This window comes from Mesobaculum littorinae (assembly GCF_004011175.1).
GTDB lineage: Bacteria > Pseudomonadota > Alphaproteobacteria > Rhodobacterales > Rhodobacteraceae > Tranquillimonas > Tranquillimonas littorinae.
The window spans coordinates 112,597-564,451 of record NZ_RQXX01000003.1; the positions used below are offsets into that span (position 1 = coordinate 112,597).

General features: G+C 68.1%; 421 protein-coding genes, 3 tRNA genes, 6 pseudogenes and 1 riboswitch (2 of these 431 running past the window's edge). Of the genes and pseudogenes, 207 read left to right on the forward strand and 223 right to left on the reverse strand.

The window, feature by feature from the left end; translation table 11 throughout:
- From EKE94_RS09775 to dacB, 3 genes are all read left to right on the forward strand, one after another.
- Positions 1–983: the 3' portion of an AI-2E family transporter gene (locus EKE94_RS09775; protein WP_235855971.1), read on the forward strand. Its footprint begins 235 nt before the window's first position; the window shows 983 of its 1,218 coding nt (coding positions 236–1,218); the start codon falls outside the window, past its left edge; the stop codon is at positions 981–983.
- A gap of 297 nt (positions 984–1,280) precedes the next feature.
- Positions 1,281–1,928 carry a nicotinate-nucleotide adenylyltransferase gene (locus EKE94_RS09780; protein ID WP_127906432.1) on the forward strand — a complete coding sequence of 216 codons (648 nt, stop codon included), beginning with the start codon at positions 1,281–1,283 and terminating at the stop codon, positions 1,926–1,928.
- A gap of 31 nt (positions 1,929–1,959) precedes the next feature.
- Entirely contained in the window at positions 1,960–3,423 is a 1,464-nt protein-coding gene (dacB, locus tag EKE94_RS09785; RefSeq protein ID WP_127906433.1) for a D-alanyl-D-alanine carboxypeptidase/D-alanyl-D-alanine endopeptidase, read from the forward strand.
- Between the two features lie 60 nt (positions 3,424–3,483).
- Here dacB and EKE94_RS09790 read toward each other — a convergent pair whose 3' ends face one another.
- Positions 3,484–3,669, reverse strand: a complete 186-nt coding sequence (locus EKE94_RS09790) for a PLDc N-terminal domain-containing protein (RefSeq protein ID WP_127906434.1) — start codon at positions 3,667–3,669, stop codon at positions 3,484–3,486.
- A gap of 13 nt (positions 3,670–3,682) precedes the next feature.
- Positions 3,683–4,084 carry a tellurite resistance TerB family protein gene (locus EKE94_RS09795; RefSeq protein ID WP_235856005.1) on the reverse strand — a complete coding sequence of 134 codons (402 nt, stop codon included), beginning with the start codon at positions 4,082–4,084 and terminating at the stop codon, positions 3,683–3,685.
- Positions 4,085–4,231: 147 nt separating this feature from the next.
- On the opposite strand from EKE94_RS09795, the gene EKE94_RS09800 reads away from it, so the two are divergent.
- A complete protein-coding gene (locus EKE94_RS09800) occupies positions 4,232–5,812 on the forward strand; it encodes a lysine--tRNA ligase (protein WP_127906436.1) in 1,581 nt (526 codons plus the stop codon).
- Positions 5,813–6,019: 207 nt separating this feature from the next.
- On the opposite strand, the gene EKE94_RS09805 is transcribed toward EKE94_RS09800, so the two are convergent.
- Positions 6,020–7,393: an aspartate aminotransferase family protein gene (locus EKE94_RS09805; RefSeq protein WP_127906437.1), complete on the reverse strand. Its 1,374-nt coding sequence runs from the start codon at positions 7,391–7,393 to the stop codon at positions 6,020–6,022.
- A gap of 319 nt (positions 7,394–7,712) precedes the next feature.
- Between EKE94_RS09805 and EKE94_RS09810 the strand changes: the two genes are divergently transcribed.
- Both EKE94_RS09810 and argE read left to right on the forward strand, forming a co-directional pair.
- Positions 7,713–8,903, forward strand: coding sequence for a M24 family metallopeptidase (locus tag EKE94_RS09810; protein ID WP_127906438.1), 1,191 nt, complete (start codon positions 7,713–7,715; stop codon positions 8,901–8,903).
- Positions 8,890–10,083 carry an acetylornithine deacetylase gene (gene argE / locus EKE94_RS09815; RefSeq protein ID WP_235855972.1) on the forward strand — a complete coding sequence of 398 codons (1,194 nt, stop codon included), beginning with the start codon at positions 8,890–8,892 and terminating at the stop codon, positions 10,081–10,083. Before EKE94_RS09810 ends, argE begins: the two co-directional genes overlap by 14 nt.
- Positions 10,084–10,319: 236 nt before the next feature.
- On the opposite strand, the gene dnaE is transcribed toward argE, so the two are convergent.
- Positions 10,320–13,859, reverse strand: a complete 3,540-nt coding sequence (gene dnaE / locus EKE94_RS09820; RefSeq protein WP_127906439.1) for a DNA polymerase III subunit alpha — start codon at positions 13,857–13,859, stop codon at positions 10,320–10,322.
- 119 nt (positions 13,860–13,978) lie between these two features.
- Positions 13,979–15,109: an S-(hydroxymethyl)glutathione dehydrogenase/class III alcohol dehydrogenase gene (locus EKE94_RS09825; RefSeq protein WP_127906440.1), complete on the reverse strand. Its 1,131-nt coding sequence runs from the start codon at positions 15,107–15,109 to the stop codon at positions 13,979–13,981.
- Between the two features lie 109 nt (positions 15,110–15,218).
- Between EKE94_RS09825 and EKE94_RS18655 the strand changes: the two genes are divergently transcribed.
- Positions 15,219–15,500 carry an I78 family peptidase inhibitor gene (locus tag EKE94_RS18655; RefSeq protein WP_164870881.1) on the forward strand — a complete coding sequence of 94 codons (282 nt, stop codon included), beginning with the start codon at positions 15,219–15,221 and terminating at the stop codon, positions 15,498–15,500.
- Positions 15,501–15,555: 55 nt separating this feature from the next.
- Here the strand turns inward: EKE94_RS18655 and EKE94_RS09835 are convergent, their stop codons facing one another.
- The 4 genes from EKE94_RS09835 to EKE94_RS09850 are packed head-to-tail and all read right to left on the reverse strand — an operon-like array spanning position 15,556 to position 19,001.
- Entirely contained in the window at positions 15,556–16,350 is a 795-nt protein-coding gene (locus tag EKE94_RS09835) for an SDR family NAD(P)-dependent oxidoreductase (protein ID WP_127906442.1), read from the reverse strand.
- The gene (locus EKE94_RS09840) at positions 16,347–17,141 is read right to left on the reverse strand and encodes an SDR family NAD(P)-dependent oxidoreductase (protein ID WP_127906443.1); all 795 of its coding nucleotides are present in this window, start codon (positions 17,139–17,141) and stop codon (positions 16,347–16,349) included. The genes EKE94_RS09835 and EKE94_RS09840 overlap by 4 nt, the downstream gene beginning before the upstream one ends.
- A complete protein-coding gene (locus EKE94_RS09845; RefSeq protein WP_127906444.1) occupies positions 17,141–18,325 on the reverse strand; it encodes a zinc-dependent alcohol dehydrogenase in 1,185 nt (394 codons plus the stop codon). The genes EKE94_RS09840 and EKE94_RS09845 overlap by 1 nt, the downstream gene beginning before the upstream one ends.
- Before the next feature lie 13 nt (positions 18,326–18,338).
- Positions 18,339–19,001 carry an SRPBCC family protein gene (locus EKE94_RS09850; protein ID WP_127906445.1) on the reverse strand — a complete coding sequence of 221 codons (663 nt, stop codon included), beginning with the start codon at positions 18,999–19,001 and terminating at the stop codon, positions 18,339–18,341.
- Positions 19,002–19,235: 234 nt separating this feature from the next.
- Here EKE94_RS09850 and EKE94_RS09855 point away from each other — a divergent pair, with 234 nt between their 5' ends.
- A complete protein-coding gene (locus EKE94_RS09855; protein WP_127906446.1) occupies positions 19,236–20,909 on the forward strand; it encodes a Y-family DNA polymerase in 1,674 nt (557 codons plus the stop codon).
- A 298-nt stretch (positions 20,910–21,207) separates the two neighbouring features.
- A complete protein-coding gene (locus EKE94_RS09860; RefSeq protein WP_127906883.1) occupies positions 21,208–21,555 on the forward strand; it encodes a DUF2794 domain-containing protein in 348 nt (115 codons plus the stop codon).
- A gap of 112 nt (positions 21,556–21,667) precedes the next feature.
- Here the strand turns inward: EKE94_RS09860 and EKE94_RS09865 are convergent, their stop codons facing one another.
- The 3 genes from EKE94_RS09865 to EKE94_RS09875 form a co-directional block, all read right to left on the reverse strand.
- Positions 21,668–22,543, reverse strand: a complete 876-nt coding sequence (locus tag EKE94_RS09865; protein ID WP_127906447.1) for a C40 family peptidase — start codon at positions 22,541–22,543, stop codon at positions 21,668–21,670.
- Complete coding sequence (locus EKE94_RS09870; protein WP_127906448.1) at positions 22,540–23,916, reverse strand: leucyl aminopeptidase family protein; 1,377 nt, start codon at positions 23,914–23,916, stop codon at positions 22,540–22,542. Before EKE94_RS09870 ends, EKE94_RS09865 begins: the two co-directional genes overlap by 4 nt.
- A 392-nt stretch (positions 23,917–24,308) precedes the next feature.
- Positions 24,309–24,707, reverse strand: a complete 399-nt coding sequence (locus EKE94_RS09875) for a hypothetical protein (RefSeq protein ID WP_127906449.1) — start codon at positions 24,705–24,707, stop codon at positions 24,309–24,311.
- A 138-nt stretch (positions 24,708–24,845) separates the two neighbouring features.
- Here EKE94_RS09875 and EKE94_RS09880 point away from each other — a divergent pair, with 138 nt between their 5' ends.
- Positions 24,846–25,493, forward strand: coding sequence for a carbonic anhydrase (locus tag EKE94_RS09880; protein WP_127906450.1), 648 nt, complete (start codon positions 24,846–24,848; stop codon positions 25,491–25,493).
- Between the two features lie 240 nt (positions 25,494–25,733).
- Here the strand turns inward: EKE94_RS09880 and EKE94_RS09885 are convergent, their stop codons facing one another.
- From EKE94_RS09885 to EKE94_RS09905, 5 genes are all read right to left on the reverse strand, one after another.
- A complete protein-coding gene (locus EKE94_RS09885) occupies positions 25,734–26,264 on the reverse strand; it encodes a DUF3035 domain-containing protein (RefSeq protein WP_127906451.1) in 531 nt (176 codons plus the stop codon).
- A gap of 74 nt (positions 26,265–26,338) precedes the next feature.
- On the reverse strand, positions 26,339–26,821 hold the full coding sequence (gene lspA / locus EKE94_RS09890) for a signal peptidase II (RefSeq protein ID WP_127906452.1): 483 nt from the start codon (positions 26,819–26,821) through the stop codon (positions 26,339–26,341).
- A 7-nt stretch (positions 26,822–26,828) separates the two neighbouring features.
- A complete protein-coding gene (purH, locus tag EKE94_RS09895; RefSeq protein WP_127906453.1) occupies positions 26,829–28,412 on the reverse strand; it encodes a bifunctional phosphoribosylaminoimidazolecarboxamide formyltransferase/IMP cyclohydrolase in 1,584 nt (527 codons plus the stop codon).
- Positions 28,413–28,426: 14 nt separating this feature from the next.
- Positions 28,427–30,196, reverse strand: coding sequence for a heparinase II/III family protein (locus EKE94_RS09900; RefSeq protein WP_127906454.1), 1,770 nt, complete (start codon positions 30,194–30,196; stop codon positions 28,427–28,429).
- 379 nt (positions 30,197–30,575) lie between these two features.
- Entirely contained in the window at positions 30,576–31,850 is a 1,275-nt protein-coding gene (locus tag EKE94_RS09905; protein WP_127906455.1) for an RsmB/NOP family class I SAM-dependent RNA methyltransferase, read from the reverse strand.
- Between the two features lie 212 nt (positions 31,851–32,062).
- Between EKE94_RS09905 and EKE94_RS18900 the strand changes: the two genes are divergently transcribed.
- Entirely contained in the window at positions 32,063–32,218 is a 156-nt protein-coding gene (locus EKE94_RS18900; protein WP_235856006.1) for a DUF1674 domain-containing protein, read from the forward strand.
- A gap of 486 nt (positions 32,219–32,704) precedes the next feature.
- On the opposite strand, the gene argH is transcribed toward EKE94_RS18900, so the two are convergent.
- Entirely contained in the window at positions 32,705–34,102 is a 1,398-nt protein-coding gene (gene argH / locus EKE94_RS09915) for an argininosuccinate lyase (protein ID WP_127906457.1), read from the reverse strand.
- Positions 34,103–34,118: 16 nt separating this feature from the next.
- Between argH and EKE94_RS09920 the strand changes: the two genes are divergently transcribed.
- The gene (locus tag EKE94_RS09920; protein ID WP_206615056.1) at positions 34,119–34,904 is read left to right on the forward strand and encodes a TlpA family protein disulfide reductase; all 786 of its coding nucleotides are present in this window, start codon (positions 34,119–34,121) and stop codon (positions 34,902–34,904) included.
- An 88-nt stretch (positions 34,905–34,992) separates the two neighbouring features.
- Here the strand turns inward: EKE94_RS09920 and EKE94_RS09925 are convergent, their stop codons facing one another.
- The gene (locus EKE94_RS09925) at positions 34,993–35,577 is read right to left on the reverse strand and encodes a DNA-3-methyladenine glycosylase I (protein WP_127906458.1); all 585 of its coding nucleotides are present in this window, start codon (positions 35,575–35,577) and stop codon (positions 34,993–34,995) included.
- A gap of 184 nt (positions 35,578–35,761) precedes the next feature.
- Here EKE94_RS09925 and EKE94_RS09930 point away from each other — a divergent pair, with 184 nt between their 5' ends.
- The 3 genes from EKE94_RS09930 (at position 35,762) to EKE94_RS09940 (ending at position 38,986) form a co-directional block, all read left to right on the forward strand.
- Positions 35,762–36,802 (forward strand): EAL domain-containing protein, encoded by a 1,041-nt coding sequence (locus EKE94_RS09930; RefSeq protein WP_235855973.1) that lies wholly within the window; start codon positions 35,762–35,764, stop codon positions 36,800–36,802.
- 103 nt (positions 36,803–36,905) lie between these two features.
- Positions 36,906–38,078 carry an acetyl-CoA C-acetyltransferase gene (locus tag EKE94_RS09935; RefSeq protein WP_127906459.1) on the forward strand — a complete coding sequence of 391 codons (1,173 nt, stop codon included), beginning with the start codon at positions 36,906–36,908 and terminating at the stop codon, positions 38,076–38,078.
- A gap of 35 nt (positions 38,079–38,113) precedes the next feature.
- Entirely contained in the window at positions 38,114–38,986 is an 873-nt protein-coding gene (locus tag EKE94_RS09940) for a patatin-like phospholipase family protein (protein WP_127906460.1), read from the forward strand.
- Between the two features lie 581 nt (positions 38,987–39,567).
- Here the strand turns inward: EKE94_RS09940 and EKE94_RS09945 are convergent.
- The 3 genes from EKE94_RS09945 to EKE94_RS09955 form a co-directional block, all read right to left on the reverse strand.
- Positions 39,568–39,735, reverse strand: coding sequence for a YdcH family protein (locus tag EKE94_RS09945; protein WP_127906461.1), 168 nt, complete (start codon positions 39,733–39,735; stop codon positions 39,568–39,570).
- A 100-nt stretch (positions 39,736–39,835) separates the two neighbouring features.
- Entirely contained in the window at positions 39,836–40,756 is a 921-nt protein-coding gene (locus EKE94_RS09950; RefSeq protein WP_127906462.1) for a tRNA1(Val) (adenine(37)-N6)-methyltransferase, read from the reverse strand.
- On the reverse strand, positions 40,753–40,974 hold the full coding sequence (locus EKE94_RS09955; protein ID WP_127906463.1) for a putative signal transducing protein: 222 nt from the start codon (positions 40,972–40,974) through the stop codon (positions 40,753–40,755). Before EKE94_RS09955 ends, EKE94_RS09950 begins: the two co-directional genes overlap by 4 nt.
- Before the next feature lie 75 nt (positions 40,975–41,049).
- Here EKE94_RS09955 and EKE94_RS09960 point away from each other — a divergent pair, with 75 nt between their 5' ends.
- Complete coding sequence (locus EKE94_RS09960; protein WP_127906464.1) at positions 41,050–42,042, forward strand: polyprenyl synthetase family protein; 993 nt, start codon at positions 41,050–41,052, stop codon at positions 42,040–42,042.
- Positions 42,043–42,336: 294 nt separating this feature from the next.
- On the opposite strand, the gene EKE94_RS09965 is transcribed toward EKE94_RS09960, so the two are convergent.
- From EKE94_RS09965 to EKE94_RS09980, 4 genes are all read right to left on the reverse strand, one after another.
- Complete coding sequence (locus tag EKE94_RS09965) at positions 42,337–43,191, reverse strand: 4-(cytidine 5'-diphospho)-2-C-methyl-D-erythritol kinase (RefSeq protein WP_127906465.1); 855 nt, start codon at positions 43,189–43,191, stop codon at positions 42,337–42,339.
- 39 nt (positions 43,192–43,230) lie between these two features.
- Positions 43,231–45,078 (reverse strand): tetratricopeptide repeat protein, encoded by a 1,848-nt coding sequence (locus EKE94_RS09970; protein ID WP_127906466.1) that lies wholly within the window; start codon positions 45,076–45,078, stop codon positions 43,231–43,233.
- Between the two features lie 256 nt (positions 45,079–45,334).
- Positions 45,335–46,987 carry an electron transfer flavoprotein-ubiquinone oxidoreductase gene (locus EKE94_RS09975; RefSeq protein WP_127906467.1) on the reverse strand — a complete coding sequence of 551 codons (1,653 nt, stop codon included), beginning with the start codon at positions 46,985–46,987 and terminating at the stop codon, positions 45,335–45,337.
- A gap of 79 nt (positions 46,988–47,066) precedes the next feature.
- Complete coding sequence (locus EKE94_RS09980) at positions 47,067–48,158, reverse strand: phosphatase PAP2 family protein (RefSeq protein ID WP_127906468.1); 1,092 nt, start codon at positions 48,156–48,158, stop codon at positions 47,067–47,069.
- Between the two features lie 87 nt (positions 48,159–48,245).
- On the opposite strand from EKE94_RS09980, the gene greA reads away from it, so the two are divergent.
- From greA to EKE94_RS10015, 7 genes are all read left to right on the forward strand, one after another.
- Complete coding sequence (gene greA, locus EKE94_RS09985; RefSeq protein WP_127906469.1) at positions 48,246–48,716, forward strand: transcription elongation factor GreA; 471 nt, start codon at positions 48,246–48,248, stop codon at positions 48,714–48,716.
- Positions 48,717–48,813: 97 nt separating this feature from the next.
- Positions 48,814–50,163 carry a hypothetical protein gene (locus EKE94_RS09990; protein WP_235855974.1) on the forward strand — a complete coding sequence of 450 codons (1,350 nt, stop codon included), beginning with the start codon at positions 48,814–48,816 and terminating at the stop codon, positions 50,161–50,163.
- 95 nt (positions 50,164–50,258) lie between these two features.
- Positions 50,259–50,479: riboswitch (cobalamin riboswitch) on the forward strand.
- Positions 50,480–50,536: 57 nt separating this feature from the next.
- A complete protein-coding gene (locus EKE94_RS09995; RefSeq protein WP_127906470.1) occupies positions 50,537–51,208 on the forward strand; it encodes an energy-coupling factor ABC transporter permease in 672 nt (223 codons plus the stop codon).
- Positions 51,209–51,294: 86 nt separating this feature from the next.
- A complete protein-coding gene (gene cobW / locus EKE94_RS10000) occupies positions 51,295–52,350 on the forward strand; it encodes a cobalamin biosynthesis protein CobW (protein ID WP_127906471.1) in 1,056 nt (351 codons plus the stop codon).
- Positions 52,347–52,835, forward strand: coding sequence for a GNAT family N-acetyltransferase (locus tag EKE94_RS10005; protein WP_127906472.1), 489 nt, complete (start codon positions 52,347–52,349; stop codon positions 52,833–52,835). The genes cobW and EKE94_RS10005 overlap by 4 nt, the downstream gene beginning before the upstream one ends.
- On the forward strand, positions 52,836–56,591 hold the full coding sequence (gene cobN, locus EKE94_RS10010; RefSeq protein ID WP_127906473.1) for a cobaltochelatase subunit CobN: 3,756 nt from the start codon (positions 52,836–52,838) through the stop codon (positions 56,589–56,591).
- A gap of 94 nt (positions 56,592–56,685) precedes the next feature.
- A complete protein-coding gene (locus EKE94_RS10015; RefSeq protein ID WP_127906474.1) occupies positions 56,686–57,219 on the forward strand; it encodes a hypothetical protein in 534 nt (177 codons plus the stop codon).
- Between the two features lie 263 nt (positions 57,220–57,482).
- Here the strand turns inward: EKE94_RS10015 and EKE94_RS10020 are convergent, their stop codons facing one another.
- Entirely contained in the window at positions 57,483–57,779 is a 297-nt protein-coding gene (locus tag EKE94_RS10020; protein WP_127906475.1) for a hypothetical protein, read from the reverse strand.
- A 206-nt stretch (positions 57,780–57,985) separates the two neighbouring features.
- On the opposite strand from EKE94_RS10020, the gene cobO reads away from it, so the two are divergent.
- Positions 57,986–58,591: a cob(I)yrinic acid a,c-diamide adenosyltransferase gene (cobO, locus tag EKE94_RS10025; protein WP_127906476.1), complete on the forward strand. Its 606-nt coding sequence runs from the start codon at positions 57,986–57,988 to the stop codon at positions 58,589–58,591.
- Positions 58,592–58,609: 18 nt separating this feature from the next.
- On the opposite strand, the gene EKE94_RS10030 is transcribed toward cobO, so the two are convergent.
- The 3 genes from EKE94_RS10030 to mobA form a co-directional block, all read right to left on the reverse strand.
- Positions 58,610–62,182: a chromosome segregation SMC family protein gene (locus EKE94_RS10030; RefSeq protein ID WP_127906477.1), complete on the reverse strand. Its 3,573-nt coding sequence runs from the start codon at positions 62,180–62,182 to the stop codon at positions 58,610–58,612.
- Positions 62,183–62,366: 184 nt separating this feature from the next.
- Positions 62,367–63,962 carry a molybdopterin-guanine dinucleotide biosynthesis protein B gene (mobB, locus tag EKE94_RS10035; protein ID WP_127906478.1) on the reverse strand — a complete coding sequence of 532 codons (1,596 nt, stop codon included), beginning with the start codon at positions 63,960–63,962 and terminating at the stop codon, positions 62,367–62,369.
- Entirely contained in the window at positions 63,959–64,573 is a 615-nt protein-coding gene (gene mobA, locus EKE94_RS10040; RefSeq protein WP_127906479.1) for a molybdenum cofactor guanylyltransferase MobA, read from the reverse strand. Before mobA ends, mobB begins: the two co-directional genes overlap by 4 nt.
- Positions 64,574–64,977: 404 nt before the next feature.
- Here mobA and EKE94_RS10045 point away from each other — a divergent pair, with 404 nt between their 5' ends.
- Positions 64,978–65,712, forward strand: a complete 735-nt coding sequence (locus EKE94_RS10045) for an AzlC family ABC transporter permease (RefSeq protein WP_127906480.1) — start codon at positions 64,978–64,980, stop codon at positions 65,710–65,712.
- Positions 65,709–66,056, forward strand: a complete 348-nt coding sequence (locus tag EKE94_RS10050; protein WP_127906481.1) for an AzlD domain-containing protein — start codon at positions 65,709–65,711, stop codon at positions 66,054–66,056. The genes EKE94_RS10045 and EKE94_RS10050 overlap by 4 nt, the downstream gene beginning before the upstream one ends.
- Before the next feature lie 83 nt (positions 66,057–66,139).
- Here the strand turns inward: EKE94_RS10050 and EKE94_RS10055 are convergent, their stop codons facing one another.
- The gene (locus EKE94_RS10055) at positions 66,140–66,772 is read right to left on the reverse strand and encodes a TetR/AcrR family transcriptional regulator (protein WP_127906482.1); all 633 of its coding nucleotides are present in this window, start codon (positions 66,770–66,772) and stop codon (positions 66,140–66,142) included.
- Between the two features lie 265 nt (positions 66,773–67,037).
- Between EKE94_RS10055 and fghA the strand changes: the two genes are divergently transcribed.
- The 7 genes from fghA to EKE94_RS10090 all read left to right on the forward strand — a co-directional run bounded on the left by fghA (position 67,038) and on the right by EKE94_RS10090 (position 73,269).
- Positions 67,038–67,868, forward strand: a complete 831-nt coding sequence (gene fghA / locus EKE94_RS10060; RefSeq protein WP_127906483.1) for an S-formylglutathione hydrolase — start codon at positions 67,038–67,040, stop codon at positions 67,866–67,868.
- 33 nt (positions 67,869–67,901) lie between these two features.
- The gene (locus EKE94_RS10065) at positions 67,902–68,348 is read left to right on the forward strand and encodes a YaiI/YqxD family protein (RefSeq protein ID WP_407940894.1); all 447 of its coding nucleotides are present in this window, start codon (positions 67,902–67,904) and stop codon (positions 68,346–68,348) included.
- A gap of 134 nt (positions 68,349–68,482) precedes the next feature.
- Positions 68,483–68,914 carry a BLUF domain-containing protein gene (locus tag EKE94_RS10070; protein WP_127906485.1) on the forward strand — a complete coding sequence of 144 codons (432 nt, stop codon included), beginning with the start codon at positions 68,483–68,485 and terminating at the stop codon, positions 68,912–68,914.
- A gap of 79 nt (positions 68,915–68,993) precedes the next feature.
- Positions 68,994–69,617 carry an HAD family hydrolase gene (locus EKE94_RS10075; RefSeq protein WP_127906486.1) on the forward strand — a complete coding sequence of 208 codons (624 nt, stop codon included), beginning with the start codon at positions 68,994–68,996 and terminating at the stop codon, positions 69,615–69,617.
- Positions 69,614–70,525, forward strand: coding sequence for an ornithine cyclodeaminase family protein (locus EKE94_RS10080; protein WP_127906487.1), 912 nt, complete (start codon positions 69,614–69,616; stop codon positions 70,523–70,525). Before EKE94_RS10075 ends, EKE94_RS10080 begins: the two co-directional genes overlap by 4 nt.
- Before the next feature lie 164 nt (positions 70,526–70,689).
- The gene (locus EKE94_RS10085) at positions 70,690–71,733 is read left to right on the forward strand and encodes an alpha/beta fold hydrolase (RefSeq protein ID WP_164870883.1); all 1,044 of its coding nucleotides are present in this window, start codon (positions 70,690–70,692) and stop codon (positions 71,731–71,733) included.
- Positions 71,734–72,039: 306 nt separating this feature from the next.
- Positions 72,040–73,269, forward strand: coding sequence for an acyltransferase family protein (locus EKE94_RS10090; protein ID WP_127906489.1), 1,230 nt, complete (start codon positions 72,040–72,042; stop codon positions 73,267–73,269).
- Positions 73,270–73,369: 100 nt separating this feature from the next.
- Here EKE94_RS10090 and EKE94_RS10095 read toward each other — a convergent pair whose 3' ends face one another.
- The 7 genes from EKE94_RS10095 to xdhA all read right to left on the reverse strand — a co-directional run bounded on the left by EKE94_RS10095 (position 73,370) and on the right by xdhA (position 83,599).
- Positions 73,370–74,443, reverse strand: a complete 1,074-nt coding sequence (locus EKE94_RS10095; protein WP_127906490.1) for a BMP family ABC transporter substrate-binding protein — start codon at positions 74,441–74,443, stop codon at positions 73,370–73,372.
- 35 nt (positions 74,444–74,478) lie between these two features.
- Positions 74,479–75,411, reverse strand: coding sequence for an ABC transporter permease (locus tag EKE94_RS10100; RefSeq protein ID WP_127906491.1), 933 nt, complete (start codon positions 75,409–75,411; stop codon positions 74,479–74,481).
- On the reverse strand, positions 75,411–76,493 hold the full coding sequence (locus EKE94_RS10105) for an ABC transporter permease (RefSeq protein WP_127906492.1): 1,083 nt from the start codon (positions 76,491–76,493) through the stop codon (positions 75,411–75,413). The genes EKE94_RS10100 and EKE94_RS10105 overlap by 1 nt, the downstream gene beginning before the upstream one ends.
- 204 nt (positions 76,494–76,697) lie before the next feature.
- Complete coding sequence (locus tag EKE94_RS10110) at positions 76,698–78,227, reverse strand: ABC transporter ATP-binding protein (RefSeq protein WP_127906493.1); 1,530 nt, start codon at positions 78,225–78,227, stop codon at positions 76,698–76,700.
- Between the two features lie 47 nt (positions 78,228–78,274).
- Positions 78,275–79,258 (reverse strand): xanthine dehydrogenase accessory protein XdhC, encoded by a 984-nt coding sequence (gene xdhC, locus EKE94_RS10115; protein WP_127906494.1) that lies wholly within the window; start codon positions 79,256–79,258, stop codon positions 78,275–78,277.
- A gap of 352 nt (positions 79,259–79,610) precedes the next feature.
- A complete protein-coding gene (locus EKE94_RS10120; protein WP_127906495.1) occupies positions 79,611–82,082 on the reverse strand; it encodes a xanthine dehydrogenase molybdopterin binding subunit in 2,472 nt (823 codons plus the stop codon).
- Positions 82,079–83,599 (reverse strand): xanthine dehydrogenase small subunit, encoded by a 1,521-nt coding sequence (xdhA, locus tag EKE94_RS10125; RefSeq protein ID WP_127906496.1) that lies wholly within the window; start codon positions 83,597–83,599, stop codon positions 82,079–82,081. Before xdhA ends, EKE94_RS10120 begins: the two co-directional genes overlap by 4 nt.
- 177 nt (positions 83,600–83,776) lie before the next feature.
- Here xdhA and EKE94_RS10130 point away from each other — a divergent pair, with 177 nt between their 5' ends.
- Positions 83,777–84,295, forward strand: a complete 519-nt coding sequence (locus EKE94_RS10130) for a GNAT family N-acetyltransferase (protein WP_127906497.1) — start codon at positions 83,777–83,779, stop codon at positions 84,293–84,295.
- A 285-nt stretch (positions 84,296–84,580) separates the two neighbouring features.
- Complete coding sequence (locus EKE94_RS10135; RefSeq protein WP_127906498.1) at positions 84,581–85,309, forward strand: NYN domain-containing protein; 729 nt, start codon at positions 84,581–84,583, stop codon at positions 85,307–85,309.
- Positions 85,310–85,562: 253 nt separating this feature from the next.
- On the opposite strand, the gene EKE94_RS10140 is transcribed toward EKE94_RS10135, so the two are convergent.
- From EKE94_RS10140 to EKE94_RS10165, 6 genes are all read right to left on the reverse strand, one after another.
- Entirely contained in the window at positions 85,563–86,741 is a 1,179-nt protein-coding gene (locus tag EKE94_RS10140) for a CaiB/BaiF CoA transferase family protein (RefSeq protein ID WP_127906499.1), read from the reverse strand.
- A 476-nt stretch (positions 86,742–87,217) separates the two neighbouring features.
- Positions 87,218–87,865 carry a hypothetical protein gene (locus tag EKE94_RS10145; RefSeq protein WP_127906500.1) on the reverse strand — a complete coding sequence of 216 codons (648 nt, stop codon included), beginning with the start codon at positions 87,863–87,865 and terminating at the stop codon, positions 87,218–87,220.
- Positions 87,866–87,867: 2 nt separating this feature from the next.
- Positions 87,868–87,999 (reverse strand): aa3-type cytochrome c oxidase subunit IV, encoded by a 132-nt coding sequence (locus EKE94_RS10150; protein WP_127906501.1) that lies wholly within the window; start codon positions 87,997–87,999, stop codon positions 87,868–87,870.
- A gap of 361 nt (positions 88,000–88,360) precedes the next feature.
- A complete protein-coding gene (locus EKE94_RS10155) occupies positions 88,361–88,852 on the reverse strand; it encodes a DUF6173 family protein (RefSeq protein WP_127906502.1) in 492 nt (163 codons plus the stop codon).
- Positions 88,853–88,872: 20 nt separating this feature from the next.
- Positions 88,873–89,910, reverse strand: a complete 1,038-nt coding sequence (locus tag EKE94_RS10160; protein WP_127906503.1) for an MBL fold metallo-hydrolase — start codon at positions 89,908–89,910, stop codon at positions 88,873–88,875.
- Positions 89,911–89,920: 10 nt separating this feature from the next.
- Complete coding sequence (locus EKE94_RS10165; protein ID WP_127906504.1) at positions 89,921–91,654, reverse strand: acyl-CoA dehydrogenase; 1,734 nt, start codon at positions 91,652–91,654, stop codon at positions 89,921–89,923.
- A 146-nt stretch (positions 91,655–91,800) separates the two neighbouring features.
- On the opposite strand from EKE94_RS10165, the gene EKE94_RS10170 reads away from it, so the two are divergent.
- Entirely contained in the window at positions 91,801–92,778 is a 978-nt protein-coding gene (locus EKE94_RS10170) for an L-threonylcarbamoyladenylate synthase (RefSeq protein WP_127906505.1), read from the forward strand.
- Positions 92,779–92,837: 59 nt separating this feature from the next.
- Here EKE94_RS10170 and EKE94_RS10175 read toward each other — a convergent pair whose 3' ends face one another.
- The 6 genes from EKE94_RS10175 to EKE94_RS18765 all read right to left on the reverse strand — a co-directional run bounded on the left by EKE94_RS10175 (position 92,838) and on the right by EKE94_RS18765 (position 101,096).
- Positions 92,838–93,413 carry a YqgE/AlgH family protein gene (locus EKE94_RS10175; protein ID WP_127906506.1) on the reverse strand — a complete coding sequence of 192 codons (576 nt, stop codon included), beginning with the start codon at positions 93,411–93,413 and terminating at the stop codon, positions 92,838–92,840.
- A gap of 132 nt (positions 93,414–93,545) precedes the next feature.
- Entirely contained in the window at positions 93,546–94,601 is a 1,056-nt protein-coding gene (locus EKE94_RS10180; protein ID WP_127906507.1) for an ATP-binding cassette domain-containing protein, read from the reverse strand.
- Positions 94,602–94,611: 10 nt separating this feature from the next.
- Positions 94,612–95,649 (reverse strand): ABC transporter permease, encoded by a 1,038-nt coding sequence (locus EKE94_RS10185; protein WP_127906508.1) that lies wholly within the window; start codon positions 95,647–95,649, stop codon positions 94,612–94,614.
- Positions 95,650–95,757: 108 nt separating this feature from the next.
- Complete coding sequence (locus tag EKE94_RS10190; RefSeq protein ID WP_127906509.1) at positions 95,758–96,735, reverse strand: ABC transporter substrate-binding protein; 978 nt, start codon at positions 96,733–96,735, stop codon at positions 95,758–95,760.
- A gap of 332 nt (positions 96,736–97,067) precedes the next feature.
- Entirely contained in the window at positions 97,068–100,184 is a 3,117-nt protein-coding gene (locus EKE94_RS10195) for an error-prone DNA polymerase (RefSeq protein ID WP_127906886.1), read from the reverse strand.
- 144 nt (positions 100,185–100,328) lie between these two features.
- A complete protein-coding gene (locus EKE94_RS18765) occupies positions 100,329–101,096 on the reverse strand; it encodes a hypothetical protein (RefSeq protein WP_206615057.1) in 768 nt (255 codons plus the stop codon).
- A 275-nt stretch (positions 101,097–101,371) separates the two neighbouring features.
- Between EKE94_RS18765 and EKE94_RS10205 the strand changes: the two genes are divergently transcribed.
- The 7 genes from EKE94_RS10205 to EKE94_RS10235 all read left to right on the forward strand — a co-directional run bounded on the left by EKE94_RS10205 (position 101,372) and on the right by EKE94_RS10235 (position 108,430).
- Positions 101,372–103,117, forward strand: coding sequence for a type I secretion system permease/ATPase (locus tag EKE94_RS10205; protein ID WP_127906510.1), 1,746 nt, complete (start codon positions 101,372–101,374; stop codon positions 103,115–103,117).
- 38 nt (positions 103,118–103,155) lie between these two features.
- The gene (locus EKE94_RS10210) at positions 103,156–104,421 is read left to right on the forward strand and encodes an HlyD family type I secretion periplasmic adaptor subunit (RefSeq protein WP_407940897.1); all 1,266 of its coding nucleotides are present in this window, start codon (positions 103,156–103,158) and stop codon (positions 104,419–104,421) included.
- Between the two features lie 296 nt (positions 104,422–104,717).
- Positions 104,718–105,179 carry a RidA family protein gene (locus EKE94_RS10215; protein ID WP_127906512.1) on the forward strand — a complete coding sequence of 154 codons (462 nt, stop codon included), beginning with the start codon at positions 104,718–104,720 and terminating at the stop codon, positions 105,177–105,179.
- A complete protein-coding gene (locus EKE94_RS10220; protein ID WP_127906513.1) occupies positions 105,176–105,961 on the forward strand; it encodes a glycerophosphodiester phosphodiesterase family protein in 786 nt (261 codons plus the stop codon). The genes EKE94_RS10215 and EKE94_RS10220 overlap by 4 nt, the downstream gene beginning before the upstream one ends.
- 65 nt (positions 105,962–106,026) lie before the next feature.
- Positions 106,027–107,208, forward strand: a complete 1,182-nt coding sequence (locus EKE94_RS10225; protein WP_127906514.1) for a GNAT family N-acetyltransferase — start codon at positions 106,027–106,029, stop codon at positions 107,206–107,208.
- Complete coding sequence (locus tag EKE94_RS10230; protein WP_127906515.1) at positions 107,208–107,504, forward strand: 4a-hydroxytetrahydrobiopterin dehydratase; 297 nt, start codon at positions 107,208–107,210, stop codon at positions 107,502–107,504. The genes EKE94_RS10225 and EKE94_RS10230 overlap by 1 nt, the downstream gene beginning before the upstream one ends.
- Entirely contained in the window at positions 107,501–108,430 is a 930-nt protein-coding gene (locus EKE94_RS10235) for a mechanosensitive ion channel family protein (protein WP_127906516.1), read from the forward strand. Before EKE94_RS10230 ends, EKE94_RS10235 begins: the two co-directional genes overlap by 4 nt.
- Before the next feature lie 227 nt (positions 108,431–108,657).
- On the opposite strand, the gene EKE94_RS10240 is transcribed toward EKE94_RS10235, so the two are convergent.
- Entirely contained in the window at positions 108,658–109,146 is a 489-nt protein-coding gene (locus EKE94_RS10240; protein ID WP_127906517.1) for a peroxiredoxin, read from the reverse strand.
- Positions 109,147–109,233: 87 nt separating this feature from the next.
- Between EKE94_RS10240 and EKE94_RS10245 the strand changes: the two genes are divergently transcribed.
- The 8 genes and pseudogenes from EKE94_RS10245 to EKE94_RS10280 all read left to right on the forward strand — a co-directional run bounded on the left by EKE94_RS10245 (position 109,234) and on the right by EKE94_RS10280 (position 115,538).
- The gene (locus EKE94_RS10245; RefSeq protein ID WP_127906518.1) at positions 109,234–110,442 is read left to right on the forward strand and encodes an NAD(P)/FAD-dependent oxidoreductase; all 1,209 of its coding nucleotides are present in this window, start codon (positions 109,234–109,236) and stop codon (positions 110,440–110,442) included.
- A gap of 76 nt (positions 110,443–110,518) precedes the next feature.
- Positions 110,519–111,088, forward strand: a pseudogene (gene rsmD, locus EKE94_RS10250) (16S rRNA (guanine(966)-N(2))-methyltransferase RsmD); the annotation flags it as partial.
- Positions 111,088–111,741, forward strand: a complete 654-nt coding sequence (locus EKE94_RS10255; RefSeq protein ID WP_127906520.1) for an HAD family hydrolase — start codon at positions 111,088–111,090, stop codon at positions 111,739–111,741. The pseudogene rsmD and the gene EKE94_RS10255, both read left to right, overlap by 1 nt.
- Positions 111,742–111,986: 245 nt before the next feature.
- Positions 111,987–112,937, forward strand: a complete 951-nt coding sequence (lptC, locus tag EKE94_RS10260; protein ID WP_127906521.1) for an LPS export ABC transporter periplasmic protein LptC — start codon at positions 111,987–111,989, stop codon at positions 112,935–112,937.
- Entirely contained in the window at positions 112,934–113,440 is a 507-nt protein-coding gene (locus tag EKE94_RS10265; RefSeq protein ID WP_127906522.1) for an LptA/OstA family protein, read from the forward strand. The genes lptC and EKE94_RS10265 overlap by 4 nt, the downstream gene beginning before the upstream one ends.
- A gap of 86 nt (positions 113,441–113,526) precedes the next feature.
- Positions 113,527–114,261, forward strand: a complete 735-nt coding sequence (gene lptB, locus EKE94_RS10270; protein WP_127906887.1) for an LPS export ABC transporter ATP-binding protein — start codon at positions 113,527–113,529, stop codon at positions 114,259–114,261.
- Between the two features lie 186 nt (positions 114,262–114,447).
- Positions 114,448–115,026, forward strand: a complete 579-nt coding sequence (gene hpf, locus EKE94_RS10275; protein WP_127906523.1) for a ribosome hibernation-promoting factor, HPF/YfiA family — start codon at positions 114,448–114,450, stop codon at positions 115,024–115,026.
- A 47-nt stretch (positions 115,027–115,073) separates the two neighbouring features.
- Entirely contained in the window at positions 115,074–115,538 is a 465-nt protein-coding gene (locus EKE94_RS10280) for a PTS sugar transporter subunit IIA (protein ID WP_127906524.1), read from the forward strand.
- 302 nt (positions 115,539–115,840) lie between these two features.
- On the opposite strand, the gene EKE94_RS10285 is transcribed toward EKE94_RS10280, so the two are convergent.
- From EKE94_RS10285 to cysQ, 6 genes are all read right to left on the reverse strand, one after another.
- Positions 115,841–117,268, reverse strand: a complete 1,428-nt coding sequence (locus tag EKE94_RS10285) for a nodulation protein NodH (protein ID WP_127906525.1) — start codon at positions 117,266–117,268, stop codon at positions 115,841–115,843.
- 4 nt (positions 117,269–117,272) lie between these two features.
- Positions 117,273–118,970: a DUF5927 domain-containing protein gene (locus EKE94_RS10290; protein WP_127906526.1), complete on the reverse strand. Its 1,698-nt coding sequence runs from the start codon at positions 118,968–118,970 to the stop codon at positions 117,273–117,275.
- Positions 118,967–119,977 (reverse strand): glycosyltransferase family 2 protein, encoded by a 1,011-nt coding sequence (locus tag EKE94_RS10295; RefSeq protein ID WP_127906527.1) that lies wholly within the window; start codon positions 119,975–119,977, stop codon positions 118,967–118,969. The genes EKE94_RS10290 and EKE94_RS10295 overlap by 4 nt, the downstream gene beginning before the upstream one ends.
- Before the next feature lie 326 nt (positions 119,978–120,303).
- Positions 120,304–121,317, reverse strand: coding sequence for a glycosyltransferase family 2 protein (locus EKE94_RS10300; protein ID WP_235855975.1), 1,014 nt, complete (start codon positions 121,315–121,317; stop codon positions 120,304–120,306).
- Between the two features lie 118 nt (positions 121,318–121,435).
- Positions 121,436–122,347: a UTP--glucose-1-phosphate uridylyltransferase GalU gene (galU, locus tag EKE94_RS10305; protein ID WP_127906888.1), complete on the reverse strand. Its 912-nt coding sequence runs from the start codon at positions 122,345–122,347 to the stop codon at positions 121,436–121,438.
- Positions 122,348–122,527: 180 nt separating this feature from the next.
- Entirely contained in the window at positions 122,528–123,325 is a 798-nt protein-coding gene (gene cysQ / locus EKE94_RS10310; RefSeq protein ID WP_127906529.1) for a 3'(2'),5'-bisphosphate nucleotidase CysQ, read from the reverse strand.
- A gap of 158 nt (positions 123,326–123,483) precedes the next feature.
- On the opposite strand from cysQ, the gene EKE94_RS10315 reads away from it, so the two are divergent.
- Both EKE94_RS10315 and EKE94_RS10320 read left to right on the forward strand, forming a co-directional pair.
- Positions 123,484–124,305 carry an ABC transporter permease gene (locus tag EKE94_RS10315; RefSeq protein WP_127906530.1) on the forward strand — a complete coding sequence of 274 codons (822 nt, stop codon included), beginning with the start codon at positions 123,484–123,486 and terminating at the stop codon, positions 124,303–124,305.
- Positions 124,302–124,913, forward strand: a complete 612-nt coding sequence (locus EKE94_RS10320; RefSeq protein WP_127906531.1) for an SH3 domain-containing protein — start codon at positions 124,302–124,304, stop codon at positions 124,911–124,913. The genes EKE94_RS10315 and EKE94_RS10320 overlap by 4 nt, the downstream gene beginning before the upstream one ends.
- Here EKE94_RS10320 and EKE94_RS10325 read toward each other — a convergent pair.
- Entirely contained in the window at positions 124,883–125,527 is a 645-nt protein-coding gene (locus tag EKE94_RS10325; protein WP_127906532.1) for an alpha-ketoglutarate-dependent dioxygenase AlkB family protein, read from the reverse strand. The genes EKE94_RS10320 and EKE94_RS10325 overlap by 31 nt on opposite strands.
- A 198-nt stretch (positions 125,528–125,725) precedes the next feature.
- On the opposite strand from EKE94_RS10325, the gene dnaK reads away from it, so the two are divergent.
- The 3 genes from dnaK (at position 125,726) to radC (ending at position 129,734) form a co-directional block, all read left to right on the forward strand.
- Complete coding sequence (dnaK, locus tag EKE94_RS10330; RefSeq protein WP_127906533.1) at positions 125,726–127,654, forward strand: molecular chaperone DnaK; 1,929 nt, start codon at positions 125,726–125,728, stop codon at positions 127,652–127,654.
- Between the two features lie 78 nt (positions 127,655–127,732).
- A complete protein-coding gene (gene dnaJ, locus EKE94_RS10335; RefSeq protein ID WP_127906534.1) occupies positions 127,733–128,884 on the forward strand; it encodes a molecular chaperone DnaJ in 1,152 nt (383 codons plus the stop codon).
- 82 nt (positions 128,885–128,966) lie between these two features.
- A complete protein-coding gene (gene radC, locus EKE94_RS10340) occupies positions 128,967–129,734 on the forward strand; it encodes a RadC family protein (protein ID WP_127906535.1) in 768 nt (255 codons plus the stop codon).
- Between the two features lie 44 nt (positions 129,735–129,778).
- Here radC and EKE94_RS10345 read toward each other — a convergent pair whose 3' ends face one another.
- Entirely contained in the window at positions 129,779–131,335 is a 1,557-nt protein-coding gene (locus EKE94_RS10345; RefSeq protein ID WP_127906536.1) for a phosphate ABC transporter substrate-binding/OmpA family protein, read from the reverse strand.
- A gap of 23 nt (positions 131,336–131,358) precedes the next feature.
- Positions 131,359–132,111 carry a translocase gene (locus tag EKE94_RS10350; RefSeq protein ID WP_127906537.1) on the reverse strand — a complete coding sequence of 251 codons (753 nt, stop codon included), beginning with the start codon at positions 132,109–132,111 and terminating at the stop codon, positions 131,359–131,361.
- Positions 132,112–132,197: 86 nt separating this feature from the next.
- On the opposite strand from EKE94_RS10350, the gene EKE94_RS19060 reads away from it, so the two are divergent.
- Entirely contained in the window at positions 132,198–132,326 is a 129-nt protein-coding gene (locus tag EKE94_RS19060; protein ID WP_268878280.1) for a hypothetical protein, read from the forward strand.
- Between the two features lie 87 nt (positions 132,327–132,413).
- On the opposite strand, the gene secA is transcribed toward EKE94_RS19060, so the two are convergent.
- Complete coding sequence (gene secA / locus EKE94_RS10355; RefSeq protein WP_127906538.1) at positions 132,414–135,116, reverse strand: preprotein translocase subunit SecA; 2,703 nt, start codon at positions 135,114–135,116, stop codon at positions 132,414–132,416.
- Positions 135,117–135,294: 178 nt separating this feature from the next.
- Between secA and EKE94_RS10360 the strand changes: the two genes are divergently transcribed.
- The 4 genes from EKE94_RS10360 (at position 135,295) to EKE94_RS18660 (ending at position 138,327) form a co-directional block, all read left to right on the forward strand.
- Positions 135,295–136,272, forward strand: coding sequence for a peptidylprolyl isomerase (locus EKE94_RS10360; RefSeq protein ID WP_127906539.1), 978 nt, complete (start codon positions 135,295–135,297; stop codon positions 136,270–136,272).
- A 12-nt stretch (positions 136,273–136,284) separates the two neighbouring features.
- Entirely contained in the window at positions 136,285–137,640 is a 1,356-nt protein-coding gene (argJ, locus tag EKE94_RS10365) for a bifunctional glutamate N-acetyltransferase/amino-acid acetyltransferase ArgJ (protein WP_127906540.1), read from the forward strand.
- The gene (mutT, locus tag EKE94_RS10370) at positions 137,640–138,038 is read left to right on the forward strand and encodes an 8-oxo-dGTP diphosphatase MutT (RefSeq protein ID WP_127906541.1); all 399 of its coding nucleotides are present in this window, start codon (positions 137,640–137,642) and stop codon (positions 138,036–138,038) included. The genes argJ and mutT overlap by 1 nt, the downstream gene beginning before the upstream one ends.
- A 151-nt stretch (positions 138,039–138,189) precedes the next feature.
- Positions 138,190–138,327 (forward strand): hypothetical protein, encoded by a 138-nt coding sequence (locus EKE94_RS18660; protein ID WP_164870884.1) that lies wholly within the window; start codon positions 138,190–138,192, stop codon positions 138,325–138,327.
- Positions 138,328–138,480: 153 nt separating this feature from the next.
- Here EKE94_RS18660 and infB read toward each other — a convergent pair whose 3' ends face one another.
- The 7 genes from infB to cls form a co-directional block, all read right to left on the reverse strand.
- Entirely contained in the window at positions 138,481–140,988 is a 2,508-nt protein-coding gene (infB, locus tag EKE94_RS10375; protein ID WP_127906542.1) for a translation initiation factor IF-2, read from the reverse strand.
- Complete coding sequence (locus tag EKE94_RS10380) at positions 140,985–141,623, reverse strand: RNA-binding protein (RefSeq protein WP_127906543.1); 639 nt, start codon at positions 141,621–141,623, stop codon at positions 140,985–140,987. Before EKE94_RS10380 ends, infB begins: the two co-directional genes overlap by 4 nt.
- Before the next feature lie 23 nt (positions 141,624–141,646).
- Positions 141,647–143,278, reverse strand: coding sequence for a transcription termination factor NusA (nusA, locus tag EKE94_RS10385; RefSeq protein ID WP_127906544.1), 1,632 nt, complete (start codon positions 143,276–143,278; stop codon positions 141,647–141,649).
- A gap of 24 nt (positions 143,279–143,302) precedes the next feature.
- Positions 143,303–143,893 carry a ribosome maturation factor RimP gene (gene rimP, locus EKE94_RS10390; RefSeq protein WP_127906545.1) on the reverse strand — a complete coding sequence of 197 codons (591 nt, stop codon included), beginning with the start codon at positions 143,891–143,893 and terminating at the stop codon, positions 143,303–143,305.
- 260 nt (positions 143,894–144,153) lie between these two features.
- Positions 144,154–144,837: a CDGSH iron-sulfur domain-containing protein gene (locus EKE94_RS10395; protein WP_127906546.1), complete on the reverse strand. Its 684-nt coding sequence runs from the start codon at positions 144,835–144,837 to the stop codon at positions 144,154–144,156.
- 144 nt (positions 144,838–144,981) lie between these two features.
- Positions 144,982–145,713 (reverse strand): endonuclease/exonuclease/phosphatase family protein, encoded by a 732-nt coding sequence (locus tag EKE94_RS10400; protein WP_235855976.1) that lies wholly within the window; start codon positions 145,711–145,713, stop codon positions 144,982–144,984.
- Between the two features lie 86 nt (positions 145,714–145,799).
- The gene (cls, locus tag EKE94_RS10405) at positions 145,800–147,188 is read right to left on the reverse strand and encodes a cardiolipin synthase (protein ID WP_164870885.1); all 1,389 of its coding nucleotides are present in this window, start codon (positions 147,186–147,188) and stop codon (positions 145,800–145,802) included.
- Between the two features lie 200 nt (positions 147,189–147,388).
- On the opposite strand from cls, the gene EKE94_RS10410 reads away from it, so the two are divergent.
- Positions 147,389–147,886, forward strand: coding sequence for a c-type cytochrome (locus tag EKE94_RS10410; protein WP_235855977.1), 498 nt, complete (start codon positions 147,389–147,391; stop codon positions 147,884–147,886).
- A gap of 232 nt (positions 147,887–148,118) precedes the next feature.
- Here the strand turns inward: EKE94_RS10410 and EKE94_RS10415 are convergent, their stop codons facing one another.
- Both EKE94_RS10415 and mdlC read right to left on the reverse strand, forming a co-directional pair.
- On the reverse strand, positions 148,119–149,591 hold the full coding sequence (locus EKE94_RS10415; RefSeq protein WP_328590483.1) for an aldehyde dehydrogenase: 1,473 nt from the start codon (positions 149,589–149,591) through the stop codon (positions 148,119–148,121).
- 45 nt (positions 149,592–149,636) lie between these two features.
- On the reverse strand, positions 149,637–151,253 hold the full coding sequence (mdlC, locus tag EKE94_RS10420; RefSeq protein ID WP_235855978.1) for a benzoylformate decarboxylase: 1,617 nt from the start codon (positions 151,251–151,253) through the stop codon (positions 149,637–149,639).
- 124 nt (positions 151,254–151,377) lie between these two features.
- On the opposite strand from mdlC, the gene EKE94_RS10425 reads away from it, so the two are divergent.
- Positions 151,378–152,286 carry a LysR family transcriptional regulator gene (locus EKE94_RS10425; protein ID WP_164870886.1) on the forward strand — a complete coding sequence of 303 codons (909 nt, stop codon included), beginning with the start codon at positions 151,378–151,380 and terminating at the stop codon, positions 152,284–152,286.
- 125 nt (positions 152,287–152,411) lie between these two features.
- Here EKE94_RS10425 and EKE94_RS10430 read toward each other — a convergent pair whose 3' ends face one another.
- From EKE94_RS10430 to EKE94_RS18665, 16 genes are all read right to left on the reverse strand, one after another.
- Positions 152,412–153,338, reverse strand: coding sequence for a methylenetetrahydrofolate reductase (locus tag EKE94_RS10430; RefSeq protein WP_127906549.1), 927 nt, complete (start codon positions 153,336–153,338; stop codon positions 152,412–152,414).
- A 267-nt stretch (positions 153,339–153,605) separates the two neighbouring features.
- Positions 153,606–154,976 (reverse strand): aminomethyltransferase family protein, encoded by a 1,371-nt coding sequence (locus EKE94_RS10435; protein ID WP_127906550.1) that lies wholly within the window; start codon positions 154,974–154,976, stop codon positions 153,606–153,608.
- 81 nt (positions 154,977–155,057) lie between these two features.
- A complete protein-coding gene (locus EKE94_RS10440) occupies positions 155,058–155,807 on the reverse strand; it encodes a GntR family transcriptional regulator (protein ID WP_127906551.1) in 750 nt (249 codons plus the stop codon).
- Positions 155,808–155,949: 142 nt separating this feature from the next.
- Positions 155,950–156,816 (reverse strand): NAD(P)-dependent oxidoreductase, encoded by an 867-nt coding sequence (locus EKE94_RS10445; protein WP_127906552.1) that lies wholly within the window; start codon positions 156,814–156,816, stop codon positions 155,950–155,952.
- Positions 156,817–156,833: 17 nt separating this feature from the next.
- Positions 156,834–157,682 (reverse strand): formyltetrahydrofolate deformylase, encoded by an 849-nt coding sequence (gene purU / locus EKE94_RS10450; RefSeq protein ID WP_127906553.1) that lies wholly within the window; start codon positions 157,680–157,682, stop codon positions 156,834–156,836.
- 7 nt (positions 157,683–157,689) lie between these two features.
- A complete protein-coding gene (locus EKE94_RS10455; RefSeq protein ID WP_127906554.1) occupies positions 157,690–158,736 on the reverse strand; it encodes a 4-oxalomesaconate tautomerase in 1,047 nt (348 codons plus the stop codon).
- An 80-nt stretch (positions 158,737–158,816) separates the two neighbouring features.
- Positions 158,817–159,491, reverse strand: coding sequence for a 4-carboxy-4-hydroxy-2-oxoadipate aldolase/oxaloacetate decarboxylase (locus EKE94_RS10460; protein ID WP_127906555.1), 675 nt, complete (start codon positions 159,489–159,491; stop codon positions 158,817–158,819).
- Positions 159,491–160,219 (reverse strand): PIG-L deacetylase family protein, encoded by a 729-nt coding sequence (locus EKE94_RS10465; RefSeq protein ID WP_127906556.1) that lies wholly within the window; start codon positions 160,217–160,219, stop codon positions 159,491–159,493. Before EKE94_RS10465 ends, EKE94_RS10460 begins: the two co-directional genes overlap by 1 nt.
- 69 nt (positions 160,220–160,288) lie before the next feature.
- Entirely contained in the window at positions 160,289–161,275 is a 987-nt protein-coding gene (locus EKE94_RS10470; RefSeq protein WP_127906557.1) for a VOC family protein, read from the reverse strand.
- A 48-nt stretch (positions 161,276–161,323) separates the two neighbouring features.
- Positions 161,324–162,628 carry a TRAP transporter large permease gene (locus tag EKE94_RS10475; protein WP_127906558.1) on the reverse strand — a complete coding sequence of 435 codons (1,305 nt, stop codon included), beginning with the start codon at positions 162,626–162,628 and terminating at the stop codon, positions 161,324–161,326.
- Positions 162,625–163,140 (reverse strand): TRAP transporter small permease, encoded by a 516-nt coding sequence (locus EKE94_RS10480; protein ID WP_127906559.1) that lies wholly within the window; start codon positions 163,138–163,140, stop codon positions 162,625–162,627. The genes EKE94_RS10475 and EKE94_RS10480 overlap by 4 nt, the downstream gene beginning before the upstream one ends.
- Positions 163,141–163,144: 4 nt before the next feature.
- Entirely contained in the window at positions 163,145–164,149 is a 1,005-nt protein-coding gene (locus EKE94_RS10485) for a TRAP transporter substrate-binding protein (protein ID WP_127906560.1), read from the reverse strand.
- A 228-nt stretch (positions 164,150–164,377) separates the two neighbouring features.
- The gene (gene ligM / locus EKE94_RS10490; RefSeq protein ID WP_127906561.1) at positions 164,378–165,790 is read right to left on the reverse strand and encodes a vanillate/3-O-methylgallate O-demethylase; all 1,413 of its coding nucleotides are present in this window, start codon (positions 165,788–165,790) and stop codon (positions 164,378–164,380) included.
- 103 nt (positions 165,791–165,893) lie between these two features.
- Positions 165,894–166,580, reverse strand: coding sequence for a GntR family transcriptional regulator (locus tag EKE94_RS10495; RefSeq protein ID WP_235855979.1), 687 nt, complete (start codon positions 166,578–166,580; stop codon positions 165,894–165,896).
- Positions 166,581–166,785: 205 nt separating this feature from the next.
- A complete protein-coding gene (locus tag EKE94_RS10500; RefSeq protein WP_127906563.1) occupies positions 166,786–167,700 on the reverse strand; it encodes an MBL fold metallo-hydrolase in 915 nt (304 codons plus the stop codon).
- A gap of 5 nt (positions 167,701–167,705) precedes the next feature.
- A complete protein-coding gene (locus tag EKE94_RS18665) occupies positions 167,706–168,131 on the reverse strand; it encodes a DUF6691 family protein (RefSeq protein WP_164870887.1) in 426 nt (141 codons plus the stop codon).
- Between the two features lie 584 nt (positions 168,132–168,715).
- Between EKE94_RS18665 and EKE94_RS10510 the strand changes: the two genes are divergently transcribed.
- Positions 168,716–169,078 (forward strand): ArsR/SmtB family transcription factor, encoded by a 363-nt coding sequence (locus tag EKE94_RS10510; protein ID WP_127906564.1) that lies wholly within the window; start codon positions 168,716–168,718, stop codon positions 169,076–169,078.
- Positions 169,079–169,243: 165 nt separating this feature from the next.
- On the opposite strand, the gene EKE94_RS10515 is transcribed toward EKE94_RS10510, so the two are convergent.
- Positions 169,244–172,861: a hydantoinase B/oxoprolinase family protein gene (locus EKE94_RS10515; protein ID WP_127906565.1), complete on the reverse strand. Its 3,618-nt coding sequence runs from the start codon at positions 172,859–172,861 to the stop codon at positions 169,244–169,246.
- A 129-nt stretch (positions 172,862–172,990) separates the two neighbouring features.
- Here EKE94_RS10515 and EKE94_RS10520 point away from each other — a divergent pair, with 129 nt between their 5' ends.
- From EKE94_RS10520 to EKE94_RS10550, 7 genes are all read left to right on the forward strand, one after another.
- Complete coding sequence (locus tag EKE94_RS10520) at positions 172,991–173,959, forward strand: TRAP transporter substrate-binding protein (protein WP_235855980.1); 969 nt, start codon at positions 172,991–172,993, stop codon at positions 173,957–173,959.
- Between the two features lie 415 nt (positions 173,960–174,374).
- Entirely contained in the window at positions 174,375–174,923 is a 549-nt protein-coding gene (locus EKE94_RS10525; protein WP_127906566.1) for a TRAP transporter small permease, read from the forward strand.
- On the forward strand, positions 174,923–176,227 hold the full coding sequence (locus tag EKE94_RS10530) for a TRAP transporter large permease (RefSeq protein ID WP_127906567.1): 1,305 nt from the start codon (positions 174,923–174,925) through the stop codon (positions 176,225–176,227). The genes EKE94_RS10525 and EKE94_RS10530 overlap by 1 nt, the downstream gene beginning before the upstream one ends.
- Complete coding sequence (locus EKE94_RS10535) at positions 176,224–176,778, forward strand: winged helix DNA-binding protein (protein ID WP_407940899.1); 555 nt, start codon at positions 176,224–176,226, stop codon at positions 176,776–176,778. The genes EKE94_RS10530 and EKE94_RS10535 overlap by 4 nt, the downstream gene beginning before the upstream one ends.
- A gap of 247 nt (positions 176,779–177,025) precedes the next feature.
- Positions 177,026–178,264: a lytic murein transglycosylase gene (locus EKE94_RS10540; RefSeq protein ID WP_127906568.1), complete on the forward strand. Its 1,239-nt coding sequence runs from the start codon at positions 177,026–177,028 to the stop codon at positions 178,262–178,264.
- A gap of 151 nt (positions 178,265–178,415) precedes the next feature.
- Complete coding sequence (locus EKE94_RS10545) at positions 178,416–179,642, forward strand: GTP-binding protein (RefSeq protein WP_235855981.1); 1,227 nt, start codon at positions 178,416–178,418, stop codon at positions 179,640–179,642.
- A complete protein-coding gene (locus EKE94_RS10550; protein WP_164870889.1) occupies positions 179,639–179,932 on the forward strand; it encodes a DUF6525 family protein in 294 nt (97 codons plus the stop codon). The genes EKE94_RS10545 and EKE94_RS10550 overlap by 4 nt, the downstream gene beginning before the upstream one ends.
- A gap of 244 nt (positions 179,933–180,176) precedes the next feature.
- On the opposite strand, the gene EKE94_RS10555 is transcribed toward EKE94_RS10550, so the two are convergent.
- The 4 genes and pseudogenes from EKE94_RS10555 to EKE94_RS10570 form a co-directional block, all read right to left on the reverse strand.
- Positions 180,177–182,174 (reverse strand): PhoX family protein, encoded by a 1,998-nt coding sequence (locus tag EKE94_RS10555; protein WP_127906569.1) that lies wholly within the window; start codon positions 182,172–182,174, stop codon positions 180,177–180,179.
- 295 nt (positions 182,175–182,469) lie between these two features.
- Positions 182,470–183,282, reverse strand: coding sequence for a metal ABC transporter permease (locus EKE94_RS10560; protein WP_127906570.1), 813 nt, complete (start codon positions 183,280–183,282; stop codon positions 182,470–182,472).
- A 173-nt stretch (positions 183,283–183,455) separates the two neighbouring features.
- Positions 183,456–184,229 (reverse strand): annotated as a pseudogene (locus EKE94_RS10565) (metal ABC transporter ATP-binding protein); the annotation flags it as partial.
- Positions 184,226–184,708 (reverse strand): Fur family transcriptional regulator, encoded by a 483-nt coding sequence (locus EKE94_RS10570; RefSeq protein ID WP_127906572.1) that lies wholly within the window; start codon positions 184,706–184,708, stop codon positions 184,226–184,228. The gene EKE94_RS10570 and the pseudogene EKE94_RS10565, both read right to left, overlap by 4 nt.
- An 88-nt stretch (positions 184,709–184,796) precedes the next feature.
- Here EKE94_RS10570 and EKE94_RS10575 point away from each other — a divergent pair, with 88 nt between their 5' ends.
- The 9 genes from EKE94_RS10575 to EKE94_RS19065 all read left to right on the forward strand — a co-directional run bounded on the left by EKE94_RS10575 (position 184,797) and on the right by EKE94_RS19065 (position 191,077).
- On the forward strand, positions 184,797–185,909 hold the full coding sequence (locus tag EKE94_RS10575; RefSeq protein WP_127906573.1) for a zinc ABC transporter substrate-binding protein: 1,113 nt from the start codon (positions 184,797–184,799) through the stop codon (positions 185,907–185,909).
- Between the two features lie 91 nt (positions 185,910–186,000).
- Positions 186,001–186,666 (forward strand): DUF1007 family protein, encoded by a 666-nt coding sequence (locus tag EKE94_RS10580; protein WP_127906574.1) that lies wholly within the window; start codon positions 186,001–186,003, stop codon positions 186,664–186,666.
- Positions 186,648–187,670, forward strand: coding sequence for a nickel/cobalt transporter (locus tag EKE94_RS10585; protein WP_127906575.1), 1,023 nt, complete (start codon positions 186,648–186,650; stop codon positions 187,668–187,670). Before EKE94_RS10580 ends, EKE94_RS10585 begins: the two co-directional genes overlap by 19 nt.
- Before the next feature lie 96 nt (positions 187,671–187,766).
- Positions 187,767–188,162: a glycine betaine ABC transporter substrate-binding protein gene (locus EKE94_RS10590; RefSeq protein ID WP_164870890.1), complete on the forward strand. Its 396-nt coding sequence runs from the start codon at positions 187,767–187,769 to the stop codon at positions 188,160–188,162.
- A gap of 125 nt (positions 188,163–188,287) precedes the next feature.
- Positions 188,288–188,872, forward strand: coding sequence for an ATP-binding cassette domain-containing protein (locus tag EKE94_RS10595; protein ID WP_127906577.1), 585 nt, complete (start codon positions 188,288–188,290; stop codon positions 188,870–188,872).
- Positions 188,829–189,269 (forward strand): ATP-binding cassette domain-containing protein, encoded by a 441-nt coding sequence (locus EKE94_RS10600; RefSeq protein ID WP_127906578.1) that lies wholly within the window; start codon positions 188,829–188,831, stop codon positions 189,267–189,269. The genes EKE94_RS10595 and EKE94_RS10600 overlap by 44 nt, the downstream gene beginning before the upstream one ends.
- A gap of 188 nt (positions 189,270–189,457) precedes the next feature.
- Positions 189,458–190,126, forward strand: a complete 669-nt coding sequence (locus EKE94_RS10605) for an ABC transporter permease subunit (RefSeq protein WP_127906579.1) — start codon at positions 189,458–189,460, stop codon at positions 190,124–190,126.
- 74 nt (positions 190,127–190,200) lie between these two features.
- Positions 190,201–190,815, forward strand: a complete 615-nt coding sequence (locus EKE94_RS10610; RefSeq protein WP_164870891.1) for a sulfatase-like hydrolase/transferase — start codon at positions 190,201–190,203, stop codon at positions 190,813–190,815.
- Between the two features lie 133 nt (positions 190,816–190,948).
- On the forward strand, positions 190,949–191,077 hold the full coding sequence (locus EKE94_RS19065) for a hypothetical protein (RefSeq protein WP_268878281.1): 129 nt from the start codon (positions 190,949–190,951) through the stop codon (positions 191,075–191,077).
- A gap of 755 nt (positions 191,078–191,832) precedes the next feature.
- On the opposite strand, the gene EKE94_RS10615 is transcribed toward EKE94_RS19065, so the two are convergent.
- Entirely contained in the window at positions 191,833–192,738 is a 906-nt protein-coding gene (locus EKE94_RS10615) for a LysR family transcriptional regulator (protein ID WP_127906581.1), read from the reverse strand.
- Positions 192,739–192,846: 108 nt separating this feature from the next.
- On the opposite strand from EKE94_RS10615, the gene EKE94_RS10620 reads away from it, so the two are divergent.
- Together EKE94_RS10620 and EKE94_RS10625 are read left to right on the forward strand one after the other, a co-directional pair.
- Positions 192,847–193,710 (forward strand): SDR family oxidoreductase, encoded by an 864-nt coding sequence (locus EKE94_RS10620; RefSeq protein ID WP_127906582.1) that lies wholly within the window; start codon positions 192,847–192,849, stop codon positions 193,708–193,710.
- A 151-nt stretch (positions 193,711–193,861) separates the two neighbouring features.
- Positions 193,862–194,281 (forward strand): VOC family protein, encoded by a 420-nt coding sequence (locus EKE94_RS10625; RefSeq protein ID WP_127906583.1) that lies wholly within the window; start codon positions 193,862–193,864, stop codon positions 194,279–194,281.
- Between the two features lie 104 nt (positions 194,282–194,385).
- Here the strand turns inward: EKE94_RS10625 and EKE94_RS10630 are convergent, their stop codons facing one another.
- Positions 194,386–195,273 carry an SDR family oxidoreductase gene (locus EKE94_RS10630; RefSeq protein ID WP_127906584.1) on the reverse strand — a complete coding sequence of 296 codons (888 nt, stop codon included), beginning with the start codon at positions 195,271–195,273 and terminating at the stop codon, positions 194,386–194,388.
- A gap of 132 nt (positions 195,274–195,405) precedes the next feature.
- Between EKE94_RS10630 and EKE94_RS10635 the strand changes: the two genes are divergently transcribed.
- Positions 195,406–195,912, forward strand: coding sequence for a TetR family transcriptional regulator (locus tag EKE94_RS10635; RefSeq protein ID WP_127906585.1), 507 nt, complete (start codon positions 195,406–195,408; stop codon positions 195,910–195,912).
- A gap of 47 nt (positions 195,913–195,959) precedes the next feature.
- Positions 195,960–196,181 (forward strand): annotated as a pseudogene (locus tag EKE94_RS10640) (type I methionyl aminopeptidase); the annotation flags it as partial.
- A 49-nt stretch (positions 196,182–196,230) separates the two neighbouring features.
- Here EKE94_RS10640 and EKE94_RS10645 read toward each other — a convergent pair.
- Positions 196,231–197,385, reverse strand: coding sequence for an epoxide hydrolase family protein (locus EKE94_RS10645; RefSeq protein ID WP_127906586.1), 1,155 nt, complete (start codon positions 197,383–197,385; stop codon positions 196,231–196,233).
- A 99-nt stretch (positions 197,386–197,484) separates the two neighbouring features.
- Between EKE94_RS10645 and EKE94_RS10650 the strand changes: the two genes are divergently transcribed.
- On the forward strand, positions 197,485–198,141 hold the full coding sequence (locus EKE94_RS10650; RefSeq protein ID WP_127906587.1) for a TetR/AcrR family transcriptional regulator: 657 nt from the start codon (positions 197,485–197,487) through the stop codon (positions 198,139–198,141).
- Positions 198,142–198,191: 50 nt separating this feature from the next.
- On the opposite strand, the gene EKE94_RS10655 is transcribed toward EKE94_RS10650, so the two are convergent.
- The 9 genes from EKE94_RS10655 to EKE94_RS10700 all read right to left on the reverse strand — a co-directional run bounded on the left by EKE94_RS10655 (position 198,192) and on the right by EKE94_RS10700 (position 208,967).
- A complete protein-coding gene (locus EKE94_RS10655) occupies positions 198,192–199,055 on the reverse strand; it encodes an SDR family oxidoreductase (protein WP_127906588.1) in 864 nt (287 codons plus the stop codon).
- Complete coding sequence (locus EKE94_RS10660; RefSeq protein WP_206615058.1) at positions 199,052–199,558, reverse strand: MarR family winged helix-turn-helix transcriptional regulator; 507 nt, start codon at positions 199,556–199,558, stop codon at positions 199,052–199,054. The genes EKE94_RS10655 and EKE94_RS10660 overlap by 4 nt, the downstream gene beginning before the upstream one ends.
- Positions 199,559–200,644: 1,086 nt before the next feature.
- The gene (locus tag EKE94_RS10670) at positions 200,645–200,839 is read right to left on the reverse strand and encodes a hypothetical protein (protein WP_206615059.1); all 195 of its coding nucleotides are present in this window, start codon (positions 200,837–200,839) and stop codon (positions 200,645–200,647) included.
- Between the two features lie 37 nt (positions 200,840–200,876).
- Positions 200,877–202,247, reverse strand: coding sequence for a hypothetical protein (locus EKE94_RS10675; RefSeq protein ID WP_127906590.1), 1,371 nt, complete (start codon positions 202,245–202,247; stop codon positions 200,877–200,879).
- A 464-nt stretch (positions 202,248–202,711) separates the two neighbouring features.
- Positions 202,712–203,242, reverse strand: a complete 531-nt coding sequence (locus tag EKE94_RS10680) for an RNA 2'-phosphotransferase (protein WP_127906591.1) — start codon at positions 203,240–203,242, stop codon at positions 202,712–202,714.
- Between the two features lie 266 nt (positions 203,243–203,508).
- A complete protein-coding gene (locus EKE94_RS10685) occupies positions 203,509–205,341 on the reverse strand; it encodes a TniQ family protein (protein ID WP_127906592.1) in 1,833 nt (610 codons plus the stop codon).
- Positions 205,338–206,309 (reverse strand): TniB family NTP-binding protein, encoded by a 972-nt coding sequence (locus EKE94_RS10690; RefSeq protein ID WP_127906593.1) that lies wholly within the window; start codon positions 206,307–206,309, stop codon positions 205,338–205,340. Before EKE94_RS10690 ends, EKE94_RS10685 begins: the two co-directional genes overlap by 4 nt.
- Positions 206,310–206,312: 3 nt before the next feature.
- Entirely contained in the window at positions 206,313–208,160 is a 1,848-nt protein-coding gene (locus EKE94_RS10695; protein ID WP_127906594.1) for a Mu transposase C-terminal domain-containing protein, read from the reverse strand.
- A gap of 99 nt (positions 208,161–208,259) precedes the next feature.
- A complete protein-coding gene (locus tag EKE94_RS10700) occupies positions 208,260–208,967 on the reverse strand; it encodes a TnsA endonuclease N-terminal domain-containing protein (RefSeq protein ID WP_127906595.1) in 708 nt (235 codons plus the stop codon).
- Positions 208,968–209,043: 76 nt separating this feature from the next.
- Between EKE94_RS10700 and repB the strand changes: the two genes are divergently transcribed.
- Entirely contained in the window at positions 209,044–210,879 is a 1,836-nt protein-coding gene (gene repB, locus EKE94_RS10705; protein WP_127906596.1) for a plasmid partitioning protein RepB, read from the forward strand.
- A 166-nt stretch (positions 210,880–211,045) separates the two neighbouring features.
- Here repB and EKE94_RS10710 read toward each other — a convergent pair whose 3' ends face one another.
- Entirely contained in the window at positions 211,046–212,563 is a 1,518-nt protein-coding gene (locus tag EKE94_RS10710) for an anti-phage dCTP deaminase (RefSeq protein ID WP_127906597.1), read from the reverse strand.
- Between the two features lie 385 nt (positions 212,564–212,948).
- Here EKE94_RS10710 and EKE94_RS10715 point away from each other — a divergent pair.
- The 3 genes and pseudogenes from EKE94_RS10715 to EKE94_RS18670 all read left to right on the forward strand — a co-directional run bounded on the left by EKE94_RS10715 (position 212,949) and on the right by EKE94_RS18670 (position 215,126).
- Positions 212,949–214,121 (forward strand): annotated as a pseudogene (locus EKE94_RS10715) (IS5 family transposase).
- A gap of 118 nt (positions 214,122–214,239) precedes the next feature.
- A pseudogene (locus EKE94_RS18905) lies at positions 214,240–214,716 on the forward strand (transposase); the annotation flags it as partial.
- Positions 214,717–214,964: 248 nt separating this feature from the next.
- Positions 214,965–215,126 (forward strand): hypothetical protein, encoded by a 162-nt coding sequence (locus tag EKE94_RS18670; protein ID WP_164870892.1) that lies wholly within the window; start codon positions 214,965–214,967, stop codon positions 215,124–215,126.
- A 399-nt stretch (positions 215,127–215,525) separates the two neighbouring features.
- On the opposite strand, the gene EKE94_RS18770 is transcribed toward EKE94_RS18670, so the two are convergent.
- From EKE94_RS18770 to mutM, 12 genes are all read right to left on the reverse strand, one after another.
- Positions 215,526–215,990, reverse strand: a complete 465-nt coding sequence (locus EKE94_RS18770) for a toll/interleukin-1 receptor domain-containing protein (protein WP_127906600.1) — start codon at positions 215,988–215,990, stop codon at positions 215,526–215,528.
- A gap of 307 nt (positions 215,991–216,297) precedes the next feature.
- Positions 216,298–217,368, reverse strand: a complete 1,071-nt coding sequence (locus EKE94_RS10730) for a helix-turn-helix domain-containing protein (protein ID WP_127906601.1) — start codon at positions 217,366–217,368, stop codon at positions 216,298–216,300.
- A complete protein-coding gene (locus EKE94_RS10735; protein WP_127906602.1) occupies positions 217,368–217,958 on the reverse strand; it encodes a hypothetical protein in 591 nt (196 codons plus the stop codon). The genes EKE94_RS10730 and EKE94_RS10735 overlap by 1 nt, the downstream gene beginning before the upstream one ends.
- Positions 217,959–218,456: 498 nt before the next feature.
- The gene (gene gyrB, locus EKE94_RS10740; RefSeq protein WP_127906603.1) at positions 218,457–220,874 is read right to left on the reverse strand and encodes a DNA topoisomerase (ATP-hydrolyzing) subunit B; all 2,418 of its coding nucleotides are present in this window, start codon (positions 220,872–220,874) and stop codon (positions 218,457–218,459) included.
- A 130-nt stretch (positions 220,875–221,004) separates the two neighbouring features.
- The gene (locus tag EKE94_RS10745; RefSeq protein ID WP_127906604.1) at positions 221,005–221,625 is read right to left on the reverse strand and encodes a LysE family translocator; all 621 of its coding nucleotides are present in this window, start codon (positions 221,623–221,625) and stop codon (positions 221,005–221,007) included.
- Positions 221,622–222,038 carry a VOC family protein gene (locus EKE94_RS10750; protein WP_127906605.1) on the reverse strand — a complete coding sequence of 139 codons (417 nt, stop codon included), beginning with the start codon at positions 222,036–222,038 and terminating at the stop codon, positions 221,622–221,624. Before EKE94_RS10750 ends, EKE94_RS10745 begins: the two co-directional genes overlap by 4 nt.
- The gene (gene recF, locus EKE94_RS10755) at positions 222,035–223,132 is read right to left on the reverse strand and encodes a DNA replication/repair protein RecF (RefSeq protein WP_127906606.1); all 1,098 of its coding nucleotides are present in this window, start codon (positions 223,130–223,132) and stop codon (positions 222,035–222,037) included. Before recF ends, EKE94_RS10750 begins: the two co-directional genes overlap by 4 nt.
- Before the next feature lie 88 nt (positions 223,133–223,220).
- Positions 223,221–224,339, reverse strand: coding sequence for a DNA polymerase III subunit beta (gene dnaN, locus EKE94_RS10760; RefSeq protein WP_127906607.1), 1,119 nt, complete (start codon positions 224,337–224,339; stop codon positions 223,221–223,223).
- Positions 224,340–224,516: 177 nt separating this feature from the next.
- Positions 224,517–225,962, reverse strand: a complete 1,446-nt coding sequence (dnaA, locus tag EKE94_RS10765; RefSeq protein ID WP_235855982.1) for a chromosomal replication initiator protein DnaA — start codon at positions 225,960–225,962, stop codon at positions 224,517–224,519.
- Between the two features lie 708 nt (positions 225,963–226,670).
- Positions 226,671–226,934 (reverse strand): 30S ribosomal protein S20, encoded by a 264-nt coding sequence (gene rpsT / locus EKE94_RS10770; protein WP_127906609.1) that lies wholly within the window; start codon positions 226,932–226,934, stop codon positions 226,671–226,673.
- A gap of 250 nt (positions 226,935–227,184) precedes the next feature.
- The gene (locus EKE94_RS10775; protein ID WP_127906610.1) at positions 227,185–227,961 is read right to left on the reverse strand and encodes an enoyl-CoA hydratase; all 777 of its coding nucleotides are present in this window, start codon (positions 227,959–227,961) and stop codon (positions 227,185–227,187) included.
- Positions 227,962–228,026: 65 nt separating this feature from the next.
- Positions 228,027–228,878, reverse strand: coding sequence for a bifunctional DNA-formamidopyrimidine glycosylase/DNA-(apurinic or apyrimidinic site) lyase (mutM, locus tag EKE94_RS10780; RefSeq protein WP_127906611.1), 852 nt, complete (start codon positions 228,876–228,878; stop codon positions 228,027–228,029).
- A gap of 87 nt (positions 228,879–228,965) precedes the next feature.
- Between mutM and ubiE the strand changes: the two genes are divergently transcribed.
- Both ubiE and ubiB read left to right on the forward strand, forming a co-directional pair.
- Positions 228,966–229,751, forward strand: a complete 786-nt coding sequence (gene ubiE / locus EKE94_RS10785; RefSeq protein WP_407940901.1) for a bifunctional demethylmenaquinone methyltransferase/2-methoxy-6-polyprenyl-1,4-benzoquinol methylase UbiE — start codon at positions 228,966–228,968, stop codon at positions 229,749–229,751.
- 1 nt (position 229,752) lies between these two features.
- On the forward strand, positions 229,753–231,300 hold the full coding sequence (gene ubiB / locus EKE94_RS10790) for a 2-polyprenylphenol 6-hydroxylase (RefSeq protein WP_127906612.1): 1,548 nt from the start codon (positions 229,753–229,755) through the stop codon (positions 231,298–231,300).
- A gap of 86 nt (positions 231,301–231,386) precedes the next feature.
- On the opposite strand, the gene EKE94_RS10795 is transcribed toward ubiB, so the two are convergent.
- The 3 genes from EKE94_RS10795 to EKE94_RS10805 all read right to left on the reverse strand — a co-directional run bounded on the left by EKE94_RS10795 (position 231,387) and on the right by EKE94_RS10805 (position 235,478).
- A complete protein-coding gene (locus tag EKE94_RS10795) occupies positions 231,387–232,346 on the reverse strand; it encodes a phosphotransferase (protein WP_127906613.1) in 960 nt (319 codons plus the stop codon).
- A gap of 223 nt (positions 232,347–232,569) precedes the next feature.
- A complete protein-coding gene (locus EKE94_RS10800) occupies positions 232,570–233,253 on the reverse strand; it encodes a flagellar hook capping FlgD N-terminal domain-containing protein (protein ID WP_127906614.1) in 684 nt (227 codons plus the stop codon).
- 14 nt (positions 233,254–233,267) lie between these two features.
- The gene (locus EKE94_RS10805; RefSeq protein ID WP_127906615.1) at positions 233,268–235,478 is read right to left on the reverse strand and encodes a flagellar hook-length control protein FliK; all 2,211 of its coding nucleotides are present in this window, start codon (positions 235,476–235,478) and stop codon (positions 233,268–233,270) included.
- A 247-nt stretch (positions 235,479–235,725) separates the two neighbouring features.
- Here EKE94_RS10805 and EKE94_RS10810 point away from each other — a divergent pair, with 247 nt between their 5' ends.
- The 6 genes from EKE94_RS10810 to EKE94_RS10835 all read left to right on the forward strand — a co-directional run bounded on the left by EKE94_RS10810 (position 235,726) and on the right by EKE94_RS10835 (position 239,610).
- Positions 235,726–236,031: a rod-binding protein gene (locus EKE94_RS10810; RefSeq protein ID WP_407940902.1), complete on the forward strand. Its 306-nt coding sequence runs from the start codon at positions 235,726–235,728 to the stop codon at positions 236,029–236,031.
- The gene (locus EKE94_RS10815) at positions 236,028–236,375 is read left to right on the forward strand and encodes a hypothetical protein (protein ID WP_127906616.1); all 348 of its coding nucleotides are present in this window, start codon (positions 236,028–236,030) and stop codon (positions 236,373–236,375) included. The genes EKE94_RS10810 and EKE94_RS10815 overlap by 4 nt, the downstream gene beginning before the upstream one ends.
- Before the next feature lie 367 nt (positions 236,376–236,742).
- Positions 236,743–237,960, forward strand: coding sequence for a flagellin (locus EKE94_RS10820; RefSeq protein ID WP_127906617.1), 1,218 nt, complete (start codon positions 236,743–236,745; stop codon positions 237,958–237,960).
- 95 nt (positions 237,961–238,055) lie between these two features.
- Complete coding sequence (flaF, locus tag EKE94_RS10825) at positions 238,056–238,418, forward strand: flagellar biosynthesis regulator FlaF (protein ID WP_127906618.1); 363 nt, start codon at positions 238,056–238,058, stop codon at positions 238,416–238,418.
- Positions 238,415–238,819 carry a flagellar biosynthesis repressor FlbT gene (flbT, locus tag EKE94_RS10830; protein ID WP_127906619.1) on the forward strand — a complete coding sequence of 135 codons (405 nt, stop codon included), beginning with the start codon at positions 238,415–238,417 and terminating at the stop codon, positions 238,817–238,819. The genes flaF and flbT overlap by 4 nt, the downstream gene beginning before the upstream one ends.
- Complete coding sequence (locus EKE94_RS10835; protein ID WP_164870893.1) at positions 238,816–239,610, forward strand: DUF1217 domain-containing protein; 795 nt, start codon at positions 238,816–238,818, stop codon at positions 239,608–239,610. Before flbT ends, EKE94_RS10835 begins: the two co-directional genes overlap by 4 nt.
- 246 nt (positions 239,611–239,856) lie before the next feature.
- Here EKE94_RS10835 and EKE94_RS10840 read toward each other — a convergent pair whose 3' ends face one another.
- Complete coding sequence (locus tag EKE94_RS10840; RefSeq protein ID WP_127906621.1) at positions 239,857–241,209, reverse strand: FliI/YscN family ATPase; 1,353 nt, start codon at positions 241,207–241,209, stop codon at positions 239,857–239,859.
- A gap of 88 nt (positions 241,210–241,297) precedes the next feature.
- On the opposite strand from EKE94_RS10840, the gene EKE94_RS10845 reads away from it, so the two are divergent.
- The 9 genes from EKE94_RS10845 to EKE94_RS10885 are packed head-to-tail and all read left to right on the forward strand — an operon-like array spanning position 241,298 to position 245,913.
- The gene (locus EKE94_RS10845) at positions 241,298–241,696 is read left to right on the forward strand and encodes a FlgB family protein (protein WP_206615060.1); all 399 of its coding nucleotides are present in this window, start codon (positions 241,298–241,300) and stop codon (positions 241,694–241,696) included.
- An 11-nt stretch (positions 241,697–241,707) separates the two neighbouring features.
- Positions 241,708–242,100: a flagellar basal body rod protein FlgC gene (flgC, locus tag EKE94_RS10850; protein WP_127906622.1), complete on the forward strand. Its 393-nt coding sequence runs from the start codon at positions 241,708–241,710 to the stop codon at positions 242,098–242,100.
- A gap of 23 nt (positions 242,101–242,123) precedes the next feature.
- Complete coding sequence (gene fliE, locus EKE94_RS10855; protein ID WP_127906623.1) at positions 242,124–242,411, forward strand: flagellar hook-basal body complex protein FliE; 288 nt, start codon at positions 242,124–242,126, stop codon at positions 242,409–242,411.
- A gap of 9 nt (positions 242,412–242,420) precedes the next feature.
- Complete coding sequence (locus EKE94_RS10860; protein WP_127906624.1) at positions 242,421–242,690, forward strand: flagellar biosynthetic protein FliQ; 270 nt, start codon at positions 242,421–242,423, stop codon at positions 242,688–242,690.
- 3 nt (positions 242,691–242,693) lie between these two features.
- Complete coding sequence (locus EKE94_RS10865; RefSeq protein ID WP_127906625.1) at positions 242,694–243,413, forward strand: flagellar hook-basal body complex protein; 720 nt, start codon at positions 242,694–242,696, stop codon at positions 243,411–243,413.
- Positions 243,414–243,425: 12 nt separating this feature from the next.
- The gene (gene flgG, locus EKE94_RS10870; protein ID WP_127906626.1) at positions 243,426–244,211 is read left to right on the forward strand and encodes a flagellar basal-body rod protein FlgG; all 786 of its coding nucleotides are present in this window, start codon (positions 243,426–243,428) and stop codon (positions 244,209–244,211) included.
- A complete protein-coding gene (gene flgA, locus EKE94_RS10875; protein ID WP_127906627.1) occupies positions 244,211–244,636 on the forward strand; it encodes a flagellar basal body P-ring formation chaperone FlgA in 426 nt (141 codons plus the stop codon). The genes flgG and flgA overlap by 1 nt, the downstream gene beginning before the upstream one ends.
- A gap of 29 nt (positions 244,637–244,665) precedes the next feature.
- Positions 244,666–245,388, forward strand: coding sequence for a flagellar basal body L-ring protein FlgH (gene flgH, locus EKE94_RS10880; protein ID WP_127906628.1), 723 nt, complete (start codon positions 244,666–244,668; stop codon positions 245,386–245,388).
- 12 nt (positions 245,389–245,400) lie between these two features.
- Entirely contained in the window at positions 245,401–245,913 is a 513-nt protein-coding gene (locus tag EKE94_RS10885; protein ID WP_127906629.1) for a flagellar basal body-associated FliL family protein, read from the forward strand.
- Positions 245,914–246,013: 100 nt separating this feature from the next.
- On the opposite strand, the gene EKE94_RS10890 is transcribed toward EKE94_RS10885, so the two are convergent.
- The 10 genes from EKE94_RS10890 to EKE94_RS10935 all read right to left on the reverse strand — a co-directional run bounded on the left by EKE94_RS10890 (position 246,014) and on the right by EKE94_RS10935 (position 256,107).
- Positions 246,014–246,370: a hypothetical protein gene (locus EKE94_RS10890; RefSeq protein ID WP_127906630.1), complete on the reverse strand. Its 357-nt coding sequence runs from the start codon at positions 246,368–246,370 to the stop codon at positions 246,014–246,016.
- Complete coding sequence (locus EKE94_RS10895; protein ID WP_127906631.1) at positions 246,367–247,452, reverse strand: EscU/YscU/HrcU family type III secretion system export apparatus switch protein; 1,086 nt, start codon at positions 247,450–247,452, stop codon at positions 246,367–246,369. The genes EKE94_RS10890 and EKE94_RS10895 overlap by 4 nt, the downstream gene beginning before the upstream one ends.
- Positions 247,449–248,231: a flagellar biosynthetic protein FliR gene (locus tag EKE94_RS10900; RefSeq protein WP_127906632.1), complete on the reverse strand. Its 783-nt coding sequence runs from the start codon at positions 248,229–248,231 to the stop codon at positions 247,449–247,451. Before EKE94_RS10900 ends, EKE94_RS10895 begins: the two co-directional genes overlap by 4 nt.
- The gene (gene flhA, locus EKE94_RS10905; RefSeq protein WP_127906633.1) at positions 248,228–250,312 is read right to left on the reverse strand and encodes a flagellar biosynthesis protein FlhA; all 2,085 of its coding nucleotides are present in this window, start codon (positions 250,310–250,312) and stop codon (positions 248,228–248,230) included. Before flhA ends, EKE94_RS10900 begins: the two co-directional genes overlap by 4 nt.
- Entirely contained in the window at positions 250,309–251,040 is a 732-nt protein-coding gene (locus EKE94_RS10910; protein ID WP_127906634.1) for a transglycosylase SLT domain-containing protein, read from the reverse strand. The genes flhA and EKE94_RS10910 overlap by 4 nt, the downstream gene beginning before the upstream one ends.
- Before the next feature lie 88 nt (positions 251,041–251,128).
- Complete coding sequence (locus EKE94_RS10915) at positions 251,129–253,288, reverse strand: hypothetical protein (RefSeq protein ID WP_127906635.1); 2,160 nt, start codon at positions 253,286–253,288, stop codon at positions 251,129–251,131.
- A gap of 2 nt (positions 253,289–253,290) precedes the next feature.
- Positions 253,291–254,154 carry a flagellar motor stator protein MotA gene (motA, locus tag EKE94_RS10920; RefSeq protein WP_127906636.1) on the reverse strand — a complete coding sequence of 288 codons (864 nt, stop codon included), beginning with the start codon at positions 254,152–254,154 and terminating at the stop codon, positions 253,291–253,293.
- Between the two features lie 124 nt (positions 254,155–254,278).
- The gene (locus EKE94_RS10925) at positions 254,279–254,872 is read right to left on the reverse strand and encodes a MotE family protein (protein WP_127906637.1); all 594 of its coding nucleotides are present in this window, start codon (positions 254,870–254,872) and stop codon (positions 254,279–254,281) included.
- On the reverse strand, positions 254,869–255,591 hold the full coding sequence (locus EKE94_RS19165; RefSeq protein WP_328590485.1) for a hypothetical protein: 723 nt from the start codon (positions 255,589–255,591) through the stop codon (positions 254,869–254,871). The genes EKE94_RS10925 and EKE94_RS19165 overlap by 4 nt, the downstream gene beginning before the upstream one ends.
- Before the next feature lie 9 nt (positions 255,592–255,600).
- Entirely contained in the window at positions 255,601–256,107 is a 507-nt protein-coding gene (locus EKE94_RS10935; RefSeq protein WP_127906638.1) for a flagellar basal body-associated FliL family protein, read from the reverse strand.
- A gap of 142 nt (positions 256,108–256,249) precedes the next feature.
- Between EKE94_RS10935 and fliF the strand changes: the two genes are divergently transcribed.
- From fliF to fliP, 4 genes are read left to right on the forward strand one after another with little or no spacing between them, the layout of a single operon-like run.
- On the forward strand, positions 256,250–257,866 hold the full coding sequence (fliF, locus tag EKE94_RS10940; protein WP_235855983.1) for a flagellar basal-body MS-ring/collar protein FliF: 1,617 nt from the start codon (positions 256,250–256,252) through the stop codon (positions 257,864–257,866).
- A complete protein-coding gene (locus EKE94_RS10945; RefSeq protein ID WP_127906640.1) occupies positions 257,863–258,465 on the forward strand; it encodes a hypothetical protein in 603 nt (200 codons plus the stop codon). Before fliF ends, EKE94_RS10945 begins: the two co-directional genes overlap by 4 nt.
- On the forward strand, positions 258,458–258,766 hold the full coding sequence (locus EKE94_RS10950; protein ID WP_127906641.1) for a FliM/FliN family flagellar motor switch protein: 309 nt from the start codon (positions 258,458–258,460) through the stop codon (positions 258,764–258,766). The genes EKE94_RS10945 and EKE94_RS10950 overlap by 8 nt, the downstream gene beginning before the upstream one ends.
- Before the next feature lie 3 nt (positions 258,767–258,769).
- Positions 258,770–259,495 carry a flagellar type III secretion system pore protein FliP gene (fliP, locus tag EKE94_RS10955; RefSeq protein ID WP_127906642.1) on the forward strand — a complete coding sequence of 242 codons (726 nt, stop codon included), beginning with the start codon at positions 258,770–258,772 and terminating at the stop codon, positions 259,493–259,495.
- Between the two features lie 669 nt (positions 259,496–260,164).
- Here the strand turns inward: fliP and EKE94_RS10960 are convergent.
- The 9 genes from EKE94_RS10960 to EKE94_RS11000 form a co-directional block, all read right to left on the reverse strand.
- Positions 260,165–261,268, reverse strand: coding sequence for a flagellar basal body P-ring protein FlgI (locus tag EKE94_RS10960; RefSeq protein WP_127906643.1), 1,104 nt, complete (start codon positions 261,266–261,268; stop codon positions 260,165–260,167).
- On the reverse strand, positions 261,268–262,272 hold the full coding sequence (locus EKE94_RS10965) for a flagellin (RefSeq protein WP_127906644.1): 1,005 nt from the start codon (positions 262,270–262,272) through the stop codon (positions 261,268–261,270). Before EKE94_RS10965 ends, EKE94_RS10960 begins: the two co-directional genes overlap by 1 nt.
- A 4-nt stretch (positions 262,273–262,276) precedes the next feature.
- Complete coding sequence (flgK, locus tag EKE94_RS10970) at positions 262,277–263,731, reverse strand: flagellar hook-associated protein FlgK (RefSeq protein WP_127906645.1); 1,455 nt, start codon at positions 263,729–263,731, stop codon at positions 262,277–262,279.
- A gap of 29 nt (positions 263,732–263,760) precedes the next feature.
- On the reverse strand, positions 263,761–265,062 hold the full coding sequence (locus EKE94_RS10975; RefSeq protein WP_127906646.1) for a flagellar hook protein FlgE: 1,302 nt from the start codon (positions 265,060–265,062) through the stop codon (positions 263,761–263,763).
- Positions 265,063–265,172: 110 nt separating this feature from the next.
- Entirely contained in the window at positions 265,173–266,009 is an 837-nt protein-coding gene (locus tag EKE94_RS10980) for a flagellar motor protein MotB (RefSeq protein ID WP_127906647.1), read from the reverse strand.
- Positions 266,010–266,149: 140 nt separating this feature from the next.
- Positions 266,150–266,225, reverse strand: a tRNA-Thr gene (locus EKE94_RS10985).
- Between the two features lie 43 nt (positions 266,226–266,268).
- On the reverse strand, positions 266,269–267,855 hold the full coding sequence (locus EKE94_RS10990) for a heme biosynthesis HemY N-terminal domain-containing protein (RefSeq protein ID WP_127906648.1): 1,587 nt from the start codon (positions 267,853–267,855) through the stop codon (positions 266,269–266,271).
- Between the two features lie 9 nt (positions 267,856–267,864).
- Positions 267,865–269,712 (reverse strand): hypothetical protein, encoded by a 1,848-nt coding sequence (locus tag EKE94_RS10995; protein WP_127906649.1) that lies wholly within the window; start codon positions 269,710–269,712, stop codon positions 267,865–267,867.
- Between the two features lie 95 nt (positions 269,713–269,807).
- The gene (locus EKE94_RS11000) at positions 269,808–270,587 is read right to left on the reverse strand and encodes a uroporphyrinogen-III synthase (RefSeq protein WP_127906650.1); all 780 of its coding nucleotides are present in this window, start codon (positions 270,585–270,587) and stop codon (positions 269,808–269,810) included.
- A gap of 136 nt (positions 270,588–270,723) precedes the next feature.
- On the opposite strand from EKE94_RS11000, the gene tsaD reads away from it, so the two are divergent.
- The 4 genes from tsaD (at position 270,724) to EKE94_RS11020 (ending at position 273,603) form a co-directional block, all read left to right on the forward strand.
- Complete coding sequence (gene tsaD, locus EKE94_RS11005) at positions 270,724–271,830, forward strand: tRNA (adenosine(37)-N6)-threonylcarbamoyltransferase complex transferase subunit TsaD (RefSeq protein WP_127906651.1); 1,107 nt, start codon at positions 270,724–270,726, stop codon at positions 271,828–271,830.
- Between the two features lie 70 nt (positions 271,831–271,900).
- Entirely contained in the window at positions 271,901–272,176 is a 276-nt protein-coding gene (locus tag EKE94_RS11010) for a YciI family protein (RefSeq protein ID WP_127906652.1), read from the forward strand.
- Positions 272,173–272,598, forward strand: coding sequence for an EVE domain-containing protein (locus tag EKE94_RS11015; protein WP_127906653.1), 426 nt, complete (start codon positions 272,173–272,175; stop codon positions 272,596–272,598). Before EKE94_RS11010 ends, EKE94_RS11015 begins: the two co-directional genes overlap by 4 nt.
- Before the next feature lie 72 nt (positions 272,599–272,670).
- Entirely contained in the window at positions 272,671–273,603 is a 933-nt protein-coding gene (locus tag EKE94_RS11020; RefSeq protein ID WP_127906654.1) for an L-lactate dehydrogenase, read from the forward strand.
- Positions 273,604–273,606: 3 nt separating this feature from the next.
- Here EKE94_RS11020 and EKE94_RS11025 read toward each other — a convergent pair whose 3' ends face one another.
- Positions 273,607–273,948 carry a DUF2853 family protein gene (locus EKE94_RS11025; protein WP_127906655.1) on the reverse strand — a complete coding sequence of 114 codons (342 nt, stop codon included), beginning with the start codon at positions 273,946–273,948 and terminating at the stop codon, positions 273,607–273,609.
- Positions 273,949–274,196: 248 nt separating this feature from the next.
- Entirely contained in the window at positions 274,197–275,585 is a 1,389-nt protein-coding gene (gene ahcY / locus EKE94_RS11030; RefSeq protein ID WP_127906656.1) for an adenosylhomocysteinase, read from the reverse strand.
- 208 nt (positions 275,586–275,793) lie between these two features.
- Between ahcY and EKE94_RS11035 the strand changes: the two genes are divergently transcribed.
- Positions 275,794–276,387, forward strand: a complete 594-nt coding sequence (locus EKE94_RS11035) for an HD domain-containing protein (RefSeq protein ID WP_127906657.1) — start codon at positions 275,794–275,796, stop codon at positions 276,385–276,387.
- Between the two features lie 19 nt (positions 276,388–276,406).
- Here the strand turns inward: EKE94_RS11035 and EKE94_RS18675 are convergent, their stop codons facing one another.
- Positions 276,407–276,580: a hypothetical protein gene (locus tag EKE94_RS18675; RefSeq protein WP_164870894.1), complete on the reverse strand. Its 174-nt coding sequence runs from the start codon at positions 276,578–276,580 to the stop codon at positions 276,407–276,409.
- A gap of 100 nt (positions 276,581–276,680) precedes the next feature.
- On the opposite strand from EKE94_RS18675, the gene EKE94_RS11040 reads away from it, so the two are divergent.
- Positions 276,681–277,562 (forward strand): LysR family transcriptional regulator, encoded by an 882-nt coding sequence (locus EKE94_RS11040; RefSeq protein ID WP_127906658.1) that lies wholly within the window; start codon positions 276,681–276,683, stop codon positions 277,560–277,562.
- Between the two features lie 160 nt (positions 277,563–277,722).
- Here EKE94_RS11040 and EKE94_RS11045 read toward each other — a convergent pair whose 3' ends face one another.
- Both EKE94_RS11045 and EKE94_RS11050 read right to left on the reverse strand, forming a co-directional pair.
- Positions 277,723–278,283, reverse strand: a complete 561-nt coding sequence (locus EKE94_RS11045; RefSeq protein WP_127906901.1) for an ActR/PrrA/RegA family redox response regulator transcription factor — start codon at positions 278,281–278,283, stop codon at positions 277,723–277,725.
- A gap of 151 nt (positions 278,284–278,434) precedes the next feature.
- Entirely contained in the window at positions 278,435–279,088 is a 654-nt protein-coding gene (locus EKE94_RS11050) for an SCO family protein (RefSeq protein ID WP_127906659.1), read from the reverse strand.
- A 71-nt stretch (positions 279,089–279,159) separates the two neighbouring features.
- Here EKE94_RS11050 and regB point away from each other — a divergent pair, with 71 nt between their 5' ends.
- The 6 genes from regB (at position 279,160) to trxA (ending at position 289,661) form a co-directional block, all read left to right on the forward strand.
- Complete coding sequence (regB, locus tag EKE94_RS11055; protein ID WP_127906660.1) at positions 279,160–280,575, forward strand: sensor histidine kinase RegB; 1,416 nt, start codon at positions 279,160–279,162, stop codon at positions 280,573–280,575.
- A gap of 174 nt (positions 280,576–280,749) precedes the next feature.
- On the forward strand, positions 280,750–282,348 hold the full coding sequence (locus EKE94_RS11060; protein ID WP_127906661.1) for a PAS-domain containing protein: 1,599 nt from the start codon (positions 280,750–280,752) through the stop codon (positions 282,346–282,348).
- 40 nt (positions 282,349–282,388) lie between these two features.
- Positions 282,389–282,919: a tRNA (adenosine(37)-N6)-threonylcarbamoyltransferase complex ATPase subunit type 1 TsaE gene (gene tsaE / locus EKE94_RS11065; protein ID WP_127906662.1), complete on the forward strand. Its 531-nt coding sequence runs from the start codon at positions 282,389–282,391 to the stop codon at positions 282,917–282,919.
- The gene (addB, locus tag EKE94_RS11070; protein ID WP_127906663.1) at positions 282,916–285,867 is read left to right on the forward strand and encodes a double-strand break repair protein AddB; all 2,952 of its coding nucleotides are present in this window, start codon (positions 282,916–282,918) and stop codon (positions 285,865–285,867) included. The genes tsaE and addB overlap by 4 nt, the downstream gene beginning before the upstream one ends.
- Complete coding sequence (addA, locus tag EKE94_RS11075) at positions 285,864–289,283, forward strand: double-strand break repair helicase AddA (protein WP_127906664.1); 3,420 nt, start codon at positions 285,864–285,866, stop codon at positions 289,281–289,283. The genes addB and addA overlap by 4 nt, the downstream gene beginning before the upstream one ends.
- Positions 289,284–289,340: 57 nt before the next feature.
- A complete protein-coding gene (gene trxA / locus EKE94_RS11080) occupies positions 289,341–289,661 on the forward strand; it encodes a thioredoxin (protein ID WP_127906665.1) in 321 nt (106 codons plus the stop codon).
- Between the two features lie 78 nt (positions 289,662–289,739).
- Here the strand turns inward: trxA and EKE94_RS11085 are convergent, their stop codons facing one another.
- On the reverse strand, positions 289,740–290,246 hold the full coding sequence (locus EKE94_RS11085) for a MarR family winged helix-turn-helix transcriptional regulator (protein WP_127906666.1): 507 nt from the start codon (positions 290,244–290,246) through the stop codon (positions 289,740–289,742).
- A 74-nt stretch (positions 290,247–290,320) separates the two neighbouring features.
- Between EKE94_RS11085 and EKE94_RS11090 the strand changes: the two genes are divergently transcribed.
- Positions 290,321–290,680, forward strand: coding sequence for a DUF1428 domain-containing protein (locus EKE94_RS11090; RefSeq protein WP_127906667.1), 360 nt, complete (start codon positions 290,321–290,323; stop codon positions 290,678–290,680).
- Positions 290,681–290,738: 58 nt separating this feature from the next.
- On the opposite strand, the gene EKE94_RS11095 is transcribed toward EKE94_RS11090, so the two are convergent.
- A complete protein-coding gene (locus EKE94_RS11095) occupies positions 290,739–291,656 on the reverse strand; it encodes a hypothetical protein (RefSeq protein WP_127906668.1) in 918 nt (305 codons plus the stop codon).
- Positions 291,657–291,755: 99 nt separating this feature from the next.
- On the opposite strand from EKE94_RS11095, the gene hslV reads away from it, so the two are divergent.
- From hslV to EKE94_RS11110, 3 genes are all read left to right on the forward strand, one after another.
- The gene (gene hslV / locus EKE94_RS11100; protein WP_127906669.1) at positions 291,756–292,313 is read left to right on the forward strand and encodes an ATP-dependent protease subunit HslV; all 558 of its coding nucleotides are present in this window, start codon (positions 291,756–291,758) and stop codon (positions 292,311–292,313) included.
- A 39-nt stretch (positions 292,314–292,352) separates the two neighbouring features.
- Positions 292,353–293,663: an ATP-dependent protease ATPase subunit HslU gene (gene hslU, locus EKE94_RS11105; RefSeq protein WP_127906670.1), complete on the forward strand. Its 1,311-nt coding sequence runs from the start codon at positions 292,353–292,355 to the stop codon at positions 293,661–293,663.
- Between the two features lie 244 nt (positions 293,664–293,907).
- Positions 293,908–295,149 carry an MFS transporter gene (locus tag EKE94_RS11110; protein WP_127906671.1) on the forward strand — a complete coding sequence of 414 codons (1,242 nt, stop codon included), beginning with the start codon at positions 293,908–293,910 and terminating at the stop codon, positions 295,147–295,149.
- Here EKE94_RS11110 and EKE94_RS11115 read toward each other — a convergent pair.
- The 3 genes from EKE94_RS11115 to EKE94_RS11125 are packed head-to-tail and all read right to left on the reverse strand — an operon-like array spanning position 295,117 to position 297,411.
- A complete protein-coding gene (locus EKE94_RS11115) occupies positions 295,117–295,713 on the reverse strand; it encodes a Smr/MutS family protein (protein WP_127906672.1) in 597 nt (198 codons plus the stop codon). The two genes, EKE94_RS11110 and EKE94_RS11115, sit on opposite strands and share 33 nt — an antisense overlap.
- Positions 295,710–296,744 (reverse strand): murein transglycosylase A, encoded by a 1,035-nt coding sequence (gene mltA / locus EKE94_RS11120; RefSeq protein ID WP_127906673.1) that lies wholly within the window; start codon positions 296,742–296,744, stop codon positions 295,710–295,712. The genes EKE94_RS11115 and mltA overlap by 4 nt, the downstream gene beginning before the upstream one ends.
- A 1-nt stretch (position 296,745) precedes the next feature.
- Entirely contained in the window at positions 296,746–297,411 is a 666-nt protein-coding gene (locus EKE94_RS11125) for a Tim44/TimA family putative adaptor protein (protein WP_127906674.1), read from the reverse strand.
- A 111-nt stretch (positions 297,412–297,522) separates the two neighbouring features.
- On the opposite strand from EKE94_RS11125, the gene EKE94_RS11130 reads away from it, so the two are divergent.
- Both EKE94_RS11130 and secB read left to right on the forward strand, forming a co-directional pair.
- On the forward strand, positions 297,523–298,014 hold the full coding sequence (locus tag EKE94_RS11130; RefSeq protein WP_127906675.1) for an FxsA family protein: 492 nt from the start codon (positions 297,523–297,525) through the stop codon (positions 298,012–298,014).
- Between the two features lie 102 nt (positions 298,015–298,116).
- Entirely contained in the window at positions 298,117–298,629 is a 513-nt protein-coding gene (gene secB, locus EKE94_RS11135; protein ID WP_127906676.1) for a protein-export chaperone SecB, read from the forward strand.
- Positions 298,630–298,649: 20 nt separating this feature from the next.
- On the opposite strand, the gene dnaQ is transcribed toward secB, so the two are convergent.
- From dnaQ to EKE94_RS11155, 4 genes are read right to left on the reverse strand one after another with little or no spacing between them, the layout of a single operon-like run.
- Positions 298,650–299,342, reverse strand: a complete 693-nt coding sequence (dnaQ, locus tag EKE94_RS11140; protein WP_127906677.1) for a DNA polymerase III subunit epsilon — start codon at positions 299,340–299,342, stop codon at positions 298,650–298,652.
- The gene (coaE, locus tag EKE94_RS11145; RefSeq protein ID WP_127906678.1) at positions 299,335–299,934 is read right to left on the reverse strand and encodes a dephospho-CoA kinase; all 600 of its coding nucleotides are present in this window, start codon (positions 299,932–299,934) and stop codon (positions 299,335–299,337) included. The genes dnaQ and coaE overlap by 8 nt, the downstream gene beginning before the upstream one ends.
- On the reverse strand, positions 299,931–300,764 hold the full coding sequence (locus EKE94_RS11150) for a shikimate dehydrogenase (protein WP_127906679.1): 834 nt from the start codon (positions 300,762–300,764) through the stop codon (positions 299,931–299,933). Before EKE94_RS11150 ends, coaE begins: the two co-directional genes overlap by 4 nt.
- Positions 300,761–301,357, reverse strand: a complete 597-nt coding sequence (locus tag EKE94_RS11155) for a Maf family protein (RefSeq protein WP_127906680.1) — start codon at positions 301,355–301,357, stop codon at positions 300,761–300,763. The genes EKE94_RS11150 and EKE94_RS11155 overlap by 4 nt, the downstream gene beginning before the upstream one ends.
- 410 nt (positions 301,358–301,767) lie before the next feature.
- Between EKE94_RS11155 and hemJ the strand changes: the two genes are divergently transcribed.
- The 7 genes from hemJ to EKE94_RS11195 all read left to right on the forward strand — a co-directional run bounded on the left by hemJ (position 301,768) and on the right by EKE94_RS11195 (position 309,086).
- A complete protein-coding gene (gene hemJ / locus EKE94_RS11165) occupies positions 301,768–302,220 on the forward strand; it encodes a protoporphyrinogen oxidase HemJ (RefSeq protein ID WP_127906681.1) in 453 nt (150 codons plus the stop codon).
- A 115-nt stretch (positions 302,221–302,335) separates the two neighbouring features.
- Positions 302,336–303,607 carry a transcription termination factor Rho gene (rho, locus tag EKE94_RS11170; RefSeq protein WP_127906682.1) on the forward strand — a complete coding sequence of 424 codons (1,272 nt, stop codon included), beginning with the start codon at positions 302,336–302,338 and terminating at the stop codon, positions 303,605–303,607.
- 18 nt (positions 303,608–303,625) lie between these two features.
- Positions 303,626–304,912, forward strand: coding sequence for a tRNA uridine-5-carboxymethylaminomethyl(34) synthesis GTPase MnmE (mnmE, locus tag EKE94_RS11175; RefSeq protein WP_127906683.1), 1,287 nt, complete (start codon positions 303,626–303,628; stop codon positions 304,910–304,912).
- 11 nt (positions 304,913–304,923) lie between these two features.
- Entirely contained in the window at positions 304,924–306,789 is a 1,866-nt protein-coding gene (gene mnmG / locus EKE94_RS11180; protein WP_127906684.1) for a tRNA uridine-5-carboxymethylaminomethyl(34) synthesis enzyme MnmG, read from the forward strand.
- Positions 306,786–307,391 (forward strand): 16S rRNA (guanine(527)-N(7))-methyltransferase RsmG, encoded by a 606-nt coding sequence (gene rsmG, locus EKE94_RS11185; protein ID WP_127906685.1) that lies wholly within the window; start codon positions 306,786–306,788, stop codon positions 307,389–307,391. The genes mnmG and rsmG overlap by 4 nt, the downstream gene beginning before the upstream one ends.
- A 1-nt stretch (position 307,392) precedes the next feature.
- The gene (locus tag EKE94_RS11190) at positions 307,393–308,184 is read left to right on the forward strand and encodes a ParA family protein (protein ID WP_206615061.1); all 792 of its coding nucleotides are present in this window, start codon (positions 307,393–307,395) and stop codon (positions 308,182–308,184) included.
- Positions 308,184–309,086, forward strand: a complete 903-nt coding sequence (locus EKE94_RS11195) for a ParB/RepB/Spo0J family partition protein (protein ID WP_127906687.1) — start codon at positions 308,184–308,186, stop codon at positions 309,084–309,086. Before EKE94_RS11190 ends, EKE94_RS11195 begins: the two co-directional genes overlap by 1 nt.
- Here the strand turns inward: EKE94_RS11195 and hemW are convergent.
- The 3 genes from hemW to rph are packed head-to-tail and all read right to left on the reverse strand — an operon-like array spanning position 309,076 to position 311,541.
- Positions 309,076–310,281, reverse strand: coding sequence for a radical SAM family heme chaperone HemW (gene hemW / locus EKE94_RS11200; RefSeq protein WP_127906688.1), 1,206 nt, complete (start codon positions 310,279–310,281; stop codon positions 309,076–309,078). The genes EKE94_RS11195 and hemW overlap by 11 nt on opposite strands.
- Entirely contained in the window at positions 310,226–310,834 is a 609-nt protein-coding gene (gene rdgB, locus EKE94_RS11205) for an RdgB/HAM1 family non-canonical purine NTP pyrophosphatase (RefSeq protein WP_127906689.1), read from the reverse strand. The genes hemW and rdgB overlap by 56 nt, the downstream gene beginning before the upstream one ends.
- Complete coding sequence (rph, locus tag EKE94_RS11210; RefSeq protein ID WP_127906690.1) at positions 310,831–311,541, reverse strand: ribonuclease PH; 711 nt, start codon at positions 311,539–311,541, stop codon at positions 310,831–310,833. Before rph ends, rdgB begins: the two co-directional genes overlap by 4 nt.
- 118 nt (positions 311,542–311,659) lie before the next feature.
- On the opposite strand from rph, the gene hrcA reads away from it, so the two are divergent.
- Together hrcA and EKE94_RS11220 are read left to right on the forward strand one after the other, a co-directional pair.
- A complete protein-coding gene (hrcA, locus tag EKE94_RS11215; RefSeq protein ID WP_127906691.1) occupies positions 311,660–312,724 on the forward strand; it encodes a heat-inducible transcriptional repressor HrcA in 1,065 nt (354 codons plus the stop codon).
- A gap of 12 nt (positions 312,725–312,736) precedes the next feature.
- Positions 312,737–313,390, forward strand: coding sequence for a nucleotide exchange factor GrpE (locus EKE94_RS11220; RefSeq protein WP_127906692.1), 654 nt, complete (start codon positions 312,737–312,739; stop codon positions 313,388–313,390).
- A 6-nt stretch (positions 313,391–313,396) separates the two neighbouring features.
- On the opposite strand, the gene mutS is transcribed toward EKE94_RS11220, so the two are convergent.
- Positions 313,397–316,045, reverse strand: coding sequence for a DNA mismatch repair protein MutS (gene mutS, locus EKE94_RS11225; protein WP_127906693.1), 2,649 nt, complete (start codon positions 316,043–316,045; stop codon positions 313,397–313,399).
- A gap of 75 nt (positions 316,046–316,120) precedes the next feature.
- Between mutS and EKE94_RS11230 the strand changes: the two genes are divergently transcribed.
- Complete coding sequence (locus tag EKE94_RS11230; protein ID WP_127906694.1) at positions 316,121–317,371, forward strand: MFS transporter; 1,251 nt, start codon at positions 316,121–316,123, stop codon at positions 317,369–317,371.
- An 18-nt stretch (positions 317,372–317,389) separates the two neighbouring features.
- On the opposite strand, the gene msrA is transcribed toward EKE94_RS11230, so the two are convergent.
- Positions 317,390–318,040 (reverse strand): peptide-methionine (S)-S-oxide reductase MsrA, encoded by a 651-nt coding sequence (gene msrA, locus EKE94_RS11235; RefSeq protein ID WP_127906695.1) that lies wholly within the window; start codon positions 318,038–318,040, stop codon positions 317,390–317,392.
- 209 nt (positions 318,041–318,249) lie between these two features.
- Here msrA and EKE94_RS11240 point away from each other — a divergent pair, with 209 nt between their 5' ends.
- Entirely contained in the window at positions 318,250–318,660 is a 411-nt protein-coding gene (locus EKE94_RS11240) for a DUF7282 domain-containing protein (protein ID WP_127906903.1), read from the forward strand.
- Positions 318,661–318,731: 71 nt separating this feature from the next.
- Here the strand turns inward: EKE94_RS11240 and EKE94_RS11245 are convergent, their stop codons facing one another.
- Positions 318,732–319,952, reverse strand: a complete 1,221-nt coding sequence (locus tag EKE94_RS11245; protein WP_127906696.1) for an argininosuccinate synthase — start codon at positions 319,950–319,952, stop codon at positions 318,732–318,734.
- 105 nt (positions 319,953–320,057) lie between these two features.
- Between EKE94_RS11245 and ilvA the strand changes: the two genes are divergently transcribed.
- A complete protein-coding gene (ilvA, locus tag EKE94_RS11250) occupies positions 320,058–321,305 on the forward strand; it encodes a threonine ammonia-lyase IlvA (protein WP_127906697.1) in 1,248 nt (415 codons plus the stop codon).
- On the opposite strand, the gene EKE94_RS11255 is transcribed toward ilvA, so the two are convergent.
- Positions 321,302–321,640: an Hpt domain-containing protein gene (locus tag EKE94_RS11255; RefSeq protein ID WP_127906698.1), complete on the reverse strand. Its 339-nt coding sequence runs from the start codon at positions 321,638–321,640 to the stop codon at positions 321,302–321,304. The genes ilvA and EKE94_RS11255 overlap by 4 nt on opposite strands.
- Before the next feature lie 167 nt (positions 321,641–321,807).
- Here EKE94_RS11255 and EKE94_RS11260 point away from each other — a divergent pair, with 167 nt between their 5' ends.
- Complete coding sequence (locus EKE94_RS11260) at positions 321,808–323,067, forward strand: PP2C family protein-serine/threonine phosphatase (protein ID WP_235855984.1); 1,260 nt, start codon at positions 321,808–321,810, stop codon at positions 323,065–323,067.
- Here the strand turns inward: EKE94_RS11260 and EKE94_RS11265 are convergent.
- The gene (locus EKE94_RS11265; RefSeq protein ID WP_127906700.1) at positions 323,064–323,510 is read right to left on the reverse strand and encodes an NUDIX domain-containing protein; all 447 of its coding nucleotides are present in this window, start codon (positions 323,508–323,510) and stop codon (positions 323,064–323,066) included. The genes EKE94_RS11260 and EKE94_RS11265 overlap by 4 nt on opposite strands.
- Positions 323,511–323,591: 81 nt before the next feature.
- On the opposite strand from EKE94_RS11265, the gene hslO reads away from it, so the two are divergent.
- The 6 genes from hslO to EKE94_RS11295 all read left to right on the forward strand — a co-directional run bounded on the left by hslO (position 323,592) and on the right by EKE94_RS11295 (position 330,575).
- Positions 323,592–324,599 (forward strand): Hsp33 family molecular chaperone HslO, encoded by a 1,008-nt coding sequence (hslO, locus tag EKE94_RS11270; RefSeq protein WP_127906701.1) that lies wholly within the window; start codon positions 323,592–323,594, stop codon positions 324,597–324,599.
- On the forward strand, positions 324,586–325,191 hold the full coding sequence (locus EKE94_RS11275) for an NUDIX hydrolase (protein ID WP_127906702.1): 606 nt from the start codon (positions 324,586–324,588) through the stop codon (positions 325,189–325,191). Before hslO ends, EKE94_RS11275 begins: the two co-directional genes overlap by 14 nt.
- Positions 325,188–326,351 (forward strand): CCA tRNA nucleotidyltransferase, encoded by a 1,164-nt coding sequence (locus EKE94_RS11280; protein WP_127906703.1) that lies wholly within the window; start codon positions 325,188–325,190, stop codon positions 326,349–326,351. Before EKE94_RS11275 ends, EKE94_RS11280 begins: the two co-directional genes overlap by 4 nt.
- Positions 326,352–326,570: 219 nt before the next feature.
- Positions 326,571–327,545 (forward strand): glycoside hydrolase family protein, encoded by a 975-nt coding sequence (locus EKE94_RS11285; RefSeq protein ID WP_127906704.1) that lies wholly within the window; start codon positions 326,571–326,573, stop codon positions 327,543–327,545.
- A 153-nt stretch (positions 327,546–327,698) separates the two neighbouring features.
- A complete protein-coding gene (locus EKE94_RS11290) occupies positions 327,699–329,798 on the forward strand; it encodes a sensor histidine kinase (protein ID WP_164870895.1) in 2,100 nt (699 codons plus the stop codon).
- A 165-nt stretch (positions 329,799–329,963) separates the two neighbouring features.
- Positions 329,964–330,575 carry a ribonuclease D gene (locus EKE94_RS11295; protein WP_127906706.1) on the forward strand — a complete coding sequence of 204 codons (612 nt, stop codon included), beginning with the start codon at positions 329,964–329,966 and terminating at the stop codon, positions 330,573–330,575.
- 118 nt (positions 330,576–330,693) lie between these two features.
- Here EKE94_RS11295 and map read toward each other — a convergent pair whose 3' ends face one another.
- Complete coding sequence (gene map, locus EKE94_RS11300; RefSeq protein ID WP_407940904.1) at positions 330,694–331,503, reverse strand: type I methionyl aminopeptidase; 810 nt, start codon at positions 331,501–331,503, stop codon at positions 330,694–330,696.
- A gap of 184 nt (positions 331,504–331,687) precedes the next feature.
- Between map and EKE94_RS11305 the strand changes: the two genes are divergently transcribed.
- From EKE94_RS11305 to EKE94_RS11315, 3 genes are all read left to right on the forward strand, one after another.
- The gene (locus tag EKE94_RS11305) at positions 331,688–332,416 is read left to right on the forward strand and encodes a competence/damage-inducible protein A (protein ID WP_127906707.1); all 729 of its coding nucleotides are present in this window, start codon (positions 331,688–331,690) and stop codon (positions 332,414–332,416) included.
- Entirely contained in the window at positions 332,416–333,165 is a 750-nt protein-coding gene (locus EKE94_RS11310; RefSeq protein ID WP_127906708.1) for a GNAT family N-acetyltransferase, read from the forward strand. Before EKE94_RS11305 ends, EKE94_RS11310 begins: the two co-directional genes overlap by 1 nt.
- A 310-nt stretch (positions 333,166–333,475) precedes the next feature.
- The gene (locus tag EKE94_RS11315; RefSeq protein WP_164870896.1) at positions 333,476–334,339 is read left to right on the forward strand and encodes an OmpA family protein; all 864 of its coding nucleotides are present in this window, start codon (positions 333,476–333,478) and stop codon (positions 334,337–334,339) included.
- Between the two features lie 204 nt (positions 334,340–334,543).
- On the opposite strand, the gene EKE94_RS11320 is transcribed toward EKE94_RS11315, so the two are convergent.
- The 4 genes from EKE94_RS11320 to ilvD form a co-directional block, all read right to left on the reverse strand.
- The gene (locus EKE94_RS11320; RefSeq protein ID WP_127906710.1) at positions 334,544–335,449 is read right to left on the reverse strand and encodes a LysR family transcriptional regulator; all 906 of its coding nucleotides are present in this window, start codon (positions 335,447–335,449) and stop codon (positions 334,544–334,546) included.
- A gap of 159 nt (positions 335,450–335,608) precedes the next feature.
- Complete coding sequence (locus EKE94_RS11325; protein ID WP_127906711.1) at positions 335,609–335,995, reverse strand: hypothetical protein; 387 nt, start codon at positions 335,993–335,995, stop codon at positions 335,609–335,611.
- A gap of 17 nt (positions 335,996–336,012) precedes the next feature.
- Positions 336,013–336,840: a DUF6478 family protein gene (locus tag EKE94_RS11330; protein ID WP_235855985.1), complete on the reverse strand. Its 828-nt coding sequence runs from the start codon at positions 336,838–336,840 to the stop codon at positions 336,013–336,015.
- A 17-nt stretch (positions 336,841–336,857) separates the two neighbouring features.
- Positions 336,858–338,621, reverse strand: a complete 1,764-nt coding sequence (gene ilvD / locus EKE94_RS11335; protein WP_127906712.1) for a dihydroxy-acid dehydratase — start codon at positions 338,619–338,621, stop codon at positions 336,858–336,860.
- Between the two features lie 153 nt (positions 338,622–338,774).
- On the opposite strand from ilvD, the gene EKE94_RS11340 reads away from it, so the two are divergent.
- The 5 genes from EKE94_RS11340 (at position 338,775) to rpsO (ending at position 343,275) form a co-directional block, all read left to right on the forward strand.
- On the forward strand, positions 338,775–339,764 hold the full coding sequence (locus EKE94_RS11340; protein WP_164870897.1) for a CPBP family intramembrane glutamic endopeptidase: 990 nt from the start codon (positions 338,775–338,777) through the stop codon (positions 339,762–339,764).
- A 54-nt stretch (positions 339,765–339,818) separates the two neighbouring features.
- On the forward strand, positions 339,819–340,772 hold the full coding sequence (gene accD, locus EKE94_RS11345; protein ID WP_127906714.1) for an acetyl-CoA carboxylase, carboxyltransferase subunit beta: 954 nt from the start codon (positions 339,819–339,821) through the stop codon (positions 340,770–340,772).
- Between the two features lie 124 nt (positions 340,773–340,896).
- Positions 340,897–342,135, forward strand: coding sequence for a bifunctional folylpolyglutamate synthase/dihydrofolate synthase (locus EKE94_RS11350; RefSeq protein WP_235856009.1), 1,239 nt, complete (start codon positions 340,897–340,899; stop codon positions 342,133–342,135).
- Positions 342,136–342,153: 18 nt separating this feature from the next.
- Entirely contained in the window at positions 342,154–342,657 is a 504-nt protein-coding gene (locus tag EKE94_RS11355; RefSeq protein ID WP_127906716.1) for a DUF1643 domain-containing protein, read from the forward strand.
- A gap of 348 nt (positions 342,658–343,005) precedes the next feature.
- On the forward strand, positions 343,006–343,275 hold the full coding sequence (rpsO, locus tag EKE94_RS11360; protein WP_127906717.1) for a 30S ribosomal protein S15: 270 nt from the start codon (positions 343,006–343,008) through the stop codon (positions 343,273–343,275).
- Positions 343,276–343,388: 113 nt separating this feature from the next.
- Here the strand turns inward: rpsO and EKE94_RS11365 are convergent, their stop codons facing one another.
- A complete protein-coding gene (locus EKE94_RS11365; RefSeq protein ID WP_127906718.1) occupies positions 343,389–344,573 on the reverse strand; it encodes a BaiN/RdsA family NAD(P)/FAD-dependent oxidoreductase in 1,185 nt (394 codons plus the stop codon).
- Between the two features lie 78 nt (positions 344,574–344,651).
- Here EKE94_RS11365 and EKE94_RS11370 point away from each other — a divergent pair, with 78 nt between their 5' ends.
- Entirely contained in the window at positions 344,652–344,960 is a 309-nt protein-coding gene (locus EKE94_RS11370; RefSeq protein WP_127906719.1) for an HNH endonuclease family protein, read from the forward strand.
- Between the two features lie 79 nt (positions 344,961–345,039).
- On the opposite strand, the gene EKE94_RS11375 is transcribed toward EKE94_RS11370, so the two are convergent.
- Positions 345,040–345,657, reverse strand: a complete 618-nt coding sequence (locus tag EKE94_RS11375) for an enoyl-CoA hydratase/isomerase family protein (RefSeq protein ID WP_127906720.1) — start codon at positions 345,655–345,657, stop codon at positions 345,040–345,042.
- Entirely contained in the window at positions 345,654–346,409 is a 756-nt protein-coding gene (locus EKE94_RS11380; protein WP_127906721.1) for an SDR family oxidoreductase, read from the reverse strand. Before EKE94_RS11380 ends, EKE94_RS11375 begins: the two co-directional genes overlap by 4 nt.
- Positions 346,410–346,737: 328 nt before the next feature.
- On the opposite strand from EKE94_RS11380, the gene EKE94_RS11385 reads away from it, so the two are divergent.
- Positions 346,738–348,474, forward strand: coding sequence for a DUF2125 domain-containing protein (locus EKE94_RS11385; protein ID WP_127906722.1), 1,737 nt, complete (start codon positions 346,738–346,740; stop codon positions 348,472–348,474).
- Positions 348,475–348,833: 359 nt separating this feature from the next.
- Here EKE94_RS11385 and EKE94_RS11390 read toward each other — a convergent pair whose 3' ends face one another.
- The 4 genes from EKE94_RS11390 to EKE94_RS11405 form a co-directional block, all read right to left on the reverse strand.
- On the reverse strand, positions 348,834–350,405 hold the full coding sequence (locus tag EKE94_RS11390; RefSeq protein WP_127906723.1) for an alkaline phosphatase family protein: 1,572 nt from the start codon (positions 350,403–350,405) through the stop codon (positions 348,834–348,836).
- Between the two features lie 80 nt (positions 350,406–350,485).
- Positions 350,486–351,532 carry a TAXI family TRAP transporter solute-binding subunit gene (locus tag EKE94_RS11395; protein ID WP_127906724.1) on the reverse strand — a complete coding sequence of 349 codons (1,047 nt, stop codon included), beginning with the start codon at positions 351,530–351,532 and terminating at the stop codon, positions 350,486–350,488.
- 85 nt (positions 351,533–351,617) lie between these two features.
- Entirely contained in the window at positions 351,618–351,842 is a 225-nt protein-coding gene (locus EKE94_RS18910; protein WP_235855986.1) for a TAXI family TRAP transporter solute-binding subunit, read from the reverse strand.
- 161 nt (positions 351,843–352,003) lie between these two features.
- On the reverse strand, positions 352,004–354,004 hold the full coding sequence (locus tag EKE94_RS11405; RefSeq protein WP_127906725.1) for a TRAP transporter permease: 2,001 nt from the start codon (positions 354,002–354,004) through the stop codon (positions 352,004–352,006).
- 133 nt (positions 354,005–354,137) lie between these two features.
- Here EKE94_RS11405 and EKE94_RS11410 point away from each other — a divergent pair, with 133 nt between their 5' ends.
- Positions 354,138–354,929: a helix-turn-helix domain-containing protein gene (locus tag EKE94_RS11410; RefSeq protein ID WP_164870898.1), complete on the forward strand. Its 792-nt coding sequence runs from the start codon at positions 354,138–354,140 to the stop codon at positions 354,927–354,929.
- 124 nt (positions 354,930–355,053) lie between these two features.
- Here EKE94_RS11410 and EKE94_RS11415 read toward each other — a convergent pair whose 3' ends face one another.
- Both EKE94_RS11415 and EKE94_RS11420 read right to left on the reverse strand, forming a co-directional pair.
- Entirely contained in the window at positions 355,054–355,521 is a 468-nt protein-coding gene (locus tag EKE94_RS11415; protein ID WP_235855987.1) for a metallophosphoesterase family protein, read from the reverse strand.
- 47 nt (positions 355,522–355,568) lie between these two features.
- The gene (locus EKE94_RS11420; RefSeq protein ID WP_235855988.1) at positions 355,569–356,006 is read right to left on the reverse strand and encodes a hypothetical protein; all 438 of its coding nucleotides are present in this window, start codon (positions 356,004–356,006) and stop codon (positions 355,569–355,571) included.
- 198 nt (positions 356,007–356,204) lie between these two features.
- Between EKE94_RS11420 and EKE94_RS11425 the strand changes: the two genes are divergently transcribed.
- The 5 genes from EKE94_RS11425 to lpxK all read left to right on the forward strand — a co-directional run bounded on the left by EKE94_RS11425 (position 356,205) and on the right by lpxK (position 360,931).
- Positions 356,205–357,551 (forward strand): TldD/PmbA family protein, encoded by a 1,347-nt coding sequence (locus EKE94_RS11425; RefSeq protein ID WP_127906729.1) that lies wholly within the window; start codon positions 356,205–356,207, stop codon positions 357,549–357,551.
- Positions 357,538–358,314: an inositol monophosphatase family protein gene (locus tag EKE94_RS11430; protein ID WP_127906730.1), complete on the forward strand. Its 777-nt coding sequence runs from the start codon at positions 357,538–357,540 to the stop codon at positions 358,312–358,314. The genes EKE94_RS11425 and EKE94_RS11430 overlap by 14 nt, the downstream gene beginning before the upstream one ends.
- 156 nt (positions 358,315–358,470) lie before the next feature.
- A complete protein-coding gene (locus tag EKE94_RS11435; RefSeq protein ID WP_127906731.1) occupies positions 358,471–358,716 on the forward strand; it encodes a DUF4170 domain-containing protein in 246 nt (81 codons plus the stop codon).
- 8 nt (positions 358,717–358,724) lie between these two features.
- Positions 358,725–359,930 carry a 3-deoxy-D-manno-octulosonic acid transferase gene (locus EKE94_RS18775; RefSeq protein ID WP_235856010.1) on the forward strand — a complete coding sequence of 402 codons (1,206 nt, stop codon included), beginning with the start codon at positions 358,725–358,727 and terminating at the stop codon, positions 359,928–359,930.
- The gene (gene lpxK / locus EKE94_RS11445) at positions 359,930–360,931 is read left to right on the forward strand and encodes a tetraacyldisaccharide 4'-kinase (protein WP_127906733.1); all 1,002 of its coding nucleotides are present in this window, start codon (positions 359,930–359,932) and stop codon (positions 360,929–360,931) included. Before EKE94_RS18775 ends, lpxK begins: the two co-directional genes overlap by 1 nt.
- Positions 360,932–361,017: 86 nt before the next feature.
- Here the strand turns inward: lpxK and EKE94_RS11450 are convergent, their stop codons facing one another.
- Both EKE94_RS11450 and EKE94_RS11455 read right to left on the reverse strand, forming a co-directional pair.
- Complete coding sequence (locus tag EKE94_RS11450; protein WP_235855989.1) at positions 361,018–361,914, reverse strand: DsbA family protein; 897 nt, start codon at positions 361,912–361,914, stop codon at positions 361,018–361,020.
- 10 nt (positions 361,915–361,924) lie between these two features.
- Entirely contained in the window at positions 361,925–362,467 is a 543-nt protein-coding gene (locus EKE94_RS11455) for a DUF721 domain-containing protein (RefSeq protein WP_407940906.1), read from the reverse strand.
- Between the two features lie 168 nt (positions 362,468–362,635).
- Here EKE94_RS11455 and mutY point away from each other — a divergent pair, with 168 nt between their 5' ends.
- Positions 362,636–363,733: an A/G-specific adenine glycosylase gene (gene mutY, locus EKE94_RS11460; protein WP_127906735.1), complete on the forward strand. Its 1,098-nt coding sequence runs from the start codon at positions 362,636–362,638 to the stop codon at positions 363,731–363,733.
- 390 nt (positions 363,734–364,123) lie between these two features.
- Positions 364,124–365,290, forward strand: a complete 1,167-nt coding sequence (locus tag EKE94_RS11465; RefSeq protein ID WP_127906736.1) for an alkane 1-monooxygenase — start codon at positions 364,124–364,126, stop codon at positions 365,288–365,290.
- Between the two features lie 73 nt (positions 365,291–365,363).
- Here the strand turns inward: EKE94_RS11465 and EKE94_RS11470 are convergent, their stop codons facing one another.
- The 3 genes from EKE94_RS11470 to EKE94_RS11480 all read right to left on the reverse strand — a co-directional run bounded on the left by EKE94_RS11470 (position 365,364) and on the right by EKE94_RS11480 (position 368,385).
- The gene (locus tag EKE94_RS11470; protein ID WP_127906737.1) at positions 365,364–366,398 is read right to left on the reverse strand and encodes an NADP-dependent oxidoreductase; all 1,035 of its coding nucleotides are present in this window, start codon (positions 366,396–366,398) and stop codon (positions 365,364–365,366) included.
- A gap of 150 nt (positions 366,399–366,548) precedes the next feature.
- Complete coding sequence (locus EKE94_RS11475; RefSeq protein WP_127906738.1) at positions 366,549–367,646, reverse strand: site-specific DNA-methyltransferase; 1,098 nt, start codon at positions 367,644–367,646, stop codon at positions 366,549–366,551.
- A gap of 88 nt (positions 367,647–367,734) precedes the next feature.
- Positions 367,735–368,385 carry a ribonuclease HII gene (locus EKE94_RS11480; protein WP_127906739.1) on the reverse strand — a complete coding sequence of 217 codons (651 nt, stop codon included), beginning with the start codon at positions 368,383–368,385 and terminating at the stop codon, positions 367,735–367,737.
- Positions 368,386–368,546: 161 nt separating this feature from the next.
- On the opposite strand from EKE94_RS11480, the gene zapE reads away from it, so the two are divergent.
- The 3 genes from zapE to EKE94_RS11495 all read left to right on the forward strand — a co-directional run bounded on the left by zapE (position 368,547) and on the right by EKE94_RS11495 (position 371,528).
- Complete coding sequence (gene zapE / locus EKE94_RS11485; RefSeq protein WP_127906740.1) at positions 368,547–369,620, forward strand: cell division protein ZapE; 1,074 nt, start codon at positions 368,547–368,549, stop codon at positions 369,618–369,620.
- A 155-nt stretch (positions 369,621–369,775) separates the two neighbouring features.
- Positions 369,776–370,429, forward strand: coding sequence for a peroxiredoxin (locus EKE94_RS11490; RefSeq protein ID WP_127906741.1), 654 nt, complete (start codon positions 369,776–369,778; stop codon positions 370,427–370,429).
- A 280-nt stretch (positions 370,430–370,709) separates the two neighbouring features.
- Positions 370,710–371,528: an SHOCT domain-containing protein gene (locus EKE94_RS11495; protein WP_127906742.1), complete on the forward strand. Its 819-nt coding sequence runs from the start codon at positions 370,710–370,712 to the stop codon at positions 371,526–371,528.
- A 127-nt stretch (positions 371,529–371,655) separates the two neighbouring features.
- Here EKE94_RS11495 and pnp read toward each other — a convergent pair whose 3' ends face one another.
- Together pnp and EKE94_RS11505 are read right to left on the reverse strand one after the other, a co-directional pair.
- Positions 371,656–373,785: a polyribonucleotide nucleotidyltransferase gene (gene pnp / locus EKE94_RS11500; protein WP_127906743.1), complete on the reverse strand. Its 2,130-nt coding sequence runs from the start codon at positions 373,783–373,785 to the stop codon at positions 371,656–371,658.
- A gap of 670 nt (positions 373,786–374,455) precedes the next feature.
- The gene (locus EKE94_RS11505; protein ID WP_127906744.1) at positions 374,456–375,124 is read right to left on the reverse strand and encodes a hypothetical protein; all 669 of its coding nucleotides are present in this window, start codon (positions 375,122–375,124) and stop codon (positions 374,456–374,458) included.
- Between the two features lie 294 nt (positions 375,125–375,418).
- On the opposite strand from EKE94_RS11505, the gene EKE94_RS11510 reads away from it, so the two are divergent.
- The 5 genes from EKE94_RS11510 (at position 375,419) to EKE94_RS11530 (ending at position 379,307) form a co-directional block, all read left to right on the forward strand.
- The gene (locus tag EKE94_RS11510; protein WP_127906745.1) at positions 375,419–375,721 is read left to right on the forward strand and encodes a hypothetical protein; all 303 of its coding nucleotides are present in this window, start codon (positions 375,419–375,421) and stop codon (positions 375,719–375,721) included.
- On the forward strand, positions 375,678–376,394 hold the full coding sequence (locus tag EKE94_RS11515; protein ID WP_127906746.1) for a winged helix-turn-helix domain-containing protein: 717 nt from the start codon (positions 375,678–375,680) through the stop codon (positions 376,392–376,394). The genes EKE94_RS11510 and EKE94_RS11515 overlap by 44 nt, the downstream gene beginning before the upstream one ends.
- A gap of 251 nt (positions 376,395–376,645) precedes the next feature.
- Complete coding sequence (locus tag EKE94_RS11520) at positions 376,646–377,461, forward strand: glycosyltransferase family 2 protein (protein ID WP_127906747.1); 816 nt, start codon at positions 376,646–376,648, stop codon at positions 377,459–377,461.
- A gap of 6 nt (positions 377,462–377,467) precedes the next feature.
- A complete protein-coding gene (locus EKE94_RS11525; RefSeq protein ID WP_206615063.1) occupies positions 377,468–377,824 on the forward strand; it encodes a lipid-A-disaccharide synthase N-terminal domain-containing protein in 357 nt (118 codons plus the stop codon).
- A gap of 4 nt (positions 377,825–377,828) precedes the next feature.
- Positions 377,829–379,307 carry an ArnT family glycosyltransferase gene (locus tag EKE94_RS11530; RefSeq protein ID WP_127906748.1) on the forward strand — a complete coding sequence of 493 codons (1,479 nt, stop codon included), beginning with the start codon at positions 377,829–377,831 and terminating at the stop codon, positions 379,305–379,307.
- A gap of 37 nt (positions 379,308–379,344) precedes the next feature.
- On the opposite strand, the gene EKE94_RS11535 is transcribed toward EKE94_RS11530, so the two are convergent.
- Positions 379,345–379,421, reverse strand: a tRNA-Arg gene (locus EKE94_RS11535).
- Positions 379,422–379,680: 259 nt separating this feature from the next.
- On the opposite strand from EKE94_RS11535, the gene EKE94_RS11540 reads away from it, so the two are divergent.
- Complete coding sequence (locus EKE94_RS11540; protein WP_127906908.1) at positions 379,681–380,688, forward strand: LacI family DNA-binding transcriptional regulator; 1,008 nt, start codon at positions 379,681–379,683, stop codon at positions 380,686–380,688.
- Between the two features lie 134 nt (positions 380,689–380,822).
- Positions 380,823–381,026 carry a hypothetical protein gene (locus EKE94_RS11545; RefSeq protein ID WP_127906749.1) on the forward strand — a complete coding sequence of 68 codons (204 nt, stop codon included), beginning with the start codon at positions 380,823–380,825 and terminating at the stop codon, positions 381,024–381,026.
- A gap of 3 nt (positions 381,027–381,029) precedes the next feature.
- Here EKE94_RS11545 and EKE94_RS11550 read toward each other — a convergent pair whose 3' ends face one another.
- Entirely contained in the window at positions 381,030–381,275 is a 246-nt protein-coding gene (locus tag EKE94_RS11550) for a DUF2188 domain-containing protein (RefSeq protein WP_127906750.1), read from the reverse strand.
- A 179-nt stretch (positions 381,276–381,454) separates the two neighbouring features.
- Here EKE94_RS11550 and EKE94_RS11555 point away from each other — a divergent pair, with 179 nt between their 5' ends.
- From EKE94_RS11555 to EKE94_RS11565, 3 genes are all read left to right on the forward strand, one after another.
- Positions 381,455–382,216, forward strand: a complete 762-nt coding sequence (locus tag EKE94_RS11555) for a class II aldolase and adducin N-terminal domain-containing protein (RefSeq protein WP_127906751.1) — start codon at positions 381,455–381,457, stop codon at positions 382,214–382,216.
- Positions 382,206–382,505, forward strand: coding sequence for a SelT/SelW/SelH family protein (locus tag EKE94_RS11560; RefSeq protein ID WP_127906752.1), 300 nt, complete (start codon positions 382,206–382,208; stop codon positions 382,503–382,505). The genes EKE94_RS11555 and EKE94_RS11560 overlap by 11 nt, the downstream gene beginning before the upstream one ends.
- 116 nt (positions 382,506–382,621) lie before the next feature.
- Entirely contained in the window at positions 382,622–383,041 is a 420-nt protein-coding gene (locus EKE94_RS11565; RefSeq protein WP_127906753.1) for a DUF1810 domain-containing protein, read from the forward strand.
- Positions 383,042–383,173: 132 nt separating this feature from the next.
- Here EKE94_RS11565 and mtaB read toward each other — a convergent pair whose 3' ends face one another.
- Together mtaB and dapF are read right to left on the reverse strand one after the other, a co-directional pair.
- The gene (gene mtaB / locus EKE94_RS11570) at positions 383,174–384,466 is read right to left on the reverse strand and encodes a tRNA (N(6)-L-threonylcarbamoyladenosine(37)-C(2))-methylthiotransferase MtaB (protein ID WP_127906754.1); all 1,293 of its coding nucleotides are present in this window, start codon (positions 384,464–384,466) and stop codon (positions 383,174–383,176) included.
- Positions 384,463–385,305, reverse strand: a complete 843-nt coding sequence (dapF, locus tag EKE94_RS11575) for a diaminopimelate epimerase (RefSeq protein WP_127906755.1) — start codon at positions 385,303–385,305, stop codon at positions 384,463–384,465. The genes mtaB and dapF overlap by 4 nt, the downstream gene beginning before the upstream one ends.
- Before the next feature lie 95 nt (positions 385,306–385,400).
- Here dapF and EKE94_RS11580 point away from each other — a divergent pair.
- Positions 385,401–385,476: transfer RNA gene (locus tag EKE94_RS11580), tRNA-Lys, on the forward strand.
- A gap of 277 nt (positions 385,477–385,753) precedes the next feature.
- Here EKE94_RS11580 and EKE94_RS11585 read toward each other — a convergent pair.
- The 3 genes from EKE94_RS11585 to EKE94_RS11595 form a co-directional block, all read right to left on the reverse strand.
- Positions 385,754–386,350: an SCO family protein gene (locus EKE94_RS11585; protein ID WP_127906756.1), complete on the reverse strand. Its 597-nt coding sequence runs from the start codon at positions 386,348–386,350 to the stop codon at positions 385,754–385,756.
- Positions 386,350–387,399: a DUF1775 domain-containing protein gene (locus EKE94_RS11590; RefSeq protein ID WP_127906757.1), complete on the reverse strand. Its 1,050-nt coding sequence runs from the start codon at positions 387,397–387,399 to the stop codon at positions 386,350–386,352. Before EKE94_RS11590 ends, EKE94_RS11585 begins: the two co-directional genes overlap by 1 nt.
- Before the next feature lie 102 nt (positions 387,400–387,501).
- On the reverse strand, positions 387,502–387,852 hold the full coding sequence (locus EKE94_RS11595; RefSeq protein WP_127906758.1) for a hypothetical protein: 351 nt from the start codon (positions 387,850–387,852) through the stop codon (positions 387,502–387,504).
- Between the two features lie 190 nt (positions 387,853–388,042).
- Between EKE94_RS11595 and EKE94_RS11600 the strand changes: the two genes are divergently transcribed.
- The 4 genes from EKE94_RS11600 to EKE94_RS11615 all read left to right on the forward strand — a co-directional run bounded on the left by EKE94_RS11600 (position 388,043) and on the right by EKE94_RS11615 (position 392,258).
- Entirely contained in the window at positions 388,043–389,914 is a 1,872-nt protein-coding gene (locus EKE94_RS11600) for an ABC transporter ATP-binding protein (protein WP_127906759.1), read from the forward strand.
- Complete coding sequence (locus EKE94_RS11605) at positions 389,911–390,444, forward strand: P-loop NTPase family protein (protein WP_127906760.1); 534 nt, start codon at positions 389,911–389,913, stop codon at positions 390,442–390,444. Before EKE94_RS11600 ends, EKE94_RS11605 begins: the two co-directional genes overlap by 4 nt.
- Positions 390,425–391,654 (forward strand): class I SAM-dependent RNA methyltransferase, encoded by a 1,230-nt coding sequence (locus EKE94_RS11610; RefSeq protein ID WP_127906761.1) that lies wholly within the window; start codon positions 390,425–390,427, stop codon positions 391,652–391,654. Before EKE94_RS11605 ends, EKE94_RS11610 begins: the two co-directional genes overlap by 20 nt.
- 100 nt (positions 391,655–391,754) lie before the next feature.
- Positions 391,755–392,258: a L,D-transpeptidase family protein gene (locus tag EKE94_RS11615; protein WP_127906762.1), complete on the forward strand. Its 504-nt coding sequence runs from the start codon at positions 391,755–391,757 to the stop codon at positions 392,256–392,258.
- A gap of 116 nt (positions 392,259–392,374) precedes the next feature.
- Here EKE94_RS11615 and dalA read toward each other — a convergent pair whose 3' ends face one another.
- Positions 392,375–392,890 carry a divisome-associated lipoprotein DalA gene (gene dalA / locus EKE94_RS11620; protein ID WP_235855990.1) on the reverse strand — a complete coding sequence of 172 codons (516 nt, stop codon included), beginning with the start codon at positions 392,888–392,890 and terminating at the stop codon, positions 392,375–392,377.
- 502 nt (positions 392,891–393,392) lie between these two features.
- Between dalA and EKE94_RS11625 the strand changes: the two genes are divergently transcribed.
- Entirely contained in the window at positions 393,393–393,584 is a 192-nt protein-coding gene (locus EKE94_RS11625) for a hypothetical protein (protein WP_127906764.1), read from the forward strand.
- A 192-nt stretch (positions 393,585–393,776) separates the two neighbouring features.
- Here the strand turns inward: EKE94_RS11625 and hemH are convergent, their stop codons facing one another.
- Positions 393,777–394,835, reverse strand: coding sequence for a ferrochelatase (gene hemH, locus EKE94_RS11630; protein WP_127906765.1), 1,059 nt, complete (start codon positions 394,833–394,835; stop codon positions 393,777–393,779).
- Positions 394,836–394,897: 62 nt separating this feature from the next.
- Entirely contained in the window at positions 394,898–395,734 is an 837-nt protein-coding gene (locus tag EKE94_RS11635; protein WP_127906766.1) for a methyltransferase domain-containing protein, read from the reverse strand.
- 30 nt (positions 395,735–395,764) lie between these two features.
- Between EKE94_RS11635 and EKE94_RS11640 the strand changes: the two genes are divergently transcribed.
- The 3 genes from EKE94_RS11640 to EKE94_RS11650 are packed head-to-tail and all read left to right on the forward strand — an operon-like array spanning position 395,765 to position 397,628.
- Positions 395,765–396,481: a ComF family protein gene (locus EKE94_RS11640; RefSeq protein ID WP_127906909.1), complete on the forward strand. Its 717-nt coding sequence runs from the start codon at positions 395,765–395,767 to the stop codon at positions 396,479–396,481.
- 38 nt (positions 396,482–396,519) lie between these two features.
- Complete coding sequence (gene grxC / locus EKE94_RS11645; RefSeq protein ID WP_127906767.1) at positions 396,520–396,792, forward strand: glutaredoxin 3; 273 nt, start codon at positions 396,520–396,522, stop codon at positions 396,790–396,792.
- Positions 396,793–396,797: 5 nt separating this feature from the next.
- Positions 396,798–397,628 (forward strand): carbon-nitrogen hydrolase family protein, encoded by an 831-nt coding sequence (locus EKE94_RS11650; RefSeq protein ID WP_127906768.1) that lies wholly within the window; start codon positions 396,798–396,800, stop codon positions 397,626–397,628.
- Positions 397,629–397,732: 104 nt separating this feature from the next.
- On the opposite strand, the gene EKE94_RS11655 is transcribed toward EKE94_RS11650, so the two are convergent.
- The 6 genes from EKE94_RS11655 to pip form a co-directional block, all read right to left on the reverse strand.
- Positions 397,733–398,311 (reverse strand): L,D-transpeptidase, encoded by a 579-nt coding sequence (locus EKE94_RS11655; RefSeq protein WP_164870899.1) that lies wholly within the window; start codon positions 398,309–398,311, stop codon positions 397,733–397,735.
- A gap of 282 nt (positions 398,312–398,593) precedes the next feature.
- Positions 398,594–400,141 (reverse strand): ABC transporter substrate-binding protein, encoded by a 1,548-nt coding sequence (locus EKE94_RS11660; RefSeq protein WP_127906769.1) that lies wholly within the window; start codon positions 400,139–400,141, stop codon positions 398,594–398,596.
- A 119-nt stretch (positions 400,142–400,260) separates the two neighbouring features.
- Complete coding sequence (locus tag EKE94_RS11665) at positions 400,261–401,913, reverse strand: ABC transporter ATP-binding protein (protein WP_127906770.1); 1,653 nt, start codon at positions 401,911–401,913, stop codon at positions 400,261–400,263.
- Positions 401,914–401,917: 4 nt separating this feature from the next.
- Positions 401,918–403,084 carry an ABC transporter permease gene (locus EKE94_RS11670; RefSeq protein ID WP_127906771.1) on the reverse strand — a complete coding sequence of 389 codons (1,167 nt, stop codon included), beginning with the start codon at positions 403,082–403,084 and terminating at the stop codon, positions 401,918–401,920.
- The gene (locus EKE94_RS11675) at positions 403,081–404,076 is read right to left on the reverse strand and encodes an ABC transporter permease (protein ID WP_127906772.1); all 996 of its coding nucleotides are present in this window, start codon (positions 404,074–404,076) and stop codon (positions 403,081–403,083) included. Before EKE94_RS11675 ends, EKE94_RS11670 begins: the two co-directional genes overlap by 4 nt.
- A gap of 140 nt (positions 404,077–404,216) precedes the next feature.
- Positions 404,217–405,194, reverse strand: a complete 978-nt coding sequence (gene pip / locus EKE94_RS11680) for a prolyl aminopeptidase (RefSeq protein WP_127906773.1) — start codon at positions 405,192–405,194, stop codon at positions 404,217–404,219.
- Positions 405,195–405,285: 91 nt separating this feature from the next.
- Here pip and ubiG point away from each other — a divergent pair, with 91 nt between their 5' ends.
- A complete protein-coding gene (ubiG, locus tag EKE94_RS11685) occupies positions 405,286–406,026 on the forward strand; it encodes a bifunctional 2-polyprenyl-6-hydroxyphenol methylase/3-demethylubiquinol 3-O-methyltransferase UbiG (protein ID WP_127906774.1) in 741 nt (246 codons plus the stop codon).
- On the opposite strand, the gene tspO is transcribed toward ubiG, so the two are convergent.
- The 5 genes from tspO to EKE94_RS11710 all read right to left on the reverse strand — a co-directional run bounded on the left by tspO (position 406,001) and on the right by EKE94_RS11710 (position 410,000).
- The gene (gene tspO / locus EKE94_RS11690; protein ID WP_127906775.1) at positions 406,001–406,486 is read right to left on the reverse strand and encodes a tryptophan-rich sensory protein TspO; all 486 of its coding nucleotides are present in this window, start codon (positions 406,484–406,486) and stop codon (positions 406,001–406,003) included. The two genes, ubiG and tspO, sit on opposite strands and share 26 nt — an antisense overlap.
- Positions 406,487–406,525: 39 nt before the next feature.
- Complete coding sequence (locus EKE94_RS11695) at positions 406,526–406,984, reverse strand: DUF3237 domain-containing protein (RefSeq protein ID WP_127906776.1); 459 nt, start codon at positions 406,982–406,984, stop codon at positions 406,526–406,528.
- Positions 406,984–408,276, reverse strand: a complete 1,293-nt coding sequence (locus tag EKE94_RS11700) for a TRAP transporter large permease (RefSeq protein WP_127906777.1) — start codon at positions 408,274–408,276, stop codon at positions 406,984–406,986. Before EKE94_RS11700 ends, EKE94_RS11695 begins: the two co-directional genes overlap by 1 nt.
- The gene (locus EKE94_RS11705; RefSeq protein ID WP_127906778.1) at positions 408,276–408,788 is read right to left on the reverse strand and encodes a TRAP transporter small permease; all 513 of its coding nucleotides are present in this window, start codon (positions 408,786–408,788) and stop codon (positions 408,276–408,278) included. Before EKE94_RS11705 ends, EKE94_RS11700 begins: the two co-directional genes overlap by 1 nt.
- A 192-nt stretch (positions 408,789–408,980) precedes the next feature.
- Positions 408,981–410,000: a TRAP transporter substrate-binding protein gene (locus EKE94_RS11710; protein ID WP_127906779.1), complete on the reverse strand. Its 1,020-nt coding sequence runs from the start codon at positions 409,998–410,000 to the stop codon at positions 408,981–408,983.
- A gap of 799 nt (positions 410,001–410,799) precedes the next feature.
- Here EKE94_RS11710 and EKE94_RS11715 point away from each other — a divergent pair.
- Both EKE94_RS11715 and EKE94_RS11720 read left to right on the forward strand, forming a co-directional pair.
- Entirely contained in the window at positions 410,800–412,014 is a 1,215-nt protein-coding gene (locus tag EKE94_RS11715) for an alpha-hydroxy acid oxidase (protein ID WP_164870901.1), read from the forward strand.
- A 263-nt stretch (positions 412,015–412,277) separates the two neighbouring features.
- Positions 412,278–413,675: an FAD-binding oxidoreductase gene (locus EKE94_RS11720; protein ID WP_235855991.1), complete on the forward strand. Its 1,398-nt coding sequence runs from the start codon at positions 412,278–412,280 to the stop codon at positions 413,673–413,675.
- Between the two features lie 202 nt (positions 413,676–413,877).
- Here the strand turns inward: EKE94_RS11720 and EKE94_RS11725 are convergent, their stop codons facing one another.
- Positions 413,878–414,609 carry an SDR family oxidoreductase gene (locus EKE94_RS11725; protein ID WP_235855992.1) on the reverse strand — a complete coding sequence of 244 codons (732 nt, stop codon included), beginning with the start codon at positions 414,607–414,609 and terminating at the stop codon, positions 413,878–413,880.
- A 367-nt stretch (positions 414,610–414,976) separates the two neighbouring features.
- On the opposite strand from EKE94_RS11725, the gene EKE94_RS11730 reads away from it, so the two are divergent.
- Both EKE94_RS11730 and EKE94_RS11735 read left to right on the forward strand, forming a co-directional pair.
- Positions 414,977–415,498 carry a GFA family protein gene (locus EKE94_RS11730; RefSeq protein ID WP_127906781.1) on the forward strand — a complete coding sequence of 174 codons (522 nt, stop codon included), beginning with the start codon at positions 414,977–414,979 and terminating at the stop codon, positions 415,496–415,498.
- Complete coding sequence (locus tag EKE94_RS11735) at positions 415,495–416,607, forward strand: 5-methyltetrahydropteroyltriglutamate--homocysteine S-methyltransferase (RefSeq protein WP_127906782.1); 1,113 nt, start codon at positions 415,495–415,497, stop codon at positions 416,605–416,607. Before EKE94_RS11730 ends, EKE94_RS11735 begins: the two co-directional genes overlap by 4 nt.
- Positions 416,608–416,739: 132 nt before the next feature.
- Here the strand turns inward: EKE94_RS11735 and EKE94_RS11740 are convergent, their stop codons facing one another.
- Positions 416,740–417,510 carry an SDR family NAD(P)-dependent oxidoreductase gene (locus EKE94_RS11740; RefSeq protein WP_127906783.1) on the reverse strand — a complete coding sequence of 257 codons (771 nt, stop codon included), beginning with the start codon at positions 417,508–417,510 and terminating at the stop codon, positions 416,740–416,742.
- 3 nt (positions 417,511–417,513) lie between these two features.
- Positions 417,514–419,319, reverse strand: a complete 1,806-nt coding sequence (locus EKE94_RS11745) for a feruloyl-CoA synthase (protein ID WP_235855993.1) — start codon at positions 419,317–419,319, stop codon at positions 417,514–417,516.
- A gap of 124 nt (positions 419,320–419,443) precedes the next feature.
- Here EKE94_RS11745 and EKE94_RS11750 point away from each other — a divergent pair, with 124 nt between their 5' ends.
- The 8 genes from EKE94_RS11750 to EKE94_RS11785 all read left to right on the forward strand — a co-directional run bounded on the left by EKE94_RS11750 (position 419,444) and on the right by EKE94_RS11785 (position 426,990).
- Positions 419,444–420,214 (forward strand): crotonase/enoyl-CoA hydratase family protein, encoded by a 771-nt coding sequence (locus EKE94_RS11750; RefSeq protein WP_127906784.1) that lies wholly within the window; start codon positions 419,444–419,446, stop codon positions 420,212–420,214.
- Positions 420,211–420,708, forward strand: coding sequence for a MarR family winged helix-turn-helix transcriptional regulator (locus EKE94_RS11755; protein WP_127906785.1), 498 nt, complete (start codon positions 420,211–420,213; stop codon positions 420,706–420,708). The genes EKE94_RS11750 and EKE94_RS11755 overlap by 4 nt, the downstream gene beginning before the upstream one ends.
- Positions 420,709–420,734: 26 nt before the next feature.
- Positions 420,735–421,604, forward strand: a complete 870-nt coding sequence (locus tag EKE94_RS11760; RefSeq protein WP_127906786.1) for an amidohydrolase family protein — start codon at positions 420,735–420,737, stop codon at positions 421,602–421,604.
- A gap of 70 nt (positions 421,605–421,674) precedes the next feature.
- The gene (gene dctP / locus EKE94_RS11765) at positions 421,675–422,796 is read left to right on the forward strand and encodes a TRAP transporter substrate-binding protein DctP (protein ID WP_127906787.1); all 1,122 of its coding nucleotides are present in this window, start codon (positions 421,675–421,677) and stop codon (positions 422,794–422,796) included.
- A 158-nt stretch (positions 422,797–422,954) separates the two neighbouring features.
- Entirely contained in the window at positions 422,955–423,503 is a 549-nt protein-coding gene (locus EKE94_RS11770; protein ID WP_127906788.1) for a TRAP transporter small permease, read from the forward strand.
- A complete protein-coding gene (locus EKE94_RS11775) occupies positions 423,500–424,798 on the forward strand; it encodes a TRAP transporter large permease (RefSeq protein ID WP_127906789.1) in 1,299 nt (432 codons plus the stop codon). Before EKE94_RS11770 ends, EKE94_RS11775 begins: the two co-directional genes overlap by 4 nt.
- 9 nt (positions 424,799–424,807) lie before the next feature.
- Entirely contained in the window at positions 424,808–425,956 is a 1,149-nt protein-coding gene (locus EKE94_RS11780) for an acyl-CoA dehydrogenase family protein (protein WP_127906790.1), read from the forward strand.
- 14 nt (positions 425,957–425,970) lie between these two features.
- A complete protein-coding gene (locus tag EKE94_RS11785) occupies positions 425,971–426,990 on the forward strand; it encodes an acyl-CoA dehydrogenase family protein (protein WP_127906791.1) in 1,020 nt (339 codons plus the stop codon).
- Between the two features lie 167 nt (positions 426,991–427,157).
- Here EKE94_RS11785 and EKE94_RS11790 read toward each other — a convergent pair.
- The 9 genes and pseudogenes from EKE94_RS11790 to EKE94_RS11825 all read right to left on the reverse strand — a co-directional run bounded on the left by EKE94_RS11790 (position 427,158) and on the right by EKE94_RS11825 (position 436,876).
- Positions 427,158–428,662, reverse strand: a pseudogene (locus EKE94_RS11790) (PepSY-associated TM helix domain-containing protein).
- Positions 428,663–428,789: 127 nt separating this feature from the next.
- Positions 428,790–429,143, reverse strand: coding sequence for a hypothetical protein (locus EKE94_RS11795; RefSeq protein WP_127906792.1), 354 nt, complete (start codon positions 429,141–429,143; stop codon positions 428,790–428,792).
- A gap of 260 nt (positions 429,144–429,403) precedes the next feature.
- Entirely contained in the window at positions 429,404–430,903 is a 1,500-nt protein-coding gene (locus tag EKE94_RS11800; protein WP_127906793.1) for an aldehyde dehydrogenase family protein, read from the reverse strand.
- Positions 430,904–430,976: 73 nt separating this feature from the next.
- Entirely contained in the window at positions 430,977–432,593 is a 1,617-nt protein-coding gene (locus tag EKE94_RS11805; protein ID WP_127906794.1) for a GMC family oxidoreductase, read from the reverse strand.
- A 174-nt stretch (positions 432,594–432,767) separates the two neighbouring features.
- Positions 432,768–433,658, reverse strand: a complete 891-nt coding sequence (locus tag EKE94_RS11810) for a LysR family transcriptional regulator (RefSeq protein WP_127906795.1) — start codon at positions 433,656–433,658, stop codon at positions 432,768–432,770.
- A 31-nt stretch (positions 433,659–433,689) separates the two neighbouring features.
- Positions 433,690–435,003, reverse strand: coding sequence for a TRAP transporter large permease (locus tag EKE94_RS11815; RefSeq protein ID WP_127906796.1), 1,314 nt, complete (start codon positions 435,001–435,003; stop codon positions 433,690–433,692).
- A gap of 10 nt (positions 435,004–435,013) precedes the next feature.
- On the reverse strand, positions 435,014–435,547 hold the full coding sequence (locus EKE94_RS11820) for a TRAP transporter small permease (protein ID WP_127906797.1): 534 nt from the start codon (positions 435,545–435,547) through the stop codon (positions 435,014–435,016).
- Positions 435,544–435,705 (reverse strand): hypothetical protein, encoded by a 162-nt coding sequence (locus tag EKE94_RS18685; RefSeq protein ID WP_164870903.1) that lies wholly within the window; start codon positions 435,703–435,705, stop codon positions 435,544–435,546. Before EKE94_RS18685 ends, EKE94_RS11820 begins: the two co-directional genes overlap by 4 nt.
- 55 nt (positions 435,706–435,760) lie before the next feature.
- The gene (locus tag EKE94_RS11825; protein ID WP_127906798.1) at positions 435,761–436,876 is read right to left on the reverse strand and encodes a C4-dicarboxylate TRAP transporter substrate-binding protein; all 1,116 of its coding nucleotides are present in this window, start codon (positions 436,874–436,876) and stop codon (positions 435,761–435,763) included.
- 232 nt (positions 436,877–437,108) lie between these two features.
- Here EKE94_RS11825 and EKE94_RS11830 point away from each other — a divergent pair, with 232 nt between their 5' ends.
- The 4 genes from EKE94_RS11830 to hpaR are packed head-to-tail and all read left to right on the forward strand — an operon-like array spanning position 437,109 to position 440,529.
- On the forward strand, positions 437,109–438,206 hold the full coding sequence (locus EKE94_RS11830; protein ID WP_127906799.1) for an amidohydrolase family protein: 1,098 nt from the start codon (positions 437,109–437,111) through the stop codon (positions 438,204–438,206).
- A complete protein-coding gene (locus EKE94_RS11835; RefSeq protein WP_127906800.1) occupies positions 438,206–439,300 on the forward strand; it encodes an amidohydrolase family protein in 1,095 nt (364 codons plus the stop codon). Before EKE94_RS11830 ends, EKE94_RS11835 begins: the two co-directional genes overlap by 1 nt.
- A 40-nt stretch (positions 439,301–439,340) precedes the next feature.
- Positions 439,341–439,757: a Rieske (2Fe-2S) protein gene (locus tag EKE94_RS11840; RefSeq protein WP_127906801.1), complete on the forward strand. Its 417-nt coding sequence runs from the start codon at positions 439,341–439,343 to the stop codon at positions 439,755–439,757.
- Between the two features lie 25 nt (positions 439,758–439,782).
- Positions 439,783–440,529: a homoprotocatechuate degradation operon regulator HpaR gene (hpaR, locus tag EKE94_RS11845; protein WP_127906802.1), complete on the forward strand. Its 747-nt coding sequence runs from the start codon at positions 439,783–439,785 to the stop codon at positions 440,527–440,529.
- 154 nt (positions 440,530–440,683) lie between these two features.
- Here the strand turns inward: hpaR and EKE94_RS11850 are convergent, their stop codons facing one another.
- A complete protein-coding gene (locus EKE94_RS11850) occupies positions 440,684–442,036 on the reverse strand; it encodes a dihydrolipoyl dehydrogenase family protein (protein ID WP_164870905.1) in 1,353 nt (450 codons plus the stop codon).
- Positions 442,037–442,305: 269 nt separating this feature from the next.
- Positions 442,306–443,208, reverse strand: a complete 903-nt coding sequence (gene trhO, locus EKE94_RS11855; RefSeq protein WP_127906804.1) for an oxygen-dependent tRNA uridine(34) hydroxylase TrhO — start codon at positions 443,206–443,208, stop codon at positions 442,306–442,308.
- A gap of 135 nt (positions 443,209–443,343) precedes the next feature.
- Here trhO and pncA point away from each other — a divergent pair, with 135 nt between their 5' ends.
- From pncA to EKE94_RS11870, 3 genes are all read left to right on the forward strand, one after another.
- Positions 443,344–443,952, forward strand: coding sequence for a bifunctional nicotinamidase/pyrazinamidase (gene pncA / locus EKE94_RS11860; RefSeq protein WP_235855995.1), 609 nt, complete (start codon positions 443,344–443,346; stop codon positions 443,950–443,952).
- Positions 443,953–444,087: 135 nt separating this feature from the next.
- Complete coding sequence (gene pncB, locus EKE94_RS11865; RefSeq protein WP_127906805.1) at positions 444,088–445,380, forward strand: nicotinate phosphoribosyltransferase; 1,293 nt, start codon at positions 444,088–444,090, stop codon at positions 445,378–445,380.
- 224 nt (positions 445,381–445,604) lie between these two features.
- Entirely contained in the window at positions 445,605–446,177 is a 573-nt protein-coding gene (locus EKE94_RS11870; protein WP_127906806.1) for a hypothetical protein, read from the forward strand.
- A gap of 301 nt (positions 446,178–446,478) precedes the next feature.
- Here EKE94_RS11870 and arfB read toward each other — a convergent pair whose 3' ends face one another.
- The 6 genes from arfB to EKE94_RS11900 all read right to left on the reverse strand — a co-directional run.
- On the reverse strand, positions 446,479–446,901 hold the full coding sequence (gene arfB / locus EKE94_RS11875) for an alternative ribosome rescue aminoacyl-tRNA hydrolase ArfB (RefSeq protein WP_127906807.1): 423 nt from the start codon (positions 446,899–446,901) through the stop codon (positions 446,479–446,481).
- 36 nt (positions 446,902–446,937) lie between these two features.
- Positions 446,938–447,966: a sodium:calcium antiporter gene (locus EKE94_RS11880; RefSeq protein ID WP_127906808.1), complete on the reverse strand. Its 1,029-nt coding sequence runs from the start codon at positions 447,964–447,966 to the stop codon at positions 446,938–446,940.
- A 367-nt stretch (positions 447,967–448,333) separates the two neighbouring features.
- Positions 448,334–448,954 (reverse strand): queuosine precursor transporter, encoded by a 621-nt coding sequence (locus tag EKE94_RS11885; protein ID WP_127906809.1) that lies wholly within the window; start codon positions 448,952–448,954, stop codon positions 448,334–448,336.
- A gap of 259 nt (positions 448,955–449,213) precedes the next feature.
- Positions 449,214–450,116, reverse strand: coding sequence for an esterase-like activity of phytase family protein (locus tag EKE94_RS11890; RefSeq protein WP_127906810.1), 903 nt, complete (start codon positions 450,114–450,116; stop codon positions 449,214–449,216).
- A gap of 47 nt (positions 450,117–450,163) precedes the next feature.
- A complete protein-coding gene (mepA, locus tag EKE94_RS11895) occupies positions 450,164–451,063 on the reverse strand; it encodes a penicillin-insensitive murein endopeptidase (RefSeq protein WP_127906811.1) in 900 nt (299 codons plus the stop codon).
- Positions 451,060–451,855, reverse strand: the 3' portion of a protein-coding gene (locus EKE94_RS11900; protein ID WP_127906812.1) for an MFS transporter. The gene runs 548 nt beyond the window's last position; only the last 796 of its 1,344 coding nucleotides appear in the window; its start codon lies off the right edge, out of view — the gene reads right to left on this strand; its stop codon occupies positions 451,060–451,062. The genes mepA and EKE94_RS11900 overlap by 4 nt, the downstream gene beginning before the upstream one ends.

A 451,855-nucleotide genomic window follows, 5' to 3' on the forward strand; every position in this document is an offset into this window, starting at 1 on the left:
TGACCCCCGTGGTGCGCTGGCTGCGCCGCCGGGGGGTGCCGCAGGTGGTGTCGGCGATCGGTATCGTGGTGCTGATCTCGGTCGTCTTCGGCTACGGGCTCTATATCATGAGCGGCCCGGTCTCGAACCTGATGGACGAGGTGCCGGAACTGGGCACCCGCCTGCAGGACAAGCTGTCGACGCTGACCTCGTCGTTCGAGCAGATGCAGCGCGCGACCGAGCAGGTCGAGAAGCTTGCCGATGGCACCGATCCCGACATGGGGCAACAAGAGGTCCGCGCGGTGGTGGATTCGCAGCGCGGACTGCTGTCACGGGCGCTGACAAGCCTTGTCGGCGCGGGCACCGCGCTGTTCATCGCGCTGATCCTGACGATGTTCCTGCTGTCGAACTGGGACATGTTTCAGCTGAAGATCGTCACCGCGATGCCGACGCTGACGGACAAGAAACGCGCCCTGGGCATCGTGCGCAGCATCGAAAAGCAGGTCTCGCGCTATCTGGCGGCGATCACCGTCATCAACGCGGGCCTTGGCGTGGCCATCGGCGTGGCGCTGTGGCTGATCGGCATGGATTATCCCTATCTCTGGGGGCTGGCGGCGTTCCTGCTGAACTACTTGCCCTTCATGGGCGCCATGGCGGGGACGGTCGCCGCCGGCGTGATCTCGCTCCTGACTTTCGATTCGGTGTCCTACGCACTGCTCGCCCCGCTCACCTATTTCGCCCTGACCTCGATCGAGGGGCAGATAATCACCCCGACGCTGGTCGGCCGGCAGCTTGAGATGAACGTCGTCGCGGTCTTCGTGACGGTGATCTTCTGGACCTGGTTCTGGGGCATCCCGGGGGCGCTGATGGCGGTGCCCTTCCTGCTGCTGCTCAAGGTCATCTGCGACAACGTCGCGGGCCTCAAGGTGCTGGGCACCTTCCTGAGCGGCGCCCCGCCCGTGATAGACAAGGACGAGAACGAGGACTCGTCTGCCGCCGTCTGACCCCGCAGACCCGGGGCGCCTTTGCGCAGCCTGATGGCAGCGACCCTCCGGGGGCCGCGCGCCCTGGGATGGGCGGTCCCATTCGGGCCGCCCCCCCCACATTGCGCAACGCCCGAGATGGGCGGCGCGGGGGGGGTTCGTGCCCCGGCCGTGCAGCCCCCGGGCGGACGGCCCGGCAGCTTCGCCGACGGGCCCGCCCTCCTCTCAGCGACCTGCCCCGGATCTGCCATGCTGGTCCCGGGACCCTTGATGCTGTAGTCCCGCGGAAACCGTGAAGCCAAGGGGGAGTGAGCGCGGATGGTCAAGGGCCCGGGATGGCCGCAGGCGCGTGCCGGTCAGGCGGTGGGGCTCTTGGGTGGTTCCTTCGATCCACCACATGCCGGCCACGCCAACCTGACGCGCGAGGCGCTGCGCCGCTTCGGTCTGGACCGGGTCTGGTGGCTGGTAAGCCCCGGCAATCCGCTGAAACGGCAGGGCCCGGCGCCCATGGCCGACCGGATCGCGGCGGCGCGCTCACTGATCTCTCACCCGAAGGTGACGATCACGGATCTCGAAGCGCGGCTCGGGACGCGGTATACGGCGCAAACGCTGGACCATCTGTCGGCCCTCTATCCCGGGGTGCGGTTCGTCTGGCTCATGGGCGCGGATAACCTGGCGACGATCCATCTATGGGACAATTGGCACCGGATCATGGAGAGCGTGCCGGTGGGCATCCTCGCCCGCCCCGGGCGCCGAATCTCGGCCCGCACCTCGCCCGCGGCCTCGATCTACCGCGAGGCGCGGCTGCCCCCCTCGGCCGCGCGCCTGCTGCCCCGGGCCACGGCGCCAGCCTGGTGCTTCGTCAACATCCCGATGCGCGCGGACAGCTCGACCGCGCTGCGCGAGGGCGGCCAATGGCCACGTCCGGGCGCCCCGGACTTGCGGCGACTGCCCGGGGCGGGATAGGACCGCGGGGCAGTAACGAGGACTTCACCTTATGAAGCTGACCCGGCGCGCCCTTCTCGGCGGATTGCTGGCGCAGGGCGCCGGAACGGCGATCGCGGCCCCGACCAGTTCGCAACGGCCCAAACCCCGCCCGGACGACGTCTATGAATCGGCGATCCCCAGCGTGCAATCGCTGGTCGACGGCGCCAACCTGAACGGAGAGGTCAGCTTTGCCGTCGCGGATGCCCGCACGGGCCAGATCCTGGAATCCCGCGGGCCCACGCTGGGCCAGCCGCCCGCCAGCACCGCCAAGGCGATGACCACGCTCTACGCGCTCGACCGGCTGGGGCCCGACCACCGCTTCACCACCCGGCTCGTCGCCACGGGACCGCTGCGGAACGGCCGGCTGGAAGGCGACCTGATCCTGCTGGGCGGCGGCGACCCGACGCTCGACACCGACGACCTGGCCGCGATGGCCTCGCAGTTGAAGGACCGGGGCCTGCGCGAAATCGCCGGACGGTTCCGGGTGTCGACGGGCGACATCCCCGAAACGCGCGAGATCGATGTCGAGCAGCCCGACCACGTGGGCTACAACCCCGGGGTCGGCGGGCTGAACCTGAACTTCAACCGCGTGCATTTCGAATGGACCCGGAAGGGCGGCGACTACGTCGTCACGATGGAGGCGCGGGCGCCGAACTACAGCCCCGGCGTGACCATGGCCCGGATGGACGTCGTCGACCGCACCGGCCCGGTCTACACCTATGCCGACCGCGAGGGGCGCGACGAATGGACCGTGGCGCGCGGCGCCCTGGGTGACAGCGGCGCGCGCTGGCTGCCGGTGCGGCGCCCGGCGCTCTATTGCGGCGATGCCTTCCTCAGCGTCGCGCGGTCCTTCGGCATCAACCTCGGGACCGAGGTCGCGGTGACGCCCGGGCGGGTCTCGGGCGACGTGCTGGCGGCGCATGACAGCGCGCCCCTGACGGACATCCTGCGCGACATGCTGAAGTATTCAACCAACCTCACCGCCGAGGCGGTGGGCCTCGCCGCCTCGCTGGCCGGCGGTCCGCCGCCCGCGACGCTCGCCGACTCGGCCCAGAGGATGAGCGAATGGCTCTTCGCCCAGTTCAGCATCACCAGCGCAAGGTTCGAAGACCACTCGGGCCTCGGTGACGACACCCGGATCAGCGCCGGCGACATGGTCCGCGCCATCGTCGCCGCGGGGCCCGACAGCCGCTTGCGTTCCCTGATGAAGGACTTCCCGATCGAGGGGCGCGGCGATCTCGACATCGACGCCAAGACCGGCACGCTGAACTTCGTCTCGGCGCTGACGGGGTATGTCGGCGCCGCCGACGGGACCGACCTCGCCTTCGCGATCTTCTGCACGGATATCGACCGTCGCGACGCGCTTACCGTCGACCAGCGCGAGCGCCCGGAAGGCGGCCGTTACTGGCTGGGACGGGCGCGCAACCTTCAGCGCGAACTGATCTCCCGCTGGGCGCTGATGTACACGTCCTGACGGGCGCACCGCCGTCTGTCGGGCGCGCGAGCTTTCAGACCCAGCTCTCGGGCCATGCTCTCAGATGCGGATGATCACCGCCCGCCGGCCCGACATGTGCCAGCAGACCAGCCCCACGACCGGCAGACACAGGATGACCACGGCCCAGCGTCCGCGCTGGCGCGATGTGGTTCGGCTATGGGACAGCTCGCGCAGGGCGTAGATGTCGAGGATCAGGATCACCAGGCCGAAAAGAACGTATTCCAAGCGCCGCGCCCCCTCAGACCGTCAGGTGCCGCGCGCGGGCGGCGCGCTCGATCGCGGCGGCGGCCAGCCGGTCGAGATCGAATTCATAGCGCATCTCTTCCAGCAGGCGCAGTTCGCTTTCGCCCAGCTTCCCGTCCGAGGCCGCCACGTCGCAGGCCAGCGCATAGGAGGTTTCAAACAGCCGTTTGGGCAGCGCCTGCCGGACCAGACCGAAAAGCGCGTCCAGCCCGTCCTCTTCCGAGAAGAGATCGAACACCGTCTCGGACACCCGCAAAATGCGGTCCTGGTCGTAGCCCGTGAAGGCCGGCAGGTGGTTCACGATCCGCTCGATCGTCAAAAGCTCGGTCGTGCGGATGGTCTCGTCCGAGGCCGACACCGCGAGCATGAGCGCCACAAGGCAATCCTGCGCGGTCATTGTGTTGGGACTGTCCTGCACGCCCGGCCTTCTTTCCCCTGCGGTCCGGGCCCAGTATATTGACCGCACACCCTAGCGGCAATAGGTAGCGGGCGCCGTTGGCCGCCCTTCGCCGATGCCCGTCCCAAACCCGGAAAGTCTGCCCCCATGTCCGATCTGCGTGATGCCGCGATGCGCTCCAAAGCCTGGCCCTTCGAAATGGCGCGCCAGCTTGCGAAACGCTACGATGCCGCACCGCCGGAAAAGGGCCACGTCCTGTTCGAGACCGGCTACGGCCCCTCGGGCCTGCCGCATATCGGCACCTTCGGCGAGGTCGCGCGCACCACGATGATCCGCCGCGCGTTCGAGGCGATTTCCGACATTCCGACCCGGCTGATCTGCTTCTCCGACGACATGGACGGCATGCGCAAGGTGCCCGAGAACGTCCCCCAGCAGGAGATGATGCGCGAGAACCTGCAGCTCCCGCTGACCTCGGTGCCCGACCCCTTCGGCACGCATGACAGCTTCGGCGACCACAACAACGCCATGCTGCGCCGGTTTCTCGATACCTTCGGGTTCGAGTACGAATTCGTCTCGGCCACCGAGTTCTACAAGTCCGGGCAGTTCGACGACACGCTGCTGCGCGCGTGCGAGCGTTACGACGATATCATGCACGTGATGCTGGCCAGCCTGCGCGAGGAACGGCAGCAAAGCTATTCCTGCTTCCTGCCGATCCACCCCGAGACGGGGCGCGTTCTCTACGTCCCGATCAAGCACGTGGATGCCAAGGACGGCACCGTCACCTTCGACGACGAGACCGGCCGCGAATGGACCCTGCCCGTGACGGGCGGCAACGTGAAGCTGCAGTGGAAGCCCGATTTCGGCGCCCGCTGGGCCGCGCTCGACGTCGATTTCGAGATGTACGGCAAGGACCATTCGACCAACACGCCGATCTACGACCGCATCTGCGAGATCCTTGGCGGGAAGAAGCCCGAGCACTTCACCTACGAGCTGTTTCTCGACCAGCATGGCGAGAAGATCTCGAAATCCAAGGGCAACGGCCTCACGATCGACGAGTGGCTGACCTACGCGTCCACCGAATCGCTCAGCTACTTCATGTACCAAAAGCCGAAGACGGCAAAGCGGATGTATTTCGACGTCATCCCGCGGGCGATGGACGAATATCACCAGCAGCTGCGCGCCTATCCCGACCAGGACTGGGACAAGCGGCTGGCCAACCCGGTGCACCACATCCACTCGGGCGACGTCCCCGAAAGCCGGATGGTCGTGCCCTTCTCGATGCTGCTGAACCTCGCCAGCGTCTCGGGTGCGACGGACAAGGACGGGCTCTGGGGCTTCATCCGCCGCTACGCGCCCGACGCAAGCCCCGAAACGCACCCCGACCTCGACGCCGCGGCAGGCTATGCGGTGCGCTACTTCCAGGACTTCGTGGCGCCCGAACGGCAGTTCCGCACGCCCGAGCCGCAGGAGCGCGCCGCGCTCGAAGACCTCGCCACCCGCCTGCGCGCCTGGGACGGCGGGCTCGACGCGGAAGAGCTTCAATCCATGGTCTTCGCGGTCGGCAAGGACCACGGGTTCGAGCCGCTTCGCGACTGGTTCAGGGCGCTCTACGAAACCCTGCTGGGGCAAAGCCAGGGGCCCCGCTTCGGCGGCTTCATCGCGCTTTACGGGGTCGAGGAGACCATCGCCCTGATCGACGCAGCCCTGGCTGACCGCCTGACCGCCTGACCCGGCGGGCGGGACCGCACCACCCCGCCCGCCTTTGCACCCATCCCCCCGTCGCCCCCGGCCCGCGCCGCCGAAGGCGCCCCCACCGACGCCCCCCTTCTTCTCTTTCAGAAATACTCCCGCCGGAGGCACGAGAGCCGCCCCCTGGGGGGCGGCTCTCAAAATGGATGGCGTGCGCCGCAAGGCGCGCAATTTTGCTATATCAGCTCACCGCGGCAGGATCTGCTCCACCGCGCGGACCGTCGCCGCGACGATCTGGTCCGCCTCCTCCCGGGTCAGGCAGAATGGCGGGGCGTAGCCCAGGATGTCGCCCTGCGGCATCGCCCGCGCGATCACCCCGTCCGAGGCCATGGCCGCCGACAGCCGCATCCCCACCTTCTCGGAGGCATCGAAGGCCTCGTGCGGGTCGCGGCTCTTCACGAACTCGACGGCGGTCAGCAGACCCTCGCCGCGGACCTCGCCCACGTTGGGATGGGCACCCAGCGCCTCGCGCATAGTCTGCGTCAGGTAGGGCCCCACCTCGCCCGCGTTCGCGACGAGGTTCAGCTCGTCCAGCAGCCTGAGGTTCGCCACCCCGGCCGCGGCGCCGATCGGGTGGGCCGAGTAGGTCCAGCCATGCCCGATCACGCCGAATTCGTCCGTGCCCTGCTCCAGCACCTTCCAGACCTTGTCGCCGATGATCGACCCCGACAGCGGCGCATAGGCCGACGTCAGGCCCTTGGCGATGGTGATGATGTCGGGCTTGATCCCGTAGTGATCGCTGCCGAACATCGTGCCCAGCCGGCCGAAGCCCGTCACCACCTCGTCGGCGATCAGCAGGATGTCGTGCTTGCTCAGCACGGCCTGGATCGCGTCCCAGTAACCCGCGGGCGGGGGCACGATTCCGCCGGTGCCGAGCACCGGCTCGCCGATGAAGGCGGCGATGGTGTGGGCGCCCTCGGCCTCGATCAGCTCTTCCAGCTTGGCAGCGCAGTCGGCGACGAAGTCGGCCTCGGACATCGCGCGGTCGGCTCGGCGGAAGTAATAGGGCGCCTCGGTATGCAGGATCGGCGACAGCGGCAGGTCGAACTTCTTGTGGTAAAGCTCGAGCCCCGTCAGCGACCCCGACACCAGCCCCGAGCCGTGATAGCCGCGCCAGCGCGAGATGATCTTCTTCTTCTCGGGCAGCCCGCGGATATTGTTGTAATACCAGACGAGCTTGATGTTGGTCTCGTTCGCGTCCGATCCGCCAAGCCCGAAATAGACCTTCGACATGCCCGAGGGCGCGCGGTCCAGCACCATCTTCGACAGCGTGATCGACGCCTCGGTGCCGTGGCCGACATAGGAATGGTAATAGGCCAGCTCATGCGCCTGGGCGGCGATCGCCTCGGCAATCTCGGTGCGGCCATAGCCCACGTTCACGCAGTAAAGCCCCGCAAAGGCGTCGAGCATGCGCTTGCCGTCGCGGTCCTCGATGAACACGCCCTTGCCCTTCTGGATCACCCGCGTCGGCGTCTCGCCGCGCGCATGCTGGGCCAGGTGGGTCGAGGGGTGAAAGAAATTCTCGCGGTCCCAGGCGGCTAGCTCGTCGTTTCTCAGCATCGGGTGTCCTTTCGGGTCTCGGTCGTGTGTCGCGTGTCGTGTCGGGGGCCGGGTCCCGCCCGGCGCGGCACCCTCGCCTTGCGCGGGTAGCGGCCCGGATCGCCCGGGGACGCGGTCGATGGCCCCGGCGGTCGGGCAAGGTCTCTTCGTTTCGCACAAACCGGCAGCCCCGCATGGCGGGACGCGCCGCATCTCGAAGCAGATGGAGGGACGCGCGGCGGCCAAAGTCAACCCGCGACCCCACGCGGCCCGCCCCGGACTTGACCGACGCGCCCGTCGGCGCCACCCCTAGGGGTAGAGTGCAACAGGAGATCCAGCCATGCCAGCCGCGCCCGAAAAACTGCCCTTCTCCCGCGGCGAATACGACCGCCGGCTGTCGCTGGTGCGTGCGGCGATGGACGCGCGCGGGCTGGACCTTCTGTTCGTCGAGGATCCGTCGAACATGGCGTGGCTCACGGGATACGACGGGTGGTCCTTCTACGTGCATCAGGGCGTCGTGATCCTCCCCGATGCCGATCCGCTGTGGTGGGGCCGCAACCAGGATGCCAACGGCGCCGTGCGCACCTGCTGGATGGGCGACGACCGTGTCCGCCCCTACCCCGACCCCTACGTCCAGTCGACCGAGCGCCACCCGATGCAGCACCTGGGTGCGCTCCTGCGCGAAATCGCCCCAGGCGCCCGGCGCGTCGGGGTCGAGATGGACAACTACTACTTTTCCGCCAAGGCCTACCTGACGCTGAAGGAAACCCTGACCGAGGCCGAGCTGATCGATGCCACGGCCCTGGTCAACTGGCAACGCGCGGTGAAATCGGACGAGGAGCTCGCCTTCATGCACCGCGCCGCCCGGATCTCGGAAAAGGCGGTCGACGGCGTGCTCGAGCGGGTCGAACCGGGCATGGCCAAGAACGCGCTGGTGGCCGAGATCTACGGCGACATCATCCGCGGCGCGGGGGACGACTGGGGCGACTACCCCGCGATCGTGCCGCTGCTGCCATCGGGGTCCGACGCCGCCGCGCCGCACCTCACCTGGGACGGCGCCGCGTTCCAGAGGGGCGAGGCCACGTTCTTCGAGCTTGCGGGCTGCTACCGCCGCTACCACGTGCCGCTCTGCCGCACCGTGTTCCTGGGCGACCCGCCTGACCACATCCGCCGCGCCGAGGCGGCGCTGATCAAGGGGCTGAAAGCCGGGCTTGAAGCCGCGCGCCCGGGCAACCGCGCCTGCGACATCGCCAATGCGCTGGCCCGCCCGCTGGAGGCCGCGGGCATCGAACGCGGCGCGCGCTGCGGCTATCCGGTGGGCCTGTCCTACCCGCCCGACTGGGGCGAGCGCACCATTTCGCTGCGCCCCGAGGACGAGACTATCCTGCAGCCCGGCATGACCTTCCACTTCATGCCCGGGCTCTGGATGAAGGACTGGGGGATCGAGATCACCGAAACCATCCTGATCGCCGAGGACGGGCCCGCCCGCACCTTCTGCGACCGGCCGCGGAGGATGCATGTCAAACCCTGAGACGACGCCGGAGCGGATGCTGGCCGACACCATCGATATTCTCCGCGATCTCATCGCCTTTCCGACCGTGTCGTCCGACAGCAACCTCGGGCTGATCGTCCACCTCGCCGCGCGGCTGACGGACGCCGGCGCGCGGGTCGAGCTGATGCACGACGAGACCGGGCAGAAGGCGAACCTTTTCGCGACGCTGGGCCCCGAGGGCGATGGCGGCATCGTGCTGTCGGGCCATACCGACGTGGTGCCGGTGGCCGAGCAGGAATGGAGCACCGACCCCTTCGAGATGACCGAACGCGACGGCCGTCTCTACGGCCGCGGCAGCTGCGACATGAAGGGCTTCCTGGCCTGCTGCCTTGCCGCGCTGCCGCTGTGGTCGGGGCGCGATCTGGCGCGGCCGCTGCATTTCGCCTTCACCTACGACGAAGAGGTCGGCTGCGTGGGCGCCATGGCGCTGGCCGCGCAGCTGGCCGGGCGCGGACTCCGGCCGGCGATGGCGCTGGTGGGCGAACCCACCGGCATGGCAATCATCGACGGCCACAAGGGGGTCGACGAATACACGGTCGAATTCACCGGGCTCGAAGGCCACGGATCGGCGCCCGACAGGGGCGTGAACGCGGGCGAGTACGCGGTGCGCTACGTCGCCCGCCTGCTGGAGCTGCGTGAAGAGCTGAAGACCCGCGCGCCCGAGGGATCGCCCTTCGATCCGCCGCATTCGACGCTGAACCTCGGGCGGATCTCGGGGGGCGTGGCGCATAACGTCATCATCGGGCGGGCCGAGGTCGAATGGGACCTGCGCCCGGTCCAGGGCGCCGACCGCGACTTCGTGCGTGACGCATTGGACCGGCTGGTCCGCGACGACCTTCTGCCCGCGATGCGCGCGGTGGCGCCGGATGCGGACATCGTCACCCACGTGATCGGCCAGACCGTGGGGCTGGAGCCGCGCGCGCACAACGCCGCGCGCGATCTTCTGGCCGGGAGCACCGGGCGCAACGGCACCGAAACCGCGGCCTTCGGCACCGAGGCGGGGATCTTTCAGCAGACCGGAATGGACGTCGCGGTCTGCGGCCCCGGCGACATCGCGCAGGCGCACAAGCCCGACGAATACGTCGAGATCGCCGAGCTGGCGCGGTGCCTCGACATGCTGCGCGGGTTGACGCCGTACCTGATCCGCAGCGGCGGCTGACCGGGCCCGGCCTGCCCCGCGCCCGCCTGCCCGCACCTGCCTGTCCCCCGCATGCCCCCTGGCCGCCCATCCCGCCTTGCGGCCTTCTGCGCCGACCTCAGCGAGGATGGCCCGAGGGGGCCGGGCAACATCCACCGCGTCCCTCCGGGCGCGGATCACGCCTTGCAAGCGTCTTGGCCCACCGTGGCGCCGACGGTCTGCCGGAAAGGACAGGTGGGGGAAAGAAGCGGTGCGGTCTAGATATCCTCGACCGTCACCACGCCCGCCATCGACTTGATCGCGCCCTTGATCTGCGGCGTCACCGGGAACTCGGCGCCCAGGTCCATCTCGACCTCGCCCGGCAGATCGGGGTGCATCAGGCACAGGTTGATCGGCCCCCGCGCCGCGCGCCGGCCCTTCTGCTCTTCTCGGGCACGGTCGAGCAGCGTGGCCACGGCGGCGATCGCCGCCTCGGCATCGACGAAGACGCGCAGCCCCATGCCGCCGGCATCCGCCACCGCCGCGTCGATCGGCGCGACGGACCGGCACAGCAACTTCAGCTGCTCGGATTCCATCGTCGCCTCGACCTGGATCACGACGTTCGACCCGGGCTCCAGATGCTCGCGCGAGGTGTCCAGCGTGTCCGAGAACACCATCACCTCGTAAAGCCCGGTGGGATCCGACAGCGACACGAAGGCAAAGCGGTTGCCGCGCGCCGACTTCCTCTCCTGCTTGGCCGAGACCGAGCCCGACAGCTTGGCCACCATCGGGCCGCGCGCGGCCTCGCGCGTGACCTCTTCGATCGTCTTGATGCCCTTGCGCTTCAAGGGCGCCATGTAGTCGTCCAGCGGATGTCCCGAGAGGTAGAAGCCGATGGCCTTGTGCTCTTCGGACAGCTTCTCGGTCGGCAGCCAGTCGGCCACGGGGTGCAGCCGCGGCTCGGGCAGGTCCTCGCCCGCCTCGCCGAACAGCGACACCTGGGCCGAGGATTTCTGGTCGTGGATCGCGCCGGAATAGGCGGCCAGCGCATCCAGCGCGGCAAAGACCCGGGCCCGGTTCGGATCCAGCTCGTCGAATGCACCGGCCCGGGCCAGCATTTCCAGCGGGCGCTTGCCGATGCGCCGCAGGTCGACCCGGCGGGCGAAATCGTAAAGCGTGGCAAAGGGGCGTTCGGCACCCGGCACGTCCCCGTCGCGCGACGCCGTCCGCGCCTCGACGATCAGGCGCATCGCCTCGACGCCCACGTTCTTGAGCGCCCCCAGCGCGTAATGCACACGCCCGTCCTTGACCGAGAACATCGCCTGCGAGCGGTTCACGCAGGGCGGCACGATTTCAAGCTTCAGGCCCCGGCGCACCTCTTCGGCATAGATCGCCAGCTTGTCGGTGAGGTGCATGTCGCAGTTCATGACGCCGGCCATGAACTCGACCGGGTGGTTCGCCTTCAGCCACGCGGTCTGGTAGCTGACCACGGCATAGGCGGCGGCGTGGGACTTGTTGAAGCCGTAGTTCGCGAACTTGTCGAGCAGGTCCCAGACTTCGCGCGCCTTCTTCTCGTCGACGCCGTTCTTCTTCGACCCTTCCAGGAACTTGGGCTTTTCGGCATCCATTGCGGCCTGGATCTTCTTGCCCATGGCGCGGCGCAGAAGGTCGGCGCCGCCGAGGCTGTAGCCCGCCATCTCCTGCGCGATCTGCATCACCTGTTCCTGGTAGACGATGATGCCCTGGGTTTCGTCCAGGATATGGTCGATCGAGGGGTGGATGCCCGCGCGTTTGCGCAGCCCGTTCTTGACCTCGCAATAGACGGGGATGTTCTCCATCGGCCCGGGCCGGTAGAGCGCGACAAGCGCCACGATATCCTCGACGCAGGTCGGCTTCATCCGCCGCAGCGCATCCATCATGCCCGTCGATTCAACCTGGAACACGGCGACCGTCTTGGCCGAGGCGTAAAGCTCGTAGGTCTTCTCGTCATCGAGCGGGATCAGGTTCATCTGGTTCTCGCCGCCTGGCGCCGGCTCGTAAAGCTCGGTGCCGTCGGCGGCGACGTGCAGCGGCCGGCCCGAAGCCAGGATCAGGTCGACGGCGTTCTGGATGACGGTCAGGGTCTTGAGGCCCAGAAAGTCGAACTTCACCAGCCCTGCCTGTTCGACCCACTTCATGTTGAACTGCGTGGCCGGCATGTCGGACCGCGGGTCGCGGTAGAGCGGCACCAGCTCATCGAGCGGCCGGTCGCCGATCACAACCCCGGCCGCGTGGGTCGAGGCGTTGCGCAACAGCCCCTCGACCTGCTGGCCGTAGGTCAGAAGGCGGTCGACGACCTCTTCGTTCTTCGCCGCCTCGCGCAGGCGCGGTTCATCCGCCAGCGCCTTTTCGATGCTGACGGGCTTCACGCCCTCCACGGGGATCATCTTGCTCAGCTTGTCGACCTGGCCATAGGGCAGCTGCAGCACCCGGCCCACGTCGCGCACCGCGGCCTTGGACAGAAGCGCGCCGAAGGTGATGATCTGCCCCACCTTGTCGCGGCCGTACTTGTCCTGCACGTAGCGGATCGTCTCCTCGCGCCGGTCCATGCAGAAGTCGATGTCGAAGTCCGGCATCGACACGCGTTCGGGGTTCAGGAAGCGTTCGAACAGCAGCGAATAGCGCAGCGGATCGAGGTCGGTGATGGTCAGCGCATAGGCCACGAGACTGCCGGCCCCCGACCCCCGACCCGGGCCGACCGGGATGTTCTGCTCTTTCGACCACTTGATGAAGTCGGCCACGATCAGGAAGTAGCCGGGAAAGCCCATGCCCTCGATAATGCCAAGCTCGAATTCCAGCCGCTTCTCGTAGTCCTCGACAGGGGCGGCGTGGGGGATGACGGCCAGCCGTGCCTCAAGCCCCTCTTTCGCCTGGCGGCGCAGTTCCTCGACCTCGTCATCGGCAAAGCGCGGCAGGATCGGCGGGCGCTTGGCGACCGAAAAGGCGCAACGGCGGGCGATCTCGACGGTATTTTCCAGCGCCTCGGGCAGGTCGGCAAACAGCGCGGCCATCTCGGCCGGCGACTTGAAGTAGTGCTGCGGCGTCAGGCGGCGACGCGGGTCCTGCTGGTCGACATAGGCGCCCTCGGCGATGCAGATCAGCGCGTCGTGCGCCTCGTACATCTTGGACTGCGGAAAGTAGACGTCGTTCGTGGCGACCAGAGGCAGCTCCATCGCGTAGGCCATTTCGACATGGCCCTGCTCGGTCGCGCGTTCGGGGGTAGGCAGGCCGCCCGAATCCTCGGGGTGGCGCTGCAGTTCGACGTAAAGGCGTTGCGGATAGATCGCGGCCAGCCGGGTCATCAGCGCCTCGGCCTTGGGGCGGTGGCCCGCCCGCAAGAGCCGCCCCACCGGGCCGTCGGGGCCGCCGGTCAGGCAGATCAGCCCCTCGCCATACGTCTCGAGATCGGCCAGCGTGACGTTCGGCAACTCGCCCGGCTTTTCCAAATAGAGCGCCGAGTTCAGCTTCATCAGGTTCAGGTAGCCCGCCTCGCTCTGCGCCAGCAGGACGATGGGCGCGGGATCGCGCGGCTTCTCGCCCGGGGCGGCGGGGTCGTAGGCCAGGTCGACCTGGCAGCCGATGATCGGCTGGATCCCGGCATCGCGCGCGGCGACCGAGAATTCGAGCGCGGCGAAGAGGTTGTTGGTATCGGTCACCGCCACGGCGGGCATGCCCGCGGCGGCGGCCATGCCGGGCAGCTTCTTCAGCCGCACGGCCCCTTCCAGCAGCGAATATTCGGTGTGAAGGCGAAGGTGGATGAATCGCGGCGCATCTGTCATGGCGCCAAGCTATCCCAGCGGCGGGCCCGGGGGAATGGCCCTGACGCGCGGACACGGCCACGAAAAAGGCCCGCCCCCGTGTTCCGGAGGCGGGCCCTGCCGTCGCGCCGTGGCGCGGATCAGTAAAGGACGACCGAGCGGATCGATTCGCCTGCGTGCATCAGGTCGAAGCCCTTGTTGATCTCATCGAGCTTCAGGTGATGCGTGATCATCGGGTCGATCTCGATCTTGCCGTCCATGTACCAGTCGACGATCTTCGGCACGTCGGTCCGGCCACGGGCGCCGCCGAAGGCCGAGCCCTTCCAGACGCGACCGGTGACCAGCTGGAACGGCCGGGTCGAGATCTCGGCCCCCGCGGGCGCAACGCCGATCACGACAGACTGGCCCCAGCCGCGGTGCGCGCATTCCAGCGCCTGCCGCATCACGGTGACGTTCCCGGTGCAGTCGAAGGTATAGTCGGCGCCGCCGATCATGTCGCCCCGGCGCTTGGTCAGGTTGACGAGGTAGGGCACGATGTCCTCGCCGATCTCCTTGGGATTGACGAAGTGGGTCATCCCGAAGCGTTCGCCCCATTCCTTCTTGTCGTTGTTCAGGTCGACGCCGATGATCATGTCGGCGCCCGCCAGGCGCAGGCCCTGGATCACGTTCAGGCCGATCCCGCCCAGGCCGAAGACGACGGCGGTGGCGCCGGCCTCGACCTGCGCGGTGTGGATCACGGCGCCGACGCCCGTGGTCACGCCGCAGCCGATGTAGCAGATCTTGTCGAAGGGCGCGTCTTCACGCACCTTGGCCAGCGCGATCTCGGGCAGCACGGTGTGGTTGGCGAAGGTCGAGCAGCCCATGTAGTGAAACAGCGGATCGCCATCGAGCGTGGTGAACCGCGACGTCCCGTCTGGCATCAGGCCCTGGCCCTGGGTCGAGCGGATCGAGGTGCAGAGGTTGGTCTTCTGGCTCAGGCACGACGGGCATTCGCGGCACTCAGGCGTGTAAAGCGGGATCACGTGGTCGCCGGGCTTCACGCTGGTGACGCCTTCGCCGACCTCCATCACCACACCGGCGCCCTCGTGCCCGAGGATGGCGGGGAACAGCCCCTCGGGGTCGGCACCCGAGCGGGTGAATTCGTCGGTGTGGCAGATGCCGGTGGCCTTGATCTCGACCAGAACCTCGCCCGCGCGGGGGCCTTCGAGGTTCACGTCCATGACCTCAAGCGGCTTACCGGCTTCGGTGGCGACGGCTGCGCGGGTTCTCATGGGCTCTCTCCGTGTTTGGATCCTTCGTCAAAGCAGTGCCCAAGCCGGGGGCAGATTGCAACCGATCCAAGCAATGCTAGGTGTTGTGACGGATCCAAGGAGGCTTCCGATGAAACGTTCCATACTCTTCTGCACCGGGGCGCTGATGCTTGTCGCCGCGGCCTGCGATCCGATCGAGGACCCGAACGTCGGCCCGCCTGCGAGTGACGCCTGCGGCGCCGCGGGCTACCAGTCGCTGGTCGGCGCACCACTGGCCGCGGCCTCGCTGCCGGCCGACCTCGGCGCGCGGATCATCCATCCCGACACGATGGTCACGATGGACTACCGCGAAGATCGGCTGAATATCCGCGTCAACGACGCCGGCAGGATCACCGAGGTCTACTGCGGCTAGCGGACCCGACCGACTGCTCACCGGGCCCGCATCGGTCCGGTGAGCGGCGGGTGCCCTATTCCGGCTCTGCGCCGCGGCGGTGGATCTCGGCCAGCAGGCTTTGCGGCGCGACGCGGGACAGCATCGCGATCACCCGGGCGGTAAAGCCCGGCACCACGCCCCGTTCGCCCGCCATCAGCGCGTCATACCCCGCGCGCGCCACCATCACCGGATCGTCCTTGCTTTCGGACTGCGCGATCGGCGCGTCCTGCAACTTGTTGCCCTCGCGCTGAAAAATCGGCGTCTCGGTCGGTCCCGGCATGACGCAGGTCAAGGTCACGCCGTTGTCCCGCCATTCGTCCTGCAGCGCGTAGCTGAGCGAATCGAGATACGCCTTCGTCGCATCGTAGACCGCGTCGTAGGGCCCCGGGACGAAGCCGCCGATCGACCCGGTGACGAGGATCCGCCCTTCGCCCCGCGCCGCCATCTTGCGCCCGACCTTGTGCAGAAGAGTTGTGGTCTGCAGGATGTTCAGGTCGACCAACCGCTTGACGTCGCTCCACGCCTGTTCGTGGAACGCCTGGCCCAGTGCACGGCCCGCGTTGGCGAAGAAGAGGTCGATCTGCCGCCCCTCGATCTTGTGCCAGAAGGCAATGACGCCGTCGCGCGAAGACAGGTCGACCTGCATCGTCTCGACCTCTCCGCCGAGGCGCCGCAGCTTCTCGGCCGCCTGTTTCACCTTCGCCTCGTCGGCGCAGATGATCAGGGCATAGCCATCCTCGACCGCGCGGCGCGCCAGCTGGTAGCCGATGCCTGTCGAGCCGCCGGTGACGACGGCCAGCTTCCCCTCTCCGGGTTTCGCGCGGCTCATGATCTGCCCTCCGGTTCGGCCATGTTGCGGTGCATGCGGGCCAGGATGCTGTCGGGCACGATCCCCGAAAGCTGCGTCTGCACCTTGTTCATGAAGCCCGCGGTCACGCCGGAAGATCCCTTCTTCATCGCCTTCCAGCCCGTCCGCGCGACCATCGCCGCGTCGTCCTTGCCGTCGTCCTTGCCCACCGGCGTGTCCTGCATGTGGGCCCGGTCGAAGAACTCGGTCTCGGTCGGGCCGGGCATCAGGCAGGTGACGGTGACGCCGCTGCCCTCCAGCTCGGACCGGATGCCCCAGGAGAGGGTATCGAGATAGGCCTTCGACGCGTTGTAGACCGCCTGGAAACTGCCGGGAATGTTGCCCGCGACAGAGCCCGTGATCAGGATCCGCCCCGTGCCCTGCGGCCGCATCTTGTGCACCGCCCGGTGCAGGCAGGCCGTGGTGCCCGTGACGTTGAGGTGAATGACCTTCTCGATCTCGTCGAGGTCCTGGTCGAGGAAGGCATCGCCCAGTCCCCGCCCGGCATTGGCGCAGAAAAAGTCGATCCGACGCCCGCCGATGGCGTCGAACAACGCCGCGACCCCGTGCTCGGTCGCCAGGTCGGCCTTCACCGTCTCGACGGTCGCGCCGGTCTGGCGCAGCGTCGCGGCGGCGGTTTCGATCGCGTCCTCGTCGGCACAGATCAGCAGATCGCAGCCGTCTTCCGCCGCGCATTCCGCCAGTTCCAGCCCGATCCCGGTCGAGGCGCCGGTGATCACGGCGAAGGGTTTCACCTGCTCCTGCCCCGCCATCAGTTCGACTCCGTTCCGGGCTTGAGCACGACCTTGGTCCAGTCGTCCTGATTGTAGCGGAAGTTCTGGTAGCCGCGCGCAGCGTCCTCCAGCGGCAGGCGGTGCGAGATCAGGAAGGTCGTGTCGATCTCGCCTTCGCCGATCCGGTGCAGCAGCTCCTTGAGGTACTTCTGCACGTGGGTCTGGCCCCCGCGCAGCTGCAGCCCCTTTTCCATCATCGCACCCAGCGGCCACTTGTCGACGAACCCGCCGTAGACGCCGGGGATCGACACACGCCCGCCCTTGCGGCAGGCCAGGATCGCCTCGCGCAGGGCATGCGCGCTGTCTGCGCCCATGCCGACGTTCTGCTTGATGTTGTCCATCACCGTGTCGGGGGCGAAGCCGTGGCTTTCCATGCCCACCGCGTCGATCACCGCATCGGGACCGATGCCGCCCGACATCTCCATCAGCGCTTCCAGCACGTGGGTCTGCTTGAAATCGATGACCTCGGCCCCGAGTTTTTTCGCCAGCGCCAGGCGGTTGGGATACTCGTCGATGGCGATGACCTTGCCCGCGCCCATCAAAAGCGCCGACTGCACGGCGAAAAGTCCGACCGGACCGCAGCCCCAGACGGCGACCGTGTCGCCCTCTTCGATGTCGGCATTCACCGCGCCCTGCCATCCGGTCGGCAGGATGTCGGACAGAAACAGCACCTGGTCGTCGTCCAGCCCGTCGGGGATCACGATGGGCCCCACGTCGGAAAAGGGCACCCGGACGTATTCCGCCTGCCCGCCCGGATAGCCGCCCGTAAGGTGCGAATAGCCAAAGAGCGCCGACAGGGCATGTCCATAAAGCGGCTCGGTCAGGTCCTGCTTGTCCGCGGGGTTCGAGTTGTCGCAAGCCGAAAACTGCTGCTTCATGCAGTGAAAGCATTTGCCGCAGGAAATGGTGAAGGGCACCACCACCCGCTGCCCCTTCTGCAACGTCGACTCTGGCCCCGTCTCGACGACGCGGCCCATGAATTCATGCCCGAGGATATCGCCCGACATCATGCCGGGGATCACCCCGTCATAGAGATGGAGGTCCGATCCGCAGATCGCGGTCGAGGTCACCTCGAGGATGGCGTCGCGGGGGTTGATGATCTCGGGGTCTGGAACCGTCTCGACCCGGACGTCGTGCTTGCCCTGCCATGTGAGTGCGCGCATGGGTTAGCCCTCCTCAGGCCGATTTATGGTTGTGGTTGGTGGCGATCTCGCCCGTCTCCATCAGCATCTTGAAACGCTTGAGCTCGCGCCGGCCCTGCATCTGCGGTTCGGCCTGGAACAGCTTGGCCACAAGCCGCCCCAGTTCGCCCGCGGGCGGGATGTAGGCGATGATCGCCTCGACCTCGGTGCCGCGCCCGGCGGGCGCATCGCGAAAGCTGACCTTGCCCTCGGTGTCGATCTCGCTGGCATCGGTGGCGCGCCATGCGATCTGCTGGCCGGGACGATCCTCGACGATGCGGGTCTGCAGGCGCAGGTCGCGGAACGGGCCCGCGACGGTCCAGTCGGTGATGTCGCCCGCGACCGAGATGTCGCGCACGTTCTCCATGAATTTCGGCAGGTTGGCGAAGTCGCGCCAGAACTCGTAAAGCTCCTGCCTTGGCCGGGCGATGGTGACGGTGCGGCTGGCCACGGCATAGTCGCCAAAGCGGCCGGTCTTCGCCGTGCGCCCCGGGGCGCTGTCGGGCGGGCGATGCGCGACCTTGTTGCGCGTCGCCTGCTGGTAATAGGCATAGCCCGCGGCCCCCGCGACGGCGCCCACGCCCAGCGCCAGCCAGAGCGCATTCTGGTGGCTGGAGCCTTTGGTCCGATGCCGTTCGGGATGGGTCTCATTGTGCATGTGGCGGCCCTCCGCTGCCGGTTGCCTTTGGCGATGAGGCCCGGACGCGGTCAAATGTTCCCGCTGCGCGGGAAATTAGCGGCCAAGTTAAGCTGGTTTATGCCACGCCCTTCGGCCCTGATCCGGGCGCGCCGCTTCCCCCGCGTCGCCAGGCGCAAAGGGGACTCGACTCCGCCCCGTGGTGTCTGGCATGATCGAGCGAAACAGGAACATATTCCGGAGCTGCCCCGGGACATGCCCCAACGACGCATCCTTTCGCTGTGGTTTCCCCGCCTCGGCGCCGAACGGCTTTTGCGGGCCGAGCCCTTCTGGGCCGACGCCCCCTTTGCCATCGCCGCCGAGACGGGAAACACGCAGACCCTCTCCAGCCTCTCCGCCGCGGCCGAGGCGGCGGGGCTGCGCCGTGGCCAGCCCCTGCGCGATGCGCAGGCGATGTGCCCGGCGCTGGTCACCCGTGCGCGGGACCCGCGGGGCGAGGCGGCGTTTCTCGCAGCGCTGCGCCGCTGGGCGGGCCGGTTTTCGCCCTGGGTCGCCGAAGAGCCGCCCGATTCGCTGGTCATCGACCTGACCGGCTGCGCGCATCTCTTCGGGGGCGAGGTGGCGCTGACCCGGCAGATCGCGCAGGAGTGCATCGACCTGGGCCTGAGCGTGCAGACCGGCATCGCCGACACGCTGGGCGGGGCCTGGGCGCTGGCCCGCTATGCCGGGCGCGAGAGCGGGTCGCCCCGGTCCGGCGACGCCATCGACCAGGAGGCCCCCGCCACCCGGTCGCGCGCCGCCAAGCGGCGGCACTGGGAACGCGGCGGCACCGCGCCGCAGGCCACCACCGTTCCCGACGGCCCCGATGCCACCCTTCCGCGCATCGCCCCGCCGGGACAGACCCGCACCGCGCTGGCGCCCCTGCCGCTCGCGGCGCTGCGGCTCGACCCCGAGATGGTGGCCGAATTGTCGCGGCTGGGCCTGCGCCGGGTCTCCGAACTGGCGGGGCAGCCGCGCGCCGCGCTGGCCCGCCGCTTCGGGCGGCCATTGCTGCGGCGGCTGGACCAGGCGATGGGGGTCGACCCCGAACCCGTGGCCCCCGCCGCCGCACCCGTCAGCTTTGCCGTGCGGCTGACCCTGCCCGACCCCATCGGGCTGGAATCCGACCTGCTGGCCGCCATCGACCGGCTGCTGCCCGCGCTCTGCGCCAAGCTCAAGGCGCATGGGCTGGGCGCCCGGCGGATCCGGCTGGACTGCCAGCGTGCCGACGGTGGCCGGCAGGAGGCCGAGATCGGGCTGGCCCGCCCCGGGCAGGACCCCGACAGCATCCGCCCGTTGCTGGCGATCAGGCTGGACCGGATCGACGCGGGCTTCGGCATCGACATGATCCGGCTCGAGGCGCTGGTGACCGAGCCCCTTTCGGCGCGCCAGCATCGCGGCCACCTTGACGCCGCGGCGGACACCCACGCACAACTGGCCGCCCCTCCGCATGCGATGGCGGACCTGATCGGCCGGCTCGGCGCCCGCATCGGGCCCGAGGCGGTGACCCGCTGTCACCCCGCCAACAGCCACATCCCCGAAAAGGGCGCGCTGACGCTGGCCGCGGCATGGTCCGATCCCGCGCCGGGCCCGTGGCCCGCCCCGCCGGTGGCACGGCCGCTGCTGCTGTGGCCGCCCGAGCCGGTGCACGCTCCGGCCCTGCCCCGCCTGCCGGGCCGGTTTCGCTGGCGGCAGCGCGATTTCACCCCCGTGGCGGTGACGGGGCCGGAACGCATCGCGCCCGAATGGTGGCTGGACGATCCGGCCTGGCGGTCGGGGGTGCGGGACTACTGGCGCGTCACCTGCGCCTCGGGCGACAGGCTGTGGCTCTATTTCGCGCATGGCGGGTCGATGTCGCCGGGTTGGTTCTGCCAGGGCAGCTTTGCCTGACCCCGCCTCCGGCGGAACGCCCGGGGCCGCGCCAGGGGGGGGCGCCAGGGGGGTCGGCGACCGGCGATCTCGGCTTCGGCCTCTGACCCGGGGACCGAGGAAGATCCACGTCCCGGCGCCGCGGACAGGGTGGGGGCTGTTACGCCCGCGGCACCGGGACCAGCGATCTTCGCTGAGGTCTCCTTGATGCCATGTCATCATGGCTGCGGGCGGAAAAGGCCGGGGCCGGGGCGCGATGCTTCTGCGGCATTTTTCGGACAGGGTTGATTTCGGGTTTCCCCCGCGCCACCTTTCGGGGATGACGGTGCAAGGCCTTCCCCCCTTTCAGCCCGGCGCGCCGGAGCCTGAGCGCGTGACCTTCGACCGGTCCGAGCTGGGCGTGATCCTTGCGCTCTACGGACGCATGGTCGCCGCCGGCGAATGGCGCGACTACGGCATGTCGTTCCTGCGCGACGTCGCCGTGTTCTCGGTATTCCGGCGCACCGCGGAACATCCGCTCTACCGGATCGAGAAGCGTCCCAAGCTGCGCCAGCGGCAGGGGCTTTACGCGGTGATCGCCATGGACGGCCAGATCCTCAAGCGCGGGCACGACCTGAAAACGGTGCTGCGGGTGCTGGAACGCAAGCTGATCCGCGCCATCGACTGACCGGCCCCTTGCTGCGGGCAAGCCCAATCAGACCCGGCGCGACCTGACCGCGCGAACCGGCGCAGGGCCGGGCCCGGCCGCGGCACGTCTCTGCGGCACGGTCGTTGCGGGTTCAGACCCTGCGGCGCGTGGTGACCTCGCCCCCGCCCTGAGCCGAGATGCGCGCGCAGGCGTCCGCATACCCCTCGTAGGCCACGGCCATCGCGTGGGCATTGGCGTGCAGCAGCCGGGTATCGTCGGCCATGATCGCAACATGCCCCTTCCAGAACACCAGATCGCCCCGCCGCGGAGCGGCGTCCGGAGCCAGTGCCGTGCCCACCACCTGCTCCTGCAGATCGCTGTCGCCCGGGCAGGCCAGCCCCGCCGCAAGGGCCGAGACCTGAACCAGCCCCGAGCAATCGATGCCCCAGCCGGTATTCCCGGCCCAGAGGTAGGGCGTGCCGAGAAACCGCTCGGCCTCGGCCACCCGGTCCGGCGCGGGCGTGACAAGCGGGCGCAGATGGGATTCGGGCACCATGCCGCGCCAGCCCCCCGCCGCCACCGCGACCCAGCCCGCGGCCCCGCCACCCGTCGCCCCCGTGGCTCCGGTCGTCTTGCCCTCGGTCACCCGCCGCAGGCGCGCGCCGTAGGGCAGCGCCAGAAGCGGCGGGCGCTTGAGGTCGGGCGCGGGGTAGAGATGGGTCTGCCGGACCGCCACCGCATGGTCCGCGTCGACCGGCGCCCCCAGCGCCGCCTCGGCCACGTAGCCGCAATAGCCGTCCTTCGCAGACTCGACAAAGGCCCACCCCCCGCGCCGTTCGTACACCGTGACCGCATCGCCGAAGATCAGCTCGCGGTCGCGCGGGCCGTGGGGCGCGGCGTGCAGAAAGGCCTGGGGCCGCGCCACTGCCGCCGCGACGCCCGCGACAAAGCTGGCGGCCGCGACCTGCCCGCGCAGGCGCAACGCGGCAACGCGGCCATTGGCCGGGGTCAGGCGCCGGTCGCTCACAGTCCCAGCGCCCGCGGCAGGGCCTGCAGAAGCGCCCGTGCCCCCTGCCCCACGCCGCCCTTGGGCCGGCCGGGGGCCGCGGTCGGCTGCCAGCCGTAGATGTCGAAATGCAGGTACGATTCGGGCGCGAAGCGTCGCAGGAACAGCGCCGCGGTGATCGATCCGGCAAAGCCGCCCTTGGGCGCGTTGTCCAGATCGGCGATCCCGGGCTCCAGCATCGTCTCGTACGGGTCCCAGAACGGCATGCGCCACACCGGGTCGGCCGCCCGCGTGCCCGCCTCGGACAGCACGCCGGCCAAGGTGTCGTCACCGGTGTAGAAGGGGGCGAGGTCGGGGCCCACCGCGACCCGCGCGGCCCCCGTCAGCGTCGCCATCGACACGGTCAGCGCGCTCTCTTCCTCGGCGGCGAGGGCCAGCGCGTCGGCCAGCACCAGCCGCCCCTCGGCATCGGTGTTGTTGATCTCGACGGTCAAACCCTTGCGCGAGGTCAGGATGTCGCCGGGCCGGAACGCCCCGCCCGACACCGCATTCTCGACCGCCGGGATCAGCACCCGCAGGCGCAACGGCAGCTTCAGCGCCATGATCGTGCGGGCCAGCCCCAGCACGGTGGCTGCGCCGCCCATGTCCTTTTTCATCAGAGCCATCGAGCTTCCGGGTTTGAGGTTCAGGCCGCCGGTGTCGAAACACACGCCCTTGCCGACCAGCGTCAGCAACGGCCCTGCGTCGCCCCAGCGCATCTCGACCAGGCGCGGCTGGGTCGCGGCGGCGCGGCCCACGGCGTGGATCATGGGAAAGCCCTCGGTCAGCAGATCGTCGCCCAGAACCGTGGTGGTGCCGGCGCCGAATTCCTGCGCCAGCGATTCGACCGCCGCCTGCAGCGCGTCGGGCCCCATGTCGCAGGCGGGCGTGTTGATCAGGTCGCGGGTCAGCGCCTCGCCCGCGGCGATCGCCTCGATCCGCGCGGCATCGCAGCCCCGGGGCGCGACCAGCTGCGCCCCCGGGGCGGTCTGGGCGGCGTAACGGTCAAAGCGGTAGCCTTCGAGCAGCCAGCCAAGGGCGGCCTCGTCGCGCGCCTCTTCGGGCATCTCCTCCGCAATCTCCCAGTCGCCGGCGGGCAGCGCCGCGCGCACCCGGGCGAGGACAAAGCGTTCGCGGCGCCGGGCCTCGGGGCTGCCCAGCCCGGCGACGGCCGCGGCGGGCCCGTCCTCGCCCGGGATCAGCGCAACCTGCCCGGGCTTGGCCGCAAACCCGGTGGCGGTGACAAAGGCACGGGCGGCGGCATCGAGCCCGCCCAGAAACGCGTCGAGATCCTCGGGTGCGACAAGGTGAAGCGGGCGCGCGGCGTCGGACGGGGCGGCAAAGGTCAGGGTCATGCGGCTGGGGGCTTTCGATATGCGGAACGGTCGGGCGCGATCCTACGCCTCGTGCGCCCACCGGCAAGCCCGGCCGGCAAAAACCCGTGACCTCCGGCGAGCGGCCGCGGAGAACCAGCACAGAGCCGCCGGATGTCGAAAGCAGATGGCAGGATTCGTGGCGGACCGTGAGCCGTGGCGGCGCCTGGCGTCATCTCACCGCGCCGCCCGGGCAGGACGCCGCGGCCTACCCTCTTGGCCCGAAGCTTCGCGTCTCCGATGGGCCGGGGCACGGCCAAGAGCTCTGACCGAAAATGCCGACCGGGCTTTCTGGCGGAACCGACCCGACCGACACGGCCTGGAGGACCGGCCAAGTGTCGCGCTCCGTACGGGAACGCGCCGTGGCCTGCCGTTCAGCCGCGCGCGACGGCGGTGCGCGGCAGGGCCTCGGACACGCCGCGTACCAGCCGCCCCAGCCGGTCGAGGTTCGCGGCGAGCGCCGGGGTGTCGTGACGCGAGGACAGCATCGCCACCCGTGCCGCCACCAGCGCGGGCAGGTCGAGCCCCAGCGGCGTGCAGATAGCCCCGATCTCTTCGCTGACCTGCGCCAGCCGCGCGAAGCGTCCCGCCTGAAAGGCAGCCTCGGCAAAGGCCATCGTATCGGCAAGATCGTCGAGGATCCCGCACATCGCCTGCCGCGCCCAGCGGCGCGCATCGCCACCATCCGTGCAGGACAGGAACTGGGCCAGCCGGTCGGGATCGACCGAGACGGGTTCGACCGGACGAAGCCGGATGGGGGCGGTCTGGGACATGGTCTATCGATCCTTCTGCTCGCCCGAGACATGACATATCAAGCTGAACAAAACCTTGTCCCGCGCCCGGAAGAGCCTCGCATTTCGCGCAATTTGCAGTATTTACCCGCCAACGCTCACGAACCCGAGGAACGCATCATGGATCATATCCGCCCCCTCCCCGCCTATCTCGTGCAGCGCTACCACGGCTGGCGCGCGACCAGTTTTGCCGAGAACCGCTCGTGGTATCGCCGGCTGGCCGACGAAGGCCAGCGCCCGCGCGCCATGGTGATCTCGTGCTGCGACAGCCGGGTGCACGTCACCTCGATCTTCGGCGCCGAGCAGGGCGAATTCTTCATCCACCGCAACATCGCCAACCTCGTCCCGCCCTACGAACCCGACGGCGACCATCACGGCACCTCGGCCGCGGTCGAATTCGCGGTGACATCGCTCAAGGTCGCGCACCTGATCGTGCTGGGGCATTCGCGCTGCGGCGGGGTGCAGGGCTGCTATCACATGTGTTCCGGCCACGCGCCCGAACTGGACGAAAAGACCAGCTTTGTCGGCCGCTGGATGGACATCCTGCGGCCGGGCTTCGCCCGCCTGCCCGAGGGCGACGACGCCACCCGCCAGCAGGCGCTGGAGTTCGAGGCGGTGAAGGTATCGCTGGAGAACCTGATGACCTTCCCCTTCATCGCCGAACGGGTGGAAAGCGGGGATCTGTCGCTGCACGGATTGTGGAACGATATCGCAGAGGGTGGGCTTATGGCGCTCGACCCGCGCGACGGGTCCTTCCACCCGGTCTGATGCCTGGGCCCCGAAGGCCGGTCGCACCGGCCCTCGCCGTCCTCCTGCACCCACCCCGCACAGGCGGCGGGACATGTCGTCGGGGCCCGTCGCAGGACCCTGGGGGATCGGCCTCGGACGTCATCCCCTGCCGCCACTCTTGACCCTGCACTGCGTCAGGTCGGGGCCATGGCGACATGCGGCGTATCCGGCCGGGGCAGGGTCGGGCGGGGCGGGCCGGTCGACGCCGACGCGCGGGGTTCAGTCCTGCTGCTCTTCCAGCCCTTCGGGCGGGGCGGCCGGCGTGCGCACGCCGGCGGCGCGGAACCGGTCGAGTTCGCGATACTGGTCCAGCGCCTGCGGACCATAGGCGTCGTAGTAGACGTTGACGTCGAAGACCCGCTCAAGCAGGCGGCCGTTGCGGCGGCTGCGGAACTCGGCATCGGCCTGCGCCAGTTCGCGCCGGATCCCGGGGTCCGTGCCGAAGCGCGTGGCATGGCCCACCAGCGCGGAATCGCGCACGCCGCCACCCACGACCCGCGTCCCGTCGCCGCCCAGCGCGGCCACCGCATCGGCGGCGGGGGTGGGATCGGCACGGTTGGCGCCACCCGGCGTGGGCGCGGGCAGCGCCGCGAAATCCTCGGGCGCCTGCAGGGCCTTGGGCGGCAGAATCGCGAATTCGTCCGGTCCCTCCCCGGTCGAGCGCAGGTTCATCAGCCCGTCGTCGTCCGAGCAGCCCGCAAGCAGCGCCAGCGCCGCAACGCCCGTGATGATGCCTGACCGTGCCCGCATGCGCGCCCTCCTGCCCCGTCGGGGTTCCGACGTTTCCGTTGCCCGTGGTGTCTTATCCGATCGCCACCGGGGCGTCACGGGGTCTTCTTCCTGTCCGGCTTGCGGCCGGTGAACAGCAAAAGCCCCCCCGCCCCCACGAAGATCGCGATATCGGCGACGTTGAAGGCATAGGGGTTCTCGATCCCGCAGCAGGTGACGTTCAGGAAATCCGCCACCGCGCCGTAGATGATGCGGTCGAGCACGTTGCCCAGCGCCCCGCCCACCAGAAGACCGGCGGACATCAGCCCCCAGCGGCCCGGCGGATCGCGCCACATCCACACCAGCACCCAGCCCGAGATCGCCAGCGCCAGCGCCACCAGCACCCAGCGCATGATGTCGGCATCATGCGAGAAGAGCCCGAAGTTCACCCCCCGGTTCCATGCCATGCGGAAGGAAAGCCAAGGCGGCAGGACATCGATCGTGCCGACCGAGCGCAGGTTGGCGACATTCACGACGAGGACCTTGGTGATCTGGTCGATCATGAAGGTCAGCGCCGCTGTCCGGAACAGAAGCCTCATGCCGACCTCAGTGCCGGAAATGGCGCATGCCGGTGAAGACCATGGCCAGCCCCGCCTCGTCCGCCGCCTCGATCACCTTGTCGTCGCGCATCGACCCACCCGGCTGGATCACCGCCGTGGCCCCCGCCGCCGCCGCGGTCAGAAGCCCGTCGGGAAAGGGAAAGAACGCGTCCGAGGCCACGACCGAGCCGCGCGTCGGCGGCTCGGGCATCTGCAGCGCGCCGGCCATGTCCACGGCCTTCTGCGCGGCGATGCGGGTGGAATCGACCCGGCTCATCTGGCCCGCGCCCACGCCCACGGTGGCATCGGCCCTGGCATAGATGATCGCGTTCGATTTCACGTGCTTCGCCACGGTCCAGGCGAACATCAGGTCGCGCATCTCTTCCTCGGACGGCTGCCGCTTGGTCACGACCTTGAGGTCGGCGGGATGGCCCACGTCCTTGTCCTGCACCAGGAACCCGCCCGAGACCTGTTTCAGGATCAGCCCCGGGGTTTCCGGATCGGCCAGGTCCTCGGTCGTCAGAAGCCGCAGGTTCGGCTTTTTCGCGAAGACCTCGCGCGCCGCGTCGTCGGCACCGGGGGCGATGACGACCTCGGTGAAGATCTGGGTGATCGCTTCGGCCGTTTCGGCGTCCAGCGGCATGTTCAGCGCGACGATGCCGCCGAAGGCCGACACGCGGTCGCAGTCATAGGCCTTGGCATAGGCCTCGGCCAGCGTGGCACCGCGGGCCACGCCGCAGGGGTTGGCATGCTTGATGATGGCGCAGGCGGGTCCGTCCTCGGGTCGGAATTCGCTGACCAGCTCGAAGGCGGCGTCGGTGTCGTTGATGTTGTTGTAGGACAGCGGCTTGCCCTGGTGCGTCTGCGCCGTGGCCACGCCGGGACGGTTGCTGCCGTCGGTGTAGAAGGCCGCCGCCTGATGCGGGTTCTCGCCGTAGCGCATGCTGAGCGCCAGCGTCCCGGCCACCGCGCGGCGGCGCGGCTGCGCCTCGCCCAGCGCGCCGGCCATCCAAGTCGACACGGCGGCGTCGTAGGCGGCGGTGCGCGCATAGGCCGTCTGCGCCAGCTTCTGGCGGAAGGCGTAGGTCGTGGCGCCGTCATTGGCGTCGAGCTCGGCCAGAAGCGGGTCGTAATCCTCGACATCCACGACGACCGAGACGAAGCCGTGGTTCTTGGCGCCCGCGCGGATCATCGCCGGGCCGCCGATGTCGATGTTCTCGATGCAATCGTCGTAGGCCGCGCCCTTGGCGACCGTCGCCTCGAACGGGTAGAGGTTCACGACCAGTAGGTCGATGCCGCCGATCCCGTGCTCTTCCATCGCGCGCCTGTGCTCGGGGTTGTCGCGCAGGGCCAGCAGGCCGCCATGCACGCCGGGGTGCAGCGTTTTGACCCGGCCGTCCATCATCTCGGGAAAGCCCGTGACGTCCGCCACGTCGCGCACGTCGAGCCCGGCGTCGCGCAGGGCGCGCGCCGACCCGCCGGTCGAGAGCAATTCGACACCGCGGGCGGCCAGCGCCTGACCCAGCTCGACGAGCCCGGTTTTGTCGGACACCGAGATCAGCGCGCGGCGGACGGGGGAAAGGTCGGTCATGAAAAGGTCCTTGGTCATGTCAAATCGGTCAGGGCGAGCCCGTCGTCGCGATGCAGGTCGCGCACCACGTCGGGCGTGGCGTCGTCCTTGGCAAGCGACCAGCTTACCCGGGTCGCATACTCTCTTGCGGCGGAAGATAGAACGACCTGTTTTGTCGCGCGCGGTGCCAGGCGCCCGACTTGCAGGTAAACGCTGCCCTCGATCGTCATCGCCGCCTGCCCGCGATGCCGCAGGCGCCAGACCTCACCGCTTTTCAGCGTCAGGATCGCCGCGGTGCCGTCGGCGTCCATCTCGGCCTCGACATCGGGGTGCAGGTGAAAGCGCAGGCGGAACGGGATGCCGTCGTACCCGCTGTCGTCCAGGGCGCGGTCGAACCGGGCCTCGTCGGCGCGTTCGACGGTGGCCAGCACGTCCTCGCCGTCCAGCGATCGGCCGTCGATGCCAAGGTGAAGCTGGCGCACATGGGTCAGGCCGTGGGTCGCGATATAGCCGTCATGCCCGGCGATCAGCCCGCTCGACCGGTCCGACATCCGCCGTTCCAGCCGCACGTCGCGGGGCACGTCCAGCAAAAGCTCGGCCCGCTCGCCGCTGGCCAGCCCACCGGGCCCCAGCCGGGACGAGGAATAGCCCTCGATCGCCAGCGTCGAATGCGACGCGGTGGCACGGCCGGCGCGGCGCCATTTCTCGCCGAAGGGGGCGCCCGAGCCGCAGCTGACGATAAGCGGGCGGCGGCCCGACGTCAGCTCGAACGCCAGCGTCGAGGCATGTGCGTTGGCCGAACTTGCCCCCTGCGGCGGCGACGCGGCATCGAGGATCAGGGTGGTTCGGCCATGCGACAGGCGGGCGAACCCCATGGGCTGGCTGGGCACCTGCACCTCGTTGCGGCGCAGGTACGGCGCCGCCGAGGCCAGCGCCCGGTCCAGCCGCCCCTCCAGCCCCGCGCCACCCCCGTGGAACCGCGCCAGCCCGCCGTCGCCGTGCCGCAGCGCGCGCAGCAGCGGGGCGATCCGGGCCAGCGCCTGCCCATGCGCCTGCCCCGGCCGCCGCCCCGCTGCCTCCAGCGCGGCCGCGGCCCATGCCAGGTGCGCGAAGATCGCCAACAGCTCCTCGGGGTTGCGGCTGACGATGCCGCCGGCGCCATCGAGGTGCCCGGAGCAGTCGCGTGCCAGCCATTTCTGTGCCTGCGCCACGTGCCGGTCCAGCCCGGTCAGCGCGAGAGAGGCCAGCAAAAGCGCGGTCATCGCCTCGATCCGGGGCAGGCCCGCCGGGGCCGCGGCGCCCCGGCGCGACAGGAACCGGACATGGCGGCCAAGCGCCAGGGCAAGGCGGTCGCGCTGCACGGGCGTCGCGGCACGGCCCAGCGTGTCGGCATGATGCAGGAACCGGATCAACCGCCGCCCCGCCAGCTCGGGGCGCCACCCCGGGCCGGTGCCGCCACCGTAGCGGCGCACCCAGTCATGGGTCCAGTCGCGCATCCGCTGCGCGGGCGCGGCCCCGGTCGCAGCGGCCAGGTCGTCGAGCCAGAGGAAGGCGTGCAGTTCCGCATCGAACCGCGGGCCGGGGCTGGGCAGGTCCCACGGCGCGGTCCCGGGCGCCTCGACCAGGGTGCCTGCGAACAGGAACTGCCCGCGCGCCAGGTCATGGCCGCGCTGCGCGCGCCCGATCGAGATCGGTTCGGGCATGGCGACAAAGCCGCCGGGCGTGCGCGCCAGCAGCGCCAGGCGCGCCTGCCAGCGATCCATCAGGCGATTGCGCTTTGCGCTCCAGCTTTCACGCTCATTCATGCGGGCGGACGGGGCCTCGCTTCCTGCGGGTCATCGCGCGGCAGCATAAGGCCAAACGCCCCGATATGTCATCGCCCGAATTCGGCACCGCGGCGCCAAGGGGCGCAAATGGCGAACACGCGGCGCAGGACGGGCACAGGGGAAAAGGCGCGAGGGAAAGGGCCCGGGGAACGACAGCACCGGCGGGCAAGAGAGCCGGGACGAAGGAGCACCCGGTGACGGGGCGGGCCATCGCAGACGGGGCGGGCCATCGCAGGCCAGCACCCCGCCTCTTCTGCGTCGGCGCACCGGTACGGGCCCGGACACCGGACGACGCGCCGCCGGGCCCGGGGCGCGGGCGGCGCGCGAAGGGACCTGCACGGCACCGCCGGGCGCGGGATCAGGCGGGGCGGCGCAGGACGGTGATGAAGAACCCGTCCATCCCGCCGCGATCGGCCCAATAGTCGGGGCGCAGGCGCAGGCCCTCGGGCCCGATCCAGCCGGGCTCGACGCCAGGCAGGGCCAGGGCGGCGGTCTCGACCCCCAGCCCCGGGTGCCGGCCCAGCGCATCGCGAACCTGCTCCTCGCCCTCGTCGATCAGCAGCGAACAGGTGCAGAAGACCACCCGCCCGCCGGGCCGGACCAGCGTCAGAGCGCGGTCGATCAGCCGCTCCTGCAGCGCGAAGAGCTCGGGGAACCCGCCGCCGTCCTTGGCATGGGGCAGATCGGGGTGGCGCCGGATCGTGCCGGTCGCCGTGCAGGGCGCATCGAGCAGCACCGCGTCGAAGGGCTGCGCGGCGGTATGCTCCAGCGCGTCGGCGACCACGGTCTCGGCCGTCAGGCCGCAGCGGGCGAGGTTCTCGGCCACCCGCGCCATCCGCCGCTGCGAGATATCCAGCGCGGTGACCTCGGCCCCCGCCGCCGCCAGTTGCAGCGTCTTGCCCCCCGGCGCGGCACAGAGGTCGAGCACCCTTTCGCCCCGCTCGGGCGCCAGCGCGCGGACCGGCAGCGCCGCGGCGGCGTCCTGCACCCACCACGCGCCCTCGTCATAGCCCGGCAGCGCCGAGACCTGCGGCGCGCCCGGAAGCCGCACCGATCCCGTGGGCAGCGCCTGCCCGCCCAGCCGTTCGGCCAGCGCCGCGGCATCGCCGTCGGCGGGGGTCAGGTCCAGCGGCGCGCCCGCGGCATGCGCCCGTTCGATCCCGGCGATGGCCTCCTTGCCGAAATCGGCGACAAGCGGCTTGCGCAGCCATTTCGGCAGGCGCGGTTCGGGCAGCGCGTCCCAGGCCGCCTGCCCGTCGCGCAGGACGTTGCGCAGGACCGCGTTGACCAGCCCCCCGCGCCGCGCGGTGGCGGCATTGGCGGCCACGATCCCCACCGCGGCATCGACCACGCCATGCGGGGCGGCGCCGTCGACCATCAGCTCGTAAAGGGCCAGCCGCAGCACGTTGTGGGTAAAGATGTCGGGGCGGTTGCGCAGCAGCGGACCCAACCGGCGGTCCGACCGGTCGAGCCAGCGCAGCGCGCCCTCGGCCAGCCGTTGCGCGCGGGCGCGGTCGCCGGGGCTCAGCCCCTCGACGGTGCGGGGCAGCGCGTCCGACAGCAGCCGGCCCTCCTCGAGCACGGCGCCCATCAGGGCGATGGCGGCGCGGCGGGGGGCCTCTCCGGGTTTCATGGGCGGGCCTCCTGGGGCGACGGGGGTGATGGGGCGGCGCGGTTGCCCGCCGCCGGGTGCGGCCATATATCAACCTGACGCGCCCCGGAACAAGGAGCCCCGCCATGGCCGACCATCCGACCCCCGCCCAACCGCCCGCCAAGGCCGCCGCCGACGCCCGCCAGCAGGCCGGGGCAGAGGCAGATACCGCGGCGCGCGACACCCGCGATGACCTGCCCCCCGCGGCACAGCGGGCGCTGGCCGAGGCCGAGGCGCGCCGGGCCCGGTCCGAGGGCCTGCACCTCGCCCCCGAGCTGGGCGGCCGCGACGGCCCCGAGCCCGTGCGCTACGGCGACTGGGAAAAGAAGGGCATCGCCATCGACTTCTGAGACGCGATGCCGGTCCGCGCATATCTCCGCCATCCGCCGGGCTTCTGACCCGCCGGAGTCAGAGCGAGGGTTTGCGATTCGCCTTCGTGCAGACGCACATTCATCCCGCCCACACCGCCGCGCCATGGTGACAGGGGGAATTCGGCCTCGCCGTCGGTCCTAGAAGGTCAGGGCAGACACGGCAGCCCCGACGCCTTTTGCAAACGGCGAAAACCCAGCTCGCGAACGGCGCGCGCGACGCCCAGCCGGGCCGTGCGGCATCGCAACCGGCATCGTTGGCCAACCTGCACGGGCGTCGGCGCCGAACGGCTCTGAGTCTCATATCCCGTGGTCCCGACGACCCCGTCGCCCGGGCATGAGGCGCGCGACGCAACAGCTGCCTTGATGCCGCGTGTCAGGCGGCCGTTCCGGAGAGCCCGACGCAAGACCGCCGCCCCGGCCGGGCCAGCGCCGGGTGCCGCAACCCCGGCAGCCCTGGCAGTCCCGTCAGCCCCGCGACAGGCGGGCGCGCCAGCCGGCGGCCTGCCGCTTCACCTGCTCGGGCGCGGTACCGCCGTAGCAGCTGCGGCTGGCGACCGAGGCCTCGACCGTCAGCACGTCGAACACACCCTCGGTGATCGCGGGATTGACCTCCTGCATCTCTTCCAGCGTCAGGTCGGGCAGATCGCAGCCCTTCGCCTCGGCCTTTGCGACCAGCGCGCCTGTGGCATGATGCGCCTCGCGGAAGGGCAGGCCCGCCTCGCGCACCAGCCAGTCGGCCAGGTCCGTCGCCGTGGAGAACCCCGACGCGGCGGCCCCGCGCAGCGCATCGCGGTTGGCGGTCATGTCGCCCACCATGCCGGTCATCGCCGCCAGCGCCAGCATCAGGCTGTCGGCCGCGTCGAAGACCTGCTCCTTGTCTTCCTGCATGTCCTTGGAATAGGCCAAGGGCAGGCCCTTCATCACCGTGAACAGCCCCACCGTCGCGCCCAGGATGCGGCCCAGCTTGGCCCGCAGCAGCTCGGCCGCGTCGGGATTGCGCTTCTGCGGCATGATCGACGACCCCGTCGACCAGCGGTCCGACAGACTGACGAAGCGGAACTGCGCCGAGGACCAGATCACCAGCTCTTCGGCCAGCCGCGACAGGTGCACCGCGGTGATCGACGCCGCCGACAAGAACTCGAGCGCGAAGTCGCGGTCGGACACGGCGTCGAGCGAGTTGGCGCAGGGGCGGTCGAAGCCCAGCGCCTCGGCCGTCATCTCGCGGTCGATCGGAAAGCCGGTGCCCGCCAGCGCAGCGGCACCGAGCGGGCTTTCGTTCATCCGCGCGCGGGCATCGCGAAAGCGCGAGGCGTCGCGGCCGAACATCTCGACATAGGCCATCATGTGGTGGCCCCAGGTGACGGGCTGCGCGGTCTGCAGGTGGGTGAATCCCGGCATCACCCACTCGGCCCCCGCCTCGGCCTGTTCGATCAGCGCGAATTGCAGCGCCTCGAGCCCGGTCATCGCGGCATCGATCTGGTCGCGGACCCACAGGCGGAAATCCGTCGCCACCTGGTCGTTGCGCGACCGCGCGGTGTGCAGGCGCCCGGCAACGGGACCGATCAGGTCCTTCAGCCGCGCCTCGACATTCATGTGGATGTCCTCGAGCGCGGTCGAGAAGACGAAGGATCCGTCCTCGATCTCTGACAACACCGTGAGAAGACCTTCCCGGATCGCCTCGGCCTCGGTAGGGTCGACAATGCCCGTGGCGCCCAACATGGCGGCATGGGCACGCGATCCCGCGATGTCCTGGGCGGCCAGCCGCCGGTCGTAGCCGATCGAGGCGTTGATCGCCTCCATGATTTCGTCCGGGCCGGCCGCGAAGCGTCCGCCCCACATCGCGTTCGAGGTTTGATCGGTCATGGAGCGCCCCCGGAATATGCTGAAACTCGTCGGATCCGCCTTCCTCTACACGGGCCTTCTGGCCGGTGCAAACGCGGCCCTCGCCGCCTCGCCCGAGCTTGAGGCGCTGCGCACGGGCGACATGGCCAAGATGAACCTGCACGACACGCCAAAGCCCGTCTCCGACGTGACCTTCACCGACCCGGACGAGGGCGAGCACACGCTTGGCGACTATGCCGGCAAGCATGTCCTTGTGAACTTCTGGGCCACGTGGTGCGCGCCCTGCCGCCACGAGATGCCGGCGCTCGACGCGCTGAACGAGGATCTGGGCGGCGACGCGTTCGAGGTCGTCACCATCGCCACGGGGCGCAACGCGCTGCCGGGGATCCAGAAGTTCTTTTCCGAGGAAGATGTCGAAAGCCTGCCGATCCTGCTGGACCCGCGGCAGGAGTTGGCGCGGGACATGTCGGTCCTGGGCCTGCCCATCAGCATCCTCGTCAACCCCGAGGGCGAAGAGATCGGACGCCTGCAGGGCGATGCCGACTGGGCCGGAGAAGACGCCCGTGCCCTGATCGCCGCCCTGATCGGCGACGGGGAGAGTGGCGCCGAAGAGACGGGCGAGGATGAGGACGCGTCCGTGGCGGCGGACGAAACGGACGGCAAGGACGCGCCCGAAACGGGCGACGCAACGACCACTACCACAGGTACGAGCACGGGCACCGACACGGGCACGGGCACGGGCACGGGAAAAAGCAATGGAACGGGCGCGAACGACGCCGCGCCGTCCTCTGACCGGGACGACCGCGGCGCCGACGAGGACTGACCGCGGCGCAGCGCGCCTGCCCCGTACCAGCCCGGCCCCATTCCGGCGTGGTCCCGGCCCTGTTCCGGCGCGGTGCCGGCCCCGGACCTCAGCCCATGGCGCGGCCCATGGCCTCGACCGGGGCGTGGCGGGGGCAGGTGACGAGGTGGTCGTTCGCCATGCCCACCGCCTCCATGAAGGCATAGACGATGGTCGGACCGCAGAACCGGAAGCCGTCGCGCCGGAGGTCCTTGGATATCTGCCGCGACAGGTCGGTGGCGGGCGGCACCTCGGCCTGGGTGGCATAGCGCGGCTGCAGGGGACGTCCGTCCACGTAGCGCCACAGGTAGTCCGCGAAGCCCTCGCGCGCCTCGATCTCGCACCACGCGCGGGCATTGCCGATTGTCGCCTCGATCTTGCCGCGGTGGCGCACGATGCCGGGATCGGCCAGACAGCGCAGCACCTCGGCCTCCCCCCACTGCGCGACGCGCTCGGGGTCGAACCCGTCGAAGGCGGCGCGGAAATTGTCGCGCTTGCGCAGGATGGTGATCCACGACAGCCCGGCCTGGAACCCGTCAAGCACCAGCTTTTCCCACAGCGCGCGGCTGTCGGTTTCGGGCACGCCCCATTCGGTGTCGTGATAGGCGACGTAAAGCGGATCGGTCCCGCACCAGTCGCATCGCCCCTCGGTCATAGCGTCACCCCTTCCTGCCGTGGCCTGCGCGTCGCGCGGCGCCAGCCTTAGCGCGGACACGTCCCCCGCGGCGACCCCCCGGAGGCCCTGGTACGCGCCCCACTTCGCGTCGGCCCGGCCCGGCGTTCATCAATCCTGAAGGCGAATCTGGCATTTCCTTGCCGGCAGAGGTGGAGGACACGCGATGCGACAGACCCCGACGACCCCGCACCCCGAGGCCGCGCCGCACGGGTCCGCGCAGATCCGCGCGAGGCTGCCGGACGAGGTCATGCCCGCCCCGTCCCCGCGCAGGCCGCAAAGCCCCCTGAACCATGCACTGCGCAGCCGCGACCGCGATGTCATAGCCCTGGTCGACCGGGCGGTGCGCGACCGCAACGTGATGCTGGCCTACCAGCCCGTCGTGCCCGCGGGGCGCGAAGACCGCCCGGCCTTTTTCGAAGGTCTGATCCGCATCCTGGACGATAATGGCCGCATCATTCCGGCACGCGACTTCATCGGCAGCATCGAGATGACGGAACTGGGCCGCCGGATGGACTGCCTCGCGCTTGAAGCCGGGCTTGCCACGCTGCGCGACCGTCCCGGGCTGCGGCTCTCGGTCAACATGTCGGCCCGCTCGATCGGCTATCCGGCGTGGCAACGCATGCTGAACCAGGGGCTGGACGCGCATCCCGGGATCGGCGACCGGCTGATCCTCGAGATCAGCGAAAGCTCGGCCATGCTGATGCCCGACATCGTGCAGGTCTTCATCTGCGATCTGCAGGCGCGCGGTGTCTCCTTCGCGCTGGACGATTTCGGCGCCGGCGCGATGGCGTTCCATCATCTCAAGTCGATGTGGTTCGATATCCTCAAGATCGACGGCAGCTTCGTCCGCGGTATCGTCCGCAGCCCCGAAAACCAGGCGGTGGTGCAGTCGATGACCGCGATCGCGCGACATTTCGACATGATCTCGATCGCCAGCAAGGTGCAATCGGGCGACGACGCGCGATGGCTGGACATGGCGGGCGTCGACTGCCTGCAGGGCTACTATTACGGCGCCCCCACGATCCGCCCCCGGTGGGAGACCGACACACAGCCAGCGGGCGCCACCCAACCGATCGCCGTGCCGGGATCCATCGTCGTGCCCGCGCGCGTCGGCAACCGGTTCGGCCCCCACCCGGGGCCCGGGCGGGGCGGCCCCCTCAGCCCGGTCCGGCCGGTGCCCGAACCGGCGCGACCGCACAGCTGACGCAACACGGTGTTGTGCTGTCCCGCGCCGGGCCCTACGTCTTTCAGGGTACGGCGGGGAAACTCTCCGCCACTCGGCTTGAACGAGAGGGAGAGGATACCTGATGACGAATGTTGTGATCGCCTCCGCCGCGCGCACCGCGGTGGGCAGCTTCAACGGCGCCTTCGCCGCAACGCCCGCGCACGAACTGGGCGCCGCCGTGCTGGAGGCCGTCGTCGCCCGTGCCGGCATCGACAAGGCCGAGGTCAGCGAAACCATCCTGGGCCAGGTCCTGACCGCCGGTCAGGGCCAGAACCCGGCGCGGCAGGCGCATATCCTGGCCGGGCTGCCCGAAACCTCGGCCGCCTGGGGCATCAACCAGGTCTGCGGCTCGGGCCTGCGCGCGGTCGCGCTGGGCGCCCAGCACATCCAGCTGGGCGATGCCGCGATCATCGCGGCCGGCGGGCAGGAAAACATGTCGATGGCGCCGCATTGCCAGACCCTGCGCAACGGCCAGAAGATGGGCGACATCAAGCTGGTCGACACGATGATCAAGGACGGTCTCTGGGACGCCTTCAACGGCTACCACATGGGCAACACGGCCGAGAACGTCGCCGAGAAATGGCAGATCAGCCGCGACACCCAGGACGAATTCGCCGTCGCCAGCCAGAACAAGGCCGAGGCGGCGCAGAAGGCCGGCAAGTTCAAGGACGAGATCGCGGCCTTCACCGTCAAGGGCCGCAGGGGCGACACCGTGGTCGAGGATGACGAGTACATCCGCCACGGCGCCAATATCGAGGCGATGCAGAAGCTGCGCCCGGCCTTCGCCAAGGACGGCAGCGTGACCGCGGGCAACGCCAGCGGCATCAACGACGGCGCGGCCGCCACCCTTTTGATGTCCGCGGACGAAGCCGAGCGGCGCGGGATCGAGCCGCTGGCCCGCATCGTCAGCTACGCGACCGCGGGCCTCGACCCCGCGATCATGGGCGTGGGGCCGATCCACGCCAGCCGCCGCGCACTGGAAAAGGCCGGCTGGACGGCGCAGGATCTCGACCTTGTCGAGGCGAACGAGGCCTTTGCCGCGCAGGCCTGCGCGGTCAACAAGGAGATGGGCTGGGACCCCGAGATCGTGAACGTCAACGGCGGTGCGATCGCCATCGGCCACCCCATCGGCGCCTCGGGATGCCGCGTGCTCAACACCCTGCTGTTCGAGATGAAGCGCCGCGGCGCCAAGCGCGGGCTTGCCACGCTGTGCATCGGTGGCGGCATGGGCGTCGCCCTCTGCGTGGAGCGCTGAGGCTTGCGGCGTCCCGACATCGCGATCTGCGGCGCATGACGGCGCCGCAGTCCCCCGGCACGCGCGCCCCCGACTGGCCCTACGAGCAGGTGGTGTTTTCGGGCGGCGGGCTGCGCTGTTTCTGGCAGGGCGGCTTTGTCGAGGAGATCACAGCCGACCGCCGTCTGCGCCCCGACCGCGTCACCGGCGTGTCGGGCGGAGCCCTGTCGGCTGCGTGCTTTTTGGGCGGGCGCGATCGCGATCTTCTGCGCGCCATGGCCCGGGCGTTTTCGCATCAGGACGGCAACTCGCCGCTGCACACGCAGGAGGGGGATGGCCTGACCCCGCACCAGCGGATCTATCGCAAGGTGGTCGAGGAGGTTCTGGACGAGGCCGCGCAGGCGCGCATCGCCGACGGCCCCGCCTTCCAGATCCTGCTGGGCCATCCGCCGAAGGTCATTCCGCCCCGTTTGGGCGGCACGCTCGCCGCCTTCGTCTACGAGGCCGAGCTGCACCTGCGTTCGGCCCCGCGGTTCGGCTGGACCGGGCTGGCCGGGGTCGACAGCAGCCTGATCGACGCCCGCGCGGCGGCGCGGCAAAGGCAACTGGCCGACCTGGTCATCGCGGCGGCGACGATCCCCCCGATCTTCGACCTGCCGACATGGGAGGGACGGGCGGTGATCGACGGCGGCATGACCAGCCAGGTTCCCCTGCCCGATCCCAACCACGGCGAGACGCTGATCCTGCTGACGCGGCATTACAAGACCCTGCCGCACGGACCGGGCTGCACCTTCGTCGAACCGTCCGAGGAAGCGCCGGCGGACAAGATCGATTTTTCCGATCCCGAGAAGATCGAACGGACCTGGGCCCTGGGCCAGCGCGACGGACGCGCGTGGCTGGGCACCTCCGGCGCGCGCGAGGGGGCGTGACCTGACGGATTTGACGCCTGCCCGACGGTCTTGCGGTCGGGGCCTCAAGCTCCGCACTGCCCCCCGACCTGCGCATGATCGCTCAGCATGTGAGCCATCAACACGGGCCGGATCGACACCGCCCGGATCAACACGGGCCACATCAACACGGGCCGGATCGGCGCGGGGCTGCCAGTTGAGACGTTTCCGCGGCCCTGGCGAACCCCAGATAGAGCGGTGACAGGTCCAGAGGCCCCGGGCCGTGCGGAGGATCAGGGCCGAAACCGGTTGGTCCGGCTCAGGATATTTCGGAACAGAATCGTCCGCCCCAGGAAACTCCGCTGGCGCGGATCTGGCATCGACAGGCCGCGGGCGACGCAAGTCACCCGGGTCACATGCGGGGTCAACGGATGCAAAACGGCTGGCTGGACCTAGGATTGCTCGCCGTCTTGCCTGGTGCCGGCGACATCCGGGTCGCCGGCCTCCTGTCCTTTTGCGGCCTCGGTCGGGTCACGGCGACCGGGCGGCACGGGGGGCGATCGCGACCGCCCCGCCGGAAGATCATCATGGATGGTGGCCCGCTCGGCGCGGTCCGGTTGCGCCTAGTGTGGGCTCAACCGCTCGATCTGTTCCTTCAGAAGCAATTTTTGCTTCTTCAGGTGACTGAGTTGAAGCGCATCGGAGCCGGGGTTTCTCTGTTCGGCCTCGACGCGGGCGGACAAGGTCTGGTGCTTCTTCCGCAGCTCGGAAATATGCGAAGTCAGGGACATCGTCGGCCTCCTCTATGATGGCTGTATGAAAGATTGCACCACAAAGGCCGCCCCGTGTCACCGTTTCGTTGCCCGATTCCTTCGAATAAGAGACATTTTGCTAATCCGGCCAGGGGATCGGCGACGCATCGCGCAACACTGCCCGGATTTCCGGGCGATAGTCTTCACGATCACGTAGGTGCCGGTCGCCGGGATGCAGGATCAGCGGCGCATGCAGGCGCAGCCCCGCCCGCCCGGCCTGCCACGCGCGTAGAATCACCAGCTTGGCCTCGCGCCCTTCGCGCGCCGCGAGGGGAAGGACCGAAACCGAACCCAGGTGCCCCGGCAGCGCGGCCAGCAGGTCGCGCAGGCGGGCGGCCGGGATAATCACGCTCAGGCAGCCGCGCGGCGCCACCCGCCGCCCCGCCACGGCCATCCATTCCGACAGCGGCGTCTCCTCGCCCAGCGCCGCCTCGCGCCCCGCGTCGGGCGACCGCGCGGTGGGGGTGCGGGCAAGGTAGTAGGGCGGATTGGCGATGACATGGTCGTAGCGGCGCTGCCGCAGGCTGTCGGGCATCGCGCGCAGATCGCCAGTTGCCACCTCGAACGCCTGCCCCGCGGCAGCTCCGTTGCGGCGGGCAAGATCCGCGTAGAGCGGCTGGCGTTCGATGCCGAATAGCGTCAGCCCCGGCACCCGCACGCCCAGGCACAGCGCGGCCGCCCCGACGCCGCAGCCCAGGTCCAGAACGCTCTGCCCCGCCCGGGCGGGAACGGCGGCGGCCAGCAGGACGGGGTCCACCCCAGCCCGATAGCCGCGCGCAGGCTGCAACAGGTGCAGCCGTCCGCCCAGAAAGGCGTCATGCGTTTCGGGCCCGGCCGGGTGGGGGGCCTGCGGATCGTCGGGCCCATCGGCGGGCGCATCGGCAAAGGGATCGACACAGGGATCAGCCAGCGGCGCGGCAGGCGCCTCTGCCGTGGCGGGTCGGGCGGCGTCGCGGCGGGCCCCGGTTCCGGCGTCACGGCAGATGGTCTTCCGCGTCATGGCCGCTCGGACGGTTCGATGTCGTTGTCGCGCAGGATCGCCCGGGCGAGGTGTGCATCGGGCCGGGGCACCATCAGGCGCCGCGGCAGAATGCCCACCGAGCCTTCGAGGGCGCTCATATGGACGTCCATCTCGAAGCATCTTATACCCTCCCCCTCAAGAAGGACCTTGGCGAAAGCGATGAGGGTCGGGTCGTTGGTGCGGATGAGTTCGATCATGTCGACGCCATGTAAACGACGCGCGGCGGCTCTTGTCGAGCGTCGAGGCACAAGGCCCCCGAGGGACGAGGATCGATGGACCAGGTGATCGCGAAACCGCACGAGAGACTTGCCGCCGCCCTCGCCGGGGATCTGGCCGATGTGACGACCCTGATCCGGGCGCGCATGGTGTCCGAGCACGCGCCCCGCATCGACGATATCGCGGCCCACCTGATCGAGGCCGGAGGCAAGCGCATCCGCCCGATGCTGACCCTCGCCGCCGCGCGCCTGTTCGGCTACGACGGGCCCTATCACGTGCACCTGGCGGCGACGGTCGAGTTCATCCATACCGCGACCCTGCTGCACGACGACGTCGTCGACGAAAGCGATCAGCGGCGCGGCCGGCCCACGGCGAACCTTCTGTGGGACAACACGTCGAGCGTGCTGGTGGGCGATTACCTCTTCGCCCGCGCCTTCCAGCTGATGGTCGAGCCCGGATCGCTCGAGGTGCTGGGCATCCTGTCGAACGCCGCGGCGACCATCGCCGAGGGCGAGGTGCTGCAGCTGACCGCGGCGCGCAACCTTGCCACCGGACGCGACACCTATCTCAAGATCGTGCGCGGCAAGACGGCGGCGCTGTTCTCGGCGGCGACGGAATCGGGCGCGCTGATTTCCGGGGCCGCGCCCGAACAGGTCGCGGCGCTGCGCGAGTACGGCGATGCGCTGGGGATCGCGTTCCAGATGGCCGACGACCTGCTGGACTGGATGGGCGGGGCCGAGACGGGCAAGAACGTGGGCGACGATTTCCGCGAGCGGAAGATGACGCTGCCGGTGATCCATGCCGTCGCCGCCGCCGAGGGCGAAGAGCGCGCCTTCTGGTCCCGGGTGATCGAGGCGGGCGACCAGCGCGACGGCGACCTGGAGACGGCGCGCGACCTGCTCGACCAGCACGGTGCGCTCGGGGCCGTGCGGCAGGAGGCGCTGGACTGGGCCGCGCAGGCACGCGCGGCGCTGGCCACGCTGCCCGATGGCCCGTTCAACGACATGCTGTCTGATCTGGCGGACTACGTCGTTTCGCGCATCGCCTGACGGGCATCGCCTGACGGGCATCCGTCTCGCTGGTGCCGCGCAGCCCGGGGCAGGGCGCCTCGGGGCCTCAGACCAAGGCGCCCGCGGCGCCGTGCCCCGCCGTGATCCGATCTGATCCGCGTCGATCCAGCAAGCGATCCCCCGCGCCGCCGTGGCCGGCCATGTTCGGGCCCTCATGAGGTCACCCTATAAGATCCGGCTGGTTCGTGCCCTGCCCGCTTGTCCCGACAGATCTGTGCCCTGCCCGGCCTCGCCCCCTGCGGCACAGAGGGTGACGGCCGCGGGCCCGGGCCGTCAGAGACGGCGCGCCGCGGCGGATTCGGGGGGGATCAGGCCGGCGGCGGCGACCCACCATTGCCCATGCGCGGCGCGAAGGGATGCGGCCGCGGCATCGGCGGCGGGGCGGCTGTCGAAGATCCCGAAACAGGTCCCGCCCGACCCCGACATGCGCGCCAGCAGGCACCCCTCGGTCGCGGCGATCCGGGCCAGCGCCACGCCGATGGCGGGGGCGGTGGCGCGGGCGGGATCCTCAAGATCGTTGCGCTGCACGGCAAGCCATTGCGCCATCTCAGCAGCGTCCCGCCATGCCGGAAAATCCCGCGGCAGGGGCGCGTTGTCGCGTCGGGCGAGCCCGGCAAAGACGGGGCCCGTCGGCACCGCGACGTCCGGCGTGACCAGAACCAGATGCAGCGGCGGCAACGGCGGCACCGGCGAAAGAACCTCGCCGATACCCGACATCCGGGCGGGCGCGGCGGGCAGGCAGACCGGCAGGTCGGCCCCCAGCGGAAGCACGTCGGGCAAGGCACGACCGTCGAGCGCGGCCAGCGCCCGCAGGGTTGCGGCGGCATCCGACGACCCACCGCCGATCCCGCCCGCGGCAGGCAGATGCTTGTCCAGCGTGATCCGCGCGGGCGCGCCGCCCGCCAGCCGCGCCGCCCGCAGCACGAGGTTGTCGTCGCCCGTGGGCACCCCCGCGGACCGCGGACCAGTGACCGTCAGCCCCCAATCCGGGGCGGGTTCGACCGTGACGCGGTCGCCCACGTCGGCAAAGACCACGAGCGAGTCGAGCAGGTGGTAGCCGTCGTCGCGCCGCCCGGTGACGTGCAGCGCAAGGTTGACCTTGGCAGGCGCCGATGCCGCGGCCTTCATCGGGCCCGGGCCCCCGTCGGCCCCGGCCTTGATCGGCCCTCAGCCCCCATTGGCGACCGATAGCGGGGCGCCGCCCTCTTCGCGCAGCACCGCGTCCAACCCGACGTCGAGCTTGCGTCGGATGCGGTCGGCATCGACCTCGCCAGATTCGGTATTGTCGACGAAGGACAGCGCGCGGCGCCACTGGAACTCGGCCTCGAGCGTTCGGCCAACGGCCCAGTAGACGTCGCCAAGATGGTCGTTCACCACCGGGTCGATCGGCATCAGCTCGACCGCCCGCTCCATCGGGGCGACGGCCTCGTCGTAGCGGCCCAGCCGGTAGAAGGCCCAGCCGAGCGAGTCCGTGATGTGACCGGAATCGGGACGTGCGGCGACGGCCTGCTCGATCATATCAAGCGCCTCGTCCAGCTGCTCGCCCTTTTCGACATAGGAATAGCCGAGGTAATTCAGCACCTGCGGCTGACCCGGCCGCAGCTCCAGCGCCTTGCGGAAATCGGCCTCGGCCTGCCCCCAGCGTTCGGTTCGTTCGCGGGCGATGCCGCGGGCGAAATAGACGATCCACTGTCCCTCTTCGGGTTCGTCGAAGCTGGCAATGGCGCGATCATAGGCCTGCGCGGCCTCGTCGAACCGTTCCTCGGCGCGCAGGGTATCGCCCAGCGTCACCTCGATCATCGGGTTGCCGGGGTCCAGTTCAGTCAGTTGGCGCATCACCTCGACCGCGGCATCGACCTTGCCCGAGGCGCGCAACGCCTCGGCCCGGCCCAGCTCGGCGGCGGCAAAGGCGGGATCGTCGCGGGGGATGCGGCGCAGCACCTCGATCGCCAGGTCGTAACGTTCAAGGCTTTCCAGCAGGGCGGCGGTCAGCAGGATCGCCTCGGTATGGCCCGGGCGCAGGTAGGCGGTCATCCGGGAGTAGAGGATGGTGTAGGTCTGCTCGGCGTCGCTGCCCGACAGGGCGTTGGCGATGGTGTGATAGATCTCGGCCACCCCGTCCGAAGGCTGGCGAACGATGTCGAACTCAAGCGTTTCGCCCGCGGCGAGCCGGTCGATCACCGCCTCGATCGCGTCGTCGGGAGAGCCGCCGAAATATTCGTCGATCAGCGCCAGCGCATCGGCGTTGCGGTCAAGCTGGCTGAGGATCTGGGCATGGGCCACCACGCCCCGCCGGGTCAGCCGCAGCCCGCCCCGATCCTCGTCCGACAGGATGTCGTCGGCCGCCGCGAAATCGCCGTCCGCGGCCAGCGCCAGCGCCTTGTGATAAAGCCCGAAGGGTTCGACCCCCTCGCGCGTCGCGATGGCATCGAAGGTGTCCATCGCCGCGCCGGGTTCGTCGGCGCCGATCAGGGCCCAGCCGCGCATCAGGTCGTCGAAGAGCGCGCTGACCGAAAGCCCCGCATCGAGACCGTCCAGAGCGTCCTGCCAGCGCCCCTCTTGCGCGGCTTCGCCCAACAGCACGAGGCTTGCCACCTCGCTGCGGGCGCCGGTCTGCATCAGCCGCTGCGACAGCTCGACCGCGCCGGGGATGTTGCCTGCCGCGATGTGCGAGATGATCGCGGTGTCGAGCAGGTTCACGTTGCCGGGATCCTCGGCCATCGCGCGGGCGAAGAACTCGATCGCCTGCCCGTAGTCGCTGTAGGCTGCGGCGTGCCGCGCGGCGAGGTAGGCGCCGGCATCCGTTTCGGCCGCGACCGGGAGGGCGGCGCTGCCCAGCGCGGCGCACACCAGACCGGCACGACCGAAACAGGCGCGAACCAAACCGGTGCGGACCAAACCGGCGCGGGCCAAACAGGCGCGGGCCAGACCCTTGCGGACCGGACCGGTCCGGGCCACGGCGCCACCGGCCGTCGAGGTGCGGGCGGCAGAGCGCAGGGACGAAAGACGAAGCATCGGCGTTCCTTTCGGGTCGGGCCTTTCGGGTCGGGCCTCTCAGATCGGGCCTTTCGGGCAGGGGCCCCTTTGGGGCTGGCAGTCGACGCGGACGGCGGGCGGCATCGCGGTCCCCCTGCCGACCGATCGGTGCAGCGTTCGGAATCCTATCCCGCACCCCGCGACGGCGCAACGCGGCCCTGCCCCCATGGTGTCATGACATTTGGTTGAGGATCGGTGCACACCGGCCCCGATCCCGCCCCCGGGCGCTCTGGCCCTACATGTTCGAGTAGTTTGGCCCGTCGCCCCCCTGCGGCACCGTCCAGACGATGTTCTGTGGCGGATCCTTGATGTCGCAGGTCTTGCAGTGCACGCAGTTCTGGAAGTTGATGACGAAGCGCGGCTCCTTGCCCTCTTCCTCGACGAATTCGTAGACGCCCGCGGGGCAGTAGCGCGACGAGGGCCCGGCGTATTGCGCCAGATCCACCTTCACCGGCACCTCGGGGTCCTTGAGCTTCAGGTGCGGCGGCTGGCTTTCGTCGTGGTTCGTGGCCGAGAAGCTGACATTGGTCAGCCGGTCGAAGCTGAGCTTGCCGTCGGGCTTGGGGTAGGCGATGGGCGTGTGGTCGGCGGCCTTGCCAGTCGCCGCGGCGTCCGTCTTGCCGTGGCTCTGGGTGCCGAAGACGGATCCGCCGAACAGGCTGTTCGTCCACATGTCGAAGCCGCCCAGCGCCATCGACGCCGACAGCCCGTATTTCGACCACATCGGCTTGACGTTGCGCACGCGCTTCAAGTCGCGGCCCACGGGCCCTTCGCGCAGTTCGGTGTCGTAGCCGTCCAGCACGTCGCCCGACCGCCCCTCGGACAACGCGGCATGCGCGGCTTCGGCGGCGGCCTTGCCCGACAGCATCGCGTTGTGGTTGCCCTTGATCCGCGGCACGTTCACGAGGCCGACGGAACAGCCCAGAAGCGCCCCGCCGGGGAAGACCGCGCGGGGCATCGACTGCCAGCCGCCTTCCGAGATGGCGCGCGCGCCGTAGCTGATGCGCTTGCCGCCCTCCAGCAGCTGCGCCAGCATCGGGTGATGCTTGAACCGCTGGAACTCCATGTAGGGGTAAAGGTGCGGGTTGGCGTAGTTCAGGTGCACCACGAAGCCCAGGTACACCTGGTTGTTCTCGGCATGGTAGATGAACGACCCGCCGCCCGCTTCCTTGCCCAGAGGCCAGCCCATGGTGTGCACCACGCGGCCCTCCTGGTGGTTCTCGGGGCGCACCTCCCAGATCTCCTTCATGCCCAGGCCGTATTTCTGCGGCTCGCGGCCCTCGGAGAGGTCGAATTCGGCGATCACCTGCTTGGACAGCGATCCGCGAACGCCTTCGGCAAGGAACACGTACTTGCCCCGCAGCTCCATCCCCGGTTCGTAGGAGGGGCCGGGCGTGCCGTCGGCGGCGCGCCCGAACTCGCCCGCGACGACGCCCGCGATGCGCCCGTCCTCACCGCGGACCAGCTCGGAGCACGACATGCCGGGGAATATCTCGACGCCCAGCGCCTCGGCCTGTTCGGCCATCCAGCGGCAGACCTGCCCCATCGAGACGATGTAGTTGCCGTGGTTCTTCATCAGCGGCGGCATCGGCCAGTGCGGCACGGTCACGCCACCGCCTTCGCCCAGCAGGTAGAACTTGTCCTGCCGGACCGGCACGGTGATCGGCGCGCCGCGGTCGCGCCAGTCGGGGATCAGGGCATCCAGCCCGCAGGGGTCCAGCACCGCACCCGACAGGATGTGCGCGCCGATTTCCGATCCCTTTTCCAGCAGGACGACATCGAGATCGGGGTCGAGCTGCTTCAGCCGGATCGCGGCGGACAGGCCCGCCGGGCCGCCTCCGACGATGACGACGTCATAGTCCATCGATTCGCGTGTCGTCTCGGCCACTTGGCACACTCCCCCGTGATTGGCATCGCGCCCTTCGGACGCTGGCTTTCCCCATCGTTAGAAAACCCCGCCCCGGGGGTCAATCGAGACGCCCGGTCGCGGGTTCCGCAGGCACGCCCTGCCGCACCCGCAGGGGCCCCGGCCCGCCCGCCGCGATCCGGCCGCGCCGCAGGTCGCGCCGCCAGAGCCACGCGCACAGCGCGGCCACCGCCAGGATCGAGGCATAGCCATCGACCGCGTAGTGCCAGCCCAGGTGCACCGACAGCACCTGGTACCACGCGATCAGCGCCAGCGCGGGCCAAAGCAGGCGCGGCATCCGCTCGGCCAGGTACAGCCCCACGACCGTCGCCATGGCGAGATGCACGCTGGGAAAGGCCGAGATGCCGCCGCCGAGCGACGGCGCCCCCGCCGCGTAGCTTTGCCACAGCGCCTCCTGCAGCCCGCCGATCCCGCCCGCGTCCCGGCTGAGGGCGCGCACTCCGTCCGAAAGCCCGGCAAAGCGGTCGCCCGTCAGCAGCTTGTCGTAAAAGACCGGCCCGGCCGACATGACAGCCCCGGCGACAAGGTTGCCAAGGCCCACCCAGGCAAAGAGATACAGCAGGATATAGCGCCGCCGCCGCCACGGATCGCCGTCGAGAAGACCCAGCAGCACCGGAAAATACATCGCCGGCACCAGCCACAGCGTGGAGTAGGTAAAGACCATCGGCGCGGTCGGCAGACCGGCCAGCGCCGCATGCGTCCAGCTCCACGGCGGATGGCCAAAGTGCAGGGCGCGGTCGAGGTCCGCCAGAACGGCATCGGCCCAGAACGGCACGGCCAGCGGCAGCGACTGCTTGACCAGGCTGAAGGTCAGGAAGAAGGCCGCGCACCCGGCCAGCATGGCAACGGCCCCGGGCAGGCGCGCCAGCACGCGCGACCAGGACATGGCGACCGACGGCAGCAGGATCAACAGCAGGATCACCGGCGCCACCCACCACCCCTGCACGAGAAAGTAGGTCATGACCTCGGGCACCGACAGGGCCAGTTGCCGCAGCAGGCCCGGGGCCCCGTCGCGGACCGCGACAACGAAGATCGCACCCCCGGCACAATACAGCGCAACCAGCGTCAGGAACAGCCGAACGCCGCTGTTGTCTTCCCGGGATATCTCCATTTCGACGAAACGCTGAATCATCACTGCCGGGGATACTATTGACTTTGAGGTCCGCGGCATGAGTTAACACCCCAATGTTGCAATATTGCTCCGAACGAGACGGCTTTTATGGATAAAATTCCCCTGACCCGCGCCGGACAGACCGCGCTCAGCGACGAGCTGAAGACGCTGAAGTCGGTCGAACGGCCGGCGATCATCCGCGCCATCGCCGAAGCGCGTGAGCATGGCGACCTGTCGGAAAACGCGGAGTACCACTCGGCCCGCGAAAAGCAGTCCTTCATCGAGGGCCGCATCAAGGAGCTTGAGGGCATCCTGTCGCTGGCCGAGGTCATCGACCCTGCCAAGATGTCGGGCCCGATCAAGTTCGGCGCCACGGTCACGCTGGTCGACGAAGACACCGACGAGGAAAAGACCTACCAGATCGTGGGCGAGCCCGAGGCCGATATCGAAAACGGCCGGCTGAACCTGCGGTCGCCCCTGGCCCGGTCGCTGATCGGCAAGGAAGAGGGCGACACCGTCGAGGTGCGCACTCCCGGCGGCGAGAAAAGCTACGAAGTGCTCAAGATCGCCTATATCTGAGCCGCGCGGACCCGCCGGGGCGCCCGTCCGAAAGACCCCAAGCCACGCGCCTCTCGCCCCTCGGGGCCGGAGGCGTTCTGCCATGACCGAGGCCGCCATGACCGATACCGCAGAGGACCGCGTGCCGCCGGTCGCAGGCGCCGACCGGCGTGCCCCCGCGTCCGATCACGCAGAGGTCGGGCGTACCGGCGACGGCCATGCCATGGGCGACGGGGACACCGGGCATTGGCCCGATGACGGCGCCGACGGTTTCGCCGGCGACAGGGGCGAAGATGACGGCTTCGTCGATGATGGCGCCTTCGCGGATCCCGGCGATGCCCGCTTCGCGGCCCCTCCCGGTGCGCGGTCGCACCCGGCGGGCCCGGCGCTCGGCGGGTTTTCGCGGGGCGGCTCGGGGGGCGGGCTTTCGGGCGCCGCCGGGGGGCTGCTAGACAGGATGTCGTTGGGCCGCGGGCTCGGCGGTTTCGGCTTTGCGACGCGCGACGCGCGCTTCGGCGCCGCCGAGCTGCTGTCACTGGGCCTGTCGGTTCTGTGGCTTTTGCTGATGGCGATCTTCTTCATGTTCATGGGTGTTCCCGGCCCCGAAGAGGGGGCCGATCCCCTGCGCGTCGTGGTGACGATCCTCGTGGTCTTCGCCCCGGTCGCGCTGATCTTCGCCGCCGTCATGGCGGCGCAGGCCGCCCGCGTCGTGCGCGAAGAGACCGCCCGCCTGTCGGAGCGGATCGAAACGCTGGCCGCGACGGTGGGCGCCCCCGGCGCGGGGCCTGCGCCCACCCCCGTCTTTACCGTGCCCCCCGCGCTTGAGGCGAAGCTTGCCGACATCGCGGCCAGCGCGAAAAAGACAGAATCGGCCATTGCCTCCTTTGCCTCGGTCCGGCCCGCGCCGCAGCAGCCCCGCCCGGCCCAGGCGGCCCCGCGCAGCGCCCCGCCCGAGGCGCAGCCGCGCCTCGCGCTCGACGCCGAGGGCGAGGCCCAGCCGCTGGCGCGCGCGGATTTCATCGCCGCGCTGCAATTCCCCGAGACGCCCGAGGATCGCGAAGGCTTTCGCGCGCTGCGCCGTGCCCTGGCCGACCGGCAGGCGGCGCAGTTGATCCAGGCCGCGCAGGACGTGCTGACGCTGCTCAGCCAGGATGGCGTCTACATGGACGACCTGCCGCCCGACCGCGCCCGCCCCGAGCTGTGGCGACGCTTCGCGCAGGGCGAACGCGGGCGCGCCATCGGGGCCCTGGGCGGGATCCGCGACCGCGAGGCGCTGGCCGCCAGCGCCGACCGGATGCGCGCCGACACGATCTTTCGCGACACCGCGCACCACTTCCTGCGCAAGTTCGATCATGCCTTTGCCGCCTTCGAACCCGAGGCGACCGATTCCGAGATCGCGGCCCTGACCGACACCCGCACCGCCCGCGCCTTCATGCTGCTGGGCCGCGTAGCCGGCATCTTCGACTAGGCCGGAGCGGGGCTCCCCCGCACCCTCGATGTCGCCGTCCCGCGGGCACACCGCCCCGCTTGCGCAAATTTCTTGACGCGCGGGCATGGCCGGGCGCAGAAACGGCGGGCATGGTGCCCCCTCGCCTCCCGCAAAGCGGGGAGGGGGCCAAACGGGAATGCGGTGAGGATGACCCATGCCGGGGTCCGACGCCGCAGCCGCCCCCGCGACTGTAAGCGGTGAGCGGTTCGCCAAGATGCCACTGGGGCCAGCCCCGGGAAGGCGGCGGACCGCCCTGACCCGCAAGCCAGGAGACCGCCATGCACCGTCGGGCAGAGGTCCCGGCGGCCTTGCAACCGGTCGTCGGGGATGACGGCCTAGAAGGACGGTTCTCATGCATATCGAACCCGGCGTCGTCACCGGCGCGAAACTCGCGCTCTCCTACGTCACCGCCGCCGGCGCGGGCGCCTATTCGCTGAAGCTTTGCGCGGATGCTCTCGCCGAGCGCGGGCTGCCGTCGCTGGCGGCGCGCGGCGCCCTGGCCACCGCGGCGGTCTTCGTCTTCTTCGAAGTCTTCCCGCACGTCGCCGTCGGCGTGTCCGAGGTGCACCTGATCTTCGGCTCGACGTTGTTCCTGCTGCTGGGCGCAGCACCTGCCGCCTTGGGCCTCGCATTGGGGCTCTTGCTGCAGGGACTGCTTTTCGCCCCGTTCGATCTGCCGCAATACGGCATGAACGTCACCACGCTTCTGGTGCCGCTGTTCGGCATCGCCGCCGTGGCGCGCCGGGTAATCCCCGCGCGGACGGCCTATGTCGATCTCAGCTACGGGCAGGCGCTGGCCCTGTCGACGACCTACCAGGGCGGCGTCGTGGCCTGGGTCGCGTTCTGGGCGCTTTACGGCGAAGGTACCGCGGCGCTGTCGGGCGTCGCCACCTTCGGCGCGGCCTACATGCTGGTCGTCGCGATCGAACCCCTGGCCGACCTCGCCGTCCTTGCGGGGGCCAAGGCAATGCGGGGCCTGTCGCGCAGCGGGCTCGTCACCCCGCGCCTTTTCGCCGGCGCCTGATCCACCCCGGGAGGTTCGCCCCCGCAACGACCCGTCCGGGCGGCCCTTCGTGGCCGCCCGCCCCTTTTTCATAACGGAGGCGCCTCATGGCCAAGATCCCCGCCACCATCGTCACGGGCTTCCTGGGCTCGGGCAAGACCACGCTGATACGCCACCTGCTGGCCAATGCCGGCGGCCGGCGCATCGCGCTGATCATCAATGAATTCGGCGATCTGGGCGTCGATGGCGACATCCTCAAGGGCTGCGGCGACGACACCTGCAGCGATGACGACGTCATGGAGCTTTCGAACGGCTGCATCTGCTGCACCGTGGCCGAGGATTTCGTGCCGACCATGCAAAAGCTGCTGGCCCGTCCTGACGCGCCCGACCACATCGTCATCGAAACCTCCGGGCTGGCCCTGCCGCAACCGCTGGTGCGCGCGTTCAACTGGCCTGAGATCTCGACCCGCGTGACGGTCGACGGCGTCGTGACCGTGGTCGATGGCAAGGCGGTGGTCGAAGGGCGCTTTGCCCATGACACCGCCGCCGTCGACGCGCAGCGGGCGATGGACGACAACCTCGACCACGAAACGCCGCTGTCGGAGCTTTTCGAAGACCAGATCGCCTGCGCCGACATGATCGTCGTCAACAAGACCGACCTTCTGGACGATGCCGAGCTGTCGACCCTGACCGCCCGCCTGACCGGCGAGGCGCGCAAGGGTGTGCGCGTCGTGCCCGCCCGGATGGGCGCGCTGCCGGTCGAGGTGCTGCTGGGACAGGGCGTAGGGTCCGAGGCCGACATGGAGGCGCGGGCCGAGGTGCATCATCACCATCATGACGACGATGACGAGGACGACGATCACCATCATCATGATCACGACGAGTTCGAAAGCTTCGTGGTGACGCGGGGCGAGATTTCCGATCCCAAGGCCTTCGCGCAGCAGGTGACCGAGGTGATCCGCGCCCATGACATCCTGCGGCTGAAGGGCTTCGCCGCCGTGGCGGGCAAGCCCATGCGGCTGACGCTGCAGGCCGTGGGGCCGCGGATCGACACCTATTTCGACCGCCCCCTGACGCCCGACGAGCCCCGTCAGGCGCGGCTGGTGGTGATCGGCGAGGCGGGGCTGGACCGCGCCGCGATCGAAGCGGCGCTGTCGGCATGACCGACGGCGCCCCTGCCCCGGACGCGCCTCCGGTCGAGATCCGCCCGATCCCGGCCGGCTCGGCGCTGGCGGAACGGCTGGTCGCGGCCAGCCAGTCCGCGCTTCTGGAATTCTTTCCGGCGGACGAGATATTCTCGACCACGGCGGCCGAGCTCGACCACCCCGGCGCCACGCTGCTGGCCGCCTTTCGGGGCGAACAGGCCCTGGGCTGCGTCGCGCTGGTGGCGATGGAGGGGTACGGCGAGGTTAAGCGTCTCTATGTCGACCCCGCCGCGCGGGGCCTCGGGGTGGGACGGCTGCTGATGCAGGCGCTCGAGGCCGAGGCGCGGCGCCGCGGTCTGCCCATGGTCAAGATCGAAAGCGGCGAGCCGCTGGTCGCCGCGATGCGCCTTTACCGCGCGATGGGATACACCGATGCCGCGCCCTTTGGCGGCTATCCGGACATCCCGTCGAACGCCTTCCTGGAAAAACGGATTCCCCTCTAGATGCACCTGATCGCCGCCACGCCGGGCGCCATTTCCGATGGTACCGACCCCGTCGACCCCGGCCAGACGCCCGCCGACGTGGTGATCCTGTCGGCGGCGGATACCGAGCTTGCGCAGCTGGCCGAGGCGCGCGCCTCGATGGAGACGCCGCCGGGACTGCGGCTGACCAACCTCGCGCATTTGCGCCACCCGATGTCGGTGGACATGCACCTCGACGCCTGCGCGACGCGGTCGCGGCTGGTCGTGGCCCGCATCCTCGGCGGCGCGGGCTACTGGCGCTACGGGGTCGAGCAGTTCGCGGCGCGCCTGCACGAGGCCGGCGTGCCCTTCGCCGCCCTGCCCGGCGACGACAAGCCCGACGAAGAGCTGCGCCGCCTCTCCACCGTCTCGGACGCGGATTACGATGCGCTGTGGTCTTACTTCGTCGAGGGCGGCCCCGAGAACGCGACCCACCTGCTGGCCCATGCGCGCACCATGCTGGACGGGGGCGACGCGCCGCCGCCCGCCCGGCCGCTTCTGCGCGCGGGCCTCTACTGGCCGGGCGCCGGGCAGACCGACATGGCCGCGCTGCGGGACATGTGGACGCCCGGCGCACCGGTGGTGCCCGTCGTCTTCTACCGCGCGCTTCTGCAGGGCGCGGGACTGCACCCGGTGAACCTGCTGACCCGGTCGCTTTTGCGCGCGGGGCTGAACCCGATGCCCGTCTTCGTGGCCTCGCTGAAGGATCCGCTGTCTGCGGCGACGCTGGAACAGCTCTTCACGCAGGCACCGCCCGACGTGATCGTGAACCTCACCAGCTTTGCCACCGGCACCCCCGACGGCCCGCACGCGCAAGGCAATCCGCTGGCCGGCCCGGCCGCCAACCGGGCGCCGGTGCTGCAGGCGATCATGTCGGGCTCGACCGAGGAGACGTGGGAGGGGGGCAAGGCCGGCCTTACCGGTCGCGACATCGCGATGAACGTGGCCCTGCCCGAGGTCGACGGCCGCATCGTCACCCGCGCCATAGCCTTCAAGGGCGAGGCCTATTTCGACGAGGCGACGCAGTGCCCGGTGGCCACGTGGCGCGCGCGCGGCGACCGGATCGACTGGGTGTCCCGGCTGGCCGGGGCCTGGGCGCGGCTGCGCGCAACGCCAGCCGCCGATCGCCGCGTGGCGCTGATCCTTGCCAACTATCCCAACCGCGACGGGCGGCTGGCCAATGGCGTGGGGCTCGACACCCCCGCCACCACGGTGGGCGCGCTGCACGCGCTCGCGGGCGCGGGCTACGGCGTGACGGACGTGCCCCGGGATGCCGACGCCCTGATGCGGCGGCTGATGGACGGCCCCACCAACTGGCTGACCGACCGGGCGGATCGCGAGGGCGGAGAGCTGCTGCCGATGGAGGTCTACCGTGCCCATTACGGCGAGCTTCCGTGGGAGCTGCGGCTGCAGGTCGAGGATCGTTGGGGTGCGCCCGAAGCCGACCCCTTCGTGACGGACGAGGGCTTCCGCCTGTCGATCCACCGCTTCGGGCAGGCGGTCGTCGGCCTGCAACCCGCGCGCGGGTACAACATCGACCCGACCGAGACCTACCATTCCCCCGACCTCGTGCCGCCGCACAACTACATCGCCTTCTACATCTGGCTGCGGGACCACTGGGGCGCGCAGGCGCTGGTGCACATGGGTAAGCACGGCAACCTCGAATGGCTGCCCGGAAAGGGCGTGGCGCTGTCGGCGACGTGTTTCCCCGAGGCCGTTCTGGGCCCCCTGCCGCATGTCTATCCCTTCATCGTCAACGACCCCGGCGAAGGCACGCAGGCCAAGCGGCGCGCGGCGGCGGTGATCGTCGACCACCTGACGCCGCCGCTGACCCGGGCCGAAAGTCACGGGGCGATGGCCGAGCTCGAGGCGCTCTGCGACGAATATTACGAGGCCGCGGGCGTCGATCCGCGCCGCACCCGGCATCTGAAGGACGAAATCCTGTCGCTGGCGCGGACCTCGGGGCTGGATGCCGACATCGGGCTTTCGGGCGCGGATGCCGAGGGCGATCTCGCCCGGCTCGACGCCTATCTCTGCGAGCTGAAGGAGGCCCAGATCCGCGACGGGCTGCACGTCTTCGGGCAGGCGCCCGAGGGGCGGCTGGCGCGCGACCTGGCGCTGGCGCTGCTGCGCGCACCCCGGGGGCGCGAGGCTGCGGAGGTGTCGCTCCTGCGCGCGCTGGCGCAGGATTTCGGGCTGAAGTTCGACCCGCTCGACACCGACATGGCCGCGCGCTGGACCGGGCCGCGCCCCGAGGCGCTGGTCGCCGTCTCCGAGGCGCCATGGCGCAGCGCGGGCGACACGATCGAGCGGCTGGAGCTTTTCGCGGCCGACCTCGTCGCCCCGCTCATCGCGGACACGGAACCTCCTTCACGCGGGGAGGGGCGGGACAGCCGGACCAGCGCGGGACCAGGCGCCGCCCCGGGCCCCGCCAGCGCCGCGGTGATGGACACCGCCGCCCCGGCCATCGCGCAGGCCATCGCCGCCTGCGGCCCGGCCGAGATGACGGGCCTCATGGACGCTCTCGACGGTCGCGCGATCCCGCCCGGCCCCTCGGGCGCGCCCAGCCGCGGCCGTCCCGACGTGCTGCCCACCGGGCGCAACTTCTACTCGGTCGACAGCCGCGCCGTGCCGACCCCCGCCGCATGGGCGCTGGGGTGGCGTTCGGCCAGCCTGCTCGTCGAAAAGCACCTGCAGACCGAAGGCGACTGGCCACGCGCGTTGGTGCTGACGGCCTGGGGCACCGCCAACATGCGCACCGGGGGCGACGACATCGCACAGGGCCTTGCCCTGATGGGCGTCAAACCCACCTGGGACGCGCAAAGCCGCCGCGTCACCGGGTTCGAGGTGCTGCCCGCCGGCGTGCTGGGGCGGCCCCGCGTCGACGTGACCTTCCGCATCTCGGGCTTCTTCCGCGATGCTTTCCCGGCGCAGATCGCGCTTCTGGACAGCGCCGCCCGCGCCGTGCAGGCGCTGGACGAACCCGCCGACCAGAACCCCGCCGCCGCCCGCGCCCGCGCCGAGGGCGGGGCCGGCGCCCGCGTCTTCGGATCGAAACCGGGGGCCTATGGTGCGGGGCTGCAGGCGATGATCGACGAACGGCTCTGGACCGCGCGGGCCGACCTGGGCGAGGCCTGGCTTGACTGGGGCGGCTATGCCTACGGCGCCGATGCGCAGGGGGTCCGCGACCGCGCAGGCCTCGAGGCGCGGGTCCGCGATGCCGAGGCCGTTGTGCAGAATCAGGACAACCGCGAACACGACCTTCTGGACAGCGACGACTACTACCAGTTCGAAGGCGGTGCCGCGGCGGCGATCGAGGCCCTGCAGGGCCGCACCCGGCCCGTCTGGCACAACGACCATTCCCGCCCCGAGCGCCCTGTGATCCGCAGCCTCGACGACGAGATCGGGCGCGTGGTCCGGTCCCGCGTCGTCAACCCGAAGTGGATCGCCGGGGTAAAGCGCCACGGCTACAAGGGCGCGTTCGAGATCGCCGCCACGGTCGACTACCTCTTCGCCTTTGCGGCGACCACGGGCGCGGTGAAGAACCACCATTTCGACATGGTCGAAGCCGCGTTCCTGGCCGATGACGACACGCGCGCGTTCATCGCCGAGGCCAATCCCCCCGCACTGGCCGAAATCGCCGAGCGGCTGGGCGAAGCCATCGACCGCGGCCTCTGGTCCCCACGCTCGAACACCGCGGCCGATCGGATCGCCAGGCTGAAAATGAAACAATCTTAAGAAAACTTCTATCTCTGTATACCCGTCAAGGTTGCAGCTCCGGCGACCGTCGCGCTATCCTCCTGTTATCAAGAGGATAAGGATTGGTCGTGTTATGTTGAGATGGTTGTGCCTTGGCGGCGCCCTGATGACGGTTGTCGCCTGCACGCAGGCCGAGGTGACGACGCCCCCCGTGGCGATCCAGCCGAAGGCGCCCGGCGCGGTGGGGATCGATGTCTATGCCCGTGATCGCGCCGCCGGAAACCCCGTGCCGCGCTTCCGGGGCCAGGAAACGCTGATCGTGCGGACCACCGGCAAGACCGCGGGCGGCGGCTTCGGCGAACTGACCGGGGTGCCCTGCACGCTCGACTCCGGGCTATATACCGCCAGCCTGCGCACGCCGGCCAACGTCAACGTGCCCGATTACGGGCCGAATTCTCCGGCGCTCTTCATCCGCTGCGTTCATCCCGACGGGCGCTCGGGCTCGACCACCATCAACACGTTCAACGTGACGGCCCGGGAAAGGGGCAATGCGGCCGCGGGCACCGGCCTGCTGGGGGCCATCGTGATCGGTGCGGTCAATGCCGCCAATACCAATCCCGAAAAGGACGAGTTCAAGTATCCGGCCGTCACGATCCCCCTGAAATAGGGGCGGGCCCTCTGCGCGCCCCGGGCAGGGCGGCACATCGCCACCCTGCCCCATCCTTGTCCAAGACCCTGCGGTCAACCTGTCGGCCCAACCTGTCCTGCGCCCCGCGCCGTTGGGGCCAGGCACCCTGTCGAAAAGCTGCGCGCACCGGGGGCCATGCCGCGTGATGCCGGTGGCGGTGCCGACTGGCCCCATGCCAAGCGAAGCCTTGACGCCGGGCGAGGCGCCAGCCGCCCCCCGCCAATCAGGGCGATCGGCCGCTCTTACCCTGCGCAGTCCAGCCGCGCACGCTGCTTGCCCTGGTCGCCGGTCAGGCTGCCGGCCGCGACGGGGCAGCCGGTGGCGCGTTCGATGGCCATCGCCGCCTTCATCAGCACCCCTTCGCGCGACGGCATCAGTTCGCGCGAGGTGCGGTAGGACACCACTCGCGTCCCCTTGCGGTGAACGGTGAATTGGCTGCCGTCGACGGAAACCTCGCGCCGGTCGGCGCCCGCCATGCCGGGACCCGCCGCATCGCAGGCGGCAAGGAACACGAGACAGAGGAAAAGACGCAGGGGCATGTCCCGACCTCACCCCACCGTGGTTAAGAATTGGTTAAGAATTCGCGAACCCTGCCGGGCGCGCCGGATCCCGCCCCGGCCATTCCCGTTACCGGTCCCAGTCCGCCCCGCCTTCTGCCGGGCCGCGTTGCACGGCCCCTCCGCCCCGCCCCATTGCACCGAAGCCGCGGGCGCCGCACACTGCGCGCGGCAACCCGGAGGACCCGATGGACGACGACGACCGCCACGCCCGCAAGATGGCCAAGAAGAAGGCCGCGCGCGACAAGATCATGGCGACGAAGACTGCCGAGAAGGGGCTGGTCATCGTTCACACCGGCAAGGGCAAGGGGAAGTCGACCGCCGCCTTCGGCATGATCTTCCGCTGCATCGCGCACGAGATGCCATCGGCCGTGGTGCAGTTCATCAAGGGCGGCATGTCCACCGGCGAACGCGACCTGATCCTCGGCCAGTTCTCGCACCTGTGCGAATTCCACACCATGGGCGAAGGCTTCACCTGGGAGACGCAGGACAGGTCGCGCGATACCGAGATGGCGCAGGCTGCCTGGACCAAGGCCAAGGAGCTGATCCGCGATCCCGCCAACCGGATGGTGCTGCTGGACGAGATCAACATCGCGCTGCGCTATGACTACATCGACGCGGCCGAGGTGGCGGCCTTCCTGCGCGACGAGAAGCCGCCGCAGACCCATGTCGTGCTGACGGGACGCAACGCGCGCGACGAAATCCTGGATATCGCCGACCTCGTGACCGAGATGGAGCTGGTCAAGCATCCCTTCCGCGCGGGCGTGAAGGCGCAGATCGGGGTCGAATACTAGACCCTCCGGCGCGGCGGCTCAGGCCACCATCTGCTCGGCCTTCTTCAGGTCCACGCTGACCAGCTGGCTGACCCCCTGTTCGCCCATCGTCACGCCGAACAGCCGGTCCATCCGGCTCATCGTCACGGCGTGGTGGGTGATGATCAGGAACCGCGTCTCGGTCTGGCGCGTCATCTCGTCGAGAAGATCGCAGAACCGGGTGACGTTGGCATCGTCGAGCGGCGCGTCGACCTCGTCCAGCACGCAGATCGGCGCGGGGTTGGCGAGGAACACCCCGAAGATCAGCGCCAGCGCGGTCAACGTCTGCTCGCCCCCCGACAGAAGCGACAGCGCCTGAAGCTTTTTGCCCGGCGGCTGGCAGAGGATCTCAAGCCCGGCCTCCAGCGGATCGTCGGATTCCACCAGTTCCAGCCGCGCGTCGCCGCCCCCGAAAAGGTGGGTGAAGAGCATGGTGAAATTGGCGTTCACCTGCTCGAACGCCGCCAGCAGACGTTCCCGGCCTTCGCGGTTCAGCGTGGCGATGCCGGTGCGCAGGGCGCGGATCGCCTCTTCCAGGTCGGCCTTTTCGGTGACGAGCAGGTCATGCTCTTCCTGCACCTCGCGCGCGTCCTCTTCGGCGCGCAGGTTCACCGCGCCCAGCGAATCGCGCTGGCGGCGCAGGCGCTGCACCTCGGATTCCAGCTGGGCGGCCGGCGGCAGGGCAAGCCGGGGCGCGGCACCCGCTGCGGGGCCGTCGGCGGAAGGGGCCGTCTCGGTAGCAGTTTCGGGGGCATTCGCGCCCTCCGCGCCGCCGGCGTCGCCCGCACTCTCGCCCTCGCCCGCAGCCGCCGCGGCGAGCCGGGCGCGCAGCGCGTCGGGGGTGAGATCCAGCTCTTCCGAGATGCGCAGCGCCGCGGCTTCGACCGCGTCGGCGGCGGCCTCGGCACGCGCGTCGGCGGCGGCGCGGGCCTCGCGCGCCTCGCCCGCAGCGCTGCCTGCCTTGCGCTCCACCGTCGCGGCCTCGCGCAGCGCGGCCTCGCCCGCGGCCAGCGCCTCGGCGGCCTTGCCGCGCCGGGTTCCGGCGGCGTCGATGCCGCGCTCGGCCTCCGCCCGGCGGGCGGCCAGCCCTGCGGGGGCGGCCTCGGCGGATTTCAGATCGCGGCGGGTCGAGGCCAGACGCTCCTCGATCTCGGCCAGCCGGGTGCCGGCGGTTTCGAGCCGGGTCTCCCAGGTCTCGCGTTCGCGCGCGACGGCGGTGCGGCGGCTGGCCCGGGCCTCGCCCTCGCGCTTCAGCTCGTCGGCCCCGGCGCGCGCGGTCATCATGGTGATCCGCGCACCCTCGGCCGCGGCCTTGGCGGTCTCGGCCCGGGCCTTCGCGGCGTCGAGGTTGGCAAGCCCCTGCATCGCCGTCTCGGCCTCTTTCAGCCGGGCGCGGGCGGCCTTCGCCTCGTCCTCGTGCCGGCCCACGGCCATGCGCTGGGTCTCAAGCTTGCCGGCCGCGATGGTGCGGTCGGCCTCGGCCCGCGACAGGGCGCGGCTGGCCTGCGCCACCTCCTGATCGGCCTCGCGCCGCGCGGCACGGGCGGCGCGGTCGGCCTCGGTCGTCTCGCTCAGCCTTGCCTTGCGCGCCTCGTGCTCCTGCGCCGCCGCCTCGCCCCGGCTGCGGGCCTCGGCCTCCTGCCGTCGCAGATCCTCGAGCCGGTTGATCTGTTGCAGCCGCAGGGCGGCGGCCGAGGGCGCATCCTCGGCCGTGGCGCGGAACCCGTCCCAGCGCCACAGATCGCCCGCCCGCGTGACCAGCCGCTGACCGGGGCGCAGCGCGGCCTGCAGGCGCGGCCCGTCCCCGGGCGCGACCAGCCCCACCTGAGCGATGCGACGGCCGAGGACCCCGGGCACCCGCACGTGGCCCGCAAGCGGTTCGGCCCCGTCGGGCAGCGCCGGCGCGCCGTCGCAGGGCCCCAGATCGACCCAGCCCGAGCCCGTGCCGTCCCGGACCGCGGGCGCGCGCAGGTCGTCGGCCAGCGCGGCGCCCAGCGCCTGCTCGTAGCCCGGATTGACGCGCACGAGGTCCAGCACCTGGCCGCTGTCGGATCCGTCCCGCTCGACCAGCCGCGCCAGGGCCGAGGCTTCGGCGGACAGCGCGCCCAGTTCGCCCTCGGCCGAGGATCGCGCGGCGCGGGCCTCGGCCTCCTGAGTCTGCGCTTCGGTCCGGGCGGCATCGGCGGCGGTCAGCGCGGCCTCTGCCCGGGCCGCCAGATCGGCGGCGGCGCTGTCCTTGCCCTGCGCCTCTTCCGTCGCCGCCTCGGCGCGGGCCAGCGCGGTCTCGGCCTCGCCCACGGCGGTGCGGGCGCGCTCGGCCTCGGCCTCGGCCCGGTCGCGGGCGGTGCGCGAATCATCGACCAGACGACGGGCCGAGTGGTGGCGCGCGGCCAGGCGCGCGGCCTCCTCGGTGGCCTCGGACAGCGCCGTTTCGCGCTGACCCAGAAGCACGCCCGCGACCTCGGCCGCCTCGCGCGCCTCGGCCAGCCGGGCGTCGTGCCCGTCATCGGCGGCCTCCAGCGCGGCGGCCTCCTCGGTCAGCGTGTCCAGCGTCTCTCCGGCATCGCGGTTCAGCGTTCTCTCACGCTCGCCATCGCGCTCAAGCTGCGCGATGCGGCCCCGCAGGCGGCCGATCCGGGCGCGCGCCTCGTCCTCGTCGCGCTTCAGCCCGTCGCGTTCCACCGTCAGGCGCTGCAGCACGGCGGCGGCGATGGCCTCTTCCTCGCGCAGGGGCGGCAGCGCCTCCTCCCGCGCGGCGCGGGCGGCTTCGGCCTCCTGCACCGCGCGGTCGGCGGCGGCGGCCTCGGCGGCGCGGGTGCGCAGGGCGGCGGTGGCCTCCTGCCGGGCGGCCTCGGCATCCTGCCAGCGGCAGTAAAGCAACCGCCCCTCGGCCTGCCGCAGATCCTCGCCGATGGTGCGGTAGCGCGCGGCCTGCCGGGCCTGCCGCGCCAGCGTGCCCAGCTGCTGCGCCAGCTGTTCGACGATGTCCTGAACGCGTTCCAGGTTGGCCTCGGCGCCCTTGAGCTTCAACTCGGCCTCGTGGCGGCGTTGGTAGAGCCCGGCGATCCCGGCGGCGTCTTCCAGGATCCTGCGGCGCGCGCGGGGCTTGGCGTTGATCAGCTCGGAAATCTGCCCCTGCCGCACCAGTGCCGGCGACTGCGACCCGGTCGAGGCATCGGCGAACAGCATCTGCACGTCGCGCGCCCGCACGTCGCGCGCATTGGCGCGAAAGGCCGAGCCCGCGTCGCGGGTGATCCGGCGCACGATTTCCAGCGTGTCGGCGTCGTTGAAGCTGGCGGGGGCCAGCCGGTCGGCATTGTCGATGCTGAGCGTCACCTCGGCAAAGTTGCGCGCGGGCCGAGTGGCGGCCCCGGCAAAGATCACGTCCTCCATCCCGCCGCCGCGCATCGCGGTGGGCCGGTTTTCGCCCATTACCCAGCGCAGCGCCTCAAGCAGGTTGGACTTGCCGCAGCCATTCGGTCCGACGACACCCGTCAGCCCCGGCGCGATCACCAGATCGGTCGGGTCGACGAAGCTCTTGAAACCGTTGAGACGCAGGCGGGTGAAGCGCAAGGCGGGATCCTTCTGATGGCGGCAGAGTCTCTGGGAGACGCCCGTCCCTGTCAACGGAGGGACGCAACCCTTGCGGGTGATCGGCGGAGTTACCCCCAAGATATCGCGCAGAGCCCCACCCTTGGTAGCCCCTGACCAGGCTGACGCAGGGTCGGTGGATGCGGCGGCTGGCCGCGCCCCCGGCTCAGCCGGACGGGGGCCAGAGATCCCCGGCCACGGCGCGCCATGCGGGTTCGACCCCGACGCCGAGGCACCAGCCCTCTTCGGCCAGGGCCGCGCCGCCGGCGGCCGAAAGCGCCGGGGCCAGCGTGCCGCGGCGCTGCATCTCTCGCATAACCGCGGCGGTCACGCGCACCTGCGTGGCGTCGCGCGGCTCGTCCCCACGTGCGGCCCGGGCCACGGCGCGGGCGGCCAGCGACGGCCAGACCTCGGCCAGCACCACCGGCGCCTGTGCAACAGCGGCGGGCGGGTCGAAGGGCCAGACGGCAAGATCCGCGCCCAGCCGGGCGCGCAGCCCGGCCAGCCGCGCCTGCGCCAGCAGCGACTGCGAGCCCACGGCCCCGGTGGTGTAAAGCTTCCAGACAGACTGCATGCCGCCGCCCTCCCACCTGCGCCGCTCGGGCAGGCCATGGCCCTGACGCGCGGAGCCGTGGGCCGGCAGGTCCGGCAGGTCGCGTCCAGCGGGGCGCCCCCAGAACGGACCGGTGCCGGGGAACATCGCGTTGATCGCGGCGGCGACCTCGAACCGGTTGTTGGCGTTGTCGGGCGCATCCTCGACCCGGTGCGCCAGCCAGTCCCAGACGGCAGGGGCGCAGTCCTGCCCGGTCAGGTGCCGCGCGAACCCCGCGGGCCAGCCAAGGCAGGCATCGAGACCCAGCAGCATCCGCCGGCCCGCCGACCGCTCGGCCGCGATCCGCGTCTCGATCCACGTCATCGCGGCGTCGCGGGTGCGCAGATAGACCTCGCCCGGGGTATCCGCATCGGCATCGGCATCGGCCTCTGCGTCTGCGACGCCTGCCCATATCGCGTCCTTCGCGGGGCGGCGCGGCGACGGCGTGGCGGCGGCCGACCAGTCGATCACGACGAAGCTGTCGAAGCCCTGCGAACGCTCGGCGAAAATCCCACCCGGGTCCCAGCGCACCGCCGGGAGGTCCGCATTGCGCCCGGGGTCCGGGGCTGGATCCCGGGGTGCGTCGCCGCGCGGCGACGACGCGGGCCGGGCCGAAGGGAGATTGGGGGGCCAGGGGGCCTGCACCGCGGGGGCGGCGCCCTCGGCCGGGCGCCACGGCCGGGCCGCATCGCCCGTCAGGAACGCGATCAGCGCCTCCGTCTCACCGGGCCGAAACACCGGCAGGTCGATCCCCTTCGGCCGGGCTTGCGCCACCATGGCCCGGATCGTCCGGTCGCCCGGCGCGCGGGGCGGCTGCCCGGTCTCGGGACGCCAGACCTCGATCTTGGGGTGGTCGCCGTCGCGCCAGCCCTCGGCCAGTACCACGTCGACCGGATCGAGCCGCGCCACCAGCTCGGCCAGCGCGGGCGCGGCCGCGGTCGCATGTTCGGCGACGAGCGACCATCGGCGCGGCCCGGCCAGCAGCACCTGCGCCGCCCCCGCGGCCCGATGACGGCGGCTGTCGGCGCGCTCGGGCTCGGGGTCCACGTCGTGATGCGTGTGCTTCAGCGTCGCCACCCGCAGGCCGCGCTGCGCAAGCCCGGCGATCAGGCGTTCGATCAGGGTGGTCTTGCCCGCGTCGGACCAGCCGGTGACGCCCCAGAGGATCACACCATCGCCCGCGCGGCCGCCAGATCCTCGGGCGTGTTGACGTTGAAGAACTCCTCGGCCCGGGGAAACACGGCCACGGCGGCGCCCTGCCCCATCGCCCAGTCGGCCACCCGGCGCTGCCCCGCCGCCAGCGCCGCGCGCAGGACATCGCGCGCCGCGACGGGCCAGAGCCCGAAGACCGGGTGCAGGTCCGGCGCCGCGCGATCCCCCGTTGCGGCGAGCGCAAGCTCGGCCCCCGCCGTTTCGGCGGCAAGCAGCAGCCGCGGGACCAGGTCGCAGGGCAGAAACGGGGTGTCGGCGGCCGCGGTGACGATGTGCGAGACGCCGTGCCCCGCCGCCCAGTCCAGCCCCGCCAGCACGCCCGCAAGCGGCCCGGGCCGGTCCGCCATGTCGTCGGCCAGTACCGGCAGGCCCAGCCCGGCAAAGCGCGCCGGATCGTCGTTGGCATTGAGCGCGAGCGCCCCGCACTGCGGTGCCAGCCGGTCGATCACGTGACCGATGAGGGTCGAGGCCCCCAGCGCCGACAGCCCCTTGTCGCCGCCGCCCATCCGCCGCGCCAGCCCTCCGGCAAGGATGACGGCGGGGGGCGGTCCCGTCAGATCAAGGGTCATGCCAGCGCTCCCCACTCGCGGCGGTGTCTGACGGCGCGCGCCGCATTGTCGCCGCAACCGCAGGAAGGCACGGCGCGACCAGCCGGGCGCCGGGAGCGGGCCGCCTGCACAGCGGCGCGGATGACGCGCCTTGTCCGCGCGGGCGCCGAGGGATCCGGCGCGCCTGCACCACCGGCCACCGCCCCCCATGCGGTGGCCATGGCGGGCGCGCGGGTCGCGCCAGCTGCAGCCCAAGGATACGACGACCGGGCGGCGGCGGCAGGGGCACTCCGGTGCGGGGGCGTGTTCGTCCCCATGTTCGGGGGCAGTCGCCGAGGCAGGTGCGGGGCCGCTGGCAGGGGCATTTGCGTCTCCTTCCCGACGAGGATAAGCCGAAGGCTATCGTCCCAGTCTAGGACAGCATCATGCCCGCCTCCACCGTCAAGACCGCCTATTGGCGCGGGGTCGCCATCGGCGCGCCCTTCATCCTGGTGATCGTGCCCTTCGCCATGGTCTTCGGCGTCATCGCGCGGGAATCGGGGCTGTCCCTGGTGCAGACCGTCGCCTTTTCCGGGCTGGTGATCGCCGGTGCGTCGCAGTTCACCGCGTTGCAACTGATGGTCGACAGCGCCCCCATCGCCGCGGTGCTGGCCGCCGCGCTGGCGGTCAACCTGCGCATGGCGATGTATTCCGCCGCGCTGGTGCCGTGGCTCGGGTCCGCGCCGTTCTGGCAGCGCATGGTGATCAGCTATCTCAACGTCGATCAGACCTATGCCGCCAGCATCCCCGAATACGAACGCCGCCCCGAGATGACGGTGTCCGAGCGGGTCGCCTATTTCGCGGGCATCGCGACGCCGATCTTTCCGCTGTGGTACGGCTTTACCTGGGTCGGAGCGGTGGCGGGTTCGGCCTTTCCCGACGGGCTGGGGCTGGATTTCGTGATGCCGATCATGTTCATCGCGCTGGTCGCGCCACTGGTGCGCACCGTGGCGCATGCCGCCGCGGTAGCGGTGTCGGCGGTGAGTGCGCTTGCCTTTGCGGGCCTGCCGGCGGGGACCGGGCTGCTGCTGGCCGCGGCGCTTGCCATGGCGACGGGCGCGCTGGTCGAGACGGCGCAGGAGCGGCGCCGGGCCGCCACGGACCGGCGGAGGCAGGCATGAACGCTGCCTACACGGATGCGCGCGTCTGGACGGTGATCCTGGCGCTCGGCATCGGCACCTACATCATCCGCCTGTCGTTTCTGGGCCTGATCGGGGACCGGCCGATGCCGGGATGGGCGCTGCGGCTGCTGCGCTACACGCCGATGGCGGTGATCCCCGGCATGGTGGCGCCGCTGGTGCTGTCGCCCGCCGCCACCGACGGGCAGTTCGACGCGACGCGCGGCGTGGCGGCGCTGGTCACGCTGATCGTGGGGCTGAGCCTGCGCAACACGCTGGCCGCGATCGTGGCGGGCGGTGTGGCGCTGTTTCTGGGGCTTTGGGCGGTGGGTCCGGTGCTGATCTGACAGCGCGCGGTGCCCGGCGGCGCTGCGCATGACGGGCGCGCCCAGTGTCGCAAGGCCGGTGAAGTAGCGCCCGGCCCTTTTTCTCAGGTCCGCGCGCTTTCGGTGCCGTAGCGGGACAGGAACATGTCGACGGCGCTTGAGACCACGCGGTCGATCTCGGCCTCGGTGAACTCGGTCTGGATGCCGAACAGCACGCGGGGAAAGATGTCGGCCTTGCAGAGTTCGGCGAACTGGTGCGCTGCCAGCCGCTTGTCGGGGATCGACAGCTCCCCGCGCTGGATGGCGAGGTCGAAATAGGTGCACATGCTGACCTCGACCATGCCCGGGCCGCTTTCGTAGAAGCGGCGCCCAAGCTCGGGGAAACGGTCCGATTCGGCGACCGAGATGCGGAACACGCGCTGCCCGAACTCGGACAGGATGAAACAGATCAGATGACGGCCCGTGCGCGCCAGAACCTCGCGCGGGGGCGCCTGAAGGTCGATCTCGGACAGGGTGTCCTGCGCCTGCTGGGTGCATTCGTAGCGGGCAACCTCGCTGAAGATCATCCGCTTGTCGGGGAAATAACTGTAAAGCGTCGCCTTGGAGACGCCCGCCGCCTTCGCGATCTCGTCCACGCAGGCACCGGAATACCCGTCGCGCATGAAGACGTCGCGTGCGCCCTGCAGGACCTGCTGGAACTTGCGCCCCTTCCTGATCGTGCCGGTTTCGGCGTTCATCACCATCCTCCAATACTGCGGGCCTGCGTCTTGGAACAAGACCGCCCGGTTCAGAATGTGGGTGGCCGCGCCCCATAAAGCAAGCCTGCGCGCCCCGCCCCCCCTGCCCGGCGCCCGATCTGGGGCCCATGCGCCGCAGTCCCCGGCGGGCCCGCGCGCCACCCCCCCGCGCCCCGCGCCGCCCCCCCCGTGCCGGTTGCGACAGCCGGTCCGGCGGGTTAGCGGTGAACGCGCGTACATGTTTCCCGGGCAAAAGGGTGCGAAGATGAAGACGATCAGTGAAAACGCGTGCTTCGGCGGCACGCAGGGGGTCTATTCCCACGGCTCCGAGGCGACGGGCGGCGACATGACCTTCGGCCTGTTCCTGCCCGCCGAGGCCAAGGAGGGCCCGGTGCCGGTGCTCTGGTATCTTTCGGGGCTGACCTGCACCCATGAGAACGCGATGACCAAGGCCGGCGCGCAGGCGCATGCCGCCGAACAGGGCATCGCGCTGATCTTTCCCGACACCTCGCCGCGCGGCGACGGCGTGGCCGACGACGATGCCTTCGACCTGGGCAAGGGCGCGGGCTTTTACGTCGATGCGACGCAGGACCCCTGGGCGCCTAATTTCCGCATGTGGACCTACGTGACCGAAGAGCTGCCCAAGCTCGTCTTCGACAGCTTCGCGCTGGACCCCGAGCGGCAGGCGATCACCGGGCATTCGATGGGCGGGCACGGCGCGCTGACGGCCGCGATGCGGCTGCCGGGGCGCTTCCGCTCGGTCTCGGCCTTCTCGGCGATCTGCAACCCGACGGAAAGCGACTGGGGACAGAAGCAGTTCGCCGCCTACCTTGGCGAGGATCGCGATGCCTGGGCGGCGCATGACGCGACCCGGCTGATGGATGAAAAGGGCTTCGACGGGCCGATGCTGCTGGACACCGGCACCGCCGACCAGTTCTACGACCTGCTGCGCCCAGAGGCGCTGGCCGCCGCCATCGCCCGCCGCCGCCAGCAGGCGACCCTGCGGCTGCAACCGGGCTACGACCACAGCTATTTCTTCGTGTCGTCCTTCATCGGCGAGCACGTCGATTTCCATGCCGAGGCGCTTTATGCGTAAGGCGCGGCGCGGGGCTGCGTTACAGGCATCGGCGTGATCTACGTCGACGCCGATGCCTGCCCGGTCAAGGCCGAGGCCGAGGCGGTGGCCACGCGCCACCGCACGCAGATCGCCTTCGTCTCGAACGGTGGCCTGCGCCCGTCGCAGAACCCGCTGGTTCAGATGATCTACGTCGACCAGGGCGCCGACGTCGCCGACATGTGGATCGCCGAGCGGGCGGGCACGGGCGACGTGGTCATCACCAACGACATCCCGCTGGCCGCGAAATGCGTGGCCGCGGGCGCCCGCGTTCTGCGCCCAGACGGAGAGCGGTTGACCGAGGCAAATATCGGCAACGTGCTGGCCACCCGCGACCTGATGGCCGACCTGCGCGCAGCCGACCCCTTCCGGCAGGGCGGCGGGCGCGCATTCTCGCGCGCTGACCGCGCCCGGTTCTCCGAGGCGCTGGAGTGTGAACTGCGCGCGGCGGCACGGGGCTAGGTCGCCGCGCGACACCGGGCCCCGGACATGCGGCCGCACGCCTTAATGCCTTTTCAACCGTTTTGTTAACTAAAAGTTATATGTTGCGGTCGCTTTTAGACTGGGTTCCCGCCCCCGCATCCCGATGGTGACGCATGTCCGGATTGATCAGTCTAACCTACCGAAGTCATGCCGAGGTTCAGGAATTCAGCGTGCACAGCCTCGACATCCTGCGCGAGGCGCTGGCCCGCAACGCGCGGGACGGCCTGACAGGGTTCCTGCACCGCGACGGCCCCTGGTTCTTCCAGACGTTGGAAGGCGAGCCCGACAAGGTGCATCGCCTGGTCGACGGGCTGAAGCGTGACTGGCGTCACTCCTGGCTGAAGGTCCTCGTTACCACCGAGCTCGAGCAACGCAGGTTCGACGACTGGGCAATGGCCTATTCCACGACCGCCGACGTGTCGATGATGGGTTATTTCGGTGTCTCCGAGCATATTGCCCTTTCCCTCCTGACCGACGACCAGGCGCGCGACTTCCTCGAATTCGCGGGTCGGATGAAGGCCGCGGCGCTGGGCGGCGCCGCCTGACCCCGATGCAGCCCGCCCCTTGCCTTCCTGCGGGGCGCGGTCCACCTCTTGCCCGGCAACAGCAAGGGGACGACAGGGCATGGCCATCGACGCAGTGATCTTCGACATCGGCAACGTGCTGATCGAATGGCAACCCGAACGCTATTACGACCGGGTCTACGGCGAGGTTCTGCGGCGCGAGCTTTTCGCCAATGTCGACCTGCACGGCATGAACGAAAACGTCGACCGGGGCGAGGATTTCCGCGAGACCATCTATGCCACCGCCGACAAGTTTCCCGACTATGCCGATGCGATCCGCGACTGGCACGACCAGTGGCTGGAACTGGCCAAGCCGGTGATCCCGCACTCCGTCGCGCTTCTGCGCGCGCTGCGGTCCAAGGGCATTCCGTGTTTCTGCCTGACCAACTTCGGCGTCGGCTCCTTTGCCTTCGCGGAAACGCAGTATCCCTTCCTGACCGAATTCGACCGCCGCTACATCTCGGGGCACATGCGGGTCACCAAGCCCGATCCGCAGATCTACCGGATGGTCGAGCTGGATTGCGGCGTCGCTCCGGGCAACCTGCTCTTCACCGATGACCGGGCCGAGAACATCGCCGTCGCGGCGGACCGCGGGTGGCAGACGCATCACTTCGAGGGGCCGCAAGGCCTTGCCGCCCGGCTGGTGACCGAGGGCCTTCTGAGCGACGCGGAGGCCGCACCATGATCCCGATGATCGGTTTCGAGGAGGGCGAGCGCGCGCTGGACTGGCTGGGCCTGACCGACGCGCTGGCCGCAGGCCACGACCTGCCGCGCGCCGAGGTCGAGGACGGGTTCCTCTACCGCGGCGACGACACGCTTCTGAACCGGGCTGCGTGGATCGACGGCCTGGGGCTTGCCGTAAAGTCGGCGACCATCTTCGCCGGCAACCGCGACCGGGGCCTGCCCACGATCAACGGCGGCGTGTCGCTTTACTCCGACACGGACGGCACGCTGGAGGCGGTGATCGACTTCCACCTCGTGACCAAGTGGAAGACCGCGGGCGATTCGCTGTTGGCCGCGCGGCGGCTGGCCCGCCCCGGGTCGGACCGCATCCTGATCGTCGGCGCAGGCACGGTCGCCCGGTCGCTGCGCGAGGCCTACGGCGCCGCCTTCCCCGGCGCGCGCTTCCGCGTCTGGAACCGCAGCCCTGACGCGGCCGAGGCGCTGGCCGCCGACTATCCCGGCACCCGTGCCGTGGGCGACCTCGAGGCCGCGGTGAAGGATGCCGACATCATCACCTGCGCCACGATGGCGACCCAGCCCGTGATCCGTGGCGACTGGCTGCGCCCGGGCCAGCACCTGGACCTGATCGGCGCCTACCGCCCCGACATGCGCGAGGCCGACGATACCGCCCTGACCCGCGCGCGCCTGTTCCTCGACAGCCGCGCCACGGTGCTGGAACACATCGGCGAGTTCCGCACGCCGCTCTCCGAGGGCGTGATCGCCGAAACGGACGTGGTCGCCGATTTCTACGACGCGCCCGCCTTTCGCCGCGGCAGCGATGACGAGATCACGCTGTTCAAGAACGGCGGCGGCGCGCATCTGGATTTGATGACCGCGCGCTACATCCTCGACCGCTGGCGCGCCGCCTGAGCCGTCCGCCGCCGCTTCGCCGGACCGCCCCGGCGCGCGGGCTTGACCGGCTTCGCCCCGCGTGATCCGGTACACCACAGGATCGAGCCGGGCGGCACCCGGACCGGGTGCAGGCCCGACAGGGGGAGGCGGCGGATGACAGGCACGACGGCGCGCGCAACGCCATGATCCCCGCGCTCGCCCTCGTCGCGCTGCTGGTCCTGTTCGCGGCGCTTCCCGCCATGCTCGAGATGCTGCGCCGCCCTGCTCAGCCCGGCCACGTGCCCGGCCAGGACACCGAGGGCGTCGCGATGGCCGACCTGCCCGGCCAACCCACCCGCTACCGGCTGCGCGGCCCCGCCGACGGGCCTCTGGCCGTCTGCATCCACGGGCTGACGACGCCGATGTGGGTCTTTGACGCGATCGCCGAGGATCTGGCCACAGACGGATACCGCGTCCTGACCTATGATCTGCCCGGACGCGGCGGATCGCCCCTGGCGACCGGCGCTCAGGACCGCGCCTTTTTCCAACGTCAGCTCGACGCGCTCTTGCGGCACGTCGGCCGCGACCGGATCGATCTGCTGGTGGGCTACTCGATGGGCGGCGCCATCGCCACGACCTATGCCGCCGACCGCCCGGGGCGCGTGGGGCACCTTGTGCTTCTGGCCTCTGCCGGCCTCTTTCACGATGCCGGACCCTTCGGCCGGTTCGCCTATGCCACGCCGATCCTGGGCCCCTGGGCAATGCGGGTGCTTGGCGGCCACATGCTGCGCCGGGCCCTGCGCGACACAGCGCGGCGCGATCCGCGCGCGGCCCCGCGGGTGCGTCGGCAGATCGACCAGACCCGCGCCCGGGGGTTCCTGCCCGCGGTGCTGTCGTCGCAGCGGCACATCCTGGCCGAACATCTGCGCGCCGATCACCGCACCATCGCGGCCTCGGGCCTGCCGCTGCTGGCGCTCTGGGGCGAGGATGACACCACGATCCCGACCTCAAACATCGGACGGCTGGCCGAGGTGAACCGCACTGCGCAGCAAGAGGTCGTCACTGGCGCGAGCCACGATCTGCCGATGTCCGCGCCCGACCGGATCGGCGCCGAGATCCGCGCTTTCCTTGCCGCGACCTCTGGGGATACCACCCCAACAGCCCCCGACGACACCGCTCCGGGATCTCCCTCAGGGGAGGAACAGGGCCACTGGCCGCCCCCTTTGCGCCGCCTGCCATCCGCCTGACCCGTGCGCCGCGCGAAACGTGCCGGACCACGCCGCCACACGCTCCCGGCGCCCCCCATCGCTGCCGCGCCATCCGGCGCCGGACCTTCGAGAGCAGGGAACGCGACGACTGCCCGCGGGCGAGGTCCCCAGCGGCGCACCGGGGCCCCGGAGGGCCGCCGCGCCCGGGGAACATCGCGCGCGTCGCGGGTATGCGCCGCGGGGCCGGCGACGGCTCGGACCTGCCCGGCGACGGGCGCGAGGTGAGCGGGAGGAGGCACCCTCGGGGAAATCGGGGCTTAACCGGATTCGGGTAGACGGGGCGGCATGACCCACGCCATCGCCCCAGCCCGCACCGCGGCGCCCGCAGCGGCGCCCGTCTCATCGCGATCTCTCTGGCTTGATGCCCTGCGCGTCACGGCCGGGATCTCGATCATCTGCATGCACGCGGCCAATGCGCCCGACGGCAGCCCCTTTGCCGACGCGACGCCCGCCGCGCGGGCCGCGCCGGTGCTGATCCGCACGGTCTTCTACCTCGCCCGGACCGAACTGTTCCTGATCATCTCGCTGTTCCTGCTGGCGATGTCGCTGCACCGGCGGCCCCGACCCTATGCCACGACGCTGGCCGAACAGGCGCAAAGGCTGCTGGTGCCGTTCCTGTTCTGGGTCGCGGTCTATGTCGTGTTCAACCTGGCTGTTGGATACCGGCTGGGCTGGGGGCACTACCTGCTGCGCGACCTGACGACGATGGTCGAGCCCTGGGTCGGTTACCTCGTGCTGGGCGACGTGAAGCAGCACATGCATTTCCTGCCGACGCTCTTTGCGCTGGTGGCGTTCTACCCGCTTTACCGCGTCGCGGTGCGCTGGCCGGCACTGGCGCTGGCGCTGGTTCCGCTGCTGATCCTGCGCCAGGACCTTAGCCACATGGTGTGGAACCAGATCTTCGACCCCGAACTCCGCCAGTACGCGCTACGATTGGTGCGTATCCTGACCTACACGGGCTACGGGCTGGTCGCCGCCGCCCTTTACGGCGTGTACCTGCGGATCGGCGCCGGCGGGCAAAGCGGCAGCCTGACCGGTGCGCGCCGCCGCAGGCTGCACCGCGGCCTGCTGGGCAGCTTCGCGATGCTGGGGATCGTGTGCCTCTATCTCAAGCTGGCGCAGGCTGCCGCCACGATCGAAGCGGGCAGCTGGCAGTCCAACTATCCCTTCGCGGGCTACGCGAACCTTCTGATGCCGGTCGCTCTGTTCGGGCTGGCGATGCTGACGCCGGTGCCCTGGCCCCGCTGGATCGGACGACTGGCGCCCTACAGCTTCGGCATCTTTTTGGTGCATCCCATCGCGCTGGACCTGTTCCGGCTGATGTTCGAAACCCGGATCGACACGCCGACGCTCTATGTCCTGGCCAACATGGGATTCGCCGTCACGCTCAGCTACGCGCTGGCGCTGGGTCTGGCGCGGATGCCGGCCCTGCGCTGGACCATCGGGCTGGGCCCGGCGCCCCGGCCCTGGGCCCGCGCGCGGGCGCAGCCCCCCGTGGCGACGCCCACGGCCTGAGGGGGCCGCGGGCCACCCCGCAACGGGGGCGCTTGTCACCGGCATGGCGAAAAGGGCCGGAGGGCCCGACAAGCGGTCCCCCCGGTCCCTCCGTACCGGATCAGTTCGGGATTTCGGCCGTGATCCCTTCGACGAAGAAGTCCATGCCCAGCAGCGTGCCGTCATCCGCGGTCTCGCCTTCGGCCAGCCACGCCGACCCGTCCTGACGATTGATCGGGCCGGTGAAGGGGTGGTAGGCGCCCGAGGCGATGTCGTCCTTCAGCTTCGTCGCCTCGGCCTTGACCTCTTCGGGCACCGGGCCGGTGATTTCGCCGATCTTGACCATGCCGCTGTCGATGCCGCCCCAGGTCTCGTCCGACTCCCAGGTGCCGTCCATGACGGCCTGCACACGCTCGATGTAATAAGGCGCCCAGTCGTCGATGATCGACGAGATGCGCGGCTCGGGCGCGTATTCGTACATGTCCGAGGCCTGGCCGAAGCCGTAGCCGCCCGCCTCTTCCAGCCGGGCCAGCGGCGCGGTGGAATCGGTGTGGGCCAGGATCACGTCGACGCCCTGGTCCAGCATCGCCTGCGTCGCATCGGCCTCTTTCGCCGGGTCGAACCAGGTGTTGATGAACACGACCGAAAGCTCGACGTCCGGGTTGGCCTTCTTGGCGTGCAGGTAGGTCGAGTTGATGCCGCGGATCACCTCGGGGATCGGGAAGGACCCGATATAGCCGATCTTATCGCTTTCGGTCATAGCGCCCGCCAGATACCCGGTGACGGCGCGACCCTCGTAGAACCGCGCGCCGTAGGTGCCCGCGTTCTCGGCGGTCTTGTAGCCCGTGGCATGTTCGAACTTCACATCGGGAAACTTCTCGGCCACTGCAATCGTCGCGTCCATGAAGCCGAAGGAGGTGGTAAAGATGATGTCCGCCCCGCCCAGCGCCATCTGCGTCAGCGCGCGTTCGGCATCCGCGCCCTCGGGCACGCTTTCCTGCTCGACGAGCTCGACCGCATCGCCGAAATGCTCCTTCATCGCCATGGCCGAGGTATGGTGGTGCTGGCTCCAGCCGCCGTCATTGGTGGGGCCCACGTAGATGAACCCGGCCTTGACGGTATCGTCCTGCGCCATGGCGGCGCCGGCAAGGCCCAATGCCAGTGCGGCCGAGCCCATGAGTGTCTTGATCGTCATTACGATATCTCCCTGACTGTTGAGTGATTTATGGATCATGCCGAGGCATGGAAGCTGCGGCCCAGCGACGCCGGCGCCCCCAAGGCGGCGCGGCGGCGGTCCGAGGACATGATGACCAGCACGAGGATGGTGACAAGGTAGGGCGACGCCGACAACAGCTCGACCGGGATCGCCGCGCCCGCCGCCTGCAGGTTCAACTGCAGCACGGTGACGCCGCCGAAAAGATAGGCGCCCAGCAGCACGCCCCACGCCCGCCACTGCGCGAAGACGACGATCGCCAGCGCGATCCAGCCCGCCCCCGCGGTCATGCCCTCCGTCCACTGCGGCACCCGGATCAGGCTCAGATACGCGCCGCCCAGGCCCGCGCAGGCGCCGCCGAAGGCGATTGCAGCCAGCCGGATGGCGATCACGCGATAGCCCAGCGCATGTGCCGCGTCGTGGCTTTCGCCCACCGCGCGCAGGACCAGCCCGGCGCGGGTATAGCGCAAAAAGGCCCAGACAGCCGCCACCAGCGCAAGGCTCAGGTAGACCATCGGGTCATGCGAGAACAGGATGCGCCCCAACACCGGCAGGTCGCCCAGCGGCCCGAGGTCCAGCTTGCCCGTTCCCGGCGGCCGTACGCCACCGTAGCCCTGCCCGATCAGCGCCGACAGGCCGAGCCCGAAGAGCGTCAGCGCAAGGCCCGTCGCCACCTGGTTCGACAGCAGGATCTGCGTCAGGACCCCGAAGACCAGCGCCATCGCCGCGCCCCCCACCGCGGCGGCGGCGAACCCCAGTGCGGGCGACCCCGTCTCGACCGCGGCGGCAAAGCCGCAGATCGCGCCGGTGATCATCATCCCCTCGACGCCCAGGTTCAGCACGCCGGACTTCTCGACCACCAGCTCGCCCAGCGCGGCCAGCAGGATGGGGGTCGAGGCGACCATGAGCGAGGCGATCAGGATCGCCGGATTGATGCCACCCAGGTCCATCACGCCACCCCCCTGCGGCCCAGCCCGATGCGGTAGTCGGTCAGAACGTCGACGGCCAGCAGGAAGAACAGAAGCATCCCCTGGAACGCCTGGATCGCCGCGGCCGGCAGGCCCAGCGTCGATTGCGCGGCCTCGCCGCCGATATAGGTCAGCGCCATCAACAGCCCGGCCAGCAGGATCCCGACCGGGTGCAGCCGGCCCAGAAACGCCACGATGATGGCGGTGAAGCCGTAGCCCACGTTGAAATCGATGCTGATCTGCCCCGCGGGCCCCGCAACCTCGAAAAGCCCGGCGAGCCCCGCAAGCGCACCGGCGATGCCGAAGCAGAAGATCACCAGCGCATCTGGCCGCACGCCCGCGAACCGTGCCGCGCGCGGCGCCTGCCCCGTCAGGCGGATGTGAAAGCCGACGCGGTGCCGGTTCAGCAGGACATAGGCCGCGATCACCGCGATCAGCGCCGTCACCACGCCCCAATGCATCCCCGACCCCACGATCAGCTCATTATTCGCCGCGGCGTCATAGCGGCTCAGGTTGCGCGACCCGGGAAACCCCGACCCCTCGGGGTTCCGCAAGAGCCCCTGCGCCATCGAGGCCAGGATCTCCTCGGCCACGTAGACCAAGAGCAGCGACACGAGGATCTCGTTGGTGTTGAACTTCGTCTTCAGGATCGCGGGGATCATCGCCCAGGCAACCCCGCCCAGCGCGCCCGCGATCACCATCAGCGGAAACACGATCCACAGGTCGGCAGGGTAGAAGGCCAGCCCCACCGCGGCGCCACAGACAGCGCCCATGATGTACTGCCCCTCGGCGCCGATGTTCCAGATCCCGGCCCGAAACCCCAGCGACAGGCCCAGTGCGATCAGCACCAGCGGCGCCGCCTTCACCAGAAGCTGCCCGCGGTAGTAGAACGCGAACTCGCCAAAGATCGGATCCCAGAAGATCGTGCGGATCGCCACCACCGGGTCCTTGCCGAGGGCCGCGAACATCAGCCCGCCCGCCACCATCGTGGCCAGCACCGCCAGGACCGGCGTCACATAGGACCAGGCCGCGCTCGGCTGCGGACGTTTCTCCAGCCGGATCATGTCCCGGCCTCCCCGCTCCGCACCGTCCCGCTCTGCATCGCGCCGTTCCGCACCGTCCCATCCATGCTCAGGATCGCGCCCCCCGCCGCCACGGCCCCCGAACGCCCGCTCCCGTCACGGATTTCCCGGCTTCTTCTCTTCAAAAATACTCTCCCGCCGAAGGCGTCCCGCAGGTGCCGCACTCGCACCGCCTGCCCGCGTCGCTCACCCTGCATGGATCGCGCCTGCATCATGCACGGCCTCCATGTCATGCGCGCCGCCCATCATCAGCCCGATCTCGTCGACCGTCAGCCCCTGTGCCAGCCGCGGCGCGCTCAGCCGCCCTTCGTTCAGCGCGGCGAAACGGTCCGAGATCTCCAGCAACTCGTCGAGATCCTGGCTGATGCAGATCACTGCCGTGCCGTTGTCGGCAAGGTCCAGCAAAGCTTGGCGGATCGCCGCGGCGGCCGAGGCATCGACCCCCCATGTCGGCTGGTTGACCACCAGCACCTCGGGCCGCTGCAGGATCTCGCGGCCGATGACGAATTTCTGCAGGTTGCCGCCCGACAGCGCGCGCGCCGCGACGCCGGGGCCCGGGGTGCGCACATCGAAACGGTCGATCACCTGCTCGGCAAAGCCTTTCGCCGCGCCCCAGCGCAGGAACCCGCGCCGTTCCAGCCGCTCGCGCACCATCGCAGTCAAAAGCGCGTTCTCGGTCAGGCTCATGTCCGGGGCGGCCGCGTGGCCCAGCCGCTCTTCGGGCGCGGTCAGAAGACCGCGGCGCCGCCGCGCATCGGGCCCCAGTTGACCCACGGGCGCGCCCTTTAGCTGCACCGCCGCGGGCGAGGTCGGCGCCTCGCCCGACAGCGCAGCCAGAAGCTCGTCCTGCCCGTTGCCCGCGACCCCGCCAATGCCGAGGATCTCGCCTTCCTTCAGGGTCAGAGAAATCTCTTTCAGCGCCGTACCGAAGGGCGAGCGCGGGGTCAGCGACAGGTTGCGCAGCTCCAGCGCCACGGCCCCGCCCTCGCGCGGCTGGCGCTGCGGCACCTGCAACGTCTCGCCCACCATCAGCTCGGCCAGCTCCCGCGCCGAGCGTTCGGAGGGCGTGCAGTCGGCCACCACCTTGCCCAGCCGCAAAATCGTCGCCCCGTCGCACAGCGTGCGGATCTCTTCCAGCTTGTGCGAGATATAAAGGATCGCCGTCCCCTCGGCCGCCAGCTGCCGGAGGGTGCGAAACAGGATGTCGACCTCCTGTGGCGTCAGCACGCTGGTGGGCTCGTCCATGATCAGAAGCTTGGGGTCCTGCAGCAGGCAGCGGATGATCTCGACCCGCTGACGCTCGCCCGCCGACAGCGTCCCCACCCGGCGCGCGGGGTCCAGCGGCAGGCCATAGGCCTCGCTCACTTCGCGAATGCGGCGGGCCAGCTGCCGCGGTTTCGGCGGATCTTCCATTCCCAGCGCGACATTCTCGGCCACGTCCAGCGCCTCGAACAGCGAAAAGTGCTGGAACACCATGGCGACGCCGCGGCGCCGCGCCTCGTGCGGCGAGGCGGGGGCGTAGTCCGCGCCGTCGAACTGCATGGCCCCGGCATCGGGACGGACGAGGCCGTAGATCATCTTGACCAGTGTCGACTTGCCCGCGCCGTTCTCGCCCAGAAGCGCGTGGATGCGCCCCGCACCCACGGAAAACGACACGTCGTCATTGGCGACAACGCCCGGATAGGCCTTGGTCAGCCCCCGAAGGTCCAGAAGCATCCGGTCGCCCTGCCCTGAAGGGCCTGGCTGCTGCCCGTCTTCGTCCCTCACCCGGTGCCCCTGATCGCTACCGTCCCAGTTGCGGGAGAGATTAGGGCGGCGGCCACCCCGACCGCAATGGCCTGCGGGTGTTTTCCCAGCTCCGGGCGCCCAATCGGACAGCAAATGCGGTCGATTTGAGCATCCGCGTGACCCAATTGGCGCAGGCGGCTGCGAAACCGGGCCCATTTCGTCGCCGAGCCGATCAGCCCGGCCATCCCGAACCCGTGGCCCAGCAGCCGGTGGCACAGGTCGAGGTCCAGCGCATGCGAAAAGGTCAGGATCAGGTGCTCGGCCGTCGCCGGGGCATGCGAAACCAGCGGTCCCGGCTCAGGGGCCACGCGTGGGGTGACCCAGTCCGGGATCGTCCCGGGAAACCGATCGGCCGCAGTATCGATCCAGGTGATCGCAAAGCCCGGCAGCGGCGCCACCACCTGCGCGATGGCCCGCCCCACGTGACCCGCCCCCCATAGCCAGATCTGCCGGTCGGGCCGGGTTTCGGGTTCGATCATCCACCCACCGAGGAACGCCGCCCCGGGCGCCCGGCCCGTCGCCCGGGCCCGGGCCAGCGCCCGGGCGACGGTCAGCGGCATCTCGGGCACCGTGCCGCCCGGCGCCCTGTCCAAGGACCCGCCCACCTCTCCGGCGGGCGCGGGGCGGGCGATCACGTCCCGCCCTGTGGCCTCCAGCCGCTCTGCATCCCAAAGCTCGGTCAGCAGCGTGACCGCCCCGCCGCAGCACTGGCCCATCGCGGGCCCGAGCGGCAGGCGTTCCAGCATCTCGCGCTTCGTCTCCAGCGCGGCGCGGGCACGGGCCGCGGCCTCGAATTCAAGCGTTCCGCCGCCGATGGTGCCGGACTGCCCCCTGCTCCAGACAAGCATCGCGGCGCCGACCTCGCGCGGAACGGACCCCCGCGTCTCGGCCACCACGACCCGCGCGACGCGTCCATGCTGCGCGATGGCGGCGTGCAGGGCCTGGCGATCGAAGCTCATGCCGCCCACGCCCCGCTTGACGTCAGGGGCCCCGCCTTTGCGGCGCCGTCGCCCGAAGGCGTTGCCGGGCGGCGTCCGCGCCTTTCCCCCGAAGGGCGCTTGGGGGCGCAGGACGAAACCGGCGCGCCGCACCTGCGCGAGGGCGCTCCGACGGCGGCCCGCTCAAGCGCGCCCCCCTGAGGGCTGGCCGCGCAGGAAGGGACCGCGCGCCCGGCGCTCCACGCCCCCGGGCTCCGCCCGTGAGCGGCTGAAAGCGTCCACTGGACGCTTTCCGGGACGCCGGGGCCCCATGGCCCTGGGCTCCGCCCGTGAGCGGCTGAAAGCGTCCACTGGACGCTTTCCGGGACGCCGCTCACTCCCTCACCCGCGCGATGGCGGCGAGGACGCGCTCGGGCGTGGCGGGGGCGTCCAGCGCCGGGTAGCCGGGACCGCAGGCCGAGATCGCGTCCGACAAGGCCAGAAGAACCGAAATGCCCAGCATGAAAGGCGGCTCGCCCACCGCCTTGGAGCGATAGATCGTCTCTTCGCGGTTCTGTCCGTCCCAGAGCGCCACGTTGAACACCGCGGGCCGGTCGGAACAGGCAGGGATCTTGTAGGTCGAGGGCGCGTGGGTGCGTAGCCGGCCCTTGTCGTCCCAGACCAGCTCTTCGGTCGTCAGCCAGCCCGCGCCCTGCACGAAGCCGCCCTCGATCTGGCCCACGTCCAGCGCGGGGTTCAGCGACGCGCCGGCGTCGTGCAGGATATCGGTGCGCAGGATCCGGTATTCGCCGGTCAGCGTGTCGATCACGACCTCGCTGACCGCCGCGCCGTAGGCAAAGTAGAAGAACGGCCGACCCCGCCCCTTGATGCGATCCCACTCGATCCCCGGGGTGGCATAGTAGCCGGTGGCCGACAGGGGCACCCGGCCGACATAGGCGGCCTGCGCGGCCTCGGCAAAGCTGTAGACCTCGGCCCCCACGCGGACCTCGCCCGCCTCGAACCGGACGGCACCCGCCTCCTGCTGGTGCAGCTGGGCCAGGTGCGCAGCGATGCGGTCGCGGATCGTGTCGCAGGCCCTTGCCACCGCCATGCCGTTCAGGTCGGACCCCGACGATGCCGCGGTGGCCGAGGTGTTGGGCACCTTGCCGGTATCCGTCGCGGTGATCTTCACCGCCCCGGACCCCACGCCGAAACGGCTGGCGGCGACCTGCGCGACCTTCTGGAACAGTCCCTGCCCCATCTCGGTGCCGCCGTGGTTCAGGTGGATCGAGCCGTCCTGGTAGACATGCACCAGCGCTCCCGCCTGGTTCAGGTGGCTCATGGTGAAGGAGATCCCGAACTTCACCGGCGACATCGCGATCCCGCGCTTCAGCACCTCGTTCCCGTCGTTCCACGCCCGCACCGCCGCGCGCCGCTCCGCGTAGTCCGAGGAGGACAGCAGGCGGTCCGTGATCCCGTGCAGGATGAAATCCTCGACCGCCTGCCCGTAGGGCGTCAGCTGTTCGCCCGCGGGCGCGGCATGCACGGGATCGCGTTGCGACACCGCCGCGCCCTCGGCCCCGCGCGACGCGAGATCTTCGGCGCTCGAGCGGTGATGCGCGGGGGGCGTGCCCCCGTCGTCCGACCCTCCGTCCGACGGCGTGCCGTCCTGCCCCGTCGACAGCGCCGGGTCGGGCATGTCGGGTCCGGTCCCGGCCTGCCCCATTTCGCGGTAATAGTTCGCCCGGCGCACCTCGGTCGGGTCGCGGCCCAGCGCATGCGCGATCTCATCCATCACCCGCTCGATCCCGACCATGCCCTGCGGCCCGCCGAAGCCGCGGAAGGCGGTGGCGGACTGGGTGTTGGTCTTCCAGCGGTGGCTGACGATCTCCATGTTCTCGATCAGGTAGGCGTTGTCGGCATGCAGCATCGCGCGGTCGGCCACGGGCAGCGACAGGTCCATCGACCAGCCGCAGCGGCAATGCTGGACGAAGCGCACCGCGCTGACGCGGCCGCTGTCGTCGAACCCCGCGGCGTAGTCGATACGGAAATCGTGCCGCTTGCCGGTGATCACCATGTCGTCGTCGCGGTCATAGCGCATCTTGGCCGGCCGGCCCGTGGCCCGGGCGGCGACGGCGCAGGCCACGGCCAGCGCGTTGCCCTGGCTTTCCTTGCCGCCGAAGCCGCCGCCCATGCGCCGCACCTCGACCCGCACGGAATGCATCGGCACGCCCAGCGCCTCGGCCACCTTGTGCTGGATCTCGGTCGGGTGCTGGGTCGAGGACTGCACCAGCATCGCCTCGTCCTCCTGCGGGACGGCGAGGGCGGCCTGCCCTTCGAGGTAGAAATGCTCCTGCCCGCCCAGACGCAGCGTGCCCTCGACCCGGCGCGGCGCGCGGGCCAGCGCTGCGGCGGTGTCGCCCATGGCGTAGTGCCGCGGCGCGTCCTCGAAGCGGCTGCCGGCGGCTTCGGCCTGCTCGATCGTCAGGATGGCGGGCAGCGGATCGATCTCGATGGCGCCCAGCCGCGCGGCCCGGCGGGCAGCCCCATGGCTGGTGGCCACGACGAGAAATATCGGCTGGCCGAGAAAGAACACCTCGTCCACCGCCAGCAGCGGCTCGTCATGGGCCGAGGGCGAGACGTCGTTTTCCCCCGGCAGGTCTGCGGCGGTCAGAACGGCGACCACACCCGGCGCGGCGCGCACGGCGTCGAGGTCGACCGACGCGATCCGCCCGCGCGCCACGTCCGACAGCCCGAAGGCCAGGTGCAGGCAGTTGCCCGGCGTCGGAATGTCGTCGACGTAGCGGGCGGCGCCCGTCACGTGCATCCGCGCGGCATCGTGGGGCAGCGGTTTCGCGACGCTCATGGCTGCACCTCCAGCACGTTGACGGGGCGGCCCTCATCCTCGGCCAGGTAGCGGGCGAGCATCCCTCGCGCCGCCTTGAGGCGATAGGACGACGAGGCGCGCATGTCGCTGAGCGGCTGGAAGTCCTGCGCCAGCGCCTCTTGCGCCGCGGCCACGGTTTCGGCGGTCCAGGGCCGGCCCCGCAGCGCCGCCTCGACCGCCGAGGCGCGCTTCGGGATCCCCGCCATGCCGCCGAAGGCGATGCGCGCCTGCGTGACGGTGCCGTCCTCGACCGTGATCGAGAGGCAGCCGCAGACGGCCGAGATGTCCTGGTCGAAGCGCTTCGACAGCTTGTAGCAGCGCAGCCTGTCGGGCTGGCGCGGGAAACTCACCGCCTCCACGAACTCGCCCGGCTGGCGATCCTGCTTGCCGTATTCGAGGAAGAAGGACTCAAGCGGGATCTCGCGCCGCTCACCGCCGCGCCGCAGGTGCAGCGTGGCGCCCAGCGCGATCAGCGCGGGCGGCCCGTCGCCGATGGGCGAGCCGTTGGCAATGTTGCCGCCCACGGTCGCTGCGTTGCGCACCTGGGTCGAGCCGTAGCGGCGCAACATCTCGGCGAACGAGGGGTGCAGATCGGCAATGGCCCGGCGCAGCTCGGCCACGGTGGCGGTTGCGCCGATGCAGATGGTGTCGCGGCCGATCTCGATCCCGCGCAGGTCTGCGACGCCGTTCAGGAAGCACACAGTGCCCAGGTCGCGCAGTCCCTTCGTGACCCAGAGGCCCACGTCGGTCGCCCCGCCCACCAGCGTGGCGCCGGGATTGGCCGCGTAGAAGGCCGCAAGGTCGTCTGCCGTGGTGGGCCGGTAGAACGGCGTGGCCGAGGGCACGGGCCCGCCTTCGGACGAGGCGCCGGAGCCCGCGGTGGGATTGCGGTGGCCCCAGTCGGCACCCGTCCCGGCATAGCCGCCGGGCGCGGTGGCCGCGGTCGGGACCGGCCCGTCGGTCAGCGCCTCGGGGGCGCCGTAGGCAGGGTCCGCATCCTCGCCCGGGGGGGCATCGCGCATCCAGTCCGGGACCGGCGCCGCCTGCGCGGCCTGCGCCGCGCGGATGATCGGGGCGTAACCGGTGCAGCGGCACAGGTTGCCGGCCAGCTGATCGTCGTGATCCGTGGCGCCGTTCAGGTGCGCGGTGGCCATCGAGACGATGAAGCCGGGCGTGCAGAACCCGCATTGGGACCCATGGGCATCGACCATCGCCTGCTGCACGGGATGCAGCTGCCCCTCGGGCCCCGCGATCCCTTCGACGGTGCGCACCGCCTTGCCCGCGATCTGGGGCAGGAACAGGATGCAAGCATTGACCGCGCGGGCGCCATCCTCATCGGTGACCATCACCGTGCAGGCGCCGCAGTCGCCTTCGTTGCAGCCTTCCTTGGTGCCGGTCAGGCCGCGATTTTCGCGCAGCCAGTCAAGCAGCGTCCGCGTGGGCGGCTCGCCGTCGATATGCACGCTCTCTCCGTTCAGAAGAAAGGTGAAGCTCATGTGATGTATCCCGCCGCCTTACCACTTGGCTATGAGGGGCCCCTGCGCATGGTCGATGCGGCGTAGACCGCGCGCCCCCGGTCAGGGGTCGATGAAACAGGCGCAGCATCGCTTTGGCAAGCCCCCGCCACGGCGTTATGACGGGCGGCGCAGCATCGGACGAACGGGCAGGGACGCATGGCAGAGCTGACGATCCGCGAAATCGGGCGCGAGGAGGAAGAGACGGTCTGGCGCCTTCTGAAGCCCATCGTCGAGGCGGGCGAAACTCTCTGCGCCCCGCCCGGGGGCGGGCGCGCGGGCGGGCTGGCCTATTGGTGGCCCGCGACCGCCCGGGTGTTCCTGGCCGAGGCCGAGGGCACGCCCCTAGGCACCGCCTACCTGCGGCCCAACCAGACCGGCGGCGGCGCACATGTCTGCAACGCGGGCTTCGCGACGGCGCCCGAGGCCAAGGGCCGCGGCGTCGCGCGCGCGCTTCTGGTCCGCGTGCTGGACGAGGCGCGCGCGGCGGGCTTTGCCGCGATGCAGTTCAACTTCGTCGTGGCCAGCAACACCCGTGCCATCGCGATCTGGGAAAGCCACGGCTTCGAGGTGGTGGGCCGCCTGCCCTGCGCCTACCGCCCGCTCTCGGGTGGCGAGGTCGACGCGCTGGTGATGTATCGCCGGCTGGACGACACGCCCCCGCCGCACGACACCTGAACGCCCCGCCGGGGGCCCGGGTCCGCCCCGCGGAGGCGCAAGGGACCATCGCCCCCACGGCACGGCCCAGACGACGGGACAGGCGTTCGGCCCGGTCCCGCGCAGGGGGGCGATGACGGGCATTAAAGGGTGGCCCGGTCAGGCGGAGGATGGCGCGGGGTGCGAAGGCGGGCGGCCCCGGCGCCGCCCTCGGCCGGGCGCCCCACGTCCCCGCATAGCGGCCTGTCGTGCCCCGGCAAAGCCTGTTAGACGTCGGGGCCAAGGCCCGCAGGAGACACCATTGACATGCCCAACCGCAGCCGTCCGCTTTATGCCGTGCTGATCGATGCCGACAACATTCCGGCGAAGTTCGCGCAGCCCATCCTGAAAGAGATCACATCGCTCGGAGAACCGGCGCTGCGCCGGGTCTACGGCGACTGGTCGTCGGGACGGCTGAACAACTGGTCGAAGACGGTGCGCGATCTCGGGCTGGTGGCGCACCAGGAATCGGCCAACACCGTGGGCAAGAACGCCAGCGACATCGGGCTGGTGATCGACGCGATGGACATCCTGCATACCGGGCGCTTCGACGGCTTCGTGCTGGTCAGCTCGGACAGCGACTTTACCGCGCTGGCCAACCGCATCCGCGAACAGGGGCTGGACGTCATCGGCATCGGCGAGCGCAAGGCCCCCGAAAGCCTGCGCAACGTCTGCAACCGCTTCATCATGATCGAAAACATCGTCGATGAGCCCGAGACCACGGCCCCCGCGCCCGGCAAGCCCGCTCAGGAAACGCCCTCGACCAAGCAGTCGCCGCTGGACGCGGTGCCGCTGATCCTGCGGGCGATGGACAAGATCGAGCAGGACGACGAATGGTATGCGCTGGGACCGCTCGGGCAGTACATCGTCGCCGACAATCCCGACTTCGACACCCGCACCTACGGCAAGCGCAAGCTGTCGGACCTGGTGACCGAGCTGAAGCGGTTCGAGACCAAGCGCATCGGCAACCAGCTGCACGTCCGCCGCGCCGACTGACCGGGCCCCGGCATCGTCCCGGGCGGCGTCGTCGCGTCGGGCATCGTCCTGTAGCGCAACGCCCCCTCCGGCAGCCGCCCGCGGCGCCGGTCGCGGCAGGCCGGGGACCGCTCGGCGGCCTGCGCCACGGCAGCCGAGAGGCTCCGGGCACACCTACGAGGTGGCAGGGCGGCACTTGCCCCCGGGGCCCCTTTGGCGGGCGGAGCCCTGAGCGGTTTCTGCCTGACCGGGTGGACCCGCCTGGCGGCGGTGCCTAGGTGTCGGCCCCGCCCGTACTGCCGCCCGTTCTGCCGCCGTGCCGCGGTGCGCCGCGATCCAGCCTGAGGGGCGAGCGCGAAAACCGGATGGGCGAGCGGATGCCGGGCACCGTGCCGCCCTTCGCGCCCTCGTGCGGCAGGTCGATGCGCAGCCCCCGCGCGATCACCTGCGGATCCTCGAAGACATCGCCCACCGTGTTGATCGGCCCGCCCGGCACGCCCGCCTCTTCCAGTTGCGCCAGCAGCGTGTCGCGCGGGATCTGCTGCGTCTTCGCCGAGATCAGCTGCGCCAGCGCGGAGCGGTTGGCGACACGGGCGGGGTTGGTCGCATAGGCCGGATCGGCCACCAGCTGCCCCAGATCCAGCAGGGCGCAGAGCCGGGCGAACTGGCCGTCATTGCCGACCGCGATGATCAGGTGCCCGTCCGAGACGGGAAACACCTGGTAGGGCGCGATCGAGGGGTGGGCGTTGCCCAGCCGCTGCGGCACCACGCCCGAGGTCAGGTAGCTTTGCCCCTGGTTCGCCAGCACGCCCACCATGCTGTCGTAAAGCGCCATGTCGATATGCTGGCCCCGGCCGGACCGCTCGCGCTCCAGCAGCGCGGCCTCGATCGCGATGACGCCGTAGAGGCCGGTAAAGATGTCGGCGAAGGCCACGCCGATCTTCTGCGGCGGCTGCGCCGGGTCGCCCGTCAGGTCCATGATCCCCGACATGCCCTGGATGATGTAGTCGTACCCCGCGCGCGTGGCATAGGGGCCGGTCTGGCCGAAGCCCGTGACCGAGCAGTAGATCAGACGCGGATTGAGGGCCGACAGGCTGTCGTAGTCGAGACCGTATTTCACCAGCCCGCCGGTCTTGAAATTCTCGATGAGGATATCGGCCTCGGCCGCCAGCGCGCGCAGTTCGGCCTGCCCCTCGGCGGTGGCGAAATCGATGACGACGCTGGACTTGCCCCGGTTGGCGCAATGGAAATAGGCGGCGTCGAGCGGCCCGTCCTCGCCCTCGACAAAGGGCGGTCCCCAGTTGCGGGTATCGTCGCCCGCCGGGCTTTCGACCTTGATGACCTCGGCCCCGAGATCGGCCAGCGTCTGCCCGATCCACGGCCCGGCCAGGATGCGAGCAAGCTCGAGCACCTTGAGCCCGTCGAGCGGCGGGCGAGCGCCGCCCCCGGTCATCGACACGTCCCCGCGGGCCCTGCGCCGGGGCGGCCCCGGGGCGCATCACGGCGCGTGGCACGGGGCGCGTCACGGCGCGCGTCACGGATCTGAGGGCTGAGGTCGGTCATCGGCGCACGTCTCCCTGGCGGACGGCGCCGTGATACCGTGTTCCACGTCGGGGTGACAGGCCCCGGGCGGGGTTTCGGCGGGCGACCGTCCCGGCGGGCGCGCCCGATGCAGGCCCCGGGGCAGGTCCGATACGCCAAGACGGGGCGGAGCGTCGCGCGTCAGGTCCGGGCGCCGCATCCCGCGTCACGGTGCCGGGGGTACCGCGCCCACGTCACCTGCCCCTTCTTGTCGACGGAGCGCGACGATCAATGCAAAACCATCTAGCTGCGCTCGGCCCACCTTGGGGACTGGCGCCGTCCCGGCGCCCCCGGGGGCCTGCGCAATGCGCGGCCGGGCGATCCCGGCCGCCGAGGTTGTCCCCGGCTCTACCCGGCTTCGGGGACGAGCAGCCCTGCCTCGATCAGTTCCTTGCGTTCGCGGATCAGGACGCCGTGGTTCTGGTCGGCGTCGTCATCGGTGATCGTGCGCTCGACAACGCCGGGATGGCGACCAAAGGCCTCCATGGTGTTGTTGGGGAACCAGCTGACGCCGATATCCTCGAACCCCGGCAGCTGCGACAGGATGGTGCTGGTGGCACGCGAACAGCCGGCCGCGGCGACGGGGCCGTAGTCCATCGCCAGGCGCAGCGCCTGCTCGGCGACCTCGGGCGATACCTCGATCCGCTGCTCGACGATGCGGAAGCTCTCACGCGCATGGAAATCGATGTAGACGGACTGGATACGCGGGGACACGCCGTACAGCACGTCGCCGCGCTCAGGCGCGTTGGGATGCACGAAGGATCCCGCCGGGTCGAACAGGACCCGTTGCGAGCCGTTGATCAGAAGCCCGGTATGCGCGCCATTGTCGTTAATGTTGCGGATCACGGTATAAAGCGTGAGCGAGGGCGCTTCGTCCGGGGCGGTGTAGGCGGCGCGCTGGACTTCGGCCAGCGGCGTCCCGACCTCGACCCCGGCACAGGCGGCGAGAAGCGGCAGGAGCGCGGCCAGAAGCACGCGCCGGAACAGGTGGGTCATGATCAGTTGATCAGGGCCAGGAAGACCAGGAAGATCACGACGGCGATCGCGCCGCGGGTGACCATGGTGATGAACCCGTTGAAGGTTTCTTCCTGGACGGTGATGTCCATCGACCCGTGCTTGTGTTCGGCCATTTTCAGCAAATCCCCTGCCTGCCGGGCGCACCAGTCGTTCGGTGCGTCCAATCGTTCGGTGCGGAGCGATAGACGATTCCTCCCGCCCTGTCACGCGCCGGATCGCCGCAACCCCGGCCCTCGCAGCCCGGTGCGGCCCGGGGCAGCCCGTGCGCCGCGCCCGCCTGCCGATCCGCCCCCGCGGACCGGCGCGGGTGGGCGTTCGGTGACCAGACGTCGGCGGCCAACGTCTACGGGCCGGGGGTCGCAGCGAAGCTACGCTGCCCGGGCGGGACGTGTGACGGCGGACATCAAGAGGCGGACGGCAGGACGAAGAGCTCAGGAGGCCGGGGCCTTGAGCCGTGCCGCGCGAGGCCCCGGCTCAGGGCGCGGCGTCGTTTGGATCGGCGCTTTTCAGATCGGCCGTTTCAAGATCGGCTGCGAGCCGAAACCCGATGCGCTGCGGCTCGGGCCGCTCGGGCGCCTTCGGCACCGCGCGCAGGAACACCGAAAGCTGGCTGACATGCTGGATGAGCTGGGTCTTCTGGCCCGTCGGATCAGTGCCGTAGAAGGTGACGATATCGGGATCGAAATAGCCCATGCCCTGGATCTTGAGCACCCCGGGCGCGCCGCCCACGAAGCCCATGGCGACCTCGTGTTCGCCATCCAGCCCCTCTTCGAACTTGCGGATGTAGAGCACCAGCCGCTGATAGGCCCATTCGGCAGGGCTCTTGCTGGCGACGGGTTGCCGGACCGCGGCGGGCAGCGGGGCGGATTCGACCCCCTCGGTCGCGGGGTCGGCATGGACGGCATGGGCGCGCGGCAGGGCGCTGGCCTCCATCGCCTCGGCCGCGGTGTGGATCGGATCGGTCATCTGCGGTCCCTCCCGGGGGGTCAGGCGCGGCGCCACAGCCATGCGCCGGTCTCGGTGATCTCGCGCGTGGCCCGCCCGGAATGCCACAGGTGGACGCAATGGGCCATCGCCTCGACCATGGCCAGCCCGTAGGCATCGCCCCGGATCTCGCGCTTGAACAGAGGCACGAAGCAGTCGCAGGCGGTTTTCGGCGTGTCGAGATGCCGTTCCAGACGCGCAAGCGCGGCATGGTGGTTCTCGATCAGCTGGTCCAGCCGCGTGGGCAGGCCGCGATAGGGCAGCTTGTGGCCCGGCAGGACCAGCTGCGTCTCGGTCGCGAGGGTGGCGAAGCGCTCGCAGCTTTCCAGCCAGCCGGCCACCGGATCGGCGAGCGGTTCGGTCGCATGCGCCCCGATATTGGGCGAGATCGACGGCAGAAGCTGGTCACCCCCCAGCACGAGGTCGTCGTCACGGCTCCAGAACGTCGCGTGTTCGGGGGCATGGCCATTGCCCATGCGGATGTCCCAGTCGCGCCCGCCCATGCGGATGCACCCGCCTTCGACGATCCGGGTATAGCCCAGGGGCAGCGTGCCGGTGATGTCGGCAAAGTTCATCGGCCGCGCGGCGGCACGCTCCGCATAGACCTCGTCCGCCATACCCGCGGCGCGCCAGAAGGCCAGCGTTTCGGGAAGCGGGCGGTCCTGCACGTCCAGTTGCAGCATCCGCGTCAGCAGATAGGCGGTGCGGGTGGTGACGATCTCGGCCCCGCCGGCTGCGAACCACGCGGCCAGCCCGACGTGATCGGGATGGTTGTGGCTGAGCACGACACGGGCGACCGGCTTGCCCGCCAGCGGGCCCGCAAGCGCGGTTTCCCAGACCTCGCGGATCTCGGGCGTGTCGAGCCCTGTGTCGAGGATCGTCCAGGCGTCGCCGTCGTCCAGCGCATAGACGTTCACGTGGTCCAGCGCCCAAGGCAGCGGGATGCGCAGCCACAGCACCCCGGGGGCGATTTCGGTCGCGGCACCGGGGGCCGGGGGCGTGTCGACGGGATAGCGGATCTGTCGCGGGCTTGCGTCCATGGCCCGCGTCTTACGCCGCGAGGTCGTCGGGCGAAAGCGCGAAGAGCCCGGCTGCGCCCGCCCTCATCTCGGTCAGGCAGGCGGCGTGCTGGGGCAGAAGCCTGTCGACATAGACTGCGGCCAGCGCCGCGCGGGTCCCGGACGCGCCGGCCTCGCCCGCTTCGGCGACGGCGCAGGCGAGGTGCGCATGCGCCCCCAGCACCCGGGCAAAGGCGCGCAGGTAGGCCATGGCGCCGGCAAGACGGTCGGTCACATCCTCCTGCGCCAAAAGCCATTCAGTCCCTTCGCGCAGCTCTTCGGCCGCGTGCCAGACCGGCCCCGCCAGCGCGGGATGCCCGGCGCGGGCGGACTCGGCGGCCTGCTGGATTTCGTCGAGAAGCCGGAACGCGGCCTCGCCCCCGTCGGCGAGCTTCCGGCCAACGAGATCCATCGCCTGAATGCCGTTGGTGCCTTCGTAGATCGCCGTCACCCGCACGTCGCGGACGAACTGCGCGGCGCCGGTCTCTTCGATATAGCCCATCCCGCCGTGCACCTGCACGCCTTCCTGCGCGACGGACATGCCGACCTCGGTGCCATGCGCCTTGGCGATGGGGGTCAGGAAGGCAGCGCGGGCGGCCCAGGCGGGATCGCCGGTCGCCGTCTTCATGTCGATCGCCGCGGCGCACATCAGCGCGATGGCGCGGGCGCCCTGCACCTCGGCGCGCATCCCCGCCAGCATTCGCCGCACGTCGGCATGCTCGACGATGGTGCCCGTGCCCGACGCGCGGCCCTGCTTGCGGTCGCGCGCATAGGCCAGCGCCTGCTGAAACGCCGCCTCGGCCACGCCGATGCCCTGCACGCCGACGCCCAGCCGGGCGTTGTTCATCATCGTGAACATCGCCGCCATGCCACCATGCGGTTCCCCCACCAGCCACCCCGTGGCCCCGGCATAGTCCATCACGCAGGTGGGCGAACCATGGAGGCCGGTCTTTTCCTCAAGCGACAGGACCTGCACCGCGTTGGCCGCGCCCGGCGTGCCGCCGCCCATCTCCGGCTCGCCCGGCAGGATCTTCGGCACAAGGAACAGGCTGATCCCCCGCGTGCCAGCGGGCGCGTCCGGCAGGCGCGCCAGCACGAGATGGCAGACATTGCCGGAAAAATCGTTGTCGCCCCAGGTGATGTAGATCTTCTGCCCGGTGACGGCGTAGGTGCCATCCTCCCGCGGCTCGGCCCGGGTGGTCAGCGCGCCGACGTCCGAGCCTGCCTGCGGCTCGGTCAGGTTCATCGTGCCCGACCATTCGCCCGAGACGAGCTTGGGCAGCGCCCAGGACTTGAGCTCGTCGCTGGCATGATGCTCAAGCGCCTCGATCTGGCCCTGCGTCATCAGCGGGTTCAGTTGCAGGGCAAGGCAGGCCGAGGACATCATCTCGTTGACGGCCGTGGCCAGCGTCATCGGCAGGCCCATGCCGCCATGGTCGGGATCGGCCGCGATGCCGATCCAGCCCCCCTCGGCGATCGCGCGGTAGCCCTCGCCAAACCCTTCGGGGCAGCGCACGCGCCCGTTTTCAAGCCGCGCGGGATCGGTATCGCCGCGCCGTTGCAGCGGGGCCAGCACGTCTTCGCACAGGCGCGCGGCCTCGGACAGGATGGCCTGGGCAGTGTCGGGCGTCGCCTCGGCGAACCTGTCTGTGGCGGCGATCTTCGGCAAATCGGCGACATGCGCCATGAGGAAGGCGAGATCGTGAAGTGGCGCGCGATAGGACATTGGCGGTTTCCTCCCTTGCCCCCGCTTGGCAAGCGGCGGCGCGGCCCATAATAGCCGGGCCAGACCTGTCGAACTTTCGGCGAAAGGATGCGCGGCGCGACGCCCTGCGACAAGTCCAACGCCGCGTCAGAAGAGGGACCCGCATCATGCCCCGGACCGACCTGCTGCCCGCGACCGACGAAGGCCTTGCCCGCGCCGCCGCCCTGCTGCGGGCCGGCCAGCTTGTCGCCTTCGCGACCGAGACGGTCTATGGGCTGGGCGCGGACGCGACCGACGCGGACGCCGTCGCCGGGATCTATGCCGCCAAGGGGCGGCCCAGCTTCAACCCGCTGATCGTGCATGTGCCCGACCTGGCCGCGGCCGAACGGGTGGCGGTGTTCGACGCGCGCGCCCGGGCGCTGGCCGCCGCCTTCTGGCCCGGGCCGCTGACGCTGGTGCTGCCGCTGCGCGACGGCGCGGGCATCGCGCCGGGGGTCACGGCCGGGCTCGATACCGTGGCGATCCGGGTGCCCGCCCCCGCCACGGCGCGCGATCTTCTGGCCCGCACCAGGCGGCCGGTGGCGGCGCCCTCGGCCAACCCCTCGGGCCGGATCAGCCCGACCCGTGCTGCACATGTGCTCGAAGGTCTGGATGGACGCATCGCGGCGGTGCTGGAGGGCGGCGACTGTCCGGTGGGCGTGGAATCCACCATCCTGTCGCTGGCCGGGGCGCCGGGCGACGCGCCACGCCTGCTTCGCCCCGGAGGCATCCCGCGCGAGGCGCTCGAGGCGCATCTGGGCGAGGTCGAGAGCGGCGCCGATGCCAAGGCGACGCCGACCTCGCCGGGTCAGCTTCTGTCGCACTACGCCCCCCGCGCGCGCCTTCGGCTTTCCGCCCCCCGGGCGGAGGCGGGCGAGGTCTACCTGGCGTTCGGCCCCGCCCCGGGCGGCTGGACCCTGTCGACCGCCGCGGACCCGGCCGAAGCCGCCGCCGCGTTGTTCCAGACATTGCGGGACATGGATGCCGCGGGGATCGCGCGGATCGCCGTGGCGCCGATCCCGGATGCGGGGCTGGGCCTTGCCATCAACGACCGACTGCGCCGCGCGGCGGCGCCCCGCGATCCGGGAGATGCGGAAGCCGACTGACCGGCCAAGCCGCGGCCAAGCGCCGGGATCGTGACGCAGTGGCGCCGGAGGCCAAGCGCCTAGGCGTGACCGGCGGCGGAAGAAAGCGTCAGCGGATCAATCCCGATCGAGTTCAGCGCTCCCTGCCACTTGCCGGAGTTGTCCGTCCCGAAGAGCAGCCCGTCGGCGGCATCGCAGATCAGCCAGCCGTTCTGGGCAATCTCGGATTCCAGTTGCCCGGGCCCCCACCCCGCGTAGCCCAGGGCGAGGATCGCCTGCCGCGGACCGCCGCCCTGCGCCATGGCCTCAAGAATGTCGAGCGTGGCCGTCATCGCGTAGCAGGGGTCGACCTGCAGGGTGCCAGCCGCGGGCGCGTAATCGCCCGAGTGCAGCACGAAGCCGCGGCCATGTTCGACCGGGCCGCCGAAATGCACCTGGATTTCGCGGGCCCCCTCGCCCGCGTCGATGTTCAGCTGATCGAGAAGGCCCTGAAACGTCAGGTCGCCGGCCGGCTTGTTGACGATCAGGCCCATCGCGCCGTCCTCGGAATGGGCGCAAAGGTAGATCACGCTGTGTTCGAACCGCGGATCGCCCATGCCGGGCATCGCGATCAGGATCTTGCCGTGCAGATCCGACAGGCTGGAGAGGTCATCCATGGATTGTATCTTGGCCTCTCTCGCGAGATCGGCAAGGGGGCGTGTGGCATTGAAGGCAATTCACCGCTGCCCCGCCCCGTCGATCGGCGCCGCCCGCATCGCGCGGACGGCGCCATAACCCGGAACGCCGGTTCAGGACGCGTGGCGCATCCCGTCGTCCGATGCGCTGGTCGGGACCAGCGCCGTCACCACATCGCGCATCGACAGAAGTCCGATCATCCGCCCCTCGTGGGTGACGCGGTAGCTGAGCTCGGCATTGCCGCCCGACTTGGCGATGACGTCTTCCAGCGTGGCGTTCGCGTCGATGTCGCCCGAGGTGGTGCCGGGATCTTCGGACGTCTTGGTCATGATCGTCCGGGCCCGCAGGACGCGGGCGCGGTTGATGTCGCTGATGAAGTCGATGATGTAGGGATCGTTCGGGTTCATCAGGATGTGCTGCGGTTCGCCCTGCTGCACGACCTGGCCGTCCTTCAGGATCACCAGATGGTCGGCCAGCTTCAGCGCCTCGTCCAGATCGTGGGTGATGAAGACCACGGTCTTTTGCAGTTCGGCCTGAAGCTCGAGCAGGAGGTCCTGCATGTCGGTGCGGATCAGCGGATCGAGCGCAGAGAATGCCTCGTCCATCAGCATGATGTCCGAGTTCGAGGTCAGCGCCCGGGCGATGCCCACGCGCTGCTGCATCCCGCCCGACAGCTGGTGGGGATATTGCGGCCCTTGCCCCTGAAGCCCGACACGGTCGAGCCACTTGGTCGCCTCGGCCTCGTAGTCCTTGCGCGGCTTGCCCTCGACGATCCACGGCGTCGCGGCGTTTTCCAGCACGGTGCGGTGCGGCAACAGCGCGAACTTCTGGAACACCATCGACATGTTGGTCCGCCGCAGGCCGCGAAGCTTGCGCGCGTTGTAGTCCATGATGTTCTCGCCGTTGACGATCACCTCGCCGTCGGTCGGGTCGATCAGCCGGTTTAGGTGCCGGATCAGCGTCGACTTGCCCGACCCGGACAGGCCCATGATGACGGTGATCTCGCCCGCCTGCATGTCGACGTTGATGTCCCGCAGGCCGAGCACGTGATTGTACTCGGCCAGCAGCTCGGACTTGCCGACGCCGTTCTTGGCATGCTCCAGCGCCATCTGCGGGTCGTTTCCGAAGATCTTGTAGAGGTTGCGGATCTTGATCTTGGGGTCTTCCATGTCCGTCTCCTCAGCTCTTCTGCGCGGCGTTGACGCGGGCAAGCGCCGCCTTGGTCGACCGGTCGAGGATCACCGCCAGCAGCACGATGCCCAGCCCCGAGATCAGGCCGACGCCCAGTTCGAGGTTGCGGATGCCGCGCAGCACCAGCACGCCCAGACCCGGGGCCGAGACCAGCGAGGCGATGACGACCATGGCGAGGCTCATCATGATGGTCTGGTTCACGCCGGCCATGATGTTGGGCAGCGCCAGCGGGATCTGCACGCCGAAGAGCTTCTGCCGGTCGGTCATGCCGAAGGCGTCCGCGGCCTCGATCACCTCCTTGTCGACCAGCCGGATGCCGAGGTTCGTCAGGCGGACCACCGGCACGATGGCATAAAGGATGATCGCGATGCCGTAGAGCTTGGGCTCGGTCACCGAGAACAGGAAGATCAGCGGGATCAGGTAGACGAAGGGCGGCAGCGTCTGCAGCATGTCGAGGACCGGGATCATCGTGCGTTCGAAGGGATCCGAGCGCGACATCAGGATGCCTATGGGCACGCCCAGCAGCACGCATAGCGTCGCGCAGACGAAGATCACCGCAAGGGTCTGCATCGCGTAGACGTAGTAGTCGATGAAGGCCATCGCGCAGAACGCGAGGACGACGAAGGCCACCAGCTTCCACGAGCGGCTGATCGCGAGGACGAGAATCCCCAGAAGCGGGATCATGATCCACCATGGCGTGGACTGGAACATCCACAATGCCCATTCCAGCGCCCAGCTCAGCGGCTGGGTGATGGGATCGAGCACGTAGCTCAGTGCATCCTTGATATCGAGGAACCCGCGTTCCAGCCCCAGCGTGACCTGCCGCGACTGCGGAAATGCGTCGCAGGCGTCGTTCAGCGCATCCATGGAAGGAAACGGCGTGTCCCAGAGCGACGGATCGGGTGCCCCGCCGCCGGTCTGGTTCAGCAGGTCCGCCATCGACATCGGCCCGCCGCTTCCGCTTCCGTCACCATCGCACCAGCTTCGCAAGCCGAGCGAATTGAATACCCAATCGTAGGTGGCCATTAATACTACCCCGTCCTTCTTTCTCTTGCCGCCCCTCGAAGCTTAGGCGGAACGAAAAAAGCGGGGCGACCACTTTGGGCCGCCCCGCCGAAAAATCCTACGTCAGGATCACTGCTCGAGAAGCTGCGAGAGGTTGCCCCGCGCGTCGTCGTTGATCCACTGGCTCCACTCGTCCTGATAGTTGCTCAGGAAATAGACGGCCGTTTCCTCGCCCGAGGCGTTGTTCTCGTCCTGCCACGCCAGGAGCGAGCTCATCGTGTCGGTCTGGAACGTCATGTTGCGGAAGAACTCGGCGATTTCGGGCTTGCTCTCGACGAACTCCGAAGTGGCCGAGGTCAGGATGACCGCCGACTTGAACTCGGACACCTGCGGATCCTCGGCGTCCTGGTTCTGCAGGTTCGCAAAGGCTTCTTCGTCGACTTCGCCCAGTTCGACGCGGGTCATGTCGTACTTGCCCATGGGAACCGTCGGACCCCAGTAGTAGCCGAACCACGGCTCATCGCTTTCGACGGCCGAGGCCATCGAGGTGGCGAGGGTCTCGCCCGACCCGTGGTTGAAAACCTCGATGCCGCTGTCTTCGAGGTTCAGCGCGCGGATGAGGTTGTCGCTGACGATGCGGCAGCCCCAGCCGTCGGGGCAGTTGTTGAAGCGGTTGCCGACAAGGTCGGGGTTCTCCATCACGCCTTCGATGGTCGTCAGCTCGGGATGCTCTTCCGCCAGCGCGGTCGGGATCCACCAGCCTTCGACGCCGCCGGGTTCCAGCACGTTGGCCAGACGCTCCATCGTGCCGCCCTCTTCAAGGCGGGTGTAGGCTTCGCCGGCCGAGTTCAGCCACAGGTTCGTGACGACATCGGGTTCGCCGTTTTCGGACACCGAGGTGATGGCCGGAACGGTGTCCGAAGGCACCAGCGACACGTCGCAGCCGTACCCCTGCTCAAGCAGGAATTCGGCGATGTTGGTGGTGACCTCGGCGGCCGCCCAGTTCATCTGCGCGATGGAAACTTCGCCGCATTCGCCGCTATCCTGCGCGAAAGCGGGCGCGGAGAGAAGAGCCATGGCAGCGGTGGTAAGCGTAAGAGTTTTCATTCTACCCCATTCGGTTCAATCAAGAATTTTGCGGATGCCGGCCTCATGCGCCGCAGCCCGGTCACGCAGCTTGCGTCTGACGGGCCGTGGGGCGCCGTTAGGCGGCGTCCGCGTCGTACCGGACATTACTCTAGGCCAAACTCCGCCGAGAACAAAGGGCACTCAGGTCAATTTGCGACATAAAATGCCGTTTTTAGACGATTATTGCGGCTCTCACGAGCGGTTCGCAGGATTCCTTCGGCTCCCCCAGCCATTTGCCGGGTCGCGCAGCCTCCACCCCGGCGGGCGGGACAGGGCCGGACGGGCCAGGGGCGGGCGGGCCAAGGACGGGATCATTGGCGCGACGTGCGGCATTTGAGCCCTTCCGGCGAAGCCTCCCATGCGTCCGACCGCGTCAGCCCCCGGGCCTCCGAGAAACGCCGCCCCGGTGCATCGGCAGCAGGCCCCGTGCCGGCCCCAGCGTCCCCGCCGGGACGGGGATCGTCCCTTGGGGTACCCGGCCCCGCCCCCATCGGCGGGGTGCCCGGTGTCAGTCTGTGGCGCAAAAAGGCCATCGGATGGGCGCGCAACGTCAGCCGCATGGCGACATAATCCTCGACCACCTCCTCGCCCGCCGTCATCTGCGGCAGATGCGCCGCGGGCTCGACGATGCCCTCGCCGTCGATATCGCCCGAGAACAGCGGCAGCGGCGCCTCTCCTCCCAGGGCCTTGGCCTCCCATATCGCGTCGCGGCGGCTGAGCCCCAGGGCGGCAAAGGCATCGGCCTCGGCCAGCAGGCGCAGGAAGCGGGGGGCAAGCCCGGCGCGGCGCCAGACGTCGGCCACGGTCTGGTAGCCGTTGCCGCGGGCGGCGGCGATCCAACGCGCCTCGTCCTCGCGCAGCGCCTTGATCTGGCGGAACCCCAGCCGCAGGGCCAGCCCGCCGCGGCCGTCGGGCTCCATCGTGCAGTCCCAGTAGCTGTGGTTGATGCAGACCGGACGCACCTCGACCCCGTGGTCGCGGACGTCGCGGACGATCTGCGCAGGCGCATAGAACCCCATCGGCTGAGAGTTCAGCAGCGACGCCGCGAATATGCCGGGATGGTGCCGTTTGAGCCAGGCCGAGGCATAGACCAGCAGCGCGAAGCTGGCCGCGTGGCTTTCGGGAAAGCCGTAGGAGCCGAAGCCCTCGATCTGCGCGAAACAGCGCTCGGAAAAGTCGCGCCGGTAGCCGTTATGCGCCATGCCGCGCAGGAACCTGTCGCGGAATTCGCTGACCCGTCCGTGTTTCTTGAACGTGGCCAGAGCGCGGCGCAGCCGGTCGGCCTCTTCCGGGGTGAACCCGGCGCCGACGATGGCGATCTGCATCGCCTGTTCCTGAAACAGCGGCACGCCCATCGTCTTGGACAGCACCTTGCCCAGCGCATCGGAGGGAAAGGTCACCTGCTCTTCGCCGCGGCGCCGTTTCAGGTAGGGATGCAGCATGTCGCCCTGAATGGGACCGGGGCGGATGATCGCGACCTCGATCACCAGGTCGTAGAAGGTGCGCGGCTGCATCCGCGGCAGGAAGTTCATCTGCGCCCGGCTTTCGACCTGGAACACCCCCAGCGAATCCGCGGCGCAGAGCATGTCGTAGGTCTGCGGATCCTCGGTCGGCAGGGTGGCGAGGTCGTAGCTGACGCGGTGATGCGTCTCGACCATCTCGAAGGCCTTGCGCAGGCACGACAGCATCCCCAGCGCCAGCACGTCGACCTTGAGGATGCCCAGCGCATCGATGTCGTCCTTGTCCCAGCAGATGACGGTGCGATCCTCCATCGCCGCGTTCTCGATCGGGACAAGTTCGTCCAGCCGGCCCTCGGTGATGATGAAACCGCCGACATGCTGGCTGAGGTGGCGGGGAAAACCCTGGATCTCCTCGACCAGCTCCAGCGTCTGCACCAGCCGCCGGTCGGCCCGGTCGAGCCCGATTTCGGCCATGCGCTGCGGTTCGAGCCCGTGGGCCCCGAAGAACCCCCAAAGCTGCGAGGACAGGGCTGCGACGGTATCGTCGGACAGCCCCATGGCGCGCCCGACCTCGCGGATCGCCCGCTTGCCGCGATAGTGGATCACGGTGGCGCAGAGGCCCGCGCGGTGGCGGCCATAGGTTTCGTAGATGTGCTGGATCACCTCCTCGCGCCGCTCGTGTTCGAAATCGACGTCGATGTCGGGCGGCTCGTCCCGCGCCTCGGAGACGAAGCGTTCGAAGACCATGGTGCCCACCTCGGGGCTGACCGAGGTCACGCCGAGGCAGTAGCACACCACCGAATTCGCCGCCGACCCCCGCCCCTGGCAGAGGATCCCGCGCGACCGGGCGAAGGCCACGATGTCGCTGACGGTCAGGAAATAGGGTTCGTACCCCAGCTTGGCGATGAGGGCGAGTTCGTGGGCCAGAAGGGTGCGCACGCTGTCGGGGGCGCCAGCCGGGTAGCGCCGGGCCAGCCCCTCCTGCGCCAGCCGGGCCAGACGGTCGGTCGCGGTCTCGCCCCCTGCGACCTCGGAGGGGTATTCGTAGCGCAGCTCGTCCAGCGAGAACCGGCAGCGCGCGGCGATCGCCTCGGCGGTGCGCATCGCCGTCTCGTGGCCCGCAAACAGCCGCGCCAGCTCGGCCGGGGCGCGCAGGCGGCATTCGGCATTGGCCAGCGCGGCGCGCCCCAAGTCATCGACCCGGGTGCCGGTGCGGATCGCCGTCAGCACGTCGGTCAGCCGACGCCGGTTGCCGTGATGCATGACCGGCGCCGCGGCCGCCGCGACCGGCAGGCCGGCCCGCCGCGCCCGCGTGGCGAGACGGTCGAAGCGGCGCCTGTCCTGTCCGTCGTAGAGGGGAGTGAGCAACAGCGCCACCTGCCCGGGAAAGCGGCGCGTCAGCCGGTCCGCCTGTCGCCACCATTCGCCCGCGCCGCCCGCATGCGCCGCGCCCTCTTGCGGGCCGACAGCGGCGGGGTCCGCGCCCTCATCCGCCCCAGCGGGATGCAGGAGAAGCTCCATCCCAGCCGCATGATCCAGCAGGTCGTCGAAGCGGATCAGGCACTCGCCCTTTCCCGCCCGGCGCCGCCCATCGGTCAGCAGCCGGCAGAGCCGCCCCCATGCCGCCCGGTCGCGCGGGATCGCGGTGACTTCGGGGCCGTCCACCGGCACGATCCGCGCCGCTGGGATCAGCCGGGGCACATGGCGGATCGGCACCCCGGGCGACGCAAACAGCCCGGGCGGAGCGGGCGGGCCGATCGGGTCGCGGTCGGCCTTTGCCCGCAGCCGCACCTGCCGCGCGATCTCACGCGCCTCGGTATGGGCGCGCACCACGCCCGCCACGCTGTTGCGGTCGGCGATGGCGATGGCCTCCAACCCCAGAAACGCTGCCCGCCCCATGTATTCCTCGGGGTGCGACCCGCCGGTCAGGAAGGTGAAGTTGGACGTGATGGAAAGCTCGACTTGCATGAGACCATGCATATTCACCTTTTGTTCGTGCGTGGAGTCTGTTTTGAAACTTATCCCCTCACCAGTTTGCGAGGAGTTCATTCGGGTATTGCCCCCGGGCTGAAAGCTCGGGGTTGTACAATGCGCCGCCCGATCGCGCGGGGGTCAGTCCTCTTCGGGATCGGTTTCGTCTTCGGCAGGCCGGGGCAGCGCATCCAGGGTCGCGGGGGGCGATCCGGGCTGGGTGTCGTCGGCCGGGTCTGGATCCGTTCGTTCTTCGTCCGATCGTTCCTCGTCGGCCTGCTCTTCGTCGCCCTGCTCCTCATCCGCCTGCTCTGCAGGCTCATCGGAAGCCCCTGGCACGGCTGCCTCCGGCACCGCGTCCTCGGGGTCGACGGCGTCGAGGTTCAGCGCGTCGGGATCCGTCTCCTCGACCTCGGGCGCGTCGGTTATGCCGATCTCATCGGCCGAGACGACGATGCCGGTCGCGGGGTCGGCCGGGCAGGATTCGTATTTGAAGGCATAGCCGTCGAAGGCCACGATCAGCCCGTCATCCGCCGCCCGCATCAACAGAGCGCGGCGGGTGAACTCCCCCTCCTCTCCGTCGCAGACGAGGTCGTAAAGCTGCGCATCCATGTCGCGCACGTTGACAGGCACCGTCAGACGGCAGGTCGTGCCCACGCCTTCGAACACGCCATCGAGGATGCGCACGGCACCCCCCTCCTGCCCGACGCGGGTGCAGTCGGAGGTCGGGGTGACGCGGTAGATCCCTTCGTATTCTTCCTGCGCGGCGGCCGGCCCGGGAGCCAGCCCAAGAAGGAGCAGGGCGACACCACAGATCGCCGCGAGCCGCCCGCGCAGCGAGCAAAGCCGTTGTGCAGGCCCGCCCGCCCCAGCGTGACGGCCTGCCTGTATGACATGGGCAGGTCTCATGGCCGGATACTATACCCGCCCTGCGCCGCACCGCCAGAGACGGATAATGAAGAGACAGCTAAAATGCGCCTCGGCTTCCCGTCCCCGACCGGCGGCCCGCCGGTCGCCGCCGAATATTCCCACTATTTAGCGAAGATCCGAGTCATCTGACGCTTTGCCGCCCCCTCCGCTCAATCTATACTGACCGATATCGCATTTGCCCGATTCAGGTTAATATCACGATGGTTGCGCGGCTTCCGGCGTCGCGGCCCGGTTGGAGGAGAGGACGGGCAGGTATGGCAACGCGGCAGACCGCGGATCTGCGCAAGGGGCGGAAAGAACTGGCCCAGGTCAGGGCGGAAAGCCGACACCTGTTCGCGACGGTGGGCATCTTCAGCGTCTTCGTGAACATGCTGATGCTGACCGGTCCGCTCTTCATGCTGCAGGTTTACGACCGCGTGCTGGGATCGCGGTCCCAGGAAACGCTGCTGGCGCTCTTCGTGCTGATGGCGTTCCTGTTCCTGATGATGGGCGTTCTGGACTATGCCCGCGGCCGTATCCTCGCCCGTGTCGGCGCGCGTTTCCAGGACCGGCTGGACCGGCGCGTCTTTGCCGCGATGGTGCGCAAGGCCACGGTCATGCCCTCGGGCGACGACGCACAGAACAACCTGCGCGACCTCGAAGCCGTGCAACGCCTGTTGTCGGCGCCGATCCTGACGGCGATCTTCGACATCCCGTGGACCCCGATCTTCCTGCTCGGCATCGCGATCTTCCACCCTGTCCTGGGCGCCGCCGCCCTGGTGGGCGGGCTGATCCTGGTCGGCGTCGCGGTGATGAACCAGGCCACCACGCGCGCCCCGGTGCAGGAGGCCAACATGTCGGCGATGCGCGCCGAGCGCATGGCCGAACAGATCCGGGTCGAGGCCGAAATGGTGCGGTCGCTCGGGATGCAGGACGCCGCGTTCACCCGTTGGCAGGAACTACGCGGCGAATCGCTGCGCCAGACGATCTCGGCCAGCGATCTTGGCGGCACCTATACCTCGGTCAGCCGCACCTTCCGCCTGTTCCTGCAGTCGACGATGCTGGCCATCGGCGCCTGGCTGGTTCTTCGCAACGAGGTCACGCCGGGCGCGATGATCGCAGCCTCGATCCTGCTGGGCCGCGCGCTGGCGCCGATCGACATGGCGCTGGGGCAGTGGCAACTGGTCCAGCGGGCGCAGCAGGGCTGGCGCAACCTTGCCGAACTTCTGAGCATGGTCGGCCAGGAACCTCCGCGCACCGCCCTGCCGCGCCCGCGCGCCAAGCTGGACGTGATCCAGGCCACGGTGATCCCGCCCGGGGCGCAGCAGGCGACGATCCGCATGGTGTCGTTCCAGGTCCAGCCGGGCGAGGCGGTTGGCATTATCGGCCCCTCGGGCGCGGGCAAGTCGACCCTGGCGCGCGCCCTGGTGGGCGTCTGGCGCCCCAGCGGCGGAAAGATCCGGCTGGATGGTGCGGCGCTTGAACAATACGAACCCGACATGCTGGGCCAGCATATAGGTTACCTGCCGCAGCGGGTGACGCTGTTCGACGGAACGATCGCGCAGAACATCGCCCGCCTGAAGCCCGACGCCTTGGATGCCGACATCGTCGAGGCGGCGAAGAAGGCAGCGGCGCATGACATGATCCTGCAGATGCCCGAAGGCTACGACACCCGGATCACCCCCGGTGGCGGGCGGCTGTCCGGTGGCCAGATCCAGCGCATCGGGCTGGCGCGCGCGATGTTCGGCAATCCGGTGCTGCTGGTGCTGGACGAGCCGAATTCGAACCTGGACAATCTCGGCTCGGAGGCACTGAACCACGCGATCCGGCAGGTGAAGGAGGCGGGCGGCTCGGTCCTGATCATGGCGCACCGGCCCGCCGCGATCCGCGAATGCGAAAAGCTGCTGATGCTCGAGGATGGAATGCGCCGCGCCTTCGGCCCGCGCGACGAGGTCCTGCGCGAAATGGTGGCCAACCACGGTGACATCGCCGGCCGCATCGGCGCGGGAAGCGTGACATGACCCCGCCGCAGACCCGCTGGGGCGCACGGTGGCCCGTCATGATCGGTCTCGTCGCGCTTGTCCTCCTCGTCGGCGGCTTCGGCACCTGGGCGGCGACGACCACCATTTCGGGCGCCGTCATCGCCGGGGGCCAGATCGAGGTCGAGAGCAACCGCCAGGTCGTGCAGCATCCCGACGGCGGCGTGGTCGACGAGATCCTCGTCACCGAAGGCCAGCGGGTCGAGGCGGGCGAGGTCCTGATCCGGCTCGACAGCACCCTCCTGCGTTCGGAGCTCAATACCGTCGAAAGCCAGCTTTACGAGCTGATGGCCCGCCGCGCCCGGCTTGAGGCCGAGCGGGACGAGGCCGCGTTCGTGACCTTTCCCGACGCGCTGGTCGAGGCTGCGCAGGACAGTGCCATCGCTGCCGAACTGATGCAGGGGCAGGAGCGCCTGTTCGAGGCCCGCAACGAAAGCATCGCCCGCGAGGTCGAGACGCTGGAGCGTCAGAGCCAGCAGATCGAGGACCAGATCGAGGGGATCGAGGCCCAGCAGACCGCGCTGCAATCCCAGCTTTCGCTGATTTCGCAGGAGCTGGAGAGCCAGCAGTCGCTGTTCGACCGCGGCCTGGCACAGGCCAGCCGGGTGCTGTCGCTGCAACGTGAATCCGCCCGGCTGAGCGGCACGGTGGGCGAGCTGACCGCGAATGCCGCCCAGGCGCGCGAACGGATCAGCGGGATCGAGATCGAGACGCTGAAACTGGGCACGAACCGCCGGGAGGCCGCGATAACCCAGACCCGTGACCTGCAATACCGCGAGCTGGAGCTGACCGAGCGGCGCAATTCCCTGCGCGAGCGTCTGTCGCGGCTCGACATCACCGCACCCGTCGACGGCGTCGTCTACGACCTTCAGGTCTTTGCCGAACGGTCGGTGATCCGCCCCGCGGACCCTGTGCTCTACCTCGTGCCGCAGGACCGGCCGCTGGTGATCTCGGCCAGGATCCTGCCGATCCATATCGATCAGGTCAGCGTGGGACAGCAGGTAACGCTGCGTTTCTCGGCCTTCAGCGCCCGCACCACGCCCGAACTATTCGGCCACGTCACACGGCTGTCGGCGGATGCCTTCACCGACGAACGCACGCAGCAATCCTACTATCGCGCCGAGATCCGGCTGGACGAGGGCGAGATCGCGAAGCTGCCCGGGCAGCTGGCCCTGATCCCCGGCATGCCGGTGGATGCCTTCATCCGCACCGATGACCGCACGCCGATGGCCTTTCTCGTGCAGCCGCTGTCGGACTACTTCTCCCGCGCCTTCCGCGAGGGCTGACAGGCCACCGGGCCCTGCGCCCTGAGACGGGCGCACCCGCCGATCTTTGCAACCGACCGCGGAACAGCCGTGTGGCGACGACCGGCCATGCTACCGCCGGGTCCAGCGGCCCCGTGGATCCAGACCGCCGGGACCGACGGCCTTGCCCGACGGGCCATTCGCCGTGTCGCACCTCCGCTGACGGCGCATGTGCGTGCATAACCGCCCGCATTTGCCACCGGCTCCCCTTGCCCTCTTCCGCCGTTCGGTCCAGCGTCGCGCGCGACGGCCCCCGGGCCCCTGCAACGGAGCGGAAGATGAGCGATATCGAAACCCGACTGGCCGAGCTCGGCGTGACCCTGCCCGAGGCGCCGGTGCCTGCGGCGAACTACGTGCCCTTCGTGCGCACCGGCGACCTGGTTCACATCTCCGGCCAGATCTCGATGCGCGACGGCGAGCTGGTGCTGGGCAAGCTCGGCGCCGACATGGAGGTGCCCGAAGGCACCGCCGCCGCCAAGCAGTGCGCGATCAGCCTGCTCGCCCAAGTGCGGGCGGCCTGCGACGGCGACCTCAACCGGCTTGTGCGGGTGGTCAAGCTGACCGGCTTCGTCAACTCGACCGGTGACTTCACCGACCAGTCCAAGGTGATCAACGGCGCCTCGGACTTTCTGGTCGAGGCGCTGGGCGACGCAGGTCGGCACGCCCGCTCGGCGGTGTCGGCCGCGTCGCTGCCGATGGGCGTCGCGGTCGAGATCGAAGGCATCTTCCAGATCCGATGACCCGCCCGCCCTCTGCCCCGCCGCTGCCCGCGGCCTTTCTTTCGACCCCGATCGCGCATCGTGCCCTGCATGATCGCGCGGCCGGACGTCCCGAGAATTCGCGCGTGGCCATCGCCGCCGCGGTTGCGGCGGGATACGGCATCGAGATCGACGTGCAGATGTCCGCGGACGGCCGCGCGATGGTGTTCCACGACGACGCCCTCGACCGGCTGACCGAGGCGACGGGCCCGCTGCGCGCCCGCGACGCCGACACCCTCGGCGCCATCACCCTGCGCGATGGCGCCGAGGGAATTCCGACCCTGCGCGAGGTGCTTTCGCTGGTCGCGGGCCGGGTGCCCCTGCTGATCGAGGTCAAGGATCAGGACGGCGCGCTCGGCCCCCGCACGGGCGATCTGGAGCGGGCCGTCGCCGGGGACCTCGCGGGATATGCCGGGCCCGTCGCGGTGATGTCCTTCAACCCGCACGCGGTGCGCCACCTTGCGCAGGCCGCGCCCGACCTGCCCCGGGGCCTGACCACCTGTGCCTTCGACCAGGCGGACTGGGACCTGCCCGCGGATCGCTGCGACGCGCTGCGCCGCATCGCAGCCTATGACGAGGTCGGCGCCAGCTTCGTCAGCCACCAGCACGGCGACCTTTCCGCGCCCCGCGTGGCCCAGCTGAAATCGCAGGGCGCCGCGGTGCTGTGCTGGACCATCCGCAGCCCCACGGAGGAAACCGCCGCGCGGCGCGTTGCCGACAACGTGACATTCGAAGGCTACACCCCGGCCCCCGTCCCGGCTTGACGCGTCGCGTGTCAGCGCCACCTTCGACGCTGACACGCACCCCCGCAAAGGATCCCGCCCCGCGCATGCCCCAAACGCGGATCGAACTGAACGTGCTCTCGGGCCTCGACCAGATCGCCCCCGAGAACTGGGACGCCTGCGCCGCGCCCGAGGCGACGGATGGCGCCCCGCCGCAGGACCCTTTTACTACGCACCGCTTCCTGAAGGCGCTCGAAGACAGCGGGTCGGTCGGGCCCGGCACCGGCTGGCAGCCGCGCCACCTGGTCGCCAGCGCCGATGGCGAGGTCATCGCCTGCGCGCCGCTTTACGCCAAGGGCAACAGCCAGGGCGAATACATCTTCGACCACAACTGGGCCCATGCCTACGAGCGGGCGGGTGGTCGCTATTACCCCAAGCTTCAGATGGCCGTTCCCTTCACCCCCGCGACGGGGCGTCGCTTTCTCACCCGCCCCGGACAGGCGGAAACCGGCATCTCGGCCCTGACGCAAGGGGCGGTGCAGCTTGCCTCCGAGAACGAGCTGTCGTCGCTGCACGTGACCTTCTGCACCGAGGCCGAGGCCATCGCGGGCGAGGCGATGGGCCTCATGCGCCGCAGCTCGCAGCAGTTCCACTGGGAAAACCGCGGCTACGCCGATTTCGACGCCTTCCTCGCCTCGCTCTCGTCGCGCAAGCGCAAGAATATCCGCAAGGAACGCCAGACCGCACAGGCCTTCGGCGGCGAGATCGTCGCGCTGACCGGCGACGACCTGCGCCCCCACCACTGGGACGCCTTCTGGCAGTTCTACCAGGATACCGGCGCCCGCAAATGGGGCACGCCCTATCTCACCCGCGCCTTCTTCGATCGGGTGCAGGAGACGATGCGCGACGACGTGCTGCTGGTTCTCGCGGTCCGCGACGGGCGGCCCGTCGCCGGCGCGCTCAACTTCATCGGCCGAGACACGCTTTACGGCCGCTACTGGGGCTGCGTCGAGGATCACCCCTGCCTGCATTTCGAACTCTGCTACTATCAGGCGATGGACCATGCCATCGCCCGCGGCATGGCCCGGGTCGAGGCGGGCGCGCAGGGCGAACACAAGTTGGCTCGCGGCTATCTTCCGGCGGCCACGCATTCGCTGCACTGGATCGCCGACGCGGGCTTCGCGCGGGCCGTCGCCGAATACCTGCAGGCCGAACGGGCGGCGGTGGACGAGGACATGGAAATCCTTACAAGCTACGGCCCGTTCAGAAAGGTGACCTCGGAGGAGTAATGGCCGAAAAACTGACCCAAACCGAGCGGGACGAAGATCTCGCCCCCCTGCTCGCATCGGGCTGGAGCATGGTCGACGGGCGCGACGCCATCGCCCGAAGGTTCGAGTTCCGCAACTTCATCGAGGCCTGGGGCTTCATGACCCGCGCCGCGATGCAGGCTGAAAAGCTCAACCATCACCCCGAATGGTCGAACGTCTACAATACCGTCGACGTGACATTGTCGACCCATGATGCGGACGGGCTGACCGCGCTCGACGTGAAACTCGCCAAGCGTATGGACAAGCTCGCCAAATGATCGAAGACCTTCTCAATTTCCGCATCGCCGGCACCAGCCTCGGCGACCTCCTGACGCTCGAATTCCTCATCGGCCTGCTGGGCGACGTGCTGACCGCGATCGTGATCCTCGTCGTGGGCTTCTTCCTTGCGGGATGGGCCAGCCGCCGGGTGCGCAACATCGGCGGACGCAACGCGCATCTCGACGTGACGCTGTTCTCCTTCCTGGGGAATATCCTGCGCTACGCGATCATCGCCTTCGCGATCCTCTTCGTGCTCAACACCTTCGGCATCCGCACGACCAGCGTCGTCGCCGTCATCGGTGCCGCCGGTCTGGCCATCGGCCTGGCGTTGCAGGGCACCTTGTCCAACGTGGCGGCAGGCGTGATGATCGTCTTCTTCCGCCCGATCAAGACCGGCGACTTCGTCGAGGTCAACGGCCAGATGGGCACGGTCAAGGAGATCACGCTGAACTTCATCGAAATGGCGTCGATCGGCAACGTGCAGATCATCATCCCCAACAGCCAGGTGTGGGGCAACACGATCGTCAATTACTCGGGCTACGACAGCCGCCGGGCCGAATGGACCTTCGGCGTGGGTTACGGCGCCCACCTCGCCGATGCCGAACGCATCATCCGCGACACGATCATGTCCGACCCGCGCAGCTGGTCCGAGCCCGAGCCCTTCATCCAGGTCAACAACCTCGGCGACAGCTCGGTCGACTTCCTCGTCCGGGTCTGGTGCTCGGCAGCGGACTTCTTTGCCTACCAGGCCGACATGAAGCGCAAGGTGAAAGAGGCGCTCGACGCGGGCGGAGTGCCGATCCCCTTCCCCTCGCGCACGCTCTACATCGAAGAAACGGACAGCCGCCCGACCATCGCCCCGGACCGGCGCATCACTTCCGAGACGACCGACCGCTCGGAAGACGACGAGGGCCTGACCGGCTAGACCGCCCCAGGGTCCACACCTCGACACCCGCGGTGCCGCTTGCGGCCCCGCGGGCTCTCCGGTCTTCTTCTCTTGAAAAATACTCCCGCCGGAGGCCCCGGCCCGCCCTCCCGCGATCCGCCGCCCCCAGGGCGGCGCGCCCGCCAGACACGGCGAGCGGCCCCAAGGGGGGCGCGCAAGGGGGGGGTCGTGGCGCGCCCAACCGGGGCGCGCCTCCGCCTGAGGGTTCAGAGCGTCTCCAGCAGCGCCTCGCCGCTCGACCGCTCGCAGACGCCGGGATTCTCCTCGGCCTGCAGTGTCTGCACCACGCCGTCCTCGACCACCATCGCGTAGCGCTTCGAGCGGTCGATCAGACCGGCGGGAAGCGCCGTGAAATCCATGCCGATGGCGGTGGTGAACGCCGCCTCGGGATCGCCCAGCATGGTGATCCCCGCCTCCGTGGCGCCGGTGCTCTCGCCCCAGGCCTGCAGCACGAAGGGATCATTGACCGAGATGCAGATGATCTCGTCCACGCCCTTGTCGTCGAACCCCTGCTTGGTCCGGATGAAGCTCGGCACATGGGCGGTCGAACAGGTGCCGGTGAACGCCCCGGGCAGCCCGAAGATCACCACCTTGCGCCCTTTCAGCCGGTCGCCCAGATGCACCTGCTCGGGTCCATCCGCGCCCATTTCGATCAGCGTCGCTCCCGGCAGCGTGTCGCCCTTTGCGATAGCCATGTCAGACCTGTCCTTTCATTGCATTGCCTTTGGGTTAACCCCCGATATAGGGTCCGGCCGCAAGGTCGGCCAGACGGGGGAGAGGACATGGCGCATCACGTTGTGATCGGCGGAGGCCAGGCAGGCGCATCGCTCGTGGCCAAGCTGCGGGCACAGAAATTCGAGGGCGAGATCACGCTGATCTGCGGCGAAGGCGTCCCCCCCTACCAGCGCCCTCCCCTGTCCAAGGCCTACCTGCTGGGCGACATGGACGAGGAACGCCTCTACCTGCGGCCCGAGAAATTCTACGAGGAAAAGAACATCCGACTGATGCTGGGCCAGCCTGTCACCGCGATAGACCCGGGCGATCGCAAGCTGACGGTCGGCGGGGAAACGCTCGTCTATGACGAGCTTGCGCTGACCACGGGATCGGTGCCGCGGCGCCTGCCGGCCGCGATCGGCGGCGATCTGCAGGGCGCCTACGAGGTGCGCACCCTGACCGATGTCGACGGCATGCAGCCCGCCTTCGAGAAGGGCAAGCGCGTGCTGATCATCGGCGGCGGCTACATCGGGCTCGAGGCCGCGGCCGTCGCGGCAAAGCTGGGGCTCAAGGTCACGCTGGTCGAGATGGCCGACCGCATCCTGCAGCGCGTCGCCTCGCCCGCGACGTCGGACTATTTCCGCGACCTGCATGCCGAACACGGGGTCGAGATCCATGAAGGCGTGGGGCTAGACCGCCTGCTGGGCGACACCCACGTCACCGGCGCACGCCTGACCGACGGCAGCGAGATCGAGCTCGATTTCGCCATCGTCGGCGTCGGCATCCAGCCCAATGTCGCGCTGGCCGAGGCCGCGGGCCTGACCATCGCCGACGGCATCGTCGTCGACGAGATGGGGCGCACCTCGGACCCGCATATCTGGGCGGCGGGCGATTGCGCCTCCTTCCCCCGGCAGGGCCAGATGCTGCGGTTGGAATCGGTGCAGAACGCCATCGACCAGGCCGAGGCGGTGGCCATCAACATGATGGGCGCAGAGGCCCCCTACCACCCGCACCCGTGGTTCTGGTCGGACCAGTACGACGTCAAGCTGCAGATTGCCGGGCTCTCCACCGGATACGACCGTGTCGTGGTGCGTGCGGGCGAGGGCCGCAGCCGGTCGCATTGGTATTACAAGGGCGACCGGCTTCTCGCCCTCGACGCGATGAACGACCCCCGGGCCTACATGGTGGGCAAGCGCCTGATCGAGGCCGGCAAATCCGCCGACCCCGAGGTGGTGGCCGATCCCGGCGCGGACCTCAAGGCGTTGATGACGGCATGACCGGCGTCGACCGCAAGACCCGCGGCCTCTCTCCGCGGCCCCGCACCCCGAACGGGGATCGCGGCGCGGGGTCCCGCGCATGAGGATCGTCGGCGGCACCCTGCGTGGCCTGACGCTGGCCGAGGTCGGCGCCGGCGACACGGCGGCGCACCTGCGCCCCACCACCGACCGGGTGCGCGAGGCGCTGTTCAACCTGCTGGCGCACCGCCCCGGGGGCGACCCCGTTGCGGGCGCCCGTGTGCTCGACCTCTTCGCGGGCACCGGGGCGCTGGGACTCGAGGCGCTGTCGCGCGGCGCGGCACAGGTCACCTTCGTCGACGACGGCGCCACCGCCCGCGCCCTGATCCGCGAGAATATCGACAAGGCGCGCGCCCACGGCACCACCCGCCTCTACCGCCGCGACGCAACCGCGCTGGGGCCCAACCGTGGTGCGGCCTTCGACCTTCTGTTCCTCGACCCGCCCTACGGGACGGGGCTGGGCGAAGCCGCCGTCGCCTCGGCGCTGGAAGGCGGCTGGCTTGCTCCCGGCGCGCTGGTCGCGTGGGAGGACAGCCAGCCCCCCGTCCTCCCCGCGGGCCTTACGCCCGAGGACGAACGCCGCTACGGCGACACCCGGCTGACCTTCGCCCGGGTGGCGGACGCCTGATGGCCCCCGACCTCGTGATCTTCGACTGCGATGGCGTGCTGGTCGACAGCGAGCCCGCAGCGCTGGATGTCCTGACCGCGAACCTGCGGCGGCACGGGCTGGACCTGAGCCACGACGCGGCCGAACGGCTGTTCGTCGGTGGCACCATGGCAGGCGCCGGAGACGCGGCGCGGGCCCGTGGCGCAGACCTGCCGGACGACTGGATCGACGGGATCTATGCCGAGATCTACGACCGGCTGCGGCAGGGCGTGGCGCTGGTGCCCGGCGTGGTCGCGCTGCTCGACCGGCTGGAGCGGGCCGGCATCCCCACCTGCGTGGGATCGAACGGCGCCGAAGAAAAGATGGCCATCACCCTCGCCCCCTCGGGCCTGCTCGACCGCTTCGCTGGGCGGATCTACTCGGCCCACACGCTGGGCGTGGCAAAGCCCGACCCGGGCCTCTTCCTCGCCGCGGCCCGGGCCTTTGGCGCGGCACCCGACCGCACGACGGTGATCGACGATTCCCCCACGGGCGCCCGGGCGGCCCGGGCTGCGGGGATGGCCTGCATCGGCTTTGCCGCGCGCACCGATCCCGCCCGGCTGATCGCCGAGGGCGCGACCGTCGCCCGCGACATGGAGCAGGTCGCGCGCATGCTCGACCTGCCCCCGGCCTGACGCGCGCCGCGTCTTGGGGCATCCGCGCACCGGGCCAGCATAGGGGGAAGGCACCGGGGGGGAGAGACACGGGGCACGGCCACGACCCGGTGGCCGTCATGCGCCGGCGGGTCTGGCGCAGGCACCCTACCAGCCCCGGCGCAGGGCGGTATCCCCCCTGCCAGACCTAGCGCCCGGCCCCCCGCCCCATTACGTAGACGGACGAAAGACGGCGGGGCGGCCAAGCAGGGCGGGAAGGGCGGCACATGGCGCGATACGACAACGGCTATTCCCGAGCGGTGGCCCTGGCCAAGGTGGTCCTGCCGCTGGCCGCGCTGGTGATCCTGTCGACGCTGTTCCTGGTGTCGCAGCGGATCGACCCGGACCAGGCGGTGCCCTACTCCACGGCCGAGGTCGACGAGATCCTGCGCGAGCAGCGTGTCGAGCGGCCGCGCTATTCCGGCGTGGCGCGGGACGGTGCGGCGATCGCGGTTGCCGCGCAAAGCGCCCGTCCGATGAGCGAATCGCAGGACCTGACCGCCGACGGCCTGACCGCCCGGATTGACACGCCCGACGGCGGCTGGGTCAAGCTTGCCGCCGGCGAAGGCAGGATCGCGCAGGACCAGACCAGCGTGCGGATGGAGGGCGCGGTGCGCATCCAGTCGGCCACCGGGCTCGACGTCACGACCGACGCACTGACAGCCGATTTGGGCACCGCGACCTTCGTCACCGACGGACCGATCGAGGCACAAAGCCCAATGGGCCGGATCACCGGCGGACGGCTAAGGCTGGACCGGGCGGCGGCAGTCCCCGGCGCCGCCGAGGACGCGGGCCCCGCTACGACCTCCGGGACTGCCGCAACACCTGATGCAGACCCTGCCGGAAACCCATCGACGCCCGCCCCCGTGACCAGTGAAAAGCCCGGGACGCAGGCAGCGTCGCAAGCGGAGAGGTCCTCGACCGCTGCCGGCGAACGCGCAGCGGAAAGCGTGGACGCGGCGCGCGGGACGGCAACCGACCCCAACGCTGCGTCGGAAGCGCAGCCCCTGGACAGACCGATCGACCTTGACCAGTCCGACCCGGCCCAGTCAGACGCAAGCTCCTCAGACCCCGGCCACTCTCGCAGCCCGGCTGCGGCGCCCTATGTTCTGGATTTCACCGACGGCGTGCGGCTGGTATACCTGCCCGCGGAACGACAGGAGGGGGACGCCCCGTGAACCACTTCGCCCGAGCCACGGCGCTTGCCCTCGCAGCCGCACTGCTGCCTGCGACCCTCGCCGCACCGGTGCTGGCGCAAAGCGCGACCATCGCCTTCGACGGGCTGCAACAGGACACGTCGCAACCGGTCGAGGTGACGGCCGACAGCCTGCAGATCGCCCAGGCCGACGGGGCCGCGACCTTTACCGGCAACGTTCTGGTGGCCCAGGGCGACATGCGGATGGCGGCGGGGCAGGTCCGCGTCGCCTATGCCGCCGAGGGCGGGCGCATCGCCCGGATGCACGCCTCGGACGGCGTGACCTTCACCGCGGGCGACGAAGCCGCCGAATCGCGGGAAGCCGTCTATGACATCGACGCAGGCACCCTGGTGATGACCGGCGACGTGGTCCTGACGCAGGGGCAGAACGCCCTGTCCTCGAACCGGCTGAGCATCGACCTGACCACCGGGACGGGCACGCTTGAAGGCGGGGTGCGCACCGTCTTCCAGTCCGGCGGCAACTGAACGGCCGCCGATTCGTGACCTCTGCGCCCCCTTCCGATGCCGGGCCTGCCCCGGCCCGTGCCCCGACCACGGCCGCAACCTCCCCGCTGCCCGACGGCGCGGGGCTGAGCATCCGTCACCTGCGCAAGAGCTATCGCAAGCGCACGGTGATCCGCGATGTCAGTCTGGACCTCGCGCGGGGCGAGGTCGTGGCCCTGCTGGGGCCCAATGGATCGGGCAAGACGACCTGTTTCTACTCGATCGCCGGGCTGGTCTCGCCCGAGGGCGGGCACGTCGCGATCGACGGGCGCGACATCACCCGGCTGCCGATGTACCGCCGCGCCAAGCTGGGGATCGGCTACCTGCCGCAGGAAGTGTCGATCTTCCGCGGCCTGACGGTCGAGCAGAACATCCTCGCGATCCTCGAGATCGCCGAACCCGACCGCCACAAGCGGCGCCAGCGGCTTGAGGATCTTCTGTCGGATTTCTCGATCACCCACCTGCGGCAGGTCCCCGCACCCGCCCTGTCGGGGGGCGAACGGCGGCGCACCGAAATCGCCCGCTGCCTTGCCGCCGATCCGAAATACCTGCTGCTCGACGAACCCTTCGCGGGCGTCGACCCGATCGCGGTGGGCGAGATCCGCGGTCTGGTCGCCCAGCTGAAGACCCGCGGCATCGGCGTGCTGATCACCGACCATAACGTGCGGGAAACGCTGGGAATCGTCGACCGCGCCTACATCCTGCACGAAGGTCACGTGTTGATGAGCGGGACCAGCGAAGAGGTCGTGCGCGACCCCAACGTGCAGCGGGTCTACCTGGGCGAAGGGTTTCGCATGGGCTAGGCGGGCAGCCCCCGCCGAGACCCCCCTGCTTTTCCCACATGTCGTTGACACCTTGGTAACATCTGGCGCCAAATGATCGGGATGCCGCCGATGGCGGACGTGCGCGATGCACCTTTCATGCGCCCGCGCGTTGCCAGGTGACATCCCATTCCGGTCGAAATGCCGGACATCATCGAAGGAGACATCATGCGGTACCAGATCAGCGGCAAACAGATCGATATCGGCGAAGCCCTGCAGGCGCATGTGCGCAGCGAGATCGACGAGGTCATGGAAAAGTACTCGGCACGTCCGACCGACGCGCTGGCCGTGTTCTCGAAATCGGGGTTCGAATACGCCTGCGAATGCGTGGTGCACCTGTCCTCGGGCCTGAGCGTCCAGGCCCGCGGCACCGCGCCCGAGATCTATGCCGCCTTCGATCAGGCGAACTCACGGATGGAAAAGCAGCTGCGGCGCTACAAGCGGCGTCTCAAGGACCATCACAAGGAGCGTCCGCAGCCTGTTGAACTCTCGTCCGCGGCCTCGTATATCCTCGCCGGCGCTGACGGGGAGGACGCAGAGGAACCTGCGGACCTGACGCCCATGATCATCGCCGAGATGGAGACGCGGATTCCGTCGCTTTCTGTCGGCGAGGCCGTGATGCAGATGGAGCTGGCAGGCGCCCCGGTGCTTGTCTTCCGGAACGAAAGACAGGACACCGGCGTGAATATCGTGTATCGTCGGGACGACGGGAACATCGGTTGGATCGACCCGAACGCGGCAAGCTGACCCGCGCTTGATCGGGCCGTCGACCAGGAAGTCAGAACAAGGCACTCATGGATCTATCGACCATCTTGTCGCCGGCGGCCATTCGTGTCGTCGGCTCGATCACCAGCAAGAAGCGCCTCTTTCACGAACTGGGCGATCTTGCCCGGCACGCCTACGGACTGCCCGCCTCGCACGCGATCGACGCGCTTCTGGACCGCGAAAGCCTTGGCCCCACCGGTGTGGGCCATGGCGTCGCCCTGCCGCATGCCCGGCTGCAGCAGCTGGATTGCGTGTCGGGGGTGTTTCTGCGGCTCGACCGTCCGATCGATTTCGGGTCGGTCGACCGCCAGCCGGTCGACCTGTTCTTCAGCCTCTTCGCGCCTGAATCGGCCGGGGTCGATCACCTCAAGGCGCTGGCGCTGGTGTCGCGCACCATGCGCGACCCGTCGATCTGCGCCAAGCTGCGCGCCAACGACGACCCCGCCACGCTGCATGCGATCCTGACGGCGGGCCCGGCGGTCAAGGCCGCCTGATCCCCGCCCGCCGAATGGCGGTTGCCCGAACGCTGATTACCTGAATACCGGCGGCCCGAAGACCGGCGCCCCGAAGACCGGCAGTCCGAAGACCGGCGCCCCGAGGCCCGTCCGCCCAAAAGCTGCCTGCCCGAAACCTGGCTTCCCGAAAGCTGCGCGCCACAAGGCCGCCCGCCCGGCAATCTTTTGACCTCCGGGCAGGGGTCTGGCGGCCTGAGCCCCCCCCATGCCCCATCGGGGGCGACCATGATGCGGCCATCGCACCCCGCCTTTCCCGCGGCGGCGCCTTGCGCGTCGCGCGATCAGCCCCGGGCGCGGAACCCGAACATCATGTAGTCGCGCTGGTAGATGCCGCGCACGATGCCCTCGACCTCGTCGTCGTAGATCTGGCCCAGCGGGATCGGACCTTCTTCGGTCCGGGGCGGCGCCGGCGGCGCGGCGGCGATTCCGGCAGCCTGGGCCAGCTGGTCCAGGCCGGTCGGCAGGCTGTCTTCCCGCAGCACCATGTCCGGCAGCAGGACCTCGGCCATGCCCTGCAGCACGGCTGACTGCGACGCCCAGGACGGATCGACCCGCAGGCTGGTCTGCCCCGCGATGTTCCCCCTGACGAAACCGGCGAAGGCCAGGAAGGCCGCCCGGTGCGCGGCCGCGTCCCACCCCGCGCCCGGTGCACCCTCGGGGATCGGCAGGCCGTATTGCAGGCGCAGAACCTCGCGCATTTCGCCAAAGCTTTCGGGGCCGGTCGACAGGATATGTCGGCAGAAGGCGCGGTGCAGCCGATCGACCGGGTGCCCGATCACGGTAAAGCTTCGGTGCCCCGGGTGGCGCCGTTTCCACTGGCGCAAATCCTTCTGCGACAGGCCGCGGCGCAGGTCGTCGCGCGACGTCGAATCAAGCGCCGCCAGCCATGTCTCGACCCGGTCGCGGTCCGTCCCCCGCACCGGCATATAGAGAACCGGCGCCTCGCGCGCCGCGACATGGCCGGGCACGGCGGGGCCGCGCCGCGGTTCGAAATCCGGCATCCGCCCCAGCGCGAAGGGGTCGAGCCGGGCCAGCGCGGCCTGCATCTCGTCGTAGTTCGCCACCTTGTCGCGCATCGTGCCGGGGTTCTGCACCTTGGTGCGGTCCGAGGGCCGGTCGATCCGTCCGGCGACGCCCAGGTACGCGGCGATGCCGTTCAGGACCGCCACATCCTGGATCTGGTCGTAGGAGATGTGGAACGCGGTCTGGCCCGACACCTGCAACCGCCGCTCGACCTCGGCACGAAAGGCGCCGGTCTGGTCCAGGTGACCGGCGAATTCGTCCGCATCGAAGGTGACCTGCGCGGTCCGGGCCTGCTTCATGTCGCCCAGTCGCCACTGCCCCGTCGACCGCGCGATCTTGAGGCTGACGTAGCTGTCCAGCGGGTTGCGGGTCAGCACGATCTTGGCGCAGCGGGGATCGTCGATGCAGCGTTCGAAAACCCGCGCATCGTGGTCGTGGAAGAACCGGAAGCCGGCGATCCCGTCGCTGCGGTCGCGCATCGCGCGCAACAGGCGGGCGGGATCCTCGTTGCGGTCTGCGATGTCGATCCCGGCCATCTGGGACTGACCGGCCCGGCCCATGAACTGCACGTTGAAGGCCTCGCCCCACATCGTGATTCCGGCGATCTTGCGCAGGTTCTCTTCGAGAAAGTTCGAGCCTGTCCGCATCTCGGCAAACAGGATGAAACTGTCGAACGTCTGGCTCATACGGTTACCTTGCGAAATAGCGTTTGCGGCGGTCCTGCGCGACCGGCGCGCTGTCGGGAGAGACGGGGAAATCCCCCATCAGGTGGGGCTGCATGCCTTCGTTCCGCAGGTTCTGCAGAAACTGGCCAAAGCCCGTCAGGTCCACCATGTTCGGCGCCTCGGTCAGGCGGCGGGCGTTCTTGGGGCCGACCTCGTCGATCACGGTCTGCAGGGGCTCCATCGGGGCGTCGACCAGATCGGCCATGCTCCAGATCCGCACCCGGGCCTTGGTCTGCCCGCGGCGCAGCAGGTCGAGATGCGCCGCCTCGATCCGCTGCAGCCGCGCCGCCGCCTTGCGCACCTGTGCGAAAGGCCGTTTCGATCGAAAGAGCGTCACCGCCCAGGCCCCGCTGACGACCCAGACCTGCGCGTTGGCATCCTCGGCGAAGAACCAGCCGATCCGCTGCACGTCGCGCGGACCGAAAAGCAGGCCCTGCCGTTCGCCCCGCGTGTTCCATACGAGGTTGGTCAGGAACGCCTCTGGGTTGTGGTCGCGCAGCTCGGCCCCGTCGTCGAGCGCCCCGGCAAAGGCGCGCTGGTTGTCCGCGAACTCGGCCCGGCGGGGCGCGAAGAGATGGCCATGCGCGCGCATCCCCGTGGCGCGGTGCAGCCAGGCGGGAAAGCCCTCGAACAGGTCGCCGAAGCCTTCGAACACCGCGTAGGGGGCGCAGGTCTTGCCGTTTTCCCACCCGGGGTTCGGGAACCGTCCGGGCATGTAAAGCCCCGCGCGCCCGCGCGTGCGCCGTTCGACCGCGCGGGCGAAAACGCGGTCGATCTTGCCCGGGTTGGGCTCGACCCCGCGGCGGGCGCCGGGATCGGGGGCGAGGAACATCTCGTACAGCCGGTCCGCCCGCGGCCAGATCTTGCGCGCGACAAAGCAGTCCGAGCGCCGCAGAAGCTGCAGGTGATCGTCGTAGAAGACATGCGGCTTGCCCTGGAAATCGAACTTCGACAGCGTCAGGGACCGGCTTTCCACCCGCCCGGGATGGCGCCGGACGAGGGTCTGGTAATAGCTTTCGTCGGGGATCCAGACCTTGGCGAAGTAGCGATCGAACTCGGCACGGCGCGGGTCGGTCAGGATCCGCTCCAGCGTGGCGCGGCTCAGGCACCACCACTGCGACCCCATGTGCGGGGTCAGCCCCTCGGGGATGCGACGGCGGACGCCCAGCCGCCGCTGCAGCTCGACATAGCGGTCGAAAAGCCGCCGGTGCCGCCGCCACGAGAACGGGAACCGCAGGGTAAAGCGTTCGGCGTCGAGACCGCCCACGGTCCACGGCACGTCCTCGGTGGTGACGCTTTCGATGAAGCTGGTGTCGGGCCGTGCGGCCAGATAGTCGATGAGGTCGGGCGTCGGCCTGAGCGGCAGGCAGGACCCCGAGGCAAGGTAGACGTGCCCGACCTGCGGAAACTCGCGCAGCATCACCTCGGCCGCGGTCTGCGACGCGGCCACCAGCGACCAGGTTCCCCATTCGCACCGCCAGCGCCCGCAGAAGCGGATGTTGTCATGCTCTTTCAGCGCGGTCGCCAGCGCGTCGTACTGTGCCTGCGGCACCCGGGCATCGACATGGATCACCACCGGGCAGCCATGCCCGGCCCAATGCCCCGCCACCTCGGCCGCGCGGTGCAGCGCCTCGTGGCACAGCATGACGAAGCCGACGCTCACGCCCAGTTTCCCGTCGACATCAGCCCGAGGATTTCGAGCTGGCGCCAGTTGATGTATTTCTCCGACCATTTGCACCACAGGTCGGGATCCTCGCGGACCCGCTTGTCGTAGGCCTTGTATTCGCGGCTGCCCGCGTAATGTTCGCCGCGTTTCAGTTCTTCGGCCGCCTTGCCGGTGATGGTGTCGAGGAACTTGGCATGCAGAAGACAGCCCGAGGTCTTCTCGCCCCCCGCCATGTCGTAGACAAGGTTCAGCCCCCGCGGAAGCAGCATGTGGGTCGAGCTGATGTAGGCGTAGGAGCGGTGCCACTTGACCAGCGGGATCTTGTTGAGCGCCGGCGCCTGATCCGGCCGGTCGGCAAAGAACACGCGCGCCCGCGGCCCGCCCTGGATCCACAGGTTCCACGTGTCCCAGTTCTTCGAGATCATGTAGTTGCCCGAATCGAACCAGCTGGCGGTGGCGAAGGGATCCGCGCCCTCGCGATAGGGCTGCCGGGTCAGCGGCCCCTTGGGGTACATGTCCAGCAGCAGCGTGCCGAGCGCCCGCACCTGGCTGGCATCCAGCCAGTCGGTCAGCGCCTGGATCGGACGGGTATCGCAGAACGGAAAGACCAGGAATTCGTCGACATCCACGGTCAGCGCCCAGTGCCCGTGGGCATAGCGGCGCAGCAGCCAGTTCATCCAGTCCATGCCGAACCGCGCCTTGCGGTAGGACTTGCGCGTGTGCCACAGCGACACGTCGCCCTGCTGCGCCAGGTAATCGGCCGACCCGTCGTCGGACCCGTTGTCGACGAAGAAGAAATGCTGGATGCCCATCGCGCGGTAGTAAGCGAGGAAATAGGGCAGGCGGATGCGTTCGTTGCGCAGGGTCGCGAACAGCAGGGTATCGCCCGGGCGCACCTCGGCGGTGCGGTCGGCGACCGACGTCAGCTCGCGCCGCTTGCGGAACGCGCGGATCAGCCGGACCCGGCGCCGGACGCGCAGCTTGTAGGCATCGACAAGCCCCATCGCTTTCCTCGTGACGTGCCGGGTGGAAAGGCCCCGCCGGCAAAACGGGCCGCACCGCGCGACCGCCGGGCGCAGACTAGTCCCGCGGGCGGCAAATCCCAACCGAAACGAGGGCCGTCCCGCCGCGTGGCACCCGAAGCCGCCCCCCGGGTTGCGGCGAGGTCACGCCGGGACAGGGCCGGGACACGGGCTGGGGGCGCGGCGCGACCACACGCCCATGCCCGACAGTGCCTCCCCCTCCACACGCCGCCGCCCCCGGGATGCGTGGGCGCCCGGCGGCGATCCGGCGGTGCCGCGCGGGGGCCCGGCGGTCGGCTCTGGCCGGCTCAGCGCCGCATCAGGCCCAGCGCCTCCAGCCCCTTGGCCCCGTCGTAGGTGGCCGAGGTGTCGGACCAGAGGACGGGGCCCGCGATCAGCCCGTCGTAATAGCCGTCAAAGGCCTCCGGGTCGCCGAAATGCTGGCGCCTGCGCTTTTCCTCGGCCGAGCGGGAAAGGATCGAGGGCAGGAACTTGGTATGCAGCAGCACGCCCGAGGGCTGCGCGCCGCCGGGCCCGTCGTAAAGCCGGTTCAGCCGCCGCGGCAACATCGCGTGGGTGGAATTGACGTAGACATAGCCCCGCCGCCAATGGACGAAGGGCAGCTTGTTCAGTGTCGGCGACCGTCGCGGCATGTCGGCAAAGAACATGCGTTCGCGCACGCCACCCTGCACCCACAGGTTCTCCATCGGGGACTGCCGCACCGCGCGATAGGGGCCGGCGTCGAAGTGGCGCAGAAGCCGGGTCGGATCCTCTCCCGCCGCGTAGGGCTGCGCCCCGAGCGGGCCGCGCGGGTAGAGGTCCAGCATCAGCGCCCCCATCGCCGCGCGCCCCCCCGAGGCGAGCCGCCCGGAAAGATCGGGCAGCGACAGGGTGTCGTGGTCGGGATAGACCAGCAGCTCGTCCGCATCGACGGTGACGCACCAGTGCCCGGTGCCGTGGCGCCGCAGCAGCCAGTTCGCCCAGTCGAGCCCGAAGCGCGCGGCCTTGTAGCCCGCCTGCGTGTGCCACAGCGACACGTCGGGCGCGCCGGTCAGGATCTCGGGCCCGGCATCGTCGCTGGCGTTGTCGACGATCAGGAAATGCCCCACCCCCAGACGCCGGTAATGGTCCAGGAAATACGGCAGGCGCTGCGCCTCGTTGCGGATCACGGCGACGACAAGGATCGCGCCGGGGCTGATCGCGGCGGTCCGGTCGGTCACCGGGGTCAGCGCATGGCGGGCGCGGAACGCCCGCCACAAAAGCCGCCGCCGTTTCAGCCGAAGCCGGTAGGCGGCCCAGGGGGACAGGCGCGCCCCGCTCACCGCTGAGCGACGGGGGTGGCGCCGCACCGCGGGCCCGGGGTCGCGCAGGGACCGATCCCGAGGACCGCGGCACGGCGGGGTCGACCGAGGCGCGCCACGCGCCGCGGGGTCGCGGGCATCAGCCCGCCGTGCCCTGGCCCGAAGGTCCCTGCGCATCCATCAACTCTTCGAGGTAGGTCGAGAATTCGCCCCGCAGGTCGGGCCGCGACAGCCCGAAGGCGACCGTCGCCTGCAGGAACCCGGCCTTGGAACCGCAGTCGAACCGCTGCCCGCGGAAGCGCAGGCCGTACACACCCTCTTCGCTGTCGATCTCGGCGGCGATCGCGTCGGTCAGCTGGATCTCGCCCCCGGCGCCGGTCTTCTTCTGCGACAGCGCCCGCATCACCGACGGCGTCAGGATATAGCGGCCGATCACGGCAAGGTTCGAAGGCTCTTCCCCCGCGGGCGGCTTTTCAACCATGCCCTTGACCCGCAGGAGCGGGCCGTTCTGCTCGGCGATGTCGAGCACCCCGTACGAGGACGCCTTTTCTGCCGGAACTTCCATCGCCGCGACCATGCAGCCGCCGGTTTCCTCGTAGGCCTCGGTCATCTGCTGCAGGCAGGACTTGTCGTCGGTGGCGATCACGTCGTCGGGCAGGATGACGGCGAAGGGTTCGTCGCCGATCAGCCGGTTGGCGCACCAGACGGCGTGGCCCAGCCCCAGCGCACGGTGCTGCCGGATATAGGCGATGGCCCCCGAATCCATGTTGGTGTGGTCCAGCGCGTCGAGGATCTCGGTCTTGCCCTTGGCCTTGAGCGACGCTTCCAGCTCGGGGGCGTGGTCAAAGTAATCCTCGAGCGCGCTTTTCCCGCGCGAGGTGACGAAGATGAACTCGGTGATGCCCGCGGCGCGGGCCTCGTCGATGGCGTACTGGATCAGCGGCCGATCGACGAGCGTCATGATCTCCTTGGGGATGGACTTCGTCGCAGGGAGGAACCGCGTCCCCAGCCCGGCGACGGGAAACACGGCCTTGGTGACCTTGCGTTGCAGATTAGACATTGTCTTACGTCCCGCAGAGGCCCGGGCCGCGCCAAGCGCATCGCCCGGGGGTTTAAAAGTGCTGGGCCGATTAAAGCATACCGCGCAACGCCTTACCACTGCCGCAAGCCGGGGTATGCGAAGATCCCCGGCTGTCGGCCCGGTCGTCCGCGCCCCGGCTCGGGCCCCGGGTCAGGCAGGCTGCAGATCCACCCCCGGCGCATAGGCGATGAAGAAAGGGTTGGCGAACCCCGCCTTGCCATAGGCCAGCGGGCTATGATCGTCGAACCGCACGACATGGCCGCCGGCCCCCGACAGCACCGCGTGGCCCGCGGCGGTGTCCCACTCCATCGTGCGGCCAAGCCGGGGATAGAGGTCGGCCTCGCCCGTGGCGACAAGGCAGAACTTCAGCGAGGACCCCGCGCTGGTCATGTCGCGCACGGCATACTTGCCGATATAGTCGTCGGTCGCCTGATCACGGTGCGATTTCGACGCCACGACCATCAGGGCCGAGGTATCGGGCGTGCTGACCTTCAGGGGTGCCGTGGCGCCGGGGGCCTCCTTGGCCATGTCGCCCGTCTCCTCGACCGACCGGCCGTCGGCATCGGTGTAGAACAGCCGCCCGCGCGCCGGGGCATAGACCACGCCGCGCACCGGCACGCCGTTTTCGACATAGGCGATGTTGACGGTGAAATCGCCGCGGCGCTGCACGAACTCCTTCGTGCCGTCCAGAGGATCGACGATCAGGAAGGTCGACACCTCTTGCGTGTGCGAAGCGGCCTGTTCCTCGGTCACCAGCGCGACGTCGGGAAAGGCGCGCCGCAGCCCCTCCGAGATGAGGGCGTCGGCGGCTTCGTCCGCCTCGGTCACCGGACTGGCATCGGCCTTCGATTTCACTTCGAAATCGTCGGCCCCGTAGATCTCCATGATCCTGTCCCCGGCTTCCAGCGCGAGGCGCCGCATGACCGTCGTGAGCTTCTGGAAATCCACAATACCTCCTGCGCAAGACCGCGCGATTGCCTGAATGCCGTCACGTTCTTATGCTTTGACATCGACCGGACGGCAAGATTTGCATCCCCCGCAAAGGGCGGACTCCAGACACGGGCGAAACCCGAGGGGCCCCGGCCCCACAACCGACGGCGAGGCACATGTTCGAACGCAGACGCTCCGCGACGACGATGAGCTCGGCCGCCAGCATCTTCGAGCTGATCTACCACAACACCGTGCGCAGCGTCCGCAAGACGCATGCCAACGCGGTAATGGCGATCATGATGAACATCCTGCAGACGGTCGTCTTCGTGATGGCCTTCTACCTTCTGTTCGTCGTGCTGGGCATGCGCGGCAACGCGATCCGCGGCGATTTCATGCTTTACCTGATGTCGGGGATCTTTCTTTACATGGTGCACACCCGCACCGTGCAGGCGATCATGCGCTCCGAGGGGCCCGCCTCGCCGATGATGAAGCACGCGCCGATGACGACCGCGGTGGCCATCGCCTCGGCGGCGCTGGGGGCGCTTTACGTGCAGGTCCTGTCGATGGGGCTGGTGCTTTACGTCTATCACGTGGGCTGGGGCCCGATCCACATCCACGACCCCGAGGGCGCGTTCGCGATGATCGCGCTGGCGTGGTTCTCGGGCCTGGGCGTCGGCATCATCTTCCTCGCGATCAAGCCCTGGGCGCCGAGCTTCGCCAACATGGCGTCGATGATCTACACCCGCGCCAACATGATCGCGTCGGGCAAGATGTTCGTGGCAAACCAGCTGCCCGGATACATGCTGGCGTTCTTTTCGTGGAATCCGCTGTTTCACACGATCGACCAGGCGCGGGGCTTCACCTTCATCAACTACTTTCCCCACAATTCCAGCGTGACCTACCCGATCTGGGTGTCGCTGGCGCTGCTGATGGTCGGCCTGATGGGCGAGTTCTATACCCGCAAGCATGCCTCGATGAGCTGGAGCGCCCGGCGATGAGAGCGCTGGCTCTGATCCTTGCCACCCTTCTCGCCCTGCCGGGGGCCGCCGAAGCGCAGGACCCGGACTGGCCCGCGCTTTACGACGTGCAGGGCGTGGCAGACGACGACACCCTCGCTATCCGCGAGGTGCCGGATGCCGGCGCCCGCATCCTGGGCGAGCTGCCCGCCGACGCCACCGGGGTCGAGGTCACCGCCCCCGACCATACCGGCGACTGGGGCCGGGTGAATCACGGCGAGGGCACTGGCTGGGTGGCGCTGGCCTATCTGTCGCGGCGGCCCGGGCAGGACGCGATCCCGCGGGTGCTGCACTGCGCGGGCACCGAACCCTTCTGGTCGCTCGACCTGACGCCGAAGGCCACGACGTTTTCGCCCGTCGACGGCACGGCCATGGCCGCGGGCAGGGCGCGGGCCCAGATGGCCGAGGGGCGCGCCGACCGGTTTTCGTTCCGCGCGTGGCGGCAGGGCGACGGGCTGACCGGGGTGGTCGCGCGTTCCGCCTGCTCGGACGGGATGTCGGGGCGGGCCTATGGCCTGACGCTGGATCTTTTGGTGCTGCGGGCGCAGGGCGCCACGCATTACGCGGGGTGCTGTTCGCTGGCCGACTGATCCCCGGCCCGATCCACCACGCGCAGGGTGACGTTCACCCGTCCGCCCTGTGGCAACAGGGTGGAGGTGCCGAAGCGGATGCGGTCGACCCCGTGATAGGCCAGCCGCGCGGCGCCGCCGATCACCACCACGTCGCCCGAGTGCAGCCAGATGCTGTCGGTCGACCCGCCCCTCTCGGTCCCGCCCATGCGGAACAGCGCGTCATCGCCGAGGCTGAGCGACAGGACCGGCCAGGTGAAATCGCCCTCGTCGCGGTCCTGGTGCAGCCCCATCCGCGCGCCTTCGCCGTAGAAGTTCACGAGGCATGAGTCGGGCACCCGCCCGAGCCCCGTGGCCCGGTCCCAAAGATCCAGGACCGTGCCCGGGATCGGCGGCCACGGCGTGCCCTGCGGGTGGCGCGGTTCATAGCGATAGCCGCGGCGGTCGGTGATCCACCCCAGCCGCCCGGCCGAGGTCATGCGCACCGTCATCTTCTTGCCCCAGCGCGTCTCTGGGTGAACCAGAGGGGCGGCGCGGATGACGTCGCGCAGCTCGGCCAGCATCGTCTCCTGCGCGGGGCGGTCCAGCGCGCCGGGCAGTACGCGGAACCCGCGGATATCAAGCTCGGTCGTCATGCCCTCACCCCTGACGGATGCCGGATATTTTTGCAACACCGATGCCCGGGCCTGCGCTTGCAGGGCAAAATCCCTCTCCCTATATACGGTCAGACCCCGGCCGGAGGCCTTGCCTTCTGTGGGGAAACTGGGATTGAGGGGGGATGCCGCCCCGCGGGTCCGCCCTCGGACACATCGCCAATGAGAGGATTGAAGAGCATGGCCAAAGTCATCGGTATCGACCTCGGCACGACCAATAGCTGCGTTGCCATCATGGACGGGTCGCAGCCGCGCGTGATCGAGAATGCTGAAGGGGCGCGTACGACGCCCTCGATTGTTGCCTTTACTGACAACGAACGGCTCGTCGGCCAGTCTGCCAAGCGGCAGGCGGTGACGAACCCCACGAACACCATCTTCGCCGCCAAGCGTCTGGTCGGTCGCCGCACCACCGACGCCGAGGTCGCGAAGGACCGCGACAACCTCCCCTACAACATTGTCGACGGCGGCAATGGCGACGCATGGGTCGAGGTGAAGGGCGAGAAGTATTCGCCCAGCCAGATTTCCGCCTTCACGCTGCAGAAGATGAAGGAAACCGCCGAAAGCTATCTCGGCGAAGAGGTCACGCAGGCGGTCATCACCGTCCCGGCCTACTTCAACGACCAGCAGCGTCAGGCCACCAAGGACGCCGGCAAGATCGCCGGTCTCGAAGTCCTGCGCATCATCAACGAACCCACCGCGGCCGCCCTGGCCTACGGGCTCGACAAGAAGGACGCCAAGACGATCGCGGTCTATGACCTCGGCGGCGGCACCTTCGACATCACCATCCTGGAAATCGACGACGGCCTCTTCGAGGTGAAGTCGACGAACGGCGACACCTTCCTTGGTGGCGAAGACTTCGACATGCGCATCGTGAACTACCTCGCCGAGGAGTTCAAAAAGGAGCATGGCGTCGACCTGTCCAAGGACAAGATGGCCCTGCAGCGCCTGAAGGAAGCCGCCGAGAAGGCCAAGATCGAGCTGTCCAGCGCCAGCCAGACCGAGATCAACCAGCCGTTCATCTCGATGGACAAGGACACCGGCTCTCCGCTGCACATGGTGATGAAGCTCACCCGGGCGAAGCTGGAAAGCCTGGTCGGCGACCTGATCAAGAACTCGATCAAGCCCTGTCAGGCCGCGCTCAAGGATGCCGGCATCTCGACCGGCGAAATCGACGAGGTCGTCCTGGTCGGCGGCATGACCCGCATGCCCAAGGTCGTCGAGGAAGTGACCAAGTTCTTCGGGAAAGAGCCCCACAAGGGCGTGAACCCCGACGAGGTGGTCGCGCTGGGTGCGGCGATTCAGGCCGGCGTTCTGCAGGGTGACGTGAAGGACGTCGTGCTGCTGGACGTGACCCCGCTGAGCCTGGGGATCGAGACGCTGGGCGGTGTCTTCACCCGCCTCATCGACCGCAACACCACGATCCCGACGAAGAAAAGCCAGATCTTCTCGACCGCCGAGGACAACCAGAACGCCGTGACGATCCGGGTCTTCCAGGGCGAACGCGAAATGGCCAGCGACAACAAGCTGCTGGGCCAGTTCAACCTTGAGGACATCCCGCCGGCGCCGCGCGGCCTGCCGCAGATCGAGGTGACCTTCGACATCGACGCCAACGGCATCGTGTCGGTCAGTGCCAAGGACAAGGGCACGAACAAGGAGCAGAAGATCACGATCCAGGCGTCGGGCGGTCTGTCGGACGACGAGATCGAGAAGATGGTCAAGGAAGCCGAAACCAACGCCGAGGCCGACAAGGGCCGCCGCGAACTGGTCGAGGCGAAGAACCAGGCGGAAAGCCTCATCCACTCGACCGAGAAGTCGATGGAAGAGCACTCCGACAAGGTCGACCCCACCACCATCGAGGCGATCGAGCTGGCCATCGCGAACCTGAAGGAGCAGCTGGAAACCGAGGACGCCGGCAAGATCAAGTCGGGCATCCAGAACGTCACCGAAGCGGCGATGAAGCTGGGCGAGGCCATCTACAAGGCCGAGCAGGCGAAGGCCGACGGCGGCAATGACGACTCGGACGACAGCGACAACGGGCCGCGCGACGTCGATGACGACATCGTCGATGCCGACTTCGAGGACCTGGGCGACGACAAACGCGCCTCCTGATTTGGGCGCCTTTTGAACATGACGCGACCGGCCTGTTCCACCGGGCCGGTCGTTTCATTTGTCAGAGGATTTGACCATATGGCGAAGCGCGATTTCTATGACGTGCTCGGGATCTCGAAAGGTACGGGGGCCGACGAGATCAAGAAAGCCTATCGCAAGAAAGCGAAAGAGCTTCACCCCGACCGGAATTCAGACAACCCTCAGGCCGAGGCCCAGTTCAAGGAAGTGAACGAGGCCTATGATGTCCTGAAGGACCCCGAGAAAAAGGCCGCCTATGACAGGTTCGGCCATGCCGCGTTCGAAGGCGGAATGGGCGGCGGCGGCGGTGGCCCCCGTGGCGGTGCCTACCAGGGCGGCGATTTCGCCTCGGCCTTCTCGGACGTGTTCGACGATCTCTTCGGCGACATCATGGGGGGCCAGCGCGGCCGCGGCGGCCAACGGGCCACGCGCGGATCGGACCTGCGCTACAACATGCGCGTGTCGCTGGGCGACGCCTACCAGGGTAAGCAACGCACGATCTCCGTTCCCACGGCGGTCCAGTGCGAGGTCTGCCATGGCAGCGGCTCGGAAGGCGGGGCCGAACCGCAGACCTGCCCGACCTGCGCGGGCATGGGCAAGGTCCGCGCCCAGCAGGGGTTCTTTACCGTCGAACGCACCTGCCCAACCTGTGCTGGCGCGGGACAGATCGTCAAGAACCCGTGCTCGGCCTGCGGCGGCGCCGGCCGCGTGCAGAAAGAGCGGTCGCTGTCGGTGAACATCCCCGCAGGCGTCGAAACCGGCACCCGCATCCGCCTGGCCGGCGAAGGCGAGGCGGGGCTGCGCGGCGGACCGGCGGGCGATCTTTACATCTTCATCGAGGTGGAAGAGCACCCGTTGTTCCAGCGCGAGGGGCATCATCTTCATTGCCGCGTTCCGGTGTCGGTCACCACCGCCGCCCTGGGCGGGGATATAGAGGTGCCGACCATCGAAGGCGGTCGCAGCCGGGTGAAGGTCCCTGCCGGGTCGCAATCGGGCAAGCAGATGCGCCTGCGTGGCAAGGGCATGCCCATGCTGCGCGGCGGCGGCGCGGGCGACATGTATATCGAGCTGGCCGTCGAAACCCCGGTGAACCTGTCGTCGCGGCAAAAGGACCTGCTGCGCGAATTCGACAAGCTGAGCGAGGACAACAATCCTGAAAGCTCGTCGTTCTTCTCGAAGGTAAAGACCTTCTGGGACGGGATGAAGGGCTAGTCCCCTCGGGGCCGGGCGCGACCTTTCGGGCGCCCGGCCGGTTCTTAACCGCCTGTTTACCCTCAGGGCCAAATCTGCCTGAATGAAACAGGGAAATTTCGACGAAGCGGGATTGCCGCTCTTTACAGGCGCAGAGGCTGCTGCCTCCGCTGCGGGGATGACGTCGGACGGAAGGACGCCGTCCTACATCCGCGACCACCGCAAGCGGTTGCGCGACCGCTTCATGATCGGCGGGGCGCAGGCCATGCCGGATTACGAACTGCTGGAGCTTGTGCTGTTCCGCGCGATCCCGCGGCAGGACGTCAAGCCGCTCGGCCGACTGCTGCTTGAGACCTTCGGCGATTTCAACCGTGTCGTGTCTGCCTCGCCCGAGGCGCTGCGCAAGGTCAAGGGCGTCGGCGAGGCGGTTGTGCAGGAGCTCAAGATCGTGGAGGCCGCGGCCCACAGGCTGGCCCGCGCCCGGGTCATGCAGCGCCCGGTGATCGGTGGGTGGGACGCGGTGCTGGACTATTGCCACACCACGATGGCCCACCGCGAAACCGAACAGTTTCGCATCCTTTTCCTCGACCGCAAGAACGTCCTGATTCAGGACGAAGAACAGGCCCGCGGCACGGTCGACCATGTCCCGGTCTACCCGCGCGAGGTCGCGAAGCGGGCGCTGGAACTCAATGCGTCGGCGCTGATCCTCGTGCACAACCACCCCTCGGGCGATCCCACGCCGTCCGAGTCGGATATCGCGATGACCCGGCGGATCGAGGCGGCGCTATCGGCAGTCGACGTGACACTGCATGACCACCTGATCGTGGGAAAGGAAACCGAGCTCAGCTTTCGCGGCAGCGGCTACCTCTAGCAGCGGCTATCTCTGGCAGCCGCCACCTCTAACACCGGTGGCACCTAATCCAGCCACACTTCGACCCGGCGGTTGATCCGCCGACCCCACTCGACCTCGTCGCAGGCCATCGGCATCGCCTCTCCGAAGGATGCGATGCGCAAATCCAGTCGGTTCTGCGCCCCGTCATCCAAGGGCTCCGCCGCTGCCTTGGACACCGCCGCGCGCACGGTTTCCGCCCGGGCCCGGGCCAGGCGACGGTTGGTCGCGGCCGGCCCCACCCCGTCGGAGAACCCCACGAACAGCAGGCTGCGGTCGGCGAAAACGCCGCGGTTCAGCGCCTGCGCCAGAAGCGCCACGTTCGACCGGGATTGCGCGTCCAGCCGCGACGAGCCGTCTTCGAACCGGAAGGTCACGCTAAGCCGGGCCCGGTCATCCAGCGCCGCCACCATGCCCTGCAACTCGTCCAGCCCGGTGTCACCGCCCGCCCGCGCGATCGCGTTGGCGAACCGCGCGCCTTGGGAATCCAGCGGGATCGCCTGCGGGAACTGATCGACGAAGCCCGTGCGCCGCACCACCGGCTGCGCCCCGGGCGAGACCGCGAAATCGACGAAATCGCGCGCCACCTCGGGCAGCCGCCAGGGCGGAAGGTAAAGGAACAGCGGCGTGGTCAGCGGATAATCCTCAGTCTTGAGGCTGCGGTCCGTGGCCTCGGCCGGATAACCGCAGGGCCCGATCAGGCGCAGCGGCACCGCGTTGCCCTGGTTGGCAAAGCTGCCGATACCGACCGCCATCGGATCGCGTGCCACGGCATCGGCCACCGCGGCCAGGTCAGGATGGCGCACGACGGCGTCGCCGACCGGCCGCGACTGGGCGGCGCGGCGCGCGAAGGCCTGTGTCAGACCGTCCGATGCCGGGCCCAGGTGCAGCGTCACCGGGTCGCCCGACGCCCCCGCCATCCCGCGGCCACCGTAGAGCCGCGCCAGATCGGTCATCGAGATGTCGCGCAGCGGGCTGGCCGCCGACACCAGCGGCACGATCGCGTCCAGCCCGACGATGCGGGCCAGCCGCGGCGCGCCGAACCCCTCGACTCCGGCGGATCGCGCGAATTCGACCTCCGCGGGCAGCACCTCGCGCAGGGCCATGACGATCTCGGCCTCTCCGGCCAGGAAATCCGCGACGCCCTCGTCCGTATCGACGAGGTGAAAGGTGAACCGGGCGATCACCCGTCCGGCGGCAGGGTCGGTCAGGTCCAACTGCAGGCGGTCCGCCCCCGCCTCGACCCGCTCCGCGGTATAACCGCGGCGCAGGGCAAAGGACTCTACCAGGGCCGGCATCAGCACCTCGCCCATCCGCCGCGCGCCGGAAAAGCCCACCTGCGCGACGAAAGCGTCGCGCGCGGGACAGGCCTCGCCCGTGCAGGCAAGCGGCCCGCCGTCCAGCGTGACGACCCCGACCTCGGGCACGTCGAGACGAAAGAATTCGCCGTCGAACGACAGGAATTCGCCGGTGACACTGATCCCGCCGTCTGGCGAGGCGAGCGTGACGGGCGCCGCGGCGAGGCTCATGGCCCCCGAAACAAGGAAAAGCGCGGCAGCGACTGCCGCGCGAACATGATACATGACGGGTCCGGAGCTTCCTCTACTCACCTTGCGGCGATCTTGAGGTCCCGCAGCAGGTTTTTCAACACCACGATCTCGCCCACGGCATCGCATCCGGGCATCGCGAGCGACAGGGTGCGGACATGTTGCAGGCCGTCCGCGTCGCTTTGCAGGGTTTCGGCGCGGATATCGCGGCCGCAGGTGGTCTCGGTCACCGCGGCTTCGACCGACAGCGTGACCGTGCCGGGCTGCGCGGCTTCGCGCGGCAGGGTGTAGACCTCGGCCAGCAGCGGATCTGGCAGCGCGGGGTCGCCCAGCTCGGTCAGGAAACCGCCCTGCCCGTTGACGGCACGCGTCACCTCGCCCGGCGCATCGGCCCAGACATGGCCGGCATCGCCGAAGCCCGCCCCGAATTCCAGCGCGTGCAGGTGCATGCCCGCCTGCCCTTCCCACTGCAGGGCCACGTGGGTCAGGTCCGGTCCCTCGGGCATCTCGACCCGGGTGGACAGGATATCCCCGCCGTCGATGGCAAGCTCGACCTCGGGCCGCGGGGTGAGCGCGGGCAGCGCAACCATGTAGGTGCCGTCGTCCGCGATGCTGTCGGCAAAGAGCAGAGGCCCCTGCCGCAGTTCGATCCGATTGCCCGCGTGGCAGGGCGCGGTGAGCGTCAGGTGAACCATGCCGCCCGGCACGGCCATCCCGGTCAGCGAGGGCTGGCAATCCGCGGCAGTATCGGACGCGCCGCCCGCCTGACCCCGGGCCTGCGGAGCCTCCGCCCCCCCCGGAGGCCGCAGCATCGGCTAGCCTGTCGCCATCGTCGCTGCCCTGCAATGCCGCGCCGGGCGCGGCGCTGGTTTCGGCCGGACGCACGGACCCGGCCTCGGTGGCGGGCGTCGGTCCGGTCGATTGCAGAAAGACCAGCGCCGCGGCGCCGGCGACGGTCACGGCGGCCACGCGCAAGGTCGTTCTGGACGATTTCAGTTCCATGGGCCTGCTCTCCCTCGATCTCTGAGGTTGAGCCCTACGCCCTGAATCGGCCGCTCAGATGGCGGCCGACGGGCGGGCTTTGGGACATTTCAGGCCAGATTTCGGAAGGAACTCAGGAAAGCTGGCCGTGGCAGTGCTTGAACTTCTTGCCCGATCCGCAAGGGCACAGGTCGTTGCGCCCCGGGTTGCCCCAGGTCGTGGGGTCCGATTCGACGAACCCCGGCGCGGCGGCCTCCGCCTCGGCCTCGCCCTGCGGCGGCGTCGCCTCGGCCGCGGCCTGCATCGCACGGCGCTGCTCTTCGATTCGGGCGATCATCGCCTTCTGCTCGTCCTCGCTGAGCGGACGGATTTGCGACAGCTTGCGCGTCACCTCGGCCCGCAGCGTGTCGAGCAGGCTTTCGAAAAGCTGGAACGCCTCGTTCTTGTATTCGTTCAGCGGATCGCGTTGCGCGTAGCCGCGGAACCCCACGACCGAGCGGAGATGTTCCAGCGTCAGCAGGTGTTCGCGCCACTTCGCGTCGATCGTCTGCAGCAGGATCTGCTTTTCGATCCGGCGCATGCTGTCCGGCCCGAACTGCGCGGCCTTGGCGGCCATGAACTCGTCCGAAGCCTTTTCCAGCCGTTCGCGCACGATCTGGTCGTCGACGCCGTCCTCTTCGACCCACGCCATCACCGGCACGTCGACCCCGAGCGTTTCCAGCGCGGCCACGTACAGCCCCTCGCCGTCCCACTGGTCGGCATAGCTTTTCGCGGGGATGTGGGTGTCGACGATATCGTCGACGACCTGGTGGCGCATATCCTCGGCGATTTCATGGATATCGGTCGATTCCATGATCTCGCGCCGCTGGGCAAAGATCACCTTGCGCTGGTCGTTCATCACGTCGTCGAACTTGAGCAGCTGTTTGCGGATGTCGAAGTTGCGGCCCTCGACCTTCGCCTGCGCCCGTTCGAGCGACTTGTTGACCCAAGGGTGAACGATGGCTTCGCCTTCCTTCATCCCCAGCGACGACAGCACCTTGTCCAGCCGCTCGGACCCGAAGATGCGCATCAGGTCGTCTTCGAGGCTGAGGAAGAAGGACGACCGCCCCGGATCGCCCTGACGGCCCGACCGGCCACGAAGCTGGTTGTCGATCCGGCGGCTTTCATGCCGCTCGGTGGCCAGGACGAACAGCCCGCCCGAAGACAGGACCTTCTCCTTGTCGCTGGCATGCTCGGCCTCGATCCGGGTGCGCACCTCGTCGGGGTGCACGTCGGGATCAGCGGCCAGCGCCTGCAGCACCTTCATCTCGACGTTGCCGCCCAGCTGGATGTCGGTGCCTCGGCCGGCCATGTTGGTCGCGATGGTGACGGCGCCAGGCTTGCCCGCGTCGGCCACGATCTCGGCCTCCTGTTCGTGCTGGCGGGCGTTCAGCACGTTGTGCCGCAGACCTTCCCTCTCCAGCATCGCCGACAGCGCCTCTGACTTCTCGATCGAGGTGGTGCCGACCAGGACGGGCTGGCCCTTGGCATGCGCGACCTTGATCGCCTCGACGATGGCGGCGTTCTTTTCCTTCGCCGTGCGGTAGACGGCGTCATCCTCGTCGACCCGGGCGATGGGACGGTTCGTCGGAACCTCGACCACGCCCAGCTTGTAGATTTCCAGGAATTCGTCGGCCTCGGTCGCGGCGGTGCCGGTCATGCCGGACAGCTTGTCGTAAAGGCGGAAATAGTTCTGGAAGGTGACCGACGCCAGCGTGATGTTCTCGGGCTGGATGTCGACGGCTTCCTTCGCCTCGATCGCCTGGTGCAGGCCGTCGGACAGGCGCCGCCCGGCCATCATCCGGCCGGTGAACTCGTCGATCAGGACGATTTCGTTGTTGCGGACGATATAGTCCTTGTCCTTGGTATAAAGCTTGTGCGCGCGCAGGCCCTGGTTGACGTGATGCACGAGGCTGGTCGACTCGGGGTCGTAGAGCGTCTGCCCCTCGGGCAGGATGCCCGCCTGGCTCAGGTGCTGTTCGAGAAAGTCGTTGCCTTCCTCGGTAAAGGTCACGTTCCGCGTCTTTTCCTCGAGCTTGAAGTGCTCGTCGGTCAAAAGCGGGATGACCGCGTCGATGGTGCGATACAGATCGCTGCGGTCTTCGGAGGGGCCCGAGATGATCAGCGGCGTCCGCGCCTCGTCGATGAGGATCGAGTCGACCTCGTCCACGATCGCGAAGCCGTGCCCGCGCTGGTACATGTCCTTCAGCTCGGACTTCATGTTGTCGCGCAGGTAGTCGAAGCCCAGCTCGTTGTTGGTGGCATAGGTGATGTCGGCGGCGTAGGCCTCGCGCTTTTCGGCATCGGGCTGCTGGGGATAGACCACGCCGGTGGTCAGCCCCAGGGCACCGTAGACCTTCGACATCCATTCGGCGTCGCGGCGGGCGAGGTAGTCGTTGACCGTGACGATGTGCACGCCCTTGCCCGACAGCGCATTCAGGTAGGCCGGGAAGGTGGCGACCAGCGTCTTGCCCTCGCCGGTCTTCATCTCGGCGATATTGCCCTGGTGCAGGAAGATCCCGCCCATCAGCTGCACGTCGAAGGCCCGCAGACCCAGCGCGCGGCGCGCCGCCTCGCGGCAGTTGGCAAAAGCTTCGGGAAGAAGATCGTCGAGGCTTTCGCCGCCCGCCGCCCGCTGCTGCAGGCTCGCGGTGCGGGCCTTGATCTCGTCGTCCGAGAGGTTCTGGAATTCATCCTCGAGCGCGTTGATCTTCTGAACCAGTGGCTGTGTCGCCTTGACCTTGCGGTCGTTCGGCGTTCCGAAGACCTTCTTGGCAACCGTTCCGATACCCAGCATGCGTTCTCCTGACGACTTCGTGCGAGGCGATCGCTTGCCCGGCAGGGCCTGCCGCCGTAGACAAGGCGCAATCGTATCGCGGCCCCCTCGCTCGGCCACAAGGCGATGTAAGGGGGCCGCTATTCAGTGTCAACGTCGGGGCCCAGCGGTCCCGGCGCCCATATAGGAAGGATTCCAGATGTCCGCCACGCGCTCGCTCTGGCTCGCCACCGCCACCGCCGCCCTCTTCGCGTTCCCGCTGACCGCGCAGGAGAACACCTCGGACACCGCCTCCGATCCCGCCGCCACCCCTGCCGAAACCGGGACCACGACCGATACCCCCGTTGAAACCGAAGGGGAAACCGCAGGAAACGCCGCCGAAGACGGGGCCGCGCAGACCCCCGCCTCGGACGTGACGGCCGACACCGTCGTCGCCACCGTGAACGGTACCGACATCACCGTGGGCCACATGGTCGTGCTGGGCGAACGCCTGCCCGAACAATACCAGTCCTTGCCCGACGAGGTGCTGTACGACGGCATTCTCGAACAATTGATCCAGCAGACCGCGCTGGGCGCGCAGGCGGGCGATCCCACCGAGCGGACCGAGCTGGTGCTGGAGAACGAACGCCGCGCCCTGGTCGCGCAGCAGGTCATCGAAGAGGCCGCCCGCACCGCCGTCACCGAAGAGGCCGTTCAGGCCGCCTATGAAGAGGCATTTGCCGACGCCGAGCCGCAGACCGAATGGAATGCCTCGCACATCCTCGTCGAGTCCGAGGAAGAGGCGCAGGCGATCATCGAAGAGCTCGACGGCGGCGCCGATTTCGCGACGCTGGCCGAAGAACGCTCGACCGGGCCCTCGGGCCCGTCGGGCGGCGAACTGGGCTGGTTCGGGCCCGGCATGATGGTCGCGCCCTTCGAAGAAGCGGTGCAGGCGCTGGAAACCGGCGAGATCTCCGACCCCGTCGAAACCCAGTTCGGCTGGCACGTGCTGAAGCTGAACGAGACCCGCCAGAAGGACGCGCCGCCGCTGGAGGAGGTCCGCGGCGAGATCGAACAGCAGGTGCAGCAAGCCGCCGTCGAGGCGCTGATCGCAGAGGCGACGGCCAATGTCGACGTCACCGAGGGCGACACCCAGATCGACCCCGCGGTGATCCGCGACAGTTCGCTGTTCGAATAAGGCGACGCGGCAATGGCCAAGAAGAAGAAAGAGGTCAAGGCGCTGAAAAAGAAGGTCTCGAAGCTGAAATCGAAGCTTCAGGACCGTTCCGCGGCGGGTGATGCCGCCGCTGCGGCACCGGCCAAGAAAAAGGCGCTGGCGGTATCCCCGCTGGCGCCTGAAACGTTTCCCGACCTGCCCGATATCGCGGGCGTCCGCTTTGCCTCGGGCGCGGCCGGGGTACGTTATGCGGGCCGCACCGACGTGATGCTGGCCGAGCTTGCGGCCGGCACGACGGTGGCCGGGGTGTTCACACGCTCCTCCACCCGCTCGGCATCGGTCCTCGACTGCCAGGCAAAGCTTGGGGGCGACCCGGCGAAGGGCGCCGCGATCCTCGTGAACTCGGGCAACGCCAACGCCTTCACCGGCAAGCATGGCGAGGATTCGGTGACCGCCCTGTCCACCGCGGTGGGCAAGACGCTGGGTGTCCCCGCGGCGCGGGTCTTCACCGCCTCGACCGGGGTGATCGGCGAACGCCTTCCGCATGACCGCATTACCGACAAGCTGGCCGAGCTCAAGGACGGTTTGGCGGGCGACGGCATCGCCGGCGCGGCGCGGGCGATCATGACCACCGATACCTTTCCCAAAGGGGCGATGGCCGAGATCGAGGTCGCCGGCACACCGGTGCGGATCGCCGGGATCGCCAAGGGGTCGGGCATGATCGCGCCCGACATGGCGACCATGCTGGTCTACATCTTCACCGATGCCGACGTCGCCCAGCCTGTCCTGCAACGGATGACCGCGCAGGCCGCGGACGAGACGTTCAACTGCATCACAGTCGACGGCGACACCTCAACCTCGGACAGCGTGCTGGTCGCGGCCACGGGCAAATCGGGGGCCAAGCGCATCGGCGACATGCGCGCGGCGGGCGCCCGCGCCTTCCGGGCGGCCCTGACGGATGTGATGCGCGACCTCGCGCACCAGGTGATCCGCGACGGCGAGGGCGCGACCAAGTTCGTCGAGGTGCGCGTCTCGGGCGCCGACACCCCCGCGGACGCCCGCAAGGTGGCGCTGTCCATCGCGAACTCGCCGCTGGTCAAAACCGCCGTGGCGGGCGAGGATCCCAACTGGGGCCGCATCGTCATGGCCGTCGGCAAGTCCGGCGCCAAGGCCGACCGCGACACGCTGTCGATCCGCTTTGGCGACGTGCTGGTCGCGGAAAAGGGATGGGTCGCGGAAAGTTACCGCGAAGAGGATGGCGCGGCCTACATGAAGCAGTCCGACCTCGTGCTCGACGTCGACCTGGGGCTGGGCAAGGGCCGCGCGACGGTCTGGACCTGCGACCTGACGGACCGCTACATCGCCATCAACGCGGACTACCGCTCCTGATGCGTGTGGTCCTGGTATCGGCCGTCGCGCTTATCGATCGCGACGGCCGCGTCCTTCTGGCGCAGCGCCCCGAAGGCAAGTCGATGGCCGGCCTGTGGGAGTTTCCGGGCGGCAAGGTCGAGGAGGGCGAAACGCCCGAGGCCGCGCTGATCCGCGAACTGCACGAAGAGCTGGGCATCGACACCTGGGAAAGCTGTCTCGCCCCGCTGACCTTTGCCAGCCATAGCTACGACGACTTCCATCTGCTGATGCCGCTCTACGCCTGCCGCAGATGGCAGGGCACGCCCGTCGCCAAGGAGGGGCAGACCCTGTCGTGGGCCAGGGTCGGTGAACTGCGCAGCTACCCTATGCCGCCTGCAGATATTCCGCTGATCCCGATTTTGCGCGACTGGCTGTAGACAATTTGCAACACTTCTCCGACGCAAGCCTCCGAAAATTAAGGGTTTGCTTACCTTATGTGCAGTTAATCTGGAGATGCGCATAATTTGTCGGTGAAAGTTTAAAAGTTTTTTGTCAGTCTATCGGAACCGTCAGCAAGGAGGCTTAGTGATGGTGAAGACGATCAAGATTGGAAGTTGCGCCTCGGTTCAGGGGCAGGTTGTTCGGTCGCTTGATGACGGTCGCGTCGTTATCCAGCTGGGCGAACGTGTCTATACCGGTTTCCCCGTCGGCCCCCGCGCCGCCTGATAACGAAACCGGACGACAGCCCCCGACCGGGGCAAGGCATATCGGCAGACATGAAAAAGGGCGGCCCGCGGGCCGCCCTTTTTCATGTTCCGTAGGATGCGAGGGCGCGACCGGGCGGGCCCCGGTCAGGGGCGCCGCCGGTCGTTGCCGGCATCAGGTCAGCGAGCGTTCGACTTCTTCGCGTTCGAAGATCTCGATCACGTCGCCTTCGCGGATGTCTTCGTAGCGCTCGAAGGCCATCCCGCATTCCTGACCCGACTTCACCTCGGAAACCTCGTCCTTGAAGCGCTTGAGCGTCTTCAGCGTGCCTTCGTGGATCACCACGTCTTCACGCAGCAGGCGCACACCGGCCGAGCGGCGGGCCACGCCTTCGGTAACGAGGCACCCGGCAACCTTGCCGACGCCCGTGACCTTGAAGACTTCGCGAATCTCGGCGTAGCCGATGAAGTTCTCGCGGATCTCGTTCGACAGCAGGCCCGAGGCCGCCGCCTTCACGTCGTCGACGAGGTCGTAGATCACCGAGTAGTAGCGAATCTCGACACCCTTCTGGTTCGCGGTGTTCCGGGCCGAAGCATTGGCCCGCACGTTGAACCCGATAACCGGAGCGTTCGACGCCTCGGCAAGACCCACGTCGCTTTCGGTGATGGCGCCGACACCCGAATGCAGCACGCGCACGCGTACCTCTTCGTTGCCGATCTTCTCCATCGCCTGAACGATCGCCTCGGCCGAGCCCTGCACGTCCGCCTTGACCAGGATCGGCAGCTCGGAGACGTTCTTGTCCTCCTTGGCCTTCGCCATGAGCTGTTCCAGCGTCGTGGCGGCACCGGCCGCGGCACGCTTGTCCTTGGACTGCTGGTGCCGGTATTCGGCGATCTCGCGGGCCTGACCTTCGGTGTCGACGACGTTCAGGACGTCGCCCGCCTCGGGCGTGCCGTTGAGACCCAGAACCTCGACCGGGACCGAGGGCCCGGCTTCGTCCACGCGCTCGCCCTTGTCGTTGACCAGAGCGCGGACCTTGCCCCACTGCTCGCCCACGACGAAGATGTCGCCGCGCTTCAGCGTGCCGTTCTGCACCAGAACGGTCGCGACCGGGCCACGGCCGACGTCGAGCTGCGCCTCGATCACCGCGCCCTGCGCGGACCGCGTCGGATTGGCCTTGAGGTCCAGAACCTCGGCCTGCAGCGCGATGGCTTCCAGCAGATCGTCCAGACCCTGACCGTTCAGCGCCGAGACCTGCACATCCTGCACGTCGCCGGACATCTTTTCGACGATGACCTCGTGCTGCAGCAGATCGGTGCGCACCTTGTCGGGGTTCGCCGACGGCTTGTCGCACTTGTTGATCGCCACGATCATCGGGACCTTGGCGGCCTTGGCGTGATTGATGGCCTCGATCGTCTGCGGCATCACGGCGTCATCCGCCGCGACGACCAGCACCACGATATCCGTCACCTGCGCGCCACGGGCCCGCATCGAGGTGAAGGCGGCGTGGCCGGGCGTATCGAGGAAGGTCAGCGTCTTCTTGGTCGTGGGATCCTCGACCTGGTAGGCGCCGATGTGCTGGGTGATGCCTCCGGCCTCGCCCGACACGACCTTCGCCTGGCGAATCGCATCCAGCAGCGAGGTCTTGCCGTGGTCGACGTGGCCCATGACGGTGATGACCGGCGGACGCGACTGCAGATCCTCGGCCTTGTCCTCAACCATGTCGATGACCTGCTCGACGTCGGCGTCCGAGACGCGGACGACGCGGTGGCCGAAGTCTTCGATGATCAGCTCGGCGGTGTCGGCGTCGATGCTCTGGTTCTGGGTCGCCATGATGCCGTTCTGCATCAGCGACTTGACCACGTCAGCCACGCGTTCCGCCATGCGGTTGGCCAGTTCCGAAACGACGATCGCCTCGGGAAGCTGAACGTCACGCACGACCTTCTCGCGCTCGACCCGGCCGCCCATCGCTTTCTGACGCGCGCGCTCCTGCTTGCGCTTCATCGAAGCGAGGCTGCGCTGGCGTCCGCCCTCGCCGCCCGAAAGCGCCTGGTTCAGCGTCAGCTTGCCGCCGCGGCGGTTGCCGTCGTCGCGCGTCTTGGCGGGTTTCGGCGTCCGGTCGCGGGTGTCGCGGTCGTCGCGCCGGGTCGTCGCCTGGGACTTGCCGCCGCGCGCCGGATCGTCGGCGACGGGCCCGGGGCCGGCCTGCGGGGCGGGGTCGGCCGCCTTCTGGGCGGCGCGGGCCTTGGCCTCGGCCTCTTCGCGGACGCGGCGCTCGTCTTCCTCGGCCTTGGCGCGCAGGGCATCCTCGCGCTCGCGCTCTTCGCGCTCCTTGGCCTCCTGCTCGGCACGGCGACGCTCGCGCTCTTCCGCGCGGGCCTTCTCTTCCGCGGCGCGGGCTTCGGCTTCCTCGGATTCGCGCGCCTTGGCGGCGGCGAGCGCCTTCATGCGGCGTTCGAGTTCGGCGTCAGTAATTCCTGCGGGGCGTTTCTTGGGGTCGCCCACGGGGCCGGCGTTAGCCGACGGCTTGTGGCCACCGGGCTTCGGCACGACCACACGCTTGCGCTTGGTCTCGACCACAACGTTCTTCGTCCGCCCGTGCGAGAAGCTTTGCTTCACCGAGCCGGAGCGCGGGCCATTGCCGCGCAGACCGAGGGTCTTCTTGCCGTCATTCTCGCTCATATGGTCTTCTTCACCTTCCCGGCGGACCCATCTCCACCGTCATCGTCTGCGCGAACGCCCGATAGCCGCACGGCGTCATCCCTGAACGCGTCAGTGAGTCCGCCTGCGGCAAGCGCCGCATGTATCACATGTTCCCGCCCGAAAGCCAAACCCAATTCGGTCGCGGTCAGGATGTCGAAGAACGACCCCCGTCCGCCGGGGCGATAGAGTTTCGACTTGCCGCGCGCAGACCCGTCGGAGGCCTGCAGCAGGATCGTCGCCTGGCCCTTGTCGAGCCAGTCCTTGGTCTTCTCGAACCCGGCGACGGCGCGGCCCGCCTTGCGGGCCAGTCCCAGCCGGTCGGTCACGCGGCGCAGAAGCGCCGCCTCGACATCCGCGATCAGCGTGTCGGGCACGGTGACCTGACGTTTCGCTCCGCGCGAGAACAGGCGCTTTTTCACCGCCAGTTCCAGCGCGGAGCGTTCCGCGCTGACCCAAATGCCGCGGCCGGGCAGCTTGCCCGCCACGTCGGGATAAATCGCATCATCGGGACCGGTCACGAAACGGATCAACCCCCGCTTGGGGTTGACCTCGCCCGTGGCGATGCACTTGCGTTCGGGATCTTCCCGAAGCTTTGTCCGGCCGCCTCGCGTCATCCGTCCTCCGGTCTGGCGAGGCCTCAGGCCCCGGTGGTCTCTTCCGCGTCGTCGCCTTCGGCATCGTCGTCGGCGTCGGCCTCGTCGGCTTCCATTTCGGCCGGGTCGACCCAGCCCAGCTGGATGCGTGCGGTCATCACCATGGTCTGCGCTTCTTCGAGGCTGACGTCGAACTTTTCGAGCACGCCGTCATCTTTGACCCGTTCGCCGTCGACGGTGGTCCAGCCACCGGCCAGCTCCCAGTCGGCGCAGGTCGCAAAGTCTTCCAGCGTCTTCACGCCGTCTTCCGCAAGCGCTTCGATCATCTGGGGTGTCAGGCCCTCGAAGTCAACCAGGCTGTCCTCGACCCCCAGTTCGCGGGCATGGTCAAGCGCCTTCTTGTTCTGCTCTTCGAGATAGTCGCGGGCCCGCGCCTGAAGCTCTTCGGCGGTGCTTTCGTCCACCCCGTCGATCACCAGAAGCTCGTCGGATTCGACGTAAGCCACCTCTTCGAGCGAGGTGAAGCCTTCGGAGACCAGCAGCTGGGCGAAGAATTCGTCCAGGTCCAGCGTGTCCATGAACAGCTTGGTGCGTTCCTCGAACTCGGCCTGGCGGCGCTGGCTTTCCTCTTCCTCGGTCATGATGTCGATGTCGAGCCCGGTCAGCTGCGAGGCAAGCCGCACGTTCTGACCGCGCCGGCCGATGGCGAGGCTGAGCTGCTCGTCGGGCACGACGACCTCGATCCGCTCGGCATCCTCGTCGAGCACGACCTTGCTGACCTCGGCCGGTTGCAGCGCGTTCACCAGGAAGGTCGGCAGATCCTCGTTCCACGGGATGATGTCGATCTTTTCGCCCTGAAGCTCGTTCACGACGGCCTGCACGCGGCTGCCGCGCATACCGACGCAGGCGCCCACGGGGTCGATCGAGCCGTCATAGGAGATGACGCCGATCTTGGCGCGGCTGCCGGGGTCGCGGGCGACGGCCTTGATCTCGATGATGCCATCGTAGATTTCCGGCACTTCCATCTTGAACAGCTCGGCCATGAACTGCGGATCGGTCCGGCTGAGGAAGATCTGCGGGCCGCGCGCCTCGCGGCGGACGTCCTTGATGTAGACGCGGATGCGGTCGTTCGGGCGATAGCTTTCACGGCCGATCTTTTCGTTCCGGCGCAGCACGCCTTCGCCACGGCCGATATCGACGATGACGTTGCCGTATTCCTCGCGCTTGACGAGACCGTTGATGATCGTGCCGGCGCGGTCCTTGAATTCCTCGTACTGGCGGTCGCGCTCGGCCTCGCGGACCTTCTGCAGGATCACCTGCTTGGCCGACTGCGCGGCGATCCGGCCCATCTCGACCGGCGGCACCTCGTCGCGGATCTCGTCGCCGACCTTGGGATCGGCGAGGTAATCCTTGGCCTGCGCCACGGTCAGCTCGGCCTGGTAGTTCTCCAGCAGGTCGTCTTCGACCACGGTGCGGACGCGGGTGAAGGTCGCGCGACCGGTCTTGCGGTCGATCGCGACACGGATGTCCATCTCGGAGCCGTAGCGCGACTTCGCGGCCCGGGCGAGGCTTTCCTCCATCGCCTCGACGACGAGGCCGGGGTCGATCATCTTCTCTCGCGCCACGGCCTCGGCGGTTTGCAGAAGCTCAAGCTGGTTGGCCGATGTGATCGCCATTGATCGTTACTCCTGTTGCGGCTCTCAGCCGTTATCCTCGTCATCGTCCAGCGCGGTTTCGACCGCATCGAACTGTTTCTCGTCGATCTCGCCCGCGTTCTTGCGGCTGCGCAGCACGTCGCGGATCAGGTCGTCGGTCAGCACCAGCTTGGCGTCGGACAGCCAGTCGAACTGCAAACCGATGGTCAGGTCCTCGCCCTGCTCCTCGATCTCGATCAGGACCTCGCTGCCCTCGGTCCCGGCCAGCGTGCCCTTGAACCGCTTGCGCCCGTCGATCAGCTCGTTCGTCTCAAGCTTGGCCACGTAGCCCTGCCAGAGGTCGAAATCCTTGAGCCGGGTCAGCGGTCGGTCGATGCCGGGCGACGACACCTCGAGAGCGTAGGCATCCTCGATCGGATCCTCGACGTCGAGCGTGGCGCTGACCGCGGTCGAGATCGTGGCGCAATCGTCGACCTCGATCCCGCCATCGGGCTTGTCCGCCATGATCTGGACAGAGGGTTTCTTGCCGCCCTGATAGCGGACGCGCACAAGCTCGAATCCGAGATCTTCGATCACCGGGGTGATGATCTCGGCCAGCCTGCGGTCGATCTGGGCTTTGGCGATGAGGTCCGACAAAAGGGGTCTCCGGAAACAAAGAAACGGGCGCGCGGCCCGTCATGATAAGCATCCGGTGGAGCCTTCGGGTTTGGACCCCGACGCGCCGCTGTCAGTCGCGATATAGCCGCCGCGCGCCGGCTTGGCAAGGGGGCGCGACGTCAACCAAGGTGATCGCCCGCGCCCATGGCAGCCCCTGCGTCGCCACAGACCATCGGCGCCGGCCATCGACGCCGGCCATCCATACCGGCCATCGGCGCCGACGCACGGGGCCTGCGGGGTCAGTCGCCCTGCCCGCCGGTATTCTCCTCTTCGTGGCTCTTCCACTCAAGCTTGGAATGCGACCCGTCGCAGAAGGGCTTGTTCGTCGACAGGCCGCAGCGGCACAGGGTATAGCGGTCGGGGCTGGCCCCCTCGCCCGCAGGGCGCCAGTCCTGCAGCTCGATCCGGGTGACGTAAAGCGGCCCGTTCGCTTCGGCGACGATGCCGGGGCGGTCCCCTTCGATCAAATGTTCGGGGGTGCCGCCATCCTCGACCAGCCGCAGCGCCCCCGAGGGGCAGCCGCGCACCGCGTCGCGAATCCGGTCGAGCGGATAGTCGCCGCGATCGGGATGGATCCATGGCCGCTGGTCGGGATCGAAGGCCTCGGGCGCACGCTTCACGCAGACCGCGGCGTGCGAGCAGACGAGCGGGTTCCACAGGACGTCGACCCGGCCGGTGTAGGTCTTGACCTTGTCCTCGAAATAGGGCTCGGCCTCGGTGTCGTCGCGCACCCCGCAGCGGGTGTGCACCCGGTTGCACAGCGGCTTGGTGCCCGACCGACCGCAGCGGCACAGGACGGTCTTGTCCTCGCCGGTTTCGACATCGCTTCCGTCCTCGTCGACGACCCGGACAGGGCCATGGACGATGAAGGGGCCGTTGGGCTTGACCTCGATGCTGGTGGCTTTGTCGTCCTGATCCGACATGGCTGCGCTCTCCCGGGTGTCGCGTTCCAATCGCAACGCGGCAGGTCCGCGGGCGTTCCCGAGAGGCGACCGGGCTTGGCGGGCGGGATTCGGGGGCCGGTGGCGGGTCCGGCCCGATGCGACGCGACGCGGACCGAAGGTGCGTCAGGCGACGCGCGCGATCTCGGCCCAGATCGGCAGGTGGTCGGAGGCACGCCGCGCCAGCGGGGTTTCCAGCACCCCGCAGCGTGGCAGGTCGATGCCCCGGCCATGTGCGATCCGGTCGAGCGAGGCCATGGGCAGAGAGGCATGGAAGCTGCGCCCGGGGTTCAGGATCTCGAATCCCTCGCGCAGCGGATCAAGCCCGGATCCGTCCTGCCATTCGTTGAAATCGCCCGAGATCAGCGTGTGCGGCAGGCGGTCGGACCCCAGCGCCCTGCGGATCGCAAGCAGCTGCGACACCCGGCACCTGCGCCGCAGCCCAAGGTGTACGCCCACGACGACCAGCTGCCCGGCGTCGGGCGTTTCGACCGTCACCGCCACCGCGCCGCGCGGCTCGATCCCCGGCAAGTCGATCCGTTCGACCCGGTCGATCGTCAGCGGGCGGCGCACCAGCACCGCGTTGCCGTGCCAGCCCAGGCTGACGGGCGTCGTGGCCACCGGCGCGACCTGGTAACCCATGTCGCGCAGCACCCCGCGATCCAGCACCGAGGGGCGCGGTTTCAGCCGCTTGTCGGCCTCCTGCAGGACCACGACATCGGCCTGTGCGCTTTCGATCACCTTGAGGATGCGCGCCGGATCGCGGCGCCAGTCCAGCCCGACCGCCTTGCGGATGTTGTAGCTGAGTAGCTTCAGCCCGCCCGCCTGCGGGGCCATCTTGAAACCTGCCGTCTGCATCCGCTTGGCTCCTTTCCAGCCGTGCCCGTCGCCGTGCCCGTCCATTCCGTCCCACCCGTCTTCGCCGCCCCTGCGCACCCGCCCCGTCAGAGCACCGGCGCCATCAGCCGGATCACCGGTGCCGCCACGCGAAGCCACAGCGCCTGTTCGTCCAGCCGCTTTTCCAGCACGTGCATGTCCTTCATGTCCCGCTCCAGCATCGCCTCGACCCGGCCGGCGATGTCCTCGCCATGGACCAGCACCGTGGTTTCGTAGTTCAGCATGCACGACCTTATGTCGAGGTTGATGGTTCCGATCGAAACGAGGTCGTCGTCGACCAGCGCCACCTTCTGGTGCATGAAGCCCGCATCGTAGCGCAGCACCTGCACCCCCGCCGAGCGGATTTCGTCGAAAAAGCCGAAGGCCGCGATCCAGGGCGACCACTTGTCGGGGCGGTCGGGCACCATCACCCGCACATCCACCCCGCGCAACGCCGCCAGAGACAGCGCGGCGACAAGGTCGGAATGCGGCACGAAATAGGGCGTCGTCAGCCATAGTCGTCGCTGCGCCTGATGCGCCAGGGCGCCGAAATACAGCGTTGCCGTCTCGAACCTGTCGGTCGGCCCCGACCCCAGCACCAGCGCCTCGTGTCCATCTTCGACCCGTCCGGGATCCCAGTTCAGCTCGTCATCCAGCGTGACGTCGGTCTGGATCGCCCAATCCTCGGCAAAGACCATCTGCAACTGCGCCACCACCGGGCCGGTCAGCCGGGTGTGCGTGTCGCGCCAGGCGCCGAGGTATTCGTTGCCCACGTTGACGCCGCCCTGGAAGCCGACCAGCCCGTCGACGATCACCGTCTTGCGGTGGTTGCGGTAGTTCAGCCCGAACCGCCCCAGTACCCGCGACGGACCGCGCGTCGCGACCAGCTCGACCCCGCCCTGCATCAGCGCACGCTTGTAGCGGCGGGTCAGCAGGAAACACCCCATGGGATCGTAGAGCATCCTCACCTTGACCCCGCGCCGCGCGGCGTCCAGCAGCGCCTCAAGCAGCTGCGCGCCCGCCTCGTCGTCGCGCACGGTGTAGTACTGAACCAAGAGGTAGGTCCGGGCGCGCCCGATCTCGTCGATGATCGCGTCGTAGGTGGGCTGCCCGTTCTCGATCAGCTCGACCCCGTTGCCGGTGACCACTGGCGCGCCACCCAGGGCGGTGAACAGCTGCAGACGGTCCAGCGCCTCCTGCCCGGCATAGCCGCTCGACCCCGGCTCGAACCGGCTGAGCGCTGTCTCCGTCACCGCCCGGCGCAGGCGATAATCCCCCGTGCGGGCATAGCCGAAGATGTAATAGGCCGGGATGGCGGCAAAGGGCAGCGCGGCGATGAACACCACCCAGCCCACGGCCCCCTGCGGCGTGCGCGAGGTCTGCATCGCCCGAAAGGCGGTAAACGCGGCCAGAAGCAGCGTAAGCGCGGCAATGATGGGGAATGATATAAGCCACACGGGCGGCGAACCCTCCTGATGGGCCCTATGCCCGCGGTAGGGACGTGAAACGCCGCAGAACGGTCGCGGTTTCGTCTCTCCCGGCGGCACGCGACCATTTGGTGATTTCGGCGCCCGCGATCAGGCGCCATAGTGCAGTCAGGCGCGGCCTGTCCGTATGCGGAATCCGGGCGCGCCAGCAACAGATTACGAAGGGAGCCATGATGAAGCTAGTCAAGATCGCAGCCACGCTCGCCACCCTCGCCGCCCCGGCCGTCGCGCAGGACCACGAAGGCCTGGGCGACGCGGCCGCGGGCGAAGACGGGTTCCGCCGCTGCCAGTCCTGCCACGTCGTGCAGGATGACGAAGGCAACACCCTGGCGGGGCGCAACGGGCGGGTGGGCCCGAACCTTTACGGCGTCGTCGGCCGCACCGCCGGCACGGTCGAGGGGTTCCGCTATTCCTCGTCGATGCAGGCGGCGGGCGAGGCCGGACTGGTCTGGAGCGCCGACACGCTGGTCCCCTACCTGCAGGATCCCACCGCGTTCCTGCGCGAGTATCTCGACGACAGCGGCGCGCGCGGCAAGATGAGCTTCCGCGTGCGGAGTGAAGAGGATGCGCAGGATCTGGCCGCCTTCCTCGCGACCTTCTCCGAAGAGACCGCCGAAGGCGGGGACGCAGCCGACGACGATACCGGGGACGAGGCCGCGGCGGACTGATCCCGCGGCGCTTTCATCAATGACGGCGGCGCAGGAGGGTTCTTCTGCGCCGCGGTGCCGTGCAGTGGCCCGACCCGGGGGCGGTGGCGGGGACGACCGCGGGCCGGCGCACCGCGCCGACAGCACACCGCCGGGAAGCATCCCCACCGCGCGGCCTCCGCGGGCGGCATGTGCGGATGGCGGCGGGGATGGCGGCGGGGGCGATCCGGCACAGGGGATCGCCCCCCGGGCGTCAGCCGAAGTGGATCGACTTGGTCTCGACATAGTTGTCGAGCCCTTCCACCCCGCCTTCACGCCCCATGCCGGACTGCTTGAAACCGCCGAAGGGCAGGGTCGGGTCGACGATCATCCCGTTCACGCTGATATTGCCCGCCTGCATCCGGCGCGCCATCGCGTAGCCTTTCTCAGGGTCCGCAGTGAAGATCGCGCCGGCCAGGCCATAGATCGAGTCATTCGCCTTGCGCATCGCGTCGTCTTCGTCGCTGTAGCCGATGACCGACACGACGGGGCCGAAGATCTCTTCCTGCGCGATCTTCATGTCGGGGGTCACGTCGGCAAAGATCGTTGGTTCGATATAGAACCCCTTGTCCTTGCCCTCGGGCCGTCCTCCGCCGCAAAGCAGCGTCGCGCCGGCCTCGCGGCCCGCCGCGATATAGCCTTCGACCCGCTCAAGCTGACGCGCCTGCGACAGCGGGCCCATCTGGGTTTCCGGGTCCGAGGGATCGCCCACCTTGATGCCCTTCACCGCAGGCACGAACATGTCGAGGAATTCCTGCTTGCGGCTTTCGGGCACGAGGATCCGGGTCAGCGAGAAGCAGACCTGCCCGGTGATCGGCATGCTGTAGACCATGAGCGGCATCATCGCCTTCGAGAAATCCGCATCCTCCATCAGTATCGCCGCGGATTTCCCCCCGAGTTCAAGGCTGACGCGCGCCAGCCGCTCGGCACAGACGCCGGCGATGGCCTTGCCCGCTGCGGTCGAGCCGGTAAAGGCCACCTTGTCGATCTCGGGTCGCCGGATCAGGTAGTCGCCGCTTTCGCGCCCCGCGGGAACCAGGTTGAAGACACCCTTGGGCAGCCCCGCCTTCTCGATCGCCTCGGCTAGGATGTAGGCCTCGAGCGGGGTTTCGGGCGACGGCTTGGCCACGAAGGTGCAGCCCGCCGCCAGGCCCGCCGCGATCTTGTAGGTCAAAAGCACCATCGGCGCGTTCCAGGGCGAAATCGCCGCGCAGACGCCCACGGGCTCCTTGACCACGCGCGTCGTACCACCGTCGCCCCGCGTCTCTTCACGGACGAAGGGATAGGATTCGATCAGGTCGGCGTAGTAGTTGAACAGCGTCGCGTTCTGGCCGCACAGCTTGCGCGTCAGCATGATCGGCGCGCCCACCTGCGCGGTCCAGACCTGCGCGATCTCGTCCAGCCGATCCTCGATGTTCTGCGCCACCTTGCGCAAATAGCCCGCGCGTTCCGCCGGGGTCATCCGCGGCCACGGCCCCGTGTCGAAGGCCGCCCGCGCGGCGGCGACGGCGCGGTCCATGTCCTCCGGGCCGGCCTCGGGGTAGGTCAGGATCACCTCTTCGCTGACGGGCGACACAACCTCCAGCGTCTTGTCCGACAGCGGCGCAACCCAAGCGCCATCAATAAAGAACTTCTCGGGCGCCTTCAGGGGGGTCCCCGTGCCTTGCGGATTGGACATGACGTTCATCTCGATCTCCTCCTCTTTTGCAATTTCCCGGGCGTCGTGCCGTCCCTAGGTCGCCGCGGGCGGGGTCTGGATGACCTCCAGCAGCCGCGGCCCGGTCTGCGCCAGCATCTCCTTGACGATACCCGGCAGGGCGGCGGGATCGTCGCAGCGCCGCGCCGGAACGCCCTGCGCCTGGGCGATCGACACGAAGTCGAGGTGCCCGATCTCGCAGCCTGCCACGTCGCGCCCCTGCCCCAGCTTGGCGATCCCCTTCAACGCGCCGTATCCGCCGTTGTTCAGGATCACGAAGAACACGTCCGCGTCATGCTCGGCCGCCGACCACAGCGCCTGGATCGAATACATGCTCGACCCGTCGCCCATCGGCGCGATCACCGTCTTGCCGGGCCGCGTCAATGCGGCCCCCACGGCGGCCGGCAGGCCGTAGCCCAGGCCACCGCTTGCGGTCGCGAAGAACCCCGCGGGGCGGGTGATCGGGAAATGATCATGCAGGGCGTCGCGGGCGGTGGGCGCCTCTTCCACGACGATGCTGCCCGGATCGCGCAGGTCGGTCAGCACCTGATAGAGATAGGCGTCGGTGATCCGGTCGGGCACCGCGACACGCGGCACGTGTCGGGCGGGCCCGGTCAGGGGCGGCCGCGGCGAGCAGTTCGCAGCCAGCCCCCGGGCGGCCAGGCGGATATCCGCCAGCATGGCAGTGCCGGTCAGTGCTCCGGCCGCCTGTCTCGGGTCATCCGTGACAAGCCACAATTTCGTGTCGGGCGGCAAGTGTTCGGGCGTTCCGGGGAAATGATAGGTGAAAACCGGTGCACCGAGGACAAGGACGAGATCGGCGCCAGACAGGCAATCCGACAGCGCAGGCTGCCTTGCAGGCAGGAATCCCGCGAAATTCTGATGATTTTCGGGGAATCCCGCGCGTGAGGCCATGGGCGCCACCCACACCTTCGCCTGAATTTTTTCGGCAAGGTCTTGCACTTCGCGCCAGGCTCGGTCTGCGTCCACGCCGGGGCCGACAACGATCGCCACCTCCTGCGCCGCGTCGATGTCGCGGCCCAGTTCCGCAAGCCTTTCGGGATCGGCCCCCAGCCCGAACCGCATCCCGCGCGGCGGCAGCGGATGGGTGCGGCGCGCCCAGTCGTCCAGCGGGACCGAGACCAGGACGGGCCCGCGCGGCGGGGTCATCGCGGTGAAATAGGCGCGCTGGATGGCGGCGGGCACATCCTCGGCCCGGGCAGGCTCAACGGCCCATTTCACATAGGGCGCGGCCATCTCTGCCGGTGCCTCGTTGAAGAGAAACGGATCGCCCGGCAGAAGCTCTCGCACCTGCTGGCCCGTCGACACGATAAGGGGCGCGCGGTTGCGGAACGCGGTATAGAGGTTGCCCATCGCATGCCCCAACCCGGCGGCCGAGTGCAGGTTCACGAAGGCGGCGTTGTCGGTGATCTGGGCATAGGCATCGGCCATGCCGATGACGATGGATTCCTGCAGGCCCAGCACGTAATCGAAATCCTTCGGCAGATCGACGAACATCGGCAGCTCGGTCGAGCCCGGGTTGCCGAAGATCCGGTCGATTCCCGCCTGCCGCATGAAGGCAAAGACGGCCTCGGCCACGGTGACGCCGTGGTCCGAGCGGCCGGTCGGATGCAGCTGTGACGCCTTGTTCATGATGTCCTCCCTTCGCGCCGCGAATCGCCCGAGGCCCGGGCGTGCGGCGTTGTCGGGGCAAGTTTCGCAGATCGGCGGCCCCTTCGGAATTGTGCAATCCGGGCCAAAGTCATACCGTTTTGATATGAGCATAGATCTTCGCGACGCCCGGATCGTGCTGGCCTGCTGCCGCGAGGGCAGCCTGGGCCGGGCGGCGCGCGCGCTGAACCTCGCGCAACCAGCGGTGACGCGGGCCCTGGGCAAGCTCGAGGCGCGGCTCGGCGCGCCGCTTTTCGACCGGACGACCCGGGGCGTGGTGCCCACGATCTACGGCACGGCGCTTCTGCCTTATGCCGAGCTTCTGGTGACCGAGGCCGCGAATGCCGAGTCGCTCGTGCGGCAGATGAAGGGCGCCCGGCGCGGGGTGCTGCGGGTCGGCGGTGTCGGAAGCGTCGTGGGTACGCTGCTGGTCGCGGCGATCACGCGGATGCGGCGTGACCACCCCGACATGCGGTTCCAGATCGTCGAAGAGCTTGAGGATGCGCTGCTGGACAGTCTCAAGGCCGGCGCCATCGACCTGGCGATCTCGCCCGAACCCTATGTCGACGACGAAATCGCGCTGGCGACGCCCGAGACCTTTCGCGATGCGGTGGCGGTCTATGCCCGCAGCGGCCATCCACTGCAGGGCGCGCGGCAGGATCTGGCGGCGCTGGCCGGGGCCGACTGGGCGCTGCCGCCTCTGACCTCGCCCGTGGGGCGCGAATGGCTGCGCCGCTTCCATGCCGAGGGGATCGAGCCGCGCGCGCCCGCGCTGACATCGCGGTCGGTGCAGGTGCTGAAATCGGCGGCCCTGGCGCAGGACCTGCTGTTGTGGATGCCATGGCCGCTGATGCGCGACGACGCCGGGCAAGGGCGGATCGCAGCGCTGGACGCGCCAGAACTGGCCTGGCCGCGCGCCTTCCGCGTCTATCGGCGCCGCAAGGGCATGCTGCCCCCGGGCGCAGACCATTTGCTGGACGCGATCCGCCGCCAGCCCGAGGCGGTGCCGCTATAGCGCGGGCCCCGTCTGTGCGGCGTCACTGCCCGCCGGTCACACATGGCCCCGGCGCCACACATGGGCGCACGGGTCGCGCGGGGCCCCGATGCGAGACCGCAGCGCGCGGCCCACGCGCGACCGCTTCAGCCGACGCGCATCGGCTGGGCGCCGCCATGTTCGTTGGCCCAGGTCACGTTGGTCTTGATCCCGCCCAGCGGGAAGAAATGCACGCTGGCAAGGTTGCTGTCGGGCTTGGCCTGCTTGTGGGCCGAGAGCTGTTCCAGCACCTCGGTGGGCTCGTAGGGGACCATCAGCTTGCTGACATCGGCGGCGCGCTTCTGCAGGACCTTCAGCGACGGGCCGACGCCGCAGGCGATGGCGTACTTGATGAGGGTCTGAAGCTTGGCCGGGCCCGCGACGCCGACATGGATCGGCAGATCCACGCCCTCGGCCTTCAGCCGGTCGGCCCATTCGATCACCGGCGCCATGTCGAAGGCGAACTGGGTCACCATCGCCATCTCGGCATCCGTGCGCTGGCTGAAATCCTGCTTCCACTTCGCCGCGGCATCGACGTTCGCGGACGATCCGTCGGCGTCGATGTCCTTGTTGCCCTCGGGGTGGCCCGCGACGTGAAGCCGTTCGAACCCGTACTTGTCGAAAAGCCCGGTTTCCAGAAGCTGCATCGAGGAATGATAGTCGCCATGCGGCTTGTCCACACCGCCCGCCAGCAAAAGGGCCTGACGGATGTCGGCCTCGTCGCGATACCGCTTGATCCAGTCCTCAAGCGTCGCCTGGTCCTTGATGATCCGGGCGGGGAAGTGCGGCATCACCTTGAAGCCGTCCTCGTGCAGACGCTTGGCGGTGGCCAGCATCTCTTCGATCGGCGTGCCCTCGATATGGGCGATGTAGATGCGGGTCTTGGCCGGAACGAGAGCCGGGAAATCCTCGACCTTGGTGGCGGTACGCGGCATCACCTCAAGCGAATAACCGTCGAGGACGGGGCGCAGATCGACGGCGGGCGCATCGCCCGCGTCCTTCTTCTTGCCGCCCAGAAAGTCCAGAATACCCATGCGCTCCTCCCAGCATCAATCGGTCACTTGGTCCAGATGTATACATGGGGATGTAGGTGGAACGCAACGATTGTTCCAGATGCCGTCCAGCCCGCGCCGGGCGGGGTCCGGCTCTGCCCTCAGGCCGGGGGCCGGACCCCGCACGACTCGCGGACCAGGGCGCAAGCCGCCTTTGCGCCGGAGGCGTGCGGTCGACGCCCCCGACCGCCGACCCGAACGGCCGAGCCGGACGGCCGGGCCGATCGGGCAGGGCTCTGCCGCCGGGGATCAGCTCTGGCTGCGATACTCCCGGCGCGATGCTTCGTGGATTGGCCAGGGATGCGCAATGGCCCCGATCTCCATCTGGCGGTGCGGCTCGACCGCGGGCTTCGCGGTGCCCCCGTCCCTTTCGCCCCAGAGGATGGAGAACGCGCCGCCCATCTCGGCCACGTCTTCGTCGATCATGGCCAGAGAGATCCACGCCCGTTCATTCGCTGTATACACCGGGTAGGTCGAGATACCGACCATCCGGCCGTCCTTCAGCACCTGGTCATAGGGATGTGCGGCGTAGTGGCCCGCGGGCATCTCCATCAGCTTGGGCATCTCGCCCTCTTCCATGAGACCGGCAAAGATCTTCAGCACGTCGGCCTTGTCCCAGACCAGCGTCACCTTCTTGCGGTGCTTCTGCTTCGCCATCTTCTCCAGCGCGGCGCGGCCGATGAAGTCATGGTCGAATTTCACCACGCGGCCGTAATCCAGATCCCAGGGGGTCAGGTAGTAGTCCTCGACATTCTCGGGCTGGAACGACCCGCCGGTCGATGCGACGCCTTCAAACCCCGAGGCGGGCAACCATTCCCGGTAGGCGCGCATGGCGTCGCCGGTATAGATCGCCTGCAGGGGCGACGGGATCCACCCCGATTCCATCGCAACGGTGGAATAGGCGCGATGCCCGGCCTGCTTCAGCCCATGCGCCGCGCCTGCCTTCAGGATTGCCGCCTTCACCTTTTCGCCGTCCTCGAACGGGCCCCAAAGTTCCAGACCCTTGGCGCCGCCCATGCCGTGGGCCAGGGTGCGCGCCTTGCATCCGGCGATGGTGATCTCGCCCATGTTGAAGAACTTGGTGACAAGCGGACCGCCCTCGTTCACCGCCTCGAGGATTGCCATCGCGTTGGGGCCCTGCACCTCGTAGCGATACGTCTTGCGTGGGGCGTCGGGGTTGTCGAGGCTGCGCTGATCGCGCTCGACCTCGACGTCATAGCCGCCGGTTTCGGCGTGGAACTGCACCCAGTTCGGCACCACCGGGCGACCCACCAGATTGACCTCGTCATCTTCAAGCCCGAAGCAGATCACGTCGCCAATGACGTATCCGTCGTGATTGCAGCAGACGAACTGCTTGGCCTTGTTCCGGCCGAAGCCCGCAAAGCTGTTCACCCCCAGATCCGAAAGAAGTTTCATCGTGTCGGGACCGCGAACGTAGAGGTCGGTCATGTGGAAGGACTGGTCGAACAGCACGGCGGTTTCGCGCCAGGCTCTCTGCTCTTCGATCCAGTTCGTGAACTCGGCGGGGATCGGGTAGACATATCGCCCCACGGTCGAGTTCTGCAGCATCTGCGAGATGTTGCCCGCGTCCTTGATCCGGTCTTCCAGCGACTGTGCCATGTATCCTCCCATGCGCATAGTGTATGCAATACGCAGATAGAATAGATCCAAGGCGCCAACATCAACCTCTATTGTATACGATCAGTCCTGAACCAACGCAGCCCCGGGAAACGACACCTGCATCTCGTCGCGATGGGCCAGCAGGAACTCGATGTTGCGCCGGGGGTCCTGCGCATGCTCCCGCACCAGCGTTTCGGCACGTCCGCCCTGTCGCGCGCCGATCGCCTCGACGATGGCGTGATGCTGGGTCTGTGCATGCATGAGCGAGATGAAGAACCGCTCGCGCGTCAGGTGGTTCGGCACGAAGGCCGAGGGCGAGGCGAAGGGGATCACCGTCGTCCGCGCGATCTCGCCCCGGAAGATGTCCGAGCGTGACAGGTCGGCCAGCAACCCGTGAAACTCGGAATTGAGCGCGGCGAAGGTTTCGATCCGCACCTCCTGATCCTCCGCACCGTCGTGTAGGCCGCCGTCCAAGACGGTGTCCATGCGGGCAATAAGATCGGTCAGCTGCGCCATCTCCTCGGGGTCGAGCCCGCGTTCGGCGGCGTGGCGGGCGGCGGCGCCCTCCAGCAGACCGCGCAGTTCTATCGCGTCGCGGACCATGGGCATGGTGAACTTGCGCACCCGGAACCCGCTGCGGGCGCGCTCCAGCAGACCCTCTTCGACCAGCCGCGACATGGCTTCGCGGATCGGGGTGCGGGAGATCCGGATCTCCTCGGCCAGGGTCATCTCGACCAGCCGTTGACCACCTTTCAGCGCGCCCGACAGGATGCGCTGGCGCAGCGCGAATTGCGCGCGCATGGCCTGGGTGTGACCGCGTGGTTCCTCCATGGGGCCTCCTTAGCCGAACCGTCCGGCAGCATGCCGCGCCAGTGCGCGAAGGGCAAATCGTGACGTTGCGCCCCTGCTTGCCCGGCCTCTGCCCGCTCAGGCGTCTGCCCGATCAGCTCCGGTCCGCTCAGCCCCCGCCCGATCAGTCCTTGCGGCGGGCGTTTAGCACGGCGCGGATACCGGCACGCAGGTTGTCGCGGTCGGGCGGGGCAGCATCGGCGGCGCCCATGGCGTCCTGCACCGCCGCGATTTCCGAGGCCAGCGCGCCGTTCAGGCCCAGTTCGGACACGGTCGCGGCGCTTTCGCGCATTTCGGCCGCGCGGCGCGCCCCATGGCGGAGCGTCCGCTCGAATTCGTAGGCAGCGAAGTCCGGCCAGCCCAGCCCGGGAAAGCTGTCGGAGATCGAGGCATGGATTTCGTCGAAACAGCCCGAGGCCTCGGCCGCGAGAAGGCATTCGACGGTGATCGCCTCAAGCCCCTTCACGAAGAGCGACCGGCACATCTTGATCGCCGTCGCCTGCCCCACATCGTCGCCCGCCTTGCGCCACGCGAAATCAAGCCGGTCGAGCTGGTCGCCGATGCCGTCCAGCGGTCCGGCGCACAACACCGGCGTGCGGTGGCCGCGCGGATGCACCGGCGCCATGACGGCCATGTCGAGATACCGCGCGCCCCGGCCCGTCACCAGATCCGCGCTGTCACGCTTGCGGCCCGGTGAGACCGAGTTGATGTCGACCACCACCTGCCCCTGCCGCAGGTGCGGCGTCATCGAGGTCAGCGCCTCGAGGCTCTGGTCGGCGGTCACGGCCGAGATCAGCCAGTCCGCCGCGCCCAGCCCCGCGGGGTCGGTCAGCCCGACCCCGTCAGCTTCGATCGCCCGCGACATTTCCGAGGCGCCCTGCCGGTGCAGCGCGATGTCCCAGGCGAGGAAGTCGAGCCCCGGATCATGTTCGGCCAGGGTCGCGCGAAAGGCCCGCGCCGCTTCGCCATAGCCGAGAAATCCGATCTTCATGGGGCTCGCTCCTTGTCTTACTTCGAAAAGACCACGGTCTTGGACCCGTTCAGCAGCACGCGGTCCTCCAGGTGCCAGCGGACGGCACGGGCCAGGACGCGGCGTTCGATGTCGCGGCCCTTGCGCACCAGATCGTCGGGCGTGTCGGCGTGGCTGACCTGCTCGACGTCCTGATAGATGATCGGGCCTTCGTCCAGATCGCCGGTGACGTAGTGCGAGGTCGCACCGATCATCTTCACGCCCCGCTCAAACGCCTGGTGATAGGGCTTGGCGCCCTTGAACCCGGGCAGGAACGAGTGGTGGATGTTGATGCAGCGGCCCGACAGGTAGGCCGAGAAATCATCCGACAGAATCTGCATGTAGCGGGCCAGCACCACCAGTTCGGCGCCAGTCTCCTCGATCACGTTCTTGATCTGGGCCTCCTGCTGGGCCTTCGTGTCCTTGGTGATCGGGAAATGGTAGTAGGGCAGGCCCTCGTGCAGGGTCAGGTTCAGCACGTCCGAGGGGTGGTTCGACACGACGCCCACGCATTCCATGTTCAGCTCACCCAGGCGCATCCGGTACAGCAGGTCGCCCAGGCAGTGGTCGAACTTCGACACCAGCAGCAGCACCTTGCGCTTCTGCGCGGCGTCGTTGAGCGTCCATTCAAAGCCGAACTCGTCTGCCAGCCCCTCGAACGCGCTGCGGAACACCGCGATGTCGCCGTCCAGCGCAAAGGCCACCCGCATGAAGAAGCTGCCGGTGACGGGGTCGTCGAACTGCGCGGCCTCGGTGATGTTGCCGCCGGCCTCGGCCAGTCGGCCAGTGACGGCGGCCACGATGCCGGGGCGGTTCGTGCAGCTCAGGGTGAGAATCCAGTTGCTCATGATCGTCCTACCTTGGGTAAACTATTCCGTCGAAAAGCTTGCGGGCGGTGCGCAGGATGGCGGTGCGAAGGATTTCCTCGCCCTCCATCGTGGCGATTACGGTGGTTTCGCCGCTGGGATGCTCGATCGAAAGCGTCCGTTCGGCGCCCTCGGGCGTCTCGGCCAGGCCTGCGGCGGGCCCGTCGCGCAGAAGACAGGCGGTCGCGACGCTGACCGCGCCCAGAACCCCGATCGAGGAATGGCAGCGATGCGGGATAAAGGTGCGCGTGGCGATGGCACCGCCGTCGCGCGGGGCGGCGACCATGGTCATCTTCGGCACCGACTTTTCCGACACGTCGCCGAGGTTCATCATCGGGCCCGCCTGGGCGCGGATCGCTTCGAGCCGGGCCCGCAGGTCCGTGTTCGCCTCAAGCTCGGCGGGCGGCTCGTAGCCCGTAACGCCAAGATCCGCGGCCCGCATGACCACGCAGGGCATGCCGTTGTCGATCAGGGTGCAGGCCACGCCGTCGATCTCGTCCACCGCGTTTCCGGTGGGCAGCAACGCGCCGCAGCTGGATCCGGCGGTGTCCTCGAAGGCGATGGGGATCGGTGCCGCGCCGCCCGGCACGCCGTCGATGCGCGCCTCGCCCGTGTACCTGACCACCCCATCCGGGGTTTCGACCGTGGCAATGGCGATCTGCCCGGTGTTCTCCATGTAGATCGTGACGTCCGTCGTCACGCCGCGCGGCTCGACCAGCCCGCGTTCCAGCGCGAAGGGGCCGACCCCGGCAAGGATGTTGCCGCAGTTCTGGCTGTCGGTGACGATGGGTTCGTCGACGAAGACCTGAAGGAACAGGTAGTCGACGTCCACGCCCTCGCGCTCGGACTTGCGCACGACAGCGACCTTCGAGGTCAGGGGATCGGCGCCGCCCATACCGTCGATCTGGCGCGCATCGGGCGAACCCATCACGCCCAGCAGGAACGCATCGCGCGCCTCGGGCAGGTCTTCGGCAAGGAAATACCCGCCCTTCGAGGTCCCCCCGCGCATCCACATGCAGCGCACGCCATCTGGCATGTGCCCCCCTCCCTCATCTTTGGTCCGTCGATATCCCTAAGGGCCCGGGGGGATGCCCCCCGGGCCCGGTCCGGGCCGTCTCAGACGTATTTCAGGCCCTTCTCGGCCAGCCGGTCGCGCATCCCGTAGATGTCGAGCCCCAGTTCGCCCGAGGCGAGCCGCTGGCGCTTCTCCTCCTCCTTGGCGATCCGCGCCTCGGCCTTTTCCAGCACGCCCCACGCCTCTTCCCGCGCGACGACGCAGACGCCATCGTCATCGGCGACGATGATGTCGCCCGGGCGCAGGTAGGCGCCGGCACAGACGATGGGCACGTTCACCGACCCCACCGTCTCTTTCACCGTGCCCTGCGCATGGACGGACTTCGACCAGACGGGAAAGCCCATCTTGGTCAGGTCGGCCACGTCGCGCACACCCGCGTCGATCACCAGCCCCTGACAGCCGCGTGCCTTGGCCGAGGTTGCCAGCAGGTCGCCGAAATACCCGTCGTCGCAGGGCGAGGTCGGCGCGAGGACGAGGATATCGCCCTCCTGCAACTGCTCGATCGCGACGTGCAGCATCCAGTTGTCGCCCGGCGGGGCGCTGATCGTCACAGCCGAGGCCCCGACCGCGGCGCCGGGATAGATCGGCGACATCCCGGGGGCCATCAGCCCCTTGCGGCCCTGCGCCTCGTGCACCGTGGCGACGCCGCAGGCCCCGAGACGGCGGATGATATCGGGCTCGGCCCGTTCGATGTTCTGAACCACGACCCCGGACATCAGAGTTCGTCCACGGTGCGGGGGAAGACCGACTGGAAGCCTTCGGCGTGAGTCGCCGCGCGTCCGCCCGACTGCCCGCCCGAGTTCCGGCGGAAGTGGTTGGCACGGTTCTGGGCCACGTTCTCATAGTAGTGCCACAGGTGCTCCTGCCCCTGCATGCACTGGATCGCGGCCCATTTCTTGTCCCACACCTCCGAGATGTCGAGAAAGACGTCGGGCTTCCACTCCATCTGCTCGGTCTGGTGCGGCTCGAACAGGTAGAGCTGCGGCGCGCCCAGCACCTTTTCGCCCGGGTTGTGGCCCCAGGCCTGCGCCACCATCCGTGCGGTCAGCGCAAAGTCGGTCGTGCGCATGTGGTCGGTGTTGTAGGGGTCCCATTTCGAGTGGGACATCATGAAGCTGGGCTGCACGGCGCGGATCACGTCGACCATGCGGTCCACCGTCTCGCGTCCCAGATCCAGCGGGTAGTCGCCCACGTCGAAGAACTGGATGTCGTGGACGTCCAGCGCGGCAGCGGCATTCTCGGCCTCTTTCCGGCGCTCGGTCTTAACGGTGTCCAGCGTCATGCCGTCCTGTTTCCACAGCTTGGCGCTTTCCCCGCGCTCGCCGTAGGACAGGCAGACGACGGTGACGTCGTAGCCCTTTTTCTGATGCAGCGCGATGGCGCCGCCGCAGCGCCAGACGAAGTCCGCCGAATGCGCCGAAATCACGAGTGCTGTCTTGGACATTCAATCCTCCATCGGTGCGGGCGCGCCCCTCGGGGGGGGATGCGGCCCGCTCTTGGCCCCTTCGGAACCTTATTCTTCGGCCTTGTTGGTCGCGCCCTCGATCGGGGGCGTGCCGTGGGTGTGGAAGGTCGAAATCGTCTTCAGCCCCCAAGCCTGGCCCTTGGCGCGGTCGGCCTCGGTCCAGACGACGGGCTCCCACGTGGGGTCGAGGATCAGGCGCGCGCCGGCATTGGCCAGCTCGATCCGGTTGCCCGCGGGCTCCCACGCATAAAGGAAGAAGGACCCCTGGATCGCGTGCTTGTGCGGGCCGGTCTCGATATAGACGCCGTTTTCCAAGTAGATGTCGGCGGCGCGAAGGATATCCTCGCGCGTGTCGGTGGCGTAGGTGACGTGGTGCAGCCGCCCCATGCCGCCGCCGCGTTCCTCGGAACAGACAAGATCGTAGGTCTTGTTGTTGCACGAGAACCAGCAGCCGCCCATGCGGCCGTTATCCAGCTGGATGTACTCGGTGCAGCGGATGCCGAGGCAGGTGTCGACGAAGCGTTTGAATTCGCGCACGTCCTCGCCCAGCAGGTTGACGTGATCGATGCGGCGCGGGCTGACGCCCTGCGCGTGGTACCGGCTGGACAGGTTCTTGAGCGCCGAGGCGTCTTCGGGCGGCGCCTGGTATTTCACCGTGTCCCAGTAAAGCTCGAACACGTGGCCGAAGGGGTCTTCGAACTGAAAGGCGCGGCCATGGCTGGGGTCGCCGTCAACCCAGCCCAGCACCTTGAAATCCGACGCCTCGATCGCCGCGACGCGCCGCTCCAGCGCCTCGGGCGACGCGACGCGATAGCCGATATGCCCGATGCCCGTGGTGTCGGACCTGGTCAACTTGAGCGAGCAGAACTCGTAATCCTCCCACGCGCGCAGGTAGGCGCTTCCGCCCTCCTCGGCCGAAACCTTCAGCCCGTAGACGCGGGTGAAGAAATCGAGGCTTTCGTCGTAGCGGTCGGTGAAGACCTCGACATGGCCCAGGTGGGCCAGGTCGGCGGTCGGCATGGTGGGATCTGACATCGGGTTCCTCCTCCCCCGAAGCCCGGACGAGGCTTCGGTCTTGTCACGTCATTGGATCATGGTGTTGGGCAGCACGGTCACGATTTGCGGGAACGCCACGAGCAGCGCGAGCGTCGCCATCATCGCCAGCCAGAACGGCAGCACCCCGCGGAAGATCGTGCCCAGCGGTACGTTCGGCGCCACGGATTTCACGATGAACACGTTCACCCCAACGGGCGGCGAGATAAGCCCCATCTCGAGCACCAGCACAACCAGCACGCCGAACCAGATCGGGTCGAGCCCCAGCGAGGTGATGACCGGAAAGAAGATCGGCATCGTCAGCACCAGCATGGCGAAGCCTTCAAGAAAGCAGCCCAGCACCAGGTAGCACAGCAGGATCACGCAGAGGATCCCCACCGGCGGCAGCGACAGCGCGCCGAGGAATTCACCCACGGCCTGCGGAATGTGGCTGAGCGCGAGGAAGGGGTTGATCATGTGCGCGGCGATCAGGATCAGCATCACGGTCGCGGTGGTGATCACGGAATCCCGTGTCGCGTTCCACAGCGTGGCAAGAGTCATCTTGCCCATGAGCGCGCCGAAAAGGATCACGAGCCCCGCACCCACCGCAGCGGCCTCGACCGGCGAAAACAGGCCGGCATAGATCCCGCCGATGGTCAGCAGGATCACCACCAGGATCGGCGCGGCGCCAGCGATCGAGCGCAGCTTTTCGCGGAAGCTGGTGGTCGGACCGGCGGGCCCCATCTCGGGCTTCATCCAGCAGAGCAGCATGATCGTCAGGATGAACATCCCCAGCAGCAGAAGGCCCGGCAGCACGCCGGCAAGAAACAGCCGGCCGATGGATTGCTGCGTCAGGATCGCGTAGATCACGAAGCCCGTCGACGGCGGGATCAGGATGCCCAGCGTGCCGCCGGCGGCGACGCAGCCGGTCGACAGCCGCGGATCGTAGTCGAAACGATCCATCTCGCGCAGCGACACCTTGCCCATCGTCAGGGCCGAGGCGACGGAGGAGCCCGAGAGCGCCGCGAAGCCGCCGCAGCCGATGACCGTGGCACTGGCCAGCCCGCCGCGGACGTTGCCGATGATGGCATAGGCAGCGTCGTAAAGCCGGCGGCTCATCCCCGTTTCGGTGGCGACGTTGCCCATCAGGATAAAGAGCGGCACGACAACCAGCTCGGCCGAGGAGGCGAGCGTGAAGCTCTCCGAGGCCATCAAGCTGGTGGCCGACGAAAACCCGTTGAGATAGGCGATCCCGCAAAACCCCACGGCGAACATCGCCAGCGCCACGGGAATGCGCAGGACAAGAAGGACCAGCAGGATCACCATGCCGATCCCGCCGACAGCCATCGAGCTCATACCGAGGACTCCCCGTGGCTTTGGCGCACGTCCCGGCCTGTGAGGGCCAGTTCGACGCCGCGCAGGGCCATGCCGAGGGCGGTGATGACGGCGAAGACCGACAGCGCCCACTGGAAATAGGCTTTGGGCAGATAGATCACGTTGGTGGCAAGGTTCAGCATCAGCGACAACTTCGAGCTTTCGTAGACCGACCAGGCGATGCCGGCGAAGATGACGGCGCCTAGGAAGGCGGCAAAGACGTCGATCCAGCGGTTCAGCCAGTCGGGAAAGCTGCGTTCGAACACGTCGACGGAGATGTGGCCGCCGACCTTGTCGCAGACCGCCATGCCGCCGAAGACGAGGATCACCATGGACATCTGGCTGATGTCCTGCGCCCCGCCGAGGGGGGCGCCGAAGAAGCGCCCCACCACGTCGTAAAGGATCACGCCCACCTCGACCAGAAGGCCGACCGAGCCGATGATCGCCGCGATCCGGATCAGACCGTTCGCGAGTTTCCGGATCGCGGACAGCAACGGATTACTCGCCTTTCATCGCGGCAAGCGTGTCCTCGGCGCCGAGGTCCGAAACGATCTGATCGGTCACGGGCTCGGTCAGTTCGCCAAAGGCCGCGGCTTCGTCGTCGCTCAGGTCGATGACGGTGGTGCCGTCGTCTTCACGCAGGCCGGCGATGGTCTCTTCGGCCTTGGCGTTCCACGCATCCTCGGCGCTTTTCGACAGCGGCTCGCCGGCCATGTCGTCGATCGCCTGTTTCTGAACGTCGGTCAGGCTGTCGTACTTGGCCTGGTTCATCACGACGTAGAACACCAGCTGACCCAGCGGCGCGCCCAGCGTGTAGCTGTTGGCGACCTCGTCCAGCTTGAAGTCGGCCACGGCCGAGGCGCCGGTGACGACGCCGTCGATCAGGCCGGTCTGCAGCGCGTTGTAGATTTCGCCCGCGGGCATCTGCACCGGGGTCGCGCCAAGCGCCTCGACCATCGCGCCCGAGGCCGAACCGGCGACGCGGATCTTCAGGCCCGACAGGTCATCCGGGGTGCGGATGTCATGGTCCTTCATGATGAAGATGTTGGGCTCGGACGTCCAAAGCGCCAGCGGCTTGGTGCCGGGAAACTCGTCGGTCAGGTGGTCTTCGTAGGCGTTCCAGATCACCTCGTAACCGGGCGTATCCTCGGCCTTCACGCCGGGCAGTTCGGCGATCATCGTCTTCTGGAACTGCGACGAGGTATAGCCGGGAAGGCCCCAGACGATATCCGCCACGCCCTGCACGACGCGCACGTATTGCTCAAGCGGGCCGGCGCCCAGTTCGCCGCCGGGATAGACCTGGATCTGCAGCTCGCCGTCGGTGGCCTCGTCCAGATGCTCTGCCAGCGGTTCGATCACCGAGCCGGTGAGCGTGTGCTGCGGGGCGACGAAGTGGGCGAATTTCAGCGTGGTCTCGGACAGCGCCGGGGTAGCCAGAGTGCCGCCCAGGGCCGCCGCGCCAACCAGGCGGGCCGCGTTGCGAAGAAGCTTAGAATGGATCATGTGAACCTCCCGTTTCAGATCCGGTAGCGTCGGGTTTTCCCGCCGCGATGCCGGGTCAATGGACGCGAGCACCCCTAGAAACGCAAGGGTTTTCTGGGCGTAAACCGCTCCCCCGCGGCCCAGGCCCATGACGTCCTGATATCCCGTGGCGGGGCGCCTGGCGCCGCGCCACGGAATTCTGCGCGAGGGACCGGAGAAAGCTTCCCCCGGCCCCTCCGGCGTCGAAGCTTACTTCGACGCCTTCGTGCGCCAGCTGTCGGCGTAGTTGGTGCGTGCCTCGGTCGAGTAGGGCGTGTCGGACACCCGCACGCGGATCTCGGCCTGCTTGTGCTTCTCGGTCGAGGTCTTGCCGGTGGTCTCGGGCTCGCCCCACTTCATGGTCAGCACGTCGCCGATTTCGACGTCCGGGTCGACCACGCCGAGGCTGAGCACGCAGCGCTCGTTGTAGCTGTAGCCGTTGAACATCGACATGCCGACCATCTTGTCGCCCTGCATGACCATGTCGGCCGAGGACGAGGCATAGTTCGGCTGCGGGAAGTCGATCCACTTGTAGTGGTCCTCACCCGGCTTGAAGGCAGACGCGATGACGTTGACGACGTCCTCGGCATTCCATTCGAAGGTGACCTTTTTCCGCTGGGGCTGCTCCTTCATCTTCAGAAGAGCCTCCTTGCCGATGAAGTCGTCCTTCTTCCAGCCGATGTAGAAGTCGTAGCCCAGCTCGAACGGGTTGACGTAGTAGTCTTCGATGTTGTCCGAGACGAACGAACCGCCGATCGCGCCCGAGGCTTCGTAGCTTTCGGGGCCAAGCCATTCGCGGTAGGCCTTCATCATGCCGTCGCCGGTGTAGATGCCCGGCAGCGGGGACGGGATCCAGCCGGATTCCAGCGTGTTGGTCGAATAGGCGCGGCTGCCGCAACGGACCAGATCGACGCCGGCCTTCTTGGCGGCTTCGAGGATCGCGTTGAGGATATAGCTCTTGTCCTCGTAGGGGCCCCAGATTTCCAGGCCGGGCGCGCCGGACATGCCGTGACGCAGCGCCTGCACCTTCTTGCCGCCGATGTTGATCCAGTCGACGTGGAAGAACTTGATGTCCGGGATCGGCGCACCGTTCATTTCCGTGAAGATCTTGTTGGCCTCGGGGCCCTGGATCTGGAAGCGGTAGTGCGTGCGCAGGACGCGCTCGCCTTCGGGGCGCGACGGCGACCGGGGGTCGTGCTTGATGCGCACGTTCCACTTGCCGTAGGCGGCGCAGAACAGCAGCCAGTCCGAGGTCGGCGCACGGCCGACGAGGACGTATTTCTGCTCGTCCTCGCGGAAGATGATGTGGTCGCCGATGACGTGGCCGGCAGGCGTGACGGGCACGTAGTGCTTGGCCCGGTTGAGGTCGAAGTTCCCGAAGCCGTTGATGCCGTGATAGGCAAGGAACTCGGTCGCCTGGGGGCCTTCGACGATCAGCTCGTCCATGTGGTGCGACTGGTCGAAAAGCACCGCCGATTCACGCCAGGCGCGCTGCTCGTCACGCCAGTTGGCGAACTCGGGCGCCACCACCGGGTATACATACATCCCGATTTTCGAATTCCGAAGGCGATTAACGATATTGCCTTCCTGCTGGATAATGTCTTCGAGGCTGTGCGCGCTCATCTCCGCTCCTCCCAATGATTGCGGTTACGTGTATACATGACGATGTGGCGCAGGTCTCGGACAAAATCAAGACAAAAGCCGCGGGGCGTCCGCGGGGGACCGCCTAGTCGACGATCAGGGCCAGCCCGGGCACCTGCCCGATAAGGCTGGGATCGCCCGACATCACGAATTCCAGATTGCGCCGTGCGGTTCGGGCGTGTTCGCGCGCCACTGCCTCGGCGCGCGCGCCCTCGCGGTTGGCGATGGCGTCGACCAGCGCCCGGTGCTGGGTCTGCGCCAGGGTCAGGTCGTGCCCGAAGTTCGGCAGAAAGGCCGAGGGCGCGGCAAAGGGCAGGTGCACGGTGCGGGTCAGTTCGCGTTCCACCATGCGGCTGCCGGGCAGCCGCGCAAGGACCTTGTGAAACTCGGTATTCAGGTCGGAATATCGTTCCAGGTCAACCGGTTGCGATCCCGGGGGCAGGCAGTCCTCCAGCTGGCCCAGCAGGTGGCGCGCCGCCTCCAGCCGCTCGGGCGCCGCGCCGCGTTCGGCGGCAAGGCGGGCGGCGGTGCCCTCAAGCACGCCGCGCAGCTCGATCGCGTCGATCACGTCGGCCCGCGTGAAGGTGCGCACCATGAAGCCGCCGGGCCGCACACGTTCCAGCAACCCCTCTTCCGCCAGCCGCGACATCGCCTCGCGCACAGGGGTGCGGGAGATCTGAAGCTCTTCGGCCAGCGGCACCTCGAACAGGCGGGTGCCGCCGATCATGTCTCCATTCAGAATGCGTTTGCGCAGCTCGATGAGCGCCCGCATCGCATGCGTCCGGGCCGTCGGTTTCGAAGTCTCCGGCAAAACGTCCTCCTTGTCCCCCACTGCATGCATACATCGCCGCAGGGACCATGTCATCCGGTGACTGCACGCCCTGCGCGAGTGGCCAAGGGCCCGCGCGAGGGCTGTATACCGGGGGTCAGGTTCTGAGGGCGCTTCCCGCCCCACAGAACCGCCCTCAGAACCGCCCTCAGAACCGCCCGACGGGAAGCTTCAGGTAGCTGTGGCCATCGGCCTCGCACGGGGGCAGGCGTCCGCCACGCAGGTTGACCTGCAGTGCCGCCAGCATCCGGTCCGGCAGGGGCAGCGTCGCGTCGCGCCGTTCGCGCCGGTCGATCCAGTCGTCCCGCTGCGTGCCGGCGCACACGTGCTGGTTTTCGGCCAGGTGCCGCGCCACGGTCGCCTCCCACTCGGGCGTGCGGCGGTCGGCGCTGCCGTAGTCATGGCCGATATAGAGCCGCGTTTCCTCGGGCAGCGACAGGATGCGCTGGATGCTGTCCCAGAGCGCGGGGGCACTGCCGCCCGGAAAATCGGTGCGCGAGGTGCCGACATCGGGCTGCATCAGGGTATCGTGCACGAACCCCGCATCGCCGCAGATATAGCTGACCGACCCCAGCGTGTGCCCCGGTGACAGCCAGACGTCCAGCGCCAGCTCGCCCAGTGGCAGCGTGTCGCCGTCGTCCAGCAGGCGATCGAAGTCGCGATCGACGTCGAAGAGGTCCGGTGCGTTGTAGAGCCCGGCCCAGATGCCCGCGATGTCGCGCACCTTGGCGCCGATCGCGGTCGGGGCACCGGTGCGCTCCTTCAGCCCGGCCGAGGCCATTACGTGGTCGGCATGCGGATGGGTGTCGAGGATCCACGCCACGCTCAGCCCCTCGCGCGCGACAAGGTCCAGCACCTGCGTCAGGCTGCGGTCGGAAAAGGCACAGGCCTTGGGGTCGTAGTTCCAGACCACGTCGATCAGGGCGGCCTGCTTGGTCGCGGGGCAGGCGCAGACATACTGGATCGAGCCGGTGTCGGGGTCGTAGATCCCCCAGACGTCCGGGCTGCCGGCCCCGCGCGAGGGCGAGTGACGCTCTACCCGTGTCTTCAGATCGTCGCTCATCCGTCCTATCCTTTTCGCAGTCCCTGCCCGGCCCCTCGCCCCGCCAGCATGGCGGGACCGAAGACGACGGCCCGGGCGACGCCAGAGGTAATGCCGTCCATGCCGGGCCGGGGCAATACCCCGGGATCCCCCAACCCGACGCCGAAGAGCACCGCTTTGCCGATCAGCCGCGCATCGACCCCGCGGGCCGGCGTCAGGGCGAAACGGTCGCCGAGGACGGGGTGCGACGGGCGCAGCACCGGGCGGCAGCCCGGCGTGGTGATTCCCGTGGCGCCCGCGAGCACGAAAGCGAGGCTGGGGTCCCGGTTGCCCGCGATGTCGATAAAATTAAGACCGTTCGGCGGGGTTCGCCATGACCGACACGAGAAGCGCGACAGCAGAAACCCGACGCCGGAGACCATGCCGCAGAGTGCGCCCACGACGGCGGCCACGATGACCCTCCGCAAACGGACGTATCACCCCGCCCCCCCGGATGGTGACGCAGAAGGTAGACGGTCAGCCCCCATAAGCAAGAAACGAAAGAACCAGGATGGCCGAGCTGCGGGACGGCCGCGCCAGCCCGCAGACCCTGTGACCCGAGGTGCAGCCGGACCCCAGCGCCGCGCTCAGTCCGACCAGCAGTCAGCCGGGCGACATGGCCGGCCAGGGCTGCGGACCCGTTGGTGATGCACGCCGACCGCGAGCGCCAGAGTCGGCGCTGCCATGAGCCCGCCGACGAAGGCGAGGCATCATCCCGCATTGGGGCCGCGCCGGGCGCGGGCAGAACGGCGCCGAGCATGCCCAAGGTGATGCAGGCAATCCCGGCGATACGGCCCAGAAGGGCCATCACCGCCCTCGCGGAAAGGCCAGTCACAGCCCCGCGAGAAGCGAGGCCAGCGGCGTGAAACTTGTGGCGACGACCGGACCCAAGAACTCGTACCCAAACTGCTGCAAGCATCTCTGCTTGCTTCGGTCGCGCCTGAGTCGTATGTATTAGATGCTCCTAAATTAGTCAATCCTAATATGATACTCTGATATGCCCCTGACCGACATTCCTCCGCACGAACTGGAACGGCGCGCCGAAATGGTCGCGCAGCGGCTGTCGCTGGTGGCCAATACCAAGCGGCTGCTGATCCTGTGTCAGCTTACAGCAGGGGAAAGGTCGGTCAGCACGCTGGCCGAGGATATCTCGCTCGGGCAGTCGGCGCTCAGCCAGCATCTTGCGCGGCTGCGCGAGGCGGGCATGGTCGCCACCCGGCGCGACGGCCAGACGATCTACTACAGATTGGCGGATGTGCAGATGGAGCTTCTGATCAACGCGATCTGCAATTACGGCCCACCGACCGACCGCCCGCCGCTGTCCCCGGACGACGACGACCCTACCCCCGACGACCGATAGCGCGGCGCGGCGTCGGTCACGCAGCGGACAAGGCGCAGCGGGAGCCGGTGCGACGCGAGGATCGCGTCCACCAGGCGGGTCCGGCGCGCCGAGGCCCGTGCGCCCGCAAGTCGGGGCCTTCAGGTCGGAGCCCCGGCGCATACCGGGGCCCCGTCACCGATCGGGTCAGTCGGCTGCGCCATAGCCGCCCGGGGTGGGCGTCACCAGCCGCACCGAATCGCCGGGGCCGACGCGGGTCTGGTCGGCGGCCTCCAGCACCTCGACCGCGCCGTCCTTGCGCAGCACCTCGGTCCGGCCGGTGCGCCCCGCCTCGCCCCCATCGAGCCCCTGCGGCGGGCGCCCCCGATGCGACGACAGGATCGACAGGTCCATGTCCTCCAGGAACCGGATGCGCCGGGTCGTCCCGTCGCCACCGCGCCAGCGCCCGTCCCCGCCCGACCCTTCGTCGATGCGGAATTCCTCCAGCACCACGGGATAGCGCTGCTCCAGGATCTCGGGGTCGGTGAGGCGCGAGTTCGTCATGTGCACGTGCACACCCGCCGTCCCGTCGAAGCCTCGCCCGTCGTTCATCACCCCCGCCGGGCTGCCCGAACAGATGGTTTCGTAGTACTGGTAGGTCGCGTTACCGAAGGTGAGGTTGTTCATCGTGCCTTCGGAATTCGCCATCGCGCCCAGCGCCGAGAACAGCGCGTTCGTGACGTGCTGGCTGGTTTCGACATTGCCCGCGACCACCGCAGACGGGTAGCGCGGCGACAGCATCGACCCCTCTGGGATGACGATGCGCACCGGGCGCAGGCAGCCCGCGTTCATCGGGATCGGCGACTCGACCATCACCCGGAAGACGTAGAGCACCGCCGCCCGCGTCACCGGCTCGGGCGCGTTGAAGTTGTTGGCCTCGGCCGGGCTGGTGCCGGTGAAGTCCACCACCGCTTCGCCCTTCTCGCGATCCACGCTCACCTTCACCCGGATCGTCTGGCCCGTGTCGGTGGTGTAGTCGCAGCTGCCCTCGGTCATCCGACCGATCACGCGCGCGACCTCGGCCGCGGCATTGTCCTGCACATGGCCCATGTAGGCCTCGACCACCTCTAGCCCGAACAGCTCGATCATCCGGCGCAGCTCGGCCACGCCGCGGGCGTTGGCGGCGACCTGCGCCTTAAGGTCGGCGACGTTCTGGTCGGGGTTGCGGCAGGGCCACTGGTGATCGGTCAGCACCTCGCGCAGCGCCGCCTCGCGGAAGCGGCCCGCCTCGACCAGGCGGAAGTTGTCGATCAGCACGCCCTCCTCGTCGACCTTGGTGGCACGCGGGGTCATCGACCCCGGGGCGATGCCGCCCACGTCGGCGTGGTGCCCGCGCGAGGCGGCCCAGAACAGGATCCGGTCGCCCGCCTCGTCGAAGACCGGCGTGACCACGGTGATGTCGGGCAGGTGCGTGCCACCGTTATAGGGCGCGTTCAGCGCGAAGACGTCGCCGGGACGCACCGCGCCTTCGTTGTTGCGGATCACCGCCTCGACCGACCGGTCCATGCTGCCCAGGTGCACCGGCATGTGCGGTGCGTTGGCCACCAGTGCCCCGTCGCGGTCAAACACCGCGCAGGAGAAATCGAGCCGTTCCTTGATGTTGACCGACCGCGCGGTCTTTTGCAGCGCGACGCCCATCTGCTCGGCAATGTTCATGAAGAGGTTGTTGAAGACCTCCAGCAGGATCGGGTCGGCCTCGGTCCCGGCGGCGCCGGTGCGGGCGGCGGCCTCGGTCCGGGACATGGCGATGTGGTCATGCGCCGTCGCCTCGGCCCGCCAGCCGGGTTCGACGACAACGGTCTGGTTGTCCTCGATCACCAGCGCGGGGCCCTGCACCCAGGCGCCGGGGGTCAGCGCCGCGCGCCGGATCACCGCGGCCTCGTGCCAGGCGCCGCCGGAATAGACGGGCACGCGGGCCTCGGCCTCTGCCTCGATCTCGGAATAGGCCTGTTCCGGCTCGGGGTCGGCGGCGGGATCGGCGGCGGCACCCTCGATCTCGGCCGATTCGATGATCAGCGCCGAATCGGGATCGCGGAAGCCGAACTCGGCCTCGTGCGCGACCTCGAAGGCTTCGCGCGCGGCGGCCGCGTCGCCGTCCCAGGCGACGGGCAGGGCCGTGTCGGTGCCCGAATAGCGCAGGTGCAGACGCCGCGTCAGGCCGATCTGATCGGGCGTCACGCCCTGCTCGGCCAGGGCCGAACCGACCTCGACCGACAACCGGTCGAAGGCGGCCGTGACAGGGTCGAGCGCGCCCTTCTCAAGCGCGATCTCAAGCCCCTGCTGGCGGGTCTCGGTCATCAGCGCCAGGCCGATGCCATAGGCAGACAGGAGACCCGAAAGCGGGTGGATCAACACCCGGCTCATCCCCAACGCATCGGCCACGAGGCAGGCATGCTGCCCGCCCGCGCCACCGAAGGCGTTGAGGAGATAGCGCGTCACGTCGTGGCCGCGCTGCACGCTGATCTTCTTGATCGCGTTGGCCATGTTCTCGACCGCGATGGTCAGGAAACCCTCGGCCACCGCCTCGGGCGACTTGCCCTCGGCCCCGGCGATCTGCGCGAACTTCGCCGCCACCGTATCGCGGTCCAGCGGCTGGTCCTGATCGGGCCCGAAGATCGCCGGGAAGTAGGCGGGGTTGAGCTTGCCCAGCATGATGTTGGCGTCGGTCACGGTCAGCGGCCCGCCGTTGCCGTAACCCGCGGGTCCCGGATGCGCACCAGCGCTGTCGGGACCGACACGGAAGCGGCCCGGATCGGCGTGCAGGACCGACCCGCCGCCCGCGGCCACGGTATGGACCCGCAGCATCGGCGTGCGCATCCGCACGCCCGCGACCTGCGTTTCGAACGCGCGTTCGAAGGCGCCGTCGAAATGCGCCACATCGGTCGAGGTGCCGCCCATGTCGAAGCCGATGACCCGGTCCGACCCCGCGATCTGCCCGGTGCGCGCCATGCCGACGACCCCGCCCGCGGGGCCGGACAGGATCGCGTCGCGACCCTTGAACCGGTCCGCGGCGGTCAGCCCGCCCGAGGACATCATGAAAAGAAGCGTCGGCCCCTCGTCGCCCGGCGGCGTCGCGCCCAGCGCGCCCGCGACCTTGTCGACGTAGCGCGACAGGATTGGCGTCAGGTAGGCGTCGACCACGGTCGTATCGCCCCGGCCCACCAGCTTGATCAGAGGCGACACGTCGTGACTGGCAGAGATCTGGCCAAAGCCCGCGTCGCGCGCCGCCTGCGCCAGCGCCGCTTCGTGCGCGGGCGCGGTCCAGGCGTGCATCAGCACGATGGCCACGGCGTCGATGCCGTCGGCCCTGGCGTCCTGCAGCGCCGACCGCGCGGCATCGAGGTCGAGCTCGCGCTCGACCGTGCCATCGGCGCGGACGCGCTCATCGACCTCGACCACCCGATCATACAGCATCTCGGGCAGCAGGATCTCTTTCGCGAAGATGTCGGGCCGGTCCTGGTAGGCCAGCCGCAGCGCATCGCGAAAGCCCTTGGTGATCAGCAGCAGCGTGCGGTCGCCCTTGCGCTCCAGCAGCGCGTTGGTGGCGACGGTCGTGCCCATCCGCACGGTGCCGATACGGTCGGGGTCGATGCTGTCCGCCCCCAGGTGCCGCCGAATGCCCTCGATCGCGGCATCGTCATAGACCCCCGGGTTCTCGGACAGAAGCTTCAACGCCGAAATCGTCCCCTCGGGCGCACGACCGATGACATCGGTAAAGGTGCCCCCGCGGTCGATCCAGAAATCCCACTGCTTTTCCGTCCCCATCACGTTGGCTCCTTACCCTGTCTCACATTTTGTTGACAAATTGCCGACGTATCGTCAACCTTCCTCTCACGAGGGCGCAAGGTGGCCGCCCTTCGACCCACATGCCGCCAGATAACAGGGAGTCCGCAGATGACCGCTTACACCACCACCCTCGCCGCGGCGCTGGCCGCGCTGGCCGTTCCCGCGGCGGCCGAAACCTGGGACATGCCCACGCCCTACGGCGATAGCGTGTTTCACACCCGGAACATCATGGAATTCGCCGATGACGTGGCCGAGTCCACGGATGGTGAACTTGAGATCACCGTGCATTCGGCGGGCTCGCTTTTCGCGCACCCCGAAATCAAGGACAGCGTGCGCCGCGGCCTTGCCCCCATCGGCGAAACGCTGATGTCGCGGCTGGCCAACGAGGATCCGATCTTCGAGGTCGACGCGATCCCGTTCCTCGCCGCCAGCTACGAGGATGCCGACAAGCTGTGGCAGGCCTCGCGTCCCGTGGTCGAAGAAAAGCTTGCCGAACAGGGCCTGACGCTGCTCTTCGCCGTGCCGTGGCCGGGGCAGAGCCTGTTCACGCAGGAGCCGGTCGAAAGCGCCGCCGACCTCGAAGGTGCTGCCTTCCGTGCCTATAATGCCGCGACCGAGACGCTTGCCAGCCTGATGGGCGCGGTGCCGACGCAGATCGAAACCGGCGACATTCCCACGGCCTTTGCCACCGGTCGCGTCGACGCGATGATCACCTCGCCCTCCACCGGGGTGTCGAGCCAAGCGTGGGACTTTACCAGCTACTACACCGACACCCAGGCATGGCTGCCCAAGAACATGGTGATCGTGAACACCCGAGCCTTCGACGCGCTGCCCGAAGAGGTGCAGAGCGCGGTGATGGAGGCGGCCCGGGCCGCCGAAACCCGCGGCTGGGAGATGTCGGAGGCCGAGACCGAGGCGGGCGTCGCCCAGCTTGAGGAAAACGGCATGACCGTGACCCAGCCCTCCGAGACGCTGTCTCAGGAGATGTCGGAAATCGGCGAACAGATGACCGCAGATTGGCTCGAAGCCGCGGGTGACGAGGGCCAGCAGGTGATCGACGCCTACCGGGCCGAGTAGGCGCCGGCGGACGCGGCTCGCCCCGGTGCGCGCCCGGTGCGCGCCCGGCCACGGTCGGAGAGCGTGCCGGGCGCGCCTGTCGTGGCGCCGTGTGGCGCCGGGGTGGTCGCATGTCGGCCCGTGACGTGCGGGCCCGACAGGACACCATGCCGCATCCCCGCGCGACGCCGAAAGGCACACGGGGCGGCAGATCCCTCGCGCTCCCACCCCGGCGGCGGCAGGTCCGCGCCCGGTATCCGGCGCCCGCGCGCTTTGGGTGAGACTGCCCGGCGCGGGCAGTTGCCCGGGCCGCGGTCACCGCGGGGGTGAGGCGCACAGGCCTGCCGGAGGCGCTGCCCGCCCCGCAATTCCCGTCTCGCAGCGATCCCCGCCGGGGTCGCCGTTTCTGACCCTTGTTCTTGCCGGAGGCTGACCCATGCGACACGCCCTCGACCGTCTCTATGCCGGGGCGCTTGCGCTTGCGGCGTTCCTCTTCGCCGCGATCGGGGTGCTGGTCCTGATCCAGATCCTCGGTCGGCTGATCGACCGTATTGCCGGGGCCATCGGCGCCGCGCCCCTGGGCTTTGCGATCCCGTCGCTGGCCGAAATCGGCGGTTTCCTCTTTCTATCGGCCGTGTTCCTGGGGCTTGCCGGCACGCTGGCCGTGGGCGGCCATGTCCGCGTCACGCTGATGACCCGGGCCCTGCCCGCCGGCACTGCCCGCGCGCTGTCGACGCTGGTCGCCGCCGCGGCCGCGGGGCTCGCCGCTTTCGCCGCCTGGACGAGCGGCGTTCAGATGGTGGACAGCTGGGCCTTCGGCGCGGTCAGCTACGGCACCGTGCAGGTGCCGCTGTGGCTGCCGCAGGGGGCGATGACGCTGGGCCTCGCGCTGCTGTGCCTTGCCCTTGTCGATGCCTGCGTCACGCTGGCACGCGGCGGCACCCCGGCCTTCGACCGGGCCGAAGCCGAAGCGGGGGGCCACTGATGGAGCTTGCAACCCTCGCCCCGCTTTTGGTCGTCGTGCTGTTCGGCACGCTGGCCCTCGGGCTCTGGATCGGCTTTGCGCTGATCGTCGTGGGCATCGTCGCGATGCTGGCGGCCTCCTCCGCCCCGGTGGGCATGGTCTTTGCGACCAAGGTCTGGGGCGGGCTGAACGTCTGGGACCTGACCGCGCTGCCGATGTTCATCTGGATGGGCGAAATCCTCGTGCGGTCGCGCCTGTCGTCGGACATGTTCGCGGGCCTCGCCCCCTTCACCGCCCGCCTGCCGGGGCGCCTGCTGCACGTCAACGTGCTGGGCTGCGCGCTGTTCGCGGCCGTCTCGGGGTCGTCCGCCGCCACCACCGCCACCATCGGCCGTATGTCGGTGCCCGAGCTGACCGCGCGGGGCTACGACCCGCGCGTCGTCGTGGGCTCGCTCGCCGGGTCGGGGACCTTCGGCTTCCTGATCCCGCCATCGCTGATCCTGATCGTCTACGGCGCCGCGACCGAGCAATCCATCGCCCGCCTGTTCTTGGCCGGACTGGTGCCGGGGCTGCTGCTGGCCGGGCTTTTCTCGGGCTACCTGATGCTGTGGTCGCTGACCCACCGCGACCGGATGCCCGCCGACGAGGCACCGCAGGACCGCCGCGAGGCGCTGGGCGCGCTTCTGCGCCTGCTGCCCGTAGTCGGCCTGATCGTCGTGGTGATCGGCTCGATCTACGCCGGCCTCGCCTCGCCGACCGAGGCCGCGGTGATCGGTGTCGCGGGGGCGCTGATCCTCGCCGCCGCCACCGGCGCGATGAGCTGGCGCGGCTTCTACGAGGCGCTGCAATCGGCCACGGTCACGACCTGCATGATCGCCTTCATCCTTGCCGGCGCGGCGTTCCTGACGGTCGCCATGGGCTATACCGGCATCCCGCGCGGCCTTGCCGCCTGGATCGGCGAGATGGGGTTGTCGCCCTACGCGCTGCTGGCCGCGCTCACCGTGTTCTTCATCGTGATGGGCATGTTCCTCGACGGTATCTCGATCGTGGTGCTGACCGTGTCGATCATCCTGCCAATGGTGACGGCCGCGGGAATCGATCCGATCTGGTTCGGCATCTTCCTCGTCCTCGTGGTGGAAATGAGCCAGATCACCCCGCCCGTCGGCTTCAACCTCTTCGTGCTGCAGAAGATCACGGGCGAGGACATCCTGACCATCGCCCGCCATGCCGCGCCCTTCTTCGGGCTTCTGGTGCTGGCGGTGGCGATCCTGTCGCTGTTCCCGGGCCTTGCGCTCTGGCTGCCGGGCACCATGCTAAGCCGATGACACGCGATACCACACCCCCCGTCACCGCCCCCCCCGTTACCGCACCCCCTGTCGGGCCCGTCGTCAGCTCGGCCCACCTCGCCGCGTCGGACCTGCCCGAACTGTCGGAGATGGAGTTCGCCCTGACCATGGCCAACCACGCCTTCCAGCGCTGGATGGGGCGGTGCATGGCCGCGGCAGGGGCACCGGGCATGGCGCCGCTCGAAATCCTGATCCTGCATCTCGTGCATCACCGCGAGCGGCCGAAGACGCTGGCTGACATCTGTCTCGTCCTCAATGTCGAGGACACGCACCTTGTGAACTACGCGCTGCGCAAGCTGGACGAACGCGGGCTGGTTGCCATCGGCCGGAAGGGCAAGGAAAAGACCGTCGCGATCTCGCCCGAGGGAGCGGCGCTGTGCGCCCGGTACGGCGAGGTGCGCGAGGCGCTTCTGGTGCGCGGGGTCAAGGCGGTGGGCATCGACCCGGCCGAGATCTCGCGCCTCGCGGCGCTCTTGCGGGCCCTGTCGGGCAGCTACGATCAGGCCGCGCGCGCCGCCGCAGCACTCTGACCATGGCGCGATCCGTGTCCGTCACGCCCTGACCCCATGACGGAGGGCGGACGGGAGGGGGCCCGAGCGCCGCGCCGCCCGCGCGATCACGATTGCGCACGGGCGGGCGACATCGCGGGCCCGGGCCCCTAGACTGGCAAGGCCAGACACGCCCGCCAAGACCCGAAACCCCCGGCGCTCCGCCCGCCAAGCCCGCCCGCCAGAGCCGCCCTTCATCCACTCCGGACCGCACCAAGGACCCTGTCGCATGCTTCGCACCCTTCTTCTGCTCGCAACCCTGGTCACCCTGCCGCTGTCCGCCGCCGCGCAGGACCGCGCCGCGGTCGAGCGGCAATTCCGCGGATGGCTGGTGCAGACGGTCTGGCCCCGCGCGCAGGCCGAAGGCGTTTCGCGCGCCACCTTCGATGCGGCCTTCGACGGTGTGCGGCTGAACTGGGACCTGCCCGATCTGGTGGCCCCCGGCACGACGCCCGAAACGCCGCGCCGTCAGACGCAGGCCGAATTCGGGGCGCCGGGCAAGTATTTCAACCGCAACTCGGTCGACGGGGCGACCGCGGTCGGGCGGCAGATGGCCGCCCGCCATGCCGGTGCCCTTGCCGCGACCGAGCGGGCCACCGGCGTGCCGGGGCGCATCATCCTGGCGATCTGGGGCCGTGAAAGCGGGTATGGCCGCGTGGCGATCCCGCATGACGCGTTCGAGGTGCTGGGCACCAAGGGCTTCATGAGCACCCGCGCGCCCTACTTCACCGACGAACTGATCGCCGCGCTGAAGATCGCCGAGGCCGGTCACGTTCCGCCCCGGGCGATGAAGTCCAGCTGGGCGGGTGCGCTGGGACAGCCGCAGTTCATGCCTTCGAACTTCCTCGCCTTCGCCGCCGACGGCAGCGGCGACGGGCGCGCCGACATCTGGCGGTCCGAGGCCGACACCATCGCGTCGATCGGCAGCTACCTGGCCCGCCACGGCTGGCAGGCGGGCCGCGACTGGGGGTTCGAGGTGGTCGTGCCGCCCTCGGTCTCCTGCACGCTGGAGGGGCCGGACCAGGGCCGCCCCATCGCCACGTGGGAGGAGATGGGCATCGCCCGCGTGTCGGGCAAAGCCTTTCCCGCCGCCGAACGTGCGGGCGAGGGCTACCTGCTGATGCCCGCAGGCCGGCACGGCCCCGCCTTCGTCGTCACACCGAACTTCTACGTGCTGAAGGACTATAACATGAGCGATCTCTACGCGCTCTTCGTCGGGCATGTAGGTGACCGCATTGCCTATGGCATGGGCGATTTCGAAGGCGACTGGGGCCGTGTCGGCGGGCTTTACCGCTCGGACGTCGCGGCGATGCAGCGGGCGTTGCAGGCGCAGGGGCACGACGTGGGCGGCGCCGACGGACTGGCCGGCTACAAGACCCGCCGCTCGATCGGTCGCTGGCAGGAAGCGACGGGGCAGACCGCCACCTGCTTTCCCGAAGCGGGCATGAAGGCCGCGCTGGCCCACTGAGCCCTGCCCACGCCCCCCTGACCGGGGGGGGGGCGCGCGCGGGCCAGGCATCACGGCCCAGGGCGGAGACGGGCGGCACCGCGCCGCTCCGCGATTGCATACGCGTTTCGCCTTCGATATGTTACAGGATAACATTACATCAGGAGAGCGCATGATGAGCCATCCCGCCACCGACCCGCGCCTGCCCGTCACCGTGCTTTCGGGCTTTCTGGGTGCCGGCAAGACGACCCTTCTGAACGAGGTGCTGAACAACCGCGAAGGCCGCCGCGTTGCCGTCATCGTCAACGACATGTCCGAGGTGAACATCGACGCGGACCTGGTTCGCGACGGCGGTGCCGATCTCAGCCAGACCGAAGAGACGCTGGTCGAGATGACCAACGGCTGCATCTGCTGCACCCTGCGCGGCGACCTTCTGGCCGAGGTGCGGCGCCTGGCCGATGAGAAGCGCTTCGACTACCTGCTGATCGAATCGACCGGGATATCAGAGCCCCTGCCCGTGGCCGCGACGTTCGAGTTCCGCGACGAGGCGGGCGAAAGCCTTTCGGATATCGCGCGGCTCGATACCATGGTGACGGTCGTCGACACCGTGAACCTGCTGCAGGACTATGCCAGCCACGACTTCATCCGCGACCGCGGCGAAAGCCTCGGCGACGAGGATAACCGCACGCTGGTCGACCTGCTCGTCGACCAGATCGAATTCGCCGACGTCGTGGTGCTGAACAAGATCAGCGATGCCGGCCCGCAGCGGCTGGACGCGGCGCGCAAGATCGTCACCTCGCTGAACCCGGACGCGCAGATCATCGAAGCCGACCACGCCCGCGTGCCTCAGGACCGCATCCTGGGCACCGGGCTCTTCGACTTCGAGACGGCGCACGAACATCCGCTCTGGGCGAAAGAGCTGTACGGGTTCGCCGACCACATCCCCGAGACCGAGGAATACGGCGTCTCGTCGTTCGTCTACCGCGCCCGCCGTCCCTTCGACCCGGCCGCCATCCACAAGGTGCTGACCGGGCCGCTGCAGGGCGTGATCCGGGCCAAGGGGCATTTCTGGGTCGCCACCCGTCCCGACTGGCTGGCCGAGTTTTCGCTGGCCGGGGCGCTCAGCACCGTGAAGCCGATGGGCCGCTGGTGGGCGACGGTGCCGAAATCCCGCTGGCCCGATCATCCCGCCGCCCGCGATTACCTGGCCCGCCACTGGGAAGAGCCCTTCGGCGACCGCCGGCAGGAGCTGGTGTTCATCGGGTTCGACATGGACAAGGTGGCGATCACCGCCGCCCTCGACGCGGCACTGATGCCCGGCGAGGGCTTCACCCCCGCGGCCTGGGCCGGCCTTCCCGATCCCTTCCCCGGCTGGCGCATGGCCGAGGCCGCGGAATGAACCGGGCCAACAGCGGCAATACCAGCCTGCCGATGCGGCGGCGGCGCACCGCGCCCATGCAGGCCTACGACCGCCTGCCCAGACGTCTGCGGCTGTGGCTGAGCGAGGCGGCGCTGCCGTGGTCGCCGCGCTCGGCGCTGCGGGCCTGGCAGTCGGCGCTGCGGCAATGCGGCGGGTGCGAGGACAGCGCCTGCCGCCACCTGTCGCGGATCGAGGCGGCGCAGCTTTGCCGCGACGCCCGCGCCGTCTGGGCCCCCGGCCACCCCGCGCAGGACCGCGCCGGCGCCTGACAGGACCGCAAAGGCCCGTCGGTGCCCACCCGTCGGCCCCCGCGCTTCGGGGCCCGGAGCCCGGGGGCCCGGTCCTTGGGGCCGGCGCAGGCATAACGTTGACGCTGGCATAGGCATTGGTGCGATAGTGTCCCATCGGGACGAAGAATGCCCGGGGGTGTCGCGCACCTCCGGGCATTTGTTTCACGTGGCACGGGCACCCCGGGCGGATATCCTGCCCGGGGTGCCCGTGTCCCGGGGCGGGTCAGCCGATGCGGCCGCCGCCCTGCTTGGTGATCGCCACAACCGATGGACGCACCGGCATGTCGTCCTGGAAGTCGGGCCAGCGGGTCGACAGGTCCTCGTAGTAGGACACGCGGCCGAAGCCGTCCCAGTCCTCGCCGCCGTCGCCGGGGTGCTGCACCGCGACGAAGAAGGTGGCGAGGTCGGGCGTCGGACAGGGGCCGCACATCTCGGCGCCGACCGGCACGCGGTAGAACAGCCGCGAGGTTCCGCGCGCGTCGCCTTCGGTGTCCATCGCCCAGAGACCGTCGGTCCGCCCGGTGTCGCCGGCCGAGTTGCCGTCGGTCGACACCCAGAGCCGCCCGTCGCTGTCGACGGCGCAGTTGTCGGGCATCCCGAACCAGCCGTTCTCGGTCGTCTCGGTCGAGAAGGTCGCGCCGACCTCGGCGATCGAGGGGTCGCCGCACTGCACGAGGATTTCCCACGTGCCGGTCGTACCGGCGAAATCGCCATCGGTCTCGGCGATCTCGACGATATGGCCGAAGGCGTTTTCGATCCGGGGGTTCGCGGCGTTGGGGTCTTCGCGCTTGGTGTTGTTCGTCAGCATGACGTAGACGCGGCCATTGGTGCCGTTGGGCTCGATGTCTTCGGGGCGGTCCATCGGCGTCGCTTCCAGCAGGTCGGCGGCGCGGCGGGTCTCGATCAGCACGTCGGCTTGGCTCTCGAACCCGTTCTCGGCGGTCAGCGGGCCTTCGCCGTGGGTCAGCGGCATCCACTCGACGCTGCCATCCTCGTCGAAGCGCGCGACGTAGAGCGTGCCGTCGTCCAGCAGGTCCATGTTGGCGGCACGATCGTCGGGGGTGTACTTGCCCGCCGTGACGAACTTGTAGACGTAGTCGAAGCGTTCGTCGTCGCCCAGGTAGAACACCACCCGGCCGTCGGGGGCGACGATGCTTTCCGCGCCCTCATGCTTGAACCGGCCCAGCGCTGTGCGCTTTTTCGGGGTCGAGGTGGGGTCCTCGACGTCGACCTCGACCACCCAGCCGAACCGGTTGGGTTCGTTGGGCTCTTTCGCCAGGTCGAAGCGGTCGTGGAACTTGCCCCACTCGTAGCTGCCGCCGGGCACGCCGTAGCGTTCGTAGTTCGCGGCCTCGGCGTGGCCCTCGGGCAGCTCGCCGATGAAGTAGCCGTGGAAATTCTCCTCGGCCATCACGTAGGTGCCCCAGGGCGTCACGCCGCCGGCGCAGTTGTTGATGGTGCCCAGAACCTCTCGCCCGGTGGAATCGGCCGAGGTTTTCAGCCGGTCGTGGCCCGCGGCGGGACCTGTCAGCTGCATCGGCGTCTTGGCGGTGATGCGGCGGTTGTTGGCACCCTCCAGCACCGGAACCCAGGCGTCGCCGTCCTTGCGGATCTCGATGACCGTGCCGCCATGGGCCGCCATCTCGATGTTGACGCGGCTCTCGTCGGCGGGCGCGATCGACAGCTCGCCATCGGCTTCGGCGGTTTCCTGGTCGGCCAGGGTGACGATGCCGGGGAACATCAGGTGTTCGTTGGTGTATTCGTGGTTCACGACCAGAAGGCCATGATCGGACGAGTCATCGGCGGGGATGAAGCCCACGAAGTCGTTGTTGTAGCCGAACTGGCGTTCCTGCGCGGCTTCGCTCTGGTTCTTGGGGTCGAACTCGGGCGCGTCGGCAAAGACCTTGTCGCCCCAGCGCAGCAGGACCTGGGCATTGTAGCCCTCGGCGACGTGGTGGTCGGCGTCGACACCGGCCGTCACCTCGGGAAAGTCGAAGACCGAGGCGGTCTGCGCCTGCGCCGGCTTCGCCGACATCAGCGCGACGGGGCTGACGGTCGCACTGATCGCCGTCGCGGCCATCGAGCCCTTGAGGAACCCGCGGCGCGAGAACCGCGCGGCGATGACCTCGCCCATCGTGCGGTTCTGCGTGGGGTTGAGCCCGGGGCCGTCCGCGGCCTCAAGCTGACTGGTCCGAAAGGTCGGCGTGGTTGTCTTGGTCATATCTGGCCCGCTTTTGCTGGATATCTTCGGCAGGCCGCTGCCCGGGGGTCATGGCTGCCACGCGGGTGTCGATAGCGCCGCTCTGTGACGCCGGCATGAAGCCCGGCGACCCGTTGCACCTGCCCGGACAAGGGGGCGGGCGGGCCCGCGGACCGTGGGGGCGACGCGTGGAAAAATGCCCGGGCCACACGGCGGCGCACGCCCTCGCGCGCCCGTTCGGGGCGACCAAGGGCGGCGGGGTCGGATCAGCGGTGGAAGGAGGGGGCAAAGGGCCGGGCCGTCGGGCCCGGGTGCCTCAGCCCTCGGACCGGGCGGTGAAGCTGCTGCGCAGTCCCGACACCATGGCCGACAGGCAGAACAGCACCGCGATGATGCACACGATGGTGGGGCCCGTGGGCGTGTCGAACCGGTACGAGGTCCACAATCCGCCGCAGGCCGCACCGGCGGCGGCGATGGTGGCGATCACGGCCATCGCTTCCGGTGTGCGCGAAAACGGCCGCGCCGCCGCGGCGGGGACGATCAGCATCGCGGTGATCAGCAGCACGCCCACCACCTTGATCGCGACGGCCACGACAATGGCCAGGGCCAGCGTCAGGACCAGCTGTTCACGCTTGGGATCGATCCCCGCGGCCCGCGCCAGGTCGGGATTGAGGGTCGAGGTCAGAAGCGCCGACCAGCGCCACGCCACAAGCCCCAGCACCATCGCGGCGCCACCCCAGATCACGCCGAGGTCCGCGCGCGACACGGCGAGGATGTCGCCGAAGAGATAGGCCATGAGGTCGATGCGGATGTTGGTCAGGAAGGACACCGCGACCAGCCCGAAGGCCAGCGCCGAATGCGCCATCACGCCCAGAAGCGTGTCCATCGCGTAGCCGCGCCCGGACAACAGCGCGACGATGGTGGCCATCACCAGCGACACGACCAGCGCCCCGGCGAAGATCGGCAGCGACAACGCCAGCGACAGCGCGATCCCCAGGATCGCGGCATGCGCGGTGGCATCGCCGAAATAGGCCATCCGGCGCCAGACGACGAAACATCCCAGCGGGGCCGCGGCCAGAACCGTGCCGACGCCCGCGAGCGTGGCCCGCACCATGAAATCGTCCAGCATCAGGACACCTTTCCCGCGGCAGCAACCCTGCGACACCCGTCTGGGTCCCCGGAACGGGGGGCGCCCTCGCCGTCCCGCGTCGCGGAGGAGATCGCCGCAGCCGGAACACCCCCGTCGGGGCCGTCGTCCCGGTGCGCTTGCCCGTGATCATCTTGGCCTTGATCACCTTGACCGTGATCATGCGGGCGCCCCCGCCCGTGGGTATGGCCGTCATGGCTGTGAGGGGTGTCGCGCCCGTCATGCCGGTGGTCATGGCGGTGACGATAAAGCGCCAGGGCGCCCTGCGTGCCCTCACCGAAGAGCGCACGGTAGACCGGCGCCTCGGCCACCACGTCGGGCGCGCCTTCGCAGCAGACATGCCCGTTCAGGCAGACGACACGGTCCGAGGCGCTCATCACCACGTGAAGATCATGGCTGACCATCAGGACGGCACAGCCGGTTTCGGCGCGCACCTCTTCGATCCGGCGGTAGAACGCGGCCGACCCGGGTTGGTCCAGCCCCGCCGTCGCCTCGTCCAGGATCAGAAGGTCAGGGGTTTCGAGGATCGCGCGCGCCAGCATCACCCGCTGGAACTGTCCGCCCGACAGCTGCGACATCTGGCGGCTACCGGTCCCGGGGACCCCCGCGGTTTCCAGCGCCGCGCGCGCCGCGCCGCGCGTCACCCGGCGCGACAGCGACAGGAACCGCGTCACGGTCAGCGGCAGCGTCGGGTCCAGCACCAGACGCTGCGGGACGTAGCCGATCCGCAGATCCGGTGCGCGGCAGATGCTGCCCGCGCTGGGCCGCACGCCGCCCAGAAGCGCCCGCAACAGGGTCGATTTGCCCGACCCGTTGGGGCCGACAATCGTCACGATCTCGCCGCGGTCGATACGGAAATCCACGCGGTCCAGCGCCGTGGCGCCGCCATAGCGGACGCTCAGCCCCTTCGTTTCAACGAGGGCCGTCACGCCGACGCCCGCCCGACGCAGGCGGGGCACAGGCCCTCGGCCTCGCGCACCGTCCGTTCGATCACGAACCCTGCCGATTGCGCGGCGCGGCCCAGTTCGCCGGCACGCGGGTCCGATTCGGCCTCGACCACGCGGTTGCAGGACCGGCAGATCAGGAAGGCCGGGGCGTGGTGAGTGTCGAAATGGGTGCAGGCGATGAAGGCGTTCAGCCGCTCGATCCGGTGCGCGAATCCGTGGCTGACAAGGAAATCCAGCGCGCGATAGGCCACCGGCGGCTGCGATCCCAGCCCCTCTTCCCGCAGCTTGTCGAGGATCTCGTAGGCCCCCCAGGCCTTGTGCTGGTTCAGAAGGATCTCCAGCACGCGACGGCGCACCTTCGTGAATTGCAGCTTGTGCTCCGCGCAGTGCCTTTCGACTGCCGCGACGCCATCGCTGACGCAGCTGCTGTGATCATGGGGCTCGAAGGCGGTGGGGGGCATTGCAGACCTGAAATCGGTTGGGGGTTGCTAGGTTATACTATCACATGTAGTGCAGCACACAGATCGTTATATAATTACAGGAGACGTCATGTCCATCCGTCTGATTTCCCTCGCCGGTGTGGCCGGGCTTCTGACTTCGGGCGCTGCCCTGGCCGAGGTGCCGCAGGTCGCGGCCGACATCGCCCCCGTCCATTCGCTGGTGGCCCAGGTCATGGGCGATCTGGGCGAGCCCGCCCTGGTCGTCCAGCACGGCGCGTCGCCGCACAGCTATGCGCTGCGCCCCTCCGAAGCCCGCGCGCTGCAGGACGCGGACGCCATCTTCTGGATCGGTGAAGAGCTGGAACCCTGGCTCGAGGATGCGATGGCCAACCTCGCCCCCGATGCCGAAACGGTGACTCTGATCGATGCCGACGGCACCGAAACGATGGAATTCCGCCAGGGCGCGACCTTCGAGGCGCATGACCACAGCCATGGTGGCCACGACCACGGCGCGCACGATCACGACCACGAAGGCCACGACCATGACCATGACCATGACCATGACCATGAGGGGCATGATCACGAAGGCCACGACCACGAGGGGCACGAACACGCAGGGCATGATCACGATCACGAGGGCCACGATCACGACCACGAAGGGCGTGATCACGCCGGCCACGACCATGGCGGCCACGACCATTCGCATGACGGCGTCGATCCGCATGCCTGGCTGTCGCCCGACAACGCCAAGGCATGGCTGGACCTGATCGCCGACGAACTGGGCGAGCTCGACCCCGAGAACGCCGAGACCTACGCAGAGAACGCCGAGGCCGGGAAATCCGAGATCGACGCCGCCGTGACCGACGCCGAAGAGACCCTGGCCTCGGTCAGCGACCTGCGGTTCGTCGTTTTCCACGATGCCTACCAGTATTACGAAACCGCCTTCGGCCTCGCCGCAGTGGGGGCGATCTCGCTAAGCGACGCCTCCGACCCCTCGCCCGCGCGGATCGAAGAGGTGCGCGACACCATCGCCGATCTTGAGGTCACCTGCGTCTTTGCCGAGCCGCAGTTCAACCAGGGCCTCGTGCGTACCGTGGCCGAGGGCACCGACGTCGCGACCGGTGTCATCGACCCGCTGGGCAGCGACATCGACCTTGGCGCCGCGTTCTACCCCGAGCTGATCCGCGAGGTCGCGAACGAAATCGCCAGCTGCACCAAGTGACCGGACGCCGTCCCGTGCGGGCGGCAAACATCGGCCCACCGCGCCTCCTGCCCGATTGCAGGGGGCGGCGGCCGGCCCTAAGGCAAGAGGCATGTTCGCCCGACTCATGACCATCCTCACGCTTTCCATGGGATGCGCCGCCCCCGCGCTGGCGCATCCTCATATCTTCATCGACACTGATTTCGATCTCGTCTTCGACGCCTCGGGCGCGCTGACCGGCGTGCGGGTCGAATGGAGCTATGACGATTTCTATTCCCTCCTGCTGGTCGAGGAGAAAGAGCTGGACGCCGATGGCGACGGCGTGCCCGAACAGGACCGGCTGGACGCCTTCGCGGGCAAGGACGTCGACTGGGCGGCGGGCTTTCCGGGCGATTTCTCGGTCACCCTGGACGGCGCCGAGCAGGTGCTGCGCCCGCCCGAGAACCACGAGGCCTGGTGGCGCGACGACCGGTTCGTGACCTCGCACATCCGCCCGCTGGCCGCGCCGGTGGCGGTAGAGGGCCACCGCATCGTCGCACGCTCGTATGATCCCACCTATTTCGTGGCCTACGACGTGCCGAACACCCCCGGCGTCACCGGGCGCGACGACTGCCGCCTTGTCCGCGACGCCGCCGACCGCGCGGCCGCACGGGCCGAATACGGCGACAAGCTGGCCGCCGTCGACATGGCCGAAGATCCGTTCGAGGTGATCGAGCTGCCCGATATCGGTATCCTCTTCGCCGATGCGTTCGAGCTTTCATGCGCCGCGCCCTCCTGATCCTGCCGCTGGCCGTCCTGGCCGTCCTGATCTGGGCGGTCGCGACCGGGGCCGACGCCCGCGTCGCGCAGTGGGCCGCCGGATGGCAGCGCGATTTCCAGAACGCGCTGGCCGGGGCGCTGCGCAGCCTGCGCGCCGGCGAGCCGGGCGCGGTGGGGCTGCTGGCGGGCCTGTGTTTCGCCTATGGTGTGGCCCACGCGGTGGGTCCGGGGCATGGCAAGGTGCTGATCGGCGGCTATGGGATGGGCCGCCGGGTGCCGCTTTTTCGGCTGTCGGCCATCGCCATGGCGGCTTCGCTCGGGCAGGCGTTGACGGCGGTTCTGATCGCCGGCGTCGGCATGGCCCTTCTGGGATGGTCGCGCACCCAGGCCACCGGCACGGTCGAGGGGCTGATGGCCCCTGCCAGCAGCCTGGCCATCGGGCTGATCGGCCTGTGGCTGGCCCTGCGGGGCGGCCGCAAGTTGTGGCGGCTGAGGCCCGGTGCCGCCCCCCCGGCCCCGCCCGCCGACCTTGGCCACGCCGCCCCCGCACAGGCGCATGGGGCCGCACATGATCATGTGCACGAACAGTCCCATCCCCACGCGCACTCGCACGCCCATTCCCACGCCCATGACGCAGGTGCCTGCGGCTGCGGGCACCGCCACGGCCCGACGCTGGAAGAGGTCGGAGCCGCGACCCGCCCCCGCGACATCGCGGCGCTGATCGGCAGCATCGCGATCCGGCCCTGTTCGGGCGCGCTGCTTCTGCTGGTACTGACATGGCACATGGGTATCGTGCTGGCCGGCATAGCGGGCACCTTCGCAATGGCCCTGGGCACCGGTGCCGTCACGGTCGCGGTGGCCGTCGCCGCGGTATCGACCCGGGAAAGCGCCCTCGGCGCCTTTGCCGGCGGCGGCGCGATCCCGCCGCGTCTCATGCCATGTGTCGAGCTTGCCGCAGGCATGGTCATCGCGCTCGTCGCAATCGAGATGTTCTCGACCAGCGGCGGGCCGGTCCTGCGCTAGACGCCCTAGTCCGGGTCCGTTGCGGTCTCCCCGGTCCTGGAAACCGCTGCACGACGCCTTTTTCGAAAAGTCGGGGTCAGCGACCGGCTGATCCGGGTGAACCCGGTCATCACCGGGGCCGAACGGGGTGACTATATCGACAAGGCCGCTGCCGACGAATACGGAATCGACACCCTCGCGCAGCTGAAAGACCCCGGAAGCACGGCGCCTTTCGACGGCGAAGGCATGGCCAACATGTCGCGCTGCAACCCGGGTCGGGGCAGCGAACAGATCGCCGGACACCAGCTTGACGAATCCGGACTTCGCGACACGCCCAAGTTCTTCGAGATCGTCAAGATCCCGCTCGCGGCGGTGAACGCCGCACAGGTCAAGCTGCGTGATGGCGAGGACACCGAGGAGGATTTCGTACGTCACGCCGCGGACTTGGGCGCCGAGAACCAAAAGCAGTGGGACGCATGGATCGACGAGGCCACCGCCGCCGCGGCCGAGTAACCCGCAGCCACCCTTTTCAACCAGACGCGGGGGCGCGGATGTTCCGAGCCTTCGCCCGCAAAGGGGCAGCCTGATGCCGGATCTACAGATCGAATGCGAAAACCTGCGGAAGATCTACGCGGCCCATGCCGACGAGGCTGGAGGCCGTGCGCAGCCACACCCTGCCGAAAGACGAGGTGCGCGACCTCTTCGACTGCGTCCTGGGCGTGTGGAACGCCAACCTTACCCTCCGCGAGGGTGAAATCTTCTGCGTCAGGGGTCTTTCAGCGTCGGGCAAATCGCCCCTCGTGCTGCACATCAAACGCCTGATCGACCCCACCGCCGAGGAAATCCATGTCGCCGGGCGCCGGGCCGACACCATGCCCGAGCCCGCGCTTGAACAGCCGCGGTCGGTCACCATCGGCATGGTGGTCCGGTACATGGCGCTCTGGCCGCACCGCACCCTGACAGGCAACCTGGGCTTCGGGCTGGACGTGCTGCGCGCGCTGTCGTCGATGGAGCTGGACGGCTGGGAGGATCACCAACCCGACCAGCTGCCGGGCGGGATGCAGCAACGTGTGGGACTGGTCCGAGCCCTGGCCGCCGACCCCGACATCCTTCTGATGGACGACCCGTTTTCCGCGTTCGACCCGCTGATCCGGCGCCAGCTGCAGGATCAGGCTGGAATTGTCACGCAAGCTGCACAAGACGGCCGTCTTCACCACCCATGATCTGGACGCAGCGATCCGCATGGGCGACCACATCGCCATCATGAACGACGGCGTAATCGTGCAAACCGGCACGCCCCAAGAGATCGTGTTCACTTCAAAGGACGACTACGTCGCCCAGTTCGTCACGGGGATCTCCCGCACCGGGCTGATGCGGACCGCGAACATCATGTCACCGCTGGACGGGCGCCCCGCGACCGGCAAGACGACCCGCGCTTCCGGGCGAGGTGCTCGACCAGGTTCTACAGGATCAGGAGCCGGTCACAGCCGTCCCGGGCGAAAGATCGCCAGTCGGACATATCGGCGTCACCGCCGCCCTGCGCGCCTTAAGGGGATAAGATCCACGGATCTTCGCAACATCTTCGATACCGATTGGGTGCCGGTCGGCACCTGGGTCTAAACCGCCCTGAACTGGACCGTCGAAAATGTCCGCTTAGTCTTCCACGCGATCAAGGTGCGGTTCGACTTCGTGCTCGACGGGCTGGAGAATGGCCTTGTCGAGGCGCCGGATCTTCCGATCATCGCGCCGGTCGCGTGGCAGGCGGGCAGGCGAACAGACGGCGCATCGCCACGATCTAGGGCGCATCGATGCTGGGCATCGGCCTGATGGGCGTGGAGGAGGAAAGCATGGTGACGCTTGCCATCGTGCCGACCTGCGTGATCTTCTGTTCGCAGATCGCCGTTCCGCCAGGCATCCTGCCCAACCGAACCGGGAAGGTCTGGGGGGCGCGGCTGCTTCTCGACCTGATGCAGAGGCTCCCGCCCTTCGTCTATCTCGTGCCCATCGTGATGGTGTTCTCGGTCGGCAACATCTCGGGCATGATCGCCACCTTCATCCATGCCCTGCCGCCGGTCGCCCGGCTGACCAACCTCGGGATCCATCAGGTCCGGCCAGACATGGTAGAAGCCGCGCGCGCCTTCGGGACCAGCCACCGGCAGAGGCTCTGCAAGGTCGAGATCCCGCTTGCGATGCCGACGATCATGGCCGGCGTGAACCGGACCATCATGATGGCGCCGTCGATGGTCGTCGTGGCCTGGATAACCTCGGTCACTGGGCTGGGGCACATGGTGCTGCGCGGACGCGGCGGGCTCGACATGGGGCTGGTGACGGTCGGCGGCCTGGGGATCCTTGTCCTTGCCGTGGTGATCGACCGGCTGTCGCAGTTTCCGGGCACGTCGTCGCGCGATCGCGTGCACAAGAAATGGTATCTGACCGGCCCCGTCGGCAGGGCCCGGTCGATGGCCAGAAAGGGATAGCCGATGTCCGGCAAACCCGACATCCTCTTCATTCAGGTCAACCCGCTGACCGCCCCTCGGGCGAAAAGCGGCAGGTGCGCACCGCGGGCTGGCTGTCGGTGAACGACGTGCAATTGCCGCTGAACGCCGCGATCCCGGCCCTGCCCGCCCATCAGCAAGATGCGCATTCGCAGCGCCTGCTCCAAAATTCCGGGATGCCCGATACCCGCTTCGCGGAGGGGGATATCGCCGGGGCGCGCCGTGCCTATTACGGGTCGATCAGCCATGTCGACCAGATGGTGGGCCGCATCCTCGATACGCTCAGGGCGACGGGCGCGGCCGGGAACACGGCCATCATTCTCACCTCGGACCACGGCGAAATGCTGGGCGGACGCGGGATGTGGTCCACAACGCACGTCTTCGAACCCTCCCTGCGCCTCCCTCTGATCCGGCAGGCTCTGTGGATCGCGCCGCAGCGGGTCGCCGAACTCGCCTCGCTCGTCGATCTTCTGTCCAACTTCATGGGGTTGCCCGAGGGCATCGGCTGGGCCAACTCATCGGCTGGGCCAGCCCGGTCGAACCGCTCGAACGGATCGACCGGATCCCCCTGCTCGGCCAGGGGCAGGCCGCACCGCAACGCTGCATCCATGCCGAGTATCTGGCCGAGGCGACGCCTGCCCCGATCTTCATGCAGCGGCAGGGCACCCTGAAGTTCGTAACCTCGCCCGAGGATCCGCCGCGGCTTCTCAATCTGGCTCCCGACCCCGGCGACCGCGACACCCTCGCGGATCGGCCCGCGTATCGCGACAAGGTCAGCTGACTTCTGGGCTAGGTGCGGCGGATGTGGAACGCCGACTGATGTCGCAAATCGTCACCAGCCAGCGGCAGCGCAAGCCGATCCTCCAAGGCCTTGGCGCCAAAGGAGAGCCGCACTGGAAGCATGGCGAGGACGCGAACGAGGATGTCCTGTGATATCGCGGTGAGGGCAGCGACAACGACTGGGCCTTTTCCGCCTTGCCGGTGGAAGAGGACGCCCGACCGGCGCAACCCGCCGTGAATGCAGAAAGGCGCGCCACCCCCTGGAGGGCCGCGCGCCTTTTCGCGTCGGGGGGCGGCCCCGGAGGGCAGCGCTGTAGGTGCGCGCGTAATGCGTCGCCTTCCCTCTTTATAGTTCCGCGGGTTAGGTTGCTGTGCTCGCGGAAAGCTTTTCGCGTCTCGCCTTCCAGCGCCGTTTGGGCATCGGCGTCCCAGCCCACATTTTGTGGCAGTTTTCTCGTTGTGTGTGAAGCCAGATCAGCCGAACGGACTCAGGCAAATCACGCCCAAGATCAGCACTCGACCCCAGCCAGACAGTCGAGCAAGACGGGGAGCGCTCGAGAAAGGCATGGACCGCCACGGGCCGCCTCGCGTGGCGCATAGGTTCAGGGGGTGTCTGCAAACGGTGTTCGTCCGCTATGCAGACTTCCTGTCGTTCGCTGCGCTCGCTCAAGTCTCGCCGCGACTGGCAAGGTTGCCAGCAGTAAGGGCGGACAGCCGACCTTCGCTGCACCAGCGAGCCGATCGGGAGAAAGTCCGGAAAGCGGACTTGGAAGTCGTGGCGGTGACTGCGGCATTTGGTGGGACGAAAGGTCTGGTTCGTCCACGGCAGTTAGTATCGGGTATGGCCGACGAACCCGCTCTCGATAGGCTCGATTTCGGTATCGGATGGTGTCCGTTTCGGGTGGCGCTCAGCTTTTATCTTGATCCCGGCACATCTCGATGAAGGCACGTAGAGGCCGCGGAGCATGGCGGCTCGGGTAATAGAGGCGGGGTCCGGTGCGGGCGGGCCAGCGGTCCGGCAGGACCGGGATCAGCGTGCCGGCCGCAAAGTCCCGCTCAAGCCAGTTGCGGAAGGTCGCGATGATGCCGATGCCGGCGCGCGCGAAGGTCAGGCCGGTATCGATCGCGTTGACGCCGAGGATCAGGCGCGGGATCGGCTCGACCGTGATCGTCCTGCCATCCTCCACCAACTGCCAGGGCAGGAGCGGGCCGTCCGAGAGGCGGTAGCGGATCGCCTGGTGTTCGGTCAGATCACGCGGCGCAGCCGGCGTGCCGTGCGCCCGAAGATAGTCCGGCGCTGCGGCGAGGGCGATCTGCTGCATGCGCGGGCCCACGGGCACCGACACCATGTCCTGCGCGAGGATGTCGTCGTAGCGGATGCCGGCGTCGCAGCCGGCCGCCACGATGTCGACGAGTCCGTTCTCGACCACGATCTCGACCTCCACCTCCGGGTGATGGGCGTGAAAGGCGGCGAGGATCGGTGGCAGCACGTCGGGCATGACGGCCCCCGGCACGTTCAGCTTGAGCCGCCCGCGCACGCGGTCCGCGCCCTCCGCCGCCTCGGCGCGGGCGGCATCGAGCCCGGCGATGAGGGGGCCGATCCGGTCTGCCAGGGTGCGGCCAGCATCGGTTGTGGAAACGCTGCGCGTCGTGCGCCGCAATAACGGCACGCCCAGTGACGCCTCCATCCGCCCGACCGTGTTGCTGACCTTCGACGGCGCGAGGCCGAGCCGTCGTGCGGCGGCGCGGAATCCCCCCTCGCGGACGACCATGTGGAAGATTGCGAGGTCATCGAGTGAACTGCTGTTCGTCATGGAGAACACCGTATTCTGAAAATGGTGCGTAGTCACCGGCTCAAAGAACAGCCAGGTTCCTGACGTGGGGCGCCGGATAGTCCGGCTCATCGCTTCGAGGAGACCCATATGCTCATCGTCACCGGAGGGACCGGACAGCTCGGCCGTAGGATCGTGGATCATCTCAGGACACTGGTGTCGGCGGATCGGATCGGGATCAGCACCCGCGACCCCGCGCAGGCGGCCGATCTCGCCCGGGCTGGCATCCGCGTGCGGCGCGGCGACTACGACGACCCCGCCAGCCTGCGCCATGCCTGGGAGGGCGCGGAACGCGTCCTGCTCGTCTCTTCGAACACAGCCGCCCGCGGGGGCGATCCGCTTGCACAACATCGCATGGCGATCGACGTCGCGCGCGAGCTTGGCGTCGAGCGTCTGCTCTACACCAGCCAGATCTCGGCCTCGCCGAACTCGCAATTTCCGCCCGGACGCGATCACGCGGCCACCGAGGCCATGCTGGCCAAGTCCGGTCTGCCCTGGACCGCGCTCCGGCATGGGTTCTACGCGGCGAGCGCCCTTGGCATGAACGCCCGCGGTTTCGCGCAGGGAACGCTGTCAGGTCCCGAAGACGGCAAGGTCGCCTGGACCACGCATGACGACCTGGCCGAGGTCGACGCCCGCTTGCTCGCCGGGGAAGAGACCATCGACGGCCCCACGCCGCCGCTGACCGGGGCCGAGGCTCTCGACCTCGCGGATCTTGCCCGGCTCGCCTCGGACGTGACGGGCCGCGACATCGCGCGAGAGGTGATCCCGGAAGAGGAGATGGCGCGTCGCGCACGACAGAACGGCGTCCCCGGCGGCGCGATCGCCATCATGACGGGCTATTTCCGCGCGGCGCGCGCGGGCGAATTCGACCGCCCGGACCCGACACTTGCCCGCCTTCTCGGCCGCGACCCGGTCCCGATGCGGGATGTGCTGGCCGGGGCGCCGATCTGACGTACGGAAGGGCAACCCGGTTCGCGGTTGGGCACGACGGGTCGATGACACCATTCGGGGTGGCAATCGCGCTCGACCGGGTCTGGGGCCCACAAAGCAACCATCCACCGTCCATCGACGGACAAACTCACCAACTTGAAAGCCAAAAAACATGACACAGCCCATCGCCCTCACCGGCCTGCACCATGTCGGCGCCACCGTCAGCGATCTCGATGCAAGCATCGCCTGGTATCGGGAGACGCTCGGTTTCGAGCTGCTCTCCACATACGGCTGGCCCGGCGTGCGGGCGGCCTTCATCGGTCGCGACGACATCCGGATCGAGCTGTTCCAGAACGAGGCGGCGACGCCGATGAGCGACGACCGACGCCGGCCCGACACGAACCTTCGGATCGGCGGGATCGGGCATCTGGCGCTCGGCGTCGCCGATCTCGAGGCGGCGGTGGCCGATCTGCGAGACCGGCAGGTGGAGATCGTCGCCCCGCCCCGCGAAGTTCCCGACGGCAGCGGATCGCGCTTCGCCTTCATACAAGACAACGAGGGCATGCTTGTGGAATTGTTCGAACAGGGATGAGAGCGAAGCGCTTCACGCTTCGATCTCGCTGCGGCCTCGGCCGACCGGCTGTCACTGTGGTCCCGGTCAGCCGTTGGCCGAGCTTTCCGGCATCCGGGCGAATGTCAGCCCTGATAGTCGGGCTTCTCGATATCGGCGACGATGCCGGGCTGTTCTGGCTGCCAGCCGAGCGTCTTTCGCGTCCAGTCGTTCGAGGCGGGACCGTCGTTTCCGACCCAGATCGCCAGCGGCCCGAAATGCGCCTGAGCGTCCTCGGGCGAGAGAGAAATGGATGGAAGGCCGAGCTGGCGGCCGATCGCTTCGGCGATATCCCTGAAGGTAACGCCTTCCTCCGCAACGGCGTGGTAGGCCTCGCCTTGAGCGCCGCGCTCAAGCGCCAGCCGGTAGACGCGCGCGGCGTCAAGGCGGTGGACGGCGGGCCACAGGTTCCGCCCCTCTCCGATATAGGCGGAGACGCCCTTTTCGCGCGCGATGGCGGCAAGCATCGGCACAAAGCCGTGTCTCTCCCCCTTGCCATGCACGGATCTTGGATTGCGGACAACGTTCGCGTGGATGCCTCGGTCCGCCAGCGCAAAAGCCGTCTGCTGGGAGGCACGCGGGAAGGCGGGGATCACTGCGGGGCGGTCCGTCTCCCGCGCCTTCTCTCCCGTCAAGTGCAGGAAACCATCGGTCACGACGATCGGACGCCCCGACCCTGCAAACACATCGCCGAAGACCTCGATGGCCGTGCGATCCTCGGCGGCCAGCTCCTCGATGCGCGAAAGGTCCAGCCCGAAGGCCGTGTGGATGATCCCATCCGCTTTCTCAGCGCCGCGCCGGAGGACGTCGATATCGTCGAGCGCACCGACGAGCGGCGTTACGCCCGCGGCGCTCAGCGCGTCGGCCTTCTCGGGAACGCTTGTCAGACCCGTGACGGAATGTCCGGCCGCGAGGAGATCACGAGTGATCACCGACCCGATCCAACCGCTCGCACCTGTCAGAAATACACGCATGATCGACCTCCTTGCGCATGATGACCGGGATCTTATGATCACCGTCAGTCACTGACATTAGCTGTATGTCAGTGACTGACAAGGGGTGAGCTATTGGCAGATACGGCACGAAGGCAATTGCAGCAGGCGGCGGTGGAATTATTCGGCAAGAAGGGGTTCGACTGCACCACGGCCGCCGAGATCGCCGCCCATGCAGGCGTGACGGAACGCACCTTCTTCCGACACTTCGCCGACAAGCGTGAAGTCCTGTTTGACGGGCAGGCGGTCCTTCTGGACGCGCTCTTGTCCGCGATCGGCGAGGTGCCGCGGAATGCGCCGCCGCTCGACACGCTGTTCCGGGCCTTCCGATCGGTCTGCCCGCTCCTCGAGGCCAACCGTCCCTTCTCCGAGCCCCGGCAGGCGGTGATCTCGGCGACGCCTGCGCTTCAGGAAAGAGAACGGGCAAAGACGGCCGCTCTCGCGGAGGCGCTGGCGGGGGCCCTGCGCGGGCGCGGCGTTCCGGGCGAGAAGGCTGCGATTGCCGCGCAGATCGGGATGAGCGTCTTCGCCCATGTCACGGGGGCCTGGCTGAACCAGGCCGCGCCGGGCCTGACGGAACGCCTGGACCGGGCGGAGCAGGATCTCAGGACGTTGATATGACCTGCGCCGACTGACCCCGGTGAATGATGGCCGTCAGAGAGTCCGAACTCCGCGAGGGAATGATCTTCACCGTCGAGCCGATGATCGACCTCGGTCGGCCAGAGGTGAAGACGCGGGCTGACGACTGGACCGCCGTGACGCGGGACAGATCATTGTCGGCCCAATTCGAGCATTCGATCGGCGTCACTACGGACGGCTTCGAGATCTTCACGCTCTCGTCCCAAGGGCGTCACGCGCCGGGCGGCGACCTCGACTCCGCTCTGACCTGAGGGGCACGCGGCGCGCCGGCTCCTAAGATGAGGAACCGACGCCCGGCCGTTACCGCAAGGTTTCGAAGGTCTTCCGCAGGTCGTCGACGAAGGCGTCAGGGCGCTCCAGCGCCGCAAAGTGGCCGCCCCTGTCATGTTCGGTGAAATGCACGAGGCGTCCGAACCGTGCCTCGGCCCAGCGTCTGGAGAGACGCACCTGCTCGCCGCGGAACATCGAAATGCCGGCCGGGGTCTTCATCGACGAACTCGGCATTCCGCCTTCCATCATCGCCTGCATCCCCTCCCAGTAAAGCCGCGCCGAGCTCGGCCCGGCATTGGGCAGCCAGTAGAGCATGATGTCGTCGATCATCTCGTCGAGATCGAACACGGCTTCGGGATCGCCGCCGCTGTCGGATACGTCCTGAAAGAGCGCATAGATCCATGCGGCCAGCCCCACCGGCGTGTCCGCGAGCGCGAAGGCGACAGATTGCGGGCGCGAGGCCTGTAACTTCATGTAGGCGGAATACTCGGCGTCGTAGCGCGCCGCGTCCGCCAGCATCTGCCGCTCGTCCGCGTCGGCATTCGCAGCCTCGGCCTCGGTCGGCTGGAAGGGCACGAAGTTGAGGTGGATACCGGCCAGACCCGGCGGCGCCATGTGGCCGAGGATCATGGTGACCATCGCCCCCCAGTCGCCACCCTGAGCCGCCCACCGATCATATCCGAGCCTTTCCATCAGCGTTGACCATGCCCCTGCGATGCGCGCGGGGGTCCAGCCGGGCTCGGTCGGTTTGCCCGAGAATCCGAAGCCGGGCATGGATGGGATGACAAGGTGAAACGCATCTGCCGCATCGCCGCCATGGGCCGTCGGGTTGACCAGGGGCTCGATCACGTGCCGGAACTCCAGCACTGATCCCGGCCACCCATGCGTCAGCAGGAGCGGCATCGCCTCTGCGTGGGCAGAGCGGACGTGCAGGAAGTGAATGTCGGTCCCGTCGATCCGCGTGAGATGCTGGCCCCAGCCATTCAGAAGAGCCTCGCAGCGCCGCCAGTCGTAGCCGTCCTTCCAGCGCTCCACCAAGTCACGCAGCTTCACCAGCGGCGGTCCCTGGCGTCCGTCTTCGACCGGGCTCGGGTCGGGCCAGCGAATGCGCGACAGCCGATCGTGCAGGTCGTCGAGATCGGCCGGCGGGATGTCGAGGGTGAAGGGATGGATGGTATCCGACATGGGATGCGCCCTTGCTTGTGTTGATGAAGCGGCATATAGCACCGCCTGCGAAAAACAAAACGGTAGCGTAAAGTTTTTTTGGGAAGTCACGGAGGACGCATGGCGCGCGACAGAAAGCCCGTGAAGTCAAAGGGCGGCAGACCATCGCGGGAGCAGGCTGCGGAGATCAACGGGCGCATCCTGTCCGCCGCGACAACATTGTTTCTTAAGCGCGGCGTCGACGGTACCAGCCTGGAGGCCATCGCGGCTGCCGCGCAGATCGGAAAGCCCACGCTCTACGCGCGGTATCCGGACAAGTCCGCCCTGTTCGCCGCCGTCATCCGTGCGCAGGTTGATGCCGCCATGCCCCCCATCACGGGTGTGGCCGAGACGGCCACGCCCGCGGCGCGGCTTCGCCAGGTCGGGCGGGCCGTGATCGAGGGCGCCATGAAGCCCGTGCCGCTGGGGCTCATGCGGCTTTATATCGCCGAGGCCCCGAGGCACGGCGCGCTCATCCGCGAGGTCGACCGCCTGGGACGACAGGCCGCTCTGGAGGCGATCGCGGGTGCCTTGGCCGGAGCGGGCGGGGCCGATGCCATCGACCGCGCGCACGTCGTTGCGGCCCATTTCCTCGACATGGTCTTCGTGCCGCACCAGATGCGGGCGCTGCTGGGCGATGTCCCGGACGAGGCCGACCCCCTGCACCCGACCCTCGATGCACGTATCGAGACCGCGATTGCGGCTTTTAAGACGATGCACCTTCTGCCTGCCGAATAGCCCCGAGGCGGCAGTCCTCGGGACACAGAAGGGCGGAGGGGCCTTATGGCTCAGGCAGCTTTGACGAACTGCGCCCGATAGTCTGACGCGAACTGCTCGAAATCGTGAGGTGGCACCCCGGTGAGCCGCTCGACCTCGGATGTCGGATCGACGGCATGGTGGCCGGCGACCACGTCAGCGAACTGGACGGCAAGCCCCTTGGCCATCCATTGCGAAGTGCCGACCGCCCTCATCAATCCCCAGAAGGCGGATTTCGGCAAGTTGACGAACCTCACCTTGCGGCCGAGCACATCGCTCAGACGGCGGCTGATGTCGCGCATGTCCAGAGCTTCGGGTCCGGTGAGGAAGTATGTCGCCTTGTCATGGCCGCCTTCGGTCAAAACCGTCACGGCCACCCGGGCGACGTCGCGTGTATCGACCCAGGAGGCGCATCCCTTGCCCGACGTCTGCGGCAGGACCCCCTTCGAGATAGGGTCTTTGAACCACAGGAGATTCTGCATGTAGGCGGTGGGTCTGAGGATGGTCCACCGAAGACCCGACGCGCGAAGATGATGGTCGATATGGGCATGGGCCTGTGCCCACGGCACTGGCGTGCGCAGGTTGCTGTCTGAGGCTGAAATCTTGACGATCCGACTGACACCCGCCGCCTTGGCCGCGTCTATGGCGCGAATTTCGCGGTCGGTCTGATCGGGGGACGGACCCGAGAGAAGCAACATCGACTCGCACCCCTCCATCGCGCCGGTCAGCGTATCGGGCCTGTCGAAGTCGCCCAGAACCGCATCGATGCCCTTTTCCCGAAAGGCGTTGATCTGTTCTTGCTTGCGGCACATGGCCCTGAAGGGGGTGCCTGCATCGTGCAGCAAACGGCAGACTTCGCCGCCGATATCGCCGGTGGCTCCTGTCACGAGTATCATTCGTTCGCTTCCTTGTTCATGTGGTATTCGGCCGAGTCACCGTCGGCACTGCGACGCTCGAGCTCTTCGGCAAGGACGTCGCGGACCTGCTGAAGCGTCACGACGGCGTCGCGAATGCGGCGGCTGCCGACGCGGCCGGCTATCGCTGCGTCGATCGGCTCGGCCGCCTGTTCTGCCAGGGCAACCGCTTCCCGCCCCGCATCCGTCAGAACGACGAGCTTTGCCCGCCTGTGGTGCGGGTTTGCCGTGAAGGCGACAAGACCGCGCTCGGCCAGCAAATCCACGCTGCGTTGCACGGCCTGACGGGTCAGCCCCATGTTGCGCGCGATCGAGGCGGTTGGCAGGGGCTCGGGTGTGTATCTGAGCGCGCCGAGCACCTGCCAACCTGCGCTGGTCAGGCCCAGATGCGCGACGATCGCGTTGCCCGAAGCGATCAGCTGGCCGTTCACGGCGAACACCGCCAATGCCAACTCGCGCACATCGATCCCCGGCGTCATGGACATGCAACCCCCTGTCAAAATGACAACATGTTGCCAAACTAGCGCCGTTGGGAATTGTTCAAGTCACAGGAAGTCTCGCGCTCGAGAGATTTTCCCGAGATCAGTCGCAGAGCTGCGATGCACGGGTGCTGCAATCGAGTGCCGGCGGCGAGATCGCCGACACGACTAGACCCGAGATCGCGCTCAAGACGGCGTCACCGGAGCCAGGAGATGGCCACGCAGCTACGTCCCGGAAAGGTGTTCCTCGTTGTCGATCGCGCCGGACGTCCACCAAAACCGCGTCGGGATGTGCGGAGCCATTTACGCTACTACGGAGGACGCCGAACGATACTTATAGCTTGGTCGGCGGAAGACCGGTTTTCGGCTCTGCCGCCGCAAAGCTATCGGTCCACCTACCGCCTTCCTTTCACGCGCTGTAGGCGCGCGCGTAAGCTTTCGTACCGCCCCTTATATTTTCAGTGAGTTAAAGCGGCGATTGCACGCAAAGCTTTTCGTCAACTGAGCACGTAGTTTTTCGTGCAAATCATTCCGCGAAGTTGTTTCGCTTGAGAAGCTACCGCACCGATATTCTAACTTTTTCACAGAGCATGTGAAGCTGGAAACATCGAGTTCAAGAATTACCGTTCATGGCAAGCTTCGCGAGAGAGGCGCTGTGCTGCCGGTAGTCGTCTGCGGAATTTCTAAAGGCGGGCCAGGACACTTTGGTTCTCAGCCGCATGCGGCTGATCCGATCGAGGCTCTTCCCGTCTATCTTTCTGGGACATTTGACCAACCATCTTTCGCGCACTGACTTGAGCAAGCTTTCTTGAAGCTTGCCAGATCTGATTGTCGCCGGCATTTCGCAGTCGGGACGCGAAGCCATGGCACAGCTCAAGTTTGAAACATCGATGATGCGATTGCAGTTGCCCTGAAAAAGCACGAGATAAAATCTGGTCGTTCTACCGAGGCAGAACACGATAAGATCCTCGAGCAGGCGCTGCGCTTCGGGCAGAACCCCGACTTCTGGTCAGAGGCGCGCCAACGTCGCGTGAACTCAATCCTTAGCGCGCCATCTCCCGCATAGTTTCTCCGCAAGAACCGGGAGTGAGATCAGGTACGACGATAGGTGGGGAGGGCTTTGTTATCGACGCGTCCGTCGCGATGGAATGGATCATCGACGAGGAAGACAGCGACGAGACGGAACTTCTTCGGGGCAATGACATAGTCGCTTCGCCTCTTCACCGGATCGAGGCTGGAAGCGTGCTCCGTGCCATCGCCACCCGGAAGACCGTCTCCGGCGGGCATGCCCTCTGTAGTGCATTGAGAAATCAGATTTACAATCTCAATTCTCTGAACTCGATGGATCGCCTTCACCATGGTTATGCATTAAGTACTCCGATATATGGCTCGATCGCGCCTGCCTACGTGCTGCTTCCCAAACCTCATCAATATCTTCGCTATAGGTTCGGCTCTGGTCCAACCTTATTCCGAGAAGCTGAACTCTGCGCTCAGCACCAGAGTCCTGCAAGTATCCGTCGATCGCCCCTCGCTCAGATTTTGTTTTGAAGTTGTAGACACAAATTCCCTTTCGGCTTGAGTCTAACGACCTGTACTCCAAGAACATTTTCTGCTCTGTATACGAAACCTTGTCGGCTTTATGAGAAAAGTGCTCGATGGCCGGCTCCTGATTGCCATACTTTCGAAGCCACTGTGCGCGCCCTTCGATCTCCGCCCCATTCTCCTTGAATGAGATTCTGAATAAAGACTCGGATATCATTTTAGCGGGATGCTTGCTCCCCTCTGAATCCCCAGATATAACTCCGATGCAGTACCACCACCCGCTCCTGTCAGACATGTTCGAGAGTCTGAGATAGTTTTCATGGCCATACTCTATGTTGAAGTCAGGCTGAATTTTATACTGACTCAACAAGTTAAAAAGCCGCTCAAACATTTCGATTATGTTCGGGTCAACTGATCTAAAAAGCTTATGGTGGGTTGTAACGTCAGAGTGCATCCAGCCGAACACAACCTCACTTCTCTGAGAGAAGGAATCATAGTAAATCAACGTGAAATTAAGTGTTGGAATGTTGTGCCGAATGACCCTCAAGACATGACGTGCAGACGCCTTAGGCTTCATGAAGTCAGATTTATTTAGTTCGAGAAATCTTGGGCCAAAAACTTCGTTGTACGAGACAATATCAATCCAGGTTCGCGTGGTACCAGCCGCCTCCGCCTCAAAAAATGCTTTATAACACTTCAATGCGGCCTGGTCTTTAGCGTTTGGATTTCCACTTGCAGTTCGAAAGCTCACAAATGTATTACGAACCTCAATTGCAAGGGATATTCTATTCTCAATATGGCGCTCAAAAGCTGCTTGACTACCGAAGGCCGTAACATCAGATCTGCCTTCGATCGCAGCCATGATCTGGTCATGGCTTTCAGTCATCGAGTTACGGCTTACCCAACCTGAAATAGAGGACGCAATATTGTCGGCAATGAATGTTAGAAGAAGTGTTAGCGCCAGGACTCCAAGATTATAGGCCTGCCTGTCTTCACTCGAGATCCCGAACAATTCTTCGGGCTGGATGATAAAGTATGCCGCCGCTAAAAATATCGACAGAAGCACAAAAATCCGTGCAGCCAGTTCGAAGGCAAAGATTTTTCCAGATTGCGGCTTCAGCGCGCTTCGCGGGGGCTCCTTGAAGTTAGGCATGTCGACTCCATAAAATTTCACCAATAAATCGTAGTAGTCAGCGCTGCCTAAAATCAACAAAAACTTTATGCTTGTTTCAATTTTTGTCCCTCATGACAGTCGTTCGACGAGGCACGGCCTACCGGCCTACTGCTTTCCAGAAAATTCAATAAGCTCATTTTTGCCCAATCCGCGGAAAAGTTATTTGAATCGTAGCCTTGCTGCATGCCCGAATCCAATTAGCCACCTTGTGCGCGCGCTGTCGATTTGCTTTGCCGGCTACACCGAAAATCTTTTTTTACATCGATCTCTTCGGCCTATTCCTACTGTGCACGGACTTTGCGGATTTAGGCAGTGGAACCGTTCTCGCCGCCCTTCTCAACCTTATATAAGGGCGAGAGTTTTTTCGTAAGGCCGCCGACGCGAACGTTGAGAGCATCGGCTTTTTTGGAAGGCTCGCACTCGTAGCTTGGTTGGCACCCATGTTAGGGAACGCCAAACCCTAAGTATCCGGCCGGAACCCGATCGGTGAGCCAAACGCCGTTGTCTGCCCTGAAAAACAGGTGCCCGTCTGTATGCATCGCCTCAGCATCTACGCGAAGGACCACCGGTTTGCCATGCCTGCGCCCGACCCGCACAGCAATCTCAACTTCATGCGACAAGTGAACCTGTCGGCGTGATCCTGGGTAGAGCCCTTCAGCAAAAATCTCGTCGAGGCTCTGCGCAGCCGTTCCATGATAAAGGTAGGGGGAAGGTACGAGGACCGGCAGCTCGAGATCTACATTGATCGAATGCCCCTGAGCGGCGCGGATCTTGCCATCTCGGATCGTAAATCTCTGCTTGTCATTGTCGCGGACGATCTCTTCGAGGCGCTCTCTGGTCATCCTTTGGCCCACGGCTTTCATCTTGCGCAATAGCTCTTCGACCCTGACCCAACCGCCCTTTTCGATTTTCAAACCGATCAAGCCGGGTTCATGACGCAAAACGCGTGAAAGGAACTTGCTCTCGCGGCTCATTTCAGTAGCGACCGAATGATTGCGGATAGGGGCGCATCAGAAATCATTTTGGCCCCGATAGTCCCGAATAAGCTCCAATCTCTCATGGGCGGACCCTGTAAGGGCAAGGTGAAGGTCTTGCCGCAACCTTGTATTCTCAGTCCTCAACCGATTGTCGACCCTGCGACGATCCAGAGCGCGGTTGAGCAAAGATGCGAGAACCGGGCCGCTCGCCATCCCGACGCTACCAGCGAAGACAAACGTCAGGATCGTTATCTCAGAGCAGTTCAAATGACCGCGCCTTTGCTCGAACTGCGACCGGCCCTGTGCAGCGACGCGCTCACCAGTTCCGCGAGTGGCACGAGGTGGCCGCGCCACGCCGCGCCCTCCTGCATCGCGCCGACAGTCTCAACTCCTCGCTCGGCGAGCACGCTCCTCAGCTTGCGCGACGAGGTCCCTGCATCCTTCGCGAGCGATGCCAGCGGCACAAAGCGCGCCTGAAACCGTGCCAGACACTCGTGCCCGATAATCCGGCCCTTTCCCGGGCCGTGCGTGTAGGTTTTGTGCTCAAGGAGACCAAGGTCGCACCAGTGAGCTATGCACTGATCTTTCCAACCCGTCATTCGGCCAACCTCTTGGATGGTTAGCCCGGGTCCGCGAAGGGTCCGTTGCAGGATGGCATCGATCTCAGTCCGATCGAACTGGAAAGCGGCCAGCTTGCCTGACGTGCTGCCGAGAGATGGCGAAAGCCGCCCATCGTGTATGGCTCGGATGACGGCAAGGACGCCGGAACGGTCAGTCGTGAACCGAAGGTTGATATCCTTCAGTGAGACCTTCGAGCCATCTACCCGGACTGCACCTCTGCCAATTCGATCCAGCAGCGTCTGAGCGGCATCCAGATCGTGTGCGGCATCCACGAGCGGCGGCACGTTCGTGGCGACAACAGAAGCCAGAAAGCCGGCTTCCCACAAGAGCTCGTATTGCTTGCGCGACACGCCAAGAAATTCCCGAAAGGCGGACTTGTCGACGAACCGGGCCCTGTTCGCGCGGATGGTATCGACCGTTGTTCGGTGGATCATTGTATGCCGGTGCCCGAAGCCGCGACTGTAGAGTTTTCCTTCGATGAGGTCTCTGGCGACCGCAGCAACGATCCGATCGGGACGGATGCCGATCACCCGTGCGGCTTCAGCAGAAGACATCCAGTCCCGATCGCTTTCGGACCCGGCGCCGGCAGCCCCAGTGTAAGCGCCGTCGAACTCCAAGCTGATGACGGTGCCGAGTTCAGTACGAAAATCATCATAAGCCTGGTCGCTGAACCGCATCAGGCGCTGATACCAGCGACCGAGGCGCTCCGGTGCAGTCGAAGCGCTCGGGTCCCCTCGTTGCAGTCTCTCTGAGGCATCTTGCTGAAACACCGAGGGCCAGTCGCACAGCACTCTCGCCGCAGCCGTGAGAAAGGCCCGAGCTTCCTCGATGGTCTTCGGCATCGTCGTCTTCCCGTGCTTCCCTGAGCTCGTCATCCTTCCAGATGCCGCCAGGAAGAATAGAAATTCACCGATGTCGCTCGGAGCTCGAAACGCTAAGGACGGAGGTAAGCAGGCCCTCATCGGGTGCATCTCGCCGCAGACGAGAGCGGATAGCACGGTATCTGCTTCAGTCGCCGCATCTTGCTCCAGATGAAGAAGCGAACACCCGCAGCCGCAGGTGTCGTAGCCTCCCTTGCCCGGAAGCAGCGTCTCGCAACACATCGGACACTGATCTTTCAGAACCAATTCGTGGACCGTGCAAGCGGTGACAAGAGAGTGCCGCCATGCCTGCTGATGGGGTCGGCCCTCGGCAATACAGGCGGGACACACGGGAGCACTGTGATGTCGCTCGAAGCGCCAGTTCAGAAGCGCCGTCTTCGACTTCCAGCGGGGACTGATCTGCGCAAGCGAGCCTGGCTCGATGCCAAGGTTCTCTTCTGCCAAGGCAAGGTCCTCGATCATCCGGTGACCATAGCGGAGACCGGCTTGCCCCAGGAAATCCGATACGTCGGCCCAGAAGTCTATCTCAGCTGAACGCCGCAGAAAGCCGTCGAGGCTCTCGTTCTCCTGCGGCTTGATCTCTCCCTGGGTCATCCGACTTGGGCTCCCCACTCGACCCCGAGGCCTGGTAGCGAGTCGATCCGGTATTCGAGGCCGGCTTCCGCCATGATCGCAACGTAGGACCGCATGAGGTCCACCTCATCGGGCTCGCGGGTTTCGAAAAAGCTCGCAGTCGGAATGCCGGACTGCTGCATCGACGAAGCTGCCTTGTGGAAGTCCCGTAAGTCGATCACCCCAGGCCGCGACTTGCCGAGCGCGCAGAGCTTCAGGATGCGCATCATCATTGGCACTCGACCGCCGGACGCACCGTAAAGGCGCCGCACGAAGTCTTCGAATTCCATGGCCACAGGGAAGCCCGACTCCTCGAGGCTGACGATTGCCGCATCGGCTGCGGTGCCAAAAGCCTCCCTGTCGTCGTCCGCTTGCCAGTCGTATGGCTTTAGCAGAATGGTACCACTGGCCCTGTCTCGCAACTGCTCGTTCTGGTCAATGATGCGCTGAAACCGGGGGAGGCCATCGAGAATGAGCGTTATCCCGGTCTCGTCGATGAGCGTCTTCAGATGGTCTGCGGCCGCGCGCGGACTCAAGTTCGAGCCGCGCTCCGCGATGTGATTGACTTCATCGAGAACAACCACCTCGATCCCCAGGTTTTCGATCCCGCGGTAGACTCTACCCTTTACCGAACTCGTGACCTCATTCTTGCCGGGCTTCCGGCCCAACTGATTGAGAATCGCAGCGTAGATCTCTCTGCCGTTTGTTTGAGCGGGGAGTTTGGCGCGTATGACTTTCTTCATCGGGATCAGTGAATGGGCCGGCTCGGCGCGGTCGACGAGACGGCGCATGATCTGCGATTTTCCGACCCGAGTAGGCCCGAGAAGCGGGATGATGCCCCCCGCATTCGGCAGCCTTGCAGCCAGCCGAACCTCAAGTTCGGCGCTGGCGCGCTCAAACGCATCATGGCGCACGATCTGGGACAGGAGGGGAAGAGCGGTGCTGGTCATATGTTACTCCATCAAGTCCATACCAGGGCGATTGGATCGCCGGGTGATGGGCAGCTTCGGAGTAGGTTGGTTCGCCCTCGCTACGGCGGAAATCTCGCTGCGAGGCGGAACCTTGGATTTCTCGAACGCCTCCACCTTTTTGCGCCGTTCCGCTTCTTTCGCCTTGGCCTTCTTCAGGTTGCTGAGTTTGCCCCGACCAAGGCTGTCCGCTTTTCGCTGAGTCTCCAGCGCCAGTTCGATCGCGGTCGAACGGGCATCGAGATCTTCGGCTTTTGCCTCCTCGTTCACCTGCCGCAAGCGTCGTGCCTCGGCGAAACTAATCGCAGGCATACCCTGCATCTTCGCGCTTACGATCAATGGGTTTGAAAAGCCTTCCACCTTGTGCACGACGGCAATTTCGCGCGCGTCCTGAGGATCGTAACGGACCTCAAGCTTCGCGCCGACGCCCACGTGAGAGATGAAACGTCGAAGTTGACCTTCCTTATCATTGAACTGAACTCCCTCGACTTCGATGCCGTACCTTTGGAGCGTGCGCTCTACTGTACGGGTGCAGAAAACACTTCTGATTTCTTCGGGTGTTTTGACGTTCAGGACATGACACTCCAGGCGTTCCCAGCATTGTGTCGGAGATTCCGCATGGCGAAGCGGCGAATGGATGCCGCGACGAAGCTTCTTGCCGTACACGTCATAAGCCCATTTCATCAGCGCTGCTTCGAGTTCATCGAGAGTGAGTGTCGCCTCCAGCATCGCCTTATCGATTCTCTGGCGATTAGGCAGATCCTTGGAAGTCGTTGCCCCGGGTAGCGTGTGCAGGAATTCGTTGACTTCCCTCATCATTCTTTCGACGAACGGCTTCCTGTCGGGGCAGCCGGGGGTGTTCTTCGCCCACTCAATACCAAGCGCCTCGACGATCCGGGAAAGTTCGGGTCCGCTGTTCTCCGGTCCCTGATCCGAATGAACCATCAAGGCACATGCGGACACTCTTAACCGGTTCTCGATGCCGAATTTTTCGAAGAACGCATCGCTGCGTTCCGTCATGGTGTCCTTGAGGGCCCGGATGGTAAGAGCCTCTTTCGGTGCCTCCAGGCTCAATTGGATCGAGACCGGAAAGCCCATAGCCGCATCGACAGCCAAGCAAATTGTTGGCCGCCCTATGCAGACTCTCTCCTCGTTCACCACCATGATGTCGCCCGTCGTCGAGTCGATCTCAATGAGATCGAACGGCGCCTCGATCTTGTGATAGAACTGAGCCTGCAAACGCAATTTCCGGGCCGTCGCAGAGTCATGGCGGCCCTTTATGACGTCATCGGCAGGAAGCGCCTTCAGAACCGCCGCCAGAGACCGCTTCCCGCAGTCGCCCGGCTCTATTCCCTCCTGAGCACATTTGGCGCGATACTTCTTTTCGATGTTCGCAGATAGCTTGCCGAGAGAAAGGCGGTCGTTGCTGAGATAAAGTTCTTCGAGAACGTCCCACGCAATCTTCTCGTAGGTCGCGTCGTATCTACTGCCTCGGTTGCCGCTATTCTGCGTCGCGGGCACGAGGGCGTTTGCCCCTCCCTGAGCCTTCTTCTTTTTCCAGATTTGTATAGTTCGCGGCGTTAGCACCTTGGGCGCGACCCGCGAATACTTTTCGCTACTGTCGAGCTCTTCCTTCACGGTCTTTGCCGCGAGCTTTGCCGACAGGCCGGAATTGCGAAGCTCGGTCTCACGCTTGATGACGAAAAGCGCCATCCGCTGTCGCACGAGCGCGTCTTCATCCGGCATGAAATCGAGGGTCTGCTCGTTCCCGGGCTTGGTCGCGAAACCACCTGCGATCAGGCTCCGGTAGACCGCGATCGACGTCTCGAACACTTGGCTTCCTGACCCTCGAGAACAACGGTCGTGGAAGACTTCGAAAGGAACTTCAACTTTCGTCCATCCGTGATGTGGTGGCCGAACTGGTTATGCAGTTCAGAATGCATCGAGTGGCAACTCCATCAGGTGAGTTGGCTGCCCTTCAGCCCTGCGAATGAGGGTCCTGCCTGAAATTCGATCCTGCTGGACGTCGCAGGTCAGATGTCCACGCGCGAGGCAGCTGAGGATCAGGGCGTCGCCAAATCCGCGAGACCGCAGCTCACCAAGTGGCACCCCATCCAGGCACTCCGACCTGACGAACGTGATTTCCGGCTGGGTTGGTTCATACGCCCTCGCCATGGAGAGCGACCGGATGTTTCGCATGTAGGCATCGTGCAGAATGCGATCGTCGATGATGATCAAACGCACCCCAAAGCGGGCCAGCACGCTCGGATAGCTTAGAACATTCGGATTTCGCTCGATGAGTTCAGAGTGCTTGACCTCGACAAGCACGTGCCCGCTGCGCAAGCGAAGCTCGAAATCCGGCGTGTAGACGATCGGACGACTTCCGCTGTCTCGTGCCCATTCGTAGAGATCGTCTTTCGATGGGAATCGCCGACCGGTTGCAAGATCGAATGTCATGGGCTGCGTGCGTGCGCTGAGAACCCGCGGATCGAGGCCAAAGGCAGCTCCTGCGCTCGCCTCAAGACGGCTTTCGTATGCCGTCAGTCGCCCGCCAGCCGGCGCGAGATAGTGCACCTTCTTCTGCTGACCGCGAATGTGCGTACGCCTGGCAACCTTCGCGTTTTTCCAATCGATTCTCATGGAGCTTTACCCCTTCTGTTAGAACTACTAAACTGGCACCAGCATGTAGTGGGAGTCTTTTCTTGGTGCCGTCCCCATGACTTCACATCGCATCGGCGATTTTGCCGACGATCCGAACTGGATCAGCTTTGGAAAATCGCTTCGTCATGCCGTGCAAGACCCATCCAGCTATGGCTTTACGAGCTCAGAGAAGCTCCTCGCGGAAGTCGCGCGTTTGCGTGGCGTCGACACCGCGAGTCTGCGCAACCCGCTCGCAGCCGTAGCTTGGATCGAGGCCAACGCGCCGGAAGCGCTCAACGACGAAAACGCGCACGTCCCGATGACCGGGGTGCTGCTCCTGTCGCAAATTGGAATTCTCGACAAAGGCTTAGCAGAGAAGATCGGGCCGGATTTTTTTTCTGGCGCCCTCTCGCGTGAGGACCTCAGGAGAGCCCTGGAGGAGCTCAAGGCGAGACCGGGAATCGGCAAGATTGCGGCCCACGATCGCATCAAGAGAGCCGAGGCTTTCGAGAACCGCGTCTTCGACTACCTTCAATCCCATCCGGACGTGCTTGGCCTCGGCGAGAGGGTCACGGTGATTCCCAGCACCCGAGCCGCGACTGCCCCATACGACTTCGCTGCGATCCGCGACGGAGAAATGGTCGCCGCAATCGAGGTCAAATCGTCCCGGCAAAAGCTACATTATCGGTATCTCTTCGAGACCTTGGCGATGATCGCGCTCGCCGCTCGAAAGTACAACCGCGCCCTCCTCGTTGTTCCGGAAGACTGGGGCGATGCAATCGACAAGATCGGAGAGCTCATTCGCTCGCTGAGCCTCGAGGGTGTTCAGCATGCCATGTTCTCAGAAGAGGATGGCGGTCACCTGACGGTATTCAACTCGGCGACTGACAAGGCCAAGCCTGGCAGGCAGCCCACCGAAGCACACCTCCGAGACCCCTTGAGTACGAGGCTTGGCATCCTATCCGGCAAGTCGGAGGACAGAATATTGACCGATGAAAAACGAGCGCAGTCGCAGAATGATGCCTCGGGCGAAACGAAGTTGGCAGCTGCCAACTCTGCCGACGAGGCAAACCGGATCGTCGAGCTCGATCCGTCCAACATCCACTCTGCGGGCGTCGAGGATCGCATGGATGGTGGGCTGCGAGACATAGATGCACTCGCCGCCAGCATACGAGCCGTCGGACAAAAGATCCCGATCCTCGTCCGACCACACACGCAAAGAAGCGGAGAGTATGAGATCGTGGCAGGGCGCCGACGCCTCGAAGCGTGCCGCATCGCCGGCCTGCCTGTGCGTGCCGAGATTCAGGATCTGGATGAACGGGAGCTTGTCATCGGGCAAGCGATCGAGAACATCGCCAGGGAGGATCTGACCTATATCGAGCGCGCCCGTGTCGCAGTTCGCATGGTCGATGAAGTGGGCCTCCCGCAGTCCGCAATCGATGAAGCCTTCTCCTGCGGAAAGACAGACCGATCACGATACCTGAAGATCGGACGAGGCTTGTCCGGCGATATTCTCTCTTGGATCGGAAAGGCGCCATCGGTGGGCCGGCCGCGGTGGGAAAGACTGGTAAAACTCGTGGCACGCGACAGCGAAGCTGAACCGCGGATGCGTGCAACGATAGATGCCTTAGAGGATGAGGCAGTAAACCTTACATCCGATCAGCGGTTCGCGCGCATCTGGTACGCCGCAGGAAAAGTGCCTGAGCCGGCGGATGACCGGCAGCTGCCAGACGACTTGGTCTCGGTCGAGGGCCTTTCCGAGCCTGTAGCGCGAGTGAGAAAGTCGAAAGACGGGCTCGAGATCACGCTCTTCGACGGCACAAAAGACGGGCTCTTGGAGTGGGTTGAGGCGAACAAGTCGTCGGTGATCGAGCAACTGGTTCGGTTGCACGAGAGAAAAACAGGCTCTTAGCTGTAAAGGCTACCGGGAAAGATGCTAATAACTAATGACGACGGATTTTCTGATGTTATCCACACGCCCACACTTACATTGCCCCCATCGAACCCGCCGCCAGAATTAGAAAAAATGTTGTAAACGCACCAATTTTTCGGCTATTGAAAACTACACTTTTGATTACTCATTCTTCCGCTGCGAGCTTACTTAACGTCGAACTGACCGCATATGCTTCTTTCTGCAAATGACTGAAGTTCTCCCTCTGGTAAATGCGCGGCCTGGGCTCACCTTCATACCATTTCAGTATCTCAGCACCTCGACGTCGCTTGCCTTTCTGAAAGATATCTCGATATCTTTTCGGAGAGATTCCCTCGAAATGGTCGAAATTAACTTTCTCAAGGTCGTGACTCCCCACTGCGATGGAATCCGTATGAGAACTGGGTGCGCGGCTTTTTGGGTATGGCTCTATAAATACAACGCGCTTGATCCCGGAGGCCACAATGTGTTTCGCGCAATTGTGGCAAGGAAAGGTTGTCACAAACATTGTGGCTCCCAACAAAGATCTGCCAAGGCGCGCCGCATCGCAGATCGCACTCATTTCCGCATGAGTCATTCGCCCGTACTCTGTTATGTCCGATATAAGAGCGTCCTCTATAGCGTCCTCAAGTCGCTCTTTCATTTCCGGCGATTCAAGCGTAAAACTGGAATCAACGAGACCAGCGTGTTGCAGCTTCTGTAGGAAATTTACAATAATTCGTTGTCGCTCAACACTGTTTTGCTCGGTCCCCCGCTCGACATCTCGAGCACGAAATTCGTCATCCGACCAGTAATTCCCACCATTCGCTTTGGGCACCTCGTTGCAGCCGAGGGAAATAACTTCACCGTCTTGGGTAAAAATTGCAGATCCCACTTGTCGTGATAGATCGACTGACCGCAGCGCTGCCGCTGCCGCCATATACGCACCATATTCTTCACGTGACGGGCTCTTGGTGTTGTCGCCAAAAAAGGATCTCGTAAAGTCGAGAATCTTTGAGGACATTCGGGTAGTGTCTTTTCCGTCAACAAAGAAATCCCCGAGGTGAAATATGCGCCCTACTTGTTGGCCGAAACTGGTTTCGCCGCCGTCATCATTAAGTTGATGCTCATCTGTGGCCACAAGATCACGAGCATTTCGCTCACATGTATTGACAGATAACCCGGGGTGATCTCGTGAAAGCTTGTTCTTCAGGTTCTCGATGCGGGAATCCTTGTCGAGCGATACCGATACCTGAAGGAACTTCATACCATAGACACTTCTAAGAAGTTCTATTTCTTCTTCACGTTTGAGCTGCCTGATGATGTATGCCATTTTCGGAATTGCCCTCTGTGGGCTGGTCGCCTCGCCATCGTTTTCTGGCTGATGCTGTCGAAATGATCTTATCTCTGAGATTGCCAGAGCAGCCATAGCCGCTCCATTATCAGCTGTTTTGCAAAAGGCGTTTGCTGTCGCAATTTTGTCGGCATATAGGGTAGATGGTTTTGGCCCATGAACGTCATGCTCGTACTTCTTGAGAGCTTTTGTCAGATGAATGTTTTCGGATCGGTAGCCAACTTGGCTCAAAGCGTCTGAAAGTGCTTGCTGCACATCGTCCATGTTCACGCCAATTGGGCCGACGAGCCCAAAGATGAGTTCAGGACAGTTTATTTCCGCAACTTCCGACATAATTTACGAACACCTCCCAAAGAGTAACTCTCTTTTCGAGCCATCTTAAGCATTAAAAATCTTGCAGCAATGCCAAATGGATGGCAACTGAGGTTTTCCGCTTGACAGCGGTTGGGTCCGGTAGCCGCAAAAATGGCATAGCAGGAAAGAAGGTGGGGTGAGCGGTTTGGGGCGTGTCGTGCAGTTGGTGGGAATGTGAGGGCGGCGAAACCTTCGCGTGAACTGACACCTTACAACCGGAGACGGCGACCGCCTGGGATATCACGCCTTAAATAAGATTACCGATGCCACAAACGTTGTTCTAACAGGCTGCTGAAGAAGTCAGCCCTCGACCCGGTTTGAGGAACATGATTCATCCTTTTGGCTATCAGGGCGGAGGGTGATTATGCTCGGCATAGACGCGACGAGCGGATCGCTGTTCAGCTACGTTGACCTGGAGGCGCGCATTCCGGCACGTCATCCGCTACGCAAGATCAGGCAGGTTGTGAACGACGCGCTCGCCAGTCTCGATGCCGAGTTTGAAGCGCTCTATACCGATTTCGGTCGCCCCTCGATTGCGCCGGAACGCTTGATCCGGGCCAGCCTGCTCCAGATCCTCTTCTCGATCCGCTCTGAGCGGCAGTTGATGGAGCAGATGCAGTATAACCTGCTGTTCCGCTGGTTCGTGGGGCTCGGTATTGACGACCAGGTCTGGGTCCCGACGGTGTTCACGAAGAACCGCGACCGACTGCTGACGACCGAGATGTCGCGCAAGGTGATGGCCGCCATCCTGGGGCACCGGGAGGTCGCGCCGCTCCTGTCGGACGAGCACTTCTCGGTCGATGGCACGCTGGTCAAAGCCTGGGCCTCGACGAAGAGCTTTCAGCCGAAGCCTGACCTCGCACCGCCTGATGACGAGGGGCCGGGCGGGCCGCCCTCGTCAGACACGACCGCCGCCGACCAGCCCGAACAGACCCACGCCGAGACCAACTCCATGCCCCGCCCCACCACCCAGCACCGCAACGCCGAGGTCAACTTCCGGGGCGAGAGGCGCTCGAATGCCACCCATGTCTCGACGAACGATCCGGACGCCCGGCTCTACAGGAAGTCACCCGGCACCGGGGCGATGCTGTGCTTCATCGGTCATGCGCTGATGGAGAACCGCAGCGGCCTGATCGTTCAAGGCGATCTGACCGAAGCGGACGGCCATGCCGAACGGCGTGCTGCGCGCGACATGGTTCACCGCCACTCTCCGGGATCGACCCGCAAGCTGACCCTCGGAGCAGACAGGGGATATGACGCTGCCAAGTTTGTCGCTGATCTGCGACAGGCATGCGTGACACCGCACGTCGCGCAGAAATCGCGGCATTCAGCGATCGACGGGCGCACCACCCGGCACAGGGGATATGACCTGTCCCTGAAGCACCGAAAGCGGATCGAAGAGGCGTTCGGCTGAGCTAAGACCGTCGGCGGCATGGCCCAGACCATCTATCGCGGCGTCGAGCGGGTGCGCTCCCGGTTCGTTCTGACAATGGCGGCCAACAACCTCGCCCGGCTGCCCTGCTTGCTGACCGCATGAAGCTGAAAGGCGGCATCAGCCGCGCATACCGTTCGGTCCGACGGGCCGGAAGCTCGAGGCAACCGATCCGCTCCCGAGGAAATAGTTCCGCCCCGGCGACTTCTTCAGCAGCCTGCTAATGGCCGGGGAGGCCGGGTTAGTCCCGATCGAGATACGGCTGCGCGCCAACGTCCTCACGACCATCGAGGCCGTTTTCGAGGAAGGACCGGCCAGCTTTCTCAGTCCGCTTCGCTACTGTCGAGTGGACGGCGTTGCGAAAGGCTATCGCCACGGGCATCGCGGGCGGCAACGTACTGGCAGGTATAGCACCGAGACGATGCAGGTGCCGCGCGCCCGGATCGAAAATCAAGACGGCGAGATGATGGAGTGGCGGTCGAAGGTGCTGCCCCGTTAACCGAGACTGACGAAGTAGGCCGACGTTCTGATCGCGTCGGTCTACCTCTCCAGAACCAACACGCGCCGGGTCAAGCGGGCGCTATTGGGTCGGTTCGTAGGAACCGTCAGCAAAGGCTTTGTCAGCCAGGCCTGACTCAAGATCAAGGCAGGCTGGGACGCCTGGTGTGCACTCCGCCTGACCGACGAGGACATTGTCCAGCAGGCTCAGGGCGCTGACAGATCGAGATGCGCAAGGTCGATGGCTGGAAACCCTGTCGCAGCCCCTCGGACCCGTGCCGATGGACCTCGCCGCGTGAGAAACCAGACCTTCAAGTGCCGGGGTATCCTGACTGGAAACTTTAACAGCGTTCTCGACACGACAAGCGGTTGACCACGTTAGTTCAGTGCGACAATTCCCTTGCGACGATTCACACGATGATTCACTGTGTATCTGACAGGGAGACAATCATGAAAACAGCACGCTCGGCCACGCCGGAACAAGAAGAGAGCGACCAGTTTTACAAACCAAATCAAGAACTTGTGGCAACCATTAAAGCGATGAAGCAAGAAGCTGCGCAACAAAATGTTTACTATCGCGAACAGCTTGAAGCTATCTTCCCCGCCCGCTGAGCTACTAATTGTTCGCCGGACTGTCCTGAGACTAAGTGGTAGCAGTGGCTTTTGAAACGGAAGGGAGTCGTTGCAGAGCTCTCGCCCAAGGCGTAAGCCACCTTTACACCCTCTGACCTGCTCGCACGATCCTTGAGGAAAAGATACCGACTGAGACCTGCGGTGCCGCTTCCAGCCCTGAGACGAGACTACCGAGTACCTGATCGGACGCCTTTTCGAACGCGCCGTAAAAAACGCGATCTGGATTGAGCGACCCTCAGGGCTGGCGCATTCCCAAGGACTACGGATTTCTTAGCCTGTGTCCGCTGCGTCCGCCGATCTACCTTTGATCCTTCCGGGCATGCAGACCGACATTGATCTCAATCACCTCGGGACCGGACGCCGCCTCAACATAGAAATCTAAATACTTACCAACTCTGCGATCTTGGCAGCGACTTCAGCCATTGTCTCTTCCGCAGTATTCAGACCAGCTCGGGACGCCAGCAAAAGGCTTACTTTTTCGAGCTCTTCGTAAGTGGTTCCGTGAACAACGGGGATAAGCCTCCCGCGTCGAAGCAGTGCCGAAAGCTCTTTATCAGCAACGCCCTCAGTCGGCAGGCGTCGTAACATAGCTGGTGTGACCAACACGATGCCTACCCGGGAATTCACAAGGCCCTTGTCGATCGCCCGCATCATAGGAACGCCAAGGCCGAGGTCCTGTTCACTGAACCAAACTCGGACTCTGCGCGACACGAGAAGATCGTATAGCTCTTTTGCTGAGCTTTGTCTGTCATCCCATGCACGGCAAAGAAACGCGTCAAGGAGGTCAGGTTGCGAAGCCGCAAGAACTTCCACATTTCCCCGAACCGGGGTGAGTGCTTGCACTTGTTCCGGCGTGTACCGGACCGCCGAATCTGCTCCCGACCAGCGCGGTTTTGTGATGCGATCCCGCGAACGGCTTCCGCTCAGACCGCCGCTATTTCTTCTGTAATTCTATGAAGGTTGCGAGAACGATTCATAACCGCTCGAGCCCCAGCCAGATCTGCCATAACGACTTCTGCATGCAGGACAGTTTGCCGCGGCAGCTGGTGAGCTGTGCCCCCTGACTGGCGCCGTGCATTTAGCCATGCACTATATCTCCCGTACCACTATACGATCTATCGGCGGATTGCTTCAGCTGTTGTCCTTACCTTTACTTCACCACTCGCAATCGTGGCGTGGCCTGCGTAATTGAATGAAGCGTATAAATGTCTTCTTCGCTTGAGCGGAGCGCTTGCGCGAGATCGGACACGCCGTAGCCGAGTTCCTCGAGATGAAGCCTTACGATCTCCGGAAGGACCGTGGGAATTTCGACCGTGAGATCGAGCTCGGGCGGCTCGGTTCTGCGGTAACCCATCGAGCTCATTTGTCGCCAGAGATACTGACTCTGGTTGTCGGTAATCGCGCCAATCTTTTTTGCCCGGTAAAGAAGTGCTGCCATGGACACGTGCCAAACCGGCTTCAATGCGGCCAGCCGCTGTATCGTAAGGCGCCGACCGGAAAGGTGGGGCCGAACATCGCGCGCCGGCATAAGTAACGCCGACGCGAACTCGTTCGCCTCATTTTCCATTTCTGGCGACGGCACCTGATGCATGACGACATGCCCGAGTTCGTGCGCGAGGCTGAACCGCTGCCGATCCGCCGGCATGTTGCGGTTCAGGAAGATGCACGGGGGCATGTCCGGTATCTGAACCGTGAAGCCATCCACCTTGAGCGCGGCGAAGTCGCAATGGACGACGATGCAGCCTGCTCTTTCCACCCACGCGACCAAGTCTCGTATTGGTCCCGAAGGTACAAGCCAGGTGCGCCTGATGAGGTCCGCGATACGTTCTGGGTCGCCACCGTACTCGTCAACATCCAGACGCGGAAGAGAAAGCTCCGGCTCCAGCTCAGCTGAATCAAGCAGTCTGCGGATATGCAGAATCCTGATGTTGAGTTCGGCTTCCAGACGCTCGATCGCCTTTTGCCCAACGCTCGCCCGCTTCCGGTATTGGACGCTCATCGGCAGGCCAATGACCCGATCATTCTGGAAGAAGAAGTTGATAGGAAAACCCAAGGCTTTGCCGACGCTCTTCAACACGTCTTCGGTCGGCCCGATCAGCCCGTTCTCGAGTTTAGACAGATTGGCTTGTGACACACCTGAGCGTGCAGATAGCTCTGATTGACTCCATCCCCGTGCCTGCCGCGCGATCCGCAGCAGGTCCTGATTGAAATTGGCAAGCATCAGTCTTGACGCTTTTTGCGGTCGTCCGCGGCGCCCTTGAGCTTGACGATGGACGCAGCGGGACGCTCGGGTTTCGGCTCAGGCATCGGCAACGGAACCGTGGCCTCGTCCGCATCCAAAAGACTGTATTCCCAAGCGACTTGATCGCCGTTGCGTGCGACGACGCAGATATCCTCGATCTGCGTTTCAAGGCGATTCAGTTTGTAGACGACTTCCACGCGCTGGACCTCCGGCAAGTCGAACAGTTCCTCGTCATGATCGTGAAAAGCGAGCGCCAGTTGCGTTGCGACATTCGACGAGCGGCCCGTCTCATCTGCTTTCTTGAACCGGAACAGCACGGTGTCCCGAACGAGAAACTTCATCGTCTCGTGGCCTTCAATCACATGGACGGCAGCATGGTCCAGCAGAGCATTGTTCGAGCGTTCAATAATCTGTTCCCAGACGAAATTCGCGCGGCTGCGTTTGTAGCGCCATACGCCGTTGCGATCGCTTCCCAGCCAGTCCTCCCATGCCTCGTAGATCGCGGCCACGATGGGGGCACCGATTTCACCCAGAATAGGACGGACGGTAGCTTCACTGGGAATTGGCATGCTCAGGCCTCTTTGATTTCACAAACGCTTAGCACCGTCGATCTACAAAAACAACAGCAAATTATTCACTCTATAATTCTCCGCACTGTTTTGAGCGATTGCCCCGACGGTCTACTTTCCAGGCAGCGGCTCAGACGGCTCCCAAGCGCAGCGAAGGACCGGTTGCCGGCCGCATGAGGCTTGCTGTGGCAGCTTGGTTAAAAATGAGAGGGTCATCACCCTGAGCATAGGGCTTCAAACAAAATGCCTGTAGCTACGCCGAAAGTTTCGGTGGTGCACCGCTGTTGATGGGCAATGGGTTTTTCGCACCGCTTTACACCTCGCGAGCCGAGACAAGCAGAGGCTCCGCATCTGTGCACGCGCCCAAAACGCATCGCGCGACCCAGGCATATAAGAAACGCCATCCCACTGATTTATAACCGTAAATATCGCATCTCAGCGGCGACGGCGCGAAAAACTATGCGCGCGGCGAAAAACTATCCGCGCGCCTACACGCGCCTAGAAGTCGAGGTTCTCCACGCTCAGCGCGTTGGCCTTGATGAAGTCGCGCCGCGGCTCGACCACGTCGCCCATCAGCTTGGTGAAGATGTCGTCGGCCTCGGTCACATCGTCGATCTTGACCCGCAGCAGCGTGCGCGCCTCGGGGTCGAGCGTCGTTTCCCAAAGCTGGTCGGGGTTCATCTCGCCCAGACCCTTGTACCGCTGCAGGCTCAGGCCCTTCTCGCCCTCGGCCAGGATCGCCTCAAGCAGACCGAGCGGGCCGAAGATCGGCACCTCGCGATCCTTGCGCACCAGCTTGGCGGGCTCGGAATAGGTTTCGCGCAGAGTGTCGGTGTACTGGCCCAGGCGCCGCGCCTCGCCCGAGCGCATGACCGGGCCGTCCAGCGTGCGCACCTCTTCGACCCCGCGCAGGACGCGGGCCAGCCGGATGCCGTGATCCTGCGTGATCCGGCCCTGCCAGCCGCGTTCGTACTCCGCGGCGATCTGGTCCAGCCGTTGCGCCACGCGATCCGCCGTGCCCTGCAGGTCGCTGTCGACCTGCCCCGGCACGAAGGCCCCCGCAATCGCAGATTGTTCAAGGATCGTGGTGGGATAATGGGTGGGGAAGCTCTGCAGCGACCGGCGGACCGACCGCGCCTCGTCCACGACCCGCGCGAGGTCCGCGGCGACGATTTCCTCGCCCGAGCCCAGCCGCAGAACGGCGCCGTCGACGCCCATCTCGATCAGGTAATCCTCAAGCGCGGCGGTGTCCTTGAGGTAGACCTCGGACTTGCCGCGCGCGACTTTGTAAAGCGGCGGCTGCGCGATGTAGAGGTACCCGCCCTCGATGATCTCGGGCATCTGGCGGAAGAAGAAGGTCAGCAGCAGCGTGCGGATGTGGGCGCCATCGACGTCGGCATCCGTCATGATGACGATCTTGTGGTAGCGCAGCTTGCTGACGTCGAATTCGTCGCGGCCGATCCCGGTGCCGAGCGCGGTGATCAGCGTACCGATCTCCTGGCTGGACAGCATCCGGTCGAAGCGCGCGCGTTCGACGTTCAGGATCTTGCCCCGCAGCGGCAGCACCGCCTGGTTCGCGCGTGCCCGGCCCTGCTTGGCCGAGCCGCCGGCGCTGTCACCCTCGACGATGAAGATCTCGCGGCTTTCGGGATCCTTCACCTGGCAATCGGCCAGCTTGCCCGGCAGGCTGGCCACGTCCAGCGCGGATTTCTTGCGCGTCATCTCGCGCGCCTTGCGCGCGGCCTCGCGGGCCAGCGCGGCCTCGACGATCTTCGTGACGATGGCGCGGGCGGGCTGGGGGTTCTCCTCGAACCACTCGGCCAGCTTTTCGTTCACCAGACCCTCGACCGCCGGACGCACCTCGGAACTGACCAGCTTGTCCTTGGTTTGCGAGCTGAACTTGGGGTCCGGCACCTTGACCGACAGCACGCAGGTCAGGCCCTCGCGCGCGTCGTCGCCGGAAAAGTTGATCTTTTCCTTCTTCGCGATGCCCGACTGACCGGCATAAAGGTTCAGCGTCCGCGTCAGCGCGCCACGGAAGCCTGCAAGGTGCGTGCCGCCGTCCCGCTGCGGAATGTTGTTGGTGAAGGGCAGCACCATCTCGTTGTAGCCGTCGTTCCACCACATCGCGATCTCGACGGTGATGCCGTCGCGTTCGCCGGTAAAGAAGATCGGCTCGGGGATCATCGGCGTCTTGGAGCGGTCGAGGTACTTCACGAACTCGCGCACGCCGCCGTCGTAGTAAAGCTCGGACCGCAGCGCCTCGGCCGGACGCTCGTCTTCCAGAACGATGCGCACGCCCGAGTTCAGGAAAGCTAGTTCGCGCAGACGCGCCTCGAGGGTCTTGAAGTTGTAATCGAGGTTCGAAAACGTGTCGGTCGAGGACAGGAACCGCACCTCGGTGCCCTTTTCGCCCTCGGCATCGCCGGTAACGGTCAGATGCTCGGCGGTCTCGCCACGCTCGAAGCGGGCGTAATGCGCCTTGCCGTCGCGCCAGATCCGCAGCTCCAGCCAGTCCGACAGGGCGTTCACGACCGAGATGCCGACGCCGTGCAGACCGCCCGACACCTTGTAGGAGTTTTGGTCGAACTTACCGCCCGCATGCAGCTGGGTCATGATGACCTCGGCCGCCGAAACGCCCTCTTCCTCGTGGATGCCCACGGGAATGCCGCGCCCGTTGTCCCGGATCGAGACCGAGCTGTCGGCGTGGATCTTCACCTGCACGTAGTCCGCGTGACCGGCCAGCGCCTCGTCGATGCCGTTGTCCACGGCCTCGTAGATCATGTGATGCAGGCCGGACCCGTCATCGGTGTCGCCGATATACATGCCGGGGCGCTTGCGCACCGCCTCCAGGCCCTTGAGAACCTTGATGGAATCAGCGCCGTACTCCTCGGGCTGCCGGGCCGCGTCTGCCATGTCTGGGATCCTTGCTCGTTTGCCCGCATTTATAGGGGGCCGTGCGTGGATTGTCACGCGATCGACACCATATTTGGTGGCTCCTGCGCGGTTTGCGACCCCGCGTCGCGCAATAGTCCCCGGCAGGGGATCATAGCAGGGGGATCGCGCAGCCCACCGCGACCAGCATCGCCCCCGATCCGAGGTTGAGCCGCCGGATCGCGCGCGGCGCGGTCAGCACCGCCCGCAGCCGACCGATGCAGGCCGCCATGCAGAAGTTGCCCAGAAGCGGTACCAGGATCGACACCGCGACGATGACGGCGATATCCGGCGCCCCCAATCCGGACAGGTCGAAGAATCCCGGCAGCATGCCCATGTAGAACAGGATCGCCTTGGGGTTGGCCAGGATCACGATCACACCTGCGAGGAACCCCTGCCAGCGTCCCGGCCGCGTCAGCCGGCTATCCCGCCCGATGGCGGCGTCGGCATGGCGGATGACCTGGATGCCCAGCCAGATGAACACGGCCGCCGCGACCCACTTCAGGATCTCGCTCAGCGCCTCGAACTCCGTGGCCAGCCAAGACACCCCCAGCACCGCCAGAAGCGGCCAGAGCGCGTCACCCACGGCCACGCCCAGGGCCAGCGGCCAGGCGGCGGGAAACCCGCCCGAAAGCGCCCGCGCGATGACCGCCATCCAGACCGGCCCCGGCGTCAGGAACAAAAGCAGCAATGCAAAGGCATAAAGCCCGACTTCGCCCGGACCGATGCTCATGCCAGCCGGCCATCGGGGTCGAGCGGCCAGAAGGGGTTGTGCGCATACTCCCAGACATGCCCCTCGGGGTCGGCCCAGGTTCCGCTATACCCGCCCCAAAAGACCTGGGCTGGCGCGGCACAGGGCGTCGCCCCGGCCTTCAAGGCAGACGCGAACGCCGCGTCCACCGCATCGCGGTCGGGAAAGTTCTGGGCCAGTGTCATCGCCCCGGTGCCCAGGGCGCCCGGATCACGCCCCAGGTCCGCCGCCAGGGCCGCGCGATCGTAAAGCGCCAGCTTCATCCCGCCCAAGTCGAAGAAGACGGTTTTGGGCAGCGTCTCCTCGGCCTGCCACCCAAGGGCCGCGTAAAATGCCGCAAGCGCGGGCAGATCCGCGGCGGCAAGGGTGACAAGCGTGATCCTGTTGGCCTTCATTCCACCCTCCCGACCCGGCTTTCGCCGGCCTCCTCGGTCACCTCAAGGTACTGCGCGCGATCACCCAGCGTGTCGAACAACTCAGGCCCGGTGCCGGTCATCCACGCCTGCGCCCCCAACGCGCCTATCTCGTCATAAAGCGCCGCGCGGCGGCCCGCGTCCAGATGCGCCGCGACCTCGTCCAGCAGCACCAGGGGCGGCGCGCCGGTCTCGTCGGCCAGCGCGCGGGCATTGGCGAGGATCAGCGAAATCAAGAGCGCCTTCTGTTCGCCGGTCGAGGCCTGTGCCGCGGGCACGCCCTTGGCGGCGAAGACGGCGCCCAGGTCCGCGCGGTGCGGCCCCGTCAGCGTCCGCCCTGCGCCCACGTCACGCGCCCGCCCGACGGCGAAAGCTTCGGCCAGCTCGGCGGGGTCCGCGGGGCTGTCATCCTCAAGCGTCAGGTCAGCCACGGGAAACGCCGTCTCGGCCGCGGCCTGCGCGGCCCGCACCCGCGCCAGCGCGTCGTGCCGGTAGAGGGTCATCGCCGCCCCCGCCTCGGCCATCTGCCGCTCCAGCGCGCCGTACCAATGCGGATCGCGGACCTCGTCCTTCAAAAGCCGGTTGCGCTGCCGCATTGCCTTTTCATAGGCCAGCACCGCCTCGGCATGATCGGGGACAAAGCTCATCGTCATGCGATCAAGGAACCGCCGCCGCCCCTCGGCCCCCTCGATCCACAGCCGGTCCATCGACGGAACCAGCCAGACGACCCGCACCAGCCGGGCAAGTGCGTTCTGCGCCGCCGCCTTGCCGTCGATCCGGACAGAACGCGCGGCGCCGGCCTCGGCGCGCACATCTACCTCGTGCGGCCCCTCCGGCCCCGCGATCAGTGCACCGATCCGCCAGCCCAGGGCCTCGGGCCGCCGCCCCAGCTCCTCGGCCGCCGCGCGCCGCAGCCCCCGGCCGGGCGACAACAGCGACACCGCCTCCAGAAGGTTGGTCTTTCCCGCCCCGTTCGGCCCGAAAACCGCGACCGGCCGCGGGTCCAGATCCAGCCGCAGCCCCTTGTGCGACCGGAAATGCGACAGGCTCAGGGACGACAGCGCCAGTTGCCCCATGCGCGCCTCCCCCTGCTTCTTCTCTTCGAAAATACTCCCGCCGGAGGCGAAACCGCCGCGCAGCGGCGGCCCCCCTCGTCAGGGTCCGTCAGACCCGCATCGGCATCACGACATAGACGGCCGAGGTATCATTGCCCTCGCGCATCAACGTCGGGTCGCCGGACGAGTTGAACATGAACACCGCGTTCTCGCGATCGACCTGGCTGGCGATCTCCAGCAGGTATTTCGCGTTGAACCCGATCTCCAGACGCTCGTCGCCATAGGCCACGGCCAGCTCTTCCTCGGCATTGCCGCTGTCGGGCGCATTCACCGACAGAACCAGGCGATCCTCGTCCAGCTGCATCTTCACCGCGCGCGACCGTTCCGAGCTGACGGTCGCGACCCGGTCCACCGCCTTGGCGAACTCGGCCGCGTCGACCTCCAGCCGGCGGGTGTTGCCCTGCGGAATGACGCGCGTGTAGTCGGGGAAGGTCCCGTCGATCACCTTCGAGGTCAGCGTGACCCCCGGCGTGGCAAAGCGCACCTTGGTCTCGCTGACCGACACCGCGATCTCGGTCTCGTCATCGTCCAGAAGCTTGCGCAGCTCGTTCACCGTCTTGCGCGGGACGATGACGCCCGCCATCGTCTCGGCGCCCTGCGGCAGATCGGCGTCGATCCGCGCCAGGCGGTGGCCGTCGGTCGCGACGCAGCGCAGCACTTGGCCCTCGTCGCCCTCGGCCACGTGCATGTAGACGCCGTTCAGGTAATAGCGCGTCTCCTCGGTCGAGATCGCGAATTTCGACTTGTCGAAAAGCCGCCGCAGCACCGGCGTCTTGGCGGCAAAATTCGACGGGTAGTCGGTGGTCGCCATCACCGGGAAATCCTCGCGCGGAAGGGTCGCCAGGGAAAAGGTCGACCGCCCCGCCTCGACCGTCAGCCGGCCCGAGGTTCCGTCGTCGCTCAGCTGCACCAGAGCCCCGTCGGGCAGCTTGCGCACGATCTCATGCAGCGTCACCGCACCCACGGTGGTCGCGCCTGCGCGATCGACATGCGCCGCGGCGCGATCCACAACCTCGATATCGAGGTCGGTTGCGCGGAAACTGGCGGTGTCGCCCTCGGCCTCGATCAGCACGTTGGCGAGGATCGGAATCGTGTTGCGGCGTTCGACCACCGATTGCGCCTGTGACACGGCCTTCAGCAGCGTGCCGCGTTCGATGCTGATCTTCATGTCCCACTCCAGCAATGGCCCGCGCGCGATCGCGCCAAAGGACCGAACTTTATCTCGAATTCGTGAGGCGGACTGTCCCCGCTTACGCGAATGGCGTCAAGGGCAGCCCACCATGCGGTGCAACGGCGCGGCATGCCTGCACGCGCGTCGCGGTCAGGTGGGTCCGGGCATCCGGGATCAGGCCTCGAGCGCGCGGCGCAGCATCTCCAGGTCCTCGGCGATCTGGCTGTCCTTGCCGCGCAGCTCCTCGATCTTCTTCACGCCGTGCAGGATCGTGGTGTGATCGCGACCGCCGAACTTGCGCCCGATCTCGGGCAGCGACCGCTGGGTCATCTGCTTGCACAGGTACATGGCGATCTGCCGCGGGCGGGCGAAGATGCGGGTGCGCTTGGGCCCGACCAGATCCGAGATGCGGATGTTGTAGTGGTCGCAGACCTTGCGCTGGATCTCGTCGATCGTGGTCTTGCGGTCGGACTGGCGCAGGATGTCGACCAGGCATTCCTGGGTCATGTCGATCGTCACCTCGCGTCCGACGAGCGACCCCATCGCGAACAGCCGCATCAGCGCGCCTTCGAGCACCCGCACGTTCGAGGTGATGCGGTGGGCGAGGAACTCCAGCACGCCGTCGGCCAGCCGGATGTCGCGGAACTGCGGGCGGAAACGTTCGGCTTTCTGCTGCAGGATGCCCAGCCGCAGCTCGTAGGTCGTGGGATGCAGGTCCACCACGAGGCCAGACTGCATGCGGCTGACGATGCGGCTTTCCATCTTCTCGATCTCGCCCGGCGCGCGGTCGGCCGACAGGATGATCTGGCTGCGCTGGTCGACCAGCGCGTTGAAGGTGTGAAAGAACTCTTCCTGCGTGGAATCCTTGCCGGCGATGAACTGCACGTCGTCGACCATCAGCACGTCGACCGACCGGAAGAGCTGCTTGAAATCGATCATCTGGCGTTCGCGCAGCGCCTGGATGAAGCGATACATGAACTGCTCGGCCGACAGGTAGACGACACGCAGGTCGGGCTGACGGCGGCGCAGTTCCCAGGCGATGGCGTGCATCAGGTGCGTCTTGCCCAGCCCCACGCCACCATACAGGAACAGCGGATTGAAGGTGACATCGCCGCCTTCGGCCACGCGGCGCGCGGCGGCATGGGCCAGTTCGTTGGGCTTGCCCACGACGAAGCTATCGAAGGTGAAGCGGTCGTCCAGGTCGGGGCCGGGCAGGTCGTCGGCCTCGCCACGCAGGACCGCAGGGGCGGCGCGGTCGGACGACGCGCGGGCTCCCGCCGGTCCGTGAGAGGGCGTGACCTCGGCCGGTGTGCCGTTGGCGGATACACCATTGGCCGGGGCACCGTGGGCGGATGCCGCGGCGGCTGCGGGTTCGCGGCGGGGACCGACCTCGAAGACCAGGCGTTCGGCCGGGCGGCCGGACTTGTTGATGACGTTGAGGATCGCGTCGCCGTAGTTCCGCGACACCCAGTCGCCCACGAAGGGCGACGTGACCCGGAAGGTGGCCACGCCATCTTCCAGCGCATCAAGCTCGAGCGGCTCGATCCAGTTCGCGAAGTTGTTGCGCCCCACCGAAGCAATCAACTCCTGCCGCATCGACCCCCAGGTTTCGTTCGTCATATCTGCACCGACCCGCATCAATTTTGTTGAAGCGGCCCGCCCGTCGCGGAACCGCCCGACCGGCCCCTTTTCGGGCGCTCGGTCCTGTCTGCGATCCGTCCGATCCGGTGACAACGGAAAGACTTAGCCAGCCCCTTGCCCGACACTGGGCGAGGGATGGGCCCGACGCCCGCAAGGCGGACGGCGTCTTCCGGTCGCCCGTCGTGGCAAAGCCTCATCCCCCCTGGCACAAGGCCATGGTGGACGAATCCCTTGCCGCGACATGGCGGCATGTCTTGGACATGTACGGTCCGGGCTATCCTGCGCTCGCCGCGCGCGCCCACGGATCGTTCGCTTTCGGTGTCGTACCCCTGTCCCCACAGAAACCGACACCTGGAGCGGTCGCACAAGGGCGTCGCGCGTCATGGACCGGAGCAGACCCGGCTTTGGGCGACGCGATCACCTCGTGCGGTTCATGTCCCCCCAGAACGAATGAATCGCAGGAGGAAGCTAGCAATTGGCGCGCTGTGAGGGCAACGACTCTTCGATGTTGACTCTCCCCGCCCCCGGGGAATCCGGTGGCCCTGCCGCAGGGGCAGCGCGGGCGAAGTCCCTGTCCCGATTGACGGACTCGGGCCAGCGCAAAAAAAAGCGCCCCGTCGGGGGCGCTTTGTGGTCGAATCGAGTCGCCCCGTGGGGGCGTGTCGGACGGGTAACAGCAGCCGCGGCTCAGCCGACGGCCTTCACCCGTGCGGACAGGCGCGACATCTTGCGCGCGGCGGTGTTCTTGTGGACGACGCCTTTGGTCACACCGCGCATCAGTTCGGGCTGGGCGGCGCGCAGGGCCGCCTGTGCCGCGTCCTTGTCGCCCGAGGCGATGGCCTCTTCGACCTTGCGCAGGAAGGTCCGGATGCGCGAACGCCGCGCCTTGTTGATGGCAAAGCGCCGTTCGTTCTGGCGGGCGCGTTTCTTGGACTGAGGCGTGTTGGCCATGCGTGTCTCTCTTTCGTCGGGTCGTCACAAAATGCTGGCGCACGGGAGGGCCCGACCCCGGGTTCGCTACCGGGCAGAATCCGGCCTTGGCGGGCCTCACGCGCATGATCCGCCGGCCTATACAGGCATTGACCGGCAATGGGAACCCTGAATCGGGCGGGACGCTGCCGCAGGGGCAACGCCCTGTTGGGGCGCCCCGAGCGCCCGGGGCGCACGACGAGCCCGGGACACGCGACGGGCGCCGGCAGCCTCAGCGGTCGCGGAACTGTGCCTCGCGCTTGTCGAGAAAGGCCTGCATCCCCTCGCTCTGATCCTCGGTCGCGAAGAGCGACTGGAACAGGCGGCGTTCGTGCAGGATGCCCTCGGCCTGCGGCGTTTCGAACGCGCGGTTGACCGACTCCTTGGCGGCCAGCAGGGCCAGCTGCGATTTCTCGGCGATCTTGTGCGCCGCGGCCATCGCCTCGTCCATCAGCTTCTTGGCGGGCACCACGCGGGCGACGAGGCCCGCGCGTTCGGCCTCGGCCGCGTCCATGAAGCGGCCGGTCAGGTGCATGTCCATCGCCTTGGCCTTGCCGACGGCGCGGGTCAGCCGCTGGGTGCCGCCCATGCCCGCGATGATGCCGAGGTTCACCTCGGGTTGGCCGAACTTGGCGCTTTCCGAGGCGATGATGAAATCGCACATCAACGCCAGTTCGCAGCCGCCGCCCAGGGCATAGCCCGACACCGCGGCGATTACCGGCTTGCGGCAGCGCACGATGGCCTGCGCCTCGGGGCCGTAAAGATCGCTGCCGAAGACCTCGGCAAAGCTCATTTCGGCCATCTCGCCGATGTCGGCCCCGGCGGCAAAGGCCTTTTCGCTGCCGGTCAGGACGATGCACCGCACCTTCTCGTTGTCGTCCGCCTCGCGCAGCGCCTGCACGATTTCGCGCAGCATCGCCGTGCTGAGCGCGTTCAGGGCATCGGGACGGTTCAGCTTGATCACCGCGACGTGGTCGTCGAGTTCGACGACGATCGTCTTGTAGGCCATGTCTGTCAGACTTTCCTTGTTGGCGTCAGGATCGAAGCCTTACCAGTCCAGCCTTCCGGATCAAGTTATCTTTGGCACCGGGGACAATAGAAGGTTGAGCGGCCCGACTGCACGATGCGGGTCACCGTGCCGTCGCAGCCGGGGGTGACGCAGGGCTGGCCCTCGCGGCCGTAGACGCGGAAGCTGTGCTGGAAATAGCCCAGGTCGCCGTCGCTTTGCCGGTAGTCGCGCAGCGACGATCCGCCCGCGACGATCGCCTCTTCGAGCACCGCGCGGATCACCGGCACCAGCGCCCCCGCCCGCGCGGCCGAGATGTTGCCGGCCTTGCGCCGCGGCGAGATGCGGGCGCGGTGCAGCGCCTCGCAGACGTAGATGTTGCCCAGCCCCGCCACCACGCGCTGGTCCAGCAGCGCGGCCTTGATCGGCGTGGCCCGCCCCTTCAGCCGATGGGCAAGGTAGGCTTCGCTGAAACCGTTGCCCAGGGGTTCGGGACCGATCCCCGACAGCAGCCAGTGCGCGTCCAGCTGCGCGGTGTCGATCAGGTCCATCGCACCGAACCGGCGCGGGTCGTTGAAGGTGACGCGGGCGCCGCCTTCCATGTCCAGCACCACGTGGTCGTGTTTCTGCGGTGCGGGGTGGTCGTGCACGAAGGTGCCAAGCTGCGCGCCCGACACCAGCATCCGCCCCGACATGCCGAGATGGATCAGAAGCGTCTCGCCCCCCGACAGTTCGGCCAGGATGTATTTCGACCGGCGGCGCAGCGCGATCACCTTCCGGCCGGTCAGCCGCTCGGCCATCCGGTCCGGGAAGGGCCAGCGCAGATCGGCGCGGTTGACCTGTGCCAATTCGACGCGCCGCCCCTCCATCGCCGGCGCCAACCCGCGACGAACCGTCTCGACCTCGGGCAATTCGGGCATTGGCGGTATCTCCTTGCGGTGGCTGCGGATTGTATCATGGCCTGAGCGCCCTATAAGAAGGGGGAGTTTTTCAGGACCGCAAGACCCATGAGCGATACGCCCAAGACCACGCAGGCCCCGCAGCACGACGAGATGGGCCGGACCACCCATTTCGGCTTTGAAGACGTGCCCGAGGATCAGAAGGCGGGCCGCGTTCACGGCGTCTTCTCGTCCGTCGCCTCACGCTACGACGTGATGAACGACCTGATGTCGGGCGGCGTGCACCGCCTGTGGAAGGACGCGATGATCGACTGGCTGGCGCCGCGGCGCGGTCAGCGGCTGCTCGACGTCGCGGGCGGCACGGGCGACGTGGCGTTCCGCTTTCTCAAGCGCGCGCCCGAAGCGACCGCCGCCGTCTGCGACATGACCGAGCCCATGCTGATCGAGGGGCGCAAGCGGGCCGAGGCCGAGGATATGGCCGACCGCCTGTCGTGGGTCACGGGCGACGCAATGGCGCTCCCCTTTCCCGATGCCAGTTTCGATGTCTACACGATCTCCTTCGGCATCCGGAACGTGACTCGCCCGCAAAAGGCGCTGGATGAGGCGTTTCGCGTCCTGCGTCCCGGCGGCCGCCTGATGGTGCTCGAATTCTCGCGAATTCCGAACCCGGCGCTGCAATGGGCCTATGACCGCTATTCCTTCAACGTGATCCCGGCGATGGGGCAGGTGGTGGCGGGCGACCGGGCCTCCTACCAGTATCTGGTCGAATCGATCCGGCAGTTCCCGGACCAGGAAACCTTTGCCTCGATGATCTCGACCGCGGGCTTCGACCAGGTGCGGTATCGCAACCTGACCATGGGCGTCGCCGCGCTGCATTCGGGATGGAAGCTTTAGGGTGCGCGGCCCCCACAACATCTGGCGACTGATCCGCACCGGCGCGACCTTCGAACGCACGGGCGCGATGCGCGTCGTGCTCGACGCGATGGACGCGCCGCCGCACCTGCGGCTGGTCGCGCGGGTCCTGGGCAAGCCCTTCGCGTGGCTTGGCTATGCCGGCGATCCGTCCCTGCCGCCCGTGGTCCGGGCCGTAACGGCCCTCGGTCCTGCCTACATCAAGTTCGGGCAGATCCTGTCGACCCGCCCCGACGTGATCGGCGACGAGCTTGCCGCGCAGATGCGGGTGCTGCAGGACAAGCTGCCGCCGTTTTCCGTGGAAGAGGCCCGGGCCGCCATCGAAAGTGAGCTGGAGATGCCGGTCGACCGCATCTTCTCGGCCTTCTCGGAGCCCGTGGCCGCCGCGTCGATCGCACAGGTCCACCGCGCGACGCTGGCAGAGACGGGGCAAGAGGTGGCGGTGAAGGTTCTGCGGCCCGGCATCGAACGCGCCTTCCGCCGCGACGTCGACGCCTTCTATTTCGCCGCCCGCATGGTCGAGATCCTGGCCCCCTCCGCCCGCCGGCTGCGCCCGACCGAGGTGATCGAGCATTTCGAGGGCGTCGTGCTGGGCGAGCTGGATCTGCGGATGGAGGCATCGGCCGCCGCCGAATTCGCCGCCAACACCGAAGGCGACGCGGGGTTCCGCGTGCCGCGGGTCGAATGGTTCCTGTCGTCGCGGCGCGTGATGACGCTGGGCTGGGCCGACGGGGTGGCGGCCAACGACATCGACGCCATCGTCGCGGGTGGCCACGACCGCAAGGCCCTGGGCGAACGCGTGCTGCGGCTGTTCCTGAACCACGCGCTGCGCGACGGGTTCTTCCACGCCGACATGCACCAGGGCAACCTGAAGATCGCCGCCGACGGCGACATCATCGCCATCGATTTCGGGATCATGGGGCGGCTCGACGAATATACCCGCCGGGTCTATGCCGAGATCCTCTTCGGCTTCATCCGCAAGGATTACCGCCGCGTGGCCGAGGTGCATTTCGAGGCCGGGTATGTCCCCCCCGACCGCGACATCGACGATTTCGCCCGGGCCCTGCGGTCGGTGGGCGAACCGATCTTCGGCATGGATGCCTCGCGCATCTCGATGGGGCGGCTGCTGAACTTCCTCTTCGAGGTGACCGAGCGCTTCGGGATGGAGACGCGGACCGAGCTGATCCTGCTGCAGCGCACCATGGTCGTGGTCGAGGGCGTGTCGCGGTCGCTCTATCCTCAGATCAACATCTGGGAGGTCGCGCGCCCGGTGGTCGAGGATTACATCCGCGAAAACCTCGGCCCCAAGGCGATGATGCGCGACCTGGGCCGCACCGCGCGGGTGCTGTCGCGGCTGGGGCCCCGGCTGCCGCAGATCGCCGAGGATCTGCTGATGGCCGAAACCCGGCGGCACGATCTGGAACGGCACCCGAACCGCCGCCGCCGCCCCGCCTTCTGGCCCTCGGTCGGGTTCGTGGCGCTGGGGGCGGGCGGCATGGCGCTGGCCGTGGCCCTGGGCGCCGCGCTTTAGGGGCGGCTTTTGCGGCAGCGCGATCGGGCGGGCAGCGCGATCGGGCAGGATGACCGGGCAGGCGCGCCGCACCGACTGCCGCAGCGTCAGGACGTGGCAACACCCTGCACCATCAGGGCGGTTTCCGCCGCGACACCTGGGGCATAGCCCGCGTCCCCACGCGCGCTTTTCCACAGCGCATAGGCCGCCAGACGGTAACCCAGCAGCGGGCGCAGAGCCAGATAGCGCGTTGCCACCTCTTCCGACCCGTAAGCCTGCAGCAGCAGCCGGGTGGCCCCCGTGGTGAGCGGCGCCCGGTCGTTGGCCAGTCGCATCGATGGCGACAGCACCAGCGACAGGTCATGCACCGGATCGCCCAGCGCCGGGCACTGCCAGTCGACCAGCACCGGTGCGGCGGTCCCGACAAGGTTCGCCGCGACCGGATCGCCGTGCAGCAAACAGGGTTCGGGGTCGGGCGTGGGGATCGGCGGGCGCCCGGGCCGCGACGCCCGCAGCCGCCGTGCCGCCCGGGCGCCCGCGCCGGACTGCCGTTCAACCTCGGACAGCATCCCCTCGGCCTCGGCGATCAGCTGCCCGGGGGTCAGCGCCACATGGCGCAAGGGCGCCCGGGCCAGCCCGCCCGGCACGGGCATCATGTGCAACCTGCGCAGGCGGCGCATCACCTCGGCCTCGTCGCCCTGCCAGACGGGACCTGCGTCCTCGGTTAGGATGGCGCGCCCACCGGCATGTTCGAGATCGGCCAGCAGATGGGGCGACAGCCCCGTGTCGGCAAGCGCGCGCAGCACGGCGACCTCGGCCCAGGGGTCATTGGGAAAAAGCGGCGTGTCCCCGTCCGGCAGGTAAAGCTTGCAGATCGCGGAGGTCGCGAAGGGGGCGCACTGGGATGTGCCCCACGTCAGGCGCCAGACCTGGTTGGTGCGCCCGCCGCTCAACCGCCGCCAGTCGGCACCACCGAACCCGGCAGACGCGACGACCTCCGACAGCCAGCCCGGCACGTCGTCCCGCGCGTCGCCCGCCCTACCCATTTCGTCCGACGCGCGTTTCATGCCGGGACGCTACGGCGCCGGGGGCCCCGCCCGCAAGCGAATGCGCGGGCCCCCGGGTCGCCCGTCGGGTCCGCCCCCCCCTCGGTCGGGAAAGAGAGCGGTCGGCATGATCTGTCCCCGGCCCGGGCCGCATCCCTGGCCCGGAGCCGTCAGGCCCGTCACAGGCGGTGAGGTGCCGCGCGACAATCCGGGCCCAGAGAGCAGAGAGCCCCCTGTCCGTGCCTCAGACCGGGGTTCGCAGGGCCGATACGCCGTCGGGCGCCGCTGTGATGCCGCCCGGGAACACGAGCTGTGGACCATTCTCGCCCATCTGCGCCTCGAGCACGCGGCCATAGACCGCGACGTCCCTCCGGTCGGCGACCGTTCCGTCCGAACCGAAGCTCTCCAGCGCAAATCGGTACTCGCCATCGGGATAGGGCACGTCGCCGTTGTCACGCCCGGCCCATGTCATCGGGCCCGCCTCTCCCGTCACCTCGCGCCGTTCCACGACGACCCCGGCGGAATTGGTCACCACCAGTTCGTGCCGGTCGCCAAAGCGCGGCTGCGGCAGGACCAAGTCGACCGAAGCGCCGTCGAAGGCGACCGGGCGCACGGCCTTCGCCTCCATCCCCACCCAGCCGGCCATCTGTGCCAGGCCCGAAGCGCCCATCTGCGCCACGAGGTCGCGCAACAGGTCATTCGTCTGCACCTGCTGCTCAACGCCGGAGAACGTGGCCAGCTGGACCGAAAACTCCTCGGCCTTCATCGGGTCCATCGGGTCCTGGTTGGTCATCTGCGTGGTCATCAGCCGCAAAAACGTCTCGAAATCGGCACTGATGTCGGCGCCGGTGCTGGGCTCGGACGGCGCGGCGGACCTCGCTTGATCGGGGGAGAGCCCCGTCACGCTCGGGTTCGATCCAATATCCATCGTCGGAAACCTCCTTACAGTCTCAGGTCCAGCCCGGACGAGCCAAGCGTGTCGGCACGCCGCATGGCCGGGGTGGTCGGGGTATCTTGCGTTTCGCCGTCGCGGGCCGTGTCGGCGCCCGGCCGGGCGTCCGGATCATCCCCGCGGCCGAAGCTGATATCGACATCGGCGAATCCATTCCCTTGCAGGTCCAGTGCCAGCGCCTCGGCATGGCGGCGGGCCAGCGACAGGCTGGCGTCCTGATCAGCCCTGATATCGACCGAAAGCCCGGTTTCGGCGGCGGTCATCACGATGCGCAGACGTCCCATATCTTCGAGCATCACCTCGATCTCGACCGGGCCGGCCCCCATGCCCTGTGCGGCATCGAGGATCTGTCGGCTGACGGCCTGCGGCAGCGGGGGCGCCGTCGGTGCCTGCACCGGCCGCGCCGCGTCCGCGGGGGTCGGCGCCTGCGGTCCGCCGCTGGCCTGAACGAGCGCCTCGGGCGCCGAGGCCCCCACGGCCCGCTCGCCCATCGCCGGCAGGGCGTCTGCGTCGGTCATCCCGATCACGGGCGCGGTAGCGTCAGGCATCGCGAAGGCGGTGAGCGCCGAGGCCGGCGTCGAGGCGGGACCGAGGGGATCGTGAGGGGCGGTCGCCGTGGCCCCGGACGTGCGCCCTGCGACCATCGCATCGACGTCTGCGCGTAGGGGTCCCTCGTCGCGAGCACGTGCCGTCGCTGTCGCACGCCGTGCCCCGGGCCCGTCGGTCACGGCATCGGCACGCGGCGCGGCACCGGCGGAGGCGATCACCATGCGCGCGTCCACGTCCGGCCCCGAAGGGGTGTTTCGGGCGATCGACCGGATCACCTGCTGGTCGGACCGGCTGTCAGCCTCCGATGCTGGCACGATGCCGGCGGGATGGTTCGGAGAAGGCGCACCGACGGTGGCCCCGCTCTGCCGCATCTCGACCACGCCGCTTGCGCCTTCGGGCCGCACGGGTCTGGTGGCCGTGTTGCCCCCCAGCTCGACCTGGTCGTCGTTCGGCTGCGGCTGAGCACCGGTTTGGCCGTCAGGTTCTGCTGTCCCGGCAACCGCTGAACCACGAAGGGTGGCTGCGGCACCTTGCGGAGCCATGGTCACGATTCGAATGGCCTCGTCCGGTGTCGGCGCAGACCTTGCTTTTGCGGGCAAAGCCTCGGTTTCAGCCTGGGCGATTGCCTGCGTCGGGCCAGCAGCCCGCTCCGAAGACAGCAGAGGTGATGCCGCCTCGGCGGAAGGCCCGGTAGGGTTCGCGCGGGCGATGGACGGAGCCGCCGGGGGCTCGGGGCGGTCAGTCGTCGAAACCCTCTGCCCAGCCTCCAGAATCGCGCCGCTTCGAACGGCCAGATCCGCCGGTCGAGTCGGTGCCTGTTCCGAAGACTGCAGGGTTTCGCCGGCGGTCCCGGCCTGCCCCGCCCGATCGGGGGTCGTAGCGATGATGGCGCCATCCACGCCGCGTGTGGTCATGTCCGGCCGCGCTGCAGCCTCCGGCGTGCCGCGCACGGCAAGGACGTTCTCGGCCGCATCCCCCTGCGAAGGTGCCGGGATGGCTGGACCACGCGGGCCGGCCCCTTCGCCTGCCATCACGACGCGTTCGAGGGTGCGATCAACCCGGGCGCCCGCTTGCGAGCCCGCGACCTTCTGCGCGTCGGTTGGGGGTAGTCCCGCCAGGACATCACGCGCGATGCCCGCCTCCGAAGCCGCCCGTTTCGGGACCGGTGGCACGGATGCCGGGCCTGTGGGGCCTTCGGGGCGGGCGCCCAGCGCCTCGGACGTCGCCAGGGCGGCGTTCCGGGCGCCGAAACTCAGGGACAGCGGGACCATGCCCACGCCGGGCGCGGTGCCGGAGCGTTTCTTGCCCGGCGCCTGGTCCTTCGCGGCGCCCTCACCATCCCGGGATGCCGGGGCCGACGTGACCGGGGCGCCCGCATCGGCGGCGAGGCGCGGATGGTCCGCATCCCGCCCGGCGGCATGCCCGTCCTCAGGCGTGTCGCCAGCCGCATCCCCGACCTCCGGGCCGTCGCCATCCATCACGAACCTGGTGTCCTGCTCGTCGCCTTCGACCGCACCGGTCCCCTCATCGCCGATCACGTCCGGCTCCGGGCCCACGACGGTCGCCTCGTCCGGGGTTTGCGCGTCGGTGCCGAGGTCCTGCGGCGCCGCGGGCGCCGGGGTGTCACCACCCTCTGTCGCGCCATCGTCCATCAGGGCGGCGAAGTCGCGCCCGCTACCGGTGTCCGAAGACCGCATGGCGCCGCCCATGGGCATGCCCGCCGCGGTGCCGGGCCGGGCGTGCAGGGCGCTGCCACGGTCGACCGGGCCAGTGGAAAGGAAATTGGGTGCTGACATGTGCCGGGTCCTCCAAGCCGGTCGCAGTCATCTCAGGCCGGGATTACCGAATCTTTACTGCGCTGCGCTTTTTTCATGGCAGACCAGCCAGAAGGAATACCGGATGGACCGCCCCCCTATCGCCGCCTTCACGGGCCCGCCAATGCCGCAAGCCGCGCCAGCCGGCCGGCCGCCGTCGGACGACCATCCCGCGCTGCGCAGCGCGGCCGAAGCGTTGGAAACCCAGTTCCTGACCGAGATGCTCAAGGCCGCGGGCCTGGGCGAAACGCCCGAGTCCTTCGGCGGCGGCGCGGGGGAATCCCAGTTCGCGTCCTTCCTGCGGCAGGAACAGGCCGAGCGAATCGTTCAGGCCGGCGGCATCGGGTTGGCCGAATCGATCTTTGCCTCGCTGGCGGAGCGCGCGGGATGAGCGTGGTCACCCGTCTTGAACGGCTCTTGGAGAAAGAGCGTGTCGCGCTGGTTTCGGGACGATTGCGCGACCTGCCCGCCCTGCTCGAGCAGAAAGAGCGACTGCTTGCCGGCGTCGCCGAAGCGATGACCGAGGGCACGGAGGATGCCGAGCGGCTGCGCCGCGTCACCAGCGCGGCGGCACGCAACGCCGAGCTTTCCGGCGCCGTCATGGCCGGACTGAAAAGCGTCCGTGACCGGCTGGCGGACGTGCGCGAAGGCAGCCGCTGCGGAACCTACGGCGCCGACGGCGCCCGCCACGCCATCGGCGCGATTCCCGGGCGCAGCCTGCACCGGCGCGCCTGACGGGCCCGCCGGACGCACATCCCGGACCCCGGGACGCATTCATTCCACGCGCCAAGGCCTCGCCCGCCCCCCCCGCCGGGGCGGCGAGAGGTCCCCCCCACACCGATCCCAATCAGATCATGAAACCTCACGCGCCCCCCAGCGCCCTGCAGGCCCTTAACCATGGGGTAATTTCAAATGCCGCGAACTGGGTGGGTGTGCATTAGGAAAAACTTAGGCGCGCCGAGGCAAAAGTGCGCCTCGTATCCATCACGGAGACGCGGCCCCCCGACACGGACGGGCCATAGGTCAGAAGGGCCTTTCACGCTGCCGGAAGCGGCAGTGCAAACACCTGGGCGCAAAAGCGCCACCAAACAAGGAACCTTCCATGTCCAGCATTCTGACCAACAACGGCGCGATGGTCGCGCTGCAGACCCTGAAAAGCATCAACGGACAACTCGCCGACACCCAGTCGCAGATCTCGACTGGTAAAAGCGTCGCCACGGCCAAGGACAACTCGGCCGTCTGGGCGATTTCGAAAGTCATGGAATCCGACGTCAAAGGCTTCAAGGCGATCTCGGACTCTCTGTCGCTGGGTGAAAGCACCGTCGCCGTGGCCCGTCAGGCCTCGGAAACGGTGACCGACCTGCTGACCGAGATGAAGGGCAAGATCGTCGCGGCGCAGGAATCCAACGTCGACCGTGGCAAGCTGAACGACGACGTCACCGCCCTGCGCGACCAGATCTCGTCGGTCGTCGGTGCCGCCCAGTTCAACGGCCTGAACCTTGTCAGCGGCAACAGCGGCGATATCGAGGTTCTGTCCTCGCTCGACCGCGATGCCACCGGCAACGTCGCGTCCTCCACGATCACCGTGGCCGAACAGGACCTTTCGATCGGCGGCTACACCGCGAATGACGTCTTCGCGGCTGGCGCCGGCGGCGCCACCGTGTCGGGCAACGCCGACACCTTCACCATGTCGATCGACGACGGCGGCGCCGACGAGATCGTCATTCAGGACGGCGGCACCGCCTGGGCCGCCGGTGACAGCGTCAGCCTGAACATCGGCGATCAGTCGGTCACCTACACGGTCACCGATTCCGACCTTGCCGGCACCACCACGACCGCCGACTCGGTTGCCCTGGGCCTGAAGAACAAGATCGACGCCCTGGGCATCGACGGGCTCGACGTGACCTACGACAGCGCCACGCCGGGCGGTCTGTCCTTCGACAACGGCACCGGCAACGACCTTGCCGTGACCGGCAGCTTCGCGAATGCCGGATCGGGCGGGCTGGGTGCGCTGTCGTCGATCAACGTCTCGACCGGCGCCGGTGCGCAGTCGGCGCTGGCGCAAATCGACTCGCTGATCAGCACCGCTGTCGACGCGTCCTCGGCCTTCGGTTCTGTGCAGGGCCGGATCGAGACGCAGTCGGACTTCATCGGCAAGCTGACCGACTCGCTCAAGTCCGGCATCGGCTCGATGGTCGATGCCGACATGGAAGAGACCTCGGCCCGTCTGCAGGCTCTGCAGGTGCAGCAGCAGCTGGGCACCCAGTCGCTGTCGATCGCCAACCAGGCGCCGCAGTCGGTCCTGTCGCTCTTCCGGTAAGCAAACCCGGTGGGGGCGCCCTGAACGGGCGCCCCCGTCTTCCACCGTCATGACTATTGCGGCCCAGACCGCACCCGTCTCGAAAAGGACAAGACGTGAACGCTTACCATCAGGCCCAAACCGCCTATGCCCCGGCAACGGCACCCGTCCGCACCGACCGCAGTGTCGAATACGAGGCCATCGCCCGCATCACCCGGCACATCAAGCAAGCCGACGAAAACCGGTCGCTGGTGACAGCGCTGCACGAAAACCGCCGCCTCTGGACGATTCTGGCGGTCGACGTGGCTGGCAATGACAATGCCCTGCCCGAAGCGCTGCGCGCACAACTCTTCTACCTTGCCGAGTTCACGTTCCAGCATACCAGCAAGGTCATCGCCGGCAAAGCCGACCGCGACGTTCTTATCGAAATCAACACCGCCGTCATGAAAGGCCTGCGCAGCGCCAAGGAGGCGGCATGAGCGGCCTTGTCCTGAAGCTCGCCCCGAAGGAGCGGGTGCTGATCAACGGCGCTGTCATCGAGAACGGCGACCGCCGCGGGCGGCTCAACATCGTGACGCCGGGGGCGAACATCCTGCGCCTGCGCGACGCGCTGCATCCCGAAGAGGCGACGACCCCGGTGCGGCGGGTCTGCTACATCGCCCAGCTCGTCCTGTCCGGCGACGTGCCCCCGTGCGAGGCGAAGCGGCAGCTTCTCTCCGGCATCGAACAGCTGTCCTGCGTCCTGCGCGACCCCGACAGCCGCGAATGCCTGACCCGCGCGACCGACGCGGTGCTGGAAGGCCAGCATTACTACGCGCTGAAAGCCCTGCGTGCGCTGCTGCCGCGGGAAGACCGGCTGATGGCCGTTCCGTCGGCATGAGCTTCCGGCCGGTCGTGCCCCTGCCGGGTCATGCCGGCTGGGCCTTTCTCAAGCGCACGCGCCCCGCGCAACAGGAGGCGTTCCAACAGACCGGGCAGGTGAAACGCCTGTCCGATCATTTCACCGAGTCCATCTCCAAGGTGACCTCGGTCGAGGATCTGATGTCCGACCGCCGCCTGCGCGAGGTAGCATTGGGCGCCTTCGGGCTGAAGGACGACATCGACAGCCACTACTTCGTCAAGCAGATCCTGTCGTCCAACACCCGCGAGGACGGGTCGCTGGCCAACAAGATGTCGGACAAGCGCTATCTCGCCATGGCGCGGGCCTTCGGTTTCGGCGACCTGGGTGGTCCGCGGACCGGCGATACCGGCTTTGCCCGGCGCATCCTGGACCAGTATCACGATCGCGAGTTCGAGGCCGCCATCGGCGAAAGCGACCCGAACATGCGGCTGGTGCTCGGGCTGAACCGGGACCTGGGCGATGTCGTCAAACGCTCGGACAACACGAATGCGAACTGGTACGCGGTGATGGCCAACCCGCCGCTTCGGCAGGTGTTCGAAACCGCCCTGGGCCTGCCCAAGGCCTTCGGCACCCTCGACCTTGACCGGCAGCTCTCGACCTTCCGGGACCGGGCCGAGGCGCAGTTCGGCGTGCGCGAGATCGCGGATTTCAACAATGACGAGATGCAGTCGAAGCTGGTGACGCGCTTCCTTGCCATGGCCGATCTGCAGGCGGGGACGACGCGGGGCATGACCGGAGCCTCGATCGCGCTGACGCTTCTGGGCGGCTGACCAAGGCCGCCCTCGCATCCCGTCACCGAGTTGGGCCACCGCGTCTCGCCCATGCAAGACGCCTCCCGCATCCCGCCACTGCACTACGACCGCAGCGAAGCGGCTACCGTCCAAAGGTGCCCGGCCGATCCTGCTCAGGCGAACGACGCCGGGCAGACCGCGACGGATCGGGGCGGCGCGTCGCCTCGGGCCTCCTCAGGCAGGAACGCGCGGCAGCGCGCTTTTCGGCTGACCGCCCGCCGCGTCTTACCGGCCGCCGCGTCCGGGGCGCGCCCGGGGCATGCAGCCGGCCAGCGCGACAAAGCTCGCCTTGGTATCCTTGGCCTCGCGGCGGCCGACGAAGGCATCGAGCTTGGGCCACGCCTCGATCGCGCGGTCCACCATCGGGTCTGATCCGCTGGAATAGAGACCTGCCTGCACCATCATCTCGGCCCGGGCATAGGCCCCCATCAGGCGGCGCGCCTCCTCGATCAGCGTATTCTCGGGGTCGCTCGCGGCCTGCGGCAACGACCGCGACACCGAGCGAAGCACGTCGATGGCCGGGAATCGCCCCCGCTCGGCGATCTGGCGGTCCAGCACCACGTGCCCGTCAAGCACCCCCCGCAGCGCATCGGCGACGGGTTCCTCCATGTCCGACCCTGCCACCAGAACGGTGAAGAGCGCGGTGATATCCCCCGTGCCCCCCTCTTCCCCCGGGCCCGCGCGTTCGCACAGCCCCGCGATCATGCCCATGGTCGAGGGAGGGAACCCGCGCAGGCTGGCAGGTTCGCCCGTGGCCAGCGCGATCTCGCGATGTGCCTCGGCCATGCGCGTGACCGAATCGGCCAGCAACAGCACGTGCCGGCCGGAATCCCGGAAATGCTCGGCGACTGTCATCGCCGCACGGGCGCAACGCCGCCGCAGCGCCGCCGAGCGATCCGACGTCGCCACAACCAGGACCGTGCGCGCCATGCCCTGCGGCCCGAGGATGCGTTCGATGAATTCGCGCACCTCGCGCCCGCGTTCCCCGATCAGCGCGATCACCACCACGTCGGCCTGAACCCCCTGCGCGAGCAGGGCAAGCAACGTCGACTTGCCGACGCCGGAGCCCGCGAAAAGGCCCAGACGCTGGCCTCGGACGATGGGCAGCAGGGTGTTGAACACCGACAGCCCGGTTTCCAGACGCTCGCCCAGCTCGCGCCGCCGTGTGGGGTTCAGCGGCGCGCCGCTCAACGATCGCGGCGTATCGCCGGGCAACAGGGGCGCACCGTCGAGCGGCACGCCATAGGGATCCACGACGCGCCCCAGCCAGCTGTCGTCCGGGGCGATGCGCACCGGGCCCAGCAGGGTTGCCGGCCGCCCGATCGCCAGCCCCTCGGCCGGGCCCTCGGGCAGAACCGCCAGCGTGTCGGCGCCCAGTTGCAGCACCTCGCCGCGCAGGGGCTCTTGCCCGGCGCTGTCGCGCGCGGGGCCGAAGCGCACAAGATCGCCCAGCCGCGCAACCTCGGACAGGCCCGCGACGCGAATCATGCCGCCCTCGATCGCGGCCACGCGCCCGGTGGGACGCACGACCTGGGTTTCGGCGATCACGGCGCCGATCCGTTCCAATCCTATCGACATTCCCGCTCTCCGGTCTGGGTATGGCCAACGCTTTGTAAAGGAATGGCCCTTAAGCCTTCGTCTACATGATCGAGGGAGAAGCCCGCCGGTGTTCGAAAAACTCGAAGTCCTGAATATAGCCTCGTCGATGGCCCGCCATGCGGGACAGCGGCAGTCCATGATCGCGCGCAACGTCGCCAACGCGGACACGCCCGGGTTCAAGGCGACCGACCTGACGCCCTTTGCCGATCTCTACCGCGACACCGCGGGCGGGACCGCCCTGCGCGCCACGCGCGAGGGGCACCTGCACGGCACCACGGGCGCGGGCGGCCTAAGTCGCGCCGACAGCGTGATGACCACGGACCAGGCGGCGCCCAACGGCAACACCGTGTCGCTGGAATCGGAAATCATGCGTGGCGTCGAAACCCGGCACCAGCACGATACCGCGCTCTCCATCTACCAGAAATCCCTCGACATCCTGCGCATCAGCCTCGGCCGCGGCCGCTAGGAGCCCTTGCCATGAACGATATCCTCTCCTCCCTCTCCACCGCCGCCAGCGGCATGAAGGCCCAGGGCGCCCGCCTGCGCTACGTGTCCGAGAACATCGCCAACGCCGACACGCCCGGCTACCGCCGCAAGATCGCCCCGTTCGAAGCCGCCGTAGAGGCCGGCCGCGATACGGGCGAGGTGCGGATCGGCGCGCTTCAGCTTGACCAGACGGCGCTGCCCAAGGTGTTCGACCCGGCCCATCCCATGGCCGACGGCACCGGACATTACGAGGCCTCGAACGTCGACATCATGATCGAGCTTGCCGACGCCCGCGAGGCGCAGCGCAGCTACGAGGCCAACCTCAAGATGTTCGACCAGACCCGCCAGATGACACAGGGCCTGCTGGCCCTCCTGAAACGCTAACCTTTCCAGACGGAGACCCCAGAATGGACGTCAAATCCGCCTTCGCCGCGCAGGCCTACGCCGCCCAGCGCCCCGCCACCGAAGCCGACCCCGCCCATCGCGGCGGCGCAGCCTTTGCCGAGGTCGCGCGCGACTTCATGGCCACGATGCAATCGGCCGAAGACACCGCCAAGACCTCGATGGTCGGCGGCGGCGACCCGCACCAGCTGGTCCGCGCCCTGGCCGAAACCGAGCTGGCCGTCGAAACCGCCGTGACGGTGCGCGACAAGGTGGTCGAGGCCTATCAGGAAATCCTGCGGATGCCGGTCTGAGGCCGGGCCATGCTGAATGAGGTGATGTTTTACGATACGCTGCGTCAGGCGCTCTGGATCGGGGTGATCATCTCCACCCCGATCCTGGCCGTTGCCCTTGTCGCCGGCGTCGTCGTCGGGCTGTTCCAGGCGCTCACCTCGATCCAGGAAATGACGCTGACCTTCGTGCCGAAGCTTCTGGGCATCCTCGCGGTATTCTGGGTGTCGATGGGTTTCATGACCGAGACGCTGACCGACTTCTTCGACTCCAGCATCGTTCCGCTAATCGCAGGGTTCTGAGACATGGAAAACATCACAACCGCGGCGCTGACCCGGCAGTCCGGGCTGATGCGCGAAATGCGCGCGATCGCCAACAACGTCGCCAACATCTCGACCACGGGTTACCGGAAAGAGGGCGTGATCTTCTCGGAATACGTCAAGTCGCTGGGCGAGGACGCGCCATCGCTGTCGCTGGGCACGGCCAATGTCCGCATGACCTCCGAGCTGCCCGGAACCGTCACCCAGACCGGGGCCGATTTCGACTTTGCCATCCAGGGCGAGGGGTATTTCCTGATCGAAACCCCCGAGGGCGAGGCCCTGACCCGCGCCGGCAGCTTCACCCCCAACGAGGGCGGCGAACTGGTGACGCCGCAGGGCTTCCGCCTGCTGGACGCGGGCGGTGCGCCGGTCTTCATCCCGCCCGACGCGGGCGCGGTGACGCTGGCCGCCGACGGCACGCTGTCCGCCGATGACCGCCCCGTGGCGCAGATCGGCCTCTGGTCCGCGCCCGACCCCGCGACCGTCACCCGCCGCGACGGCGTGATGATGACGCTGGGCGAACCGCCCGAGCCGGTCGAAGGCAGCCGGATCCTTCAGGGCCACCTGGAAGGGTCGAACGTCAATCCCGTCTCGGAAATCGCGCGGATGATCGAGGTCCAGCGCGCCTACGAACTGGGTCAGAATTTTCTCCAACGCGAAGACGAACGCGTGCGCGGCGTGATGCGCACCCTCAGCCAGCAATAAGGAGTTCCGGCAATGCAGGCTCTCAAGATCGCCGCCACGGGGATGAGCGCGCAGCAGATGCGCGTCGACGTCATCTCGAACAACCTGTCGAACATGTCGACCACGGGCTACAACGCCCGCCGTGCCGAATTCGCCGACCTGCACTATCAGCAGCTGTCGCGCCCCGGCACGATCAACGCCGCCGACGGCACCGCGCTGCCCACCGGCGTGCAGATCGGGCTGGGCGTGCGCCCGGCCTCGGTCAGCGTCCAGCTGCAGCAGGGGACGCTGAACCAGACCGGCGCCGATCTGGACGTCGCGATCGAGGGCGGCGGCTATCTTGAGGTCACGCTGCCGTCGGGCCAGTCGGGCTACACCCGTGACGGTGCGCTGAAACGGTCGGCCGAGGGGCAGATCGTCACCTCGGACGGCCATCCGGTCGTGCCCGACATGACGATCCCGGCCGACGCACGCTCGGTCTCGATCAACGCGCAGGGCGAGGTCTACGCCTATTTCACCGACCAGGTCGAACCGCAGCTTCTGGGCCAGTTCAGCCTTGTCGATTTCACCAATGAAAAGGGGCTTGAGGCGATCGGGTCGAACCTTTTCGTCGAAACGCCCGCCTCGGGACCCGCCATCGTGGGCGACCCCGGCACCGACGGGCTGGGCACGCTGCGGCAGGGGTATCTCGAAGGCAGTTCCGTCGACGCGGTGCGCGAAGTGACCGAACTGATCGCGGCGCAGCGGGGATACGAGCTGAACGCCAAGGTCATCACCGCCGCGGACCAGATGCTGGCCGCCACCACGCAGGTCCGCTGATGCGCCGCGCCGCCCTGATCCTTGCCCTCTGGCCCTGGCCCGCCCTGGCCGAGACCGTTGTCGCCGCCCAGACGGTGCGGCCGCAGACGATGATCGGGCCCCAACACCTGTCGGTGGTCGCCGCCGACACGCCCGGCACGCTGTCCGATCCCGCGCTGGCCGTGGGGCAGGAGGCGCGTGTCGTGCTTTATGCCGGGCGCCCGATCCGGCCCGGCGATATCGGCCCGCCCGCCATCGTGGACCGCAACCAGATCGTGCAACTGGCCTATTCCAAGGGCCCGTTGCGTATCGTCGCCGAAGGCCGCGCGCTGGATCGCGCAGGGGTCGGCGACGCGGTCCGGGTGATGAACCTTGGATCGCGAAGCACCGTCACCGGCGTCGTCGCGGAAGACGGCACCATCCACGTCGCCGGCACCCTGCCCTAGACGCGCCCCCCGCCATGAGGAAGAATCCCATGAAACGCACCGCCATCGCCCTGTGTTGTCTCGCCGCTGCCTGCGGGCGGATCGAAAACGTCGGCAAGGCCCCGGAATTCAGCACGCCCGGCACCTCGAACGAAGTCGCCGCCATGGCGATTCCCCCGCTTCCGGTGGGATACGAATCCGAGATCCCGCTCAGCCCCGCGTCGCTGTGGTCAGGGTCTCCGACGTCCCTTCTGGGCGACCGCCGGGCCAGCCGGCGCGGCGATATCCTGACCGTGGTGATCGAAATCGACGACAGCGCCGAGATCTCGAATTCCAGCTCGCGCGCCCGGACGGGAAGCGAGGCGTTGTCGATCCCCTCGCTGATCGGCATCCCGCAGCGGGTCGACCCGCGCCTTCCCGAGGGCGCGAGCCTGGCCGACGCGGTGTCGACCACCTCGTCCAGCGCCAGCTCGGGCGACGGGTCTGTCAGCCGCAACGAACAGCTGGAGCTGCGGGTCGCAGCTACGGTGGTCGACGTGCTGGCCAATGGCGTCATGCAGATCCAGGGCAGTCAGGAGGTGCGCGTGAATTTCGAACTGCGCGAACTGATCGTCACCGGCTACGTCCGACCCGAAGACGTGTCGCGCCAGAACCAGATCACCTATGACAAGATCGCCGCCGCGCGCATTTCCTATGGCGGGCGCGGGCAGATCACCGATGTTCAACAGCCCCGCTACGGCCAGCAGCTGGCCGACGCGCTGCTGCCCTTCTAAGGAGCCCCGGCCATGTTGGGTAAGCTTGTTCCCCTTGTTCTGGCCCTTGTCGGGCTTGGCGCGGGCGTCGGCGCGGGGATCGCCCTGCGCCCGGCCCCGCACGATGATGTAGCCGCGATCGGCCCCTGCGGCGACCTGGGCCCCGAGGCCGTGACCCAGGTGGCGGAAGCTGTAGAAGAGCCTCCCGCCCCCGATCCCACGACCGAGTTCGTCGACCTGTCGAACCAGTTCGTCGTGCCGGATATCGAGGATGGCGCCGTTTCGGCCCTTGTCGTCGTCACCCTGTCGCTGGAGGTCGCGCAGGGGATGAGCGAGGTTGTGCTGGCCCGCGAACCCAAGGTGCGGGATGCCTTCCTGCGGGTGCTGCTGGATCACGCCAATGCCGGCGGCTTTCGCGGGGCCTTTACCGCGAACGGCACGATGGAACGATTGCGCGCGGCCCTCACCGAGGTTGCGATCGCCGAACTGGGCGATCCGTTGCGCGATGTTCTGATCCTCGACATCAACCGGCAGGAAATGACCTGATCCCGGTCGGGTCCCCCGGGCTCAGGGCCGTCCCCATCCAGGGGGCGGCCCTTTTTTCGTCCGGTAGAGGCGATCCGCGCCCCCCCGGAACCGCAGGGGGTCAGTCCCGCTTGGGCCGCGGCGCACGGTCGAGCAAGCCTTCCACCGCCTGCGCCTTGCCAAAGGATTTGCGGGCAATGTCCAGCCGCGCCTCGCGCTCCATCGCGAACCGGGCGATCTGCTGCTGCAGCTTGGTGATGCGGGTCTCGGTCGCCCGCAACCACTCGACATCCGCGCCAGCCAGCCGGGCGGTGTCGAGAGCGGTTTCAGCCTGACGGTCACGGATCGCCAGGCGCATCCTGTCCACATCCTGCTGCAACCCGGCGATCTTGGCCGACAGGGCCGAAACCTGGCGGCTGTCGATGTCGCGCCGCATCTCGGCAATCTGCTTCAGGCGTGCCAGATCCTCGCGCTTCATCGGGCCCGCGCCTTCCGCCGGATATCCCGGGCAAAGCGGATCGCCGCCGCGACGGCGGCATAGTGTTCGGGGCGGATCTCGTCCCCCAGCTCGACCACCGCGTAAAGCGCGCGTGCGGTCGGCGGATCGCGCCGGATCGGCACGGCGGATTCCATCGCGATCTCGCGGATCCTCAGCGCGATCTCGTCCACGCCCTTGGCCACGCAGATCGGCGCGCTGGGGGTGATCGGGTCCCATTTCAGCGCAACGGCATAATGGGTCGGGTTTACAAGGATCACATCCGCAGTCGGCACATCCGCCAGCATCTTGTTGGTCGCGATCTCCTGCGCGCGCTGGCGGCGCTGGCCCTTCATGTGCGGATCGCCCTCGGCCTCCTTGTGTTCGTCCATCATCTCCTTGTGCGACATGCGGTTGCGCCGCATGTGATCGGCGCGCTGCCACAGGAAATCGACGCCACCGAAAACCAGCGCGATGGCCAAAACGATGGTCATCAGCTGGAATGTCAGCCCCAGGAGAAGGATCAGCGCAGGCCCGGTGTCCAGCTTCATCGCCCCGACCAGATCGGACCGATGGCCGTTCAGGAAGGCGAAGAGCAGCACGGCGTAGACCATCAGCTTCACGAAGCTCTTCGCGAATTCGAACAGGCCGGAACGTCCGAATTTGTTCTTGGCGTTGGACAGGGGCGAGACGCGGTTCGCCTTTGGCGCCAGCTTGGATGGCGCGACGACAAAGCTGCGCTGCGCGATGACCGACAGCACGACCATCGCCGCGGGCAACGCGAACCAGGGGGCGAGCGTCAGCAGCACCTCTGCCACCATGGGGGCAAGCGGCGCGCGCCCCGTGCCGCCGCCGGCAAAGATCGTGCCGGACAGCTGATCCGCGCGGGCGATCAGCGATGCCAGGATCGCGCCCAGGGCGGTCAGCGACCCCGCGCCGAAAGCCGCGCCCGCCAGCAGTAGCCCGCCATAGGCCGCCGCGGTGTTAAGGTCGGTCGACCGCGGGACCTCGCCCTTCTTGCGCGCATCCTCAAGCTTCTTGGCCGAGGGGTCGTATTGCTTGTCCTCGTCGTCGGACCCGCTCATGGGGTGACCGTGAAGGGGTTGGCGAGCACGGCATCGACGCTGCGCATCCAGACGCCGATCATCCCCGGCAGCGACAGCGCCATCAGGATCAGGCCGCCCGCGGTGATCGCGGGGGCGCCGACGAAGGCCACCATCAGCTGCGGCATCGCCCGGTTGATGATACCCAGCGTCAGGTTATAGAGCATCGAGGCGATGACGAAGGGCGCGGCAAGCGAAAACGCCAGCCCGAAGGCATGGCCGACCCGGGCCACCCCCCATTCCAGAAGTTCCCCCGCATCGGGAAAAAGACCGGGCGGCAAGAGCTCGTAGCTCAGCAGCAGAAGCTCGACCGCCCGGACATGCAGCCCGGTCATCACCAGCGCGCACAGGCCCGCCATCGTCAGCATGTGGCCCATCGCCGGCAGCGGCTCGGCCGCCTGGGTGCCGAAGATCTGCGAGAGCGAGGTCGCCTGCGCCGCCATCACCCCCGCGATCTGCAGCACCATGACCAGAAGCCGCAGAACCGCCCCGAGCGCGATCCCGGCAAGCGGTTCCGTCACCATCAGCCGGGGCCAGTCGGCCCCGGGGCCAAGTCGCGGTAGGTCGGAAAGCCCCGGCGCCACCAGCAACGTCAGTGCCAGCGACAGCACCAGCCTGACCCGCAGCGGCACGACCTGTTCGCCGAAGGCGGGCAGCAGGGCCATCACCGCGCCCACCCGCAGGAAAACGAAGAACCCCAGCGCCAATGCCGCCTGGGACAGGCCCAGAAGCTCGGCCGCGGCGGCGAGCGGCGGGATCATGCCGCGACCGTGCCCACCAGCGCGGGCCGCGCATCGGTGCCGATCTCTTCGAAGGACAGCACCGGGTTGGTCATGCCGCGGGCCGCCATCACCATCCGCAGGTAACGCCGCCGCCGGACCGTGGTGACGATGGCGGGAAAGATCCCGTTATCCCCCGCCTCGCCCAGCGCGTCCGACAGGGCGCCCGCCAGCCGGTTGAACTGGTCCGGCGGCAACGCCACGTCGGCCGGTCCGGTATCGCCGCCGACCTGATGCTCGGCGAATGCGTCCTCCCACTCGGGTGCCAGCTGGATAAGCGGCAGGGTGCCGTCGGTGCGCTTGAGCTCGGCCACCAGCTGGAAGCCCAGGCGCTGGCGCACGTGTTCGCAGATCAGCTCGGGCCCGGCATGGGGTCCACGCGCCTCGGCGATCGCCTCCAGGATCAGCGGCAGGTTCCGGATCGACACGCGTTCGTCCAGCAACAGCTTGAGCACGCTGTGCAGAAGGTCCGTCGGCACCTTGTCCGGGATCAGCTCGTCCAGAAGCTTGCGGTTCGCCTCGGACCGTGCCCCGTCCGAGACATTTGTGAACTCGTCCAGCAGCCGGCGCAGCGCCCGCAGGGTGAAAAGACGGGCAAAGTTGCTTTTCATCACCTCCAGCAGGTGCGTCGCCAGAACCTCGGTCGGGGTGACGATGGTCGTGCCCGAAATCGCCAGGTCGTCCTGGTCGGCCCGCGGCACCCAGCGGGCCGGTGCGCCGTAGACAGGCTCTTTCACGTCCTGCCCGTCGGGCAGATCGGGGACCGAATCCGACAGCAGCGCAAGCACCCGGTCGGGCACCAGCCGGTCGCGCACCTGCTCGACCCCCTGGATGCGGATGACATAGGTGCCGGCCGGCAGCGCCACGTCGTCGGTCAGCCGTATCTCGGGCAGGATCATGCCGTAGACGGTGGCGACATGGCGGCGCATGTTGCCGATCCGCGCGTCGAGGCCCGTCGCCGGGTCCAGCACCATCGGCACCAGGTCCGCGGCGAATTCCAGGTGGATGTCGTCGAGGTCGAGGATATCGCCCATCGCCCGCTCGGCCGCCTCCGGTTCGGTCACCGGGCTCGGGGCGGGCGCGGCGGCGGCCGCGACGGCCTTGCGGTGAACCGAGAAGGCCGCCGCGCCCAGCCCGAGCGCCCCGACCATGAAGGGCAGGAACGGCAGTCCCGGCACCAGCGCGAACAGCGCCATCAGCACGCCCACCGTGGCCAGCGCGGCCGGATAGCGGCCAAGCTGCCCCAGCAGGGCCATGTCGGCCGACCCGGTGGCCCCGCCGCGGGCCAGAAGCAACGCCGAGGCGATCGAGATGATGACGGCGGGGATCTGGCTGACCAGCCCGTCGCCCACGGTAAGGATAGCGTAGGTCTCGAACGCGCGACCGATATCCATGCCGTGGATCGCGATGCCCATGATCAGGCCCATCACGAGGTTCAGCATCGTGATCAGAAGCCCCGCCACCGCGTCGCCCTTGACGAATTTCGACGCCCCGTCGAGCGAGCCGAAGAAGGTGGTTTCGGCCAGTTCGGTTTCACGCCGGGCCTTCGCCTCGTCATGGCCGATGGCCCCGGCGGACATGTCGCTGTCGATCGCCAGCTGCTTGCCCGGCATCCCGTCCAGCGCGAACCGCGCGCCGACCTCGGCCATCCGCCCGGCGCCCTTGGTGATGACGACGAAATTGACGATCAGAAGCACGCCGAAGACCACGAGGCCCAGGAACACGCTGCCGCCCATCACGAACATCGCGAACCCCTCGATCACGTTGCCGGCGGCGCGGGTGCCGGTATGGCCCTGCCCGATGATCAGCTTCGTCGACGAGACGTTGAGCGACAGGCGCAGCATGAGCGACGCCAGAAGCACAGTCGGAAAGGCCGAGAAATCCAGCGGACGCTCGATGAAGAGCGTCACGGTGAACATCAGGATCGCCAGCGCGAAGGACGCGGCAAGCCCGACGTCCAGCACCCAGGCCGGCATCGGCAGGATCATCATCACGATGACCGCCATCAAGGCGAGCGCCAGCAGGATCGTCGGCTGAAAGATGTCGCGGATCGACAGGGTCATTGGCCAAGCCTCCGCGCAGTGGCGGCGACGAAGGGAGTGCCGCCCCCGCCCAGCGGAACCAGCGACCCGAGCCCCCGCGCACCGCTCTGCCCGCCCTGCAACAGGGGATAGCTGTTCGGACGAATCATGCCGGGATCAGCCTGCGCCAGCCGCCGGTCGGGCGCCGCGGGCGCACTGGGGGCCCCCTGCGGCAGCGGCAGGTCGGTCAGACCGGCGTGGAACCTGTCGAACCGCTTGCGGTAGCGTTTGGCATAGGTTTCGGTCCGCGAATGGTAGGCGCCTGCGGCCTTGCTCCAGTCGCCCAGCTCGGCGTGCAGACGCTTCAGGAAGCCCGCCGCGTAGCGGGCGCCGGCCTCGGGGTCGAACATCTCTTCCAGCGAGGCGAAATTTTCTCCGTGCCAGCGGTAATTGATCTGGAAGCACCCGAGGTCGAAGCTGCGCTTTCCCGCCTTGTAGCTGCGATAGGCAAAGGCCAGCGCGGTGTCGCGGTCGTCGAACCAGTGCCCCGCCCCTTCCAGGTTGACGGTCCAGGGCCAGGGCCGAACCTCGCCCCCGCGGGCGCGTCCGGTTTCGGTCAGGCTGATCGCCCGCAGGACTGTCTGCGGCACGCCCGTCTCCTGCGCCACGCGGATCGCGGCGGCCTCGCACAGGTCGGCCGAGGCATCGCCCCGCACCGGCAAGGCGAGGGCCAGGAGCGTCAGGAACTTGAAAAGCGCGGCTCGGGTCATGGGCGATCTGCCTGCTGCGCCGCGTTCTGCGGCGGGATACAGCCGTCCTACCCCGGAGTTGGTTGAGATTCGGTAAGCCGCCGTCGCCTCATTCTTCCGCGTCGCCCGCCGACAGAAGCGCGGCGAGACCGTCGCGAATCGACCGGCTGTCGTCCAGCAGGGCGCGGTTGCCGGCCAGCGTTCCCGGAACGGGTGGCGGCGCTGCGGGATCCGGGGGGGGCGGCGCGGCCTCGGCGGTCGCGGCCTCCTGCCGTGTCAATTGGGCATCCGCCTCGGTCCGGATCTCGGTCGCCCGGGCGGTGTCGAGCCCGGCGAGATAGCCCAGCGCGATGCGCGGACGGTCGTCGATCACCGCGATGCGGGCAAGAATCAGTCGTTCCTCGACCGACGGGATGATGTCGGGGCTGCCAAGGATGGCGCGGGCCGGGCCGGTCAGACCCAGCGCCAGCAACCTGTCGGCGACGGGCAACCGGCCCGGCGCCGCCGTGGGATGCAGCGCGGCCGAGGCGACGGCATGGGGCAGGAATTCGGCATCCGCCGCATGCGTGGCCAACCTTTCGAAATAGGCGTCGATCAGTGCCTCGCGCATTCCGGGATCGTCGACCTGGCCCCCCGGGGCCAGCCGGTCCCGCGCCGGGGCATAATCGCGGTCGGAGATAAGCGCGCGGATCGCCACCTCTTGCAGCGCCTCCCCCTCCGGCGCGCCCTTCAGCTCGTAGGCCAGCGCCTCGGCATTGGCGACAAGGGCGGGGCCTACGGTGGTATCCGTGTCAATCCGGCGCTGAATCAGGGTCGCAAGCGCGGTCGCCGCCTCGTCCGAGCGGGACTGCGACACCTGCTCAAGCCGGGTCTCGGCGGCGGCCTCTTCGCCCTGTTCGATGTCGATCGTGGCTTTCAGCATCTCGACCTGCGGCTCGGTCTCGAGCGCGGGCAGCCGGTCGATGGCGTTGCGGATGGCAAGCGCGGTATCCAGATCCCCCCCGGCGATGAACTTCTGGGCAAGCGGCGGGCCCAGGTGCCGGCGCAGGTGCGCGGGCAGGGCCGAGAACGCGGCGATCACCGCGTCACCCGCGGTGCGCCGCGGGGTCGCGGGGCCCGGATCGGCCAACACACCCCAAAGCGCCGCGGGTCCGTCGCAGTTGTGCAGACCGGCCAGCGGACCCGACCCGGCGGGGCGCCCGTCCATCAGGCGGGCGATCCCGGCCAGTTCGTCGCGCACCCGGTCGTGCGGCATTGTCTCGAGCAGCGAAAGGGCCTCGGCGCCGAAGGTCAGCCACAGGTACTGGCGGGCGAGCGTCAGGTGCCCCTCGGCGTCCGGCGCATCGCGGGCATCGATCAACCCCGCCCGGGCAGACCCGACCCAGCCATGTTCAAGATCGCCCTCCGCCCATGTCGTGGGATCGAGACGGTCGTCTCTGGGGCAGGATGCCGGTGCGCCTCCCGGGCGGTCACCAAGCTGCCCGGCAAGGTCGATGTCCATCTGCGTCTCGATCCGGACATTGGGCCGGTCCTCCAACGGCAGGTCGGGCACGGGGGCCTGCTCTGTCGCGACGGCGACATCGGGGGCCTGAGCCACGGGCGGCTCGGACGGGACGGGCGGCACCACGTCGACAAGACCCTGGGCCGCGGCACGCGCCAGTTGCCGCGCCAGGGCCTCGCGCGTTTCGTCGGCACGCCGATGACGGACGGCGGCACCGGGGTCGTTGGCGGCGCGGTCCAGAGCGCCGGGCAACAGCGGTGGTGTCGGTTCATCCAGCACCACGGGCAGGTTTGCCGGGCCTTGCACGGGCCCGACCGGCATGGCCCCGTCCGGGACGGAGGCTGTGGCCACTGCAGGGTCGACCGGGGCGAGGGCCTGTTCATAGGGATGGCCCGCGGGTGCCGCTCCGTCATTGACGTCGATCACCAGCCACTGGTTGGGCAGCTCGATCGTCGTCAGCGTGCAGGCGCAGTCCACCGTGAAGCGCAGGACGCCGGGCCGCGCGTTCGCAAGGCTCGACAACCGGTCGCCGTCGATGCGGCGCCACACATCGCTCAGGTCGAAGCTGGTGGCGGGGTCCTGCGTGCGCAGCTCGTACCCGTCGCCCGCGCGGCCCAGGCGCCAGCCCTCGGGCCGGTCCGAGAAATCGACGACGATGCGGGTAAAGCCCGGATGATCGGCCGTGCGCACGCCGATCTCGGCCGCCGAGGCGGGCAGGGCCGCGCCCAGTGCCGCCAGGGCCGCGAGAGACAGGAGGGTCCGGCGCAACGTCACGCGGCCTTGGCGCCGCGCAGCGCCTCCTCCAGTTCCGAGAATCGCGGACGGATGTGCCCGGGGGTGTTCTGGCGCCCGACCTCGATGCAGATGTTGGCGGCGTGATTGTGCAGGTTGGCGACCAAGACCTCACGGATCAGCTGGTAGAAATGCGCGTCCTCCTCGATCACCGCCTTGAGCTTGGTGGCGAAGGGACCAACCAGGCCATAGGCTAGGAACACGCCCAGGAAGGTACCGACGAGGGCGCCGCCGATCAGCTTGCCCAGCACCTCGGGCGGCTGGTCGATCGAGGCCATGGTCTTGATCACCCCCAGAACCGCGGCGACGATGCCGAGGGCAGGCAGGCCGTCGGCCATCGTCTGCAGCGCGTGGCTGGAATGCATCGCGTGGTGCAGCGTCGCTTCGGTGCGCTTGTCCAGAACCTCTTCGACCTGGTGCGGGTCGTCGTAGTTCATCGAGGCGGACCGAAGCGTGTCGCAGATCAGGTCGATCGCCTCGGAATCGGAACGAATCTTCGGGTAGCGCTCGAAGATGGTCGAGGTTTCGGGGCTTTCGATATGCTCTTCCAGCGCGACCGGGTTCTGCCGCGACAGGCGAATCAGCTCGTAGAGAAGGCAAAGAAGATCGCGATAGTCGTCATGCGCCCATTTCGGGCCTTTGAAGACCTTCTTCATGTCCTTCAGCGTGTGCTTGATCGCCGCCGTGTCGTTCGACACGACGAAGGCGCCGATGGCGGCACCACCGATCATCATCATCTCGAAGGGAAGGGATTTCAGGATGATCGCCATCTTGCCCCCGGCGGCCAGATAGCCGCCGAAGACCATGACGAAGGTGACGACAATCCCCACGATGCCGATCATACCGAACGCTCCCTCTGTACTGCCGGGCGCACCGTCGCAGACAGGTATTAATATTGACTCTCCGGCGGACTGATCCGCCTCGGCACGGCCCCCGGTCAGCCCGGGCGGCCTGGGTCCTCGGGCGTCACTCGACCGGGACGCTGGCGTGGCGCCCGGCCAGCACGACACTGATCGTGTAGGCGGTTTCGGGCGTCAGACCGGCCAGGATCGCGGCCGAGGACTGCGGGTTCATCCGCGCCAGGAACCCGGCGGCAAAGCTGGGTTCCATCGTCTCGAACAGCGCGGCGGCCTCCTTGGGCTTCATCGCCTCGTAGACCTGCGTCAGCTGCGACACGTCGCCTTCGGCGGCCTGGTCCGCGACGGCAAGGGTCTGTTCCAGCTCTTCCTCGGCGGCGACCAGCGCCGCAAGCTGCGACTTGATGTCGGCCTCGGCGTTGGACAGCTCGGCCTGCCGCCGCACCAGCGCCTCTTCCTCGGTAGCGATTCGCGCCTCGCGCTGTTCCAGTGCCGAAAGCACCTCGGCGATGTCGGGCGGCGGGGCGCAGAGGCCGGGGTCGACGGGGGCCTCGGGCATGGCGCTTCCGAACTCGCTCATCTCGCGGGCGATGGCCTGTCCCGTACCGCCCCCCAGCCGGACCGTGGCCGAGGCGACGAGGACGAGGGCCAGAAGCGGAAGTGCGCCGCGGCCGGGGCTTCGAAAACGGGAGGGGCGGGTCATTGCGTGGTCTCCATACGTCTGGGGGCGCGATGCGACGAGAAGATGGTGCGCCCGGGCCGCCCATGGGCCGCCTGAGCTGCCGCGTCGGCGGCAGGGGCGGCCTCGGCGCCGGTACCGACGGGGGCGGGCGCCGGCGTTTCAATATTCGCAACCGGTTGTGCAGAGGGTTGAGCGGGCGCAGCAGGCCGCCCAAAGGCATCAGGAAGGAAGGGATCCGACACCGGGGGAGCAGCCATCGGGGGCGCCGACATCGGGGCCGCCTGCGGCGCGGCGGCGGCAGTCGGCGCTGCCTGTGCCACTGGTGCCGCCTGCGCCACCGGTTCCGCGGGGGCGGCCTGCGCCGTCGGGGCGGTCTGAGCTGCTGGTGCCGCCGGGGCGGCTTGCACCGTCTGGGTCATCGGGGCTTCCGGTGGCGCGGAGGGCGTCGGCGGCTCTTCTTCCAGGTCATGCAGGGCGGCGATGTGCAGTTCGAGCCGCCGTGCCGCATCCTCGGCCCGGCCAGTCAGCGCCTGCAACCGCTCGGACGAGCCGCCGGCGGCCTTCTGTGCGGCACGCAGGGTCCGCGTCAGATCATCGACCTGCGCCGACAGGACCGCCACGGCGCCGCCCACCCCCTGTTCGAGGTTGGTAAAGCGCCGCAGGCGCCGCGACAGGACGAAGCAGTAGAATCCGACCCCGAAGGTGCCAAGAATCATCAGTATATCGGCGATCAGTGCCATGTCGGGGCCCTAGCTTAGAACGAATTGAATGATCAGGAGGTCGCGCACACGGCCCTCTCCGGCGACGATCTGCACCCGCCGCAGCATCTGCGCGCGCAGCCGCGTCAGGGCGGCGGGATCTTCCAGCTCGGCCGGCTCGACGGCGCGGAGATAGCCGTTCAGCACGTCGATGATGCGCGGCATCACGGTGCGCACGGCCTCTTCCTGCGGCGGATCGACCTCGAGTTGCGCCTGGAACCGCAGGTGATCGGCCGAGGAAGCAGGCCCGAGCGACACCATGATCGGGTCAAGCTCGACGAATCGGAGCGGCGGCAGAGCCTCGGTCGGAGGCAGTTCGGCGATCTCCTCGCCCCCCTCCGCGGCGGGCGGCCCGAGAATCAGGCCCGACCAGACCGCGTAGAAGCCGCCGCCGCCCAGCAGCAGCGCCAGCACCAGCCCGATCAACAGGCCAAGCTTGCTCTTTTTGGCAGGCGCGGGCGCGCCGTCGTCCCCGGGTGTCTGATCGTCCTCGGCCATGTCGGCGCCTCCGGAATTCTTCCTGATGAGACCGGTATAGGCCGGGCAGGACTAACCGGATGTTAAGCGCGACCGATCAAGCTGCATCTCATCGGGCAGAAGCCCCGCGCGACAGGAGGTCGAAGTTTTGCAGCAGATAACGATGATGTGGTCCCGTCTGAGCCCCCGCAGGAAGCTCATCGCGATTCTCGCCACCGTTGCGATGTTCGCGGCTATCCTCGGGGTGTCGCGGCTTGCCACCTCGACTTCGATGACACTTCTTTACGCGGGGCTCGAAAACGACGCCGCGGGCGAAGTCGTCTCGGCGCTGGAGGCGCGCGGCGTCCCCTACGAGGTGCGCGGCTCGTCGATCTTCGTCGACAGCACCTCCCGCGACCAGCTGCGCATGACCCTGGCCAGCGAAGGCCTGCCCGCAAATTCGACGCAGGGCTACGAGCTGCTCGATTCGCTGTCGGGCTTCGGCACCACCAGCCAGATGTTCGATGCCGCCTACTGGCGCGCGAAAGAGGGCGAGCTGGCGCGCACCATCACCGCCAGTCCGGCGATCCAGGCCGCACGCGTGCACATCGCCAGCCAGGGCGGGCGGCCGTTCCAGCGGGAACTGGCACCCACCGCATCCGTGACCATCACCACCGCCGCCGGCGGAATCGGCGCCGCCCATGCCCGCGCGCTGCGCTACATGGTCGCCTCGGCCGTGGCCGGTCTGGCCCCCGAAACCGTGTCGGTGATCGATGCCAAAGGCGGCGCGATTCTCGCCGCCGAGGATGACGGCACCGCCCCCGGCATGGCCGAGGATCGCGCCGAACTGCTCAAGCGCAACGTCGAACGCCTGCTCGAGGCGCGCGTGGGCTACGGCAATGCCGTGGTCGAGGTGAACGTCGACACCGCGACCGAACGCGAACAGATCGTCGAGCGCCGAATCGACCCCGAAAGCCGCGTCGCCATCAGTTCGGAAACAGAGGAATCGGCAAATACCTCGCGCGACAGCGGCGGCGCCCCGGTCACCGTGGCCTCGAACCTGCCCGACGGCGATGCCGCCGGCGGCGACCGCGATTCGCAAAGCGAGAACAGCGAAACCCGCGAACGCGTGAACTACGAGGTGTCCGAGATCCAGCGCGAGGTCCTGCGCACGCCCGGCGCGGTACGGCGCATCTCGGTCGCGGTGCTGGTCGATGGCCTGCGCAATGTCACCGACGCGGGTGAAACCATCTGGACCCCGCGCCCGGAGGAAGAAATCGCCGCCCTGCGCGAACTCGTGGCCTCGGCCGTGGGCTATGATGCCGAACGCGGCGACAGCCTGACGATCAAGTCGATGGAGTTCGAACCCCTGCCCGGCGACGGCACCGATGCCGCGGGCCTGTTGCCCGCCGGCGCCCCGATCGACACGATGCGCCTGGCGCAACTGGGCATCATGGGTCTGACCGCGCTGCTTCTGGGCCTCTTCGTCATCCGCCCGATCCTGACCGCCTCGGGTCTCAAGGCCATCCCGGCCGAGGGTGATCCGGCGGCCCTGCCCGGCGCCAGCCCCGCGGCCGAAGACAACAGCGGCGGCCTGACCGGCGAAATCGCCGAGGGCGAGCTGCCCGGTGGCCTGCAGATCGTCTCAGCCTTCGACGACATGGACGACGACGACTTCGGCCTGCCCGCACCGCCCGCCGCGGACCCGGTCGAGCGGCTGCGCAACCTGATCGAGGAACGGCAGACCGAATCGCTCGAAATCCTCAAAAGCTGGATGCAGGACGACGGAGAAAAGGCGTGATGGGATCCCTGACGCTAGAAGATTTCAGCCGTCCCGCACCGGACCAGGAAGAGACCGCGGCGATGGTCGCCGCGGAAGAAGCCGAAACCGCCCGACTGGCGGCCTATGACGCCGGCCACAAGGCCGGCTGGGACGACGCGATGCAAGCCGCCGAGGCGGAACAGTCCCGCATTTCCGAGGATCTGGGCCGCAACCTGCAGGACCTGGGCTTTACCTACCACGAGGCCCGCGCGCATGTCCTGCACGCGGTCCTGCCGCTGCTCTCGGGGCTTCTGGACCGGGTTCTGCCCACGGTTCTGCGCGGCACGCTGGGTGACAGGCTTCTGGCCGAACTCGAACCCCTGATCGACACCGCGGGCGATCAGCCGCTTGAACTTGTCGTCGCCGAAGGCGCCGGCCCTGCGCTGCGCCCGATCATCGAAGCCGCGACCGCCCTGCCCGTCCGCCTGCGCGAAGATCCCGTGCTGACCGAGGGGCAGGCGCTGTTCCGGCTCGGCACCAACGCGGCCGAGATCGACCTCGATGCGGCCCTCGCCCCGGTTTCCGAGGCGATCACAGCACTCGCCACCGAACAGAAAAAGGTTCTGCAGCATGGATGACTTCGACGACGCCGAGCCCACCGGCCCCGCCCCCCTTCCGGGGCCCGACGGCCACCCCTTCGGCCGCGTTCCGATCGAGATCACCGTCTCGGTCGGCCGCGCCCGCCCGCTTCTGCGGGATCTGCTGAAGCTGGGGCAGGATTCGGTACTGCCGCTCGACCGCCGGGTCGAGGATCCGGTCGAGCTTTACGTCGGCGACCGGCTGATCGCGCGGGGTGAACTGCAGGAGGTCGAGGATGACCAGGGCACGCAGCTGGCGGTGCGCCTGATCGAGGTGGCCGACCTGAAGGACGGTCTCTGATCCATGCGCGCCGCGCCGCTTTTCCTCGCTGCGGCTCTGTCCGCCATAGCGCTTCCTGCCCTCGGGCAGGAGGTGACGATCGATTTCGCCGACGAAGGCTCGATCGCCGCGCGCGGCGTGCAGCTTCTGGTGGTCGTCACGCTGCTCAGCCTCGTGCCGGGCCTCGCGATCATGTTCACCTGCTTTCCGTTTCTGGTCACCGTCCTGTCGATCCTGCGGCAGGGCATCGGTCTGCAGCAGTCGCCGCCCAACATGCTGATCGTGACGCTGGCGCTGTTTCTGACCTATTTCGTGATGGAGCCCGTGTTTCTGACCGCCTGGGCCGAGGGGGTGGAGCCGCTGACCGAAGGCACGCTGGACGTCGATGCCGCGCTGCCGCGTATCCTGGCGCCGTTCCGCGACTTCATGGCGGCGCGTATCGACCCCGATACCTTCGAATCCCTCGCGGGGCTGCGCGCCCTGCCGCTCGACCTTGCCGTGGAGGACGCGCCGCTCTCGGTTCTCGTGCCGTCCTTTCTGCTGTCCGAGGTCGAGCGTGCCTTTCAGATCGGCTTTCTGCTGTTCCTGCCCTTCCTCATCATCGACCTCGTCGTTGCCGCCGTGCTGATGTCGATGGGGATGATGATGGTGCCGCCGGCAATGGTGTCCCTTCCATTCAAGCTTGCCTTCTTCGCCGTGGCCAATGGCTGGACCCTGATCGCCACCGCACTGGTCCGCAGCTACGGATAAGCCTGAGGGCGCCGCGCGCGCCCACAGCCCCCGGCCACCCCACCGCGGCAGACCGGGCCACGCCATGGCCCATACCAGACGACATCGCCTGTCGCAGAAGGCCCGCGCCCGGACCGGCGCGGGCCTTTTCTGTTTGGGTCGTGGTTCGTAGAAGACCTGCGTCAAGCATCGGGCAGGCACTGCCGGACTGCGTATATTCCATCCATACCGCCCCCCTTCATCGCCCCTGGGCTGGCTGCTCGGACGAGCTGCCGATTTCCCGGGCCATGATCTCTGTCCGAGGGCTCGGGCGGCGAAGACGGCATGACCCCTCTGGCAAGCCGGGCGGGGCACATCACCCCTTCTGCACGTGAAACATCGGGCGGAACCGGCCCCGTCTGGCTCCACGCCGGTTACATTCATGCACCGGTCTGATCCCGGGTTCACCGTGCCCTGCGATCGACAGCTCCGGCCGGGACGAAGGGCCCACGCCTCTCCGACGTGCCCAAGTCAGGGGCAGCGTGGCGCCTAGCCGCCGGCATGATTGACCTGCGCGGTAGCGCTCCTTTTGACCGCTACCGACTTGACTGCCGCCGATTTGACTGCCCCCGACTTGACTACGCCGACGCAGAAAGGCCCGCCGCGGGATGCGGGCGGGCCTTTTCCAGGTGTCGCAGAGGCGCCGGTGGGTCAGTTCACGACGAACTCGGCATGCAGGGCGCCGGCGGCCTTGATGCTCTTGAGGATGTCGATCATGTCGCGCGGCGACACGCCCAGCGCGTTCAGCCCGGCGATGACCTCCGAAAGGGACGTGCCGTCCGGCACCTCGGCCAACCCGATCCCCGGCTCTTCGTCGATCGCGGCGCGTGTGCGGGGCACGACCACCGTTTCGCCATCGGCAAAGGGGTTGGGCTGCACGGCCAGCGGCGCTTCCTCGATCCGCAGGGTCAGGTTGCCCTGGCTGACGGCAACCCGGCTGATCCGCACATCCTCGCCCATCACGATGGTGCCGGACCGCTGGTCCACGACGACCCGCGCGCGGCGCTCGGGCTCGACGGCCACGTTCTCGATCCGGCCCAGCGCATGGGCGGGCGAGGGCATGTTCGTGGCCGCGATGTCCAACAGTACCGTGCCCGCGTCCAGCATCACCGCCACGGGGCGCTCCATCTCGCGGTTGATCGCCTGCTCGATGCGGCCGGCGGTCGTGAAGTCCGGCGTCCGAAGCGCCAGCCGGATGCGCTCGAGCGAGCCGAAATCGAACTCGATCTCCCGCTCGACCCGCGCACCGCCGGGGATGGCACCGGCGGTCGGCACCCCCTGCGTCACGCTTGCCGCGTCCCCCTCGGCCACGGCGCCGCCGGCGATAACGGTACCCTGCGCCACGGCATAGATCAGGCCGTCCGCGGCGTTCAGCGGTGTCATCACCAGCGTCCCGCCCAGCAGGCTGTCGGCATCGCCGATGGCCGACACCGTCACGTCGATGCGCCCGCCGGCCCGCGCAAAGGGCGGCAACGCACCCGTCACCAGCACCGCCGCCACGTTCTTGGGGCGGAACTGTTCGCCGGTGACGTTTACCCCCAGGCGTTCCAGGATGTTCGACATGATCTCTTCGGTGAAGGGCGAATTGCGGATCCCGTCGCCCGTGCCGTTCAGACCGACGACCAGGCCATAGCCCACCAGGTCATTGCCCCGCACCCCGTCGAATTCGACCAGGTCCTTGATGCGCACCTGACTGGCGGCGGCAATCTGCGGCGCGGCCAGTGTCAGAAGAACGAATGCCAGAAGCCGCAGCATCACAGATAGTTCGCCAGGCTAAGCTTCGACATGCGGGCGGTCACGGTATAGAGGGTTTCGAGTTGCACCTGTACATCCTGTAGTTTGGTGGCAGCATCATAGGGGTCGACCCCCACGAGATCGTTCCGCGCCATTTGAAGCGCGGTCTTTTCGGCGTTTTGCCGGGTGGTCACCTGTTCCAGTCGGTGTTCGGTCACGCCCAGCTCGCCCCGCAGGCGGGTGACGGCGTTTCCGGAGTTCAAGAGGGCTTCGCCCGCGATATTCATCAGCGACACGCGCGCGACCTGGCTGCCGGCCAGCGCCCCGCGGTCCAGCAGGGCGGCCTTCGCGGTATCGGCCAGCACCTGCCGCAGGTCGGCGTTGTCGGCGCGGATCCCGAACTCGACACGTTCGCTGTCCGAAACGGAGACGGGCGCCCGGGCGATGTCGGCTCCAAGATAGGCCGCCGTGTCGAACCCGCCGCCCGGCGCGAACCAGGCATCCACCGCGTCGTTCAGATCCCCCGCGGTCGGTGCGCCGCCCACGTCGGCCATGAGCGCGGTCAGGATCGCGCCGCTATCGGCCAGCGGCGTGGTGTCCGTGGCTGCGCCGGCAAAGACGCTTTGCCCGGCGATCGTGGTGTTGAGCGCCCCGACCATGCTGTCGAAGCGTTGCGCGGCCTCTTCCGACACGGCCCCCAGGTAGGCGGGATCGCCCCCCGCGGCGGCGGTGAGCAGCAGGGTGGACAGATCCGACGCCCGGTCCGAAACCGCGCCCAGCGCGCCTTGCGCCACGCCGACCAGCATCGCGGTTTCCTTGGTCGTTATCGTATAGGCGCCCAGCACGCTGAGCGACCGGTCGAGCCCCGCCATCGGCCCCACGTCGCCCGACCGCAGGACCGAATCCGCGTCGCGCCGGCCCGTGGTCATCTCGGTCGAGAGACGCTCGATCTGGTCCTTCATCGTGCGGTTGGCGAGGCGGGAGGAGAAGCTGGCGGCGAGGTCGCCGATGGAAAGCGCGCGCATAAGATCAGATCTCCATCAGGCGTTGGATCATCGCGTCGACCGTCTGGACCACGCGGGCATTGGCGGCATAGGCCTGTTCGACCAGCATCAGCTTCTGCAGCTCCTGATCGCTGTCGACGCCATGCGTCATCTCTTCGGTCCGCAGGGCGTCGTTGCGGGTCTGCGCATAGATGCGGCTGGTCTCGGAGGCGGCCTGATCCGCGCTGCTGATCGCCATCAGCCGGTCGGCCAGGCCGCCGGCCGACACCTGCGCGCCGCCGAAATCACCACTGGCCGGACTGCGCGGGGCGGAAAGAGCGTCGAGGAGACGGTTCAGACCCCGCGCATCGCCGACATTCCCTTCGGCAGCAGCACCCAGACCGTCGCGCAGGCGCCATGCGGCGCCGCCCTCGGCGGCGACCACGGCGGCATTCAACGCGATCCGCGCCGACAGACCGGTTTCGTCCGCCGGGTCGAGCGGGGCGCCACGATCGGTGAAGAGACCCGGCGCACCTGCCGCGCGGGTCGGATCGACGCCGGGGGCCTCGAACCGTTCGACGAGGTCGCGCGCCACGGCGTCCAGGCGCGCCTGTGCCTGCGGGGCGAGGGTATCGCGCACCTCGAACTGGGCCGACAGCGTGCCGCCGTCGAACCGGCCCCCGGGTTTCGCCGCGACGGGATCGCCATTGACCGTCAGCCCAGACAGGAAGCCGCCGGCGTGGGACACGGTCGGATCGACGGCCGAGACGGGCGTGAACCCGACCTCTGCCGCGCGACCGTCCAGAAGGATCTGACCGCCGGTCGTGATCAGAGCCACGCCATCCGCCTGCCGCGGCATGATCCGCACCGGGACGATGGCCGACACCTTGTCGATCAGTTGCTGCCGTTGGTCCAGCAGCGCATTCGCCCCGCCCGGATCGCGCGATCGGACGGCGATCTGGGCGTTGAGGTCGACAAGCCGGTTGAGGCTGTCATTCAGGGTCTCGACATCTGCGGCGATCGCCTGGTCGGCCGCCAGACGACGGGCCTGCACGCCGTCGGACGCGGTGTTGAGCGCCTGCACGACCGCCTCGGCCGCCTCGACCGAGGAGGTGAGCCGCGCCATGCTGTCGGGACGTGCGGCGGCCGAGACCAGCTCGCCTTCGAACCGGGCCATGAGGGCCGACAGGCTGTCGGGATCCTCGACCCGGCCGACAAGATCGGTCGCCGCGCTCAGGAACCCGGTCCGCGTATCCTCCTGCCCCAGCGCGGCATCCGACAGGCGCCGGTCGGCCAGCACCACCCGGTCGACGAAACGGCTGATGCCGTCGATGCGGACGCCCGCCCCCGAGCCGCCCAGCACGTCGGCAGAAAGCTCGACGTTGCGCCGGGCATAGCCGGGGGTCATGGCGTTCGACAGGTTGCTTGAAACCACCTGCGCCGACCGGCCGGCAGCGGACAGCCCGCTCAGGGCATTGGATAGGGCTGACGTAATGCTCATGCCGTGTTCCTCCGGTCAGCGCGCCGCGATCAGCGCTTGAGGTTGGTGGTTTCCTGCATCATCTCGTCGACCGTCTGGATGATCTTGGCGTTCGACGAATAGGCGCGCTGGGTCTGGATCAGCGTGGTGAGCTCTTCCGCGATATCCACGGTCGAGTTTTCCAGCGTGTAGCCCGACACCTCGCCTACCGGGCCCTCGGCCGCGTTCCACAGGAAGAAGGGGCCGCTTTCCTCGCTGACCGAGTAGGTCTGGCCGTCATGCACGTTCAGCCCGTCCGCGTTCTGGACGTCGACCACCGGCACCCGGTAGATCGGGCGGGTAAAGCCGTTGTCGTAGCTGGCATAGAGAACGCCATTCGGATTGATCTCGACATCGAGGAGGTTGCCGACGGGCGAGCCGTCCTTGGACAGCGTCGTCGGGGCGAAATCCGCCTCGAGCTGGGTCAGGCCGTTGGGATCGCCGATTTCGCCGATGGCCAGCGTCATCGCCTGTGTCGGCAGCGCCAGGTCCAGCGTGCCGTCGGCGTTGTAGGCCGGGCCGCTCACCACGTTGACCTGCTCCAGCGTCCCGCCCGAGCCGTCGGCGGTGTCGAAGGTCAGTTCATATTCGCCGACGACGGCCCCGCCCTGCGAACTGTCGGCGATCACCATGGTCCAGGTGTTGGACTGACCGTTGGCGGGAATGTCGGGCGTGAAGGTGAAATCGAGCGTCTGGCTGACGCCCAGGTTGTCGAAATACTCGGTCGAGATCTGCAGCGTGTCGCCATCCGCGTCGGACAGCGTGCCGCTGGCCGGAAGGTTCAGACCCAGCTGGACGTTGCGCGTCGGGTTGGCGGCGAACTGGTTGTGGGTGACCTGCACCGGCTCAAGCTCTTGCGAGGTGTCGCGGCGCATCTCGGGGATGGTCCCGTCGGGGTTCGCCGGCCAGCCCATCAGGGCCATCCCGGCGCTGTTAACCAGATAGCCGTCGTCGTTGGGCTGGAACGATCCCGTGGTCATCAGCCGGAAGGGCAGTTCGATCGATTCGTTGTTGACCGCGACGATGTCGGTCACCGGCAGGAAGCCGCGGCCGGCAATCGCGAAGTCGGTCGAATTGCCGGTGCCGATCAGCTGCCCGCGCTCGCTGATCGCGGTCGCGGTCGTCGCCCGCACCCCGCCCGCCGTGTACTGCCCGGCGGTGTTGTTGCCGATGACCATCGAATGGAATTCGGCGCTGTTACGCTTGTACCCGTTGGTCGAGGCATTGGCGATGTTGTCGGAGATCGTCGCCAGCCGGGTGGCATTCGCGTTCAGACCCGACACACCGGCCTGAAGGGAGGAGGAGATTGACATGTTGCGCCTTTCTGCTGCGGACCTCTTGGCCCCGGGGCCACGTTTAGGCGAACGGGCTTAAGGGCCGCCTAATCAGTAAAATGCTGTGGGAATTCGTCGGGCGTGCGCCGCTAGTCGCGGCGCAGCAGAACCATCTCGATGCGGTTGTTGCGCAGGGCCATGGGGTCGGGATCATAGGGTCGCGTGTCGGCGAAGCCCTCGATCCTCTGGATCCGACCCCGGGAGATTCCCGGCGCCAGCATGCCGCGTACAGTCTGGGCGCGATCGGTCGACAGGTCCCAGACCGGGCTGTCGCGCAGCACGATGGGGTCCGACCGGACGTGCCCCTTGATCGCGATCTCGTTGCCGACCAGCGCGAAGACCTCGCCCACCACGGCCACTAGCTCGTAAAGCATCGACCGCGCGGCGGCGCCGTCAAAGAGCGGCGTCCCTTCGAGATCGAAGAGTTCGACGATCAGCCCCTCGTCGGTGACGCGGGTCACGATATGGCGCTGCAGCCGTTCGCTTACCATGCTTTCGCCGGACTTGCCGGTCAGCATCGCCTCGATCTCGGTCAGGTCGGGTTCGGTCTCGGGGCCGTCTCCGCGCTCGGCGTCCTGAGCGGTGCCGGTGGTGCCCTGCGCCTTGTCATGGCTGGAATGGTGACGCTGCGACGCGCCGATGCCGTTCTTCGACAGGCTTTGTTCGGAAAATACCGAATCGCCCCCGAAACTCCCATCGCCGCCGCCCGACACCTGATTGACCGGAATCGCCGGGTTGAAATAATCGGCGATGCCGCTGCGCTGTTCCTCGGTGGTCGCGTTCAGCAGCCACATCAGCATGAAGAACGCCATCATCGCCGTCACGAAGTCAGCATATGCAACCTTCCACGCGCCGCCGTGGTGGCCATCGCCGCCCGTGATTTTCTTGCGCTTGATGATAATCGGCGCGTTGCCCTGCCCCGCCATGTTCCCCGCCTCGCATCTGCCCCGAGGCCGACCCTAGCGAAACGCCGTGAAGGCGCGATTAACCGCGGGAGGAAGGGAGGAGGGGTCGCCGCGTCAGCGGCGATCCTGCGGGCGTGGTGGCCTGAGGGTCTGGTGGGGAATGGTGCCGGTGATAGGACTCGAACCTACGACCCCATCATTACGAATGACGTGCTCTACCAGCTGAGCTACACCGGCTTCCGGCGCGCTTCCTAGCCGGGATTGGCGGGGGGGTCAAAGGCTATTTCTTCGTCGCGTTCGCCTCGTCTCGCTGGTCCTGCGGAACGATCACCTCGGCCTCGGGGACGCTGGTCGCCGTGGGCCGCCTGTCGGCCCCGACCGGCGGCACGTCGCCCGGGGTCGTCGCATCCGGCGTCGCCGGGCCACCGGGCGACGTCGTCCCACCCGTTGCCGCCGCATCGGGTGCGGGCACGCTGGTCGGCGCCCCTTCGGTGGTCCCGACCAGCAGCGGCAGCATCTCGCCCCCGGTGGGCAGCACGACCTCGCCCGAAGGGGGTTCGCGCCACGTCATCGTGTCGAAGGCGCCGCAGTTGCCGCAGACCGGGGTCCAGCGCATCTCGATGTTCTGACACTTGTCGCACACCCATTGCGGGCCGCGCGGCGCCGACAGCGCCCGTGTCAGCCAACCGCGGGTCAGATCGTCCGACGCGCCTTCGCCGCGTTCGATCGCGGCCATCAGCGTCATCGCCCGGGCCGACGGATGGGATGTCACCAGATCGCCCAGCGCCCGGCGCGCCCCGGGAAAATCCTCGGCCGCGATGTGCAATTCGGCATCCAGCATCCGGGTCTCGGGGTGGCTGGGATGCGTGCGGGTCAGCGCGTTGAACCGCTTCAGCCGCTGCTCCGGTGTCTCGTCGGGGCGGATCTCGGCAAAGGCGGCGGCCAGCTCGGGGTGCGGCTGCGCCTCCCACGCCTTTTTCAGGACGCGGGCGGCATAGCGGTCCTTGCCCTGCGCGATGTACTGGCGGGCGGCCAGCGCGGCGGCGGGGATCAGGTCGGGCGACAGGCGATTCGCCTCGATCGCGGCTTCGCGGGCCTCGACCGTCTTGCCCTCTTCCGCGACCTCGCGCGCGGCCGAAAGCGCCAGCACCGCGTCGCGGCGGCGGTGGACGTCGCGCGGAAGGCTGCCATGCTTGAGCTTGGCCCCGAGGGTCCGGCGGGCGCCGTCCCAGTCGTGCCGCTGTGCCTGCAGACGCAGCAGGACATCCTGCGTCTCTTCGTGCTGCGGTTTCAGGGCAAAGGCCTTTTCGGCCAGCTTGAACGCCGTTTCCGTGTCGTTGTCGTCCAGCTTCTGCTTCATCAGTCCGCGCACGCCCACAAAGCGGGTGCGATCATCGGCCAGCAGCGCGCGATAAACCTCTTCGGCGCGGCGCTTGTCGCCCACCATCTCGGCCGCCTGCGCGGTGATAAGGCGGGTCAGCTCGGGGCGGTGCAGGTAGCGTTCGGCGCGGTCGGCCTTGCTCAGCGCGACGCGCCCCTCGCCCGAGGCCAGCGCCATCACCGCGTCGGCCAGCGCCTGGAACCCCTTGCGTTCGCGGTTGCGGGTGAAATAGCGCGTCAGCGCCGTTTCGTCCCCGTTCAGGAACCGCAGGAAGGCCACGACAAGGCCCACCAGCTTGACCACGACCCACACGGCGAAGAGCAGCACCAGAAGGGCGATCACGGCCTGCAGAGGCCCGAGGGTGAATTCCGTCCCGGCCACGGCGACGCGCACGCCGCCCTCGGTGTCCAGCAGGTAGCTGGCCCCGATGGTGGCCAGCGCGACCAGAACCAGGAAGACGACGATCTTGATGAGGGACCAGAGCATCTTTGTTCCTTAGTTCGCGCTGAGATCGGCGGTGAGCGAGGCCAGGGCCTCGTCGACCGCGATGCGGGTTTCGGCTGTGTCGATCCACTCGGCCATTTCGGCGCGGCCCTCTTCGGGCAGCGCGTCGAGTTCGGCGAGAGCGGCGGCAAGGTCGCCCTCGGTCAGCCGGGCCTCGGCGCGCGACAGGACGGCATCGGGGTCGTCGCCTTCGCGTTCGCCCAGCGACCGCGCTTCGGTCTGGCTGCGCAGGAAGGTGCCGAACCGCTGGCTCAGGCTGCCCGAGCCGGCGCCGGCATTGCGCGACGCGGCCAGCGAATCCCGCGCCGCCGGGAGGAAATCGACCTGCAGCGCGCCGATGCTGGCGACGCCGCTGTCCGCCTGCGCGGCCAGCACTTCGGGCACCGCGACATTGGAGTTCTCGGTCAGCGACGACAGCGCGCCGGCATAGCCGTCGCCACCCTCGACCGCCGCCTGTATCCGGGTCAGCGCGGCCCGGGCGGTCAGCGCCCGCGCCTGCGCCTCGGATTGCTGCTGCAGGCTGGTCGCACGCTCTTCGGCCTGCGAGATCTCCTGCCGCTGCGCATCCAGATCGGATTGCAGCGTTTCAAGCTGCCGGGCATAGGCATCGAGCGCCTCGCCGGTCTCCGCGCTGCCTTCGCTGCGGGTGGCGGCAATCTCGCCGATCCGCTGTTCCAGCGCGTCGATACGGTCGGCCAGCGCGGCGACCTGCTCGCCGGTCTCGGCCGATCCGGAACCGGCGGAATTGCGCAGCTCTTCCAGCTGCGCCTCGGTCACGCCGCCGGGGGCAGACGCGATCTCGTCCGAAAGCGTGGCAAGCTGCTGTTCCACCGAATCGATCCGGCCCGACCGCTCTTCGACCGTGGTCGAGAGGTCGGACAGCGTGCCCTGAAGCGACTGGATCTCGCCCGCCTGCGCATCAAGTCGTTCCACCAGCGCCGTGTCGGTGCCCGATGTCCCGCCGATGCCGCTGTAGGTGGCGACCGCAAAGCCAATGGCCCCAGCCAGAACGCCGCCCAGAAGCAGGGCAACGAACCCCGGCCCGCCGCTGCGGCCGCTTTCGGCGGGCGCGGGGGTGCCGCCCGGAGGCGTGCCCGCGCCGTTCGGTCCCGTGCTGGCCGCAGAAGCGCCGCCACCGCCGGGGACGAGCGTGTCACGCCCCCCGGCCCCCGGAACCTCGTCCTTGGGGACGGGCCGGTCGGCGATGGGGTCACCGTCGGCGTTCCGATCGGCGCGTCCCTTGGTCGACGGGATGGACGACCCGGCGCCGGTTGCGGTCTTGGTAGAGGTGCCCGAGCTGGCGGAACCCGCGCCTGCGGAACCCGAGCTGGCGGGAATCGTGTCCGACCCTCCGGTGGCGCCGGGCAGGGTTTCGCCGTCCGAAGCGGTGCCGCTAAGCGTCGTGTCGCCAGCAAAGGGCGCGTCGGGATCTGTGGCGGAAGAGTTCGCCGACGCGGCGTCCGGGCCTTTCGCTCCGGCGTCGCCGGCCTTGGGGGTCGCGCCGGACGAGGTCGCGCCCGAAGTGCCTGCCGGCGTGTCCGTGACCGCGTCGCGCGCGGCCTTCGGCGCCGGCACATCGCCCTGGGTTTCGCCGGCCAGCGTGTCCTCACCGCTGGTGACCGCGCCCGCGGGCGTGGACTGCGTGGGCGTCGAAGATGTCGTGCCACCCGCCGCGGGCTTGCCCGTCTGAACGGTGGCGTCCGTGGGCGTCTGCGGGGTGGCCCCGGTTTCGGTGGCCGAAGCCTTGCCCGCTTTCGTCGCCGTGTCGGGCCCGGATTTCGCGGACGCGCCGGACGTCCGGCCGGTCCCGCCGGTGTTCGGTTTCTTCGCTCTGGCCACGGCTCGCACCTCTTCCCTGTCACATCTCCTGCCCGGCGCAAAACGCCCGGCTTTCACCGAAACCTAGCCCGCCCCCCCGCAGCCAACAAGGCCGGTCACACCCCGGGTTGTCGCTGAAACAACCGGATCAGCGCCGCAACCATCGCCTGCGCGTCGGGACTCTCGGCGATTTCACACTCTGCGGACCCCCGACGCGTGCCCTCCCACGCCCCCTCCCACGCTGCCGCAACAGCGGGGCTGAGCGCCACCGCATGGATCCGCGCGCCCGTATCGGCGGCCATCGCGGGCACCGCCATGGCTGCCAGCGTGGCCGAACGGGGTGAAAACAGCGGCCAGAAAACCGGCGCCGCCCCCGCCAGCGCGGCGCGCCCCGCCTCGGGCAAGGGCTGCGCGATCTGGTCATAGACCATGAAGCCGCGCGTCGGCAGCCCGGCAGAACAAAGCCTGCGCGCCACGTCGCCGCGGGTATGGCGCCCGTGCAGGTGCCATAGCGGCGTGGCCGGGCGCAGACCCGGCAGCGTGGCGATCAGCGTCTCGGCATCCTCGGCGACCGCCTGCGCGGCAAACCCCGCCGCACGGGCGGCGTGGGCGGTCGCGCCGCCCACCGTCCAGACCGGCAGGGGCAGGAGATCCGCGCGCCCGGCAATCGCCTGCACCGCCTGCGCCGAACTCAGGATCAGACCGGCCGGCGCCGTGCCTCCCTCGACCTCTTGCCCCTGTTCGTGGCCGGGCACAGCCTCCGGCAGGGACTGGATCCGCATCAATGGCGCAATCACCGCGACATGCGGGGGCAGGGCATCGGCGCAAAGGGCGGCAAAGCGCCGGGCGGCGTCGTCGGGCCGGGTCAAAAGCAGGCGGGGGCGGACATCGGACAAGGCGGCCTCCGGTTCGGGTCGGGGCGGATCGGGGCGGGTCCGGCACGGGGGGGCGGCCCGGATTGTGCAGACAGGCTTCGGGTGCTACCTCTTGCCGCCCGCCGCGGCAACAGGCTTGCCCGCAAGGAGACCCCGCATGTCCGCCCCCCTGACGATCCTCGGACTGGAAAGCAGCTGCGACGACACCGCCGCCGCCGTCGTGCGGTGCGGCGGAAACACCGGGGCGGACGGCGCGCAGATCCTGTCCTCGGTGGTCTACGGTCAAGCCGCGCTGCACGCGAGCTTCGGCGGCGTCGTGCCCGAAATCGCCGCCCGCGCCCATGCCGAAAAGCTCGACCACTGCGTCGAGGCCGCGCTGGACGAGGCCGGCGTGACGCTGGCCGACTGCGACGCGGTCGCGGTGACGGCGGGCCCGGGGCTGATCGGCGGGGTCCTGGCCGGGGTGATGTGCGCCAAGGGCATCGCCGCCGGAGCGGGCCTGCCGCTGGTGGGCGTCAACCACCTTGCAGGCCACGCGCTGACCCCGCGGCTGACCGACGGGCTGGCATTTCCCTACCTGATGCTGCTGGTCTCGGGCGGGCATTGCCAGTTCCTGATCGCCCATGCCCCCGACCGGTTCGACCGGCTGGGCGGCACCATCGACGACGCGCCCGGCGAAGCCTTCGACAAGACCGCGCGCCTGCTGGGCCTCGGCCAGCCCGGCGGCCCCGCGGTCGAGGCCGAGGCGCAGGCCGGCGACCCGGCCCGCTTTGCCCTGCCCCGCCCGCTGCTGGACCGGCCCGGCTGCGACATGAGCTTTTCGGGCCTGAAGACCGCGATCCTGCGCGAACGCGACCGCTGCATCGCCGTCCATGGCGGGCTGACCCGGCAGGACCGTGCGGACCTTGCGGCCGGGTTCCAGGCCGCGGTCGCCGACGTCCTGGTCGAAAAGACCCGCCGCGCGCTGGACCAGTACCTTTCGCTGGCCCCCGCCGCGCCTGCGCTGGCCGTGGCGGGCGGGGTGGCGGCGAACGGGCCGCTGCGGACCGCACTGACGGTGCTGGCCGCCGGGCGGGGCGTCCGCTTCGTCGCGCCACCCTTACGCCTTTGCACGGACAACGCGGCGATGATCGCCTGGGCGGGGCTTGAAACCTATGCCGCGGGCGCCCGCGACGGCATGGACCTAGCCGCCCGCCCGCGCTGGCCTCTGGACACCACGCGGGCGCCGCTTCTGGGCAGCGGGCGGCGGGGGGCCAAGGCCTGAACGACGGCCGCCCATTGCCCCCGGGCCCGCAGTCGGTAGATTGCCCGCAACCGACGTGAAGGAGAGCCCCATGCACGCAGCCATCATCTGCCGGGACAAGCCCGGCTCGTCCGAGCTTCGCAAGACCACCCGCGAGGCGCATCTCGCCTATGTCGAACAAAGCGGCGTGGTGAAGATCGGCGGTCCCTTTCTCGACCCCGCGGGCGCGATGGTGGGATCGCTCCTGATCCTCGAGGTGCCCGACCTGGCCGCCGCGGCCGCCTGGGCCGAGGCCGACCCCTACGCGCAGGCGGGCCTGTTCGAAGAGGTCAGCGTGATCGAATGGAAGCAGGTCATCGGCGCATGAACTACTGGCTGTTCAAGTCCGAGCGCGCGACATGGTCGTGGGACCAGCAGGTCGCGCGCGGCGAGGCGGGCGAGCAATGGGACGGCGTGCGCAACTACCAGGCCCGCAACTTCATGCGGCAGATGCAGGTGGGCGACCGCGGGTTCTTCTACCACTCGCAGGACGAAAAGGCGGTGGTCGGCATCGTCGAGGTCTGCGCCGAGGCGCATCCCGACAGCACGACCGATGATCCGCGATGGGAATGCGTGGACATCAAGGCGGTGCGCTCGGTCCCCACGCCGGTGACGCTGGCCGACTGCAAGGCCGATCCGCGGCTGGAAAACATGGTGCTGGTCAACAACACCCGCCTGTCGGTGCAGCCCGTGACTCCCGATGAATGGGCCGCGGTCTGCGACCTGGCGGGGCTGAACGCCCCCGCCTGATCCACGGCCGCCCCCGGGGGGCACCGCCCTGGGCGGGCGTCACCCGAGAGGCACCAGAGCAAGGAGAACGCCATGAAGGTCGGTATCGTGGGCGCGGGCATGGTCGGCAGTGCCGCGGCCTATGCCCTGACACTCAGCGGCAGCGTCACGCAGGTGGTGCTGGTCGACCGCAACGCCGCGCTTGCGCAGGCGCAGGCCGAGGATATCGCCCATGCCGCGCCCTTCGCCTCGACCACGCAGGTGCGTGCGGGCGACTACGATGCACTGGACGGCGCCGGCGTGGTGATCCTGGCCGCGGGCGTCAGCCAGAAGCCGGGCGAGACGCGGATCGAGCTTCTGGACCGCAACGCGGCGGTGTTCCGCGACGTGGTGGGCCAGGTCCTGACCCACGCGCCGCAGGCGATCCTGCTGGTCGCGTCGAACCCCGTCGACGTGATGACCGACATCACCACCCGCATCTCCGGCCTTCCGGCGGGGCGGGTCATCGGGTCCGGCACGATCCTCGACACCGCGCGATTCCGCAGCCTGCTGGCGGGGCACCTCGGCGTGGCACCGCGATCGCTGCATGCCTCGGTGCTGGGCGAACACGGCGACAGCGAGGTGCTGGCCTGGTCCTCGGCCCGGGCGGGGTCGCTGCCGCTGGCGGACTTCGCCGCCCAGATGCATGCGCCGCTGACCGAAGGCGCCCGTGCCCACATCGACGAGGGCGTGCGCCGCGCCGCCTACCGGATCATCGAAGGTAAGGGCGCCACGTGGTACGGTATCGGCGCGGGCCTGACCCGGATCGTGCAGGCCATCGCGGCCGATCAGCAGACAATCCTGACCGTGTCGATCCGCACGCCCGACGTTCTGGGTGTCGGACCAGTCACCCTGTCCCTGCCCCGCCTCGTGGGACGCAACGGCGTCAGCGCCACGGTGGTGCCCGAGCTGGACAAGGGCGAGGCCGACGCCCTGCGGCAGGGCGCCGAAATGCTGCGCGATCTGGCCGGGGCCGTCACGGTCTAAGTCTCAGTCAAAGGCCGCTTCGCGCCCCAGCTGCACCGTCAGCAGGTAGTAGAGCACCGCGCGATACTTTCGCGGCTGCGCCGGACCGTAGGTTTCAACGGCCGCGTCCAAGGCCTCATCCAGCTCCGGCCCCTCGCGCAGGCCCAGGCGGCGCGAGAGAAAATTCTGCCGAATGCGCCGCCGCTCCTGCGGGTCCTCCGCCGCCACCAGCGATGCGTCGGGCGAATAGATCGTCGGCCCGCAGGCGATGGTCACCTGCGTCAGAAGACCCATGTCCGGCTCGATTCCGCATTTTTCACGAAGGTCGGCGGCATAAAGCGCGATCAGGTCGGCACGTTTCGTCATCTTCGGCCCTCCGGCAGGCGAACCCGTCAATTCTGGCACGCAGAGCGGATTTCGCCAAGACAGGGCCGGGCCAGCGGCTTGAGGGTCAGTCCCCAGCCGGCCCCGGCGGGATAACGGCCCCAGCCATGGCTCCGGGGCCGCGAACCTTCGGGCAACGACTTGCGGCCGCGGTCCTGTCCAGCGCCCGCCCCCGGGTCTCCGGTCAGACCGGACCCGAAAAGGGGCACCCGGTGGCGCCCCCTCGCAGATCAGTAGCGATAGTGTTCCGGCTTGAACGGCCCCTCGGGCGTGACGCCGATATAGGCCGCCTGTTCCGTCGACAGCTGGGTCAGCTTCACGCCGATCCGGCCCAGGTGCAGGCGCGCGACCTTTTCATCGAGATGCTTGGGCAGGATGTAGACCTGGTTGTCGTATGCGTCGCCCCGTGTCCACAGCTCGATCTGCGCCAGCGTCTGGTTGGTGAAGCTCGCGGACATCACGAAGGACGGGTGGCCGGTCGCGTTGCCGAGGTTCAGCAGACGCCCCTCGGACAGCAGGATCAGACGATTGCCCGAAGGCATCTCGATCATGTCCACCTGGTCCTTGATGTTGGTCCACTTGTGGTTCTTCAGGTTGGCGACCTGGATCTCGTTGTCGAAGTGGCCGATGTTGCCGACGATCGCCATGTCCTTCATCTCGCGCATGTGCTCGATGCGGATGACGTCCTTGTTGCCCGTGGTGGTGATGAAGATGTCGGCGCTGTCGACGACGTCCTCCAGCAGCACCACCTCGAACCCGTCCATCGCGGCCTGCAGGGCACAGATCGGATCGGCCTCGGTCACCTTGACCCGCGCGCCGGCCCCGGCCAGCGACGCCGCCGACCCCTTGCCCACGTCGCCATAGCCGCAGACGACGGCGACCTTGCCGGCCATCATCACGTCGGTGGCGCGGCGGATCCCGTCGACCAGGCTTTCCTTGCAGCCGTACTTGTTGTCGAACTTCGACTTGGTGACGCTGTCGTTGACGTTGATCGCGGGGAAGGGCAGGTGCCCGTTGCGCTGCAGCTCGTAGAGGCGATGCACGCCGGTGGTCGTCTCTTCCGACACGCCCTTGATCTGGTCGCGCATCTTCGTGAACCAGCCGGGGCTTGCCTCCATCCGCTTGGCGATCTGGGCCTTGATCACGCCCTCTTCCTCGGACTGCGGAACGGGGATGATGTCCTCGCCCGCCTCGGCCCGCGCGCCCAGCAGGATGTAGAGCGTCGCATCGCCGCCGTCGTCCAGGATCAGGTTCGGCCCCTCGGGGAACTGGAACGAGCGGTCAAGGTAATCCCAGTGCTCTTCCAGGCTCTGCCCCTTGATGGCGAAGACCGGAACGCCGGCCTCGGCAATTGCCGCCGCGGCGTGATCCTGGGTCGAGAAGATGTTGCACGACGCCCAGCGCACGTCCGCGCCCAGCGCGACCAGCGTCTCGATCAGGCAGGCGGTCTGGATCGTCATGTGCAGCGAGCCCACGATGCGCGCGCCTTTCAGCGGCTTGGCCTGCCCGTATTCCTCGCGCAGCGCCATGAGGCCCGGCATCTCGGTCTCGGCGATATCCAGTTCCTTGCGGCCATAGCCGGCAAGTGAGATGTCCTTGATGATATAATCGTCAGCCATGATGCCATTCCTGTCCGCGGATGTTTGCAAGCGGGCTAGCAAGTTATCCCCATGAGAACAAGCGAGGGACGCCGCCCGCCCCTGCCCCCTAGCGCGAACCGCTTAGCGAAAGATTGCCGTGGCCCCGGCAGGCGGCGCCGCGGCAATGTTGGAGCGCGGGATCGTTTGCGATAGGCCTCGCGCCGGACCAAGAGGAAAGGCGAAGGGCATGGCGAAACCGGCGCGGGCGTGGCAGCGGATGCTCTCGGGGCGCAGGCTCGACCTGCTGGACCCCACACCCATGGATATCGAGATCGAGGATATTGCCCACGGCCTTGCCTTCGTCGCCCGCTGGAACGGCCAGACGAGGGGCGATTTTGCCTATTCCGTCGCCGAGCATTCGCTTCTGGTCGAAGAGATCTTCGGCCGCATCGTCCCCGACAGCCCGCCGCGCTGGCGGCTGGCGGCCTTGCTGCACGATGCCCCGGAATACGTGATCGGCGACATGATCTCGCCGGTGAAGGCCTCGGTCGGGCCCAGCTATGGCGTGCTGGACGACCGGTTGTCGACGGCGGTGCACCTGCGCTTCGGCCTGCCCGCCCAGGTGCCCGTGACGGTGAAGAAGCAGATCAAGCGCGCCGACCGCATCTCGGCCTACATGGAGGCGGTGCAGATCGCGGGCTTTGCCGAACCCGAGGCCGCGCGGGTCTTCGGCCGCCCCTCAGAGACGCTGATGCAGGGACTCTCGATCCTCCTGCGGCCGCCGAAAACGGTGCGCGCGGCCTATACCGCGCGTCACCAGGAGCTTCTGTCACTCATCTAGCGGTCTCCTGCATCGCGGCCTACCAGAGGTCGCGAAACGGGTTGAACCGATAGCGTCCGTGCCCCCGCAGGGCCACGTCGTCGTGCAAGTGCGGCGGGACCTGCCGCAACAGGTGCGCCCTGCGGCGGCTGGCCTCCCGCGTGCGGTGATGCCGGGTCGCCGTCATCAGGCTGTCAGCAAGGATCGTGAACATCTTTCCCTCCATGGGCTGCGATGCCCAGAAGGTAGGGGCATTGCGCGGTCCCGCCTAATCAGGAAGAATGCCACCCTGTAAGTTCAGCTAACAGGAAGTCATGGACTGGAAGGCCTTCCCCTCCCTCAGTGCCCTGCGCGCGTTCGAGGCCGCCGCCCGCACCGGCAGCCTGTCCGCGGCGGCGCGCGAACTCAACGTGACCCATGCCGCGGTGGCGCAGCATATGCGCGCGCTCGGCGAACGCTTCGGCCGGCCGCTGATGCAGCGCGACGGGCAAGGCATGGCGCTGACAGATGACGGCCGCGTGCTGGCCACGGCGGTCCAGGACGGCTTTCTGCGGATTGAAGAGGGGATAGCGACGCTGGAACGGCGTCACGTCGTCCGCCCCCTGCGCCTCTCCCCCACGCCGACCTTCGCCGAGGCGTGGCTGGTCCCGCGGATCGGCGAATTCTGGTCGCGCCACCCCGAGATCGAGCTGTCGATCCTGCCGACGCAAGAGGTCGTCGACCTGCGCCGCGACGGCTTCGACCTCGCCATCCGCTTCGGCGACGGGCGCTGGCCGGGGGTCGAGGTCGAGCCCCTGACGCAAAGCAATTTCGTCGTGGTCGCCGCCCCCTCCTTCGCCCGCGGCCGCAGCCTGGATCAGCTGGGACCACTGGAAAGTCACAAATGGTACGTCTCGCGCGGCTCGCGGGAACAGGTGGTCTGGGGCGCGACCATCGGCTTGTCACCCGAAACCCTGCAGACACAGGAGCTCGTCGACAACTCCCTCGCGCTGTCGGCGGTGCGCGCGGGCTACGGCCTGTCGGTGCAGGCCCGGACACTCGTCGAACGCGACCTGGCCCAGGGCACGCTGGTCGACCTCTACGAAGGCGATCCCGGCGGCCTCGGCTACTTCCTCGTCCGTCCACGCGGCGTCCCCTCGCCACGCCTCGACACCTTGCTGAAATGGCTCCGCCGCAAGGCCCGCGAAGACACCTAGGCGCCCGCCTTTTCTCTTCTTCCCGAATACTCCCGCCGGAGGCACATCGCCCGAAGGCCCCCGAAACGGGGGCCGGAGGGCCAGACGTCGTGCGCCGAAGGCGCCCCGTTTACCGGTTCCATTCACCGGCCGCCCATTCACCGGTGCAGGCCGGCCCGGATTACCGCGGGCTGCGCTTGGCGAGGATGCGTTGCAGGGTCCGCCTGTGCATGTTCAGCCGCCGCGCGGTTTCCGATACGTTGCGGTCGCACTGTTCGTAGACCCGCTGGATATGCTCCCAACGCACGCGGTCCGCGCTCATCGGGTTTTCCGGCGGCGGCGGCAGCGCGTCGGACGAGGCCAGCAGGGCCGAGGTGATGTCGTTGGCGTCGGCCGGCTTCGACAGGTAGTCCGTGGCGCCGATCTTCACCGCGGCCACGGCGGTGGCGATCGCACCATAGCCTGTCAGCACGACGACACGGCTGTCGGGACGGCGTTCGCGGATCGCCTCGACCACGTCGAGACCATTGCCATCCTCGAGCCGCAGGTCGACGACGGCAAAGGCCGGGGGACGGGCGATGGCGATGGCCCGACCGGCAGCGACGGATTCGGCGGTTTCCACCGAAAAGCCCCGTTTCTCCATCGCACGCGCCAGCCGCTTGACGAAGGATTCGTCGTCATCGACCAGCAACAGCGAGCGGTCGGGCCCCAGATCGGTCTCTGTCGGCTCGGCCACGGGCATCTCCTCGGCAGCACCAGGTGTCATTGCAACGTAGATATGTCGCGTCACCGCCGGGGTCAAACCACGACGGATCGCGACGACCCCGCCGCCAGGCTGGCAACCCGTGTCGCCCCCCCTGGCTATTGCGAGCCTTATCTCTCTCGACTGCCGTTTATCCCGCCGCGTCGAGGTAGCAGGCCACGTCCTCGGCCATCGCCTCGGCCGTGAGACCGTCACGCTCGGCCGAGGGCGCGCCGCGAAAGAAATCCACGAAGCCGGTGCCGGGCAGCATCAGGTAGGTATAGGCGGTGTGATCCATCAGGTAATAGTCCGGATCGGCGCCCTCACGCCGGGCACGGTAGACCTTGTAGGCCTCGACCGCTGTTTGAACCTGAGACTCGCTGCCCGTCAGCCCCAGCATCCGGGGATGCAGGTAGTCCGTGTATTCCGCCAGAACCTCGGGCGTATCCCTTTCGGGATCGATGGTGATGAAGACGGGCTTCACCTCGTGCCCCCGCTCCTCCAGCAGATCGACCGCCTCGGCATTGCGCGCGGCGTCGAAGGGGCAGACGTCCGGGCAGAAGGTATAGCCGAAATAGACCAGCGTCGGCGCGTCGATGACATCGTCGGAGGTTACCGTTTCGCCGGTTTCGGACACCAGCTCGAACGGCCCGCCGATGGCCCCCGCCCCGCCGGCGACCTGCGCCCCCCCGCATCCGGCGAACCGGTCGTCGCCTGCGGGCCCCAGCGCCCACCAGGCCACGCCGCCCGCAAGGACGAGGGCCGCCGCGGCGGCACCGGCGACAAGGATCGATCTGCTTGGCATTGGCTTCTCCTGCCACGGGGGACATTCAGCCCATTGATCGGGGCTGCCCCCTCTCACTACAACAGGTCACCATGACGCAAGCCCTCGCCTCGGACCAGGACACGCTTCCCGACTTCGCCGGAATCGACGAAAGCCGCCGGTCGAACTGGGTGCGCCTGCGCACCCTGACCAACCTGCGCTGGATCGCGATCCTGGGTCAGATCGTCGCCATCGCGGTGGGCGAATGGGTACTAAACCTGTCGCTGGAACTGGGGCTGTGCATCCTGACGGTCGGCGTCTCGGTCCTGTCGAACCTGACCGCGACCCTGGTCTTTCCCGCCAGCAAGCGCCTGTCGGAAGGCGAGATGATGGCGCTGCTGCTCTTCGACATCTCGCAACTGGTCGTTCTGCTGTTCCTGACCGGCGGCATCCACAATCCCTTTGCGCTGCTGATCCTCGCGCCGGTCACGATCTCGGCCACGGCGCTGCAGCTGCGGGCGACGCTGCTGATCGGCGCCATCGCCATCGCGCTGATCACGCTGGTCGCCTTCTGGCACATTCCGCTGCGGACCGAGTTCGGCTTCGTCATGCGGATGCCGGGCAACTTCGTGCTGGGCTTCTGGATCGCCATCGTCATCGGCATGGTGTTCCTGGCCGGCTATGCCCGCCGCGTCACCGGCGAGGTCCACGCCATGTCCGAGGCGCTGGTGGCCACGCAGATGGCGCTGGCCCGGGAACAGAAGCTGACCGACCTGGGCGGGGTCGTCGCCGCAGCAGCCCATGAACTGGGCACCCCGCTCGCGACGATCAAGCTGGTCAGCGCGGAACTGATCGAGGAACTGGACGATCCAGACCTGCGCGCCGATGCCGAACTGATCCGCACGCAGGCCGACCGCTGCCGCGACATCCTTCGCGACATGGGGCGGGTGGGCAAGGACGACCTGCACCTGCGGCGCGCGCCCATCTCGACCGTGGTGGCCGAGGCCGCCGCCCCGCACGAGGATCGCGGCAAGGCGCTGCACTACGATATAGGCCCGATCGACGATCCCGACCGCGATCAGCCGGTGATCCTGCGCCGCCCCGAGATCATCCACGGTCTGCGCAACCTGGTGCAGAACGCGGTCGATTTCGCCTCGTCCTCCGTCTGGATCGACATCGCGTGGACCGACCAGACCCTGTTTCTGCGGATTTCGGATGACGGGCCGGGCTATCCCGTCCACGTCCTGCCGCGGATCGGCGACCCCTTCGTGCGCAGCCGCCGCGACGGCACCGCCGCCCGGCCCGAATACCAGGGCATGGGGCTGGGCCTGTTCATCGCCAAGACGCTGCTGGAACGCACCGGGGCCGAGCTGACATTTGCCAATGGCCGCGCGGCGACCGGCATGGCGGCGCGCCCGGGCGCCGACCGCGGCGCCATCGTCGAGGTGTCGTGGCGGCTGGCCGACATCGCCGAACCCCCCGACGCCGCGCGCGGCGCCTTGGGACAGAATCAGCAGATCCCGTTCTGAGGTTCGTCCGCCGCCCGCCCGGATTCTCCGCGGGCGCGCCGGGTGATCCTTGCTGAGACAGCACATGAACACAACATTAACGAGTGTTCACGCAGGGTTACACTTCTTAAAAGTGTGTTAACTATTTGGGCGCAAGTTAGGCAAGCCTTGTAAAAACCTACGAGTTGATCGCCGATGTTCGGATCCGTTTCCAGCGTTTTCGCCGTCTCCGGCCTGACCGCTCTGGCCACCGTGGCGGCCGGATTGCTTCTGACCCTCGCGTTGACAGGTCGCGCCCGCCGGGCCGCCCGCATCCCGCAGGCCGACGACACGCCGCTGCTGGTCTGCCTGTTCGAGGATCGTGTCCTGCAGGACGCGACCGACGAAGGGCGGCGCTTTCTCGATATCGCACCGCCTGAGGGCGACGATCTAAGCCGTTTTTTGCGTCTCATCGACCCGCGCTTTCCGGGGGTCGAGGCCTGTCTCGCCGATCTCGCCCCCGGTCAGACGCACGAGATGGTGGCCACGGACGGCGACGCCCTGCTGCGCCTCACGCAGGGAGAGTCGACGCTGAGCGCCACGCTTCTGGCGACCGGCGACGGCGTGCATCCGACGCCAGAGGCCGACCTGCGAATCCGCGCGATGGACGCGGAGCTGGAACTTCTGCGCCACGTCGCGCAATGCGCCCCCACGCCCATGTGGCTTCAATCCGACACCGGCGTCATCGAATGGGTGAACCGCGCCTATATCGACCTCTGCCAGGCGCGGCTGGGTGAAGACCGCTGCGAAGGCTGGCCGCCGCCGGCATTGTTCTCAATCGATTTCGACGGGCCGGCGTCGTCCAGGGCGGTGCAGCGCCTCTTGCCCGACGGCGCCGGGCCGGACGACCGCAGAACGCCGCCCTGGCACGACTGCCATGTCGAGGAATGCGGGACCCGCTACCTTGTCACCGCGATCGCGGCGCAGGCCCTTGTCCGGGCCGAAACGCGGCACAACGACGTGGTGCAGACGCTGTCGAAGATCTTTGCCCAACTCCCGCTGGGGCTGGTGGTCTTCGGCCGGGAACGCGAGATGCTGCTGTTCAATCCCGCCCTGGCCGACCTGATCGGCCTGCCACCGGCGGATCTGCTGACGATGCCCGATCTCTATACCTTTCTCGATGCGTTGCGGGACCGCAGGACGATCCCCGAGCCGAAGGACTACAAGGAATGGCGCGACCGTCTGACGGCGCTGGACCGGGCCGATTCCGACGGCAGCTTCACCGAAACCTGGCACCTTGCGGACGGCAAGATCGTGCGTGTCACCGGTATGTTGCAGCCGCAGGGCGCTCTGTCGCTGATGTTCTCGGATGTCACCGACGAAATCCTGCGCAGCCGCCGACACCGGCTGGAACGCGAAACCGATCAGGCGGTGCTCGATTCCCTGCCGGACGCAATCGCCGTCTTTTCCACCAGCGGGATCATGGTCGTGTCGAACCGCGCCTACGACCGTCTCTGGAAGGAGCATTCGCTGGAACGTGTCGCCCCGGTGACGCTGGGGTCGGCCATCGAACACTGGGGGGAGATGACCTTCCCCACCCCCGTCTGGTGCGACCTGCGCGGGTTTGCCGAGCAGATGGGCACCCGTGCCGCCTGGCCCGCCGATGTCCAGCTGCGCGACGGACGCCGGATCTGTTGCCGTTTCGAACCGTTGCCGGGAGGCGCCCTGATGGTGATCTTCGCCGTGCCGGGGCTGGCCAACACGTTGGAGGGCGCGATCTGGGGCCGGATCGAGCCGGTGCGACGGCAGGGTTGATGCCGCTTGCACGGCCAACTGCGGCGGGTATGACTGGGGCATGCCCGCCCCTCTGCCTGCCTCGTCGCCCGCCCCTCTTTTCGCCATCGCCCTGTCCTCGCCCGACCGGACGGCGGAACTGGCGCATGCGCTGGCCCCGCATCTGGGCGCCGGCGACACCCTGCTGCTGGACGGCACGCTGGGCGCGGGCAAAAGCCACTTTGCCCGCAGCCTGATCCGCTGGCACCTGGACCGCGCGGGCCTGGCCGAGGATATCCCCTCGCCCACCTTCACGCTGGTGCAGAACTACCACGCGGGCGGGCTGGAGATCTGGCACAGCGATCTCTACCGCCTGGGCGACCCCGACGAGGTGTTCGAACTGGGGCTCGACGAGGCCTTCGCCACCGCCCTCGTGCTTGTGGAATGGCCCGACCGCCTGGGTGCGGACACGCCCGACGATGCGTTGCAGCTGGCCTTCGAGGTTACCGGAGACACCGCGCGTCGGCTGACCGTCCGGGGCGGCGGCGCGTGGGCCGATCGGCTGGCCGCGATCCTGCCCCCCTTCATGGCCAGCGCCGGAGAACGGGCATGACCCACCGTCTTTTCCGGCCGGGCCTCTACGGCCTGCCGCCCGGTGCCGATTTCGCCGCCGAGCTGGTCGCGGGCCTTGTCGCCCGCAGTCAGGGGGCCGAACCCGAGGCGCTGGCCCGGGTCGAGCTTTACGTCAACACCGCCCGGATGCAGCGCCGCCTGCGCGACCTGTTCCAGGCGGGGCCGGCGCGGCTCTTGCCCCGGATCCGGCTGTTGGGCGCCATTGCTGCCGGCCATGCCGACACTACGCCCGCGGTCCCGCCCCTGCGCCGCCGCCTGCAGATCGCGCAGCTGATCGCGGCGCTGCTGGAGCGCGAGCCCGATCTCGCCCCGCGCAGCGCGGTCTTCGACCTGGCCGACAGCCTTGCCGCGCTGCTGGACGAGATGCAGGGCGAGGGCGTCACCGCCGCCGATCTGCATGCGCTCGACGTCAGCGATCAGTCCGGCCACTGGGCGCGATCGCTGCGCTTTGTCGAGATCGTGTCCCAGTTTGCCGCCGCTCAGGGCGGCGCGGATCCGGAACTGCGCCAGCGCCGGGCCGTCGAGGCTCTGATCGCCCGCTGGCAGGCCGCACCGCCCGAACACCCGGTGATCGTCGCGGGGTCGACCGGGTCGCGCGGGACCACGGCGCTCTTGATGCGCGCGGTGGCCCGGCTGCCGCAGGGCGCGGTGGTGCTGCCGGGCGTCGATTTCGACCTGCCCCATGCGGTGTGGGGCAGCCTCGACGACGCGCTCGAGGCCGAGGATCACCCCCAGTTCCGCTTTGCCCGGCTGCTGCAGGGTCTGGACCTGACGCCCGCCGACATTGCCCGCTGGACCGACGCCGATCCGCGGCAGGCCCGCAACAGGCTCGTTTCGCTCGCGCTGCGGCCCGCGCCCGTGACCGATCAGTGGCTGCGCGACGGCCCCGCGCTGGGGGATCTGCGCGACGCAAGCGGCGGCATGACGCTGATCGAGGCCGCCGACCCGCGACGCGAGGCGCTGGCGATCGCGCTGCGCCTGCGCGCGGCGCTCAGGGCCGACCAAAGCGCCGCGCTGATCACCCCCGACCGAGAGTTGACGCGCCGCGTGACCGCCGCGCTGGACCGCTGGCGGATCGAACCCGATGACAGCGCCGGGCGTCCGCTGGCCCTGTCGGCCCCGGGTCGGTTCCTGCGCCATGTCGCCAGCCTCGCCGGACGCCGGATCAGTGCCGAAGCCCTGCTGACCCTGCTGAAACACCCGCTCACCAGCTCGACCGCGGGCGCGCGCGGCCAGCACCTGCTTCGCACCCGCGATCTGGAGCTGTGGCTGCGCAAGAAGGGGCCCGCCTTTCCCGACGCCGCCGCGCTGCACCGCTGGGCCGACACCCACGACAAGGCCGGGCTGGCCGACTGGATTGCGTGGATCGCGGCAGAGATCCTGCCGCTGGCGGATGTTGCCCCCGCCCCCTTGCCCGACCTCGTCGCCGCGCATCTGGCCGCGGCCGAACGCATCGCCGCGGGCCCCGGCGCCGAGGGGAGCGGCGCGCTGTGGGACAAGACCGCGGGCGAACGGGCGGTCGAGGCGCGCGACGAGTTGATCGCCAATGCCGACGCGGGGGGCGAAACCACACCCGCCGACTACGTCGCGCTGTTCGACAACGTGCTGGCGGGCCGCGAGGTGCGCGACCCCGTCCGCCCCGATCCCGACGTGATGATATGGGGCACGCTCGAGGCGCGGGTGCAGGGGGCCGACGTGGTCATCCTCGCCGGTCTCAACGAAGGGGTCTGGCCGGCGATGCCACCGCCCGACCCTTGGCTGAACCGGCGGATGCGGCATGCGGCGGGTCTCTTGCTGCCGGAACGGCGGGTGGGGCTGCAGGCGCATGACTTCCAGCAGGCGATCGCGGCACGCGAGGTCGTGCTGACCCGCGCCACCCGCGATGCCGAGGCGGAAACCGTGATGTCGCGCTGGCTGAACCGGCTGACCAACCTGCTCGAAGGCCTGCCCGACCAGTCGGGGCCCGAAGCCTTGGCCGCGATGCGCAGCCGCGGGCAGGTCTGGACCGACATGGCGACGGCGCTGGAAACCCGGTTCGACAGCGTGCCCGCCGCCACGCGCCCCGCGCCCGTGCCGCCGGTCGCCGCCCGGCCGCGGCAACTGTCGGTGACGCGGATTCAAACCCTGATCCGCGATCCCTACGCGATCTACGCGCGCCATATCCTGGGGCTGAAGCCGCTGCCCCCGATCAGCCCGACCCCCGATGCCCCGCTGCGCGGCACCGTGCTGCACGCGATCTTCGAAGAGATCGTGGCCAAGGGTCCCGACCCCGATGCCCCCGAAGCGCGCGATTCCCTGTTGCAGATCACCGCGCGGGTTCTGGGCGAAGAGGTGCCGTGGCCCGCGGCGCGGCAGCTCTGGTCGGCGCGGATCGAACGGGTGGCCGACTGGTTCCTGGCCGGTGAGCGCGAGCGCCGCGCCACGGCCACCCCGCTGCCCGGCGAACGCGAAGGGCGCCTGTCGCTGCCTGCCGCCGGGTTCGACCTGATCGGCACCGCCGACCGCATCGACCAGCGCGCCGACGGCACGCTGGCGATCTACGACTACAAGACCGGCACGCCGCCCCGTCCCAAGCAGATCCGCCATTTCGACAAGCAGCTTCTGCTCGAGGCCGCGATGGCCGAGGCGGGCGCCTTTCGCAACGTGCCGGCGGCGCAGGTGGCCGAGGTGGCGCATATCGGGCTGGGCAGCACGCCCGAAGTCTCGACCATGCGTCTGCGCGACCCGTCCGAGGATGAGCCCGTGGATCCCGCGCAGGTGATCGCGGAACTGCTGCGCCTGATCGCGGCCTTCGACGCCCCCGAAAAAGGGTATCCGTCGCGCCGCGCGCCCTATTCCGTGGACAGCCCGGGCGACTACGACCACCTCGCCCGCTACGGCGAATGGGACGAAACCGATCCCGCCAAGCCCGAGAAGGTGGGCCAATGACCCCTCCGCGCGACGAAGCCACCCTGCGCCAGATCGCCGCCGCCGATCCGCGTGCCTCGACATGGCTTTCCGCCAACGCGGGCTCGGGCAAGACACGGGTGCTGACCGACCGGGTGGCGCGGCTGCTGCTGGACGGGACGTCGCCGCAGAACATCCTATGCCTGACCTACACCAAGGCCGCGGCGAGCGAGATGCAGAACCGCCTGTTCCGGCGGCTGGGCGCCTGGGCGATGGCGCCCGAACCCGATCTGCGCGCCAAGCTTGCCGATCTGGGGGTCGAGGGCGACCTGGACGCGGGTGCGATTTCGCGGGCCCGCACGCTGTTCGCGCGCGCCGTGGAAACCCCCGGCGGGCTGAAGATCCAGACGATCCACTCGTTCTGCGCGGCCCTCCTGCGGCGCTTCCCGCTCGAGGCCGGGGTGTCGCCCGACTTTACCGAGCTTGACGAACGCAGCGCCGCGCGGCTGATGTCCGAAATCGTGGAAGAGATCGCCGACGGCCCCGAGGCGGGGGCGCTGGCCGACCTCGCACGGCATGTCACGATGGACGACGACCTGACCTCCCTGACGCAGGAACTGGCCCGCACGCGCGACGCCTTCGATCCGCCCCTTTCCCCGGTCGACATCGCCCGGGCCCTGGGCGCCCCCGGGGATGCCACCGAGGACAGCCTGCTGGCCGAGGTCTTCGACGGGGACGAACGTGACTGTTTCGACGCCCTGCTGCCCGCCCTGCGCGCCGGGTCCGCCAATGACGTCAAGGCCGCGCCGAAGCTGGCCGAGATCGACTGCGATGACCCCCGGATGGCCGATCTGGAACGGCTCGAGGCCGTGTTGCTGACTGGCGCCTCGGCCAAGGAGCCCTTTGCCTCGAAGGCCGGGAAGTTTCCCACCAAGGCCACGCGCACCGCGCTTGGCGTCCATGCCGACACGCTGGATGCACTGGCCGACCGGGTGGCCGAGGTGCGGCCTCGGCGGCTGGCGTTTCTTGCCGCCCGCAAGACGGCGGCGCTGCACCGCTTTGCCGGCGTGTTCCTGCCCGCCTACGCGGCGCGCAAGCAGGCGCGCGGCTGGCTCGATTTCGACGACCTGATCCTGGGCGCCCGGCGGCTTCTGACCGATCCGGCGGTCGCGGCCTGGGTGCTCTACCGTCTCGACGGCGGGATAGACCACATCCTGATCGACGAGGCGCAGGACACAAGCCCCGTGCAGTGGCAGGTGATCGAACGTCTGGCCCAGGAAATCGCGGCCGGACACGGGCGGGAAGAGGCCGGGCGCCGCACGATCTTCGTCGTGGGCGACCGCAAACAGTCGATCTATTCCTTCCAGGGCGCGGACCCGGATGCCTTCGACCGGATGCACGGCCAGTTCGCCGCGCAGCTGGCGGCCACCGGGCTGCACCGGATGGAATTGCAGCATTCCTTCCGCTCGTCCGACGCGATCCTGTCCTCGGTCGACCGTGTCTTTGCCAGCCCCGACCGCGCGCTTGGTCCCGATGTGCGGCACCGCGCGTTCCACGAGGCGCAGCCGGGTCGTGTCGATCTGTGGCCTCTGGCCGAGCCTATTCCGGCGGAAGATGACCCCGACTGGTTCGACCCGGTCGACCGCGTGTCACCGGTCGACGCCAAGGTGCGGCTGGCCGAGGCCATCGCGGGCCGGATCCGCCAGATGCGCGACGGCGGCGAGACGATCCCCACCAGGGAGGGTCGCCGCCCGATGCACGAGGGGGACGTGCTGATCCTCGTGCGCGGACGCGGGCGGCTGTTCGACGAGATCATCAGCGCCTGCAAGCGGGCCGATCTGGCCATCGCGGGGGCCGACCGGCTGAAGCTGGGGCAAGAGATCGGGGTGCGTGACCTGATCGCGCTGATGACCTTTCTCGCCACGCCCGAAGACGACCTGTCGCTTGCCGCCGCGCTGCGCTCGCCGCTTCTGGGCTGGTCGGAGGGCGAGCTTTACGACCTCGCGCAGCCCCGCGGCGGGGCGTTCCTGTGGACCGCGTTGCGCAATCACGCCGCCCGCCCCGACACGCTGGAGATGCTGCACGACCTGCGGGACAACGCCGATTACCTGCGGCCCTTCGACCTGCTCGACCGCATCCTGGTCCGGCACGGCGGGCGCGACCGGCTGCTGGCGCGGCTGGGGCCCGAGGCCGAGGACGGCATCGACGAGCTGCTGTCGCAGGCCCTGGCCTACGAGCGTGCCGATATACCGTCGCTTACCGGGTTCCTCGCCTGGCTCGCGGCCGAAGAGATCGAGGTGCGCCGCCAGTCCGAGGCCGCCGGCCGCCGCATCAGGGTGATGACGGTGCATGGCGCCAAGGGGCTCGAGGCCCCGATCGTCATCCTGCCCGACACGATGCGCGCGTTGCAGGAGCCGCGCCAGCAGATCCTGCGCGACGCGGATGGCCGCGCTTTCTGGCGCACCCGAAAGGCCGAGGCGCCCGAGCCCCTGCTCGACGCGCGCGCCGAGTTGATGCGCAAGGATGCCGAGGAATCCGACCGGCTGCTTTACGTGGCGATGACACGGGCGGAAAGCTGGCTGATCGTCTGCGGCGCGGGCGATCCGGCACGGATGGGCGGCACCTGGTATGCCGCCACTGCCGCGGGCATGGGCGACGAGGTTTCCGTACCGTTGGAGACGCCCTTCGGCGAGGGGCGGCGCGTTCTGCATGCCGACTGGGACGCCGGCCTGCCCGACGCGCCGCTGCCCCCGGCCGAGCCTCCGCGCGCCCTGCCCGACTGGATCGACACGCCCGCGGCCGCGCCTGTCGACCCCTTGCCGATCCTGTCGCCATCGGAGCTTGGCGGCGCCAAGGCGCTGCCGGGCGAAAGCCTGCCGCGGGACCAGGCCAAGGCGCGCGGCACCTTGCTGCACCACTTGCTTGAACACCTGCCCGCCCTGCCCCGCGCCGACTGGGCCACCGCCGCGCCGCAGCTTCTGGCCGCGCGCAAAGCGGAAATGACCGAGCTGACCGAGGCGATGCCAGGCGCGGGGGCCGCGGAGATGTCCACCGACATGGCCGAGGAGCTGGCGGCCGAGGCGGCGATGGTTCTGGACATGCCAGAGCTTGCCGCACTCAGGTCCGACGCGCTGGCCGAGGTCGACATCGCCGCCGCGCTGACCGAACTTCACGGGCGGCAGGTCTTCGGCACGATCGACCTGCTGATCCCGGGCCCCGACCGGGTACTGGCCATAGACTACAAATCCAACCGGTCGGTCCCGCCCGGGGCAGACGCGGTGCCCGAGGGGCTGTTGCGGCAGATGGGGGCCTATGCCGCCGCGTTGCGCCTGACCTACCCCGGGCGGCGGATCGAAACCGCGCTGCTCTGGACCCGGACCGGCACGCTGATGTCCTTGCCGGACGCGCTGACATCGCAGGCCCTTGCCCGGGCGGCGGCCGACCTGCCCGCGCCTTGACGCCCTGCCGGGGGGTGCCTACGTTCCGATCCCGATATCCTGGTAAGGAGAGATCCCATGGCCACCGTCCCCGTCACGGACGACACGTTCGACGCCGAAGTGAAACAGTCCGACATCCCCGTCGTGGTGGATTTCTGGGCCGAGTGGTGCGGACCCTGCAAACAGATCGGCCCGGCCCTCGAAGAGCTGAGCGAGGCCTATGACGGCCGCGTCAAGATCGTGAAGGTCAACGTCGACGAGAACCCCAACGCGCCCGCGCAGATGGGCGTTCGGGGCATCCCGGCGCTGTTCATGTTCAAGGGCGGCGAAGTCGTCTCGAACAAGGTCGGCGCGGCGCCCAAGGCCGCGCTGCAAAGCTGGATCGACTCCGAGATCTGAGCCACCCCGTCAGGTGGATCGCTGCGGCCGCTTCCCGTCCCCGGGGGCGGCCGTTGTCGTGCGTGGGATCCGCGGGCGTCAGCCTTGCGGGTCTTCGCCGGCCCCAGCCGCTGCCCCTGTGCCGGTCCCTGCCCCCGTTCGCAGCGCGGCAAGCCCGTCCCGCAGGGTATCGGCCTTGCCATCCAGCGCGGCTTCGATCCGGGACTGTTCCGCCTGCCAGATCGGCACGGCGCGGGCGAGCAGTACCTGACCCGCCTCGGTCAACTGCAGGCGCCGGATCCGCCGGTCCTGGTCGTCGCGGGTAACCCGGACCAGCCCGCGCCGCTCCAGCGGCTTGAGATTGGCGGTCAGGGTCGTGCGGTCCAGCGCCAGAAGCTGCGCGACCTCTCCCAAACCCGGCGCCTCGGGCCGGTTCAGGGACATCAGCAGAGAAAACTGACCACTTTTCAGGTCGAGCGGACGAAATGCTTCGTCAAACCGGCGCGCGATCGCCCGCGCGGCGCGCAAGGTGTGCAGGCACAGGCAGTGATCGCGCACATGCAGGGTGGTGTCGTAGCCGACGCCCGAAACGGATTGTGTTGACATGGGGTCAGTATAAAAGTTGATATCAACTTATCAACCCCGACCCAACGTCATGTCTGCCCCGAGGAGCGCCCCCCATGTCCTATTTCGAGAACTTCATTGCCGCCGTACAGATCGCCAACCGCGAGCTTTATCGCGACCATGCCATGCAGGCGTCCGAGATCTTTCTGCGCCATGGCGCCCTGCGTGTCATAGAATGCTGGGCCGACGATATTGCGCATGGCGAGGTCACGGATTTCTATCGCGCGGTGCAGGCAAAGGAGGATGAAACCGTCGTCGTGTCCTGGATCGAATGGCCCGATCGCGATACCCGGAACGCCGGCATGAAGAAGGTGTTCGAAGATATGCCGGACGAGATGATGGAGATGCCTTTCGACGGCAGGCGCATCGTCCACGGCGGGTTCGAGACGCTGGTCGACGTCGCCCCCGGCAAGTGACGGGTGCCGCCTGCGCCCGTGCAAACCCGGGCGCTGCGGCCCTGCCGTGGCGTCCCGGTCAGAACACCCAGCCGCGGCGGCGCACCTCGGCGATGATCTGCGCCTCGGCCGTGTCGTCGCCGGCGTTGATCGTGGTCTCCTTCAGAAACCAGTAGAGGTAGCGGGCATAGTCCGGCCGCATCGATGCGGCCCTCTGAAACGCCTCGGCCACGCCCAGGTCGGCCACGTTGGCGGCGATGTGGTGAAAATCGATCAGCCCGAACAGCACCGCGGGTTTTTCGAAGAAGTATCCCGACAGCGCGACCGAGGAGTTCTGCGTCACCACCATGTCGCAGTTCTGCAGAAGCGGCAGCATCGGCCCGCGTTCGATACTGAGCCGCGGGTTCACCGCCGCGATCTGGTCCAGCGCGGCCAGATCCTCGGCGTCGTAGTCCTCTTTCGGGTGCAGACCCGCGCGGACCGGCCGCGACCCGGTGGCCGCGAGGGTTTCGCCCAGCATCTCGATCGGGCTCATTGACTGGAACGACCGGTGATCGCGCAGGCGGCCCTGCAGCGGGACGTAGACGTAACCCCCTGCGGGCGACGGACCGGCCGCCTCGGGGAACTGGCGATTGCGGGCGCGCCGCACGAACAGTGCCGCGGCTTCGGGGTCGATGGCGCGGGGGTCGAAACGGGCCTTCGCCACGTCCCATTCCCAACGCTTGGCCGACGCCTCGATCCGCCAGAAGGGGAAGTAATAGGCCAGCCGCATCGTCAGCGCGCGGGGATGGAACGGGTCGTCCATGTGAAACAGGGCATAGCCGGGCTCGGCCGCGGACTGCAGGCGGGCGGCGTCGGTGTTCAGCACGAACTCGACCTCGAAGCGGTGACGTTCGAAGGCCGCGCGGATCCGGTTCGAGAAATTGTGCCGCCCCGCACGCGCCCGGTCGCGCAGGTGTGCGTCGTAGAAGATGCGTAGCTTTCGCGGCGTGCTCATACGCGCCCGTTAGCCGGTTCGGGCCCCGCGACCAAGGGCAATGGTTGGCATCCGGGCCTTCGGGCTCCATATGTCCCCCCGACAAGCAAGGAGTGGCCGATGGCTTCGGAAGATTTTCCCGGCTGGCACGGGACCACGATCGTGGGCGTGCGCAAGGGAGGCAAGGTTGTGATCGCGGGCGACGGGCAGGTGACCCTGGGCCAGACCGTGATCAAGGGCACCGCGCGCAAGGTGCGGCGGCTGGCGCCCGGCGGATCCGAGATCGTGGCAGGCTTTGCCGGATCGACGGCGGACGCCTTCGCGCTGCTGGAACGGTTGGAGACCAAGCTGGAATCGACCCCGGGACAGCTGCAGCGCGCCGCGGTCGAACTGGCCAAGGACTGGCGCACCGACAAGTACCTGCAGAAGCTTGAGGCGATGCTGATCGTCAGCGACGGGCAGGAGTTGTACGTCATCACCGGCGCGGGCGACGTGCTGGAGCCCGAACATGACGTGACCGCGATCGGGTCGGGCGGCAACTACGCCCTCGCCGCGGCCCGCGCGCTGATGGACACCGACATGTCGGCCGAGGATATCGCGCGCCGGGCCATGGCGATCGCCGCGGACATCTGCGTCTATACCAACGGCAACCTGACGGTCGAGGAGATCGGCGGCTAAGGCGCCCGCCATCCCCTCCCTTCAGTTCCAGGAGATCCCATGACAGACCTGACCCCCCGCGAAATCGTGAGCGAGCTCGACCGTTTCATCATCGGGCAGAGCGACGCCAAGCGCGCCGTGGCCGTGGCCCTGCGCAACCGCTGGCGGCGCAAGCAGCTGGGCGCCGACCTGCGCGACGAGGTGTATCCCAAGAACATCCTGATGATCGGCCCCACCGGCGTCGGCAAAACCGAGATTTCGCGCCGCCTGGCAAAGCTGGCCCGCGCGCCCTTCATCAAGATCGAGGCGACGAAGTTCACCGAGGTCGGCTATGTCGGCCGCGATGTCGAGCAGATCATCCGTGACCTGGTCGAACAATCGATCACCATGACGCGCGAACATATGCGCGAGGACGTGAAATCCCGTGCGCAGAAGAACGCCGAAGAGCGCGTGCTGGAGGCCATCGCCGGCGAAGGCGCCCGCGACCAGACCCGCGACATGTTCCGCAAGAAGCTGCGCAACGGCGAACTTGACGACACGGTGATCGAGCTCGAGGTTTCCGACACCTCGAACCCTCTGGGCATGATGGAGATTCCGGGCATGCCGCCGGGGCAGGGCGCGGGCGGCATGAACCTGGGCGATATCTTCGGCAAGGCGTTCCAGGGCCGTACCACGCGCAAGAAGATGACCGTGTCGGAAAGCTACGACATCCTGTTGGGCGAAGAGGCCGACAAGCTTCTGGACGACGAGACCGTGAACAAGGCCGCGCTGGAAGCGGTGCAGGAAAACGGGATCGTCTTCCTCGACGAAATCGACAAGGTCTGCGCGCGGCAGGATGCCCGCGGCGGCGAGGTCAGCCGCGAAGGCGTGCAGCGCGACCTGCTGCCGCTGATCGAGGGCACGACGGTGTCGACCAAGTACGGGCAGGTCAAGACCGACCACATCCTGTTCATCGCGTCGGGCGCCTTCCACATCGCCAAGCCCTCGGACCTTTTGCCCGAGCTGCAGGGCCGCCTGCCGATCCGGGTGGAGCTGCGCGCGTTGACCGAAGGCGACTTCGTCCGCATCCTGACCGAGACCGACAATGCCCTGACCCGGCAGTATTCGGCCCTGATGAAGACCGAAGGGGTCGAGGTCGGGTTCACCGACGACGGCATCGCCGCGCTGGCCCGTATCGCGGCCGAGGTGAACGGCAATGTCGAGAATATCGGCGCGCGGCGCCTCTACACCGTGATCGAACGGGTGTTCGAAGAGCTGAGCTTTCACGCCCCGGACCGCACGGGCGAGACGGTGACGGTCGACGCCGATTTCGTCGAGAAGAACCTTGGCGAATTGTCGCGCTCGACTGACATGAGCCGCTACGTGCTCTGACCTCCGCCACCCGCTACCACACCGCATCCGCCCCCGCAGAGCCCTGCGGGGGCGTTTTCGTTGGACCGGCCGGCACTGCCCCCGACGCCACGTGACGGGGGCGGCCCGGGTTCCGGGCGATCGCGCCCGGCGGTGCCCCGACTGCGACGGCAGACCGAGACGTGGCATGGCGGGCGCGGTGCGCGGGAGACAGGGAGGCCAGCGGGGCTTTCCTTTTCCGCGCGACAGGCAGAAGACGGCGCACATGACCTTTTTCGCCTTCCTGCGCGCCAACGCCCCCTTTCTTGCCGCCGGGGCGCTGCTGACCTTTGCTTCGAGCTTCGGTCAGACCTTCTTCATCTCGATCTTCGCGGGCGAGATCCGCGCGGCGTTCGACCTCTCCCATGGTGCTTGGGGCACGATCTATGCCATGGGCACCACGGCCTCGGCCCTGGCGATGGTCTGGACCGGCCTGCTGATCGACCGGTTCCGTGTCCGGGTGCTGGGCGCCGGCGTTCTGGTCTGCCTGTCACTTGCCTGCCTCGGGATGGCCGCGATGCCGGTGGTTTGGCTGCTGCCGCTGGGCATCTTCGCGCTGCGGCTCTTCGGGCAGGGCATGTGCATGCTGATCGCGACCGTCGCGATGGCACGCTGGTTCATCGCCGCGCGGGGGCGGGCGCTGTCGATCGCGATCATGGGGGTCGAGGTCGGGTCGGCCGTGCTGCCCCTGGCCTTCGTGGCGCTGATGGACGTCGTCTCTTGGCGCATGCTCTGGGTGCTGGCCGCCCTGATGGCGCTGTGCTTGGTGCCGCTCCTCCTGCCCCTGCTCAGGCTCGAGCGGACGCCGCAGGCGGTCGCGCAGGACACGCAGGCGGTGGGGATGCTGGGCCGGCAATGGCATCGGCGCGACATGTTGCGGCACTGGCTGTTCTGGCTGCTGATCCCGTCGCTTCTGGCGCCGTCGGCGTTTTCCACCGCGATGTTCTTCCAGCAGGTGCATCTGGCCGAGGTGAAGGGATGGGATCACATCGCCTTCGTCGCGCTGATCCCTGTCTTCACGCTGGGGTCGGTCGTGGCGATGCTGGTGTCAGGCTGGCTGATCGACAGGCTGGGCACGGCCCGGTTGATGCCGCTCTACCAGATCCCCCTGGCGCTGGCGTTCTTCATCATGAGCGGGGCCGAAAGCCTGGTGTCGGCGGGCATTGCCATGGCCCTGCTGGGCATGACGCAGGGTGCCAACTCCACCGTCCCGAACGCGTTCTGGGCCGAGTTCTTCGGCACCCGTCACCTGGGCGGGATCCGGTCGCTGGCGACAGCGGTGCTGGTCTTCGGCACGGCCCTCGGACCCGCGCTGACCGGGGCTTTGATCGACGCGGGGATCGTGTTCCCCGACCAGATGGTGGGGATCGGCCTTTACGTTCTGGCCGCCGCCGTCCTGACCGGCATCGCCGTGATCCGCGCGAAACCGCTGCTTTCAGCGCCGGAGATACACGTAGTACGCCCCTAGGCCGCCATGGCTGCGGTGGGCTTCGGATATCTGAAGCACCGCGCCGCGCAGGCCGGGGCTGCGCAGCCATTGCGGCACCTGATGGCGCAGAACCCCGCGACGCGTAGGAATCGGCCCGCCTTCGGCCGTGTCGCGGCCCTTGCCGGTGATGACCAGCACCAGACGCTTTCCGCCCGCCCGCGCCTCGAGGATGAATCCCATCAGCCGGGGATAGGCTTCGTCCAGTGTCATGCCGTGCAGGTCGATCCGCCCCTCGACCGTCAGCTTGCCCCGTTTCATCCGCAGAAACGCCTTGCGGTCCATCGCCACCGGCGCCTGGGCCAGACGCTGTTCAAGCGGCGGCAGCACGTCGTGATGCGGGGCGGTCGCGGTTCGCCGTTCGCCCATGCGAAACTGTGGCAGCGGGTCGGGCTGCGCCGCGGGCTGGGCAGGCGTCTTGGTGGGCGTCATTGCGCCCTTCGGCTTGGGTTTTGTCCCGGCCTCGTGCAGCGGCGCCGCGGTGCGCGCCACCCGGTTCCAAAGCTCCCTTTCCTCGGGCCTGAGATCGCGACGCTTGCGGCTCATGAGCCGGGGACAAGCGCGTAGGCGGTCTGGATCGGCAGCAGCACGACGATGCGGCCCGGATCGCGGATCTGGCCGGCAGCCTTGCCCGCTTGCCGACCCGTGCCGAAGAAGATGTCGGCACGCTGGGGCCCCTTGATCGCCGAGCCCGTATCCTGTGCGATCATCAGCCGATGCAGCGGCTCGGCGCCTTCCTTCTCGATCCAGACCGGCGCACCCAGCGGCACGTAGGCCGGATCGATGGCGACGGACTGCATCGCGGTGATCGACCGGTTCATCGCCCCCAAGGGGCCCTTGTCCGCTGGCACCTCGGACACCTCGCGGAAAAACACGTAGGAGGGGTTATGATGCAGAAGCTTCAGCCCCTCTTCGCCGTTCTTCCGCACCCAGTTGCGGATCACGTCGGCCGAAACTTCGTGCGCCTCGAACTCGCCCCGCCGCACCAGTTCCTTGCCGATAGACCGATAGTCCCGCCCGTTCTTTCCGGCATAGCCCACGCGGACGAGGCTGCCGTCCTGCATGCGGATCCGGCCCGAGCCCTGGATCTGCAGGAAGAACGCATCGACCGGATCTTCGAGCCATGCGATTTCAAGATCGCGATCGGCCAACAGGGCGTCGGTCTCGATCTCGGCCCGGCTGTGCCACGGCTTGCCTGCCTCGATCTCGGGCGGAAGGGCATAGAGGGGATAGCGGAACCTGTCGTCAGGGGTGCGGGCGCCGCGCAGCTCGGGTTCGAAATACCCGGTGAACAGCCCGTCAGCGCCGTTTTCGATCAGGACGGGGCGAAAGAACGTCTCGAAAAACAGCCGCGCGTCGAAGGGGCGGGCCGCCATGGCGCAGAGTTCGGGCCACTGGGTGGCACGCATGTCGCGACAGGTGGACAGGAAGACGTCGCGCGCGGCCTCGTGGTCGGTATCCTGCCACCCAGCCAGATCGGCGAAGGGCAGGATGGAATGCGTGACCTCGGGCGCGGGCGCGGCCCCGGCGCTGGTCGCGGCAACAGCCGCGAGACATGCCGCCCGGAGCCTCCGCATCTTATTCGCCGGTTGCGACGAGATGCCAGTTCGGGTCGTCGGCGCCCATGATCCGGCCGAAGGTCCAGATATCCTTCTGGCGGCGAATCTCGGTCGGGCTGCCTTCGACGATTTCGCCCGCGCTGTTGCGCACGACCGATGTCAGTTCGCCCAGGAAGCGCACGGTAACCTCGGCCTCGGAGGTGTCGCGGTCATAATGCGCGCGCACCAGCTTGACCTCGCGCACGCCGACGAAATCGGCCTCGATCATCAGGCCCTTGGCGGCGCGTTCGGCGATCACCTCGTCGAACACCTCGGCCACGTCGGGGGCGAGGAAACCGCGGATCTCCTCCATCTCGCCACGTTCGAACCCCATCAGGATCATCTCGTAGGCGCCACGGGCGCCCTGCAAAAATTCGCTGACGGAAAACCCGGGCTCGGCCATCTTCATCGCGGCGAGCGCCTTGGCGCTTTCCGACCCGTCCTCGACATGGTCGATGATGTCGCGATCCGGTCCGCCTTCGATCACCTCGAACTCGGGTCGTCCTGCGCGCCGGTCCTCGGGGGACGCGGCCGTAAGCGGCGGTTTCTCGAAACCGTCGCGTGTGCCCAGCACGCTGCGCAGGCGCAGGATCAGGAATACGGCGATCCCTGCGAGGACAAGGAGCTGAATGGCGGCGGAACCCATGGAGACCTCTTTCACGTGGGCCGGGGGTTGGTAACCGGCTGCCCAGAAACCTATGTAGGTGAGGGGGCGCCCCAAGTCTACCGCCGCGCCCTGATACAAAGGGATAATGCCATGTGGCTTTTCGCCATCTTCGTCGCGGTTCCGCTGATCGAGATCGCGCTGTTCATCCAGGTCGGCGGCCTGATCGGGTTGTGGCCCACGCTTCTGATCGTCGTGCTGACCGCGTTCGCGGGCACCTACCTTGTGCGCACGCAGGGCGCGATGGCGATGAACCAGTTGCGCCGGTCGTTCAACGAATTGCGAGATCCGCGTGAGCCGCTCGCCCATGGCGCGATGATCCTGCTGGCGGGGGCCTTGCTGCTGACACCGGGCTTCTTCACAGACGCGACCGGCTTTCTGCTGCTGATCCCGCCGGTCCGCCGCTGGGCCTATGCGCAGATCCGGTCCCGCGTTCGGGTCGAAACGTTCAGCTATGGCCAGAGGCCGCCGCAGCCCGAACCCCACCGGCCGCACGTCGTCGATGCCGAGTACGAGGATCTGGATACGCCGAAACGTCCGACGCACCGCCCGTCCTCGGGCCCCTCGGGCTGGACCCGGCACTGACCTTCCGGGCCCCTGGGTCGCGTCCGGCACGGCCCTGCGTTGAGACCACGCGCAGGGCCTGCTAAACACCTCTCAATTCTTGAGAGTGTGAGGACACCCACAATGGCCGAAGACGAAACCACCCCCGCCGCCGAGGGCGCGAATGGTGCCGAGACGCAGGTTCAGGCGCCCAAAATGCGGATCCTGACCCAGTTCATCCGCGACATGTCCTTTGAGAACATCCTGGCCCAGAAGGGCAAGGGCGGCGATCTGAAGCCGGAGATCCAGGTTCAGGTCAATCTCGACGCGCGCAAGCGTCAGGCCGACAACCAGTACGAGGTGTCGACCAAGTTCAACATCACCTCGAAGGCGCAGGACTCGACCCTGTTCGCCCTGGAACTGGACTATGCCGGCGTGTTCGAGGTGACGAATGTCCCCGAGGCGCAGCTGCATCCCTATCTGCTGATCGAATGCCCGCGGATGATCTTTCCCTTTGTCCGCCGCATCGTCGCGGATGTCACGCGCGACGGAGGCTTCCCGCCGCTGAACCTCGACACCATCGATTTCGTCGCGCTTTACCGCCAGATGCTGACCGAACGGCAGAAGCAGCAGGCCGCGACCACGCCCGCGAACTGAAGCGGTGGTCAAGGTGGGCGTCAGCCCACCTTCTTCCACAGCGCATCGTCGCCCAGCCCCTCGACAAACGCGGCATGGGCGGCGGCCTCTTCCTCGGTCACGCGGGCGGGCAGGGGATGCGGCCGCGGCCGCGGCTTCCACGCCTCCTGGCCCTGACCTTCGCTGACGCTGCCCTGATCGTGGCTTAGCGCGAAATCCGGCTGCCGCCCCCCGATCAGTTCCAGATACACTTCGGCCAGGATTTCGGAATCGAGAAGGGCGCCGTGCAGCGTCCGGCTGGAATTGTCGATGTTGAACCGCCGGCACAACGCATCGAGAGAAGCCGGAGAGCCCGGGAACCGCTTGCGCGCGATGGCCAGCGTGTCGATCGCCTGCTCCCACGGAAGCTGACGCAGCTTGATCCACCCCAGCTCGGCATTCAGGAATTTCATGTCGAAGGCGGCGTTGTGGATCACCAGCTTGGCATCGCCCACGAAATCCAGGAACGCCTGCCCGATCTCGCGAAACACCGGCTTGTCGCGCAGGAACTCGTCGCCCAGCCCGTGCACCTCGAACGCGCCCTGCGGCATCGACCGCTCTGGGTTGATATACTGGTGGTAGGTCTTGCCGGTGGGCACGTGGTTCAAAAGCTCGACCGCACCGATTTCGACGATCCGGTCGCCGGTTTCAGGCTCGAACCCCGTGGTTTCGGTATCGAGAACGATTTCACGCAAGACCATGCTCCTTTCTGATCCGGACAAGGATATCCGCCACCTGCTGCCTTGCCCCGGCAAGCGTCAAGGTCTCGACCACGAAATCGGCGCGTCGCCGCTTTTCCGCGTCGGACAATTGCACGGCCAGGATCCGGTCAAAGGTCGCCGGGGTCATGCCCGCCCGCGCCAGGACCCGGTCGCGCTGCACCTCCGCGGGGGCTGAGACCGCGACGACATGATCCATCTCGGCGTCTCCGCCCGTTTCGAACAAAAGGGGAATATCATAGAGGATCAGCGGGGCGACGGTGTTTCCCGTGAAACACGCGCGGTCCCTGGCCACCAGCGGATGCACCACGGCCTCGATCTGCGCAAGCGCGCCGGGATCCTCGGCGATCCAGTCCTTCAACGCGGCGCGATCCACCGCACCGTCGCGAATGGCTTCGGGACGCAGCGCGGCGATGGCCTCAACCGCCGCTCCGCCCTTGGAATAGAGCCGATGAACCGCCGCATCGGCGTCCCAGACCGGCACGCCAAGGTCCCCGAACATGGCGGCAGTGGTGGATTTGCCCATGCCGATCGACCCGGTGAGACCGATCCTGACCGGCGCGCTCATTTTCCCAACGCCACCGCGCGGGCCGTATCGTCGACGACTGGCTTCGTTCCGAACCAGCGTTCGAACCCCGGGACAGCCTGGTAGAGCAGCATGCCCAGACCATCGACCGTGGTGGCGCCAAGCTCGCGCGCGCGGATCAGAAAGGCCGTGTCGAGCGGGGTGTAGACGAGGTCCGTCACGACCGTTCCGGGGGCCAGACCATCCAGCGGCACGCGAAACTCGGACTTGCCTACCATTCCCAGGGACGTGGCGTTGACCACAGTGGTCGCCTCGTCAAAGGTATTGCCGGCCTGAACCCAGTCGTAGACCGTGACGCGGGTGCCGAATTCCTGCCGCAGCGCATCGCTGCGGGCGCGGGTTCGGTTGGCCAGTCGGATCTCGGGCACGCCGGCGTCGAGAAGCGAGGTTATGACCGCCCGCGCTGCGCCGCCCGCGCCGAAGATCACCGCCGGACCGGAGCTTGGCTGCCACCCCGGCGCGCCGCGGCGCAGGTTCTCCATGAAGCCGAACCCATCGGTATTATCGGCGTAAACCTTGCCGTCGCGAAAGCTCAGCGTATTGGCCGCGCCGATCAGCGCCGCCCGGTCCGTGATCACGTCGGCGATGTCGAGGATCGCCTCCTTGTGCGGGATCGTGACATTCGCGCCGACGAACCCCATCCGGGGCAAACTGCGGATCACCTCGCGCAGGTCCGACTGCGCGACATCAAGCGGCACGTAATGTCCCCGCAATCCATTCACCCGAAGCCAGTGGCCGTGAAGCGCGGGCGAACGGCTGTGCGCGACCGGTGAGCCGATGACGCCTGCCAGGGGAATTGGATCGCTGGTCATATCTTCAGACTGCCGCGCGCCGTGAGGAAGGACAAGAGGTCGAGAAGGGGAAGACCGAGGACGGTGAAGTAATCGCCCTCGACCCGCGAGAACAGGCGCGCGCCCTCTTCCTCCAGCTTGTAGCCGCCGACGCTGTCGCCGATCCCGGGCCAGTTCCGCGCGACATACTCGGCGATATATCCTTCGCTCAGCGTTCGCATCTGCATCCGCACCACGCCGACATGGCGCCAGACCGGCTTGCCGCCCTCGTAAAGCACGGCGGCGGAGAGCAGGCTGTGACGATGTCCCGACAGCGCACGCAACTGCGCGGCGGCATCGTCGGCGGTCGGCGGTTTTCCCAGGATACGCCCGTCATGCGCCAGCACCTGGTCGCAGCCCAGCACGGGCGTGTCCGCATGGCGCTGGCCGATCTTGCGCGCCTTTGCCTCGGCCAGCGTGTCGGCCACGTCGCGCGGCGGGGCGCCTTCGGCCTCAAGCCCGGCGCGCAGGGCGTCTTCGTCGATGCGCGCGGGTTCGACGGCGATCTCCAGCCCCGCTGACCGCAACAGCTGCTGCCGGATTGCGGAGCCGGAGGCGAGGATAAGGTCGGGCATGTGCAGGCCTCTGTGGATAAACCGCGAAGGACTCAGCGGACAACGTGGGACAGATCGGGGCGGCGCGTCTGCCTGTGGGTTTTCACGGTCGCGCTGCACAGTGTCCACCCCGGATATCAACCGGTGGAGCCCAGTTTCCCGAAAATGTGGATGAAATCGATACTCCACGCCTCGCACAGAAGTTTTCCACAGAACGAAGCGCGTCCAAGATGCCGATAAGCGTCTGTTTCGCAAAATTTAATTAGGTTTTTTCCCAGTCGGTGAACGTTTCTTTCCCGTCCGTGAAGGCTGGGGAAAACTCTTGGGATGAACCCCGTAATTCACATGCCCACAGGACCAACAAACCTCTTCATCTCTTTAAATATTTCTTTAAGAGAAGGAGGTCTGTTCAAACCGCCGGGACCGACCTCATGGGACTCTTTTTTTCTTCGCTTTACCCATGGACGCTTGCGCTGCACGTCATCGCGGTGATCGCGTGGATGGCGGGGCTGTTCTACCTGCCACGCCTCTTCGTCTATCACGCAGAAGAGGTGCAGAAGACGCCCGCGCTCGATCCCCTTTTCCAGACGATGGAGCGGCGATTGCTGCGCGCGATCATGAACCCGGCGATGATCGCGGCTTGGATCTTCGGTCTTTGCCTGGTTTTCACGCCCGGATTGATCGATTGGTCGCAGATCTGGCCGTGGACCAAGGCTGCGGCGGTGCTGGCAATGACGTGGTTTCACCAATGGCTGGGCGCGCGGCGCAAGGATTTCGCCGCCGGTCGCAACACCGTGACGGGCCGCCGCTTCCGCATGATGAACGAGCTGCCGACGCTTTTGCTGATCGTCATCGTCGTGTCGGTCATCGTGCGACCGTTCTGAACCATCTTGACTCAGGGCACGGCAGTCCTTAGCTCTCGGCCGCAGCCGTCCGGCTGACATTTTCCCCGATCAAGACGACCCCGGCCGCCCGATGCGGTCGCGACAGGATATTTGCATGAGCCAAGACCGCGTGAACCTTTCGGATCTGAAAGCCCAGTCTCCGAAGGATCTGCTGGCCCTCGCCGAAGAGCTTGAGATCGAGAACGCCTCGACCATGCGCAAAGGCGACATGATGTTCTCGATCCTGAAGGAGCGGGCCGAGGAAGAGTGGGTGATCGGCGGCGACGGCGTGCTCGAGGTGCTGCAGGACGGATTCGGTTTCCTGCGCAGCCCCGAGGCGAATTATCTGCCCGGCCCGGATGATATCTACGTGTCGCCCGACATGATCCGCCAGTACGCGCTGCGCACCGGCGACACGGTCGAGGGCGTGATCCGCGCGCCGGACGAGAACGAACGTTATTTCGCGCTCGTGACGGTTGAGAAGATCAACTTCGAAGATCCCGACCGGGCGCGCCACAAGGTGGCATTTGACAACCTCACACCGCTCTATCCCGACGAGCGGCTGAACATGGAGGTCGAGGATCCGACGATCCGCGACCGGTCTGCCCGGGTGATCGATCTGGTTGCACCCATCGGCAAGGGTCAGCGGTCGCTGATCGTGGCGCCGCCGCGCACCGGCAAGACGGTTCTGCTGCAGAATATCGCCAATTCCATCGAGAAAAATCACCCCGAGTGCTATCTGATCGTCCTTTTGATCGATGAACGCCCGGAAGAGGTGACCGACATGCAGCGGTCGGTGAAGGGCGAGGTCGTGTCGTCGACCTTCGACGAACCCGCGACCCGGCACGTCGCTGTATCGGACATGGTGATCGAAAAGGCGAAACGCCTGGTCGAACACAAGCGCGACGTGGTCATCCTGCTGGATTCGATCACCCGCCTCGGCCGCGCCTTCAACACGGTCGTTCCATCCTCGGGCAAGGTGCTGACTGGCGGCGTCGATGCGAACGCGCTGCAACGGCCCAAGCGGTTCTTCGGCGCGGCCCGGAACATCGAAGAGGGCGGATCGCTGACCATCATCGCGACCGCGCTGATCGACACCGGCAGCCGCATGGACGAGGTCATCTTCGAGGAGTTCAAGGGCACCGGCAACTCCGAGATCGTGCTCGACCGCAAGGTCGCAGACAAACGTGTGTATCCGGCGATGGATGTCCTTAAGTCCGGCACGCGGAAAGAGGACCTGCTGGTCGAGAAGTCCGATCTGCAGAAGACCTACGTGCTGCGCCGCATCCTGAACCCGATGGGTACGACCGATGCGATCGAATTCCTGTTGTCGAAGCTGAAGCAGACCAAGACGAACTCGGAATTCTTCGACTCGATGAACACCTGACGTCTGCGGAGGTCGGGCATGGACACAATCTTTGCCCTTGCCACGGCACATGGGCGCGCCGGCGTTGCGGTCATCCGGGTGTCCGGGCCCGCGGCTTTTGCCGCGGCCGAGCATCTTGCCGGCCCTCTGCCCGCACCGCGCGTGGCGAGCCACCGGCGTTTACGGAACGAAGAGGGGCAAACGCTCGACGAGGGGCTGGTTCTCTGCTTTCCCGAGGGTCAGAGTTTCACCGGCGAGTCCACGGTCGAGCTGCAGATCCATGGCAGTATCGCCGCGGTGTCCGCGGTCCAGGCGGCGCTTTCGCGGCAACCCGGCCTGAGGTTGGCGGAACCTGGCGAATTCACCCGCCGCGCATTGGCCAACAACCGTATGGACCTGACCCAGGTCGAAGCCCTGGGCGACCTGATCGATGCGGAGACGGAAGTTCAGAGAAAGCTTGCGCAGGATGTGCTGGCCGGAGGGCTGCGGCGGCAGGCCCTGTCATGGCGCGACCGGCTGATCGAGGCGCTCGGCCTTATCGAAGCGACGATCGAGTTTTCGGAAGAGGATATTCCGCAGGACCTGCGCGACCGGCTCCTCGATCGGTTGACCGGGATTGCGGGGGACATGCGGCAAGAAGCCGACACGTCTATCGCGCGCGAACGCGTCCGCCAAGGGTTCGAAGTTGCGATCCTGGGGCGTCCGAACGCCGGAAAATCTACGCTTCTCAATAGGTTGGCAGGCCGTGAGGCTGCTATTACATCGCAGATTGCCGGAACGACCCGCGATGTGATCGAGGTGCGGATGGATCTCGACGGGATGGCGGTCACGCTTCTGGATACGGCAGGTCTGCGAGAGACCGAGGATACCGTCGAGCGATTGGGTATAGCGGCGGCGCGTAGCCGAGCGGAACGCGCCGATCTTCGGATCTTCCTGAAGGATAGCCTGCAGGACACTGTCGAAGATACGCTGTTCAGGGATGGTGACATCATCGCGGTCGGTAAATCTGATCTGACCGGCGATGCTGGAGCAATCTCGGGTCTGACTGGCCAGGGAATCCCCGAACTTCTGGATGAGTTGGCAAAGGTCCTGCGGGCCCGGGTGCCAGCGACCGCTGGCGCTTCGCACGGTCGGCAAAGGATTGCACTAACCTCTGGTGTGGCGCATCTGGACAGAGCGATCTCGATGTTGTCTTGCGCGGGGGAAGATGAGATTGTCTCGGACGAGATTCGGCTGGCAGCCCGGGCGCTCGACCTTCTGATGGGGAAGGTCGATGTGGAAGACGTCCTCGATTCGATCTTCTCGTCCTTTTGTATCGGGAAATAGGAGCGTTTCACGTGAAACATTCCAACTATGATGTCCTCGTGATCGGCGCCGGCCATGCCGGCACCGAAGCTGCGCACGCTGCTGCGAGAATGGGCGCGTCGGTCGCACTTGTGACGATGAAGAAGCAGGACATCGGGGTCATGTCCTGCAACCCCGCCATCGGCGGTATCGGCAAGGGGCATCTCGTCCGCGAAATCGACGCGATGGACGGCATCATGGGCCGTGTCGCCGATCAGGCTGCCATCCAGATTCGTCTTTTGAATCGCCGGAAGGGTCCGGCAGTTCAGGGACCGCGGATCCAAGCGGACCGAGCGCTGTACCAGCGCGCCATGTTGGCAGAGATGCAAGCGGCCACGAACATCGACCTGATTTATGGTGAGGTCATTGATTTCGTCCGCAACCGTCAGAATATCCTCGGCGCCCAGCTGAAGGACGGAACTGAAATTCGGGCCGCAGCTACGATCTTAACGGCCGGCACTTTCCTGCGTGGCCTCATTCATATCGGTGACCGAAAGATCACGGCCGGCCGTATTGGCGACAATGCCTCTACCGGTCTCGGCGATGCTCTGGACGGCATGGATCTGCCGATGGGACGGCTAAAAACCGGAACGCCGCCGCGTCTCGACACATCAACGATAGACTGGAAGTCACTGGAAACGCAACCGGGCGACGCCGAACCGGTGATGATGTCGTTCCTGTCGTCTGGTCCCGTCGCGACACAGGTCAATTGTGGTATCACGCACACCAACCCGCGGACGCATGAGATCATCCAGGCCAACCTCGGGCGCTCGGCCATGTATGGCGGCAGCATCAGTTCGACCGGCCCGCGCTATTGCCCGTCGATCGAGGACAAGGTTGTTCGGTTTGCAGACAAGACATCTCACCAGATCTTCCTTGAACCTGAGGGGCTGACCTCGAACGCGGTATATCCCAACGGCATTTCGACCTCTCTTCCGGAAGAGGTCCAATATGATTACGTCCATTCGATCCGCGGTTTGGAAGAGGCGGTTATCCTTCAGCCCGGCTATGCGATCGAGTATGACTATATCGATCCCCGGTGCCTAGATCTTCGCCTCGCCGTGCGCGGGTATGACGGTCTTTACTTCGCCGGGCAGATCAACGGCACTACTGGCTACGAAGAAGCTGCGGCGCAGGGATTGGTTGCAGCCCTGAATGCGGTCCAGTCCGTTCGCGGGCGGGACCCCGTCATCTTTACACGCGCGCAAAGCTATATAGGCGTCCTTCTGGATGACCTGACGACGCGGGGGGTGAGTGAGCCGTACCGGATGTTCACCTCTCGAGCTGAGTTCCGGCTTTCTCTTCGGCCGGATAACGCAGACCAGCGTCTTACGCCGCTCGGGAAGGACCTTGGTTGCGTCAAAGATGCGCGGCAGGCGGCCTTTGCAGAGAAAATGGCGCTACGCGAGGCCGCTTACACGAAGCTTAGAACCCGCAAAGTCACATCGGACGAGTTGGCGTCTCTGGATGTTCGGCGGAACGAAGGTCGGGGCACCACGGCGCTTGATCTTCTGACAATTCGTGAGGTCGAGGCGCAATCGGTCAGGACGCTGGATTCCGAGATGGGCGAAATTGATATCGCTACGATCGAGCAGATAAAGAATGAGGCGTGCTACGCCGGATACCTAGACCGTCAACAGCGAGAGATGGACACCCTTCAGCGCGACGAAGCTTTGGCAATCCCGGAAGATTTCCAGTTCGCATTGATGCGCGGCATTTCGAACGAACTCCGGGAAAAGCTGGTTCGGGTCCAGCCGCGCAGCATCGGCCAGGCCTCCCGGCTTGAGGGGATGACGCCGGCAGCGCTCGCGGTACTCCTGGCTAATGTGCGGGCAGGATCGCTTCGGCGCGCATCATGAACGACCTGACCCAGCATGTTTCACGTGAAACAGTTGAAAAGCTGCGGGCGTTCGAACGCCTCGTCCTAAAATGGTCGCCGGCCATCAATCTCATTTCCAAAAATGATCTCCCGAGCATTTGGCAGCGCCACATTCTGGACTCCTTGCAGATACTCACCCACGCTTCGGATTGGACCACTTGGACGGACATCGGCAGCGGTGGGGGGTTCCCCGGGGTCATCGTCGCCTGTGCAGCTTCGTCTAGTCAGAGCGTGACGATGATAGAAAGCGACGCGCGCAAAGCAGCCTTTCTGAGGACCGCTGTTCGCGAAATTGGGCTGCCGGCCCAGGTGATCGCCCAAAGGATCGAGGATGCGCCACCGCAGAAAGCGGATATCGTCTCGGCCCGCGCTTTGGCGCCGCTGGAGAAGCTTCTCGGGCTCTCTGTTCCCCATTTGAAAGATTCTGGAACAGCTATTTTCCTTAAGGGCAACCGGTATGAGGCGGAAATCCGCGACGCAGATGCCGCTTGGACCTTCTCCTGTGCTGTACATGACAGTAAAACCGCACCTGACGGGAAAATTCTTTTGATCGGCGATATACGCCGGCGCGGAGGCGAATAACGTGCGGATCATAGCAGTCGCCAACCAGAAGGGCGGGGTCGGAAAGACCACGACCGCGATCAACCTTGGCGCGGGGCTTGCTGCCTTGGGCAGCCGCGTCCTCTTGATCGATCTCGATCCCCAGGGGAATGCCTCGACCGGATTGGGAATCGAGCCCGAGGATCGGGAACTGACGACCTATGATCTTCTTCTCGAGGGCCGAGATCTTGCAGACGTCGTTCGGAACACGGATGTTAATAACCTCGACATTGCTCCGGCAAGCTCGGATCTTAGCTCGGTCGACATCGAGTTGGTCAAGATCGAACACCGGACACGTTTGCTGCGAAATGCCCTGAAGAAAGCGTCGGACGACGGATCCAGTTATGATTTCGTCCTGATCGATTGCCCACCGTCCCTCAGTTTGCTGACGGTCAATGCGATGATCGCGGCGAATTCGGTTCTGGTACCGCTGCAGAGCGAGTTTTTCGCCCTCGAAGGACTATCCCAATTGATGCTGACGGTTCGCCAGGTGCGTCAATCCGCGAATACGGATCTGCGGATCGAAGGTGTGGTGATGACGATGTTCGATGGGCGTAACAGGCTTGCCCAGCAGGTCGAGCAAGACGCGCGCGATACGCTAGGCGAGCTTGTTTTCCGAACCGTGGTGCCCCGGAACGTCCGCATCAGCGAGGCGCCGTCCTATGCGCAGTCGGTTCTGGATTACGACCCAAATTCAAAAGGCAGCCTTGCCTACCGGGCGCTCGCCCGCGAGATCCTTGAACGGGCAAGGCCAGAAACGGCGGAGCAGAACTGATGGCGGAGAAGAAAATGGAACGTCGCGGCCTGGGCCGCGGGCTTTCGGCGTTGATGGCCGACGTTACCCCAGAAGACCCCGAGCAGAATGGAGCCCCGCGCCGAGATATGATGGTTCCGATCGAGAACGTCGCACCCAATCCCGACCAGCCACGCCGGACATTCACCAAGGAAGCGCTGGACGAATTGTCGTCGTCGATCGCGGAAAAGGGTGTGATCCAGCCATTGATCGTGCGTCGCGATCCGCAGCGTGACGGTCATTTCCAGATTGTCGCCGGGGAACGGCGCTGGCGTGCGTCGCAGATGGCGAAACTGCACGAAATTCCGGTGATGATCCGCGAATTCACCGATGTGGAAGTGCTCGAGATCGCCATCATAGAGAACATCCAGCGCGCTGATCTGAACCCGGTCGAGGAGGCGGGCGCCTATCGTCAGCTCATGGATCGCTTCGGGCACACGCAGGAAAAGCTCGCCGAGGCGATGGGAAAGAGCCGGAGTTACATTGCCAATCTATTGCGTCTCTTGAACCTTCCTTCGGACGTTCAGGGCCTGCTGCGTGATGGGTCGTTGTCCGCCGGTCATGCCCGGGCGTTGATCACGACGGAGGATCCCAGCGCCTTGGCCCGCGACGTGGTTCAACGCGGATTGTCCGTGCGTGAGACCGAGAAGCTGGTGCGCAAGCCCAAGCCGGAGGGCAAAAGTCAGCGCCGGGCGCCGCAGGGCGAAAAGGATGCGGATACGCGGGCGCTTGAGTCCGATCTTTCCGCCAATATCGGAATGAAGGTTTCAATCGACCACCAAATGGGGACCGAGGGCGGCCAGGTCGTGATCGGGTACCAAAGCCTCGAAGAGCTGGACGATCTTTGCCGGCGGCTGACCGCCGGACAGGGCTTTACGGACTAGCCGCCAAGCGAGCGAGGATCGCATTGAGCAGCGGCCGACCTGCGGCCGTCGTGCGCAACTGGCCATCGCATTCTTCCAGAAAGCCGTTTGCCAGAAGGTCGGACAGGGCGGTTTGGTTCAGGGCCTGCGGGTTCAGGGACCCAATCCGGTTCAGAGAAATCCCCTCTGACAGTCGTAGCCCCATCAGCAAATACTCCTCTGCCTGCTCCTGCGGGCTTAGGAGTTCCGTCGTGTCCGGGGCAACGCCCGCCTCGACATCCGCAAGCCATTTGCCGGGCTGGGTCACCGCGGCTGTCGCTGTTCGTGCGGTGGTGGTGACCCGGCCATGCGCCCCCGGACCGACGCCAACGTAATCGCCATAGCGCCAGTAGATCTGGTTATGCCGCGATTCCGAACCGGGGCGGGCATGGTTGGACACCTCGTAGGCGGGCAGGCCGGCGGACAGGCACAGATCCTGCGTGATCACCCACATATCGGCGCCTAGGTCTTCATCGGGGAGACCTGGCAGACGATTGCGGGAAAAGCGGTCACCAAAGGCCGTATTGGGCTCGATCGTCAGTTGATAAACGGAGAGGTGATCGAGGTCGAAGGACAGGGCGCGCCTCAACTCCGCCTCCCACTCTCGCGCAGACTGATGCTGCCGCGCGTATATCAGATCGAAACTGACACGGTCGAAGGTGCTGCGGGCGACGTCGAAAGCCGCAAGAGCCTCGGCTGCGGTGTGAAGGCGTCCCAAGGCCCGAAGGGAGGTGTCGTCGAGCGACTGAATCCCCATCGAGACACGGTTGACGCCAGCGGCGCGGTAACCAACGAAGCGATCCGCCTCGACCGACGTGGGATTGGCCTCCAGCGTGATTTCGATGTCGTTGGAAAAATTCCACTGTCGCTGTGCGGCAGCGATGACGGCTTCGACGGTTGCAGGCTCCATCAGGCTGGGTGTGCCGCCGCCGAAGAAGATCGAAGACAGACGCCGCTCCGGGGTCAGAGCAGCATAGCGATCGATCTCAGAGACCAGTGCGCGGGCCCAGCGGGTTTGATCGACGCCGGACACGACGTGCGAATTGAAGTCGCAATAGGGGCACTTGGCCTGGCAGAACGGCCAGTGGACATAGAGACCAAAGCCCCCATTGCGCCAGTCTTCAGAAACAGGCGGCGAGGAGTTTTCCGACGGCAACGGCACGATGGCTAAGCTCATTCTTTTGGGCGGCGGACATTTCGCCCAAGGTAATGTCGAACCCCTCCGGCTGAAAGATGGGGTCGTAGCCATGGCCTTCGACGCCCCGCATCGGCCAGACGACCTGACCCTCGATGCGGCCCTCAAAGACCTCGTCATGCCCATCGGGCCAGGCCAAGACGAGGGTGCAGCAGAACCGCGCCCGCCGGGGCAGGGGGGCGTTCATAGCCTCCAGCTTTTGGTTGACCTTGGTCATCGCCATCGGGAAATCACGACCATTCGGTGTTTCGGCCCAGTCCGCGGTATAGACCCCGGGGGCACCGTTCAGCGCGTCGATCTCGATCCCGGAATCGTCGGCCAGCGCGGGCAGGCCTGTGGCGGCAACCGCAGCCCGCGCCTTTAGCCGGGCATTCTCGACAAAGGTCGTGCCGGTTTCCTCGGGCTCGGGCAGGCCGTGGTCGGCGTTCGACGTGACCGTGATGCCGCGCGGTTCGAAAAGCGCGCGCATCTCGTCCAGCTTGCCCAGATTGTGGGTCGCGATCAGAAGCGTGTCACCGTCAAACCGCCGGGTCATGCCAGAGCCGCCTTTTGCGCGTCGACCAGGGCCGCGGTTCCGGCCTCGGCCAGGGTCAGCAGCGACGACATCTCGTCACGCGAGAAGGTCGCGCCTTCGGCAGACATCTGAACCTCGATCAGCCGGGCATTCCCGGTCAGGACAAAATTGCCATCGACGCCGGCTTCGCTGTCTTCGGGGTAATCGAGGTCCAGCACCGGCTGACCTGCGTAGATCCCGCAGCTGACGGCGGCCACATGGTCCTTGATCGGATCGCTGGTCACGATTCCGGCTTTGAGAAGCTTGTTCACCGCAAGGCGCAGCGCCACCCAACCGCCGGTAATCGCGGCGCAGCGGGTGCCGCCATCGGCCTGGATCACGTCGCAGTCGATGGTGATCTGTCGTTCGCCCAGGGCCACGCGATCCACGGCAGCCCGCAGGCTGCGACCGATAAGCCGTTGGATTTCCTGTGTTCTTCCCGTCTGGCCATTCTTGGCCTCGCGCCGGCCACGGGTATGGGTGGCGCGCGGCAGCATGCCGTATTCGGCGGTGACCCAGCCCAGGCCGGTGTTCTTCAAAAACGGCGGCGGGCGATCCTCGATCGAGGCGGTGCACAGGACATGCGTATCACCGCAGCGGATCATGCAGGAGCCCTCGGCATGCCGCGTCACGCCGGTTTCGATACTGATGGACCGAAGCTGGTCCGTTTGCCGTCCCGATGGCCGCATTGTTTTTCCCTCTCGTGAAATCGCGCTCTGTAAGCCATGCACGCTATCGTCGCGCAACCCCGATTGACGCGGCCCACGTGGGCACTTTTATTCATAGGGATGGCAGGACACGCGACGCATGGATAAGGGCAACACGCTTCTCACCGAGATGAGCGACCGGTCGCGCGAAGTCTTTCGCCGCGTGGTCGAAGGTTATCTGGAGCACGGCGAACCCGTGGGGTCCCGCACGCTGACGCGGACGCTGTCCGAAAAGGTCAGTGCCGCGACGGTCCGCAACGTGATGCAGGACCTCGAATTCATGGGGCTTCTGGATTCGCCGCATACCTCCGCCGGGCGGGTGCCGACGCAGGCCGGTCTGCGGATGTTTGTCGACGGGCTTCTCGAGGTCGGCGATCTGTCCTCGCAGGATCAGGAGATGATCGACCAGACGCTGGGGCAGGACGGTTCGGGCGTGGGTGCGCTTCTGGATCGCGTGGGCTCGGCGCTGTCGGGTGTCACGCGGGGGGCGAGCCTTGTTCTGGCGCCCAAGCACGAGGCGCCGATCCGGCATATCGAGTTTGTCAGCCTTGCGCCCGACCGTGCGCTGGTCGTTCTGGTCTTTGCCGACGGGCATGTCGAAAACCGGGTGTTCCGCCCGCCCGCCGGGCAGACGCCATCGTCGATGCGCGAGGCCGCGAATTTCCTGAACGCGCTGGCCGAGGGGCGGACCGTTACCGAACTGCGCAGCCGGATCGAGCGTGAAATCACGCTGCGGCGTCGCGAACTGGACGCGCTGGCGGCCGAACTGGTCGAAAGCGGTGCGGCGATCTGGGAAAACGAGGGCCAGAGCTATGAGCGTCTGATCGTGCGCGGTCGGGCGAATCTGCTGGCTGACAAGACCCAGGTCGAAGAGGTCGAGCGGATTCGCAGTCTCTTCGACGATCTCGAGCGCAAGCGCGACATCGCGGAGTTCCTGGAACTGACCGACGAAGGCGAAGGCGTGCGCATCTTCATCGGATCCGAAAACAAGCTTTTCTCACTTTCGGGTTCCTCTTTGGTGGTCAGTCCATATATGAACGCTGACCGAAAGATCATCGGCGCTGTGGGCGTGATCGGTCCGACGCGGCTGAATTACGGACGCATCGTGCCGATTGTCGATTACACGGCGCAACTGGTCGGACGCCTTCTGTCCGACCGCGGCTAACAGGTGCGAAAGATGACGAAGTCCGAGCAACAGGATATCGAAGACGCAATTCAGGAGATCCTGCGCGACAGTGGCAAGGGCGAGGGCGCCGACCCCGCCGCCGCCGAGCAGGCCGCCGAAGCCGATGCTGCCGGCATCGAGCCCGAGCAGGGGGCCGAGCCGCAGCCCGAACCGGTTCAGCCCGGCTCGGCCGAGGCCGAGGAGCTGGTCGCGCTCAGGGCGGAACGGGACGACCTGCGCGATCGCTTCGTGCGCGCCATCGCGGACGCCGAGAACGCGCGCAAGCGGTCCGACCGCGACCGCAAGGAGGCCGAGCAATACGGCGGCTCGAAACTGTCGCGCGACCTTCTGCCCGTCTACGACAACCTCAAGCGCGCGCTCGATTCGGTGACCGACGAACAGCGCGCTGCCGCCTCGGCCCTGCTTGAAGGTGTCGAGCTGACGATGCGCGAGCTGGTGAGCATCTTCGCCAAGCACGGGATCGAGAAGATTTCGCCCGAGACCGGCGAAAAGTTCGACCCGAACATGCATCAGGCGATGTTCGAAGCCCCGGTGCCCGGCACCAACGCCGGAGAGATCATCCAGGTCATGGCCGACGGCTTCATGCTGCACGACCGCCTGTTGCGGCCCGCGCATGTCGGCGTCAGCTCCACCCCCGCGTCGTAAACGTCCTTACGTCGTAAGTTTCTTCAGATCGTAGACGAGTTTCAGCGCCTCCAGCGGCGTCAGCTCGTCGGGATGGATGTCCCGCAACCGCGCCTCGGCCTCCGACGGCGCGGTTTTTGCGACCGGGGCAGGGGGCGGCGCTGCCGAGAACAGCGGCAGGTCGTCGATCAGGGCCTTCTGCGCGGCACTGCCGCCTTCGCGTTCGCCCTGTTCCAGCGCCTCAAGCACCACCCGCGCACGCTCGACCACGGCGGGAGGCAAACCCGCCAGCCGCGCGACCTGCACCCCATAGGACCGGTCTGCCGCGCCCTGCCGCACCTCGTGCAGGAAAATGACGTCGCCCTCGAACTCCTTCACCGCGACGGTGGCGTTGCGCACGCCGGGCAGACGATCGGCCAGCCGCGTCAGCTCGTGGTAATGCGTGGCGAACAGCGCGCGCGCCCGGTTGGCGTCGTGCAGATGCTCCAGCGTCGCCCAGGCGATCGACAACCCGTCGTATGTGGCGGTGCCACGCCCGATCTCGTCCAGGATCACCAGCGCCCGATCATCGGCCTGGTTGAGGATCGCGGCGGTCTCGACCATCTCGACCATGAAGGTCGACCGCCCGCGCGCAAGATCATCCGCCGCGCCCACGCGGGAAAAGATCTGAGACACCATCCCGATATGCGCCGAGGCGGCAGGGACGAAGCTGCCGGCCTGTGCCAGCAGCGCGATCAGCGCGTTCTGCCGCAGGAAGGTGGATTTGCCGGCCATGTTGGGCCCGGTCAGCAGCCAGACGGACGACGGGGCGGTGCCGTCGGACAGGGCGCAGTCGTTCGCGATGAAGGGCTCGCCCCCCTGCCGCCGCAGCGCCTGCTCAACGACGGGGTGACGCCCGGCCTCGACTTCGAAGGCGCGGCTGTCGTCGACGCGGGGATGGGACCAGTCCTCGGCCCGGGCGATTTCGGCCAGTCCGGCCGACAGGTCGATCTCGGCCAAAGCGCGGGCGGCGGCGTGGATATCCTGCGCCGCGTCCACCACGCGGGCGCGCAGGCTTTCGAAAAGGCGCTTTTCGATCTCCAGCGCGCGCGATCCGGCGTTCAGGATCCGCGTCTCCAGCTCGGACAGGTCGGTGGTCGTGAAGCGCACCGCGTTGGCCGTGGTCTGGCGGTGGATGAAGGTCGCCGAAAGCGGCGCGGCCAGCATCTTTTCCGCATGCGTCGCGGTGGTTTCGATGAAATAGCCCAGCACGTTGTTGTGCTTGATCTTCAGGCTCTGGATGCCGGCAAGCTCGGCATACTGCGCCTGCATCCCGGCGATCACGCCGCGGCCCTCGTCGCGCAGGGTCCGCGCCTCGTCCAGGTCGCCGTCAAAGCCCGGTGCGATGAAGTTGCCGTCACGCAGCAGCAGCGGCGGTTCGGCGACTAGCGCCTGATCCAGCGCGTCCAGAAGCGCATCGTGCCCGGTCAGCGCCTCGGCCGCGCGGGACAGCACCGCGGGCATGCCGTCCACCGAAAGCCGCGCGGCGATAGCATCGCCCCCCTCAAGCCCGGCGCGGATGGCCGCCAGATCGCGCGGGCCGCCCCGGTCGAGTGCGAGGCGCGACAGAGCGCGGTCGATATCGGGCACGCCACGCAGGTCATTGCGCAGGTCCTGCGCCAGCCCGCGCTCATTCACCAGGTGGGCGACGGCATGGTGGCGGCTGCGGATCAGCTCCAGATCGCGCGAGGGCGAGGTCAGGCGCCGCTCGAGCAGGCGAGCGCCCGCCGCGGTGGCGGTGCGGTCGATGGCGGCCAGAAGCGACCCGTCGCGCCCGCCCGACAGGCTGCGCGTCAGTTCAAGGTTGCGGCGCGTGGCGGCATCAATCTGCACCACCCGGTCGGCGGCTTCGCGCACCGGCGCGCGCAACAGGGGCAGGCGGCCCTTCTGGGTGATGCCCAGATAGTCGACCAGCGCGGCCATCGCCGAAATCTCGGCCCGTTCGAAGCTGCCGAAGGCATCGAGCGTTTCGACCCGGAAAAGGTCGGTCAGCCGGTCGGCGCCCGAGGTGGAATCGAAACTGCCACGCGACAGGGGGGTGACTGCGGCGCCCATGCTCTCGACGATCTCGGCCAGCTCGCGTTCGCGGGCGTCGGGCACCAGTACCTCGCGCGGGGCCAGCCGGGCCAGTTCGGGGCCGAGCCGCATCAGCGGCAGCGGCATCACCCGGAACTCGCCGGTCGAGATGTCGGCCCAGGCCAGCGCGGATTGGTCGCGCACCTCGGCAAAGGCGGCAAGGAAGTTATGCCGCCGCGCCTCCAGCAGGGCATCCTCGGTCAACGTGCCGGGGGTGACCAGCCGCACGACCTCGCGCTTGACCACGGATTTTGAGCCGCGCTTCTTCGCCTCGGCCGGGTCCTCCATCTGTTCGCAGACGGCGACGCGGAATCCCTTGCGGATCAGGGTCAGAAGGTAGCCGTCAGCCGAATGCACGGGCACACCGCACATGGCGATGTCCTCGCCCAGGTGCTTGCCACGCTTGGTCAGCGCGATGTCCAGCGCCTCGGCCGCGGCAACGGCATCGTCAAAGAACATCTCGTAGAAATCGCCCATGCGATAGAACAGAAGCGCCCCGGGGGTCGCTTCCTTGATCTCGAGATATTGCGCCATCATCGGCGTCGGTGCGTCGCTGGCCATGGCTTGTCTTTCCTCGTTCGGACCCCTCCTATACCCGGGCCGTCGGAGCGCGGCCAGAGATGGGGAGGGCAGATCGTGGACCCGATCATCCGTTTCATTGCGGCCAGCGGCATCACCAACCTTGGCGACGGAATCGCAGTCGCGGTCTGGCCGTGGATGGCCAGCCTGCTGACGCGCGACGCGCTGTTGATCGCGCTGGTGCCCTTTGCGCTGCGGCTGCCATGGTTCCTGGCGGCGCTGCCCGCCGGCGTCATCACCGACCGGGTGGACCGCAAGCGGCTGATCCTGTGGGCGGACACCGCGCGCGGCCTGGCGTTCCTGGGCTGCGGGCTGGCCGTCATCGCAGCGCCCATGCCCGGACTTGCCACGGGGTCCGATGCCGGGCCCGGGCCGCTTTACCTTGCGCTGATCGCGGCGGCTGCCATCGTGGGCACTGCCGAGGTGTTTCGCGACAACGCGGCGCAGACGATGCTGCCCGCCCTGGTCCCGCACGCGCGGCTCGAGGTCGCGAATGGCAGGCTTTGGGCTGTCGAGACGCTGGGCAACGGGCTGGCGGGGCCGGCGCTGGGGGCGGCGATGATCGCGCTGGCGCTGCCCATGCCGTTCCTGGGCAACGCGGCGCTTTACGGTGTGGCGCTGCTGCTGGTGGTGCCGCTGGCCGTGCCCGCTCGGCCCCGCCCCGCGCGCGCCAAGTTTCACGTGGAACTGGGCGAAGGTTACCGGTTCTTGGCGGGCGCGCCGCTTCTGCGGCTGCTCGCGGTCGTCACGGGAACGTGGAACCTGGCCTTCCAGATCGCCTTCGTCGGGCTGGTCCTGCATGCGCAGGAAAACCTCGGCCTCTCTGCCCCGGGCTTCGGACTGGTGCTGTCGGCGGGGGCCGTGGGGGGCATCCTGGGCGTGCTGGCCGGCGACCGGATCGCACGACGGCTGGGCCCGGCGCGCACGACGCAGGCGACCCTGCTTCTGTCGGGCCTGTGTTTCCTGGCGATGCCGCTGGCGCCCTCGGGGCCGTGGCTGGGCCTGACGCTGGCGGTGTTCCAAGCGGCGGGTATGGTGTGGAACATCGTGTCGGTCTCCTACCGGCAGCGGCGGATACCGGACGCGCTTCTGGGGCGTGTGAACAGTCTCTACCGGCTGATCGCCTGGGGCATGATGCCGGTGGGCGCGGTGCTGTCGGGCGTTCTGGTCACGCTGGCCGAAGGCGCGCTGCCGCGCGACACGGCACTGACGGTCCCCTTCTGGGTGGCGGGGGCGATCGGCGTCGCGCTGGCCTGCGCGGCAGCGCCCGCGCTTGGCCGCGGGGAATGGAGCCGGACCGCCGCGTAGGGCCCGGCCCGCCGCGCGTCAGTGCACGAAGGGTGCGTCGGCGCCCCAGAGCTCTTCGATACGGGCGTCGCGCCCGCAGGCTTCGCGGTAGTTGTCGTAGGCATCCTTGCGCTGGATGTAGCCAAAGCGCGTCAGCGTCGATTCCGTGCTTTTGTAGTAGTTTTGGTGGTAATCCTCGGCCACGTAGAAGGGCGATTTGTCGAGGATCGGCGTCACGATCTCCTGCCCCAGTTCGGCGGCGGCTGCGGCCTTGGCCTCTTCGGCGATGCGCCGTTCCTCGGGCGTCTCGACGAAGACCGCGGTGCGATAGCTGTCGCCCCTGTCACAGAACTGCCCGCCCGCATCGGTTGGATCGACCGAGCGGAAAAAGAGGTTCATCAACTGCGCGTAGCTGACCTGCGAGGGGTCGTATTCGATCTCGGCGGATTCGTAGTGGCCTGTGCCGCCACGGGTCACCTGCTTGTAGGTCGGGTTCTCGACCGTGCCGCCGGTATAGCCGGAGACGACTTCGCTGACGCCCTGCACCTTTTCGAAATCGGCCTCGACGCACCAGAAGCATCCGCCCGCGACATAGGCGGTGTCCGCCGTCGCATGGCCGGCAGCCAGGGATGTCGTCGTCGCCGCGGCAAGCGCCGCGAGCCTGGCCGTGGATCGGAACAAAGTTCGCATAATCGTAATCCTCCGCTTTTGCGCGTCATCATGTCGGCGCCGGGGCGGGGCAGGCAAGGTCGGGCATCGCGATCTCACGCAAGGGTGACGAACCCCAGGTTTTCTTGGCTCCACTGCAACTTTGTCCGGCGGGCCGACGTGTCGTCACCGATATGCGCCGGCGGACAGCGCCGGTGCGATACGGAAACGAGAGGAGACGATCGATGATGATGCGCTTTACGACCATCACCGCTATCGCCATCCTGAGCGCCGGTGCAGCCCTTGCACAGGACGACATGACCCCGTCAATCACCGCGTCCGATCAGCCGCTTGAAAACGGCGTCGTCAGCGCGGACAGCATCACGGCCGAGGAAAAAGGCTGGCTGGTCGTGCACCGCACCGATTCCGAGATGGCGCCGGGCCCTGTTGTCGGCCACGCGCCGATCCGCATGGGCACCACAGACGACGTCGCCGCGATCCTCACCGAAGAGGTCGCGCCGGGCGACATGCTGATGCTGATGGTCCATTCCGAGGCCGGCGGCAGCGAAACCGGCATCTTCGAATACACGCTGGGTGCCGAGGAAGACGGCCCGGACCGTGTGGACGGTGAGCTTGTCACGACGGTCATCACCGCCGAGTAAGAGACAGATCCCGGGCGCCTTCTGGGCGACGGGTGGGGCGGCTCCCTTCAGGGAGCCGCCCTTTTTTCGTGTCAGCCCTTCAGTCGACGGTCGCGCGCGGCCAGAAGCTTGAGCCGCAGGGCGTTCAGCTGGATGAAGCCCGCCGCGTCCTTCTGGTCATAGGCGCCGGCGTCGTCTTCGAAGGTCACGTGCGCCTCGGAATAAAGGCTGTGATCCGACCAGCGGCCGACGGTGCGGACCAGACCCTTGTAAAGCTTCAGCCGCACGGTTCCGGTCACATGCTCCTGGCTCTTGTCGATCAGGGCCTGCAGCATCTCGCGTTCGGGGCTGAACCAGAAGCCGTTATAGATCAGTTCCGCGTATTGCGGCATGATCTGGTCCTTGAGATGCGCCGCGCCACGGTCCAGCGTGATCTGTTCGATGCCGCGATGCGCCTCGAGCAGAAGCGTGCCGCCGGGCGTCTCGTAGATGCCGCGGGATTTCATGCCGACGAAACGGCCCTCGACCAGGTCGAGCCGGCCGATCCCGTGCTTGCCGCCCAGTTCATTCAGGCGGGTCAGGATCGTCGCGGGCGACAGTGCCTCGCCGTTGATCGAGACGGCATCGCCCTTTTCGAACCCGATCTCGACGTATTCGGGCGTGTCCGGCGCGGTCTCGGGGTCCTGGGTACGCTGGTAGACGTAACCCGGCGCCTCTTCGGCGGGATCCTCCAGCACCTTGCCCTCGGACGAAGTGTGCAGGAGGTTCGCATCGACCGAGAACGGCGCTTCGCCGCGCTTGTCCTTGGCGATCGGGATCTGGTTCTTCTCGGCAAAGTCGATAAGCCGGGTGCGGCTGGTCAGGTCCCATTCGCGCCACGGCGCGATGACCTTGATCTCGGGGTTCAGCGCATAGGCGGCCAGTTCGAAGCGGACCTGGTCATTGCCCTTGCCGGTGGCACCGTGCGCCACGGCGTCGGCCCCCGTCTCGGCGGCGATCTCGACCAGACGTTTCGAAATCAGGGGCCGCGCGATCGAGGTGCCCAGCAGGTAGAGCCCTTCGTAAAGCGCGTTCGCCCGGAACATCGGGAACACGAAATCGCGCACGAATTCCTCGCGCAGATCCTCGATGTAGATGGCGCTGGCGCCCATCATCTCGGCCTTGGCGCGCGCGGGCTCCAGCTCTTCGCCCTGACCGAGGTCGGCGGTGAAGGTCACGACCTCGCAGCCATACTCGGTTTGCAGCCATTTCAGGATGATCGAGGTGTCGAGCCCGCCGGAATAGGCCAGAACGACTTTCTTCGGTGCGGACATGATGCGGCTCCGTTCATTCAGGTTGCATGGGCGGATAGCCCCTTTCGCCCAAGGGGGCAAGCGCGCGCGCTTGCCTTGGCGCGGGGGTTGCGCCATGGCTGGGCCATGACCGATTTCCTGAACGCCGCGCAGGCCGCCACCCGACGCATGCGGGATCTGTTTCCGCCCACGCCGTTGATGCGCAACGATTACCTGTCCGACCGGTTCGGTGCAGACATCTGGCTGAAGCGCGAGGATCTGACGCCGGTGCGCTCCTACAAGCTGCGCGGCGCGTCGAATGCCATGGGCCGCGCGCTTGAGACCGCGCCGGATCAAAGGCTTTTCGTCGCGGCGAGCGCGGGCAACCATGCGCAGGGGCTGGCCTATGCCTGCCGGCATTTCGGGGTGCGGGGCGTGATCTTCATGCCCGTTACCACGCCGCAGCAGAAGGTCGACAAGACCCGCGCCTTCGGCGGCGACGCTGTCGAGATCCGGATGGTCGGCGACTATGTCGACGACACGCTCGCGGCGGCCAAGGCATTCTGCGCCGAGGCGGGGGGCCATTTCCTCGCCCCCTTCGACGACGACCACGTGATCGAGGGGCAGGCCAGCGTCGCGGTCGAGGTTCTGGAAGAACTCGACACCCCGCCCGACGTGATGATCCTGCCCGTGGGCGGCGGCGGGCTTTCGGCCGGCACGCGGCAGGTGCTGGCCGCCGCGTCGCCACGGACGCAGATGCTGCTGGCCGAACCCGCGGGCGGCGCCAGCCTTGCCGCGGCGCTGGCCGGGGGCGCGCCGGTCTCCCTGCCCAACGTCGACACCTTCGTCGACGGTGCCGCGGTGGGCACCATCGGCACCCGCCCGTTCCGGGCGCTGGCCGATGTCGACCCCGCCTGCGTCTTCGCTGTCCCCGAGGATCGGTTGTGCATGACCATCCTCGAGATGCTGAACACCGAGGGCATCGTGCTGGAACCCGCGGGCGCGCTGTCGGTCGATCTGCTGCGCGACGTGGGCGACCGGATCGCGGGCAAGCGGGTGGTCTGCGTGACCTCGGGGGGCAATTTCGATTTCGAGCGTCTGCCAGAGGTGCGCGAACGGGCGCAGCGGGCGGCGGGGCTCAAGAAGTACTTCGTCCTGCGCCTGCCGCAGCGACCGGGCGCGCTGCGCGATTTCCTCGACCTGCTGGGCCCCGAGGACGACATCGCCCGCTTCGAATACCTCAAGAAGTCGGCCCGCAACTTCGGATCGGTCCTGATCGGGATCGAGACGCGGAACCCCGGAAACTTCCCCGAGCTTTTCGCCAAGCTCGACGCAGCCGAGTTCCTCTACCGCGACATCACCAACGATACTCTGCTGGGCGAGCTGCTGATCTAGGCGCCGCCGTGGTCCGGCGGCGGACCGAGTTCTTCGGTCAGCACGGCGCGGGTCCGGTCAAAGCAGGTCAGCAGATCCGCCTGCGCCTGCTCCGGATCCTCAAGCGCGTGCCGCCCGGCGGCACTGCATCCTTCGGCCAGACCGCTCAGGCCTAGGTTCAGCGCAGCGCCCTTGACAAAATGCAGCCTGTCGGCCCGGTCCTGTACCGGGCCCGCCCAGTCGAGCGAGGTCAGGCCTTCCTCGGTCTCCTCCAGGAAAAGGTGGACGATGTCGGCAAAATCCTCGACGCCGATGTCGTCGCGCACCTCGTTCAGCCGCTGCCAGCAAATCTCCATCGCACCCATCCTGCCGGTTTCGGGCGCCCAGCATGGCGCAGAGGCCTTAAGGCCGGGTTATCCCGCATCCACGCGCCCCCCGTTCCCGGCCGCGCCGTGGTTCACCAGCTCTTAAGCTTGCCACGATATCAGCGGGTGGGTGTAACTGGGGCAGGCGGACGATGACGGTGCAGGGCGATCTGATCTTCAAGCATGGTCGGATCGCGCCCGAAGACGCGGTGCAGCGCGTCCTCGTCGTCGACGACAGCGCGTCGCAGCGCAAGCTTCTGTGTTCCTACCTGCGCCGCTGGGGGTTCCAGGTCGGCGAAGCCGCCACCGGGCAGGCCGCGCTGGACCTGTGCGCCGCCGAAGGCTTCGACCTCGTCCTGTCGGACTGGACGATGCCCGGCATGACGGGGCCCGAATTCTGTGCCGAACTGCGCCGGCGTGGAGGTGAGCGATATGTCTATTTCGTTCTTCTGACCCTGAAGGCCAGCAAGGATGACATCGCACAGGGGCTGGAAGGCGGCGCCGACGATTTCATCGTCAAGCCGGTCAATCCGCACGAACTGCGGGCCCGCATCACCGCGGCGAACCGGATCCTTGGGGTCGAGCGCGAGCTGATCGAGAAGAACCGCCTGGTGACGCGCACGCTGACCCGCCTGCGCGGCGTCTACGAGGGTTTGAACCGCGACCTGATCGAGGCGCGGAAGCTGCAGAATTCGCTGGTGCCGACGAACAGCGTTTCCCTGCCGGGCGGCACGTTGTCGTTCCTGTTCCAGCCCTCGGGACATGTGGGCGGGGATCTGGTGGGCTATTTCCCGGTCGCGCCGGACCGGATCGGGCTCTATTCGCTCGACGTCTCGGGTCATGGGGTGGCCTCGGCGCTGATCACCGCGCGTCTGGCCGCGCGACTTTCCGGCGCCACGCCCGACCGCAACGATGCGCTGTGCCGGACCGCCAGCGGCGCCATCGCGATGCTCCAGCCCGAAGAGATCTGCGCCAAGCTCAACAGCGATTTCCTGCGCGAGGTCGAGACCGAGCATTATTTCACGCTCGCCATCGCCGAAATCGACCTGACCGCGCGGCGGGCGTGGCTGGCGCAGGCCGGTCATCCCAACCCGCTGGTCCAGCGGGCCGCCGGCGGGGTCGAGTTTCCCGGCACCGGCGGCCTGCCTCTGGGCCTGATCGAGGGCGCCGAGTTCGAGCGCATCGAGCTGGAGTTCGAGCCGGGCGACCGGCTGTTCCTTTATTCCGACGGGGTCACGGAATGCCCCACGCCCGACGGCGGCATGCTGGACGAAGACGGGCTGGCCGACATCTTTGTGCGCAACGCCGGGCTGCGCGGCCAGCAGGCGCTGAACGCGCTCAGCTGGGATCTGAGCGCGCTGATCGACGGGCAGGATTTCCCCGACGACCTGTCGGGCGCGCTGCTTGAATTCCGCTAGCCGGCGTTCAGCCCGAGGCGGATCAGGAATTCGCGGTCGCCGTCGTTGCCCACGGCCGCGATCGCCCGGTCCAGCGGCAGCCAGGCGGCGCTGTGCCCCGGTTCCAGGGGCGGCCCGTGGCGCAGGACCGGACGGGCGCGATAGACGTGGCAGATCTTCTCGGCGAAGATGTCGTAGTCGGGCATGTAGACGAAGCGCCGGAACACCCCCATCCGCCGTGGCCGGGCGATGTGCCAGCCGGTTTCCTCGTACACCTCGCGGTGCAGCGCGGGCAGGGGCGATTCACCGGGGTCGATGCCACCGCCCGGAAGCTGATATTCGGGGATGGGCGCGGACTGGAACGTCAGCAGGATGCGGCCGTCGCGTTCAAGCACGGCGTAGGCGCCGGGACGCAGGCGATACGGCTGCCCGCGCAGCGGGACGTCTCCTATTCGCGGAATCATGATGGCATCGCCCCCTTGGCGCATCGGTTGTCGTGCATAGCTAGAGGCGGTATGCCAATCCCCGATAGCTTAGGAAAGCCCATGACCCTCGGATCCCGCATTGCCTGGGACGATACGATCCTCCCGTTCCAGCTCGACCGGTCCGACATCCGCGGCCGCGTCGCGCGGCTGGACGGGGTGCTCGACCAGGTGCTTGAACAACATGACTATCCCAAACAGGTCGAGGCGCTGATCGCCGAGGCCGCGCTGCTGACCGCGATGATCGGCCAGACGATCAAGCTGCGCTGGAAGCTGTCGCTGCAGATTCGCGGCGATGGGCCGGTGTCGCTGATCGCGACCGACTATTTCGCCCCCACCGACGATGGCAAGCCCGCGCGGCTGCGCGCCTATGCCGGGTTCAAGGAGGATCAGCTCGATCCCGGTGCGAAGCCGTTCGACCTGATTGGCAAGGGCTATTTCGCGATCCTGATCGACCAGGGCGAGGGGATGACGCCCTACCAGGGGATCACGCCGATCGCCGGCGGGTCGCTGTCCTCCTGCGCCGAGACCTATTTCGCCCAGTCCGAACAGCTGCCCACGCGCTTTGCGCTGGCCTTCGGGGAATCGCAGATGGCCGACGGCACCAGCGGCTGGCGCGCCGGCGGCGTGATGCTGCAGCACATGCCCAAGGCGTCGCCCGGGGCGGGCGGCAGTGCCGATGGCGGCTCGGGCGAAGACGGGCTTCTCGGGGCCGAGGATATTCTCGACGGGGACGAGGCCGAGCATTGGGACCGCGCCAATATCCTGCTCGACACCGTGGACGAGATGGAGCTTGTTGGCCCCACCGTGCATCCCACCGATCTTCTGGTCCGGCTGTTTCACGAAGAGACGCCGCGCGTCTTCGACAGCCAGCCGATGACCTTCGGCTGCACCTGTTCGGCCGATCGCGTGCGTCAAAGCCTGTCGATCTACTCGGCCAAGGACATCGGCCACATGACCACCGACGACGGGATCGTGACGGCCGATTGCCAGTTCTGCGGCGCGCATTACGAGTTCGATCCCAAGACACTGGGGTTCGAGGCCGAGCATGGCCCCGATGGACAGCAGTGAGATCCGGCAGGCGCTGATCGCCGCACAGCGGAAGGACAGCGCCGCATCGTCGGATTTCGACCTGAACCCGCATGTCGAACTGACCCACGGCCGCATTCTTAGGGATGCGGCCGTGCTGGTTCTGTTTCAGGCCGATGCGCAGGCCGGCGCCCGGCTGGTGCTGACCAAGCGGTCGTCGGCCCTGCGTCACCATCCCGGCCAGATCGCCTGCCCTGGGGGCAAGATCGAAGCCTTGGACGGGGGCCCCGAAGGCGCTGCGCTGCGCGAGGCGCGGGAAGAGATCGGCCTGCCCGACGGCGCGGCCGAGCTCCTGGGCGCGCTGCCCGCGCACGAGACGGTGACCGGATTCACCGTCACCCCGATCCTGGCCTGGTTGCCCCGGGCCGTACCGCTGCGCCCCGAGCCGGGCGAGGTGGCCGAGATCTTCTCGGTTCCCTGGACCCATGCCGCCGATCCGGCCCGCTTTCGGGTCGAAGAGCGGATCTGGCGCGGCACGATGCGCCGCTACTACGTCGCGCCCTTCGGGCCCTACTACATCTGGGGGGCGACGGCGCGGATCCTGCGCGGCCTGGCCGGGCGGCTGTCTCAATGACGCAGGTGTCTACACAGGTTTCTGGCGACTGGCTTACCCGACCGGGCACCCGCGGCGTGATGCGGATGCTCGAAAGGGGCGGGCACCAGGCCTGGCTGGTGGGCGGCTGCGTGCGCGACGCGCTGATGCAGCGCGAGATCGGCGATATCGACATCACGACCGACGCGCCTCCCGACCGGGTGACGGGGCTGGCGCAGGCGGCGGGGTTTCGCGCCGTGCCGACCGGACTCGACCATGGCACCGTCACCGTTATCGCTCATGGCATCCCGCACGAGGTCACGACCCTGCGCCGCGACGTGGCCACCGACGGGCGCCATGCGACCGTTGTCTATGCCACCAGCATCGAGGATGACGCGCGGCGGCGCGATTTCACGATGAACGCGCTTTATGCCGACAGCGCGGGCCACGTCCGCGATCCGATGGGCGGGATCGCGGATATCGCCGAGCGGCACGTCCGCTTCATCGGCGATCCGCACGACCGCATCGCCGAGGATTACCTGCGCATCCTGCGGTTCTTCCGGTTCCACGCGTGGTTCGGCGATCCGCATCGCGGGCTGAACGCCGAAGGCTATGCCGCCGCCGCCGAGCTGGGCGAGGGGGTGGACCGGCTGTCGCGCGAACGTGTCGGCGCCGAGATGAAAAAGCTGCTGGCCGCGCCCGACCCGGGCCCCGCCGTCGCATCAATGGCGGCCGCGGGGATCCTGCCGCGCATCCTTCCCGGCGCCGAGGATCGCGCGCTGGGTCCTCTCGTCCATCTCGAGGGGGATATCGGGGTCATGGCGGACCCGCTGCGCCGCCTTGCGGTGCTGGGCGGGGTCGAAGCGGCCGACTACCTGCGGCTCAGCCGGAAGGAAGAGCGCCGCCTGACCCTTCTGCGCGCGGGCATCGGGGACGAAGCCGGCACGGCCGAACTGGCCTATCGCCATGGCGCCGAGGCCGCGCGGGACATCGAGCTTTTGCGCGCGGCGAGCTTTGGCGCGCCGATCTCCGCGACGCTGGAGGAGGATATCGCCAACGGGGCGGCTGCGGAGTTTCCCGTGAAACCCCGCGACCTGATGCCCGGGCTACAGGGCCCGGCGCTGGGCCGCCGCCTGTCCGAGCTGGAGGCCCGCTGGATCGCGTCGGGTTTCGAATTGTCGCGCGACGCGCTGCTTGCCTGACACGCCGGGGCACCAGGGTGCGCCCCGCCGGCCCGCGTCCCGGCCGACGCCCTGTTCGCCCCGCCCCTGCATCGCACCCGTCCCGCCATCGGCCTGCGGCCATCGCCGTCTGTCCGCCGCTGTCTGTCTAACACCGTCTGACCACCGCCACCCGGCATGACGCCGCTTTTCGGCACGGCGCTCTCTTGACCCCGGCGTCTGCGCCCCCACCATGGGGGCATGAGCTTTTCCTTGCCCGATCACTGGACGTGGGACATCTGGCTGGCCGATGACGGCGACCGGTTCCACCTGTTCTATCTTCATGCCCCGCACGCGCTGGGCGACCCCGACCTGCGTCACCGCAACGCCCGGATCGGGCACGCGACCTCGCAGGATCTGACGGCCTGGACGGATCACGGACGCATCTTCGACGCGGGCGCGCCCGGCAGCTTCGATGCCTCGGCAACGTGGACCGGCAGCGTGGTGCAGGCGCAGGACGGGCTGTGGCACATGCTTTACACCGGGTCGGTCTTCACCGATCCGGCAACCACGGAAAACATCGAAACCATCGGGCGCGCGACCTCGCCCGATCTTTCCACGTGGAAGAAACACCCCGGCCCGGTGCTGACCGCTGATCCCCGCTGGTACGAAACCCTGGGCCATTCCTCCTGGCCCGAAGAGGCGTGGCGCGATCCCTGGGTCTGGCGGGACGACGCGGCCGGGCTATGGCGGATGCTGATCACGGCGCGGTCCCGCGACGGGGGCGCCGACGACAGCGACCGCGGTATCGTGGGGCAGGCAAGCTCCTCCGACCTGCAAAGCTGGACCGCGGGCCCCCCGCTCAGCCAGCCGGGCGCTGGGTTCGGCCATCTCGAGGTGTTGCAGATCGTCGTCGTCGAGGGGCAGAGGTTCCTGATCTTTTCCTGCGACGCGGCCAAGCTGGCGGGCCATCGCGCAGGGCAGACGGGTGGCATCTGGTCGGTCCACGCGCCCGACCCCGAGGCGCCGTTCGATATCTCGACGGCCGAGCTGATCTGCTCAGAACGCCTTTATGCCGGGCGGATCCAGCACGACCGTGAGGGCACCGCGATGCTTCTGGCGTTCGAGAATGCCGCCCCCGCGGGCGGGTTCGGTGGCCGCCTGGCCGACCCCGTTCCGCTGCGCGTGGGGCAGGGGCGGAATGGCCCGAGGCTGGAGCCCGCCGCCCCGCTCTGAAAGGCGCCGCAACGTCATCTTTGTATGACCGGCCAAAAGAACCGGTTTTGCCATCATTTGGTTCCGATTCCCTTACGACAGTCTCCGTGCAAGTCGCGAACGCATGCGGTGACGGTCTCGGGCCGCGCGCGGTCCGGGGGAAAGGTGCCGATCGTGAACAGACCCAAGAACGCCAAGCAAAGCGCCGCGATCTATCTGACGACCATCGCCGCTGTTTCGATACTGGGTTTCCTGACGACCTATTACCTGCAGCGCGCCTATCTGCGCAGCTACACCGCGTCGCTGCGGGCCGAGCTGTCGGACCAGTCCTACCGCGTGGCCGAGGCCCTGCGGCAGGAAATCTTCCGCATGGAGCTGGTCACCCGCGGCCTGGCGGGCACGATTTCCGTCACCCCCGACCTGACGCAGGACCAGTTCGAGGCCTTCGCGCGCCCCCTCATCAACGGCGAGGCCGAGGGCATGCAGCTGGCCGTGGCCCCCAACCTCGAGGTTACCTACGTCTACCCCGAAGAGGGCAACCGGAACGTCATCGGCATGGACTACCGCATCGTGCCCTCGCAACTGGTCAGCGTGAACGAATCCCGCCGAAAACGGACGCCGGTCCTGTCTGGGCCGGTGTCACTGGTGCAGGGGGGGCGCGGCTACATCCTGCGCCACCCCGTCTATGTTCCCGATCCCGTGACGGGGAACACCACGTTCTGGGGGGTGGTCAGCCTGGTGCTGCCGGAAAAGGTGCTGCTGGCAGATGCCGGGTTTCGCGACGCGGGCCCAGGGTACATCACCGCGATGCGCCGCATGAACGCCGCGGGACAGCCCGAACGGATGATGGCCGGCGCCCCCGCGGTGTTCGAACGCGACGCGATCTTGCAGACCATCGACCTGCCCGACGGGGATATCCAACTGGGCATCGCGCCCGCGGGCGGCTGGCCGCTGGTCGCGCCGAATGCGGGGTGGATCGCGGGCATCGTGCTGACCATCGTGCTGTGCATCGTCGGGATCGTCACGGCGATCCACAGGCTTGCCCGCGGTCGCGAAGAGGCCCGCCAGACCCTGCTGCATTCGATCGAATCGCTCGATGACGGCTTCGCCATCTACGACGAGGAGGACCGGCTTGCGATGTGCAACCGCAAGTATATCGAGATCTACAGTCGCGCGGCCAAGGTCATTCGGCCCGGCACGACCTTCTCGGAGATCGTGCGCTACGGCGTGGCGCATGGCCAGTACCCCGAGGCCGAGGGTCGCGAAGAGGAATTCATCGCCGAACGGTTCGCCGCCCATCGCGCCGGCAACCGCATAGTCGAGGAACGTCTGCCCGACGGGCGCTGGCTGAAGATCTGCGAAAAGAAAACCCGCGACAACTACACCGCCGGTGTCTGGGTCGACGTGACCGAGCTGAAGCAGGCGCGCGAAGAGGCCGAGGATGCCAACCGCGCGAAAAGCGAGTTCTTCGCCAATGTCAGCCACGAGCTGCGCACGCCGCTGACCATCATCCTGGGCTATACCTCGTTCCTGTCGAACCCGGAGGTGCTTCCCGACTATGCCGCGATGCGCAAGGCGGTGAGCGAACGCGCGGACGCCGACCCCGAGATCCTGCGCCTGCATGACAGGCTGGTGCAGGCGACGCAGACCTACAACCGCAAGATCCAGTCCTCGGCCCGGCATCTTCTGACCATGGTGAACGAGATCCTCGACTGGGCGCAGATCGAACATGGCCGCATGTCCTTCGAATATGGTGAGCTGCGGCTGGACGAACTGGTCGGAGAGGTCTGCGAAGAGTTCCGCACCACCACCGACGGCAAGGGGATCGGCCTGCATTGCAACGCCGAGGAGGTCACACTCGACGGCGACGCGGTGCGGCTGAAACAGCTGCTCTACAACCTCGTCGGCAACGCGGTGAAATTCACCTCGGAGGGCAGCGTGACGCTTTCGGCCTGGGCCGAGGGCGACATGGTTCGCATTCAGGTGTCGGATACCGGCTGCGGCATCCCCGAGGCCGACGCCGAGGCGATATTCGAACGCTTCCGGCAGGTCGACGGGTCGGCTACGCGGCGCCATGGCGGCACCGGGCTGGGGCTGTCGATCGCCCGTTTCATCGCCGAACACCATGGCGGCGACATCACCCTGAGCAGCGCCGTGAACGAAGGCACGACCTTCGACGTGATCCTGGCGCGCAGCGGTTCCAGGAAGGCCACCGCCCGGCTTGCCGCGTCCGACACTCCCGCCCCCACGGACGAGGATCGGAAAGCCGCCTGACCCTGTCCCCCGCGACGCCTGTCACGCGTCCCGGACCCCGCTTCACCCACGCCCTGACGTGGCGCGTTGCAGGGGCGCGGGCAAGCGGTTAACTCCGGGCATGGCACCGGGTGGCTGGACACCCGCGAGACAGGCGACAGCGCGAGACGGGCGAAAGGCGGGACCATGACGAAGCATCTCTACAAGGGCGATCTGCCGGACGATCTGGACCTGGGGCCGGTGGTTGCCATCGACTGCGAGACGATGGGTCTCAACCCCCACCGCGACCGGCTGTGCCTGATCCAGATGTCGGGCGGCGACGGGCATGCGCACATGGTGCAGGTCGCGCGCGGCCATACCTCGGCCCCGAACCTGCAGCGGATGCTGGCCGATCCCGCGGTGCTCAAGCTTTTTCATTTCGGCCGGTTCGACATTGCCGCGATGTACAACACCTTCGGCACGCTGGCCGCACCGGTTTGGTGCACCAAGATCGCCTCGAAACTGGTGCGCACCTATACCGACCGGCACGGCCTGAAGAACCTGCTGCAGGAACTGGTCGAAACCGACATCTCGAAACACCAGCAGATGAGCGACTGGGGCGCGCCCGACCTGACGCCGGCACAGCTGGATTACGCCGCCTCGGACGTGCTGCACCTGCACCGGCTGAAAACGGCGCTCGAGGCGCGGCTCGAGCGTGAGGGGCGCGGCGATCTGGCGCAGGCGTGCTTTGACTTCCTGCCCACGCGGGCGCGGCTGGACTTGGAAGGCTGGCCAGAGGTCGACATCTTCGCGCACTGACCCGCGCCAAGCCCGCGCACCCGACGACCGGTTCCGGCGAATGGGACAGCGTGGTGAGGGCGTGGCGACCCTTGCCGCACTTGCCCTTGGCCCCAAGCGCCGCCGCTTTCGCGGGGGTTCAGTACGTGGGGTGGAACAGGCCACCGGGCGACAGGGTAAAGATCTCGACCCCGTCCGCCGTGACGCCGACCGAATGCTCGAACTGCGCCGACAGGGACTTGTCGCGGGTGACGGCGGTCCAGTCGTCGGCCAGCACCTTGGTTTCGGGACGTCCCAGGTTCACCATCGGCTCGATCGTGAAGAACATGCCCTCTTCCAGCACCGGGCCGGTGCCGGGGCGGCCGTAATGCAGCACGTTCGGCGGGGCGTGGAACACCCGGCCCAGCCCATGGCCGCAGAAATCGCGCACCACGCTCATGCGCTGGCCCTCGACATAGGACTGGATGGCGTGGCCGATGTCGCCGAAGGTGTTGCCGGGCTTCACCGCCTCGATCCCCTTCATCAGCGACTCGTGCGTCACCTCGATCAACCGCTCGGCCTTGCGCCCCAGCTTGCCCGCGACATACATCCGGCTGCTGTCGCCGAACCAGCCATCGACGATGACGGTGATGTCGATGTTGAGGATGTCGCCGTCCTTGAGGCTCTTGCCCCCCGGAATGCCGTGGCAGACCACGTGGTTGACGGAAATGCAGCTTGCGTGCTGATACCCCTTGTAGCCGATCGTGGCCGAGGTCGCGCCGGCCTCGTCCACCCACTGGGTGATCAGCCGGTCAAGCTCACCCGTCGTCTGACCCGGCACCACGTGCGCCGCGATGTCGTCGAGAAGCCGCGCCGCCAGCGCGCCGGCGGCGTGCATCCCAGCGAAATCGCCGGCTTCGTAAATGCGAATGCCGTCCTTGGTCAGGCGGCCGCTTGTCACGTCGTCCACGAAAAAAACTCCTTGAATGGTCCCCAAGATAGGGCAGTTGACCCCGGATCGCCAGAGGGTCGGGCCGACGCCGGGCGGGGCGCATTGCCGCCCCTTGGACACCCGCGGCCCGACGGCGTATAGCTGCCGCCACAACGTCGCCGTGCGCGCGGGCGCGCGGCCTCACAGGCCAAGGACAGACGGCATGACCAACCCCACCGCCGCGATGCTGGTCGTCGGAGACGAGATCCTTTCGGGCCGCACCCGCGATTCCAACATGCACTTCCTCGCCGGCGAACTGACCAAGCATGGCGTCGATCTGGCCGAGGTGCGCATCGTGGCCGACCGCGCCGACGCGATCGTCGCCGCCGTGCGCGACCTGCACGACACCTATGATCACGTCTTCACCTCGGGCGGGATCGGCCCCACGCATGACGACATCACCGCGGATTGCATCGCGCAGGCGCTGGGGCGCAGCATCGACGTGCGCGACGACGCGCGCGCGCTTTTGCAGGCGCATTACGACGGCCAGGGGAAAGAGCTGAACGCGGCCCGCCTGCGCATGGCCCGGATCCCCGAGGGGGCGACGCTGATCGACAACCCGGTGTCGGTCGCGCCCGGTTTCACGCTGGAGAACGTGCATGTCATGGCGGGGGTGCCGTCGGTATTCCAGGCGATGGTGGCCTCGGTCCTGCCGCGGATCACGGGCGGGGCGCCGCTGCTCAGCCAGTCGCTGCGGATCGAACGCGGCGAAGGCGACATTGCCGGGCCGCTGTCGGACCTGGCAGCGCAGTATCCCGACCTTCAGATGGGCTCTTACCCCTACGTGCAGAACGGCGCTTTCGGGGTGAACGTGGTGATCCGCGGCACCGACGCAGGCCGGATCAACACGGCCCTGACCACGCTGTCGGATCTGTTCGCGGGGCCCGCCTGATGCAGCCCACGCCCGAGACGATCTATGCCGCGATGGAGGCTACGTGGCCGCCCGCCGCGCGTGAACGCCTTGGACCCTGGACCCTGCGCGACGGGCAGGGCGGCGGCAGCCGCGTCTCGGCCGCGACGGCCGAGGGCCCGGTCAGCGAACGCGACATCCACGCGGCGGTCGAGGCGATGCAGATGCGGGGCCAGCGGCCGCTTTTCGCCATCCGTCCGGGCGAAGAGATGCTGGACGAGATCCTCGATGCCTCGGGCTATGCCCTGTTCGATCCGGTGACTTTCTTCGCAGCCCCGGTGGGGGCGCTGTCGTTGCTCAGCCTGCCGCGCGCCGCCGCCTTCACGATATGGGAGCCGCTGGCCATCATGCTCGATATCTGGGGCGAGGGCGGTGTCGATGCCGCGCGCGTCGCGGTGATGGAGCGGGCGCCATGGCCCAAGGCCGCGATCTTCGGCCGTAGCGGCGACACGCCGGCGGGCGCGGCCTTTGTCGCGCTGCATGGCGACCTGGCGATGATCCACGCGGTCGAGGTACGGCAGGCCTCGCGCCGTCAGGGCACCGCTAGGCACATGCTGATCGAGGCAGGGCGCTGGGCCGAGGCGCAGGGCGCCCAGACGGTCGGGTTGGCCGTGCGGACGCAGAATGCCCCGGCGGTCGCGCTTTATACCGCGCTGGGGATGGCGCCCGTCGCGGGCTACCATTATCGCAAGGCCCCCGCGGTGCAGAACGGTCGGATCGCGGGCGCCTGAGGCCCGGGCCGAGGCGATCGGCCTGATCCCGCCGGTCCGGCGCAGGGTGGAAAAAACCGCATCCGCTTAACGCCTCGGTGGGCGATACTTTGGCATAGTGGCAACACATATCCGATTCGGATCAGGTATTTGCCGCCAAGATCGAACGATTCCGGCGAACGGGACGTTGAGGCAGGATTTCAACGCGAGCAAACCGATGGTTTCCACCGGACGACCTTTCATTGCCGCCCTTTGCGCCATGTCCGCCTGTCTGGGCGGGGGTGCCGCTGCGGCTTGGACGCCCGCGCAGCTGATGCCGCCCGGGGCGACGGTGACGGGGCAAACGGAATCCGGGCTCGACAGTTATGCGATGCCGGTGGGCGGCTGGAGCCGCGCGGGCATCGACACGGTGACCGCCGAGGGTCGACTGGACCAACAGGCCTGGCGCACCGACACAGCCCCCGCCAGCACGCTGGATCTACTGGCTCCGATGCGCCGGGCCCTGCAGGATCAGGGATACGAAGTCGTCTTCGAATGCGAGGATACGGCCTGCGGCGGCTTCGATTTCCGCTATGGCACCAAGGTGCTGCCCGAACCCGACATGCATGTCGACCTCGGCGACTACCGCTATCTTGCCGCGCGACGGGGCACGGAGGATGCCGAGGATCTGGTCAGCCTGTTCGTCAGCCGGTCGCCCGGCGCAGGCTATATCCAGATCACCCGGCTGGACGAAGCCGCGGCCTCGGAACCCGGCAGCCTGGTCGCCTCGACCATGTCCCCCGGCGATCTGGTGTCCGGGGTTAAGCGTGATACGGCAAAGATGTCCGATATTGCTGCCCTGATCGAGGCGCAGGGCCGGGTTCCGCTGGATGATCTGGCGTTTTCCACGGGCTCCTACGCGCTGGGCCCGGGCGACTACGCATCGCTTTCCGCGCTGGCGGACTGGTTGAAGGCCGAGCCGTCGCGCCGCGTGGCGCTGGTCGGACATACCGACGACGAAGGGGCGCTGGACACGAATATCGCGCTGTCGAAACGCCGTGCCGCTTCGGTGCGCGACCGGCTCGTGTCGTCCTACGGGATCGAGGCGTCCCGGCTGGACGCCCGTGGCGTAGGCTATCTGGCCCCGCGCACCGCGAATGACAGCGATGCCGGGCGGTTGGCCAACCGCCGGGTCGAAGCGGTCCGCACGCAGTAGGGAAGCGGTCCGCACGCAGTAGGTCGGACGCCGTTGGACGGCTGCGGGCCCCGAACAAGGCCCGTCACGCGGGGCTGTCGCCCGGCTCCCCTGACTATCATGACGTATCCGATTGGCCCGTTGGCCCGGCAATAAAAAACGGGCGGGCCGCAGCCCGCCCGAGTTGGGCACAACAGGAACGCGGTGCGCACCCGAGGGAAGTGGTTACCAGCGGTCGGGACCTTTCTCGGCAAAGGTGTAGACCAGGAAATCGATGAAGGCGCGGACCTTGGGCTGGGTGAACCGGCCCGGAGGATAGACCGCGTAGATGCCATGCGTTTCGACAGGCAGGTCGGGGATCGCCTCTTCGACGAGACCCTTTTCCAGCGCCTCTGCACAGAGAAAGCTGGGCAGGTAGGCGATGCCAAGGCCCGAGATCGCGGCGTTCAGCAGCGATTGCCCGTCGTTCACCGACAGCCAGCCCGCGGTGCGCACCTGCCGCTTTTCGCCCGAGGGCGCGGTCAGCTTCCACACCGCGCCGTTGGAATGGCTGGAATAATGCAGCAGCTTGTGGTCGTTCAGGTCGTCGATCTTCATCGGGCGGCCGTATTTCTGGAAATACGACGGCGCGCCGATCATCCGCTTCGTCGTCTCGGTCAGCTTGCGCGCCCGCAGCGACGAATCCTCGAGCTCGCCGATCCGCACCGCCATGTCGAAGCCTTCGGAGATCAGCTCGACATAGCGGTTGTCGAGGACCATGTTGACGGTGATGTCGGGAAATTCCTGCAGGAAATCGCCCAGCACGGGCGACAGGTGGTTCACGCCGAAATCGGTGGCGACGCTGATCCGCAACAGGCCCGAGGGCGCGGACTGCATCGAGGTGACAAGGCTGTCCGCCTCGCCGGCATCGTTCAGCACCCGCCGGGCGCGGTCGTAATAGGCCAGCCCGATCTCGGTCGGACTGACGCGCCTGGTCGTGCGGTTCAGAAGCCGGGCACCCAGCCGGGCCTCAAGCGAACTGACATGCTTGGACACGGCGGATTTCGAAATGCCCATCTTCTTGGCCGCGTCGGTAAAGCCGCCCTGGTCCACGACCGTGGCAAAGGCCTCCATTTCGGTCAGTCTGTCCATAGCTCGATATCCGTCCTCGCCTTGCAGGAACGGATATGGCCGTCAATTCGGGCGAGTTTGTGGAGAGCGACCGACAATATAGCGGTTTTACCCGGATCGTGCCGGGCAGCGAAACGCATGCGTCGCGACCCCATCCCGTAGCCCCGCCCCGCGCCCTCGTCAGGCGGTGTCGCGACAGTGTCGCCGGAACGCGCGCTTCAGAAGGTCGAGTTCGGACCGCAAGAGGTCCAGTTCGGCCCGCAGGTCGCCGGCCAGCGCCTCGCCCGCGGCGACGGCGAAATCGGCCACGCGCTCGCCCGTCTGGCGGTCGACGATCATGAAGGTCTGGACCCCGTCGCTCAGCGCCTCGGCGGGGATCGGGGCGCGCAGGGCCCAGATCTCGGGCGTGTCGGGATGAGGGCGCAGGTCCACGTCGCGCAGCACCTGGTCGCGGTAGGTGACGGACAGCTCGGGCGCGGGGGCATCGGCCGCGGCGCCCAGGCGCTGCAACCGCCCCTCCCAGACGCCCGCGATCAGGCGGGTCTTGGTCACCAGAAGCTCGGTCATGCCATGGCCCTTTCGGCTTACATCTCGGCCCGGGGGCGCCGGTTGAGCGTCACGTCACGCAGCACGACGCCCATCATCCCGGGATCTTCGAAGATCAGGTCGACCCAGATCCGCTCGATCCGGCGTTCGTTCAGCTGCAGGTAGGCAAGGTCGAACTCGGCCACCCTCTCGCGGTCGCCCGGCGGCAGGCGCTGGACCATCTGGTCGCTGTTGGGCCCGTGCTTGATGTTCAGCCGGGCCAGGATCGTCAGCGGCGTTTCCGCGTCGACAAAGGCCGAAAGCTGCACGATGTGCCGCCGCCGCAGGCCCTTTGCGGCGGCCTCGGGCAGGGTCAGCGCGAGGCTGAGGAACGAGCCGCGGAATCCGAACACGTCCAGCCGCAGGCCATAGGGCGCAAGGTCGCTTTCCGAGGTGTTGCGCACCTGCCGGACCGTGATCTCCGACAGCGGGCAATCGTGAAACAGCGTCGCTTCGCCATCCAGCGCGGTGCCCGTGGGCACGTCCGCCGCCCCGCGGACCAGCAAGGGCCCGCGCCAGAGGTCGGGGCGATAGGCCCAGTCGGCACCCGGCGGGCGGCGCATCGCGTTCGACCCCACCATCGGCAGCGTCAGCCGGCTGTCGGCGACGTAGATCACCCGATCCACCCGGCGCCGCAGCGCAAGGGCCTGCTGTCGCAGGTGCCGCAATGCGCCTAGGTCCAGCGCGGCGGCGGCTTCGGCCAGACCCCGCCAGCGCCTGAGCGACCGGCGCTCAAGGAACCGGTCGAACGCGACGCGCGGCCCGCTGCGGGCCCCCGGTGCGGGGCGGACCGTGTCAGACGCGCGGTCTGTCTTCGGCTCGGCCATCCGCCCCGGTCTCCCTCTCAGAGGTCCATGTAGACGTGGGTTTCCTGCGCCGCGCCCGGATGCGTCACGGCACCCTTGTAGGTCGGGCCGACCAGCTGGGCATATTTCCACAGCGCGCCGCTTTGGTAGTTCGTGGGTTTCGACCCCGTCCATTCGGCCCGGCGGCGGTCCATCTCCTCGTCCGGCAGGTCGACCGAGATTTCGCCCTTCACCGCGTCGATGGTGATGACGTCGCCGTCCTTCAGCAGCGCGATGGGGCCGCCCTGCGCCGCCTCGGGGCCGACATGCCCCACGCAGAAGCCGCGGGTCGCGCCGGAGAAGCGACCGTCGGTGATCAGCGCGACCTTCTTGCCCATGCCCTGACCCGACAGGGCGGCGGTGGTGGCCAGCATCTCGCGCATGCCGGGGCCGCCGGCGGGGCCCTCGTTGCGGATGACCAGCACCTCGCCTTCCTTGTAGGAGCGTGCCTTGACCGCCTCGAACGCGTCTTCCTCGCATTCGAATACCCGCGCGGGGCCCGAGAAGACCTGTTCCTCGGCCGACATGCCGGCGACCTTCACGATCGCGCCCTCGGGCGCCACGTTGCCCTTCAGGCCCACGACGCCGCCGGTCTTGGTGATCGGGTTCGACACCTGGTGGATCACCCGGCCATCGGCTTCGCGCGTGGTGCGGTCCAGTTCCTCGCCGATGCTGCGGCCGCTGGCCGTCATGCAATCCTCGTGGATCAGGCCGGCCTTGCGCAGCTCCTTCATCACCACGGGCAGGCCGCCCGCGTCGTAAAGGTCCTTGGCCACGAACTGGCCGCCGGGCTTGAGGTCGACGAAATAGGGCGTGTCGCGGAAGATCTCGCAGACGTCCTCAAGGTAGAACTCGATCCCCGCCTCGTGCGCGATGGCGGGCAGGTGCAGGCCCGCGTTGGTCGACCCGCCGGTGCAGGCCACGACCCGCGCCGCGTTCTCGAGGCTCTTGCGGGTGACGACGTCGCGGGCGCGGATGTTCTTCTCGATCAGGTTCAGCACCGCCTGGCCCGACGCCTCGCCATACTGGTCGCGGCTTTCATAGGGTGCGGGCGCGCCGGAGGAGTTGAACAGCGCCAGCCCGATCGCCTCGCTCACGCAGGCCATGGTGTTGGCGGTGAACTGGCCGCCGCAGGCCCCGGCCGAGGGACAGGCGACGCGTTCCAGCACGGCAAGCGCGGCATCCGACAGGGTGCCGTTCTGGTGCCGGCCCACGGCTTCGAACATGTCCTGCACGGTCAGGTCGCGGGTGGCGAAGTCTTCCGGCACGTCGGCGCCCGACGGCACCTTGCCCGGCAGAATCGAACCACCGTAGATGAACACGGACGGCGTGTTCAGCCGCACCATCGCCATCATCATACCCGGCAGTGACTTGTCGCAGCCCGCAAGCCCCACGATCGCGTCGTAGCAATGCCCGCGCATCGTCAGCTCGACCGTGTCGGCGATGGCTTCGCGCGAGGCCAGCGACGAGCGCATGCCTTCGTGTCCCATGGCGATGCCGTCGGTCACGGTGATCGTGGTGAATTCGCGCGGCGTGCCGCCGGCGGCCTTCACCCCCAGTTTCACCGCCTGCGCCTGGCGGCTGAGCGAGATGTTGCAGGGCGCGGCTTCGTTCCAGCAGGTGGCGACGCCGATCAGCGGCTGCCCGATCTCTTCTTCCGACATGCCCATGGCATAGTAATACGACCGGTGCGGCGCCCGGGCGGGTCCTTCGGTCACGTGGCGGCTGGGCAAGCGGGATTTGTCGGTCTTGCGCTTGAGCATCGGGGCGTCCTCCATCCTCTGGCGTGACTCGGCATAGGCGACCGGAGGGCCGTTCACAAGTGGGGCGGCACCTGTGCCCGAGGGCGGGTGCATTGCGCGCGGGGACCCCGGCGGCTATGCGTGGATCACCCGCCGCCGATGGAAAGACGTCTCATGCCCGCAGGATCCCCCCCGGACCGGCCGCCCCAGGGCGACGCCCCGCCGGCGATGCCCGCAGGCCCCTCGGGTCCGCTGCGCACGGTGGTCTTCGACCTCTACGTGCGTCCGGCGCAGCGCCATCCGGCGATCTGGCGGCTGCTGCTTGGCCTCGTGCTGTGCCTTGGCGTCTACGTGGCCTGGATCGCGGTGACGCTGTTCGTCTCCGCCGCCGTCTGGCCCGACCGTGATTTCTGGGGAGTGGCCGAGGCTGTCGCCGTGCCCGAGCTTCCGGTTTCGACCCTGATCCTGATGGCCACCTTCGCGGGCATGGCGCTGGGGCCGATGATCGCGGCGCGGCTGTTGCAGGGGCGCAGGCCCGGCACGCTGTTCGGGCCCGCCCGGCGGCTGCTGCGCGACTTCGTGCTGGGCGCGGGCACGGTGATCGCCGTCTACCTTCCCGCGCTCGCGCTCTGGGCGCTGGTCTTCGACGCGCGGCCGAACCTCGCGCCCGCGACATGGGTGGCTCTGCTGCCGCTGTCGGCGCTGGGCCTGCTGATCCAGACCGGCGCGGAAGAGATCCTGTTCCGCGGCTACCTGGGCCAGCAACTGGCGGCACGGTTCCGCAGCCCGGCGATCTGGCTTCTGGTGCCCGCGCTGCTGTTCGGCGCGCTGCATTACGACCCGGTTTCGGCCGGGGCGAACACGCTGGCGGTCGTGGCATCGGCCGCGCTTTTCGGCCTTCTCGCGGCGGACCTCGTGCGGGTCTCGGGCGGGCTGGGGGCCAGCTGGGGCATGCATTTCGCCAATAACGCCGTGGCGCTTCTGGTGCTGACGACGCAAGGGTCGATCACCGGGCTGTCGTTGTGGCTGACGCCCTACGCGCTGGACGACGAAGGCCCGCTGCGCTGGCTGATGCTGGGCGACGCGGTGCTGATCACGCTGATCTGGGCCGTGCTTCGGTGGCGGCTGACACGATTGCATTCACGGCGCGCGGGCTCTATCTGACCGCGACGGGCCGGTGACGGCTTCGGAGGACGCCTCGAAGAGGAGACTGCGGCGATGAACTGGATCTCGAACTACGTGCGTCCGAAGATCAATTCGCTCTTCGCGCGGCGCGAGGTGCCGGACAATCTTTGGACCAAGTGCGACGAATGCGGCACCATGCTGTTTCATCGCGATCTGGCCGAGAACCTGAACGTCTGCTCGAACTGTGGGCACCACATGCAGATCGACCCGCGCAAGCGGTTCGACGCCTTCTTCGACAACGGCACCTTCGTCGAGATCGAGGTGCCGCAGCCGGTGGCCGATCCGCTGCAGTTCCGCGATCAGAAACGCTATCCCGACCGGATCCGCGCCGCGCAGAAGGCGACGGGCGAGAAAGAGGCGATGCTGGTGGCCGAGGGCGAACTGGGCCGCACCCCGGTGGTCGCCGCCTGCCAGGATTCGCGCTTCATCCTGGGGTCGATGGGGATGGGCGTTGGCAACGCCTTTCTTGCCGGGGCCGAGCGGGCGATCGCCAAGAAATGCCCCTTCATCATCTTCGCCGCCGCGGGCGGGGCGCGGATGCAGGAGGGCATCCTGAGCCTGATGCAGATGCCCCGCGCCACCGTCGCGGTCGAGATGCTGCGCGAGGCCGGGCTGCCCTATATCGTCGTGCTGACCCATCCGACCACGGGCGGTGTCACCGCGTCCTATGCCATGCTGGGCGACGTGCAGATCGCCGAGCCGGGGGCGCTGATCTGCTTTGCAGGGCCGCGGGTAATCGAACAGACGATCCGCGAAAAGCTGCCCGAGGGGTTCCAGCGCGCCGAGTACCTGATCGATCACGGCATGCTGGACCGCGTCACCGACCGGCGCCAGATGCGCGGCGACCTGATCCGCATCATCCGGCTGCTGATGGGCCTGCCGCCTGCCGTGCAGGGCGAACTGCCGCCCCCCGCCGACGGGCCCGAGGCGCAGGAAAGCCCCGCCGAACTGGCTGAAAAGACGCTCGGCCACGCCCCCAAGGCGTGACCGCGCCCGCTGCACCGCGAGGGCCCCGGACATGACGGCTGACACAACCCCCGGCGCCGGCAGCGACGCCCGATCGGACGGGGCCGGGGGCTCCGCCTCGGCGTCGGATGCCATCCTGTCGCGGATGATGGCGCTGCATCCCAAGATCATCGACCTGACGCTCGACCGGATGTGGCGGCTGCTGGCCGCGCTGGGCCACCCCGAACGCAACCTGCCGCCGGTGATCCATGTCGCGGGCACCAACGGCAAGGGCTCGACCCTGGCGATGATCCGCGCGGGGCTCGAGGCGCAGGGCAAGACGGTGCATGTCTACACCTCGCCGCACCTCGCCCGGTTCCACGAACGCATCCGCCTGGCGGGCGAGCTGATCCCCGAGGAAACGCTGACCGCCGTGCTGGACGAATGCTACGCGGCCAACGACGGCGCGCAGATCACCTATTTCGAGATCACCACCTGCGCCGCGATCCTCGCGTTTTCGCGGCACGCGGCGGATTACACCCTGCTCGAGGTCGGTCTGGGCGGACGGCTGGATGCGACCAACGTGGTCGAAACGCCGGCGCTGACGATCCTCACCCCGATCTCGCTGGATCATCAGCAATACCTGGGCGACACGCTGGGCCAGATCGCGGGGGAAAAGGCCGGGATCCTGAAGCGCGGCGTGCCGGTCGTGGTGGGCCCGCAGGACGACGCCGCGATGGAGGTGATCGAGGCGCGGGCCGAACGTCTGGGCGCCCCGCTTCTGGCGCGCGGTCAGCAGTGGCATGCCGCGCGCGACCGCGACCGGCTGATCTACCAGGACGAAACCGGCCTTCTGGACCTGCCGCCCCCGGTCCTGCCGGGGCCGCACCAGATCGACAATGCCGGCGCGGCGCTGGCCGCGCTGCGCCACCTCGGCGCCGATGAGCATGCCTGCGAGGCCGCCGTGACCCGCGCGGAATGGCCCGCGCGGATGCAGCGGCTGCGCGGCGGGCGGCTGGTGGGGCTGGTTCCGGGGGCCGAGCTGTGGCTGGACGGCGGCCACAACCCCGCCGCGGGCGAGGCGCTGGCCGAAACGCTGGCGGCGATGGACGACCGACCGCTGCACCTGGTCTGCGGCATGCTCAACACCAAGGACGTGGGCGGCTACCTGCGGCCGCTGGCCCGGGTCGCGCGCAGCCTCACGGCCGTGACGATCCCCGACCAGGACGCGACGCTCGACGCCGCCGACACCGCGGCCGCGGCCCGCGCCGCCGGGATCGAGGCGACCGTCGCGCCGGATGTCGACACCGCGCTGTGCGACATTGCGGCCACCCATCCCGGCGCCCGCATCCTGATCTGCGGCTCGCTCTACCTCGCTGGACACATCCTGCGGATCAATGGCTAGGCCACGACGGACCGGGACATGATCACCAGAACCCACCAGAAGGGCGACGCGGCGTCCGAGGCCGTCTATTCCGACTGCGAGAACTACCGCTATTCGCTGACGCGGGTGTGGGAGCCTTCGGGCCGCAGGGCATTCTTCGTGATGCTCAACCCCTCGACCGCGACAGAGCTGCAGAACGACCCCACGGTCGAGCGGTGCGAACGTCGCGCGCGCACGCTGGGATTCGGCAGCTTCCGGGTGTGCAACATCTTTGCCTGGCGCGACACCGACCCCAGGAAGATGCGCGCCGCGTCCGATCCGGTGGGCCCGGAAAACGACGCCGCGATCACCGGGGGCTGCGCCTGGGCCGACACCATCGTCTGCGCCTGGGGCACCCACGGCGCCCACCTGAACCGCGGCGCGGAGGTCGAACGCCTGATGCGCGCGACCGGCGCGAGGCTGCATCACCTCGGGCTGACCCAGGCGGGCCACCCCAAGCACCCGCTTTACATCCCCTACACGGCGCAACCGCAGGTCTGGTGACGCCGCGCCGCGGGGTGGCGTTGGCATCACCAGTCCGGGCCCAGCCGTCACCCGGACGTCGACGTCCCATTTGCCCCTGTCCGGCGAGTGCCCGGGTGGTCGCCCCGGGTACAGGGAAAGCGGCCGGCATCCCGCCCGACATGGGGCCTCAGGACCCCTTCAGGGGGCGGCTGGGCTGACACGCCGGTCCGGGGGCGCGGGCTTCTGCCGCGGGGGCCTTCCCACGCGGGCGATTCTCCTCTATACGCGCGCATTCTCGGTGGCCTGCGGGCTGCCGTGGCTCCACGGGCCTGAGCTGGACGACATCCCGGCCTGCGCCATGACCCCAAAATCCGAAAGGAGACCCCGATGTCGATCACTGCCGAAGAAAAGACCCGCGTGATGAAGGAATTCGCGACCAAGGAGGGCGACACCGGCTCTCCGGAAGTTCAGGTCGCGATCCTGACCAGCCGCATCGCCACGCTGACCGAGCACTTCAAGACCCACAAGAAGGACAACCACTCGCGTCGTGGCCTTCTGAAACTGGTGGCCCAGCGCCGCAAGCTTCTGGATTACCTGAGGGCCCGCGAAGAGTCGCGCTATCAGGACCTGATCAAGCGCCTCGGCATCCGCCGCTGAGCGTTGCGGGCGGGGCGTGCCAAGCGCCCCGTCCGAACCCGCGTCGCTGCCGGCTGCGCCTTCATGCGCCTGCCTGCAGACGTTTTGCCCCCGGAAGGGGCCATTTCCCCGCCTTACGTTTCGCGCGCGTCCAGCCACGCCGCCGCCGACAGGCCCGCGTGCCGCCCCGTGGCAAAGCAGGCGGTCAGCAGGTAGCCGCCGGTCGGCGCCTCCCAATCCAGCATCTCGCCTGCGACAAAGACGCCCGGTGCCCGGTGTAGCATCAGGCCCGGGTCAAGCTCGGCCGCATCGACGCCACCGGCAGACGAAATCGCCTCGGCCACCGGGGCCAGGCCCGCATGCACGACGGGCAGCGCCTTAAGCCGCGCGGCAAGTGCGTCGCTCTGCGGCAGCGGCCGCCCGCATTCCAGCGCCAGCGCCAGCCGGCCCGGGTCGTCCCCCAGCCCGCGCCGTAGGCGGGTCGAGACCGAGGCCTTGCGTGGCACCCGGACCAGCCTCGCAGCCAGATCCGCATGCGACAGGTCGGGGCAGAGATCGACCTGCAGCGCCGCGCCCGCGCGCAGCGCGGGGCCCAGCGGGTAGATGCCGCCGCCCTCCAGCCCGTGCCGTCCGATCACGGCCTCGCCCCGGCTGACGGTATCGCCCGCGTGAAAGGCCACGCCCTTGATCGGTGTACCGAAGGACGGCGCCATCTTGTCCGACCATGCAACCCGCAGGCCCGCGTTGGCCGGCGCGAAGGGGACGACCGCGATGCCGCGCGCGGAAAAGAGCGGCAGCCAGTTCGCATCCGACCCCAGCCGCGGCCAGCTGGCCCCGCCGAGCGCGAGGATCGTCGCCCGGGGCCGCTGCGCGACCTCGCCCTGCGGGGTGGCGAAGCGAAAGCTGTCGCCCTCCCACCCGGTCCAGCGCCAGGATCGCCGCAGCGCCACGCCTGCGTCCTCCAACCGCCCCAACCATGCCCGCAGCAGCGGAGAGGCCTTCATCGCGTGCGGAAACACGCGGCCGGTCGAGCCTGTGAAAAGGGTCTGATCCAGCCCTTCTGCCCAGTCCATCACCTGCCGCGGGCCGAAATTCCCAAGCGCCGCGGCAACCGGGTCCGGCAGTGGTCCGTAGGCGGCGCGAAAGGCCGGAGCGGCCTCGTCCTTGGTCAGGTTCAGGCCCGATTTGCCAGCCATCAGCAGCTTGCGCGCGAAAGAGGGTTTGGCCTCGGCCACCGTCACGCGATGACCGGCGCGGGCCAGGGTTTCGGCCGCCATCAGCCCGGCGGGGCCGCCGCCGATCACCAGCGCATCGCCCATTCCTGTCCCCTTTTCTTCGCGTCGTCGTGGCACCGCGGTCTACGCGCCGGGCCGATGCCGCCTATATAGGGACTGACCATGCCCGACGACCCCCACTGCCCGCTCTGCGGCCGTCCGATCCCGCCGGAGGCCAAGCAAAGCCTGCACCACGTTGTCCCCAAGCTGCGCGGCGGCAAGGGGGGCGAGACGGTGCGGCTGCACCAGATCTGCCACAACGAAATACACGCGACCCTGACCGAAACCGAGATCGCGCGCGACTATGCCAGCGTCGCGGCCCTGCAGGCGCATCCCCGGCTGGCGGCCTTCATCGCCTGGGTGGGAAAGCGCCCGCCCGAGTTCCACGCCCGGTCCAGCAAGTCGCTGCGGCGCCAACGCAAGCGGCGGTAGGTACAGGCAGGGGCCCTTGGCGCCGCGGCAAGGGCTTTGCGCGCGCCAGGGGGCGGGGCCGGGCAATGACGATCCGCGGCTAGTGCCGATCGCAGAGGCGCCCGACCTCGCGCAGCACGTCGGGCCGGGTCGCCAGCGCCTCCTCAGACAGCCCGGCCACCGCGCGGTCGAGCTCTTCGCGGGGGACGAGCCGGTCGATCAACCCGATCCGCAGCGCCTCGTCCGCGTCGATGCGGGCGCCGCCCATCAGGATCAGCTTGGCCCGGCCGGGCCCGACCAGCGCCACCAGCCGCCCGGGGTCCGAGCGTGGGGGCACAAATCCGTGGCGCAGAACGGGGTAGAAGAACGTGGCCCCCAGCACGGCGACACGCAGATCGCAGGCCAGCACCATGCCCAGAGCGCCGCCCGCCGCGGTGCCGTTGATCGCCGCGATCGACAGGCCGGGAAACCCGGCGACCGCGGCCGAGAGCCGCTCCCACACAGGGTCGCGGGCCAGGCCCGAATGCGCCTCGGCCAGGTCGGCCCCGGCGGAAAAGGCATCGCCCGTGCCGGTCAGTACCAGCACCTGCGCCTCGGCCGCCGCGGCTTCGGTGATCGAGGCGATCTGCGCCACCATCTCGGCCGTCAGCGCGCCGCGCTTTTCCGCGCGACCAATGACGATGCGCCACAGCGCGCCGTCGCGATCGAGCGTGATCAAACCAGTCCGACCTTCTGCCGCACCTCGGGGTCGCGCAGCGAAATCTCCTGCCCGAGATACGCGTCGGCCTCGGCCCCGCACATCCACACCAGCGTGCGGGCGGGCCAGTCGGCGGGGATGTGGTCGGACCAGTCGAGCTGGCTGACGGGGTTGATGCCCGAGGCCTTGATCCTGTGCTGCATGTCGGTGGCGACGGTGCCCGGCGACAGGCCCATGATCCGCAGCGCCGAGCCTTGCGTTTCATGCGCGGCCATGCGCGTCAGCATCGCCGCGCCCGCCTTTGCCGCGCAATACTGCGACCAGCCCTCGACAGGATTATGCGCCGCCCCGGACGAGATGGCGATGATCGTCCCGGTCCCCTGCGCCTGCATCACGGGCAGCGCGGCGCGCAGGCCGTGGAACACGCCCTTGAGGTTGATGTCGATGGCCTGGTCCCACGCGTCGGGGTCGACCTCGGCCAGCCCGGCGATGGGGTCGATCACGCCCGCGTTGTTGATCAGGACATCGAGGCTTCCGAAGGTCTTTTGCGTGGCCTCGATGGCGGCGGCGACCTCCCAGTAGCGGGTGACGTCGCAGGGGATGGCGATGGCCTGATCGGGGCCGATTTCGCCCGCGATCTCGGCGATGCTGTCGTTGCTGCGTGCCAGTAGCGCCACCCGGGCCCCCGCCGCGGCAAAGGCCCGCGCGGCGGCGGCGCCTATCCCCCGGCTCGCCCCGGTTATGAGAACCGTTTTTCCTGTCATCTCGGCCATGTCGTTTCTCCCGTATCGTCCCGAAGGGGCGTGGCCCTTCATCGTCCCGAAGGGGCGTGGCCCCTTGTCATCCCGAAGGGGCGTGGCGCACCGCCAGCCCCGGGGTCAAAATACCAGCGCGGTGGGCACCTGCCTGCGTCCTATGCGCCCGAACCTAGGTCGCGCGGGCGGGGGCTGCCAGCGGGAATGACGTTCAGACGGCGGGGCCTTGCCGGGTTTGCGACGCGATGCCGGATGCTCTTGACGTCGCAGTGCAGGGGGGAGACGTTCGCGCCGAAATCCGGACCAGGTCCGGATACCTCAGATTGCACAAAACGGGAGACGTTTGATGACCTCTATTCGCCTGATCGCCGGGGCCATGCTGGCGACGCCGTTCCTCGTACCGCAGGCCGCACTGGCCGACCTCTCCGTGGCCGATGCCTGGGCCGAGATCGTCGCCCAGTCCGAAGCGATGGGCCAGTCCCTGACCGCCGGCAGCGAGACGGCCGGCGACGGCGAACTGGTCCTGACCGACGTCACCGTGGCCTACGAGATCGAGGGCATGTCGGCCACCGGCACGATTCCCGAAGTCCGTCTCGTGGAAACCGACGACGGCGCGGTGCGCATGACCATGTCCGACAGCTTTGACATGGAGGCAATTCAGACCATCAGCCCGGCCTACGCCCCGTCGTTCGACCTGGCGATGGACATGACCATTGGCCTGCCCGGCGCCGAAACGCTGATTTCGGAAGAGGGCGATATGGTGACGACGGAGTTCACCGCGCCGACCATGACGACCTCCATGACCTCGTCCCGCCCGGATGACGAGGAAGAAGATGCCGACGCGACCGCCCAGGAGGACGCCACCGACGCGCCGCAGCGGGATGATTCCGGCGAAGAGGGCGCGACCGGTGACGACATGTCCGGCGATGATACGGCCGGTGACGACACGGCTGGCGACGACATGGCGGGCGCGGACGAGCTCGACCCCTACCTCTCGGACGAATTCGATCCGATGGCGGGTTATTCGCAGGATCTCGAGTTCGAGATGACCGACGTCTCGGGTAGCTACACGACGCCGCGGCTGCGCGAGGAGGGCGCCGAGGGGGCGCTCGACGGCAAGATGCAGATCGGCGCGCTGACCTTTACCTCGGTCTCGGAAAGCGAACTGATGCCCGGGCCCGCAACGCTTGAGATGACCGCCGAGGATTCTGAGGTCGTCTTTTCCGGGCCGATGGCCCAGTTCGGCTCGGCCCAGAACATGGCGGCGATGATCGCGGGCGACGGTGTGCTCAAGCTCAACTACACCCTGTCGAACGGCACCACGAATTACGAGATGTCGGGCGGAGGGACCCGGATCGATTCGACCTTCGACGCGGCGACGCTGGCGTTCCAGGCCGGTGGCGGCAACATGGACTACGATACCAACGTCTCGGGCCTGTCGATCAGGGGCGATGCGCCCGTGCCCGACGCCGGAGAAATCACGGTCGATGTGGCCGATGCCACCTTCGGCGCCTCGCTCGACCTGCCCGAAGAGGGCGAGACGACGGGCCCGGTGAGCTATGACGTGTCGGTCTCGGGGGTCGAGGGTAACCCGATGGCCTTCGCGATGATGGGCGTTCCCGCCCTGACCGACGCGGTCGAGGATCCGAGCCTGAGCTTCGAGGTTGCCGGCACGACGATGATGGCGACCGACGTGATGCTCGAGCTGATGGAGGCGGACATGGACGAAGAACCGCAGCAGCCCATGGGCGAGCCGCCGTTCGAGGTGGGGACCACCACGATCGACACCCTAAAGCTCAGCTTCGGCGGTGCGGAACTGACCGGGTCGGGCGAATTCGAGTCGCGCGAAGGCGCGGTGCCCGGCACGCCGCCGGTCACCGGGCAGGCCGACATCGTCATCACCGGTCTTCAGGGCCTGCTGGGCAAGCTGACCGACGCCGGCGTGATCGACGGCAACCAGGCCGGGTTCGTCACGATGATGACCGGCATGTTTGCCACCCCCGCGGGTGACGACCGCCTGGAAAGCGAGATCGTCATCGACGAGGACGGCGCCGTCACCGCCAACGGCCAGCGGATCCAATAAGCGGACCCTGTTCCCGCCAGCCGCCCCCGCAGGGCGGCTGGCCTCCACTTTCGGCCCGGCCCCTCGCAGAGGCCGGGCCGCTGCGTTTCGCCCCGGGTCACGGGGTTCCGATGGGCCCCTCCGAAGTTTCGCAGACCGGCCCGCGAAATCATTCGTCCGACAGGTCGTGCCCCGCGCGCAAAGCGCCGTCCGGCGCTGGGCCGCCCCGTGTCGCAGCTGTCCGGGTTTTCACATGAGCGGCACATTGGTTCGGACATTCGACCCAATCATGCCGCTCCCCGTTCGCCCGTAGGCCACCGGCCAGGGCTCGCGGTCCCGCGCGGTCCCCCGCGGCGGAGCGTGACGTTTGCGGCGTCGCGCTACCAGACGCCGTAGGGGATGCCCGCGGCCTTGTGACGGTCGGTGCGCGCCTCGACCTCGGCGTCCGAGGTGGTAATCCGCATCCGCCGGTCGCGCAGCCAGCGAAACAGGCGCTCATGCAGGTCGGCGCGGATGGCGGCATGGTCGTCCGAGCGGCCCAGATCCGTCCTTTCCTGCGGATCGGTCTCGAGGTCGAAGAGCTGCGGCGGCAGGTCGCCGTATTCGATGTATTTCCACCGCTCGGTGCGCAGCATCACCCCGCGTGACGCCCAAGGCTCGGTGCCGACGTCCAGCCGCGCCTTGCGAAACCCGAAATCCAGCTCCGAGAACACCGCGTCGCGCCATGGCCCGGTCTCCCCGTGCAGGCGCCCTACAAGCGACCGACCTTCCAGGATGTGGCCGGGCACGGTGCCGCCCGCCGCCTCGACGAAGGTCGGGACAAGGTCGATGGCCTCGACAAGGGCGCTGTCGACCGTGCCGCGGGTGGCATCGGCCTCGGGGCGGGGGTCGTAGACGATCAGGGGCACGCGGGCCGATTCCTCGTGGAACAGCTGCTTTTCGCCCAGCCAGTGATCGCCCAGGTAATCGCCGTGGTCCGAGGTGACGACGATCATCGTGTGCTGCGCCAGCCCGCGGTCTTCGAGAAAGGCGAAGAGCCGCCCGATATGGTCGTCGAACTGCCGGATCAGGCCCATGTAGGCGGGGATCACCGTGCGACGCACCTCCTCGCGGGCGAAGTTGCCGCTTTCCTCGTGGCCCATGAAGGCGGCGTAGACCGGGTGCGGGTCGTCGCGTTCGGAGGCGTCGCGGTTGGCCGGGATCACGTCGTCGGGGCCGTACATGTCGTGGTAGGGCGCGGGCGCGATATAGGGCCAGTGCGGCTTGATATAGCTCAGGTGCAGGCACCACGGCTGGTCGCCCGCCGCGTCGATGAAGTCCATCGCGCGGTCGGTCATGTAGGCCGTTTCGGAATGCTCTTCGGCCACGATGGCAGGGCGGCCAGCATGGCGCATCTCCCACCCCGACAGGACCTCTCCGTCATCGCCGCGGACCGAGTTCGCGGCGGTGTGCCACGGATTGTCGCCCTCGTAGCCCTGGGCGCGGAGATAGTCGTTGTAGGCGATGTCGTAGGATCCGGGGCGATCCGGCCAGAGGCCGTCGTCCCGTTCGAAAGGTTCGAACCCGCATTGCGCGGCAAAGATCGCGGCCTCGGAGGCGGTATCGAGGCCCAGCCGCCGGATCCCCTCGGCATCGGCGGCCATGTGGGTCTTGCCCACCAGCGCGGTGCGAAGGCCCAGGGGGCGCAGGTGATCGCCCATCGTCGGCTCGCCCACCCGCAGCGGCACGCCGTTATAGGTCGACCCGTGCGAGGCGACGTAACGCCCGGTATAGAAGCTCATCCGCGACGGCCCGCAGATCGGCGCCTGCACGTAGGCATGGTCGTAGCGCACGCCGCGCGCGGCCAGCGCGTCCATCGCGGGCGTCTGGATATGCGGATGGCCGTAGCACGACAGGTAATCGGCGCGCAGCTGGTCGGCCATGATGAAAAGGATGTTCTTGATCGCGGGCATCTTGAAAGGCTTTCGTCGGCAGGGGGCCGGGGCGATGCGGGCCGCCCCGGCCTGGGGTCAGGGGTTACCTGGGTCGGGTGTTATTCGGCCGGCCGCAGGGCGTCGGGGATCTCCATGCCGATCTCCTCGTAGTAGCGCAGGGCGCCGGGATGCAGCGGCAGGTTCAGGGCCTGCAGCGCATTCTCGCGACGCACCTCGCGCAGCCAGGGCGCGTTGTCCTGCATCTCGGCCACGCCTTCCCAGAAGGCCTTGGTGATCTCGTAGACCGCGTCGGCGTCGACATGCATGCCCGCGCCCACCCCCACGATCGACCCCAGGGTCTGCACCGCCTCGGTATTCACCTGGTTTTCGCCGTAGATGCCGGGTTCGATCCTGCCCAGAACCCCGCCGGGCCGGCCGGTGATCGCCTGCACAGACTCCATCGCCAGCTGCTCGTCGCTCAGGCCCAGGAACCGCAGCTCTCGGCTGAGCGCCATCTGCTGGATCACCGGCGACGGCGCGTTGGTCGAGTTGATGTAGACATCGATGCGCCCGTCCTGGAAGGCCTGCGCGGCGGCATCCCAGCCCAGTTGGACCTGGGTATAGTCCTCGCCCGCGACCAGCCCGGTCGCCGCCTCGATGGTGTTGGCCATGATCGTCGTCGCCCCGCCGCCCGGGGGCCCGAGGAACACGTCCTGGCCTGCCAGGTCGTCCAGGCTTTCGATCCCGGAATCGGCGTAGGTGGTGATGTGATAAAGCCCCAGCGGAAAGGCGAAGACGGCGCGCAGGTTGCCGCTAAGCTCGGCCGCCTGCGGAATGTTGGCATACATCGCCGCGCCGTCCTGCATCAGCTGGTGCACGCTGGCCGACCACATGAAGAAGTCGAGCTGCCCCATCGCCGCTTCCATCGCGTGCTGCGTGGCGGCACCGGTGGCCGAAACCTGGATCTCGACGTCGTCGAGCCGTTCGTTCACGACTTGGGCAAAGGTGCTCATCACCAGGTAGGGCGAGGATCCGGGCCCCAGCGTGGCCATCCGGTAAAATTCCTGCGCCTGCGCCGCGGGGGCGATGGCCAGCCCGCAGGCCAGCGCCGCGCCGCCAAGCGCCGTGCCGCGTGCGGCCCCGGCGATACGTCCGAGAAATGTCATGGTCTGCTATCCTCCCTGTCGCAGCGGCGGGCGGGACCGTCCCGCGCCGCCCGACGTGCCGCCCCCGGGGCAGCCCGCCAAGTCTTCAGTCCGCCGGGCGCAGTGCGTCCGGCACCGTCATCCCGATTTCCTCGTAGTAGCGCAGCGCCCCGGGATGCAGCGGCGTGTTGAAATCGGTGAACGCGGTGTCCAGCGCCACGTTGCGCAGCCATTGGGTGGTGCCGCGCTGGGCTTCGGCCCCTTCCCAAAATGCCGTGGTGATCCGGTAGACGTCCTGCGCCTGGGCGGGGGGGCGGTCAGCCCGGCGCACAGGGCAGTGGCCGCAACCGCGCCCGCGGCCATGAACCTCGTCAGGGTCTTCATCGGCTCTCCTCCTCCCCTAGGGGTCGTTGCCGGGCCTGCGTCGGCATGGCGCGGATCCCGGTGGTCGGCTGAACCGGCCCCTCCTCCCCGGCGCGGCGATGGCTCGTGTCAGGCACGGCGGGGCGGCGCGTTGCCCGCCGCCTGCACCGATGCGGGGGGCGACACCGCCAGACCGGGTCCGGGCGCGGGCGTCGTATCCGTCCCGGCAGGGCCGTCGTCCCCCTCGGCCGCGATCCGCGGGCGCAGGTCGGCAATGGCCAGCGCCAGCGCGGCGGCGGCGGCGAGCGCCTCGATCCAGAGCTCGGGCACCAGCACGATCAGACCCAGCGCCAGGCGTGCCACCCGCATGGGCACCCCCAGCCGCCCCGCACCGACGCCTGCGAAGGCGGTCGAGAACATCCAGATGCACAGCATGAGCCGCAGGCAGATCCACGCCAGCCCTTCGTAGCTGAACCCGTCGGCCACCAGCGCCAGCGAGGGGTTGTAGACCATGACGAAGGGGATGACGAAGCCGATCAGCGCGATGCGGCAGGCATCCACCCCGATGGCCACCGGGTCGGCCCGGGCGATGGGCGCGGCGGCAAAGGCGGCGATGGCCACGGGCGGCGTGATCGAGCTGAGCACCCCGAAGTAGACGACGAAGAGGTGGGCAATGACGGTGGGCACGCCCATCATCTCGATCGCCGGGCCCATGACCAGGATCACGATCAGGTAGGCCGGGACGGTGGGCATCCCCATGCCCAGGACAAGGCTGCCGAGCATCATCATCACCAGCGACAGGAACAGCGAATCGCCCGCGATGCTCTGGATGACGCCGGCAAAGCGCAGCCCCAGGCCGGTCATGTTCATCACCCCGATGACGATGCCGATGGCCGCGACGGCGACCATGATCTGCGCCGCCGCGCGCCCGCCATGCTCCAGCCCCTGCAGCACCCGCCAGGGGTGCCGGCGCAGGTCGGGGTTGAGGACGAAGCCCAGGCCGACGGCCGAAATTACCGCCCAGAACCCGGCCAGGGCCGGGGACCGCCCGGTCAGCAATAGGAACATCATCAGCGCCAGCGGCAACAGGAAGCACAGCGACATCACGTAGTCGTGGCGGTTCAGCTTGGGGCGGTCGCGGCGCGGGATCGGCCTGATGTCGCGGCGCACCGCCTCGAGATGCACCGACACGAAAAGCGAGGCGTAGTAGAAGAGCGCGGGCAGCAGGGCCGCCGCGCAGATCTCCAGATAGGGGATGCCGGTCACGTCGGACATGATGAAGGCCACGGCGCCCATGATCGGCGGCATGAACTGCCCGCCGGACGAGGCCGCGGCCTCGACTCCGCCGGCGTAGCGGCGCGGAAACCCGCGTTCGACGATCATCGGGATCGTCATCACGCCCGTGCCCACCACGTTGCCCGAGACGGACCCCGACATCGTGCCGAAGACGCCGCTGGCTGCGATGGCCGCATGGGCCGGGCCGCCCCGGGTGCGTCCGGTCAGCGCGAAGGCGAATTTCAGCAGGACCGGGCCCGCGCCGATCGCCTCGAGGATCGAGCCGAAGACGATGAAGACCAGGATCAGCGTCACGACCACCGACACAGGCGTGCCGAAGACACCGTCGAAGCTGTACCAGACGACCTGCAGGACCTGTTGCAGCGAATAGCCCGAGTGGCGGAAGATCCAAGGCAGGCTGTTGCCGAAGATCGCGTAGCCCAGCGCCAGCGCGCAGACGATGACCAGCGGCCAGCCAAAGGCGCGGCGCGTCAGCTCCAGCAGGACGGCGAGGCCCAGGTAACCGATCCAGAGATCCGTCGCGGTGAAGAAGTAGAGCCCGATTTCCAGAGCCTGACCGATCTGGAAATAGCGCCAGATCGCGACGGCCAGCGCCGCCAGAAGCACCGCGTCCAGCACCAGCATCCAGCGCCGCGCCCCGGGTTCGAAGCGTTCGGCGGCCCGCGCGGTCAGGGCCACCGCCCCGGCGAGGGCAAAGGTGCCGACGCGCATCAGCGTTTCGCTCATGCTGCCGAAGCCGGCGATCCAGACCCCGATCAGGGCCAGGATCACAGCACCCACGGTGCAAATCCCCGATAGCGCCGGGCCGGGCCCGCGCAGCAACGATCTGGCCATGTCTCTCCTCCCCCCGCCCTTGGACGGTGCCGGGGCCGCGGCCTGCGGTCCGGCTTCGATCAGTATCGAAGCCGTCCGATTTACTTCCAAGCGCAATCGCGTCACTGTTTCACCTGGTGAACCGGATAGGGCCATGGTCAAGCAGATCGACAGTCTTGCGCGGGGGCTTCGCATCCTCGACGTCCTGAAGACGGCGGGTCCCCTGGGGCTGAGCGATCTGTCGCGGCGGACGGGCACGCCGAAGGCCAGCCTGCTGCGCGTGCTGGTGACGCTCGAATCGGAAGGGTTCGCCTGGTGCGGGCGGACCGACCGCCTGTGGCGGGCGTCCACCGATCCGCGGATCGGCGGCGACCGCAGGCTGACCGGGCGGCTGGCGCAGGCGGCCGCGCCCGCGCTGGACGCGCTGTGCCAGAGGGTGCTCTGGCCGTCGGATATCGGGGTCTACGACGACGGGGCGATCCGGGTGCTGGAAAACTCGCGCCGGATTTCGCCGTTTCTCGTCAACCGCGACATCGGGCGGCGGCGCATCCACGTTCTGCCGTCGGCCATGGGGCGGGCGATCCTGGCCTGGACCGACCCCGGCGACCGCGACCGCATCCTGGCCGATCTGCGGCTGCGTGGCGATCCGCAGGAAAGCGTGGCGGACAGTCCCGACCGGGTCGAGGCGCTGCTGTCCGCCACGCGCAAGGCGGGCTACGGCGTGCGGCAGAAGGGTTATTTCGCCTCGTCGAAATGGGAGTCGCAGGTGATGGCCGTGGCCCTGCCGGTCCGGGTGAACGGCCGCGTGGTGGGCGCGGTGAACCTGTCATGGGTCGGCAGCGCCATGCCCGAAGACCGGTTCGTGGCCGAACACCTGCCCGCGTTGCAGCGGGCGGCCGAGCAGATCGGCACGCAGGTCGCCGAGGCTGCGCCGGTCGGCGAGTAGCCCGGCGCCCGCGTGACGGGCCGGAAGATGACGCAAAGACATGTGGCCGGCCAAGAGGTCGCGGTTAAAGAGGTTACGGGCCCAGATGTCAGAGGCCCGGCGCGCCCGGCCCGCGACTGGTTGGTCAAACCGGCAGCGGGTGAAGCTCGGCCCGGGGACGCCCGTTCTCGGCCCAGAGATAAGCCAGAGTGATGGGCAGCCGGAACCGCCGCCGTCCGGCCGCCCCGGGATTGAGGTAGAGCACACCGCCCTCCTCGGCGATCCGGGGCGCGTGGGAATGGCCCGAGATGACCACGTCGATCCCCCGCGCCGCCGGATCGAAGTCCAGCGCCTTGAGGTCGTGGATCATGTAGATCTGCATCCCGGCAAGGGTGATCGTCCTCGTCTCTGGCAGCGCGTCGGCCCAGTCGCCGCGGTCGACATTTCCGCGGATCGCATGCAGCGGCGCGATCCGGGCCAGCCGATCCAGGTGCGCGGGGTCCGAGATGTCGCCGCCATGCAGGATGTGACCGACGCCCGCCAACGCGGCGAGCGCCTCGGGCCGAAGCAGCCCGTGGGTGTCCGAGATCACGCCGATCCGGTCGCTGTCCAACCTGTGCCTCCCTGGTTTGCGGGTGTGTCCGCGCCTGCCCGACGGGGTCAGCCCTTGTCGCGCAGCGCCTCGGGCACCCATTCGGCCGCGGGGCGGTTCCAGAAGCGGTTCGGATTCTCCTCGTCCACGCCGCGGATGTGGCGGGTGCGGGTGGTGGGCGTGAGGAAAATCACGGGCTCCTCGTAGGGGTGGATGTCGTAGAGCGCGCGCACCACCATGTCGAGATCGGCGGAGCCGGGCACGAAGAACGACACCTCGCAGCAGGGCACCTCGACCTCTCCGGGTGTTGCCGGGTTCCGCCCGCCGCCGCGCGACCGGTAGGTCTGAATGCCCGGCGCCGTGCGGAACGACACCCGGTCGTAGTCGCCCCAGTCAAGCGGCAGGACCTGCGTCACGGCGTCTAGCAGGCGCTGGGCATCGGCCTCGGGGACCTGAACCAGCACATGCGTGCCGGCGTCGGTCCGGTACCTGTCGGTGTCCTGCATCTCCATCTCCTGATCTTTCGTTCCATCATGGCCGGCCGGCGCCGCGCCGCCGTGGTCGGTCGGTCCGGCGCGATGTAACGCGCGCGGGCGAAAGTGCCAGACGAACCGGCCGCGATCCGCGGCGCCGGACGCCTGTTCCCTTGCAGCACTGCCCTGCGCGGACTAGGTGCAAGCGGGCTTTCAAGGGAAGGATCCAGAATGTCGGACGATCTCGTCGAACTCAGCGGCACGATGCTCAAGGCCGCGATCCTCGCCGGCGCGCAAGAGGCCGACGCCATCGTCATCGACGGATCCTCGACCTCGATCGACGTGCTCGAGGGCAGCCTGGAACATGCCGAACGCTCCGAGGGGATCGAGATCGGGCTGCGGGTGCTGATAGGCAAGCGGCAGGCCTGCGTGTCGGCGTCGGACACCCGCGACGAGACGATCGAGACGATGGCCGCCCGCGCCGTCGCCATGGCCCGCGAGGCGCCCGAGGATCCGGGCGTCGGCCTGGCCGAGGCCGAGCAGCTGGCCACGTTCTGGGACATCGACGCGCTGCAGCTTTCCGACCCCTCGGACGATCCGGCCCCCGCCGTTCTGGAAGACACCGCCCGCCGGGCCGAGGCCGCCGCGCTTGAGCGTGAGGGGATCGCCCGGGTGCTGTCGGCCTCGGCCGGGTTCTCGCGCCACCGCATCCGGCTGGCATCGTCCAACGGGTTCGTCGGCGACTACGAACGCACCGGGCACGGGGTGTCCTGCGGCGCCATCACCGGCGAAGGCACGGGGATGGAGCGGGACTTCTACGCCGACCAGCGCGTCTTCGCAGAAGACCTCCTGTCGCCCGAAGAGATCGGCCGCCGTGCTGCCGAGCGGACGCTGGCCCGGGCCAATCCGCGCCGCCCGAAGACGGGGGCCTACCCGGTGATCTTCGACGAACGCATCGCCGCCTCGCTGATCGGGCACCTGCTGTCGGCCACGAACGGGGCCGCCGTGGCGCGCGGCGCCTCCTGGGCGCGCGATCTTCTGGGAAAACAGGTGCTGCCCCGGGGGATGTCGCTGATCGAGGATCCGCACCGCCCGCGCGTCGCGGGGTCGCGCCCCTTCGATGCCGAGGGTCTGTCGACGCACCGCCGCGCCATCGTCGAGGACGGCGTGTTGCAGGGCTGGACGCTGGATCTGGCCAGTGCGCGCAAGCTGGGCGCGGCACCGACGGGAAGCGCGGTGCGCAGCCCCTCCGCCCCGCCGCACCCGGCAGTGTCGAACGTGGCGCTGACGCAGGGCGATGCGGGGCTGGACGCGCTCTGCCGCCACATCGGCACGGGTCTTCTGGTCACGTCCTTCATCGGCGCCACGATCAACCCCAATACCGGCGACTGGTCGCGCGGGGCCTCTGGGATCTGGATCGAGAACGGCGAGCCGGCCTATCCGGTAACCGAATGCACGCTGGCGGGCAGCCTGCCCGAGATGCTGCTGTCGATCCGGGCCGCCAACGACGCACGGACGCACCTGTCGCGGGTGGTGCCGTCGCTTCTGGTCGAGGGGCTGACCCTTGCCGGCGACTGATCTCGCCCTGCTGATCGACGCGGCCCGTGCGGCGGGTGCGATCGCGCTGGGGCATTGGCGCCAGCAGCCGAAGACATGGTCGAAATCCGACGACACCCCGGTGACCGAGGCCGACCTGGCCGTGGACCGGGCGCTGCACGCGACGCTGACCGCCGCGCGCCCCGGCTACGCGTGGCTGAGCGAGGAAAGCCCCGACGCCCCGGACCGTGCCGCACACGAACGCGCCTTCATCGTCGATCCCATCGACGGCACCCGGTCCTTCGCGGCGGGCGACGAGATCTGGGCCCATTCCCTTGCCGTCTGCGAGGGGGGCCAGATCACCGCGGCGGTGGTCTACCTTCCGGTGTCGGACCGGCTTTATGCCGCCGCGCGCGGGCAGGGGGCCACGCTGAACGGCACGCGGCTGCGGGTGTCGGCGCGCGCCGGAGTGGCGGGCGCCAGCCTCGCCGCCTCGCGCCCCGTTCTGAACGACAGGCACTGGCAGGGGCGGGCGCCCGCTTTCGACCGCCGGTTCCATCCCGCTCTGTCCTTCCGCATGTGCCTCGTGGCCGAGGGGCAGGTCGACGCGATGCTCAGCTTCCGCGAAACGTGGGAATGGGATATCGCCGCCGGCGCCCTGCTGATCGCCGAGGCCGGGGGCACCGTGACCGACAGCCGCGGCGGCGTGCTGCAGTTCAACTCGCTGTCGCGCCAGAGCCGCGGCATCCTCGGGGCCGGCCCGGCGCTGCACGGCGACATCCTGGCGTGCACCGCGCCCGGCTGAGGTCGCGGCGGCCCCGGTCGGGGCCTGAGGCGCGTGGTCGTTCGGGGTGCCCGGCCCGGTGCCGGAGATGCAGCAACGTCGCGGTATTGCGTGGTTGACCCCGGCGCGGCGGCGTCTATCGTCCGCCGCGACAGCCACAAGAAGGGGAAGAACGGCATGACACAGCGCCTGCACCTGGTTTTCGGCGGCGAGCTCGTCGATCCCTCGAAGAACGTGTTCAAGAACGTGGGCGAGATCCACATCGTCGGCATGTATCCCGACTATGCCTCGGCCTACAACGCCTGGAAATCCGAGGCGCAGCGCACGGTCGACAACGCCCACATGCGCTATTTCATCGCCCACCTGCACCGGCTGCGCGACGAGGAAACCGCCGCCTCGCCGACCGAGGAGCTTGGTCTCTGACGATCTGGCTGCACTTCGCCGAAGACCAATCCGCGGACGCCGCCGGCGATCTTCTTCTCCGCCTGGCCGAGCTGCAGCCCGACCTCGATGCCGTGGTGACCAGCGACAGCGACACCGTGCCGCTCGACCTGCCGCGCTGCGCCCGGGTCACCGGTGCGCCGGTGCAGACACCGCGCGCGGTGCGCCAGTTCCTCGAGGCGCATCGGATCGAGGCGGTGCTGTGGGTCGGTGACCTGATCGGCCCCTACGCGGCGCAATGCCATCGTGCCGGGGTGCCGGCGGTCTGGGCCAACCCGACGCTGCGCGGCGGCGGCGCGTGGCGGCGGCTCGCCCCCTTTGCCTCGGGCCCGCCTTACGAAGGCGTGCGCGCGGTGATCGCCCCCCGCGGACCCGAGGCGCAGCGGCTGGCCCGCACGCCGGGGCTTCAGGGGCGGGTCGAAACGCCCGGGCCGCTGATGCGCGGCGGCATCGTGCTGCCCTACGACATCGAAGAGCGCGATGCGCTGGCGCAGATCCTGGCGGCGCGGCCGGTCTGGCTGGCGGCCTGCGCGGCCCCGGACGAGATCGGCGCGGTGCTGACGGCGCACCAGCATGCCGCGCGCCTGTCTCACCGGCTGCTTCTGATCCTGTCGCCGGATCGCCTGGACGACATCACGACCCTGCGGGCGCGGGTCGAGGCGGCGGGCCTGCGCGCCGCCCTGCGGTCGGACGGCGAAGACCCCGAGGAAGAGACGCAGGTGCTGATCGCCGATCTGCCGGACGAGCTGGGGCTGTGGTATCGCCTCGCCCCGATCACCTTTCTGGGGCAGACGCTGATCGCCGTGCCGGGCGCCCGCGGGCGGTCGCCGTTCGAGCCTGCGGCGCTGGGATCGACCGTGCTGCACGGGCCGGCGACCTCGGGCTACCCCGGCGACTATGTGCGGCTGCACCGGGCGGGTGCGGCGCATGGTGTCGCCTCGGGCGAAGAGCTGGGCGTCGCGGTGGCGCGGCTTTTGTCCCCCGATGCCGCCGCCGAGATGGCGCAGCGGGCGTGGATCGCGGTGACCGAGGGCGCCGAGGCCACCAACCGCATCGTCGAGCTTCTGTCACAGATGCTGTCCGAAGGCGCCGCAGCCCGCACCGGTCGGCAGGACAAGGGGCAGGAGCCGCGTCCGGGCGCCGCGCCGGGGAACGTGGAGGCCCAGCCCCGCAACGCGTCGCGGACGGGGCCCTGATGCGCGCGCCGCGGCATTGGTCGCGCCCGCCCGACAGCCCGGGCTGGCAGGCGCGGACCCTGGCACCGCTGGGCTGGCTTTATGCCCGCGAAACGGCGCGGCGCACCGGGGGGGCGCGGCCCCGCGCACCGGTGCCGGTGATCTGCATCGGCAACCTCAGCGCCGGGGGGACGGGCAAGACGCCGGCGGCCATCGCGCTGGCGCAGCACCTGTCGGATACCGGCCACCGCGTGCAGTTCCTGTCGCGGGGGCATGGCGGGCGCCTTGCGGGGCCGGCGCAGGTCGATCCGGCGCGTCATACCTCTGCCGATGTCGGGGACGAACCGCTGCTGCTTTCGGCCTTCGGCCCCGCCTGGGTGGCCCGCGACCGGCTGGAAGGCGCGCGTGCCGCGGCCCGGGCGGGGGCCGAGGTCGTGCTGATGGACGACGGGTTCCAGTCGGCGACGCTGGCCCCGGACCTGTCGATCCTGATCGTCGATGCGGCGACGGGCTTCGGCAACGGTCGGGTGATCCCCGCGGGCCCGCTGCGCGAACCGGTGGCGGCCGGGCTGGCCCGGGCCGACGCGGTGCTGAGCGTGGGCGCGCCCGAGGCGCAGGCCGGGTTCGACGCGGCATGGCCCGCGGCGGGGGCCCTGCCGCGGCTGCGCGGCCGGATCGCGCCGTTGCAGACGGGGATGGACTGGTCGGACCTGCGCGTCGTGGCCTTTGCCGGGATCGGCCGGCCCGAGAAGTTCTTTGCCACGTTGCGGGACATGGGCGCCCGGATCGCCGCCGCGCATGCGCTGGGCGATCACGAACCCATCGCCCCGGCGCTGTTCCAAAGGCTGCTGCAGGAGGCGCGGCAGGCGCATGCCCAGCTAGTCACCACAGAAAAGGACGCGGTGCGCCTGTCGCCGCAGGAACGGCGCGAGGTTCTGGTGCTGCCGGTGCGGATGACGGTCGCGGACTGGGCGCCGCTCGCCCCGCTTCTGACGGGGATGCTTGCCGACCGGCGGGGCTGACCGACCCCGACGCGTGGCGGCGCCCCGGGATCAGCGGGGGTGCAGAGGGCGCGCCCGGGCCCATTGGGCCGGGCGCGCGGCCGCGATCACTGGGCGGCTTCGATCTGTTCGTCGAGCGTTTCGGCGAAGGCGTCGTAACCCATGTTCGAGAATTTCTCGCCGTTGATGATGAAGGACGGCGTCGCGTCGATCCCGTCCTCCTGGCTGGTCTCCTCGAACCGGGCGACGAGCGCCTCGGCCATCTCGGCGTCTTGCAGGCAGGCGTCGAGCGTGGCTTCGTCCATGCCGGCGGTCTTGCCGATGCGGCGCAGGTTGGCGGCGATCTCGGCGGGCTGACCCCGGGTCCATTCGCGCTGCCGTTCGAAGATCACGTCGGCGATGCCGAAATACCGCTCTTCGCCGCCGCAGCGCGCGACCATCCCGGCCCAGAGACCGAAGCGGTCGAAATAGACCTCGCGGAAGACGAAGCGCACGTCGCCGCTGTCGATGTAGTTGGCCTTGATCTGCGGCAGGACATCCTGGTGGAAATGCGCGCAGTGCGGGCAGGTGAAGCTGGCGTATTCGACCACCGTGACCGGCGCATCGGCGTCGCCCATCGTCATCTCGACCACCTTCGGCGCGGATCCGGTATCCGCATCGGCGGCGGTGTCCGTCGCGGTCTCCGCAGCAGTCTCGGCGCCAGTGTCGGCGGCCTCTTCACCCTCGGCGGCCTCTTCGGCCCCGGTTTCGGAATCCGTGCTGTCCTGATCCGAGGCGCCCGTGTCGGTTACGCCCGTGTCGCTTGCACCCATTTCGGTCGAGCCCGGAGTGCCGGTCTCGGCGCCGGCTTCCGTCTCGGTCCCCGTGCCGGTGTCCGTCTCGGTCGCCTGCGCCGACGCTGCCATCGACAACGGGCCGGTCGCGGTGCCGGCGACGTCGCCGATCAGAAGCCCGCCGGCGGACAGCAGGATCGCGGCCGGGACGGATGCGAGAAATCGGGTCATAAAAAAGCCTCTAGGTCTTGTGTTTCGCTGCAAGAACGTTGCGGGCCAGCGCCTCGAGCGCGGTGCGCAGGCCCTCGTCGCCCACCGGGGCCGCGGCCTGCGCGGCATCCTTGGTGATCCGCGCCTCGGCCTCGGGCGTCGGGCGGGGTTTCTGTTTCGGGGCATGGGCAAAGGCGGGCTTGCCCTCGGCAAAGCCCTGCGGGGCGGTCTGGGTGATGCGGACGCGGGAAATCGCTGCGTAGCCGTAGCAGGCATTCACCCGCTCGCGGATCTTTTCCTTCTGCATCTCCAGCATCGGCGCCATCGCCCCCGTGGTCAGCAGGGTCAGCGTCGCGCCGAACCCCTTGCGGCCGTAGCTGACATCGGCGGGGCGCGCCATGCCCGCGGTGTCGGTTCCCACGATCTCGTCCCAGTGGGTCAGAAGGCGGGTGATCGCGAAGCCCCGGCTTTCGCCGGCTTCGCGGATCCGCCGTTCCAGCAGGGTCCCGGTCTGGCGGAACCCGCGCCCGCCGCGCCGCTGCCTGCCCCCCGTGCTGCCCTCGGCCATCGCCATTCCGTCCTGCTTGCCCCCTGCGGGTCGCCGTGCGACCCCCGGGGCGTGGGCTGATCGCAGGGGGCGCGGCCTTGTGACCGGGGCGCCCTGTCCTGCGGATGTCTTGGAACTATTGTAACCCCGGGGCCGGGGCAGGCCAGAGCGAAGGCCGTGCGGGAGGCATAAAGATTGCGTGACGAAGAGCTGAGCGCGACGTTGCTGGCGTGGTACGGGCGCCATGGCCGGGATCTGCCGTGGCGCGTCGGCCCCGCCGCGCGGCTGGCGGGAGCGCGGCCCGATCCCTATGCCGTGTGGCTGTCCGAGGTGATGCTGCAACAGACCACGGTTGCCGCGGTGCGGGACTATTTCCGCCGCTTCACCGCGCTCTGGCCCGATGTGCACGCGCTGGCCGCGGCCGAGGATGGCGCGGTGATGGGCGAATGGGCCGGGCTTGGCTACTATGCCCGCGCCCGCAACCTGCTGAAATGCGCGCGCGTCGTGTCGGCCGAGCTGGGCGGGCGGTTTCCCGATACGGTCGAGGGGTTGCGCGCATTGCCGGGCATCGGCCCTTATACCGCCGCAGCAGTCGCCGCGATCGCGTTCGACCGGCCCGCAACGGTGGTCGACGGCAATGTCGAGCGGGTGATGTCGCGCCTGTTCCTGGTCGAAACGCCGCTGCCGCAGGCCAAGGGACCCCTGACCGAGCTTGCCGGACGGCTGACGCCACCAGTGCATCCGGGCGACCATGCGCAGGCGGTGATGGACCTGGGCGCCACGATCTGCACGCCGCGCAATCCCGCCTGCGGCATCTGCCCGTGGCGCGACCCCTGCGCAGCCCGCGCGGCGGGCGTGCAGGCCGATTTGCCCCGCAAGGCGCCGAAGAAGGCCAAGCCGGTGCGCCACGGGATCATCTGGGTCGCCCGCCGCGACGACGGGGCGTGGTTTCTGGAGCGGCGGCCGGAAACGGGGCTTCTGGGCGGCATGCTGGGCTGGCCCGGCAGCGACTGGGTCGAGGGCGCGCCGCCCGCGGATCCGATGCCGCCGCTTTCCGCCGGGTGGCAGGACACGGGCGAGGAGGTGCGCCACACCTTTACCCATTTCCACCTGCGCCTGCGCCTCTGGATCGCGCAGGTCGGGCCGCAGGCGGGCTGTGCCGGGGATGGCGGGGCGGATGAGCTGCAAAGCGGGCGCGGCTTCGTTCCGGCCGGGGCATTCCGCCCCTCTGACCTGCCGACCCTCATGCGCAAGGCCTTCGACCTTGCCCGGCCGCGCCTGACCGATGATTGACCGAAGGGGGGCGGCGGTTGCGCAGGCCGGGCCCGTCGGTCGAAGGCCTATGGCGTATCCGCAGGGCGGTGGGGCGTCTTGCACCCGGCCACGGCGCTGTTTCACGTGACACTGCAGAAGGTTGCGCCTTGGCGGCGGCCCATGGGGGGGGCGTGCGACGGGGGGGGCGTGCGACGGGGGGGGCGTGCGTCGGGGAGCAGTGCGTGGGGGGCTGCGACCCTGACGGGCCACCGACCCGATCGGTTACGGGCGCACCGGCGCGCGTCGGTCGCCGCTCCGGCCCGCGTCGAGTGGGTGGGCGGTACGGATGATTGAGCGAAGCTTGCCGGCGCGCTATGGTGATCCGACCGCATAGCCCGCGGACCTTTCCCGCGGCAGGAGGCCTGGCCGATGGCGACCCCCGAAACATCCGACGCGCCGGCGCAGGCCTCTGTGACCGCGGCCATTCACCTGCGCGCGGCGCTGCCCTTCTGGCTGTCGATCCTGCTGATCCCGCTGACGCTCTTCGTGGCATCACGCGGCGGCTGGTGGCTCCTGCTGCTGCCGGGTGTGACGTGGTACCTGTTTTCGATTCTCGACACGCTGGCCGGGCTGAACGAGGAGAATGCCGACCCGATGACGCCCGAGACCGACCTCTTTTGGTATCGCGCCATCACGATGATCTGGTTCCCGGCGCAGGTTCTGCTGGTGATGGGGCTGATCGCGTGGATGCCCCACGCGACGCACCTGGGCGGCTGGGAAAAGGTCGGGCTGTTCGCCGGGGTCGGCGTGGTCACCGGCACCATCGGCATCAACTACTCGCACGAGCTGATGCACCAGACCAACCGGGTCGAACGCTGGCTGGGCGATTTGCTACTGGCGATGGTGCTTTACGGGCATTTCCGCTCCGAGCACCTGCTGGTGCACCACCGCTATGTCGGCACCCCGCGCGATCCGGTCACGGCACGCTACAACGAAGGCTTTCACCGCTTCTTTGCCCGGGTCCTGCGGCAAAGCCTTGTCTCGTCGTTCCTTGCCGAAAGGGCGCTGCTGGCGCGGCGCGGACTGCCCTGGAGGCACCGGCGCAATCCGTTCTGGCGTTACTGGGGGCTGCAGGCGGGGTTCCTGGCCCTGGCGGTGGTGTTGGGCGGCTGGCAGGGACTGGGGCTGTTCGTGCTTCAGGCCGCCGTCGCGGTGTGGCAGCTGGAGCTGACGAACTACGTCGAACATTACGGGCTGACGCGGAAACACCTGGGCAACGGGCGGTACGAACATGTCCAGCCACGGCACAGCTGGAATGCCTCGCACCGCGCGACGAACTGGCTGCTGATCAACCTGCAACGGCATTCGGACCACCATTACAAGCCCGACCGCAGGTTCCCGCTGCTGCAAAGCTACGGGGCCGACGAGGCGCCGCAGCTTCCGCACGGCTATCCGCTGATGAACATGGTGGCGATGGTCCCGCCGGTGTGGCGGCGGGTGATGAACCCGCGGGTGCGGCGCTGGCGAAAGACCTACTACCCCGAGATCACCGACTGGGCCCCCTACAACAAGGGCCGGCTGCCGCTGCCCCGCTAGGGACAGCGGCAGAGACGGGCGCCCCCCGCGCGCCGACAGCTTCTGCCGCGGGCGCCCGCCCCGGGCGACTTGCCTAGGCGTCCGCGCCGACGCGGATCAGCTTCTTGCCGAAATTGCCGCCCTCGAGCATGTCGATGAAGGCCTCGGGCGCGTTCTCAAGCCCCTCGGTCACATCCTCGCGGTACTTGATGCGGCCGTCCTGCACCATCGGCGCGGCCTCGGACACGAATTCGGGGTAATGCTGCCAGTGATCGGGGACGAGGAAGCCCTCGACCTTCAGCCGGTTGGTCAGGATCGTCGACCATGCCTTGGGCAGCGGCATCGTCTGATCCATGTTGGCGCCGTTGTACCACGAGATCATGCCGCAGATCGCGATGCGCCCGTGCACGGCCATGTTGGGCAGCACGCCCATCAGGGTCTTGCCGCCGACGTTTTCGAAATAGCCGTCGATGCCGTCGGGCGCGGCCTCGGCGATCTGTTTCGCCAGCGTCTCGCCGTCCTGCGCGGCCTTGTGGTCGAGGCAGACGTCATAACCCAGCTCCTGCTCGGCATAGGCGCATTTCTCGGGGCCGCCCGCGACGCCGATCACCCGGCAGCCCTGCGCCTTGGCGATCTGGCCCGCCACGGCCCCCACGGCGCCCGTCGCGGCCGAGATCAGCACAGTCTCGCCCTTCTTGATGCCGATGATGCGGTTGAGCCCGGTCCACGCGGTCATCCCCGGCATGCCGAGAACGCCAAGCGCGGTCGAGACAGGCGCCTGCGCGGGGTCGAGCTTTTGCACCTGGGTGCCGTCCGAGATCGCGTGGCTGACCCAGCCGAAGCGGCCGGTAACGACGTCGCCCTCGGCGAAATCCGGGTTTTTCGAGGTCACGACCTCGCCCACGGCGGCGCCTTCCATGACGTCGCCGATCTCGACCGGATCTGCATAGCTTTTGGCGGCGCTCATCCGGCCACGCATGTAGGGATCGAGCGACAGCCAGATTACCCGCACCAGCATCTCGCCGTCGCCCGGCTGCGGCAGGGGCCCGCGGTCGAGGTCGAAGTTCTGCGGCGTCGGACGGCCATCGGGGCGGCTTGCCAGCCGGATCTGAAGCATCTCGTCGGCCATGAGGTGTCCTTTCATGTGAACTTTTCGGTTCAGTAGGTAGGTGCCCTGGGGACGGAAAAAACCCCGCCGGACAACTGCCGGCGGGGCAAGTGGCGCCTGCGAAAAGACAACGCAGGCGCTGGCGGTAACTTGTGGATTATCGGAAAGGGCTTAGCCCAGCTCGGCCCGCAGCTGCTGGCGCAGCAGGTCGATCGGCACCTTCTGGCCGTCGCGGCTGAAGCTCCAGTAGGTCCAGCCGTTGCACGATGGCGCGCCTTCGATCGCGGCGCCGACCTGGTGGATCGATCCGCGCACGTCGTCGGCGATCAGCGTGCCGTCGGCCCGTACCTTGGCCTGCTTGCCGCGCGCGTTGACCAGCATTTCGCCGGGGCGCAGCAGACCGCGTTCGACCAGCTGGCCGAAGGGGATCCGCGGTTCGGCCCGTTTCGAGGTCGAGACGACCAGCGCGTCGCGGTCGTACTTGCGCACCTTGGCCAGCCGCGCCTCGGCCGCCTTGATGTAGCCCGCATCGCGTTCGATGCCGATCCAGTCGCGGCCCAGCATCTTGGCCACCGCGCCGGTGGTGCCGGTGCCGAAGAAGGGGTCGAGCACGACGTCGCCGGGTTTCGTGCAGCCAACCATGACGCGGTGCAGCAGCGATTGCGGCTTTTGCGTCGGATGGGCCTTTTCGCCGCGCTCGTCCTTCAGCCGCTCGTGCCCGGTGCAGATCGGCAGCACCCAGTCCGACCGCATCTGCACGCCGTCGTTCAGCGCCTTCAGCGCTTCGTAGTTGAAGGTGTACTTCGCGCCTTCGGACTTGCTGGCCCAGATCATCGTCTCGTGCGCGTTGGTCAGCCGTTTGCCGCGAAAGTTCGGCATCGGGTTCGACTTGCGCCACACGACGTCGTTCAGGATCCAGTAGCCCGCGTCCTGCAACGCGGCGCCCACGCGAAAGATGTTGTGGTAGGACCCGATGACCCAGATCGCGCCGTGCGGTTTCAGCAGGCGGCGGGCGGCGGCCAGCCATTCCCGGGTGAACCGGTCATAGGCGGCGAAGGTGTCGAACTTGTCCCACGCATCATCGACCGCATCGACGCGCGAATTGTCGGGACGATGCAGATCGCCCTTCAGCTGAAGGTTGTAGGGCGGGTCGGCGAAGATAAGATCGACCGACGCCTCGGGCAGCGACCGCATCACCTCGATGCAGTCGCCGGACACAATTGAATTGAGCGGTAGCGCCGCGGCGCCGCTTTTTGTCATCGTCTTCATCTCTGCCTCATGTCCGGGGCCTCTTGTGGGCCCTCGTTGTGGACAAAAGATCGACGAAACCCGATTCCCCGTCAATTTCTTTTTTGAATCAGAGGCTTGGCAAATCTTCTTGCCACAAGATGTTGTGGATAGGTTTGAAGGATCGCCTATGGTGAGGTGTCACGCCAAGATCTCGGAGTCCGGCGTGATGGGCCTTCGTCCCGTAGCCCGCATTGGTGTCCCAGCCGTAGCCGGGATAGTGTTGCGCAAGCTCCACCATGATCCGGTCGCGCGCCACCTTGGCCACGATCGAGGCCGCGGCGATCGAAAGGCTGCGCGCATCCCCCCGCACCGCCGGTTCGCCCGGACAGCAAAGGTTGCGTGGCAACATGTGCCCGTCGATCAGCGCGTGGCAGGGCAGGCGCGACAGCCCCTGCAGCGCCCGCTGCATCGCCAGGTGCGAGGCGCGCAGGATGTTGAGGCTGTCGATCTCCTCGACGCTGGCATGGGCGATCGAGACCTCGGCACAGCGATGCAGCTCTTCCGACAGCCGTTCGCGGCGGGCGCGGCCAAGCTTCTTTGAATCGTTCAGGCCCTCGGGCACCGCGCGGATATCCAGCACCACCGCCGCGGCCGTCACCGGCCCCGCCAGCGGGCCGCGCCCCACCTCGTCGACGCCCGCGATGCGCAGGGCGCCGCGCGCGCGGGCGGCATCCTCAAAGGCAAAGCTGGGGCCCTTGGGGGCGGGGCTGTCTTTCATCGCAAGGCTCCGGGCGGGGACGCGGGCAGGGTAGGGCAAAGCGGTGCGCCGTGCCAGCCGCGCCCCGGCACCCTTTCGGACCGGCGGGCGGCGGGATATTCGGGGACCCGAAGCCAGTGGCGTGGGTTACCGCGCCGGGCCCGCTGCAGAAGGACCAGGCAATGAGCGAAGACATGCGCGATCTCTACGCCGCACGCGTGGCCGACGGCGGGCTGACGGCCGACCCCGCGCAAGAGGCTGTGCTGGACGAATTCCAGCGCATCCTCGACGCGTTGGAGGCGCCCGAGCCGCGGCGCGGTTTCTTCGGGTGGAAGAAGCCCGAGCCGGTGCGCGGGCTTTACCTTTGGGGCGGGGTCGGGCGCGGCAAGTCGATGCTGATGGACCTGTTCTTTGCCGCCGCGCCCACGCAGGACAAGCGGCGCGTCCATTTCCACGCCTTCATGCAGGAGATTCACGCAGGACTCGACCGCGCCCGCAAGCGCGGCGTCGACGACGCGATCAAGCCGGTGGCCGAGGAGATCGGCGAGAACCTGCGGCTTTTGTGCTTCGACGAGATGCAGATTTCCGACGTTGCCGACGCGATGATCGTGGGGCGGCTCTTCGAGCGGCTGTTCGAGGCGGGCGTGGTGATCGTCACCACCTCGAACCGTGTGCCGGACGATCTATACAAGGACGGGCTGAACCGGCAGATCTTTCTGCCCTTCATCGAGCTTCTGAAACAGCACATGGCGGTGCGCGAACTGGATGCCGTGCGCGATTACCGGCAGGACCGGCTGGCGGGGTCCGAGGTCTATTTCACCCCCGCCGACCGGGCCGCACGCACAGAGATGGACCGGATCTGGGCCGACCTTGCCGACGGCCCGGGCGAGGGGCTGACGTTGAAGGTGAAGGGGCGAGAGGTCGCGATCCCCGCCTATTCCAACGGCGTCGCCCGGGCGGGGTTCTGGGACCTTTGCGGCCGGCCGCTGGGCGCTGCCGATTACCTCGCGCTGGCCGAGGCGGTGCGCGTGCTGATGCTGGAGGACGTGCCGCAGCTGTCCAGTGCGAACTTCAACGAGGCCCGGCGCTTCGTGACCCTGATCGACGCGCTTTACGAGGCCCGCACCCGCCTGATCGTTTCGGCGGCGGCCATCCCGGAAAACCTTTATATCGAGGGCGAGGGGTCGTTCGAGTTCGAGCGCACCGCCTCGCGCCTGCGCGAAATGCAGTCCGAGGGCTGGGGCGGCGCTGGCTGAAACGCCCGTTCCCGCGCGCCGTGTCGCTGCACGACATTGGCGCCCCGGCGCGGGGTGCGGCGGCATGCCTGTTCCAAATTGCCGCAATCCGCCTTTCCCCCCGGCCCGCAGGTCATATATCGGGGGGTGAGAAATTCATTAACAGGAGGTGTGACATGGCACTTCGCATCAACGATACCGTCCCCGATTTCAAGGCCGCGACCAGCCAGGGCGACATTGGCTTTCACGACTGGATCGGCGACAGCTGGGCCATTCTGTTCAGCCACCCCAAGGACTTCACCCCCGTCTGCACGACCGAGTTCGGCGCGGTGGCGAAGCTGTCCGAGGAATGGAAGAAGCGCGGCACCAAGGTGATCGGCGTGTCGGTGGACGGCGTCGAGGACCACAAGAAGTGGCAGGGCGACATCGAAACCGCCGGCGGCGCCGCGGTCGATTTCCCGATCATCGCGGATGAAGAGCTCGAAGTGTCCAAGGCCTTCGACATGCTGCCCGCCGAGGCCTACCTGCCCGATGGCCGCACCCCCGCCGACAGCGCCACCGTGCGGTCGGTCTTCATCATCGGGCCGGACAAGAAGCTGAAGCTGACGATGACCTACCCGATGACCGTCGGCCGCAACTTCGGCGAGGTGCTGCGCGCGCTCGATGCGCTGCAGATGACGGCAAAGAACGGCGTGGCCGCCCCTGCCGACTGGACCGTGGGCCAGGACGTGATCATCCCCGCCTCGGTCTCGGACGAGGATGCGAAGGCCAAGTTCGGCGACTTCACCACCGTCCTGCCCTACCTGCGCAAGGCGCAGCTGCCGGGCTGATACGCCGACCCGCGTGGTCCGGTGTTCAAGGGGCGTCCCGCGGGGCGCCCCTTTGCATGTCCGGGCCTGGCGCGCCCGGATGCGCCGGCCTGCATGGGCTCTGCTGGCCCGGGGCGTGCCGACCGGCGCCGCCGCCCGGTGCGCGCCCGCCACCCCATGGGTCGCCCGGAACACGGCGCGGCCCGGTGCGCGCCGCTTGCCGGGGCCTCTCATTCGTCCCGCGGACCTGCCCGCCGCCTTCGCGCGTTGGGACGGGGGAGACCGAGGAGGAGACCGCGCCATGCTGACCGACAAGGGACGCCGCGCCGTGGACGATCTGGCGCAGCGCCATGATATCAGCCGCGGTGCGATCGAACATCTGCTGCGCGCTTTGGCGGCAGGCCAGGGGCGGCAGGCGCAGTTCAATCACCCCGATCTGGGCGGCATGGGACAGTGGTCCGACGGGGGCATGCTGATGATCGGCGACATGTTCAATTCAGACCTGAAGGCGCGCGTCGACGCGGTGATCCGTGACGCTGCCGCCCTGGTCCGCGAGGGCGGGCTGGAGGTCTCCGAACCCAAGGGGCGCGGCGCAGGCACCGCCTGGGGCGGCGCGCTCTTCGAGCGATCGGAGTTCGAGCGGGCCGGCGGTGGCGACTGGTGGCCGCCCGACCTGGGCCGCCCGTCCAGCAGCGGCAGCCAGAACGCGATGCGCTACGCGGTCTTTCCCGGGCGCCGCAGGCTGGCGATCGAACGCAACGGCCGGACCGAGCTTTACGATACCGGCGACCACGACATCGGCGGCGTGTCACAGGCGCAATCGGGCGCCCAGACCCTGAGCTTTTCCAGCCAGCACGGCACCGTCCGCGCCGAGGATCTGACCCGCGTCGACGGCGGCGATCCGGCGCGTGCGCAAGGCGTGCCCCACGGGGCGACCCAGACACCGATGACCGAGGACAGATCGCCGCCCACCCCTCCGCCCGTGGCCCCGCCCGCCCGCGTCCATGACGCCGATGACGTTATCGCGCAGATCGAGCGTCTGGGCGCGCTGGCCGAACGCGGCCTGCTGTCGCGCGAAGAATTCGAAAAGAAGAAGGCAGAGCTGCTGGCCCGCCTTTAGCCCCGTCCGAACGCGCCGCGAGGGGCACGGCGGGATCCTCGCCACCCTCCGGGCCTTCGGGTCGCAATGCAAAAGGCCCCGGCATTTCTGCTGGGGCCTTTCGTCGTTCAGTGTGGGAGGGGGCGCCTTACTCGGCGCTTTCCTCGGTCACTTCCTGGCCGGTTTCCTGGTCGACGAGCTTCATCGACAGGCGCACCTTGCCACGGTCGTCAAAGCCCAGAAGCTTGACCCAGACCTCCTGACCTTCCGTCAGCACGTCGCTGGGATGGTTCAGGCGGCGGTTTTCGATCTGGCTGACGTGGACGAGCCCGTCACGCTTGCCGAAGAAGTTCACGAAGGCGCCGAAATCGACGATCTTCACGACCTTGCCCTTGTAGACCTTGCCTTCCTCGGGCTCGGCCACGATCGAGTAGATCATGTCGTAGGCCTTCTGGATGGCTTCGCCGTTGGCGCTGGCGATCTTGATCACGCCCTCGTCGTTGACGTCGACCTTGGCACCCGACACTTCGACGATCTCGCGGATCACCTTGCCGCCCGAGCCGATCACTTCGCGGATCTTGTCGGTCGGGATCTGCATCGTCTCGATCCGCGGCGCGTGGACCGAGAAGTCGCCCGCCTCGGTCAGGGCCTTGGCCATCTCGCCCAGGATGTGCATCCGGCCACGCTTGGCCTGGGCCAGCGCTTCTTCCATGATCTGGGGCGTAATGCCCGCGACCTTGATGTCCATCTGCAGCGACGTGATGCCGTTCTCGGTGCCGGCAACCTTGAAGTCCATGTCGCCCAGGTGATCCTCGTCGCCCAGGATGTCGGTCAGAACCGCATACTGGCCGTCGTCTTCCAGGATCAGGCCCATGGCCACACCGGCCACCGGCGCCTTGAGCGGGACGCCCGCGTCCATCATCGACAGCGAACCGCCGCAGACCGACGCCATCGACGACGAGCCGTTGGATTCGGTGATCTCGGACACCAGGCGGATGGTGTAGGGGAAATCGGTCGCCGCGGGCAGGACCGCCTGCAGGGCGCGCCAGGCCAGCTTGCCATGACCGATTTCACGACGGCCGGGGCTTCCGACGCGACCGACTTCGCCGACCGAGTAGGGCGGGAAGTTGTAGTGCAGCAGGAAGTTCGACCGGTAGGTCCCCTGAAGCGCGTCGATCATCTGCTCGTCGTCGCCGGTGCCCAGCGTGGTCACGACCAGCGCCTGGGTTTCGCCGCGGGTGAACAGGGCCGACCCGTGGGTGCGCGGAAGGATGCCGTTTTCCGCCACGATCGGGCGCACGGTTTCCTTGTCGCGGCCGTCGATCCGGTCGCCGCCGCGGATGATGTCGCCGCGCAGGATCGCCGATTCGAGCTTCTTGAAGGCCGAGCCCAGGTTCGGGTCGGTGGCTTCCTCTTCCGACAGCTGGGCCTTCACCGTGTCGCGGGCGGCGGCGATGGCGTTCGTCCGCTCCTGCTTGTCACGGATACCGAAGGCGGCGCGCATCTGGTCTTCGCCCAGGCTTTTGACCCGGTCGTAAAGCGCCGAGTAGTCCGGGGGCGTGAAGTCGAAGGGTTCCTTCGCCGCGTCCTCGGCCAGGTCGACGATCAGGTCGATCACCGGCTGGATCTGCTCGTGCGCGAAGGTGACGGCGCCCAGCATCTCGGCTTCGGTCAGCTCGTAGGCTTCCGATTCCACCATCATCACGGCGTTCTTGGTGCCCGCGACGACGAGGTCGAGCCGCTGCTCGGGGTTGTTGCGCAGGCCCTGCATGTCGTCGACATCGGGGTTCAGCACGTAGTCGCCATCGACGAAGCCGACGCGGCAGCCCGCGATCGGGCCCATGAAGGGCGCGCCCGAGATGGTCAGCGCGGCCGAGGCGGCGATCATCGCCACGACATCGGGGTCGTTGACCAGGTCGTGGCTAAGCACGGTGCACATCACCAGCACTTCGTTCTTGAAGCCGGGCACGAAGAGCGGGCGGATCGGGCGGTCGATCAGGCGCGCGGTCAGCGTTTCCTTTTCGGTCGGCCGCGCCTCGCGCTTGAAGAAGCCGCCGGGCACCTTGCCCGCGGCATAGTATTTTTCCTGGTAGTGCACGGTGAGGGGGAAGAAGTCCTGCCCCTCTTTCTGGCTCTTGGCGAAGGTCACGTTGGCCATGACGGAGGTTTCGCCCAGCGTGGCGATGACCGATCCGTCGGCCTGACGGGCGACCTTGCCCGTTTCGAGCGTGAGGGTCTCGTCGCCCCACTGCATGGATTTCGTGGTAACGTTGAACATCAGCGTATCCTTGTCGGACCATGAACGGGGCGGTCCCCGCGGTCCCTGTTGCGTGGAGGCCGTATTGCCTCCGACCCCTGGTCTGTCGTCTCGCGTGGCGCGCGGGGTCCGGCGCGCCGCATTTCAGATTGCGCTCGCCTATACGAATTCGCGTGACTTGGGAACCCGGCACGCGGTTGCGCGCACTGCGCGGGCGCCGTTTGCGCTGCCATTTGCGCGGCCGTCGCGCCGGCGCGAGGCGTCCGGTGCCGCGACGCGGGCGGCTGGGGCGCCTGTCACGGGGCAAGCAAGTGCGTGGAAGCCGCGGGCAAGGGCGCCGGATCCGCATGGTGGAAAGGGCGTTTGCTCTGCAGACGGCGCGGGGTTTCCGCTTTGGCTGGCTGGCTGGCTGGCTGGCTGGGCGCGGTCGGGTGCCGGATCAGCGGTGTGGGGCGGACGCGTGCGCTGTCGGCCCGCCGGACTATCCAAGGGTCGTCCGCGTCCGGATGGTCGGAGGCGGGATCGGATGGGCGGGGTGCGATGCCGCCCATCCGGAAGGTGGGGCAGGGACCCAGAGGGCCCCTGCCCCGGTGCGGCGTGGAACGGAGATGTGCGGGATGACTCCCACGCCGCTGCTCGCCGGAGCCGCCTCCTTACGTCACACGGAGACGGTCAGCCGGGCCTCAACCTCTCACCGCATGACGTATCCAAGACAGCGCGCGTCGTAGACGTCGCCGGGATAGCCATAGGCATAGATGCGGGTGCGGCACCGCGACGGCAGGTCCCTCACCCGAAGCCGCGCCAGGCAGTCGGTCCCGTAGACCTCGGCCAGCCCGTGCGGCGTTTCGATCCGGTGGAAGCAGGCGCGGGGCAGGTCGAGCGACTCGGGCATCGGGCGGCCCCAGCCGTGGCGGGGCCCTCCGTGTCGATCGTCGTGCCACCGGTCATGTCGGCCGCCATGCCCCCGGTCGTCGTCCCAGCCATGGCCATGTCCGCGCCCCGGGTGCCGGCCCCGGCCCCCCCGGTCGCGGTCATCGCGCCCATGGTTCCCGCGGCCATCGTCCAGCCAGTAGGGCAGCCCGCCGTCGTGCGACGGGCTGTAGGCGCGGCCATCGGCCCAGCCTTCACGGTCCCGGGCAAGCTGCAGCATCGCCCCGTCGAAGGGGGCCGCAAAGCCCGTATCCGCCCCCATGTCCGTGCGCGTCTGCGCCACGCCGCCCGAAGCAAGACCGCAGGTCATCGCGAAGCCGATAATCGGCGCCGCCAGCCACGACAGGGCGCTTGCACCATGCCGTGGCACCTTGCGCGCGGTCGGCCCCTGGTTCGGGCCGGGCTTCCGGCGGGGCAGGGCGTGGATCATGACGGCTCTCCGTATGCGGCGTCTTGCGGGGCGGCCCCGTCTCGGAGCCCGGGGCTTGGGCGGTACCGCCCGGGGCTGTTCAGGTGAGTGGCCCGGTGCGTGGCCCGATCTGCTGGCTTCGATCTGGGCGCTGCCCCTGCCGACAGGCAATATCGCGCCGTTGTTATCGGATAGCGCGGGGCAGAGGGGCCTGTGGATATTGCTTATCCGGCCCGTCCGCCGCAGGCTTGCCCCATTCTTCCCGGGACCGGCGCGCCGCCGCCCCGCCCGCCACGCAAAGGAGCCGCCCATCCCATGCTGTTGCGTATCCTCGCCCCCCTGGCCGTGGCCATGGCCCTGATCCTGCAGGCCGCCGCCGCGCCCGCCGCCTGCTATGCCGACTACAAGGCCAAGCGGGACGGCGGCCCTCTGCAGCTGCACTACGGCGTGATTGAACTGCCCCAGAACCTCTGCAACGATGCCGCCGCGCGCCGGGCCGAGATCGAGCGGCGGCTGGCGGCCGATGGCTGGACCCTGCTGAGCGTGGTGTCGACCTTCGGGCGCGAGGGGCTGGATGAAAGGCGGGGCAGTGCGTCCGACTATTTCCTTCGCTACTGACACGCGGCGGTCTACCGCGCGGGTGATCACCCTCGGGGTTGCGGCGGTGGTGGCGATCCTGGCGCTGGCGGCCGTCCTGCTTTTCGCGACGCTGCCCGACGCCAACGCCTTCAACCAGCGGGTCGAGCGGATCTTCGTCGAAAACGACCTGACCGACGCCGCCGAGATCAAGCTGCTTGAGATCCTCGCCCAGTCCGGCACGTCCTTTTCGGACGTCCTGGCCAGCTACCGCATGGTGATCTTCGTCCTTCTGGTCTTCGCCACCGGGCTTCTGGTGGCGACGCTGGTGTTCCTGGTCGCTTTGGTGGCGCTGAACCGCAGGATGGGCGAGATCGAGCGTCAGGGCATCCAGGTGTCGTCGCTGATGATCAGCCGGGACGAGAACACGGTTTACCTGAACGACATGGAGTTCAAGCTGACCCAGGCCGCGATCGAAACCCTGAGCGTGCTGGCCGAGGCGCGGATGGACGAGGACGTGCTGTCCGGGGCCGAGATCGAGGCGATGATCTCGGGCCGACTGGCCGCCGATTGCGACGAGGCCGCGGGCGCGACCCGGATCAAAAGGTTGCGCGACGCGCTGGGCAACCAGATGGTCAGCGAGCTTCTGGTCAAGAACATCGCGCGCAAGGGCTACATGCTGGCCATCGACAAGAACGTGATCCGGATGGTCTAGGCGCGGCCCCCGTCGCCTGACCAGCCGGTCGCCTCACCTGCCCCCGGTACCCGCGCCCGACCGGTCCGCGACGGGGTGGCGGGCCGGACCCGCCGCCCGCGACGTCCGGTCGGCGGCTATTGCAGCCATGCACCGGGACGGCGTCGACGTGCCGTCGTCAGCTTGCGGCGGCCGGTTTTCGTCCCTACGTGCTTGTCCTCGCCCCGAGGCCGCCGCTATTGCTGGCGGATCGCATTCCGTAGCAAGGCCGCATGCCCCAGATTTCCATCGTCACCCCCGCCCGCAACGAGGCCGAGAACATCGCCGAGCTGATCCGGGGGATCGCTGCGGCCTGTGCCGGCGAGACGGTCGAGATCATCGTCGTCGACGACGGGTCCGAGGATGCGACCGCGGACATCGTGCGGCAGATGACGGGCGAGGTGCCGCACCTGCGGCTTTTGCGCCACCCCCGCGCCGCGGGGCAAAGCGCCGCGATCCATTCGGGGGTTCGTGCCGCCCGGGCGCCGATCGTCGCCACGCTGGACGGCGATGGCCAGAACCCGCCCGAGGAACTGCCGCGCCTTTACGCACCCTTCCTGGGTGAGCATGGTCCGGATCTGGGGCTGGTCGCCGGCCAACGGGTCGGGCGGCAGGACACGACCTCGAAAAAGCTGGCCAGCCGGGCGGCGAACGCGATCCGCGGTGCGCTGCTGAACGACGGGACGCGCGACACGGGCTGCGGGCTCAAGGCGTTCCGGCGCGAGGGGTTTCTCGGCCTGCCCTATTTCGATCACATGCACCGCTACCTGCCCGCACTCTTCGTGCGCGACGGCTGGACGGTGGCGCATGTCGACGTCTCTCACCGGCCCCGGCGCGGCGGCACGTCGAAATACAACAATCTGCAACGCGGGCTTGTGGGCGCGGTCGATCTCATGGGCGTTCTCTGGCTGATCCGCAGGCGCAAACGTGCGGTGCCGTCCGAAGCCATGGTCCCGTCCGAGGCCGGGGGTCGGTCCGACACCATGCTTCGGTCCCAGACCATGCCGGTTGACGACCTTTCCGATCGTTCCACGGGCACTGGGGGCTGACACGACATGGACTTCGTTTTCAGCATGCTGCACGTCGAAAGCTGGGGCGAGTTCTCCTGGGTGGCGTTTGGTCTTCTGGGGCAGCTTCTGTTCACCGGCCGGTTCCTCGTGCAATGGATCGCCTCTGAACGGGCGCGGCGCAGCTACATCCCCATCGCGTTTTGGTATTTCTCGATCGGCGGCGGTGTGGTCCTGCTGGCCTATGCGCTGTACCGGCGCGACCCCGTCTTCGTGCTGGGACAGGCGACGGGCATCTTCATCTATGCCCGGAACCTGTACCTGATCCACGCCGAACGCCACGAGGACGAGCCCGCCGCCAGCGAGGCCGAGGATGGCGGGCCCAGGGTGAAGAACGAAGTCTGAGCCGATGCACGCCGCGCACAAAACAGGCCCCGGCGAAGGGTTGCGGCCGGCATTGGCGGTGGTGCTGGGCGTCACGCTTCTGCGGGTGGTGGTGCTGGCCGTCAACGACATCGACCTTTACGTCGACGAGGCGCAGTACTGGCTCTGGGGACAGCGGCTGGACTTCGGATACTATTCCAAGCCACCGCTGATCGGCTGGGTGATCCGGGCGGTGACCGAGCTTGCCGGATCCGACGCGGTGTTCTGGGTGCGCCTGCCAGCGCCGCTGTGCCATGGCCTCACGGCGGTGATCCTGGGCCGTGCGGCGGGCGAACTGGCCGGCCCGCGCGCCGCATTCTGGGCGGCAGTCAGCTATGTCACGCTGCCGATGACGGCCGTGGGTGGGCTGCTCATCACCACCGACACGATCCTTGCGCCGTTCTATGCCGGCGCGCTGCTGTGCTACCTGCGGCTGCTGCGCGGCGCCAGTCAGCGCGACGCGCTGCTGGCAGGGCTGCTTCTGGGTTTCGGTTTCCTGGCGAAATACGCGGCGATCTACCTGCTGGGCACCGCGGCCCTTGCGGCCATCTTCGTGCCCGCCGCGCGGCCGGGATGGCGGGCGGCGGCACTGATGTTGGTGGGCTTCGTGCTGGTCGCCGCGCCCAATGTCGTCTGGAACCTGACCCACGATCTGACCACGGTCGCCCACACCATGGACAATATCGAGTGGGTGCGCAGCGACGAAAGCGCGGGGCCGATACTGCACTGGGACGAATTGGGAAGCTTCTTCCTCAGCCAGTTCGGCGTGTTCGGCCCGGTGATGATGGGCGCGTTGCTGATCGCCGCGGTGCGGGGAAGGACGCCGGTACTGCGCAGCCTGGTCTGGCTGTCGCTGCCGGTCGTGGCGTTGATCTGCGTGCAGGCGCTTCTGGCCCGCGCCTACGAGAACTGGGCAGTCACGGCCTACTACCCCGGGCTGCTGGCGGCCGTCCTGTTCCTGCTCGACCGGCGGCGCTGGCTGGTGGCCTCGTTTGCGGTGAACGGCGCGCTGTGCCTGACGGTGGCGGTGCTGTCGCTCTTTCCCGCGGCCGTGCGCCCGGGCGGCGAGCCGCTTTTGCGGCGCTATATCGGCGCCGACGAGATGACGCAGCAGATCCTGAGCGTCGCCGTCGAAACCGGGGCCGGGGCCATCGTCGCCGATCACCGCGGCATCCTGGCCGACCTGTTCTATACCGGGCGCGACTCGACGATCCCCGTCTTCGCGCCGGTGCCGCAGGGGCGCGCCGCCAACTACTACGAAAAGCACTTCCCGCTGCCCGTCGGCGCCTACGACCGGGTGCTCTACATCGACCGGCCCGGCAACCTTGTCTGCGACGGCATGCCCACGCCCGATCCGGTGGCCGAGTTCGACACGTCTGCCGGCGCCTATATCCGCACCCGCCTCCAGGCTTGGATCGTGGCGCCGGAGTGCCAGGACGAGCTGGGGCTGAACCCCCGCTTCTGACGCCCGCGCCGCGGCAGGATCATGGGTGGCGGAGGGATGGTGACCCCGGCAGGATTCGAACCTGCAACCTATCCCTTAGGAGGGGATTGCTCTATCCAGTTGAGCCACGGGGCCGCCCCGTGCCTCTTACCGGTCCCCGCGGCGGCTGTCACGCCCCTCTGGGCGCCCTCGGGGGGCCGTTGCGGCCCTGACCTGCTGCACGGGGGCGACACCGGTGCTGGCCGGCGCAGGTTGATCTTGGAGCGGCGCGGAGAATGCGTTTAACTGAACGTCCTTACAGGATTTCCCGAACGTGACCGACGATCCGACCCTGCCGCCGACCGACCCTGCCGCCTTGGATGACGAGGCGCCCGCGATCCCGCCGCGCCGCCCGATGACCCTGCGCGACGTCTCCGAAGCGTCGGGCGTCAGCGAGATGACGGTCAGCCGGGTGCTGCGCAACCGGGGCGACGTGTCCGAGACCACGCGCGAAAAGGTGCTCGCCGCCGCGAAACAGCTGGGCTACGTGCCCAACAAGATCGCAGGCGCGCTGGCCTCGTCGCGGGTGAACCTTGTCGCGGTGATCGTGCCGTCGCTGCGCAACATGGTGTTCCCCGAGGTCATGTCGGGCATCTCCGAGGTGCTGGACGACACGCCGTTGCAGCCTGTCCTGGGGTTCACCGACTACCGTCCCGAAAAGGAAGAGGACGTCCTGTACGAGATGCTGTCGTGGCGGCCCTCGGGCGTGATTCTCGCCGGGTTGGAGCACAGCGCGGCCAGCCGCGCGATGCTCAAGGCCAGCGGCATACCGGTGGTCGAGATCATGGATACCGACGGCGAGGCCATCGACGCCGTGGTCGGCATCTCGCACCGCCGCGCGGGGCGCGAGACGGCGCGGGCGATCGTGCGGCAGGGATACGAGTCGATCGGGTTCATCGGCACCAAGATGCCGCTGGATCACCGCGCGCGGAAACGGTTCGAAGGCTTTACCGAGGCGCTGGCCAAGGATGGTCGCGAAATCGTGGATCAGGAATTCTACGAGGGCGGATCTGGCCTGCTTAAGGGGCGCGAGCTGACGCAGAAGATCCTCCAGCGCAGCCCGGACCTGGATTTCATCTATTACTCCAACGATATGATCGGTGCCGGCGGGCTGTTGTGGTGCCTTGAGAACGGGGTCGGCGTACCGCAGCGGCTGGGCCTCGCTGGGTTCAACGGAATGGAGCTTCTGGACGGTCTGCCCGCCCGCCTGGCGACGATGGATGCCGGCCGGCGCGAAATCGGGCGCGCCGCCGCGCGCATCGTCGCGGAACGGGCCAGCGGCGCGCTGACCGAGACGGGGCAGAGGCTGGAGCTGGCCCCGAACCTGCAATACGGCGATACCCTGCGGCGACCCAAGGTCTGAGCCCGGACGCGTGGCGCCGTGCCGCGGGCGTGGCGCGCCAGCAATGCTGCACTGCCGAAATTGGGCGCTTACATCCAGTCGGGGATTTGTTAAATAATCGTTACGACCACTGGGAACGCTTTTGGGGGGTCCTTATGTCGACCACGATTTCTGCCACGTCCGATGCCGAAGCCATCCTCGCCCTGCCGGAAGACACGATTCCGGATTTTCTGCGCAAGGAGATCTCGACCAAACGGCTGCATGCCCTTGTCGTGAAGCTGAACCGCGACGCCCTCGGCGGGCCTCCGGTGCGCCGGGACACCGCCCGCGCCGCACTCAAGCGGCTGGGATTCGTCTAGGCCTCAGCCGGGCGAGCGCCGCGGATCCGCGCTGCGCGGGTACGTGCGCTCTTCTTCGAAGACGCCGTCTTCCCTCTGGATCTTCACCGATCCGCGGCCGTCCGGCAGGGCGGCCTCAAGCGCGCCACCGGCCAGGGCGTCGGTCTTGGTGTCGAAGCGCGCGACCTCGGTGTTGCCATCATCCGCGCGAAGCACCCATGCATCCGACTGCGGCGCGGGGCTGAGCGTGTATTTTGGCAGATCGGTCATCCCGGGTCTCCTTTCTTCCTTGTCTTTCCGCGACATAGCGCGGCGTCGATCGCCGCCAAGGCCTGCGCGCCGGGCCGCCCGTGCCGGCCGCCGATGAAGGGACTCTGCGCGAACTGGCCAATCCGGTGTCCGGCCCCTAGGGTCGGCGCAGCTGATCGACCGATTGAAGGAGGATGCCCATGACGCCCGACGCGCCGACGCCCCGCCCGAACCTCGAACACTGGGAGGAGCGGGTTGATCTGGCCGCGGCCTTTCGCTGGGCGGCGCGGCTCGACATGCACGAAGCGGTGGCCAACCACTTTTCGCTTTCCATCGACGATTCGGGGCGGCGGTTCCTGATGAACCCCAATCAGATGCATTTCTCGCGCATCAAGGCGTCAGACCTGTTGCTGATCGATGCCGACGACCCTGAGACGATGACCGGCCCCGATGCCCCGGATCCGACCGCCTGGGGCCTGCATGGCGGGCTGCACCGGCACTGCCCGCATGCGCGCTGCGCGATGCATGTGCATTCGATCTTTGCCACGGTGCTGGCCACGTTCCAGGACCCGACGCTGCCGCCCATCGACCAGAACACCGCGATGTTCTTCGACCGCGTGGTCATCGATGCCGACTATGGCGGGCTTGCCTTCGAAGACGAGGGAGCGCGGTGCGCGGCGCTCTTCTCGGACCCGAAGAAGAAGGTGATGGTGATGGGCAACCACGGTGTCATGGTGATCGGCGATACCGTCGCCGAGACGTGGAACCGGCTCTATTACTTCGAGCGCGCGGCCGAAACCTATGTGCGCGCATTGCAGACCGGCATGCCGCTGAAACGCCTGTCGGACGAGATTGCGGCCAAGACCGCGCAGGAGCTTGAGGACTACCCCGAGATGGACGCCCGGCACCTGGCCGAGCTCAAGGCAATCCTGGACGCCGAAGGGTCGGACTATGCCGCCTGAGGCGCCCGGGCCCGGCCCGGCGATCGAGATCACCTATTGCACCCAGTGCAACTGGCTGTTGCGGTCGGGCTGGATGGCGCAGGAGCTGCTGTCGAGCTTCGGGCAGGACCTGGAGCGGGTGACGCTGATCCCCGCAACGGGGGGCGTCTTCGTCATCACCTGCGACGGCGCGGTGATCTGGGAGCGCAAGGCCGATGGCGGCTTTCCCGACGCCAAGACGCTGAAGCAGCGGCTGCGCGACCATGCCTGGCCCGAGCGTGACCTGGGCCACGCCGACCGCCCGGCCTGAGGCGTCGGGGCGGCGGCGGGGTCCACCCCGGCGGCGCGCCCCCCATCCCGGGGGGCTTTCGCGGGTCGGTCTTCGGCATCGCGCAACCGTCTGCGCGGGCCGCGCGTTAGGCGGGTATGCCCACACAGGATCTTTCCCGTTTCCACGAGGCTCAGGCGGACAGTTACGACCAGGCGCTGTCGCAGCTGCGGGCCGGGGCGAAGACCGGCCACTGGATGTGGTGGATCTTTCCGCAGCTCAAGGGCCTGGGCAGGTCCCAGACCGCGCAGCACTACGCGATCCGCGATGGTGCCGAGGCGCGCGCCTATCTGGACGATCCGGTGCTGGGCCCCCGCCTGGTCCGGGCGGCAGAGGCGATGCTGGCGCATCCCGACACCCCGCCCGAGGACATACTCGGCGGCATCGACGCGATGAAGCTGCGGTCGTCGATGACCCTCTTCGCCGCACAGCCCGGCGCCGACCCGGTCTTTGCCCGCGTGCTTGACACATTCTACGACGGCGCGCGATGCGCGCAGACACAGGCGGCGCTGGAGTAGGGTCGATTCTGCCGCGCAGCTCGTCCACGCGGGCGACCGACGCCACAGGGATCAGAGGGCCTGCAGGGCGTCACTCAGGCAGCATGGCAGGGCGGGGCGGCGCAGGCCGGGGACCGCTGCCCGGTTTGCGCCTCAGGCGACTGTCAGCGCGTCGCCATCGCGGCCTGTGACCCGGGCCTCGACAATCTGGCCCACGGGGCGATCGCTGGCAAAGCGGACCTCGGCGAAATGCTCCGTCCGGCCCATCCGGTCGCTTTCCATCAGCACCCTGTGGGTGCGCCCGACCTGCGCATCAAGATGGGCCGAGACCGCCGCGGCCCCCGCCGCCCGCAGGCGTGCGGCCCGGTCACGGATTGCCCGGCCGTCGACCTGCGGCATCTTCGCCGCGGGCGTGCCCGGACGGGGCGAGTAGGGGAAGACGTGCAACCATGTCAGGCCGCACTCCTCGACCAGACGCAGGCTGTCGGCGAACATCTCCGCGGTCTCGGTCGGAAAGCCCGCGATGATGTCGGCGCCGAAGGTCATGTCGGGGCGCAGGCGCCGCGCCTCCTGGCAGAAGGCGATGGCATCGCCGCGCAGGTGGCGCCGCTTCATCCGTTTCAGGACCATGTCGGCGCCCGCCTGCAACGACAGGTGCAGGTGCGGCATCAGCCGCTCTTCCTCGGCCAGCGCGGCCATCAGCGCGGGGTCGGCCTCGATCGAATCGATGGATGAGATTCGCAGGCGGGGCAGGTCGGGCACCAGTTTCAGGATCCGGCGCACCAGGTCGCCCAGCCGCGGGGTGCCCGGCAGGTCCGCGCCCCAGCTCGTCAGGTCGACGCCCGTCAGAACGACCTCGTTGAACCCCTCGGCGGCCAGGCGCCGGATCTGGTCCACCACGACGCCCGCGGGGACCGAGCGGGAATTGCCCCGGCCATAGGGGATGATGCAGAAGGTGCAGCGGTGATCGCAGCCGTTCTGGACCTGGACATAGGCCCGGCTGCGGGTGCCGAAGCCGTCGATCAGGTGGCTGGCCGTTTCACGCACCGACATGATGTCGTCGACCAGCACACGTTCGGTCTCGCCCGTGAAATCAGGGGCGAGGCGGGCCCAGGTCGCGGGCGCCATCTTTTCCGAGTTGCCGACCACGTGGTCGACCTCGTCCATCGCGGCAAAGCTGTCGGGGTCGGTCTGCGCGGCGCAGCCCGTCACGATCAGCCGCGCGGAGGGGTTGTCGCGGCGCAGGCGCCGGATGTCCTGCCGTGCCTTGCGCACCGCCTCGGACGTTACGGCGCAGGTGTTGACGATCACCGCGTCGCCCAGTCCCGCCTCGGTCGCCAGGCGCTTCATCGCCTCGGTTTCGTAGGCATTCAGCCGGCAGCCATGGGTCGAGAACACCGGCGCGGACAGGTTCGGCAGCTTCAGCTTGGGGTCGGGCGCGTTCATGCCGGGGCCTCCAGGAATTCGGGGGTCAGCACGCCGTCGAAGACATGCGCGGTGGGGCCGGTCATCCAGACGCCGTCGTCGCGCCAGTCGATGTCGAGCATGCCGCCATCCAGTCGCACCGTCACCCGCCGCCCGGTAAGCCCGCGCCGTGCGGCCGCCACCGCCGCGGCAGACGAACACGACCCCGATGCCAGCGTGATGCCGGTGCCGCGTTCCCAGATCCGCACCCGGATCTCGGTGTCCGACAGCACCTGCACGACCTCGACATTGGTGCGCTCGGGGTAAAGCGGGTGATGCTCATGCGCGGGGCCGAATTCGGGCAGGTCCACCGCCTCGGCATCCGCGACGAAAAAGGTGCAATGCGGGTTGCCCATGCCGGTGGCGACAGGGTCGCCCGCGATCGGCAGGTGCAGCGTATCCATCGCCCGGGCCAGCGGCACCGCGTCCCAGTCCAGAAGCGGCGGACCCATGTTGACCGAGGTCAGGCCACCCCCCGCGTCACGCGCCGTCAGCAGTCCGCGTTCCGTGCGCAGCGACAGCGCGGTCGCGCCGGTTTCGTCAAGCAGGCGCCGCGCGATGCAGCGGGTGGCGTTCCCGCAGGCGGCCGACAGCGATCCGTCGGCATTGTAGAAGGTCAGCCGGGCGTCGGCATCGCCGGCATCGGTTTCGATCACCGCCAGCTGGTCGAATCCGACGCCCCTGTGCCGGTCGCCCAGGGCCTGCACCAGCCGCGGCTGCGGCGGGGAGCCGCCGGCCCGCAGGTCGAGCACGACGAAATCGTTTCCAAGGCCGTGCATCTTGGCAAAGGGAATCCCGGGGGTGTGGCGCGTGTCGGTCATGGCGCGCGCTATACGCTTGTCTTCAGGTCATTGAAAGTCCCGCGCGGTTTGGGGTTGACCCCCCCGGCCACCCCGTCTAGGAGAGCGCCTCGAGTGGGCCGTTAGCTCAGTTGGTAGAGCAACTGACTTTTAATCAGTGGGTCGCAGGTTCGAATCCTGCACGGCTCACCACTGATCTTCCTGACAGATGACGCCGACTGTGTCGCGCTTGGCAGACACCCCTCCCTGCAGGGTCGGACGTCCGGCACGCGTCGAAGCGCGGCGGCATGCCGTGCGAAACGCCTGCGCTGCGCGATGGGCGGAGGTGATGCCGGGCCGGCCAGGCGACGGCACTGCGATCCTTTTGGGGAAGTGCGCGCGCCCTTCGCGCCCCCGCCCCACCGCCTTGCGAGAGGGGAGAGCAGTCCGGGGCGCGCGCCCGCGTAGGTGGGGCGCGCCCCGGGGGTGGTCAGGCCGCGAAGAGGCGGCGCAGCTTGTCCAGCGCGCGGTCGGGGCCTTCGCCGTAGCCTATGGGCTCGAACAGCCGACCCTCCGCGTCGAAGAGCAGCACGTTGGCCGAGTGGTCCATCGTGTAGTCTCCGCCCTCCAGCGGGACCTTGCGGGCGTAGATGTGGAAGGCATCGATGGCCTTGTCGATCTCGTCCCGCGAGCCGGTCACCCCGGCGACGCCCGGCACCCACGACACGTAGTCGCCCAGCACGTCTGCCGTGTCCCTCTCGGGATCCACGGTGACGAAGAAGACGCGCAGGTCGCGGTCCTCTTCGGCCAGCGCGTCCTGCCAGGTGGCGATGTCCCCCAGCGTGGTGGGGCAGACCTCGGGGCAGTGGGTGAAGCCGAAGAACACCGCCGATGGCGCGCCCTTCAGCGACGCCTCGGTAAAGCGATCACCGTCGGTGGTCGTCAGCTCGTAATCGCCCCGGCCGAAATTGCCCGCGACGGCGGCGCTGAGCCGGGGCTCGATCACCTGCAGCCAGAGGATGGCAGCAAGCGCCACCGCCACCGCGACCCAGAGCGCGAGGCGCAGCTTGCCGATACGTGCGAGCATCAGTGCATCCCCTCGTGCCCCGCGCCGGTCGCGTTGGGCGCACCGATCGCCAGCGGCAGCGTGACCTCGCCAGCCGTCTCGAAGGTCAGGGTGACGTCGACCGTCTCGCCTTCGACCAGCGGGGCGGCAAGCTCCATCAGCATCAGGTGATAGCCGCCGGGTTGCAGGGCAACGGTGTCGCCTGCGGGAATCGGCAGGCCGTCGGCCAGTTCGCGCATCCGCATCACGTCGCCGTCCATGTCCATCTCGTGGATCTCGACCCGGCCGGCGGCGGGAGAGGTGGCCGCGATCAGCCGGTCGTCGGTGTCTCCGTCGTTGGTGACGGTCAAAAAGCCGCCGCCCACCGGGGCATTGGGCAGCGTCGCGCGGGTAAAGGCCGAAGACAGCGTGAGGTCGCCGAGGGTGACATCCGCGGTCGCCCCCGCAGCCTGCGCCTGCATGGCGTGACCGTCGCTGCCATGGTCGTGTGCGGCATGATCCTGCGCGGCATGATCGTGGGTGTGCCCATGATTGTGCCCGTGATCGTGACCATGGGCGGGCGCCGTCGGGGCTTCGGCCAGCGTCAGGGCCGGTGCGGGTTTGCCGTCATGCCCGCCCGAGGTATCGGTCCAGGCCTCTTCGCCCGTGGCGCAGGTCTGCACCGTGGGCATGTAGAGGACCGCACCGGGCGCAAGTTCGGCCCCGAGGGCGGCGCGAAAGCTGAATTCGTCGTAGAAGTCATCGGGCAGCGACCCGCCCGACCAGGTAATGCTGCGCACGCCTTCGGTCATCTCGGTGCCGTGATTGTCATAGGGCGTGGCATAGGCCCCGGTTTCGGTGTCGATCTCCCATCCCGCGTGGGGCATGGGCTTTGCCGCGTAGACGCCCTCGGGCAGCTCGACGCGGATCTCTTCGGTGGCTTCGCCGTCGCAGCCATGCGGCACCCGCAGGGTCAGCTTGGTGGTGGCGCCGGGCGCGGACTTTTCGGCCACCACGGTGACGTGCGCGATGGCGGCGGGGGCCAGCAGGGCAAGGCCCGCGGCGGTGCAGGTGATCTGAGCAAGTTTCATAGGTTCGTCCATGACCGGGCAGCCGCCGCAAGGGACGCGCGCTGCCGTTGAAAGAAGGGCGGACCGCTCAACGCGGGCCGCGGGATCCTGGGGTGGTGTCGGTCAGACGAAGCGGGGTGGCGCGCGGGCCGAAATCGCGGGGTCGCGAAAGTCGGGTCCGTGCAGCAGGTCGCCGCGTGGGATCGGCGCGGTGCCCGGGAATTCCATCGCGCGGGCAAGGACGGCGCGCGACAGGGGCGGTTCGGGCAGCAGGTGGCAGAAGGGGCAGCGGTGGTCGTGACCCGCCTCGTCGCCGCAGAGATCGAGGTCGGCGATACCGAGCGCCGCGAGGGTCGCCGCCTGCGCGGCCTCGGCCCGGTCGGGCGCCATCTGCGCCGCGGACAACGCCGACGCCACCGCGATCGCCAGGATGGCGCAGAGGGTGAAGAGACGAGGGGCGATCCGGCGAAGCATGGCAGCATCTAGCCGAACGTCAGAGCCGGTGAAAAGGGGCGGAGTGACGCGGGCGCTTTCAGCCCCCTGCCCGACCCCCGCGCAGGGCCTGCGCCGACGGAGGCGGCCCACCGCCGAAGCCGGGCGGAATCCACCGGGGGCGGGGCGGTTCGTTGTTGCCCCTGTCCGGCAAAGGCATAGATAAGCGCCGATGACCTTCCCCGCGCCCACAGCTTCACCGGCCGGAGTCTTCCGCAGGCTTGCCGACGTGATCGATGCCTTCCGCCCTGCGGACGGGCCGCCGCCGCGCACGCTGATGGCGTTCGCGCGATGGGCGTTGCGCGGGGCGTGGAAGTGGCTTTGGATCGCGGCCGCCTGTTCGGCCGCCGCCGGCGTGGCCGAGGTCGTGACGGCGGTGCTGCTGGGGCAGGTGATCGACGTGGCGCTGGCCTCGGACCCCGCCCGGCTGTTTTCCGAGAACGCGGGCTTCATGATCGCCGTGGCGGCGTTCTTCCTGATCCTGCGGCCGGTGCTCTTCGGGCTGTCCTCGGCCTCGAACTCGATCATCGTGGCGCCGAACGTCAATCCTCTGGTCCTGTCGCGGCTGCACCGCTGGACGCTGGGGCAGGCGGTGACCTTCTTCGACAACGACTTTGCCGGGCGTATCGCGCAGAAACAGATGCAGACCAGCCGCGCGATCACCGAGGTCGCGAGCGAGGTCATCAACGTCGTGTTCTTCGCGCTGGCCTCGCTGATCGGGTCGGCGCTGCTGCTGACGACGATCAACTGGGTGATGGCGGTGGCGCTGTTCGTGTGGCTGGGCGCGTATATCGGGCTGATCCGCTGGTTCATGCCGCGCATCCGCCTGCGCGCGCAGGGCCGCGCGGCCAGCCGGGCGATGGTGTCGGGGCAGGTCGTCGACACCATCACCAACATCAAGACGGTGAAGCTGTTCGCCCATGCCGAATTCGAGGATCGCGCGGCGCTGGGCGCGATCTCGACCTTCCGCGACCGGGTGATCGAATTCGGGCTGGTCTCGGCCAGCTTCCGCTTTGCGCTGATGTCGCTGGCGGGGATCCTGCCCGTGGTGCTGGTGGGGGGCACGCTGGCGCTTTGGGGGCAGGGCGCGGCCTCGACCGGGGACATCGCCGCGGCGGGCGCGATTTCCATCCGTATCGCGCAGATGACCGGCTGGGTCAGCTTCACGCTGATGGGGATCTACGCCAACATGGGCGAGGTCGAGGACGGGATGAACACCCTGACCCCGCCGCACGCGCTGACCGACCGGGCCGGGGCGGTCGACCTCGATACCGGGGGCGAGATCCGGTTCGACGACGTCACGTTTGCCTACGGGCAGGAAAAGGGCGGCGTGCGCGACATCGACCTGACCATCGGCAAGGGCCAGAAGGTCGGCATCGTCGGCGCCTCGGGCGCGGGCAAGTCGACGCTGGTGGCCCTGCTTCTGCGGCTCTACGAGACCGAGGAAGGCGCGGTGCGCATCGACGGGCACGACGTGAACACCGTCACGCAGGAAAGCCTGCGGCGCCAGATCGGGATGGTCACGCAGGAAACCGCGATGTTCAACCGCTCGGCGCGGGACAACATCCTTTACGGTCGGCCGGACGCCACCGACGAGGAGATGTTCGAAGCCGCCCGCCGGGCCGAGGCGCACGACTTCATCCTCGACCTCACCGATTTCAAGGGCCGCACCGGCTATGACGCGCATCTGGGCGAGCGGGGGGTCAAGCTGTCGGGTGGGCAGCGGCAGCGCATCGCGCTGGCCCGCGCGATCCTGAAGGACGCGCCGATCCTCGTGCTGGACGAAGCGACAAGCGCGCTCGACAGCGAGGTCGAGGCGGCGATCCAGTCCGCACTCGACCGGGTGATGGAGGGCAAGACGGTGCTGGCCATCGCCCACCGCCTGTCGACCATCGCGCAGATGGACCGGATCATCGTGCTCGAGGCCGGGCGCGTCGTCGAACAGGGCACGCATTCCGAGCTTCTTGCGCTGGACGGTGTCTATGCCCGCTATTGGCGGCGGCAGTCGGGCGGCTTCATGAACTTCGAGGATCCGACCGCGTGAAACGGGTGATGATCGTGGGCGGCCCGGGGTCGGGCAAAAGCACGCTCGCCCGCCAGCTGGGCGAGGCGACTGGCCTGCCCGTCGTGCATATCGACAAGATTCACTGGAAACCCGGCTGGATCGAACGCAGCACGGAAGAAAAGACCCGGATGTGCCGCGAGGTGCACGCCCGCCCCGAGTGGATCTTTGAAGGGGGCCATTCGCGGACGTGGAACGACCGTGCCGCGCGGGCGGATACGCTGATCTGGCTGGATCTGCCGGTGGGCCTGCGTCTGTGGCGGGTGCTGCGCCGCTGGCTGGCATGGCGCGGGCGGACGCGGCCGGATCTTCCCGCGCTCTGCCCCGAAAAGCTGGATGCCGAGTTCCTTGGCTTCATCCTGCGGACGCGCGTGCCGAACCGCAATCGTGTCGCGCAGCTGATCGCGCAGAATCCGCATTTGAACGTGTCCCACCTGCGCAGGCCCCGCGATGTGCGGACCTACCTGTCGGGCTGGACGTCGGAGGCACCCGATGCCGCAATTTCGTATTGAGCGCCTTGGCCATCTGGGCGACGGCATCGCCCGCGGCCCGGACGGGGCACCCGTCTTTGCCGCCCGCACCCTGCCGGGCGAACTGATCGAGGGCGAGGTCACGGGCGACCGCATCGCCGCGCCGCGCATCGTTGAGCCTTCGTCCGAGCGGGTGTCGCCGCCCTGCCGTCATTACCGGGCCTGCGGCGGATGTGCGCTGCAACACGCCGCCGACCCCTTCGTCGCGGGGTGGAAGGCGGATGTCGTGCGTGCCGCGCTGGCCGCCCATGATCTGGATGCGCCGATCCGCGGCATTGCCACCTCCCCTGCGAACTCGCGTCGCCGGGCGGTCCTGTCGGGGCATCGCACGAAGAAGGGCGCGCTGGTTGGGTTCCACGGCCGCGCCTCGGAAACCCTGACCGAGATCCCGGGATGCCTCGTCCTGCGGCCCGAAATCCTGGCCGCCCTGCCTGCGTTCGAACGGTTGGTGGTTCTCGGCGGGTCGCGCAAGGGCGAGATGGCGCTGCACGTGACGCTTTCCGAGGACGGGCTCGATCTGGCGGTGTCGGGGGGCAAGCCGCTCGACCGCGACTTGCGCGTGGCGCTTGCCGACTGGGTCGGGCAAGCGGACGTGGCGCGGCTGACGTGGAACGGCGAGCAGCTGGCCGAGGCGCGGCCGCCCGGCCAGACGCTGGGCACGGCCCGCGTGGTGCCGCCCGCGGGCGCCTTCCTGCAGGCCACGCGCGACGGACAGGCGGCACTGACCGCGGCGGTGACCGAGGCGGTTGGCAACGCCGACCGGGTGGTCGACCTGTTCGCCGGGGGGGGCACCTTCGCCCTGCCGCTGGCCGCACGCGCCGAGGTGCACGCGGTCGAGGGCGACGCGGCGATGCTGGCGGCGCTGGACCGCGGCTGGCGCCACGCCCCGGGCCTGCGCCGGGTGACGACCGAGACGCGCGACCTGTTCCGCCGTCCGATTCTGCCCGATGAGCTGTCGCGCTTCGATGCCGCCGTGATCGACCCGCCCCGCGCGGGCGCCGAGGCGCAGACCGACGCGCTGGCCGAGGCCGGGCCCGCGACCATCGCCGCGGTATCCTGCAACCCCACGACCTTTGCCCGCGATGCGGCACGTCTGGTGCGGGCGGGATACGGGCTGGACTGGATCGCTGTGGTCGACCAGTTCCGCTGGTCCACGCATGTGGAACTGGCGGCGCGGTTTTCCCGCCACTGACGGCACTTCGTCGCGCACCGATCACGCGATCGCGAGTTCCGGGTGCCTGCCGTCGCCGTTATAGTCCCCCGAAATCACAAAAATCGGGGCAGTAAATTCCATGAGTATCTTCCGCTGGGTCGGAGTCTTCCTGCTGGTGGCATTGATTTCGGGCTGCGGCGGGGACTCGAAGTTCCGCACGTATAACGGCCCCGAGGTCACGCGGGTCATCGTGATGAAGAACAAGCGGGAAATGTACCTGATGCACGGCTCGAAGAAGCTGAAAAGCTACGACATCGGGCTGGGCTTCGCCCCCGTCGGCGACAAGTGGGTCGAAGGCGACGGTCGCACGCCCGAAGGCACCTACATCATCGACCGCCGCAACCCCAACAGCCGCTACCACCTGTCGGTCGGCATGAACTATCCTAACGTGATCGACGTCGCGCAGGCGAAGGCGCTGGGTCAGCGCCCCGGCGGCGACATCTTCATCCACGGCCAGGGCCCCTACTACAAGAAGGGTGCGCCGCGCGACTGGACGGCCGGATGCATCGCCGTGACCGACCGCCAGATGGAAGACATCTACGCGATGGTGAAGGACGGCACCCCGATCACCATCCTGCCCTGATCCAAGGTCGGTGAGCGCGGCCCGCCTGGCCCGCCTGCGTTCGGGGTCCGTACGGGCGCCTGAACGCAGGCAAAAACCGGCCCCTCCGCCCGCGGGGAAGGGGCCGCGGTCCGGGGTCAGGTCCCGGTGATCATGGTCCACCAGATCTTGCCGTTGGGCTCCTGGAACCACGACACGCCCATGTTGCGGGCGCGGGGATCCATCACCGTCTTGCGCGTCGGGCCTTCGTCCATCCACGCGGTGAGGGTCTGAAGCTCGGTCTCGTAGGTTTCCGAGATGTTTTCGCCCACCACCGTGCCGGTGTACCCCGCGCGACGCACCCGGTCGATCGGAGAGGACCCGTCCGAGCCGAAGTGCCACGGCCGGTTCTGGATCGACATGTCGCGCGCATGCGTGGCGGCGGCGGCGTTCATCGCGGCGTTCAGTTGCAGCGCCGGGAGGCCCGCGGCCTGCCGTAGCGCGTTGGCCGCATCCAGCACGCGATACTGCACGTCGTCGGTGTCGGCCTCGGTCAGGCGATAGGCGCGGCCCACGGGTTCGCCATCCGGGCCCACCTGGACCGGCGGCAGAGGCGCCGCGCAGGCGGCAAGCAGAAGGGCGGCAGGCAGGCCAAGGGCGAAAACGCGTCTCAAGTTCTTATCCCCGTTGCAGATCAGGCCGGAATCTACCCGCAAACGCGCGGTGCCGAAACCCCGCCCGCGGCCTGCGGCGGGGCCGGACGGCGCGCGGGACGGATCGAATGGGCCGACGGACTGCCGGGCGATTCCCTCGCTGGCCGACATAGCCGAGCCTGTCGCCCGGGGGGGAGGAAAATCCGCAATGCGGCCCCCCGGATCACGCAGATATGTTGCCCGGGCGGGCCACGAGGCCCGGCTATCGGGGAAGATGCGGTCCGGCATCGCCCGATGGTTGCGCAGTTTGCGACAGTGCCGCGCGTCGCGATGCGCGGCATAGCGGCAACAGGATGCAAAGTGTTGCCAATATGACGAAATTCAACGCTGGCGGAACTTTAGCGGGCGTGTCCACATTTGCAACGTGCCTGCAATGCTGCTTAAACGCAGGAACGAGGTACAGTCTTGGGTGCCTGCAACCGATATTTAGAAAAACGGACGCAGGCGAATACTGGAGGATAGTATGAAGAAACTCGCTCTCGCCACCGCGCTTTCGGTCGCCGCTACCGGTGCTTTCGCTGGCGGTCTGGCTCCTCAGCCGGCCCCCGTCATGGAAGCCCCCGTTGTCGTCGAAGAAACCAGCTCGTCGTCGGGCGGCATCGTCGTTCCGCTGCTGCTGCTGGCCGTCGTCGCCGCTGTGGTCGCCAACGACTAATCGTCTCACGACGGTTCGAAAGACTTAAAACGGCGGGCCTTCGGTCCGCCGTTTTTATTTGGCCAGAGCGTTATCTGACCAACGCGCTATCTGCCCAACGCGTTATGCGCCCGAATATCGCTTCGCCCGGAACCGGCGCGGTGATGCGCCTGCCGGGCAGGATAGGCGCCGGTGGACCCGGCGCCCGGCGGTTCAGCCCACCCAGCCGGCAAGGTTCTCCTCGATCACCGCGGCCAGCACGTCGATATGCGCGGGCTCGTCGTTGAGGCAGGGGATATAGGCGAATTCTTCCCCTCCCGCCTCGACAAAGCTGTCGCGAATCTCGGCGTTGATCTCTTCCAGCGTCTCGATGCAGTCGGCCGAAAACGCGGGTGCCATCACCGCGATGCGCTTCTTGCCGGCGCGGGCCAGGCGCGCAACCTCTTCTACCGTGTAGGGCTTCAGCCACTCCTCGGGGCCGAATTTCGACTGGAAGGTCGTGGCGATGCGGTCGTCGCTCCAGCCCAGAGCCTCTTTCAGCAGGCGCGTCGTCTTCTGGCACTGGCAGTGATAGGGATCGCCCTCTTTCAGGTAGCGCTCGGGCAGGCCGTGGTACGAGCACAACAGGATGTCGGGCTCCTGAGCCATGTCGGCATAGGCACGGCGCACCGACCCCGCAAGCGCCGCGATATAGTCGGGCCGGTCGAAATAGGGCGGCACGGTGCGGCTGGCGGGCTGCCAGCGTTCCTTCATCAGCGCGCGGAAAAAGGCGTCGTTCGCCGTCGCCGTCGTGGCGCCCGCGTATTGCGGATAGAGGGGGAAGAACAGGATGCGTTCGCACCCCGCCTCGACCATCCGCTTCAGCGTCGCCGCCGTCGCGGGGTTGCCGTAGCGCATCGCGAATTCGACCTGCACCTGGTCGCCGAATCGGCCGGCGAACCGCTCGCGCAGCTTGGCGGTCTGGCTTTTGGTGATGGTCATGAGGGGGCTTTCATTCGCCTCCTCGTTCCAGATCGTGCGGTAGGCCGCGCCCGAGGTGAAAGGCCGTTTCGACAGGATCACCGTCTGCAAAAGCGGCTGCCAGACCCAGGGCGAGTAGTCGATGACCCGCCGGTCCGACAGGAACTCGCCCAGGTAGCGCCGCATCGACCGGTAGTCTGTGCCGTCCGGCGTCCCGAGGTTGGCGACCAGCACGCCGACCCGCTTGGGCGGCAGGGCTGGGTGATCGGCGGGCGCATGCTCCGGCGTCTTCCGGGGGGCCTGGTCCTGCATCACGGTCTCTCCTGTCCAGCCGTTGGGGGTCTGGTCCCGAGATAACCGACTTGCGCCTCCGGTCAATCGCGGCGCGGCGTCGCGGTGTCCCCGGCCTGCTGCTCGTCGGTGCCAAGCGCATCGGCAAGTCGCTGTCGGGCCGAGCCTGGGCGCAGGGGTTGCTGCTGGGTCGACGACGGCGCCCACCCCGACAGGAACACCAGTTCGAACGTCGCGGCGATGCCCCCTTCGGACGGGAAGTTCTCGGCGTAAAGCGCGGCGGCCAGAGGGAACAGGGCGCGCGGGGGCGGGCGCCGGTCGCGCTCGGCCAGGGCGTTGGCCTCGCCCATGTGGCGCAGTTCGTGCATCAGTCGAAATGCATCGGCGTAGCGCGTGGCCAGCGGCAGGGAATCCGCCACCGGCAGGGCGAATCCCGCCCGCTGCAACAGCGCGCCCAGGTCACGAATCTCGGCCATCGGCGCGATCCGCGGGGACAGGCCGCCGGTGATCCGGCTTTCCGCCTCGGCCAGCGCGGTGCGCAGCTCGTGCAGCGTGCGTCCGCCCGGCAGCACGGCGATCGCCAGGCCGTCGGGCTGCAGCGACCGGCGCATCTGCACCAGCTGGCCCACGGGATCATTGGCCCAGTGCAGCGACATCGCGTGGATGGCCAGGTCATGCGCCTGCTCCTGCAGGTCCAGGATCTCGTCATCCGGAACGATCTTCGCCTGCGGAAAGGCCGCGGCCCAGGGTTTGGGCTGTCCGGTGATGATGCAGGGGCGCGTAAACGTCCTGTTAACGTCGATGAGCTTCTCCTTGACCTCGAGGATCGCCTCGTCGTGCAAAAACAGCGCGGTGTCGCGGGTGCGGCGGCGGTGCGCGGCCAGCGTGGCGATATCGGTCAGGGTCGGAGGGCTTTGCATGACCAGTCAGATAGGCCTGGCCCGCGCATGATGCAAAGCCTTCTGTCCCTGATCTATCCGCACCATTGCGCGATTTGCGACACGCCTGTCGCGGCGCCGGGGCTGTGCGGCCCCTGCTGGCGCGACATGCCGTTCCTGACGGGGCTGGTCTGCGACGCTTGCGGCGCGGCGCTGCCGGGCGACGAACCCGACGGGCGGGCGGTGCGCTGCGATGCCTGCCTTGCCGCCCCGCCCCCGTGGGAGGCGGGGCGCGCCGCGCTGAGCTATGCCGGATCGGCGCGGCGGCTGGTGCTGGCGCTGAAGCATGGCGACCGGCTCGACCTGACCGGACCGGCGGCGGGCTGGATGCTTGCGGGGGCGGGCCCGATGATCCGCGCGGGGCAGGTCATGGTGCCGGTGCCGGTGCACTGGACCCGCCGGATCGCCCGCCGCTACAATCAGGCGGCCCTGCTGTCGCGGGCCGTGGCGCGGTTGGCTGGCGGGCGGTCGGCGCCGCAGGCCCTGATCCGCGTCGCGCGCACGCCCTCGCAGGACGGACTGAACCGGGCGCGGCGCTTTGCCAACCTTGAGGGGGCGATCCGCCCGCATCCCCGCCTGGGCGCTGTTCTGCGCGGGGCGGACGTGGTGCTGATCGACGACGTGATGACCTCGGGTGCGACGCTCTGGGCCGCGACCCGCGCGGCGCAGGCGGCCGGGGCGGCCCGGGTTTCGGTGCTGGTACTGGCGCGCGTCGCCCCGGAGACTTAGGTTCTGCGTAACACTCTTCGCAAAAGGACCGCCCCCGCATGGCCATGATCGAAATCTATACCCGCCCGATGTGCGGCTTCTGCCAAGCCGCCAAGCGCCTGCTGGACAAGAAGGGCGCGAGCTATTCCGAAATCGACATCGGCCGCGACCCCGATCAGAAGGCGGTGATGATCGACCGGGCCAAGGGTGGGCGCACATTCCCGCAGATCTTCATCGACGGCACCCATATCGGCGGCTGCGACGAGCTTTACGCGCTGGATGCCGCGGGCAAGCTGGACCCGATGCTGACCGGCAGCGCCGCGCAGGGCTAGGACCGATGCGCGCCGCCCTGATCCAACTGCAAAGCTCGGACGACCCGCAGGCCAACCTGGCCGTGACCGAGGGCTATGTGCGCGACGCCGCGGCCGGGGGCGCGGGCTTTGTCCTGACGCCCGAGGTCACGAACTGCGTCTCGGCCTCGCGCAGCCGGCAACTGGCGGTGCTGCAGCCCGAAGCTACGGACCCGACGCTGGCGCGGATGCGCGAGGTGGCGCGGGACTGCGGCATCTGGCTGCTTCTGGGCTCACTCGCGGTGAAGACCGACGACCCCGATGGGCGCTTTGCAAACCGGTCTTTCCTGATCGGTCCCGACGGTACCGTCGCCGCGCGCTATGACAAGATCCACATGTTCGATGTCACGGTCAGCGAGACCGAGACCTACCGCGAATCCGCCGGGTATCGTCCGGGCGACCGAGCCGTGCTGGCCCGGACACCCTTGGGCCGGATCGGGATGACGATCTGCTACGATGTACGGTTCCCGGCGCTTTACCGGGCGCTGGGGCAGGCGGGGGCGCAGATCCTGACGGTGCCGTCGGCGTTCTCTCCGGTCACGGGGGCGGCGCACTGGGAAACCCTGCTGCGCGCCCGTGCCATCGAATGTGGCGCCTATGTGCTGGCGCCGGCGCAATGCGGGACCCATGCCGCGACCGAGGGGCGCGCCCGCAGCACCCACGGGCATTCCCTTGCCGTCGCGCCCTGGGGCGAGGTGCTGGCCGATGGCGGCACCGCGCCGGGCATCACCCTGGTCGATCTAGACCTGGACGAGGTCGACAGGGCCCACGCCCGCGTCCCCTCGCTTACCCATGACAGGGAGTTTGCCGGGCCGTGACCTTCGCACCGGCGACCTGAAAACGAAACCGGGCCGCGCTTGGAAGCAAGCGGGCCCGGCAAAGGGGGCCTGAAGGCCCGTGAGCCTGCAGGCCCGTGAGGCGATCAGCCGAAGGCGTTGCGGTAGACCTTGACCGACGCGCCGACCTCGACCCGCTGGTAGAGGTCGACGATGTCGTCGTTGATCAGCCGAACGCAGCCCGAAGACACGGCGGTGCCGATCGTCCAGGGCTGCGGCGTGCCGTGGATGCGATACATCGTGTCGCGCCCGTTGCGATAGAGATACAGCGCGCGCGCCCCCAGCGGGTTGTCCGGGCCGCCCGGAACGCCGCCGGCGAATTTCGCATAGGTCTCGGGCTCGCGGTCGATCATGTTCTGCGTGGGCGTCCAGCTGGGCCACTCGGCCTTGCGCTGGATCGTGGCATTGCCCTGGAAATTGCGGCCCGCCTCGCCCACGGCGACATGATACTCGATGGCCTCGCCCGGCGCGGTGATGAAGTACAGGTGAAAGATGTCGGGAAAGACGTGGATCGACCCGGGCTCGACGTCGTAGCGCACCTGCACCCGGCGCGGCCGCATCTCTTCGAGCGAGTGGTGCGGCTCGAACACGTTGGCCCGGGCGGCCAGAGGGGCGACGCCCAAGCTGGCTGTCGCGGACAGGATGAAGTTGCGGCGGGTCGTCATCAGGTCAGGCTCCTCAGAAATCGTCACCGGCGGATAACCGCGGAGAGACCGCCCGGCAGCGGCGGCCATCCTCCTGTGGCATCCGAATCGCGCGAAGTAAACGCAAGGGGATGCGAATCGACCCCGCTCACAAAGGGTTGAGCTTTGGCGGTCGCGGTCAGCGGCCTGCCGAGGGGACCTCGGCAGCGGGGCATGGAGCACGGAACGCCCCCCGCGAAACGCGAACGCGGCGCGAAGGGGAACCCTCGCGCCGCGTTTCCGGCCCGGACGGGGCGGGTGATTTTAGCCCGTGAACCACCAGCGTTCGGCAAGGCGGTTGTTGTCGGCCTTGAAGAGGTTGCCAATCGCTTCGCCATGGCCCAGCCGAGTCGAGGCGGCGCCGGTCAGGTTGGCATACATCGGCACGATATAGCCGCCGTCCTCGCTCAGCATCTTCTGCATGTCGCGGTAGATCTCGGCCCGCTTTTCGCTGTCCAGCTCGCCGCGCGCCTCGATCAGCCATTTCTGGAACTGCTCGTTGTCCCAGTGGGTGTCGTTCCACGGAGCGCCGGCTTCGAGCGCGGAGGAGAACATCCAGTCCTCGGTCGCGCGGCCGGACCAGTAGGACAGGCACCAGGGCTTTTTCAGCCAGACGTTCGACCAGTAGCCGTCGGCGGGTTCCTGGATGACCGAGACGTTGATGCCGGCCACACCCAGGGAGGCCTGCGCCAGCTGCGCGGCGTCGATGGCGCCGTTGAACGCGGTGCTCGCGGCCGAAAGCTCGACATTGATCGAATCGAGGCCCGCCTGCTTGAGGTGGTATTTCGCCTGATCGGGGTCAAAGGCCAGCTGTTCGAGGTCTTCGGCGTAATACTGGTTGGCGGGGCCGATGGGGTGGTCGTTGCCGACCATGCCGTGGCCCTGCAGGATCTTCTGCACCATCTCTTCGCGGTTGATGCCGTACTTGATCGCCCGGCGCACGTTGACGTCGTCGAAGGGCGCCGTGTCGGTCAGCATCGGCATGGTGTACTGGTGGTTGCCCGTGACCTCGAAGACCTCGATCATCGGGTTCTGCCGCATCAACGGCTCGGTCTTGAAGTCGATGTCGTTGATCACGTCGACCTGGCCGGTCATCAGAGCGTTCATCCGGGCCGAGGGGTCGTTGATCGCGATGATCTCGATCTCGTCGAACCAGCCGGCTTCGCCGTCCTTGTAGTGGCTGTCGACGCGGGTGCCGACGAAGCGCACGCCGGGGTCGAAGCTTTGCACGCGGTAAAGGCCGGTGCCGATGCCCTTGGCGATCGCCTCCTCGATCTGGCCCGCGGGATAGATCAGCAGGTGGTAGTCGGACAGCAGGAAGGGGAAATCGGCGTTGCCGGTGGGCAGGGTGAACTGCACCTGCAGGTCACCGGTCTTCTTCATCTCGACGCCTTCGACGATCGGCGCGGCGGCCGATTTCGAGCCTTCGGCGACGTGCAGCTGCAGCGATTCGATCACGTCGTCGGCGTTGAACGGCTTGCCGTTGTGGAAGGTCACGCCGTCGCGCAGGTTGAACGTCCAGGTCTTGGCGTCGGAGGAGGCCTCCCAGTCGGTGGCGAGTTCGCCGACCAGGCTGCCCTCGGCGCTGACCTGGGTCAGGCTGTCGAAGACCGCGCCCTGCGCCGAAGAGGTCATGAAGATGTCGGAATGGGTCCGGCTGTCCCAGCTGTCCGAGGTGTTGGCGCCGTTCAGGCCCATGCGCAGGCGTCCGCCGCGCTTGGCGTCTTGCGCGCGCAGCGGCAGGCCCGAGGCTGCAAGGACACCCGCGGCGGCGCCGGTGCGCAGCAGGCCACGTCTGGAAATATTGGTCATTGGTCTCTCCCGTATCTCTTGGTCTGTTCTTGTCTCTCGCGCCGCGGGGTCGAAGGGGCGGTCAGGCCTAGCTTACAGCAATCCTGCCCCGGCTCCCGTTGGCGCCTACGCTTCTTGCATCACATTTTGTCGACAGCGGCGTCGCCGATGTTTCCAGCCCCGCGTTCGGCCAGCAGGTTGTTCAGCCAGTCGGGGTCCATCTCGGGCACCGACGACAGCAGAAGGTCGGTGTAGGGGTGGTGCGGGGGCGTGAACATCTGGCCCTTGGGCCCCTGTTCGACGACCGATCCGTCCTTCATCACCACGACCTCGTCGGCGATGGCGCGCACGGTGGCCAGGTCGTGGGTGATGAACATGTAGGACAGGTCCAACTCGTCCTGCAGGCGCGCCAGAAGCCGCAGGATGCCCTCGGCCACCAGCTGGTCCAGCGCGCTCGTGACCTCGTCGCAGATGATGAAGCGGGGTTCCGCGGCCAGCGCCCGGGCGATGCCCACACGCTGTTTCTGCCCGCCCGACAGTTCCGAGGGCCGGCGGTCGATGAAACGGTCCGGCTCAAGCTCGATCTCCGACAAGAGCTCGCGCACCCTCTCGCGCCGCCTGGTGCCGCGCAGACCGGTGTAGAACTGCACCGGGCGCCCGATCAGTTCGCCGATGGTCTTGCGCGGGTTCAGCGCGGTGTCGGCCATCTGGTAGATCATCTGCACCTGCCGCAGCTGTTCTTTCGAGCGTTTGCGATAGTCGCCGGGCAGAGGCTGGCCGTCGAATTCGACATACCCCTCGCGCGGGGGCAGCAGCCCGGTGATGACCCGGGCCGCGGTGGACTTGCCCGAGCCGGATTCGCCCACCACGGCCACGGTGCGGCCCTTGTGGATGTCGAAGCTGACATCGTGCAGCACGTCGATCTTGCCATAGGCCGCGGTGACCCCGCACATCGAGATCACGGGCGTGGCGTCGACGGCCGGTGCGGGCTTGGCCTCGGTCTCGAAGCTGCGCACGGCCCAGAGCGACCGGGTGTAGTCCTCTTGCGGATTGGTCAGCATCTCGCGGGTGTCGGCGGTTTCGACCTCGTCCCCGCGCAGCAGCACCTTGATGCGGTCGGCCATCTGCGCCACGACGGCAAGATCGTGGGTGATGTAGATCGCGGCGGTGTCGAAATCGGCGACGATCTTGCGGATCGCGGCCAGCACCTCGATCTGCGTGGTCACGTCGAGCGCGGTGGTCGGTTCGTCGAAGATGATGAGGTCGGGCCGGCAGGACATTGCCATCGCCGTCATGGCCCGCTGCAGCTGTCCGCCCGACACCTGGTGGGGATAGCGGAACCCGATCTCTTCGGGGTTGGGCAGGCGCAGCCGTTCGTAAAGCTCGATCGCGTCGCGCTGGCTTTCGGCCTTGCCCTGCACGCCGTGACGCACGGGCGCCTCGGTATGCTGGTCGATGATCTTGTGCGCGGGGTTGAAGCTGGAGGCCGCGGACTGCGCGACATAGGCGATGCGCTTGCCCAGCAGGTTGCGCTTGTCCTCGAGGCTCGAGTTGGTCAGCTCGATCCCGTCGAATTCGACCGACCCTTTCGAGATGCGCACGCCATCGCGGGTGAACCCCATCGCGGCCAGTCCCAGCGTGGATTTGCCCGCGCCGGATTCGCCGATCAGGCCCAGTACCTCGCCGCGGTGCAGGTCCAGGTCGATGCCGTTGACGATGGGCATCCAGGTCTCGTCGCTCTGCCCTTCCAGATGCAGGTCGCGGATCTTCAGAAGAAGCTGTCTGTCGGTCATGGCGTCAGTCCTTCAGTCCCGAGGAACGGTGCAGCATCCAGTCGACGAGGAAGTTGACCGCCAGGGTCAGCAGCGCGATCGCCCCCGCCGCCATCAGCGGCAGCGCCGCGGTCAGGGGCGAATAGCCGGCGAAGTTGATGAACTGGCTCAGGTCGCGCACCATCGTGCCCCAGTCCGCCAGCGGCGGGCGGATGCCCACGCCCAGGAACGACAGCGAGGCGATGGTCAGGAACACGAAGCAGAACCGCAACCCGAACTCGGCCAGAAGCGGGGCGGTCGCGTTGGGCAGCACCTCGCGGAAGATCAGGTAGCCCATCCTCTCGCCGCGCAGGCGCGCCGCCTCGATGTAGTCCATCACCACGATGTTGCCGGCGACGGCGCGGGCCAGCCGGTAGACGCGGGTGGAATCGATCACCGCGATGATGACGATCATGTAAAGCGTCAGCTGCCCGCCCGACGACCCCGCCCAGGCCAGCGCGATGGTCATCAGAAGCAGCGCGAAGATCAGCGAGGGGATCGCCATCAGCACGTCGACCGCGCGGCTGATGACCTGGTCCAGCCAGCCGCCGACCGTCGCCGCCAGGAACCCCAGCGTGCCGCCCAGAAGGAAAGCGAGGCAGGTGGTGGCAAAGGCGATGCCCACGGTGTTCTGCGCGCCGTAGATCAGCCGGCTCATCAGATCGCGGCCGATCTGGTCGGTGCCCAGCGGAAAGGCCGGATCGCCGCCCGTGGCGGGATTGCCGCCGGGCAGGATGTTGGCGTTGCCGACGATGGCCTCCTGCCCGTAGGGGGCGAGCCACGCCGCGAAGATCGCGACCAGAGCGTAGACGACGATCGTCAGGATGCCGAAGCTTGCCGTCAGCGGCATGTGGCGGAACGCCTTGCGGCTGCCGGCGGTGCCCACGTGGCGACCCAGCAGCCGGAAGGCGAAGGCCGAGACGGCGGCGATGACGACGCCGATGATCAGCCAGCGGAAGAACACCGCCTGGTCGACGAAGAAGAACGCGTAGACGGCATAGGCCACCAGCGCGACCAGCAGCACCCACCCCAGGGCCGAGGCAAAGCCCATGTCGCGGAAATAGGGGCGCCCGGTCCTGCGGCCCGCGAACCGGAACGCCCAGGCCGTCAGCACCAGGACGACGATCGCGGCGAAGATACCAGACCAGCTCATTTCGGGTGCCTCAGGCGGGGGTTCGACAGGATCGACAGGACATCCGCCAGCAGGTTCAGCAGGATGTAGGCGCAGGCGAAGATCAGGCAGCAGGCCTGCACCATCGGGATGTCGCGGTTCTTCACCGCATCGACGAACAGCTGACCAATGCCGGGATAGACAAAGACAACCTCGACCACGACGACGCCGGTGATCAGGTAGGCAAGGTTCAGCGCGATGACGTTGATGATGGGCGCCAGCGCATTGGGCAGCGCATGGCGCACGACGACGCGCATCGGGCTGAGCCCCTTCAGCCGTGCCATCTCGATATAGGGCGAGGCCAGCAGGTTGATGATCGCCGCCCGGGTCATCCGCATCATGTGTGCGGTGACCACCAGCGTCAGCGTCAGCGCGGGCAGCAGCGTGCGTTCAAGCCGCTGACCCAGCCCCATGTCGGCATAGATGTTCGAAATCGAAGGCAGCACCGGGTTCAGCACCGCGAGGAACAGGATCAGGATATAAGCCAGGAAGAATTCCGGGCTCGAGATCGAGCTCAGCGTCACCATGTTGACCGTCTTGTCGAACAGCGAATTGCGGTAGAGCGCCGCAAGGATGCCGAGGGTCAGGGCCAGCGGAACCGCGATGCAGGCGGTGACGGCGGCCAGGAACATGGTGTTGGCAAAGCGCGGCGCGATCTGCGACGCCACGGTCGGCAGGTTCTCGGCCGCCGTGCCGGTGAAGCTGGAGAAATTGGCCTGTGCGAAGCTCGTCCCGAGATCACCGGTCAGCGCGTTTCCAAGCCAGTGGAAATAACGCAGGACAAGAGGCTGATCGAGCCCCAGGTCGCGCCGGATCGCATTCACCGCCCCTTCGGTCGCGCCCTGTCCCAGGAAGGCCTGGGCGAAATCGCCCGGCAGCAGGTTCACGGCGACGAAGATGACGACAGATACGACGATCAGAGTCAGTATCCCGAGCAAGAGCCTCTGGGCGACGACACGCGCTACAGAGTCCAAGGGTATCCCCCTTTTCAATTTTCGTTATTAGGGCGCATTTTTAAGAGGCTGCGCGGGATTAGTAAACCGAAACCGACACCGGATGTCGCAAACGGGACATCCTGCCGGTTTGCGACACCCTGTTCCGGGCAAATGCCCAATTAGCGGGCAATACTGCGCAGGCGGTCGGTCGCGGCAACCAGCTCTCGGCTGATGCCGGGTTCGGACAGGGCGTGGCCCGCGCGGGGCACCACGATCAGGGCCGATCCCGGCCACGCCCGGTGCAGCCGATCGGCGGCGACCGGCGGGCAGATCATGTCGTAGCGGCCCTGCACGATGGTGCCGGGCACGTCGGCCAGCCGGTCCATCCGGTTCAGGATGTGGCCGTCCTCTTCGAGGAACCCGCGGTTGGTGAAATAGTGGTTCTCCAGCCGCGAAAAGGCGCGGGCGTATTCCGCCGGGCTTTCGCCACGGGGGCCGTCATTGTCGATCGAGGCCAGCGTGTTTTCCCAGCTGGCCCAGGCCCGGGCGGCGCGCGTCTCTTCGGTGACGTTGCCCGAGAACAGGCGCCGGTGGTAGGCGGCGATCAGGTCGTCGTGTTCGGCTTCGGGGACGAGGTCGGTGAACCGGCGCCAGACCTCGGGCCAGAACATGCCCGCCCCGCCGCCGTAGAACCACTGCAGCTCGGCCTCGGTCATCAGGAAGATGCCGCGCAGCACAAGGTGGCGCGCGCGGTCGGGGTGGGTCTGGGCGTAGACCAGCGACAGCGTCGCGCCCCAGCTGCCGCCGAAGACGACCCAGCGGTCGATGCCCAGCGTTTCACGTATGCGCTCGATATCCGCGACCAGGTCCCAGGTGGTGTTGTTCTCGACGCTGGCATGGGGGCGCGACCGTCCGCAGCCGCGCTGGTCGAACAGGATGATCCGCCATGCCGAGGGGTCGAAATACCGCCGCATCGCGGGCGAGCAGCCGCCGCCCGGGCCGCCGTGCAGCACGATGACGGCCGGGGCATCGGGGTTGCCGCACTGTTCGACATAAAGCCTGTGACCGTCCCCGACCTCGAGCATCCGCTGGTCGAAAGGGTCGGTCGGCGGGTAAAGAAACTGGGTTGCGCTGATTTGGCCGGTCACCTTGTCCATGATTGACCTATATAGCGGGGAAAGGCATCCGGCCATGGGGCGGGCGCAGAAAGACACGCCCGCACGTGAACCGCCAAGTGAAGGAGAGGCCATGCAGGCCAGCACGATAGATCCCGCCGAAGTTTCCAAGTTCGAGGCGATGGCGGCGGAATGGTGGGACCCGCAGGGCAAGTTCAAGCCGCTGCACATGCTGAACCCCTGCCGGCTGGATTACATCTGCCGCCAGATCGCCGCCGAGTTCGGTCGCGACCTGGGCGCGCCTGCGCCCTTTGCCGGGCTGCGCATCCTGGATATCGGCTGCGGCGGCGGGCTTCTGTCGGAACCCATGGCGCGGCTCGGGGCGGATGTCGTGGGCGCCGATGCGGCGCCGCGCAACATCCCCGTCGCGCAGGTCCATGCCGAACAATCCGGCCTGACAATCGACTACCGCCACACGACGGCCGAAGACATGGCCGCCTCGGGCGAGCAGTTCGACGCCGTGCTGAACATGGAGGTGGTCGAACACGTGGCCGACCCGCAGGCCTACCTGCGCGCCTGCCACGACCTGCTGAAGCCCGGCGGCGTGATGATCTGCTCGACCATCAACCGCAACGCCAAGAGCTTTGCCATGGCGATCGTCGGGGCCGAGTGGGTGATGCGCTGGCTGCCCAAGGGCACGCATGACTGGGCCAAGTTCATCACCCCCGATGAACTGTTCGCGCTGATCGGGCGCGCCGGGCTCGACCCGGTCGACCGCACCGGCTTCGTCTTCAATCCGCTGGGCTGGTCGTGGAGCCTGTCGGACCGCGATCTGTCGGTGAACTACGTCACGACGAGCGTTCGGAGGGCCTGAGCCCGGTGGCATGCGGGTTACGCTGCCAGATCGCGACGTTCAGCGACCCGGCGTAGAGCACCCACAGAAGGTAGGGCAGCAGCAGAACCCCCGCGAGGGTGTCGATCTGCCAGAACGCGACCATCGTCGCGGTGATCGCCAGCCCCAGGCAGCCGATCACCGCAGCCCCCGCCCGGATCATCCGGTTGCCGAAGAACACGGGCGTCCAAAGGGTGTTGAGCGCGATCTGAAGCGACCAGAGCGCCAGCGGCACGCCGATCCCGTCGCGCGCCGCGATGCGCGCGGCGGCGGCGGCCATCAGCACGTAGATCACGCTCCACGCGATGGGAAACAGCTTGTTGGGCGGGGTCCATGGCGGCTTTGACAGTTGCGCGTACCACGTGCCCGGCTTGAAGATGATGCCCGTGGCCCCCGCGGCGGCGCAGGTGGCCAGGAAGATGGGAAATGCGATCCAGTCCATGTCTGCGCAACGGGGCTGAGGCGCCCGGGTTCCCTTCCGCTACAGAACCTCGAAAATACCGATGCGCACCGCCTCCTTGTAGCGTTCGCCGGTGCCCAGGAAGATCGTGCGGTTGACCCAGGCATAGCGGGGATCGGCCGAGTGCAGGCGCGGGTGCGTGCGCATGTAATAGGCCTCGGGCGCGACGGGTTCGCCGCGCGCCAGCGCCGCCAGAACCTCGGGCGGGCCATGGCGCAGGCCGAAGTTGCGGATGTCGATCAAGGCGCCGTCGTCGGTTTCCAGCCCGTAGCGGGTATCAAGCTCGGCGTGGCTGTCGTGGACCATCTGCCAATCGGCGCCGAGGTTCAGCACCCGGCCCGAGATCCGTTCGCCCGACACGGTGCCGCCGATGATCGGGATGATGCGGTGCACGGCGCCCGAGACGGTGCCGCGTTCCATGGGCGGGCCGAGTTCGGCGTCGATCTGGCAGGTCAGGCGCAGGCGGGGAGGCTCGATCATCAGTTCATTGTCCCGGGAAGAAAGAGGGTGATGGCGGGGAATGCCACCAGCAGGATCAGCCGGAGGATGTCCGACACGATGAAGGGCAGCACGCCACGGAAGATCGTCGTCAGCTTCACCTCGCGGGCGATCGAGTTGATGACGAAGACGTTGATGCCCACGGGCGGGGTGATCAGGCCCAGCTCGGCGGTCATCACGATGATGATGCCGAACCAGATCGGGTCGAAGCCCAGCTGCGTGATCACCGGAAAGACGATGGGCACCAGCAGGATGATCATCGCCATGCTGTCGAGGATGCAGCCCGCCAGCACGAAGAACAGAAGGATCAGCGCCAGCGTGCCATGCGCCGACATGTCCATGCCGACCAGCCACTGGGTCAGCTTCTGCGGCGCGCGGGTGATGGCGAGGAAATAGCCGAAGAGCATCGCGCCGATCAGCACGGTGTAGACCGTGACCGAGGTGCGCAGCGCCTCGACCAGGCTTTCGGTGATCTCGCGCAGCCCCATGCGGCGGCGCACGACGCCGATCACCATGGTCAGGAAGGCGCCGATGGCCGCGGCCTCGGTCGGCGTGGCGATACCCGCGTAGATCACGCCGATGATCGCGACGAACAGCACGATCACCGCCCAGACGCCCGACAGCGACGACAGTGCTTCGCGCAGGTCGAAGGGTGTGCCGTCGGGCAGGCCGCGGCGGTGGGCGATCAGGATCGTCGCCATGTACATCAGCACCGCCAGGAGGCCGGGGATGATCCCCGCGATGAACAGCGCGCCGACGTCGGTTTCGGTGATGTAGGCATAGACCACCAGCACTACCGAGGGCGGGATCAGGATGCCCAGCGTGCCGCCCGCGGCCACGACGCCCGACGCGGTGTCTTCGCGGTAGCCGAAGCGCTTCATCTCGGGCATGGCGATCTTGGTCATCGTCGCCGCGGTGGCGACCGAGGATCCGCAGATCGCGGCAAAGCCCGCGCAGGCGGCGATGGTCGACAGCGCCAGGCCGCCGCGGAACTGCCCCAGCCAGGCGTTGCCCACGCGAAACAGCTCGCGGCTCATCCCCGAGTTCGTGGCGAAGACGCCCATCAGGATGAAGAACGGCACGAGGCTGAGGTTGAAGTCGGCGATCACCCGGATGGGCGAGGTGGCCAGCAGGTTCAGTGCGGGGTCGATCCCGCGAACCGCCGCGAAGCCGCCGACGCCGACAAGCCCCATGGCGACGCCGATGGGCACGCGCAGGGCGATCATGATGAAAAGGGCGACGAAGCCCGTGATGGCAAGCGCGTCTCCGGACATCAGTCGACCCTCATCTCGGCGGGATCTTCGGGATCGAGGGTGCCAAGGCCCGCGGCGATCAGGAACATCCGCACCGCGACGGTAAAGATGGAAAAGGCGGTGCCGATCCAGATCAGCGTCATCACGGGCCAGACCGGCAGCCGCAGGTCGAAGGTGGATTCGTTCGAGGCGAAGGCGCTTTCGACCCGGCCCAGCATCTTCCACGTCAGCAGGACGACAAACACCAGCAGTACCGCCCAGGCGAAGAAATCGACCCAGCGGCGGATGCGCGGTCCCACCATCTCGACGAAGAGGTCGACCTTGATGTGTGTGCCGCGATAGCCGACCGAGGCAAAGCCCCACATGATGCAGGCGCCGATCATCAGGCGCGAGATGTCGAAGGCGTCGGGCACCGGCGCAGCGAAGAGGTACCGCCCCACGGCCGAGGCCACGACCAGGAGCGTGACCGCGCCCAGAAGCAGCCCGGCGATGACCTCGACGGCCTGGCAGATGCGTTCCAAGGTTCGGATCATGCGGTGATGGTTCCTTTGTGGTGGCGGAGGCAGGGGGCGGGCGGACAGGATATGCGCGGATCAGGTGCGGACGAGCCGGGGGTGGAGGGGCCTGGCGCGGGCGGGCCCAGCGCGGGCGGACCAAGTTCCGGCGAGCCGGGGGCGGGCGCGGCGGTCGGGCCCGCCCCCGGTGTCGGCATCAGGGGGCGCCGGTCATTCGACCATGCTGTCCGCGTCGCGGATCTTCTGGACGAAGGCGTCGTAGGCGGCGTCGGCATCCTCGATCCCGGCATCCGTCACGGTCTGCTTCCATTCGTCGACCAGCGGGGCGGTCGCGTCCTTCCACTCCTGCAGCTGCGCGTCGTCGGGGGCATAGAGATCATGCCCGAGGTCGATGATCTGCTGGCGCCCCTCCGCCTCGGCATCCGCCCAGCCCGAGGCGATCTTTTCGGACCATTCGGGCGTGCAGTGGTCCATCATCACCTGCCGGTTCTCCTCGGACATCGCGTTCAGAGAATCGGTGTTGATGAGGAAGGCGAAGACAGTGACGTAAAGCGGCACGTCGAGATGCGACTGCACGAGATCCTGCGCCCCGAAGGTGAAAAGCGACCCCCAGGGCGATGCGGTGATGTCGGCGGTGCCCTTCGACAGCGCCTCGCGCATCTCGGGCGCGGGGACCTGCACGCTGGCGCCGCCCATCAGGTTGACCATCCGCGCGGTGGTGCCGTTGGCGGGGCGCACGTTCTTGCCGTCGATATCCGACGGCACCAGAAGCTGCCCCTCCTTGCCGTGCAGCGTGCCCGGATCGTGCAGGTGGACGAGGCAGACGGTCACGTCGCTCATCTCCTGCTCTGCATAGGGCTGGTACCATTCATGGAACGCACGGCTGCCCGCCTTGGCGTTGTCGATGTGAAACGGCAGCTCGCCGGCCGAGATGATCGGAAAGCGCCCGGGCTGGTAGCCGGGGTTGATGAAGCTGATGTCGACGATCCCATCGCGCGCCATGTCGTAGTGGTCGGGTGCCGCGCCCAGCTGCTGGGCGGGATAGATCTCGATCGCGATCCCGCCGCCCGAGGCCTCTTCGATCGCGTCGATCCACATCTCCATGCCGGTGGTCTGCAACGGGTGTGTGGGGGGCAGCCAATGCGACAGGGCCAGCGTGGTCTCCTGCGCCTGTGCCGCGGTGCCCAGCGCGGCGACGGATGCCGCCGCCATGAGGTGTGTCAGTTTCATCAAGTCGTTCCTCCCTTGGTGAATTCGGTCTTGTGGTTGTGTCGGGACACGCCGCCCGCGCCCCCGGCCGGCGACCGAAAGTCGCGCGGCGCCGGGGTCATGCTAGGGTGGCCGAGTGGCGCCCGGGCGGCCCGGGGCGCCCGCTGTGCGATCCCGGTCCTCCGTCCCTGCCGTGCCCCAGGGCCCCGGTGCGACAGGGCAAGGCGCGCGCCATGCCCCCCGGGCGTGGGGCCGACGAGGGCCGCCGCCGCGACGATCCCGTCGCGCGCGATTGCGATCATGGACATGGCGGTTCCTCCTCCCAAAGAAACGCATGCGGGTCGTTCGGGCCCGGACTTCGGGCGCGGCCCGGACGCCGAGGTCGATTTCGGCGTGCCGGGCGGTCCGGCGGACCGGGTCAGCCCTGACGACCGGGGTGTGACTGCGCGCGCGCAGCGCCCCCGGCGCCCGGGCTGACGGTTTCGGTGATCTTCGTCGTTTCCTCCCGCAGCCCGGTGGTGTCCGGGCTGCCTTCCCCCCTTGTCTGTATGCAGCCGGGCTCCTCCCGTCCGGCGGCGTGATGCGGGTGCTTGACCCGTGGGCGCGAAACCCCGCATGCTGGGAAAAGATCAGCATAATCGCGCGGGTGGCACAAGGGTCTTTCCGCCGCCGCTGGATATGCCCAAGGGGCGCCCGACCCCGGATCGCCAAGAGGAGGTTGGCGCATTTCTGGACGAAATGCATACATCTCGGGCAGGGTGGGGCGCCTGGCTGCGGCGTGGGGCTGCGGCGCAGGCCCCCAAGGGGAGGACGGCACGTGATGACGGTCGAGGATCGCCTTGCCCGGTGGCGCAGGCGCTATCCGCGCGTCGCGGATCTGGCACCGCGGGCCCGGCGACGGTTGCCGGGGTTCCTGCACGACTTCGTTGTCGGCGGATTGGGAGACGACCTGGCGCTGGGCGGGGCCCGGGCGGCGCTTGACGCGGTTGAAATCGTGCCGCGCTACGGGGTCGGGGCAGAGGGTCTCGACACCGGCGCGACGCTTTTCGGCGAGCGTTTCGCCGCGCCGCTGGCCATCGCGCCCATCGGCGGCGACGGGTCGATCTGGCCCGGCGCCACCCGCGCCTTTGCCCGCGCGGCCCGTGCGGCGCGGCTGCCCTACATGGCTGGCACGCTGGCCTCGCACCCTGTCGAGCAGGTCGCGGGCTGGCTGGAGCAGGGCCGCTGGTTCCAGCTTTACACGATGCCGGGCGACGACCACCGCGTCAGCCTCGACCTTCTGGCCCGTGCGGCGGCGGCGGGGGTGACCGCGGTAGCGGTCACGGTGGACGTGCCGCTGCCCGCCCGGCGGTATCGCGACATGCGCAACGGGCTGCGCATGCCGATGCGCCCGGGCCCGCGCCATATCGCGCAGGCGGCCAGCCGCCCGGCATGGCTGGCCGCCCTGGCGCGCCACGGGGTAGGCCAATTCGCCAACCTTGCACCCTATGCGGACGCCCCGGACCGCGGGTCGATCGGGGGCTTCGTGGCGCGCGAGGGGCCCGGCGCCGGCGCGGGCTGGCCGGTGCTGGCCCGGCTGCGCGACGCCTTTCCGGGGGCGATGCTGGTCAAGGGCCTGCAGCACCCTGCCGATGCCGCCAACGCGGTCGCGCTGGGATATGACGGGGTGATCGTATCGAACCATGGCGGGCGCCAGTTCGATGCCGCGCCCGCGCCCATCGACGTGCTGCCCGCGATCCGCGATGCGGTGGGGCCCGCGCCGACCCTCTTGCTGGATGGCGGGATACTTTCGGGCCTCGACATCCTGCGTGCGCAGGTCTGTGGCGCCGACGGGGTGCTGGCGGGCCGGGCGTTCATGCTGGGGCTGGCGGCGCTGGGGCAGGACGGCCCCGCCCATGTGGCCGAGACACTGATCGACGAATACCGCATCGCGCTGGGTCAGTCCGGCGCGCTGACGGGCGCTGGCGCACGGGGCATGACACACCGCCATCCCGGCCGCTGGCCCGCCCTCGCCTTCGGGGAGGAAGCGCCATGAGGGGTGACGACGCGATCGCCGGGATCCCTCGGCGCGACGGCCCTGCGGTAGGTGACGGGCGAGCCGGGGGGGCACGATCCGGGACACGCGGCGATTGCCGCTACCGGGTCCGACAGCGCCCGGCAGAGGCGGAGGGGCGCTGGCGATATCGCGGCGCCCTGTCGGGCCCGCGACCGGGTATGGCAGGATAGGGCGGCGCGTGCCGGGGCTGCGCCGTGGCACAAGGAAGGCCGGGACATGCCCCGGCGGGAGGAGACGGAAAGATGACCGAGACGATGGAGAAACCCGCCGTGCGCGCGGTGCTGGAAGCGTTGCAGCCGCTCCTCGGCGACCGGCTGGTGGCCACGCAGGCGGTGCGCGAACATCACGGCCGCGACACCTCGTATCACGCGCCGGCCCTGCCCGACGCGGTGGCCTTTCCACGGACCGAGGCCGAGGTGCAGGAGATCGTGCGCGCCTGTGCTGCCCATGACGTGCCCATCGTGCCCTTCGGTGCGGGCTCGTCGGTCGAGGGGCACACGATCCCGACCCGCGGCGGCCTTTCGGTGTCGACGCGCGAGATGAGCGCCATCGTCGAGGTGCGGCCCGAGGATCAGCTGGCCGTCGTGCAGCCCGGCGTCACGCGCAAGCAGCTGAACACCGAACTGCGCGCCACGGGGATGATGTTCTCGGTCGACCCGGGCGCGGATGCGAGCCTTGGCGGCATCGCGTCGACCCGGGGGTCGGGCACGATGTCCTATCGCTACGGCACGATGCGCGACAACGTGCTGGGCCTGCGCGCCGTCACCGCGGACGGCGAGGTGGTCAAGACCGGCAGCCGGGCCCGCAAGTCGGCGACCGGCTACGACCTGACGCATCTTTTCGTGGGCGCCGAGGGGACGCTTGGCGTCATCACCGAGCTGACCGTGCGGCTGCATCCCGTCGCCGAGGCCATCACCTCGGCCAGCTGCACCTTCGGGTCTGTCGAGGATGCGGTGAACTCGGTCATCGAGCTGGTGCAGTACGGCATTCCCGCAGCGCGCGTGGAATTCCTGGACGAGGTCGCGATCGCCGCGGTCAACGCCTATTCCAAGCTCGACCTGCCGGTGGCGCCGACGCTGCTGTTCGAATTCCATGGCACCGAGGACTGGGCGGCCGAGCAGGCCCGCATCGCCGAGGCGATCTGTGCCGATCACGGCGGCGCGGGGTTCGCCTGGTCGGCGGATGCCGACGAACGCGGGCGTCTCTGGGCGGCGCGGCACGATCTCTACTTCGCGACCAAGGCCATCGAGCCGGGCAAGGAGCTTTACACGGGCGATATCTGCGTTCCGATCTCGCGCCTGGCCGAAAGCATCATGGCCGCGCGCGCCGATATCGACCGGTCGTACCTGACGGGGCAGGTGGTCGGCCACGTGGGCGACGGCAACTACCACGCCAGCTACCTGATCCGCCCGGGCAACCAGGAGGATCTGGCCGAGGCGAACAGGCTTGCCGACCTGATGGTCGGCCGCGCGCTCGAGATGGGCGGCACCGCCAGTGGCGAGCACGGGCTGGGCCTGGGCAAGCTGAAGTTCATGCGCCGCGAACACGGCGACGCCGCGGTGCTGGCGATGCAGGCGATCAAGCGCGCGCTCGATCCCAAGGGGCTGATGAACCCCGGCAAGCTGGGCATGGCGGGCTGACACCCAGCACGGGCAGGCCGTCCTGGCAGGTCACGCGGATGCGCGTGCGTGGCCGCCCGGCGGGCCGTTCCGCGGGCCCGCCCGGGGTCGTTGGCCGCGGGCATGCGCGGGCCCCCTGGCCGGACCCTGAGGACGGGCCTGACTGAAATTCCCCACCGCGGTTGCTTCCGTCCCTGCCGCCCGGCGCAGGCGGCCGGGACGGTCAGCCGCGGCCCAGGAACGGGACCCGGACAGGCAGGATAGTGGTGTCGGTCATCGCGATGTCGGGCGGCATCTGGCACATCAACACCACCAGGCGCCCCAGGTCCTCGGGGAAGATGCAGTTCTCTTCCAGCAGGTCGGTGATCCCGGGTGCGAGAGACGAGCGTGTTGCACCCGGATGCAGCGCGCAGGCGGTGATGCCATGGTCGCGCCCGTCCAGAAGCAGCGATTTCGTCAGCCCCTCGATCGCGAACTTCGTGGCGGTATAGGCGGGCGACTGCGCGCGCGGGCTTTTCGCCGAGAGTGACCCGATGTTGACGATGCGCCCGCCGCCCGCGGGTTTCATCCGGCGCACCGCCTCGCGCGCGCACAGAAAGGCCGAGGTCAGGTTGACGCGCAGCATCTCCTCCCACCGGGCGAGAGACAGGTCCTCGATCGCCGTGTCGTCGGCGATACCCGCGTTGTTGACCAGGATCGCGGGCGGCCCGGCCAGCGCCTCCGTCCTGTCGAAAAGCCGCAGGATCTGCGATTCGTCACCCACGTCGGTGGGGATGGCATGGGCGCGCCCCCCCGCTGCCGTGATTTCGGCTGCCAGCGCCTCGAGCTTGTCGGCGCTGCGGGCGGCCAAGATCGCGACCGCGCCGGCCTGCGCCAGCTGGATCGCGATGCCGCGCCCGATGCCCGAGCTTGCGCCGGTGACGATTGCCGCGCGGCCGGTGATATCCTGCAACATGGGCACCCTCTTCCCTCTGAACTGGTTCTGAACCGGCCCTGCAACGTCCCGTTGCGTCGCCGTTCCATAACATGTTAATCACGATTCCATGAAGCGTGAAGGCCGGAGGGTCGGACCGCTTCGCAGGGTCCGCACCGGGGCCCGCGTGGCGACTGGCGGCCCGGGTTCGGGCCGCAACGGGAGGAGGCGTTGCCGCGACGCGCCATGGCGGGGGGGCCGAACCCGGGCAGGCATGGCCGCCCGGGCGCCGGACCTTCCGCCAGCGCCGGAACACCACACCCCGAAAGACCGTGGGACTATACCGGGTGCGGGCGTGGGGCATGGTCTGCCCCGGCACACGTCCCGCACGCCTGGCTGAAAGGATCCGATGACCCAGATCTCCCCTGTCGTCCTGCCTGCCGGTCCGCTGACCGGGGGCTGTCAGTGCAGCGCGGTCCGATATCGCCTGACGGGCGTGCCGCTGACCTACTACCTGTGCCATTGCACCATCTGCCAGCGGCAGTCCGGCAGCGCCTTCGGGGAGTCGCTGCAGATGCGCGCCGGGGACGTCGAGATCTCGGGCGAGACCGTGGTGCATGCCTACGAGGGCGGGTCGGGCACGACCGTCGAGGCGCGGTTCTGCCCGCGGTGCCACGTGCGCCTGACGCATCGTCGCGCCGACAGCGAAGTTGCCGTGATCAAGGCCGGAACGCTGGACCGGCGCGACTGGCTGCGCCCGGCGGGGCATATCTTTGCGGCGACCGCGCAGCCCTGGATGCCGCTGGACGACACCGTCGCCCTCGTCGACGCGGACCGCCCGGACATGGCGCGCCTGCACGACCGCTGGCAACTGATGCTGCAAGCGGGTAATCCATGCGCCGAACACGACATCGAGGAGACCGACCGATGAAGACACCTCCGTTCCGCGCCGACCATGTGGGGTCGCTTCTGCGCCCGCAAAGCGTCAAGGATGCCCGGACCAAGTTCTACGAGGAGGGCTCGATCCCGGTGGAAGAGCTGCGCGCCGCGGAAGATGCCGCGATCCGCGACGCGGTGAAGCTGCAGGAAGAGGCTGGCCTGCCCGTCGTCACCGACGGCGAGATCCGCCGCTCGTGGTGGCACTACGACTTCATGGGCATGCTCGACGGTCTCGACATTGTCGAACAAGAGGGCTCGGGCCTTGCGTTCACGGGCGTGACGACCAAGGCGAAGGCGCCCGTCGTGTCGAAGCGGATCGACTTCCCCGCGGATCACCCGATGCTGGAACACTTCCGGTTCCTGGCCGGGACCACCAAGGTGATGCCCAAGATCTCGATCCCCGGGCCGTCGTGCTGCCACTACCGGCTGGATGCGAAGAACATCCACGTGAAGGAATACCAGGAAGACATCACCGCCTATTTCGCGGACCTGACGGCGGCGTACAAGAAGGCGGTGCACGCCTTCTACGATGCCGGCTGCCGCTATCTGCAGATGGACGACATCTTCTACGCCTACCTCTGCGACGAGAAGCAGCGCCAGATGTGGAAGGACCGGGGCACCGATCCGGACTGGCTGATCGATGAATATGCCAAGATGATGCGCGATTCGATCGCCGACCGCCCCGACGACATGACCATCGGCATGCACATGTGCCGCGGCAACTTCCAGTCGACCTGGGTGGCGCAGGGCGGCTACGATCCGGCGGCCGAGGCGATTTTCTCGACCGGCATCGACGTGTTCTTCATGGAATACGACACCGACCGGGCCGGCGGGCTGGAGCCGCTGAAGCTGCTTCCCAAGGGCAAGCAGCGGGTCATGCCCGGCTTCATCACGACGAAGTCCCCCGAGCTTGAATCGATCGACGAGCTCAAGAAACACTTCGACGAGGCGTCGAAGTACTGCGACCTCGACCAGCTGGGCATCGCCCCGCAATGCGGGTTCTCGTCGACCGAAGAGGGAAACAAGGTCACCATGGATGACCAGAAGCGCAAGCTTGAGCTTGTCGTGAAGACGGCCGAGGCGATCTGGGGCGAGGTCTGAGCGACCTTCGCCGGAGTTGAGAAAGGCGCGTCACCGCGGGGTGGCGCGCCTTTTTCGTTCAGGGGTGCCCGCCGGGCCACGGGCGGGGTTCTTTCGCAAGGAACGCCCACCCGGGTGGCGTTTGGACTGCGCCTAGTTCGGCCATTTCGGGCTGAGGCGCAGGGCCCCGTCGATGCGGATGACCTCGCCGTTCAGGTAGCGGTTCACCAGCACCGATTCGACCAGCTGTGCGTATTCCTCGGGCCGGCCCAGCCGCGTGGGGTAGGGGATGCCGCGGCCGAGCGCCTCTTGGCTTTCGGCGGGCAGTTCGCCTAGCAGCGGTGTTTCGAAGATGCCGGGGCAGAGCGTCATCACCCGGATGCCGAAGCGCGCGAATTCCCGCGCGATGGGCAGCGTCATAGACACGATCCCGCCCTTCGACGCCGCATAGGCGGCCTGGCCGATCTGCCCGTCATAGGCCGCGACAGAGGCGGTCGCGATCACCACGCCGCGCTCGCCATCCTCCATCGGATCGGCCTCGCTCATCCGGTGGGCGGCCAGGCGCAGGACGTTGAAGGATCCGATCAGGTTCACCTGCACCGTCTTCGTGAAAGCGTCGAGCGGCATGGGACCGTCGCGGCCCACGACGCGCGAGGCGCCGCCGATCCCGGCGCACATCACCACCGCGCGCGGCACGCCATGCGCCTCGGTCGCGGCATCGAGCGCCGCCGTTACCGCGGTCTCGTCCGTCACGTCGGCCACGCAGGCGATGCCGCCGACCTCGTCCGCGACGCGCTGTGCCGCCTCGGCGCTGCGGTCCAGCACCGCCACGCGCGCGCCGCGCTCGGCCAGCCAGCCCGCCGTCGCCGCACCCAGGCCCGAGCCGCCGCCGGTGACCAGAACCGATGTCCCCTCAAGTTTCATCGCCTATCCCCTTTCCGCTTCGATCACGCGGTCCGACCCGCGATAGAGTTCCTCGACCAGCTCGGCCCGGTTCGCCAGCACGCGCCGCTGGTTGACCGACCCCTTGTCCGTCATCTCGCCCGTTTCCAGCGACAGCGGCTCTTCGACCGGCAGCATCCGCAGCACCCGGTTCGACGATCCCGTCGCGCCGGCGGCAAAGCGGCTCAGCCCGTCGCGGATCTGCGCCCGCCACGCGTCGTCCTGCGCCATCTCGGGTTCGGGCGGGAACACCAGCGCGCCCAGGTAGGGCCGGTCGGCGCCGGTGATCGCAAGGTCCCGCAGGGCGCCGCCGAAATGTTCGATCAGCTTCATCCGCAGCGCGCCCGTGGCGACCCATGTTCCGGTGTCGAGCTTGAAGTTCTCGGCCGTGCGCCCGTCGAAGGCGAGGCCTTGGGTGATGTCGTCGGGGTCCACGGGCTTCAACGCGTCGCCGAACTTGTAGAATCCTTCCTCGTCGAAGCAGTCCTGCGACAGATCGGGCCGGCGCCAGTAGCCGGGCATGACGTTCGCGCCCTTCACCCGCGCATCGTACTTGCCCTCGAAGGGCACCAGCTTCAGCGTCACCCCCGGCACCGGCAGGCCAACGTTGCCTGCCGTGTCCTGCGGCCAGGTGCAGTAGAGCGCCCCGGGCGAGGTTTCGGTGGCGCCAAGGCCGGTGGCGATCAGGATGCGGTGGCCGGTGGCCTGCACCGCCAGATCCTCGAGCGCGTCCCATGTGTGCTGCGCCAGCGACGCGCCCGCGTACCAGAGCATCTTGAGATCGCGGAAAAACGTTGCGCGCAGGCTCTCATCCTCGCGCAGGAAGGGGATCAGCGCGTCGTAGCCGGTGGGCACGTTGAAATACCACGTCGGAGAGATGTCGCGCAGGTTGCGCACCGTCTTGCCGATCTCGGATTTCGTCGGTCGCCCGTCGTCGATGTAAAGCGTGCCGCCGTTCATCATCACCGACAGGAAGACCGAGTTGCCGCCCGCCGTGTGGTGCCAGGGCGACCAGTCCAGGATCACCGGCGGTTCGTCGGCGAAATAGGCATAGCCCATCCGCAGCATCGCCTGGTTCGAGGTCAGCATGCCATGCGTATTGGGCACCGCCTTGGGCGAGCCTGTCGAGCCCGAGGTGAACAGGAACTTGGCGATCGTGTCGTCCTCGACCGCTGCGTAGGCGGTGTCGACGGCATCGGTCGGCTCGGTGGCCAGCAGGTCCGCCAGCGGGGTCGAGCCCGCGCCGCCATCGCGCGTGACGAAGGGCAGGTCGGGCATCACCGCGGCCACGGCGGGGCCGAAGGTGCCCGCGTCGGCGGCATAGACCATGCCGGGCGTCACGCCCTCGACCGTGTCGCGCAGGCGCGCGTAGTCGCCGCCCGTCAGCGCATAGGCGGGCGAGATCGCGGCATAGGCCACGCCCACATGCATCGCGGCAAGGCCCAGCAGAGCGTGTTCGATGCTGTTGCCCGACAGGATCGCCAGCGGTCGCTCGGCGCTGATCCCGGCATCCAGCAGCGCCTGGCCCAGGCGCCGCACCTTCTCCAGCGTTTCGGCATAGGTGATGCGCCGCCAGTCGCTGTCCTCGCCCAGCCGGTCCGCCAGGAACACGGCGTCGGGCGTTTCGCCCGCGAAATGCACCAGCCGTTCAGTGATCGTCCCGTGATGGTCGATCAGCTCTTGCCTGTGGCTGATGTAGATGGTGCCGTCGGGGCGCGTCTCGACCTTCGGGTCGCGCGCCAGGACGGCCGCGTCGCGCATCGGCGCGCTGGGCCAGTCGGTCTTGGTCATCATATCCTCCCACGGCGGCGCGCCCTCCCCGGCGGCCGACCCCGGCAATGATGATAGCAATATAATTCACTTGTAAACAATCCCGGCGGCAAGTTAAGTTTGCTGCAGGAGAGGGAGGAGCTGCATGGCCTATATCGAGTATCGGCTCGAGGACGAGATCGCGTACCTGACGCTGTCGCGGCCCGAAAAGCGCAACGCGATGAGCGACAACATGGTCGCCGAGCTGAGCGAGCATGTCGATCGCGCCGCGGCCGAGGCGAAGGCCGTCGTGATCCACGGGCAGGGCGACCATTTCTGTGCCGGGCTCGACCTGTCCGAGCAGGAGATCAAGGATCCGCTGCAGTCGATCATGGGCTCGCGCACCTGGCACGCGGTGTTCCAGCGCATCCGTTCGGGCGCCATTCCCTATTTTGCCGCGCTGCATGGCGGGGCCATCGGCGGCGGGCTGGAACTGGCCGCGGTGGCGCATGTGCGCATCGCCGATGCCACGACCTTCTTCGCCCTGCCCGAGGGCCAGCGCGGGATCTTCCTTGGCGGTGGCGGCTCGGTGAACATCACCCGCCTGATGGGCGTGCCGCGGACCATGGACCTGATGCTGACCGGCCGCGTGCTGAGCGCGGAAGAGGCCGAGCGTATCGGCGTCGTCACCTACCTGACCGAGGCGGGCGGCGCCGTCGCCAAGGCGACCGAGCTGGCCAAGAAGGCGATCACCAACGCGCCGCTGTCGAACTACGCCATCATCAACGCGCTGCCCCGGGTGCCCGAGACGGGCTACGACGAAGGCCTGTTCTTCGAATCGATGATCGCCGCCTTCACCCAGTCGACGCCCGAGGCGCACCAGCGCCTGCGCGACTTTCTTGAAAAGCGCGCGGCGCGTATCGCACCATCGTCATGACCGCGGCGCCGCAGGGCTCCGACGATCCCGTTGCGCCGGTTCCGGCGGACGCCGTCGCCCTGGGCGACCTGGACGGATCGGTGTCCTTCATGCTGCGGATCGCGCAGGTGACGGTCTACGACCGGATCTTCTCGGCCGAGGCCGACCTGCCGCTGAAGCTGGGCGAACACACGGTTCTGAAAGTCGTGGGCGACAATCCCGGCGCGCGGCAGGGGGCCATCGCGGACAAGCTGATGATCAAGTGGTCGCACATGACCAAGGTCGTCAGCGGGCTCGAGGAACGCGGGCTGGTCGAACGCTACGTCCCGCCTCAGGATCGACGGTCGGTCTTCCTGCGGCTGACGGATGCGGGACGCCACGTGGTCGCCGACATGAACCTCAGGCTGGACGCGCTTGATGCCGGGGCCACCGCCGCGCTGGACGCCGACGACCGCGCCGAGCTGCTGCGGCTTTTGCACAAGATTCTGGGCTGGCCGTCGGCCACGTCCAGCTGACACGAGACTTAAAGGGGGAGACACACATGCGGATCGACTTCGACAAGGTCACGGCGATCGACATCCATACCCATGCCGAAGAGCCCTGCGGGCTGCATGCCGATGACGGCTACGACGATTTTCAGGAGGGCATGAAGGAGTACTTCCGCTCGCCCTTCGACCATCCGCCGACGATCCCGGAAACCGCGCAGTTCTATCGCGAAAAGAACATCGCCGCGGTGATCTTTCCGGTCGATGCCGAACGCGAAACCGGGTTCCGCCGCTACAACAACGACGAGATGCTGGAGCTGGCGCAGGAGCATGACGACATCCTGATCCCCTTCGTCTCGATCGACCCGTGGAAGGGCAAGATCGGCGTGCGCGAGGCGAAGAACCTGCTGGCCAAGGGCGCGCGGGGCTTCAAATTTCACCCCACGTTCCAGGGGTTCTACCCCAACGACCGCATGGCCTACGAGCTTTACGAGGTGATCCAGGAGTCGGGGATGCCCGCCCTGTTCCACACCGGCCAGACCGGGGTCGGCGCGGGCATGCCGGGCGGCATGGGAATGCGGCTGAAGTATTCGAACCCGATGTACCTCGACGATGTGGCTGCGGATTTCCCTGATCTCAAGATCATCGCCGCGCATCCGTCCTTTCCCTGGCAGGAAGAGGCGCTGGCGCTGGCCACGCACAAGCCCAACGTCTGGATCGACCTCTCGGGCTGGTCGCCGAAATATTTTCCGCCGCTGCTGGTCCGCTATGCTAACTCCCTGTTGCAGGACCGTGTTCTGTTCGGCTCGGATTGGCCGGCGATTCTGCCCGACCGCTGGCTGCGCGATTTCGAGGCGCTGGAGATCAAGGAGCATGTGCGACCGAAGATCCTGAAAGAGAATGCCCGCAAGATCCTCGGGCTGTGACGGGTGATGCGCAGCCCGCAGAATGGCTGCGCAGACAGACCGGACTGACATTTCCATGGGAGGAAACCTGATGAAAAAGACTGCTCTGACACTCGCCGTTGCGGGGTTTGCCGCGGGATTTGCCGCCACGGCCGACGCGCGCGACCTGCGCCTGGCCCCCGGCGCGCCGCCCGCGCACCCCGCCTACGACCCGATGTACCTGACGCTGCAGGAGAACCTGCCGTCCGAGACCGGCGACGCGCTGACCGGCACCATGCTGGGCACCGAGGTCGTCAATATCGGCACCATGCTCGCCTCGCTGCAAAGCCAGGTGGCCGAGGTCGGGAACTTCCTGCCGCTCTACTACCCCGCCACGGTGCCCAGCTCGGCTCTTGCGGGCGATTTGGCCTTCCTCGGGACCAACCCCCACGCCATGGGCGCGGCGATGACCGAATACGTCGTCACCTGTGAGGATTGCCTTGAAGAGTTCAAGGAGGCGGGGCTTGTCTTCGTCGGCGCCGGGTCGTCGGATGTCTACGTTCTGATGACCGACCAGCCGGTCGAGACGCCGCAGGACATGCAGGGCCTGCGCCTGCGGTCGGGCGGGTCGCCGTTTTCGCGCTGGGCCGAATCGATGGGCGCCGCGCCGGCGTCGGTCCCTGTCTCGGACCAGTTCGAACAGATGAGCCAGGGCGTGATCAACGGCACCATGGCCTCGGTCAACGATCTGGTGTCCTACCGCATGGTCGATCTGGTGAAATACGTCACCGAGATTCCGCTGGGCACCTATCACGCGACCTCGAACTTCACCGTCGCGCTGCCCACGTGGCAGTCGCTTTCGGCCGAGGAGCGGGCGGGCTTCATGCGCGCCGCGAACAAGGGCAACGTCGCCTTCACGCAGGACTGGGGCTATGACCGGCCCGAGCGTGCGCGCCAGGAAGCCCGCGACGCGGGGATCGAGTTCATCGAGCCCAGCCAGGAGCTGATCGACGCGACCGAGAAGTTCACGACCGAGGATCTGGCCACCGTCGAGAGCATGGCCGCCGACACCTACGGGATCGAGGGCGCGGGCGACAAGATCGCGCGCTTCCAGGAACTGGTCGAAAAGTGGACCGCCATCGTCGACGAAACCGGCGGCGATCTCGATGCGCTGGCGCAGCGCCAGCAGGAAGAGATCTGGGACAAGGTCGATCCCGAAGCCTACGGGCTTTGATCCGACACTGACCTCAGGGGCCGGCGCCGCGGGTGCCGGCCCTTTTCGCGCCCTCTCCCCGCCGGGTGGTCCGCCGGGCGGGGACCTCATGCTTCGGAGGCGCCCGTAAGGCGGGGCTCCGTCCCGCGACGCCGTCCATCCCGCCACCAGGAGGCGACATGATCGACACCCTCATCCGTCTGGCCCGCAGGCTGACCGACGCGCTGGCGCTGCTGGGCGCCATCGGCGTCGTCGCCATGCTGATCCACATCACCGTCGACGTGGTGCTGCGCCAGATCGTCAACGTCCCGATCCCGGCCACCATCGAGATCGTGTCGCGCTATTACATGGTGATGGTCGCCTACCTTGCGCTCGCCTGGGCCGACCGGCGGGGCGAGATGATCTCGGTCGAGGTCTTCGCCGCACCGCTGGCCCGCTGGCGGCGGCCCAATCAGGTGCTGGTGCACCTGCTGTGCGCCGCGGCCTTCGTGGTGCTGACCTACACCACGTGGATCGAGGCGATGCGCCAGTTCCACACGGGCACCTACGTGATGTCGCTGAACGTCGCCGTGCCGGTGTGGCCGTCGTATTTCGTGCTGCCCGTCTCGTTTGCGCTGGCCTGCCTGATCAGCCTGCTCAAGGTTGCGGTGGCGCTGGCGGGGCGCGACGCCGATACCGCCCTGCGCCAGCCCGCACCGCATTCAGACACCGGAGAGACCGCCCGATGAACGTCACCGCAGGTTTCGCAGCGCTTGGCATCCTTCTGGTCCTGCTGGCGCTTCAGGTGCCGATCGGCGTCGCGCTGATCCTCGTCAGCTTCGGCGGGATCTGGTTCCTTCTGGGCCTGACCCCCGCCGTCGGCATCCTGTCGGCCACGCCCTACGAATTCATCGCCAGCTGGACGCTGTCGGCCGTGCCGATGTTCCTGCTGATGGGCTTTGTCGCCTATCATTCGGGCCTGACGACGGGACTTTTCGACGCCGCCAAGATCGCGACGCGCAAGGTGCCGGGCGGGCTGGGGCTGGCGGCGATCTTCGGTTGCACCGGCTTCGCGGCCGTCTCGGGGTCGTCGATCGCCTGCGCTGCCACGATGGGCCGCATCGCGATCCCCGAGATGGTGCGCGCGGGCTATCGCCCCAGCTTTTCCGCCGGGATCCTGGCCGCGGGCGGCACGGTGGGGGCGCTGATCCCGCCCTCGATCCTGATGATCGTCTACGGCGTCTTCGCCGAAACCTCGATCACCCAGGTGTTCCTGGGCGGCATCTCGGTCGGCATCCTGACGGCGATCTCCTATTCACTGGTCGTGATCCTCGTCGCCGTGTTCCGCAAGGACATCATCCCGAACGAACCTGCGGCGACCGATCATATCGACGGCCGCGGCCTGCTGCGCGACGTGGTGCCGCTGATCTTGCTGATCGTGCTGGTCTTCGGCGGGCTCTTCGGCGGGCTCTTTACCGCGACAGAGGCGGGTGCCATCGGCGCCGCCGGCGCGATCGTCATCGCCACCGTCGTCGGCCGGCTCAGCTGGGCGGGCTTCCGCGCCGCGCTTCTCGAAACGCTGGGCACCTGTGCCGCGCTCTTCATCATCGGGGCGGGGGCGGCGATGTTCACCCGGTTCCTCGGGCTCTCGGGCGTTGCGGGGTTCCTCAACAGCACGGTTTCGGGGCTGGACCTGGGGTATTTCGGACTGATGGCCGTGGTCGTGCTGATCTACATCCTGATCGGCATGTTCCTCGAACCCTTCGGGGCGATGCTGATCACCCTGCCGATCCTCCTGCCGATCTTCGAGACGCAGGGCATCGACCTGATCTGGTTCGGCGTGCTTCTGGTCAAGCTTCTGGAGGTGGGGATGATCACCCCGCCACTGGGGATGAACGTCTTCATCATCCGGTCGGTCGCGGCCAATCACGTCAGCCTGGGCGACGTGTTCAAGGGCGCGCTGTTCTTCATCGGGGCCGACATCGTGGTGATCGCGCTGATGATCGCCTTCCCCGACCTCGTGATGTTCCTGCCCAACCTCTAGGGGACTGCCATGCACCATCTTCTGACCGACGAAGACCGCCGCTTCCGCGACGAGATCGCCGAAACGCTGCGGGCCGAGATCCCGCAGACGCTGCGCGACAAGATGCGCCGCGATATCGAGCTTGAGCGTGAAGACTTCGTGGAAAGCCAGCGCATCCTGAACCGGCTGGGCCTTGCCGTGCCGCACTGGCCGGCCGAGTGGGGCGGGCGCGACTGGACGCCGATTCAGCGGCACCTCTACCTCGAACAGATGCAGGTGAACGCGGTGCCGCCGCCCTTGCCCTTCAACGTCGATATGGTGGGCCCGGTGCTGGCCCGCTTCGGCACCGACGCGCAGAAGGAGAAATTCCTGAAGCCTACCGCCAACCTCGACATCTGGTGGTGCCAGGGGTTTTCCGAGCCCAACGCCGGGTCCGACCTTGCCTCTCTCGTCACCCGGGCCGAACGGCGCGGCGACGGCTGGGTGCTGAACGGGCAGAAGACCTGGACCAGCTATGCCCACCACGCCGACTGGATGTTCGGGCTTTTCCGGACCGATCCGCAGGCGCCGAAAAAGCAGATGGGCATCTCCTTCCTGGTCTTCCCGATGGACACCCCCGGCATCGAGGTGCGCGAGATCGAGACGTCGGACGGCCGCCACGAGGTGAACGAGGTCTTTTTCTCCGACGTCGAGGTCGGCGCCGACGCGCTGGTGGGCGAGGAGAACCGCGGCTGGGACGTGGCCAAGTTCCTGCTGGGCAATGAACGTCACAACATCGCAGGCCTCGGTTGGGTCAAGATGCGACTGAACCTGCTGCGCGAGCTGGCCGAGCGTGACGGGCCCACGGGGCGGCTTTGGGACGATCCCGAGTTCCGCCGCCGTTTTGCCCAGCTCGAGGTCGATACGCGCGCTGTCGACATGCTCCAGATGCTGGCGCTGACCGGTCAGGCGGCGGGGGCCTTCGGTGCGCCCGATCACGCGGCCTCGGTCCTGAAGATCCGCGGGTCCGAACTTCAGCAGGCCACGACCGAGCTTCTGCTCGATGCGCTTGGGCCGGTGGGCGGGCCCGAGCTGGCCGATGCCGCGGCGGGCTACATGAGCTTTCGCAAGCTGTCGATCTACGGCGGCTCGAACGAGATCCAGCGCGAGATTCTGGCCAAGGCCGCGCTGGGGCTGTGAGGGGGAGAGACGCGATGGACTTCGAGATCAGCGAAGAAGACCGGATGCTGGCCGACCTGGCCGAGCGACTGTTTCCGCCACAGGGCACCTCTGCCGATGCCGCCACCGTGGCCGAGGCCGGGCTTTACGCCCTGACCGTGCCCGAGGATGCGGGCGGGTTCGGCGGCGGTCTCCTGTCGGTCTGGCACGTCGCCCGCGCCGCGGGGCGGGGGCTGGCCGGCGTACCGCTGACCCAGACCGCGATCCTGCCCGGCGCGCTTTTGGCCGCGTCGGGGCAGGACACGCTGGCGCAGGGGCTGGCTGCGGGCGAGGCGCGGGTGGCGGCCTGTCTCGACCCCGGGCTGACCGTTGCCGGGGGGCGGGTGTCGGGCCAGCTTTCCGATATCGTGGGGGCCGAAGGTGCCGACTGGCTGATCGCCCCGGCAGATGGCCCCGAGGGGCGGCAGCTTCTGCTGCTTCCGCTGGGCGGGGCCGACGTCACGCCGGCGCCGCTGTTCGACGGGACGCCTGCGGCCCGGATCGCCATGGACATGGACCTGCCCGGCGACGCGGTTCTGGCCGGAGGCAACGCGGCCGAGGATGCCCTGACCCTCGCGCGGCGGCTGCTGTGGCTTGCCGTTGCCGCCGAAACCGCGGGCGCGGCCGAGGCCGCGGTGGCCGAGACGGCCGCCTACCTGCCCGACCGCAAGCAGTTCGGACAGCGCTTGGCCGATTTCCAGGCGCTGCGGCACCGGCTGGTCGACATGATGATCGCGGCGCAGGAGATCCACGCGATGTCCCTGCACGCGGCCATGGCGCTGGGGGCCGGGGCGGTGGATGCCGATGTCGTGCTCGAGGCGGCGCTTCTCAAGGCCGCCCTGGCCGGGCGCCGTGTCGGGCAGGAGGCTGTGCAACTGCATGGCGGCGTCGGCGTCACGCAGGAATACCGCATCAGCCGCGTGTTCCAACGCCTGACCCGGCTGGGCCTTGCCGCCGGCGGCGTTTCGGGACTGACACAGCGGCTTGCCGGCCGCGAGGCGCGGCTGCTGGGCTAGCAGCCGCATCCCGCGCCTTGCCGCCTGCCTTGCCACCCGCCTTGTTTCGCAACGCGATCCGGGTGGGGGCACCCGCGCAGCGCGGCATGACGCCGTGCCACGGACGATCCGCGGGGCAAGAGGTGGGGCGAGAGGCCGGGCCGCGATCGGGGCGGCCCGGCCCGCCGTCAGCTCAGCACCCGCTTGAGCCGCGGCAGGCGCGCAAGCACGACCATGTCTAGCGCGACGACCACCAGCAGGGCGATGCCCGCCATCGGAAAGGCCATGGCCAGCGCGAGGGCTGCCAGCACCGCGCCCTTCCACAGCGGCATGTCCCGCGGCATCGGCGGCGCGGCCAGCCGCCCCGCACCCGAGGGGCGGCGTTTCCACCACATGGCGATCCCGGTGACACAGGTTGCGATCACCAGCGCCAGGAACACCAGGTTGAAGACGAAGTTCCAGATCCCCACCAGCCCCTTGTGCAGGCCGATGCCCCAGGCCATCGCCTTGGCCAAGGGCGTGTAATCGGCGTACCGCACGTCGGCCAGGACGTTGCCGGTATACTGGTCGAGATGCGTTGTCCGGTCCTCCCACGGCATCACGCCGTCTTCGTTGCGGACCTCGGCCATGATCGTGAAGACGCCCGTCTCGTCCTGCGGAAGGGTGATCTTGTACTGGCCCGAGAACCCGTTCTGCCCGGCCCAGTCGCTGACGGTGTCGAGCGTGACGGCCCGCGACACGCCGGCGTCACCTGCCGCGCTGCCCGAGGCCGGCATCGGCACCTGCTCCATCCCCCACGGCACGTCCTGGTGGCCCGCGTGGTTCATCGAGGCGTGGGTGCGGTCCGACAGGGGAATGTTGCTCCAGCTCTTTTCGGCCGGGAAGGACGCCCAGGGCTGCACGAACTTCGCGCCCCAGATGCCCGACCACGCCAGCCCCGACAGGACGAAGAGCATCAGGAAAACCGAAATCACCGTGCCCGCGCTGGCGTGCAGGGACTTGAACAGCCCGCGCCCCCGCGCCCGCAGGTCCGGCACGATGGCGCAGACGCCGGCCTCGGGCAGCCACATCCAGAGCCCGGTGACGATCAGCAGGACCACCGGCGAGGCGGCGGTTTCCATGACCCGGTCGCCCGCATCGCCGATAAGCAGGGTACCGTGAATGCGGTTGGCGATGGCAAAAAGCGTGGTGGTCTTGTCCTGGCTGTTCAGGACCTCGCCGCTATAGGGATCGACGGCCACCGACATGACGGTGCCGTTTGCCGCGATGGCGAAGAAGGCGGGGCGGTCGGCGGCCTCGGGGGCGACGTACTGGTCCAGCCGGCCGCCGGGGACCGACGCCAGCGCGGCCTCGGCCTGGGCGGTGACGGGGATCGGGGTCCCCGTTGCGGCGACGTCGGCCACGTGGCCCAGCTGGTCGAACTGGCAGTCGAGATCATCATGATTGTCCCGGTCAGGGCGAGGATCAACAGGAAGGGCACCACGAAGAGCCCGGCATAGAAGTGCCATCGCCATGCGGCGAAATAGAGCGTGTTGGCGCCGGTCCGGGGCGATGTCCCGCCCGGCGCAGGGGTCGACGGTGAAAGGGTGGTCATTCGATCTGGGTCCTGAGATGGCAGCCTGCGCCCGCGTCGTCCGCAGCGCGGGGTGGGCGGGGCAAGGCCGAGTCGTGCTATGCGGATGACGCCACGCATCCGGCACCGCCGGCCCGGTCGGGGCCCGAACGGGTTCCTGCCGGCGCTCTGCCGCTGTCGCGTGCAGGCGTGGCGTCACGTGAGGCGCCGCCCGGGGCACTCCCCGCGCGGGCGTGGACGTCGATGATCAGGTAAGGCGGGGCGGAGCGCGGGGCGCGGCCTGCGGGCGGAGATGCCTGTGCCCGACCACCAGGTCGCGGCCAAGGCGATCCACGATCACCCGCGTGATGCGCCGCCCGGCATCCGGGGCGGTCAGCCGCGGCGGATCTGGCAGCTTGTGGCAGAAGGGGCAGCGGTGGTCGTGCCCGTCCTCGGTCACGCCGCAGAACTCGGCGATCGGGGTGCCGAGCGCCCGGGCCACCGCCTGCCGCTCCAGCGTCTCGCGGTCCGGCGCCATGAGGGACGCGGAGACCACGCTGACCGCCACCAGGACGGCGACCATCAGGAAGGTCAGGATGCTGCGAGCCGCTTGGCGTGTCATGCCGCCGCTATAAGCCTGCGCCAGCGGACCGGAACAGGATAAGTCACGCGGGGCAGGCCGGGTGGCCGGGCCGGGCGGCAAGGCCGCGACACCCGGCAGCCCTGCCACACCCCTCGACCCGCCGTCCCCGTGTCGAGGCGCGGACACCCCAAGGCGGGGATGCTGCCGGGGCAGGTGCCGGAACGGGGCCGGCGGGCCCTGCACCCGTCGGCCGCTGGGGTGCCGGGTATGCCCCGGCGCGGTGCATCGGGGGGCCGCGCTCAGGACGTCATGTCGATCCAGACCGACTTGGTCTCGAGGAACTCGTCGAGATGCTCCGCCCCGCTTTCGCGGCCATAGCCCGACTGGCGGAAGCCGCCCATCGGCACGGCGGGGTCCATCAGCTGGTAGGCGTTGATCCAGACCGAACCGGCGCGGATCGCCCGCGCCATGCGGTGCGCGCGGCCCAGGTTCTCGGTCCACACCCCGGCGCCCAGGCCGAAGACGGTGGCATTGGCCCTGCGCACGACCTCCTCCTCGTCCTTGAAGGGGATCGCGGCGACGACGGGGCCGAAGATCTCTTCGCGCACGATGCGCATGTCGTCGCGCACCCCGCCAAAGACGGTGGGTTCGACGAAATACCCCGCCTCGTGCGCGGGACTGGCCATCCGCCCGCCGCCAAGGCGCAGCTCGGCCCCCTCGGCGGTGCCGACGTCGAGGTAATCCAGCACCCGCTTCATCTGCCGCTCGGACGCGATGGGCCCGATCTGCGTCTGCGGATCATGCCCCGGCCCCACTCGCAGCGCGCGCGAGAAATCGACGACGCGCTCGACGAAATCCTCGAAGATATCCTCCTGCACGAACAGCCGCGTGCCCGCCGAACAGACCTGTCCCGTGTTGCCGAAAACGGCCATCGAGGCGCCCGCCACGGCGCGGTCGAGGTCGGCATCGGCAAAGACGATGTCGGGCGACTTGCCCCCCAGTTCGAGCGACAGGCGCTTGAGATTGCCCATCGACGCCTCGACCACCCGGCGCCCGGTCTCGGACGAGCCGGTAAAGGCCACCTTGTCCACGTCCATGTGCGCGGCCAGCGCCGCCCCGGCCTCGGGGCCCGTGCCGGTGACCACGTTGACCACGCCCTCGGGCAGCCCGGCCTCTTCCAGAAGCTCGATCAGCCGCAGGGTCGACAGCGAAGCCTCCTCGGCCGGTTTCAGCACCAGGGTGCAGCCGGTGGCTAGGCAGGGTGCCAGCTTGATCAGCGCGGCGCCCAGCGGCGCGTTCCACGGGATGATCGCCCCCACCACGCCGATGGGTTCGCGGGCGGTATAGCTCAGCACCTCGCCGGGGACCGAGTTGTCGATGACATCACCGTGCAGCGCGGTCGTCAGCCCCGCGTAGTAGCGGATGACGGAAGGCGAACGGCGGCGCATCGCGGGCAGCCGCGCGATGGGGGCCCCCATTTCGAGCGTGTCGAGCCAGGCCAGTTCGTCGATGTGCTGCTCGACCAGATCGGCGAGGCGCAGCATCAGCGCCTGCCGCTCGCCGGGTTTCACCCGTCGCCACGGGCCGTCGAAGGCCGCGCGGGCGGCGGCGACGGCACGGTCGACATCCGCCGAGGTGCCGCGGGCGATCTGCGCCAGTTCGCTGCCGTCCGAGGGGTTCATCGTGGGCAGGGTCGCGCCGTCCTCGGCCTCTACCCACCGGCCGCCGATGAAAAGCTTCTGGGCAGGGCGCGACAGGAATGGCGTGCGGCGGAAATCGATCTGGGTTGCGCTGTTCATGAGAATGTCCTTTCGGCTGTCCGGGACGGCCGACGCGGGCCGCGCAACCGGGCTTTTGGGGAAAACACTGTGGTCAGGCGGCGACCGTGTCGCGCTGTGCGGCACGGATCATGTCGGCGGCCTTTTCGGCGATCATCACGGTGGGGGCGGCGGTGTTGCCCGAGGGGATCACCGGCATCACCGAGGCATCGACCACCCGCAGCCCGCCGATGCCGTGCACCCGCAGGTCGGGGGCCACCACCGCGTCCGTCCCCGTGCCCATGGCGCAGGTGCCCACGGGGTGGAAGGTGGTCGCGATGGACCGCCGCGCATAGTCGAGCAGCGCGTCATGGCCCTGCACCTCGGCGCCCGGAGCCACCTCTTGCGGCGAAAGGTGCGCCATCGCGGGCGCGCCCGTGATGCGGCGGACAAGCTCGACGCATTTCACCGCGATCTGCCGGTCGTAGTCGGTGTCGAGGTAGTTGTGCAGGATCTCGGGCGGCGCCTCGGGGTCGCTGCTGCGGGCATGGGCATGGCCGCGGCTGGTGGGGCGCAGGATGCACACCGCCGAGGTGATGCCGGGATAGGGGTGCATCGGCCCGCCCACGCGGTCATAGCTGGCGGCCGAGACGTGAATCTGCACGTCGGGGGCCACCGCGTCCTCCATCACCTTGGTGAAGGCAGCCAGAAGGGCGGGCTGCGCCGAAAGCGGCCCCTTGCGGCGGGTGACGTAGTCGAGCCCCATCAAGGCCTTGCCCAGCAGGCTGCCGGCGCGGCCATTGAGCGTGACCGTGTTCGACAGCCGGGTCTGGACGCGCACCTGCCAGTGGTCCTGCAGGTTCCGGCCCACCCCCGGCAGGGCGTGCAGGGGCGTGATGCCGATGGATCTCAACCGCTCCGGATCGCCTATGCCTGAGCGTTCCAGCAGCGCGGGCGAGGCATAGGCGCCGGCGCAGCACAGCACCTCGGCCTTCGCGGTGGCGTGGTGCGGTTCGCCGTCCTTGTGCCACAAGAGCCCCGTGGCCCGGTGTCCGTCCAGCGTGATCTGGTCGACCGTGGCGCCCGTGACGACGGTCAGGTTGGGGCGCTTGGCGATCTTGTGCAGAAAGGCCTTGGCCGTCGATTGCCGACGTCCGCCGTGGATATTGGCCTGAAAATAGGCGACGCCGGTGTTGTCGCCGGAATTGTAGTCGGGCGTTTCGGGGATGCCCACCTGCGTCGCGGCCCCGCGATAGGCGTCGAGCGCGGGCCAGCGCATGCCGGGATCGCCGATGCGCCACTCGCCGGTCCCGCCACGGCCCTGCATCGCCTCGCCGTCCCATGTCTCGGACCGCATGAAATAGGGCAGGACGTCGGACCAGCCCCAGCCGGTATTCCCCAGCGCGGCCCAGTTGTCGTAATCCCAGCGGTGGCCGCGGACGTAGACCATGCCGTTGATGCCGGTCGACCCGCCCAGCATCTTGCCCCGTGGCAGGGGGACGACGCGGCCGCCGAGGTTCGGCTCGGGCTCGGTCTTCAGCATCCAGTCGAAGCGCGGATTGCCGATCACGTAGGGAATGAAGAGCGGGATTTCCGAATAAAGGTGCCGCCCCGATCCCCCGGCCTCGACCATCAGCACGCGGATGGCGGGGTCGGCCGTCAGTCGGTTGGCCAGGATGCAGCCTGCCGTCCCGCCACCCGCGATGATGTAGTCGTAGCTTTCGCTCGCCATGCGATGATGTCCCCCCGTGGCCGACAGTCAGGGCAAAGGGGCGCAGCTGCGCCCGAGGCGCGCGGCCCCCACCCTGACGTCAATGCGGCAGCCTCCCCTGCCTTTGGGGAAGCGTGGCGGGGCATGGCCTATTCGTCAAATGGGATTGATGGCGCTATTGATGAATATCTTTCATCATGTTGTTGCCGCGGGCCCAAGTGCCGTCAGCCGGTCTACGATCAGCTCGATCAAAGCGGCGGCGGCGTCCGAGGGGGGCGTATCGGTGCGGGTCAGCAGCCCGATGGTGCGGGTCACTCTGGGGTCTTTGATTCCGATGGTGCGCAGACCCTGATAGCCGGGCTGCGATTGCTCCAGCTTGGGCACGATCGACACACCGAGGCCTGCCTTGACGAAGCCCACGGCGGTGGCGATGTTTTCGGCCTGATAAGTCCAGTGTGCAAGGATGCCGGTCGATCGCAACGCATCGTTCACGACGCTGTTGCCGATCAGGTCGTGCTGGGCGAGATCCGCCCATGTCGTGTCCGAGGTATCGGCGAGAGCGTGGTCCTGCCGGCAGACGGCGACGAAATCCTCTTCGTAAAGGGCGCGGTATTGCGTGCGTGCCTGAGGACCTTCGCGCGTCAAGAGGGCGAATTCGACCTGTCCTGCATCGACCTGCTCGGCGATGGCCCAGGCGTAGGTATCGATCACCCGCACCCGCACGCCGGGATGGCTGGCGCGGAAGTCATGCAGGATCTCGGCCAGAACCGAGGAGGCGAGCGAGGGTATGCAGCCCAGCGTCACCTCGCGCCGGCGCAGTTCGCCCAGCCGCTTGAGATCGCCCAGGGCGCCTTCGAGATCGGTGATCGAGCGGCGCGCGCGCGGCAGCAGCGCCAGCGCCTCGGGCGTCAGGGCCAGCCGACGCGTGGTGCGGACGAAAAGCGCGATGCCAAGCTCGGTCTCGAGCTTGGCGATGCGGTGCGACAGGGCGGTCTGCGACAGGTTCAGCCGCTGGGCCGCGGCGTTGAAGCTGCCCGCATCGGCAATGGCGATGAAGGCCTGCAGCCCGTTGACGTCGATCTTCATGCGGCGGCCCCGGGGGACCGCCGCATGCGCGTCAGTTCATCAGCGACGGCAGCCACAGGCTGATGCCCGGGAAGGAGACCAGAAGGATCACGACGACCAGATCGCACAACAGGAACCATCCCACCCCGCGGAAGATGGTGGTGAGCGGGATCGTCTTGCCGACGACGCCCTTCACCACGAAGACGTTGAAGCCCAAGGGCGGTGTCAGCATACCGACCTCGATGAACTTCACCACCAGAACCCCGTACCAGATCAGGTCGAAGTCCAGCGCCTTCAGCAGCGGGATGAAGACCGGCATCGTGATCAGCATGATCCCGATGGGGTCGAGGAACATGCCGAGGATCAGGTAGATCACCGACATCGCGAGGACGATCAGCACCGGGTCCAGCGCCAGCGGCGCAACAAGGTCGGTCAGCATCTGGCTGGCGCCAGAGAAGGACAGAAGCCGGGTGAACATCAAGGCGCCCATGCCGACGAAGAAGATCTGCGCCGTGGTCATGATCGCGTCGCGCACCGCCTCCCACAGCTTGAGGAAGGTCATGCGCCGTTGGACCACAGCGATCAGCAGGGCCAGCACCGATCCCGCCGCACCCGCCTCGGTCGGGGTGACGATGCCGCCGTAAAGCCCGCCGATCACGCCGAAGACCAGCACGATCAGCGGCCAGATCTCGCGCAGCGACTTCCAGCGTTCGCGGCTGAGGTCGGTCCCCTCGTAGGGGGCGGCGGGCGACAGGGCGGGGTTCAGCTTGCACCGGATCATGATCATCGCGGTATAGGCGCCCGCGGTCAGCAGGCCCGGGATGATCCCCGCGATCAGCAGGCTCGCGATCGAGGTTTCGGCGAAGATGCCGTAAAGAACCATCAGGATCGACGGCGGGATCAGCGCCGCGATGGTGCCCGCGCTGGCGACGACGCCGGTGGCCAGGCCCTTTTCGTACCCTGCCTTCAGCATCTCGGGGATGGCAAGCCGCCCCATGGCGGCCGCGGCGGCAACCGAGGATCCGCAGCCCGCCGCGAACCCGGCCGAGGCGATGTTGGCCGCGACGGCCAGCCCGCCCGGCAGCCCCGACAGCCATAGTCGCGCGGCGTGGAACAGTGACGTGGCGATGCCCGAGACATAGACGATCGAGCCCATGAGCAGGAACATCGGGATCGCCGACAGGTCCCAGTTCGCGGCAAAGTAATAGGGCACCTCGCGCATCTGGCCCAGCGCCACGTTGAAATTGCGAAGCTCCCAGAAGCCGAGAAAGCTGACGACGCCGAGCGCGACGCCGATCGGCGTGCGGATGGCGATAAGGGCCAGAACGCCGCCGAGGCAGACGAGGCTGAGTGTCAATCCGTCCATGGTGGTCCGTTCAAGCTTCGGGCATGCGGTTGTGGTGGTCCTCGTCGGGACCCGCGCCGGGTGTCAGGATGCGGATGAAGCGCAGAAGGAAGCACAGAAACAGGCTGGCCCCCGCGATGGGCAGCAGCCAGCGGCCCGGCCACACCGTCAGGTAGCCGCCCGGGATCTCCAGCACTTCGCCCTGGTTCATGCGCCGGTCGGCCGAGATCCAGCTTTGCCACGTGAAGGCACCCAGGTAGAGGATGCCCAGAAGCGTGGTGAAGCCGTCGAGCGCGCGGCGCACGCCCGGGCTCATGAACTCGGTAAAGACGTCGGCCGAGATGTGATCGTCGCGCTTGCCCAGAAGCGCGATGGGCAGGAACGCCGCGGCGATCATGTAGTAGCCCGCGACCATCTGGTTGGTGGTCCGCAGGGGCGAGTTGAAGACCGTGCGCGCGACGATGTCGATGCTGATGTGGATCATCATCGCAAAGCCCGCGATGATCGCCACGGCCATCAGGGCCCGCGACCACCACTCAAGCACGCTGTCGAGTGTGCGGATCACGGGCGGTCTCCCCGGGTCGGCCTTTCGGCGCCCTCGGCGCCGGGGGCGGCAAGGATGCCGGGGGCGGCGTGGCCCGGGCGATGCGGATTGCGGCCTTGGCCGGACGCGGCCGTTCCGGGCCCGGCCGCCGCGATCGCGGCAGCGGTCAGTCGTGTCATCAATGCTCTCCTCCCATGGGAAAAGGGGCCCGCGGCGGGGCCCCTTCGCGGCGCGTCAGAGCGTCGACAGGTCGACCTTGGAATAGACCTCTTCCCAGAGCGTCTCGGCGAACTTGTCGACGTCGGTGCCGATCTCCTCGGACAGCTTGCCCCACTTGATCAGCGCCTCGTCATAGGCGTCGAGGAACGCCTCGGGGTCTTCCACCCCGAAATTTGACGCCATCTCGATCGCGGTCGTGCGCTGTTCCTCAAGGTAGCGGTCCATCATGGCCTGCCATTCCTCGGGGTTTTCGGGTGCGACCATCTTGACGCCGTTGTTGGCGATCTGGTCCTCCAGCGTCTCGTTGGTGCCGATGACGAAATTGTTGATCGTGTGCATCGCCGACAGCCATGGCGCGGCGCGCAGGTGCGCCATCTTCTGTTCTTCGGTGAAGCCGTTCCAGACGTCGCGGTTGATCATCAGGCCGACGATGGGGGACGACACGCCCAGGCTGAAATCGGTGACGTTCTTGGCGAAATCGCCGTAGCCGAAGGTTTTCAGCCAGTCGCCGATGCCGGTGGTGCAGTCCACGCCGCCGCGCTGCAGCAGCGACACGGTATCGGCAAGCGAGACCGAGACGGTCGAGGCGCCCGCCATTTCCATGATGTTGAGCGGCGCGCCCGAGGCGCGCACGCGCAGCCCCTGAAGCTGGTCGACCCGGGTGATCGGGTCGCGGCAGATCAGCATGTAGGGGGCCGAGGCATAGCCGCCCATCGGCACCTGGTTGAGGTTGCGCGTCTCCTCCAGGCAGGAGGGGCAGTGCAGCATCATCACCTCGTTCGCGGCGCCCGCGGCGGCGACGGGGTCGTCGCCCGGCACGGCCAGCCCGTAAAGCGTGGCGATCGACGGCAGCAGGTTCGGCACGTAGTTCGCCGCGGCGACGCCCGCATCCATCAGGCCGTCCTGGATCGCGGCGAAGGTTTCCACCCCGCCCGCCAGCTGGCCGCCGGCGATCAGCTCCCATTGCACCTCGCCGTTGGTCTCTTCGTCCACCCGGCGGAACACCTCGGGCAGGGCGTCCGAGTTGATGTAGTCGGACGCGGGCACCCACGACCCGTATGTATACGTTTCGGCCATCGCGCCGGTGGCGCCGACGGCAATGGATGCGGCCGTGGCCAGCATGCGGTTCATTGCGGTTCTCCTCCCCAAACTCCGGCGCGGCCCGCTATTTTCGCCAGCCCGACGCAAGATAGTTGGGATGTTAACTACAACCTATCGCGACTTAAAGCCCAAGTTTTGGGCTTTGTGGCGCAGGGGTTACGGGGCTTGCGACAGTGGCAATTAACATGTTAAACGCATATATCGCCGCCCGTGACCGAGGCGCGGCGCCGTCGGGAAGGCGGGGGCAGACGGGAGGAACGTGATGCTGACGAGACCGGATCAGACAGAGGCCGCGCCAATCGTGGGCATCGGCGCGATCGATTGCGATGTGCATACACGCTTGCCGCGCCAGGGTGACCTCATGCCCTTTCTCGACAAGTATTGGCAGGACATGTTCCCCTATCGCGACATCGACCTGATGGAACTGATGTCCTACCCCGTCTCGACCGCGCCCTTCACCCGCGGCGGGGCTGCCGGGCCGGGCAAGGGCGGGGTCGAGGATGCCGCCACGCTGAAACGCGACCTGCTGGACCCCTTGGGCCTCGGGGCGGCCGTGCTGAACGTCGTCAACGGCATCCAGGCGATCTTCGACCCCTATCTGCAGACCGTGCTCTGCCAGGCGACGAATCGCTGGCTCGCGTCCGAATGGCTGGACCGGGACGACCGCCTTCGCGCCTCGCTTCTGGTGCCCTTCCGCAATGTCGAGGCGGCGGTGAAGGAGATCGAGGCCTACGCGGGCGACAAGCGTTTCGTGCAGATCCTCGCGCTGGCGCAGGGCGAGGGGCTTCTGGGTCAGCGCCAGTTCTGGCCGATATGGGAGGCGGCGGCAAAGCACGGCTTCGCGCTGCAGATCCACGCCGGGTCGGCCTATCGCCAGGCGCCCACGCAAAACGGCTTTCCCAGTTACCTTGCCGAAGAGATCGCCCTGTGGCCGCAGGGCTTTGCGACGCAGGTCGCCAGCCTTCTGGCCGAGGGCGTGATGACCGAGTTCGCCGACATGAAGATCGTCGCCGCCGAATCGGGGGTCAGCTGGCTGTTCGGCATGACGTGGCGCGTGGCCAAGGACTGGCGCGGCGCCCGGGTCGAGGTGCCGTGGGTCAAGGAAAGCCCCGAAGAGATCATCACCCGGCAGCTGCGCCTGACCACCCAGCCTTTCGACGTGCCGGGCCACGACCCCGAGGATATCGAGGCGGTGATCGACTGTCTGGGATCGGCCGACAACCTGCTCTGGGCCTCGGACTATCCGCATGCCTATCCCGGTGCGCCCGGCGCATGGCCCGCCGGCCTGTCGACCGAGCTGGCGGGCGCGATCGCGCGCGACAACGCGCGTGCCACCTATTCCCGACTGGAGGTGAAGTGATGGCCGATACCGTTCTCGAACGCGACCGGACTGCCGACGCCAAGCTTGGCATCGTCGATTGCGACATCCACCCCGGCTTTCGCAGCAAGGGCGAACTGGCCGAGTATCTGCCCGAAGGGTGGAAACGGCACGCCCGCGATTTTGGCCTGCGCTGGACCAACCCTTTCCTCGGGGCGCTGCCCTATCCGCGGCTGGGCCACGGCATGCGGCAGGACAGCTACCCGCCCGGCGGCGGCGCCGCGGGGTCGGACCTCGATTTCATGCGCGAACAGCTTCTCGATCCGCTGAACGTGGAATTCGGGATGCTGCAGCCGCTGGGGCCGGGCCCCTACCAGCTGAACCCCGGGCTCGCCGCTGCGCTCTGCGGGGCCTACAACGACTGGCAGGTCGATCGCTGGACCTCGAAAGAGCCGCGGCTGAAGGGCGCGATCACGATCCCGCAAGAGGATGCCGCCGCCTCGATCAAGGAGATCGAGGCCCGCAAGGACGACAAGGGCTTTGCCCAGATCGCCGTCGCCCCCCGGGGGATGGAGGGCGCGGGCAAGCAGCGCTACTGGCCGATCTACGAACTGGCCGAAAGCCTGGACCTGCCGATCGGCATGCATGTCGCGGCGCACGGGTACCGGCCCAACACCGGGTCGGGCTGGGTGTCCTTCTACCTCGAAGAGCACCACGCCGTGTCGCACCAGGTGCAGAACACGCTGGCCTCGATGATTTTCGAAGGCGTCTTCGAACGCTTCCCCAAGCTGAAGGTCGTGCTCATCGAAGGCGGGTTCGCCTGGGTCGCGCCGCTTCTGTGGCGGATGGACCGCGAATGGGAGAGGCTGAAGGACGAGGTGCCGCACCTGAAGAAGAAGCCCTCGGACTACTTCCGCTCGAACGTGTGGCTGACCACCCAGCCGGTGGAAGAGCCGCCGAAGGTCAAGCGGATGACCGACCTTCTGCGCTGGGTCGGGACCGATCGGCTGATGTTCTCGACCGACTACCCGCACTGGGATTTCGACCATCCCGAACGGGCCTTCAAGGTCGGCATGACCGACGAGGTCAAGCGCGCGATCATGCGCGACACCGCCCGGGCGGTCTACAACCTCTAGACGTCCGGACCACGCAGCAACGAAAAAAAGGAGGCCGGCGATGGGGCGGCACGTGATCTGCCGGGTGGACGAGATCCCCGAGGGCAAGGGCAAGCGGGTGGACGTGGAGGGGCGCTCGATCGCGATCTTCAACCGCGGCGACGGGCGGTTCTCGGCGATCTCCAACACCTGCCCGCACGAGGGGGCCGAGCTTTGCTGGGGCAAGATCGCCGCCTTCGCCGACGCCACCGGCCCGGGCCAATACACCACGGTCGAGGACCGCGAGATGGTGCGGTGCCCCTGGCACGGCTGGGAATTCGATCTTGAAACGGGACGTTCCTATTGCGATCCCAAGCGCGTCCGGGTCAAAGCCTTCGACGTCAGCGTGGACGAGGCGACCGGCATGGCCGAAGGCCCCTACAAGGTCGATACCTACGACGTCGAAACCGAAGGCAGATACGTGGTGCTCACCATATGATCGATCCCCGCCCCGCGGCACCGGCATGACGGCCCTGCCGCCCAGACCGCCCCGCGCCGACGACGCGGCGCCGCAGGAGGGCGAGCGCAGGCAGGCGCAGCCCCGGGTGCGGCTGCGCAGCTTTTCGCAGTCGCTGCCGATCCTGATGCTGCAGGCGCGCGAGGCGGTGATGGAGAGGTTCCGCGGCACCCTGCGGCACTTCCGGATCACCGAACAGCAATGGCGGGTGCTGCGCGCGCTGGCCATGGTGCCTGGGATCGAGGTGGGCGAACTGGCCCGCGCCACCTGTCTTCTGCCCCCTTCGCTCAGCCGGATCCTGCAGGACATGGAGGCGCGCGGATACGTCCTGCGCCGCCCCGTGGCGGGCGATCTGCGCCGCGCCGAGGTGTCGATCACCGACGAGGGCCGCGCCTTCATCGCCGAGATCGCGCCGCATTCCGAAAGCACCTATCGCGAGGTGACCGAGGCCTTCGGTCCCGAGCGCATGGCGCAACTGAGCGGCCTTCTGCAGGACCTCGTGACCGAGATGCGCGCGCTGGGCGAGCCCCCTGCGATCGAGATCCCCGAGAGCCCCGACGCGGCCCCCGCAGGAGAGGCCCCCGCGCCGGAGGCTCCCCTTCGGGTTGACTCCGCGGGGATTGATCCCATCCGCCCCGCAAACGACGCGGGTCCGGCCCGCCCCGGCCCGGCCGGCGAAGCGGACCCCGACACCGAGATTTCCACGGAGGGTTCCGGCGGCCCTGGCACGCCGCGGGGTCGGGACGGCGCCTAGCCCCGGCCGTGCGGCAGGGCGGCCGAAATCAGCGTCACGAGGCGCCTCGCCCCTGTAAAACGGCAGGCGACCGGCATGAGACCCTATCAGGGTCATCGCACCCGGATGGCTTGCGGCCTTGTTCGCGGCGCGGCCCCGTTTATCGGCGGACAGGTCAGCCGGGACCCACCAGTTCTTCGCCGAAGGTCGGGTGCACGCCGGTCGGGCGGGCGACGCAGGCCCGGTCGGGGGCGGAGGCGAGCGCCATGCCGGTCGTCGCGATCATGTCCTCGGCACCATAGGCCATCAGCGCCGCGCCGATCAGCCGGCCCGACGCCGTCTCGCGCACGAGCTTGTAGAACTGGGTGCCGTCCCGCCCCTCGGGCGTCAGCACCCCGCTGGAAAGGTCCCGGGCGGTGTCGCTGATCGCCTCGACCTCGGTCCCGGCCTCGCGCGCGGCGGCCTCGGTCCGGCCCACCTGGGCCACCGGCGGGTAGACGAAAGCCGTGGTCGCCACCAGGCCGAGGTCGGCAAAGTCGCCGCCTTCGCCGAAAAGCGTGTCGGCCAGCGCCGTGCCGTCGCGCGTTGCGACAGGCGTCAGCGGGATCCGGTCGGCGGCGTCCCCCAGCGCGTAGACCCCGGCGACCGAGGTCTCCAGCCGGTCTGACACCGCAAGAGCCCCCGAGTCCGCGACCTCGAGGCTTTCGGACAGGGCGCCCAGGTCGTCGATGTTCGGCGTGCGTCCGACGGCGAGCAGCACGCGCTCGGCCTCTTCCACCAGGCCGGAGTCCAGGCTGACCCGCAAACCCCCGTCCACCGCGCGCGAAATCCGCTCGAGCGGGGCACCCAGCCGCACCGATACGCCCGCGGTCTCGAGGTTCTGCGCCGCGATCTGCGCCGCGTCCTCGTCAAAGCCGACAAGCAGGCGATCCTCGTCGGTGACCAGCGTCACCTCGCTTCCAAGCGCGGCGAGGATGGCGGCGAATTCGCAGCCGATATAACCGCCGCCCACGATCACGATGCGGCGCGGCAGGGCCTCCCACGCAAAGACATCGTCGCTGACCGAGGCATGTTCGGCCCCCGGCAGCGGCGGCAGGGTCGGGCGGGCGCCGGTGGCAATGACCAGCCGGTCGGTGGCAAAGCGGCGCCCGTCGGCCTGCACCTCGCCCGGTGCATCGATCCGCGCGGTCGCCCGCAGCAGGGTGACGCCCGCGTCGGACAGCGCCGCGTCGTAGCTTTGTCGGATGCCGTCGATCCGGGCGGCCCTGCGGGCGGTGAAGGCCGGGTAATCCAGTTGCGGCGCGGGGGCGAGGCCGGCGGCCTCCATCTCGACCGCCTGGCGTCTGTGCCGCCCCAGTTCCCACATCAGTTTCTTCGGGACGCAGCCGCGGTTGACGCAGGTGCCGCCCAGCTCGGCCCGCTCGATCAGCAGGACGCGGGCGCCAAGCGCCCCGGCCCGTTTCGCGAAGGCAAGTCCCCCGGACCCGCCGCCCACGACGATGGCGTCAAACTTTTCGGGATCCGGCATCGGGGGCTCACTTTCACTCATATCCAGAACTGACGCTCTACTTGGAGCGGGCGCGGCGCGGAGCAAGAGCGGTGCGCCGTGGGATCGCGCAGAGCGGGGGGGGTCAGACAGGCGGCGTCTCTGCGTCTCTGCGTCGCGCGGTCGCGGCGCGGTGTTCAACGGTGAGCAGTCGGTGCGGCGCGGGGCAGACGGCCCTAGCGAACCGGGGGCCGCCGAGGGGGCACCGAGAGCGCATTCGCCGGACCCGCCGCCCACGTGGGTGGCGCGCCTCAGGCGCCCAGGTGGCGGGTGCCACGGTCGCGGGCCAGCCGTATCTGGAGCTGGCGTTCGCGCAATCTTTCGCGGCGGGCAGGCGTCAGGTCGGCGGCACAGGCGCTGCAACTGACGCCTTCCTCGTAGTCCGGGCCCTGCCGCTCGGCCTCGGTCAGCGGGCGTCGGCAGCCGTGGCACAGGCCCAGCGTGCCTGGTATCAGCCCGTGGGTCACCGACACGCGGTCGTCGAAGACGAAGCATTCGCCCTGCCACAGGCTGTCGGCCTCGGGCACGGTTTCCAGGTAGCCCAGGATGCCTCCCTGCAGGTGAAACACCTCGTCCACGCCCTGCGACCTCAGGTAGCTCGTCGCCTTTTCGCAGCGGATGCCGCCGGTGCAGAACATCGCGATCCGCTTGCCCGCAAGGCTGTCGCGGTTGGCCTGCCACCAGTCGGGGAAGGCGCCGAAGCTGTCGGTGCCGGGGTCGATGGCACCGGCGAAGCTGCCCGCCTCGACCTCGTAGCCGTTCCGGGTGTCGATCACCGCGACGTCGGGCGCGCTGATCAGCGCGTTCCAGTCGGCGGGGGCGACATAGGTGCCCACGGCGCGCGTCGGATCGGCCTCGGGGCGGCCCATCGTCACGATCTCGCGCTTCAGCCGCACCTTGAGCCGACCGAACGGCATCGTTTCGGTGTGGCTCATCCGCGGGGTCAGGTCCGCGCAGCCCGGCAGGCCGCGCAGGTGGTCCAGCACGGCAGCCACGCCTTCGGGCGGGCCGGCGATGGTGCCGTTCACCCCCTCGGGCGCCAGCAGGATCGAGCCGCGGACGCCCGCGCCACAGCCCAGCCGGGCCAGCGGAGCGCGCAGCGCCGCAGGGTCGGGAAGGGGGGTGAAGCGGTAGAAGGCGGCGACATCGATCATGGCGGTCTGGCTAGCCCCCCGCGCGGTCCCCCGCAAGGGCGGCTTGACCTCTGCCGCCCGATCCCGAACCCTGCGCCGCAAATCACCCTGCCCGGGGTGGCGCCCCCGGGCGCGCGCCCGCTGACCGGAGACCCGATGATGCCCGCCCCCGAAGACGCCCTGATCGTGATCGACGTCCAGAACGATTTCTGCCCCGGCGGCGCGCTTGCCGTGGCCGGCGGCGACGGGATCGTGCCGGGCATCAACGCGCTGCTCGACGCGTATGCCGTGCGTGTCTTCACGCAGGACTGGCACCCCGCGGGGCACAGGTCCTTCGCGTCGCAGCATCCCGGGCAGGCGCCCTTGTCGGTGGTCGAGTTTCCCTACGGACCGCAGGTGCTCTGGCCCGATCACTGCGTGCAAGGCAGCGCCGGCGCGGCGTTTCATCCCGACCTGCGCACCGACCCGGCGGACCTGATCATCCGCAAGGGGTTCCGCCCCGACATCGACAGCTATTCCGCGTTCTTCGAAAACGACCACGAAACGCCCACGGGTCTTGAGGGGTATTTGCGCAGCCGCGGCGTGACGCGGGTGACCTGCGTGGGCCTCGCCTTCGATTTCTGCGTCGCCTACTCGGCCATCGACGCGGCCAAGCTGGGGTTCGAGACCCGGGTGCTGCGCGACCTCAGCCGCGCCATCGACATGGACGGATCTGCCGCCGCGGCCGAGGCCGAGATGCGCGCGGCGGGCGTGACCTTCGACTAGGACACGGGCGGACCGCATCCCCCTGGCCCAGCCTGGTCTGGCCCGCCCCGGCCCGCGCCCGGGCGGGGTGGCACCAGCGGGCTTGCGCGAGGCGTCCGGGCTTGCTCTAACATCCCGGCAATTCAGGGAGCCCCCATGGTCGACATCGCCGCCCGCGTCTGGAACCACAAGTGGAAGATCGATCCGATCGTCCGCTCCCTGATCGATACCGATTTCTACAAGCTGCTGATGTGCCAGTCGGTCTACCGCAACCGGCCCGACGCCCGCGTGACCTTCAGCCTGATCAACCGCACCAGCGACATCAAGCTGGCCGAACTGATCGACGAGGGCGAGCTGCGCGAACAACTCGACCACATCCGGTCGCTGTCGCTGTCGCGCGGTGAAAGCACGTGGATGCGGGGCAATACCTTCTACGGCAAGCGCCAGATGTTCCGCCCCGACTTCATGGACTGGTTCGAGACGCTGCGCCTGCCGCCCTATCACCTGGAAAAGCGCCACGGTCAGTACGAGCTGACCTTCGAAGGCTCTTGGCCCGAGGTCATGCTGTGGGAGATCCCGGCGCTGGCCGTTCTGATGGAACTGCGGTCGCGCAAGGTGCTGGAAGCGATGGGCCGGTTCGAGCTGCAGGTGCTGTACGCCCGCGCGATGACCAAGCTTTGGAAAAAGGTCGAACGCCTGCGCGACGTGCCCGGCCTGAAGATCGCCGATTTCGGCACGCGGCGGAGGCATTCCTTTCTCTGGCAGGACTGGTGCGTCCAGGCGATGCAGGAGGGGCTGGGCGACGCCTTCACCGGCACCTCGAACTGCCTGATCGCCATGCACCGCGAGGTCGAGGCGATCGGCACCAACGCGCATGAACTGCCGATGGTCTACTCCGCGCTGGCGAAGTCCGAGGATGAGCTGCGCGAGGCGCCCTATCGCGTGCTGGCCGACTGGCACGAAGAGCATGACGGCAACCTGCGCGTCATCCTGCCCGACACATACGGCACCAAGGGGTTTCTCGACCGTGCGCCCGACTGGCTGGCGGGCTGGACCGGCATCCGCATCGACAGCGGCGATCCCGCCGAGGGCGCCGAGACCGCGATTGCCTGGTGGAAGGCGCGGGGCGAGGATCCGACGCGGAAACTGGTGATCTTCTCCGACGGTCTGGACGTCGAGAAGATCGTCGAGCTTCAGGCCCGCTTCGCGGGGCGGGTGCGGGTCAGCTTTGGCTGGGGCACGCTTCTGACCAACGATTTCCGCGGGCTGGTCGCGAATGATGCGCTGCGGCCCTTTTCGCTGGTCTGCAAGGCGGTCGAGGCCGACGGCAACCCGACGGTGAAGCTTTCCGACAATCCGATGAAGGCGATGGGCCCGGGGCTGGAGGTCGAGCGCTACAAGCGGATCTTCGGGGTCGGTCAGCAGACCGCGCGCGAGGTTCTGGTCTAGCGGTTCGGTCCGGCCCCGCGCCTGCCGCCCCCGCCAAGGGGGCGCGGCGCCGCCTTGCGTTGCCGTCCGCGCGCCAGAGGGGGGCTTTGGATTTTGTTGTCGCCGGGCGCGAACCAGTCCCCCGATTGGCCTGAGCAAAATGCCGCCTGCAGCCCGGGCCTGCCATGCTGCCGCCATGTTTCGACGGCCTTCTGCCGAAAAATAGCAAGAGCAGGAGCAGAGGCATGTTCGAACGGATCAAGGCGCTATCGGCGGATCGCTTGGGGCGGCGCATCGCGCTCGATGCCCCGATTGCCCCGCCCCGCCCGCGCCCGACCGACCCGCTTGGGGCGGCCGCGGCGGTGTTCGATGACGAGTTTGCCCTTCTCAACCGAGAAATCGTGCAGATCGCCGGGGCGCCGCTGGTCGCGGTGCCGCTCTGCCCCTCGGCGTGTCAGCCCGGGGCCAGGGCCGACGGGCTGCTGTCGATGGGGGCCACGCCCTTCGGGAGGTGGAACATGACCTACTATGCCTCGACCCCGGGTGCGGCGCGGACGCTCGACACGCATATCTACGAACCCGTCTTCGACGGCCTCTACGAAGGCTGCATGGCGGACGAGATCGACCGCGTCCTGGAAAGCTGGGCGCAGTTCCGCCAGAACGACCCCGCCGCCACGGCCGCGCAGGCACGGTCCTACGCCGCCGCGCTGCGGATGATGCTGGGCGAAGCGGGCGGGCGCATCGAAAAGATGCTGTTCTCGGGCCGCCGCAACCTGTGGACCGAAAGCCTGTGCCGGCACGAGGCGCTGGTCGGCTAGAGGCCGGCTAGAGGTCGGGCCGGGTCTGTCGCGGAAATCTCCCACGCGGCCTGCGGGGCGGGGGCTGGCGCAGGAATTCATGAGCAGACCGGCGGCCTCCTGACGGCAGAGCGTCCCGATGTGCCGGGGCAGCAGGTCTGCCGATGGAAGCCTGTCCGCCCTTCCTGTGCCCGTTTCCGGTACTGGCGCTGCATCTGGAGCCATGCGCAACCCAAGCCGGGGCAGGGGGTGCTGCCCGCGACTACCCGTCTGCCCGCCACCCTCCGTCGGCTATCGCATTCCGTTGGTGCGACATCGGGCCCTAGCCCTCGGGATCGACCTTCCCGCGCAGGGATTTCACCGAGCCGCGCTGTTTCTTGCCTTCGATCCGCCGCCGTTTCGAGGCCAGCGTCGGCCGGGTCGGCACCCGCCGTTTCGGCACTTCGGTCGCGCGGCGGATCAGCTCGGCCAGCCTGTCACGCGCGATCTCGCGGTTGCGGGCCTGGCTGCGCGTCTCCGAGACGTGCAAGACCAGCGCCCCCTCCTTGGTCCAGCGCCGCCCGGCCAGTCGCCGCAGCCGGGCCTTGACCGGGCCCGGCAGGTTCGGCGACCTCTCGGCCTCGAACCGCAGCTCGACCGCGGTCGCGACCTTGTTGACGTTCTGCCCGCCGGGTCCGCCCGACTGGCCGAACTGCTCGACGATCTCCCAGTCCTCGATCGCGATCTTCTGCGTGATCTGCAGCATGCCCTTCTCCGTCCGATCCGTCGCCCCACGGGCCCGTCATATCACGACCAGAACCACGGACAGGGCATAGAGCGCGAGCACCAGAACGCTTTCGAACCCGATCCGTCCCGGCCCCGCCTTTTCCCGCCGGATCATGCCCAGAAGCAGCACCGCCGTCATCATCAACGCCAGCAAAGCGGTCGAGAAATCTGCCGAGCTCATTTCTGCGTAGATCGACCCGTCATAGGTCACGTCGGCGGCCGACAGGAACATCACCTCGAACGCGTTGCCGCCGATGATGTTGCCGATGGCGAGGCTGACGGCGCCCACGCGCACCGCGGCGATGGCGGTCACCAGTTCGGGCAGCGAATTGGCGAAGCCGGCAAAGATCGTGCCGACCGCGCTTTCCGACATGCCTGTCTTGTCGACCAGTCCAAGGCTGGCCTCGCCGATCGCGTAGCCCGCGGCGGCGGTGATCGCGGCATTGATCGCGAAGCGCAGCCAGAGGGTTCGCATCCGCCCCTCGACCGCCGGTGCGGGGTCGGAAATCTCTTCCTGCGTCTCGTCGGTCTGCACCGGCTCCCACATCGGTTCATCCTCGATGTGCCACAGCAGGCGCAGGCCGAAGGCATAGGCGATCGGGATCGCGGCCGAGGCGGGATGGATGCCCCAGACGGTAAAGGCCGGCTCGCCCGCCGCGATAAGGGGAATCGTCAGCAGCACGACCAGCAGCACCCCCTGCGCCAGCCCGGTGACGCTGGCCGCCGCGTGTTCCAGGTTCGCGCGGCGATAGAACAGGTCGGCCACGGCGACAAAGGCCGTCTGCGCGGTCAGCCCGCCCAGCGCGTTGCCCACGGCCAGTTCGGGCGCGCCCTGTGCCGCCGTCGACATCGAGGTGATCGCCCCGGGCATCGAGGTGGCGGCGCCGACGAACAGCGCGCCCGCGATCACCTCGCCCATCCCCGTGCGGTCGGCCAGCTCGTCGGCCACATAGGACAGGCGGACCCCCGCGACCCCGATCGCCGCCGCGGCCAGCGCAAAGATGGCGATGATCCAGGGAAGGGGCAGGCCGGCTATATCGGGCATTGGGTGCTTTCGCGTTGGGAACGTCCCGCCCCAACGCGAGACATCCCTCGTGGGGGCCAAGAAAATGGGCCAAGGAAATTGGGGCCGCGAAAAGTCGTGCCCGTTGCGCTGCGTCAGGGCAAAGATGGACGCGGAATGGAAAAGGGCCGCCGGCATCGCCAGCGGCCCTTCGAGATCCACGGAGATGGGCCAGTTAGAGCACCGGGCCCAATCAGGAATGTTCCGTCTTCGGGACTGCCCTCAGACGTCGGCCCCCCTGACTGTTCCGACCCCATCTTCCAATATCACTCTAGACACTGGACCACCTCCTTTCTCTGAATTGCCGATACCTGCAGCCTGCCACGGGTTCGGCATTTGTCAAAGACTTTCAGACGGCTTGCGGACGAAACTGCCTCACGATCAGGCGAAACGGCAGCAGCGCGATCAAGGCGAGGGCAAGTTTGACCAGCCAGTCGGCGACGCCCAGCGACATCCACAGCGGCACCACGGGCCCGGCCCCCAGCAGCGGCAGAGCCTCGTTCGCCCAGGCCACGTCGTTGCCGGGTTCGATAAAGCTGAGCGTGGCGGCAAAGGCCACGGTGAAGAAGATCGCGGTGTCGAGCGCCGATCCCACGAGGGTCGAGACCAGCGGCGCCCGCCACCAGCGCCCGCCGCGCAGCCGGTCGAAGATGGCGATGTCGAAAAGCTGCGCGCAAAGGAATGCCGCGGCCGAGGCCAGCGCCACGCGCCATGTCACCAGCGGGCCGAAGTCGCCCGCGATCTGGGTGCCGACGAGCGAACAGATCAGCCCGGTGACGAACCCCGCCAGAACGACGATTCGCGCCTCGCGCGGGCCGTGAAGCCGGTTGGTGAGGTCGGTGACGAGGAAGGCCAGCGGGTAGGTGAACGCCCCCCATGTCAGCCATTGGCCCAGCAGGATCTGGACGAGGATGTTCGAGGCCACGACGATCGCGGCCATGGCAAGGATGCCGGGCAGAAGACGGGTCATATGGGTGTCCGTTTTGGCAAGGTGACCGGAGACTTGTCCCCGCGTGGCTGGTGCCTCGGGGCGCGCCTGCGATACCTCTGCCGCAGCGATTGCGCAAGGGTCGTGTCCGCAGGGCCGGTGCCCACGACGGGACGCCGGCGGCCTTTCCGCTGCGCTGGCGTGGACCGCGGCCCGCGTGTTCCTGCGTCGCCCAACATGGGCGCCCTCAGCGGTGCGCCCATGGGGCGGATCGTCCCCTGCCCGGGCCGGGGTCAGCGGCCTAGGGCAGGACGTACTCGACGATCTGGGACCGCTGGATCGCCAGGAAGTTGTTGTCGGCGATCATCGTCAGCCGGGTGCGTCCGTCTGGGTCGCGCCAGACCGACAGGCCTTCGAGGTTGCCATGCGTGCCGGGCCGCGTCTCGACCAGCGTCTGTTCGCCGGAAAGCGCGGTCTCGCCCAAAGTGAAACGCCGCACCCGGGTGGCAAAGCCGAAGGGCCCCGCCAACCTGCGTTCGAGAAGGTAGAGCCGCCCGTCGGGGCCGATATCGGCCTCGACCGCCTTGAACGCGCCGCGGGCGGGGATGGCGAAGGGTTGGCTCCAGCGCTTGTCTGCAAACCGGTAGACGGGGAACCGCCCCGCGACCGGATCCTCGGGCATCGTCAGGAGGGTGCCGTCGGGGGTGATCGCCAACGCCTCGAGCGCGCCGTTCGCGTTGAACCCGGCAAAGTCGGGGTGGCGGGGCAGGGCCGTGGGCCGCGCGCCGGGGCGGGCATATCGCCAGATCCTCGGATCCCGCTCGAACGACACGTAGAGGCTTCCGTCGGAGGCGAGCGCCAGCCCCTCGGCATCGCGCAGCCGCATCGAGACGGGCGCGCCCGCGGTATCGGCCATGGGCCAGAGTCCGGTCCGTCCGACGCCGGTCAGCCGCGCCCCTTCGCGGTCAAGCGCGCCGGAGGCCAGCGTGCCGTGATCGGAAAGCGCGAAGAAGCGGCGGCCATCGGCCGTAACCTCGATCCCCGAATAGCCGCCGTGCCCGGGCGTATCGCTTTCCCACGGCGTCACCGAGGACAGCGTCGCACGGACCTCGCCCCCCGCCGGTGCCGCGGCAACGGCAAGGGGCGTGGCGAGGGGGATCGCGGGAAGGATCGCGGCGGCAAGCGCGCAGATCAGGCGCGGCATGCGTCCCGGCCTGCGCCGGGGTGTGGTGCGCGCGCGGCGATGCGCCCTCACGCCGGGGACAGGACGGCAGAGCACTGGCGCGGCAGGTCCGACATCGTGACCGGCCGGCTGGGCCGGGGGGCCGGGGCGTTCGGGTCGCGCGGCGGCGGGTTCAGGATGTTGTTCACCCAGTCCTGCGCGTCGGCACAGCCGTCGCCCGGCGGCGGCGGGTCCTGATCGACACAGGCCGTGGCGCCCGGCGGGCAGTTCAGGCGAATGTGGAAGTGATAGTGGTGCCCGCCCCATGGCCGCACCTTGCGCAGCCAGGACCGGTCGCCGCGCTCGGCGTTGCACATCGCCACCTTGGCGCCGGGAAAGATGAAGATCCGCGCGACGCGGGGATCCTGCGCGGCGGCCTTGACCAGCGCCATCTGCGACGGGCCCCAGCGGTCGTTGGTGTAGGCCCCCGCCGCGCGGCGGTAGGACTGCGCCGACAGGTTCTCGCGGTCGGTGCGCGACAGGCCCAGCGTTGCGGGCATCAGCCAGATGTCGGCGTCCAGCCCAACCTGGTGGCTGGCATGGCCCGAGGACATCGGCCCGCCGCGCGGCTGCGACATGTCGCCGACGTAGATGCCGTTGTAGCCCGGGATCGCCGCCGCCTTGCGCGACAGGTCCTGCACGAAGTCGACGGTTTCGGGCAGCGCCCAGTTGCGGTTGCGCGACAGCCGCATCGCCTGCCACGTCGGCCCGGTCTCGGCCAGCTGCACGCCGCCGGCCATGCAGCCCTTGGAGTAGGAGCCATAGGGCTGCGGGCTTTGCGGCGAGCCGGTGGTTTCGGCCGAAAACAGCCGCTTGGGGTCGCCGGTGCGCAGCACCGTCACGTCCGAGGGGGCGAGGGGCGGCGCGGTGTCGCCGCCGCCGCAGGCCGCCAGCGCCAGCAGCAGCGCGGGAAGGAAATGTCTGATCATGGGTGCGAGGGGTCTCCGTCGGGTCTGACCCAGCCTAGCAGAGCGAGCCCCGCCGCGAAAAGCACGATCAGCGGCGCGATGCCCCATTGCTGGCTGCCGGTCCAGGCCGTCGCCGCCGCGATCGCCAGGGGCGCGGTAAAGGCCGTGGCCTTGCCCGACAGGGCATAGAGGCCAAAGGCCTCGGTCATCCGCGCGGGGTCGCCCTGCCGCACCATCATCGTGCGCGACGCGGTCTGCAACGCGCCGCCCGCCGCCCCGATCACCGCGCCGAGGATGTAGAAGGCGACATCGGGCAGGTGGCTCTCCGGCGCCACGGGCAGGCCCAGCACGCGCGTGCGCGAGGTTGCCATGACCGCGATCACCACCAGCAGCAGGATGGCGCAGGACGCCGCAATCACCGGCTTCGGGCCGAACCGCGCGTCGGCCTGCCCGCCGATCCAGGCAAAGAGCGCGCCGGTGACGACGGCGAGGATGCCGAAGGTCCCGGTTTGCACGACCGACCAGTCCAGCACCCCCGCCGCATAGATCGCCCCCAGCGCATAGGTGCCGTTCAGCCCGTCGCGGTAGAGCATCGAGGCACCGAGATAGGCAAAGAGCGACCGGCGCCGCGGCAGGGTGCGGATCGTTCGGCCGAGGTCGCGCAGCGCGCCGCCCACGTGCAGGCGCGGCGCGGGCCCGGTGCTGCGCGGATCGCGCACCCACAGGAAGAAGGGGATCATGAAGACCACGTACCACGCCGCCGTCAGCGGCCCGACGAAACGCGTGCCCTGCCGCGTCTCGGGGTCCAGCCCG

Bases quoted from the DNA above. Each gene is read 5' to 3' on its own strand.
- EKE94_RS09780 (WP_127906432.1), top strand. From the start codon at position 1,281: ATGGTCAAGGGCCCGGGATGGCCGCAGGCGCGTGCCGGTCAGGCGGTG.
- dacB (WP_127906433.1), top strand. From the start codon at position 1,960: ATGAAGCTGACCCGGCGCGCCCTTCTCGGCGGATTGCTGGCGCAGGGC.
- EKE94_RS09795 (WP_235856005.1), bottom strand. From the start codon at position 4,084: ATGACCGCGCAGGATTGCCTTGTGGCGCTCATGCTCGCGGTGTCGGCC.
- EKE94_RS09800 (WP_127906436.1), top strand. From the start codon at position 4,232: ATGTCCGATCTGCGTGATGCCGCGATGCGCTCCAAAGCCTGGCCCTTC.
- EKE94_RS09805 (WP_127906437.1), bottom strand. From the start codon at position 7,393: ATGCTGAGAAACGACGAGCTAGCCGCCTGGGACCGCGAGAATTTCTTT.
- EKE94_RS09810 (WP_127906438.1), top strand. From the start codon at position 7,713: ATGCCAGCCGCGCCCGAAAAACTGCCCTTCTCCCGCGGCGAATACGAC.
- argE (WP_235855972.1), top strand. From the start codon at position 8,890: ATGTCAAACCCTGAGACGACGCCGGAGCGGATGCTGGCCGACACCATC.
- dnaE (WP_127906439.1), bottom strand. From the start codon at position 13,859: ATGACAGATGCGCCGCGATTCATCCACCTTCGCCTTCACACCGAATAT.
- EKE94_RS09825 (WP_127906440.1), bottom strand. From the start codon at position 15,109: ATGAGAACCCGCGCAGCCGTCGCCACCGAAGCCGGTAAGCCGCTTGAG.
- EKE94_RS18655 (WP_164870881.1), top strand. From the start codon at position 15,219: ATGAAACGTTCCATACTCTTCTGCACCGGGGCGCTGATGCTTGTCGCC.
- EKE94_RS09835 (WP_127906442.1), bottom strand. From the start codon at position 16,350: ATGAGCCGCGCGAAACCCGGAGAGGGGAAGCTGGCCGTCGTCACCGGC.
- EKE94_RS09840 (WP_127906443.1), bottom strand. From the start codon at position 17,141: ATGGCGGGGCAGGAGCAGGTGAAACCCTTCGCCGTGATCACCGGCGCC.
- EKE94_RS09845 (WP_127906444.1), bottom strand. From the start codon at position 18,325: ATGCGCGCACTCACATGGCAGGGCAAGCACGACGTCCGGGTCGAGACG.
- EKE94_RS09850 (WP_127906445.1), bottom strand. From the start codon at position 19,001: ATGCACAATGAGACCCATCCCGAACGGCATCGGACCAAAGGCTCCAGC.
- EKE94_RS09855 (WP_127906446.1), top strand. From the start codon at position 19,236: ATGCCCCAACGACGCATCCTTTCGCTGTGGTTTCCCCGCCTCGGCGCC.
- EKE94_RS09860 (WP_127906883.1), top strand. From the start codon at position 21,208: ATGACGGTGCAAGGCCTTCCCCCCTTTCAGCCCGGCGCGCCGGAGCCT.
- EKE94_RS09870 (WP_127906448.1), bottom strand. From the start codon at position 23,916: ATGACCCTGACCTTTGCCGCCCCGTCCGACGCCGCGCGCCCGCTTCAC.
- EKE94_RS09875 (WP_127906449.1), bottom strand. From the start codon at position 24,707: ATGTCCCAGACCGCCCCCATCCGGCTTCGTCCGGTCGAACCCGTCTCG.
- EKE94_RS09880 (WP_127906450.1), top strand. From the start codon at position 24,846: ATGGATCATATCCGCCCCCTCCCCGCCTATCTCGTGCAGCGCTACCAC.
- EKE94_RS09885 (WP_127906451.1), bottom strand. From the start codon at position 26,264: ATGCGGGCACGGTCAGGCATCATCACGGGCGTTGCGGCGCTGGCGCTG.
- lspA (WP_127906452.1), bottom strand. From the start codon at position 26,821: ATGAGGCTTCTGTTCCGGACAGCGGCGCTGACCTTCATGATCGACCAG.
- purH (WP_127906453.1), bottom strand. From the start codon at position 28,412: ATGACCGACCTTTCCCCCGTCCGCCGCGCGCTGATCTCGGTGTCCGAC.
- EKE94_RS09900 (WP_127906454.1), bottom strand. From the start codon at position 30,196: ATGAATGAGCGTGAAAGCTGGAGCGCAAAGCGCAATCGCCTGATGGAT.
- EKE94_RS09905 (WP_127906455.1), bottom strand. From the start codon at position 31,850: ATGAAACCCGGAGAGGCCCCCCGCCGCGCCGCCATCGCCCTGATGGGC.
- argH (WP_127906457.1), bottom strand. From the start codon at position 34,102: ATGACCGATCAAACCTCGAACGCGATGTGGGGCGGACGCTTCGCGGCC.
- EKE94_RS09920 (WP_206615056.1), top strand. From the start codon at position 34,119: ATGCTGAAACTCGTCGGATCCGCCTTCCTCTACACGGGCCTTCTGGCC.
- EKE94_RS09925 (WP_127906458.1), bottom strand. From the start codon at position 35,577: ATGACCGAGGGGCGATGCGACTGGTGCGGGACCGATCCGCTTTACGTC.
- EKE94_RS09930 (WP_235855973.1), top strand. From the start codon at position 35,762: ATGCGACAGACCCCGACGACCCCGCACCCCGAGGCCGCGCCGCACGGG.
- EKE94_RS09935 (WP_127906459.1), top strand. From the start codon at position 36,906: ATGACGAATGTTGTGATCGCCTCCGCCGCGCGCACCGCGGTGGGCAGC.
- EKE94_RS09940 (WP_127906460.1), top strand. From the start codon at position 38,114: ATGACGGCGCCGCAGTCCCCCGGCACGCGCGCCCCCGACTGGCCCTAC.
- EKE94_RS09945 (WP_127906461.1), bottom strand. From the start codon at position 39,735: ATGTCCCTGACTTCGCATATTTCCGAGCTGCGGAAGAAGCACCAGACC.
- EKE94_RS09950 (WP_127906462.1), bottom strand. From the start codon at position 40,756: ATGACGCGGAAGACCATCTGCCGTGACGCCGGAACCGGGGCCCGCCGC.
- EKE94_RS09955 (WP_127906463.1), bottom strand. From the start codon at position 40,974: ATGATCGAACTCATCCGCACCAACGACCCGACCCTCATCGCTTTCGCC.
- EKE94_RS09960 (WP_127906464.1), top strand. From the start codon at position 41,050: ATGGACCAGGTGATCGCGAAACCGCACGAGAGACTTGCCGCCGCCCTC.
- EKE94_RS09965 (WP_127906465.1), bottom strand. From the start codon at position 43,191: ATGAAGGCCGCGGCATCGGCGCCTGCCAAGGTCAACCTTGCGCTGCAC.
- EKE94_RS09970 (WP_127906466.1), bottom strand. From the start codon at position 45,078: ATGCTTCGTCTTTCGTCCCTGCGCTCTGCCGCCCGCACCTCGACGGCC.
- EKE94_RS09980 (WP_127906468.1), bottom strand. From the start codon at position 48,158: ATGATTCAGCGTTTCGTCGAAATGGAGATATCCCGGGAAGACAACAGC.
- greA (WP_127906469.1), top strand. From the start codon at position 48,246: ATGGATAAAATTCCCCTGACCCGCGCCGGACAGACCGCGCTCAGCGAC.
- EKE94_RS09990 (WP_235855974.1), top strand. From the start codon at position 48,814: ATGACCGATACCGCAGAGGACCGCGTGCCGCCGGTCGCAGGCGCCGAC.
- EKE94_RS09995 (WP_127906470.1), top strand. From the start codon at position 50,537: ATGCATATCGAACCCGGCGTCGTCACCGGCGCGAAACTCGCGCTCTCC.
- cobW (WP_127906471.1), top strand. From the start codon at position 51,295: ATGGCCAAGATCCCCGCCACCATCGTCACGGGCTTCCTGGGCTCGGGC.
- EKE94_RS10005 (WP_127906472.1), top strand. From the start codon at position 52,347: ATGACCGACGGCGCCCCTGCCCCGGACGCGCCTCCGGTCGAGATCCGC.
- cobN (WP_127906473.1), top strand. From the start codon at position 52,836: ATGCACCTGATCGCCGCCACGCCGGGCGCCATTTCCGATGGTACCGAC.
- EKE94_RS10015 (WP_127906474.1), top strand. From the start codon at position 56,686: ATGTTGAGATGGTTGTGCCTTGGCGGCGCCCTGATGACGGTTGTCGCC.
- EKE94_RS10020 (WP_127906475.1), bottom strand. From the start codon at position 57,779: ATGCCCCTGCGTCTTTTCCTCTGTCTCGTGTTCCTTGCCGCCTGCGAT.
- cobO (WP_127906476.1), top strand. From the start codon at position 57,986: ATGGACGACGACGACCGCCACGCCCGCAAGATGGCCAAGAAGAAGGCC.
- mobA (WP_127906479.1), bottom strand. From the start codon at position 64,573: ATGACCCTTGATCTGACGGGACCGCCCCCCGCCGTCATCCTTGCCGGA.
- EKE94_RS10045 (WP_127906480.1), top strand. From the start codon at position 64,978: ATGCCCGCCTCCACCGTCAAGACCGCCTATTGGCGCGGGGTCGCCATC.
- EKE94_RS10050 (WP_127906481.1), top strand. From the start codon at position 65,709: ATGAACGCTGCCTACACGGATGCGCGCGTCTGGACGGTGATCCTGGCG.
- EKE94_RS10055 (WP_127906482.1), bottom strand. From the start codon at position 66,772: ATGAACGCCGAAACCGGCACGATCAGGAAGGGGCGCAAGTTCCAGCAG.
- fghA (WP_127906483.1), top strand. From the start codon at position 67,038: ATGAAGACGATCAGTGAAAACGCGTGCTTCGGCGGCACGCAGGGGGTC.
- EKE94_RS10070 (WP_127906485.1), top strand. From the start codon at position 68,483: ATGTCCGGATTGATCAGTCTAACCTACCGAAGTCATGCCGAGGTTCAG.
- EKE94_RS10075 (WP_127906486.1), top strand. From the start codon at position 68,994: ATGGCCATCGACGCAGTGATCTTCGACATCGGCAACGTGCTGATCGAA.
- EKE94_RS10080 (WP_127906487.1), top strand. From the start codon at position 69,614: ATGATCCCGATGATCGGTTTCGAGGAGGGCGAGCGCGCGCTGGACTGG.
- EKE94_RS10085 (WP_164870883.1), top strand. From the start codon at position 70,690: ATGATCCCCGCGCTCGCCCTCGTCGCGCTGCTGGTCCTGTTCGCGGCG.
- EKE94_RS10090 (WP_127906489.1), top strand. From the start codon at position 72,040: ATGACCCACGCCATCGCCCCAGCCCGCACCGCGGCGCCCGCAGCGGCG.
- EKE94_RS10095 (WP_127906490.1), bottom strand. From the start codon at position 74,443: ATGACGATCAAGACACTCATGGGCTCGGCCGCACTGGCATTGGGCCTT.
- EKE94_RS10100 (WP_127906491.1), bottom strand. From the start codon at position 75,411: ATGGACCTGGGTGGCATCAATCCGGCGATCCTGATCGCCTCGCTCATG.
- EKE94_RS10105 (WP_127906492.1), bottom strand. From the start codon at position 76,493: ATGATCCGGCTGGAGAAACGTCCGCAGCCGAGCGCGGCCTGGTCCTAT.
- EKE94_RS10110 (WP_127906493.1), bottom strand. From the start codon at position 78,227: ATGCTTCTGGACCTTCGGGGGCTGACCAAGGCCTATCCGGGCGTTGTC.
- xdhC (WP_127906494.1), bottom strand. From the start codon at position 79,258: ATGAGCTTCGATCGCCAGGCCCTGCACGCCGCCATCGCGCAGCATGGA.
- EKE94_RS10120 (WP_127906495.1), bottom strand. From the start codon at position 82,082: ATGAGCGTCGCGAAACCGCTGCCCCACGATGCCGCGCGGATGCACGTG.
- xdhA (WP_127906496.1), bottom strand. From the start codon at position 83,599: ATGAGCTTCACCTTTCTTCTGAACGGAGAGAGCGTGCATATCGACGGC.
- EKE94_RS10130 (WP_127906497.1), top strand. From the start codon at position 83,777: ATGGCAGAGCTGACGATCCGCGAAATCGGGCGCGAGGAGGAAGAGACG.
- EKE94_RS10135 (WP_127906498.1), top strand. From the start codon at position 84,581: ATGCCCAACCGCAGCCGTCCGCTTTATGCCGTGCTGATCGATGCCGAC.
- EKE94_RS10140 (WP_127906499.1), bottom strand. From the start codon at position 86,741: ATGACCGGGGGCGGCGCTCGCCCGCCGCTCGACGGGCTCAAGGTGCTC.
- EKE94_RS10145 (WP_127906500.1), bottom strand. From the start codon at position 87,865: ATGACCCACCTGTTCCGGCGCGTGCTTCTGGCCGCGCTCCTGCCGCTT.
- EKE94_RS10150 (WP_127906501.1), bottom strand. From the start codon at position 87,999: ATGGCCGAACACAAGCACGGGTCGATGGACATCACCGTCCAGGAAGAA.
- EKE94_RS10155 (WP_127906502.1), bottom strand. From the start codon at position 88,852: ATGACCGATCCGATCCACACCGCGGCCGAGGCGATGGAGGCCAGCGCC.
- EKE94_RS10160 (WP_127906503.1), bottom strand. From the start codon at position 89,910: ATGGACGCAAGCCCGCGACAGATCCGCTATCCCGTCGACACGCCCCCG.
- EKE94_RS10165 (WP_127906504.1), bottom strand. From the start codon at position 91,654: ATGTCCTATCGCGCGCCACTTCACGATCTCGCCTTCCTCATGGCGCAT.
- EKE94_RS10170 (WP_127906505.1), top strand. From the start codon at position 91,801: ATGCCCCGGACCGACCTGCTGCCCGCGACCGACGAAGGCCTTGCCCGC.
- EKE94_RS10175 (WP_127906506.1), bottom strand. From the start codon at position 93,413: ATGGATGACCTCTCCAGCCTGTCGGATCTGCACGGCAAGATCCTGATC.
- EKE94_RS10180 (WP_127906507.1), bottom strand. From the start codon at position 94,601: ATGGAAGACCCCAAGATCAAGATCCGCAACCTCTACAAGATCTTCGGA.
- EKE94_RS10185 (WP_127906508.1), bottom strand. From the start codon at position 95,649: ATGGCCACCTACGATTGGGTATTCAATTCGCTCGGCTTGCGAAGCTGG.
- EKE94_RS10190 (WP_127906509.1), bottom strand. From the start codon at position 96,735: ATGAAAACTCTTACGCTTACCACCGCTGCCATGGCTCTTCTCTCCGCG.
- EKE94_RS10195 (WP_127906886.1), bottom strand. From the start codon at position 100,184: ATGCAAGTCGAGCTTTCCATCACGTCCAACTTCACCTTCCTGACCGGC.
- EKE94_RS18765 (WP_206615057.1), bottom strand. From the start codon at position 101,096: ATGAGACCTGCCCATGTCATACAGGCAGGCCGTCACGCTGGGGCGGGC.
- EKE94_RS10205 (WP_127906510.1), top strand. From the start codon at position 101,372: ATGGCAACGCGGCAGACCGCGGATCTGCGCAAGGGGCGGAAAGAACTG.
- EKE94_RS10210 (WP_407940897.1), top strand. From the start codon at position 103,156: ATGATCGGTCTCGTCGCGCTTGTCCTCCTCGTCGGCGGCTTCGGCACC.
- EKE94_RS10215 (WP_127906512.1), top strand. From the start codon at position 104,718: ATGAGCGATATCGAAACCCGACTGGCCGAGCTCGGCGTGACCCTGCCC.
- EKE94_RS10220 (WP_127906513.1), top strand. From the start codon at position 105,176: ATGACCCGCCCGCCCTCTGCCCCGCCGCTGCCCGCGGCCTTTCTTTCG.
- EKE94_RS10225 (WP_127906514.1), top strand. From the start codon at position 106,027: ATGCCCCAAACGCGGATCGAACTGAACGTGCTCTCGGGCCTCGACCAG.
- EKE94_RS10230 (WP_127906515.1), top strand. From the start codon at position 107,208: ATGGCCGAAAAACTGACCCAAACCGAGCGGGACGAAGATCTCGCCCCC.
- EKE94_RS10235 (WP_127906516.1), top strand. From the start codon at position 107,501: ATGATCGAAGACCTTCTCAATTTCCGCATCGCCGGCACCAGCCTCGGC.
- EKE94_RS10240 (WP_127906517.1), bottom strand. From the start codon at position 109,146: ATGGCTATCGCAAAGGGCGACACGCTGCCGGGAGCGACGCTGATCGAA.
- EKE94_RS10245 (WP_127906518.1), top strand. From the start codon at position 109,234: ATGGCGCATCACGTTGTGATCGGCGGAGGCCAGGCAGGCGCATCGCTC.
- EKE94_RS10255 (WP_127906520.1), top strand. From the start codon at position 111,088: ATGGCCCCCGACCTCGTGATCTTCGACTGCGATGGCGTGCTGGTCGAC.
- lptC (WP_127906521.1), top strand. From the start codon at position 111,987: ATGGCGCGATACGACAACGGCTATTCCCGAGCGGTGGCCCTGGCCAAG.
- hpf (WP_127906523.1), top strand. From the start codon at position 114,448: ATGCGGTACCAGATCAGCGGCAAACAGATCGATATCGGCGAAGCCCTG.
- EKE94_RS10280 (WP_127906524.1), top strand. From the start codon at position 115,074: ATGGATCTATCGACCATCTTGTCGCCGGCGGCCATTCGTGTCGTCGGC.
- EKE94_RS10285 (WP_127906525.1), bottom strand. From the start codon at position 117,268: ATGAGCCAGACGTTCGACAGTTTCATCCTGTTTGCCGAGATGCGGACA.
- EKE94_RS10295 (WP_127906527.1), bottom strand. From the start codon at position 119,977: ATGGGGCTTGTCGATGCCTACAAGCTGCGCGTCCGGCGCCGGGTCCGG.
- EKE94_RS10315 (WP_127906530.1), top strand. From the start codon at position 123,484: ATGTTCGAACGCAGACGCTCCGCGACGACGATGAGCTCGGCCGCCAGC.
- EKE94_RS10320 (WP_127906531.1), top strand. From the start codon at position 124,302: ATGAGAGCGCTGGCTCTGATCCTTGCCACCCTTCTCGCCCTGCCGGGG.
- EKE94_RS10325 (WP_127906532.1), bottom strand. From the start codon at position 125,527: ATGACGACCGAGCTTGATATCCGCGGGTTCCGCGTACTGCCCGGCGCG.
- dnaK (WP_127906533.1), top strand. From the start codon at position 125,726: ATGGCCAAAGTCATCGGTATCGACCTCGGCACGACCAATAGCTGCGTT.
- dnaJ (WP_127906534.1), top strand. From the start codon at position 127,733: ATGGCGAAGCGCGATTTCTATGACGTGCTCGGGATCTCGAAAGGTACG.
- radC (WP_127906535.1), top strand. From the start codon at position 128,967: ATGAAACAGGGAAATTTCGACGAAGCGGGATTGCCGCTCTTTACAGGC.
- EKE94_RS10345 (WP_127906536.1), bottom strand. From the start codon at position 131,335: ATGTATCATGTTCGCGCGGCAGTCGCTGCCGCGCTTTTCCTTGTTTCG.
- EKE94_RS10350 (WP_127906537.1), bottom strand. From the start codon at position 132,111: ATGCTGCGGCCTCCGGGGGGGGCGGAGGCTCCGCAGGCCCGGGGTCAG.
- secA (WP_127906538.1), bottom strand. From the start codon at position 135,116: ATGCTGGGTATCGGAACGGTTGCCAAGAAGGTCTTCGGAACGCCGAAC.
- EKE94_RS10360 (WP_127906539.1), top strand. From the start codon at position 135,295: ATGTCCGCCACGCGCTCGCTCTGGCTCGCCACCGCCACCGCCGCCCTC.
- argJ (WP_127906540.1), top strand. From the start codon at position 136,285: ATGGCCAAGAAGAAGAAAGAGGTCAAGGCGCTGAAAAAGAAGGTCTCG.
- mutT (WP_127906541.1), top strand. From the start codon at position 137,640: ATGCGTGTGGTCCTGGTATCGGCCGTCGCGCTTATCGATCGCGACGGC.
- EKE94_RS18660 (WP_164870884.1), top strand. From the start codon at position 138,190: ATGGTGAAGACGATCAAGATTGGAAGTTGCGCCTCGGTTCAGGGGCAG.
- infB (WP_127906542.1), bottom strand. From the start codon at position 140,988: ATGAGCGAGAATGACGGCAAGAAGACCCTCGGTCTGCGCGGCAATGGC.
- EKE94_RS10380 (WP_127906543.1), bottom strand. From the start codon at position 141,623: ATGACGCGAGGCGGCCGGACAAAGCTTCGGGAAGATCCCGAACGCAAG.
- nusA (WP_127906544.1), bottom strand. From the start codon at position 143,278: ATGGCGATCACATCGGCCAACCAGCTTGAGCTTCTGCAAACCGCCGAG.
- EKE94_RS10395 (WP_127906546.1), bottom strand. From the start codon at position 144,837: ATGTCGGATCAGGACGACAAAGCCACCAGCATCGAGGTCAAGCCCAAC.
- EKE94_RS10400 (WP_235855976.1), bottom strand. From the start codon at position 145,713: ATGCAGACGGCAGGTTTCAAGATGGCCCCGCAGGCGGGCGGGCTGAAG.
- EKE94_RS10410 (WP_235855977.1), top strand. From the start codon at position 147,389: ATGATGAAGCTAGTCAAGATCGCAGCCACGCTCGCCACCCTCGCCGCC.
- EKE94_RS10415 (WP_328590483.1), bottom strand. From the start codon at position 149,591: ATGAACGTCATGTCCAATCCGCAAGGCACGGGGACCCCCCTGAAGGCG.
- mdlC (WP_235855978.1), bottom strand. From the start codon at position 151,253: ATGAACAAGGCGTCACAGCTGCATCCGACCGGCCGCTCGGACCACGGC.
- EKE94_RS10425 (WP_164870886.1), top strand. From the start codon at position 151,378: ATGAGCATAGATCTTCGCGACGCCCGGATCGTGCTGGCCTGCTGCCGC.
- EKE94_RS10430 (WP_127906549.1), bottom strand. From the start codon at position 153,338: ATGGGTATTCTGGACTTTCTGGGCGGCAAGAAGAAGGACGCGGGCGAT.
- EKE94_RS10435 (WP_127906550.1), bottom strand. From the start codon at position 154,976: ATGGCACAGTCGCTGGAAGACCGGATCAAGGACGCGGGCAACATCTCG.
- EKE94_RS10440 (WP_127906551.1), bottom strand. From the start codon at position 155,807: ATGGAGGAACCACGCGGTCACACCCAGGCCATGCGCGCGCAATTCGCG.
- EKE94_RS10445 (WP_127906552.1), bottom strand. From the start codon at position 156,816: ATGAAGATCGGATTTCTCGGCTATGGCGAAGCGGCGCGGGCCTTTCGC.
- purU (WP_127906553.1), bottom strand. From the start codon at position 157,682: ATGAGCAACTGGATTCTCACCCTGAGCTGCACGAACCGCCCCGGCATC.
- EKE94_RS10455 (WP_127906554.1), bottom strand. From the start codon at position 158,736: ATGCCAGATGGCGTGCGCTGCATGTGGATGCGCGGGGGGACCTCGAAG.
- EKE94_RS10460 (WP_127906555.1), bottom strand. From the start codon at position 159,491: ATGTCCGGGGTCGTGGTTCAGAACATCGAACGGGCCGAGCCCGATATC.
- EKE94_RS10465 (WP_127906556.1), bottom strand. From the start codon at position 160,219: ATGTCCAAGACAGCACTCGTGATTTCGGCGCATTCGGCGGACTTCGTC.
- EKE94_RS10470 (WP_127906557.1), bottom strand. From the start codon at position 161,275: ATGTCAGATCCCACCATGCCGACCGCCGACCTGGCCCACCTGGGCCAT.
- EKE94_RS10475 (WP_127906558.1), bottom strand. From the start codon at position 162,628: ATGAGCTCGATGGCTGTCGGCGGGATCGGCATGGTGATCCTGCTGGTC.
- EKE94_RS10485 (WP_127906560.1), bottom strand. From the start codon at position 164,149: ATGATCCATTCTAAGCTTCTTCGCAACGCGGCCCGCCTGGTTGGCGCG.
- ligM (WP_127906561.1), bottom strand. From the start codon at position 165,790: ATGAGCGCGCACAGCCTCGAAGACATTATCCAGCAGGAAGGCAATATC.
- EKE94_RS10495 (WP_235855979.1), bottom strand. From the start codon at position 166,580: ATGCGGGCGCTCATCGAGCTGCGCAAACGCATTCTGAATGGAGACATG.
- EKE94_RS10500 (WP_127906563.1), bottom strand. From the start codon at position 167,700: ATGAGCGACGATCTGAAGACACGGGTAGAGCGTCACTCGCCCTCGCGC.
- EKE94_RS10510 (WP_127906564.1), top strand. From the start codon at position 168,716: ATGCCCCTGACCGACATTCCTCCGCACGAACTGGAACGGCGCGCCGAA.
- EKE94_RS10515 (WP_127906565.1), bottom strand. From the start codon at position 172,861: ATGGGGACGGAAAAGCAGTGGGATTTCTGGATCGACCGCGGGGGCACC.
- EKE94_RS10520 (WP_235855980.1), top strand. From the start codon at position 172,991: ATGACCGCTTACACCACCACCCTCGCCGCGGCGCTGGCCGCGCTGGCC.
- EKE94_RS10525 (WP_127906566.1), top strand. From the start codon at position 174,375: ATGCGACACGCCCTCGACCGTCTCTATGCCGGGGCGCTTGCGCTTGCG.
- EKE94_RS10530 (WP_127906567.1), top strand. From the start codon at position 174,923: ATGGAGCTTGCAACCCTCGCCCCGCTTTTGGTCGTCGTGCTGTTCGGC.
- EKE94_RS10535 (WP_407940899.1), top strand. From the start codon at position 176,224: ATGACACGCGATACCACACCCCCCGTCACCGCCCCCCCCGTTACCGCA.
- EKE94_RS10540 (WP_127906568.1), top strand. From the start codon at position 177,026: ATGCTTCGCACCCTTCTTCTGCTCGCAACCCTGGTCACCCTGCCGCTG.
- EKE94_RS10545 (WP_235855981.1), top strand. From the start codon at position 178,416: ATGATGAGCCATCCCGCCACCGACCCGCGCCTGCCCGTCACCGTGCTT.
- EKE94_RS10550 (WP_164870889.1), top strand. From the start codon at position 179,639: ATGAACCGGGCCAACAGCGGCAATACCAGCCTGCCGATGCGGCGGCGG.
- EKE94_RS10555 (WP_127906569.1), bottom strand. From the start codon at position 182,174: ATGACCAAGACAACCACGCCGACCTTTCGGACCAGTCAGCTTGAGGCC.
- EKE94_RS10560 (WP_127906570.1), bottom strand. From the start codon at position 183,282: ATGCTGGACGATTTCATGGTGCGGGCCACGCTCGCGGGCGTCGGCACG.
- EKE94_RS10570 (WP_127906572.1), bottom strand. From the start codon at position 184,708: ATGCCCCCCACCGCCTTCGAGCCCCATGATCACAGCAGCTGCGTCAGC.
- EKE94_RS10575 (WP_127906573.1), top strand. From the start codon at position 184,797: ATGTCCATCCGTCTGATTTCCCTCGCCGGTGTGGCCGGGCTTCTGACT.
- EKE94_RS10580 (WP_127906574.1), top strand. From the start codon at position 186,001: ATGTTCGCCCGACTCATGACCATCCTCACGCTTTCCATGGGATGCGCC.
- EKE94_RS10585 (WP_127906575.1), top strand. From the start codon at position 186,648: ATGCGCCGCGCCCTCCTGATCCTGCCGCTGGCCGTCCTGGCCGTCCTG.
- EKE94_RS10595 (WP_127906577.1), top strand. From the start codon at position 188,288: ATGCCGACGAGGCTGGAGGCCGTGCGCAGCCACACCCTGCCGAAAGAC.
- EKE94_RS10605 (WP_127906579.1), top strand. From the start codon at position 189,458: ATGCTGGGCATCGGCCTGATGGGCGTGGAGGAGGAAAGCATGGTGACG.
- EKE94_RS10615 (WP_127906581.1), bottom strand. From the start codon at position 192,738: ATGACGAACAGCAGTTCACTCGATGACCTCGCAATCTTCCACATGGTC.
- EKE94_RS10620 (WP_127906582.1), top strand. From the start codon at position 192,847: ATGCTCATCGTCACCGGAGGGACCGGACAGCTCGGCCGTAGGATCGTG.
- EKE94_RS10625 (WP_127906583.1), top strand. From the start codon at position 193,862: ATGACACAGCCCATCGCCCTCACCGGCCTGCACCATGTCGGCGCCACC.
- EKE94_RS10630 (WP_127906584.1), bottom strand. From the start codon at position 195,273: ATGCGTGTATTTCTGACAGGTGCGAGCGGTTGGATCGGGTCGGTGATC.
- EKE94_RS10645 (WP_127906586.1), bottom strand. From the start codon at position 197,385: ATGTCGGATACCATCCATCCCTTCACCCTCGACATCCCGCCGGCCGAT.
- EKE94_RS10650 (WP_127906587.1), top strand. From the start codon at position 197,485: ATGGCGCGCGACAGAAAGCCCGTGAAGTCAAAGGGCGGCAGACCATCG.
- EKE94_RS10655 (WP_127906588.1), bottom strand. From the start codon at position 199,055: ATGATACTCGTGACAGGAGCCACCGGCGATATCGGCGGCGAAGTCTGC.
- EKE94_RS10660 (WP_206615058.1), bottom strand. From the start codon at position 199,558: ATGTCCATGACGCCGGGGATCGATGTGCGCGAGTTGGCATTGGCGGTG.
- EKE94_RS10670 (WP_206615059.1), bottom strand. From the start codon at position 200,839: ATGCCCGCCGGAGACGGTCTTCCGGGTGGCGATGGCACGGAGCACGCT.
- EKE94_RS10675 (WP_127906590.1), bottom strand. From the start codon at position 202,247: ATGCCTAACTTCAAGGAGCCCCCGCGAAGCGCGCTGAAGCCGCAATCT.
- EKE94_RS10680 (WP_127906591.1), bottom strand. From the start codon at position 203,242: ATGAGCCGCGAGAGCAAGTTCCTTTCACGCGTTTTGCGTCATGAACCC.
- EKE94_RS10685 (WP_127906592.1), bottom strand. From the start codon at position 205,341: ATGACCCAGGGAGAGATCAAGCCGCAGGAGAACGAGAGCCTCGACGGC.
- EKE94_RS10690 (WP_127906593.1), bottom strand. From the start codon at position 206,309: ATGACCAGCACCGCTCTTCCCCTCCTGTCCCAGATCGTGCGCCATGAT.
- EKE94_RS10700 (WP_127906595.1), bottom strand. From the start codon at position 208,967: ATGAGAATCGATTGGAAAAACGCGAAGGTTGCCAGGCGTACGCACATT.
- repB (WP_127906596.1), top strand. From the start codon at position 209,044: ATGACTTCACATCGCATCGGCGATTTTGCCGACGATCCGAACTGGATC.
- EKE94_RS10710 (WP_127906597.1), bottom strand. From the start codon at position 212,563: ATGTCGGAAGTTGCGGAAATAAACTGTCCTGAACTCATCTTTGGGCTC.
- EKE94_RS18670 (WP_164870892.1), top strand. From the start codon at position 214,965: ATGAAAACAGCACGCTCGGCCACGCCGGAACAAGAAGAGAGCGACCAG.
- EKE94_RS10730 (WP_127906601.1), bottom strand. From the start codon at position 217,368: ATGCTTGCCAATTTCAATCAGGACCTGCTGCGGATCGCGCGGCAGGCA.
- EKE94_RS10735 (WP_127906602.1), bottom strand. From the start codon at position 217,958: ATGCCAATTCCCAGTGAAGCTACCGTCCGTCCTATTCTGGGTGAAATC.
- gyrB (WP_127906603.1), bottom strand. From the start codon at position 220,874: ATGGCAGACGCGGCCCGGCAGCCCGAGGAGTACGGCGCTGATTCCATC.
- EKE94_RS10745 (WP_127906604.1), bottom strand. From the start codon at position 221,625: ATGAGCATCGGTCCGGGCGAAGTCGGGCTTTATGCCTTTGCATTGCTG.
- EKE94_RS10750 (WP_127906605.1), bottom strand. From the start codon at position 222,038: ATGAAGGCCAACAGGATCACGCTTGTCACCCTTGCCGCCGCGGATCTG.
- recF (WP_127906606.1), bottom strand. From the start codon at position 223,132: ATGGGGCAACTGGCGCTGTCGTCCCTGAGCCTGTCGCATTTCCGGTCG.
- dnaN (WP_127906607.1), bottom strand. From the start codon at position 224,339: ATGAAGATCAGCATCGAACGCGGCACGCTGCTGAAGGCCGTGTCACAG.
- dnaA (WP_235855982.1), bottom strand. From the start codon at position 225,962: ATGACGAACGAAACCTGGGGGTCGATGCGGCAGGAGTTGATTGCTTCG.
- rpsT (WP_127906609.1), bottom strand. From the start codon at position 226,934: ATGGCCAACACGCCTCAGTCCAAGAAACGCGCCCGCCAGAACGAACGG.
- EKE94_RS10775 (WP_127906610.1), bottom strand. From the start codon at position 227,961: ATGGCCTACAAGACGATCGTCGTCGAACTCGACGACCACGTCGCGGTG.
- mutM (WP_127906611.1), bottom strand. From the start codon at position 228,878: ATGCCCGAATTGCCCGAGGTCGAGACGGTTCGTCGCGGGTTGGCGCCG.
- ubiE (WP_407940901.1), top strand. From the start codon at position 228,966: ATGAGCGATACGCCCAAGACCACGCAGGCCCCGCAGCACGACGAGATG.
- EKE94_RS10795 (WP_127906613.1), bottom strand. From the start codon at position 232,346: ATGAAACGCGCGTCGGACGAAATGGGTAGGGCGGGCGACGCGCGGGAC.
- EKE94_RS10800 (WP_127906614.1), bottom strand. From the start codon at position 233,253: ATGGATATTGGATCGAACCCGAGCGTGACGGGGCTCTCCCCCGATCAA.
- EKE94_RS10805 (WP_127906615.1), bottom strand. From the start codon at position 235,478: ATGGACGATGGCGCGACAGAGGGTGGTGACACCCCGGCGCCCGCGGCG.
- EKE94_RS10810 (WP_407940902.1), top strand. From the start codon at position 235,726: ATGGACCGCCCCCCTATCGCCGCCTTCACGGGCCCGCCAATGCCGCAA.
- EKE94_RS10815 (WP_127906616.1), top strand. From the start codon at position 236,028: ATGAGCGTGGTCACCCGTCTTGAACGGCTCTTGGAGAAAGAGCGTGTC.
- EKE94_RS10820 (WP_127906617.1), top strand. From the start codon at position 236,743: ATGTCCAGCATTCTGACCAACAACGGCGCGATGGTCGCGCTGCAGACC.
- flbT (WP_127906619.1), top strand. From the start codon at position 238,415: ATGAGCGGCCTTGTCCTGAAGCTCGCCCCGAAGGAGCGGGTGCTGATC.
- EKE94_RS10835 (WP_164870893.1), top strand. From the start codon at position 238,816: ATGAGCTTCCGGCCGGTCGTGCCCCTGCCGGGTCATGCCGGCTGGGCC.
- EKE94_RS10840 (WP_127906621.1), bottom strand. From the start codon at position 241,209: ATGTCGATAGGATTGGAACGGATCGGCGCCGTGATCGCCGAAACCCAG.
- flgC (WP_127906622.1), top strand. From the start codon at position 241,708: ATGAACGATATCCTCTCCTCCCTCTCCACCGCCGCCAGCGGCATGAAG.
- fliE (WP_127906623.1), top strand. From the start codon at position 242,124: ATGGACGTCAAATCCGCCTTCGCCGCGCAGGCCTACGCCGCCCAGCGC.
- EKE94_RS10860 (WP_127906624.1), top strand. From the start codon at position 242,421: ATGCTGAATGAGGTGATGTTTTACGATACGCTGCGTCAGGCGCTCTGG.
- EKE94_RS10865 (WP_127906625.1), top strand. From the start codon at position 242,694: ATGGAAAACATCACAACCGCGGCGCTGACCCGGCAGTCCGGGCTGATG.
- flgG (WP_127906626.1), top strand. From the start codon at position 243,426: ATGCAGGCTCTCAAGATCGCCGCCACGGGGATGAGCGCGCAGCAGATG.
- flgA (WP_127906627.1), top strand. From the start codon at position 244,211: ATGCGCCGCGCCGCCCTGATCCTTGCCCTCTGGCCCTGGCCCGCCCTG.
- flgH (WP_127906628.1), top strand. From the start codon at position 244,666: ATGAAACGCACCGCCATCGCCCTGTGTTGTCTCGCCGCTGCCTGCGGG.
- EKE94_RS10885 (WP_127906629.1), top strand. From the start codon at position 245,401: ATGTTGGGTAAGCTTGTTCCCCTTGTTCTGGCCCTTGTCGGGCTTGGC.
- EKE94_RS10890 (WP_127906630.1), bottom strand. From the start codon at position 246,370: ATGAAGCGCGAGGATCTGGCACGCCTGAAGCAGATTGCCGAGATGCGG.
- EKE94_RS10895 (WP_127906631.1), bottom strand. From the start codon at position 247,452: ATGAGCGGGTCCGACGACGAGGACAAGCAATACGACCCCTCGGCCAAG.
- EKE94_RS10900 (WP_127906632.1), bottom strand. From the start codon at position 248,231: ATGATCCCGCCGCTCGCCGCCGCGGCCGAGCTTCTGGGCCTGTCCCAG.
- flhA (WP_127906633.1), bottom strand. From the start codon at position 250,312: ATGACCCTGTCGATCCGCGACATCTTTCAGCCGACGATCCTGCTGGCG.
- EKE94_RS10910 (WP_127906634.1), bottom strand. From the start codon at position 251,040: ATGACCCGAGCCGCGCTTTTCAAGTTCCTGACGCTCCTGGCCCTCGCC.
- motA (WP_127906636.1), bottom strand. From the start codon at position 254,154: ATGATCGGCATCGTGGGGATTGTCGTCACCTTCGTCATGGTCTTCGGC.
- EKE94_RS10925 (WP_127906637.1), bottom strand. From the start codon at position 254,872: ATGACCCGCCCCTCCCGTTTTCGAAGCCCCGGCCGCGGCGCACTTCCG.
- EKE94_RS19165 (WP_328590485.1), bottom strand. From the start codon at position 255,591: ATGGCACTGATCGCCGATATACTGATGATTCTTGGCACCTTCGGGGTC.
- EKE94_RS10935 (WP_127906638.1), bottom strand. From the start codon at position 256,107: ATGGCCGAGGACGATCAGACACCCGGGGACGACGGCGCGCCCGCGCCT.
- fliF (WP_235855983.1), top strand. From the start codon at position 256,250: ATGATGTGGTCCCGTCTGAGCCCCCGCAGGAAGCTCATCGCGATTCTC.
- EKE94_RS10950 (WP_127906641.1), top strand. From the start codon at position 258,458: ATGGATGACTTCGACGACGCCGAGCCCACCGGCCCCGCCCCCCTTCCG.
- fliP (WP_127906642.1), top strand. From the start codon at position 258,770: ATGCGCGCCGCGCCGCTTTTCCTCGCTGCGGCTCTGTCCGCCATAGCG.
- EKE94_RS10960 (WP_127906643.1), bottom strand. From the start codon at position 261,268: ATGCTGCGGCTTCTGGCATTCGTTCTTCTGACACTGGCCGCGCCGCAG.
- EKE94_RS10965 (WP_127906644.1), bottom strand. From the start codon at position 262,272: ATGCGCGCGCTTTCCATCGGCGACCTCGCCGCCAGCTTCTCCTCCCGC.
- flgK (WP_127906645.1), bottom strand. From the start codon at position 263,731: ATGAGCATTACGTCAGCCCTATCCAATGCCCTGAGCGGGCTGTCCGCT.
- EKE94_RS10975 (WP_127906646.1), bottom strand. From the start codon at position 265,062: ATGTCAATCTCCTCCTCCCTTCAGGCCGGTGTGTCGGGTCTGAACGCG.
- EKE94_RS10980 (WP_127906647.1), bottom strand. From the start codon at position 266,009: ATGGCGGGGCAGGGCAACGCGCCGATTATCATCAAGCGCAAGAAAATC.
- EKE94_RS10990 (WP_127906648.1), bottom strand. From the start codon at position 267,855: ATGCTCTGGTCCCTCATCAAGATCGTCGTCTTCCTGGTTCTGGTCGCG.
- tsaD (WP_127906651.1), top strand. From the start codon at position 270,724: ATGTCCGCCCCCCTGACGATCCTCGGACTGGAAAGCAGCTGCGACGAC.
- EKE94_RS11010 (WP_127906652.1), top strand. From the start codon at position 271,901: ATGCACGCAGCCATCATCTGCCGGGACAAGCCCGGCTCGTCCGAGCTT.
- EKE94_RS11015 (WP_127906653.1), top strand. From the start codon at position 272,173: ATGAACTACTGGCTGTTCAAGTCCGAGCGCGCGACATGGTCGTGGGAC.
- EKE94_RS11020 (WP_127906654.1), top strand. From the start codon at position 272,671: ATGAAGGTCGGTATCGTGGGCGCGGGCATGGTCGGCAGTGCCGCGGCC.
- EKE94_RS11025 (WP_127906655.1), bottom strand. From the start codon at position 273,948: ATGACGAAACGTGCCGACCTGATCGCGCTTTATGCCGCCGACCTTCGT.
- ahcY (WP_127906656.1), bottom strand. From the start codon at position 275,585: ATGGCTGACGATTATATCATCAAGGACATCTCACTTGCCGGCTATGGC.
- EKE94_RS11035 (WP_127906657.1), top strand. From the start codon at position 275,794: ATGGCGAAACCGGCGCGGGCGTGGCAGCGGATGCTCTCGGGGCGCAGG.
- EKE94_RS18675 (WP_164870894.1), bottom strand. From the start codon at position 276,580: ATGTTCACGATCCTTGCTGACAGCCTGATGACGGCGACCCGGCATCAC.
- EKE94_RS11040 (WP_127906658.1), top strand. From the start codon at position 276,681: ATGGACTGGAAGGCCTTCCCCTCCCTCAGTGCCCTGCGCGCGTTCGAG.
- EKE94_RS11045 (WP_127906901.1), bottom strand. From the start codon at position 278,283: ATGCCCGTGGCCGAGCCGACAGAGACCGATCTGGGGCCCGACCGCTCG.
- EKE94_RS11050 (WP_127906659.1), bottom strand. From the start codon at position 279,088: ATGCCAAGCAGATCGATCCTTGTCGCCGGTGCCGCCGCGGCGGCCCTC.
- regB (WP_127906660.1), top strand. From the start codon at position 279,160: ATGACGCAAGCCCTCGCCTCGGACCAGGACACGCTTCCCGACTTCGCC.
- EKE94_RS11060 (WP_127906661.1), top strand. From the start codon at position 280,750: ATGTTCGGATCCGTTTCCAGCGTTTTCGCCGTCTCCGGCCTGACCGCT.
- tsaE (WP_127906662.1), top strand. From the start codon at position 282,389: ATGCCCGCCCCTCTGCCTGCCTCGTCGCCCGCCCCTCTTTTCGCCATC.
- addB (WP_127906663.1), top strand. From the start codon at position 282,916: ATGACCCACCGTCTTTTCCGGCCGGGCCTCTACGGCCTGCCGCCCGGT.
- addA (WP_127906664.1), top strand. From the start codon at position 285,864: ATGACCCCTCCGCGCGACGAAGCCACCCTGCGCCAGATCGCCGCCGCC.
- trxA (WP_127906665.1), top strand. From the start codon at position 289,341: ATGGCCACCGTCCCCGTCACGGACGACACGTTCGACGCCGAAGTGAAA.
- EKE94_RS11085 (WP_127906666.1), bottom strand. From the start codon at position 290,246: ATGTCAACACAATCCGTTTCGGGCGTCGGCTACGACACCACCCTGCAT.
- EKE94_RS11090 (WP_127906667.1), top strand. From the start codon at position 290,321: ATGTCCTATTTCGAGAACTTCATTGCCGCCGTACAGATCGCCAACCGC.
- EKE94_RS11095 (WP_127906668.1), bottom strand. From the start codon at position 291,656: ATGAGCACGCCGCGAAAGCTACGCATCTTCTACGACGCACACCTGCGC.
- hslV (WP_127906669.1), top strand. From the start codon at position 291,756: ATGGCTTCGGAAGATTTTCCCGGCTGGCACGGGACCACGATCGTGGGC.
- hslU (WP_127906670.1), top strand. From the start codon at position 292,353: ATGACAGACCTGACCCCCCGCGAAATCGTGAGCGAGCTCGACCGTTTC.
- EKE94_RS11110 (WP_127906671.1), top strand. From the start codon at position 293,908: ATGACCTTTTTCGCCTTCCTGCGCGCCAACGCCCCCTTTCTTGCCGCC.
- EKE94_RS11115 (WP_127906672.1), bottom strand. From the start codon at position 295,713: ATGAGCCGCAAGCGTCGCGATCTCAGGCCCGAGGAAAGGGAGCTTTGG.
- mltA (WP_127906673.1), bottom strand. From the start codon at position 296,744: ATGCGGAGGCTCCGGGCGGCATGTCTCGCGGCTGTTGCCGCGACCAGC.
- EKE94_RS11125 (WP_127906674.1), bottom strand. From the start codon at position 297,411: ATGGGTTCCGCCGCCATTCAGCTCCTTGTCCTCGCAGGGATCGCCGTA.
- EKE94_RS11130 (WP_127906675.1), top strand. From the start codon at position 297,523: ATGTGGCTTTTCGCCATCTTCGTCGCGGTTCCGCTGATCGAGATCGCG.
- secB (WP_127906676.1), top strand. From the start codon at position 298,117: ATGGCCGAAGACGAAACCACCCCCGCCGCCGAGGGCGCGAATGGTGCC.
- coaE (WP_127906678.1), bottom strand. From the start codon at position 299,934: ATGAGCGCGCCGGTCAGGATCGGTCTCACCGGGTCGATCGGCATGGGC.
- EKE94_RS11150 (WP_127906679.1), bottom strand. From the start codon at position 300,764: ATGACCAGCGATCCAATTCCCCTGGCAGGCGTCATCGGCTCACCGGTC.
- EKE94_RS11155 (WP_127906680.1), bottom strand. From the start codon at position 301,357: ATGCCCGACCTTATCCTCGCCTCCGGCTCCGCAATCCGGCAGCAGCTG.
- hemJ (WP_127906681.1), top strand. From the start codon at position 301,768: ATGGGACTCTTTTTTTCTTCGCTTTACCCATGGACGCTTGCGCTGCAC.
- rho (WP_127906682.1), top strand. From the start codon at position 302,336: ATGAGCCAAGACCGCGTGAACCTTTCGGATCTGAAAGCCCAGTCTCCG.
- mnmE (WP_127906683.1), top strand. From the start codon at position 303,626: ATGGACACAATCTTTGCCCTTGCCACGGCACATGGGCGCGCCGGCGTT.
- rsmG (WP_127906685.1), top strand. From the start codon at position 306,786: ATGAACGACCTGACCCAGCATGTTTCACGTGAAACAGTTGAAAAGCTG.
- EKE94_RS11195 (WP_127906687.1), top strand. From the start codon at position 308,184: ATGGCGGAGAAGAAAATGGAACGTCGCGGCCTGGGCCGCGGGCTTTCG.
- hemW (WP_127906688.1), bottom strand. From the start codon at position 310,281: ATGAGCTTAGCCATCGTGCCGTTGCCGTCGGAAAACTCCTCGCCGCCT.
- rdgB (WP_127906689.1), bottom strand. From the start codon at position 310,834: ATGACCCGGCGGTTTGACGGTGACACGCTTCTGATCGCGACCCACAAT.
- rph (WP_127906690.1), bottom strand. From the start codon at position 311,541: ATGCGGCCATCGGGACGGCAAACGGACCAGCTTCGGTCCATCAGTATC.
- hrcA (WP_127906691.1), top strand. From the start codon at position 311,660: ATGGATAAGGGCAACACGCTTCTCACCGAGATGAGCGACCGGTCGCGC.
- EKE94_RS11220 (WP_127906692.1), top strand. From the start codon at position 312,737: ATGACGAAGTCCGAGCAACAGGATATCGAAGACGCAATTCAGGAGATC.
- mutS (WP_127906693.1), bottom strand. From the start codon at position 316,045: ATGGCCAGCGACGCACCGACGCCGATGATGGCGCAATATCTCGAGATC.
- msrA (WP_127906695.1), bottom strand. From the start codon at position 318,040: ATGCGAACTTTGTTCCGATCCACGGCCAGGCTCGCGGCGCTTGCCGCG.
- EKE94_RS11240 (WP_127906903.1), top strand. From the start codon at position 318,250: ATGCGCTTTACGACCATCACCGCTATCGCCATCCTGAGCGCCGGTGCA.
- EKE94_RS11245 (WP_127906696.1), bottom strand. From the start codon at position 319,952: ATGTCCGCACCGAAGAAAGTCGTTCTGGCCTATTCCGGCGGGCTCGAC.
- ilvA (WP_127906697.1), top strand. From the start codon at position 320,058: ATGACCGATTTCCTGAACGCCGCGCAGGCCGCCACCCGACGCATGCGG.
- EKE94_RS11255 (WP_127906698.1), bottom strand. From the start codon at position 321,640: ATGGAGATTTGCTGGCAGCGGCTGAACGAGGTGCGCGACGACATCGGC.
- EKE94_RS11265 (WP_127906700.1), bottom strand. From the start codon at position 323,510: ATGATTCCGCGAATAGGAGACGTCCCGCTGCGCGGGCAGCCGTATCGC.
- hslO (WP_127906701.1), top strand. From the start codon at position 323,592: ATGACCCTCGGATCCCGCATTGCCTGGGACGATACGATCCTCCCGTTC.
- EKE94_RS11275 (WP_127906702.1), top strand. From the start codon at position 324,586: ATGGACAGCAGTGAGATCCGGCAGGCGCTGATCGCCGCACAGCGGAAG.
- EKE94_RS11280 (WP_127906703.1), top strand. From the start codon at position 325,188: ATGACGCAGGTGTCTACACAGGTTTCTGGCGACTGGCTTACCCGACCG.
- EKE94_RS11285 (WP_127906704.1), top strand. From the start codon at position 326,571: ATGAGCTTTTCCTTGCCCGATCACTGGACGTGGGACATCTGGCTGGCC.
- EKE94_RS11295 (WP_127906706.1), top strand. From the start codon at position 329,964: ATGACGAAGCATCTCTACAAGGGCGATCTGCCGGACGATCTGGACCTG.
- EKE94_RS11305 (WP_127906707.1), top strand. From the start codon at position 331,688: ATGACCAACCCCACCGCCGCGATGCTGGTCGTCGGAGACGAGATCCTT.
- EKE94_RS11310 (WP_127906708.1), top strand. From the start codon at position 332,416: ATGCAGCCCACGCCCGAGACGATCTATGCCGCGATGGAGGCTACGTGG.
- EKE94_RS11320 (WP_127906710.1), bottom strand. From the start codon at position 335,449: ATGGACAGACTGACCGAAATGGAGGCCTTTGCCACGGTCGTGGACCAG.
- EKE94_RS11325 (WP_127906711.1), bottom strand. From the start codon at position 335,995: ATGACCGAGCTTCTGGTGACCAAGACCCGCCTGATCGCGGGCGTCTGG.
- EKE94_RS11330 (WP_235855985.1), bottom strand. From the start codon at position 336,840: ATGGCCGAGCCGAAGACAGACCGCGCGTCTGACACGGTCCGCCCCGCA.
- ilvD (WP_127906712.1), bottom strand. From the start codon at position 338,621: ATGCTCAAGCGCAAGACCGACAAATCCCGCTTGCCCAGCCGCCACGTG.
- EKE94_RS11340 (WP_164870897.1), top strand. From the start codon at position 338,775: ATGCCCGCAGGATCCCCCCCGGACCGGCCGCCCCAGGGCGACGCCCCG.
- accD (WP_127906714.1), top strand. From the start codon at position 339,819: ATGAACTGGATCTCGAACTACGTGCGTCCGAAGATCAATTCGCTCTTC.
- EKE94_RS11350 (WP_235856009.1), top strand. From the start codon at position 340,897: ATGATGGCGCTGCATCCCAAGATCATCGACCTGACGCTCGACCGGATG.
- EKE94_RS11355 (WP_127906716.1), top strand. From the start codon at position 342,154: ATGATCACCAGAACCCACCAGAAGGGCGACGCGGCGTCCGAGGCCGTC.
- rpsO (WP_127906717.1), top strand. From the start codon at position 343,006: ATGTCGATCACTGCCGAAGAAAAGACCCGCGTGATGAAGGAATTCGCG.
- EKE94_RS11365 (WP_127906718.1), bottom strand. From the start codon at position 344,573: ATGGGCGATGCGCTGGTGATCGGCGGCGGCCCCGCCGGGCTGATGGCG.
- EKE94_RS11370 (WP_127906719.1), top strand. From the start codon at position 344,652: ATGCCCGACGACCCCCACTGCCCGCTCTGCGGCCGTCCGATCCCGCCG.
- EKE94_RS11380 (WP_127906721.1), bottom strand. From the start codon at position 346,409: ATGGCCGAGATGACAGGAAAAACGGTTCTCATAACCGGGGCGAGCCGG.
- EKE94_RS11385 (WP_127906722.1), top strand. From the start codon at position 346,738: ATGACCTCTATTCGCCTGATCGCCGGGGCCATGCTGGCGACGCCGTTC.
- EKE94_RS11390 (WP_127906723.1), bottom strand. From the start codon at position 350,405: ATGCCCGCGATCAAGAACATCCTTTTCATCATGGCCGACCAGCTGCGC.
- EKE94_RS11395 (WP_127906724.1), bottom strand. From the start codon at position 351,532: ATGACATTTCTCGGACGTATCGCCGGGGCCGCACGCGGCACGGCGCTT.
- EKE94_RS11405 (WP_127906725.1), bottom strand. From the start codon at position 354,004: ATGGCCAGATCGTTGCTGCGCGGGCCCGGCCCGGCGCTATCGGGGATT.
- EKE94_RS11410 (WP_164870898.1), top strand. From the start codon at position 354,138: ATGGTCAAGCAGATCGACAGTCTTGCGCGGGGGCTTCGCATCCTCGAC.
- EKE94_RS11420 (WP_235855988.1), bottom strand. From the start codon at position 356,006: ATGCAGGACACCGACAGGTACCGGACCGACGCCGGCACGCATGTGCTG.
- EKE94_RS11425 (WP_127906729.1), top strand. From the start codon at position 356,205: ATGTCGGACGATCTCGTCGAACTCAGCGGCACGATGCTCAAGGCCGCG.
- EKE94_RS11435 (WP_127906731.1), top strand. From the start codon at position 358,471: ATGACACAGCGCCTGCACCTGGTTTTCGGCGGCGAGCTCGTCGATCCC.
- lpxK (WP_127906733.1), top strand. From the start codon at position 359,930: ATGCGCGCGCCGCGGCATTGGTCGCGCCCGCCCGACAGCCCGGGCTGG.
- EKE94_RS11450 (WP_235855989.1), bottom strand. From the start codon at position 361,914: ATGACCCGATTTCTCGCATCCGTCCCGGCCGCGATCCTGCTGTCCGCC.
- EKE94_RS11455 (WP_407940906.1), bottom strand. From the start codon at position 362,467: ATGGCGATGGCCGAGGGCAGCACGGGGGGCAGGCAGCGGCGCGGCGGG.
- EKE94_RS11465 (WP_127906736.1), top strand. From the start codon at position 364,124: ATGGCGACCCCCGAAACATCCGACGCGCCGGCGCAGGCCTCTGTGACC.
- EKE94_RS11470 (WP_127906737.1), bottom strand. From the start codon at position 366,398: ATGGCCGACGAGATGCTTCAGATCCGGCTGGCAAGCCGCCCCGATGGC.
- EKE94_RS11475 (WP_127906738.1), bottom strand. From the start codon at position 367,646: ATGAAGACGATGACAAAAAGCGGCGCCGCGGCGCTACCGCTCAATTCA.
- EKE94_RS11480 (WP_127906739.1), bottom strand. From the start codon at position 368,385: ATGAAAGACAGCCCCGCCCCCAAGGGCCCCAGCTTTGCCTTTGAGGAT.
- zapE (WP_127906740.1), top strand. From the start codon at position 368,547: ATGAGCGAAGACATGCGCGATCTCTACGCCGCACGCGTGGCCGACGGC.
- EKE94_RS11490 (WP_127906741.1), top strand. From the start codon at position 369,776: ATGGCACTTCGCATCAACGATACCGTCCCCGATTTCAAGGCCGCGACC.
- EKE94_RS11495 (WP_127906742.1), top strand. From the start codon at position 370,710: ATGCTGACCGACAAGGGACGCCGCGCCGTGGACGATCTGGCGCAGCGC.
- pnp (WP_127906743.1), bottom strand. From the start codon at position 373,785: ATGTTCAACGTTACCACGAAATCCATGCAGTGGGGCGACGAGACCCTC.
- EKE94_RS11505 (WP_127906744.1), bottom strand. From the start codon at position 375,124: ATGATCCACGCCCTGCCCCGCCGGAAGCCCGGCCCGAACCAGGGGCCG.
- EKE94_RS11510 (WP_127906745.1), top strand. From the start codon at position 375,419: ATGCTGTTGCGTATCCTCGCCCCCCTGGCCGTGGCCATGGCCCTGATC.
- EKE94_RS11515 (WP_127906746.1), top strand. From the start codon at position 375,678: ATGAAAGGCGGGGCAGTGCGTCCGACTATTTCCTTCGCTACTGACACG.
- EKE94_RS11520 (WP_127906747.1), top strand. From the start codon at position 376,646: ATGCCCCAGATTTCCATCGTCACCCCCGCCCGCAACGAGGCCGAGAAC.
- EKE94_RS11525 (WP_206615063.1), top strand. From the start codon at position 377,468: ATGGACTTCGTTTTCAGCATGCTGCACGTCGAAAGCTGGGGCGAGTTC.
- EKE94_RS11530 (WP_127906748.1), top strand. From the start codon at position 377,829: ATGCACGCCGCGCACAAAACAGGCCCCGGCGAAGGGTTGCGGCCGGCA.
- EKE94_RS11540 (WP_127906908.1), top strand. From the start codon at position 379,681: ATGACCCTGCGCGACGTCTCCGAAGCGTCGGGCGTCAGCGAGATGACG.
- EKE94_RS11545 (WP_127906749.1), top strand. From the start codon at position 380,823: ATGTCGACCACGATTTCTGCCACGTCCGATGCCGAAGCCATCCTCGCC.
- EKE94_RS11550 (WP_127906750.1), bottom strand. From the start codon at position 381,275: ATGACCGATCTGCCAAAATACACGCTCAGCCCCGCGCCGCAGTCGGAT.
- EKE94_RS11555 (WP_127906751.1), top strand. From the start codon at position 381,455: ATGACGCCCGACGCGCCGACGCCCCGCCCGAACCTCGAACACTGGGAG.
- EKE94_RS11560 (WP_127906752.1), top strand. From the start codon at position 382,206: ATGCCGCCTGAGGCGCCCGGGCCCGGCCCGGCGATCGAGATCACCTAT.
- EKE94_RS11565 (WP_127906753.1), top strand. From the start codon at position 382,622: ATGCCCACACAGGATCTTTCCCGTTTCCACGAGGCTCAGGCGGACAGT.
- mtaB (WP_127906754.1), bottom strand. From the start codon at position 384,466: ATGAACGCGCCCGACCCCAAGCTGAAGCTGCCGAACCTGTCCGCGCCG.
- dapF (WP_127906755.1), bottom strand. From the start codon at position 385,305: ATGACCGACACGCGCCACACCCCCGGGATTCCCTTTGCCAAGATGCAC.
- EKE94_RS11585 (WP_127906756.1), bottom strand. From the start codon at position 386,350: ATGCTCGCACGTATCGGCAAGCTGCGCCTCGCGCTCTGGGTCGCGGTG.
- EKE94_RS11590 (WP_127906757.1), bottom strand. From the start codon at position 387,399: ATGAAACTTGCTCAGATCACCTGCACCGCCGCGGGCCTTGCCCTGCTG.
- EKE94_RS11595 (WP_127906758.1), bottom strand. From the start codon at position 387,852: ATGCTTCGCCGGATCGCCCCTCGTCTCTTCACCCTCTGCGCCATCCTG.
- EKE94_RS11600 (WP_127906759.1), top strand. From the start codon at position 388,043: ATGACCTTCCCCGCGCCCACAGCTTCACCGGCCGGAGTCTTCCGCAGG.
- EKE94_RS11610 (WP_127906761.1), top strand. From the start codon at position 390,425: ATGCCGCAATTTCGTATTGAGCGCCTTGGCCATCTGGGCGACGGCATC.
- EKE94_RS11615 (WP_127906762.1), top strand. From the start codon at position 391,755: ATGAGTATCTTCCGCTGGGTCGGAGTCTTCCTGCTGGTGGCATTGATT.
- EKE94_RS11625 (WP_127906764.1), top strand. From the start codon at position 393,393: ATGAAGAAACTCGCTCTCGCCACCGCGCTTTCGGTCGCCGCTACCGGT.
- hemH (WP_127906765.1), bottom strand. From the start codon at position 394,835: ATGCAGGACCAGGCCCCCCGGAAGACGCCGGAGCATGCGCCCGCCGAT.
- EKE94_RS11635 (WP_127906766.1), bottom strand. From the start codon at position 395,734: ATGCAAAGCCCTCCGACCCTGACCGATATCGCCACGCTGGCCGCGCAC.
- EKE94_RS11640 (WP_127906909.1), top strand. From the start codon at position 395,765: ATGCAAAGCCTTCTGTCCCTGATCTATCCGCACCATTGCGCGATTTGC.
- grxC (WP_127906767.1), top strand. From the start codon at position 396,520: ATGGCCATGATCGAAATCTATACCCGCCCGATGTGCGGCTTCTGCCAA.
- EKE94_RS11650 (WP_127906768.1), top strand. From the start codon at position 396,798: ATGCGCGCCGCCCTGATCCAACTGCAAAGCTCGGACGACCCGCAGGCC.
- EKE94_RS11655 (WP_164870899.1), bottom strand. From the start codon at position 398,311: ATGACGACCCGCCGCAACTTCATCCTGTCCGCGACAGCCAGCTTGGGC.
- EKE94_RS11660 (WP_127906769.1), bottom strand. From the start codon at position 400,141: ATGACCAATATTTCCAGACGTGGCCTGCTGCGCACCGGCGCCGCCGCG.
- EKE94_RS11665 (WP_127906770.1), bottom strand. From the start codon at position 401,913: ATGACCGACAGACAGCTTCTTCTGAAGATCCGCGACCTGCATCTGGAA.
- EKE94_RS11670 (WP_127906771.1), bottom strand. From the start codon at position 403,084: ATGAGCTGGTCTGGTATCTTCGCCGCGATCGTCGTCCTGGTGCTGACG.
- pip (WP_127906773.1), bottom strand. From the start codon at position 405,194: ATGGACAAGGTGACCGGCCAAATCAGCGCAACCCAGTTTCTTTACCCG.
- ubiG (WP_127906774.1), top strand. From the start codon at position 405,286: ATGCAGGCCAGCACGATAGATCCCGCCGAAGTTTCCAAGTTCGAGGCG.
- tspO (WP_127906775.1), bottom strand. From the start codon at position 406,486: ATGGACTGGATCGCATTTCCCATCTTCCTGGCCACCTGCGCCGCCGCG.
- EKE94_RS11695 (WP_127906776.1), bottom strand. From the start codon at position 406,984: ATGATCGAGCCTCCCCGCCTGCGCCTGACCTGCCAGATCGACGCCGAA.
- EKE94_RS11700 (WP_127906777.1), bottom strand. From the start codon at position 408,276: ATGTCCGGAGACGCGCTTGCCATCACGGGCTTCGTCGCCCTTTTCATC.
- EKE94_RS11705 (WP_127906778.1), bottom strand. From the start codon at position 408,788: ATGATCCGAACCTTGGAACGCATCTGCCAGGCCGTCGAGGTCATCGCC.
- EKE94_RS11710 (WP_127906779.1), bottom strand. From the start codon at position 410,000: ATGAAACTGACACACCTCATGGCGGCGGCATCCGTCGCCGCGCTGGGC.
- EKE94_RS11715 (WP_164870901.1), top strand. From the start codon at position 410,800: ATGACGGTCGAGGATCGCCTTGCCCGGTGGCGCAGGCGCTATCCGCGC.
- EKE94_RS11720 (WP_235855991.1), top strand. From the start codon at position 412,278: ATGACCGAGACGATGGAGAAACCCGCCGTGCGCGCGGTGCTGGAAGCG.
- EKE94_RS11725 (WP_235855992.1), bottom strand. From the start codon at position 414,609: ATGTTGCAGGATATCACCGGCCGCGCGGCAATCGTCACCGGCGCAAGC.
- EKE94_RS11730 (WP_127906781.1), top strand. From the start codon at position 414,977: ATGACCCAGATCTCCCCTGTCGTCCTGCCTGCCGGTCCGCTGACCGGG.
- EKE94_RS11735 (WP_127906782.1), top strand. From the start codon at position 415,495: ATGAAGACACCTCCGTTCCGCGCCGACCATGTGGGGTCGCTTCTGCGC.
- EKE94_RS11740 (WP_127906783.1), bottom strand. From the start codon at position 417,510: ATGAAACTTGAGGGGACATCGGTTCTGGTCACCGGCGGCGGCTCGGGC.
- EKE94_RS11745 (WP_235855993.1), bottom strand. From the start codon at position 419,319: ATGACCAAGACCGACTGGCCCAGCGCGCCGATGCGCGACGCGGCCGTC.
- EKE94_RS11750 (WP_127906784.1), top strand. From the start codon at position 419,444: ATGGCCTATATCGAGTATCGGCTCGAGGACGAGATCGCGTACCTGACG.
- EKE94_RS11755 (WP_127906785.1), top strand. From the start codon at position 420,211: ATGACCGCGGCGCCGCAGGGCTCCGACGATCCCGTTGCGCCGGTTCCG.
- EKE94_RS11760 (WP_127906786.1), top strand. From the start codon at position 420,735: ATGCGGATCGACTTCGACAAGGTCACGGCGATCGACATCCATACCCAT.
- dctP (WP_127906787.1), top strand. From the start codon at position 421,675: ATGAAAAAGACTGCTCTGACACTCGCCGTTGCGGGGTTTGCCGCGGGA.
- EKE94_RS11770 (WP_127906788.1), top strand. From the start codon at position 422,955: ATGATCGACACCCTCATCCGTCTGGCCCGCAGGCTGACCGACGCGCTG.
- EKE94_RS11775 (WP_127906789.1), top strand. From the start codon at position 423,500: ATGAACGTCACCGCAGGTTTCGCAGCGCTTGGCATCCTTCTGGTCCTG.
- EKE94_RS11780 (WP_127906790.1), top strand. From the start codon at position 424,808: ATGCACCATCTTCTGACCGACGAAGACCGCCGCTTCCGCGACGAGATC.
- EKE94_RS11785 (WP_127906791.1), top strand. From the start codon at position 425,971: ATGGACTTCGAGATCAGCGAAGAAGACCGGATGCTGGCCGACCTGGCC.
- EKE94_RS11795 (WP_127906792.1), bottom strand. From the start codon at position 429,143: ATGACACGCCAAGCGGCTCGCAGCATCCTGACCTTCCTGATGGTCGCC.
- EKE94_RS11800 (WP_127906793.1), bottom strand. From the start codon at position 430,903: ATGAACAGCGCAACCCAGATCGATTTCCGCCGCACGCCATTCCTGTCG.
- EKE94_RS11805 (WP_127906794.1), bottom strand. From the start codon at position 432,593: ATGGCGAGCGAAAGCTACGACTACATCATCGCGGGTGGCGGGACGGCA.
- EKE94_RS11810 (WP_127906795.1), bottom strand. From the start codon at position 433,658: ATGAAGATCGACGTCAACGGGCTGCAGGCCTTCATCGCCATTGCCGAT.
- EKE94_RS11815 (WP_127906796.1), bottom strand. From the start codon at position 435,003: ATGGACGGATTGACACTCAGCCTCGTCTGCCTCGGCGGCGTTCTGGCC.
- EKE94_RS18685 (WP_164870903.1), bottom strand. From the start codon at position 435,705: ATGACACGACTGACCGCTGCCGCGATCGCGGCGGCCGGGCCCGGAACG.
- EKE94_RS11825 (WP_127906798.1), bottom strand. From the start codon at position 436,876: ATGAACCGCATGCTGGCCACGGCCGCATCCATTGCCGTCGGCGCCACC.
- EKE94_RS11830 (WP_127906799.1), top strand. From the start codon at position 437,109: ATGCTGACGAGACCGGATCAGACAGAGGCCGCGCCAATCGTGGGCATC.
- EKE94_RS11835 (WP_127906800.1), top strand. From the start codon at position 438,206: ATGGCCGATACCGTTCTCGAACGCGACCGGACTGCCGACGCCAAGCTT.
- EKE94_RS11840 (WP_127906801.1), top strand. From the start codon at position 439,341: ATGGGGCGGCACGTGATCTGCCGGGTGGACGAGATCCCCGAGGGCAAG.
- hpaR (WP_127906802.1), top strand. From the start codon at position 439,783: ATGACGGCCCTGCCGCCCAGACCGCCCCGCGCCGACGACGCGGCGCCG.
- EKE94_RS11850 (WP_164870905.1), bottom strand. From the start codon at position 442,036: ATGCCGGATCCCGAAAAGTTTGACGCCATCGTCGTGGGCGGCGGGTCC.
- trhO (WP_127906804.1), bottom strand. From the start codon at position 443,208: ATGATCGATGTCGCCGCCTTCTACCGCTTCACCCCCCTTCCCGACCCT.
- pncA (WP_235855995.1), top strand. From the start codon at position 443,344: ATGATGCCCGCCCCCGAAGACGCCCTGATCGTGATCGACGTCCAGAAC.
- pncB (WP_127906805.1), top strand. From the start codon at position 444,088: ATGGTCGACATCGCCGCCCGCGTCTGGAACCACAAGTGGAAGATCGAT.
- EKE94_RS11870 (WP_127906806.1), top strand. From the start codon at position 445,605: ATGTTCGAACGGATCAAGGCGCTATCGGCGGATCGCTTGGGGCGGCGC.
- arfB (WP_127906807.1), bottom strand. From the start codon at position 446,901: ATGCTGCAGATCACGCAGAAGATCGCGATCGAGGACTGGGAGATCGTC.
- EKE94_RS11880 (WP_127906808.1), bottom strand. From the start codon at position 447,966: ATGCCCGATATAGCCGGCCTGCCCCTTCCCTGGATCATCGCCATCTTT.
- EKE94_RS11885 (WP_127906809.1), bottom strand. From the start codon at position 448,954: ATGACCCGTCTTCTGCCCGGCATCCTTGCCATGGCCGCGATCGTCGTG.
- EKE94_RS11890 (WP_127906810.1), bottom strand. From the start codon at position 450,116: ATGCCGCGCCTGATCTGCGCGCTTGCCGCCGCGATCCTTCCCGCGATC.
- mepA (WP_127906811.1), bottom strand. From the start codon at position 451,063: ATGATCAGACATTTCCTTCCCGCGCTGCTGCTGGCGCTGGCGGCCTGC.